Here is a 461373-nt window from a genome sequence, read left to right on the forward strand (position 1 = left end):
TGCTGCTGTAAAGTGGCTTGTAATGCCTTACCAAAATGATCCTCACCTACACAGCCAATCATTGCCACTTCACTGCCAAGACGAGCTGCCGCAACTGCTTGATTAGCCCCTTTTCCTCCAGGGACCGTTTGAAATGCATTGCCCAGAATGGTTTCCCCTTGTTTTGGAAAAGTATCCATGCGTACAACTAAATCCATATTTAAACTTCCGATCACTGTAATCATCAATTTCACTACCTTTCTTCTTTTTGATTAGCAGAAAAAGCTGAAATGAACACAATATTGTATTCATTTCAGTAGCTAATTTTATAGTAATATATTTGCAAAAACCGAAAAATCATCTAGATACTTTTCTAATATATCCAATGAAATCACTTGATAAGCAGAAACAGCAGTCATTTGAAATCCTGCATGTTCATTAAGTTTTCTATTGGAGCACCCTGGAAAAATTGAAAAGCCTCTCTACTTGTTACTCAACACTTAAATTTGGTATCAATGACTTGTTTTCAATAGGTGATGATAAGGAAATCAATGTAGTGGAATCGCCATACTTCATACTATCATTTTCAAATAATTCAAGTTCCTTTGTTGATTCAACTACTACTTTAATCAAATAATTGTATTCTCCGCTAATTCGGTGACACTCTACTACTTGTGAGGCCTGCTTACAATAATCAACGAAATTATTGCACTTTGTAGTCCGGAAAAGGACAAACGCAACAGTGGATTTCCCAACTTTTTCATTCGAAACTATAGCTCTGTAGCTCTTAATCACTTCTTGTTCTTCTAGTCTTTTTACCCTCTCTGTTATTGCTGGTTGAGATAATCCTATTAGTTTTCCAAGGGAAGTCATTGACAACCGAGCATCTGATTGTAAACGCATTAGTATATCTGCATCAATACTATCCATTTAAGCACCCCTTCATTTATACGAGACTGACATTTCACAATTAATAGCTATCCTATTGTAAGGTGTCTATGCCTCCTACATTATTATATTATACTTCAAATGCAATATCATCAAAATACATTAATTTTATATCTAAATACACAATAATACCTTTATTATCAAATGTAAAATCAAAAATGACATTAGTATAATTAATTCTATCAACTAATCAGGAGGTCTTTTATAAATGAATAATAATGATTTAACTAAACAAAATGAAAAATCTGTTGCAATACCTTCAGAACGTCTCCCTTGGGCCGGTTTAATTGCACTAGCTATGGCAGGGTTCATATGTATCCTTACCGAAACTATACCAGCTGGTTTATTAATACAGATAAGTGAAGGACTCGCTGTGTCCGAATCTCTTGCAGGTCAACTTATTACAGCTTATGCTCTTGGCTCACTAATTGCAGCTATTCCTATAACCACTGCAACACAAGGGTGGCATAGGAAACCCTTGCTGCTTTTATGTATTATTGGGTTCCTTGTATTTAATACTATTACAGCCCTTTCTTCTAGTTTTACCTTAACTATAATAGCTCGATTCTTTGCGGGTGTAACGGCAGGCGTCCTGTGGGGAATGAGCGCGGGATATGCACGACTTATGGCGCCAGAGTTACTTAAGGGAAGGGCAATGGCAGTGGCCATGATTGGTACTCCTCTTGCATTAGCTTTTGGTGTTCCTGCTGGGGCATTTCTCGGTTCCCTTGTTGGCTGGAGATCTGTTTTCGGAATAATGTCACTCTTAGCAGTATTATTGATTTTATGGATTATCTGGAAAATCCCTGACTTTCCTGGGCAAACATCTGAAAAGCGAATGACCCTGCTCAAGGTTTTCATTACCCCTGGGGCTCGTCCGATTTTATTTGTTGTATTAGTTTGGATACTTTCTCATAACATACTTTATACTTATATCGGACCATACCTCTCCGAAGCAGGTCTTGCGCAACGAGTTGATTTGGTTTTACTCGTTTTCGGTATTGCATCTTTAGTTGGAATTTGGGCTATTGGTATATTCATTGAGCGTATACTACGTACTTTAGTGTTAATGAGTCTAGCCGGATTTGGATTGGCATCATTATTATTAGGTATCGGAATTAGTCACCCTACTATCATTTACATTGCTGTAGCTTTATGGGGTTTAACTTTTGGAGGAGCAGCAACACTTACGCAAACAGCAATAGCAGATAATGCTAAAAAAGGTGCAGATATTGCCCAATCAATGCTAGTTACTGTTTGGAACCTCGCTATCGGTGGAGGGAGTGCAATTGGAGCAATCCTGATGGAATCATTTGATGTAGTATCTTTTCCATGGGTAATGTTTATCCTCATTCTTCTTGGATTTCTAGTAGCGTTTCGCGCAAATGTTTCTGGGTTTCCTCAAACAAAACAATGATTAAATCAGGATATTCCTTGAAACACATAGCCATTTCGTTGCAGCTTTATTTCAAACATCTTATCTTTTTTTGTAAACACTGCAACTTTATTTCAAAGGTATATTGTATTGCTATTTAATCAGAGCGGCTAGGACAAAAGAAAAAATGTTAGACCATTTACAAGTTTGGTCTAACATTTTTTCGCGTTATTAGAACACATAAACTTTAATAAATCACAAAAATAACATTCATTTTTTGCTTTTTCTCAATAAAATGAGTTATGTCCCAGCCTCTTGCTCTGCGCGTGAAACGCTGGGGTACTGGCCCATGTCTAAAGACATTCTGAATGGTCTGCCAACCGCACTCCGTTTTCAAGCTACCACTAAAGTGGTCTTATTATTTTCGTTTGTTTGCTTTTATTTCTTCTCCTGTAAAAGGATCGATGAATTCTTTCATGGTCATTTGATCCTCAAGAATATCCTCTTGTAATTGATTTTTTATATATTCCTGAATGATTTTTCTGTTTCTTCCCACTATATCTACATAATATCCTCAACACCAAAACTTTCTATTTCCATATTTGTATTTCAGGTTCGCATGTCGATCGAATATCATTAAACTACTTTTCCCTTTCAAATATCCCACAAACGATGAAACACTTAGTTTGGGTGAAATACTCACCAACATATGAATATGATCAGGGCAGGCTGTTGCTTCTATAATTTCTACTCCTTTTTTTCACATAACTGGCGTAAAATTTTACCTATGTCTGCTTTGATTTGTCCATAAATAATCTGCCTTCTATATTTTGGCGCAAAGACAATGTGATACTTACAATTCCATGTTGCGTGTGCTAAACTTTTATTATCCATTTGGATCTCCTTTCGTACGAAGTCGGTTGACCAGACCTGAATTCATTGTACGATTGGGGTTTTTTTCTTGTCCCTAGCTAGAAGTTCTTTAGAACCCCTCGCATAGCAAGGGGTTTTCAAAAGATACAATAAAACAGCTTCGATTTCTCGGAGACTGTTCAGACTGTCGACAAAAGGAAGCGAGAAGTTCATACTCGCTTCCTTTTGTCATTTTTCATTATGTTTAAAAATGGTCATTCACTACATAATAAACATACTCTTTAAGCATAAAAATTCTTTTAAGCTGCCTGCCATGTTTAACATAAACCATCTCACCTGTAGTAGCGTTCCTTCATTTGTCCATATGTTAAATTTTCAAGAGATAGTTGATATAAGAGGGTTTGCGGTAAGCCTTTTTCAAATACGAAAATGAACTGCTAACAAAACCTAGAAAATAAGGAAGTTCACCAACTAAGGTAATATTTTTAAAACAATGAAAATGAAAAAGCTATAGTAATACCCTTGTTCTAAATCATATTGATTAACTACAACTAAAGTACTATAATTAATTTTAAAATAGAGATAATAAAAAGAAGGTGGTAAGTGTCTATGGGTCAACAGCAGAAAAATGGTAGAGTCAGAAAAGGAAGCTTAAAAAATCGTATTATTGGAATATCACTTTTACTGTTTATTTCGATTATCAGCATCAGTTCCTATTTAAATATTAAGACAGTTAAAGAAAATGTTTCAGATGCTTTATTAGAAAAGAGTATACAGCAGGTCGATGAAATTGCACGTCAAGTGGAGAATATTCTAGTTTCTAACTCTAATCCTACAGTGGAACTGCAAAATTTCGTTGAAAACAAAGTACAACAAAATGGAATTGCTTATGCAGTTGTCATTGATAAAAATGTTACGGCAATTGCCCATAGTGATAAGGAGAAAATAGGTAAAAACTATGAAGATGATTCCTACTCTGTAGATGGAGCGAAAAATGGGAAAACGATGACTAGTAGATTTTATGCGGATGTTCAGAAAAGTTGGACGTTCGATATAATGGTACCGATTTATATAAATAATACGCTTTACGGATCTATGGATGTAGGTATTTTCGAGGGTGACATCACAAAAGTTACGAATGCCATTTTACTAAAGGAGATTATTACAGTTGCTGTTGGCTGTATTTTATTCATTATTTTAATGATTTTTATTTTAAATAAAATGTTCAAACCTTTACTGTTAGCAGTTGATAAATGCAATGACATGGGAAAAGGAGAATTCACTGAGTTAATCCCCCCAAAATATACAACTAGAAACGATGAAGTAGGTAAGCTTACATATGCTTTAAATGAGATGCAAAATCACTTTGTTGATTTACTTAATGAAATCAGTCTAACTTCGAATAAGGTTACTGCATCATCTGAAGAACTGCGAGATGCAACCAGTACTTCTTTAGAGTCTTCAAAGGATTTATCATCTGCTGTTGAAGACATTGCTAAGGGAGCTGTGGAACAAGCAAAAGATACCGAATACGGGACTGCAAGTATTGGAGAGCTAGGAGAATTAATTGAAAGTAATCAGGATCATTTAGAAAATCTGAATCTATTTGTCGATGAAGTAAGCCATATTAAAGATGAAAGCTTACTCATATTAAAAGAGCTTGTTGCTAAAACAGAAGAAAATAATAAGGCAGCAAAAGAAATTTATGACATCATTCTCACGACAAACGAAAGCTCTGGGAAAATTCAAAATGCAAGCCAGATGATAAGAACCATTTCGGAACAAACGAATTTATTAGCTTTAAATGCGGCTATTGAAGCATCTAGAGCTGGCGAAGCTGGAAAAGGGTTTGCAGTTGTTGCGGACGAAATACGAAAATTGGCGGAGCAATCAAATCAATTCACTAAGGAAATTGCCACTGTTATAGGAGACTTAACAGCAAAAACTGGACAAGCTGTTCAGACTATCCAAGAAGTGAATCATATTGTCAATTCTCAAGCTACAAGTGTTAAAACTACGAATGGCAAGTTTGAAGATGTTGCAAACTCTATTGAAAAAATAAAAACGGTCATTGAGGAATTATATAACTTAGGCAATAATATGGGTGAAAAGAAGGACGAAGTAATAGATATTCTACAAAACTTATCTGCCATATCGGAAGAAAATGCAGCTGGTACGGAAGAAGCAGCCGCATATTTACAAAATCAAACAAACTCCATTTATGAAATTGCCAATTCCAGTGAAGAATTAGCAAAGTTAGCTAATAAAATGCAGGAAAATGTCTCAAAATTTACGATTCAAACAAACTCAACTCGATTGTAAGAACAAAGCCCAATTTCTCTATTTAATTACAGAGAAATTGGGCTTTTTAAACTAGGAATGTCTTACGTACACTATTTAGTTTTCAATGCTACTCGTCACACTAAAAACAAGAATTTTCGTTTATCTTAAAAAATAGTATTAGTGTACATTAACAGTATATGTTCCATTTTCATTATCAAATTTATAAATATATAAATAATACTTTCCTGGTTTTGCATTTAATTTTCCTTTTATAATACTTCCATCTTCCTGTCCATAGGAAGTGTAATTTTGCATATCAGACTCATGATAAAGTACCCATGTCATGCCAATTTGATTTTCATTTACGACAGAAATATCTATTTCTTTTGGAGATGTAACATCGAATTGATATATATCCGTATTATCATCATCAAGCAAGCTACCTTTTATTGGCATATTAAATGGCATCATAGTCGCTTCTTCGGGATGATTATTTGGTTCTATCTCTGTTTGCGCTCCATTCCGTACATTTACTGTATATGTCCCGTTTTCATTATCAAATTTATAAATATATAAATAATATTTTCCTAGTTTTGCATTCAATTTTCCTTTTATAATATTTCCATCTTCCTGCCCATAGGAAGTGTAATTTTGCATATCAGACTCATGATAAAGCACCCATGTCATGCCAATTTGATTTTCATTTACAACAGAAATATCTATTTCTTCTGGAGACGTAATATCGAATTGATATACATTCGTATCCTTATCAATCAAACTACCTTTTAGAGGCATATTAAATGGAATGATAGTCGCTTCTTCGGGATGATTATTCTCTGTCTGCTCCCCTCTCCGTACAGTTACAATTGTTTTAGCTTTACTTGCTATTCCCTTATCATTTTGCACTGTTAATATCACATTGTATGTTCCTTCATCTTCGTATACATGAATAGGGTTTGCCTCTTCACTTGTTTTTCCATCACCAAAATCCCAAAGATAAGAAACGATATCTCCATTGTGATCTTTTGAACCATCGCTTTTGAACTGGATTTTTTCATTTTTGATTCCAGTATATGGACCATTTATAGTTACAAAAGGCGCTTGATTTTCTCCCTCATCCGTCGCAATGCCATGGAAAACAACATCATATTCAAACTGGTTTGCCGCATTCACACGGTAGTTTACAAAATACGCTGTCGCTGTTTTATAGCCGCTCCATTCTTTTTGCGACAGTTGCTCCAATACTTGGTTCACTTGCTTACTCATCGTTTTCCAATCTTGAGATTCACCTTGTGTTTCACTACCTATATACGTGCCTTCGAGTGTAAATGTATTAAAAAATTGAGATTTATGTTTTGTCATATTTCCATTTTTCATGTTAGCAATATCGACAATTTCTTGCTCCACTTCGTCTAACGCTTTTGGTTGATGTTGCACTAAATAATCTTCTGATACTTGTGGTACCTCGTATTTTTCTTGATTATCAATCAATTGCTGCATATAGGCTTGGTATTCCGCATTTAGTTGTGGATCTTTACTTAAAGTGTCACGATACGCATCATAATTTTTCACATCGTTCGCTCGAATTAAATCTTGAATCCTATCAAATGTATCAAATTGGTGATTATACATATAAGACTGCAATGCAAATGAATAGTTATAAAAATCCCATGATCCATATTTTGCAAACATTGTTTGTTCAGCTGTATAGCGTTGTGATGGATCCTCCGATAATCCACTAATAATACTCTTACGTGGAACAATGTCATTTGTACGCGTTGATCCAGCGAAAAATTCTGCATTTCCTTCTTGGAACCATGTTAGTCGCTCGTTTTGGTACATATCACCTGTTCCGAATAAACCTGGAACCTCATACCTACCCTGTAAATAATGTGTATATTCATGACGGAACAACTCTTCTAAACTATAAATACTTTGCTCTGGCGTCCGTTCATATGTAAAGAACGTTCCATTCTCTTCAATATAAATACCACCATTATTTGTTTCATATCCATACAATTGACGGTTTAATCGATATTGATCTGGAGAGTTATAAATGACTACTGTTAAGACATCGTCAGCATTACCTGGTTCTAATGCTTTATCATTCCCAATTACACGATGATATTGTGCTTTTACTTCTTTTGCAGCCCAGTATAATCTTTGAATTTTGTCTTCTGTTACTTGATCTCCCGTTTTAAATACAATGGATCCATCATCAAATGTATATGTTTTCGGTAGATACTGCTCCTTTCCTTCTTCACGTACTTGCTGTAAATCTACTGTCTTTCCACTATAGTCTTTTCCACCATAATTTGTAGTAATTTGCTCTACTGCTACAAAATAAGCTTCACTTAAATATGGATACATTTGCATCGCTTGTGTAACAACTTCTAAACCTTTATTCGGATTACTATGGAAGCCTCCTAAACGCCCTGCATAATAAATGCCATTATTGATTAACCAACTATTGTTATCTGTCACATTATGTATAAGAGCAATTTTATTAACTTCATTTATGAAGCTATCAATTTTGCCATACCACATCGTCGTATTAGCTTCTTTACGAGTATCATATAAATACGACTGTAAGTCATAATCAATGCCATGTATTACATCGTATATAGCTTGTCCTTTTGACGACTCGTCTTCAAATGTAGAGAGATTTTCGTTATACTGCTTTAAAATCTTCGTAGCAAGTTGAACTGTTTCCGCATCACTAGAAGCATTACCTATTAATTTCCCATAGGCAGATACTACTTTATCTTGTTCAGCTGTACCTAGTTTAAAGTTCGGATTCTTAGCTATTTCTTTTAATGCTGGTAAACACTTATCTTGGAAACTTCTCTCGTTTAAATAACCTAGTTCGTTATTATAAAATGCTACATAAAAAGCCGAACGCAATAGCTCAACAAATGTTTCAATCCCCTTTGAATCATCTTTCGTAAAAGAACTTCCTCTTTTCCCCAATTCATTAATAATCACTTGCATGCGTTCTTCATTTTGATAGAAAGCTTTTGTTTCCTCACTGAATTGGAACAAGTCTGTTATTTGATACCACCGAATATTTCCTAGCGTATCAATTAGCTCACGATCGTTCATTTTATTAAGCTCTGCCATCGAGTACTTTTCCTGCAATTGCTTCGTATCAGCCTGTTCTATAATTGGAGCTGGATGTTGCGAAAAATCTCCAATTTCCAAACGTTCATCAAATGATAATGTTTCATCAGCCTTTGTAGAGTGTACAATTTCATCTTTCGACGTTTCTATGCCAATTGGTTTCATTTGTAATACATTATAGGGCGTTTTTTCTGCTGCTGATGCTTCTGCTTGTAACCCTCCTAACGACAGTGCCATTGTGCTAATCCCAATTAACACTTGATTGAATTTAAATTTTTTCTTCACAATAAGTCCTCCTATAGTACTACATTACTTATTTGGTAATATATTTATTATTTGGTACTATATTACCTATTTTAAAATAACATATTATGTAAAAATATCAATAGATAATGTTATATTTAGGAGTTTTTTCTTTTATAATTTGAACACTAAGACACAATTAGACCATAGAACTTAGTACCTTCCATTTATATATGAGTATGGGGAAGCTAAACATTTCTTTAATAGACAAATCACCAGAAACTCATTCAACATCATATTTGGGAATCGTCTGTGGAGGAAGCCGAACATTTACGACATGAGAATGAAGGGATTAATACTTGGATGTTAGGCTGAAGAGAGGTTTTCTACTAGATAAATAAACGAAATCAATAGCAGTCTCTAGTTTTCATACTAAATGATCTTTGGGTGCTAATTGATCCATCAGTAGTGGAAATCAACAGCTTTACTTTATTTCACTGTAAAAGAAAAAACTGAAGACAACATAAAGTTGTCTTCAGTCTATCAAGTTAATAGGCTATCCGCTTTGCTTCATAGGCAGCAATATGGTCTTCGTATTTAAAGGTTAAGGCGATTTCATCCCAGCCATTGAGTAACGTTTCCTTATAATACGGATCAATCGAGAATTGATACACTGTACCATCTTCACCCGTTACAGTTTGCTCTGCCAGATTTACTTCCATTGTGTACGGCTTTGCCAAACCTTTAGCCAGAATATTATCGCATTCGGCTTCTGTTAGCTTAATAGGTAAAATTCCATTTTTAAAGCAATTATTATGGAAGATATCTGCAAAGGAAGGTGCTATTACTACATTAAAACCATAATCTAAAATGGCCCATGGTGCATGCTCACGAGATGAGCCACAGCCGAAATTATCTTGTGCTACTAGAATTTTTGATGCTTTAAATTCAGGTTTATTTAATACGAAGTCTGTTACTTCATTGCCTTGCGCATCATAGCGCCAGTGATAAAATAAATACTGCCCAAAACCTGTGCGCTCAATGCGTTTTAGAAATTCCTTTGAAATAATTTGATCTGTATCGACATTTTTACGATCAAGTGGTGTGATGACACTATTGACGATATTAATTGGTTCCATTTTTACTCATCCCTTCCGTGTAAAGCAAGATTTACACAGTTTCCTTGACAAATTCACGCACATCAACAAAATGACCTGCAATCGCAGCGGCTGCTGCCATTGGTGGTGATACTAAATGTGTACGAGAACCCGCGCCCTGACGTCCTTCAAAGTTGCGGTTAGATGTAGAAGCACAGCGTTCACCAGCTGGTACGACATCATCATTCATGGCTAAACACATGGAGCAACCTGACTCCCGCCATTCAAAGCCAGCTTCCATAAAGATTTTATCCAAACCTTCTGCCTCCGCTTGCTTTTTCGTAGTATGTGACCCTGGCACAACGATCGCTGTGACCTTATCGTGCACCTTGCGTCCTTTGATGATATTAGCTGCCGCACGTAAATCACTAATTCGTGAATTTGTACAGGAGCCAATAAAGACATGCTGGATGTCAATGGATGTTAAGGATTGCCCTTCCTCTAAGCCCATATAAGCAAGCGCTTTTTGAAGTGCCGCCTTATCAGAGTCATCCTCGTAATCTGCCTGTGTAGGCACATATCCTGAAACACCCGTACCCATCGAGGGATTGGTACCCCATGTAATGATAGGTTCAATTTCTTCTGCTTGTATGATACGAACTGTATCGTACGTAGCATCCTCGTCTGAGGCAAGGCTTAGCCAATAAGCAGCTGCTTCCTCTAATTTTTCACCTTGGGGTGCATATTTGCGACCACGAATATAATCGACGGTTGTTTGGTCAGGTGAGATGAGCCCTGCTTTTGCTCCTGCCTCAATCGACATATTACAAATCGTCATACGTTCTTCCATTGATAATTTGTGGATTGCCTCTCCAGTGAACTCCACAATATGTCCTGTACCAACGCCAATGCCGAACTTCGCAATAATGGCTAAAATAATATCTTTAGCTGCTACGCCAACTTGTAGCTCCCCTTCAACACGAATTTCCATCGTCTTCGGCTTATTTTGCCATAATGTTTGCGTCGATAATACATGCTCTACCTCTGATGTACCAATCCCAAAAGCAATTGCCCCAAAGGCACCGTGAGTGGATGTATGTGAGTCACCGCAGACAATTGTTTTACCTGGCTGTGTTAGCCCTAGCTCAGGCCCGATAACATGTACAATGCCTTGGTCAGGGTGACCCATCCCTGCTAGCTCAACGCCAAATTCTTCAGCATTTTTAGCCAATGTTTCGATTTGATTGCGTGCAATGGGATCATGGATAGTCTGTAAATTTTTCGTTGGTACATTATGATCCATTGTCGCAAAACTTAAATCAGGACGACGCACTTTACGTCCATTCAAACGTAGCCCTTCAAAAGCTTGCGGAGATGTTACTTCATGAATTAAATGAAGATCAATATATAACAGGTCCGGTTTGCCCTCTTCCTGATAAACTACATGTTTATCCCAAATCTTTTCAATTATATTTTTACCCATTGTCTTCACCTATTTCTTTAAATATATGTTGTCATAATGCTTTGTGAAACAAAGCTAGTATCAATTTCATTAATTACTTTATCTGTCCATTCATTTGTCGAAAGAATACGATTGCCATCACGGGCTAGATCTGCTGTAAAGTAACCATCATCAAATACCGCACTAACAGCACGCTCAATTTCTGCTGCCTCTTCTGTTAAACCAAATGAATATTGCAGCATCATAGCGACAGAAAGAATGGTTGCTGCAGGGTTTGCGACTCCTTGCCCTGCAATTTCTGGTGCTGACCCATGTACTGGTTCATATAAGCCAAAATTATCGCCACGGATAGATGCTGATGGTAATACACCTAAAGAGCCAGTAATGACAGAAGCTTCATCACTTAAAATATCACCAAACATATTTTCGGTGACTACAACATCATAGTGTCCTGGGTTTGTAATAAGTTTCATCGCCACAGAGTCTACTAGATTATGTTCCACGATCACATCTGGATAATCTTTTTTCTTAGCTTCTACGACTTCTCGCCATAAGCGACTTGTTTCAAGCACATTCGCCTTATCTACAGAGCATAATTTGCCGCCACGTAAACGTGCTAGCTCAAAGGCATTTTCAACAATACGTTCCACTTCTGCTTTTGAGTAGACCGTTGTATCAATTGCGCCATTTTCAGTACGCATACGTGGTTCCCCGAAGTATACGCCGCCTGTTAGTTCACGGACAATCATTAAATCAACGTTTTCAGCTACTTCACGTTTCAGTGGTGAAGCATCTAGTAAACTCGGGAACGCCTTTACTGGACGTAGATTTGCAAAAAGATCGAAGTGTTTGCGAATTCGCAATAACCCTTTTTCCGGGCGTAATTCAGGTGGATTCTGATCCCACTTTGGACCACCTACAGCACCTAATAAAATCGCATCACTATTTTCACACATCTCGATTGTTTCTTCTGGTAGTGGATTATTATGCTGGTCGATAGCAGCACCTCCAATTGTTGCATACCCTAAATGAAAAGTATGATTAAATCGTTTACCAATCACTTGTAATACACGTACAGCAGAAGCAACAACCTCAGGGCCAATCCCATCACCAGGAAGTACTGTAATTTTTCTCTCCATCATCAAAACACCTTTCTTTGTATAGCGCATTCGCTAATTTAGTAAAGACGCCCACCTACCATTAATTTAGGTGGGCGCATTCATTACGTCTACGCGTAATTTTTTGTGAATGGATACAATACGCCATATCATCATTGCATCCGACTTGTGAATGGTATGTCATACGATTCACTACCTTTAAAACCTATACAGGATGTGCTCCCGAAGGCATGCTATTAAATGACGGTTAATGGCATTTAATAGCAGCTTCTAAACATCTTGAGAGGAGTTACGGCCGGTAGTCGATATATCCTCATAGTAAATTTTCAGCTGCGGTTAAGTAGATCTCAGCCAATTGTTCACCATTGTGAAGCGCAGTATCGAAAATATTAATTTTTCGCACTTGCCGCTACTTCTCGCACAACTTTTTCTTTCCCTTCGTTGATGAATGGCATCATAGCACGTAATTTCGCGCCAACTTCTTCGATTTGGTGGTTCGCACCAGCTTCCTTGAATTTTGTATATTCTGGACGACCATTTTCATTTTCTTGAATCCAACGACGTGCAAATGTGCCATCTTGGATATCTGTTAACACGTCTTTCATACGAGCCTTTACAGTTTCATCAATAATGCGTGGTCCTGCCACATAATCTCCCCACTCTGCTGTATCAGATACCGAGTAGCGCATTGTAGCCATACCACCTTCAAACATTAGGTCTACAATTAATTTAAGTTCATGTAGCGTTTCAAAGTAAGCTAGTTCTGGTTGGTAGCCAGCTTCTACTAACGTTTCGAAACCTGCTCTTACTAGCTGTGTTGCACCACCACAAAGTACCGCTTGTTCACCGAATAAATCTGTCTCTGTTTCTTCTTTGAATGTTGTTTCAAGTAAACCACCTCGCGCAGCACCAATTCCTTTCCCATAAGCAAGTGCTAAATCTTTTGCTTGCCCAGTAGCATCTTGATGGATAGCGAATAGACCTGGTACACCAGCACCTTCTTGGAATTGACGACGAACTAAATGTCCTGGTCCTTTTGGTGCTACTAAAAATACGTCAACATCTGCTGGTGGTGTAATTTGACCAAAATGGATATTGAAGCCGTGCGCAAACATCAGTGCTTTACCAGCTTGTAAATATGGTGCAATTTCTGCTTCATAAACGGCTTTTTGACGCTCATCTGGTAATAAAATTTGAATCACATCTGCTTCTTGTGCAGCCTCAGCCACAGTTTTCACGTCAATACCATCAGCTTTCGCAGCATCGAATGATCCACCTGGGCGAACCCCAACTACTACGTCAAAGCCTGATTCTTTAAGGTTTAGTGCATGTGCATGACCTTGTGAGCCGTAACCGATAATAGCGATTTTTTTTCCTTTTAATACGTCCTCGTTGATGTTTTGTTCATAGTACATTGTAGCCATAGTTTATTTCCTCCTAGAATTTGGTTTGGTTTTCATAGCTTTAGCAACTTGCTGTTTCAATAAAGCTATCAATTTTATATGCAAACTATTTTAAAATAGAGAGCTGTGGGTTTGAGATTTTTTGCGTTTCACGCACAGAGGCAGTGGCTCCTGTACGTGTCAGTTCTTTAATGCCATATGGTCGAATGAGTTCGATAAAGGCATCAATCTTTTCTGGGTGCCCTACTACTTGATACGTCACAACATTTTTGGCTGTATCAATAATTTGTGCACGAAATGGTTCAACAATCGAATTCATTTCCAAGCGTAGATTTGGTGGTGAAATAACCTTTACTAGCGCCAGCTCTCGCAGAACAATTGATTTGTCGGTAATATCATTGACTTTTAACACATCAATTTGCTTGGATAATTGTTTTACTAGCTGCTCGATTTTGCGTTCATCCTCAACATTGACAACAAAGGTCATCTTAGAAAAATTTGGTTGTTCAGTATGCCCTACTGTAATCGATTCAATATTGAACTGTCGCTTCATCAACAAACCTGTCAATCGGTTTAATACACCACTTTGGTTAATCACAGTTACAGTAATTACTCGTTTCAATTCTTTTTCACCCCAATCATTTCATGTAAGCCTTTGCCTGGTGCTACCATTGGGTAAACACATTCAAGCTGTTTCACTCGACAATCAATTAATACTGGCTCATCAGAAAGTAGTGCCTCACGGAAAATATTCTCCGCCTCATCGATTGTGTTAATACGATAGCCTTTAATATTATAGGCATCCGCTAATTTAACAAAATCTGGTTGGATTGGCATCAGCGACGATGAATAACGTTCTTCATAGAATGTTTGTTGCCATTGGCGCACCATTCCAAGACAACTATTATTCAAAATCACTATTTTTACTGGTAAGTTAAATTCCTGTAGAATAGATAGCTCCTGTGCCGTCATTTGGAATCCAGCATCTCCTACAATCGAAATAACTTTTTTGTCTGGCTTCGCAAACTGAGCCCCAATTGCGGCCGGGAAGCCGAAGCCCATCGTACCAAGTCCACCAGACGTTACCCATGCATGATCATTATTTAAATGGTAGTATTGTGCTGCCCACATTTGATGCTGCCCTACATCTGTCGTTACAATGGCATCACCCTCTGTAATCTTGTGCACTAATTGCAATGCCTCTTGTGGTAAGATTTCTTGCGTATTGGCATCTTTGCAATACCACAATGGGTATTCATTCGCATGATTATTTAAAAAGGCTAGCCAGTCTGCTGTATCAGGACCTTCGAAATCCTTTTTCAACAATGCCTTTAACGCCTCTTTTGCATCCGCAACAATCGGAATATCTGTCGGTACGTTTTTACCAATTTCAGCAGGGTCAATATCGATATGGATAATCGTTGCATTTGGTGCAAATGTGGCTAAATTTCCTGTTAAGCGATCATCAAAACGTGCACCGATATTGAGTAGTAAATCTGTTTTTGTGATGGCTGTATTTGCTGTAACCGTACCGTGCATTCCTGCCATTCCAAGGAATAAATCATGTTCCCCATGAATGGAGCCTAGCCCTAGCAATGTATTCGTTACGGGGATACGGTATTTTTCAGCAAAGGCCGTTAATTCCTCACGTGCGTCAGCAAAAAGAACACCTGCACCAGCTAAAATAACTGGATTTTTTGCCAAAGAAATTGCTTGGATCGCCTTTTGAATTTGTAAATAGTTTGGTTTATAGGTTGGTTGATAGCCTGGTAAATAAATTTCATCTGGTGCTTGTGGTGGATTCTCTACATCAAACAACATTTGTGAAACGTTTTTTGGAAAGTCCACAACCACTGGTCCCTTACGTCCAGTGCTTGCAATATGGAATGCTTCCTTCACAATACGTGGAATGTCATTGACATCCTGCACTTGGTAATTGTGCTTTGTGATTGGTGTCGTAATCCCCATGATATCAGCTTCTTGGAAAGCATCTGTTCCAATGACAGATGTAGCAACCTGACCTGTGAAGACAACTAATGGGATGGAATCAATCATGGCATCCGCAATACCTGTTACGAGGTTTGTTGCACCAGGTCCACTTGTGGCAATGACAACGCCTGTTTTACCTGAGACACGTGCATAGCCTTCAGCCGCATGAATAGCCCCCTGTTCATGTCTTGTTAAAATATGGCGAATCGGATTTTTATACATCGCATCATAGATTTGTAATACGGCTCCACCTGGATAGCCAAAGATGATTTCAACACCTTGATCATGCAAAGCCTGCACTAAAACATCTGCACCGTCCTTCGCTTGATAGGTTTGTTCAGCCGTTGCTGTTGTTGCTAATTGTTCTTGTTCATTGATTGAAACATTCGCACTCATCAATTTATGCCTCCTTCATTTCTTTCAAAGTCATACATCAGTGTTCTAGATTAGTAAAGTGCCACTAGCTGGTAAGTCTACCTCTCTTCCTTTTCATTGAGAGTTTGCTCATTACGTCGTGAAAATAATAAAAAAGCCCTTTTCTCCACACGCAAAGAACTACCTTACGTAGGGATGAAAAAGACTTTCCATGGTACCACCCTTTTTTATAGCAAATAATTGCTACCTCGCGAATAAATGACTGCATTTATACACCTATGCAAAAAATTTCACATCCAATAGGGTGTCATAAAACATTTATTCATTAATAACGAGCACTTTCGACTATGCCCGGAGCTATCTAATGGTGTAAACACGTTTAATAGCCCACTCCGAGGGGATGTCGGATCTAGTTGTATCGCCGGCTTCCAGCACGACCGGCTCTCTGGTAGATACAAGGCTCTAGAACCTTTAACCTCATCAACGTTTTCATTTATCTAGTTGTTAAATTTTCATTACGCCACCAGTGGAAGCGTTCGTCACTAATTTTGAATATCTTGCTAACCAACCACGTTTGATTTTTGGCTCAAAGACTGGTAATTTTGCACGACGTTCAGCTAAAACTTCATCTGAAACTTGTACATTAATCGTACGATTTGGTAGATCAATTTCAATAATATCTCCGTTTTCTACTAAGGCGATTGGACCGCCTTCAGCAGCTTCTGGTGAAATATGACCAATTGAAATACCTCGAGATGCACCTGAGAAACGACCATCTGTAATTAATGCAACCTTTGTACCAAGACCACGACCTTGAATCGCAGATGTTGGTGCAAGCATTTCAGGCATCCCTGGGCCACCCTTAGGTCCTTCATAGCGAATGACGACTACATGGCCCTCTTTCACTATTCCATTATCAATGTTTTCCTGCGCTGCTTCTTGGGAATCAAAGACGATTGCCTCTCCTTTGAATACTTTGATGGAAGGATCAACTGCACCTACTTTAATAACGGAGCCATCAGGTGCAATGTTACCAAATAACACCGATAACCCACCTACAGCACTATAGGGATTGTCTTTTGTTCGAATGACTTGATCATTCGTGATGTGATAATCTTTGACAAGCTCACCCATCGTTAAACCTGCAACGGTTGGGCGATCTGGATGAATAGCTCCCGGAATGGATGTTAATTCATTAATAATGGCACTAACACCACCCGCTTTATTGATATCATCCATTGAAATATCGGATGCAGGCATAATTTTTGCTAAATAGGGTACTCGCTCTGCTACTTTATTAATATCTTCAATGTTGTAATCTATTTCTGCTTCATTGGCAATGGCTAATGTATGAAGAACAGTGTTTGTGGAGCCTCCCATTGCCATATCAAGAGCAAAAGCATCATCAATTGACTCTTTTGTAATAATGTCGCGTGGCTTAATGTCTTCCTTGACCATACGAATTAATTGTTTGGCTGCTTCTTTAATCAGCTTGTGACGCTCTTCAGAAGTGGCAACGATTGTACCATTCCCTGGTAGAGCAACACCGAGCATTTCCATTAAACAGTTCATCGAGTTGGCTGTAAACATCCCTGAGCATGAGCCACATGTTGGACATGCATTATTTTCAATATCTAACAACTCTTCAGATGACATCTTTCCTGATTTATGGGCTCCTACGCCTTCAAAAACAGAGGTTAAAGAAAGCTGCTTGCCTGAAGCAGAAGTACCAGCCTCCATTGGACCACCAGAAACAAAGATAGATGGTACGTTTGTGCGAACTGCTGCCATCAGCATCCCTGGTGTAATTTTGTCACAGTTTGGAATATAAAATACACCATCAAACCAATGTGCATTAATAACTGTCTCTGCTGAGTCTGCTATAATTTCACGACTTGGTAATGAATAACGCATACCAATATGCCCCATTGCAATACCATCATCGACACCAATTGTATTAAATTCGAATGGAATACCACCCGCTTCAATAATGGCTTCTTTCACTACATCAGCGAACGTACGTAAATGAACGTGACCTGGTATTATGTCGATATATGAGTTACAAACCCCAATAAATGGTTTGCCTAAATCTTTTGCTTTTACTTTGCCTGTTGCATATAAAAGACTTCGATGTGGCGCTCGATCTACGCCTACTTTAATCATGTCACTTCTCATTTTAAACGCCCCTCATTGCTATCCATACTATGTTCGTTACTATAGACAAAATGTTCTGTCTTTTTAATTTTTGTTTATAGAGTAGCAGCCTACTAGATGGCTACTGCTGTAACGAACGTGTTAAATTGTTGTTATCATAGTACGAAAAAAAGGTCTCGTCAACAGTATTTTTTGAATTGTTCAAACAATTAAAAAAATCTGTCAAAATTGAAATCGTTTACATGCTGATTAAGCATCAGTTTTATCTCGCTTTGATAAAAATTTTGACATTTCGTTCAAATTTTAATTTTTCAATAATAACCAACAATGTAAGAGGCCATTGATTCCCATATTTTCGGACAAGTTGAATCATCTTATCTATAGAGATAACGCTTACAATAGAAACAATTTTTTTAAGTAGCCTGTAAAAAATACTTGATCGGGATCATATTGGTGTCGTATTTTTAAAAACTTTTCGATCTCTGGATACAGTTCGTAGACGGTTTGTGCTGTTAAATGGTGTTGTTTGCCCCAGTGAGGTCGGCCATCATATTTTTGCATCAAAGTATGAACCCATTTAAAATAAGGCTCTTCTGACATCCCTTTATACATATGAAATGCTATAAAAGCAGACTCGCGCCCCTGTGTTGGACTTAAAAAGCCTGCTTCCCCTGCAGTTGTTCGACACTCTAATGGGAAATGAACATTAAAAATCCCTTTTTTAAAGGTTGTATGAATTTCCTCCAAGCATGCTTCAAATTGAGCGAGTGGAATGGCATATTCACTTTCTTGGAACTTCACACTACGAGGAGAAGGATAAATTTCATAGCTTATGCCCACTTTTTCACTTTTCACCACATTTGCGGCTGCTATTTTACTCATAGCACCACTTAACGCTGGTTTCCACTTACAAAGTTCTGACATGGCAAAGAAAGCACCATTTTCTACAATTTGGAGCTTTAACGTGTCTATTTTTTTATTCCATTCACTTTGATAGATGGGTGCTACAGCATTCATCCGTTTTACTTGAATCGTCTCACTGCCAGGGAAATAAAACCATTCCACATGGCGATGTTGGCGAATATCCTCTGCGAATAGTGTGAGACCATTGCTCAAAGTTTCTCTTGCCCCAACATAATGCAAGCTATAAAGTGGCATGACTTTGATCGTTACTTTGACAAGGACACCAAGCATACCGAGCGATACATGTAGTGCTTCAGATAAATCGTCCATTCCCCTCCTGTGCTCCTGATATGTGCCAGTGCCATCTACAAACCCCCATGTCATGACAGCAGACGACAGAGAACCAAGTGTAATCCCTGTACCATGTGTACCCGTTGATACTGCTCCTGCAATCGTTTGCTCCTGAATATCCCCCATATTGATTAAAGCAAAGCCGTGCTTCTCCAGCATTGGTCCAATTTCATATAGGTAGGTACCAGCCCATAATGTTGCCTCCTGCTTTTCCTCATTCACAGCGATTAATCCACGCATATTATGTAAGGAAATAGCGATATGCTCAGGCATAGCCACAGCGCTAAAAGAGTGAGCTGCCCCTGTGACCCGAATCGTTTTTCCCGCTTCACGTGCATGCTTGACAATGGTTGAAACTTCTTCAACCGATTGTGGTAAGTACATTTCACTCGGATAAGAAATAACATTCCCCGCCCAATTTGTCCACTTTTCACCATTACGCCATTTTTCTATAGAAAACATTGTCCATCCCCCCTATATGTTGTGTAAGGCCCCATATACTTGTCCTCTCGAATCCCATGGAGTACTTGAAAACGCTCACAAAGCTCCCCCGCTTTTGCATGTCTAAAATAGATCGTATCACCAATATTAATATGTTTTCCTTTGACCTTTATAGGCGTTTGTACTTCTCCTGCTCCTTCTAAGCTAAGGTATGCAAAATTGCTAGGTTCATAGAATACAGGTAAGCGATCCAATCCAATTGCTCCAGAAGCCGTATAACCACCACCATGACAAACAACAATATTTTTTTCAGGCTTTCTCGTTACACTCAAAGCAAATCCAGCTGCCTTTTCTAGCTGTAAATGTGTAAATTGATCGAACAATGCAGGTGCATAAAAAGCGGAGCCTACTGTAATTTCAGTCACTTCTTTCTGCTGATTGGTATATAACATGCTCCCTGAGCCTCCACCATTGACGAAGCGTAAGTTTGGAAAATACGCCTTGATATGGGCTATCGCTAAGCGACGAAATTGGGTTACTTGTTTTTTAGCTTGTACTTGCATTGCCTCAATCACTTTGCCTTTTAATGCATTCGCAGGACGATTGCCAACGCCTGCTATTTGAGCCTCATAGCCCATTGCACCTACAACCTCAATCGCTGACGTTTTTTGAATCTCTTGCAAAAAAGGTGTCAGCGTCTCAAGAGAATACAACGATGAACGTTTAGTCCCGAAATACAGTACTTTAAAATCATTCGAAACATTAATATCAATGCAAACCTGTACACGTACACCTATTTCTAGTCCCAGCTTCGCTAATAGTTGGATATGTTCTGGCCGATCCACCATAAAAGTAACGCTTTTCCCGTCTTTGACGAAATGTAGCAAGCGACGAATAGCTGCTTCCTCCATTACTGGATAGCCCAGTAATAAATCATCAAATTGCTGCTGTAGTAAAAAAATGGTCTCTGCCGCTGTGAATGTCATAAAGCCTACAACATTAGCAAGGTTTTTCTGAACATAACGAAGCACTTCAACAGAACGAATCGATTTTGTCGCAATACGAATTTGCTTGCCACCACAAGCCTCTTGCACAGTTCGTATATTTTTATCCAGCGCATCTAAGTCCAACCAAGCAAATGGTCTTTCCAAATCACTAAACGCTCGATCCAATCTTGTCGTCATTTAATCCCTCCTGTATATACTATGTATTTGACAATTTACAGAATAATTTTGTTATTCATGAGTCAAAATAAAAACAACCGTGCGCTTTTTATTCAATAAGTCGACACAGTTGTTTTAGAATGGGACAAACATTTCATTCACCTTTCTATTCAATTGGTTACGATGCGTATAAGAAATCGGCTGCAAGATTTAGCAGCACTAACAAATGCAGACCAGCAATCAGAAAACCTTGACGATTTAAACGTTTCATAACAGCCATATTCATATGCAACACGCTCCTTTTTTCTACATTATAATCCTTTTAAACAGAATTTTCAAACTATTAAAAGGTGAAAATTTAATCATTTTCCATTCATATAAATAAAAAATAAACAACCGTATAATTGATTGAAATTCTGCTTCAACAAAAAATGCATTTTTTCATGGATAAAAAGGTGGTTTTTGCAAATATTTAGTCAAACGGCTGATTTTGGAGCGTTCCATCTATTTTTGGTACGAATTGAATGCGTGAACATACTATAGAAGTAAGCGAAAATCGGTGTATGTACAATATAGAAGTAATTGTAGTTAATGTGGACATTTTCACAATCATTTATGCAGTTGGAGTTACGTTAGTGTGGACATGATGAAAGAGCTGCATTCATTTGTCTACAGCCATTATGACAGCATGTAATAATTACTAAACAAAATCGCAGTGTTTAATCTACTCCATTCAGGGTATAACTAAGTAATCGCCATTATATCTTAATTTTAAGGAGATGAAAATAATGATTAGTTTCATTTGGTATTTAATCATCGGAGGAATTCTTGGATGGTTAGCTGGCGTAATTTTAGGTAAAGATGTACCTGGTGGCATCATCGGGAATATTATTGCAGGGATTGTTGGTTCTTGGATCGGTAGTATGGTTTTAGGGAACTGGGGTTGGAGAGTAAGTGATTTCTACGTGTTCCCAGCACTGATCGGTGCCGTTGTGTTGATCTTTATCGTCAGCCTTATTTTAAAAGGTATGCGTAAAGCAACTTAAATATGTAATAAAGAGCCATCCATGGTGATGGCTCTTTATTTTGCTTCATTTAGTAAAACGGTTGCTCGGAGTTCATCGTGATAATTATTATACAATTGGTAGTAATACAATACATTTTCTACATATTCTTCACTATGATTGTATTGATACACAGCTTTCTTAATATTACCTTTGGCAGCTCCGTATTTAGCTAAATAATTAGCTGCACTAAATACCGCATCCTCAATATCATAGGGATCGGCTATACCATCCCCATTCGCGTCTACGCCATATCCTCCATATTTAGCAATTGTCTCTGGATTCATTAATTCAGCCTTCGTGATGTTTCCTTTTCCTAGTCCTGAACAAGTAGGATGCTGCCAGCCAACGAACGTGCACGGCATAAATTGCATATGCCCTTCTGCCCCGGCAGATGAAACCATTGATTTCACTGTAGAAAATCTCGTTTCAATTCGATGATGTGCAGCAAGCAATGTCCATGGCACACCATATTTCTCCTCCGCTGCTACATATACCGGAATGTATTTCTCTGGAATGTCCATATCGAAATGTTGTTGAATCTCCTCGATTGCCTTTTGCTGTGCAAGCTTTTCGAAAATCGGTAATGTTTGAAGTTCCTTCCACGCAAAAAATGTCAGGACATACACCGTTATTGCAACGGGAATCAATAATGCTATCATACCCAATTTTGTAGCGGGTGATAACATGGCTTTGTTGTTCTTTTTCTTTGTCATACGTCACACCTAATCTAGTATTCTTTTTCTATATTACCAAATTTTTCGTTATATGTAGTAAATCTTTTAATTTTTGTAAGATAGAAACTTCCAGTTGTAGGATGCTATTCATTTTCACTATAAAAGCAGTTGAAAGGTTTGCTAAAAATATAGTAAAATACAGGTTGATTCATTATATTGGATAATAATAGGGAGGCATTTATTTTGTGGAAAGACTTTAAAGAATTTGCAATGAAAGGCAATATTGTCGATCTAGCAGTAGCAGTAGTCATCGGTGGTGCTTTCGGTAAAATTGTTACCTCCTTAGTTGAAAATATCATTATGCCATTAGTTGGTATTTTAACAGGTGGTGTTGATTTAACAAAGAGCTTTGTTTTTGGCTCTGGTGAAGCCCAAGTCAATTTAGGTGTATTTCTACAATCAATTATTGATTTTTTAATTATTGCATTTGCCATTTTTATGGCGCTCCGAATTATGACGAAGCTTACACGTAAAAAAGAAGAAGCAGTCGTTGAAGAGCCAGCTCCTGAATTAGATGCAAAAGAAGAGCTCCTCAAAGAAATTCGTGATTTACTCAAAAAAGAACAAGCCTAACATATGACACCAAAGGATCTGCCTTATTCGAAAGAAGCAGATCCTTTGGTTTTGTATCCTTCTCTTTGGATGTTCTATCCGCTACTTTATGCGTATCCTCCACTTTCTCTGCTCTATCCATCTCTTTCCACGTTCTATCCGCTGCTTTTCTTATTCTATCCACCAACTTTATGCGTATCCTTCTCTTTCTCTGCTCTAACCATCTCTTTCCGCGTTTTAACCGCTACTTTTCTTATTCTATCCATCAACTTTATCCGTATCCTTCTCTTTCTCTGCTCTATCCATCTCTTTCCGCGTTTTAACCGCTACTTTCCTTACTCTATCCACCAGTTTTATGCGTATCCTTCTCTTTCTCTGCTCTATCCATCTCTTTCCACGTTCTATCCGCTGCTTTTCTTATTCTATCCACCAACTTTATGCGTATCCTCCACTTTCTCTGCTCTATCCTTCTCTTTCCACGTTCTATCCGCTGCTTTCTATACTCTATCCACCAACTTTATGCGTATCCTTCTCTTTCTCTGCTCTATCCATCTCTTTCCGCGTTCTATCCTCTGCTTTCCTTATTCTATCCATCAACTTTATGCGTATCCTTCTCTTTTTCTGCTCTATCCATCTCTTTCCGCGTTCTATCCGCTACTTTCTATACCCTATCCACTAACTTTATCTATCCTCCACTTTCTCTGCTCTTTCCTGTTAACTTAACTAGAAGCACCCACACATTGTTGCTCATAATTTAATAATCAATCTCCTACTATTCCTACGTGATTAACTATAAATAATCTAGCTAATTTTCAGAAAACACCCTTGTTCTTCTTTAGTATCCATGTTAAATTGGTAACAATTATTGAGAATACTAATAAATTGAAAGCGAAAATTGTCGCTTTTAATAATATTGGAGAAAAGAGTGACGTCATGACATTAAACAGAAGTATTGAAACAAAACTTGTACAACTAGGAAATTTAAGTGACCCCATAACAGGTGCTGTGAGCCCGCCGATCCATTTATCGACTGCTTATAAACATGCTGGAATTGGGGAATCTACTGGCTTTGACTATACACGTACAAAAAATCCTACACGTGCTCTTTTAGAAGAAGGGATTGCTGATTTAGAGGGGGGCGATATGGGCTTTGCCTGTAGTTCAGGGATGGCTGCTATTCAATTGGTGTTATCCTTATTTAAACCAGGCGATGAGTTAGTCGTGCCTGATGATTTATATGGCGGTACCTATAGACTATTTAACTTCTTCCAAGAAACCTATAATATCAAGCCTGTTTATTCAAAGTTTGAATCGGTTGAACAGGTGGAAGCATTAATAACTGAAAATACTCGTGCGTTATTCATTGAAACCCCAACAAATCCACTTATGCAGGAATTCGATTTACAAGTGTATGCAGAGTTAGCCCATAAACATGGAGCCTGGTTAATTGTAGATAATACCTTCTATACACCATACTTCCAACGCCCTATCGAATTAGGGGCAGACATTGTCCTTCACTCTGCTACAAAATATATCGGTGGTCATAATGATGTTTTAGCTGGTTTAGTTGTGGCTAAAGGTAAGGAATTATCTGAACGCATTGGCTTTATTCATAATGGCAGTGGTATGGTGCTAGGCGCTATGGATTCGTGGTTACTTATTCGCGGTTTAAAAACTTTACATCTCCGATTAAAACAGCATGATGCAAATGCAAAAGCCATTGCTGCTTATTTAGAGGAAGAAGCATTAGTGACTGATGTACTTTATACAGGAAAAGGTGGCATGCTGTCATTCCGCTTGCAAAAACCTGAGTGGATTGACCCATTCCTTCGTCACTTAAAGTTAATTACTTTTGCTGAAAGTCTTGGCGGTGTGGAAAGCTTTATTACATATCCTGCCACACAAACACATGCAGATATGCCATATGAAGAGCGTGTTGAACGTGGCGTTTGTGATCGTTTACTTCGATTCTCTGTCGGTATTGAGGAAGCAGAAGATTTAATTGCAGACTTACAACAAGTATTCGATATCCTAAGAAAGGAGGCATAATTTATGAAGCAACGTATTGAAACGAGCCTCATTCATGCAGGTGTTCGTGATGGCTATGGTAATAAAAAAGGGGCTGTCAATGTTCCCATGTATCTGTCCTCTACCTTCCATCAAGAAAGTATGGATGAGTTTGGAGAATATGATTATGCTCGCTCAGGCAACCCTACGAGAGACGCATTAGAAAAAGCTGTGACAGAACTTGAAGGTGGTGTTCGCGCTCATGCCTTTTCTTCGGGCATTGCAGCGGTATCAGCAGCGTTAATGCTGTTATCCCAAGGGGACCATATCGTCATGACCGAGGATGTTTATGGTGGAACCTATCGTTTTGTGACAAAGGTGTTACCACGCTTTGGGATTTCCCATACATTTGTAGATTTCACGGATCTAGCAGCAGTAGAAGCAGCAATAACGCCAGCTACGAAGCTGCTTTATATGGAAACACCATCAAATCCGACATTAGGCATCACAGATATTCGTGGCGTGGTGGCACTAGCGAAACAACACCAATGTCTGACATTTTTAGATAATACCTTTATGACACCGTTACACCAACGTCCACTAGAACTTGGAGTTGATGTCGTCATTCATAGTGCAACTAAGTTCTTATCTGGTCATTCTGATATTATTGCTGGCTTAACAGTTACAGCAGATGACAAGCTAGGACAAGAGCTATACTTTATCCAAAATTCTTTTGGCAATATTTTAGGTGTACAAGATTCTTTCACACTGCTACAAAATATCAAAACAACAGATGTGCGCTTTAGTCGCTCTGCTGAATCTGCACAAAAAATTGCAACATTTTTAACTACAAATCCACTGGTTGAGCAAGTCTACTATCCTGGACTTGCCTCACATCCAGGGTATGACATTCATCAGCGCCAAAGTACAAGTGGTGGGGCTGTTTTGTCTTTCCGTTTACCAAGTTATGCAGCCGCCAAAGCATTAGTCGAAGCAATGACAATTCCTGTTTTCGCGGTCTCTCTTGGGGGTGTGGAATCAATTCTTTCCTACCCAGCAAAGATGAGTCATGCTGCTATGGAGCCTGAGGAGCGTGCAAAACGCGGCATCACAGATGGACTTTTACGATTTTCAGTGGGACTTGAGCATGTAGATGATTTAATCGCTGATTTTGCACAAGCCTTAGAGATTGTGGCCAAGGCTTGATTGAACCAACCTGAAAGAGACCGTTGAAAAACCCTAACTATTTTACGAAACACTCATTGCGTGTTTTATCATAGTTAGGGTTTTCTATTTGTTAATAGCTAAAGTAGTCATGCCACCGCATCTTTATAATCCTACGTTCAATTTTTCACCTTTCCTAACACACGGTATAAATAATCACCATGCCCCTTTGCTAGTAGCGCTTCTTGCTCAGCAGAAATCCAATAAAATGAAAAAATTAAATCCGCTTCATTTAAGCCCGTTGGATGATGTTGCCATGAATCTTGTGTTTCATCGGATGTTAAATGATAAAAATAACGTTTCTGTAAAATACCTGACGGATGATTAAAATAGTCCTGTGCAATTAACCTCTGAACGACAAGTGTTGTTAGACCAGTCTCCTCCAACATTTCACGCTTCACAGCTTCTAAAGGTGTTTCGCCCTCTTCTACTGTACCTTTGGGCACTTGAATACCTGCACCAACTGAATTCTGTTCAAATACGAGCACTTGTAATTGTTCTTCATGCTCTCTCGTAATATAGCCAAATGCTTTTTCCACTACTTGCATGAAAGTGACCCCCTTTTGACTGATTGAATGTTACAATAAAGATAAAAATTGGAATTTCAGGTGAAAAGTGTTGACATTTATTATACGACAGATGCTAGAAAATGACATTACTTTTGTACAAGAAATTGCTAGAACAAGCTGGCACCATACATATGAAGGAATCATCCCTCGTGATATTCAAGATCGCTTTTTACAAATGGCGTATAGCAGTAACCGTTTAACACAGCGCTTCACTACTAGCCTATTTTTAGTCGCAATCGTCGATGAATCGCTAGTAGGCTTTGCTAATTTCTCAAATGTTACACATGGTGAGGCAGAGCTGCTTGCCATTTACTTGCATCCTGATAGCCAGGGGAGTGGTATCGGTTCAGCTCTTTTACAAAGAGGGCTAAACATGCTTCCCAGCCTATCGTCATTATTTGTTTGTGTAGCAAAAGAAAATACAATTGGTATGCATTTTTATCAGGCAAAGGGGTTCGAAAAGCTAGTAGAATTCGATGAGTGTTTCGATGGTTATCCGCTTAAAACAGTAAAAATGGTGAAACAACATGAAAAAGGATAACGGTTGCTTTGACAACCGTTATCCCCCTTTGTTTTTAAAAGCATTGTAAGACAACCCATGTCTGATCAAAGCGGGTCTTTTGGCAATCATCCTCACGAATCCAAAAATACAATCTACCGCTATCTCCCCACATATATCCAAGCTCTTCTTCTGAATCAAGTTGAAGCAATAATCGCCAGTCTGTTGCCCCAGCCTCTAATTCCCTTCGAAGGGGATCATTATAGCCAGTTGAATCGCCACAATATAAGCCATTGGAGACAAGCTGACATTGTAAGTACATATCCCCTTGAATAGCATCTGGAAAACCGTCTATGCGATGAACGGCTCCATTTGCATCAGCTTCTTCCATCGATTCATATGCAAGGTCTCTCAAATTATCTGCTTCCTCTTCCGTTAGAGTTTCTTCTAAATCATCCCAAAATGGAGATTCCCAGGGCGGGAGTGTCCATTCATTTTTAAACTGCAGACTTGCACTGGCAATGTCGCCATGTTTGAGTAAGATAGCAGGTATTTTTATTCTTGTAAGGCTACTAACTGGTTCTGTGAAATAGAAAACATTGAAGCCATCATAGTCTTTCGGATCGTATCCCCATGGTTGCTCGGCTGCATCATAGAAAAAGGACAATAATCCATCTGTAGGTAATAAATTGTTGGTATCGTAAGGTTTGATATCCTTTACATGTAGTTGGCAAAGGAAATACAACGGTCTCTTATCGTTCGTATATGGCCACACAAAATCTGTGGGAACATCCGGACAGCCACCTATTTTTGAATGGCCAATCGGAATTTCTTCATCAGCATTTTGCTTAGCTACCATACGTATAGAGCTTCTAGTATAAGCTGCTATTTGCTCAGCCTTATGTGCTAACCCATAGTCTTTCAACCATTTGTTCCATTTTTCTGTGTTGCTCAATGCCTTCCCCTCCTACCGTTACACACGTTTTTTATGTAAGATGTATATGCTCAGCTTGGATCACAAGTGCTGTCAAGCCTGTCGTACTACCAGATTCATGCGCCTGCCCTTGATGCCAAAGTACACCCTGTCCAGATTTTATGGTGATTTTTTCATCATCTTCACCACGAACCCAGCCTTCGCCATGCATCACGATAAAAAGCTGAGGAACAGGGGCTTCATGCATACCAACTACCCCATTTGGCTCAATATAGATGAAACCGATATTCACTGGCTCTTCTGTTTTCATAATGTTCCGATAAAATGCATTGTTTGATTGATATTGATGAATTTGCTTCGCTAAATCTTGTGTATATGAGATGAATTGCATTTTTCTATGTTCCTTTCATGCTAGGCTAATTCTTCCTGTGCAAATGCTAGCAGTGTACCATCTTCTGATTTGCCATAAAAAGCAAAGGCATCATAGCCAATACTTTTTATCGTCTCCCAATCTGCTGTTTCTCCGTTGAGTAGCTGTACATTGCCATGTTCATCTACCTCATAGTCTTCTGCTTCTTCGTCATAGTCAATATTATAGAAAAATGATAGGACAACTTCTGTTGTGGGCAAAAGATATTTCCGTAGTGGACGATGGATACGCTGCTCCTCCGTAAATTCATCACAAAATAGCGCATTATAGCCATGTAGGGTTGCATCAAATAGCAAAATTTCCTCCGCCGTTAAAGGGTCTTTTGCAACGATTCTAGCGGTTGCTCCAGTAATGAAAGGCAATGCCTCACCTTCGATTGTTAGTAAATCTCCATAGTACCAAATTTCAAACTGTTTATTCCCTGTGCTGGAACAAAGCTGTAACTGTGATTCAACTGCCTCTAGCTGTTCAACATTTTCTGCATATGACTGTAAATAAGTTGGAATAGTAATATCCATAGCCTTCCTCCCCTTTTCTTCCTTATAACGTATTATAATACATTCCGCCTTCTATTTTTATCCATAAAAAAACCCAGAATTTTTTCTGGGCTTGATGACACTTACTTTTCTAACATGATTAAAACTGACGGGCCTTTGCTTCACTTCGCAAGAGGCGATTATGGAGAGTTATCTCCGTTTCACCATTTACTTGCGATTTGGATCGCTTAATCCTTGACCAGTTGCGGTGGATTTTTTGAGATTTTGGATCTAATTGTTCGAACCTACTCATTTTTCATCCTCCTCATCATTATAGATTTCATAAGTGAAATCTTCTTTATTATGACCAGCTAGGATGAATTTATACAAACGGCCATTCATCAGAAAATAGCTCTACTTTATTGCAAAATGAATGCAGGTTTTACTTGCTTTTTATTTTTTTCTCCAATAAAACTTTGACAATTTTCTCAAGTTGTAGGTCTAAAGAGTAAGGATCTTCCATGACAAACTCATCATCGAACTCACCATACATATAAACATTGCCATTTTTAACAGCAGGTGCTCCCTGCCAAATCGGACTATTCAAAATTTCTTCTGCATCTTCTTGCGAATTGACATAGACAAATACATGATCGCCTAAATACTGTGGCAATACCTCTAATGAGATATTTTCAAAGCCCTCTTTCATGTTTAAAGCTTGCTCTGTTGGAGGTAATTTCAACATCTGATAAATGGTGTTACTACCATAATTCCCTCCCTCAGCAGCTAACACAAATAAACCTGTAGGGCTTAATTGCACGACTGATACCGTTTCACCTTCTTTAATGATGCCATCGATTTGTTTTCGAGCATCTTCTACCCTCTGTTCATATTCTTCTATCCATAACTCAGCTTCTTGCTCTTTTCCAAATACCTCAGCAATTCTTCTAAATTTTTCTAACGGCCCTGCCGTCGAAAGCTCTTCCCAGTAAGGAATAAAAACAGTAGAGCCGATTTTTTCATATTGTTCAATATTTTTCTCAATCGACCCAATGATTAAATCGGGCTCTAGCATAATGAGTTTTTCAGGATTCATTGGGAAGCCACCTAAATTCTCGATTTTAGCGAGCGTTTCTTGAGGAATCCCCGCTTTCTCAATCCAACCTTCCGTTAACATGCCTTCGCGGACACCAACTGGAATAATTCCTAACTTTAAAAGCTGCCCCATATATTGATCAGCCGCTACACGCTGTGGCTGAGCTGGAATTTCTACATCACCTCTAGGCGTCGAAACAATTCTTGTCTTTCCTTCTTGTACAGCCTCTTGTCCACTATTCGCTTGTGATTCCACTTGATTTGTCGATGATGAGGCTCCATTTGTATTTGAGCATGCTGCTAGCAGCAATGATAGGCACATAAACAACGTCATAGCCTTTACTTTCATATTTTTGTACTTCGACATTTCATTTACTCCCTTTCGTTGATAATGATTTTCAATTTCATCATCAATATAACACTCGAATTGTTTTGGGAGAATAGCATATCTTCTTTTCCAAAGTGGCAATTCTTCATCTTCCAGTTGCCGCTTTTGCCTCCATGCCACTTTAAATTGTGCTGGAGATACACCCTTGTATCGTTTAAAGCTTCGGCTCAAGGAATGACCGTCAGGATAACCGACATGCTCCGCAATTTCCTGCAACGTAGCATCTGTTTGCACGAGTAATGCCGCTGCTTTATTGACACGCATTTCACCTAAATAATGAATCGGGCTTGTATGCATTTTTTCTTTAAACAGTTTTGATAAATAACCAATGCTACAGCCTAACTCTTGCGCTATGATGTCTAGTGTTAGAGGCATATGCGCATGTTCCTCTATATAGCGAACTGCCTGCGCCACCATATCTGGCTTTACGGGATGAATTCCCTGTCCATGCATTTGCCGCAATAATTCATAGATAAATTGATAGAATAATGATTTTATATGTAAATTTTTCAGCTCTTTGTCATGGGCCTGTTGCCAAACTATCTTCATCTGCTCTGCTCTGTCAAGTAATGCAAGAGGATGAGCTGGCACAAAAGCATATTGATAGTGGAAAGGATTATGATTTTCCATCAAGGCTACCATTTCTTGGCGATGAGGTAACGGAAGTATTGCCTTATAGAAAATCATAAAGTATTCAAACTCTTTCTCCGCTACAATCTCTACATCCACCCCTTTTCCTGCATGCAGGACGTGAAACGGGTGTACCAGATGTCTGTTTTTATCCAGCCAGATTTGAGCATTCCCTCTTTTTGTATAGAGAAAGGCACTGGTCGGCAATCGATAGGGACCAAAATCCTCTCCCTGCTCCATCATTGTCAATCGTACATCCATAATTTTGATGTATGCGTGATTCCATAAAAGTATATGATCACTTAATTTCATCGAGCTCAAGCACTCCTTCTAGTTTAACCAATAGCATGTCTCTAGTTTAACAGAAATCCCACTAATTGATAATAATTCTCATAGATAAAATGCATTTCCTTCAAATGTAGCCAAACAAAATGGACTTGTCATTGCATTGACCAAGTCCATTTTATATCCTTCTTATTTTTTGAAACGATTGCCTGTGTTCACATAGATCATTAAAAAGATCGTCAATGCTACGAAAAGAACAAGTCCGATACTAAAAAATAACCACTGTGTATGAAAAAGTTCATTAAGAATCCATAAAAGCACACAAAAGCAGTAGCCATACATCATTTTCCCCATAAATCTCGCCAATGCTTGCTCATCATACTGCTTTTTTTCTTCTTCTGGCATCGTATTAAATCCTGCGATTAAAAACGCTCCTTTCCCTTGGGACAGCACAATGGCAAAGGTCAGAAATAGCAGCATGATAATTCCATATACAAAGATACTCATCGTTCATCATCCTACTCTTCATTAATAAATTGCTGAATCGCTGGTAGTAATTTTTCATGTAATGGCAATGAAGGGTCTGAATAGGTTGCTAAGTTTCCTGCACGATCTGCTGGAGCCTTTTTCAATACATGGTTCATACCCTCCATATAAAGTAGCTTCGCCTCTGGTTTGCCTTTCTTTAATGCCTCGGCATCGACTTCCTTTACTTGTAAATCCGTTGTTCCTTGTACGATTAATACACGGCTTTTTACTTTCTCCAACTCGTCAGCAGGATGGTACTTTAGCAAGGAAATCAGGAAAGGCTGAACAGATGGACGGAAGAGGGCTTGCAGCTCTGGCGAAGCAGTTGTCACCTGCTTGCCTTGCTTTAAAGCTGTCAAAATATCCGTTGATTCATTGTAAAGCTTCGGTGCTAACTGACCTTTTAATTGCTCTAAGAGTACTACGTCCAATGGTCTTCCAGCACCTGCGATAGAGACGAAGGACGCTACCCCTGTTTTTTGAGCTGCTAGCAAACCAATGAGTAAGCCTTCACTATGACCAATCACGTGTACACTTGTATAAGCTTTATCCGCCATCAATGTTTGTAGGATTTGTACTGCATCATCCACGTATTGATCAAACGTCCCATCTTCTTCCTTTGTTAAGAGCGCTTGATTATCACCAAGTCCTCGCTTATCATAGCGAACCGTCGTAATGCCCTCTTGTGCTAAACCTTCCGCCAGCATTTTTAAGCTATTATTTTTACCAGCTAGAGCAGAATTACCATCTTTATCAGTTGGCCCAGAGCCTGCTATAATGAGAGCCACAGGCGATGGCGACGTGCTCGCTTTTTGTAAAGCAACTGTTAAGTCTCCCTGTTGAACAGGAATTTTTAGTTTTTCATAGGTAACGGGCTGCTCTTTATAAGCCGTTAAAATTAGGGGGAAATTCCCACCATTTTGTTGAAATGTAGCCTCTATTTGTTCATTTTTTAATATGCCGTTTATCGCAATAACAGAGCCGTTCAAATGAATAGATATTTTTACATTGTCATCTGTATACTTGACACTTTGAAATGGAAAATTAGATAAACCTTGTGCTGGAACAGATAATGTACCACTATCCTTCTGTAAATCGACGATAATTGGCAGTGCTCCATTAGGCGTTTCAATATTTCCCTCCCATTTTCCGATAAACTGTTCATTCATTGCACTTTGCCCCTTTGTCTCTTGATTGTCCGCAGTGACCTCTTTTTGCCCACAGGCACTTAAAAGTAACAATGTGCAACATAACAATAACCATTTTTTCATCCAATCTTCCTCTCTATATGAAGATCACCAATAAAATTGGCAATAAGGTAATACCGATTATGATGTAGCTCCATTTATTCGCAAAATTGACAGTCCATCCGATTCCAAATTTTTTCGGCACTAATAAGGATGGATCGTTTTTGTTACAATAAAAAATCCCCCATTTCCAGTATTGATCATCTGCCGCAGCTGTTTCATTTGTATGTACCTCATCAAAACGTTCATTGCTTTTACTGAGCTTCCAAATTAATACTAGTAAGCCACCTAATGTAACGATATTAAAGACAAGAAAAAGGGGGAAAAAGTATGGGGCTGTTTGGTCATGTAAAATAACGGTTGTATAATGTAAAGCAATAAATAGAATCGTCATACTAAAATTAATCGCTGCTAAATACCAGCTACCATATTTGCGTTGAGTCAGTTCCCGATGAACTGAGGCTTCTCTAGCCTGTGCACTCAATTGAATTTTGGCACTTTTCATCCCTTGGCCCATGATGAAAAAGCTAATTTGTATCGCTAATAATATCAGTGGCATACTGATGACGGAGAGCCTAGTTTTTTCAGTCCAACCATCCGCCTCCCCTGCACCATTCCAATGCGTGGCAAAAATTGCTGGAATGGTGTCATAATTCATGTACGTAAAAACAATCAATGCCAGTGTCATGATGATAGGTAAACTAAAAAATAAGGGCGATAGTGTTTCATCTTTTTGGCGGATTGTTAAGTCTGTTACATGCACCGTTTTGATGTTTGTTTCCCATTGTTCCTGTCCCTTTAAATTTTTCGTTTTAACATGGTAACTCATGTAAAGACCAGATGATAGCAGGAGCATGACATACAAAAGGATAAAGGAGATTAAAGACGTTTTCTCCTCTTGCATAGGCGACAAAGAGAATCCGATTTGACCTAGTAAAAATAAGCCTGCAATTCCTCCGATAATTTGACTATAACGCTTCTTCCAAAGCTGTAATTGAGGATGCTTGACATAAGGTTCTGGTATGGAAACACCAAAACATTCGTTTTTCTTGTTAAATGTGGTGTCATGGTTTCCAAAATACCAACAATGATAAAGATGCCTACTATTATAAGCATACTACCCCTACTTCCATTGTTTTAAAATTCGCTGGAACAAACTTGTTATTTGTTCTTTTTCAAACCCACGTGCAAAAGCTTCCGCCATAATTGGCTTTAAAGCATTTTCCACTTTTTCAACCTCTGTTTCTTCCAGCTCTCGCTTTTGCCCACCAATAATGACTGCCTTCGCTTTCGGTTTTAATTCGATTAACCCTTTTTCCTCGAGTTCATGGTAGCTCTTACTCACTGTGCTTACATTGATACCTAAATCCGTAGCCATCGCACGCACCGCTGGTAATGTATCACCATTTTTCAGTTCACCTTTTGCGATGAATTCAATTAATTGATTGGCTAATTGCTTATAAAGCTGCAATTCACTATTTGGATCTAACCGTATTTGCATATCGCTCCTCCAATCTGTATTGTTAATACCCAAACAGAATCTGTTATGTATAGAGTAATACAGATTTCTCAAAATGTCAAATGAAGGTAATGATGAAGGTGACTAACTCACCTATGTGAATGTCTTATATGATGTTTTACCTTTGAAAGGGGTGGAGTCTTGGCTTGGGTGAGTGCATTTTGCCTTCCTTATGAATTTTATTACCCTAGTAGGAGCGCCTTTCTCTCTGCTTCTCACCCTCAATTAGATTGTTAACAGTGAACCACAAAAAGGACCCAGAATAATTCTGGATCCATGGACACTTATTGCTTCTATTTGATTTTTTACTAGTAGGTTTACGCTTCAACTTAATCTACAGCGAAGCAGATCAATTCTGTTTCACCTTTAGGCTTAAGTTTTAAGAAGCTTCAACCTTAACCAGTTGTGGCGGACTTTCCTGAGATTCTTGGTCTTTGGGTGTTTGACTATTACTCATTCTGCATCCTCCCCATCATATTAGATTAATAAGTGTTTCCGAACTTATTATGAACCTTTGCCTGATTTTTTATTCATGCTTCAAATTTTTTCTGCAAAGACTTGCTGTGCAATGGTTAAGGCATTTTGCACTTTTGGAAAACCGATGTAGGGCACTAATTGTAACAGAGCCTCGACAATTTCTGTCTGTGTTAAGCCTGCATGGTATCCTCGTTGGATATGGGTTTTTGTTTGCGGCGCAGCACCTTGTGTGACAACTGCTGTTATCACGACAAGTGCTCGATTTTTGGCCTCCAATCCCGGTCGTGCATAGACATCACCATAAGCAAATTCAATAATCATTTTGCGTAAATCGGGTGCCACATCGGCTAATGGATCGGATGTAATCATCTGTGTTACTTCTTCCTCAGTCATATATTGTTTGATTGTGTCAATCCCCTTTGTAAAACGTTCATTCATTTACCGGATCCCTCCCACCATTTTCTTATACAAAAACCCCAATTCCGCGTCTCCAGAATTGGGGATTGTCCTTCACGTATGTAAGGGTCTCTTTTTCACGTCACCCTCTGGCTTAGTTGAAAAAGGATATAGGTTTTCATAGTGCCTCACTGGACAGCTTTAATGAATATCTATGCAAAAGTCACAAGGACATGCACGCAACAATTAATGTTTTACAAGACAGGCTTTTGCTTTGTCAATTTGGATCTTCACTTGTTCGAAGCCGGTTCCACCTAAGGAATGACGGCGTCGAACAGCCGCTTCTGGCGCTAACACATCATAAATATCTGCTTCAATTAGTGCACTTTCCTGCTGCATTTCTTCCAGCGGTAAATTTAATAAGTAAATCCCCTTTTGAATACATGTGAAGACAAGCTTCCCTGTCACCTCATGTGCCTCACGGAATGGCATACCTTTTGTCGCAAGATAATCTGCTAGCTCTGTTGCATTTGAAAAATCAGCATGGACAGCTTGATGCAAACGTTCTGTATTGACGGTCATTGTACGAATCATGCCTTCAAAGATTTTCAGTGAACCAAGAATGGTATGCACAGTATCGAACATGCCTTCTTTATCCTCCTGCATATCTTTGTTATACGTTAAAGGTGTGCCCTTTAACACGGTTAATAAGCCCATTAGATTCCCGTAAACGCGCCCTGTTTTCCCACGAATGAGCTCTGCCATATCAGGGTTTTTCTTTTGTGGCATAATGGAAGAACCTGTAGAGAAGGCATCATCCAATTCAATAAATTTAAATTCATCTGTAGACCAAATAATAATTTCCTCAGCAAAGCGTGATAAATGCGCCATTAACAAGGATGCATTACTTAAAAATTCCACAATAAAATCACGATCACTCACAGCGTCCATAGAGTTGGCATATACCTCACTAAAGCCAAGTAATTCTGCGGATTTTAAGCGGTCGATTGGGAAAGTCGTTCCCGCCATAGCCCCTGCCCCTAATGGCAAAATATCAATGCGCTTGATGGATTCTGTAAAGCGTTGTTTATCACGCTCTAGCATCCAAAAGTACGCCATTAAATGATGCGCAAAGGATATTGGCTGGGCACGTTGTAAATGTGTATAACCAGGCGCAATCGTTTCAATATGTTCTTGAGCCTTCTCTACTAATGTTTGTTGAAACGTCACGATTAAATCAATTGCTTCCTGCACACGCTTTTTCAAGAAAAGATGCATATCCGTCGCGACCTGGTCATTACGGCTACGACCTGTATGTAGCTTGCCACCAACAGGACCAATTAAATCAATCAGCATCTTTTCTAAATTTAAGTGTATATCTTCATTGGCAACGCTAAATTCAAGCTCACCTGCGATTGCCTTTTCTTTTAATTGGGCAAGACCACCTAGTATGGCCTCTACGTCAGCTACAGGTAAAATTCCTGTTGCACCAAGCATTGTGACATGTGCAACACTACCTTCAAGGTCCTCTAGCACAAGTTGCTGATCAAAGCCAATGGATGCCCCAAATTCGTCTACCCATGCTTCTGCTGATTTTTGGAAACGTCCACCCCAAAGTTTTGTCATGTCAGCTCACCTTTTCCTTTATTTCTTATTGAAAGGTGTAGTGAAAGCATAATGCCTTCCCACACCTCGCTTGTTAAATATTATTTTTTATTAACAGATGAGTTCACTACGGTTGGTAGACCCCATAACTCGATAAAGCCTACAGCGGAAGCGTGATTGAATTGATCTTCCTTCGAGTATGTTGCTAGCTTTTCATTGTATAGTGAATTTGGTGATTTACGTCCTTCTACAATCGCATGCCCCTTGAACAGTTTCACACGTACTGTACCATTTACATATTGTTGTGATTGCGCAAGGAATGCTTCAAGTGCATCACGTAATGGCGAGAACCATAACCCATCGTAAATTAATTCAGATAATTTTTTCTCAATCACTGGCTTGAAGTGTGCTAATTCTTTTACAAGTGTTAAATCTTCAAGCTCTTTATGCGCTGTTAACAGCACTTTTGCTCCTGGGATTTCATAAACCTCACGTGATTTAATACCAACGAGACGATTTTCTACATGGTCGATACGTCCTACACCATGCGCACCTGCTACTGCGTTTAATTCTTGAATTAAATCTGCTAGCTTCATTTCTTTTCCGTTTAATGCTACTGGTTTACCAGCTATAAACTCGATCTCCACATATTCTGCTTCATTTGGTGCATTTTCAACAGAAACAGTTAAGCCGTAAGCTTCCTCTGGTGGAGATACCCATGGATCTTCCATAATTCCTGCTTCATTGGCACGTCCCCATAAATTTTGGTCAATTGAAAATGGTGAATCCAATGTTGCTGGAATTGGTACATTATGTTTCATCGCATATTCAATTTCCTCGTCACGACTCCAGCCCCATTCACGTACTGGTGCTAATACTTCTAGATCAGGATTTAATGCTTTAATAGACACTTCAAAACGAACTTGGTCATTACCTTTTCCTGTGCAACCATGTGCAACGGCATCCGCACCGACCTGGTTCGCAATCTCTACTAATTTTTTTGAGATTAGTGGGCGAGAAAGTGCTGATACTAATGGATATTTTTGTTCATACCAAGTATGGGCTTGTAATGAAATTAATGCATAATTTTCAGCAAATTCATCCTTTGCATCTACCATATAAGATTCAATAGCTCCTACTTGAAGAGCTTTATTTTTTACGAATTCAAGGTCTTTCCCTTCACCAACGTCAAGGCATACCGCGATTACATCCCAACCCTGTTCTTTTAACCATGGAATTGCTACCGAAGTATCAAGTCCGCCTGAGTAAGCTAATACAACTTTTTTATTTGCCATTAAAAATGCGCCTCCATTGCTCTATCGATATGTATTTTTATACATTCATTTAAAAGTTTATACACGAATAGTATCATGTTATAAAAATAAATACAAGTGTATTTTTATAAATTCATAGACATTTATTTTACTAGTTAAGCGAACGTCAACCAATCCATCAAATCATTGGAGAAAGTATGAATATTTACTCGAATAAGCGTTTTTTCACTAAAGGCATAAATGTATACTATATAAATGTATCAATAAAAAAGAACCCCGTAGAAAACGGGATTTTTTTTTCACGATTTAATTGATTTTGTCTTGTACAATGCATTCTTTGGATTAATGATGATCAATAACAGGGCGGCTACTGAATATAAAATGGCATTATACATCATTAAATCAACGAGATGCCCGTTCACTAAACCAATAAAAAAATTAAAGAATTGGTGAATAATGATGGGGATGATTAAATTCTGATTGATGTTATAAAATCCTGCCATAATAATACTCGTCGCTATGATGGCTATCATAAAGAAGCCACTATATTGGAGTAAATCCATGCCCATAAAGCCAGTCGTAAGCCATATCGGTAAATGCCATAGCCCCCACCAAAACCCGATGATGATAGAGGCGACTAATGCGGAATACTTCTTTTGAAGCTCCAGCAGGGCAAAACCCCTCCATCCCAATTCTTCACCTAATGGTCCTGATAAAAGATTTCTAAAAAAGTAATAGCTCAGTATAACCCAAGAAGAGATTGTAAAAATAGAATCTGTTTGATGATTATTCATAACTAGACTCAAAATAATAATAAAAATGACGACTTGAATCGTCAGCACTGAAAAAATCACCGATCCGTTCAACCTATTCTTAAATTTTTGTTTCACAAAGTGTAGAAAGCTCTGTCCAGGATATATTTTCGGAAATAATATAGCGAAGGCAAAGGTTGATGACCATGCTGATAGACAGCGTATTACATCGAAAACCCACGTTGGAAACCCTAACAGCTTGACAGCTCCTACAAGACAAAAAAGCGGCCAAAAAATGACATTGGTTAAGACAATAAAACTCGCTACAGGTCTTTTTAGCTTCTTATTTCTATTCATGTTGATCCCCCATTTCATTGCACTGAACTTCAGCATAAACCTGGGGGTTGCTCACAGGTCAATCATCTATCTCTATTTTTACTTTATTGGCACATACATTTCTAAAAAAATACGTTCCAGCCCTTCTTCATACGTAACTAGCAGTAGATTGATATACACAAGCCCTAACAGCTCATAGCCCATTTCCTCGGCTACTTTTCTCATACTGGCTTCCACTTGATCGTCCGTATTTTTACCACCTGTAGACCATCTACCATCTTCAATGATTGTATAAAGACATTTTGGATAGGCTCGAATTTCCCCAGCTATTGCCTTGTCATCATCTTCAACTTTTCTGGTAATTATAAATTGTTCTTCTAGTATCCCTTCATCATTAAACCGTATTACTCTTCTTAATGATGTAAGGACCACTGCTTTTTTAAAATTATCGGTGTTTTCTTTTAGAATGTCATATTCATCATAAGCGGTATAATGATCTATTTCTCCCATTATCTCTAGTGGTTTCATTTCTTTTATACTGTATGTTCCTAAACATTGCTTAATTTTTTCGCAATCTTCCTTGACCCTTTGTAACTTTTTTAATTGTCGTTTTTTATAGGCAATCTCCTCCAACATTCCCTGCTCTTTTTCTTCTAATAATGAGCGAATGCCCTCGATACTCTTGCCTCTTCTTAATTCCTGTATTATTTTGATTTCCAAATCAATTTCTCGATAAAAATTGACCGTTGTTAGGTCATAGATATCAAAATGGGTATAGCTTCTGTAGCCATTTCCTTTATTTTGCTGAGGCTTTACCAATCCCTTTTCTTCGTAAAATTTTATCGTATCTCTAGAAATGCCTAAAAATTTAGCAACTTGTCCAATAGTGTACATTGTATTCTCCTTTTTTAGCTTCATCTTCCCTACTATATCAACAATTTCAGGTAAGTATGAAAAAAACTGTCGCCATACATAGGGAGCATGGCGACAGTCTGATTATTGCTATTTTTTATTGAAAAATGATTTGCCTAGAAATTCAATGGTTGCAGGTGCGAGTGCATATAATTTACTCGATAATCCCATGATCCTTGGTAAATTTACCTCACGAACTGGACGGTCAATTGTTTGAACTGTAGCTTGTGCCACTTCTTCTGCGGATAATAAAAATCTTCCTAAGGACTCTCTGTAGCCACCTGCATCATTTGCCTTATCTAAAAATGGTGTATCAATGGGACCTGGGTGGATGGCGGTTACTTTCACATTGTATGGAGCTAACTCCATACGAAGTCCATTCGTGAAACCGACAATGGCATGCTTGGTAGCAGCATAAACACTCGCTTTCGGTGTTGCTACCTTTCCTGCCTGTGACCCAATAAAAATTAGATGACCATGCTGTTGTGCCATCATTGCAGAAGCTAATCGTTTGGCAAGGTAAATCGGTACACTTACATTCAATTCAATCATTTGAGCAATATCCACATCCTTTAAAGCGGGGGCTACAGCAAATTTCCCTACACCTGCTGAAAGAATCGCCACATCAATGGGTGGGAGCTGTGAACAAACATCATCGAGTGTATGTAAATTGGTTAAATCAGCTTGGATAACGTGAGCTCCTAAACGTTCTAGCACCTTTAGTGCAACAGCATTACGACCCGTGGCATAAACTGTATGCCCTTGAGCTACAAGTAATTCTGTCGTTTTTAAGCCTACACCACTTGTTGCACCTGTCACGAAGATCGTCTTTTTATATTTATTCATGTGTAAACCTACTTCCTTTGAAATAAATAGATACCTGCTTCGGTCTTCGTTGATTTAATATAATCATTGGCTTCTAAATAATCTAAATGCCCTAGTGTTTTGGACAAGGTTAATCCTAGCTGATGCTGGAATATGGCTGGATACAAGCGTTTTGTTACTTGTACAACCGTTAATTGATCGTCACCTAGCAACTCATTAACTTTCAATGATTGCTGATGCTGGCGCTCTAATCGTTTATCAATTAAAGAAGGAATATCCTCTAAATCGGCCCCATGCCCTGTATGCATCATTTTGATGGGTAATTGGCGTAGAATTTCGAGTGATTCATTGTATTGCAGTAAGGATTTTGGACGTCCTAATGTACGATCTAATGGTGGCTCGATTAATGGATTGGGCGTTATTTTTTCGAGTAATAAATCGCCCCCAATAACATGATGCGTTTTTTCATCCCAGAAAATAAAATGGCTTTGTGCATGACCTAATGTTTCTATTGCCTTTAATCCTGGATGACCGGGCACTTCGTCTCCATCCACCAAAATTTGTGTCAATGGGCGCTCACCCACAAGCTCTAATTCACGACGAACATGTACACTTTTTGTAATATATTCTTGTGGTACCCCATGCTCTAATAAACGCTCACTGTAAAATTGCTCGTGATAGCTTAAAAACGCTTCATCATGACGAAGCCATTTATCATTATAGGCATGCCCCAAAATTTCTGCATGTGGAAAGGCATCGACCCATCCTGCATGGTCAGGATGATGGTGGGTTAACACAACCTGTTCAATATCTCGCATGTCAAAGCCAGCTGCTCGAATTCCCCATTTCAAAGCATCATAGGCTTCCATCGTTTTTGGTCCAACATCAAAAATGCTGAGTGCATCGCCCTTTACAATAAATGCATTGACATCTCCTACTTCATAGGGTGTTGGAATTTCTATTTTGACTATAGACAAAGTTGTCTCCCCCTTTTTACGAGCTAGTGAATACTGATTCATTCTATTTTACAAGTTTTTTCTGTTTTCGTCATCCTCCTGTTGACAGTTTGCTAATTCCTCACTATAATTTTGAATAATCTAATTATTTTTGTGCGTTGAAGAAGCCGAGTACGTAACTGGTGAAGGTGTTAGAGAGTGTTACATTTGCTGAGAGTAACATCACCCGCTCCCATTACCGAACCTACTTCTGAGCAGTTATGCAAACATAACCGTTTCCCTTGCGATAAGAGGGCTAAGAGTTGTGCCAACAATTGGCAAACAAAGGTGGTACCGCGGAAACGAGAGCGTTTTCGTCCTTCAAGATAAGGACGAGAGCGCTTTTTTATTTTGAACTGGAGGTTTTGTTTATGAAAAAAATAGTATTTATCGGTGCAGGCTCAATGGCAGAAGCATTGATGCAGGGCTGGATAAAACAAAAGGTGTTTACACCACAGGAAATCTATGTCACCAATCGCTCTGACAAAGAACGTTTACAGTTCTTACACGAAACATATGGAGTCCAGTGCCTGTTTGATCAAGCCATTTATCAACAGGCAGATCTTATCATTTTAGCAATGAAGCCAAAGGATGCTGTTGCAGCCATGCGCGATCTAAAACCTAAAATGACAACGCACTCTGCCGTTCTGTCGATTCTAGCCGGTATTGCTATTGAGACGATTACTGAATTTTTAGGGAGTCGTCCAATTGCACGGGTGATGCCTAACACATCTGCCACAATCGGTATGTCAGCAAGTGGGATAGCATTCAATAACGAGGTATCGGCGGCACAGCGTATTCTTTTCCTCCAGTTATTAGAGGCTGTCGGCTCCGTTATTGAAGTCGATGAGGATCAATTGCATGCAGTTACAGCCCTTTCTGGTAGTGGCCCTGCGTATATTTATTATTTAATGGAAGCCTTTGAAAGAGTAGGAACAAAAGTTGGTCTCTCCAAAGATACTGTACGATTACTAATGACTCAAACACTGGCAGGTACTGCTGAAATGCTCAAGCAATCGGTAGATGAACCGGATGTTTTGCGGAAAAAGGTAACGAGCCCTGGCGGTACAACGGAGGCTGGTATTCAGGCACTAGAGCAATATCAATTTAATGAAGCCATCGAAGCATGTATTAAAGAAGCGGAAGCTCGATCTCGTTCACTTGCAAATGGTTAATATTATGTGCAAAATAGAGTGTATCACTAGGAATTAGGGGGCTTTATTTTGAGTAAATTATTCGAACCATATGCATTACAATCCATTTCCTTAAAAAATCGCGTTGTTATGGCACCTATGTGCATGTATTCAGCGCAAGACGATGGCATGGTGACACCTTTTCATTTAGTCCATTATGCGACACGAGCAGCTGGTCAAGTTGGGTTAATCATCTTGGAAGCTACTGGTGTTGTGCCAGAAGGCCGCATCTCAAATAAGGATTTAGGCATTTGGGATGATGCACATATTGAAGGATTAAGTCAACTAGTTGAAGGGATGAAGGCTTACGGCGCTAAAACAGGCATCCAGCTTGCACATGCTGGTCGCAAAGCAACGGTGGATGGCGAAATTTTTGCTCCATCAGCTATTTCCTTTAGCTCAGACTATAAAACACCAATAGAAATGACAGAAGAGGACATTCTTTATGTAATAGAAGCGTTTAAACAAGCAGCTGTTCGTGCCACAAAGGCTGGCTTTGATGTGCTCGAGATTCATGCGGCACACGGCTATTTAATTAGCGAGTTTTTATCACCTGCGACAAATAAACGTCAAGATCAATACGGTGGTTCACAGGAAAACCGTTATCGTTTCCTTCGTCAAGTTATCGATGCGATTCGCAGTGTGTGGGATGGACCATTATTGGTACGTGTATCTGCAGAAGATTACGCTGAGGATGGCACAACAATGGAAGATTTTATTGTTTTTAGTCGCTGGATGAAATCTCAAGGTGTTGATTTGGTTGATGTATCAACAGGCGGTGTTGTACCAGCAGCTATTCATATCTTTCCAGGCTATCAAGTATCGCATGCAGAGGCCATTAAGCATGGGGCAAACATCCCTACTGGCGCAGTTGGACTTATTACAACAGCTGTTCAAGCGGAAGAAATTCTCCAAAATAATCGCGCAGATTTAATTTTCTTAGCACGCGTTTTATTACGAGACCCTTATTGGTCACTTCATGCCGCTAAAGAATTAGGCGAAGAAGTGCAACCTCCCGTACAATACGTGCGCGGTTGGTAAATTGATTTGCAGTAAAAAACAGCTTGTTATCCCGCAAGCTGTTTTTTCATTAGAAAAGTGGGTTTTGTTTTAATTCTTCATCAATAGCCTGCACCAATGTCTCCGCGTCCTCTGCTGTCACGACTTCTCCATTAACTAGCGCAAAAATACTTTGCTCACAGATTTCACAGTGAGATGTACAACCAGATTCCTCTATCTCAATATCATCCCGTTCTACTAATTCATCATACGCATCTGCCGCACCAAGTGATAAATTAGTGATACAAAACTCCACTCTATTTTTTAGCTGCTGTTGTTCTTTCTTTTTTTTAAATAGAGAAAATACCATGTTTATTGACCTCCTACTCTTTAAAAACGATCATACCACAATTCGACAAAGTCTATGAAAACCCTTACACTGAACAGCATCATTTCAAAATCATTTTTGACCATCTTGTGAATTATAAATAATTTCTTGTTTGCAATAAATCTAATAATCCATCTGGTACTTGTGTAGATTCCTTATAAAAGAGGTATACGGGTACACTTGGTAATGGGAAATCTTCAAAAGGAACTATATTAAACCGTCCCTCCATCCGTTCTTTTCTCACAATCATACGAGGTAAAAACGACATCCCCAACCCATCCTTTATTAGCCTTTTTACCACATAAGATTGAGAAATGGATACTTGCTTCGTTAAAAAATATGTTTCTCTTAATTTACGTAATAGCTCTCCCCAAATTGTTGGATGATGATGCGTAAATAAAGTATACGTTTGAAATAACTCCTCATAATCAATATAAGTGCCTGTTTCATCATCATAGGCATCTAGGGGGATTACTAACTCTAATGGACTATCAATCAGCAGCTTTTGATGCCAATGTCGATAACGTGTTGGTAATAATGAAATACCAATATGAGCTTGATCTTGATTGACTAAATCCTCTATTTTAGCTGAATCCTCTACTAAAATTGATATCTCAAGTGAAGGATTGTCATTGATAAATTGATAGATCACATGCGGCAGAATCGTTTCAACCATTAACGGGGTCATAGCCATAATGATTTTTTCTTGAATACCTTTACTTGCTAATCGAATACGTTCAATGCTTTGTTCCCACTGATTGACCATTTGCTGTGCCTCTACTTGAAAAAGCTTTCCAGCGTCTGTTAATTGCACACGATTTTTTTCGCGCTTAAATAATTGTACATGCAGAAATTCTTCTAACTGCTGAATATGAACCGTAATACTTGGTTGAGATAAATGAAGTTGTTCCGCTGCTGTACGAAAATTACAAGTCTGGGCTGCGACGATAAAAGATTGTAACCATTTATATTCCAAAATCTCACCTCAGTGATTAAAATTCTTAATTAAATTCATTAAATATATTTAATTTACTAAATTATACAATAAGATTAGACTGATGATGAACTTGATTATGTATGTAAAAAGGAGAGAATCATATGCCGCACACTATATTAAGTCGTCAATTTCAGATGTTTGCTCAACAGGAATGTCAAGGCTCAAGCCCCCTTTATGAACATTTAGCTACTAAAATTGCCAATGATGAAGATTTGTTAGACATTGCCTCCTTAATCCCACAGGATCAGCCTGCGCCCAATTTATTGTTGGCAGCAGTTCATTATTTATTAGCATCATGAACGTAGAATATTATTCCAACAGGCCCTCCCCATCATCAATCAATTAGATATTCAGTTAATAGAAGGGGATGCGATTCAACTGATTAAAAAGCTTAGTCGAATAATTGAGCAAGAGGCGATGTTAGTGATTTATCATACACATGTCGCAAATCAAATCCCCATTGAATTACGTCATAAATTAATAGAGCAATTAAAAGAAATTAGCATGGGGAGGCCTCTTTATCATTGCTATAACAATTTATTTGATACAAAACTTCATCAAGATTTTATAGATCAAGGTACTATCATATCCATACGTACAATGCTGCGTCCAGATGGGCATGCACGATGGTTTGAATGGTCAAATAGTTAGCTTAGACGCAAAAAGAAACGCTGCGTCAGACTACTTACACAGCGTTTCATCTATTAATCTTTAAAAATCATATTCTGCATCTTTTTTTGCCCGAATTTCTGCAAAGGCATCTGCTACCATGACTGTATCCTCTGCTAACCGTGCTAGTCGGAAAAGGACATCATCGTTAACAATTTCTTTGCGTAAAAAATCCTTTTCTTCTATAAATACATAGGTCGGAACGATGTGCGCTTTCATATAAGCTAGTATCGGCTTTAGTTGCTGTTCCACCATTAAATAATGCTTGGATGTACCCGCTGTCACAATGACACTGATGACTTTATCGCGGAAGGCATTGACAGGTAAAAGGTCAAAGATATTTTTTAATGTCGCTGGAATCGATGCTTGGAATGTTGGCGTCCCAATAACAATTGCATCTGCAGCCATAATGGTTTCTGTCACATATTTTGTATCGCCTTCGTAGTCGAAGTAATTACGTCCATCACTAAAAACTAGTTGATAGTCAGCAAGATCCAGTAATGTAACTTCATGCTGTGGATATTTTTCTTGTAACATCTCAACTATTTTCTGTGTTGCTGTTCTTGTTTTAGAGCCGACAATAGAACCTGCAAGCGCGACAATTTTCATGATGAGCCACTCCTTATTTTGCTGTATATTTTTTCATCGCTGGAATAATATCCTGACCGATGATTTCAATATTTTTCATAATTTTATCAAATGGTACGCCACCAAAATCGATTTGTGCCATAAAGCGTTGCATGCCATATAGCTCGTACTGATAAAGTAGTTTTTCAATAATTTGCTCTTTACTGCCAACCATTAAAGCATCACGTGTATCGGGTGCTTGAGCAAATTGTTGCTTTGGATAACCTCCGCCACGAATGGCTTGGAAACCACCATTTAAATGTGGATACATGCCTTGCAATGCCTCTTTTGTTGTATCTGCTACATAAAACAAGCTTGTTGTGGCAATAGGTAATTCATTTGGGTCAAAACCTTTGCGTTCTGCCGCTTCTCGATAGGCATCAACAGATGGTTTAAAATTGATAGCAGGTCCACCTAATGTTGTAAGCATCATCGGAATTCCCATATATCCTGCTTTAATAGCGCTGGCAGGTGGACCACCAACTGCTCGCCAAATCGGTAAGGAGCCGTTTTTGGGCTGTGGTAAAATTTGTGCATGGTGAAGTGGTGCTCGAAATTGCCCTTCCCATGTCACCAGCTCCTCGTCATTGATTTTCATAAGTAGCTCTAATTTTTCCTCAAAAATTTCTTCATAGTCCTGTAAATCAATACCCAGCAATTGGTAAGCTCCTACACGTGACCCACGTCCCGCTACAATTTCTGCTCGACCATCTGATATTAAATCAATTGTGGCAAAATCCTCATAGATACGTACTGGATCTGAAACACTTAATACAGTTGCTGAGCTAGATAATTTAATATTGGACGTTGCCTGTGCAATAGCCCCTAACACGACTGTATGTGCCTGTGTTGTAAAGTACGATTGATGACTCTCACCAATACCGAATACATCAATGCCTGCTTGTTCAGCCAATTGACTAGCCTCTACTAGCTCTTTTAGTCGTTGCTGAGCAGAAATACGTTCGCCTGTTAATGGGTTTGGAATATGATCCCCTAAAGAGTACAGCCCAAATTCCAATCCTTTTAATTGATCGATACGATATTTTTCCATCATGTTTCATCTCTCCTTATTCTAGTGGTTCTAAAATGGCTTCAATTTCTGCACGTTTCTTTTCTAAAAAGGGTGGAAGGTCTAGCTCTTTTCCAAGATCTTCGACTGCTGAATCCACAGTAAACCCTGGACCCTCTGTCGCCATTTCAAATAAAATACCGTTGCGATCTCTGAAATAAAGACTTTGGAAATAATAACGATCGACGACACCTGTACTATCCAAACCCTGTGCCTTAATTTTCGTATCCCATTCCTGTAATTCCTCGACCGTTGCTACACGTAATGCAAGATGATGAATACTGCCTTTACCAGGTTTCTCGCTTGGCCCTTCTAATTCTTTGACGACAATTTCTCCAAGCACTTCTCCTTCTATCGATTGCAGAATCGTTTCTTTGTCCGTTTCTGCAACAACTGTATAGTGAAATAAATCTTGTAGTAAATTCACGGTTCTTTGTAAATAGCGTACAGTGATTTCAACAGTCCCCATACCTAAAATACGATGTTCCTCCGGTATATCATTGCCATCCCATGCTTGCCATTGTGCAGGCGTATCATGCCCCTGATGATTTAACAGCACCATTCGTAATCCCTCATGATCTTCAAAAAACAAAGCCTCTTTGCCTGCATAAGTAGTGATATCGCTATGTTCTACCTCTAGCTGTTGAAAGCGTTCTTTCCAATATAGTAAGCTTTCGGAGCTAGGTACAAGTAAGCCAATACGAGTAATAGCATTCGTGCCCCGCACTGTACGTCCTGCAACGGGCATTTCAAAAAATGTTAATTCTGTACCAGCTGCTCCAGTTAAGTCACCATAAAATAAGTGATACATGGATGGTGAGTCTTGATTCACTGTTTTTTTCACACGTCGTAACCCTAAAATAGTTGTATAAAAATGATTATTCTGTTTGCCATTTTTCGTTAGCATGGATATATGATGGTGTCCATTTAATTTATTCATCCTACTGTTCCTCCTTTTTCACTTGACTAAGCAAGTGATGTTGTAAAAAAAATTACACGGGCGGCAATTTTTTTTCTCGGCTATGCTTTTCAAGCTTTGTCATCACTTTATATAAAGATTTTATTTCTTCATCTGATAATACTTCTTCAAAAAATGAGGATTGGAAGTGAAGTTGACTTGGTGTTGCTGCATCAATCATTTGCTCCCCTTTTGCCGTCAATGAGATAGCTTTGGTCTTCCAATTTTGTTTACGCTCGATTAGTCCCTCTTTTTCAAGTCGGGCAAGCATGCGAGACATGCCACCTTGTGTAACTGTTACTTTCTCTGCTAATTGAGATTGAGTGATCGGTGCATACGTTTGGATTTGGATTAACACATCGAATTGTGCCGTTGTTAAATCGAAACGCTTTAAAAATTCATTCGATAACTGGTTACTTTGCGTTGTAAAGCGCATCATACGAATCCATGTTAATGTGCCTAATGTATGATTTCTCATGACTTCATCCTCCCTTCAGTTATCACTTTACCACGCAAGTGATAACATTGCAAGAACAATATCTCGAATTTGAGATATTGTTTTACAGAGGAGAGTCCCTATATGATGCCAGGTGATGTAATCGGGTATAAATTTCCCTGAAAAGCAAAAGAAATCCTACCTGTTTCTTCTGAGACGACCATCACAAGTGCATCACTTACTTCACTTAATCCTAACGCTGCACGATGTCTTGTTCCTAATTTTTTTTCACCAGTCTGACGGTCTGATAATGGCAGTACATTCGCTGCCGATTCAATTTGATTTTGATTGACGAGTACCGCTCCATCATGTAATGGATTACCTGGAAAGAAAATGGATTCTAATAAGGAATGCGTTAAATCTGCCCCAATATGAATACCAGGCTGCATCAAATTCACTAACGAATCCTGTCGTTGGATGACAATTAAACCACCATGTCTTCTCAACGACATATTTTGCACACTATGTGATAATTCCGGATACTTTTCTGTAAACGGGGAAAGATAACAATTTAAATAAAACGTCGCGGCTTTCATTTCAATTGTCATAAATCTCTCTTTAATTTTCTCAAAATTGCCAAGGAGACAATTTGCATCTGTATCCATTTCTTGCACACTTTGCTGTAAGGACATAATCACTTGGAGAAGCTCATCTTTTAATGTTTCTTTCATTGGTGAAAAATCACAATTTATTGGATTCATAAAAAGCACCTCTCTTTTCTAAAATTGTGAAGCTTCTTCTTCCATTAGTTTCTCTCGATAAACTATTTTTATGCGTCATGGAGATGGTGGCTATTTGGCATTTGGCTTCTTCTTCATATATAAAGACAGTAGTAGTCCCACAGCACTTAAAATCGTTGTGACAATAAACGCTGTGCGAATGCCATTTAGCATAGCATCAGCAACACCCATTTCTTGCTGTAAAGTAGTTACCGTACTCATGATGGTTACAAGTAATGCCGTTACTAATGCACCACCGACCATACGCAATGTACTATTCATCGCTGTCGCATGTGCCATCAAATGGGTAGGTAAGGCATTCATGCCAGCGGTTGTCAGCGGCATCATAATCATTGAAATCCCAAAGGAAATCATCGTAAAGAGACATGCCAGTAGCCAAAGTTTTGTATGCATTGATAATGCTATGAAAGCACCTGAACCAATTAAGATACTGGTGAACCCTACCAGTGCTAAGCCTTTTCCACCCACTTTATCGAAAATCTTCCCTGTCACTGGCGACAATATACCCATTACAAGCGCACCTATCAATAAAACCAGCCCTGTTTCGAGTGCCGACAGCTGCCGTACATTTTGAATATAAAATGTGATAAGTATTTGTGTACCAATCATGAGGGCATAAACTAAACTCGATAAAAAAGTTGTAATAGAGAACATGGAGGATTGAAATACACGAAATTCAAGCATTGGTTTAGGCAATTGAAGCTGACGTCTAATAAATAGAAACAGCGTAATTCCTCCTACCATTAATGATGCAAGTACTGGCATTGATTGAAATCCAACAGCTCCTGCGATGCTGAAACCATATAACAGGCCACCCCAACCTAAAGAAGAATAGACGATAGAAAGAGCATCTAGCTGCCCTTCTTTTTTTGTCGTGACATTTTTCATAAAAATCGTGGCCACAGTCAAAACAATAACTGAAACGGGTAAGACAGTAAAAAACAGATGTCGCCATGTAAAATGTTCTAAAATCCAGCCTGATAATGTTGGGCCTATTGCTGGTGCAAAACCTGTTACAAGGCCAGCTAGCCCCATAATGGAACCTCGCTTTTCTTTTGGATACATCGTTAATAAAATCGTTTGCATTAAGGGCATGATCACCCCTGCTCCAGCCGCTTGAATAACTCGAGCCATAAGTAAAACCGTAAAGGTTGGGGCAAAGGCGCCTAAAAATGTACCCATACTAAATAAAGTGAGAGCCACTATTAACAGTAATCGATTGGAAAAACGACCAATCAGAAAAGCTGTAATAGGTATGAGAATACCATTCGTTAATAAATATACTGTCGTGAGCCATTGTGCTAAATTAGCATCAATCTTGAAATCGTTCATAATTGGTGGCATAGCTATGAGTAATAATGTTTGATTGAGAATAGACACAAATGCTGCAGATAGTAGAATTGCTACTATGACATTTCTTTTTTCGTTCATGAAACTTCCCCCTAAATAGTATGTTAGTTAGTGATAACTAACATTTTACTTAAAAAATATATGCAAACTATGTGAGTGAACCATTAAACACAGACTCCACTCACAAAAGTAGCAACTAAATGTTGAATAAAAATTTCTTGTTGATCTTTTAGAAAATGTTGGTCCCATAGCGCATTGGAAACAAAAAAACCAAACAGGCTCGTTAAAAAAACAATGGCTTGTCCGTTTGTATCTATTTCCTTCATCTTTCCTTGTTCAATTTGAGATTGAAAATAAACGGCCAGTAAGCTTAGTAATTGTTTAGTTTGGTTATCCGAAATTGTATCCATTAACCCTGGTAGCATACTTCTATCTTGTGTAGTAATGAGAAAAATTGGTTTATTTTTTTCCATAAAGGCTAGATATGTGTTAGCAATTTGCTTTAAATCATTCTCTAAGTTTCCGGATAAATCTTGTGCAAATAAATGTTCAAAGTATGGGATATATGAGTGGCTTTGCAGGACAGCATGAAGAATTCCTAGTTTTGTTTCAAAATGACGGAAGACAGTCATTTCACTAACACCAGCAGTGGCAGCAATATCTTTTACCGAAACATTCGAATAGCCCCTTTCTGTCATTAGACTTGTTGCTGCATCAAGAATTTTATCTTTTGTGCCTTTTTTCATTGTACACGCCTCCAAAATGTTAGTAATGACTAACAAAAATATAGATGATAGGGCCCAGTTTGTCAAAAAAAATATGTTGTTACTAGAATACATTCTAATAACAACACGGATGAGCTACATATGACCTGCCCGAATTTTCTTCACAATACTAAAAGTCGTGTAAGCAGCAGCAGGTGCTAATACGATAATAAAAATAATCCAAACGGTTAAATTATTTGTTGCTTTTAGCGTTTCATAATTCGAGATGACAAAAATAATTAATCCGAATAGTAATAAATAGCTCAGCACATTTGGAAAAATAACAATTAATCGCAATAGTGCTGGCGGCATCTTTTGTTGATTCAATTAAACCACACCCCTTTTTTCAATTATACGGGAAGTGAAGGATCGATTGTACTATATTTTTCCTTTTAAACGCTATATTTACCTGCAAATCGTTGGCGTTTTTCTACTGTTGTATTTAATTGGTTGATCAATGTAGTTATGCTTTTCATATTTTCCGCTTGATGTATAGCCTTCTGAGCAAATATCTTTCTCCTTGGCTAGTAACAAACATTCCATGAGTCGAACTGAAAATAGTGATAGTAAGAACTATATATAAAAAACATCTATTAGTTGCATGTCAATCAATAGATGTTTTTTAAATTAGTTTAGATTAATTTATTATTTTGCCAAGTAAAAATGGCTTGATCGGATGTCAGTAATGTTTGGGGGAAAATTGCCTGTGCTTCTGCCAAAAATTGTGGTAAATCCTGTGGAAGAAAACGGGCACTTAAATGATTTAAAAGCAAGTAGTCTGCGCCAGCTTGCTGTGCGACTTTTGCTGCTTCCACATTGGTAGCATGACCATAGCTGGCTGCTAAAGCAGTCAGTGTCCCATCAAAGGTCGCTTCATGTACAATGATGTCAGCATCCCTTGATAATTGAATGGCCTCTTCGCAATATTTCGTATCGCCCAAAATCGTCAGTGTGAAGCCCTTTTTTGAGGGGGCAACAACGTCTTTTGCTTGAATCACATGCCCATTTTCAAGCACGACATCGTAACCATTTTTTAATTGACCAAGCAAAGGGCCTTTAGGAACACCAAGTGCCTGTGCCTTGTCGATTAATAATTCACCAGGTAAATCCTTTTGTTCAATACGATACCCATAGCATGGTACAACATGGCGCAATTCCTGTGCATAAATTGTAAAATGAGTATCCTCAAAAATAATCCCTTCTTGCACTTCTATAAAATACAGTGGATACGTTAAATGGGTTTTAGATAAGGCTAATGTTTGTTCAATCCATTGCTGTAAACCTGGGGGACCAAAGATCGTTAAAGGCTCATCCCCTCCTTGAAAGGAACGAGAGCTTAAAAACCCTGGCAATCCAAAAATATGGTCGCCATGTAAATGTGTAATAAAAATTTTTGTTACTTTACGTGGCTTTAACGATGTGTGTAGGATTTGATGTTGTGTAGCCTCCCCACAGTCAAATAGCCACATTTCGCTCACTTCATCTAATAACTTGATCATCAATGCACTCGTATTTCGCTCTTTTGAAGGCATGCCTGCGCCTGTCCCTAAAAAATGTAGTTGCACATATGCCACCTCACTTCTTGTTTCTATCGTTTTATTGTACCTTAACATACCCAATAAGAAAAACCCTTGGTGAACAGATTTCTCCAAAGGTTTCTCTTTTATTTTGGTTGCCATGAAACAAGGGCTGCATGAAAATCATGACGGTAATAATAGCGTCCCTCTTTTTCTTCAATAAAAGGTGAGAGAGCTTCTTCCACATGTGCTTGCTGGACATTTGCCGTTAAAATTTTTTTACTTTGCGTTGTAACAAGCTGTTCATAGCTTTCATATTCATAGACACGTTCCAAAGGGATAATTTTACAATCTGCATAAATATTCATCTCATACAGTAGATTTAAAAATTCTATATAATCTCTACGAGGAAACTTAATTTCATAGCCATACTTTTCATATAACCGCTCATAGTGAGGCTGAATAGGACCTGTCGTCATGCCAATGATAGCACGCTTTTTCGCAAGCCGATTCATATGGGATAAGGCGGCTTTAATTTCATACATCCGATAAAAACAATTCACGCCCAAAACGATATCATGTGGCTCAATTTCATCACTTTCTAGACTTTCCCATTTCGCATGAACATATGAAACATGCTCCTGATGAGGCATACACTGTTGTAAGTAATGCAGCATGCTTTCAGAGCTATCCACACAGGTTAGCTTGTCCACTCGCTCAGCCAATGGAAACGTATAATTACCCCATCCTGGCCCAATTTCTAATACAGAATGCTGTGGCTCAATACTTTTTTGAAGCTCCTGAAAAATGCGTTGGGCATAAGGATCAGTTTGTCCTATTTTTTTACGTGCAACGGATTGAGCCCAAAATTGCTCCTCTAACTGATCATTGACCATGCGCTCCGGCATCATTCCATGCCAGTCTTTCATGCCCTCCTGCCATAATGCCTCATAATTAATGGCTAATGGTCCTTTTCTTGTCATATAGATACCTCTAAAGATAAAATTTCATATATTTTTTTCATATCCAGATTTGCTCGAACATGGTCGGCTAACATATTATAGGCGTCCTCTCTTCGTTCTGCATCACTTTTTACATCATTCGGTAAAGCCATTAACCCTTTTTTCACTCGTATTTCATTGACAAGCTGACGAGTAAAGGTGCGATTATGGAACACGCCATGAAAATACGTACCAATCACTTGCTCATCATGACTCACTGCGCCATCTTCTCGACCATCCTCTAGCAGTAGAAAAGGTGATACTTCATCACGTAAAATTTTCGTACGTCCTAGATGTATTTCATAGCCCGTCAATGTATCCTGCCCTCTTGTTCCTGTCATTTGTACCGTTTTTTTAGTGCCTACAAAAATCGTTTCCATTGGCAATAGCCCAAGACCATTTGCAGCTTCACCATTTCCCTCCACTGCTTCAGGGTCTAGTAATGTTTCACCAAGCATTTGGAAACCACCGCAAATGCCAATAATTTTTGTGCCGCGCTCACGTAAATGGGTAATAGCTTGATCGAAGCCCTGTGCTTTTAACCAAGCTAAGTCATCCATTGTACTTTTTGTTCCTGGCAGTATAAGCAAATCCGGTGTGCCTAGCTCATGGACATTGCCAATTAAACGTACACCTACTTCTGGCTCATCGAAAAAGGGATCAATATCAGTGAAGTTTGAAATACGGGGTAAACGAATCATCGCTACATCGACAGTAAATTCGCCTGGTTTTGGCTTTTTAAAGCGTAATGACGATAATGCGAGGGAATCCTCTGCTTCAATATTGATATTGACATAAGGAATCACACCAAGCACCGGGATACCTGTTTCTCTTTCCACCCATTCAAGACCATCATCTAATAATTCACGCATGCCTCTAAATTTATTGATGATTAATCCCTTAACACGGGCGCGCTCTTCATCATCTAGCAACGCCAGTGTACCAACAATCGAGGCAAAGACCCCACCACGATCTATATCAGCAACAAGCACTACCGCTGCATCTGCTAAATGTGCCATTCGCATATTAGCAATATCGCGATCCTTTAAGTTAATTTCAGCTGGGCTACCTGCCCCCTCTAGGACAATGACATCATATGTATTTTGTAGCGTACGGACAGATTTTTCAACGATTGGCATTGCCTCTTGCACAAAATTATTGCGATAGCTTTTGGCATCCATATTTAAAAAATGCTTACCATGGACGATGACCTCAGACATCATATCTTGCTTCGGTTTCAGCAGAATAGGATTCATATCAGTCGTCGCAATAACACGGGCTGCCTCTGCCTGCACCCCTTGTGCACGGCCGATTTCGCCACCATCCTTCGTAACAAACGAATTAAGAGCCATATTTTGCGATTTAAACGGGACAACACTTAGTCCATCATCCGAAAATATACGACAAAGTGCCGTACAAATCATACTTTTTCCAACATCGGAAGCCGTTCCTTGAATCATAATCGATTTAGCTGGCATAGTCACTTTCCTCCGTCATTATTGGTGTAACGCAGTATATTGTATTAGAGCTGTGCGGGTTTGCCTTCATTTCGGGAGTATTCTCGGAGCAAGCACGAGTATTTCTCTCCGCTCCGCGAGTATTCTTTAGACAAGCGCGAGTATTTCCCTTCGCTCCGCGAGTATTCTTTGAGCAAGCGCGAGTATTTCCCTTCGCTCCGCGAGTATTCTTTGGGCAAGCGCGAGTATTTCTCTCCGCTCCGCGAGTATTCTTTGGGCAAGCGCGAGTATTTCCCTTCGCTCCGCGAGTATTCTTTGGGCAAGCGCGAGTATTTCTCTCCACTCCGCGCGTATATTTTTCGCCCAGCAATGGTGAAGGGCTTTAAAATTCTAGCCCTTTCACCGCTGGGATGCCTTCATCATAGTAATGCTTTGTTGCATCGATGGTTGACACTAAATCAGCCATTGCCGTTAAGGCAGGGTTCGCGCTTCGACCTGTGACCACCAAATGCATCGTCGATGGACGTTGCTGGATCGCCTCTATGACTTCTGTTAGTGGAAGGACATCATCGATAGGAAACTTGGTGATAGCCAATGCATTGTTTAGTTCATCTAGCACCAATAAATCAATACTGTCGTCTTGCAGGGCGGCCTTCGTTTTTTTCCATGCTTTAGCTAAGGCAGCACGATGCTCTTCAGGTGTCTTTGTCCATGTAAAGCCGATACCCATTTGCTCCATTTCCACACCTAACTTGCGAAGGGCAATTTGCTCACCGTACGTACGCTCAGGTGATTTAATAAACTGCATATAGCGCACATTTAAGCCACGGCCAACTGCACGTAATGTGACACCTAGAGACGCCGTTGTTTTGCCCTTTCCTTCACCTGTATATACTAAAAACAAGCCTTTTCTTGCCATGTGAGTAGCCCCCTTACAGCCATGTTGTCTTTTCTGCAAATGGTGTACGCTTTTTGTCGCTTTGCTCCTGCTCTTGTGGATAGCCAATAAATATCGTACCGACTACTTTTTGAGAGGCACTTGCACCAATAAATGCATGCATACGTGAATCATGCACGAGCCCAACACCACGTGTACGCCAAACAAAACCAAGACCTAGCTCATCTGCAGTGAGCCACATGGACATAATGGCACTACATACGGCAAAAACATTATCCTCTGTCGCATCAGTATCACCTTCGACAATGTCTGCAGTAACAACAATGGCCACAGGCGTTGTTTGCACAACCTTTAAAGAGCTTTCCACTAAGTTCGGCTTTGTGGGGAAACGCTCTTGTAAATAGGCACTCGCCATTTCTTCATAACGCTTCATTGCCTCTTCTTGAATAACATAAAAATGCCAAGGCTCACGCATACGGTCATTCGGAGCATAGGTGGCTGCTTGTAAAATTTGCTCAATTTTTTCTTTCTCTACTGGTTGTGTTGTGTAATTTCGAATGGCTCTACGCTTTTTTAATGCTTCGATAACGGTCATGTTGCTTCCTCCTTGTGCTCTTCTAAGAAATGATTATGAAAATGTTAATCCCTGCTCTTCAAACCATTGAATTTTCTCACGTACATTGACTACCTCTCCCACGACAATCATCGAAGGATTATGATACCCTTCACGTTCAATAATGGCCGCTATCTCATCTAGCTGTCCTGTAATCGTGCGTTGTTGAGCAGTTGTTCCCCACTCAATGACCGCTACTGGCGTTGTTGCCTGACGTCCGTTTTCAATTAATTTGCGAGCAATGTAGGCAATATTTCCAACACTCATGTAAAATGCGACGGTATCAATACCTGTAGCCAATGCTGGCCAATTCAAAAAATCCTGTCCTTTTTCTTCACGACCATGCCCCGTCACTAGGGCAAAGCTTGTCGCGAAGTCTCTATGTGTCACTGGAATCCCTGCATAAGCAGCTGCAGCAATGCCGGCTGTAATACCAGGAACGATTTCATAGGTTATGCCATGATTTTTTAATATTTCTGCTTCCTCAGCACCACGTCCAAATACAAATGGATCGCCACCCTTCAGACGTGTCACAACTTTACCTTCTTGTGCTTTTTCAACAAGTAAGGCATTAATTTCATCTTGAATAAGGTGGTGCTTGCCTGGAAGTTTACCGCAATAAACGAGCTCTGCATCCTTTTTTGCAAAGTCGAGCAATGTGGGATTCACAAGACGGTCATAGGCAATCACATCAGCCTTTTGAATACATTCCAGACCATACACAGTGATGAGCTTCGGATCCCCAGGACCTGCACCAACGATATATACTATTCCTTCCTTCATTGCTTCGCTCCCATCAAAAGTTGTTGTAAATAGGCTTCACGTTTATCAATCTCTCCATGACGTGTCCATTCCAGAATGCTTGGCTCTAGCAATGCTTGTAATGCCGCCCGTCTTTGCGAACCTTTGTCATACTTAGCAGCAATCATTAATCGAGCTTGCTGTAAAAAGCATACATAGTCATCATAAGCATCATCGAATTGGTCTTCTAAATCTGCTTTGATCTTACGCGCTAGACTGGGGCTTGCTCCCGATGTCGAAACAGTTAATACCAATGGGCCACGACGAACAGTAGCAGGTGTAATAAAATCACTTTCACTTTGTCTATCGGTTCGATTGATTAATTGCCAATGCTGTGCCGCCTCTTGAACAGCTTCGTTTACAGCCGTCACATTCGTTGCAGCAATAATGAGAATGGCATCATCCAAATCACGTGGTTCAAATTCCTTCTGCTTCCAAGTAATTTGCCCCGAATCGGCAAGTGGCTGTAATGTATCATGTAGGGTTGGACTGACTATGACAATATGGGCCTTTGCGGGTAATAGAGAGGCTACCTTCTGCGTTGCCACGTGTCCGCCACCTACAATCACTACGGTTTTATATTCTAGATTGATATGAATAGGAAAATAATTAGTCATCATTTTTCACCTTCTTACAAGCTGTTAACCAATTGTCAACTAGCTTTGGGTTTGATACAAAATGGAAATGTGTATAACCAGCCACCAAATTCCCTTTTTTATAGCCTTCTTGCTTTTTGCCAAAACGACCAATCGTCTCGTAGGCTGGTGTGTTGTGGGTACCACTATATTTAGAATAATGGAATTCATGGCCCTTCGCTTCTTGCTCCACACCAATTAAGAAATTATCTGCTGTGCCAAAAATTTCACGATAGCCTAGTGCTGCAAGCTTTGTCTGCATGGCCACTTCCCCTGGAATCACACCTACCATTTCATAGCGTTCACCCTGACTATTTGTAATAGCCTCTGTTAAATACATAAAGCCACCACATTCCGCTAATGTTGGCAGTCCTTTGGCAATAGCGTCTTGAATAGAGTCTTTCACGACTGTATGTGAAGCCAATGTCTCTGCGAATTCTTCAGGAAAGCCACCACCAATATAGAGGCCATCTGCTTCTGATGGTACAGGCTCATTGGCAAGTGGAGAGAAAAATTGTAATGTCGCGCCTTTCGCACGTAGCAAAGCTAAGTTTTCTTCATAATAAAAATTAAATGCTGCATCCCTTGCAACCGCTATACAAATATTTTGTGAAGGCTCCTCAGCAAATAAGTGACCTGATTCATGTAGGATAGGGGCTTTTGTTAAGTCAAGTAATTGATCCAAGTCAATCGTTTCTGCCATAAGGTCACCTAGTTTATCAAAAAATGAATCTAGTTCTCCCCTTTCAATGGCGGGTACTAACCCTAAATGACGACTCGGAATATCGATGCCTTGTTCACGTTTTAAATAGCCGATGACAGGAATGCCACATTCTTGTTCAATAGCCGCCTTGGCAATTTCATAATGACCAACACTGCCCACTTGGTTCGCAATAACGCCAACGATCCTCGATTTATCTGACAAAAATTGGAAGCCTCTTACAACAGCTGCTACACTACGCGCCATACTTGCACAATTAACAATTAAAATAACAGGACTCTCTGTCACTACACTAATATCTGCGGCAGAGCCAGCATCTGATAAAGGGCTTTTGCCATCATAGAAGCCCATCACCCCTTCAATAATGGACACATCCGCATCCATACTTGCGCGTGCCACAATATCACGCACTGCTTCATGGGAGAACATCCAGCTATCAATATTGCGTGATACTCTACCTGTTACAGCCGTATGATACGTTGGATCGATATAATCAGGGCCACATTTAAAGCCCTGCACTACTTTGCCTTTATTTTGTAGTGCTTTCATCAGTCCAATGGTGAAAGTAGTTTTGCCTACTCCACTACCCGTACCAGCTAGTACAAAACGATTTGTTTGCATGGACTTCCTCCTTAAAATAGGTATCTCGCAACTGAAATCGTAGCATTTCCCGATTTCTTCTTTTCTAATAGGAGTGACTTGACCTGTGCATAACGCATAGCCGCTGGTTCACTCACACCATAGGCACCTGTATATTTAAAGACTGTTTCAGAAGGGGAAGGGAATTCGATTTGATTTAATTCCGCCGGGGTATAAGTGACGAACTCCCAATCATATTTCTTGGTAATATCTAAAAAACATTGTTCATCTTTTTTTAAATCAATCGTGCATAATGCCTTCACACTTTTTTTCGAAAGCTTTAGCTCTGCCAAGGTTTCATCAATCACTTGTTCAATTTCTTCCACAGATGTCCCACGATTACAGCCCATACCGAGCACAATAGATTTTGGTCGATAAATAACACCGTTTTCTAGAAGAATCTCTTCCTCTTGTTCTATGATTCGATCCGTTATTAATAGCGTGGCATGAGGTTTAGCCTCGATGGCTGCCTGTGTGGATGGATAGATTTTGATTTGCTCTGGCATGGCAGTATCACGCATCCACCAATCGCGCTCACCCGTTTCCTGCACAATGGCCACACGCTCCTCATTTACAACGGAAGCACTCACTGGTGTCAATTTGTCGGCACTATCCCATACCCACCCAAAACGGGCGCCAAATAAGTCAACAGGAATCGTCTTTTGCACATCAGAAGCTGTTGTAATAATTGGATTTGCACCAAGTGCCGCTGCCACCTCATGCGTTAGCTCATTGGCACCGCCAAGATGCCCTGATAATACGCTAATGACATTGTCGCCTCGATCATCAATTACGACAACGCCAGGGTCTGTCTTTTTATCCTTTAAAATGGGCGCAATCATGCGTACGACCGCACCGAGCGAAATGATTAAAATCAACCCTTTATATTGTTTAAATAGCGTTGGCAATAACAAGCGCACGGTACCTGTAAATAATTGAATATGCTTTTCTGCTTCATCGCCTTGCTCAAATTTACTCATATAATATAAATCACTCGCTGCAAAGGTTTGTTGCAGGCGACGTCCAATTTGAACACCATGCTTCGTAATGGCGACAACCGCATAAGGATTGCGTTGATCAACCTCTGGTAATACACCTTCCTGTAACTCAATCACTTGTCTTCACACCTTTTCTAAAGCCATGTGTAAAGGTTGCATCATATAACTTCGAACGATATTGATCCTTATCATGAATGTTCGGGTCTAATGCCCAACCAGCTAGAATCATTGCATGCTTACGAATACCATTTACACGCATTGCTTCATCTAATTCGATTAAAGTCGTACGCACGATCTTTTGATCTGGCCATGAAGCACGTTGAATAACTGCTACTGGCGTATCATCAGCCCAACCAGCACTTTGTAATTCTTTAACAATTTTTTTTGTAAGTGTTGCACTAAGGAATAAAGCAATTGTACAATGATGGCTCGCCAAGTCACGCAGCTTTTCAAATTCTGGGACAGGTGTACGTCCTTCTGCACGTGTTAAAATGAGGGTTTGTGTTAAATCAGGAATTGTGAGCTCTGCACCAATTGCCGCTGCTGATGCAAAAACAGAGCTAACCCCTGGAATCACTTCATACCCAATGCCTTCCTTTTTCAATAGAGCCACTTGCTCCATGATGGCACCATACATCGCTGGATCACCTGTATGCATACGAGCTACTGTTTTCCCAGCATTAACACGCTCCACCATAACGGCCACCATTTCCTCTAAATGCATGCCAGCAGTTCGAATGACCTCTGCATCAGGTTTGGCTTTCGCAATAAGCTCTTCACTCACTAATGAATCTGTGTACATGACAACGTCTGCTGTTTGCAGCATATGTAAACCTTTAACTGTAATTAAGTCTGGATCACCTGGACCAGCGCCAACTATATAGATTTTCTTCATTATTTACGCACCACCATTAATGTTAGATATTCTAATTCCACACCATCCAATTCACGAACATCCCAAATAACTTCTTCATCAGAAGTGACCTTCGTCACGACAGATGCTTTATCTAATAAATCTAGATCACGTAGCACCTCAAGCATTAAATCGATCACCTTTGCCACTTTAATAAAGACAACGGCATCATGACTTTCAATGGCTTCACGCATTGCTTCATAATCATCATGGGCAGGAATAATGGCCACTCGGTCATCGCCATCAGCTAAAGCAATCCCTAATCGAGACGCGGAGCCATTGAACGAAGAAATCCCTGGCACCGTACGGATTTCTACATCTGGATGCATGTCCTGCATCAACTTCATCATATGAATAAACGTACTATATAGTAACGGATCTCCCTCTGTTACAAAGGCTACATCCTTACCAGCTTGTAGTTTTTCGTAGACAAGTTCTACTGATTTTGTCCATTCACGTTCAAGGACAGCCTCATCTTTGGTCATAGGGAATACAAGGCCAAGCATATCTTTTTCGTCTGGATTAATATAAACATCGACAATGCGATGGGCATAGCTTTTACTACCTCTTAGCTTTTTTGGATAGGCAATAACAGGTGATTCCTGAATCACACGAAACGCCTTGACTGTAATTAATTCTGGATCGCCAGGACCAACGCCCAAGCCGTATAGTACACCTAGATTACTCATTATTTTCTTCCTTTCGATAAGCCGAAATAATATAAATTGGATTTAATGGTACAAAGCGTGTCATATCTAAAATAGGTTTGCTGCGCGCAAGCTGTGCCTGTAAAATATCAACCGCAAAGCCACAAGCCTTAAACGCTTCCACCGCTTTATATAAATTTTCAATGGTCGCTGCATTTAAGACAATACGACCGTTTGGCTTCAAACGACTACAACATAACTGTAGTAACTCCACCATTTCGCCACCCGTACCACCAATGAAAATGGCATTAGGATCTGGGAAGCTGTCTAATCCCTCTGGTGCTTTACTATGAATCGCTGTGATATCAACACGGAACTTTTGCTGATTTTGAAGACAGTTGTCTAAATCAGGTGCATTTTTCTCTACAGCAAATACTTGACCCTCTGACGCAAGTTTTCCTGCCTCAATCGCCATAGAACCCGTACAAGTACCAATATCCCAAATAATGCTATTCTGTTGAAGCTGCATGGCCTGTAAGCTTAAAACACGTATTTCCTTTTTCGTGATCAGTCCTTTATCTGGCTTGCGTTGTGAAAACTCTTCATCATCAATCCCAAGCGTGTAACGTTTCGGTTCCATTATTTGTTGTAAAATCACGACATTTAATGGCGAATAATGAGCGCTTTCCATTTCATCTAACGAATACCAGCCACATTTTTCGTTTTCGCCCTGTAAATTTTCTGCAACAAACGCTCGGTATTCTGTCATACCAAAATGCTTTAAATAACGAGCGAGCGCATTGGGGCTATTATCAGCATCCGTTAAAAGCGCTACTTTCTTCTTCCCATCGATACGCTGTGCCAAGCCTTTCATTGGTCGTCCATGAATACTTGTGACATAGGCATCCTGCCAGCTTTCTCCCATCTTCGCAAAGGCCAGCTGAACAGAACTCATATATGGATAAACCTCAATATCTAGCTTTTTAGCTAGATAGCCCCCAATGCCATAAAATAATGGGTCGCCAGTGGCAAGGATTACCGTATTTCTTGTTTCCTTAGATAATCTTTCAACAAGTGCTGAAAGTCCCCCTTTAATGCTGATTTTTTCACCTGTAAAGTTCGGGAAAAAATCCAGTACTCGCTCACCACCAACAAGTACCTCACAGTCTTCAATCCACTCGAGGTATTGGGGAAATAAGCTTGCTAATCCGTTATCCCCGATCCCAATCAATTTCATCGATCGATGCAATGTCATCAGCCCTTCCTAATAATTGTCCCTGCATCGAATAAATCGATGTGGAAAGTGTTAAACCACCTTTTATATGATGGATAGAGGAATAACAGCACGCCTCACATAAATGATGAAAGAATGCATCATAGCCCTTCTCCATCATGATTTCACCTACTTGTGACGCTGTATTTGCCTCACGTACTTGCGCTATTGTTTCTCCATCTGCTCCTGTATCCTCTGCAAGTTGTGCTAAAAAGTTAAAATCGATTGGTGCACTTTTGGAATGAACCATCATGACACCTTGTGCCACCTTAGAAAATTTCCCCATCATACCGACAAGAGAAACTTGTTTGATACCGAGTCGCTTACAATGTTTTAAAGTAAAGCCGACAAAGTCGCCCATTTCAATAAAAGACTCTTCTGGTAAATCGGGGTATTGTTTCATCGCAAATTTTTCGCTGCGACCGCCTGTCGTTACCACTAAATGCTCACAACCAGCTTCTTTAGCTACACTAATGGCTTGTACAATACTTGCCATATACGCAGAACTCGAAAAAGGCACGACGGTTCCCCTTGTGCCTAAAATTGAGATGCCTCCAAGTATACCAAGTCGTCCATTTAACGTTTTTTTAGCGATTTCTTCTCCTTTAGGTACGGAAATCACTACGTTCACGCCTCGTGTAATGTGAAATTCGTCTAATACCCCTTGAACCGTGCTATGAATCATTTTACGTGGTACAGGATTAATGGCTGCCTCGCCAACAGGCACTGGTAAGCCAGGCTTTGTAACACGCCCGACCCCAATCCCTCCATCTAAATGAATTCCAGGTGTATCAGCCCAGCTCACTGTGCCAACAATAAGCGCCTGATGGGTCGCATCAGGATCATCACCAGCATCCTTAATCGTTTCACAGCTGACAGCATTTTCTTCAAATATGCATTTTTCAATTGTAAAGGTTGCATCTCGACCAATCGGTAAATGAATGGTACTCGTCTCCTGCTCTTCCTTTGTAATCAGAGCGAGCAATGCAGCCTTTGTTACCGCAGTTGCACAGGCTCCCGTTGTATAACCGTGACGCATGTCCTTGGGATCCTTTTTTGGCTTCCGCTCCATTATTTTTTCGCCTGTTCATCCGCTAATAGTGAAATGGCATTTAACGCGGCAACCGTCACTGTACTACCGCCTTTACGACCAACATTGGTAATGTACGGAATCCCTTCGAGTTTCAGCAATTCTTCTTTTGACTCGGCTGCTGACACGAAACCGACAGGCATACCGATAATTAAATCTGGTTTTGCTAAGCCTTCTTTAATTAAACGAATCAATTCTAGTAAGGCAGTTGGCGCATTACCAATTGCATAAATCCCACCTTCATGTAATTTTGTAGCCTTTTGCATGGAAATGATGGCACGAGTTGTATTTTGTTTTTTCGCTTCTACTGCGACATCTTCATCCGCTATATAACAATGTAAATCGCCACCATGCTTTTGGAAACGTTTTTTACCAGAGCCACTTTCAATCATTTGAACATCTGCAATGACATGTCGTCCGGCAAGAATGGACTTAATCCCCGCTTCAATTGCATCAGGTGTAATGATGACACTGCGACCTAGCTCAAAATCCGCCGAAGCATGGATAATACGGCGCACAATCTTCCACTCGTCCTCTGAAAAATCATGATCGCCCATTTCCTCTGCAATAATCGAGAAACTATAATCGTAAATTTTATCTGGGTCTACCGTTAATGGTTTGAAATCTGTTTTAAAATCCATGGATAATGCCTCCTAAAGTGTATGTTGTACAGCCTGTAATATTTCTTCAAATGTTGAATATTGTTGGCCATATTGAATGGTTGGTCTTGCAATAAGAATCGTTTCAATATGACAGGCAAGAGCTGCCTCAAGCTTCTCATCAACTGAGCCAACTTTACCGCTTTCTTTGGTGATCATCAAAGTTACTCCATATTGACGAAACAATGCTTCATTTAATTCCTTTGAAAACGGACCTTGAATAGCTACAATATCTCGTTGTGCCACACCAAGTGCCTCACATTTTTCCATATTGTCCAGTCGCGGAAGCATGCGAGCAATTACTCTCGTATTTTCTAAGCCTTGTAAAACCTTTGTAAAAGTAGCAAGTGTTTTGCTGCCTGTTGTCAGCATGATGACACCACGCTTTTCTGCCGCTAATTGGGCTGCCTCCTCATAATCCTTCACTATTGTAATGAGAGGATGCGCATAGTGTTCATGGGCACGCTCATAGCGAATATAAGGAACTTGTGCCTGTTCGGCCGCTGCCATTGCATTTTTAGAAGCTTCCTCAGCAAATGGATGAGAGGCATCAACCACCATTTGATAGCCTTGCTCTGTTATGATGGCTGCCATTTCCTCAGCTGTCAGTCGACCTATTAAATGTGGTAGGCCAACGTCAGCAAGACTAGAGGCTGCCGAATCAGTCACGACGGTAGCTGTTACCGCATGTCCTGCGCTTTGCAGGGCAAGGGCTAGATCCCTTGCATCACTCGTCCCTGCTAACATGAAAATCATTTTACTGGCTCCTCTTCATGGTGGTGGTCATGGTCGTGATGGTGGTCGTGTCCATGATCGTGATCATGATGATGGTGATGATGGGCATGTCCATGAACTGCCGCATAGGCACGATAATTTTCTAAATCTTGCATGCCTGTAGATGTACCATTTATCGCTTGTTCAATACGCTCTAATAAAACATTTTGTAAACGTTCATGGTAGCCAAAATAATTGGCAATTTGAACAGTACAATCTGGATATTGTTCATTAAACTTCACACACATATCATTCATACGTTCCATTAAAATACCTGTGAATAAAAAGTATGGGAGCATGATGATTTTTTTCGCACCTAATTTAACACAGCGTTCAATACCTTCTTCAACACGTGGATCTGTTACGCCCATAAATGCACTTTCCACATATTTAACAGGTAATTTTTCCCATAAAAGTCGTGTAATTTTATAAAAATCACCATTTGCAGATGGATCACTGCCACCTCGTGCAATCAATAAAATGGCTGTATCTTGTTGCTCTTGTTCTGAATGAAAACCAATTTCCGCTAGACGATCTTGTAAAATCGTAAATATTTCATCATGAATGCCAATGGTTTGACCATAGGTAAATGTAATGTTCGGATAATGCTCACGCGCATGCTCGATCTCTGCTGGAATATGCAGCTTTGAATGGCCTGCATGAAGTAAAATAATCGGAATTACATGAACCTCTGTAGCCCCTTTCTTCACACAATTCGTAATGCCTTCTTCGATGTTCGGTGAAGCAAATTCTAGGAAACATGTTTCCACTAAAAATTGTGCATCAATACGCGGTGTCATTTGTTCAATAAATGTACGTACCTCATCATTTCCTGCTGCTAAACGGCTCCCATGGCCGACAAATAAAATAGCTTTCATCTCTTTTCTCCTCACTAGTCGCCGCACGGAGCTGGCTCTACTTTTATTTTGGAAGACATATCTTGATACGTAAAATGCAATATCTTTTTCACACGTTTAAAATATTTAAATAAACGTTCATTTGGGTGAGCATTTGCTTTATATTCTTCAATAATATCTGTAATTAGTGGAATCAGTTGTTCAGGCTCCAACCCTTCTACAACAGGCTGTGCTGCATGGGCCGTACGACCAACTGGCTTCGCCCCAATAAAGACATCAAATTTACTTTTGCGATAGACAATACCAATATCATCAAATACAGCCCTGTAACAGGCCATACCACAGCCGTTAAAACCGATATTTAATGTTTTCGGCAAAGACATTCCACCTAATTTTTGTTGTATTTCTTCTGCATAGGGAATCGAATCGGCCTTTTCACCATAGCAAAAATCACAAGCCTTCAAGGATAGCACATCACCAATCGGCGCTAATAAAAAGCCTACTTCCTGTAATTTCTCCGTAATACGTTCAGGGGCAGTCGTTGGGATTTTCAAATGGATTTGATGGTCTGGTGTATATTCCATCGTCCCCTCTTCCCCAACGACCTCTGCTAACGTCATCATTTGCTGAGGTGTGAAAAACTTATTCACCACTCCTGGGCTTACAGCTAATTCAAAAATGGATTCTATTTTTTGCTGTACAAGTTTCGGCGTTACTTTGACTGCACTTGTTCCTTTCACCATTGCGAGTGCCGCTGTAGCCATTTCAAGTGCTGTTTTTTTTGACTTTGGCGTAGCGGCTACACTGGGTTTATTAAAACGCCCTGCATTAGGATCTGCTGTAAAGTCTTGTCGTGCAGTCCCTGTCTCTTGGTTCATTGCCCAAGGTTCATTTTCTTCACGTAAACGTTGATGTGGACGTAAGGGTTGTTTTTCTTCACCCAATGTATATTTACGTTGATAGCCACGTGGTGTAATCATTTTATTGTCATAGAAAAATGTCGACGAATTACCAATAATGACTGTCGTCAGCATTCCAATGTCATGCTCCAGCATTTCGGCTAATGTTGTCATCGTCACTTCTTGACGATCGCGGTAAGCACTTTTCACAAGTCCTACTGGTGTGTCAGGCGAACGATATTCTAAGAGAATGCGCTGTGCTTCGACAATTTGTCTTGTTCGGCGACCGCTTTTTGGGTTGTATAAAGCGATTACAAAATCCGCCATAGCGGCTGCCTCGACGCGCTTGGCAATTAAATTCCATGGTGTTAGATGGTCACTTAAACTAATCGTACAGGCATCATGCATAATCGGGGCACCAAGTAAGCTAGCACATGAATTGATGGCAGAAATACCAGGGACAATTTCTACCTCAATCCCCGTTGCTTCTGTCCAGCCTAGCTCAATCAATACCTCATACACTAATCCCGCCATACCATAGACACCCGCATCACCACTTGAAATGACTGAGACAATGCTTCCAGCCTCTGCTTGGCGAACCGCTTCCTGCGCACGGGACACCTCTTCGGTCATTCCAGTACTGACAATCGACTTCGCACTGACTAAATCTTGAATCAACTCCACGTAGGTTTTGTAGCCTATGATCATATCACTTTGTTGTAATGCCTCTACCGCCCGTGTCGTAATATGCTTAAAGTCTCCAGGTCCAAAGCCCACTACGAAAATTTTTCCTTTTTGCGCCATGTTGTTACCCCTCTTTCACCTTTTCGATCCCTTTAATGGCTGTCGTTTGTGCTGTACGCTGTAATGTACCTTCACGAAGTGTAAAGACATGTTCTTTGTATAAGGATTCATGATGTAAATCTTGTACAAGTGTTCTAGCATGCTCTGTTGATGGTACACGATACCAATTCCCTTGCGGATAGGCGATGACCACACAAGCATCCTTGCATCGTCCATTACAGCGCGTTCTTGTTGTATGTATCTCTTGATCAAGTGCTTGCTGTTGTATTTCTTCTCGAATAGCTAGGGTAATTTCCTCCCCACCTTTGTTCATGCAGCTACTACCATTACAAATAAAGAGATGTGTTTTCATCCCCTCTAAATTCCATGTTGTCATCTTCTGTCTCCCCTCATTTGCTTTCTGGAAAAAGAAAAACCTTTACTCTAATTACGAAGAGTAAAGGTTTTGTAGAAGCCAAATAAAAACGAATAAAATAAAATGCAGGTACTCGCTCTTGCTTCAACTTCTCCCTCCGAAAAGTTTGCATGCACAATCAAATAAGCAGGTTTCCTGACTTAAGCTTCATTTTACTATCGCACCTTCCCAAGTTTGCACCAGTGGCTTTGCGATTTCATCAGCTATTACAGTAGCGGGGGCTGTATTGGATTTTCACCAATTTCCCTATTATCTCGAGTTATTCGAGCACTTATCGACGTTTTATATGAAATTTATTATCTTCTTTATAGAATAGAAAACTGTCTCTATCATATCTCATTATTTTAAAATTTCAATATTTCTATAAAAATTTATGACAATTTTATCAATTTTGTGTGTAGACCAGGTATAAAAATTATAATATCTCCTTATTTATGACAATTCAGTAGTTATCAGAATCTTCTCTATTGACCTTCAATTGAAAATATTTTTAAAAAAAGTATAGCATATTTATGGAAAATCATGTTACACTTTGTCGTGAAATCTCACAACTTAATGTTTTTTCGGTGTAAAATACTTATCATTTTGCTTAAAAGGGAAGCCGGTTTGAGTCCGGCGCGGTCCCGCCACTGTATTAGGGAGCTTTATAGAACATGTCACTGTCCAACGGATGGGAAGACCTATAAAGTGTTGAACTAGAGCCAGGAGACCTGCCGAAAAATATGTGATCGTTTCAGCCTACGAGGATAGGTGTGCGGCTTAGCAGATGAGAATGTTATTTGCTTTTTTAGCTATGCACTTTTCCAACAACGGAGAAGTGCTTTTTTATTTACGCACGCTACATTCTAAAAATCTATTAGTAAGGAGGAAAGCTTTTGAAATTTTCATGGTGGAAACTTAGTTATTTTTTATTGGCCTTTTTACTCGTGCCAAAACGTGCCTTTGCTATGCATATCATGGAAGGTTTTTTACCAATCGAATGGGCTATTTTTTGGTGGGTCATCTCTATCCCATTTATTATTCTAGGATTGCGCTCCATTCGCAAAACAATTGAAGAAAACCCTGAAACCAAAATGCTTTTAGGTCTTTCAGGAGCCTTTGCTTTTGTGCTGTCGGCGTTAAAAATCCCTTCGGTTACAGGTAGTTGCTCCCACCCAACTGGTGTTGGACTTGGAACGGTTTTATTCGGACCTCTAGCTATGAGTGTCATCGGAACGATTGTTTTATTATTCCAATCTTTATTATTAGCACATGGTGGGATTACCACTTTAGGAGCGAACGCCTTCTCTATGGCGATTGTAGGCCCATTTATTGCTTACTTTGTCTTTAAAGGGGCTCAAAAAATAGGGTTGTCATTTTCACTAGCTGTTTTTTTTGCTGCGATGCTTGGTGACTTAGGTACATATGTTGTGACTTCTGTACAGTTAGCATTAGCCTTCCCTTCAGAGGTTGGCGGCTTTATGGCATCGTTTACAAAGTTCGCAGGTATTTTTGCCTTAACTCAAATTCCGTTAGCGGTGAGTGAAGGAATTTTAACGGTCATTGTGATGAATTTCTTGAAAAAGTACAATGTCAGCGAATTAAAAATGTTGCGTGTTTTCTCAACAAAGGAGGCACATTAGTAGATGAAACGAAATTTATTACTATTAGCGATTGTTGTGCTGTTAGCTATCATCCCATTGTTTATACAAAAAGGTGCAGAATTTGGTGGTGCTGATGGAGAGGCAGAAGCAGCCATTGGCGAAATCAATGCAGAATATGAACCGTGGTTTGAAAGCTTATGGGAGCCACCAAGTGGTGAAATTGAAAGCTTATTATTCGTGCTACAGGCAGCTATTGGAGCTGGTTTTATTGGCTACTTCATCGGCTATATGCGCGGCAAGCATAAAGAAGGTTAACCCGTTATGTTACTCATTGATAAGTATGCGTATCTTAATAAGCTAGCGTCCGTTCATCCGCTAGAAAAAATGATATTTTCAATTGGTCTACTTCTCGTAACGCTCATCATGAGAGATGAACGACTTTCACTCATTACATTTTTTGTAATGAGTACTTTTATCATTTTAGGTGCAAAAATTCCGCTTACCTACTATGTTAAGTTATTATTGCTACCTGGATTTTTCTTACTAACAAGTCTTGTATCCATCTTGCTGTCAATCACACCAGCAACTCATGTATTACCTGCCCATCTGTGGTCTTTTACGTGGATGAATTGGACAATTTTCATCGGAAAAGCAAGTGCCCTGTCCGCCCAACAATTGTTCTTTATTGTCCTTGGCAGTAGTAGTTGTTTATACTTTTTAATTTTGACCACATCCGTACAAGGGATTTGCTATGTGCTCCGACAATGGCGGCTGCCCTCTTTATTGGTTGAGCTTATTGAACTAACCTATCGTTTTATTTTTATATTTTTAGAAAGCATGTACAGAATACATCTTGCCCAGCAAGCGCGTCTTGGCTATCATTCTCCAATGCAATGGCTACGCTCCGTATCCATGCTTATTGTGGCGCTATTTGCTGAAATGTTTCAGCGTAGTCGTGAGCTTAATAATGCCATGCAGTCACGGGGTGGCGAAGCCGTCTACTGGCAAGAGATGGGCTCCTATAGCAAGAAAAATTGGCTAGGCATAGCGACACTGTTCCTATTCCTCATTGTATATGGAGGGTACTTCTCATGACAGCATTCTATTTTGAACTAAACCGCTTGTCCTATGCCTATGCAGATGGTACGAAGGCATTGTCAGACATTACTTTACACATTCCAAAAGGAAAAAAAATTGCCATCCTTGGTCATAATGGCGCTGGAAAATCAACATTGTTTCAGCATCTTAATGGTATTTTACAACCGTCAGCTGGGACGATTGTTTTTGATGGCAACGAGCTTCAATATAGTCGAAAAGCTTTAAAGGCACTTCGCCAGCAAGTTGGCATTGTTTTTCAAGATGCGGATCATCAACTTTTTTCAGGTACTGTCAAGCAAGATATCGCATTTGGACCACTAAATCTTGGCTGGTCTACCGAAAAAATCGAAGAAAAAATAGCATGGGCTGTTGCGCAAACGGAAATAGGCGATTTACTCGAAAAACCTATTCACTTTCTAAGCGTAGGTCAGAAAAAGCGTGTGGCGATGGCAGGTGTTTTAGCGATGGAGCCCTCTGTCCTCTTATTAGATGAGCCAACAGCAGGCCTTGACAATTATTATGCTACCCAAGTTCTACAGTACCTAGGTAAATTAGAAGACGGCGAAAGAACCATTTTACTTGCTACCCATGACATTCCCCTTGCTTATGAATGGGCGGATCAAATCATTGTCATGGAGGCAGGGAATATCATTTATAACGGAGACCCGATCGAGTTGTTTTATGAAGAAGAATTGCTGCAACGTGCACATCTCGAACGTCCATGGGTTTTTGATATGTTCATGACATTACAAAAAAAGAAGCTATTGCAGGAAAACATTACACCCCCCCGCTCCAAGTATGAATTACAACAATTAATAGAACAATTGTAGACAAAAGTCATCGAGAAATTCTCTCTCGATGGCTTTATCATTTTTTATTTTCTTTCATATTCAAAAATTAGTAAACTACTACGAAATCAAAAGATTCGATTTATGTTAGCGATACTTCAAATTCGTTGCGATGTCTTTGATGGTTTGGCATGCCAAAAACATATTGGATAAACGTAAAAGAACGAAGCGTGCAATACTTGGAAGTCCATCAGCTGAATAGAGGCTTTCTACTAATTTAGTTGTAAAACAAAAAACTTTAGACAATTCGAAGGAAAAAATAGTGAAAAATTTTCCTCCTTTACGAAACTTTTCTAATCTTTATCCGTATTAATAGAGTCGAGACTTAATTTATAACACCAAGGAGAGATAACAATTGAAAAGTTTGTTTAAAAAATCAGTCGCTATTGTAGCATCCGCTACACTAATGGTTCCAGCTGCTTCTGCCTTTGCTGAAGTACCTCAGCATAAAGCCAAGAATGTACTGGCAAGTAGTATGAAACAAACAGAGCAGAATGAAGAAAAATGGATGAGTAAGGATAAAATTGTTATCAAGCATTCAGGACTTGATAAAAATGTACATAAAAACATTGGCTCCAAAGTCATCCGCTCCATTCCTTCATTAGGCTATGATGTGGTACAACTGAATAAAGGCGTATCAATAGAAAAAGCAGTTGCTTACTATCTAAAGCAAGATGGCATTACAAGTGTATCTCCTAGCTATGTGTATCGCTCTTTTCAAACAGAAGTCGATCCAAAGAAACAAGAGATGTATCATTTAAACCTACTGCAAATGGATGAGGCACTAGAATTAGCGGGTGAGCATGATGTGACAGTCGCTGTCATTGATTCTGGTGTAGATTTTAAACACCCCGATCTAAAATCTCAAGTACTCCCACCCTATAATGCAGCAGCACCAGCGAATACTACTTATCCAGGTGATCACGGAACACATGTAGCTGGTATTATCGCCGCAGCTAAAGATAATGGCATAGGCGGACACGGTGTGAATCCGAAAGCGAAGCTACTACCCATTGACGTATTTAATGGCAAAGAAGGTGCAAATGATTTCATTATTGCACAAGGCATTTTGTATGCTATTGAACAGGGTGTTGACGTCATTAATATGAGTCTAGGAGGCTACGGGGAATCTCCACTGATGAAAGAAGCTGTTCAGAAAGCCGTTGACAGTGGTATTACAATTGTGGCAGCCGCGGGCAATGAATCAACAGATGAATACTCCTTCCCTGCTTCTTATGAGGGTGTTATTAGTGTAGGTTCAACGAATGAGCGCAACAAACTATCAAGCTATTCAAATTACGGACCGTCCGTTGATGTTGTTGCACCAGGTGAAGAAATTTATAGTACCGTTCATGATGACAAAAAAGGATCATCCTTCGTCAAATTCAGTGGTACATCCATGGCATCACCTGTAGTGGCAGGCGTCGCCTCTCTTCTTAAATCAAAATATCCACATTTAAAGCCGCATGAAATAGAGGCAATTTTGGAAATGACGGCACAAGATTTAGGAGCGAAAGGCTATGATCTTACCTACGGTCATGGACTAATCGATCCAGTCAAAGCATTGCAATTCGATTTAAATAAACTACCTAAACACTATTCAGAGTCGAAAGAAGAACGCATACAAAACGCTAAAGTTCTTGCTAAAAATACGTTAAATATCGAACACGGCGCTTTCGAGCAGCAAGATGAAAAGAAATGGTATAAAGTCGATTTAGACGCAAATGAATATGCTCAGCTAACATTAAAAGGTGCAAACAAATATGATTATGCCTTTGATTTATATTTCTACCCAAATAATCATAAGGGTGAAGTAGAGCCGATTCATGTCAATGATGTTCGCGTAGGAAAAAAAGAAGGTTATTTATTTAAAGCAGATCAAAAAGGGACGCTTTTAATTGCTGTCAAAGATCATAATGGTAGCTATAGCTTAAAAGGCAAATCTACTTACACGTTTACAGCACAAACGACGAAGAGCTTGCCAATTGATACATTAGATAAATCTACTATGGCGCCGATAAATAAGTTCCCTTATAGTACGGCAGGCAAAAACTATACCCTTCTGTCAAAAGATCAACAACGAGATCAAGATTATTTCACATTCTCTGTAAAAGAACCAACGACATTACAATTCGACCTGTCGGGTATTCCAGGTGTCACAGCCTCTATGGAGCTTTATCTTAAGGATGACTTTCAGCCGATACCACCAGAAGAAGCTGAGCAAGCTAAAATTGATGACAGCGAGGAAGAACAAGCCTATCCTATGCAAACAGCAAATGGTACAGCGAAAGGTGAAGCAGTTAGCATGATTATCGATGCTGTACCGGATCAGGAATATGTTTTAAGTGTCTCTAATGACAGTAATAGTGAGTTTTCTATGGAAATGTTCTTTAGTGGTGGTATTGAAAAAGAAGAAACGGTTAGTGAATCGATGATTCCTTACACATTAAAAGGTGAAGTGGTTACCCTTCCACCAGACGAAGATGGGCTACCGCTAAATGAAGCCATGTTAGAAGAAGGAATGCCAGAGGGACAATTACCGATTACACCAAGTAAAACTAAAAAACGCAATGAAATTGACAGCCTAATGGGTATGCTAATGAATCCAACGGCGTCAGGGAATCTAGAAAATGTTGAGCCGATTATAAAACAGGCTATACGCTTTGAAATTGGTGAAAATAAGAAAGCTTATTTCCAAACAGACTATGATGAGGATTATTTCTTATTTAAAACGAAGGAAGATGCCCTTTATAGTTTCAGCTTTATCAAAGGGATGAACCAAAAGCCTGCTGGTACCGTATTTGAATATGATGAGGAAGCAAAGGAATTAATCCCTGTTTCTTCCTTAACAAATGACCTTGGATTACTAGCACTACTGCTTGGTTCGACTGGAAATGAAAATGATGCAAAGGTCATCCCATTGAAAAAGGATAAAACCTATGTGGTCGCTGTTGTCAATGCTGGAGAACGATCTGCTGAACCTTATACGTTGAAAACAAAAAAAATCGGTGATATTCCAGCAGATTACAATCCAGACAATCATGAGGAAGCAAAAGCGCTGAAAGTTCAGCCAGGTACGACTTATAAAGACCATCTTATTTATCAAGATGATGTAGATTATTACTACTATAAGCAAGAAGGCAATGATGAAGTGATGAGTCTGCTTCTTTCTTCTACCCCATTTACAAATGAACAATTAGCTCAACTACCAAAAGAGCTTCAAAAAGAGTTAAAATTTGCTGGCTCTATTATAGAAGATACGAACGGCAATAAGAAAATTGATCCGAAAGAAATGGAAACAGAAATTCCATTTGGACTAAGCGATAATATTCTTGAATTATTACTTGGAATGGGTGGAACAACAGATGTAAATACATCCTTCAAAGCCAAAAAAGACCGCGGTTATTTTATCCTTGTCAACAGCATGGGTCTTGGTCAAGTGTCTGTACAACCGTATACTTTAACGATGTTCAACCATCAGCAAGCAGATGAAGATGCAGATTCTGAATTAGTGAATGGTGTACCAACAAAACCATCTGCCCTGACAAAAAAAGATGATAAATGGGTTGCAACTCAATATTTAAATGCAGGTATTCCTTTCGGTGATAAGGACTATTTTGAGTTTAATAATGTCCAAAAACGCGATGTCGTTTTTTCACTTCAAACAGAAAAAGCATTAGATGGTGTGATCCGAGTGATTGATGCGAACGGAAAAACCGTTAAAACCTTCGATCTTTACGGAGCTGGCGATACTGAAGTTGGTACAGTTGAACTACAAGCTGGTAAATACTATATTGAAGTCAGTGAGTATTATGGCAAAGCAAGCACACAACCATATACACTTGAAATTAAATAAGTAACATCAAGCAACATCCCCTAGATACTATTTGCTATCTAGGGGATGTTTTGATAAAAAAAAGCATCTTCATCCGAAGACGAGATGCTGGCAAGTTCCACCTACATAAAATATTTCACATAATTACAATATTCATCTTGCTTCATATGAAGCTTTTCATAGAGTTTACGTGCATTTACATTATCAGCCGCCGTTTGCAGTGTGACATAGCGAGCACCTTGCTGCTCACAATATCGAAAAACCTTTTCCATCAATGCCTTGCCCACCCCTAGGCCTCTAGCATCTTCTGTTACATAAATATCATTTAAAATATAGGCACATTGTAAAGCGATGGATGAAAATGTTGGATACAATTGTGTAAATCCAATCATCTTGCCATCTACCAATGCTACAAAAATGACAGACTCTTTTAAAGCCAATCGTAATTGTAAAAATGCCTTGGCGCTGCTTACATCTGGCTCGATCCCATAAAATTGACGATATTCATCAAACAGTTTTGATAAATCTTCTAGTTCATGCATTGTCGCTTGTCGTATTTCCATTCCTGTCTCCCCTTGTGTCTTCCCATGATTGTCTAACATGATGAATCTAGTTTTTATTATATAGGAAATAATGGTATAAAGAAAAGAATAGTCTTCAAAATCGAGAGAGGATTGTTTATTCACTTAAATATTCAGCAACCCTTTTCACAATATGGCACCAATTTAATTCCTTTCGAGCAAATGCTTGAAGCTGTACACAAGTATCGGCCAGCAATGATTCCTGTGTGGCAACTTGCTGCAATGTCCGACCAATCCCCTCCCAATCATGTGTCGGATGAATTGTACCGAAGCGTTGTTGCATTGTAATATCGGCAGCCCCATCAACATCAGTAGTCACGATATAGCAGCCATTTTTAGCAGCCTCTGCAAAAACATGGGCATAGCATTCTACTACAGATGTTAAACAAAAAATTTTAGCCTTACGGTACTCTTCTTCTAATTGCACCTTATCATAAATAGGCCCTACCATCGTTACTTGAGCGGCAGTTGGATGGCCATCTAGCAACTGCCTTAGCTCCTCTTGATAGGAGGCAGACATCGGTCCTACTAAACGAAGCTCCCAGTCTGGAAGCTGGGCAGCTAGAAAGGCTTTGACTGTCAAAATCGTTTGCTTCTCTGGTGCATCTAAGCGTCCCACTGCTAAAATTCTATTTTCCTTGTCATGAAAGGACACAGGTGCTGTGGGAAAATGCTCATAAAAGCCATTGGGGATATGTTTAATCGCTAATTGCGAATACACTTGAATAGCGGTTTGAATGGACACACATTCGGAGGATAGCAGATCACATAATTGCAGTAGCTCTAAAAAGTATGGATAGGATTTTAATCGATGTAACCAAAATCGATTTACATCTAACTTCATATAAATTTTTCCTTGCGGATTATAATGCTGATAGGTTTTCAGAATGGCTAAATAAGATGGATACGGCCCTATGGCAAAGGCAATGTCAATGTCCTTTGCATGCTTGGCTAAATAAGCATTCATATTCGCCACATAATCCTTCTCAAATGGTATGGACTCAAATTTTACAGTTGGAAAGGCCTGTTGAAGAAGGGCTTCATTCATCTCTGTTGTCACAATACTTACTTCATAGCCTAATTCCTCCCCTAGCAAAATAGGCACGAGACACAAATCTTTGAAAATATGTGCATCAGACAGTTTATAAGATTCCACGCTACAAATAAATGCGATCCTTTTTGACATTGTATCCCTCTTTCTAAAAAAGCGCTCTAGCTAGTTTATGACCCTTCCTGCTAAACGTGCATACCTTAGTAAATTTTTGCCCCTATCCTGCTTGTTCTCTAGTAAACAGAAATCGTATACAGAAAAGCGTCTCTCTTAAAAACTTCCTAAAACAAGCAATTGCCTACAATAGCTCTATGTCCACGCATATTGTATTAAAGAATCTGCTCAGTCACATAGAAGAACTCTACTACTAGATAAAGAATGGAGGGATAAAATGAAGATAAGTTTTTTATCACCTGCGTTTAATAGCGAAGAATGGATCTTAACAATGCTTGACAGTATTCCTAAAGAATATGCCTATGAAATTATCATTGTGGATGATGGTTCTACTGACAATACATTAGCCATTTTACAGGACTACCAAAAAAACTGTGCAGCTTTAAAAGTCATCGTGCATCCAACGAACCTTGGGGCTAGTGTTGCTTATAATCGCTGCATTGCAGAGGCGACAGGAGACTATATAGCCATCATCGATAGCGATGACCACTACTTGCCAGCTATTCGCAATGTATTAGCACAAGTGGATGGCACATTTGATGTTTACTATTACAACATGATCATTAAAAATGGCTTCGCCTTTATTAAAGATGAATCGAATCGCTATTCCTTACCCGGACAATTTAAAATCATTCGAAGAAGTTTAATTGGGGATGCAAAATTTACAATACGCAAAGATATAGCAGGAGATTGGGATTTTAATTGTGCCCTCATGGATAAAAATCCGACAAGTAAATATACAAACGAATTTGCTTACTGGTACAACTATCCTAGAGAAAACTCAGAATGTGATCTACACCAAAGAGGATTGAAATAAAAGCATGCAGGAGGTGTAATGAACCATACAATGTTTACAAATAAAATATTACTGATTACGGGAGGCACTGGCTCTTTTGGTAACGCTGTACTAAAGCGCTTCCTCAATACGGATATTAAGGAAATTCGTATTTTTTCAAGGGATGAAAAAAAGCAAGATGATATGCGCAAGCTCTATCAGCATAGTAAAATCAAATTTTATATCGGAGATGTCCGTGATATTCAAAGCATCCATACCGCTATGTATAATGTGGACTATGTGTTCCATGCCGCTGCTCTTAAGCAAGTTCCCTCCTGCGAATTTTTCCCTTTAGAAGCTGTGAAAACTAATATTTTAGGAACCGATCATGTCCTAACAGCTGCCATTCAGGCTGGTGTCAAGAAAATGATCTGCCTCTCTACAGATAAAGCAGCCTACCCTGTCAATGCCATGGGAATATCCAAAGCGATGATGGAAAAAACGTTTATCGCTAAATCCCGAATGGTTGATCCTCATCATACGCTCATTTGTGGCACTAGATATGGCAATGTTATGGCTTCACGGGGCTCTGTCATTCCCTTATTTATTGAACAAATAAAAGCTGGAAAGCCGTTAACGATTACAGATCCAAACATGACACGTTTTATGATGACTCTTGATGAGGCCGTTGAATTAGTATTGTACGCTTTCTCACATGCACAAAATGGAGATATTATGGTACAAAAATCTCCCGCAGCAACAATAGCCAATTTAGCTCAAGCATTACTTGAGATTTTTCAGGCAAACAATGCCATCCAAATTATTGGGACACGGCATGGGGAAAAAATGTATGAGGTATTATGTACAAAAGAAGAATCGGCAAAAGCCGTTGATATGGGCAATTTTTATCGAATCCCTGCAGATAATCGGGATTTAAATTATGGAAAATACCTCGATGAGGGCTCTCCTAAAATTACATTAACCGATGAATATAACTCCAACAATACACAACAATTAAGTGTGGCTGACATCAAAGAAAAATTATTGACATTACCGCTTATTCAAGAAGAGCTTCTTTATTGGACTGGAGGAACGCCATGAAATTCTTAGTGCTCGGCGCTACTGGCATGGCTGGCCATACCATTGCCATCTATTTATGTGAACAAGGGCATGATGTGACAACTTACGCTAGAACCCCTTTCCCATCTGGGAACCATATAATGGGCGATGTGATGGACGCTATATTTTTACGGTCGTTGTTAGTAGATCATGATTTTGATGTCGTCATTAATTGTATTGGTGTCTTAAACGAAGCTTGTACGGTATATCCTGCACAAAGCATTTGGCTGAATAGTTATTTACCGCATGCCATTGTCTCTCTCCTAGAAAACCGACAAACTAAGCTGATTCATCTAAGTACTGATTGCGTATTTTCAGGGAAAAATGCCCCCTACTATGAAACTAGCATAGGAGACGGTGAAACTTTTTATGATCGTACAAAAGGCTTGGGGGAGATTGAGCACAACAAGCATTTAACATTTCGTAACTCGATTATTGGCCCTGATTTAAAAAACGATGGCATCGGACTATTCAATTGGTTTATGCAACAAAAAGGTCCCATTCACGGTTATACGGGGGCTATTTGGACTGGAGTAACTACACTTACATTAGCAAAAGCCATTGAACGGGCTGTCCAAGAAGATTTAACAGGACTCTATCATCTCGTCAATACTACGAATATTTCAAAATACGACTTACTTCAACTATTGAATAAACACTTTATGGACAGCAACATAAAAATTCTTCCTCATCGGCTCGTTAATGTCAATAAAACATTAATGAATACTAGAAATGACTTCTCCTTTGTTGTCCCTGGCTATGAGGAAATGATTGTAGAGATGAAGGACTGGATGTTACAGCATAAAGATTTATATCCTCATTATTTTCAAGCTTAAATACACTTTTCCTGTCAACTCCATTATGAGTTTGAATATTCATAATGGAGCCCCCCTATTGAATCACTGTCCCCTCAGGTAGTTGACCATTCTTAATCCAATTTTCTACAAAATGGTTGAAAAATGCAGGTTGGGCTAATGATACTCCATGACCAATGTTGTGCAATATGACACCATGACTATTTGGATGACTTTGAACAAGAGCTTTAGCTGATTTTTTCATAATGCTTTTCTCTTTAGCTCCTACCGTTATTAAAATTTTCCCTTGGGCTTTATGAAAATCATGCGGGATGGAAAACAACATATTTTCTCTCAAAATTTGAATCAATGTCTCTACTTTCATCGTAGCACTCTCTTGATAATAGCGTTCAAAATCAAGATCATTGATGTATAGGGCTTTAGCTTGAAGTTTCGCAAATGTTTTATTTTTTATAAGTGGAAATGTCAGCCGAATGAACGGTTGAAGCATCCATTCCATAGCTGGAGAAGGTATTACAAGTGCACTATTGATAATGGTAAAATCGATTAAACTAGGCTTTATACTTAGCATTTGAATAGCGATTTGTGCTCCTAAAGAGAATCCAATCAGTATGACGGGCTTTCCAGTCGCCTTTTCTTCTAGAAGTTGGAGAAGCTCTCTGGCACTCTGCTCAATGGAGAATGCATCTTGTGACAACAGCTCTGGAACAACACAGTGATAATTAGAAAAATGCTGAACTTGTTGTTCCCACATCCAGCCACCGACTCCACCTCCATGAATAAACAGCATTAGAGGATTATGGACATCTCCATATGTTTTGTATCGCATGTATACACCTGCCTTCATTTTCAATCATGGTCATCTAAAAAATCCTTACTAAAGCTTGTTTGTGATTGATAGGATGAACGTTTCCCTAAATCTACACCACGTTTTATAACCCCCTTCCCAAAACGTCCCTCAATTTCATCCACGATTTTGAGAATAGGTTCATCTTTTACATGTTCTTGAAAATCAAATATCGATAATTGTTGCGAGTAATCCTTACGATCCACTACATTAGAAACCGTCACGCCTAAAAGCCTTACTGGAGACTCATCCCAATGCTTATCAAACAAGGCACAAGCAATGTCATAGATATCTTCAAAACGATAAAGAACATTAGACATTGTTTTTGATCGTGTGTGATTATGCCAACTTGCATCCCGTATTTGAATACTTACAGTGGAGCCCGCTAACCGTTTTGCCTCAAGTCGTTCAACCACCTTTTTACACAGACCTTCTATTGTTTTATGTAGTGCACGGACATCTGTTACATCTTCAGGTAAAGTTGTTGAATTTCCTACGCTTTTCGTATCAAAAACCGCTTCAGGATCGACCATACGTTGATCCACCCCATTAGCTCTTGCACGCAGTCGCACACCATTCTTTCCTAAAATTTGCTTCATCCTAAACTCTTCCGTTTTCGCCAAATCACCAATCGTAAATATGCCATGTACATTTAATTTTTTGGCCGTACTAGCTCCAATTCCATGCATATCAACAACCTCTCGATGCCAAAGCTGCTGTTCAATATCCCGTATTCGTAGTACGGTAATTCCCAACGGTTTCTTCATATCAGAAGCTGTTTTTGCTAAAAATTTATTTGGTGCAATACCGATAGAGCAAGGTAAATCAAGCTCAGCTAAAATGCGCTCTTGTATTTCCTGGGCAATACTTAATGCATGTTGCTCCTTACTTAACGCTGTCACATCCATATAGCCCTCATCAATCGAAACAGGCTCCACTAAAGGAGTGTAGCTACGAAGAATGGTAAACATTTCTTTGGATGCTTGACGATATTTTTTAAAATCTGGAGGCAATAACAATAGTTCAGGACATTTACGCTTCGCTTCATGGACAGTCATTGTTGTATAAATGCCAAGCGCTCTTGCTTCATAGGAACAGGTTACTAAAATGCCACGTCGCTCTTTTGGGTTGCCCGCAATGGCGATTGGCTTCCCTTTTAAGCTTGGATCATGTGCTTGCTCTACCGAAGCATAGAAACTATTCATATCCACATGAAAAATAACACGCCCTTTATGCGTCATGTCCATCACCTCTTCTCTCTCTTAGCTTTATTATACGCTTGATGACCTTTAGTCAACAAATGCATAATCACCATTACTTTCTAGCAGATCCTTTAAAATAATTAAAGCTTGCTCCAGTTGAGCTTCTGGCGCTGCAATCGCTAAACGTACGGCATTCACTGGCTTTGTATTGCCTACAGCAAAACGTTCCGCTGCATAGACTTGTACGCCGGCTTTGGAGGCTAGCAATTCAAATTGAACTCCCGTAAATTTATCAGGCAAGTATAACCACCTAAAAATACATTCCTCCTCCCCTAAAATGTCGTAATCGCCTAAATATTTATTAACAAGCGCATTTTGCTGCTTCGCATATGCTCGGTGCTTTTCTAAAATCGTTTGTGCCACGCCTTCATGAATCAATCTTGCTGCTAGTTCCAGCATGAGCGGTGACACTGAAATATTGATATTATAGAGCGTTTCCATTATTTTTTTCCTTAATGCTGAAGGTGTCACAAGGAAAGATAAGCGTAAACCTGGCGAGAGCGTCTTGGACAGGCTAGCGATATAAATAACCTTATCGGGTGCAAAAGAAGCAATGGGTGCAAGTGGCTGTTCTTTAAGAAAGCTATAAATCGCATCCTCAATCACAAGCAAATCCTTCTGCCTAGCCACTTCAGCAATCATTTTTCGTGTCTCCACCGACATCGTATGTGTCGTTGGATTATGAAAATCAGGGATCACATAGATTCCTTTAATATGCTCATTTTTACAGGCATATAGCAATCCTTCTCTGGTCATTTCTCCTTGACATTGTTGAATAGCTACAAGCTGTATACCTAACATATTGGCTGCTGTTTTAATACCAGCATAAGTAATGGGATCTGTCCCAATACGGTCGCCTGGCTGAAATAAAGCTGCCAGTGTGCCCACAATGGCATTTTGTCCCCCTGCACCGAGCAAAATAGGCTGATCTGTTTGAAAATTCACCAATTCGAATAGCTTCATCACGGCTTCATTTTGCCAAGCATTGCCCTCAGGCCGACCATACTGAAATAGCTTGCTAAAACTAGGCTCGTTCAACATCTTTTTCATAAAGCGTGCAATATCATCATTGACCAGGTTGTCTGGTAAAACAGAACCCATTTCAATCATAGATGTTGCATGATTGGCTGGCAGTAACATTTTATTGCTAGCCGCATCTGTGGAAACAAATGTCCCGCTGCCAATCGAGGCATAAATGAATCCTTTTTGTCCACACAGCTTAAAAGCTCGTGTAATGGTGCTTAAATTCACATCTAAAAAATCAGCTAATTCGCGTTGTGGAGGAAGTTTCGTTCCTGGCATTAGCTTTCCATCTTTTATGTCTTGTTCCAGTTGGTGCGCAATAGCTATATATAATGGGGCAGAAATATTGCGAATATCTGGCTTCCAACTCATTGGATACTCGTCAAATGAATTAATAGGCATTCACTAAGCCCTTCTTTCTCTTAATTTGCATACAATAGTTTAATTGTCTTGCATACAATGATAATATTGTATGCACACGATGACAATGATATAATTTTTAAAAAATCAGAAAAAAAGGACCGATCATTATGCAATATTCTGAAAGAATCTTAAAAACACCATCCTCATTTATTCGAAATATTTTGAAAGTAACAGATGCAGAGGATGTTATTTCCTTTGCAGGCGGACTTCCAAATCCCATTTCTTTCCCTATTGATGCGTTAAGAGCATCCGTAGATCATGCTATTACGGAAAATGGTAGCCGACTATTTCAATATTCTTCCACACAAGGTTATGCACCATTACGTGAGTACATTGCCGCAAAGTACCAACGCGTGCATGGGCTTGATGTACAAGCTGAAGATGTCTTTATTACAACAGGCTCACAGCAAGCTCTTGAACTGATTAGTAAAGTACTCATCAATAAAGGCGATGGCATTATCATCGAAGAGCCTGGATACTTAGGAGCCATTCAAGCCTTTACATTAAGTGAGCCTACTTTCTATGGGGTAACACTTGAAAACGATGGTCTTAACTTAGAAGAGTTAGAACGTGCGCTACAACAACCAAATGTAAAATTCATTTATACGGTGCCTAACTTCCAAAACCCAACAGGGCTCACATACTCGAAAGAAAAGCGTGAGCAAATTTGCGAAATAGTGGCAAAATACGATGTTGCTTTAATTGAGGATGATCCATATGGAGAGTTACGTTTCCAAGGAGAGCCGCTTCCATATATCGGTGCTGGAAAATTAGATAATAGTATTTTACTAGGTTCTTTCTCTAAAACGGTCACACCTGGTATGCGACTTGGTTTTATCATTACAAAAAATAAAGAGCTTTTACAGCATATTGAAACAGCTAAGCAAGCGTCTGATCTGCATACAAATATTTTCTCGCAATATATCATCTACGATTATTTAGCAAGTAATGACTATTCGGAACATGTCAAAAAAATTATTACATTATATAAAAATCAATCCGAAGCGATGCTTGATGCGATGCAAGAGTTTTTCCCTGCCCATGTAGAATATACAAAACCTGAGGGAGGCATGTTCATCTGGGCAACAATGAAGGATGGTACATCAGCCCTTGATGTATTCCAGAAAGCGATGGAACAAAAGGTTGCCTTTGTGCCCGGAGATCCATTCTATACATCTAAAACGAATGTCAATACAATGCGTCTCAACTATACAAATGCAACACCTGAAGTCATCCGTGAGGGGATTAAACGTTTAGCAAGTATTTTATAAAAATAGTAGCCGTATAAACGCTTTTCATAAGCGCTTATACGGTTTTTTGTTGTTCATAAAAAACAGCCCTCTATCAGGAGAGGGCTGTCTCAAAAGCAATTTATTTTGTATATGTTAACACTGCATTTTTCTTAAATTTTGCTAAAGCTTCTGTTGCCTCATTTTTGTTTGTATACTCAAAAATTCGGACATCCTTTTTATCAAATACTGTAATAACCCACATATGAAAAGCTCCCTTCTCCCATTATTTTTGTAATATAACAACCACCAAAATTTGTGAGACTACTTATCAACTGTTTTATAACAATTCCTTACTTGATTCTTATTTTACGCTGTTTTTTTCAAAAAGAAAGCTTTATGTGAAGTTCTTCACAAACTGTTCAATTTCAAAACGCTTTCATTGAACAATTTGTGAAAACCTTTCTTTTATAGGTATAAAAACAGCCAATGATATCAGATTTATCCGGTCCTTTTCAATTTTTATCCACTACTTTACGCTGCCTATCCACCACTTTTTGATTCCTATTCACCTAAAGCAAAAAACCGCACAGAGGTACGGTTTTGCTGTAGTAGTAGATTTTTCTTTCATAAGCTTAACAAAATGCTTTTTCTTGCTGTTGCGTTAATTCAATCTCGAAGCCTAAATCCTCCAACATACGATAATCACTATTTGCTTCTTGACCAGCTGTTGTTAAATAATCCCCTACAAAAATACTATTGGCTGCATAGAGACCAAGTGGTTGAAGTGAGCCTAGATTGATTTCTCGCCCTCCAGAAATGCGAATTTCCTTTGTCGGATTGATGTAACGGAATAATGCTAAAACCTTTAAACAATAGCGAGGATTTAATTCCTTTGTTCCTTCCAGCTTTGTACCATCTATCGCGTTCAAAAAGTTTACAGGAATAGAATCAGCATCTAATTGATGAAGGGCACGTGCAATCTGGACAACATCCTCCTTCGTTTCCTTCATCCCAATAATGGCACCAGAGCAAGGTGAAATTCCATGCTTTTTCACTATCTCGACCGTATTGACACGATCCTCATACGTGTGGGAGGTTGTGATGAAGGCATGATGGCGCTCTGATGTATTTAAATTATGATTGTAGCGATCCACTCCAGCTGCCTTTAATTGCTGTGCCTGCTCTTCTTTTAATAAGCCTAGACAAGCACAAACCTTCAAGCCATACTTTTCTTTAATTTCCGCAACTGCCTCGCTCACTACATTGACATCCTTACGTGTTGGCCCTCGACCACTTGCAACAATACAATACGTCCCAATTTTATTGTCAAACGCTCGTTTAGCACCAGCCAAAATTTCCTCTTTTGTAATAAAAGGATATTTTTCAATAGGAGCAGTTGATTTAGAAGATTGAGAGCAATAACCACAATCCTCAGGACAATAGCCACTTTTGGCATTCATAATCATATTCAGTTTTACTTTTTTACCATAATAATGCTTCCGAATGACAAAAGCACCGTCCATTAGCTGTAATAGCTCATCATCCTCACTATTTAAGAGAGCAAGTGCCTCCTCATTGCTAATGATCTTGCCAGCAATTACTTCTTGTGCTAATTGGTAATAATTCATCCTATCTTCTCCCCCTCCACGTGTGAAATGTTCACAGTTCTTGCCGAATGAAATACTTTATACATTCTTTCTGCCAATAGGGCTGATGTTATTGCTAAGCAAACATCAGCGATAATACTACTGAAAAAGCCGATGACAAAAACATGTGACCAGCTTGATTTCATATCTAACCAGAAATTTAATGCTATATATAAATAAGGAATAGCCACCATATAAATAATGATAAGTCCTATAATCGTTGCTCCAATAAAATGCTTTTTCGTTGGGTTCTCTATTCTTTCAATGATGAACCCAATGACATAGGCAGCTAGGGCAAAGCCAATTAGATAACCAAATGTTGGCTGTAGGACATACGTAAAGCCACCGCCCTGTGTAAAAACAGGTAAGCCTACTAAGCCCACACCGATATAGACAAGCTGACTATAAAAACCATTCCGACTACCCAACAAACACCCTGCTAAAAATACAACAACAATTTGTAATGTAAACGGTACAACAGGCAATGGAATTTTAATAAACGCCCCAATCGCTGTTAGTGCTGCAAACATGGCGATCATGACAAGTGCTAATGTCTGATGTCGCTTAACCAACCTTAGCCCCCCTATCTTGGAAAAACTGTTCGATCGTTTCTTTCGTTGTTTGAATCATGAAGGACATTTCTTCTTCAGAAATAATATAGGGTGGCATAAAATATAAAACATTGCCGAGAGGTCTGATGAGTAGACCTTTTGCTAAAGCTCGCTGATAAATGTGATAGCCGATCCGTTCCTCACTAGCGAATGGTTCCTTTGTCTGTCGATTGGCGACAAGTTCAATAGCTCCCACTAAACCAACTTGTCGATACTCCCCCACATACGGAATATCATGAAAGGCTGCCATGGCTAATTCTCGCATTTGTTGTCCTTTGTGTTGAATCATCTCCATCACTTGCTCCTCTTCAAACATTGTTAACACTTCAAGTGCGACACGACAGGCCAAGGTATTGCCTGAATAACTATGTGAATGTAAAAATGCCTTCATCGTTCCATAGTCGTCATAAAAAGCGTTATAGATTTGATCGGTTGTTAAGACAACAGATAACGGTAAATAACCGCCTGTTAATCCCTTTGATAAACACATAAAATCTGGGGTGATGTCCGCCTGCTCACAGGCAAATAACGTACCTGTCCGACCAAAACCGACAGCAATCTCATCCGCGATGAAATGGACCTCATAGTGTGAACATAATGCTCGCAAGCGCTGCAAATAGATAGGTGGATACATTTTCATACCTGCTGCGGCCTGAATAAGCGGTTCAATAATAACGGCCGTAATTTCCTCATGATGTGCTTGAAGCTGTTCCTCTACAAATTGACTACATGGCGCTTGGCAGCTTGTTGGCTCTTCCTGAAATGGGCAACGGAAGCAATCTGGCCCTTTGGCACGAACAGTATCTAATAAAAGAGGTTGATATACTTCATTGTATAGCCCTACCCCTCCTACCGATAAAGCACCAATGGTTTCCCCATGATAGGCATCTGTCAAAGCGAGGAAGCGCTGTTTCGCTGGTTTTCCTGTCTGCATATGGTATTGAAAGCTCATTTTCAATGCCACCTCAATAGCAGACGAGCCATTATCTGCAAAAAAGACTTTATGTAATTCTTGAGGTGCTAAAGCTGCTAATTTTTCAGCTAAATTTATGGCTGGTTCATGTGTGAAATTAGCGAAAATTGTATGCTCTAATGTAAATGCTTGCTCACTTAAAGCTTGGCTAATTCGCGGATTGGCATGTCCAAATAAATTAACCCACCAAGAGGATACAGCATCCAAATAACGATGATTATGTTCATCATAAAGCCACACACCTTGCCCTTTTTTTATGACGATTGGCGGAAATGCTTCGTAATCCTTCATCTGTGAGCACGGATGCCAAACATGTCGTAAATCTCTTGCCTGCAAGTCAGTTAATGCTTGATTCATAGTGAAAGAGCCTTTCAAACAAAGTAGTGTGTGTCATGGCATAATCCATTAGCTGTGACTTGTCCTTCAGCTGTGGAATAATGGCATAAGGTATAGGATAGTACTGTAAAATTGTTTGTATATTGTCTTGTTCTATACTGCTACCCGTGTCTCCATTAAAGACAATGCCAAGAATATCAATTTGACGAGCGCGCAATGCCTCCATCGTTAACAATGTGTGATTGATCGTCCCAAGTGATGTCCTTGTGACCAACACGACTGGCAGCTTGCTACTGACAATAACATCAAGCAGAGTCGTACCATTTGGAGCAGTGAAAGGAACAAAGAGCCCACCAGCCCCCTCGCATATCACGATATCGTAAGCATCTTGTAAAAATTGAATTTGCTGTAATAGCTCTTTGACATCAATTGACTGTCCCTCTAGCTTGGCAGCATAATGCGGTGATGCCGCTTCCTTCAATGAATAGCTATTAATATGCTCTTTTTGCAGTTTTTGTAAAGAATGCTTTTCATACATAGCTGTATCATGATAATAGCCATGCCCATTTTCGTATACCTCACCTGTTTGCACGGGCTTATAGGGTGTGACTTGCAAACCCTGCCTTTGCAAATGACACATCAACATAGTAGTGACCATCGTTTTACCAACATCCGTATCTGTGCCTACAACCCAAAAATGTCGCATTGTTAACCTCCCCCTCTTTGTGTTAACTAATAACAATATAAAAGTTAACACATTTAATTTCATTTTGTAAATGCCTATTTGCATTTTCTAAGAAACTCGTTTTAAAAAAGGGAATTTTGCGATAATTTATGTAAAACTAAATCATTACCTCCTAAATCCTACTCGAGGCTACTTATTCATAAAATAAAAAGGATTGAAAATAACGCTGATATTGAAAGGAGTTTCATCTCATCTTGTAGTATTACACTGTATGGGGGTGGTTGTATGTTTGGCATTTTTAAAGAATCCGAGAAGATCATCGATACATATGAACAAGTGCATTCAATTTTAAAATCTTTACTGACCTATGAACTAAAAGAATTACCGACCCGTTATGAATTTTGGTATCGTGTGGCGATACGTCTTGAGGAGTTTCGCACATTACAGATGGAGCATCGAACTAAGATTTCGATGACCTCATCTGTTGGACGCTTTCATCAAACACAATATGAGACCATCACACAAAAATTAGCAAAGTTTGAGCGATTAGCTGATATCTATAAGCTATTTTGTATCGAAGAAGAACGAGCAGGATTAAATCATCGCCTTTATTTTCATCAAGAAGCTATTGCTGCTCTCTATGAGCACATACAACAGAAGGAGCTTTACACGTATTGTGACGATGTTCAACAGCAATTTTGGGAGGCCGTCCGTGATGACATGCTAAATGCAATCGCACACCTCGATTCATGATGTTGGAGGAGGCTGGGGCAAAAAGAAAAAATGTTAGACCAAGATACAATCAGTCTGACATTTTTTTGATTTAGGAAGAAATATTTAACTCAATGAGGCGAAAAAACTATTATCTATTTTCGCTATTTTTCAAAATAATGGAGTTCTGTCCCAGCCTCTTGCTGTTTATTAGCCATAAACAGTCCTCCCTGATTGCTTTGCTCTATAGGATATTGCAGTGTTAAAATGACACAAGCGCTAAACCTTCTCTTTCCCATCCGAGATAAAAGTTGGTATATTTTATAATAGGAAGGAGATTTAGTGATATGGTGAACGAGAAGATTTTAATAGTAGAAGATGACATAGATATTATGGAAGTTTTATCGCTAACGCTAGTGAATGCTAACTATACAGTATTAAAGGCACCCTCCCTATCCACTGGTTGGCATCTCGTTGGCACGCAACAACCCGATTTAATCTTGTTAGATGTTAATTTACCGGATGGTACAGGCTTTGAGCTAGCCAAAAAAATCCGAGAAGTATCGGATGCCATTATCATCTTTGTGACCGTCAATCATTTAATTGAACAAAAGCTTGAAGGCTTTGAGGTTGGGGCAGACGATTATATAACAAAGCCATTTATTCCGAAAGAATTATTGGCACGTGTTCAAGCCAATTTAAAAAGAAGAATCCCATCTAAGCAAAATCATGTTGTACATATTGATAATTTATCTATTCATTTTGACGAGAAAAACGTCTATAAAGATGGTCAGCTTCTAAACTTGTTCACAAAGGAAAAACTGCTCCTCTTTTTTCTAATGGAACATGCGAATCAAGTGATTAGTGTTGACCAGCTCATTGACCATGTTTGGGGCTATGACGGTGTCACCGATTTGAAAACTGTCTCTGTCCATATTAGTACCCTTCGGCGCAAAATTGAAGATGTCCCCTCTAAACCAAAATGGATTCAAACAGTGAGAGGATTTGGCTATCAATTCGTCTATAAAAGAGAGTGATGAGCATTAAGATAAGGCTCATCACTCTTGTTAACTATTTACCAATACTTTCGCTAATGGTAATGTAAAGCTAAATATGCTTCCTTCATTTTCAATGCTTTCAACAAAAATTTCGCCATTATGCTGGTGCACAATTTGCTTACAAATGGCTAATCCGATCCCATGTGAATCGGGTTCATGGATATGGGTAGCTCGATAATAGCTATCAAAGATAAAAGGTAAATCCCTCTCAGCAATACCAACACCACTATCGGCTATCGAACAAATCAAATGCTTGTCCTCCACATGCATGGACAATTGAATACCACCACTTGATGTATATTTCATCGCATTAGTCATCATATTTTCAATCACCTGGTTGATTCTTGTCTCATCAATCAGTAGCTGTGCTTCCTGATGACCATAAAAGTGAGCACTATAGGTTAATCCTGACCGTTTGATGTCATCCTTATATCGATTTGCCATTTGTTGATATAATTCCTTTGCCTTTACCTCTGTATAAGAAAATTCTGCTCTACCCGCTTCTAGATTCGCTAAATCAAACAAGTCTTGAATTAAGCTGTTTAATGATAGTAGCCTTTCCTTACTTCTTAGTAAGTATTTCTCTTTAGCCGCTTCCTCCACGATAACGCCCTCAAGCATCAATTCTATATATCCTAAAGTAGAGGTTAGTGGGGAACGTAGCTCATGAGAAATACTATGCAAAAGTTTTTTGCGTTCCAGTTCATTTTTTTCTAAACGTTCATTCATTTTTTTCAAGTGCCGATTGGTTTCATCCAATTCCTTTGTACGTAGCTGTACTCGCTTTTCTAAATCCCCATATATTTTGGCATTTTCAAAAGATACGGCAATTTGAGCAGCTATGACTTTCAGAAGCTGGACATGAGATGGATGGAAGGCATTTGTCAGCAACGTATTCTCAAAATATAAAATCGAAATAATTTCATTTTGATGAACAATCGGTAAGCAAAGAATAGATTTCGCCGTTGAATAAGATAAAAGAGGATGCTGTGTCTTTTGAGCATTTTGAATAATCACATGTTCTTTGCTTTTAAGAACATAGCGTATAATAGACTGCATATTCGCACTAAAGTCCTCTATTTTTTGTTGCTCATACAGCGTAAAGGCATTTTCCGCAGCTTCTGCCTTTGCCAACACCAGTAGTTGCTGCTGCTGTTTATGAATAAAGTAACCACTATCTGCCCCTACATGCTTTAACAGGGAAAACAATATGTTATGCAGGAGATCCTCCATGCGAATGGCTGTTGCAAAAGATTGGGTCGTCTCAAATACAGTCATCATATCAAACGTGAGTGATTGTCTACGCTGACTTTCTGGTTGGCGATTTACTTGATAATCACTTTCCCATCTTCTAGCAATCGTTTCGGCTCCCCATGCTTGCATGCTTTGAATACCATTTAATATATAGTGTCTTGCTGTTTTCATTTGCTGTTTGGCGCGATAATAGTCTGCTGCTCGTTCATAAGCAAGTGCCACATCTTGGATAAAGCCATTCATTTTTGCTAATTGTATAGCTCGGTCATAATAGAGCTCAGCATCTTTTTCTTTGTTGTTGAAACGGTAATTTTCTGCCATTAATAAGATATAGAGATGCTCGTAATTGGCAGGAGAATAACTGGCCCATTTTTTAAATTTTTTTATGCTTTGCTGTATGTCAGATAAATATAAGCGTCGCTCTTGTGCTTCACCATTGAGGCGCTGCAGAAAATGAAATTGCCACATAGCCCGATAAAAATAATAAACGGTAGAAATCGGTAATGTATAGGTTTCTTTACTTAATTCCTTTAAGTCTATCAAAATCGCTTTTCCTTGCTTTTCATCGCCTAATAAAAAGGACATTTGTAAACGTACTGAATAATGCATGATTTTAATAGCAGGTTGATCCTGTATCGTAAAGGAGTACCCCCAATGTACAGGATGATGTGGATCGTGCAGAGCATTCATCCATCCTCCCATTTCAGCTAAAAAATCAATCGATAAAGTACTTGCATGTATGGAAAATTCATCTTGTTGTCGCCTAATTTCCTGCTGTAAATCTTGAATGGAAGCCCCCTGAATAAGTCGAATAGCGACAATAAAACAAGAGGCTGAGGATACTAAATGATATAAGCCGAGCTCTTGGCTTTTTTGTTGAGCCTCGTTAATATATTGAATGCTGGCTTCATACGGCTCTGTCCAATGGCTGATAAACACCCCATACACATAATAAGTATGTCCTTTGATATAAATACTCTCTTGCGTATCGGCAACGGTGATGGCCAGTTTTCCAAAGCGAGCAGCTTCTTTTATATTGCCAAATCCCGCATTTAAAAGCATGGCATAATTAATCAATACCATGGCACTTTTCGGTGTCGTACCATACTTCAACTGTAGGCGCATGCCTTTCATTAAAAGAATGCCCGTTAAGTTAGGATTTAACAGGAAAGCACTTGCCGTCATATTAATAATTAAATGAATTAATAGATCAATTTCCTTACTATTTGTTGCAGATTGTTGCAATAAATCCTGGTCAGACATATGTCGCAATGCTAATTTTAATAATAGATATTCTTTGAGAAGCTGTGATTTTTTAGGAGCTGCCGTAATTTTCAAATTTGCAACTTGTAACCCCGCCAAGCCTGCTTCTAGACCAATACTAGGATTATCAGATTCAATATATAATATCGTTTTTAAATTATTAATCATCAGCTTTTCTAACACTGTCTCTGAATGCTGCAAAGCTTCTGTTAAATGTAGTTCAGAGCGTTCATAGTGCCCTGCAATATATTCACATTCTCCTAAGTTCGCATATAATTTAACAGACAGTTCTCTCCTAGTTATCCAATGATCCGGTGTTAATAGTTCTTTACTAGTTGTAAAAAATTTAAGCGCATTATCAAACAACCCTATTCTTTTAGCCTCTATTCCTAGTTGATAATTCCAGAGAGACAACTTCTGTTTTTCTTCCCTCGTCAATAATTGCCAGCTGTAATTAAAATGCATAACCATTTCGTTTAAACGATCATGGTCTGCAATCGTTGGAGAATTCTCAGTTAGTAATTGGCCAATTTGATAATGCAGCTTGATGCGCTTTTGTAACGGAATTTCTTGATAGGCTACTTGCTGAATACGATCATGGACAAATTGGAATTTTGTCGAAAATGTATGCAAAATTCCTTCATGTTCAAATGTACTCGCCCATTTATAATGTGCATCTAACGGAATAATAAAACCATTTTCCACAAGTGTTTCTAAATATTTCAATAATGTTTGAGCAGGTAGGGAGACAAGCTTTAAGACATCACTAAATTCAAAACGCTGACCAAAACATGCGACAAGTCGTAAAATAGCATGGACATCGGTCGTTAAATTAGCCATTCTATTCTCAATGAAAGCAAGTAGCTCGTTATTTAAACGAGATAAATTGAATTTCTGACGATTAAACTGCCACTCTTTTGTTGTCGTATTAAAATAAATCGTGTTATCTTGCTGGAGTGAACGGTACGCTTCTTTTACAAAGAGTGGATTCCCTTTGGTCAAATTAAATAATTGTTTAGCAATGACCTGTATCGTTTGCGGCTGAGCATTGAAAGATGCCTCAAGCCATTGCTGCACATGTTGTTCCTGAAGAAGGGGTAAAGGAATATGGTGACAATTGGAAAAAACAGTGGTTCTTTGCTCACTTTTTTCCTCTGTGCTGTCCTCATTCACTCGGAATGTCCCAATCATCATAAAGTACCCCGCTCGTTGCTGCTCATAAATTTGTGCCATAATTTCAAGCGTACTCTGATTGGCCCAGTGCAAATCATCAACAAACCATACAACCGGTTTCTTTTGTATTGCAAATGTTAATAAAATTTTTTGAATCGAAATAAACGTATAGGAATGGAGCTGTTTTGTATTTTGACGAACCTCCTTTTGAAAGCCTACTTCTTCCTTCACAAACCATTTGAGTTCAGGTAATAAATGAATAAGCTCATCTGTCACAACTAATTTGACTTCCTGGAATAATTTTTTCCATAATTGTACAGATTTTTCACCTTCCATATAAACCAATTTCAATAAATTTCTTAACGGATGAACCACAATGGTATAGTCATTTTCTAATTGTAATTGCTCATACTTCGTTGCAATAAAATAGCCCTTTGCCGCCGCAATTTCACCCTTCAGCTCTTGTACTAGCTTGGATTTTCCATATCCTGCTTGCCCTGAAATAGTGACCATTTTTTTATCACCTTTTGTGACCTGATAAAAGTGAGAGGAAAGCTCTGCAAATTGCTCTTCTCTGCCGTAAAGCTTAGTAGACAATCCCGAATTCAACTGTAAATCCTGTTGACCTAGTGGGAAATCGTCAAGTGATTTATTTGCCGTAAGTCTATGTTGGATAAAGAGCAAATCCTCTTTCAAACCCATTGCACTTTGATAACGATCAACCGGATTTTTAGCTAAAAGCTTGTCAATAATCTTCCAAAGGAGAGGATGACAACTATTTTGAAGGTTCATCAAGGATTCTGGCTTTTTGGTTAAGATTTCGTAAATTAAATCTACAGCATCCTTTGCTTGAAAAGGTAATTGACCGCCCAATATTTCGTAAAAAATCATACCAAGTGCATATAAATCCGTACGATAATCCACATCTAAATGAAGTCTGCCCGTCTGTTCAGGTGCATAATAAGGTAACTGATCCCGTCTTTCATAGGGATTTTCAATTACAACTGGCGATTCTGCATCATATTTCGAACTAAACTCGGAGCTTAATAATTTTATTTTGAACGAATTTGGATTGATTAATATTTGATCAGGATGAAGGTGCAAATAAAGTAAATTACTTTGTTGCATTTTAATACAAATATTCACAAGCTCAATCGCTATTAGTAGAAATTGATGTAAAGAAATAAGGTTATTTCCGAGTTGCTTTAGGGGCACACCATTAAAATTTTCATAGATAATCGCATATTGTTTATCTATATAATCCATAGCAATCGGCTTCAATAGCCAAGGATTTTGCTCATTGGAAAACAAGGTAAATTCATATTGCAGTTTGGCTCTTGTCTCAGCAGAATTTTGATGAATACTTTTTACGAGTACCAGATTGTTAAATTTCTTCATATACATTCTTTGTAAGTGCCAATCTTGATTAGACTGCAAAAGGATACAATCATTCACAAACGAACCCCCTCTTCTATCTAGTTATACTACCTTCATTTGTTAATTAGAATTCCAACGAAACTAAATCACTATTTATACATTTATGCCAAAAATCGAGGTTGTTTTTCAAGCACATTAAAATGAGGTATACAAGAATGTAAATCTTTAAGATACATCCAGAAATTGTATATTAGTGTATAAGCTTATTATACTATTTTTCTATTGAAGGTTCTTCACCTTTTATTCAATACTCAGAAAATTTCACAAAGCTCTATCTAGTTTGGACACGACCTTTACATTCCCTTTCCTCCTACTTTTGTATATGAAATACTATAAAAAACGAAGGTTAAAATTTGGTTAAATAATATTATTATTTTTACAGGCTATACATAAGCCATCTTTATAGAATGGAACATCTTACTTTTACAGACTTACTTTGAGCGATTCATAAAACGGGTGCACGCATATTAGGAGCACCCGTTTTAGGATAGTTATTTTGTTATTCCTTGTTCAAGCATTTGTCTAAACTCTTGTACTTGATCAGCCTTGATGGCTACTTGATTATAGCGCTTTTTTATTCCTAGCATAAATGTCACTTCTACAGGCTCTTTCATTTTCAAAATGAATTGTGGGTAGGCTTCAGCAAAATCACGGGCTATAAAATCAATCGTATCTTTTGATAATTTTCCTTCTAGCTGCTCCTTATCTTCCACGATTGCTGCAATTTGAGCAAATGGAATGGCAGTTCGTTTCATTAGTCCAAGAGATAAATACAATGTATCATTTGTTACGTAAACAGGATTTAAACGAATGGCCTGCATATCCGCTAAAAAGAAAATCACTGAATACATATTAAAAAGGAGCAAAACAATGGAAAGTACTATTGATTTTTCGTGTAGCCACCAGTGAATACCAATCGTTTCAATGGCAATGCCATGAATAATCATGAGTTGAAAAGCGATGTAGCTCGAATTTTTATGTAAAGTTAAGCCCTGACGTTCTTGTCTTTTCCAACTTGCAAAACCATAATATAGCACTAGCATATCCGCACAAATCATCTGAATGATAGCATGCTTGGGTACATGATTTTCTACAGCTTTTGAAAATGAAAAGAGATCTGGCAATGAACTCCTACGCACTTCCATCAGGATTTGGGGCAAATAGCGCACGAGTGTTGCTAGTACGACAATTTCTAATAAAATAATAACTGATTCCATCACAAAACCTGCCCATGTCACAGCCACAAATGGCTGAAGATGCTCCATGGGAATCATAAAGCGTGCGGCAATACAGCCTGATGCGGCTAATAAAATGGCGTGCTTGAACGAAAACCTTCCTTTATAAAGCATCCATAATACGGGCATCACCACAATAAAGTCGATCAATGACCCCATGACAACCCCATTCGTTTCGATTGGTAAAATGGATACACCCAATCCAGTGTTATAGAGTGTATAATTGCTGGCTAACACGATTAATAACAAGCCTAGCCATATATTTTGCTTACTTTTTAAAACCATCCTTCCCTATCCCCCTCCTTATTGCTAATTTTACTTTATTTCAAATGGTTAATTTTGTATATATTTTGAGTATAAAAGATGATCTTTTTCCAAACATGTTCAATTATTTTTCACACTTAGAAACTTTTTACGGTAAACATGTGGCGAGTAGCCAGTGTATTCTTTAAATTTTTCGATATAGTAACTGACCGTACTAAAACCTGTATCACCAGCTATTTCGGTTATAGATAGCTCACCATTCCGCAATAATTCTATGCTTTTGCGCAGTCGGTATTGTAATAAATAGCTAAACGGCGTCATACCCACTATTTTCTTAAAAAAGCGACTGCATTCGGCGCGACTTATATAGACATGACTTGCTAAATCTTCTAACGTTACTTTTTGTTGATAATGTGCATGTAAAAAATCCAACATTACTTTTGCTCGTTCATGCTGTACGATGGAGGATTGATCCATCATTTCTTCTGTCAGCAAGGATTGAGTTAGCATCGATTCCCAAATGAATAGGAGCTCTCTCCAAAACTTTAATTCAAAAAATACGTCTTGTTCCCGCATCAATGCTGCAATCGATGCTATTTTCTGTGCTAACTCCCCCGTCAGCTTGACATAAGGCACTCGATTTTTTGTGATATAAGGCTCAACATATTTTGGGGCAAAGATACTGCCCTCATAACCAGCTATCAGCATTGGGTCCACATTGACACAATAAATCAAAGCTTGTTCAATTTCATAAGGCTTCGCTTCATGCAATACCGAGGCATTGATAAAGAGCCCCTCCCCTTGTTCTAAAATAAATGCATCTCCCCCTACTCGATACTGAGCTCGTCCACTTTTTAAATAAACAAATTGAATTTCCTTATGCCAATGGAGTGGTAGGAAATCCAACCTCTCTAATTGCATGACCGTTTCATACAAGGCAACGGGAAATTCTTTTGTCCCGTGCAGCGTTAATTCTTGTAAATCCTTTGCTATTTTAATATGCGTCAACGGCATCCTTAACACCTCAATATATTGATATTTTTATACGATTAAATCGATATTTATTTGCAATTCTCTCCTTTATAATCACCTTATATTGATAGTTTAGGAGATGTGAACAAATGAATCAAATCATCCAAAGAAATCGTACTATGGGCTTCCTTCTTGTTATATTAGGGGCAAGTTTTTGGGGAATAGGTGGGACCGTTGCCCAAAGGTTATTCCAACAAGACGATATAGAAGTGGGCTGGCTTGTATCTAGTCGGCTACTTTTGGCTGGCCTACTGCTACTAGCTATTTATAAAATAACCTACCGTCATGACTCAATTTTTGCCATATGGCGCACGAAACAGAATGCTTTTAAACAAATTTTATTTAGTTTACTCGGCATGCTCGCTGTCCAATATACCTATATGATGTCTATCGCGATTGGTAATTCTGCAGTAGCCACCTTATTACAATATTTAGCACCGCTGTTTATCATGGCTTATTTTTTACTAACGAGGCAAAATCCATTGACAAAACAAGATGGGATTGCCGTCACACTTACACTTGTAGGAACATTTTTATTATTAACAAATGGCTCCGTTTCAACCTTATCAGTTCCTTTTATGGCTGTGCTGTGGGGCGTGTTATCAGGGCTTTCAGTTGCCTTTTATACTCTCTATGCGATTCCACTTTTGCAGCAATTTCATTCATTACTAGTTGTTGGCTGGTCAATGATTATCGGTGGGGCAGTAATGAGTATTTTCCATCCACCTTGGGCGATTGATGTATCAAATTGGACCTTTTCCACTGTTGCTTATTTTCTTTTTATCATTATTTTTGGCACAATGCTCGCTTTTTGGTTTTATATTGCTAGTTTGCACTATCTCTCCCCTAAGGAGTCAAGCTTACTAGGAAGCCTTGAACCATTAATGGCTGTTATTACGAGTGTCTGGTGGTTAAAAATTACCTTTGGGGGCTATCAGTTTATAGGCACATTACTCATTCTTCTTATGATTTTATACCTCACAGTCTTTCAGAAAAAACAGGTTGAAGCGTAACTTATTCAAATTGTCCCGAAAACAATAGTAAATACCTCCTAAAACAGGACTAGTAATATATAAATTTATACATAAAATTTACATATTTCATCTATCTTTTTTCCTGATTTGTCTACTATACTGAATTTAATAGCAGACAAAAGGAGGTATTTTTATGGATAAAAAAGTTATTTTTTTCGAGGTTGAGGGTGGCACAGATAAAGGACCCGACGGCTATCGCCCAGACACCCTACCGATGGTGGATGCCCTAAAGGAACGTGGGCAAGATGCAGAGGTGCTATTTTTTGATGTCACAAAAAAACAGCAAATCTTTGACTATGTGAAGGAACATGGTGTTGCCTATGTATCGCGTATAAACCCTGGTAACTTACAGCATGAGGAAGCGTATTTTACCATGCTACGAGAGCTGTGCCAGGCTGGAATTATCGGAATGCCACATCCTGATGCGATGATTAGCTACGGCTCGAAAGATGCTCTATCAAAGCTTACATCAACGAATTTAGTACCTGATGATACATATGCCTACTACACTATAGAAGCATTCAAAACGCAATTCCCTATCTCCTTAGCTTCGACAGAACGTGTTCTGAAGCAAAATCGTGGTTCAACGGGTGAAGGTATTTGGCGTGTACAATTGATGAATCCGCTTGCCAAGGGCATCACTGAAGTACCACTTGATGCACAAATCAAATGTACAGAAGCGAAAGATAATCATGTTGAATATTGGCAGCTTGGCGAGTTCATGACATTTTGTGAGCCGTATATTACAGGGACGAATGGTATGTTAATCGATATGCGATTTCTTCCGCGAATTACAGAAGGTGAAATTCGCTTATTCATGTTGAGAAACCGCCCTATTTATGTAGTACATAAAAAACCGGCAGATACTGAGGATGCCTTTAGCGCCACACTCTTCTCAGGTGCCCAATATCGCTATGACCAGCCTGCAGATTGGCAAGAGCTCGTACAAAATTTTTTAGCACAACTCCCACAAGTGACGAACCTATTAGGCAATTATGATTTACCATTGATTTGGACGGCTGACTTTATGTTAGATACGAATGAGGCTGGAGAAGATGGTTATATTTTAGGTGAAATGAATTGCTCCTGTGTGGGCTTTACTTCAGAACTATCGCTAGCGCATGAAGTAGCGGAAGAAATTATCGCCTGTATCCATGAGCATCAAGCAGCACTGATGGTACCATAAAAAAAGTGCGATCTAGAAGATCGCACTTTTCATATATAAATCTTAATTGCTTGAATAAATTCATATATAAAATAACCAGCAAAACCAATCAATAAGAATCCTGCAACAATTGTAAATGTCTTAATCATCTTACGGTTCATAGCTTTTCGAGTGACTGACACAATGGTCAGCAAACCGATGTCGTGGAGTAAAATACCGCTAAGAACGCCAGCAGCAATAATTAAAAAGTTTGTCGGCTGTCCTTGTCCATAAGATTTAGCTAGCACTACACCAAATACATTGACCCAAAATACAAGATTACCAGGCGAAATTGCGACCAATAAGCCATTAAAATAAGAGGCAAAAAACGATTTGGTTACTTTTTCTCCTGCTAATGTAATATCATGGTCTGCATTCTTGATAGAATCATAGCCTAACAAGAATAAAAAGCCTGCTCCAATAATCCACATAGGAAGTTGGACCATCGGCATAGCCAAAATAGAGGCTAGTCCCATGTATAAAGCAAAAACTAATACAATGTCAATGGTCATGCCACCAAGCCCTACAGCCCAGCCATGCATAAAACCATTTTTGAGTCCTTGCTTTGTCATTTCTACAGTAATAGCTCCTACAGGCATGGCAATGGCAAGTCCTACCAATACATACGCTACATATAAACTCAAAAAAACACTTCTTTCATGTAATCGATAAGCTTCATACGTCCGTTTATCTTTTTATGATAGCATAAATATACTTAAAATCAAATAATTATTAATACTTTGCTAGACAGTTTTTAATCGTTATAGCATTTGCTTTTTCCATTGTGTTAACAGATCACGTGACTTTACAAGATCCATTTTCAATGCAACTTGCTTAGCGCTACACCGTTTTTCAGCTTTGTTCCACGCCTCTTCTAAGGCAGGTAAATAGCTTAAATTTTTCGTCGCTGCTACTAGCTGTAAAAAAATATTGCCTTGAATATAGTGCCAACGTGGATTCATCCCATCTAGTAGAATAGCTTCTTCAATTAATCGTAATGCCAGATAGGGGCTGCCCTCCTGACGATTCAAAAACTGGGCAAAAGCTCCCCAATAGAGCGCCTTATTGGGCTGCAATTTGATTGCCTCTGCATACTGTGCTGTTGCCTTGTCTCGTTCTTCAGCAAGAACAAAGTATTCCGCCATTGTATAATAAGCATTCGCCTGTGCTTCAATAGACCCTGCTAATAATTCATCGATTACTTTTCCAAATTGCTCATCATCCTGACTCCCAATATAAGCCGTGAGAACATCTCGTTCTGGATAAGAACCATCTGTGCGTTCTACACTTTGTTTCACCTTTTCATCAGTGGGGTGAGGCATACTCGCATACCCGTTCGCCTCTAGCATGGCCACATGCTGTTGGATGAATTGATAGGCCTCCTCTTCAACCACTGCATGATTCATTATTATTCTTTTAGCCAGTTGATAGCTTTCCTTTACCTGTCCACTCAAAAATAAGTCATTAACTTGTTGAACTTGCTCATCCAGTTGTTTTACCACCATTTAAATCCTCCACTTCACAAAAGACAAATCTTATAGCTAGTGTACCATCTTCGCAATAGAAGCAAAAGACAACTTGTCCTAATCTTTCTACAATTCTTTTAATTTAAACGCTTTTACATGCTGTTCAAGTGTATGAGCCATATGATTTGTTTCATTAGAACCTTGTGCTACCTCATCAATACTTGCTGTTGTTTGCTGTGCTGCTACCGTAATCATATTCATCGTTTCTTCTATATCTCTAATGGATTCTGTTAATTGTTGAATCATTTGAACAATACGAGCTGATTTTTCATTTTCAGCGGTCATAGCATGAGAAAGCATAATCATTTCTTCTACCGTTGTGGCTACTGCTGTGGAAATATTGCCTAAAGATTGCGCGGTTAAACGCACTGTCTCTGTGCCTTTTTCGATATATTGCGTATTATCATTCGTAGATGTCATCACTTGCTGAACATGTTTCATAATGTCTTGAATTAGCTGTTCGACTTGTAAAACCTCTTGATTGGACTGCTCGGCAAGCTTGCGTACTTCCTCAGCAACAATGGCAAAACCCTTCCCATGCTCCCCTGCTCTAGCCGCCTCGATGGAAGCATTCAAAGCTAGTAAATTCGTTTGGGAGGCTATAGTAGCAATAGAGGTAGTAATCGTTTGTATTTTGGTTGCTGATGTGACCAAGTTTTCGACTGTTTGTCGAACTTCACCTGAACCGTTATGAATCAATGCCATATCATTACTTATATCCTTTGCTAGTCGCTCACCCTCTGTTGCTAATTTCATCGTTTGTCGAGCATTCTCAGCACTGTCATTGGCATTGTGCTGTATCATTTGAAGGTCCTCTGCTAAAGATGTCAGAACATCTGTCGCATTTTCAGCATGATGCATCCCTTCCGTCACAGCACTTGTGACCTCTTCGATATTGTTCGCAACACCTTGAATCGTATTACTCATATCGTGCAACGTGGAAGCGATTTCATCTGAGTTATTAGCTAAAGTATTAGAAGTGGAGCGCATCGTCATAATCATATTTTGCAAATTAGCGGTCATTCGATTTAAGGTATTTGCTAAATCCTCTACTTCATCCTTACTATGAATTTTTGTTTCAGGTACAGCTAAATTCCCATTCGCAATTTCTTTAGCCTGCTGAATTAGCACACTAATCGGTTTCACTTTTCGACGAATTAAAAAGCCTGTAATGATCGAAGCAATAAGCATAGGGAAAATACTTATTAAGATACCATTTCGCACGACATCCCACGTTCGTTCTTTTACGATATTGGCATCAAAATCGATGACACTAATTGCAATGATTTCTTTACTAGAATCATGGTCTTTAAAAATAGGTGCATAGCCTGATAAGCGATCCATACCAGCAAAATTATAGGGCTGTGAGTATGTTGGATGCTTATGTGTCAGCAACATATCAATGGCTTCTTTATCTAAATAAAATGAATCGCCAGGTGCGAGACCTTCCTCAGCTAAATGTTCATCCAGCGCTAATAATGTGCCATCGAGTGCTAAAATATATTGCGTTTGAAAAATGTCCTTATGGCCCGTTGTCCAGTTTAAATCATGTCCAATACGCGCCTGTGCATCTTGATCGCCCTGAATGGCCTTGTCCATTAATGCTGGATCAATTAAACCTGTTGTGATATTGGCACAGCCATAGGCCTCCACGCCAGCAGCATCATATAGTTTATTGTAAGCAGTTATGTATGTAGCGAACGACGTAATCCCTAGCATCACCACTAAAATACCAGCAATAATCGTCCCAAGTTGAAAAGTTAATGAATTGCGTAATTTCACCATTCATCCTCTCCCCTTTCTAATAATCATCTATGAATATTCCCTATTATTCCTCAATCATACTACAAAAAGATGTATTTAAAAAGCATCTTTAATATTACTAATATAATAAAAGCGATGGATAAAAGTTCTGAATTATGCGATAATTGAAGCGAACTCTCTTCATCATGGAGCATTACCTTATCATCTAATAGGAGGGCTTGCTATGAATAAACGCTTTCATTTTATATCGCTTGTTACAGGAAATTTGTTAACGATAGGAGCTATTTTTATTTATGCTATGCAAAGTCAAGTGCATGTAGCCCTCAGTACGTATGCTCTTGTGATGGGGTTTTTAAGTACATTACTTGTGGTTTTCTTTTATATATGGGGAGAAGAAAAACAACAGATACCCAATCGCTTTTTGAAATAATTAGCATAAAATTAGCCTGTTTTGACACACTACTAAAACGATTGAAAGTAGTTGATTTTATTATGCTGTACATCCCTTTTTACCTTATAGGGTGAAAGGGATTTTTTATGTACAGCTCAAAAGGTGAGAAAAATAAAGCACATGAAATTCTATGATGAGAGGCTAGATTAGTTTGAACAACTTCATCTAACAAAATCTACAAATGAGCTCAATAAATTAGTTTTTTTCATACACAATTAGCTACTTTCTCGAGGTATTCCCCTCTGATTACGTCTAATTATTGTAGTAAAATAAAAATTTTTGTAGAAATTTTTAAAACAATGATTGAGTAGTATATCAATTTTCTGTATAATCAGCTTGTTTGACAATACTTTATATGAACTTGGGGGTAGACAATTGGGTAAAGCATTGATTATCGGAGCTGGCGGAGTTGCCAGTGTTGTGGTACACAAGTGTGTTCAAAATTCGGACGTATTTGAGGAAATTTGTATCGCAAGTAGAACTGTTTCAAAATGTGACGCTCTAAAAGAAAAACTAGACGGCGGAAAAACAAAAATTCATACTGCACAGGTAGACGCGGATAATACAGAAGAGGTTATTGAGCTTATTAAAGCTTTCGGACCGGATGTTGTGATTAACGTGGCATTACCTTATCAGGACTTAACGATTATGGATGCTTGCTTAGCGACAGGTGTGCACTATGTGGATACTGCAAACTACGAGCCACCTGAAACGGCAAAATTTGAATATAAATGGCAATGGGCTTATAAAGAGAAGTTTGAAAAAGCTGGCTTAACTGCATTACTTGGTAGCGGTTTTGATCCAGGTGTAACAGGCGTTTTCACAGCTCATGCTCAAAAACATGAATTTGATGAAATTCACTATATTGATATCGTGGATGCGAATGCGGGAGATCATGGCTACCATTTCGCAACAAACTTCAACCCAGAAATTAACATTCGTGAAATTACAGCGAATGGTCGTTACTGGAAAGAAGGCAAGTGGGTTGAAACAGCACCACTTGAGAAAAAAGAAGTGTATAACCTTCCAGAAATCGGACCAAAAGATATTTATCTTCTATACCATGAAGAACTTGAATCACTTGCAAAAAATATCAAAGGTTTAAAACAAATCCGCTTCTGGATGACGTTCTCTGAAAAATACTTAACACACTTAAAAGTATTAGAAAACGTTGGTATGACATCTATTGAACCAATCGAATTTGAAGGTCAAATGATTCAACCAATCCACTTCCTTAAAGCGGTATTGCCAGATCCAGCTTCTCTTGGACCACGTACAAAAGGTAAAACCAATATCGGTTGTATCATACGCGGTCTAAAAGATGGGCAAGAAAAAACGTATTATGTCTACAACGTATGTGACCATGAAGAGTGCTATAACGAGGTGGGTTCACAAGCGATTTCTTACACAACAGGTGTACCAGCCATGATCGGTGCTATGCTTGTGATGAATGGCGAATGGCGTAAACCAGGTGTTTGGAATGTAGAAGACTTCAATCCAGATCCATTCATGGATGCACTAAATAAATGGGGTCTACCATGGCAAGAAAGTCATAACCCAGAATTACTTGACCTTGATTTAGATGCAAAGGAATTAAGCCGATGAAACCAATTGATTTTTCAAAAGTTCCATCCCCTTCTTATGTAGTGGATGAGCGATTATTAACAAAAAATCTTGAGCTTTTAAAATCAATTCAAGATCGTACAGGCTGCCGCATTTTACTAGCCCTAAAAGGCTTTTCCATGCATTCAACATTCCCATTAGTTGGGGAATATTTAGCAGGTATTACTGCTAGCTCCTTGCATGAAGCACGTCTAGGCTATGAAAAAATGGGCAAGGAAGTACACGTCTATGCTCCTGCTTATATTGAGCATGAAATGGACGAGCTTCTAGGCTATGTGGATCACATCGTGTTTAACTCATTTAACCAATGGGCTCAGTTCAAAGAGAAAGTAAAATCTGCTGGAAAAACAATTGAATGTGGTATTCGTGTGAATCCTGAGTACTCTGAAATTGAAACAGCACTTTACGATCCTTGCTACACGAACTCTCGCCTTGGTACAACTTTGGCTAACTTCGATAAATCACAGCTTGACGGCATTGATGGCTTACATTTCCATGCGATGTGTGAACAAAATTCCGACACGTTAGAACGTATTATTGAAGTAGTAGAAGAAAAATTTGGTGATGTGTTACATCAAATGAAATGGTTAAACTTCGGTGGTGGCCACCATATTACGCGTGCAGATTATGATGTCGAAAAACTTGTTAACATCATTAACTATATTCAAGAAAAATACAACCTGCTTGTTTACTTAGAACCAGGCGAAGCGGTAGCACTTAATACAGGCTATTTAGTCGCTACAGTACTTGATATTCAAAAAAATGGCATGGACCTTGCTATTTTAGATACGTCAGCAACATGTCATATGCCTGATGTACTTGAAATGCCGTACCGTCCAATGATTATCGGTTCTGGTCAAGCAAATGAATTCGCGCATACGTATCGCTTAGGCGGACTTACATGTCTTGCTGGTGATGTAATTGGTGATTATTCATTTGATCAGCCATTAAAACCAGGCGATCGTCTTGTCTTTACAGATATGGCTCATTATTCTATGGTTAAAAACCATATGTTTAATGGTGTCAACTTACCTTCTATCGTTTCTTATAACGATGAAGAAGGCAGTAAAGTCATTCGTGAATTTAAATTTGAAGACTACAGTGGTCGACTGTCTTAATAACAAACGAAAAGCCCTTCCCAGTTTGCTGGAAGGGCTTTTTATTATGACCATATTGTCAACCTATGAAAAAAGACGATGTCCATAAACATTTGGTGAGACGAGAGGTTGATAGCCGTTCCGCCATGTTGCAAAGGTGTCTTTTCTTTATCTTATGCCTTTATTTAAATGTGAAGGGATTAGTCACAACAAGGCTACTTGAGTCCCGTGGAATATGGAATAGCTAGCCCCTAGGTTTTGCTCTGCGCGAAAGCAATGCGTCAGCGACAAGCCTTTTCGCCGTACACAAAATCCTAGTGATTGTGTTGTTTTTTCAACACTAAGAAAACTTAGAGTGCCTATGCCTCCACGTTTTCTTTTTCATTTTCAAGCATTTTGTGTAAATAATCGATAATCTCACGAATGCCATCTAATGAATTGACCAATATTTTTGGATCGACATAAGTAATCATACGGTTCTCAAGATTAGCTACAGCCGTAAAGTAGCGTGTTTTACTGTAATTAACAAGGCCCAATTGTTGAAGTACTGAATCATCAAAATCAAGAATTTCTCGAGCTTCTGTCACCAGTAATCCATAATTAACCACGTCTGTATTTAAAACAATAATACGAGCAGTTGCTGTATTAGATGAGCGGTTGTACAATATTCGTTCAAAATCAAGAACAGGTACAAGCTCACCACGAATTCTTGTAAAGCCTAAAAGATAATTAGGTAAATGAGGGATAGGTGTTACATGCTCTAATTTTTCAATTGAAATTGCTTGCTCCACAGGCACTGCGTATTCCTCTGTCCCACAAGCAAAAACGACTGCTTTGACACTTTCCATGCGGTCACATCCTTCTATTTGACTGTTAGTTTTTCGCCGATTCTTTGACGATTTCTACAAGTAAATCTGCTAATTTTTCTAATTCTTCTACTGGTATTTTTTCATTTGTTGTATGAATGTCTTCATAGCCAACTGATAGATTAACGGTAGGAATGCCAAAGCCAGCAATCACATTCGCATCCGAGCCGCCACCTGAAATACCTAATGTTGGTGTACGATCAATATTGCGTGCAGCTGCGATGGCTACTTGAACTACTTTATCTGTTTCTGTTACACGGAATCCTGGATACATCAGCTTCACTTCTACTTCAGCACGTGCGCCTAGTGAAGCCGAAACTTGCTCAAAAGTTTCCTTCATATGCTTTGTTTGTGCATCTAATTTAGCTTGGTCAATAGAGCGCGCTTCTGCTAAAATTGTCACTTCATCACAAACAATATTCGTCGCTTGTCCACCCTCAAAACGTCCAATATTTGCAGTCGTTTCTTCATCTAAACGACCTAGCTTCATTTGAGCGATACATTTTGATGCCACTGTAATAGCGGAAATACCCTTTTCAGGAGCCACCCCTGCATGTGCCGTTTTGCCAATAATCTTCGCAAAAATTTTCGCTTGGAATGGTGCTGCAGTCACGATGCCTCCCACTTTCCCATCACTGTCTACTGCAAAGCCATATTTCGCCTTAATCATGGTTGGATCTAGCTCTTTTGCTCCAACAAGCCCACTTTCTTCACCAGCCGTAATAATAAATTCAATATCTCCATGTGCAATATTTTGCTCTTTTAAACATTTTACCATCTCTAAAAGTGCTGCTAGACCAGCCTTATCGTCAGCACCTAAAATCGTCGTGCCATCTGATACGATATAACCATCTTCACGTAGAGAAGGTTTAATACCTTTCCCTGGAACAACTGTATCCATATGAGACGTAAAGTAAATTGGCTCCACATCTAATGTGCCTTTTAATGTAGCAATAATATTACCTGCTCCATGTCCATTACGCGTATGAGCATCGTCTTGGATAACTGTAAAACCAAGTGCAGTTAATTTTTCTACAAGAATTGGTGCAATTACTTGTTCATGTTTTGTTTCTGAATCAATTTGAACGAGCTCAAAAAACTCTTCTACTAAACGACTTGTCATGTTGTAAAACTCCCTTAGTTTACGTGTTTTGCCACGTTATAGTATATGTACTATTTTAGCACAAGGTCAGAAGAGTTGAAATCATTGAACAATCCTACCAAACTAAAAAGTCTGAGAAAAATTCTCAGACTTTCCCATATTGTTGAAAAAAGGTGATGCCAATAGCAGAAAAAGAACCTTTAGCAAGGTGAGAGGTTGATGTCCGTTCCGCCAGCGTCCTTTCCAGGGGGCGTCTGATGAGCCCCCGCTTCACTCACTGCGTTCGCTCCAGGGTCTCCTCTATGACGCTAAATACCCTAGGAGTGACGCTGGCTCCACTCCAATCAACCATGTGCAAAATTGTCTTTTCCTTAGCTCATTATTTGTCTTATTAGAGCAAGGATAGGCTCCTATTTTCAATGTGGAGAAGTGATGTGTGACAACCCCCCTCCATAAAGAGTAGTGAATACCTTCTCTTTAGTTGAAAACCTTTACTAAAAAGAAATATTTTTATGGATTGGAGTGGAGGGCTACTTGACTCCCGTGGGATAGCGAGACAGGCGAGCCTCTAAACGGAGCGGTAGCGAAGGAAGCGGCCTGCAACGGAAATCCACTTTCATCTTTCACAAAAGTTCTGTGGTAGTTTTATTTTCCAAAACTATGAAAAATTCTCAGACTTTCCTTAGGCATTGACAATAGCCTCTTTTTCTTTTTCTATAGCTTGTAGGTAGTTATTTGCTTTATTTTGTTTATCCTGTAAGCGCCAAATGGTATTATGTACATCGTCCTGAACCCGTGAAACTTGTTCTCTTGCTGTTGAAATTTTAGAATGGACAGACCATGCAGAAAAAATATCATCAAAGAAGTAGTCAGCAAACTTCACAAACCCATCTGTTTCTACATGCAGCGATTTCGTTGACATCTCATGAACATCCAATAATTCATTATGAAAACGTTGCAACGCGATTTGAGCCCGATGTAAATAGTTTTCTGACTGATCGAGTGCATCATGCTTTAAGTGAGTGGCAATCAGCCCGCCACCAAAGAAAGTATCCCAGGAGGAATAGCCACTAGCCGAATGAAGAGAGGCTGCTGCTTGCCCTAGCTTTGTTAGAGCTACTTCCCCCGCTTCCTCAGCCTCTTGAATTTCTGTTATGAGTTGCTTTGTTACCATTTCCTCATGTGCTAAATGCTCTAGCTTCTTTGCCTGAGCAACATCATGAAGCTGTAAGTACTTTTTCTTTTTCGCATAGATTTGTTGAAGTTCTTGTTGTAACGCCATTTCATCAAATTGAGCTAGCTTATTGGTTACTTGAACACTATCTTCTGTTAAATCCGCTTGCATTTTCTTCGCTTCACTAATCTTTAATTCAAGAACTGCTGCTTTATCAATTTTTTCAGCGCGTAGTTCATCTTGTTGTCCAGTCCACGTACGAATCATATTCATAAATGAGAAGCCATCCAATTTATCAAGTTTTGATCGAATTTGGTTGAGGGCTGTCGTATGTTTGTCTATTTCCTGTTGTGTATAGTGAATCTGCTTATGCAATAATTCGCTTTGCTCGTTTAATCTTGATGCCTTTCTTAGTTGTGCATGAATCTTTACTTGCTCTGTTTGCAATTGCTTCCATTCCATTCATCTCAACTCCTCTTACTATATCAGTACGGATGGCAAGAAAAAATGTTTCACTTTTTAGCAATGAAAAACCTAGCAACTCATTAGCTACTAGGCTTGTACTCATTTTATAGAGGAATATTCCCGTGCTTTTTCTCAGGACGTGTTTCGTGTTTATTTGAAAGCATATCCAGTCCTTGAATCAGCTTCATACGTGTATCTCGTGGATCGATTACATCGTCTACCATGCCGCGAGATGCTGCCACATACGGGTTGGCGAATTTTTCTTTATATTCTTCAATTTTTGCTGCACGTGTTGCTTCTGGGTCATCTGATTTCGCAATTTCACGGGCAAAGATGATGTTCGCTGCGCCAGCAGCACCCATAACAGCAATTTCAGCATTTGGCCATGCAAATACAAGGTCAGCACCGATTGATTTAGAGTTTAAAGCAACGTAAGCGCCTCCATAAGCTTTACGTAAAATCACTGTAATTTTTGGTACTGTAGCTTCTGAATATGCATAAAGAATCTTTGCACCATGTCGAATAATACCGCCATGCTCTTGTTTAACGCCTGGGAAGAAGCCAGATACGTCTTCAAATGTGATAATTGGGATATTGTACGCATCACAAGTACGGATGAAACGAGCTGCTTTATCAGAAGAATCAATATCTAATCCACCAGCAAGTACTTTTGGTTGGTTACAAACAAGCCCTATTGATTCACCAGCAATACGTGCAAAACCAACTACTACGTTCTTCGCAAACTCTGCATGTACTTCCATGAATGAACCTTCATCCACTACCTGCTCAACTACTTTGCGAACATCATATGGACGTGTTGTTTCGATTGGCACTGTATCCACGATTTCTGGACGGTAGTCATCCCCTTCAGGTCGAGCTTGTCGAGGTGCCTTTTCTTTATTGTTTTGTGGTAAATAGCTTAATAGTTTTTTAATTTCTTCAATTGCCTCTTCTTCAGATGGCGCACGGAAATGAGCATTCCCACTTACCGCATTATTTACTTTTGAACCACCTAAATCTTCAGCAGAGATTTTCTCACCTGTTACAGTTTCGATGACTTTAGGTCCTGTTATGAACATTTGAGATGTTTTATCCACCATTAAGATAAAGTCTGTGATAGCTGGCGAATAAACCGCTCCACCAGCACAAGGTCCCATAATAACAGAAATTTGCGGAATCACGCCTGAATAAATCGCATTGCGGTAGAAAATATGACCGTAGCCATCTAGAGACAGAACACCTTCTTGGATACGTGCACCACCTGAATCATTAATACCGATAAATGGTGTACCGTTTTTAGCAGCTAGATCCATCACTGTCGCCATTTTTTTGGCATGCATTTCACCAAGCGCCCCACCAAACACTGTGAAATCTTGGGAGAATAAGTATACTGGACGTCCGTTAATTTTACCGAAACCAGTAACTACACCATCACCAGGGCCTTCCATTTTATCCATCCCAAAGTCTACTGTACGGTGAGTAATAAATGGGTTGATTTCGAAAAATGTCCCTTCATCTAGTAGCAAATCAATACGCTCACGAGCTGTTAATTTCCCTTTTTCATGCTGTTTTTCGATGCGCTCATAGCCACCACCAAGTTCAATTACAGTCTTACGGTCATACAAGTCATTGATTTTGTCGAACATATCCATAATGATCACTTATCCCCTTTTCCACTTTTATCACATAATTCATATAACACCCCGAATGAGGATTTAGGATGCATAAATGCAACCTCTGCACCTCCAGCACCAGGTCCTGGCTCTTCCGATAATAGACGTACACCCTTTTCACGAAGCTCTGCCATACGCTCACGAATTCCTGTTACACCGAAGGCAACATGGTGAATTCCCTCTCCACGTTTTTCAATAAATCCATAAATGGCACTTTTATCACTCATTGGTTCTAATAGCTCTAATTTCACGTTACCTGCGTCGATAAATGCCACACGAACCTGTTGAGATTCTACTTCTTCTACTTTCATCAACTTTAAGCCTAAAGTTTCTGTATAATATGTAATGCGTTCATCAAGATCGCGCACTGCAATCCCAATATGGTCTACTTTCTCCATGGTGACATCTCCTTCTGTTATGGTACATACTCTATTTTACAGATTTTTTTGTCAAAACTCTACTACTTGAGAAATTTTTCAGATTTGCTAAACTATTTATAAGAAAAGAAGGAGCGAACGAGCATATGAGTAATAAAAAATTTCAAAAAATCGTTGTTTATAGCATGATCGCGATTATGCTAATCTCATCTCTAGCATTCGGATTATCCATGTTAGTTTAAGGCAAAGCCCGAGGCGTCCACGTTACTGTGGGCGCTCTTTTTTAGCCTTTAAGCCCTTAAATGACTGCTTTATTTCTAAATACCTGTCCATCTCCTCGATAAACTGATAGAGAGCAGCTTGAGCGATAAATTGTTCATGGTTTTGCGGTAAAGGCAGCTGAGAAAAATCACGTTTTACATGTTCTAATTTTTCTCGATAATGACTTGCCGTATTCCCCGAATGAACATGCTCACCGAGGTCTTGTAAAAAATCTGCCACAATTTCAGCCTCTTGTACTATAACAGGTAGTGTCGTCACTTTTGGCAATACTCGTTCGATAATTTCTAGCTGCTGCTCACGCATATCAAAATACACATAGTAATCATTTTTAAGTCTCATAAAATGGTTTTCAACATCTTTAAACGCCAATGATTTTGCCTCTTCTAGCGTTCGGATTGCTTCAATGATTTCATGTCCATTCCATAGCGTGTCTCCTTGACGTAAATAGGTGGCAATTTCTAAAAAAATCTTGCTGTATAGCTCCTCAATTTTAACTCTGTAGTAATTTAATTCCTTTTGTATGTCTGGCATATACATATTAATGGCAATCCCTGTTCCATAACCGATTGCCATCAACGCTAATTCATTATAAACAAGTGCTAATGAAAAACCTTCAGCAGCATAAATATGCATTATAATTACAACACTAGAAATAAATCCATCTGCTACCTTTAATGATACAATGGTTGGAATGAATAACAGGAGCATGCCTGCTAATGTAAGCGGATGATAAGTAAAAAATTCAAAGCTTACAAAGGCAAAAAGCATTGCCACAATACTCGCGACCAATCGTGTATAAGCTGCATGAATAGATTTTTTTTTCGTTGGCTGCACACATAATATGGTTAGAATACCAGCAGATGCATACGAGGCTAAATCAAAATACTGAGCAATGGCAATAGCGATGGCCGCACCAATTGCTGTCTTTAAAGTTCGATAGCCGATTGAAAATTTCTTCAGGCCGACTGCCTCCTATCGTTTAGTACTCTTCACTCTTTTAGCTAATTATTTAGCCAATATTACAAAAATTTTAGTAATAATGAAACTATCTATACATGATGATAGTAGGAAGCCTACATAGATTCTGTGATCTATGAGGCTTTTCTACTTCATTTGAATTCATTTTTGTTATGCAAGAATAGAATTAAAGCTCATCACAATATTCTTCAAAGTTTGCTTGTAAGTTTGTCACAACGGACATTGGATCATGCCCTTCAATTTCATAGCGACCAACTTCTGCAACTACTTGTCCATCTTTTAATAGAACGAAAGATGGTGAAGAAGGTAGGTGATCTTCTCCAAAATGATAACGTGCCGCTGCAGTCGCTTCTTTATCTTGCCCTGCAAACACTGTAACTAAATGATCGGGACGTTTATCATAATGAACACATTGTGCCGCTGCTGGACGAGCGATACCGCCCGCACAACCACATACTGAGTTCACCATTACTAATGTTGTACCTGGGCGAGTAAACGCCTCTTCAACAGCTTCTGGTGTTTGTAGTTGTTCGTAACCCGCTGCCTCAATTTCAGCACGTGCTGTTTTTAAAATTTCCTGCATAAATAAATCGTAATCCATATTCATATAGCGATAGCTCCTTTCAAGTTCGCGTCCATTCAGCATGATTGCCTATAAAATTTTTTGACGCTCATCCATCTCTTATCATAGCAGTTTGCAACGAATTTGTGCACCTACTTGCTCATCACAATTCAGTTGAATACTAAGATTCGTTTACTTGTCTTCCTGCTCTTCGTTAAATAAACGATCGACACCTTGTGTGACAGTCAGTTGTCCACTTAAAATTTGACGTTCAAGTAGCAGTACCTGTGCTTTACGCTGTGGATTCCCATAAAATTGATCAATTAAATGGTCGGTAATCATCGATTGAAACCACTCTTTTGTTTGTTGTTGTCGACGAGTAGCCCAATAGTGATTGGCTTCAACAATTTGCTTGAAATCTCCAATTGTCTCCCAAACCTTATCAAGTCCCCGTTTTTCTAATGAACTAACAGGCATTGCTGTAGACATCCAACCGAGTGTAGCGGGCTGTAAAAAATGCAAAATTTGCTTATACTCTGCAACCGTTTTTTTGGCTAAACGAACATTATCGCCATCTGCTTTATGCACGACAATGGCATCCGCTAATTCCATGATGCCTTTTTTCATGCCCTGCAATTCATCTCCTGCCCCTGTTAACACAAGGAGTAGAAAGAAATCAACCATCCCACGGACGTAGGTTTCGCTTTGCCCTACACCAACCGTTTCAATTAAAATCACATCATAGCCTGCCGCCTCACAAACTAACATTGTTTCACGGGTCTTTTTGTGAACACCCCCAAGGGTACCTGCCGATGGAGATGGGCGAACAAATGCAGTAGGCTTCTTAACGAGCTCTTCCATGCGTGTTTTATCGCCAAGAATACTCCCACCTGATAAGGAAGAACTTGGATCAATCGCAAGAACAGCTACTCGTTTCCCCATGTCACAAAGCATTGTTCCGAAAGCCTCAATGAATGAACTTTTCCCCGCTCCTGGAACTCCGGTAATGCCAATTCGAATACTATTTCCTGTATGCGGAAGAAGCTCCTGTAATAATTCTTGTGCTTGCACTTTATGAGTAGCGTTGGCACTTTCAATGAGGGTAATGGCTTTTGATAAATGTGTGCGAGAGCCCACACGTACTTGTTGAGCAAGCTCTCCTACATTCATATTGTCTGCCTTTTTCTTTCGGAATTTTTTAGGTGTGCCATACTGCATACCGTCGTGAGTTGCCTCGACTCCGTCCATGACAAATAGCGCACTGTCTTCCATTCCTTTGTTTTTGTCCATTATTCAGACACTTCCTCATAGCCTAAACGTTTGTAGATTTCTTCAATAATTTTTTGTGCAGATACAGGAATCACTGTACCTGGTCCAAAAATGGCTACTGCACCAGCATCGTAAAGGAAGTCATAATCTTGCGCTGGAATAACACCACCAACAATAATGATAATATCTTCACGACCTAGCTTTTCAAGCTCCGCAATTAATTCAGGCACTAATGTTTTATGACCTGCTGCTAGTGAAGATACACCAATGACATGGACATCATTTTCAACAGCCATTTGAGCAGCCTCAGCAGGTGTCATAAATAATGGTGAAATATCTACGTCAAAGCCTAAATCAGCATAGCCCGTTGCGACCACCTTGGCACCGCGGTCATGTCCATCCTGTCCCATTTTTGCTACTAAAATACGTGGACGACGTCCTTCATTTTCAAGGAATTCTTCTGTCATTTGCTTCACTTCCGCAATTTGCTCCTCATCTGAGAAATTGGCAGAGTAAACACCTGAAATAGAACGAATCACGGCCTTATGACGACCAGAAATCGCCTCGATAGCATCAGAAATTTCACCTAAAGAGGCACGCGCACGTGCTGCATCCACCGCCACAGCTAGTAAGTTCTCCTCACCATCTTGAGCAGCTTTTGTTAAGCGAGCTAAATGTTTTTGAACTTCTGCTTCATCACGTGCTGCCTTCATCGCTTCTAAACGTTCAATTTGTTTTTGACGAACAATTGTATTATCAATATCCAAAATGTCAATTGGCTCTTCTTTTGCTAAGCGATATTTATTCACTCCTACAATGGTTTCTGTTTTAGAGTCAATTTTTGCTTGGCGTTTGGCTGCGGCTTCTTCAACCTTCATTTTCGGAAGTCCTGTTTCAATCGCTTTGGCCATCCCTCCAAGTGCTTCAATTTCTTCGATCAATGCCCAAGCGGATTGCGTAATTTCTTCTGTTAGTTTCTCCACATAGTACGAACCGCCCCATGGATCAATCACTTTCGTCATCGCTGTTTCCTCTTGTAAAAATAACTGTGTATTACGCGCGATACGTGCCGAGAAATCTGTTGGAAGTGCAATCGCTTCATCCAGTGCGTTGGTATGGAGGGATTGTGTGTGTCCCATTGAAGATGCATTCGCTTCGAATAATGTACGAGCCACATTGTTAAATGGATCTTGCTCCGTTAAAGACCAGCCCGATGTTTGAGAATGGGTACGTAATGCTAATGTTTTCGGATTTTTCGGATTAAATGTTGACATCATTTGTGCCCAAATACGACGTGCTGCACGCATTTTAGCTACTTCCATGTAATAATTCATACCGATTGCCCAGAAGAACGATAGACGAGGTGCAAAGGCATCGATATCAATTCCTGCTTTCAATCCTGTACGTACATATTCCAAGCCATCTGCTAACGTATAGGCAAGCTCAATGTCATTTGTTGCGCCAGCTTCTTGAATATGGTAACCAGAAATTGAAATAGAGTTAAATTTTGGCATATATTTCGCTGTATATTCAAAAATATCTGCGATGATTTGCATTGACATAGCTGGTGGGTAAATATATGTATTACGCACCATATATTCTTTTAAAATATCATTTTGAATTGTACCTGCTAATTTGTCTGGTGTTACCCCTTGCTCTTCAGCTGCCACAATATAGAAGGCAAGAACTGGTAAAACTGCTCCATTCATTGTCATAGAAACGGACATTTGATCTAACGGTATTTGATCGAAAAGGATTTTCATATCCTCAACAGAGTCAATAGCAACACCAGCTTTCCCTACATCCCCTGTTACACGTGGATGATCTGAGTCATAGCCTCGATGCGTCGCTAAGTCAAACGCTACAGAAAGACCTTTTTGCCCCATTGCCAAATTTCGTTTATAGAAGGCATTGGATTCCTCAGCCGTTGAGAAACCTGCGTATTGGCGAACGGTCCAAGGACGTGCTACATACATAGTAGGGTATGGTCCACGTGTATTAGGTGCAATACCTGCTACATCGTTTAAATGTTTCGCATCTTTAATATCTTCCTTCGTGTAAATATCTTTAATTTCAATCCCTTCATTTGTCATAAACTTGTCGTCAGACGCTTGTGGGGCTTCAGCTGTTAACACTTTTTCTATTTCTACTACATTAAAATTAGGCTTGCTCATCGTTGGACCTCCTTCATGCTCGCAAACACGGACTGTAATTTTTCAATGATGTTCTGTCCTGCGAAAATAAAGCCGTTTAAACCATTTGCTAACCATGCTTCTTCTTCATCTTTAAATTTACCTGCAACATCTATAAGCACATTTGCTGGTTGTGCAGCTAAAATAGCCGGTACAAGTGCCTTTGTATCATCGTCACTGCCTGCAATTACAACATACTTAGCCTCTGTAGCCTGCAACCAAGCAATCGCCTCTTCAGCAGTTGCCACTGGCTCACTTTTTTCTGGAACAAGACCAACTGTATTTAAGAAACCAGCTACAAAATCTGCACGTGGCTTAGAGCTTTTTAATGACCCTAATGCTAAAATACCTGTTTTCACATCAGCTGCTGTCATTTCTGCACGCAACTTCTCAAATGGAACAGCAATACGTTTGATATCAGCAAATAATGGGTTTGTATCCTGCTCAAGTACATCTGCTGGATTTGCATAAATATTCGTTCCAATTAATGATTGCTTACGTGTTGATGCAGCTTTGATTCGAGTATGATAAGTGGTTGCCACTTCTTCCGCAAGCTTGCCAGACGCTATATATTCATCCATCCCGCCAGCAGCCTCGATATCTAAAAATAATGCCCATGCTTCTTTTACAAAGTCTGCTGTTAACGACTCAATAAAATAAGAGCCTCCTGCTGGATCTGTCACTTTCAAAACATTTGTTTCTTCTTTTAATATTAATGATACATTCCGAGCGATACGAATCGATTGTTCCGTAGGCTTCGTTAACACATCATGCGGATGAACAGTAAAGAGATCAGCTCCACCAATTAAACCAGAAAGCGCTTCATTGGAAGAACGTAATAAATTGACATACACATCTAATTTAGAAAAGCTTCTTAGTGATGTTTCAGCAACCGTTGGGATTTTTACACTGTCTGTCACACCATAAGCAGATGAGAACGCTTTCCAAAGTACTTTAAAAGCACGAAGTTTGGCAATTTCCGTAAAGAATTGTGTATCAATGGCAAAGATTACAAAAAACTTCTTCGAGAATGCTTCAAAGCTTTCTTCCTGTTCTGCAAACTTGGCTGCTAATGCAAGTGCATAGGCTAGCTCTTGTACTGCGTTGGCACCTTCATTGTGATAAACGGTCGTGTCAGCACTGACTGAGCGCACGTTCGGAAATGCGTTGAAAGAGATCGGGTCCTTAGAAACAATGAAACCTTTAACGGCTTCACGTTGATCCTCTGCAATATTGTCAAATACTGCTAATAATGGGTCTTTTGTATTTTTAATAGTAATTTTAAATGAATATTCTGAGAAATATGATGCTAATTTGACCAATACTTCTTCTGTCCAATCAAACTTCACACGACTATCCACTGTAATCACTTCATTGCCTCGCGCTAAACTATCTTCAAGCTGTGCAAAAAATGCTTCACTTGTATCAGCGTGAATTTGCTGTGCCACCTGAAACGCTTGACTATTTTGTAGGGAACGGATTGTGGCAACTTGTAAATCAAGCTCTTCTCCAAGCTTAGCTACTAAACTTTCTTGCGTGTAAAGCGGCTGTAATGTAACACCTTCATTTGTTTTGGAAAATAGTGACTCAAATGGTTTCCCTTTTAAAGCTTTGATTGCTGCATCTTGCCAGTCTGAATAGGCTGGTTTTTCAAATTCAATATTTTTCATGTTGTTTGACATGCGGACGCTTAATCAGCTTCCCCCCTTAGTAGTTTCTATTTGTTATTCTACATGACAAATTGCGACTCGAAAAGCATAAAAAAAATCGGAAACCCTTATACAGCAGGTTTCCGACGAGTCATCAGTAGACTGACGTTGAAGATTTATTTGTATTTTCGAGTATTTCTTTCACTCTATTTAGGAATTTACCACATACAAGTCCATCCAACACACGATGATCTAATGATAAACATAAATTCACAATATCACGTGCAGCAAACATTCCACCTGGTAAAACGACTGGTTTTTTTACAATGCTTTCCACTTGAAGAATCGCTGCTTGTGGGTAATTAATGATCCCCATCGATTGAACAGAGCCAAATGCTCCCGTATTATTAACAGTAAATGTACCACCAGTAATGTCACCCATTGCCAATTTACCTGTACGAACTTTATTGGCAAGTTCATGGATTTCTTTAGCAATTCCTTTAATGGATTTTTCATCTGCGTGTTTTATAACAGGCACAAATAGGGCATCATCTGTTGCTACTGCAATCGAAATATTGATGTCATGCTTTTGGATAATTTTATCTTCCGCCCACATTGAATTCAGCATTGGGAATTCCTTTAATGCTTGAGCAACTGCTTTTACAAAGAAGGCGAAATATGTAAGATTAAAGCCCTCTTTTTGCTTAAATTCATTCTTTAAGCTATCACGATAAGACACTAAATCTGTTACATCCACTTCCATCATCATCCAAGCATGTGGTGCTTCATGGACACTTTTTACCATATTATTTGCAATCGCACGACGCACTTTTGTCACTGGAATTTCAATATCTCCAGGATGAACAGGTACAGGTGCAACTGCTTTTTCCACTTGTTGCTGTGGTGCTGTCGGTGCTGGCTCAACTGTAGGTTGCACCGTTGATGAAGTTGGTGCGACATCATTTGCTGTAGGGATATTGCCAGTTTCAATTAGCTTTATCAGGTCTTTTCTTGTGATACGACCACCTTCACCTGTGCCCGTCACTTGATCGAGTGCAATATCGTGCTCCTGTGCAAGTCGAAGAACGGCTGGTGAGTAGCGTACTTTATCTTTACGCGCCTCTTTTGGTGCAGCTGCTGGAGCTGCCACCTGCTGTGGTGCCTCCTGTTTCTTTTGAACACCAGCATTTAAAATAGCTGTGCTTACTGCTGATTTTTTTTCAGCTGGTGGAGGTGGTAATTCGCCCTCTCCAGCTATTTCAATCGAGCATACGACTGCCCCAACTGGCAAGGTTTGACCTTCTTGCGCAAGAAGCTCCGTAATAACCCCTTCAAATGATGATGGGATTTCAGCATTTACTTTATCTGTAACAACCTCTGCTAATGAATCATATTTTTTAACTGTATCTCCAGGCTTAACAAGCCATTTTTCAATTGTACCTTCTGTTACACTTTCGCCGAGCTGTGGCATTGTAATATTTTGAACTGACATCCTTTATTCCTCCCATCAATTAAGCCTAGGCGTCCTTGTACCTGATGCAGCGCTAAAATCATTAAACGTAGATAGGCAATTAGACAAATTTTGACTTACCTACACGTAAGTCAAAATCTGTTCATCCGTCTGAGGCTTTTCGTTTTTTCATTCAGCCTTATTGTGATCTGTTAGAACGCAGCAAGTTCTCGCATTGCACGTTCAACTTTATCAGGATTAATCATAAAATATTTCTCCATTGTTGGTGCATATGGCATGGCTGGCACATCAGGTCCTGCTAGACGTTGAATTGGAGCATCAAGCTCAAATAAACAATGTTCTGCAATAATCGCGGCAACTTCACTCATGATACTGCCTTCTTTATTATCCTCTGTGACAAGTAATACTTTGCCTGTTTTACTTGCAGCCTCAATAATCGCTTCTTTATCAAGAGGATAAACCGTACGCAAATCAAGGATATGAGCGGAAATACCATCTGCAGCTAGACGTTCAGCCGCTTGGAGGGCAAAGTGAACTGCTAAACCATACGTAATTACTGTTACATCGTCCCCTTCACGTTTCACATCTGCTTTACCAATTGGTAATGTGTAATCATCTAGCGGTACTTCACCTTTTATTAAGCGATACGCGCGTTTATGTTCGAAAAATAATACCGGATCTTCATCACGAATCGCCGCTTTCAGTAAACCTTTTGCATCATATGGTGTTGATGGTATGACAATTTTCAAACCTGGTGTCCCAGCAAAAAGTGCTTCAACGGATTGTGAATGATAAAGTGCACCGTGGATGCCTCCACCAAAAGGAGCACGGATGACCATTGGACAAGTCCAATCGTTATTGGAACGGTAACGAATTTTCGCTGCCTCCGAAACGATTTGATTGACAGCTGGCATAATGAAATCAGCAAATTGCATTTCTGCAATTGGACGCATACCATACATTGCAGCACCAATTCCAACGCCTGCGATGGCACTTTCTGCAAGTGGTGTATCTAGCACGCGATATTCGCCGAATTGATCGTATAGTCCATTTGTGGCTTTAAATACCCCACCTTTACGACCAACGTCCTCTCCTAAAATGAAAACACGCTCATCACGTTCCATCTCTTCTTTCATTGCTAATGTAATCGCATCAATATAAGACATAACTGCCATTACATGTCACCTCCGTCCACTGGTGCATAAACATATTTAAGTGCATGCTCTGGTTGTGCATATGGAGCCGCTTCTGCATAATCTGTTGCTTCATTTACTTCAGCCATCACACGTTGTTCCATTTCAGTGCGAATTGTTTCTGTCATAACGCCAGCATCCATCAGATACTTTTCAAATAATAGAATCGGATCTTTTGCTTTACCTTCTGCAATATCTTCAGCCGTACGATATTGACGATCGTCATCATCTGAAGAATGGGCTGTTAAACGATATGTCACCGTTTCAATTAAGCTTGGACCTTCTCCATTACGTGCACGGTCTGCTGCTTCTTTTACCACTTTATACACTTGTAATGGACATTTACCATCTACCGTCACACCCGGCATACCGTAACCAATACCACGATCAGATACTTTGGCACAGCCTAATTGACGTTCAACTGGCACAGAGATAGCATATTGATTGTTTTCTACCATAATAATAACGGGTAGCTTATGAACACCCGCAAAGTTTGCTCCTTCATGGAAATCTCCTTGGTTAGATGAACCTTCCCCAAGCGTAACGAAAGAAACAAAATCTTCTTTTTGTAGACGTCCAGCAAGCGCAACACCAACTGCGTGCGGAACTTGCGTTGTGACAGGAGATGATCCTGTTAGAATACGATTTTTCTTTTGACCAAAGTGACCTGGCATTTGACGACCACCGGAGTTTGGATCTTCTGCTTTTGCAAATGCAGACAACATCAGTTCTCTTGGTGTCATACCAAAATGTAAAACCACACCCATATCACGATAATATGGTGCAATATAATCCTTATTATTATCAAGTGCAAAGGCTGCTCCAACTTGTGCTGCCTCCTGGCCTTGACAAGAAATAACAAACGGAATTTTACCAGAGCGATTTAATAACCACATACGCTCATCTAATCTTCTGGCCATTAACATTGTTTCGAACATAGCAAGTACATCTTCATTTGACAAACCTAAATCTTCATGTTTGATTTGTACATCTTGCATACGAACACCCCTTTCGTATTATAGAGAAATAACTATCTTATCCTATATCCCCACATTTGGATACGTTAGTTATGAAATTCAGAAAATTAAAAATGGATAGCACGATCATCAACCGCTAAAGCAGATTCCACTAAAACCTCATTTAACGATGGATGTGGATGAATAGCCTGACTAATTTCCCATGGCGTTGCATCTAATACTTTCGCTAATGATGCTTCCCCAATTAAATCGGTCACATGAGGCCCTACCATATGAATACCCAAAATATCATCTGTTTCTTCATCCGCAATAATTTTGACAAAGCCCTCTGCCTCACCATTAACTAATGCTTTCCCAATAGCCTTGAATGGGAATTTACCAATCTTTAATGAAAATCCACGTTCTTTTGCAGCACGCTCTGTCAAGCCAATGCTGGCAACCTCTGGATATGAGTAAACACATTTTGGTACTTTCAAATCATCCAATTTCTCTGTTTTACCTGTTGCAATATGTTCAATAGCTGCCATTCCTTCATGAGAAGCAACATGTGCTAATTGTAAGCCACCAATCACATCACCTATAGCATACATATGGGATTCCTTCGTTTGATAGGAATCATTCACCTTAATAAAGCCATTTTCAACTTCGATTTCTGTATTTTCTAAGCCAATACCTTGCGTATTCGCCTCACGTCCTACACAAAGTAATAGTTTATCTGCTTCAAAAATTTCTTCTTTATCATCCACCGTCGCTGAAATGAAAACGTTATCATTTTCAATTTTGAATGTACTCGCATCTAGTCGAGCATTCGTCACAATGCGAACACCTCGTTTTTCAAGCTGTTTCGTCACTTCTTTGACGATATCTGCATCTTCTGCTGGTAAAATCGATGGACCGTATTCGACGATCGTTACATACACACCAAAATCGCATAGCATAGATGCCCACTCAATTCCAATGACACCGCCACCAACGATTAATAATGATTTTGGTAATTTTTCTAACGCTAAGGCATGATCTGAATTCAGCACATATTGCCCATCAACCGTTAAGCCTGCCATTCCACGAGGCTTTGAACCCGTTGCAATGACAACGTTTGTAGGAACAAGCATTTCATTTTCATCACCATTGGACATCTCTACAGAAATCGTGCCTGGCATAGGAGAGAAAATAGATGGCCCTAAAATTCGCCCTGTACCATGATAAACATCTATTTTGCCTTTTTTCATCAGTGTATTCACACCTTGACTTAATTGCTCAACGATGGCTTGTTTTCTAGCCTGAACTTTGTCAAATTGCAATGTCACACCTTCAATATCGACACCATAGTCACTAGCTGTTTTATTAGCCATGCGGTATACTTCCGCACTTCGAAGTAAGGCTTTACTTGGGATACAACCTTTATGCAAGCAAGTTCCGCCTAAGCGTTCACGTTCTACAATAGCTGTTTTCAAGCCCAACTGCGCAGCTCGAATGGCAGCAACATATCCGCCTGTACCTCCACCTAAGATGACAACATCATAATTTTGAGCCATGTTTATTCCCCCTTTTGAGAAAAATGCTAAAGTAATCTATCTATTAAACAACCAACTTACCAATTTTCCAACGGTTAGTTCTTGCTTTAGAAGAGCTTTAGCTTCACTTCATCGAGATCCTTATTTCTGGTTGAAAATAGAAGAAGTCGACAATGCGACTTCTCATAATGTATCAACCATGTCGATTAGCGACCGTGTAAAATATTTTTTTCATTTTTTAAGAATTGGCTGCGAGATTTCGCTACACGAGCGATACGTTCCTCAGCTAAGCGATTCGCTGCCACATATGTTGGAATGCCATCTCGTTTAGAAATAGCAAAGATTTTTTCAATACTATCATAAATACCATCAACGCGTTTCATTGCACGTTCACGATTATAACCATATAATTCATCTGCAACGTTTATCACGCCACCAGCATTGATCACATAGTCTGGTGCATAGACGATACCTAATTCATGCAAATAGTCACCATGGCGAGAATCTTTTAATTGGTTATTAGCAGATCCAGCAATCACTTTCGCTTTTAGTTGTGGAATTGTTTCATCGTTTAAAATAGCGCCTAATGCACATGGTGAGAAAATATCGACTTCCTGCGCATAAATTTCATCGGGTGCCACTGCAATAGCGTCGAAGTCATTAACAACTCGATCAATGGCCGCCTGATTGATATCTGTTACAACAAGTTTTGCCCCTTCATTATGTAAATACTCGCAAAGCTTGTAGGCTACATTTCCTAGACCCTGTACAGAAACTTTTAATCCTTCTAATGAATCGGAACCAAATGCTTCTTTTGCCGCCGCTTTCATACCACGGTAAACGCCATACGCTGTTACTGGAGATGGGTTACCTGAAGAACCAAATGCAGGAGAAATTCCTGTTACATAGTTTGTTTCTTCATGGATTAAATCCATATCCGATACCGTTGTACCTACGTCTTCGGCTGTAATATAACGGCCATTCAATCCTTGGATAAAACGACCTAATGCACGAAACATTTCTTCATTTTTATCTTTAAATGGGTCACCTATAATGACCGTTTTTCCACCGCCAAGGTTTAAACCAGCTGCAGCATTTTTGTAAGTCATACCCCTTGCTAAACGTAACGCATCTTCAATTGCATTTTCTTCTGATGCATATGTCCACATACGTGCTCCACCTAGTGCTGGTCCAAGTGTCGTATCATGGATAGCGATAACCGCTTTTAACCCTGATGCTTCATCTTGGCAAAATACCAATTGTTCATAATCATACTTTTCCATATACTTGAAGATTTCCATGAAACTCGCCCCTTTGCTTTGGAAAGTGCATCCCCAAATGCCCATCCAATCAAGTTTTATCTAACAATCCTGTCTCCATCGCGTTGCCATCTCAGTAAAACTGAGCCCCTCTTATTCAGTAGGTGTTTAGACCCCAATGTATGAAGAAAAAATTGTTTAGTAATGGATAATATTGCTCCACTTATTTTTACAATACTGACAAATTCACAATTTCGCAACTATTATTACATATTCTTATTTAAGTAAGAATTTTCTAAACATTCTGTTACAGCCGCTACTTTATGTCCTTCCTCGTTTTTATTTAAAAATATTATATTGATTTCTCCCTTCCTTGACATTCCATCATCCACAGGTACAATTAATCATAGGAATAAGGAGGGGTATGCATGGCCCGTTTAGCTGCATTTATTGTAATGCTTATTCCAGGTCTTATGGCTGCAGGTGGCATTAAATTTATGCGTGATACATTATTTGGTAAACTCATTTCACCATTCCCATTTTTATGGCTACAATTTGTAGTAGGTGTTATTTTCTTTGTAATAGGCTTTGGATTTTTCGCAGGATTTTTACTACATCGCGACCGAAAAAATGGAAAAGTAGCACCACGCTTTCAGAAAAAATAAAAATAGCTATCCACATAAGTCTCACTGACTTACTGGATAGCTATTTTTATAGACGCTGCTGTGCTGCGATGACTCTATCAGGATAATCTGTAATCCAACCAATCACAGCATGATGTGGATTTGTTAAGAAAGGCTCTGAGCCATCTATTGCATAAAAACGGCATGCTTTCTCACTTGTGACACAAGCCTCTAAGTATCTTGGTTTATAATATCTTTTATGCATATGGACACAGTCAGCCCCTTGATAATCAGCTAGCAAATCCCATTTTATTTTTTTCGTGGCAATAAGAGCTGTTTCATATTCAGGTCTATGCGCTTTCACAATCTCTAGAAGCTCGTAGTGAAAGGACGAAAAATGACTTCCCGTTGGCAGAACTAAGCCTCGAAGGAAGTTAATCAGACCACTTCTATTGTCCAGGATCGTTGATTTTAATTCAATATTCAATGGTAGCTGCTGTTGATTTGCCCATGCTAAAACCGCATCAAATGCTGGTATTTTATACGATGAAAATAGACGTCTCCAAGGCTTTCCTAGTTTAAAGCGCAGAAGCTCCTCTATCGTACAATCACTCACCAGTTTATTGGTGCCGACGAGTCTTGATAACTGTGGATCATGATAGATTACAGGTAATCCCTCTTTTGAAAATTGAATATCTAATTCAATCCCGTCCGCCCCTAGCTCTAATGCTTTTTCAAAAGCCTGAAAGGTATTCTCCAATGCATAAGCAGATGCACCTCGATGTGCAAAGACAGGGATACATGATGAATTAGACATTTAACTCACCAAATTCGAGCAGGAATTTACCATTCGTCATTTTGCTTAATAACGATGATTTTCTACCAATTTGAATATACGTACCAGGATGTGCCTCTTTTGTTACAATAATTTCTTCTTTTCCGACATGACGCATTTCATCCATTAATATTTTAACTTCACGATCTAATGTTAAGGCTTCAGCCTTTAATTTTGTTAAAGCTTGCTTTGTCTCTTCAAATGAAGCCGTTTGTTCTTTGGACATTTGATTGAGAAATGGCAATAAGCTTTTCATTTTCATCTCATGGGCAGAAATTTCCGCTTGAATTTCTTTTAGCTGTGCTGCTTTTTCTTGCATGACAGAATTATTTTCTTGCTTATTGATGCTTTCAATTATCAAATCAGTTCGGCGCTCTAAGCGATTGCCTGAAATGGCCGTGACAATAGTATTTTTAGCTACCGCACGTCCCCCAATAATTTTACCTTTTCGTTCGTCCACATAAATGGAATGGGCAGAAAGCTGTGAGCCTAGCGCATAAAAACCAATATGAATACTATCACCTGCAAATAAATTCGCTTCATTCACATGCTTTACAAATATATTGCCCCCTGCTTCCACTATTGTTGAACCGAGTCCAAAAATGCCCCCACGAATATAAACGTCACCCTCAATGGATTTAATAAGCTTGGCACCGCTTACACCCTCTGCACCATCGATGGAAATATCACCAGTCGCAATCACTGTATAGCCACTTGTCACCGTTCCTTTAATACTAAGTGAACCATTAAATTCGAGATTGCCTGTTTCCACTCCAACATCGCCGTTTATAGGAAGGTGTCGGTTTACACCAATCATCCCCTTAACATCATCTAAAACACCGGCAATTTTCGAGCGGATTACAACTTTTCCGTCCTCTTCCACTTCATAGGCAGATTTTGTATCGTATTTTATAGGAAAATCTCGCCCCGGTACAGCAGCAACTACTTCACCTAGCACATTTTTCCCTGCTTTACCTAATGTAGCAGGAATCTTTTCACCTAGCCATGAGCCTTCTGAAATTTCTGAAATGAAATTCATATCATAGTAATCTGCTTTACCGTCGTCACGAATGACCGGCTTTCTCTCTGGCTTAGGTAAGTATGTAATTTGTGCATCCATTCCTGCTACAGGTGGTTCTCCTTGAGCAATTAAAAATGCTTTTCCTGGCTCAGCCTTCGAAATATCAAAATCTAATATTCCATGTACAATGCCTTTTTCTTCAAGTGTTTCATGTACTTGTTGTGTCAATTTTTCGTGATTATTTTGAATATATTCGAGCGTTTCATATATAAAAATAGAGGCTGACATTTTATCACGTGCTATTTCAGCTTCCACATTCGGAAGCCAGCGACCAATTTCAACCAGGCTTGTATTTTGGGTTGACAACACGGTTTTTAAAATTGAAAAATTAGATAATTTAAGTCGTGGATGACTACGTAGAATGCTATCAAATTCTTTTAATGGGAAACCGGCATTAAAAGTAAGCATAAATACCTTGCCATTTTCTTCAGAAATTTCGAAGTTTTCATTTCGAACTAGAATCAAGCTACCTCCTCCTTCCCTCTACATGTAAGTATATACAATCACCTTCCATTTGTTTAGAGACCATTGTCACTACCTAGAAAGAAAATAGTACTACTAAACCATTAATATATCCGACAATATTTTATTTTTAAAAAAATAAATTAGTTATTTAACACTATTTTTCTGCTTGTTTTTGTGTTTTTTTATTATAATTGATGATATTTTCTAAGTTATTCCATTAGATTAGATTGAACAATCGTATTCCTAGAACAGGTAGTAAGGGGTTGCATCGCACTTAATCATAGTTCTTTTTAGTTCTTTTATACTACATTTTTTTAATTTTTCAATAGGTCATCAATACATATTTGGCTATTTTCAATATAGTAAGTGGAACCAATTTGTTTCAATTGCTCACGATTCATATAATTCATACTTATTTTACCATCTAATGCGACACGCACCTCAAATAAATTTTCCTCTATTTGTGTGATTTCTAGCGAATTCATTCCATCCAGTTGGAAATTTACAGTTTTCATTTTGAACACCTACTTTATAATTACTTCTCAATCAATGAATGCAATAAAAAAATACCCCAAACAGACGGGGTAGAAAAAATAAACTATTACCAAGCAGTATAACCAAAGTCATAAGTAAAATCTACTGTTGCCTTATTTGCCTATATTTTTATTTGATGTTTATGAAAAGGCGTAGCATTATCTTTTGCTTTTTTGCTGAAATTAAGGCTTAAGGTAACAAAGTTTAAGTACATGAGGGTACATTTTATAGAAAATAAACCAAGGCTTTTTTGCGGAACAATCCAACATATAACGGTCCATTTCGATTATAAGAAACATAAAAATACGCCTTTCTAAACAGTGGTTAAACTGTCTAAAAAAGGCGTTATAAAAATATGCAGTATAATTGCTATAATCAGTTTTTCTGTCAATGTCCGCTAAGACTAGGCGTTTAGCTAGCCATCATATCAATGCGGATTTTGTCTGCGATCATGGCAATGAATTCACTATTTGTTGGTTTGGATTTTAAGTGATGCACAGTGTAGCCAAACATCGACGAAATGGATTCATAATTGCCACGATTCCACGCAACCTCAATGGCATGTCGGATGGCACGTTCCACGCGAGATGGTGTCGTATTGAATTTTTTCGCGATTTCCGGATATAAAATTTTTGTCACAGATCCTAGTAGCTCAATATCCTCAAAGACCATTTGAATGGCTTCACGTAAATAAGAATACCCTTTAATATGTGCAGGTACACCGATTTCTTTAATGATGGCCGTAATCGTGCTGTCTAATTGATGCTGATTTAATTTTTGAGGTACTGTCGGTTGTAACACGCTTGTCTTTTTCGGAAGTGTCGCCTTCTGTCCAGCACAATGTAGAATTTTTTGTACCAATTGATCGAATTCAAATGGTTTTAGCATGAAATAGGAAGCCCCTAAATCGACCGCTTGTTTCATGACATCTTCCTGGCCAAAAGCTGTTAGCATAATGACTTGGATGGATGCCATTTTCTCATTTTGATACATGGACTCTAATACAGCTAAACCGTCAAGATGAGGCATTATTATATCTAGAAGTAAAATATCTGGTGTGAATTCCTCAAGCATTTGTAGACAAACTTTCCCATTTGAAGCAGTTGCAATAATTTCTATTTCGGCATGTCCTTGAAAATACTGCTCCATTGTTTTTAATAACTCACGATTATCATCTGCAATCGCTACTTTTACCTTTGTCATTTCAATTCCTCCTTCTGGACTTGCTTTGAACACCTCAAAGCGTTAACCTAACCCCTAAATGCCGTTTTTGGCACACTGTGGAATTTTCGACATTTTTGTTTTAAAAACCTTTTCTATTTCCAAAAATGAGTATGTAGTCCGATACTTTCTTTTTATATCGACAAGTTACGCTAAATAGCTGCAACCTGTCGAATGCTCTTATTACTTATTTTAGATAAAAAATGTAGATAAAACTACAGTTTTTTTAAATATCATGACTCCTTCAGGAAGTTATCAGAAATACTTGTTGAAAAGGTAAAAATCCGCGTAGCTTCCTGCGGCTCTTGCTATGCTCACGGAAAAAAGCGGATTTTTACCATTCATCATTTTTTTAGGAAGATCTTCTTAACATTTCTGCTACAGTTAGTGCTGCTCCTTTTTTCGGCTCCTCCACAAACATATGTGTCACAGCACCGACAAAACGTCCGTCTTGAATGATAGGACTGCCACTCATTCCCTGCAAAATACCACCAGTTTTTTCGATGAGCTTTTTGTCAGATACTAAAAATTCAAGGCGTTCATTTTCAACTTTTGTAATTTCAATCGTAAAGGATTCCACCTTACTGCCTTCAATGGCTGTATAGATTTCAGCTTTCCCAGCTTTTATATCTTTTTCGTGCATAATTTCTATGGCTTTGGGCAATCTTTGTTGATAACCCTCTTCCCAACGGCCAAAAATACCATAAATAGTATTTTTATCTATACTGCCTAGTCGTTCTTGGTGCTTTTCAATGGAGGAAATTTTATAGCCTGGTTGACCCGGTGTGCTTTTGCGAATTTGTTGGATGGAAGCTAAAAATATGGAGCCTGCTTTAAAAACAGGGGCTTCTTGTAGGGTTGAATCGACAATTTGATGACCTAGTGCACCGTAATTTTTTGTCTCTGGATCAATATAAGTCAGTGTTCCTACTCCATCTGTTTCATCTTTTAAAAAGGAAATGACATGCTCTGCTTCTTGGTCTTGTAACTCCAGTGTAATTTGTTGGCCACCACTATTGATCGTCCATTTCTGTTGGCCATCCTTTGCCACAGCTTGTTTGGCATCAGCAAGAGATTTTACTGGGACATCATTTATTTTTTCAATCACAGCACCTCCCTTCATCCACTGATTGGAAGCTAACAGTACATCATGTGCTACAAATACATGTGATAATTGAAGTTGAATTCCAATCGCTTCGCCCATTGGTATAAGCTTTTTGGCGGCAAAAGCTTGTATAGGCAACACTAACAAAAAGATGAGCATAGGCAAAATGACTAATTGACGCCAATGACGATTCATACGACACCTCCTTTTCATTTTTGTCTTTTTACTATGTGTTGTTGTGCCATTCTTATAAGCGGTAAATATTTGTGCAAAATGAAAAAAGCCAGAAACAGCAGACACTGTTCCTGGCATAAAAATTTAACGCATCTGTTTTTTTCGTTCATCCGCCATTTTTAAAAGTTCCGTTGCATGCTGTAATGTTAAGGCGGTAATTTCTGTTCCGGACATCATGCGACTTACTTCTTCAATTCGAGCATCTTGATCAATCTCTGATAAAGATGTAAATGTTCGATCATGCTCCACTTCTTTTTTTATAAAGTAATGATGATCAGCCATAGCAGCAACCTGCGGTAAATGTGAAATACATAAAACTTGAGAATTAACGGAAATCGCGGCTATTTTTTCTGCAATGGCTTGCGCCACACGGCCACTGACACCCGTATCAACCTCATCAAAAATAATGGATGTAATGCCATTAGAAGAGGAAAAAATGGTTTTTAATGCAAGCATCATGCGCGATAATTCTCCGCCTGATGCAATTTTTGGTAAAGACTTCGGCGGTTCTCCAACGTTTGTAGAGATATAGAAAATGATCTGATCTTTCCCGTTAGCATCACAATATGGTAATTCATCGAAATTGACAATAAATTTTGCTTTTTCCATATGTAATTCACGTAACTCTGCCATAATTGCTTCACTTAATTGCTGGGCGGCAGCTTTACGTACAGTTGAAAGTTCACTCGCCAGCTCACTGAGCACAGCTTCCATTTCTAACACACGTCGTTCTTTCACTTGCAATATTTCATCACGATTCAACAGCTCATTTAACTCTGTTTTAATTTTTTCGTAATACGCTAAAATTTCTTCCACTGTAGAACCATATTTGCGCTTTAAATTTTGCAATAACGCTAAACGTTGCTCAACCTCATTTAAACGAGCTGGATCGAATTCTAATTCATCTAATACATTTTTGACCTGATAGGCTGCATCCTGCAAGGCATAAAACGCAGTTGTCACCGCTTCAGAAGCTTCTTTAAATTGTTCGTCAACTGTTGCAGCATCTTCTAGCGCGCCCATAGCAGCACCAATCCAATCGAGCCCTTTCGATTCGCCTTGAATGGCCTCATAGGCTGCACTAGAGCGTTCAAAAATTTTATTGAAGTTCATAAGACGGCGACGTTCATCTAGGAGCTCATCTTCCTCACCTAGCTTTAAATTGGCTTCCTCTAGCTCTTTTATTTGGAATTGATACAAATCAATCCGTTGTGCCATCAATTGTTCATCGATGGATATGGAGGCTAAGTCTTTTTTGAGTAAACGGTATTCATCATAGTGGGTACTATACGTTTTTTGAATAGGTGACAGCTCTTCCTCTGCAAACTGGTCAAGCAAATTAATATGCTGTTTTTCATCCATCAACTCTTGATTTTCATGTTGACCATGAATATCAATGAGACTTGCCCCAATATCTCTTAAAACGGATAAGGGCACAAGCTTTCCATTTACACGGCAAATACTTTTACCAGAATCATTTAAATCACGGCGTAAAATAACGGTATCTTCTTCTATTTCAATGCCTGCTTCTTCTAATTTTTTCAGAACAGGATGAATCGAACTCGAAATTTGAAATAAGCCACCCAATTCTGCCTTTCTTGCGCCATGACGAATAAATTCAGTATTGCCTCGTCCCCCCGCAAGTAAATGCACAGCATCAATGATAATGGATTTTCCAGCACCCGTTTCCCCTGTGAGTACAGTTAAGCCTTCTGAAAAACTCACTGTCAAATCCTCAATGATAGCAAAGTTTCGAATACTAAGCTCTCTTAACACAAATTGTCACCTCTGAATCAAATTCCCCATTTTTTAAAGCATGTCTAATAAGCGATTTTTTGTATTTTCACGCTCATTTTCATTTCGACAAATAATTAAAATAGTATCATCTCCAGAAATTGTACCTAAAATTTCTGGCCAATCTAAATGGTCAAGTAAGGATGCAATCGCATTTGCATTCCCCGGGAGAGCTTTCATCACTAAAAAGTGAGATGCGCCATCAATACTTACAAATGCATCTGCTAATGCACGATGTAATTTTTGGACTGGGTTGAAACGCTGATCTGCGGGCAGACTATATTTATAGCGACCATCCTGTAATGGTACTTTTACTAAATGTAACTCTTTTATATCGCGTGATACCGTAGCTTGTGTCACATTATAGCCTGCTTCTTTTAAAAAATCGACCAAATCATCTTGTGTTTCAATTTCATGATTGGCGATAATATCCCGAATCCGTATATGTCGTTGTCCTTTATTCAACGAAATCACCTCTTATAAATAATAGTATATGTGTATAATCACCCTACCATTTTCAACAAAAAAGCACAAGAAAAAACACGGCTCAATAAGCGAGCACGTGTTATTTTAAAGAATTATGCGCTTCTTCAACGAGTGCATTAAAAGCTGTATATGCAGGGATGACTTCTTCTCCAATAGGATTCACTAAATGGAATAAAAATTCAATATTTCCTTCTCCACCTGTGATTGGAGAGAAAGAGGCATCCTTCACGACAAAGCCAAGCGTTGTCGCCATAGTGGCCGTCTTTTCTAATACTTCTAAATGTACTTTTTTATCACGAACAATCCCTTTTTTACCAACCTTATCTTTCCCCGCTTCAAACTGAGGTTTCACCAATGCCATAACATCACCACCTGGCAGCAATAATGTTTTTAAGACTGGTAAAATCAGTGACAACGAGATAAAGCTAACATCAATTGTGGCAAAAGCAGGTAAGCCTTCTGATAAATCAGCTGCCGTGGTATAGCGAAAATTCGTTTTTTCCATGACCGTGACACGTTCATCCGAGCGAATTTTCCAAGCCAATTGGTTCGAGCCAACATCCAGTGCATAGCAATGTCTTGCGCCATGTTGTAAGGCACAATCTGTAAAGCCGCCTGTAGAGGAGCCAATGTCAAGCATTAGCTTCCCTTCTACAGACATATCAAAAATTTGCAGGGCCTTTTCTAGCTTCAGACCACCACGACTTACATATTTTAAATCAGAGCCCTTTACTTGTAGCGGTGCATCGACGGCAATTTTCTCGCCTGCCTTATCAATACGTATTTCATTCGAAAAAACAAGTCCTGCCATAATGGAACGTTTTGCTTTTTCTCGTGTTTCACATAATCCACGCTCTACAAGTAAAATATCTACTCGTTCTTTTGGTTGTTTTGTCATTATTTATTCAAACCTACTTGCTGTTTTTGTTGAAGTAATACATGCATACGTGCAACCGTATCCTCTGCAGTCATATGAATTTCTGCAAGAAGTTGATCGACGTTACCATGCTCGATATATTGATCTGGAATTCCCATACGATCAATGAGCGCATTTAAATAGCCATGGTCGTGAGCAAATTCTAATACACCACTACCAAACCCACCTTGTAGAACTGCTTCTTCAATCGTTAAAATCGGTTTATGATCGGCTAATATACGGTGCAGCATATTTTCATCCATCGGTTTGATAAAGCGAGCATTGACTACTTCAATGTCGATCCCTTGCTGTGCTAACATGTCAGCCGCTGCCATTGCCATTGGAATCGTTGTTCCAAATGTCAAAATCGATGCATCTTTCCCCTCACGCAATACTTCCCAACTACCAATCGGTAATGCGACAAGCTCATCATCTAGTGGCACACCTATACCGTTTCCTCGTGGGTAACGAAGAGCAATAGGACCACCATCATAATCAATCGCTGTTTTCACCATATGCTGCCCTTCATTTTCATCCTTTGGCATCATAATCGTCATGTTTGGAATATGACGAAGGAACGCAATATCAAATACACCTTGATGTGTTTCTCCATCTGCTCCCACTAAGCCAGCACGATCAATACCGATAAAGACATTTAAATTTGGGCGAGCAATATCATGCAATACTTGGTCATAGGCACGTTGCAGGAATGTAGAATAAATTGCTAAAAATGGCTTCATCTTCTGTGTGGCTAGACCTGCTGCCATTGTTGCTGCATGTTGTTCAGCAATTCCTACATCAAAGAAACGATTTGGGAAGTCTTTTTGAATGCCTTGTAGCTTGGAGCCAACAGGCATAGCGGGTGTAATGGTCACCACACGCTTATCCTCATGAGCAATTTTACGTACCGTCTCAGCAACTAAACTACTCCAAGCTGGTCCCTTGGCCTCAGACTTGACAAAGGCACCGTTTTCAATTTTATACGGACCTGTCCCATGCCAATTGCCAATAGTATCGTCCTCAGCAGGTTTATAGCCTTTCCCTTTTTTCGTAATCACATGAAGAAGTACTGGGCCTTTCACTTTTTTCGCATAGGATAAAGTCGTTTCAAGAGCCTCGAAATCATGTCCATCAATCGGACCAAGATATTTAAAACCTAGCTCCTCAAAAAACACTCCAGATACCACTAAATATTTTAAGCTGTCCTTCAAACGTTCAGCTGTCGAAGCAAGCTTACCACCTAATACAGGAATTTTATTAATGAGTGATTCTAGCTCTTCTTTCGCTTTGGAGTACTCCTTGGCTGTACGCAAACGACCTAAAACACTGTGTAAAGCACCAACATTTGGTGCAATCGACATTTCATTATCATTTAGTATGACAATCATATTCGTTTTCGCATGCCCAATATGATTTAAAGCCTCCAGTGCCATACCACCAGTTAAAGCGCCATCACCAATGATCGGGATAACATAGCTTTGTTCTTTTTTAATATCACGTGCTGCTGCCATACCCATGGCTGCTGATAAGGAAGTCGAGCTATGACCTGTTTCCCATTCATCATGTTCACTCTCCACGCGCTTTGGAAATCCACAAAGCCCTTTGAACTGACGCAGGGTGTCAAATTGACTCGCACGACCTGTTAAAATTTTATGCACGTAAGCTTGGTGGCCAACATCCCACAAAAACTTATCTTTTGGACTGTCAAACATTTTATGCAGCATTATCGTTAGTTCAACTACGCCTAAATTCGGCCCGATATGCCCGCCTGTGACAGAACATTTTTCGATTAAGAAGGTACGAATTTCTTGAGCAAGTTGCTCAAGCTCCTTCCTATTTAAGTTTTTTAAAAAGGATGGACTAGTTATTTTATTTAAATCCACCTTTCTCACACACCTTTTCAATAAAATATTCACCGCAATTGTGTTTCCACCATTATAACAGTGTTATCAATATGCTAAAAGTACGAACACTCCATTGTTTGCATATTGCAAACGTTCCCACCTATTCTAGCATATTCTTTTCCTTCAACGCCTTAATTTTCTCTTAGTTTTTACGATGAACAATATACGCAGCAAAGTCACGCAACAAGCTGACATCTATTGGTAATTGATCAAGTGCATTAATGGCATGTTGATAATGCTCAGCAAGCTTTTCTTTTGCTCCCTCTAACGTTAATAGTGCTGGGTAGGTGCTTTTATCACTAGCTACATCTTTCCCAGCTGTTTTTCCTAGTTCTTCTGTCGTTCCTTCAATATCTAAAATATCGTCTTGAATTTGGAAAGCAAGACCGATATGATGCGCATATTCCTTCAAAGTAGCACGGTCCTGCGCTGATACATCTGCTAATACAGCTCCCGCTTCAATACTAAAGCGCAATAAAGCTCCTGTTTTATTGACATGGACCTGTTCCAGTTCAGCTAAATTCAGTTGACGTTGCTCCCCTTCCATATCAAGTACTTGACCACCAACCATGCCTTCAGCGCCTGCTGCCACGCTAAGCAATTGGACAAGTTCAATGCGTTTTTCAGCAGACACTTCCATACGTGCTAAAATGCCAAATGCCAATGTATTTAGAGCATCTCCAGCTAACGTAGCCAGTGCTTCTCCAAACACCTTATGATTTGTTGGCTTGCCTCTTCTGAAATCATCATTATCCATGCTCGGTAAATCATCATGGATTAATGAATATGTGTGAATGATTTCAATCACAGAACCGACAATCAAACCGTCCTGTAGATTTTTACGGTAAAGCTCAAGCACAGCTAAGACAAAAAGTGGACGAATACGTTTACCGCCTGCCTTTAATGAATAAAGCATGGATTCCTTTAAATCCGCTGGTGCATCAATTTTTTCAACAAGTGCATACATGGTTTCTTCAATTTGTGGTATATTGCTTTCGATAAAGTACTTTAATGGCTCATTCATTTCCTAATTCTCTCCCTTTAGTGGATCAAATGCTGTTGTTTCACCAGTTTCTTGGACAATCGATACAAGCTGCTCTTCTGCATGTTGCAGCTTACTATGGCAAAACTTTGATAGCTCCATTCCTTGCTTGTATAAATCAATCGCATTTTCCAATGGCACATCGCCTTGCTCTAGCTGGCGAACGATTTCTTCTAATGCCGTCATGGCTTCTGCAAATGTTTGTTGTTTTTCTGTCACAACGATTCCCCCTCATTCTTTGGCAAGATATTCGTCACTTCAGCCACTACCTTTCCATCATGGAAAGTGAGCGTAAGCTGATCCTGTTTTTGCACCTCAGTGGATGATTTAATCATTTGCTGATCTTTATATGCTACTGTAAAGCCTCTAGTTAGAATGGATAGTGGATTTAAAGCTTCTAATGTTCTAACAGTTGCCTCGAATTGTTGTTGCTGCTTCGCCACATAATACGTCGTAGCACGAGATAATTGTTGGATGCGTGCTTCAAGCTCCCGTTGATGGAACGCTAGTGCTTTTTTGGGTGAATGTTGCTCCACCGTACTATGTAATTGTTGAAGCTGGGCGCCTTTCTTCATCAAATCCACTTGCATCGCTGTCTGCAATCCGGACTCAAGCTGTGCTAATCTTTCCGTAAAAGGTCGATAAAGTCTTTCGGGCATGGACAATGGATAAGACTGTTGGAGTTTATTTAGACGTTGACGTTCAGCCATAAGTTGCGACCTAACCATCTGATGAAGTTGTGATTTTTGCGAAAGCACACGTTGAAATAATTCCGCCTGATCTGGTACAGCCATTTCGGCGGCTGCTGTTGGTGTAGGTGCACGTAAATCAGCAACATAATCAGCAATTGTCGTATCTGTTTCGTGACCAACTGCGCTAATAATAGGGATTCGACTGTCGAAAATAGCCCTTGCGACTATTTCTTCGTTAAATGCCCAAAGATCCTCGATTGAGCCTCCCCCTCGTCCGACTATCAACACGTCACAGCTTGCCTCCTGATTAGCACGTTGAATATTTTGCACAATATTCGGGGCTGCTTGTGCTCCTTGAACGAGTGTTGGATAAATTAAAATCTCAGCCAGTGGGTATCGTCTCTTTAGCGTCGTACAAATATCTCGAATGGCAGCACCGGTTGTCGATGTTAACACACCAATTTTTTCAGGAAACTTTGGAATCGGCTGCTTCCACTCCGGTTTAAAAAGCCCTTCTTTTTGCAATTGCTCTTTTAATTGATTAAAGGCTACAAATAAGCTTCCAATGCCATCAGGTTGCATTTCCTGCACATAGAGCTGATAGGTTCCATAGCCTTCGTAAACGTTTACATCACCGCGAATAAATACTTGCATACCTTCTTTTGGCTCAAATGCTAACTTCGCGGCCGCTGTTTTAAACATGGTAGCCGCTATTCGGGCACCATCGTCCTTTAATGTAAAGTAAATATGACCTGATTGATGAATTTTAACATTCGATAATTCACCCTTTACATATACTTCGCGTAAATGTGGATCGGCATCAAATTTTCGTTTAATATATTTTGTTAACGCTTTTACAGTTAAATAAGAAGCAGAGGACATGTTTTCGGCTCCTTTACTAAAATCAAGTTTTTCACAAAACTACACCTATCATAACATTTTTTGCGGTCGTTGACGTGACTAAAATGCAGTTTCGCTAGAAAAAACGACGATGTTTCCTCTATCGAAAAATAACTATAACACATTCCTACACGTTCTCACTATTAGAAACCGTATATTGTGATACATTACAAAACAAAGTCCCATAACATGAGTCGTTATGAGACTTTATATTTTAATAGAATAGTAATAAAAGGGTCCCTACAATAAAGCAATAGTACGTAAAATAGCTAAGTTTACCATTTTTCATAATGCCCATAAACCAACGCATCGCAAAATAAGTCATAATGAGTGTTGCTAGGAAAGTAGCTGCATAGGGCAAGGCTAATGTACCTTTATTCGGTTCGTCTAAAAAATCTGTAATCCCTAGGACAACCCCACCCAAACTTACAGGAATATAAAGCATAAAGGAGAAACGCAAGGCAGTATCCTGCTTCATCCCCACAGCTATAGCTGAAATAATGGTTGCTCCTGAACGGCTAATGCCTGGCGTTAAAGCAACCGCTTGCCCCAATCCTACAATAATGGCATCTTTCGCACGTAAATCTGCATCTTTTTTCTTGCCACGCATATTACGTATTAACCATAATGCGGCCCCTGTGACAAATAACATGAGCGCAATCGTTGTCATACTGACATTATCAGCTATGACATCACTTAATAACACCCCTAAAACGCCAGCAGGGATCGAACCAATCACGATATACAAAGTAAAGCGAAAATCTGCATGATACCGCTTTTCACGTGTCTTCAGATAAAGAAAAAAATGGGTAATAAGCCGAACAATATCCTCACGATAAATATACATAATAGCAAGTAGAGAAGCTGTATTTGTTAAAATGGCAAACGTAAAAACCTTGCTCCCCAAGTCCAAGTATTTCACTGGCGATCATCACATGTCCACTCGACGATACAGGAATGGGTTCTGTGAAACCTTGGACAAGACCAATGATGATATGTTTGACAATTAACACAATATCGATATTTTCCATAAAAACCTCCTTCTAAGTATGTATGTCCCAAACGTTACATTAGACGTCAAAAACAGCATAAAAGTTCTGAATTTACGCCACATAAAAAAGGCATCTCAAAACAATGTTGAGATGCCTTTTTTCGTAAGGTTATTTATTGTGCAAGCTTATTTTCAGCTGCTTGCACAGTGTTGAATAGTAACATAGTGATGGTCATTGGGCCTACGCCGCCTGGTACAGGCGTAATATGAGACGCAATTCCATCCACTTCTACAAAGTTTACGTCACCGCATAATTTATTGTTGTCATCGCGATTAATCCCTACATCAATGACAACAGCCCCTTCTTTTACATGCTCTTTCGTAATAAAGTTCGCACGTCCAACAGCGGCAATTAAAATATCTGCTTGTTTTGTAAATGAAGGCAAATCTGGCGTTTTAGAATGCGTATAGGTCACCGTTGCATCCTTTTGCAATAATAGTTGTCCCATTGGTTTACCAACGATATGACTACGTCCTACGATGACTGCATGTTTTCCAGCGATTTCAATTCCTGAATACTCAAGAAGCTTCATCACGCCAAACGGTGTACAAGGTAAAAATGTTTCTTGGCCAAGCATCATTTTCCCAACACTGACAGGTGAGAAACCGTCGACATCTTTCTCGACAGCTATCGTTGCAATGACTGTATCCTCATCAATATGTTTTGGGAGTGGTAATTGTACTAAAATACCGTGAATATCCTCACGTTGATTTAAACGTTGAATTTGTGCTAATAATTCCTCTTGCGTTGTTTCTTCTGGTAATTTAATGAGTTCTGAGAACATACCAATTGCTTCACAAGATTTTTGTTTATTTCTCACATATGTAGCTGAAGCTTGGTTGTCTCCAACTAATACAACCGCTAAACCAGGTGTTAACCCTCGTTCTTTTAAACGAATGACACGCTCCGCCACAGCATTACGAATTTCTTGACCAATCTCTTTACCATTAATAATTGCACTTGACATAAACCTTCGTTACTCCTTCCAATTCAACACATTATTCTTGTTCTGTAAATTTAGAAAGTACACCATTGACGAATTTAGATGAACTATCTTCGCCAAATGTTTTACATAACTCGATTGCTTCGTTTAGTACTACTCTTTTTGGTGTTTCAGGCATGTATAACAGTTCGTATACAGCTAGGCGTAATACCGTTCTTTCAATTTTGGGTAGACGGGCAAGTGACCACTTTTCAAGATGCTGTTCTAATGTAGCATCGATTTCCTCCAAATGTTCAGCTGTTCCATTCACAATCTTTTCATAGAAGGCATTGGTAGGTTGACCTTTAATATGGCCCATTGCTTCTTCAACTGTTAGATCCGTGTTGTCTAGCTGAAACAAAACTTGCAACGCTTTTTCGCGTGCTTCATGTCGTTTCATGTAAAGCTCTCCTTCTTAAGTGGCATTAAGGTTTATAATAGCATAAAATCGCCCGAGAAACACGATTTCAAGCAAGTTTTCAATAATCTGAAACCTTTTTCAAGGAACTTTTTGCTTCATTTATCCTTTCATTCAATTCGAGCTCTCCTCTAATCAAATATGGTTATTCAAAAATGAAGGTTTCATTTCCATAATGGTATACTTAAGAAGAAAATAAAAAGAATCTTCAGAGGTGTTGACAATGCAATATGAGGCTGTATGCACGAGCTGTAAAAAACCATTTAAATTGATGGAAGGTGAGGAGCAATATAAACAAATGAAGGAACGAAAATCTCGCCTATTTTACTGCGAGGATTGCAAGCATAAAATTCGTTTTGATGCCATTCGAAACTTCTTTAGCTATTACTAGTGGAGGCCATTTTATGAAGGAACATTATTATACCATTGGTGAGGTTGCCAAACTTTCAAATTTATCGATTCAGACGTTACGTTACTATGATCAAATTGATTTATTTAAGCCTGCTTATACTGATCCCTACACCCATTACCGTTATTATAAAGGCAATCAGCTTTTCTATTTAGACATTATCAAATCGCTTAAATATATCGGCGTTACGCTCGAAGATATAAAAAAAGCACTGACATTAACTTCCGAAGAATTGCTTGCTTTTTTAGCACAGCAAGAGCTACGCATAAACGAAAAGATTTCACGTTTAAACGAAGCCAAAAATACGTTACTGAAAACGAAAAAACAATTACAGGAGCAAATTGATATCCCGATTTTTGGTGAGGTCTATATGCAGATAGAAGAAGCTATGCCCGTTCTGCAAGTGACAACAACTGAATTAACACCAACATCGAGCACGAGTACATATTATGCAACATTAACTAAAATCATCGAAAAGGAAGGCAGTGTCTTAAATAGTCGATATGGTTGTACATATCCTCTTGTGCCCTATAAAGATGTCAATGATATTATTTATGATGCTGTCTTCACTCCTCTTTTAACGGAGCGCACATTTTCGAAGCTTTCACCCAATGTACAGCAAACCATCATCCCTGCTGGTAAGTATGTATGCATTGCCTTTATTTATGACCCCGATACTTATTTTTCGTTCTATGAAAAATTGAGAAATTATGTGTTGGCACAGCAAGAAATTTTTGAATCACAAGTGTATGAGCTATATATGCCAGCAACTCTAACGATGGAGAAAGAAAAGAAATTTATTGTAGAATTAAAGATTAGGCAAAAACAAGAAACAATGATTTCTGCGAAAAAGTAGCTACGGATTCGTATAACTCCTCATGAAAACTTCCAAACTAATAAAAACTTTTAAAAATGAAAACAAATCTTTTGACCCTATAGTTACTATAGGGTTTATCGTATTACATGGAAATAATCTAGTAGATTTAATACAAATGTATCGTGAACAAATAGAAGGAGTACTTTATGAGCAAGAAACAAAATATAACTTTAGCCATTTTACTGTCTAATCTTTTCATTGCCTTTTTAGGGATTGGTTTAGTCATCCCTGTTTTACCAACGATTATGAATGAGCTTCATATTTCGGGCTCTGTCGTTGGTTATATGGTGGCAGCCTTTGCTATCACACAATTAATCGCATCACCAATTGCTGGTAAGCTTGTCGATAATATTGGCCGCAAAATTATGATTGTTGCAGGTCTTTTTATTTTTGGACTTTCAGAGTTTTTATTCGGCTTTGGTCGTTCAGTTGAAATACTCTTTGTCTCCCGTATGCTAGGTGGCGTGAGTGCAGCTTTCATTATGCCAGCCGTAACTGCCTATATTGCCGATATTACAACATTGGCACAGCGTCCAAAAGCACTTGGTTATATGAGTGCAGCCATCAGCACAGGGTTTATAATCGGTCCTGGCATCGGTGGTTTTTTAGCTGAATATGGTACACGTGTACCATTTTATGCAGCTGGAGTACTTGGTCTGTTCGCGGCTATCCTGTCATTTATGTTTTTAAAAGAACCGACACGTGCTACAGACAATGAAGAATCGGCACCATCTATTGTTGGTAGTGTCAAGCGAGTTTTTAGCCCGCTCTACTTCATTCCATTCATTCTTATTTTCGTTCTGTCATTTGGCCTCGCTGCATTCGAATCGCTATTTAGCTTATTCGTCGATCACAAATTTGCGTTCACACCATCTGATATCGCCATTATCATTACAGGAAGTGGTATTGTAGGTGCCTTGGCTCAATTAATACTATTTGATTGGCTGACAAAGAAAATGGGCGAAATTAATGTTATTCGTTACTCACTAATCCTTTCAGCAGTTTTAACATTCGCCATGACGATAGTGAATCATTATTTTGCCATCTTATTTGTTACATTCTTTATTTTCGTAGGCTTCGATTTAATTCGTCCTGCAGTTACTTCCTATTTATCAAAAATCGCCGGAAATGAACAAGGATTTGTTGGTGGAATGAACTCTATGTTTACAAGTCTTGGTAATATTTTCGGCCCTATCTTAGGTGGTATATTGTTCGATGTGAATCTGAACTATCCATACTATTTTGCCACAATCGTCTTAGTGCTTGGCGTCATTCTTGCATTATTCTGGAGAAAGCCAAAGCATATTGAATTATAAAAATGAACGATACACATCTATACAAATGAATCCTAGAGAATCCTCCTAAAAAAGGATTGCCCTTGCGATGAACAAATCATCGTTGGGCAATCCTTCTTTTTATTCATGTACTACAGTTTCTTCTTTTTCGAAATGAATTCCTGTAATATGCACATTCACTTCTGCTGTTTCTAGTGCTGTCATATTCAAAATAGCTTGTCGTATTTGGGTTTGAACTTCCTTCGCTACCTTAGGAATGGCATATCCATATTTCACAGAGCAAAATACATCAATAGCAATTTCACCAGTTTCCGTTACACCTGATTTAATGCCTTTATTGTGTACTTTTTTACCGAAACGTTCAGCGACACCCGTCGCAATATTTCCACGAGTTGCAGCAATGCCTTCAACTTCATTGACAGCAATCCCAGCTACAACTTCGATCACCTCTGCTGCTACCTCAATTTTTCCAAGCTCTTCTTTTCCAGAAGGTGTTGGTTGTACGAAAGATTGTCCTACTTTCTCTGCCATACAAATATCATCCTTTCCCTTACACATCACAAACAAGTGCTGTACTTACGTTCATTATACTATAAAAAGGAAGGTTTGGCTGTCGAAAGCCGTTTTAATTTATCGATAGAATCGTTGAATTGGAATTATTGATCCTCGACATCTATTAGGTAAACCCCATTTTCAAATCCACCACGTATTATTTTCTTATACTCACGAGTCGCATCTAGCTCTTCATAGCTTACACCTAACACTCTTATGGCTGCATGAATAAGCTCAAGTATATCCGCTAGCTCCTCCATATTTGCTTGTCTATCTTTTGCGTCATGAAATTCTGATGCTTCTTCTATCATCTTAGCTTTTATTGCATTCAATAGCTCATTAGATTCTAGGGCTCGCGCATGATAAGATAAACCCTTCGCTTGAATAATGTCTAAAATCTTATCTCTCACAAGCTTATTGTATACAGGCATCTATTGATTAACTCCCATTCATCCAAAAGTTTTGTACTATCACCAACTTCTATTATATAGTATCATTTCTATAATATAGAAATAGTTTCAGAATAGAGGTGTAGGATGTTACGAAAATGGTTGTTGGGTATTGGGGCGGCTGTCATTATTTTTACAATGCTTATTTTATTATTAGGAAATAGAGCTACTGAAGATACCTTGCTCGCAAAAAATATAATGGAGCAAGCTAATGGTGGCTCAAAAATCGTTTCACTAAATCAATTGACTACTTTTGATTGGGAAAAAGCACAAGTTTATGGACCTTATACAACGAGAGATGCTATTGAAGTAACAATGGACATTCAGTTTAAAGGTAGCACCAGTGGAATAGATGTCCGAGAAGATATTTTTCTACTTGTATTTGCTAAAGAAGGTCATGCTATAAAGACAGCCGTGCTTTACAGAAAAGTTGGAGACTATACAACTAAGGGTGGTATGCTAACACCTGAGAACGACCTTCTATATATTGAATAGCAGTCATTCTAAATTAGTAGGAGCTGCTAAAAGGTTCTCTTGTTGTTAATGCTATTTGTTTTATTAAAATTTAATGGAAATATAAAAAACCTCCTAACTAATAAAAGTTAGAAGGTTTTAAAATTGCGAACGCTTACTTTGCTTTTTCTGCTACACCCAATACATCATTCTCTTCAAGGAACTTCGTATTGAATTGTGCTGATTTGAAAACGTCATTGTTCATTAGTGCTTGGTGGAATGGGATGGTTGTATTGATCCCAGGACCAGATACTTCGAATTCACTTAGCGCGCGGTTCATTTTCGCAATCGCTTCTTCACGTGTATCCGCATGAACAATGAGTTTTGCTACCATTGAATCATAATATGGTGGGATTGTATAGCCTGCATAGACAGCAGAATCAATACGTACACCATAGCCGCCTGGCGTTACATACGTATCTACCGTTCCTGCTGATGGCATGAAGTTTTTATAGGCATTTTCTGCGTTAATACGGCATTCAATAGCCCAACCATTTAATTGAATATCATCTTGTGTGAATGGAAGCTTCTCACCAGATGCGATTTTTAATTGTTGTTGTACAAGATCTACACCAGAAATCATTTCTGTAACTGGGTGCTCCACTTGAATACGAGTATTCATTTCCATGAAGTAGAACTTGTCTTCTTGATAATCATAAATGAATTCGATTGTACCGGCACCTTCGTAGTTACATGCTTGTGCCGCTTTTACTGCCGCAGCACCCATTTCAGCACGACGCTCAGAAGATAGTGCTGGAGATGGAGCTTCCTCGACTAGTTTCTGCATACGACGTTGAACTGTACAGTCACGTTCGCCTAAATGCACTACATTGCCATAGCCATCTGCTAAAACTTGGATTTCACAGTGACGGAAATACTCGATGAATTTCTCTAAATATACGCCAGGGTTGCCGAATGCAGCAGCTGCCTCTTTTTGCGTAATATCAATACCTTTTACAAGGTCTTCTTCTGTACGAGCTACACGGATTCCTTTACCACCACCACCAGCAGTTGCTTTAATGATGACAGGATAACCAATTTGAGCAGCCCATTCTTTACCTGTTTCGATATCTGGCACAATACCAGTACCAGGAACAAGTGGAACGCCTGCTGCTTCCATTGTTGTACGTGCAACGTCCTTGATACCCATAATTTTAATTGAATCAGAGGATGGACCGATAAATTTAATGCCAGCGTTTTCACAAGCTTCAGCAAAATCAGCATTTTCCGATACGAAGCCATATCCTGGATGGATACCATCTGCACCTGTTTTTTCAGCTACACTAAGCAGCGCTGGGAAGCTAAGATAAGAATCTTTTGATAGCTTTGGTCCGATGCAATAAGCTTCATCTGCTAATTTCACATGTAATGCGTCCGCATCTGCTTCAGAGTAGACAGCAACCGATTGAATGCCTAACTCTTTACAAGCACGAATAATACGCACAGCGATTTCGCCGCGGTTTGCAATTAAAACTTTTTTCATTTGTTTTGCACTCCTTACTCAGCTTTTACAAGGAATAGTGGTTGGCCATATTCTACTAAGTCGCCATCTTTCACAAGAACTTCAACGATTTCCCCTTGCACTTCTGCTTCGATTTCGTTGAATAATTTCATTGCTTCTACGATACATACGATTGTTTCATTTCCTACTTTATCACCTGGTTTTACGTAAACTGGTGAATCTGGGTTTGGTGCTTGATAGAAAGTACCGACCATCGGAGATACAATTTTATGTAACGAAGGGTCGTTAGTTGCTGATGTAGCTGCAGCTGGAGCTTCTTCCACTTTAGCTGGTGCAGGTGTTACTGCTGGAGCTTCTGCTGGTGCAGATTGTTGTACAACAGGGGCTACTACTTCTTTTTTAGGTGCTACAGTTTCTGTAACAATAACATTATTCTTTTTTAGTTTTACTTTTGCGCCATCTACTTCGTACACAAACTCGTCAATTGAAGAAGAATCTACTAATTTAATAATTTCACGAATTTCTTGAATTTTGAACATTTCTAACTCTCCTTATGAAATAAAATCTACTACAATAACTATTCTATATTTTTTCGTATCAATTTGAAATAGTTAAATGAAAATTAAGTAAATATGAACAAAATAAAAGGCTTTCCTTTACTAAACGAAAGCCTTTTCATAACGCTGATATATAACAACTATTTTCAAATTAACTAAATATTTATTTTTTTCTATATTTTTTAATAATTATTTGCACTAAACTTTACTTGCACATCATTTGCGCCTTCCATCTCTGTTTTCACCAAGTAAATAATTTCGTTTGCTTGTGCTTTTGACAATTCTTCAGCCATCACTGTAACAGAAACTTTTTCCCCTTCAGCGCGAACAAACGCATCTGAATAACCTAATGATTTAACAAGCATTTCAAGCATTGCTTCGGCTGATTCACGTTTAATCAGACCATCCATTTCATTAAATGCCTCATTTTTTTCTTCAGCAGAGGATTCCTCTGCAGCAATTTTTTGCGTTAACTGTTCACGTAGCTGACTTCTCTCATCACTTACCTGCATACGCATTTCTTCAAATAAGTGACTCGGTGAAGATACTTCTTGTGTGATATCATTTGTCGCTTCTTTATCAGTAACGCCTGTGACAGCTGTCTGTTGTAGTGTATCATCTGTAAAAATAGTTAGACCATTGAACTGTTTTGCTGGATCAACCAAATAATACACTGAAATGACTGCTACTAAACTTAATAATGTCATAAACCAAACTGTTCTTCTACGTACGCGCATTTACTTTTCCTCCTTATTTTCCATCGGAACGATTATGATTCGATGAATCGGTAACTGCATCACTTGACTGACGACTGCACGAATTTCATTTTTCACAAAGATATCGGATGCACCTTCTGAAACAACTAGCATTCCTGTTACGTTTTTCGCGCTTTGCTCAGTCCCTCGAAAATATTGGCTGAATAGTTTATTGGCCTCTTGGTCATTTGTCATCTCTCCATAATAAAAATAGACTTTAACCTCCCCAACACCTTGCATTGACTTCAAAGTTTGTTCAAGTTTTTCTTCATTGGTGAGTGGTGAACCTTTGTCGCTTGTTGAATTCGTCTGATACATAGGTAAAATGATGAATATTCCCATGGAGGCAGCTATCAAAATTAAAACCATCAATGACGTTGTTTTTTTTCGTGTCTTTTCCACATCACTTGTACATTGCCTCCCTTCATCTTCTCTTTTTCAAGTGTATGTACGCTTGTTTCTTCCTATGAATTGATAAATGGAATCTTTAATAGCAATTGCAAAAATACTAACGTGATGACCAATTTTGTTAGTGAAATTATTTCCTTATCATCCGTTAGAAACACAAATATCTGACATACAAAGAGCAATGCCAATAAAAGAATCAATCTATCTCCCCCCTGCCATCACTTGTACGAATACAATGAGGAAAAAACAAGAAAACATAAATGAAAAAGCAATGAGAAATGATACAGCACATAATGTAAATAGCGATTTACTAATTTGTTCTAGTAGTCTACAAATATCATCAAAGGCGATTGGTTCTAAAATAGCCGCCAACAATTTTAATGAATAAGCACTGACAACGAGCTGTACAGTTGGGATAAAGGACACTGTAATGACGGCGATAAAGGCACTAATACTAGTAAGTGAAGATGTAAATTGTGTCATATGCTGAAACATTGAAAAGCTGTCTACAATAAAAGACCCAACAACTGGAATATTTTCCTCAATTAATTTTTTGACGGGTTCCGCTACAGCAGCATTGACACTAAATGCTGCCACACCGCCTGCAGTCATCAACAGAATATAGCAAATAACGGAGGCAGAAACGATACTCATAATCGTAAAACGAATCAACTCAGCGATTCGTGTAAAAGAAATTTCCTTGACTATGACACTGCACACATCAAAGACAATGGCTAAAAGCACACCTGGAATAAGCCACTTACTACTAATAATGGTCAGGACTTGTACAAAAAACAGTAAAAAAGGCTGCCAGGAAGCAATCGCTGTAATACTACTTGATAGAAGAAAGCTTGAAGTTAAAATGGGATAAAATGCTGTAAATAGATGGGCTAGTCCTTGTGCAATTTCATCAATTAATGTAAAAGACTTAACTACAACTGGACCAATCGTTGCTAAAACAATCAGAAAAAAGAGTATCCTTGTCCCTTTTTCAAATTCTGGTAATACCATGTTCACAATCAAAACAATGATGACGTAGCTGCAAAGCATGAGCGTCATCTTTAGCAAGAGAAAGAATGGGTCGATTAAAAACGATAGTATTTGCTCCTGCAATGGCTTCGCTCCTTAGTTTAGCCTTTTTAAAATGGCCGACACCTCCTGTAAAACAGCCAAAAATTCTTTGAACCAATACAACAAAATCACGATTTTTACTGCAGCAAAAACGATGTTCCCGAGCACCTTATAATTATGTTCTGCCAGCAGTAAAGACATCCACTGCCCGACATAGAACATACTTGCACTGATTAAAATAGCTTTCGCATAAGGTAAAAAGGCAAGTGTTTCTAACAGCTGTTTGACGAAAGGCATTAAAAGTGTCGAGAACAACATGCCAAAAAGCAAGAACGAAAACATCACACTTATTAGCGCATGGAGTGGCTGTATAACTTCTTTTATCAGCAATAATAAAAGCAGCATGACAACAGCAACAATCACAATTTCCATTTACATTACCCGGAAGATGTAAGCCATTGGAAGAATGTTAAAATCTCATTAAAAAATAGACGTAAAAATCGAAGTAATTCTGCTGTCATATATAAGTAGGCAATGAAAAAGAGGAAAAATGAAAACTCCTTCTTCCCTGTTTGATCAAAGAAAACATGAAGAAGCGCAACGACTAGTCCCACTCCAGCAACTCTTAATACGTCTTGTAATTCCATTCCTACGCCCCCTCGTGTACAGCAATATATGTCGCTCTACCAAAAAAAAGACCTCTATACATATGTATAGAGATCTTTATTGATAAAATTTATAGAAGCTTTTCTACAATGCTTCTGACAGTGCCAGTTTGCTGTACGAGATAACTCTTTTCGCCCATCCACATCGATAAATATTCCGCATTACCTTGCTCGGCACTTTCTTTACGAATGGTAGTCGTTAAATAGTTTTGTAATGGATAAGGAGCTACTATCGCATCTTTCATACGTTTTGTAAAATCATTCATTAAGCCTCTTGCTGGTTTACCCGTAAAGGCGAGCGTAATCGTTGTTTGCTGTTCTTTCGAAGCTAACACAGCATTTTTATAAAGTGGCGAAATTTCGCATTCATCTGCCACTAGTAACGCTGTACCAATTTGAACAGCCTGTGCCCCGCCCTTTAACGCCCTTTGAATATCCTCTTTCGTCACAAGTCCACCTGCTGCGATAATAGGAATCGCAATTTGTCCAGCTACTTGTTGTAGTAAATCATATAACGGTATTAATTGCAGTGGGGCCGAAAAGGAGCCTCGATGACCGCCAGCCTCTCCTCCTTGTAGTACAACTGCATCCATTCCTGCTTGTTCTACTAGTATAGCTTCCTCTACTGTCGTAGCGGTACCAACCGTATAAATACCATTGTCTTTTAATTGCTGCAGAACCTCTGGAGAGGGCAACCCAAATGTAAATGAACAAATTGCTACCTGTTCCTCGATCACCGCCTGAATTTGACCTGCAAACACTTCCTTCGAAACAACACTTTGTACAGGTGATAATCCTAGTTCATCGTAAAAAGGTTGTAGTGCCATACGGGCTTGTTGTAAAACCTCGATATCAATTTTTGGTTCTTCTTGAACAAACAGATTGACCGCAAAGGGCTTTGCTGTTAACTTCTTTACTTCCTGAATAAATTGCTTTGTTTGTGCACCATCTAAGTAGCCCGCTCCTATTGAGCCTAATAGCCCAGCCTCAGCGCAAGCCGCCACAAATTTTGGGGATGTCACGCCTGCCATTGGTGCTTGAATAATGGGATATGTCATATCAAATGTTTGTAGCATACCTTTCACTCCTTACGATTATTGTAAACAATTCTCCCAGCAATGACCATCTATCTGATGATAGAATCTTGATGGACTCTTAGTAAAAAAGAGTACGTGCTTCTATCTATTATCACATTAAATGAAATGTTTGGCAGGATATGTATAAGAAAAAAATAAAAACCTACCCTTTTTTTAAAGAGTAGGTTGGCTATTATTAATTATTAAGCACGAGAAACGTAAGAGCCTTCTTCTGTGTTAACGATTAAAACATCACCTTGGTTAACGAAGAAAGGTACTTGTACGATTAGACCTGTTTCAAGTGTAGCAGGTTTTGTACCGCCTGAAGCTGTATCTCCTTTGATCCCTGGTTCTGTTTCTGTAACTTCTAATTGAACAGTATTTGGTAATTCAATACCTAACATTTCACCTTGGTAAGATTGAATATGCACTTCCATATTTTCTTTTAGGAATTTTAATTCATATTCAATAGCAGCTGAAGCAAGTTCAGTTTGCTCGTAAGATTCTAAGTCCATGAATACATGCTCGTCGCCTTGTGCATATAGGTATTGCATTTTACGGTTATCAATTTGTGCTTTCTCTACTTTTTCACCAGCACGGAATGTTTTTTCATTCACTGAGCCGTTACGTAGGTTACGTAATTTAGAACGCACGAACGCAGCACCTTTACCTGGTTTAACGTGTTGGAAATCTAACACGCGGTATAATTGGCCATCAACAATAATTGTTAGACCTGTACGGAAATCGTTTACTGAAATCATTTGTGTTCCTCCAAAGTTTATAAAATAATGAGTTCTTTTGACGAATGTGTTAGTAGTTCATTACCCGTTTCAGTGATTAAAATATCATCCTCGATACGGACACCACCGATTCCTGGTAAGTAAACACCAGGTTCAATCGTCACGGCCATACCTGGCTCTAGCACTGTCTCTGAACGCATCGATAAGCCAGGGCCTTCATGTACTTCAAGACCAATACCATGTCCTAAAGAATGACCAAATGCGTCGCCATATCCTTTTTCTTTTAAGTAGTCACGTGCAATCGCATCCGCTTGAATACCTGTTAATCCAGGACCCACTTTTTCAAGTGCTAACAGTTGAGAAGCAAGGACTGCATTGTACATATCTACTAATTTTTCAGATGGTTCTCCAACAGCCACAGTACGTGTGATATCCGAAATATAGCCATTATATAGCGCACCAAAGTCTAAAGTAACAAAGTCGCCTTTTTCAATCACTTTATTCGTTGCAACGCCATGTGGTAATGCTGAACGAAGACCAGACGCAACAATTATGTCAAATGAAGACTGAGTTGCTCCTTGTTTACGCATGAAAAATTCTAATTCATTCGAAACCTCAAGCTCTGTTTTACCAGGCTTGATGAAGCCTAAAATATGTGTAAATGCGTGATCTGCAATTTCACACGCAGCCTTAATAATATTAATCTCTTGTTCCGTCTTAATCAAGCGAATTTTTTCAATTAGCCCAGAAATCGGCACTAAATCTGCTTGAATGTTTGATTTATACAGTTCATATGTGCCATAACTTACAGTATCTTTCTCAAAGCCCAATAATTTGATGCCCATATTGCTTACTTGTGTAGCAATTTCTTCAATGATTGTTGCTTCATGTTTGACAATGCGGAAGTCCTGAATTTGTGCAGCAGCCTGCTCTGTATAACGGAAATCTGTAATAAACACAGCATCATTTTGAGACACAATTGCTACGCCTGCTGTCCCTGTAAAACCAGTCATATAACGTCGGTTATACCCATTTGTGATTAAAATGCCATCGATGCTTTGTTCTTGAAGTGCTTTACGTAGCTTTTGTAATTTCAACATAATCAATTCTCCCTCTCGATAAATGTACGTAGTGCCAGTTCATAGCCTTTCGTACCTAGTCCACAAATTTGACCAAGGCAGGCCGGAGCAAGATAAGAATGATGACGGAAAGCCTCACGTTTGTGGATATTGGAAATATGTACTTCGATAACCGGCACAGAAATTCCTGCAATCGCATCATGTAACGCGATGCTCGTATGGGTATACGCACCGGGATTAAAGATAATACCATCATATTTTTCGTCCTCTGCTTCATGCACCCAATCTACTAGTACCCCTTCGTGATTGGATTGACGAAATTCAACCGTAGCACCTAAAGAAGCCGCAAGATTTCGAACATTTTCTCTAACATCATCCAATGTTTCATATCCATAAATATGTGGCTCTCGTTTGCCAAGTCGATTTAAGTTCGGTCCATTCAAACATAATAACTTCACGCTTCTATTCGCCTCTTTCTATGTACTTGCCATTTATTTTATCATACACCGTGCATTCAGCAACTAATTTCAATTGATGGTTTCATAAATATCCCCTCAAACAAAGGGGATATTTTGTACCATTAACTGCCTTTTTGTGCTGTATGCTCCTTCTGATGAAAATTGGCCGTTTCCAACAAGAAACGTAATAGACAGACAACAATCACTATAAATGGAATGGACAGTTTTTTAAAGGACGTCAGTTGTAATGGTAGATCTAAAGCAATCCACTCCAATGTAATAGTCACAAGAAGACCTAGCAGCAGTGACGAAAAGAAAGCTGGAATGATATAGACATAGCGCATGGTCATATATAAAAATAAGCCGATGATAAACAGCAGAAAGATAAAGAAGGTCCATTGAAATAATTTAGAGCTATCTTCAAACCAATTCCACTTTTTATAAAACCCAATCGGATGCCATTTAATAAGATGGAAATAATGTAAACCCTTTAAGCACAGCGCTAAAACAAGCGCATTTACAAGTGCGGTAATCGTCGCTACTTTCATCATCTAACCTCCCTTTTGCACACTAATGTTTTCCTGAAATGTACGATTAGTGTAGCCATATAGAAAATTTACTATGCGTAACTGTAGAGGTTTTTCACTAAATTTAGTACAATGGTACAGTTGAAATATATAAAGAGAGTGGTGTTAGCCTTGAGCAATTCACCTGTATACGGGGGACAAGCACAATTAGAAGGTGTGATGTTCGGAGGAAAGGAACATACTGTTACAGCCATTCGTCGTAACGATGATTCCATTGATTATTATCATTTTAAAAAAGTTCAAAAGCCTATTTTACAAAAGCTCAAAAAAATTCCATTTGTACGAGGCGTTGTAGCGCTCATTGAGTCGGCTGGCTTAGGCTCTCGTCACATGCAATTTGCAGGGGATCGTTATGATGTGACACCTGGCGAAGAAGAAGATCATAAAGAAGAAGGTTCTAAACTTCAGATGATACTTGGAGTTGCTGTAGTAGGTATTCTTTCCTTTTTATTCGGAAAATTTGCCTTTACATTAATTCCTGTTTTTATAGCAGATTTTTTCTCAAAATGGATTGAAGGGAAAACGGGACAAATTCTACTAGAGAGTGGTATTAAACTCCTTTTACTGCTAGCCTACTTATACTTTATCTCATTAACCCCTCTGATTAAGCGAGTATTTCAGTATCATGGTGCCGAGCATAAAGTCATTAACTGTTATGAGGCTGGCTTAGACATCACAGTAAAAAACGTTCAAGCTCAATCACGTCTGCACTATCGTTGTGGCAGTAGCTTCATTCTGTTCACAGTGTTTGTCGGCATGTTTTTATATTTCTTTGTACCAACTGACCCACTGTGGCTTCGTATTTTAGATCGGATTCTATTAATTCCTGTTGTACTCGGTATTTCATTTGAAGTATTACAAGCGACAAATGCTTGCCGCAATATCCCAGTGTTGCGTTTCCTTGGCTACCCTGGCTTATGGCTTCAATTACTGACAACTCGTGAACCAAAGGACGATCAAGTAGAAGTAGCAATTGCTTCCTTTAATATGCTACGTCAAGTAGAGCAGCAACCTGAAATTGCTGCAACATTGAACAATGAATAATAGAACAGGCAGTCCCAACAAGTGTTGAGGCTGCCTGTTTTATATTATTGCTATTATTGCTCTATTTAGTATAAATAAGTGCAGTAAACAGCCCTATTAAATTTGGTAAGATACTGAAAACTAAAAACAGCCAATTATTCGTCATGATGGAGATGCTTGTAAAAATAAGAATGGACGCAGCAATAATACCTATGCCCAGCTTCACTCGAGAAAGCTGGAACGGGATGGGACTAAACATGTTGATGGTCAAAACTCCCCCAATTATCCCCCAACTCCCTAAGTGCACTAAAAGAATACTACCTAAAACCATTGCTGCATTCAATTCAATGCCAAATACAATGAGTGTAAAGAAAATATAAATCGCCGCTAATGTCACATACCACGAATAGGATTTCGCTTTTTGCCAAATATAGTCGTGTAGCTCATCTAAACCTCTATTTTTCTTCGCCTTACTCCGTCCTAACCACCAGCCTAAAATTCCACAAGTCATTCCCCCATACAATCCGATAATTCCCCCGATAGAAATCTCCATCACTCCGTCCCCTCCTCTTCGAATATAAACACTTCTTCAATTGTGCAATTGAAAGCTTTTGAAATATTGTAGGCGAGTTCTAAAGATGGATTGAATTTCTCCGATTCAATTGCAATGATTGATTGTCGCGAGACGCCAACTACTTTAGACAACTCCTCCTGCGTAATCTTTTTCGATTTCCGCAATTCACGAATTCTATTTTTCATAAAGCCTCCTCGTTAAATGTAAAGTAAACTGTACATTTTTTTGATAAGTAAAGTTTACTTTACACCATTTCATATGTCAAGTTGACTTTACAATTTAGTTTTCGTTTAAACAATACAGGAATTCTTATGAAGAACGATCAGGAGACATAGTGAGGGCTATAATTAGAAAAGACACCACACGCTAATTTTGAAAAATGTAATCAGTTTGTGAAGAAAAGCATCCACCTCCATCGTACCTATCTACACTGTAAAATAAAGTTAAATTCCAAAATAAGGAATATAAAAAGCGTGTTTTGAATGATAATCAAAACACGCTTTTTTATAGGATTTTTCCGCACCTTTTCCTTTAGCGTTAACCCGCCTATTTCAACACTCTACTATGAATTATATTCATAATTTTCTGTTGAGCATCTAGAGCTTCAGGGATAGGCATCACAGCAAACACATGATTCATTTGAGGATAAACAAAGGTAGTGATGTCAATGCCTTGTTCGGTTAGTTGTTCATCAAATTTTATGGCATCTGGATATAAACTTTCATGTGTTCCAATAAAATGAGTAATCTTCCCAAGTCCTTGAAAATCACCGTAAATAGGACTAATCAATGGGTCCTTTAGATCTTTATCAGCAGCCCATATCTTTGTAATGACTTCCATTCCTTCACTAGCTAACATTGGGTCCTTTTCTTCATATTCAAGTATCTGAGGATTTTCTAAACTCATATCAACACATGCTGATAGTAAAATAATATCTTGGGGTTGAGGTAGATGGTTCTGCTTCAAAAGTTGGACCAGACCAAGTGCTATATTTCCACCTGCCGAATCTCCGATAATGGTCAATTGATTAGAACTTTCAACCGTTTTTAAAATTTCTTTATAGAAATTGAGCATTTTTTGGAAGGTGTCATGATGGTTAAAATGAGGTACTTTCGGATAAATGGGCGCAATAACTTTTGCATTTAACGATTGTGCCATCTTATCCATGAATAACCAATGTAAACTTAAAGGCTGATTCGTCCAAGCACCACCATGTATATAGAGAATAACTTTTTGCTTCAAGGACTTTTGGTCATTTAAAGTGAAGACCTGCATAGCCTCAAAGGTTTGCTCCTCCATATCACTTATAAATTGAACATCTTCCCCTATAACATAAAGCTGACTATTTTCAGTTCCCCTCTGCTCAATAAACTGTTTAGCATTTTCAATACTAGAAAAACTCTTTTTATTACTTTGCGCAAATAGCCATTTTTCAAATTGAACACTTTCTTCAGAACGATCTCCGCTAAAAATTTCTACAGTCATTTTTTTCTCCCCTTTAAGTTTCATCACGCACATAGATTGATAAGAGCCATGTATCAGAAGCTTTCACACGTACTATAATCTATACCGTATCATAGAGACAAACCTGCATCCGTTAAATAAAATATTTTTTTCGTACTCTATGTTAATTCCACAGTATGTCGTATACTCCTTCAACATCCATCGTATTTAAATGAAAATAAAAAATACCATGCTGATTGCCAACATGGTATTTTCATCTTTATTTAAACAAGTAACTCATTAATAACTTTTTAACTGTCTGATTATCAATTTGGCATCCAGCCGTTGCTAAAGATATGTTTTCAAGTTTTTTATTTTATATACTTAGAACGAACAACGGTCCTTTTGTATGGCTCACCTTGTAACGTTTCACCTGAAATATTTAAAGTTATATTATATACACCCGACTTTTTATTTTCTGGAAAATTCACCATAAAGTTTTGCTGATTAACCTTTTGCGTCTGTAGAGAAGTAGCAATATCTTTCCCTGTTGGATCCAGTACTCGTACATCGAAGGTAAGTTTTTGTAATTGGTCATTAGCTTGCATTGTCACGATATTATTCGTTTCTAATGATACTGTTGGAATACTTACCTTAATCAAAGATGGGCCCCCATGTTGAACTGCCAGTAAAAACGCATTATCTTCTGCCTGCGTGCTTATATTTATCTTCCATTCCCCAATCTCAGAAATAACCCCAGTAAATGTATGAGGTACTACGCCATTAAAGAAGGAGGCTTCATCCAATGATTGGATTGTTTGGTTGGTATATTTTTTTTCTGAAGGAGATACTAACTCTATCTTATCACTAGTTAACCCTGTCCATAATTTCACATTATCGAGCGCAGTATCCACATAAAAAGAATGTGTCACATCATTTGACGATTGTAACTTCCCTCCGTAAAAATAATGAGAAACATCCAACTCTTGAAACATATCAGATTGAGAAAGGTATTCTTTGTTCATCATGATACGATCTGTAGAAGCAGACTGTAGATACTGTTCCAATCTTGAAAATACCGCAGATCCCATTCGAATATTGTCATGATCAAGTGAGGGATCGGTAAATAAATGTGTTCCGTAAGATAATTTAGTGCTTGCCTCTTTGACTAATCCATCATTTGGATCGGAAAGATATAGACCTCCCATCCAGAGTGCAGATAGAAATGGTCCTGTATTAGTACCAGCAATTGTATAATAGTTGTTCTTGCTAACATTGGGATGATTGTCTATTAGTGAGCGAAAATATTCCATTTCCCCAACTTGAAGTGAATAAGTTCCATCATCTTTTTCACCGAGTAATGTAGCTAGCCAACCTGCCCACCAGCTATATGCAAGATCAGCTAACTCTGATCCATAATGAGGGGATCCTAAAGTAAACACCCTCCCAACGTACGGATGAGCATTATGAAGAACTAATGCTGCTTGGGTATCAGGCCCACCCTTGCTATGGGCAATTATATTTAATTTTTTTCCGTGAAAATGTTGACTGATTTCTTTTAACATAGAGGCTAATAATTTTCCATTATCGTATTGACTATAAGAACCTTTACCTGCCGAATCGTATAATTGAACAAATACCGTTTGATATCCTGCTTCATAAGCTTTTGTATACATATCATTAAGACCGTGATATTCTGTATTGCCATACCAACTTGTAGAGTTACCGTTTTTCCCTTGAACGAAAACAAGAGGTGGCTTATTCAAATCAACATTAGGTGGAGTATTTCCTAGAAACCACTCTCCAGGTGTAAAGCTTTCACCTGGTGGCTTCAATCCATAAGGTTCAATCGTGTTTGAGGCAAAAACATCTGGAGTAGAAAAAAGCATAATTGTAACCATTACTAATAAAGAAAGTATTTTTTTCAAATTGTTTTCCTCCTAATCATTATAGATCAAGTGCGTAAAGCTGTAGAAAAGCAATTTATAATTGTAAAAAACTGGTGTTGAATAACAGCTATTAATGCTAATTTTCAAGCAGCAACCAACTAACCCCACCTTCCCTTTATACTAATATTCTATAAAAAGGAAAAGACTTCCTTCTAATTTAGACAAAAAAATATCATTATCTTACTTCGGTTAAGCCTCACTTAGAGAAGCAGCGAGATAGATTGTGTTAGCAAATAAAATAGCATAGAGCGAAATGGCCAATATTCAACACCATATGTTCATATAAACAAACCTAAGTCCTTAATTCTCATTTATGAACACCCTCTTCTCGCGCAATATGATGGATGCTTTCTTGTCCATTTATATAACGTAGTACGGTTTTTATTTTCTTATTGATCATCAAAACACCCCGTAAAAGCTAGATTTTGTGTCTAGCTTTTACGGGTCAGAAGGTACTAGATTGTATTATTTCAACATATATGTACCAGTTAATAATAAACCTCCATCAAAGAATAAACACCCTATGTAAGCAAGCAAACTAGTCCAATTTTGAAATGGCTAGTTTGAACACTTACATAGAGTGCTTTAGGTCCCTCTAAATAGTTGGTTGAGGTTATGGAAGCTATTTAATTTAGAGAGTTTTTCATGCTAATTCTTGTAACGCCTCAATTGCTTGAGCTACTTGCTCTTCTGTTAAATTGTGACGCACGATGTAGCGGTTGCGCGCATGCTTTGTACATTCGATTGTACAGCCACCTAAATGCTTTGCTTCATTTTCTTCAGATGCAATGATTTGTTTGTTACATTCAGGGTTTGCACAGTTAATGTAACGTTCACAAGGTTCACCGTCATAGTGATCACGACCGATAATCACATGCTCTACTTGATTGATTGGCACCGTTAAACGCTCATCAAATACGTACATTTGACCGTCCCATAATTGGCCTTTCGCAACAGGGTCTTTTCCGTATGTTGCAACACCGCCATGTAATTGACCAACATCGCCAAAGCCTTCACGTTTCATCCAGCCCGAAAACTTCTCACAGCGAATCCCGCCCGTACAATAGGTTAAAACATTTTTCCCTTCGAACAGCTCGCGGTTTGCACGTACCCATTCCGGTGTATCACGGAAGTTTTGTACATCTGGTCGAATCGCGCCACGAAAATGGCCGACATCGTACTCATACGTGTTACGCACATCTAATACTACTGTATTGTCATCTTGCATTTCAGCAAGGAATTGTTCTGGTGACAAGTAGCGACCTGTTAATTCATGTGGGTTCACGTCTTCTTCTAAGCCTAAGTTTACTAACTCAGGTCGTGGGCGTACGTGCATTTTTTTGAATGTATGCTCTTCTACTGCATCAATTTTGAAGACTATGCCTTCAAATAATGAGTCAGCTTGCATGTTTGCCATGTATTGCTCTGTTTGCTCAATCGTACCTGAAACAGTACCGTTAATGCCCTCGTTGGCTACTAAAATACGACCTTTTAAACCGATTTCTTTACACATTGCTAAGTGCGTTGCTGAAAACGCAGCTGGATCTTCAATCTTCGTGTAATGGTAATATAATAAAACTTGATAATTCATTGTTTTCCACCTATCATTTCAATATTTGCAGGATATTCCTGATAGTGTCTTTTACGACCTATTAACCATAAAGGATAATCATTTAATATGCTATCGGTAATTAGACTGAAATGGGCATAAATATTATTTTTAAAGAATTTGTGAATTGGTGAGTGGACTTTTTTTTATAAAAAAGTGTTATTCCACAATCTGGTCCTTAAATGGAAAAAGACACACTCCTTATGAAAGAAATGCACCTGTTAACGGAGGATTGTTAGCCAACTTCAGTACTAAGTAAACTGAGAAATTGAGTAATGCGTGCTTTTATTCAGGGAATCCCCAAATAGAATACATCGCGTATATACTCAAAAATATACCAAGCAAAAAGAATCCCGATTTTATGATATTTTCCTTTTTGAAGGAAATTTCACTGTATTCGGCATAGCTTAATATCATATAGATAATGGCTGGTGTAAAGATGACTATTGCCGCCCAATGTTGCTGAAAATTAACTCTTAACGCAGGGTTAAATACAGGCAAAAAGAATAATAAACCTAATAAAGCCCCTAAAGTATAGCCTTTTAAATATTTTTTCATCAAAGTTTATCCTTTCTTATAGGAAATTTTTAATTGCCCCTTCGGAATCTAGATGCTTTGCTTCAAGCAATGTAGTAGAGCCTTTTTCTACTTAAACTAAACCACTCTTTCTATAGCAATTAAAACTCGGCAGCTATAATTTGATAATTACTTTTCAATTTTGGGGATGAAAATGCTAAAGAGAAAATATGCACAAGCATTTCTCGATACTAATAAAAGGCCCTTTAACGGAAGAACCTTTTCACGATGAAAACACCCCTTTAGATATATGAATATCCAAAGGGGCGTAGCTTCGTAACATTTTTATAAATGTCGCGACTTTATTTTAAACTTTGTATCTGTTTGATAAACATCGTGACTTTAATTCAAATTTACAGACCACATTTTAACTGTGCACCACAGTTTGTACATGTATTACAGCCACCCATTTCTTCGACTGTTCCTTTACGACAAACAGGGCATGTATTCCCTACATCTGAGCCGATAACCGTTGTAGACTCTAATGCTTGAATTGTATCTACTAATACGACTGGACGTTTTGTATGCTCTTCTACTAATTCTTCTTCAAATGATAATTGATCCATATCATTTTCTTCCGCTTTTAGTGTAAGAACTTGTGAATCACGGCTACCATCCACATAGACCGTACCACCTTTAGCGCCACCTTTATATAGTCGCTCGTATACTTTTTCTACTTGCTGTACTGTATAGCCTTTTGGTGCATTCACTGTTTTAGAAATGGATGAATCAATCCATTTTTGAATAATACATTGAACATCGGCATGTGCTTCTGGTTTTAGCTCCATTGCTGTGACAAACCATTCAGGAAGCTCTTGCTCATTTACTTCAGGATGACGATCTAAATACTCTTTTACAATTTCAGCCTTGACCTCAATAAATTTACCTAAACGACCAGAACGGTAGTACGTGAAGGAGAAGTATGGTTCAAGACCTGTCGCTACGCCTACCATCGTTCCTGTCGAACCCGTTGGCGCAACAGTTAGTAAATGCGAGTTACGAATACCAGTCGCTAGAATTTGTTCTTTGATGTGAGCAGGCATTTTTTGCATAAAGCCTGTCTCTGTAAAGGCTTTACGTAAACGAGCTGTTTCTTCGTCAGTAGCACCTACTAAGAATGGGAAGCTACCACGTTCCTTTGCAAGCTCTGTAGAAGCCTCATAGGCTGTTTCCGCAATTGTTTTAAAGATTTCATCGACTAAAGCATTACCTGCTTCTGAACCGTATTCCTTTTCACAGTAAATAAGTAAGTCTGCTAAGCCCATAACCCCTAAACCAACACGACGCTCACCAAGGGCTTGTACACGGTTCTCTTCTAGGAAGTAAGGAGTCGCATCAATAACGTTATCCTGCATGCGAACACCCACACGAACTGTTTCACGTAGTGCTTCGTAATCAACTGATTGATTTTCTTTATTCGCAAACTGTGCAAGGTTCACAGCTGCTAAGTTACACACAGAGTATGGTGCAAGTGGTTGTTCCAATAATTGTTATCCTAAAGGCTTTTTATCCTTTAGTTCTTACAGTTCAATTCCTGCAAGTTCAGCATACATTTTCATTACACATGGCGTATGCATACTCATAAGAGCTTCTTAAATAATGTAATTTATAAAAGCCTGCATAACCTCTATTCATTTCTATCACAGCCTTTCTTACATTAGGCAATTTTGAATTTTTATGAATGTGTAATGTTGCGGTCTCGTGCCCGGGTTATAGTCTACTAAGTAGGATCACCGGGTATGCGTTGCCCCTGACTAAAGCTTTACCATTAGCCTTCGGTTCGGATTAGCATCTCAGCCTTCCCGCTTTATCCCGCAATTTTTAACGTGAGGCGAAGTCCACCACACGGATTTGTCGCTACAACACTTTGACCATATGCCTTTGCATTTGTCATATCATTCGCGTTGTCGATGAAGAAAATACCTGGCTCTGCTGAGTATGTTGCACATACGTTTATTAAATTCCATAATTCTTTTGCTTTCATTGTACGGTATGTGCGGACTTTATAGCCCATTTTTTCCCATTCGCGAACATCGCCCACTTCATGCCATTTCGTATTGTACACGTTCATTTCTTCTTTTGTATATTCTTCCACAGCTGGGAAACGAAGCTCAAAGTCAGCGTCCTTTTCTACTGCTTCCATAAATTCCTTCGTTAATGTCACGGAAATGTTGGCACCTGTTAAAAACTCTGGGTTATGAACTGTGTATGTGCCACCATCACGTAATTTATTTTCAGCCTCACGAATGATCGCTGTATCGAATCCACCTAAGCCTTCAATGTTTTTGTAGTTCACGATGCCTTGATACATCGCTTCTTCTTGCATAGAAAGTGGCTTGAAGTTTAATTTTTCTTTTGCTAGACGAATGATTGTTTCATCCGTTGTATTTTCGATCAGGTAACGCAGAATACGTGGATTTTGCATTTTAGAAATAATAAATTCCACAATATCTGGATGCCAATCTGCTAGCATAATCATTTGTGCCGATTTCTTACGCGGGTTCGCTACACCCACTCTCTATGTCACCATAGAAGTTGAGACCATATCTTACATCCAATTAGATGCCCTCGCACTTCGGAGTGGCTTCACTCCTACTCTACTCACTTCCGCTAACTTAGCGTGCTTTCGATGGTCGTTGAACCTTCCCCTTTAAAAGGAGCTTGGCTGCTGATTGTCTTTATCCCACTGCTATTTTCAAGCATTCACGTTTACCGTTTCCGATTACGTTGTAGCTAGCAGTGCATTTATAATGCGTTTTTTAACATTTTCAAAATCATTTTTTATCTCATCTTCCCAAAAACGGGGTAAAGTGTATCCATTAGCTGCTGCAATTTGATTTTTTTCGATATCCCTAGCTTTTATTCTCTTTTGTACCTCATAAAAAGAGGAATAAAATTTTGGATTCCCATGCCAAAAATCACCATCACATTCAATTAGAATATTTGTCCCAACTAGTAAGAAATCAAATTGTGCACCTTCAAATATAAAGGAATATTTGTAGGTGATTGATTGTTCAACTAAGAAATTCTCTAAAGCTGTTTCAATACTAGTTTTTCTAAACGTTTCCCTCTCTATTTGCTTTAATGCAGCTTGTCGAATCTTTTCAATGGTTTCTTTACTATAAACCCCTGTCTTACCGCTATTCCATGAAGGCGTTCCATTTATTTTTCTAGTTTCAGCTGTTTTTGAAATGATATTTTTAAAATGAAACTTTTTTTGTTCATTTGGCATGTCATTATGCCACTTACCTGTATTTTGTGATCGAAGTCTACTCGCATACTCTTTACTACAAGTTTTAGTCTGCCGATGTTTTTCATCGAATAGTTTTCCACAAATTACACAAGTTAAAGGCCCACCTTTTCCTCGACAGCTTCTACTACAAAATTGATTTGGAATACCTCGCCTCAGTTTAACCTTTTTATTACATAAAATATATTGGCAGATCACCATTTCTATTGGATAAAAATAAGATATTAAATAATTATCTAATGTTAAGTTATGCTCATTTTTCAAATGAGACGTAAACCATCCTTGTTTATTATGATTTATTGTAAAGCCACATATTAAACAAGTTTGTGGTTGTATCGCATCATAAACATCCATATTTCCCACCTCGATTAAAGTGACAATATTTCCGTTAAAGAGTTCCCAGCAATTCACGAGGTTTGTTTACGCAGAAGCACCTAGATTATGCTTACCTCTGCGGCTACCACCTTGTTCGACAAGATGAGTCAGCTTCGCAATATCATCTAACCATGAGACAGAACCAGATGATTTACCATTTACACCACGTGCTAACGTGTTGCGTGGACGTAATGTTGAACCATTTGTTCCTACACCACCACCACGACTCATAATTTCCATTACTTGCTTACGGTGATCACTGATGCCTTCACGTGAATCTGCGACAAACGGCATTACGTAACAGTTAAAGAAGGTTACATCTGTTTCAGATCCAGCTCCATAAATGACACGTCCTGCTGGAATAAATTTCAATGAAACTAATTGCTTATAAAACTTCTCAAACCACTCTTGGCGTTTCTCTGGAGTTTTTTCAACAGCGGCAAGGCCTGTTGCATTTCGTTTTGCGATTTGTTCATAAAAAATTTCAAGAGGCTTTTCTAGCACGTCAATTGAACGCGTAATTACACCCGTTTCTTGCTCTTGCGGATCGTCTAATGCACTGCGGTAATCTTCCTCAATCAGAATATCTGCTGTTTTTGTAGACATGTCCAGCTTTTGAATTGTCCCTAAACCACGTGCAGGGAATTTTGGATCAGCTTTTACTGTTAAAACAACAAAGTCACCGGCTTTCAGTGTTTTCTTTTCTGTGTCTTTAAACGAGTAGCGATCGATCATAACAAGTCTAGATACGCCTTTATGCGTAATATGCATATCAGGCGTTACTGGGTGTACTTGTGGGAATTGTTCGATATCTTTGTTTAACTGTTCAAATTGATTGTTTACTTCGGGTTGATGATTTGTGATTACCATCGTTTTGCCTCCCTTGTTATCTTCATTACAAAATAAATACACAATATCATGTGCCGTTAAACACTACATATTGTGTACATGTCTTTAAAAAAGATACTATATATAGTTTTTTAATTCAACTCTTGCTTTTTTAAATAGAATCCGAACTACTTGTTATTACTAGGGTCGAACGTTAAAAAATTTTTTTCATACCATTTTTTACTTTTTAAAGTTCCATTCATCATTTGCATATTTTTTTTCTTCTAATGCACGAACATATTCTAACTGCTCCTCAGAAAGTGTAAATGGTTTTAATTCAATTTGCAACGATTTTGCAAACCCATCACGAAAAGCTGTTACACATTGTTCAACTGTTACTGGTTCTTTAACAAGACTGTTGATGGCAACCGCCTTTTCCGGTAACTTTCTGCGCATACGATTCTTCGCTTCTTCGCTTGAGAAATTAAATACGGATAATAACTTCTCTTGGTCTAAATCTAATAAAATGGCGCCGTGCTGTAAAATAACACCCTTTTGACGTGTTTGGGCACTTCCCGCTATTTTTTTTCCTTCAACGACCAGCTCATACCAACTTGGCGCATCAAAGCAAACAGCACTTTTCGGACTCTTGAGGTCAGCTCTTTTCTCCTCTGTATCAGGTACACTAAAATAAGCATCCATCCCAAGATTATGGAAACCTTGCAAGATTCCCTCACTTAATACACGGTATGCCTCTGTCACAGACTCTGGCATATCCGGATAGCTTTCCGTAACGATGACACTATATGTGAGTTCATGCTCATGCAAGACAGCTCGTCCACCCGTTGGACGACGCACAAAGCCTAAGCCTTGCTCACGTACAGCATCTAAATTAATATCTCTTTTAGCCTGTTGAAAATAACCAATCGATAGTGTCGCAGGCTCCCACTCGTAAAAACGAATCACTGGTGGAATTAACCCCTCACTATGCCAGTCAAGTAATGCTTCATCTAGTGCCATATTAAAAGAAGGACTACATTTCCCTGAATTTAGAAAATACCAAGTTGTCATATGTTCATCTCCTACAAATATAAAATGATCCCTCAGGCCCCACCTGTGGTTCAAACCTCTCAAAAATTAGCTACAGTGTAAGTTGCTAACGATGTACTTTCGTAATGATATAGCCGAATTCGCCACAACCTAGTTAATTTTATCAAACTCATTGGACTATCGCTAGCGCATCTTTTATAATAATAGAGAAGATAGAAAGGGGTAAGAAAATCTTGGACATACTTATCACAATCGGTGTCGTTTTAGTAGTCATAATTGCATATATCGGTATTAATGCACTACGACTCAAAAAAGCCGTAACCAACTTAACACAAGAGCAATTCATAGAAGGCTATCGTAAAGCCCAGCTAATCGATGTACGTGAACAAAAAGAATTTGATGCTGGTCATATTCTTGGTGCACGAAATGTTCCTTCCACAACACTACGTCAACGTTATAAAGAAATCCGCCCAGATTTACCAGTATATCTATACTGTCAAAATACAGGCCGTAGCTCACGTGCTGCACTATTTCTTAAAAAACGTGGGTACAACCAAATTTACCAACTTCAAGGTGGATTCAAAACTTGGACAGGTAAAATAAAAGCAAAAAAATATTAATGTCTACATGACAAAAGCCGTCTCAAAGAACTATGAGACGGCTTCTTTTTTAAAAAATTCAGAGTTTCTACTATATTATATCTATTGCAAATGATTAAGTACTAGCTTTTTGTTCACCAAGTCTCTAATCATGCATTGGACAGAAAAAAAGGATAGCGATGAGAGACAAAATATATAGCTCATTCTTACTAACAATTCCTGACTGTAAATGATCCGTTCTTTGAGCGAATTAATGTCACTTAGGAATCGGTCCCCCCATAGCCCCCCTTCTACACGTTAGGAGTGAGCTCCCTACAAAATCAACCACGCCAACACTATCTTTATGCAAATCTTCCACGACACTGATTCATTTTCACCTCATTTTAAATGGCATCCCATCAAATATTTTGTATGTTCAAAAATACTATTTTTCGTTAGAGATTTAGCATATTGCGTCCTATTCTGCTATTTTTCTGAAAATAGTCAGAATTTATTATTGAATAATGGGACGAGCACTGATAGGATGTATAATATCTTACAATAATAATTGATTATGAAGTTAATAAGCTATGAATGCTATGGATTAAACTATAGCAGGAGCAGTTCTGGAGAGAGCGCCATGTGCGTCGCCGAAGGGTTCACTATCTCAGGCAAAAGGACAGAGGAATAATATCAGCTTTTATTAGCGATGTCACACGAATAGTACATCTATTTCGTGTAACATTCGTGACTAAATGGTATTTGTTATTCTGACGTTTTTCCGAGACTAGTGTCACAACTAGTCTCTTTTTGTTTTTCCAGTCATAGTTTTTTATGTATCTTTGAGGGGGATTAACGTGGAACAGCAACAATTAAAACGAGATTTAAAAAATCGCCATGTGCAGCTTATTGCCATTGGTGGAACAATTGGGACGGGTTTATTTTTAGGCTCTGGCAAAGCCATTGCCCTTGCAGGCCCTTCTATCATCCTTGCCTACTTAATTGTCGGTACCGCCTTATTTTTTGTGATGCGTGCATTAGGTGAGCTGCTATTATCCAATGCAGGCTATACATCATTTACGGATTTTGCATCCGAATACATAGGTCCTTGGGCAGGTTATGTGACAGGTTGGACATATTGGTTCTGTTGGATTATGACAGCCATGGCGGACATTATCGCGGTGGGGGTTTATACACAATATTGGTTTGATATCCCCCAATGGATGCCAGCCATTGGTTGCTTAATCTTGTTATTACTACTCAATTTATTAACCGTTAAACTTTTTGGTGAATTGGAATTTTGGTTTGCCATCATTAAAGTGATTACGATTGTGGTTCTTATCATCATCGGACTGATTATGATTGTAACAGGCTTTCAAACTAGCTCAGGAACGGTAGCAGTGGAAAATCTTTGGGCACACGGTGGTCTATTTCCAAATGGAATGTACGGCTTTTTAATGGCTTTCCAAATGGTTGTGTTTGCTTTTGTTGGCGTGGAATTAGTGGGGGTTTCAGCAGCTGAGACAGCAGATCCTCAAAAAAATATTCCCTCTGCCATTAATAAAATTCCATTTCGTATTTTACTCTTTTATGTAGGTGCATTGTTTGTGATTTTATGCATCAATCCATGGTATGAAATGTCTGCCTCAAGCAGTCCTTTTGTACAAGTATTTACACTGGCTGGTATTCCGATTGCTGCGGGTATTATAAACTTTGTTGTACTCACTTCAGCCGCTTCAGCAGGTAACAGTGGTTTATTTTCAACAAGTCGGATGCTCTTTAATCTTGGAAAAAATAAACAAGCATCACCTACATTTGCCAAGCTCAACAAAAACAGCGTGCCAAGTAATGCACTCGTTATTTCTGCTATTGTTGTATCAGTAGGTGCATTGCTAAGTAAGCTGATGCCAGAAAATGCCTTTAGTATTGTGACGACGATTAGTGCGATTTGTTTTATTTGGGTGTGGAGCATTATCGTTATTTCTCACATTATTTATCAACGAAAAAACCGTGCCTTACATGAAGCATCGAAATTTAAAGCACCACTGACACCTTTTATCAACTATGTAATTCTAGCATTCTTTGCCTTTCTCTTACTTATAATGTTTATTTCTGAGGCTACACGTACAGCTCTACTATTAACACCAATTTGGTTTATCGCCTTATTCATTCTTTATAATATGAAAAAAAGATGACCTCAGCCTAAGTGCTGAAGTCATCTTCACGCATTAAAAAATAGTCATATCCCATTCTGTCGCTAAATGCTTTAGTAACTGCACACCAGCCACACTGTTTCCTATTGGATCGATTGCTGGACCATAAATACCGATACCACAGCCAGTAGGAAATGGGGAATTCAAGCCTGCATGACCTGGAACAGCTGTAAGAATCGCACCGGAAACACCACTTTTAGCAGGCAGGCCAATAAAGGCTGCAAACTTCCCTGAAGCATTGTACATACCGCATGTCACCATCAAGGCCTTCGCTAATTTCGCCACTTGTTTAGGAAATAGCTGTTTCTTTAACAATGGGTGATAGCCATCATTGGCAATAACTAAACCAATCATAGCTAAATCCGATACATTGACTTCAATTGCACATTGCTTCAAATAAACCTCAAGTGCCGCCTCTACTGGACAATCTAGGAAGCCTGAATCCATTAAATAGTAGGCCAATGCTCGATTACGATTGGCGGTTTGCCATTCTGATTGAAATACCTCTTCATTAATACTTAATTGCTTGCCAATGATTTGTTCTAAAAATTGTAGAATTTTTATGACCTTCTCTTGCGGTGAATGACCAGCCAGCATCGAGGACACCGTAATGGCCCCAGCGTTTATCATTGGATTAAACGGTTTCCCTGGTTGATGGCTTTCTAAGCGAATAATAGAGTTGAACGTATCCCCTGTTGGTTCCACATCTACTCTTTCTAGTACATAAGGTAAACCTCGATCCATACAGGCTAATATAAATGTGATCACTTTAGAAACACTTTGAAGTGTAAATAGTTCTGTAGTATCTCCTGCTTTGATTTCGTTGCCATTTGAACCGATTATCGCAATCGCTAATTGGTTCGGATCTTTTTTGGCTAAAGCAGGGATATAGCTAGCACATTGACCTTCTTTGGCGGCAGTGCGAAACTGCGATACCCATTGTGCCATAAGGTGATCCTGTTGATGTGGTTGTATTGACATATTTGTGTTCTCCTTTCAAAAATGAGGCAAAAACAGAGCCTTCATAGTTCTCCTATGAAGACTCCATCCAATGTCGCTAGCCTTTTATAGCTTAGGAGGCTGTGTTCCCTCTGGAATTAATGATACATATGTTTCTCCATCAAGACGTTCCTGCCATTCCTTTTTCGCTTCCTCGATATAGGCTGGATTATTAAGCACCGCAATAGCCGTACAAGCCATGATTTTAGCCGCCTGTAGCATCCCTTTATGCGCGATTGGCATAACTCCTTGAGAAACAACCTGCCATGTATGTAGTGGTGTTCCTAATGCCATACATACCGTTGTACATTGTACAGTTGGTACATTCCAACTGACATCTCCTACATCTGTTGAGCCACCCATAATAAATTCGGGTAGCATGCCTGGAACGTGATCAGCAATCACTTTTCCCTGTAATTGCTTGACATCTTCTTTACGCAAGCCTATTAATGAGGCGGCTTGTACTTCAGGAGTAAACGTATTGAAAATAGCCTGCGCATACTGCTCATCCTCTATTGTATAGTGTGGCATGCCAATTTCAAGTATTTGTTGATACATCACATCATAAAGCGTTTTATTAGTAATCAGATTTGAAGCAGCACCTTCAAAATCAACTTCCACTGATGTGCCTGTCATCAGTGTGGCACCCTTAGCAATATTTTCAACGCGCTGATAAATTTCCTGCACTTGCTGCTTTTTAGGTGCTCTAATCAGGTACGTTACCTCTGCATATGGTTGGACTACATTCGGTGAAGTTCCACCTGAATTCGTAATAGCATAATGGACACGAGCTTCTGGAATGATATGCTCTCGTAAATAATTTACCCCAACATTCATAAGCTCAACAGCATCTAAAGCGCTTCTTCCAAGGTGCGGTGCGGCTGCGGCATGTGCACTTTTGCCTGTAAACTTAAAAGTTGCGGCATAGTTTGCTAGAGAGCTACAAGTCATAACCGTTGAAAATGTACCTGGATGCCAAGAGATTGCAATATCCACATCGTCAAAAAGACCAGCTTTCGCCATATAAGCTTTACCAGATCCATTTTCCTCTGCAGGACAGCCATAAAAACGGATTGTTGCTGATTGATGATTTTGCTCTAAGTAATCCTTCACTGCAACAGCAGCTGCAAATGCACCTGTTCCTAATAAATTATGACCACAGCCATGTCCGCTTCCACCATTCTCAAGAGGTTCATGTTGTGTCGCCCCACCTTTTTGACTCAAACCGGGAAGTGCATCATATTCACCTAAAAAGGCAATGACAGGCTTTCCACAACCAAAAGTTCCAACAAGCGCCGTTTCAAGTCCAGCAACGCCAACCTCTGTTTGAAAGCCCTCTTTCTCTAACGCCTCTTTCATATATTGCATGGATTTTTTCTCTTGAAAATGAAGCTCAGGCACAGCCCAAATAGCATCACTTAATGCTACACTTGCCTCTTGTTTTGCTTCAATTAACGCAGAAATTTTTTCATGAAAACTCATTTTTATCCCTCCAATTTTATGCTTTCAACAATATTCCTTTTTGGTCATTTAGGGTGACAAGCGACACAATACAGATAAGCGCAAAGCCAATTAACATCCAAAAGGCTGCATCAAAGGAGCCATTAAAGGCATCGACCATAAATCCAATCGCCATTGGCGTGACAAAGCCCGCTAATTGCCCCCCTGTATTCGCAATCCCCATTGCAGATCCTGTAATAGAAGAGGGTAATTTCTTCAGTACAATAACAGGTAGTAATGTAATGACAAACGCAATAAAGATAGAAACAACTGTTTGATAACCAATAAATAACGTCACTGTTTTTGCAGTAAACATTAAATACAATAAAAGACCAATAACTGCACAGGAGATGGAGCCTAACACTTTCTCCATTCCTTTTGGTAGCTTATCAATGATATATCCACTACCATACACACCAATAATCGTTGTAATGGCAGGAATTGTTTGTGCCCAGCCAATGGACATTAGATCCAATCCGCGATTTTTTTGCAGATAAGTCGGGATCCAGGAAACCAAGCCCCAGTTCACGGCATAAATACAGAAATAAGCAATAATTAAATTCCACATCAACGGTGTTTTCAATAGTTCTTTAAAGTTCACTTTGTGTGCAGGATTTTCTGTACTAGCATCTTCTGCTTCGTTTTGTGGAAGTTTAATATATTTCCAATATAAAAAGGCAATAATAGCGCCAATAGCTCCAATAATGATAAACATCATGCGCCAGCCAATCGTCCCTAATAAATAAGCTGCTAGCAGCGGCACAATGAGTGAAACAATGCCACCAGAAGTAAGCATGATGGACATCGCTCTGCCTCTTTCCTCTTTTGGGAAGATTGTGGCAATAATTTTAGAGCTTGCTGGCTGAAATCCACCCTCGCCAATCCCAAATAAAAATCGAATCACAATCATCGCTGTTAATGACCAAGCAATCGCTGTTAGACCCGTAAAAATAGACCACATAATAACAGCCATCAATAAAATTCTTTTAGCGCCAAATTTATCTGCCAGCCAGCCACCTGGTATTTGCATAATGGCATAGCCTAAAAAGAAAGCGCTTAAAATGATACCCGTAGAAGATGCATCCAGTTGCAAATCACCCGTAATCGATACAACTGCATAGTTCATAATGTAGCGATCTAAATTACCTAAAGACCAACCTAAAAATAATAGTGCAAGGATGACATTTCTAGATTTTTTCGTTACTTCATTTGCTGTCATTCATATCCCTCCCATTGATCAGAAACATTTTCTTGATTGCAATGTTTGCTTCATTGCTCTTATTGTTCTTGATGATCTTTGCCCCCTTGCCATAACTAGTAAAATCAACACCCCTTTTATATACCGACATTTTCGTTATATATTCGTATAATAATCAAAGTTCTATGAAATGACAATATTTTTTTGAAAATTTCTAATAGATAATCGTCTTTGATTTACTAAAAAGGTGTACAATTCGTTGATGTAGCTGGGTTGCTCAAAAAATGCCTAATTCTAAAAATAGCAAAAAAATGCCCCAAACCATTTAATGGTTTGGGACATTTTTGCAAGATTCTAAACAAGCTGATACATTTTTATTGGTCTACCACGTGTATGCTGTAACTCTTCTCCACAGATTCTCGCTAAATCTACATTACATAAATCAGCTACGATCCGTTGGGCATTTCTTTCGCTCATTTGAAGCTGTGTCGCTAAATCCTTTGTTGTGAAATGCTTCCAGTGCATTTTCTGCACGAGTGCATTTATTTTCATATACGTTTTAATACTAATATTACCCTTTTTTAGTTTTTCTAAAATATAAGGATCTTCTGCTCGATAGGAATAAGCAAGCTCTTCTACATTCCCAACCGATTCAATAATCGTGCCATCATCCTGAATCATGACAATATCAATGGCTTCATTTTCCTTTGTCTGTCTGAGTCCTCGATGTGCATGTAACTCGGCATTAAATACCGTTTGAGCAAAGCCAATGCCTGCTGTCACCTTTGCTTCCATTTCGATCGACAGCTGGTACATTTTTTCTTGTAAAAATGTTATTTGTCCTTCGATGGCTCCCCTTGTACTAAAAATAGTATACTTTCCATTTCCCTCTTCAATAAGAGAGCCATCTATCTGTTCACAAAGCTGGAGCAAATATTCCTTCGTACGCAATTCTAAATATTGAATGCGATAACCTCGCTTCATGCGCTCTTTCAATGAATCGAAGTCCTTTATTTCAAGCATAACTGCACCAATTTGTGTTTCTTTATAGTAGGATGTTTTGATTTTTTCAGTAAAAAGCTGAACGGTATGGTAAATTTCTGTTTTCGTCGGTGAAACCCAATAAGATGGAACACCCTGTTTCCTCAGCTCTTCATCAACAGAAGGATAGCAAGTAATGGCAAAATCAATCTTTCCTTCCTGCCAGAGACTATAGTGGAAATCAAATAACTCCTGCGGATCAATGGCCACATCGAATTCCTTTAAATACATGTGATTTACATTGTGCTGAATCTCCGCGAGACTCTCTGACGCCATTTGAGAAGGGGATGGGATGATATCGATACTAACATTTTCAATAAACTTTTTTTGTTGATAGGACTGCTCTAAAAATCCACGATAAATGGCAGCCTCTGAAAAAATAATATGGGCCAATTTCTCCTGAGAAACATTCGTTTGACGAGCAAGCTTATAAGGGATATAGCCAGAAAATAGCCAGAAATCCACGTCCTGATTATGTTTCTCTACTAGATGCTTTGTTTCAGTTGCTACTTCATAAACATACGGAATAAATTCCATATCCTGTTCAATTTCCCGTGCTAATGCAATAATTCTTTCAACGGATTTAACGGGACCAACAACACCTATTTTATACATCTTTCGTTCCTACCTTCTTTGTGCAACTGCAATCGTTATGTAAAAATTTTCTTTCTCTGTTGTACATAGTATAGCGGACAATTAAATGACAAGACAAATAAAAATGGCTTCCTGTATAAAGAAAAGCCCCGAAAATAGTTCGGGGCCATCTTTGAATAAAAATTATTTTTCAGTTGGATACATTTTTGTATAAAGTAATTCTAATTTTTTGGAAAGCTTACCATAGGCAGTTTGCCATGCCTTCCGAGCCGCATCATCGCCATCTGCTTTGTATAAAGCATGGACTTCTGCTACCTTTTTCAAATCATTTTCAGCCTGAGTTAGCTTCGAATAATTTTTAACAATTTTCTTATCAGTAGCACTTAATTCATCATACTTGGCACGAATTTCTTTCACTTTGTCCTCTAAACCATCCACATACTCGCCTTTTACAAGTAGAGAATTTATGGATTCAATTAACATTAAAGCATTTTCATTCGTTTGTTGCTGACCTTGTTGCTTCTCCATAATTAATTGTCTAGTCTCCGCATCAATAAGACTCACTTGTTTAGACGTTAGCTTTTCAAATGCCTTAATGACTGTGCTCGGATTACTACTAAACGATTTTTCATAGGTCTTCATAAAGGATTCTACTTTTTTCACATCAGCTATTGCAGCTTTTAAAATATCATAATTCGTAATCAGCTTTTTATCACTTGAGCTAAGGCTACTATATTGTGTAGAAAGATTTTGAATTTTTTCCATTGAAACGGTATAGAGATCATTTGAAACGATTGTTGCAATTTCATTATTTAGCTGTGTGATATTCGGTGCATTTTCATCGATAATTTGATTATTTAATAAAGCTTCATACTGTTCTTTTGCTAAATGCTGCTGATTTGCAGGTAATTTTGCATAAGCCTTTTGCACCGTTTCAATTTTTTTAGCTTGTTTCGCAGCATCTGTTTCTTCTCTAGCTGTCTGTACTTTTTTATGGAATGATTTTACACCTGAAATATCCTTCTTCGCCGCTGTTAATAAGTAATAATTCGTCACGTATTTTCTTCCACCAGAAGATAGTGCTTTATAGGATTCTGATGCTGTATCAACAGCAGATTCTAATTGTTTAAATGTAAATGTAGTAACATTTGCCAATTTCGCGATATTCGCCTTTAAAGCCTCAGCTGCTGCCTTATCAGCAGGCACTTTACCATTGTCATCAATCGAAACTTTTGGCGTATTCAGTAAAAAATCATCTGCATTATATACAAGAGACTGTTGTAATGTCGTCAGCTTATTATAAGCTTTTAACGCACTGGAATAACTTGAAGTCAATTTACTTTCCTTAACACCTGTTATGCCCATCAACTTCTGATAAGCGTCCATATCTTTTATTACTTTTTCAGCCGTTTTCAAATCCTTTTGTAGCGTGACAAGATCATCATATCCAATAATTTGTGCTGCTGACGCTTTCGTTAAGCTCTTATATTCTTTAATCATTCGATTAACATTATTGACATGACTTTGCCATGAACTAGCCGATGGATTGATTGGATAGATATCATCTCCAATATAGCTGTCTATATCATGATTTAGTGCAGCAATTTGACTTTCTTCAGCACTTTCTGCAACCGTTAAACGCTGCAAATACGTATCTGATACTAATTTTAATTGCTTATATGTTAATTTTTCATAGGCAGAACGAATGGACTTGGCAGCCGTAACTTGCTTATTCGGCGTATTGTTTGGTGATAATTTATCAAATGACTTAATAAATTGCTCAACCTTTTTAATATCCGCTTTAGCTTCCGTTAAAATAGTCTGATTTTGAATAGCGCCTCGGTAATTTTGGGATAGCTTTGCGATATCCGCTTCAATGCTAGTAACTAGCGTTTGTAGGGCATCCTTATCTGAAGGTACATATTGCGCGAGAGAATTCTCGTAGGATAGTAAATGAACAATTGCTTGATTTAGTCTTCGTACTTCTGTTATTTCCTCAAGGTCATTTGGCTCATTTAAAAGATCTTTAATGTTCGTATATAGGGTATCATTCACATCTAAGCTACGTTGTAACTGATCGAGCTTATTATATGCCTCTTCAATTTCTTGAATATATTTAGGTCTGTCTTTTTCATTAACGTCCTTTATTTTATCGACTTTTTCTTCTAATTTACTGACTAGTTCCACATCAGCAAGTGCTCTCTTTAGGACTTCATAATTGGACACATTTGCTTTAGCTGGTACGGATAAGGCTTGATATTTACTTTCTAATGCTGTTAGCTGTCCCTTAAATGATTCTAGGCTCGATAGATTGTATTGATTATCATGCACCAGTAAGGCCTTAATATCATTCATTAACGTATCCGTTGGTTCTTTAGATACAGTAATAGCGGTAGAGAAATCTGACTCCACAAACGCAGTACCTACCTGTGCTTTTACTTTGACAATAATATCTTTGATGCCCTTTTCAATGGCATCCTTTGGTATTGTATATGTGCCACCAGCGGCTCCCTCAATAATGGTAAAGGAACTATCACCAAGTTTATAAAACCATTGATAACTATATGTAATTTGGCCACTCTGTAATTTCGCGCCTGCTTTATCCGTTACAGTAACACCTGCCACTTTAACGGTTTCCCCAGGTGCAACAAAATCAGAAGCGGAATAGCCCTCCAGCGTTGGAGCTGTTATCTCAAGATCTAATTGATTGATCTTACGTGTTTCACTTTGAAACTTTTTACCATCAGTTGTAGTAGCCTCCACGAAAATTGATTTTCCAGCCGCTTCAACCGGTACTTTTAAAGTAGACGATGTAGCACCTGAAATTGGCTTATTCGTCGTATTTTTTGAACCATCTTCACCATCAATTTTCTCTAAATAATACCATTGATAAGCATTAACTACTGTATTTTCTGGCAATTTATCAACTGTTAATGTTTCATTGACAATATTTTGTCCAGTAATGATAACCGTTTCTGCTGCATCTGCTACGGTTGGTACAATAAGTGCTACAGGAATAGCTGCTGCTGTTAAAAATAATTTCTTATTCAAATCGATTAACCTCCTCTATCCATCTAATGAATTATATCGACCATAAAGCCATAATTTCCTTTGTTCTGCAGAAAGAATTCTAAAAAGTGTATTTTCTCCTGAATTAATATTAAAACAATAATAATATTTTGATTAAACAATAAAAAATCTAGCAGAGATTGACTGCTAGATTGCTGTTTATTATGAGTTTATTGATTCATATAGCTGTTCTAATTTCTTAGATAATTTATTATATGCCTTTTGCCATGCTTCCTCATCATCTTTAAGTAATTTTACTTCTCTCACTTTTTGTAAATCACTTTCAGCCTGTGCGAGCTTGCTATAATTTTTGACAAGTTTTTGTTGCATAGCTGTTAAGCTATTATAGTTGTCCTTTATAGCGATCAATCGATTTTCTAAGTCGGACACATAATATCCATCTATTTGTAATTCATTGATTGAATCAATCGTCTCTAATACAACATCATTGGCTGTTTGCTCACTTGTTTCCATTTTTTGAATCTCTTCCAATAAACTCGTTAACTGTCCATTCATCTCGGCCTCATAGCCCTCTAATAAACTAATCTGTAGCGTTGTGAGCTTTCGAAAATCTTTCATAATCGCCGATGGATTTTTTTCTAGATTCGTCTGGAATTTCTTAATGAAGGACTCAACAGCTTTGACGTCACTTATTGCTTGTTTAAGATCCTGAGCATTGGTAATTAGTTTTTTCTCAGCAGAGGAAAGAGCATTGTATTTGTTAATCATATCCTTTACTTCAGTTAGCGAAAAAATATAGCCATTTGCATCCATAAGTTCTTTATTTAAGTCGTTATAATTCTCTGTATATTCTTCGATTTTATTGCTGATTTTTACATAAAGAGGTTGAGCTAATTCTTGCTGAATGGCATTTAATTTGCTGTATGCTTTTTGAACAGTCTGTAGCTTCGAATATTGTTTAGTGGAATCTGCTACAGATAATGCCTCATTGACCTTCCTATCAAAGGATCTGACCGCTCTCACATTGGCTTCGGCAGCTTTTAAGTCTGCATAATTTATCACATATTTCTTTACGCCCTTAGGCAACTCTTTATATTTATTGACTAATTCGTCCACAGCTCTAGCATAGCTTTCGAAGTCAGATGAATCGTTAAGAGCATTTTTAATGTCATCACTGAATTTCTTACCTACAGTTGCATCGTTACTTGTCTCACCAGGAATCTCATTATTCGTAGGAATTTCATTCAAAAGAGTAGCATTATAAACATACTTTTGCTGAGATATAGTTAATTTATTATACGCTTTTAATGCAGAATGAAAGGCCGACTGTATTTTGTTAAATTTCGTTTCAGGTTTCAATAGCGCATTATATTTTTCTATTTGGATAATGACTTTTTCAGCTGCCTTTAAATCCTTTTGCATTTGAAGCATTTCGTTTTTTGTCGCCATATCATTATAGGACTTTAAACTTTTTTGCAGTGAGATGATGGTATTGACTTTCGATTTAAGTGTTTCCCATTCATTCGCTAATCCTGCTGCCCCTTTCACCTCGGCTAGCAATTGCTCCAGCTCTTCGATTGTCGTACGTTCTGCGTTTTCAGCTTCCACTAGAAGGGGTAGCTTATATTCTACCAATCCTTGCTGACGTAAGTTCAGCTTCAAATAGGCTGACCGAATGCTTTTAGCTGTTGCTACCTTTTGTTTAGGCGTCTGTCCTTGCAATTTATCAAATAGCTTTTCAAATTTTTGTGCACTTTTTAAATCTGCTTTTGCCATTGTTAAAATGGCTTGATTTTGCACAACCGTTTTATACTCCGGTAAAAGGGCATTAATTTTAGCATCTATATCTGCTATTTTTTCCGCTAAGATACTCGTTGTTTCTGAAGCGTATTGTGGGATCGGATCCATACCGTCTCCCAATAACTCTGTAATCAGTCTATTGATTTCACCAAGCTTTGCAAGCTCCTTTTGACTATCTGGATTTTTCAGCAATAAATCTACTATTTGCTGATAAATATTACCAGCATCTAAGCTTCGTTGTAAATAATCCAGTTGATCATATTCAGCCTTTAGTTGTTGAAGCTGTTGGAGGCTACTCTTTCCATCTAATGCTTTTATTTGCGCTGCAAGACGCTCTACTTTGGCAATATCAGCTACAGCACGCTGCAATATCGAGTAGTTTGTCACCTGTGCCTTTGCTGCTGGTGTTAATTTTTGATATTGATTGTCTATCTGAGATAGAACTGACTTTATATCTTCTCTATAGATAACACGTTTTTGGGTATCCATTGTGAGCAACGTGGCAATTTGTTTTTCAATAGCTTTTATGTGATTGTCTGAAATACGGATTGGCGTTACGGCAATACCAGAAATCACTTGATCTCCCACTTTTGCAGTAACCTTCACCACAATATCCTTCATTGCTGAATCCTGTGTATCTTTAGGAATCATATAGGAAGGAGTGGAGGCATTGGGGATGATAGAATAACTACTTCCTACCTTATATAGCCATTGATAGGTAAACGAAATTTGTTTCGACTCTAACGTGATTTTTTGTGAAGTATCCGTTTCTGTTGTAACAACAGGGATTTTCACTTTAAGCGTATCTCCAGGCACGACAAAATCTCCACCTGTGAAGCCTTCAAATTCAATTGCTTCTATACTTAAATTCAGCTTCTGAATCTTTTTATTCGGACTTACATATACCAATCCATCTTCTGTTTTGGCCTCCACAAAGATCAGTTTATCAGCAGCTAAAGGTGGTATAACGAGCTCTAATTTCGTTTCATTTGCAATGGGTTTCGCCTTATTATCTTCTAGGACATACCATTGAAAATTTGTAAATACAGTCGGTTTATTTGTGTTACTTGATAAACCTTCAATTTTAGCGACTAACTTACCATTCACATAATCATTGCCTTCAGTGGAAAGAGTTCCTTTAACAACGATTTTTTTACTTTCATACATTTTCCCACGGTCATCTGTAACCTTAACAATAATGGATTTTCCTAATGCATCTGAAGGTATTAAATAGACGTTGCTAGTTTGTGAAGAAAGCAGCTCCTCTACGCCCGCTTTCACAAAATACCATTCGTACTGATAATTAGCATCTTTTGGTAAGGAGGTGATATCAGCCTTTAATTCTGTCCCTACCATACCACTTCCTTCAATAGTTACCTGCTCTGAAGCAGCATGTGCATCGATAGGCATAATAATAGCTGCTGGGGCTACTGCCATTAATAAGAATTTTGCCTTAGTCATTCAAAATCCGCTCCTTACATTATGTATATATCACATATTATAGCAATACTTTCCACCTACTAGCAATGACACTTCAAATAATGGGATCTCTAATGAGAGCGTTTCACTAGTATAAAATGTTATGAAAAAACAAAAGCCTTCTAATCCACATTCGTAGCATCGACGAAGAGATTAAAAGGTGAAAAAAGTATGCCTATGTGCTTCTGCTTCATTTGCTTATCCACGAATCATATAAGTTGGACGGTTCAGGGTACTATACGTATAAGAGTGTGTATGATTCGTTTCACTTACGATAATTCGAATGGTCATCCCTTCTCCTACTTTGCTGTCTAAGGTGAATTTCCCATTAAAAGCCTGAACTCGCTCTTGCATACCTTGAATGCCCATAGAATCGGCAAGTAAAATATCATCTATATGACAACCCACCCCGTCATCGGTATACAATATTTCAAAGCCCTCTTCGGTACCCAATAAATAAATTTCTACTGTATGGGCATACGAATGCTTTAAAGCATTGTTTAATAATTCTTGGAACAGTCGATAAATCATTAAATTCAAACGCTCATCCTCTAAATAAAGACGGTCAATGGTATAGATCAAGACAAAATCAGCGCGTTTATGGATTTTTTGTATAAGCTTCTCAAGGGCTGCATTTAAACCCAATGTATCTAAGAGTGGAGGCTTTAAATTTTCACAATAGCCCCTTAAATCATTCAATGAGGTAAGCATATGTTCATGAAGCTTCACAAGTTTTGTGGGGATCTCCTCTTTTTCCTTTGTATGCATGAGAACACCCATTTCTCTCGCAATATGAAGCTGTTCTTGTAAAATCGTATCATGAAGTTCCTGAGCAAGCTGATATTTTTCTTCCTCGAAGCGTAGCCAAAGTAATTTGTTGAGCCATGGCAGCTGTCGATTATCAGCCTCTTTCATATGCTTTAACTGATTTAGTAGCTCCTCGACCATTTTTGTATTTTCGATAAAATTATTTAAATAGAGCAGCAGCAATTCGAGCCATAACAATTCCTCATCCTTCAGATAAATCGATTTATTATGATCCACAACAAGAATGCGTTTATAATTTGCATCTTGATGAATAAAGGCGATATAGAAATGATCGGTTTTTTTAATATCCCCTAAACCTAATCGTTCGACTAGAACCTCATCAATCTGATGCTGCGTGTATTCCTTGGATTTGTTCGTCAATGTCACTTGATGTGTTTGAAAATCATAGGTTAAAACATATACCCTTTCCATTTCAAGCTGGAGCACAACCTCCTGTACAAATTTCTCCAATAAATCCTCAATCTTTACAACTCTCCCAATACTATCGACGGTTGTATACAAGCGGTGGATGTAATCCCCTTTTGTAGAAAATAAAATTTTCCGCTTACGATAATCAATCCGCTCTTTTATATAAAACAAAGCCATTAACGATAGAAAGGCAAAAAAGAAAATCTCCGTCATGCGCGTAATGGATAGATCGGTCAATAAATATAAACCGGCTAATAACCAAATTGTAAAGCCAAAGGAAAAATTAAAATAATAACGTAATCGAGAAATAAAATACTCCATATCGAAAATACGTTCAGTTAGTTGTGTGAATATGAAGCTAAATGGAATAAGCATTAAAAATAATGAACATACATCGGCGGATAATAGTTGTTTATGAAATAGGATTTCAGGTAGTGCGTAAAGAAATAAAAAAGGCAAAAATGGGATGATGATACTACTTAATAGTATTTTTAATTGTGGAGTTCTATATTTGAAATATCCTTCTATTATAATTCCAAGAATTAATAGTAATAAGAAGAAAAATAACCCCAAAATGATATATGAATTTTGAAAATGAGTTGAAGGATACAGAACACTGAAAATACTAAGTAATACACCAAAAATAGGAATGACATAAACAGTACTAATTCGCTTTATAAACAACCATTTTATCTCTATGAATTCAAAATATATCTTCAAAAAGTGCATTAATATCACTAAACATAGTAACATGCTGCTACGGTTGATTATAATACCTACAATATTTAATCTACTAGAAGCTCCACTACTAACATAAGCCAATGAAACTGTTAAAATAAAAAGAATTAACAAATTAATAAGAATCGTATTTTTTTGTTTATATTTTAAATATAAAGTGATAAGCAAAGTTAGTATAAAATAACAAAAAGGGACTATTAAAACATAATAAAATTGTTGAGGTATATCAGATAACTTTATTTTTAAGTTTATAATAGTCCCATTACTTTTCATTACAGTCAATTCTCTAGCAGATCGAACTACAGGTTCATACTCTAAATCTTGAATATTGTCTATTTTTATACCATTAACTTCTAAAATTATATCCCCTGTAGTAAGTTGCTGTTTTTCAGCCCACTCTTTGTAATATGGCTCCGTTAAAATCCATTGTCCATCCGCTTTTTGTACCTTCAAACTCAAAACAGGCTCACTATATGTAACATTTAGTAAATATAGACCTAATACCAAATAAATACTTATAGTGAGCCAAAACCATTTTTTTTTATTTAAATTTAATACCAAATTGTGCTTTCTAAACATATATCTTCATCAAACGAATCCAAGATTGCCTTTTGTTCAAGTGCTGAAATACCAATAAGAGAAGCTTTTTTTTCTTTTAACAATGTTACCAACGACGGATTTTGCTCTAAATATTGAATAACGTTAATCATTAAAATCTCCTCATTTCATTAGTTTTTTTAAGATTATAGTTACAAGTATTTGCCAATAAGTTCTTTATTAAAGTAATTATTAACCATATATGTAACTATATTTTCATTATACTATCTCCCTCCAATAATTCAACATAATTTTCTAAAAAATACAAAAAATTAATAGGATATGTAATAATTTTGCTATATTCCTCAAATCAAATTCTCCAAAAATAGACATAAAACCAAATAAAAAGCCTATTCCCAATAGCAGGAATAAGCTTCTAATAGTTTGCATAGCTATATTGTTTCAAACTGACAGCCATCTTGTAGCCACTTGTTTAAATCGGATGTGATTAACGTAGCAAGTTGGGGATTCATAACACCACAATCCACCGCAAAAACGTGACCATCCTCTCCTTGTCTATTCATTAGAAAAACCATTCCACCTCCATCATCACCAATGGCTATATAGCCCTTCGCATATTCTGCTACTTCCCAAGTCTCGTTTCTTTCTAGCAATTCTACTGTACCGTAAATTAACACGCCGTTAGTGAACGATAAACCATTCATCTCTTTTAAGACATATCGATAAACTTGAGGGAGATGGAAAGTCAGGCCCTTCTCCACATGTAGAATTTCGTGCTCTGTAGCAGGTGGATTGGCCGCCGCACTATTATGTAGTGGGTACATTTCGTCACCATCCTTTCATTTGAAATAGCTTACACCTAAGCTGCACAAAATTCGTAAAATGCCATGATTAAGTGGTCAATCTCTTCTTTCTTAATCATTTTATCTAACCATTCATGTGGAATTTCATCCATATTCTTATACATACCCGCAATAGCGCCCGTAATGGCTGCAACGGTATCTGTATCTTCTCCCAGATTTACAGCCCTTAGAATAGCCTCTTTAAACGTTGTAGAATTACCTACACACCAGATTGCGGCCTCTAGTGAATGGACAATATAGCCACTTGAGCTAATATCACGCTCTGCAATCTTTAAAAAGTTTTCCTTAAAAATCCTTGCATATGCATTTAGCTCCGCTCGCAGATCATCCTGTAAATGACTTTGGAGCAATGAATATACCTCTTTTAAGGCTGTTTCTAGCGTATTATTTCGATATAAGCTTAATAGCAATTCAATATAAATGATGGACCCAACGATTGAACGTGGATGGGCATGCGTAATTTCTGTATATTGTTGTACCCATGCTTTTCTTTTATCAAAATCTAACTCATTCATCACCACAAATACGATAGGCGCTATCCTCATAAGGGTGCCATTGCCATTATCAAACTCGCCCGTTTTTCCACAATGCTCAGGTAAAACACCATTTTTATAGTTCGTAACGGCTTCAGCAGTCGTGATGCCTATATCAAACATTTCTCCAAATGGTGTAAGATAGCCCTGCTCCATGTATCGTACAAACTTATTCATTAAGGTTTTCGTATCGCCTTTTTCAATGATATTTTCGACTAAACATAACGTTAAAGAAGTATCATCAGACCAAGTACCTGGTGGCTGATTGTAAGTACCATACCCGGTCACATCCTGCACATGGAAAGTCCCTCTTTGCTTAAACTCAACAGGTACTCCCATTAGATCACCGATAATTCCACCATATAATGTTGCAAACACTCGTTCCTTCAAATTTGTATCTACCATCGGATGTCACTTCCCCTTTCTATGTCAAACATAATACAAAAAAGACGATAATTGAAGATGTGAATCTTCCCCCATCGTCTGTCCTATAAAGTGGACTCTATTGATATTTTTTCATAAATATTTATGTTTAAACTAATACCTCAATTGACTTTAGCAAAAACATATCTATTATTTTCATGTGGACATAAACAAAAGAGCATTTAACTGTTTCCAACAAACTACTTGTAATAAATTATAAAATTTTCGATAGTTTACTACCGACAAACGCATTCCCCCAACCATTATTCTCACCTATTGAGAATAGCTTAAAAGGATTTACATCGGGTAATGGTATATGATTTTCAATCAAATAATTAATTAATATCTCTAACTCATCCAAACTATCTTGCCCATAGTCAACTATTTTGGTATATGCATGACTAGTACCAATATAATAAATTGATGTCATCACAAATTCTATTTTCTTATCAAGATTTTGATATAATTTAGAAAGAAATTCAAAGTTTTCTTCATCTAAATATTCAAAGTCATGTTCTTCATACAATTTAAACTCCAGTAAATTTTCTGGAATTATTTCAGATATAACACCACTCCAATCATCAATATACTTTATACTTGTGAAATCCCACAAATATTCTAATATTATTCTCCATTCATTCACATCATAATCTAAATATTGTAAGGTATTTTCTAAACAGCTAATGCTAAATGAAACCCTACCATTCAACGAAATTTTTCTAAAAATTTGTATATTCACAATAAAACTCCCTCATATATAAATTTGTACAAAATGGGGATTGATAAAAAGAAAAACATATGTAAAAAAGAAACTTATGGCGTCTTCTTTACATATTTTTTTGTATCTTAATTAAGAATATTGCCAATAACTTTTTATGGGATTCTCAATTAATTGAACCTTCTAAAATATATGCATCTAAATAGACCCGAACGCAAAAAGATAACTTTAAGATCTACCTTCTTGTACTTTAATGGCCATTAAGTTCATTGAGTAAAAAAAAGACCTGCGTCATTCTCACTACAGTTTCTCTTTATAAATAAATATCCAATTGAGACAAAAATGATAATCATTTAAACCTAAGCTTTCTAGTTGTAACAGAGATGGCTTACCCCCAATTAACGATCCACAGTAAAACTCTATGTCATCAAAATCTTCATCTTCTTCATCTAAATCCAAATTCAATTCATCCCCTAAAATGGACTCTTAAGCCGGAATTAGGAAATTTGATTCATTTCGAAGATCACTTGCTTCGTGTAATAAAACTCTTGTAAATCCTTGTTTAATATTTTCAAATTCTTCTTTATCTCCATGAAAAGTGATTAAATCTAAAAAGTAATCATCCCTTTTATATGTTGTGAAAACAGATAGGATGTGTTCTTTTGGTAAGTTTAAATTTAGAACTTTGTTAAGAAAATTTGTTGGTAAACATAATATAAGAGCTAATTTATCTCCATTTGGATTTAATGGCCAATCAATATTTTTAGGCAAGAAGCTATATCCGCCTAGTCGTGGTACAAGGGATTCATTTTCAACTCTTTAAAAATAATTTCAACTGACATCTGTTCAACTCCTACATTTTTTGTACAAGTTTTTTTATATGTAAGGTATATCTAATACCTATTTTTTAGGAAAAGTCGCTTTATCTTTATAATAGAGAGGTGGTCAATCCCAATCGAAGAGTCATGCTTTTCATAATTAGAAAAGCTTTTATAAAGAAATGTTCATAATTTAAAAGAAACCGTAGTTAATAATAGGTTATATGTTTTCTACCCTTTTTTCACTTTTTTCAAGAATATACATAGGAATTATTACATTTCCGAGTGCGCCTGACCATATACATAGAAGCCATGTAAGTAATTCGTCACTAGGAATAACAAATAAATCCTTTAGTCCATTTTAATTTTGTTGGTTCCAGTAACTATGTATTCATCGTTTGAATATAAAATTATTATTCTCTTTAATATCAGGAGAGTTTTGAAATCAGAATATAAACAGTGACTGTTTCAATTTTTTGTTCATAATCGGTTAAAAGTTGAGAGATTCATTACAGATATACCATTTATGATTAAAATTCCATCAAACAAATAATAAAATTATTATTCCTATTCATACCACTCATCACCTGAATATTTTTCCATTAAGTCCATAGTTTTAGGTTCATTTTCAATACAAAAATTTAGTATTTCACCAATCAGTAAATGTATCTCCTCTTGTTTAACCTCAAAACCTCTATGTTCTTTCCAATCACAATTAATTATCACATTCAAACAATTATAATCCTCCATATTATATAAAAAATCCCTTATAATCATTGAAAATGCAACATTATAACCTTTATAATTAACCCAAACTACAGCATTTCCATTATCCAACATATTTACTTTAAATGCATAATCCTCATAACTAAACCATACAGTATTACTACGTCTTTTTTCCTCTTTCATAAATTAATTTCCTCCTTAGATGTCATAGAAACCTGTAAGAACATCTAACGTAGATTACTTTTTGTACTAGTATGACTTCACCGTACTTCTCATAAAATTGATTAGTGTTGTTGTATTAGGATTTCCATATTGCTATCTAGTTTTGACCACCTTCACTTATACACTTCGCTATAAAAATACGAAAAGCACTTGTTACCATTTATAACAAAAGTGGCTTGTAAGATAGACCTTTTTAAAGTGACTCCTTCTACCATTTTCGCTTATCGATTCATATGTAAAGGTCCTCCTATACGTTCCTCCTGGATATAGATGTTCTAAGAACATTGCATAACTTTCGAAATTTTATATTATACCTTCTTTAATTTTACTTCTTTATTGAGTATATTTTCTTCTACTCTCATGAGTAGCTAAATCTGCATAACGTGTCGTTATTGGTAATCGGCTATTTTTTTCTACAAAATGTAGCGTTATTTTGATGGAAGTCTCCAAATCGATCCAGTTACCGCATGAAATAAAAATGGGCTTTACATCCTTTCTCGTTCTCATCACTGCCCCATATACTTCTCCATCAATCTCAATATAAGTAACATCTCCTATTTCATTTTTTGGCATTTGAAAATCGGTATCTTTTATCTTCAAATAACTTTTTGCAACACCTATTGTGGGTTTCTTCAAATAAAAAGAAGCATGTGTTGCAATGCCCATATGCCTATAATGAAGATAACCATTTCCATCAAACATATAAAGATCTGGTTCACATTGCAGCTTTTTCACTGCTTCCATTACCAAAGGTAGTTCCCTAAATGCTAGATATCCTGAAATATACGGCACATCTATTTGACTCGAATATTCTACTTCTTCTATAATTTGTTTTGTAATATAATCTATTACGACAATACAGCAAACGCCATAATCGATCTTTCCCTCTGTCCAATAGGCAATATCAATTCCCGCTACCAAATGGATATCTGCCAATAGAAAATTATTTTTTAATGAAATCTTAGAAATCCATTTTTCTTGTTCACTTTTAAAGAATTCTTCATCTATTTTTTCAACATACGTTGGATATAGTTCCATTAATCCGTTCTTTTCTTCTAATATATTGCCTTGTACATCATATTTTTTAAAACTCACTAAGCTACCTAATGCTCTATTTTCAATTAATTTTAAAACACCATTTTCATAAAAATCTTTTTGTATACCATCTAAAATATTTTTGTTGAGATGTTTAATTTGTTTGACTTGTCCATTCGGATAAAAATGAACCATCTCCCCGTTCTTCATCCCCTTCTTAACCATATAGTAGTTGGCTAAATGACCATTTTCATAACAGTCATAGATTATACCTGTAAAAAGATGTTCGTTATTATTTTGATCATATTCCACTATAAAAGAATCATACTCATCTCCTCCATACCCAAAGTTCCTCCCAAATTTCTTTCCATTTTTCATAACGTATTCTGTGTTTAATATTTCTTCTTTCAACTTTAGATACCTCCGATCTAACTTCACATCCATCTAATAAATACAAATAGTATGGATAACATTTAAACATAATTCCATTAGACTTATTCTTAATAATGCCAGTTCTTATTACATTCACCGTCAAATCTAAAAACCGCTATAAATCTCCCATTGTATTAACCACTTTGAATTTTCATTCTAAAGCCGTCTTGTTTTTACCCATAACAAAAAAACTTAGATGGCATATAGCTGATCAAGTTATTTTTTAGCTGCTATGATTCGAAAGTTGTTCTATCAGGGAACACACCACCCTCTTTTACTAGGCAAACTGCCAATCTTTGAGCAGCTCTATCATAATAAAACTTAGATGGAAAATTATTACCTGAGATAGCTTCTAACTCGAAAAACTTTCTAGTAAATTTATTTAGCTCAATTTTCCCCATAACATTTTCATTAGGTCCGAATCTGTAAACCACAGTTTCATTATCTTCACATTCTTTTAGTAATAAAACGTATGATGCCATCTTTCTTCCTCCTCAGATGGATACCTAGGGCTCGCTCAGGTTCTACTATTCTATTAAACCATTCATAATCCTGTTTCATAATCTTCTATCAAATGTGACCAATATCCTTCTGCTTCCTTCATTGCTATGGGATCAATTTGCTCATACACCTTCCTCAACTCAATGGCATAGTTATATGAAGTGTATACACCTTCTTTTTTCATTTGCATTGATATTTCCTGCCTAATCAAATGAAACAAGAAGAACGTTCTTACATTCTGATTAAGCGTATAAATTAAAGGATGATGTAAGGAAGAACTAGTAAAAAGCTCATCGCTCCCTTCTTTTAAATAAAGTCCGTATTCATTAGACGCACAATGTCCCACTTTGATAAATGGCACTTCTCTAATCGCAGTTTTTGAGAAGTTGTTAAATTCATAGAATTCAAAATCACCAAATTCTTTTGGCACTCCGATATCTTTCATAAAACTGGCATTTGTAACACTTATCCCAAAATCAACCAATTCGTTGAAATCATAGTTTCGTGTTTCTGAATCATAATATGCTCGTAGCTCTAGGATATCAAAATCCATACTTTCACTCCTTACTTAATTGCTTTCATACTATTTTATTGTAGGATTTTTTGATTAGCCTCCATATACTTGTAGCTATACTATTGACACAGGTTTCGTTTGTAAGGACTGTCGGGTATAGGGGCGTTTTGTTTCTTTGACCATTTGCTTTATTTAACTTGTATGTGAATAAGCTTCTTACTTCCAGTGTAACCTCTTCCCAATATCTGCTTTGAGAATGCTTCATAGCTTTCTTCCAATTAACTTCTTCAACAATGGTGCTACTAGTGCTAACCTCATTAAAATTCCCTCAATTTAAAAACCAAACCCTATCAATAATTTGTCAATAATCATTTGTTGCATCCTTGCATTAAGTTTTAGGGCTAAAACTAACTAGTAATCATGTTTAGTTTGGTTAAAACGTGTTTAATTCGTTCGGATAACTTTTCTTGTTCTTCTTTCGTAAGTTGTTCATCCGTTATATCTGCAATACTAAACGATTGCAGTTCATGTTTTACCCCTTTAATACCAAGTACATCTGTTAATTCATGATTATATAAACTCTCGGCTAGTGTTGTATAAATAATAAACTTTTCACTATTAGTATTTTTACATTCCCTCTTAAATCGATGTAAGACACTTGAAATAATGGATTCAAAACTTTCGCTTTTTTTTATATAAACGTCAATAAATTTTCGGGCTTCTTCGTTTAGTTCATTATAATACCAACAAACTCTTTGGTAATAATTCACTGGCTTTTTTTTCAATTCTTGCAAAACATATTCTTTCCGGTAAATTAAATTGTTCCATTGTTCAAAGGTTAAACTATTTTCTTGTTTGATTGCTTTGAAATCTATTTCCTTTAATGAGTGTTCAATATAATTCATGAAAGAATATGAAATTTTTTCATGGGTTAATGTAATTTCTGAAATTATTATACAAAACATCGCTTTATCTGTTTCACTTTTTTTGGCTAACATGTCATATTCATTCAATGTTCTTGCAATCGCCTCCCCTTTACTCATTTTTTCTCCTAATAAATCATTGTAATCTTCTAAAATATATTCTTCATATTCTTCATAACTATAAACCATAAGAACCCTCCTGATATTTTGGTCATTTATTATTATCACCATTATACTTAAATGGTCATATATCGATATTTCTTATCAAACTGTAATTTCTTCCTTTGACTTCTTTAATAGGCAAAAAAGGTTCATTCCAAACTCATAATTCAAGTTGGAATAAACCTTTGAAAGTTTATCAAATGGCTGTCAGTTTAAAAGTGTTTGTTTGATTGAAAAGTATTTGCATATCTTCTTAAATTCTACTCATCGTTCAATTTGTTCAAACTGTTGTTTTGTATCCAAATCCTTGCTTCTTTACCCATTAGCATTATTGGTTTTTCTGGGGTTCCAATATTGATACTTTTTATAAAGGCCTCTTCTATTCCACAAATTCCTGTTAATATAGCCCCGTTTAGCAAAACTCTTTCAAACATTGCTAATCGTATATCAGCATTTAATAAAACTGCTTCACGAAAATCAGCCCCGTCAAAAAGACCAGCTACTAAATTAGCGTCTGATAAATCAGCTTTAACAAACACTGTTTCAATACATTCACTATCAGCAAGCCTAGCACCTTTAATATCAGCATTTGTGAAGTCTACATATGAGACATTAGATTTACCAAAGTCTGCTCCTTCTAAATTGGCAGATATAAAAGTTGATGAACATAGTAAAGATGAAGAGATATCCTTGTTATTTAAATCCATGCCATCAAAGATACAATCTGTTATATACGCTTGGTCTAGTGGATACGGGGACAAATCCACATTTCGCAAATCAATCTCATCTATACCTAGTTTTTCTCCTTGTTCCCCAATAGTTTCAATCCAAAGACGGTGCGACTCTAATTGAATGATAATTTCTTTGATATCAGTTGTCATACGAACCTCCCTTATAGATACCAAATAACCTCATTCGTTACCCCAACTTTCTCTATGCCTTTTTTAAATGGGGAATTATGTCTTGAGCGGATCTGTTTTTTCATGTTCTATAATGGCTTGTTTACTTTTCTGTCACACTGCCTTCTAGACCATTATTAGCATTTTGAGACCTTCACTTGTACTCTTCGTTTAGTAATCCTGATTAACATAATCTCACCTATTCTCCCTCTTATTAGTATTTAAATAACATCTCCTGATGAACTGTCTTTATGAGTTATTAATACAAATTCAAGGATATTTTTTAATGTACTATATTTTTATTTATCGCCAGTAATTTGTTATCTCCATTAGTCTGTACGTACTCCTTTATTATATTTGAACTAATGACAACACTTCAAAGCTGGCACAGTAAAACTTAATGATGTTATTCTCATAATCTTCTACTAAATAATTATTTGGTAATTCAAAACCTTTATCTTTCAAACTATTAATTCTAAAGCCTGTTATTTGATTAGAACTATTTCCAAATCCTAATAAATCTAAAGTAGTAACATCATTAAACTTCATTTTCAAAATAAACTTCCTATTATCTAGCTCTAATAAAAAGCTAACTTCTAAAAATGAAACTTGGTCATAATAAGAATTGTATCCAATATAATAGTGGAAATCAGCAATACATTTGATATCTGTTGTTTTAAAAGAAGGAATTTTATTTTCTAACTCTGTTCCTTCATACCACTCATTTATCATTTCACTTTCTCCTACACTGTAATCTTATCATTTACTTCTTTAAAAGCACTTGTCGCCTTGTTATAGACAATCAAGTGCTTTAAGTAAATTACAAATCCTACTATACTTTTTGTTAGATAAAAAATACCTTTACAAAGTTACGTGTCAAATCCAATTACAATCCATTCATCTACATAACTCCAAAAATTAATATTATATTTGGGCTTTAATTTTGCAGACCAAAAGGTAGCATTGTTATCATCACAATTTGTATAATCTATAGCTATGTAGCTCCCCATACCATTAGAGAAAAAGCCAAAAGATGAATCTAGGTTAATTTTGATAGGTTCTTCTAAATCATCAATAATACTCCATTCAATTGGTATTACATCATCATCAAGTTTACCAATTTCATCCATTGTTAATATACGAACATTTTCATTGTACTTTTTTAAATATGTAAGTTTTTGCACCATCTACTGATGATCTCCCTTTTTATTTAATTCATTAAAATCATCTCGTAAAGTTTTATGATGTATTTAAACTGTCCACTTTTTCATTGCCATTTCCTTCAGTCTAAATCGAGTAGAATTCCTCTTAAGCAAATGCTTTGTTATCTTATTGGACATCGTTCTCTTAGTAGGGAATGTCTACAAGTACTCGTTTACAAATGCCTCTTATTTGAAATTCTCCAAACCATGGTATGGATTTAGTATGTTTTCTCCTACTTCATTGATTGTTTCTTGTATTTCTTGAAGTATTGCTTTATCAATGTCTTGTCTTTGGCTAATAGAATCTTTAATTTTTTGAAAGCATTTTTTTAAACCCAAGTTTACAACAATCGACAAAATAATATCTACATCATCATATGATTCAGTATTCCACAAATCACAAAGAACTCCATCAACATTAGCTCTTATGTCAGCATGTAATAACTCATAAGTCAGCACTTGCCTGTCCATTAATTGACTCAGTATCTGTAAAAATACATTTTTATCAATCTTATTAGATGAAAAATCATTTAAAACATCTCGAAATAATGAAGCTAGTTCATTTACTGATAAAAATTCTGGCAATTTTCGGTATTCCTCTAAATTCATCATCATTTCCCCCTGTATCGGTACAGGAATATCATTTAAAGTTTGATTTTTTGTCCAAGTACTGCCTGATTGTTTATTACCTATCTTTAGTAGAGCATTTTATAGTAAATGAGATGCTGGCCCAGAATATTACTTAGAGCAACAGGTTAGGAGCACGCCATCTAATAATGAAAGTTTATTTACCAGATAAGGATAATATATACTTCTCCCCTTTTAGGAGTGTGATTTATACCTCCAATTTAATCCATGTACCCCTCAGCAATTTGTATACTTCTCTTTAGATTTAAATCTGGGTATCTTTGATCTAGGGAGTATAGTAATTCAATATACACTTTACTTTGTAAATTATATGCCACTTCTTCAAAAATTTCACTTAAAAATGAAAGTTCTATTTTTGTACAAATCTGTAAAAATTTCAGAGTTAAGTTTTCATCTTCACTAAGTAAAACAACTAGTTCTTCCCATTTTTGATTAATTCTTGGGTCATTATCATCTAGTAATGCTCGTGCACCTAAGATTGCTCTAATTTTTTCTTCAAACATTATTAATGCTCCTCTTTAAAATAACAAATGAAACAAAATCTTGGATTAAGCCGAATTAACAAAACCTTCCACCTAATCACTTAGTTATCTAATTCCAGCAATATGGGGCCTTTGCACCTTTATTTACCCATTTTCCAGCTGTCACTGCATTACCCACCACTGGAGTCGTAGTCTCTGAGGAGAAGGTCACATTGACCTGATCACCCCTTTCCTTAAATACTACCTTAACCTAGCGGATCAACCGTAATATTCGGATCTCCAACATATCCATACAATGTCGGATTATTTTTTTCGAGCCCATTCGATTAGGTATATATTTCCATATTGAATAGCTTTGACAAAGTCCTCTTATGCCTTCCCTTTGTCCTGGATACGGATGTTTTAAGGAATTACATAACTTTCTTTAGTTTTAATTCCAAACGTTTCTTTCATATATGTATTTGAAGGCATATGTTAACCCTTTATATCGCCTTTTGATTTACTTGGATATTTTCCAAATTACCTATTCTTTAACACACTTCAAAGTAATGAATCGCTAGTTTGTGATATATTTGCTTCTTATTCTATATACTTTTTTTATAATGTTCTTTCATTTCATCACAAACATTTTTATCGCTACCCTTAGTTACTTCAACAGTTTTACTATTTACCCTCTATTTTTATTAGTTCTTCCATAAGCGTGCATTCCTAGTAGTGTTTTGAAGTGCGGTGTGATTTTATAATATTAACTAAATCTCACACCCTCTAATTTTAGAAATTGATCAAACCTAGTTACCATATCTTCTTTAGTTATTGGAACTTCTTGAGGCATATAATTAATAAAACTCTCCATATCTTCTGGGTAGTGATGATTTCCATAAAACGCTGCAATTTTATTTAATAATTCATTATCTTCTTTACAGCTATCTTTTATTCCAGATAAACAAACAAATCTGAGTTTTCTATTCTCCTCTACTAATATGCTGCTTTCTTCATCTAATTTGGGGAAATAAATCGTTTTTATTTCTGACATCACTTTATCTAAATTTTCACTAGATACGCCCCATGCAAGTTCACTTACAAACCCACTTGCAACACCAATCTCCATCAACTCTACCGCATAATCCGAAATAACGTCTTTAGTAAAATAATTTTCTCGGACACCTATAAAAATAGTTTTCCAGTCATACTGAATGTGACTATTTTTTAAATCTTTTAAGTTCAAATTATTCACCTCCTACTTTTTTGGAATTTCATTTAGTTACCCGTTATAACACCATTTTCAATGAATTCTTTGTGGCTCACTCCACCATTTGGTTCAACAATCCATTCAAAAACAACTTTTTTTGCCATTATTACTCCCTGTTATTTGATAAAAGTTCCTTTTAATCTTGTCCCCTTTTACCAGTTGGAACTCCTCCGCTAATCTTGACTATTATCACCTTGATTTTCTCATTACTCTTCATGTATTCCTTTAATCTCTCTCCCTTCACATAAATTGTTGAGAGCTTGATATATTCCGCAACCTATTTTCCAAATATAGTAATCATCTCGTACTGCGTAAACTTCCCCTGCTTTAGACATATACAATACTGCATTATCTCTAAAAGCAGTACCAATGACAACCAAATCCTCACCTATTATAACTTCATATCTTTTATAATGTCTTCTGTCTAAATCCCCCAGCCCTTCCTCCGGATCTATCACAAAATCATCCAATTTTCCATTATATTCATAGATACACTTTAATTCACCAAATTGCTCCAGTACCTCTTTTACGCAATCGAAAACGACATATCCTTTATCTGCTAGATATTTTACTTGTGAACTAATATCTTTTTTTCGGTCTGGTATCCATCCTGATTGCTTTAAGATTTTTATTGTTTTTATCGACAGTCTTTCCATACTAAACACCTTACTTTTTACCAAAAGGTAGAATCAACATTAAACTTCTCAAAAATTACTCTATTATTAATTTAGAATAAAGTTAAAATATGCCTAACCAACTAATTATTTTTTATAGTCATTTCCTCTGGTTTGTTAATATTTATCAGATAAATTGAATCAGAGCTAGAATATACTTTTAATAAGTTTTCTTCTAGCTCAAGTTTATTAAATGGATTGGAATCCGTTGAAAAGAATGCCCATATCAAATTATTATTCAGGTCAACATTAGCAACAAACCCTTCATTCCCCATACTACCTTCACCACAAATAAATATTTTATCATCATGCTGTAGAACTTTAGGATGTTTCTCAAACTCACACCAAATGTCTTCATGAAAAGACATTAAAGTCGGACAAAATTCCCCTTCTTTTTAAAATATCTCCCCTATAATAATGACAATCCCTTTCTTTTAAGATAGTCTGCCACAAAGTGTTTTAGTTTTTATTTTTCCAGAAATGATTTTCTATCTTTGACTTTTTTGTAGAAATTCAACATACTTTTTTGCTTGATTTGCATTAATACTCTCGCTCTTAAATTTTTATTTTGTATCTTTCAAATCTCCTTTCATCCAACTAATTATTATATCTTTTATTTTTTCCAAGTTATTATTATTTAATGTGCAAACTATCACTAACTCTTTCTGGCTACTATTGTCCATAGAGCTATTCATCCAATAATAAAATACATCCTCATGCTTAGAGCTCTCTTGGATAATTTTTATTATTTTATTCTCTTTTTTTGATTTTGCTGAAAATATCGGATTTCCATCCATCATTTTTTTCCATTACTGAAGGTAGTATTATAGTAGGGGCATATCCAATCACTTCCATCAATATTCTCTCTATGTAACAACATAAAAAACATATCAATCCAATATTTTTCTAAAGCTGTATACACATCTTCCTTATCCATGTAATTAACAAAGTAATGAAGCCTATTACTATTTTCCACAACACTTCCCCCAGCATCTTTAATAAACTTACGAGCCCTATCTAATTCGTTTTTCCTTATTTTTTTGTCCTTCTTGCTCTCATTATTATGTATTTTTAAATTTTCCTTACTTGTTGTTCTCTTGAAAACCCCAGACTTAACAAGCTTACTTTCTCGATAAAATAAATTCCTTTAAATTTTAGACCCCAATAATTCATTTCTGGTCAATTCTAACTTTTGCACCTAACGACATAAAATAGTTAGCTAAAACTAGTGTATTTTCCCCATGTCCCTCACCTATTAGAAACCCATTACTAGTTAATCGGTTTCGTATCTCATCGAGTGATAGTCCTGTTTCTTTTTTTAATGCTAGGATCACTTTTGATTTATTTTTACCCGGATCATCAAGATACACATAATATTTTTTTACTTTTTCTTTAATGCGTTGCTCAATTGGAGTAAAATTTTCTGTTGATTTCATAATGGGAAGAAATCTACATATATTTCTAATTTCTTCATCACTTAATTTAATTCTCCACTCTTTCTCCATTAGCTCATAGAAATTAGATTGATATTCTCCGACTTTATAGTATCTATCATCATGTTTATCAAGCCAAACAGACAAAAAAAAGTCGAACTTTTCGAGTGAATCTACTAGGAGTTTTGGAGAAAACTCTTCTCCAACATCACCATAATAAATTGGAGTTTCAACTTTACTAATATCTGCAATTACTGGATTCCCACTCCAATTGGAGATAATAATCCAATTTTCATTCCATTTCATTTTTTCTGAAATATCTTTCCAACCTTTTTCATCTCTAATAAATCGATAACCTTCTAAAGCGACTAGTAGATTTTCCATACCGACTATATAGAAGTCGTTCGTCCAATAAAACAATATGTCTTTAGATTTTGGTAAACCACTGTACCATTTCAAAAGGGCTTGGCTTAAAAGAGGGAGTTTAAAAATCTTTTCTAACTCCCCTTTCGTTTCTGTAGATGTTCCTAAACATCTAACCTTACTGCTATTTTCATACTTAGAAATTGCATGAGCTAGGTACTTCACTGCTTTTTATAGCTCCCTCCACTGTTATATTTCTCATTGCTTGTCAATCAATTAGTCGACCAGAGTTACATTAGTATCGTTTTGTCTATGACCTCTCTCACCATATAAAGGTTCATTATCAAGTAAGGAGAAACAACCATATTACCCATTTACTTTTTAATAAAATCCCATAATACCCTAAGACTGAAGTTACAAAATTAATCACTAGCAAAAAAACGCTTCTTTAACTAATAAACCTAACCTTCTAAACTTTTTAACCACTTATTATAGTAGCTGAACTGTTCTTCAATTTTTACAAACCTCAAACCATTGTCAAATTCAAATATATTAACTATATCTTTTAATCTAGCTGGCTCTCCTATTTTTAATTTATATGCTAAATGTCCGGTACCCATCGATAGTTGCATTTGAGATGGATAAACATTTAACGCAGCCCCATTACACATGACTTGTATATGTTTATCCTCTAGATGTTGTCGCAGGCTTTGAAGTGCCAGGAAAAAGTTATCATGTTCGACACTTATTGTGTCATCTAATATTAATAGTTCTATTAAAACCATTTCTTCTTCATCTGGAGATTCCTCATACAGTTTCAAAATACCATCAAATATTTTTCCGTCATTCATAGCAAGTTTTATAGTTTTACTTTCATAATTCAAAATATCACCTTCCATATAGTGGGGTAGGAGGTATTAAACATTCTAATTGTTCTGGACTGGCGAACGAGCCCCGAGTGATTTATTAACTTCAATATAATTAGAGGTTTTAATTTCATAAAAGTGACACCATTCCTAACAAAAAACATATGTAAAGGAGATTTTTGAGTTCTTCATTATATTTGTTTTGAAAGTAATAGTAAAAACTAATCGTACCGTGTTTAGCTATTAACTAATAAAATTATATAACCTATTCAGCTTCTCCCTTGCATAACTTCCTGCATATCAAACAATAACTTAATATTGTTATTTTTCTCTGTGTATCCAAAATGCACTGGACAGGAAAACTTTTGATCCTCCAAAACTGCACGTGCTTGCCCAATTATAATTTTACACCAATTCTCCTATTTTTCCACTATCACCCATAAACCGCTTCTGAATTTGTCATAGCCACAGTTAAACCCTATCAAAAAAGTAAATAAATTAATGAGTCATTTTATCAGATTTCAATCCCATCTTTTTATAAATTCATTCCTAACATCCTCTGAGTTCAGCAACCTCGCCGAATAATTTTCAACTTTTTCTGCTCATTCATCAGCAGAAATAGATATAAAAACTGTTATGTCATCTTTTTCATGACAAAAATATTATCTGGAAGGTTACAAGCGTTATGTATAGCAAGCGTTTTATTCGACACTCCTCTATGTTCGAAGCAAAAAAACCATTCCTACTCGTGGTTCAAGAGAGAATGATCTTTTGAAAATTTATTAAATATTCGAAGCATTTAGTAATTGACTTGTTCGTTGTATTGAACAGTCTTATTATCACTTTGCAAACCTACCACTTTTCATGTATTTTCGAAAGAAGGTTTACTTAAATCAATGTGAAATTTTCACAAATATAAAACAGCCTTTATCTTGTCCTGAACTGAACCCCGAATAGTGGACACTTTAAAAAAAGTGGACCTTATTCGGGGTTTTTCTATTTTCAACGTTTGAAAACCCCGTTATACTAACCATACCATTTATGAACGGGAGAACATCATGAGTAAAATAATTTTTAACGAACACCAACGCAGACAAATTGAAGCGAATCCAAATGTCGCCTCAGTATCCGACCGCTCAATTCAATATACAGCCGACTTTAAATTAAAAGCTGTTCAGGCAAATTTACAAGGAAAAGGTCCAGTCCAAATCTTCAGAGAAGCGGGATTTGACTTAGAGCTGATAGGGATTAAGAAAGCTAAAAGTGCAATTAGCCGTTGGAAGAAAACATATCAAACACATGGTAAGGAAGGCTTTTTAGAGGAACGTCGTGGAAAAGAGAGTACTGGTCGACCACGCCTTGAAAACTTATCCGCAGAAAAGAAACTTGAGAAAGCGGAAGCGCGTATTCAACTGTTAGAGGCAGAGCTTCATCTGCTAAAAAAGCTCGACGAAATGGAAAGGCAGGCGAAAAAGAATCGTTTTTAACACCGAAAGAGAAATACCAAGCCATCAATGAAACAATTCGTTTCTATCAATTAAAAAAGATGACTCGTCACCTTTGTCAGGTAGCGAATGTCAGTCCAAGCGGCTATTATAAGTGGCTTCAAAATAAGGAGAAACACGCTTTACGTGAAGAAGCTGATTATCAAGATTACATCTTATTAAAATCAATTTATGATCAAGCGAAAGGCAAAATGGGTTATCGTGGATTTTATATGGCACTGGTAGATGTGCTGGACACACCGATGAACCATAAAAAGATTCTTCGTCTGATGCGTAAGTTCAATTTATATGCGAAAGTACGTCGTGCGAATCCGTATCGTCTGTTAGAAAAAGCAACAGAGGCGCATCGCCGTATACCGAACCATTTAAACCGAGCATTTAAGCAAGAAGAGCCAGGAAAAGTATTCTTAACAGATATTACGTATCTGCAATATAGAGGTGGTCAAAGGGCGTATTTATTATGCGTGAAAGTTGTCGCAACACGAGAAATTGTAGCATACGAATTATCTACTACGTTAAAGATGTCCCTTGTCTATAAGACGCTTGAAAAGTTAAAAACACATCTAGAGGGCCATCTTCATCCAGAAGCGCTGATTCACTCGGACCAAGGTATTCATTATACACACCCAGAATATCAGCAGCGTGTAAAAGAAATGGGACTTTTTCAATCAATGTCCCGCAGAGGAAATTGTCTTGATAATGCGCCAATGGAATCGTTTTTCGGTCATTTCAAAGATGAAGTAGACTATAAACAAGCAGAAAGTTTGGCAGAATTACACACAATAGTGATGGACTATATGAACCATTATAATCACACACGAAAGCAATGGACATTAAAAAAGATGGCTCCGGCAACTTACCGAAGCCATCTCATTGCGGCTTAACCTAAAACTACATCCCTTTTTATTAAACTTTCTACCAAATAGGGTTCAGTTCACTAGTGTTGCTATTGACTCTTTTTATTTTATAAATTTGCTACTTTCAAATAATTTATTTTTAATAAAATAAATTCCATAGGTATATAATCAAAAAGTCACACATTTTCATTTCCAAAATACAATTTAATGCTTATCTCCAAAATCGTATTATCTAAGAGCTTTATACTCTCACAGTACCATATAAAACAAAATCTCTCATTTTATATTATCTACTGAAATATTAAGCTGTTAGGTTTTTAATATGTACTGCATATATATCCCCTCAATTATTATTTTCAAATTCCTTCATTTTATCAATTTTAATTCTGTCCCCTTCATCTTGTGGTATATTATTCAGATATTTACTTTCCCAATATTCCAACCTATCGGAAGGGCCAAAACTTGATTCTTTCCATTTAGTATAATCATATTCAATTTTTAACTTTCCTTCAGATGTAAGTTTCATGGTAATTGAAAACCAAGGATCTTGTCCATTATCTAAAAATACATTCTTCAAACTATTTGTTGTTTCTAATAATTTCCTCATTAAACCATTATATATCTGTAAATTGATATTGTACTTTTTTAAAATATCTCGGCAATAAACATAATATTCCTTATTTGTTGGTTTGTAAAAAAAGAAAACTCCTCCTTCTCCATTTTCCACCTCACCATTAAAATAAAATTCTTCCCAGTCTTCTGGTATTAATTCATTTATTGTTTCTGCTATTTTTCTATATAATACATTCATCTGTTCTTCCATTTTACTAACCTCCCGGTTGATTTAGTATTGTTCTAGTAACTTCTCTTTTATTCCCTATTTGGTAAGTTACTTCAAAAGAATCTGGTCGCATTGAATTCCCTGAGTATGTCGGATTAATTTGTACAGTAACTTTTTTCGGAGGTGTTTCTTTCAATGCATTTGCCCATTCTGTCTCCATATTGAACCATTCACCACCAGAACGGTTAATCTGGCTATTTTGTGGAACTAGGTTATCGATATCCTTTGGCCCTTTAAACTGTGCTCCTATTAAGTGTCCACCGTCGTCATCAGGTAATGGATCTTTTCCTCCCACTGTTCTCTGTGCGTATGCATTTCGTTCAGCTGTACCTAGTACAAGCGTTCCTTCACAATCGGTAATACGTCCATTGCTATCTGTACGATAAGTATAACCTTCTGGTGTTTTGTATTCTACATTTGGTTTTAAAACTTTTTTTCTACCATTCTTCGTGAAATGTTCACCGTAATTCACCGCTTTGGGAGAAGGCGTAGGTTGGGAATTAGACGGCTTCGGACTTGGAGTTGTTGTGTTTCTTCCTACTGTTCCTGTATCCTCCACGCGTCTAATGTCTCCACCTGCTCCTGCTAACTCCCACTGTTGTGATCCCAGCTGACGCAGTTGCTGTTTGACTTCGGCTACTTTGGATTGTATCTGGGTTTTCACGTTCACTACTTGCTTTTTGACTTGGTCTACTACACTTCCTACTGGACCTTTCAGCACGTTTTGAACACCTTCACTGACACCCTTAACTACCCCAGCACCTTTTTTTATCAATTTCCCACCTGTCGCCGCCCAGCCCACAATCGGAATCATCGCGCCAAAGGAGAGGGCCGCATTGACCTTATCACCTCTGGCCAGATAAATAAGACCATTCACGCCATCCGCTACTTCGCCGACACCTGGGATTAACCCTATTAAATCTAATCCTACTTGTAGCGTATCTAACAGATTTTTAGGTTTTACAGCATTTTTCACTACTTTGGTCGTCGCTTGAGCGGCTTTTTTTACAGCCGGTAGTACCTTTTCCTTGACTACCTGCTTCGTCTGTTTGACAGCGGCCTTTACCTGTTGCTTGGCTTTCGACACAGCCGCCTTTGTTTTTTTCACAACCTTTTTCGTGGTCAGGATCGCTTTTTTTATGGCCTTCTTCGCCCATTTGACCAATTTACTCTTGGATAGACTATTTTTCAGCTTAGGGCCTTGGTAAAGAATTTACCCCACTTCTTCTTTTTCTTCCTGCGTTTTTTCTTTTTCTTCTTTTTATTGGACTTTCGTTGTTTCTTCTTTGTCGAGCCCTTCTTTTTGGAGGATTTCTTGGAGCTTTTTCCTTTCGTTCCTCCGCTCTTTCCTTTTTTCTTGCCACCTGGAGAGCCTACTTTTGGAATCCTCCCCAGTAAGCTTCCCGCTAGTCCTAATAGACCCATTAGGCATCACCCCCACCAACAGGGATCATCCCCATCATGTCTAGGGCTGACTCAAGGTCTGCTTCTTCCTGCGAAGCGACTGATACAGGGGCTTTGATGGACCCTTCCATTGTGACAACCTGTCCCTGGATATCCGTATTGCCATCAAACACAAGACTACTGGAGCCACATGTGAAACGCATTGATTCAGCTGCACTCATGGACACACGTTTTTACAAAGGTGATTGTGCCATTCGCTTTGACTAGTAGGGATGGCTTACTATGCACGGTTATACCGCTAAACTGACTATCCGCTATTTACCTAAAACTACTATCTATCCATTATAAATCTTTTTTTCACTTTATATTTCTTCACTCCAACATATAATTGTATGCCTGTACTTGTATAAAATTTAACACTTAGTACACTAATTAAATAATCGTAATCTTTTCAATTTACGTATTTAAACATGAAAAAGCACTTGTCGCCTGTTATAGACAATCAAGTGCTTTAAGTTTATAAATTTTCTAAGTTTATTAATATATTTGAAAGTTTTATAAGTTATTTTTATATCGACAGTATGACATCTTTTATACTACTTGGCAAGTGTAACGTTTAAACCCTTTAGCTTGTTTAATCTCGTGTGTTTGTTGCTTATGCCATCCATAAGTGGTCCTTGTAAATAAATTGTCATCTCGCCTATTCTCGCTCTTATTGCTTAATTGTTAAAATAGCACTCCTTGATGGTCTAGCCTTCATGAGTTATTAATTCAAATTCAAGGAATCTTTAACCGTAAACAAGTTTTAAATGACTCTGTCATATTATACCTTGTATTTATCGCCACGAGCTTTGTCAGTATCATTCGTTATTAACCATTCCCCTCGCCATGTAAAATGTCATCTCGCTTACTTCTCACGCTTTTTATCATCGGGTAACATTCTTGATGGTACAGCCTTCATGACATATTGATTTTGTAAATGTGGGAGCTTTATTTAACACCTACACTGTAAACCACAAATTCTCACAGTAAATATGGGTTGTCTTCCTAAAGTCGTATTGTTTTAACCATAACAAAAAACCTTGAAAGGTAGTTAGCCTATCAAGGTGATAGTTAAATATTGAAAAAATAATTTTATTCCTACTCCAAATTTAACATTTAACCCAAATAATACTTCTTCTCACATATATACTAGTACTTTTAATTAATCTAAAATCTGGTAAATGTGTCTTGAAATATCTATTTCTTCTCCATCTTAAATTATGATAAAATTAAAATTTCTTTTAGTTCTTTTAAGGAAACTTCAACTCTTGTTCGATCTTGAGGTCGTCTTGTTAAATAGTCTTCCCCAGCCTCTGATAAATATTGAAAAAATACATTTTCATCTACAATAGCATTTTCCTCAACTTCAGCCATAGGAGGTTGTATACTGAAGTTAACACCAGTTTCACCAAAATATCCCTCTTCTCCTGGCTGATATTCATTTGCAAAAATACAACATACTGGATCAATCCCAAAACCTTGTTTGTTTTTGAAATTTTCAATCGCTTCCATAAACTTCCCATCACCTATTATTTTGTAATATAGACGCATCAACTCAACTTTTTCTGAAAATTCTTCAATAATAAAAACTTCCTCACCATAACAAACACTCCTTTAACATTTAATCTAGAACTGGGAAGAAATTCGAAATCTCACCTGTATTTTTGTCTTTAAAGCCCATAAATTTCAATTGTTTCCCATTTACATTGACATACCCTTCTACCATATCACTTGGTGACCTATCTCCACCTTGAATTATCCTATTATTACTAATACCTTCTTCCATTGCTTCCCTACCCAACTTTAATATCTGTTCATCAGAAAAAACCTTTGGGTCATATACTGTCTTAGGATTCTTATACTCTTTCCACTGTCCAGTAAAGTTACCTTTTCCACCATTTTCTTTACTCAATCCATCATAAACAGGAAGCTTATATTTTACCTCATAAATTCCTGAAATATCAGGATGAGACGTTTTAGTAACAGCTTGATTAATATCCTTAACTTGATTACCAAAGTTATCTAAAATAAATTGTTCAAAGTTCTCAAGATTGTGACCACCCTTTATTCCAATATTCGGTTTTGCTTTAAAACCCTCCACTTCGGTTAAATGTGTATCATAACCCTTTTTAAAAGTAACATCTTTTACCGTACCCTTATCAAGCTTTTTCACATACTCGCCTAGTTGATCGATTTCTTTTTGGGTTGTCTGTGCATCCTTTGCCTTTTTGCTATTATTGGCAAGACCATAGGTTTCTTCTATTACCTTTTCCATATTTTTTATGGATTCTAATGCCTCTTCTCCCTTTTTTACTTTCCTTACAGGGTTAATTAATGAGAGTCCTGCTTCAAAATTTTCTTTTATTGGCGCATTTGCATCAGACAATTTGAGATAATCCTCAATAAACAGGGCGTATGACATTTTGGAGCCTAGCACGACATAAGGGGCTAAGCCGTCTGGAGTGGCAGTTGATTCTGCACTTAAAACCTTGCGTTTATCAATAAGCGTTGTGATTGGTTCACCATCACTGCCGATGACTCTCGTTTTTCTGTGCTCATCTAATAGAGCTTTTAGTTCGGCTTCACTTGTTATCCTGTTTTTATCCACGACGAAGCTTTTGCTTTTGCACTTGAATTATTCGTTGGTTTTTTCGTTGCTGGCGTCGGTAGTACCTTTTCCTTGACTACCTGCTTCGTCTGTTGGACAGCGGTCTTCACCTGTTGCTTGGCTTTCGTTACAGCCGCCTTTGTTTTCTGTACCACCTTTTTCGTGGTCAGGACCGCTTTTTTTATGGCCTTCTTCGCCCATTTGACCAATTTACTCTTGGATAGACTATTTTTCAGCTTCCGAGCCTTGGTAAAGAATTTACCCCACTTCTTCTTTTTCTTCCTGCGTTTTTTCTTTTTCTTCTTTTTATTGGACTTTCGTTGTTTCTTCTTTGTCGAGCCCTTCTTTTTGGAGGATTTCTTGGAGCTTTTTCCTTTCGATCCTCCGCTCTTTCCTTTTTTCTTGCCACCTGGAGAGCCTACTTTTGGAATCATCCCCAGTAAGCTTCCTGCTAATCCTAATAGACCCATTAGGGATCATCCCCATCATGTCTAGGGCGGAATCGAGGTCTGCTTCCTCTTGCGCAGAGACGGATACAGGGGCTTTAATTGAGCCATCCATCGTCACTACCTGTCCCTGGATATCGGTATTGCCATCAAATACAAGACTGCTAGAGCCGCAAGTAAAACGCATGAAGTCCGTTGCACTAAGGGCAATTTTCTTGCCAGGAAAGGTGATTGTGTCATTGGCTTTGATGAGTAATGGTGGCTTACTATGTACCGTGATACCACTGTCCTGCTGTAGTGGGATATACTGTCTATTATATATTATGATTTTGACCCAAGAATCTTATTATTTTAACCATAAAAAAACCTTGAAAGGTGTTAGCCAATCAAGGTTTGTTTGGTAATCAAAATAAATCTCTCTTGATATAAAATATCATTATTTGTTTCTTCGAAAGAAATAATGAGTTTAAATTAAATATTTTTTCGCATCAACTTTTAGTTTCAAAAACTTTGATACCCTAAATTTAATCCATGTGTTCCTCAGTAATCTGTATACTTCTCTTTAAATTTAAGTTTGGGTATCTTCCATCTAATCAATATAGTAATTCAGTATACTTTTTAGTTTGCAAATTAGATGCCACTTTTTCAAAAACCTCACTTAAAAATGAAAGTTCTATTTTTATACAAACCTGCAAAAAATTCAGAGTCAAATTTTCATCTCCGCTTAATAATATAATTAACTCTTCCCATCTTTGTTCAATTCTTGGATCATTATCATCTAGTAATGCTCGTGCACCTAAGATTGCTCTGACTTTGTCTTCAAACATTTTTTATACCTCCCTTTATAATTGAGGAGGGATTTAACATTATACATGAACTCACTATTACCATTAGTTCAATTATTCATGTTATTAACTATTCTTATCACAATTTCTTTGTCCCACTCATCAAGATTAGTCATTAATTCTTCATATTTCAATTTCGATTCAGGTGTATTTATAGTCCCAAGTGCCGCAATGCTATAATGGCCTATTGTATCAATACCGAAAAGTTTATTTACTTTCGGGTCTCTAAATTCACTAATCTCTACTAACCTCGATATAATTTTCTCATTACATAATTTTCTACTGACAATCTGATCTATAGCACTAACCAATACTTGATTATGATGAATATCCAAACATTTAATAATCTCTAGGTCGTTTAGTTTTCCCTCTCTAATTTCCCTTGATAAACTTAAAGGTTTCATTTCTCATTGCCTCCCTTTATTCATTTATAGGACCAAATGCATCTATCAAATACTGTCTTTCTTCCCTATAGTTGTTCCACAGTTGTTCAGCAAGAGCCTTGTTACCAATCCTTTCAGCCTCTTTGATTTCAACCATATACGCTCTTAGCTCCATAATAATTCTATTCTTGAACTCATAAGTAACTTCCAATTTTGGATACCCTTTTGACATATCATCTAAAAAATGTTGATACTCATGTCTCAAAGCACTTATTGATGCATTTTCATAAATATTTAATTGCCCGGACCATTTCCTTTTGGTGCATACGCCATGATATCACGATCTAATATTCTTACTTCTACCCCCGCTTCCTTTGTTTTCTTAATAATACTTTCCCATTCTTCAGGATGTGAGAGACGTCCTGGACCATATATATCTCTAAATGGGTCAGCATCATTTTTCCCTAACATATGATCTGGTAACCTACTATTACCCGTACCCTTACTACTACTCGAACTGGTAGTAGACTTAACACTTGTTACTCCAGTCGAAGTCTTCCCTACTTTTGTTAGTGTTCCAACACCTTTTGTCCCAACAACAGCTGTAGCTGTATTTAGGGTTGCTTTTGTTCCCCAGTATGCTCGTGAATAGTCATTACCATGAATAACATCTTTTTCAAAAGAGTCTTTTATTGAACCCCCAATTGTTTTCACGGCTACCAGTGGATGTGAAGCAAAATTTTTCAAACTGTCTGTTGTTTCTTTCACTACGCCTATCGGATCAGTTACTAATTTTTTTACATCATTATAAGTGTTTTTAGCAACATCTACGGTTGCATCAAACTTTCCTTTAGATTTTTGGGTTTGTTGGAGGCCCATGTTAAACCCTGTCCGTAAGAATTTTTCTTTTTTAGACATATCCTTACTTATATTGAGTGGCTCCATTTTATCTAAAGACTTATAGACTTTGACAGCTTCTTTTGCGGCAGCTTTTACTTCCTTTACCACTTGCTTTGTCTGGTTATAAACTGCTTTAGTTTTGTTTACTACTTGTTTATAAGTTTTTTTGCCAGCTAGTACAGCACTTTTTACAACTTTCTTAAATTGCTTCGCTATCTTACTTTTGCTTAGTTTATTATAGAGTTTAGGGCCTTGGTAAAGAATTTCCCCCACTTCTTCTTTTTCTTCCTGCGTTTTTTCTTTTTCTTCTTTTTATTGGACTTTCGTTGTTTCTTCTTTGTCGAGCCCTTCTTTTTGGAAGATTTCTTGGAGCTTTTTCCTTTCGATCCTCCGCTCTTTCCTTTTTTCTTTCCACCTGGAGAGCCTACTTTCGGAATCATCCCCAGTAAGCTCCCCGCTAGTCCTAATAGACCCATTAGGCATCACCCCCACCAACAGGGATCATCCCCATCATGTCTAGGGCTGACTCAAGGTCTGCTTCTTCCTGCGAAGCGACTGATACAGGGGCTTTGATGGACCCTTCCATCGTGACAACCTGTCCCTGGATATCCGTATTGCCATCAAACACAAGACTACTGGAGCCACATGTGAAACGCATCGATTCAGCTGCACTCATAGACACACGTTTTCCAGCAAAGGTGATTGTGCCATTCGCTTTGACTAGCAGGGACGGCTTACTATGCACGGTAATGCCGCTGTCCTGATGGAGCTGAAGAAAAACGGCTCCCTCCTGGGCGGTGAATGTCACGGACTGTGGGTCTAGCTTCATGTCCTTCCCTTTTGGCGTACCCCAGTATGACGTTTTCGGATCAGCCGTTTTTGGGTTGGCATCACCGCCTTTTCGTACACTGTGGCGAACAATCGCAGCTTCCTCTCGATGTGTTGGGAAGGCAAGGTGGACACAGTCCGCCACCTCTGGCGGACTGTAAAATCCGCTATGGCCTTCTGCTGTATAAGGCGTAGCCAGTGGGAACCAGGTAGCTTCTTCCTTCTTTTGCACCCCATCAATGGTAAGATGTACTCTTACTTGATCTTTTTTTACCTCTAAACCTTACCTTCAATTGCTGTGCCAAAAATAATGATATATTTTATCTATTTGTAAGAATTTACAATAAAATAAACAGCTCACAACCACATTTAAAATGGCATCCGAGCTGTTTAATATATAAGGTTAAATATACCATTTAAATAATTGAACACTTTGGTTACATATTATTATTTTCAAAATAAATATATTTCTTTTTTAAACGCCTTTACACTTTTAATCTGATCAAATTTCTATGAATATTCTCATAAGGCTGTTAAATCAGGGTAAGATTGTTTCAATTAAAATCAACAATCTGGACCATTATTTAACATTTGAGCATTTGTACTTATTCTAAAATTCAATATATCACCATTCTATCTCACTATATAATTTTAATATCATTCCTTGCTCAAAATCATCAAGTTTTTGATAAGTAGGGATAACTTCTAGATTAAATCCAATTTTTTTTAACGTCACCATAGCCAAATCACCAATTTTATAATATCCTATCAACTTATCTTTAGACTCTCTTTTAAAGGACAATTCATTTAGTGTTTTAATTAGATCTTCATTGAATATCTCATATTTACCAACAGCAATCATTACATGATATAAAATTATTGGATTCTTTTCACCAAGTAGTTCTACCAACTCTTCAACTGCACAATTTCCATTATTAATTTTCTCTAAAATATTCAAATATATCAACTCACTTCTTTTATCATTTTAAGTGATTCGTCAACAAAGATCTTTCTTGAATGTAGTTTTCAAATAGCATATTCGCAATATCTCTACGTCCAATCTTTTCTGCAAATTCTACTTCCCTCATATATGCATTTAATTCCATCTTAACACGGTTTTTAGTTTGGAAATGATAACTCATACCAGGAAAACCTTGTTTCTTATCATCTAAATAATGTGTATATTCATGAATTAAAGCACCAATGGAAGAATTTTCATCTATCACCAATTGTCCTGGTTTCCCACTGCTTGGAGAGTAAGCCATAACGCCATCTTTATAAACTATCTCGACACCTTGAGATTCTATTTCATTAATTATTTTATTCCATTCTGCATAATGAGATTGTTTACCTGGTCCAAGTATATCCTTTAATGGATCAGCGGGATTTTTCTAAAAACATCAGCATATTCACTTTTAACCTTATTACTATTACTCGAACTGCTGCTAGTAGACTTATTACTTGGTACTCCAGTAGGTTTTGTACTAGACGCTCCTTTAACTCCCAATACGGACGTGGCAACGCCAAAGCTGTCTAACCCATGCTCTTTCGATAGTGGGTCTTTCGGGTTCACCGCACCTTGTACCATTCCCGTAAAGCCAGATGTTGCATAATTTATAAAATCAGACAGTGAATCAAACATCTTATCTGTTCTACTTTTTACAGGACCAAATGCCATCTACTGCACCTAGTGTAAGATAATTTACAAAATTATATGGTGAGTTGAATGCTTTATCTGCCCTTGTATCTAGTCCATTTTAAAATCTTTACCAATTACCTTGAAGCTATTGAATGACTTGACTACTGGATTTTTGATTTCTTTTGTCACTGTTGTTGCAACTGACTTTATTTTGATAGCTATTTCCTTCATTGTCGACTTTCGTCATTACCTGCGCAACCGTTAAGCCCAGTTTGTTTCAGCTTTTCTGCTTTGTTTCTTATCTCTCTGGTGTACTTTTAATGGCCAGCTCTAATCGCTTCCTACTTGAACCTGTGTAATTATTTCTTTTTCCTCTGCTACTATTTGTACTTCTTTTGTCATTTGTTTTGTCCTCCTTTAATTTTGGACATACAAAAAAGCTCATTCTCACTCATGGTTCAAATGGGAAAGAGCTTTTGAAATTTATCAAGTATTTGAATCATCTATCGTTTGGTTTGTTAGTTGTATCATACGAACTTGATTCTTAAAATGAAAACTCTAAAATTATTAATGGTTTTTAATTCTCTCCCTCATCAACATCCTCATCCCAAATTGCATCAAATTCCTCATCTGTCATTCCTCTACTTCCCTTTGAATGAGGACAGTAGTAATGTCCATTAGGATCTATAATGTATTCAACTTCTGCTTTTTCATCTGAAATAATTATAGTATATTCGTCATCCACTTCATATACAGTAGGAACTATACTAACTAAAACGAGCCATGCTACTCCCTTAACCCCATCAAACCCACTGTATGCTTTAATTGTTCTATCTCGGGTACAATCAATTGTTCCTGTTAATTTATATTTCTCTTTATAATCTTGAGCTATTTTAAATGCCTGATCATTTGATAATTTAGTTATCATTAGTTCCCCTCTCATTCTTCAAAGCCTTTCCAATCTTGTGGCGGCCAGTTTCCACTCCTTAATTTATAAATATACCTTTGAGAAAATAATATTTCTTCCTCAGAAAATTTATCTTTTTTTCGCATAATTTCGTTATAAACATACTCCTCTCTATGTACGCTTTGATTACATCTTATTACAATTGCATAGTACCAATCTACTTTACTAAATTTCACTAAAATGAAATTACTAGGGTTTTCTAGTTTTGTCATTATGCGAATAATCTCTGATTCGGATTCAAAATCTTGAATATTTTCAAACTTCGTTTCTCTTGCTAAATTAGTTGGTATTTCCATAATTTCACCTACTTGCTTAACTAGATCACTTGTATATTCATTTGGAAATTCTAACTCATACTGTACTATAAAATTCTTTTCCACTGTTATCACCTATCATTTTGTTAATCTTCCATAACTTTACCATTTTTTAATTTATACATATTTTTTTGGCTTCATAGATATATAATTCTATATTTTTATAATCACTACTAAATGATTTTAGTTCATTTACACAACTCAAGCATACATTTCTTTCTGAATATGATGGATAACCCCTTTGCTAACTCTAGTCTTTTATCATAAATCCTACAGTAACCATTCCTTTTACGCTGGTCACTTCTACCAAAATATCGTGTTGTATCAAAGTGTGTCTATTCCTCCGTGCGTCTATCGGTAGTATCGCCACAATATTTTCCAAGCCTATTTGTATATCATACGCTACATCACAGCTTACAAATTCTAAGTGGCTTGCTCGTATTCCTATCATCTCTAGTATTTCTCTAAAATGTGAGTAATGCTCTGGCCTTGTTTCAATCCTTAGGGTATGTAAGTGACCTTCTGTTTCTCTATAGTTTTTAAAATATAAATGAATATATACATCGTCACTTTTCCGCATGTGCAATTCATAGCTATATGCTCCACTATAAATCTTCATTTTCACTTGATATTTCTTCACCCCCAATATATAAACACATAAAAATGCTGAATGTGGTACATCCTTATAATCTATAACGAACTTATCTATCGAAACCTCTATCTCCATCGCATTTTCTTCCCCTTGTATGCTAGTACTGATATAAAATTTAACACTTAGTATACTAATTAAATAATCGTAATCTTTTCAATTTACGTATTTAAACATGCAAAAAAGCACTTGTCGCCTGTTATAGACAATCAAGTGCTTTAAGTTTATTAATTTTCTAAGTTTATTAATATTTGCAAGTTTTATAAGTTAGTTTAGTACTGACAGTATGACATCTTTTTTACCACATGGCAAGTGTAACGTTTAAACCCTTTAGCTTGTTTAATCTCATGTGTTTGTTGCTTATGCCATCCATAAGTGGTCCTTGTAAATAAATTGTCATCTCGCCTATTCTCGCTCTTATTGCTTAATTGTTAAAATAGCACTCCTTGATGGTCTAGCCTTCATGAGTTATTAATTCAAATTAAAATATATCTTATTCTGTAAACATAAGAGCGTTTTTTATTATAATTCATTGTTATAGCCACGTGCCAACGAATTTCACAGGTTATATATAAATCTTTTGTAAAAAACTATTTCTCACCCTGTTTGATTAAATTAGGAACATTAAAGAATTTATTTTTCAATTTCTAATATCAAACTTTCCAAATTCAAAATATCTTTATTTACATCATTATTTAATACTCTTAATTCTTCAATATATAACTTAGTTTTATTTACTACTTCTGTTTTGAGGTCCTCATAACTAATTTGTTTATCTTTCCAATACTGATGAATTAAATTAGGCATTTCTTTCGTTTCTATTGCCCCACTTCCTTCAGGTTTATCAGCAGTAACTTTACTTATTTTCACTATATTTTTTTCTTTTACTAGTTCAATCCAAATCTTAGGTTTTTCAATATCACTGATTAAAACATAGCTTTCAGTTTTCAAAATTAATACTGCTTTTAAAAAATAATACAACCACCAATAAATAGAGACTGAAAACTCATCAATATCTTCAGGGATAAATATACCATAAGTTTCATTATCAATTTCAAATTGGAGATACCCATCTGCCCCATTGAGCTCCATTTCCTCTACACTATCATTTTCAAATATTTTAAAACTAATTTTGAACATCATTTTCCACCTTATTTAGTCATTTTTCTAATATCCTCAACTGTAAATTTATGTCTTCCATAAACACTACCAAATTGACCATCTGGATGAATAAATACATCTATTATTTCCCCACCTATTTCATATGTCAGGTTCCCTGTTTTCCCTTGACTTTTCAAATCATTATATGCAATTTCAGCATATTTATTTATGTCATCTTTACTCCACTTTGGATTAAAGAAACTAGACTCTAATTTATCTGCTAATTGGGAGTCGGATAAATATTTAGATTGTTGCTTTAGAGATTCAATATTATGCTTGTTAATATGTTTTTTATTTGTTGAACTTAAAGGATAACTTATTTCAACTTTATCCGTACCCTTATCAAGCTTCTTCACATACTCGCCTAGTTGATCGATTTCTTTTTGGGTTGTCTGTGCATCCTTTGCCTTTTTGCTATTATTGGCAAGACCATAGGTTTCTTCTATTACCTTTTCCATATTTTTTATGGATTCTAATGCCTCTTCTCCCTTTTTTACTTTCCTTACAGGGTTAATTAATGAGAGTCCTGCTTCAAAATTTTCTTTTATTGGCGCATTTGCATCAGACAATTTGAGATAATCCTCAATAAACAGGGCGTATGACATTTTGGAGCCTAGCACGACATAAGGGGCTAAGCCGTCTGGAGTGGCAGTTGATTCTGCACTTAAAACCTTGCGTTTATCAATAAGCGTTGTGATTGGTTCACCATCACTGCCGATGACTCTCGTTTTTCTGTGCTCATCTAATAGAGCTTTTAGTTCGGCTTCACTTGTTATCCTGTTTTTATCCACTGACGAAGCTTTTGCTTTTGCACTTGAATTATTCGTTGGTTTTTTCGTTGCTGGCGTCGGTAGTACCTTTTCCTTGACTACCTGCTTCGTCTGTTGGACAGCGGTCTTCACCTGTTGCTTGGCTTTCGTTACAGCCGCCTTTGTTTTCTGTACCACCTTTTTCGTGGTCAGGACCGCTTTTTTAATGGCCTTCTTCGCCCATTTGACCAATTTACTCTTGGATAGACTATTTTTCAGCTTGGGCCTTGGTAAAGAATTTACCCCACTTCTTCTTTTTCTTCCTGCGTTTTTTCTTTTTTTCTTCTTTTTATTGGACTTTCGTTGTTTCTTCTTTGTCGAGCCCTTCTTTTTGGAGGATTTCTTGGAGCTTTTTCCTTTCGATCCTCCGCTCTTTCCTTTTTTCTTGCCACCTGGAGAGCCTACTTTCGGAATCATCCCCAGTAAGCTCCCCGCCAGTCCTAATAGACCCATTAGGCATCACCCCCACCAACAGGGATCATCCCCATCATGTCTAGGGCTGACTCAAGGTCTGCTTCTTCCTGCGAAGCGACTGATACAGGGGCTTTGATGGACCCTTCCATTGTGACAACCTGTCCCTGGATATCCGTATTGCCATCAAACACAAGACTACTGGAGCCACATGTGAAACGCATTGATTCAGCTGCACTCATGGACACACGTTTTCCAGCAAAGGTGATTGTGCCATTCGCTTTGACTAGTAGGGATGGCTTACTATGCACGGTAATGCCGCTGTCCTGATGGAGCTGAAGAAAAACGGCTCCCTCCTGGGCGGTGAATGTCACGGACTGTGGGTCTAGCTTCATTTCCTTCCCTTTTGGCGTACCCCAGTATGACGTTTTCGGATCAGCCGTTTTTGGGTTGGCATCGCCGCCTTTTCGTACACTGTGGCGAACAATCGCTGCTTCCTCTCGATGTGTTGGGAAGACAAGGTGGACACTGTCCCCCACCTCTGGCGGACTGTAAAATCCGCTATGGCCTTCTGCTGTATAAGGCGTAGCCAGTGGGAACCAGGTAGCTTCTTCCTTCTTTTGCACCTCATCAATGGTAAGATGTACTCTTACTTGATCTTTTTTGACCTCTAAAACCTTACCTTCAATTGCTGTGCCAGGCAGGAACGGAATACTTCGTCTGTCTTGACGTATGCCTTTTTCAAACAACAAATGATATTCATAAGTAAGGATACCTTGCTTCATCTGGGCGATGGACTTGGCTACTACAAGCTTCTTACCTTGGAGCTGAACACGGTCACCGAGCTTCAATATTTTTCTAGAATCTATCACATAGGCGACTGTATCTCGTTCCTCCATTGGCCGCTCGATGTCATTATGCTTACTATGTAAAAACTTAGAGCGATCCTTTAAGATCGTATAATTTGCCGCCGACAGCTTTTCCATTCGCCCTTCAGGTAGTCCAAACCAAAACTTTGGTTTATCAGCATCCACTGCTGCAACTAACACGGTACGAAAATGGGAAGCCATACGTTGTAAAAATTGCCAATCCGTCTCCTTATATTGTAATATAAATTGCTTGAGAGGAGTAGCCTTCAACACAGTATCAATAACATCTGCACCAGAATAATCTTCTAGTACCTTTTTTAACATAGCCTGATAAGTCATCTGATTATGTTGGAAGGAGCGATATTTTTGTTTACAATCCATGGTGAATGTAGATGAAACAGCCTCTAGTTCAATTTGATATACTCCCCTTTCCATTCGAACAGCCATTTCTGTTACCTGTCCTTTAAAAAGTGCATGCAGTCGTTGTCCTTTACGTTTTTGATAGAGCTCTATCTTATCTGTTGTACTGGCAAGCTGCATACAACTATCTTTCTTTTCAGCAGGGATAAATCCTGTTATGGATAACCTTGCATGATCATTCACTGTTTGGGTCAACGTGAGATTATGCAACGTCTGGATTTCATAGGGGGATACGAGTTCAAGCTCGCCGTATCCGATTACTTCCTCGTATGTGTTCACATGAATTCCCTTCTTTCCTCAAGGGACAATGGCTTATTCTTGCCCATCATCTTCTACTTTTATCGTTCCACAATACATACACATATTAATCGATTGACTACTTAACGCTGGGTGATTTTCAATTAATTGATCATCCTTCCCATTAATCCAGGGCATCGTGATGACAGGTGTACAGGGCATTGGCTTTAAGACACCGTTATTGGCGGCTGTGGCAGCTGCAACGATAGGATTAGCTAATGTTTGACATAAGCCAAATGGTTGAATATTGATATTAGGCTTATAATCCATCGTATTCATTTGGGCTTTATTTTTCGTATATACGCCATGACTAACGGGCATTTTTAAGATACTCGTTTGATCTCCCTGCGAGCAGGATAATTTAGCACCAGCTACAACATAGCTGCGTTGATCGCCGCCCTTTGTCTGCATTTCTTCTGACATAGAAAAACCATCCTTTCCATACATAAGATTTGTGCGATATGTTTAGATAAACAGAGTCAGCTACAAGCATGTAAAATCGACGCCTTATTTGAAAATCCTCATTTTCTTTTGCACTTCTTGACCTTTTTCAAATAGCTCTATCTAAAAAATCCTTTTCTCACTATGTTCACCTTAATCTGACCCATAATCTACCACTAATAATGTCATGAATAAGTCCCCGCCGATTCTATTTATTTAATAGGAAGTATCTCATGCCATCTTCCGGAGGTTTGTACCTTGTGTAATCGTATCCCCTGAAAGGCTCTGCGAAGAATGCTCTCTGCTAATTCAATATTGATCACGATATAATTTTCTTTAATGCCCTCTATTTGAAAGCAGGAATAAGGGGCCGCCATTGCTTCGTCTATAATAAGCTTCTTCAACGTTCCATCTAGATGAAATTCTGACTGGGATGAAAGACAAGGAACTTTTGGTGGAATCACTAGCCAGTACAACGTTTGCATTGATTTAGGCATATCCGTGAGCACGACAGCTTTAAATAACATATTTGGCACATATTTTTCCACTAACTGTTTAACAGCATCCGAAAAGAGCGCTATTGGCTTTTCTATAAAATCGATATACAGCATATCGTTCTTTTCCAGTACTGGAAATTGGCGTTCTAGTCCCTCTAATTCTTCCATTCTATCCAATGTTAATAACTCTTTTTTAATCACTTGAGCTATACCAACTGGTTCAACAGCATTTGAAATTCGCTCATCCTGAGATAAAATAAAATAGTTCATCTTTGAGTCTCCTTTTCACACATCTACTTCCAAATAATACTTGCTGTTTGAAATGGGTCTAGCTTTAAATATTCCTTTGCCTCAATAGAGAAAATAGTCTTTTCTAGATTGGCTCCTGCAAAATTCGTATTTTTTACATTTGCTCCAATAAAGCAGGCTCCTCGTAAATTTGCTAGCTCAAAATTAGCACCTTCTAAATTCGCATTTTTAAAGCTGACTGGCAAATAACCGGGTACTTCCCACTTTTGAGGATCTAGAAGGCCACACGCTCCTTGAACCTGTTGGAAATTTGCATCCTGCAATTGACTATTACTAAAATCTGCCTCATGGATTGAACTAAAACTCAAATCAGTACCAATCAGCCGACTTTCCCGAAAATTAGCACCAATCAGCAGACAATCACGCAGACGACAGTTTGTTAAATTCGTTTTCTGGAAAAAGGCATAGCGAATATCTAAATCACTATAATTGCCATCAGCTAAATTCAAATGGCTAAATACCTCATATGGATATTCACCCTCTACTTTTTCTTCTAGCCATGCTTTTATCTCTTCACTATCCTTCGATGCGAAATCCTCGCTATACACTACCTCATTTATATCCATAAACTCACCTACACGTATTTCAACAGCCACATCCCGCTCCAAAGCTAAATATTCTGGACATCTTATAATGTCAGGTAGCGCATATCTAGCAAGGCTCAAGACATATTGATGAAAATGGTGGGCATCCTGAAGCTTTATACGCTCCATATCTGCTTGGGTAATAGCACCCATGAAAGTTTTACTATATAAACTTAATTCTTGGATATACTGCTCTAAAAAATGGTGAGCCCAGCCAGCATCATACGTAGTTAAAAGTGGATGAAGATCAAAAAACCATTCCTCATCCGTAGCTTCTACTAAATAATGGGGATTCTTCTCCAATAGCTCTGTTCGTAGCATCGAAAATGTGATGTGTGCAATCGGTCCTTTTTGTTGTAGCGATTGCTGTGCTCCTAGTTGCTGACATATTTTTTGAAAAGACGTCTTAAAATCCTCGGCAAGCTTATCCTTGGAAGCTTGGAAAAAATCCTCAAGCATCAAGAGATATTTTAACCTTCTTTTTTCTACTTCTACTTCATAAAAATGCTGTAAAACTCCCTGTGTCTGCATATAAGACTCCTTCCTTTTCTTTCGAGAGAAACATGCTAATTTGCCTTTACTTCTTTCCCAAAAATTTGCACACTACCATTCATTGCGATTTTACTTTCTTTGCATTGTAAAGAAATTTCTTCTTCTGCAGACAAAAGGATTTTCTTACTGGCGTTAACAGTAATATCTGCCTCTGAGATGAGTTTAATCTCTTTTTTACTAAATATTTCAATACCATTTGCTTCATTTAATCGAATAAAAATATCGCCATCTTGTGCGGTAATAACAATTTCAGTTGGGCTCATTTTAATTTCTTTACCAAAGGCTGTACGATAATATTTCGTTGAAGGATCATCGAGCTTGTTAGTTGCCGATGTATCTAAATTTTTTCTTATAGAGCTACTAGATATTCCTTCTTCCTCACGATGTGAAGGGAAATAAACGTGAACAAAGTCATTAATTTCAGGCATACAATACCATCCACTATGTCCCTCAGCTGTATAGCCTGTAGCATAAAGAAACCAATGCGCCTTTCCTTTATCCTGCTTATCATCAATAGCTAAATGCACCTTAATATGATCTTTTGCGACTTCTAACACTTTTCCTTCAAGTGACAATCCTGAGATTGCATTGTTAAATATTTCACTTTTATTCATGCCATTTTTCGTTGAAAGTGTATAGCAATGTTTCAGCAATCCATCCTTCATGGTTGTAAATGCTTCATAAACAAATAGGGTTTGTTTATGAAATGTGACATGATCTCCTATCTCCAGTACTTTATCGGTTTCAACCTCATAGTAGAGGAAATCATGCTCTCCCATGCCTTCATTACCATTCTCTGTATATACTAGGTAATCTGCTAGTTTTTTTCGGGTCGTATAATGATAATCTTCTAGCTTGCCTTTAGCTCTACCAGTGGGCACACCAAAATAAAACTTTGGCTTATCGAAGGTTACAGCAGGAACTAGCCCAGTATGAAAGCGTGAAGCAAGCCTCTTTAAGAATTGCCAATCCGTTTCAAAATATTGGAGGGTAAATTTCCCTAATTTTCCTCCCTTTGTAGCTTCATCTATAATATCTAGGCCAGGATAAGAGGGTTTCATCAGTTTAAAAAGAGACGAGTAGGTCATTTCCTTATCCTGATAGGAGCGATTTTTCTTTTTAATGTCTAGCTGATAAGTGTTAGAGGCAGCCTCTACCTCAATATAATAAATGCCGCGAACGGAACTTACCTTGACATCTAAAATAACACCTTTAAAAAGTGGAGTAGGTGTACCAAGATGACTAAGCTGATTTACCTCAATGGCAGATCGTACCTCAGTCATTTCTACATATGTATCTCTAGCCTCTTCAGGTACAATACCAGTAAAATGTAATGTAGCATGTTCGTTCATTTTTTTTACAAGGGTAAGATCTTGGATACTAATAAGCTCAAAAGGTTTAATTTGTATATTATGATAGGCTGTCACTACCCCACTCATAGCACTGCACCTCCATTCCTGCTATTTGAAGCAAATTGTAAGGATTCCATCATGGCCCTCGCAATCGGACGCCAAGTTTCAAGGTCATCCTCCATACAATTAAAGGTTCCAATAAGAGCTTGTCCTTCGATAGAGACAAAGAACATTAAATTAAAAATATCGCCATCAATAGCTGGTGTAATGATCTCTAAAAAGCCAACTGACTTTTCGTCAATCGTTAGGACATCCGTGTCTAGCCAATCTGCTGAAGGCTGTGCTTGTTCAAGGATGTCAATCATATTTTCTTGAAAAGCAGCAACTCCCTCCTCCGTTAATCGATGTGGAGTTAAGTTGAAGGCAAGATTAATCGTGGAGGACTCATCTGTATAAATAAGATTAGGTCTACGCTCTGATGGGTACTTTAATGATGCTAATTCAGTAGACATCTCGGAAAATAGATTTGGCATACGAATCGACATTTTGCCATCCAAAAATGATTGCCCCATCACCTCCACCTTTTCATCATCAATTAATATGTAAGCTTGATAGATATTTACTTTTGGTAGTTCTTGTTCCTCCTGCTCAGAGGCTTGCTCTGGCTCCTGCTCTCTTTTTAATGCTGCTTCTTGCTGAGCTAACTCATGTTGCTCCTGCTCTCTCATTTCATTTCTAAGTGCAATAATCTTTTCATCTAAAAATTTCATCCCACTCACCTTCCGTTTCTTAAACGTTGTTCACCAACTGAATTTTAGTTAATCGACTATCATACGCTTTGGTCGGTCTGGACTATGTCCTCCTCGACGACCACCGTTCTTTGATTCAGATAATATACGGTACAAATATTTATGAATTTGACTATTGGAAAACGCTTGAAATTCTAACTCTAATCGATTGCAAATATACATTTCAATGACATCCCGCTGTACCCGCTCCTGATTCAAACACTCAAAAGCAAAGGTAATATCATATACATTGGTTGGGCGATTTTTTAATAATTCCTTTGCGTAAAACTGTAAAACTTTAGGGTGGTATGTGCTTTCTTGTATACCTGCATACTGACAGTGCAGATAATTCACTGTATTGTATTCCGTGGCAAAATCTAAAAAATTATTTGGCTCGGATCGCAGCCTTGCTCCAGCCTTTAATTTAAAACGGGCTATTTCTAATTCGTTTAGGGCAAGATTCAGAGACTCATCGAGAAAAATAGTGGCTGTAAAATCCGTGAAGTCTAATTTATTCACTGCTTCAGCAAACTTTATTTTTATAATGGTTTCTTGCCCTGTTGCCTCATATGGAAGTTCATAGCTATTATGCAGTAGATAAAGCCTATTATTATGTTTAACGATCCCTTTTGTAATATGGATAATAGTATCTGCAATCGTAATATTGGCACCTGCTATAATGCCATTTGAATAATCCTGGAAATATAAATCTAAAAATTCCCTTGGATAATCGCGCAAGTTCTCCAGCATTTCTCTTTTTAAAATTCTGCCTTTTTGAAAATGTGGATATTGATTGGTAAACATCTGTCACTCACCTCTTTTATTTTTTGGCAGATGCCTACTTACTTTAATCCATCAAAGAAATCTAGCTCTGATAAATCTGTTTCAAAGGCAAAGAATTCCTTGCTCCCGATCATTAGCTGCTCCTCTTTCCTAGCCACTGGCACGACATGGAAGCCCCAATGATCCTCTCCTGCAAAGACAAAGAATTTAACCTCCCCATTGACGATTGAATCTGTTTCGTCCTGTGGAATTTTATCAAAATAATTCGATGCAATACTTTCATATAGCACAGGGACAAAATCCTCTTGACGATTAATATAAGTATACTTATGTGCTGCTTGAGGATCGCTTCCAGTTAGGAAAAATTCAACCTCTGTGACGCCCCATGGACGGGAGATAGTTCCATGAATTTGATTCAGTCTCTCTAGACTACTAATCAGAAGCTTTTCCTGACGATTATGAGTAAATGCACTAACCGTATACGGTACAATAGGTGCAGCATTTGTTACTTCCGTTTCAATCATGCCAATCTTTTTCGCATTTAAGTAGCGCAATGCGCCTCTTAAACAAGCGAGCTTTAATTCTGGCACTTTTCCAACGTTTTCAGCCTTTTGTCTAAATTCAATGCTACGACCTGGTACAAATTCCTTTAAAGCCTCTCGAAAAGCGTCAATTCTACAGGATTGTCCTGTCAGCTTAATAATGGAATATTCCCCAAGCATGCCACTTTCATAAAAACCTTCTAAAAACTCTCGTACAATATCATAAATATCCGCCTTGATTAGGTGGTTAATTTCTTTAATATTGAAATAAACGTTTGGATAGTCATAAACATCTTTAAATTGGTGGTTTTCTAATAGAGATAAACACCAGCGATCTACCGTTGTGATATTCAAATCACTATCTTGCTGTATATCGCTTTCTGAGTAAAAGCGACTCCTAAGAATACCGGTTTTTCGGAAAAATTCTTTCTTCATTTCCTCGGCCATTTCCCATAAGAAATAATGATTATTACGAACCCTTAAATACTCATCACGCGTATGATTTTCATATTCTTTAAAACGTGTAGGGATAATAGACTCAGCATCCTCAAATGCCTTTTCAAATTGCTTGTAAACCGCCTCGACGCCATAATCATCCACATACCGATAAATATCCTTCCCTGGAATATCAATTAACGCATCGATGTCATAGGCATTTTTCCCACGACTATAATAATTCGCAAAGACAATTTTCATAAATTGAAAAATTCGATACGTAATATTATTACCACCAAAATTGGTATCCCCATTTTCATAGGTTGTATGAATATCAATTTTGTAGGAAATATGTCCGTCCTCTATTCGAAACTTACAGGATGAGAGGTCTGTTGTTCCCCCTCCACAATCAATTACTAGAGCCTTGTATTCCTTGCCATCCATAAAGCTCTGATTCTCTATTTGATTGGCTATCGTATTATAGAGCACTGCCATTCCTTCATCGAGAGCATGCTCAATTTCAATTTGATATTCAGGTAAAATGGCATGAAACATATCTAAAAATTGAGTTTTCAGCTTAACAGGGCTTGAAATATGCAAATGTTGAAAGCGACATTTAAATTGATGCTCAGCCATTTGAATGATATAGAGTAAAAATTCTCTTAGGATTTGACTGCGTGGGATAACCGCTGTATTCCCATTCGCATCCATTATTTCCTCCAATTTTGCATAATTACTAACCCAACGTTTGATGCCCTGAAATTTAGTGGCTAATGATGTATAGCTATTTTTTTTCATAACCTTCAAGGCTTCATAGCCGAAATGATAGTTTATGTGATCAGCGTTTGAGCAATCTGCAACCGCAACCACTGTAGGTACAACTTCAATCCATTCATTTTGGTGTAGTGGGTCTGGGAATTGTACAAAATTGATGCTATTGAGTGTAATTCTCTTATTTAAAAGATCATGGCTACAAGGTGATGAGACATAATCGCTATCCAAAAATACACCAGCTGTTGTATTAGTTGTGCCAAAATCAATGGCAAGAATGGCATTGGTTGTCTCTAATTGTTTCATCTCTAAATCTGGTATTGGCACTTTGTAGTAATGTAGATTTGTTGGTGGGAGTGGCGTCTCCTGATAATATGTTTTATAAATGTACTCTGAGTCTTGCTTTCGCAAAAAAATAAAGCTATAGTTCTTATTCTTTGTCTCGCGTATTCCTAGCGCTTGATCTGCCACTAAGTAATAGCAATTCGCTTTTTCATCGTCTTTTACGATATTTAGAATGCCACATAACTCAAAATGCTCATTTACTAGTAGCACATTGGATTCTACAAGAAAGCCACCTGTTTCAATGAGGTATTGATCTGGCTTATCTATTTTCATGCCTTTATAGAGATTCATTTTGGCAGGTATTTTAATATCACCATTATCTGAAAGTGGTGTTTTTAAATACTTTTGCAGTGCCTCCTCGACTCTTTCAAAGCCCCCATCTTGATTTTCTTTAATCAATAGATATTCTTCAGCTCCACGGTATCTTAAAATCTTCTCGATTAATTCGTCCCTAGTTAGCGTATTAATTAAACCTGTTATGAGCTTTTCTTTATAACAAATATTTCTAAGCTGAAAAGTGGTCATCTCCATCAACTCTACACGTGTATAGGTCATATATTTCTTTTCTGTATAACGCTTATTCGCATAAAGCTTATATGAATATTTAGTCGTCAATTTATACCCCTCCCCACTTTTTAATAAAGAGCTATTCGATCTAGCATCATCGTCTCTTCTACGTCAATGATGCCAAAATGGTATTGCCAGTAAACCTCCATCTGAAAGCCAATAGGTAAAAAGATTTCTTGGATTAGCTGAACTTTATTGATATTTTCTATTGTCTTTTTTTGATGAATGTAAAGCAGTAATTCATCATTTTCCTCTGATTTCACATAAATAAAACAATTTCTAAATATATTTTTCAGCGTGTCCTTTATCAGATATAATGCTTCTCCTGTTTGATAGAGTCTGAGCATATTAAGCGCAATAATTTCTTGCTCTTTCTTTGAAAAAGATTTGATTTTATCGCGAACCAGTTTTCCAAATACATTTGCTTCAATGTCTCTCAGCATAAAGCGAATATAATATTCCTTTTTATTCAAGCCTTGCATTCGATCAATTTCAGCTAAAAAATGCAATGTAATATCTAATAAAGCGTCTCTAAATGCTTCATCAGTCGTATGATCAGGATGAAAGAGATCTTTAAAAATATCGAAGTACCGATAATAGGGGTTTACTTCCACATGTTGCTCTATTGCCTGTGAATTTAATAGTTGTGGACTAAGCTCCATATAAGGTGAATAGATTTTGGCAAGATGAAAGTAAATATCCTTTGTTAAAAAGCCCTCTTCTTCAGCTTGTATAAGTAAATCCCAAATATAGTTCATAACCATTTACCTACACATTTATATTCAGTGAAATGCCTTTGGACTTCAGCAAGGAGAAAGCTTAAGACATCATTCGTCATAAAATCTCGCTCTTGTTTTGATAGGAATTGTAATAGCATCGTCTTTTTATGACTGGCATCTTCTGTTGCGTCTTTTAAAAATGGATGCACGAAGTGACGATTCTCTAAATGCCCTTCCAAAATATCTATTCTCAAAAGTTCAAGATTGTCTGCTGCCTGAAAGGAGTTTATCAGTCTAATTATTTCTCCTTTTGTTGAAACATTGACATTATATTTACTAGAAAGCTTGTGCATAAAGTGTTCATTTCGCCGATTCGAGACTAGTTCATAAGTCAATTTACCTACTTGTTCTTTTTCTACTTTAGCAACTTTAAGTAGCTGCCATACTCCTGATTGATCCTGAGGTGAAACAATGGTTAATTCGCTATCTGAACGTTTTATATATCTAATATTGTCTTCTTCCGCATCAATGAGATAACCATGTTGAGTACCTGTTTTTCGTAACGATAAGACATGCTCATAATTTATTCGATCGATGGCAGGGAATGGAAAACCGCTATTCTTAACCTCGTGACGCTGAACATTCCAAAGCGGAACCATATTCAATCGTTTTTGCTGCTCATATTCCTCTAAATCAATCGTAACCTCGAAAATTTCTACATCCTCATTTAATGGTGGACAGCCTATCAGTATGACATCAATGAACTTACTCACAAAAGGATGATTGATTGTTTTCCAAGGTAGGCCATTTCTTTGGAAGATTGAATAGAGGTCTTTAATTTTTTGCAAATAGCGATTATTTTTAGTAAGGCTCAGCTTTATTTCGACCAATCCCTGCGATGTAGCAAGATGACCATTGAAAATTCGTTGCTGTGCAAGTAAATGCTGTATTTCGATAGAATCACACTCTAAAAATAATGTCATGAGCATTGCAGGTTCATTATTTTTAATGGATTCAAGAAGCTTCTCCATGTCTATTTTTGTCTCTTCCAAATCTGTTGGACATATCGGAAACAAACAATCATGAATGGGGTCGACATCTTCTCGGGCACTAAGCGTTGTGTAAATGTCATATCTATTCTCGTAATCATCGATTTCATTAAAAATACGTTCTTCAAGCTTTTTGTTCATATCTTCTTGATAATCAATTAGATTTACAAAAACGCCACTTACAATATCCTTTAGTAATTGACGTTGCTCTAGATTTTCTATTTTTCGTAAACGTTCAAACATGAGCTCTTTTAACAATTTACTTTCCTTCTTTCATGACTCAGGATTTGAATGCTAACTGGCATCAGTTACTTCATCTACTGGAGGTTCTGCTTCATTAGGAAGTGCATTATCTGCTGGTTGAACCTGTGGAACAGGGTTTAATTTATCATTTGCATTCATAATCTTTCTCTCTAGTCCAAGAACTTTTGCCAGTAATTCTGTTTCTTGATAAATCTCCTGCGCAAGCGTATAGGACTCTATCGCTTGAACGTATTCCTGACGGGCATAGCTCTGATCCCCACTTTTTTCTAACCCTTCTGCCTTTAATTCTTTTTGAGCCTTCTTCAATTCATTTATTTTTTCTTCTGTATCTTCAATTTTTGTTTTAATTTGTGTCTCTCCAGTAAATGAAATGGCGAGTGCTTTTTTTCTAGCTTTCTCATAAATGGCTAAAGCCCCATTGTAGTCCTCTGCCTCAAAACGAAAATCTGCATCTTTTATAGCATCAACAATCTCCACAACGGAATCCATGTTGGCAATTCTTTGCTCTACTTCTTCCTTACCAAATCCATTAATGAGTTTGCCCTCTTTTTTAGCTTTTTCATAATGTTCTAATGCCTCTGTAAATTTTCCAGTTTCCGCTGATTTATCACCATTGATAATTAGTTGTGTCACTCTTAATTTTCTAGCTAGTAAATTTCTATGTATAGGATCTTTTAATTTTTTTGCTGCATTTCTTCCCTCACTATATGCAAGTAACGCTTCATCATAATTTCCGTCTTGAAAGTAAACATTTCCACTCTTTTCATGGTCCTTCATCTCGACTGTTAACTCTGCTAATTTTTTTGCTTGTTTTACTTGATAAAAAATCGTGCCGCCACCTACAACCAAGGCTAAAACTAATGCAGCAGCAATCATTTTTATATACTTCATCTTGTTTTTGTTCGTTTCTTGATACACCTTGTTCACAAATATGGCAGCAACCGTATAATTTTCTACAACTTTTCTTTGTCTACTCAACAATATTTCTTCCAACAAATCTGTATATTGTTCAGAATCCTTGACACCTTCCAAAGCGTCAGCCATCTCAATCTCACTGACATCTCCCCAAAAGCCAGCTGTACAAAGTAATAGGACATCACCATCAGTAAGCTTCATTTTTTTAGACACAAAGGGTTGAAATTTGTTTGGTTTACCTAGATAATTCAACAAATTCCCTCTTTCTTCATGCTGGCTAATATCTAATGAACGGTTCTGACTGTTTACTATTTCCTGTGCTAAACTTTGGTCTGTACTTTTGTAGGTTAATGTACCGTTGCGGAAGTGATACAGTCGCGAATTCCCCGCTACTCCAACAATCATTTTTGAGTAGTCGGAAACAACTATGACAATACTAGCCTTTAATCTTACTCGTAAGCTTTGCGCTTGTAGTATATTTTGTGCATGTCTAAGGTATTTATTGATAGCTCTCCTTGACATAGCTGGTTTTTCCATAAATTTTTCCAATATAGCCTTTACGGCAAGCTCTGCACTACTAATTTCCTGATCTGCATCCAAGCCCTTGACAGCTACCCAACAAGCTACATCGTCAAGTTCTGTATAGGCAAAATAGTCTTTATTTTGCAGAAAGGACCCTGCTTCAGATAAAAAGCCCGTTTTAAAGTCGCAATTTTCCTTTCTCATACGTCTCCTCCTTCTCTATTCCCTATTCATCGTCACCAAGTTTTTTCTAAAATCACGATGGTAGCATTATCTTGATTTTTTAAGCGTTTTTGTTCAACGGCTTTTATCATGCTTTGTGCTAAATCATAGGGTGGAGCTTGCTGAGAGAGAATTTTTTCCATTTCAACCTCCGTTAAAGCATCATAGATTCCATCACTAAAAAGACATACCTTGTCCCCTCTATTTAGCTGAATCGGATTATTTCCTGTATCCAAATTTTTAAAGCCTGCATATCCTAAATAATTGATTAATCTCTTTTTTAGAGGATTTTCCTGAACCTCAAGTTGCGAAATTTCACCTGAAATATATCTTTCGGTTAAAACTGACTCAAAAATATGTTTTTGGTTAATCTTTAGAAATTCACCATTTCTAAAGATCGTGAGAACACTATCCCCTACTGCCCCCCAATGAAGATAGCCTTCACTATCAATAACGGCCGTGACTAATGTTGTTCCTCCATTGGAGCCATTTAAGTTTTCCACAATCATATGATTGCTTGCTATAGCAGCTTCCTTAAAAAAGTTTTGTAGATTATTTAAGCTACTAAGCTTTTTAAATTCTTCTATGAAGGTTGTCACTGCGATCGTGCTAGCCATCCGCCCATTGGCTAAGCCGCTAATTCCATCTGCAAGCACCGCGATTGTGCCATATGTCGTTTCGGCAGTTGAGAAATAATCATCCTGCTCATCACGTCTTCCGATTGTTTGACCATTTCCAATATAAATTTTCCCTTTATCCATTTTTTGAGCAAGTATACTTCTTATTAGCAGTAACAAGATAAGGACAATGATAAAGATTAAGGTAATTATGTACGGCAATAACTTTTGGTCCATATGTCATCATTCCTCACTTTGATTGTTTTCCCATTCAAAGTGAACACCACAAAGTGGAATAAATAAAAATATACTTCTCCCTAGCTGTATCACATCATAGGCTGCTAATTCCGTTGGTGTATAAACGGCCTCATTATTTAGATAGGCTAATCCTGATGCATCTCCTGGCAGTAAGTAAAAATTACGTTTTTTAGGATCATACACAATGACTGCATGATTTCGCTTAGAGATGGAATTGTCCCCTGCAATGCGGATATGCATATCTTCTGCTCTACCTATAAAATTCTTTTCAGATAAGATACGATAATCTCTACCCATTTGCGGCCCTTCAATACAAACTAACCATCCTGTTACAGGATCTATCCCATCCATTTCTCCTAAGTAAGGCAATGTTTTATCATCTGCTTCAATGACAGGTGAGGAAGGACTATTTTGTCTTTGCTCCTGTTCTACCATCACGTTACAGTAAGGACAAATATTGCGATGTCTCCTTGAACTAAACATATGACCATTTGTACATCTAATCAAACTCATTTCGATATCCCCCATCTTTGTTACGAATTTTTTTCTCTATTTAACCAAAATTCGCGTATTCGCTATGTATATTATGTCTCCATTACCTAATGGGTAAGGAATCTCATGTTTTAATCTATTTTTTACGCGCTTATTAGCTTTTTTTAAGCCAACACCATTAACCGAATCTATATCCTCTAAATACCAAATTCCAGCTACACAATTTAGTACAGCATGCTCATAATTCACAAGAGATTCATACTCTGTTCCACTTAAATCAATATCCGCCTTGTGTTCAGCTGAACTTTTTCCAATAAGCAATGAAATTTGATCGCCAAGTTCCCATTCATCTATTTCTACTCCACGTTCATTAAGAAGAACAAGCTTTGAAATGTCCTTCTTAGCCATCACTTGAGTGATTGCCTTTGCTTCGTATTTAAGCGATACATATATAATGGCGAGTATGACTATTACCGTCCCAATAACGAATTTCAAAAGGACATCCTGATTCATCACAAAAACATATAAAATGAAAAAGAAGGCGATTGTGACAATAATGATATCGATAATTTTTATAAACATTTTTTTTCGTGTATTTCCACTGTAAGCTTCAGCTGAAAATGGCTCATACATATAATCACACTCCTCTCTTTTTGCCATAGCTTATTTATTAAAAAAACGTTCAAATAAATCCGTTGTATCCAATGGATTTTTCTTCGTTTTTTTATGAAGCGTTGAGGACATCTCCTTTGTTTTAGGATTGAAGCCAAAGAAATGTTCAAAGTTTTTTTCAATATTATTCATATTAAAATCTGGCTTTTTCTCTGTAGACTGATGTCCGTTTGAATGCTTTTCATTTTGTTGTTCATTTTGCCAGCTGGTACCTTTGCCATCGAGACGGGCATCGTAAGTCTCTTTCAGCGCTGGATCTTTAAGCACCTTATATGCCTCTTGAACCTCTAAAAAAATTTTCTCTGACTCTTGATTTCCACCACTCACATCAGGGTGATGCTTTTTGGAAAGCTTTCGATAAGCTAATTTTATTTGCTCTTGTGTTGCATTTCGGTCTATACCCAATGTTTCATAATGCGTTTTCATGTTTTCAACCCCAATTTAGGATTATTAAAAATAATCTAAGGAACTATAAAAGTTCCTTAGATATAGTAGTGTTTTATCGTGCTGCAATCTTAGACAGCGTAGCCGCCTTCGATTTTTGCCAATTCTGTTTTGTCTTTCTTTTGCTTAATAAATAAGAAGAACTCACCAATACCTTCAGTGTCACCATATCTTTCTGTATAGTCCACAACGAAAGCATTTGGGAAATGAATTTTTCTTACTACTTGATCAGCTGAGATCACTTCAAGTGTCACTTTGCGGTAGCAATCAGCTTTTTCAGCTGGTACTAATGACCATAATCCTAATTTCATCGTATCATCAGAATTATCACCATCAGTGGCAGTTAAAATTTTACCTTTTACTTTTAAAGTTGCCCCAACATCTGTAGAGCGCGCGTTAGAATCATTCGGTGTATCTGTCTCATATTCGACAGTCATGATGCTTTCTAACCCTAATTCAATTGCTTCTGATCCTTCTACTTTTAATACAAAACCCATTTTTAGTACCTCCTAAATTTTGTTGAATCGTAACTTCTGACTGTTCTAATGAAATAAATTTAAGTACAGCTATTCATTTCACAGTGCCATGTTTCATACCGACACGATGAAATATGTAATATTTTTCATTTTAGCAATTAGTCGTTCGATTCATATTTATGTTAAAAGATTTATGAATGATAAATCTTAAACACCCTACTTAAATAATTGAAAATTGTGATAAATAAATTGTTAGGCTTTAACAGCACTTGTCCCTTTAGTAATCGTGACCTCAAGATTTTTAACATTACCGTTAAATACAAGATCGATCTGACATAAGCTTGTTTTCTCATCAATGATGTAGCCAATATCATCTCCGTCATGAATGATAGAGTTTACATGACCTTTATCATTCAGCCACTTACTTTTTTGACTACTTGGATTATTACTAAAGAAGCGAACGATATTCTCGTGCTTAAAGTCACCAGATTGGAATCGAAGTATTCTTTCAATATACGTACTAACTTGCGTTTTATAGATTGAATCGAATCCATCTTCTTCCATTGCTAGACTTCTTGCTTTATAAACAGTAATACGTCTAATATCTTTATCCTGTAGTTGGGCATTTTCGGAAGAGAATACAAAACCGAAGCTTCTGCTGTTAATAGCGTCTTTAATATTATTCGTAAAACCTGAAATTTCCTTCGCCATCGTAGTTACAGCTCTAAGTGAGTTGTCTCCGGCTTCAATATCAAATCGAACTCCAGGGTAATTACGTTTTACATTTTTAAATGATTCCTTTAAATACTCTGGGCATTGGTAGGCGGAAACGATACCTGCTGCTACATAGCTAGCACCTACATAAACGCCTTCTATCCAAAGCTTTAAAATATCTTCCTTTTCTTTCGATAGACGAGCTCCATTTTCGGTAGTATGCATTCTCGTATCAATAACTACGCCTGATTTATCTTTTGGAATAATCGTAAAGTTTGGTAGGCATGGTATCGCGAACTCACTAAATTCTTTTCTGACAAGAACTGAACATTTATCGATCAGGCGATCAATCCCAGCAGTTGCGATGCCGTTGAAGGTAGTTTCTTCTTCAGCCATAAAGTTAAAGAAAATTTGAACCTTGTAATCTTTTACCGTATCTAAGAGGATTGATAAAGATTCCATTGTGTTACCCTCTTGCTTTGTAACCTTTTCATTCCCTTTGAATCTTGAACGGCTAACTTTCATTTTTCCAGAAGATTCTAATTCTAGAGCAGGTACAATGCCATACCATACAGTATCTGTAAAATCATTTTTAGCGTTAACCGTATTTAAATACGTGCGTAATCTTGGCAGGTTATTACTTTTCACAAGCATATCGAGCTTCGTGTTTGTCACTAATAATGACGGCTGCATCCCTTTATTTTTCGTAACATATTGATCGAAGTACATTTTGACACCTAATAGCTTTTCGACTAAAGGCTTGACCGTTTTTACAAATTCATCCTTTGCATCCTTATAGAACTCCAGGTATGTATTGTAATTTTGAACTTCTGTTTCAACATCAAATTCGGCTTTTATAGCTGGTAGAGGTGAGAACGTTCTCACAACTAAATCTTTTACATAGGAAGACGGCGATTCTGTAATAGCCTCATAGTCTTCTTCGAAAACTGTACTCAAGCCGTAATTACTATTTTCTTCAATGACCATCAGTTCTGAACTATTCGTTTGAGGTGCCTCAATAATTTTCAATTCACCATTATCACCAATAGTAAGCGTACCTATTTGTAATTTTTCGGACTCATCCTCATCTTGACTAGCACCTAATAATAATCTTGTTTTAATATCTTCAATTGCTAAAGGCAGCATCGCCATTACATTGTTGTAGTTTCTACTAGCTACTTCAAACATAAGATTTAGCTTGTCACCAGTATCTAATTTTTTCGGATCTCCCTCATCCAGCTTGTCATACTCACTGTATAGGTAATGAATTTCCTTACGAACTTGGCGAATATCATCCATGACTTTTTTAGGAGAAATCATGTCTAGTAAATTTTCAAATTTAAAATCTACATTCGTGATGCCCTGACTTCTTTTTGTATCAATGAGCGTAAATAGCATCTTTAAAAAATCGTTATTTTGGTCGATTGCTATTTCAGATATACAATCATCTTGAATTCCTTCAGGCTTTTTCAAAGTATACATAACCTTTTGATTTGCCGCGTTATAAAATGAATACACAGTAGGTGAAAACTTATCTAAAAATTCGTCGAAGCTTTTTACAAGAAGATGTTGACTAATTTCTTTGATCTTTTCATCACTTAGACTGTCGATTCCTTTTACATCGCCAACAAGCGTAATTAAATCCAATTTCTCTGGGTTTATTTCTTCAAAGAGCATTGTTCTGTTCGTTTGACTAATAATCTCCATTCATTTGGCTGTATATTACTACAGCCATCCCTCCTTTAGATAACGAATTTCGAGTAAGCATAAACATTAGTGCGTAAAAAATACAGAATTAGAATTGTATAACTACTTGAATCGAGCATCTTAAAAGAACATTTAGACACTTAAATTAAGTCGATATATACATTTAAGATAAAATTTTACAATAAAAACAATAATGTACTGAACTATGTACGAGAAGCTCTAATTCAACTTTATGCATTTTTTATACAAAATTCACTAATGGTTTTATGTATCACAAAAGTAACTATACAATACCTAAAATCAATGTCAATATTTTCTATAGAATATATTGTAAGCAAAAACATTTTAAGGACAGTTTATTAAAAATATTACATGGTAATAATTATGATATTTTTTAGGGAAATAGTGGATAAATCCTATTTTTTTATAAAAAAAACAACTAAAGGTCCGATTGCTATTAGGCCCTAAGTTGTTCTTTTGAATATCATCCTTTTAAGACTAAAATGAGTAAAAAGTATTAAAAATATAGTAATTTTGGTCTTTTAGAATTAATTTATTTAAAATAGTTCTTTATACATTTGAATTTTCTTTCCAAAATAATCATGTATTTAATAAAAGAAAGGGAAGAACATCTTTTTTTATGCTGCACTTGCAAGCCCCATAAAATAGTCAATGACATAGGAATGCTCACTTTTCTATTATATTTTCTCACATTTGTAAGTTTATCCTCGATTACTCTTTGTGAAACATCTAGTGGGACTTCGTTTGTTAATGCGAAGTATAAAGTTGCCATCAAACTATAAATATCTGTATAAATGCCTTGCTCTCCTTTAACGGAATACTGCTCAATAGGTGAGTATCCTGGTGTAGTAAATATTGGATATTTTTCCACCGTTTTATAATAAATTGCTGAACCGAAATCTAATAAGCAAGGTTTCCCTTGCGTATCAATTATAATATTATTCGGCTTTATATCCCGATGAATAATGCCTTTACTATGTAAATACGAGATGGCATCAATTAAGGGAAGGAATACTTCTTCATATAGATGATGCCTTTCGTGAATAGCATATTTATGTATATATTGGTCCAGTAATATCCCTTCATAATAATCTGTAATTATATATATAGAACCATTTTCAGTAAAATGATGTCTATACTTAACAATATTCTGATGGTTCAATTGTTGGATCATCAATGCTTCACTTAGAAATCTTTCCTTTAATTCCTGAAATTTTTCCTTTGTTGAGGGTACACGATTGATTACTGATTTGTTATCCAAATCACGTAACGCTATTTCCATTGGGAAAAATTCCTTAATGATTAGTTGCTCTCCAGTATTTATATGTTCAGACATATACACAAAGGATAATTTACTAGTGGCAAGAACTTGCGTTATTTTATATGTATTATGTAATAGACTGTTTATTGGTAAGCTCAATTCAAATATTGCTGCCTGCATTTTAATCTCCCTTCAAAAATCAAATATACAAATTAATGTAATTATATCAATTACTATATTTTTATGTATAGTTTGTACTAGCCTAAAGTGCGCAAACAAAAAACCGTTCAATATGAAGTGAACGGTTTTTTGTGGATTATGCTTTTTGATAGCGCAGCACTGGTGTACGAGCAGCGCGTGTTTCATCAAGACGAGATACGACAGTTGTATGTGGTGCTTCTTGCACGATAGATGGATTTTCTTCTGCTTCTTTCGCAATTTGAATCATCACATCACAGAATGCATCTAATGTTTCTTTTGATTCTGTTTCTGTTGGCTCGATCATTAATGCCTCTTCCACGTTTAATGGGAAGTAGGTTGTTGGTGGATGGTAGCCAAAGTCTAACAGACGTTTTGCAATATCTAATGTGCGAACGCCCAATTTCTTTTGACGACGACCTGATAAGACAAATTCATGTTTGCAGTGACGGTTATATGGTAAATCAAAGAATGGCTCTAAACGACGCATCATATAGTTTGCGTTTAATACAGCATATTCTGTAACAGCTTTTAAGCCATCTGGACCCATTGTACGAATGTACGTATAAGCACGAACATTGATACCAAAGTTACCATAGTAAGGTTTTACACGTCCAATTGATTGTGGACGATCGTAGTCGAAGTGGTATGTGCCTTCTTCTGTTCTCACTAGTACTGGTTTTGGTAGGAATGGAATTAAATCTGCTTTTACGCCTACTGGACCTGAACCTGGACCACCTCCACCATGTGGACCTGTAAATGTTTTATGCAAGTTTAAATGCACGCAGTCAAAGCCCATATCGCCAGGACGTGCTTTACTCATAACGGCATTTAAGTTCGCGCCATCATAGTAAACTTTCCCGCCTACAGAGTGAATAAGCTCCGCCATTTCGATAATGTTTTCTTCAAATAGACCGAGTGTATTCGGGTTTGTTAGCATTAATGCAGCTGTATCAGCACCAACGACTTTACGAAGGTCTTCGATATCAACCAAGCCATTTTCATCGGATTTCACAGTGATTGTTTCAAAGCCTGCTACTGTTGCTGAGGCTGGATTTGTACCGTGAGCTGAGTCAGGAACAATAACTTTGTTACGGTGACCTTCACCATTTGCCTCATGGAATGCGCGAATCATCATTAATGCTGTCCATTCACCATGGGCACCTGCTGCTGGTTGTAATGTTACTTCATCCATTCCTGTAATTTCTACTAAAGAAGTTTGTAAATCATAGAGAAGCTCCATCGCACCTTGTACTGTCGATTCATCCTGTAATGGGTGAACATTCGCGAAGCCTGAAAGACGTGCAACTGCTTCATTAATTTTTGGATTATATTTCATCGTACAAGAGCCGAGTGGATAGAAGCCAGAGTCTACCCCATGGTTTCTACGAGAAAGTGCTGTGTAATGACGCATAATATCAAGCTCAGACACTTCAGGTAACTCTGCAGCTTCCGTACGAACTAAGCTTGCAGGCAGTAAATCTGCTAGGTCTACTTCAGGTACATCAAGTGCTTCTAAGCTATAGCCAACGCGACCTTCTTTTGAAATTTCAAAAATGAGTGATTGATTTTCGTTATGCATTAAGAGCCCCCATTTCTGCAACAAGTGCATCAATTTCTTCTTTTGTGCGTAATTCAGTTACTGCAATAAGCACATGATTTTTCAGAGAGTCATAATTTTGCCCTAGAGGATATCCACCGATTATACCCTTTTCGATTAAGCCTTTATTGATTTCCTTCACACATTTATTCGTTTTCACAACGATCTCGTTAAAGTGTGCGCCTTGGAATGCTACTGTAAAGCCAGCTGCTTCAAAGGCATTTCTTGCATAACGTGTTTTGGCAATATTTTGCGTAGCCATTTCACGAATACCTTGTTTACCTAAAGCTGTCATCGCTACAGATGCAGCAAGTGCTAAAAGTGCTTGGTTCGAACAAATATTAGATGTTGCTTTATCACGACGGATATGTTGTTCACGTGCTTGTAATGTTAATACATAACCACGGCGCCCTTCACCATCCACTGTTTCACCAACAAGACGACCTGGCACTTTACGCATTAATTTCGTTGTCACTGCAAAGAAACCACAGTGTGGCCCACCAAATGCTTCAGAGATACCAAATACTTGCGCATCCCCTACACAAATATCAGCACCTAGCTTACCAGGAGGCGTTAAAATGCCTAATGAAAGTGGGTTAGAAGAAACAACGAATAAGCTTTTCGCTTCATGTGCAATATCACTAATAACTTGAATATCCTCCACTTGACCGAAGAAGTTTGGATATTGAGCAATAACAGCTGCTGTGTTGTCATCGATTAACTCTTTTAATGCTTCGACATCTGTCACACCATCTTTTTGTGGGATTGTCACGATTTCAATGGATTGACCATAGGCATATGTAGCAACAACATCGCGATATTCTGGGTGCACTGCTTCAGACACTAATATTTTCTTACGACGCGTATGACCTGCTGCTAGCATACCTGCTTCTGCTAATGCTGTACCACCGTCATACATAGAAGAGTTTGCAAGATCCATGCCAGTTAGCTCGGCAATCATCGTTTGGAATTCAAAGATTGCTTGTAGCTCACCTTGTGAAATCTCTGGTTGATAAGGTGTGTACGCTGTATAGAACTCTGAACGAGAAATGACATGGTCCACGATTACTGGTTTATAGTGATTGTAAACACCTGCACCTAAAAACGATACATTAGCATTTGTGTCCTTATTTTTTGCAGAGAGTGCTGTTAATTCTTTTAATAAAGCAGATTCTGATTTTGCTTCCTTAATATCATAAAGGCCTTTAAAACGGACTTTCTCAGGAATATCCCCGAATAATTCATCAACTGAGGATACACCGATTACGTCTAACATTTCTTTTTGATCTTGCTCCGTCATTGGTAAATAACGATGTTTCATAAATGTAGGTCCCTCTTTTCAACTATTATTTTGAACGCTTGTAAAACGGTGTTTCCACTGTTACTACCTTTAAGTGTTTCCCACGAATTTCGATTTCTAGCTCAGTTCCGATTGTTGCGAATTGACTGTCAATTAAAGCGTGACCAACATTACGTTTAGATGAAGGAAGCTGTGTACCCGTTGTCACTTCACCGATTTCCTTACCGTCCTTGAACACTTTGTAGCCATGACGTGGAATGCCTTTATCAATCATTTCAATGCCTACCAATTTGCGTGTAAGACCATTTTCCTTCTGCGCTACTAATGCTTCATGACCAATGAAGTCTTCTTTATTTAATTTCACAGCAAAGCCAATCCCAGCCTCAAGTGGAGAAATTGTTGCCGATAGCTCTTGACCGTATAATGGTAGCCCTGCTTCAAAACGTAGTGTATCGCGGCATCCTAAACCTGCCGGTACTACGCCTTTATCATGACCAGCATCTAAAATTTTACCCCATAGTGCTTTAATATCTTCTGGAGCACCGTAAAGTTCAAAGCCATCTTCTCCTGTATAGCCACTACGAGAAACTAATACTTGATGACCCGCAACTTCAACGCCCTCTTGGAAGCGGAAAAATTTAATGGCACGAACATCAGTCGAAGTAAGGGATTGAAGAACTTCCTCTGCTAATGGTCCTTGAAGAGCAATTTGTGCATAAGCATCGGACTGGTTATCAATCGTCACATCATATTGATGTTGATTTTCCATCATCCAATCATAGTCTTTTTCAATATTGGCTGCATTGACACATAATAAATAGTGATTATCAGCTAATTTATACGTTAATAAATCGTCAACAACGCCTCCATCTTCATAACACATGGCTGTGTATTGCGCTTGGCCATTAACAATTTTAGATACATCATTTGATAAAAGATTTTGTAAAAAACCTAATGCATCGGGACCTGTTACTAAAATTTCTCCCATATGTGATACATCAAATAAGCCTGCACGATGACGCACTGCATCATGTTCTTCTTTAATGGAAGTAAATTGAACAGGTAGTTCCCAGCCACCGAAGTCTACTGTTTTTGCACCGTATTTCGCGTATTCTTCAAATAGAGGTGTACGTTTTAATTCATTCGTCATTCTTTTTTGCCCCCTTATTGTTCGTTACATTTTTACTGGTAGTAGTTCGTCTGCTTTTGTATTAATACAGTCAGTGCGTATCGTTTCCAATCTTTAAAGCACCTGTGGACATAAAAAAAGACAGACGAACCCCTTTTCGGGATTCTCTGTCCTTGCACCTGAAAGTTACACCAGACTGGCTCGCAAGTTTTCACACTGCCAATCAGCCGGCTTTCCCCTTTGGTGGCTGTTATTGTTATACTACAGCTCTCTCCAGAGTTGCGTCTTGTACGAGTCCTTTTACCTGAGAGATTCATAGCCATTTACTACTTGCTCCTTCGGTGGCGTCTACACGCGCTCTCCCCGCACAATCATCCGCCCAAGATAGTTCTTGGTACTATTTAGTAGTCAATGAACATTTAGTTACTTATTTGTCTATATCCTAACATTAAATGCATTGAAAAGGCAATCATTTTTTAAAAGATAATAAAACACGAACATAATTTATCAATAACACAATCATCGTTCGTTTTTTAATCTTTTCACTTGAAATACTAAATACTCTAGAATATGACGGATAGTTCTACCTTCTGTCAATACTTGGATATGTCCTACCTCACGGTAAAACTTCCTTCTGTAATGATACAGGCTTTCTAGCTCTTCCTTTGTAGAGCTCTGTACAATGGGTCTGTTTGGATCATGCTGTATTCGTTTATAAATATCTTCAAAAGACGCATCTAAAAAAAACACTAATCCACTACGTCTCATAATTTTTCGATTCTCAGCATTAATGGCAACGCCACCACCTGTAGAAATAATACAAGCCTCATCTCTGAAATTTTTCAAAAATTCTGTTTCTATTTCTCGAAAATGGGCCTCTCCGTATTTTTCAAAAATCTGTGGAATTGTCATTCCCTGCTGGCGCACAATCTCACGATCCATATCATAATATGGCATCTTTAATAAATAACTTAAACGTCTTCCTAACGCACTTTTCCCACTGCCCATAAAGCCAACTAAATATATTTTTCGCAATTCGGATCACCTTCTTATAACTACGATTCTACACTGTCTGACAAAATTTGTCCTAATAAATTTATCGTAGTTTGAACATTTAATTTTTCTAGCCCATCATATGTTCGAAACTGCATTTCATAAGACATACAATACGCAAGAACAAAAGTAGTTACAAAAAATAATAATGCAATTGCGATCAAAAAAATAGCCCCTCTGTCATTTTTCAATAATTGGCACATAGTAGCTTCGCTCCTTTTGAATACCGCTAGTCATTTCAACAGCTACCGTCAGCATGTTTTCTGTATAATTAAATTGGCATTTATTAATTCCGATTAGCATGGGAACATGTCCACCATTTATTTGCTCACGAATAATATTAGGATAGCAATCAATATGATGGATTGTATTTGCAGTTTGAAAGCTCACTCTTTTTCGATCTTCCCGAATAGCAAACGCAGAGACATTCTGTAGAGAATGATTTACATCATAAACAAATAGCTCCCACTTTGTTTGTTCATCTGTTAGCATGGTTGATTTCATTTCAGCAAACCACAGCATAATAAGAACAAAAAGTTGAGATACAAGCACAAAAACAACCAATTGAAATATGGCTTCTATTAATGTATAGCCTTTGTCATTCACGGACTTCACCTGTATCTTGTATACATTTTTGGCGCAGTTCACGCATGTTTTGAAAACGGACACAAATTTGTTGTCCATCAAATTCCCAATGATACTCTACTTGTTCAATGGTCCTAGAGCCTTCTGTTTGCTGTACTGCCTGATATTGCTTTAAACCTTCATAGGCAGTTTCAGCTGCGATGAGTTCTAGTTTTTTATTTGTAAGATTCGTCTTCATCGTATAGGTAAGCGGTATTAACGACATACACAATATTGTTAAAATCCCCATAGCTAAAATGGTTTCTACAAAAGAATAGCCTGACTCATTCAACTCTAGCTCTCCCTCGTCCTAATGTAATAACGACCTTTTTCTTTCCTTGAGGGGTTTTAAAGGCAATGGTTCCAGCTGACATAACATTTCCTTTAGTATTATAACTAAGTGTATGAATAGAACTTTCTGCGTTCAAAAACTCCACTCCTTTTGGAAAAGGACGTTCATATAAAATGGTATAAAAATCTTTTTGAATAACATAACGATTACTGGGACTTATTATTTTCATTGCTATATATTGCCGTTCATTCATGCTATAGGTTTGAATATACTGAATATCTAGTTGCATTTGCGTAAAAAATCGTTCCAATTCCTTTGCTTCTGCTATTTTGAATGAAAATTTACTAACAATCGCTGTTAAACTCATAACAAGAAACAAAACAATCAGTATTTCAAGAATTGTAAAACCACCATTTTTATTATGTTCATCAGCTATTTGACCCTGTTTCCAAATCTGCATTGGCTAGTCGTACCTCTCCCTCATTCGTGATGACTATTTCGGCTTTATTTGGGCAAGTCGTTTCATGTTCTTTTAAATAGCCTTTCACCACTAGATCATCTAATGTTGGATAGGTCATAAAATCTACTCGATAGGCCTCGACCTGCCCTTGTACCATAGATATATAAGCCTTACAGCCCTTCTCATCAATGGTAGCGAAATGCTTCGTAACATTTGGAATCGTAATTAAAATAAGGATTGAAATGATTAATAAAACAATTAGCATCTCGATTAAAGTGAACCCTGCTTGTTCGTTGATACGTTTCATCTTTTCCCTCCTAAACTAATTCAATCATGTGATAGATGGGTAATAATAAACTGACATAGGCAGCTACTATACAGACTGCTATGAGGATAAAGAAGGTTGGTTGTACAAATGCTAATACTTTTTGCAGAAGTTGTTCCTGTTTTTCCAGTAATAATTCGCTATACAACACTAATTCTTTTCCTAAATAGCCGCTTTGCTCACCGTGCTCTACAAAAACAGGAAAATCCTTTTGAAAAACAGCTAGTCTCATTACGGCAAGTGTTAGTGACTCTCCAAAAATAACCCTTTCTTTTATGCGCTGCGAAAGAATTTGCAGAAAAGGTTGAAGTTGTTGCTCTTCTAAAAGTTGGAGGCTGGCTTGTAATGAAAATCCACTTTGCAGTAAGCTTCCTAAATAAGCAGCAAACTGTCTTGTTAATATCAGTCGCATATAGCGTTGAATAAAAGGAATCTTGAATAGGATGGTGAGTTGATGTGCAGTAGGCTGTCGATTGAGATAGAGACGAACAATAAATAAACTGCCTGTTGCGATGAAAATGGTGAGGATAACTACATCAGGAACATGTAATAACGTAGTGGACAACGTAATACTTGTTTCTGTTTCTGCGGTTCGGCCGGCTACCAGTCTTTCGATGTTTGGTAAAAAGATGGTACGAAACACCAAAAATAATAACAGCAAAAATACGATCAGCGTGACAGGATAGATCAGCAGCTTTATGAGCTTTTTCTTGGTCATTTCACTTACCTTTATTTGCTTAGCTACACCTTGTAAAGCTTCTATCATATGACCATTGTTTTCTGCTACCTTGATGGCCATTAAATAATGCTTGCTCAGCTGTAAAGTTTCAAGTATCCCTGCAACCCCTTCCCCTTGCTTCAGTTTTTCATCAATTTGCTGCTGCATATCTTCATGCGCCTTTATATGATGAGGCAATAGCATTGAAATGGCCTGAGGAAATAAATATCCTTCTTGCATTAACACACATAATCGATTAAAAAATTGTGCCTGCTCCCTTACTCGCCATTTTGTCGCCCTACTATAATAAAGCAAAACATTATGGATATATGTTTGTAGGTGCATAAAAGCTCTCCACTAATTCTTTTTGTCCCATTAATGTTAATTCATAAGGGAGTTCATAGTTGACCTTTTCTTTAATCGCAGAAATGGCTCTTGTTAAATGAACATCCTGTAAAATTTCATATACCGCACGGCGCTCATCTTGTACTGCTGAAGTCTGAACAAGTATTTGTGCCACAATACCGATAATCGTTTGATGAAGCTCCTCTATCGACACATCTAAGTCCATTAAACGATACAGGCAACGAATGGTATCTTTTGCATGAATGGTTGAGACAACTAAGTGTCCTGTTAAGGCAGCTTGGATAGCAATTTTTGCTGTCTCTTTATCTCGAATTTCACCAATCATGATAACATCAGGAGAGTGACGTAAAATGGCTTTTAGTCCCATAGCATATGTAACGCCCGCTCGCTCGTTCACTTGAATTTGAAGTAAATTTGCTTGGCTATTTTCTACAGGATCTTCTAAAGAAATCACATGCCGATTTAACTCTGTGGAACAATAGTGGATTAAGGAATAGAGTGATGTAGATTTGCCAGAGCCTGTTGCGCCTGTAAAAAACAGAAGACCTTGACGATGTTGCACAAGCTCCATTAAATTGTGTGCTGCACTTTTGGAATAGCTTAATGACGTTAGTGGGAATGTATGATTTTGGAGAAGTAAACGGATAATCAGGCTTTCTTTTAAAAAGACGGAAGGCAGTGTGGATACTCGAAAGGCGTATGGATTGTGTTCCATTGCTTTTTGAAAGGAGCCGCTTTGAGGTTTTCGTCGTTCACTAATATCTAATGCCGCAAGAAATTTATAGTAGGAAATCATTCTTTCTGCAAGTTCATTTGGGAGCTCACCAGCTTGGAGTAGCTTATCATATTTTCGAAAATAAACCTGATATCTTTTATTACCTGGAACCAGTAATAAATCGGATGCACCAAAATGATAGGCCTTTAGTAAAAGTTGCTCACATTTTTGTTCGACAACTGTTTCAAAATTCTGCATATATGCACCTCACTTCTAGTTCATTCGAATATGACCGCTCTATTCGTTATTTCCTAGTATAAAGAGGAAAATGCCACGAGAAAAGCCCTTTTCTGAAAATAAAAATTTGTTGCATATTTTCCTGTCAATCATGTTTTTTGCTATAAAAATGTGGATAAAGTGCAGTTTCCCACTAAAAAAGAAGATAAATGCATGAAAAAATTAATATTTATGCCGAAATGAACTGTACCTTTTTCAATAATACAATATAATAGAATGAACATGATTATTTTCCTAACACTTGGTAGGCGAACATAATTTTTTAAAAAAATTTAAAGAGGTGAAGCGCATGATCCATCCATTGAAAATTACTAGTACATTAGCCGATGAAACAAGGTACTCTATTTATGAGTACATATTGCAAGAGAAAAAAACAGTCACAGTACAACATATTGCTGATCAATTCGGCATCCATCCAAACGTTGCTCGGCTTCATTTAACAAAGCTTTCAGAAATCAATATTATTTCTGCGGACTATGTCAAAACAGGCAAAGGTGGTAGACCTGGACGTGTTTATAAAGCTTCAGAGAAAGGCGTATCTCTAACATTTCCAAGACGCGATGAAGATCGTTTATTAAAATGGACGATCCAATTAATTGAAGACATTGGACCATCTGCCTTAACGAAGTGCCAAGAAATTAGCTACCAAGACGGATACCAGCAAATGAAAAATTATATCAGCGCTGAATTAACATTAAATAATTCTCTATCCTTCGATGAAAAGCTTCAGCTGTTAACGGACAATGCCGCTTTAATTGGCTATATTCCACAAATTCAACAAACCGAACATGGCAAAAAAGTGACCTTCTCCATCTTCAATTGTCCTTTCCAGGAGCAACTTACTTCGCATTCTGATATTGTTTGTTCATTACATGAATCCTATTTAAAAGGTCAATTAGATGCATTGTTTACGAACAATGAATTTGTGCAAATTGAAAGTATGATACATAATTGCGATTTATGTAAATATGAAATAAACGTGACAGAAATCGAAAGCTAGATTAAAAATCCATTTGTTTGTCACAAAGACGGAGAAGTTCCAGTTTACAGACACCTTTCATATCATTTATAATGAGTAAGAGATTATTGTGTCGTGGGCAAAAGGAGGGGAAATCTTCATGGATAATATGTATAAAGTTATGGCATTCTGGACAGGTATTTTTGCCGTTATGTTCTACCTTGGTGGTATGAACGAGGTATCGCTATTATTCTTAGGTAATACAGGTTTATTCTTATTATTAGGCTTCTTAAACCTTTCAGAACGTATGTACATGTACATTTTCGGAGCATATTTAACTGTATTCTTCGCTGGCTTCACGTACTATACAACATTCATTCACGTACCTGGTGGCGGTCATTAATACAAAAAAATCGCGTATCTCACAACTGCTGAGATACGCTTTTTTATGCGCTTTGGTTATTCCTTTTTAAAATCCATTTAAGAAAGGATTTGTCTCCATTTCTGCGCCTACTGTTGTATAATTTCCGTGTCCAGGATAAATAATAGTATCCTCGGGTAGTGTCAACAATTTGTGATGAATGGATGCTAATAATACTTTTGTTGAGCCACCTACTAAATCTGTACGTCCCACACCTTGTTCAAATAACGTATCTCCAACAATGGCAAAACCGTCATTATCAAAAACATAAGAAATACTACCAGGTGAATGTCCAGGCGTAAAAACAGCTTGGAAAGCAAAATTACTGATCTCAAATAGCTGTTCTTCTTTAATAATTGTGTCTTGCGCTGGTGCTGCTACCCTATAATCTGGTAATGCAGCATATTTACTAGAGCCATTCTTCGTTGGATCTCCTAGCCAGCTAACTTCCTTTTCATGAATCCATAAAGGAATATCAAACACTTCGCGTACAGCATCTACAGCCCCTATATGATCAAAATGGGCATGTGTTAAAAAGATAGCAAGTGGTTTTAAGCCATTGCTACGAATTGTTTTAATAAGACGCTCTGCTTCCTCACCTGGATCAAATATAATACATTCTTTTTCTTTATTCGATACGATATAGCAATTCGTTTGAACAGGTCCAAGAGAATAACTTCGTACGTTCATCATAGTGATCACCTCAACTTTCTATTATACAGGCTTTGCCACAATTTGACGATAAATGTTCATAGTTTACGCTATTTTAGTTCTCGACAAAAACAAACAGAACGTTTACAATTAAGGAGGAATATTGTTTGCGACATTCATTTTCTGATGTCGAAAGGAGTGTCTATTTTTAATGAACTTATTAATGGTTATTTTTGGTCTAGTAGCGATTTTAGCTGTAGTTGGTACATTCCAAGCAATTAAAGAAAAGAACCTATTAAGCGTTGTTTTCAACTTATTAAGTGCCGCTGTATTTGGATGGTTCGTCATCATGACGATTGTTCACAGTGGGTATCCACCACAATTACACTAAAATTCAGACAAAAAGGAGCAGTCTCCCTGGAGATTGCTCTTTTTTTGTATTTATTATTTATTTAATTTAAGAAATCGTTTCTTACCAATTTGAATGACATCATCATTCATTAGTACAAGTGATAAATCATCCATTACTATTTTTTCTCCATTCAAGGATACTCCATTTTGCTTGATTAACCGCAGAAATTCACTCTTACTATGAATATAATCCATTGCCACTAGTTGTGGGATAATATCCACTATTCTTTCCTTATCAATTTCTAGGAGCAGTATAGGAATATTTTTTGGTATTTCCTTTCTTTGAAATGCAGCTTGGAAATAGGATTTAGCTTCCTCCATTGCTGTAGTCCCATGGTATAAGGCCGTTATAATTTCTGCTAACTGTAATTTTACATCACGGGGATTCTCTCCCATTTGCAGTCTATCTTGAATGGTTTGCACTTGTAGTGGATGCTCATCTGTTGCTAGTTCAAAATATTTGATGAGTAAGGCATCTGGTACTTCCATTACCTTTTTAAACATGACCTCTGGCGCTTCACTGACACCAATATAATTGCCAAGGCTCTTACTCATTTTTTCAATGCCATCTAAACCTTCGAGTAATGGCATAAAAATGGCAATTTGTTTTTCTAACCGCCGTTGCTTTTGTAAGGTGCGGCCCATTAAAATATTGAATGTTTGATCTGTTCCCCCTAATTCAATATCGGCCTGTAGCTCTACCGAATCATATGCTTGCATAAGCGGGTAGAAAAATTCGTGGATGCCAATTGGTATTTGCTGACGGTACCGTTTTTGAAAGTCCTCACGTTCTAACAGTCGAGCAACGGATGTCGTGGCTGCCAGCTGAATGACTTCTTCAAATGACAGCTTTGCTAACCATTCACTATTGAAACGAATAGTTGTCTTGTTCATATCTATCACTTTAAAAATTTGCTCACAGTATGTTTTAGCGTTTTGCTTGACCATGTCATCACTTAACGCGACACGGCCTTTTGCTTTACCCGTTGGATCACCAATACGCCCTGTAAAATCACCGATAACAATGACCGCCTGATGCCCTAAATCCTGCATTTGCTTTATTTTCCGTAGAACGACTGCATGCCCTAAATGAATATCCGGGGCGGACGGATCAAGCCCTAACTTAATGATTAAAGGCTTCTGCTCCTTATAGGATCGCTCTAATTTTTCGAGTAATTCCTGCTCATCAACGATTTGATGAGCACCCTTCTTAATTATCGCTAATTGCTCTTTTGGTGTTAAAAACATATGAAACATCTCCTTGTAATATTAAATATTAATATTGCAAGCCCTATAAGAGTTCACTAATCAACTACGCCTCAGCGTAAGAGGACGGCCAAATCAAGATAAACACTTGGGCTGTAAAGGCATAAAAAAAGCCCTTAGGAATAATCCTAAGGACGTTCATGAACGTGTTACCACCTTTTTTCGAGAGCTATTCACACAGCCCTCCTCAATAAGTACAGCCATAGCGATACTTTTGCAATGATTACGGATGCAACCCCGTCGTAGCCTACTAAAATTTCGGTACGCAGCTCCAAGATGTATTCACTTTAATATCCCTTGCGCCTCTCAGCAACCGGCTACTCTCTGTCAGTTCGATTAAAGCTACTCGTTCTTTTCCATGCCTTTCACTCTTATACTCCGAAATGCAAAAACAAATCTTCGTTATGCAGATATTTAAATTTATTATAATTGCTTATAGTAATTTGTCAATCAAAAAAGAAAAGAGAGACCTCAACTTGAGATCTCTCTTTTGTTATTTGACGGAATCCTGTTTTAAATTACCTGTCTTTTCATCATAGAAACGTAGCAGGTCTCCATTTATGATAGCATCGGAATTTTCCAGCTCCATTGTCGCACGATCAGCATATGACTGGCATGGCTCACCATCTATTTCTTCACCAGTTGCTTTGTCATAGCAAGCTTCTCCAGCATAAACATATTTATCTGTTATAAAGCGTCCATCACGGAAGACAACAAAATCCTCATGCTCTGGAGAGAATAAATCTGCACCCATTTGCATGTCTTTTGACGTTTCAACGCCAAGAAGATGTAAGATTGTTGGACGTAAATCCATTTGTCCTGAAATCTCTGTCATTTCTTTACCATCGTCAGATCCTGGGATATGGATGAATAAAGGCACTTCTTGAAGCAATGCATTGTCCATTGGTGTAATTTGTTCTTTTCCTAAATATTGTGCCATCGCTTTATTATGGTTTTCAGAAATACCATAATGGTCTCCATACATTACGATAATAGAGTTATCATAAACACCTTGATCTTTTAACTCTTGGAAGAAGTCTTTTAAAGCTTCATCCATATAACGTACTGTCTGGAAGTAACGATTTAATGTACCTGAATTTGAATCATATTCAGGAATCATAATATCTTCAGGATCCAAAGTGAATGGATAGTGGTTCGTTAACGTAATTAATCTTGAATAGAATGGCTGTGGCATGTCTTTCATTAAAGCAGCAGATTGCTCTAAGAATGGTGTATCTTTCATACCCCAGTTGACAGCTTGCCCTTCTTCAACCGTATATGAATCTATATCGTAGAATTTATTAATTTTTAACGATTGATACATGATATCACGGTTCCAGAATGATTTATTATTCGGGTGCATGACATTTGTAAAGTAGCCATTTTCTCCAAGGCGTTCAGCCATTGAATTATACGTATTTCCACCATGCGTGAAGAATACAGCACCACGACCTAATCCAAACAATGAGTTTTCAACAATAAACTCTGAGTCAGATGTTTTTCCTAAGCCTGTTTGGTGATAGAAGTTACTGAAATAATACGTATCTTTATCTTTTGTTAAAGAGTTTAAGAATGGCGTAATTTCATGACCATTCATATCATTATTGATGACAAAGTTTTGTAAAGACTCCATCGACACAACAATTAAGTTGCGACCTTTATATTTCCCAAACATCTCTGGGTTAACGGCAGCCTGATTAGAACGCACATAGTTGTTTACTTCAACTAATTCACTGCCATCCGCTAATGCACGTTGAGCAGATGATTTAGTTTGAATATAAATATCATACAAATGGTAATTGTACGTACCAATATTTTTTACTAATAATTCGCGGTCAAAACTACGTGTTAATAATTGTGGACGCTCTGTTTCAGCTAATCCTAAGTTTAAAAATGAAATTGCGACTGCTAATACAAAAAATGCACGTCGGAATTCAATATTCACTTTAAATGCTTCTTTCATTTTCGGTAAAAATTTATTCGCTAAGATTAAAATAACGACATCAACGAAATATAATACATCCCATGGCTCAACAATGGCTGCTACTGATGTTCCTAAGTCACTGAAATTACTTGTTTGGAATAATACTGGTAGCGTAATAAAGTCATTGTAGAATCGATAGAACGCTACATTTCCGTATAAAACAATGGATAAAATAACGCTGACCGTAATCAGATAACGATTTCTAGCTTTTGCTGATTTAAAGAATAGTGATAAACCATACGTAAATAGCAAGAAGCTTAATGGATTAATAAACAAAATAAATTGTTGCATTGCATTTTCAATTTTCATCTCAAAGCTTGTGTGGTAAACAATGACCGTTTTGATCCATGTTGCTATAATTGCTAGTATCATAAATGAATGTTTAGGCCACTTTATTGATTTCATTCCTAACATCCTCCCTACTTCCTTACAAAAAAATAATAATTTTTTACATTTTGTTACGGAAACAAAATATATCTTAATCCTTTTTTAACAGATAATCAACACATATCTTTTGGAAATTTTTTTCTCCGCGCTCTTTTTATGCACCAGACATCTATATATACGTTTTGGAATGTAAAAAGTTTCTTAAAAACATAAAAACAGCGGAAATCCACTGTTTTTAAGAATATTACATACTTGTTACATTATTTTCACAATACTCCATTACATTATATTTTAAACATTACTTTTTATTTTCTTCCATACGAAGTTTTGTTGTTTCTTGTCGAATGAGTAACAATGCCATTTGATAGTCTTTTATGTCTAGTACATTTGCTTTATAGAGCTCACGTATTTCATCCTCCATTAACATCAAATCGCCAATGGGATCACGTGTATAAATAAAAGTACCATATGTTTTCAAAAGTTCATAAATATCTAACATTTTATCCATTTTCGCTCGCTCCTCGTTGTGCTAGACAATCAATACGTTCTGTCGGTGTCATAATGATGTCTACTGGGCAATCATGCTCCTCGGCTGGGACACAATCAATGATTTGCTCATCAAAGAGCAGCGACATCAGCTTCCCTTTTTTATAGTTTAATACATAGCGGTCATAATAACCACCGCCATAGCCGATTCGATAGCCATTACGGTCAAAAACAACGCCAGGCACAAGGATGACATCCATGTCATTTGCGTCAACTAACTCACATCTTGCTGGAATAGGCTCACGCAAATGCATATATACAGTTTCAAGCTGGGCAAATGAATCAATAATGTAAAATGACATTTCTCTTGTTTTTGGATGACATTTCGGAACAGCGACCTTTTTACCAAGTCGCCATAATTCTTCAATTAAAAGAATGGTGTCGACTTCTGGCTTATTTGAAATGGTCATGCCAATTATATTTGCTTCTATTATATATGATTCCTGTAGCACCTTTTTTACGATAGCTAATGATTGATATTGATAAGCTTCATCAGTCATTGTCGCAAGAGCTTGTCGCATCTTATTTCGTAATGTTGTTTTATCCATCCAGGCTACCTCCTATATCATCATACTTCGTATCCTTATACCCGAAATGATTTCATAAAATGTAGAAAGCCAAAACCACTTGTGGTTTTGGCTTAATGAGCGATTACTTAGTTTCACGGTGAAGAGTGTATTTCTTCTCGCGAGAGCAATATTTTTTAAGTTCAAGACGCTCTGGATTGTTACGCTTGTTCTTTTTAGAAATGTAGTTACGTTCGCCGCAATCTGTGCAAGCTAAAGTAATGTTTACGCGCATCATTAACCCTCCCACTCTATATCAAGAATTAAAATTTGAGCATGATTTATACGACTAACCTATTATAACATAAACTGAAAAAAAATCTACCTTCATTTCATATTAAGTTTGCATATGGTAAAATATCTTATAATTACATACTACATTGAGGTGAAACTATTGGATTTATCCATCTTACTAATGAGTATCGGCATAATTTTAATCATCCTATCGTTCTTTTTCAAAAATAGCTCGAAAAAAATCGAAAAAGATGTCGAAGAATTATCCATCTCGATCTTCCAAGAAACAAATAATTTAAAGCGTCGCCTAAAAATTGTCGAGGAAGAACTTTTATTAGAGCCTGAATTCCAAGTGAAATCAACATCAGCTCCGAGTCAAAAAGGACAAAACCCTAAAGTTCAACAAGTCATGCAAGCTGTTCAACAGGCTGCACAAGCGTCAAAAATTGCACAAACGACAACCCAAGTCAAACCGATTCATCAAATTATTGTTAGTCAGGTGCTCGAATTAAATAAACAAGGTCTTTCTGTAGCTGATATCAGTATTCGTTCTAATTTAACAGAAAAGCAAGTTCGTCAAGTCATTGCAAATGGAGGTCGATAAGTGATGAACAAGTCCGCCATCCGCGCATTTGGCATTGCCATTTTTCTTGTCGGAGCTTTGCTAGCACTCTCCAGTCGCTTTGATGTAAATATTGGTCTCCCTACTAAAGAAGCTGGCAATCTGCAACAGGTAGAACAACTGCAAGATAAGCTAAACAAGGCCAACCAAGAAATTGCCTCGTTAAAGGGACAATTAAAGCCAGTACATACAACAGAAGAAACGTCTACGACAGATTCTGATGAACAAGCCGTTGAAGAAACAAACGGTGATGTGACAAAGATGACATTGCAATTATACAGTGGAATCACACCCTATATTGTGGCACAAAAGCTTGAAGACGGCGGCATTATTACCAATAGTGTTGAAATGGAGTTACTACTCGCTAACGCAAAATATGCCCGCAGCTTACAAATCGGCTCCTATGAAGTCAATTCTTCCATGTCTTTAGAAGAAATTGCTAAGTTAATTACAGGCAAAAAGCAGTAACCTAAAAAGCTGTCGTCACATTAGACGACAGCTTTTTTGCGGCCATTACGCTATACTATCGAGAAAGGCTTGCATCATGATATTGCCTTCTTTTGTGCCGATTGATTCTGGGTGAAACTGCAGACCATAAAGAGGATAATTCTTATGTTGAATGGCCATAATCTCCCCATCATCACCGGCTGTTGCAATTATGTTAAAATCCTTATGCAATGTCCTTGCTTCAATAATTAAAGAATGATAACGCATTACTTCAATATCACCCTTTATTCGCTTAAATAAACCTGTTTGCTCGTATTGTAATGGTGACAGCTTTCCATGCATAATATTTTGGGCCTGCACAATATTGGAGCCAAAAGCCTGCCCAATCGATTGATGGCCAAGGCATATACCTAAAATGGGGAAATTTTGATACAGTTCCTTGATGACAGCTACCGTGATACCTGCTTCAGCAGGTGTTCCTGGTCCAGGAGATAAAATGATGGCTTCAGGCGACATTTCTTGAATTTCTTCTATTGTAATAGCATCATTTCGCACAACTTTAACGTTTTTTCCCAGCACGCTGATTTGTTGAAATAGGTTATAAGTAAAGGAATCATAATTATCGATTAATAAAATCATTTTTTGACCTCCAATAGCGCACGGGCTTTATTGAGCGTTTCCTCGTATTCCGACAATGGGATGGAGTCATAAACAATTCCCGCCCCTGCCTGTACATGGGCTTTTTGATCCTTAATGAGCATTGTCCGAATAGCGAGTGCTAAGTCCATATCACCTGTTGTTGAAATATAGCCCACCGCTCCCGCGTACACGCCCCGCTTCACTGGTTCCAATTCATTAATCAGTTGCATGGCTCGAATTTTAGGTGCTCCTGACACAGTCCCAGCTGGTAGACAAGCACGCAGTACATCCAGAACATGGAGGTCGTCTCGTAATTCTGCCATTACCTCTGACACCATATGCATCACATATTTATACCGTTCAATATTCATGTATTTCATTAGCTTTACAGAACCGACTTTGGCAATGCGTCCAAGATCATTGCGACCTAAATCTACTAACATACGATGCTCCGCTATTTCCTTTTCATCTGCTAATAGAGCATTTGCAATTGCTTCATCCTGTTCTGTTGTCGCGCCACGCGGCTTTGTACCAGCTATTGGATTGGTTGTCACCTGACGATTTTTTACCTTTACCAGACTTTCCGGAGATGTTCCTAAAATAACATAGGATCCAAAATCCATATAGAACATATAGGGTGACGGATTCGATGTGCGTAATTGACGATAAAGTGAGAATGGTGAACCTGTGAACGGTGCTGAAAAGCGTTGTGATAATACGATTTGAAAAATATCTCCTCTTAAAATATGCTGCTTAGCACGTTCCACCAAAGAAACAAATCGCTCCTTTGTCATCATTGGTGTAAAATGTAGTTCATCTACCTTCAATGCCTCAAAGGTCGTACCTGCACAAAGCTGTTGCTCTATTGTCGCAATAGCAGCCTCCATCTCCTCTATTGAACGCCCCTCCTGAAATAGATCAATCGAGGCTAGTGTGATTTCCTGTGTTACATGATCAAAAACAATAAAGGTATCATAGAAAAAAACATGCACATCAGGCATGGCTAAATCATCCTGTAAATAGTTTCCGATTTTTTCTGTATAAAAAGCTGTTTCATAGCCAAAGAAACCTATGATCCCACCAAAAAAGGCGAATGGATAGTGCTCCTCATGAAATGGCATAACTTGCTTTAATTGATCGAGCACATTCCCACTAATTGTGTCCTTTTCCATTCCTCTTGAAAAGATGAATTCTTCCTTGTTCCCTTTCAATTCAGCCACTGGATTGATGGCGATAAAGGAATATCGCCCACTTTCCTCATGCTTGGCTGATGATTCGAACAACATTTTATGCTGCCCGCTCAGTGATTGATACACAGAGATAGGGGTCATCATATCCCCCTGTAATACTTTCATGGCATACTTTCTAAGCTCAACTGTCATACTCTTCTCTCCTTCTCTAAGCTCTTCTCTGCTCTTCTACACCTATCTATCGCCTCCTCCTCAGCGTATGTGTGTTCAGATTTTTTCAAGTTACTAACATAGCATCTCTTCAAAATCTGTGACATCCGATGGAGGGGCTTTCTCTTGCTTCAGCGGGTGTTTGAATCTGCTAAAAAAGTAAAACAAGCATCTATCTCCCCTACACAAGAGGAAAATTTCTGCACCTCACGCTTCACTTTCAGACAAAAACATGACTGAATCAAGATAAAAAAAGGCCTTTCCATCACAAAAGGACGGAAAAGCCGTGGTGCCACCTTCATTGGTCTCCAATTTAGAAGACCCTCTTGAAGCCTTATAACGTAGGCATACGCTAATCCCTACTGTCGTTCAGGATTAGAGCTCCGAAGTCCATTCACCATTCATTTGTACTAGTTTCCACCAACCACTAGCTCTCTATGACAAATTTAAATAGCTACTACTCTTCATCAACGCTGATTTGTAAGTTATATTGTAATGCAAACTATCTCACAATTCAATTTATTTTTTATTTCGTAGACTGTCATCCTCGTAAGGGGTAGCTAACGTAATGGATAACTCCTCCATTATTTGACGAATAGCAAATAAAATATCCTGACGCACTTCTAGCATAACAGCTGTATCATTTGTAGCAATAAAGAAACGAACAAGTACACGATATGAATCATGATGAAATTCATCAATAAAAACATGGATCATCTCTTTCTCCGTTTTGGCATGCAAATAAATTTCCTTATGAATGGCTGTTAAAGCACTACGTAAATGGTCCTCCTCATTTTCGGCTGCTACATAGATAAATTGCTCACATTTCCGTTTTTCTCGTTTTGATAAATTATAAATAGGGCGGTTGACTAAATAGGAATTCGGCACATAGACAAGCCCCTTATCCCCTGTTTGAATTAAGGTACTTCGCAGATTGATATCTTCAATTGTGCCTTCAATTTTTTGATCTTCCGTTGCGATCCAATCTCCTATTTGGAATGGATTATCCAACGCGACAGACATACCACCAAATACATGTGCTAAAGTATCACGAATCCCAAAGGCAATCGCCACACCAGTTAAACCGATCCCTGTTAAAAAGCCATTGAGGTTAAAATCCCAAAACGAAGCAATCGTGAACATAGCAAAAATCATAATGATTACTTTACCGATTCGTAGAAAAAACGGTAATAAGACATTCTGATCCTCTTCACTCGTTAATTCGAATGGTTGTTTCGTATAAAAATTTAATACATCATAAATCCCTTTAAACGCAAAAAACACCAGAATTGACAATACAAAATTTTTCGTTGATTTATGTGTAAATAAAGGAACTTCTATTAAATAAGATAAACTCAGGACAATGACTGTCGTCATAAATGCATAGCCAATTGCTTTACTGAATTGGGCAAGTACATTCGCCTGGAATTTCCGCTGGCGATTTCTTAAAAAAGTCACTACACAATGAATGATTTTTTTTATGATGAAACGTTGAATAAGCCAACCAACTAAACAAATAATGGCGGCAATCAAGACATCCATCCAAGTTGGGACTGTAAATTTAGGTAATAACCAAAGTAATGAATCCATGTATTTCTCCTTTAAAAAACCTATGTATCTCCACCAAAAAGGAGCAAACCTTCAGAAACGGTTAGCCCCTATTTTTTTATTGTATAGCATCATCCGCAAAAAAAGCCTTATTGGCAAACCAAAACTGCTGTTTATTAAAATTATGTTCGTGCATGGCGATCACTGAAAATTCAGCATGGTATTTCCGCTTCATTTCCTCTAGCATCGTTCTTGCTTGTTTAGTTACGAGATGCTGTCCATCAATAGGCGCTCCTTCTGTAAAAATAATGACATCCGCTTCAGCATCGAGTTGATTTTCCTGTAGTAATGCTTTAACAAACTGTAAAACAGGCAATATTGCGGCTTCTCCTTGTGCCTTATATTCGATAAAACTCTTAAAATCAGCTAAATTTAAATGACCATTTTCAAAGCGATAGTGAACATGAATTTGACGATCATATGGAACAATATATAAATCGCGACCTTCACGATGAGCATTCATAAATAACGGTAAAATCATACTTTTACAAAGATCAGAGTAAGCAGCCATCCCCGTCGTTTGTTCTAAACAAATAATCATAGGCCCAGGTTCCTGTTGATATTCATGAAATGGCACATAAAAAATATTACCACTTTTTGTTGTCTGTTGCTTGAGCTTTTGACGTCTCAGCTCTGACCATTTTCGTTCATAATATAGGTATTGCTCATGGCCGTTTGCTAAGCGTTCAGCTTTTTCAATAGCAGGGATATTTTCTCGAATTTCATGCATAATATCTGCCAATTCTAGTGCAAATGCTGCCATATTTCGTAATGGCTCGCTCTTGAAAAAATAGTCGATAAAATAATGTTGTTCTCCTTCACTTAACTCCTCTAAATGTAAGTTTTTATAGAGAAAACGTAAATAGTCTAGTTGTTCGTTTGACATCTGCTGGTCAAATTGCTCAATGAATGTTTCGATTGCATCTTTCACGTAGCAGCACCTCCTAAGCATCACATTTTTCGGATAATGTCTATAGTATAGCCAAAAAAAATTTTTGACAATACAATAGTGCTCGTTATAAAGACGCTAGGGAAAAAGACAATGTTGCTGCTACATAAAATTTTTTTATCCAAATGAAAAGAAGAGCTAAAAGTAGCTCTTCCTCATTAATTATTTAATTCATAATGCTTGCCTTTGACTAAGTAAAATAGATGTTCTGCAATATTTGTCGCATGATCGGCAGAGCGTTCTAGATATCGGCAAATAAATGTGAGATGGGTTATCTGCGAAATATGTGCAGGATTTTCTACACCCGCGCGAAGTAAAAGTGTAATTGTTGCCCCGTATAAATCGTCTACATAATCATCTAATTCTGCGATTTCTTTGGCACGTACCGTATCTTCCTCTGTAAAGGCCTTCATGATACTCTCTAGCATTTCGACTGTTTTATTACACATCGTTTGTAGATTGGTTATCGGAAACACTATTGGTTCTTTGCCAATTCGAATCGCTTCCTTAGCAATATTAACCGCATAGTCGCCCACTCTTTCCATATCTGCTGCTGCTTTTACAAGGACCATAAGGCGACGCAAATCTGTTGCCACTGGTTGTTGCTTAGCAATCATTAAAATCACATGGTCATTAATTTCCTCTTCAAGACGATTAATGACTAAATCATCTTCTAAAATTTTCAAGGCTTTTTCTAAGTCCTGCTCTACTAATGCTTCAAAAGCCGTTTGTAGCGCTAGAATACTGCTGTTGGCAAGGGCAATAAATTGACCCTGTACCTCTTGTAACTCTTGTTCAAAACGCTCACGAACTACCATCTATTGCTCCTCCTTAGCCGAAACGTCCTGAAATATAATCTTCTGTGCGTTGATCCGCTGGTGTTTGGAAAATAATATCTGTTTTATCGTATTCAACAACCTCTCCACTTAGGAAGAATGCTGTGCGATCAGAAATACGAGCCGCTTGCTGCATATTATGTGTCACGATGATGATGGAATAATCTTTTTTCAGCTCTTGCACAAGCTCTTCCACCTTCAACGTAGAAATTGGGTCCAAAGCAGATGTTGGCTCATCCATTAAGATGACATCTGGTTCAATCGCTAAGCAACGTGCAATACAAATACGCTGTTGCTGACCACCCGATAACCCATAGGCATTTTGATTTAAACGATCTTTTACCTCATCCCAAATCGCTGCCCCTCTTAGTGACTTCTCCACAATCTCATCCAAAATCTTTTTATTTTTAATCCCATGGATTCTTGGTCCATAGGCAATATTATCATAAATAGATTTTGGGAATGGGTTCGGCTTTTGGAACACCATCCCTACACGTGTCCTTAATTCCTCTACTGTATAGCTTTTATCTAAAATATTTCGCTCACGATAGACGATTTCACCTGATGTTCGAACGCTTGGTACAAGTTCTACCATTCTATTTAATGTTTTTAGATACGTAGATTTACCACAGCCAGATGGCCCAATAATAGCCGTTACTTCATTTTCATAAATACTTAAATTAATATCTTTTAAACCATGGTGATCACCATACCATAAATTTAAGTTTCGTGTATCGTAGACAATCTTCTTCGCTCTATCATCTGAAGACTTAGTTGCCATTTGATTCAACTTGACAATCGTTTTTTCCTCTTTTAAATCTAGCACCATAAGGTCACCTCATTAATAACGTTTTTGGAATTTATTTCGTATAAAGATAGCAATAGAGTTCATTAATAGCAGAACCGTCATAAGCACTAAAATACCTGCGGCCGCCACATACTGAAAGGCTTCTTGTGGTCGCTTTGCCCAATCATAAATTTGCATCGGTAATGCAGTGAATTGACTTAATAAACTATTCGGTAAAAACTGTAGAATAACTGGAATCCCGATGACAACAAGTGGAGCTGTTTCTCCAATGGCACGAGACATGGCTAAAATACTTCCTGTTAAAATACCCGGAATGGCAGCTGGTAGCACCACGCGTAAAATGGTTTGCCATTTCGTTGCACCCATACCATATGATGCTTCTCTTTGTTCATTTGGTACGGCACGAATAGCCTCCTGTGCAGCTACAATGATAACAGGCAGTATTAATAAACTCATCGTAAACCCTGCGGCTAAAATACTTTTGCCTAGCCCCATCATACGGACAAAAATTGTTAATCCAAGTAATCCAAAAACGATGGAAGGTACACCTGCTAGATTCGATATGTTCATTCGAATAAAGTCGTTAATTCTATTTTTCTTAGCATATTCCTCTAAATAAATCGCAGTACCTACACCTAAAATAATAGATACTGGCGCAACAACTGCCATTAACCACAGTGACCCAATTAAGGCAGCTTTAATCCCTGCCTTATCTGCAAATCGTGATGCAAAATTAGTTAAGAAATCGATATTTAAATAACCAATTCCCTGTGACACTATGCGATATAACAAAATAGCTAAAGTCACAAGCGCAAACATAGTTGCTAAGAAAAATAAGGTTTTCCAAACTTTATTAAATGTAATACGCTTGGTCAATCGTTTCATGACGACCGTGTCATCCATATAGCGCATGCTAGTAAACCTCCCTGAAGCGTTTCGAAATATAGTGAGCAAGTAAATTCATGATTAGTGTAAAGATAAATAATGTAAATCCTACTGAATAGATAGAGTAGTAGATTGTTGTACCATAACCTGCATCACCTGTTGAAACTTGTACAATGTACGCCGTCATTGTTTGAATGGAATCCGTTACATTTAAATCAAATTTCGGTGTAGATCCTCCAGCAAGTGAAACAATCATTGTTTCTCCAATTGCCCGGGAAATAGCTAACACGATTGAAGCAATAATTCCCGATAGTGCAGCTGGTAATACTACTTTAATAGCTACCTCAAATTTCGTCGCACCTAGAGCTAAAGCTCCTTCACGCATACTATTTGGTACGGATGACATCGCATCCTCTGATAGAGATGTAATCATAGGTAAAATCATGATACCTACAACAATCCCAGGACTTAATGCATTAAATAATTTGAGTCCAGGTACAATTTCTTGTAAAACAGGTGTGACAAACGTTAATGCAAAGAAACCATAGACGATTGTTGGTACACCTGCTAATACCTCTAAAATCGGTTTCACTGTACGTCGTGTTTTCTCACTTGCATATTCACTTAAATAGATAGCTGAAGCAATTCCAAATGGTACGGCTACTACAACTGCAATAAGTGTCACTTTTAATGTACCTGCGATTAATGGCAAAATTCCAAATAACGGTTCATTTCCTGAAAACGGTAACCACTTTGTCCCAAATAGGAAATCCGTAATCGACACACGTTTAAAGAACTCAAACGTTTCAAAAATAAGGGTGAAAACAATGCCAAACGTTGTTAAAATCGAAATAATAGCGGCAGAAAATAATAGAGCTGGCATTGCTTTTTCCACTATTTTCTTTGTTTTTTGATTGCGAGAATTTGCAATTAATTGCTGCACAGATGATGTCTTATTTTCCTTTTGAGAAACCATTGGGAGCTCCTTTCAAATAAGTGAGGGAAAGAGCATACATCTCTTTCCCTCTATGCATGTCTACTTATTTTAAGCCTTCTAAAGTTTTTAAGCCTTCAGTATATTTTTCTTCTGGTAAACGAACATAGCCAACTGCCTCAGCCATATCGCCTGCATTTTCAAGTGTAAATTGAATGAAGTCATATGCTGCTTCATTATCTTTCATAGCACTATTTTTCACGTAAGTGAATAGTGGGCGTGAAAGTGGTGTATATTCGCCACCCTCTATTGTTTCATTTGTTGGTTCAACACCATTTACTTTGACAATGTTTAATTTATCTTTATTTTCAAGATAGTAAGCATAGCCGAAGAAACCGATTGCGTTTTTGTCACCAGCTACACCTTGCACTAGCATATTATCATCCTCTGATAATGTTGCTGAGCTTACTAGATCCGCACCATCTAAAATGACTTCATCGAAGTAATCGTATGTGCCTGAATCAGTACCTGGTGAATAGTAAACGATTTTTTCATCTGGCCATGATGGATCAATATCAGACCATTTTTTCTCTTTTCCATCTTCAACCCAAATTTTTTGTAATTGTTCTACTGTTAAATCCTTTGCCCAATCATTTTCTGGGTTCACCACTACAGATAAACCGTCATATGCTAAAGCTAGCTCTGTAAAATCAATACCCGCTTCTTCTAATTTCGATTTCTCTTCATCTTTTATATTACGAGATGCATTTGAAAAGTCTGTTTCACCTGCGATGAATTTTTCAAAACCACCACCAGTACCAGAAACCCCCACTGATACTTTGACATCTGGTTGTGCGCCTGCATACTCTTCAACAACTGCCTCAATGATTGGTGCTACTGTTGATGAGCCATCTCCAGCTACAGATCCTTGTAGCTTTTCATCAGCAGCTTCTTGTCCTGAACTAGCTGGTGCGTTCGTTTCTGCATTGTTTCCATTTTGTGCAGAATCGCTACCACATGCACCTAGCATTAATGCAGAACCCATTACTGCTGTCATCGTTAAGTACTTCCACTTTTTCATCTCATTTGCCTCCGTCGTGAACTGTTTTATAGTTATTTGTCTTACAATCTTTACTATAATGACTGATTGTTGAAGTCGTATAAACGGTTCGTAAAAGAGATGTAAATGAATGTAATGCTTTGTAAACGATTGTAAAGACGCATTTACAATCGTCACGGTAAAATGGCGTCCTGAGAGTAGATGATTCGACACCTAACGAAAAGAGACCACCCCCTCATTCATTTCACTATCTTAAGGCGCGAGGGTCTTCTTCTACTTGCTTCCTATAGGAAAGATGCTATAATAAGCACTTGTGTCAGGAAATATTTTATGTTGATGCAGTGTTGAAGGCCCCCTCCTTAATCGCGGGAGATCAATACTTGTTTTGCTTTTTAGCAGGTGTTCAAACGTCCACTGCATCGAAATAAAGTTTCCGGCGATTGTTACAAATGGCAGGCACGAAAAAATCTAGACGTATTGTTTTTCTGAACAAAAGCGAAGCATCAGCGACAATCACGTTGAGGCTAATGGATGAGGAGAGTTTGACCTTTGTCATGAAACATGCAAAAGTACAAAATGCCGATTATTTTAAAACCTATCTATTACTAGTAATGGAACATCGGGAATATTCACTTCAGGAGGCGATTGATTTTATGATAGCTTCTTATTTCTATCACAATATAGAGCTTTATGGAGTAAAGCCAAGAGAGCAGTTTGAATTGGCTATTCAGCAATTATCTGTGTAAAGCTTACTTTAATAGAAAAAACCGCTAGGCATTCTCATGCCTAGCGGTTTCATAGTGTTGAAAAACAAAACCATCCATAGAATTTATGTGAAAGGTGAAAAAGGATTTCCGTTGCAGGCTACTTGCTTTCCTGTGGGCGAGCGGCGAGCCGCTTCCTCCGTGCAGGGGCTCGCCTGTCTCGCTATTCCCACGGGAGTCAAGTAGCCTTCCACTCCAATCCATAAAATAAAAATGTTCACTTTTTAGCAAAAAAGTGAAGGTATTCACTACTCTTTTATGGTGGGGTGTTGTCACACATCACTTCTCCACATTGAAAGTAAGAGGCTATCCTCTCTTATACTATAAATAATGGGCTATTTTGTTCAGGAAAAGACACTTTTGCAGAATGGTTGATTGGAGTGGAGCCAGCGTCACTCCTAGGGGATTTAGCGTCACAGAGGAGACCCTGGAGCGAACGCAGTGAGTGAAGCGGCTCATCAGACGCCCCCTGGAAAGGACGCTGGCGGAACGGAAATCAACCCCTCGCCTTACAAAATTGCTTATTATGCCGTTGACATTACCTTTTTTCAACAACATGAAACCGCTAGGCACAGACTGTAGACAAAAGCCCATCGAGAAGTTCACTCTCGATGGTTTTTGTCATTTTTCTTCCTATTTTATCTTTAACATTTGGTAATATACTACCAAATTCAACATACTCTTCGAGCATAGTTGCTCTCTTAAGCTACTTGCCACGTCCAAGTAGCCAGTTTCTTCAAATTCATGGCAGCAAAAGTAAGCATCGCCTGCATGGACAATTTTTTTAGACCTCTTAAGGTTGTCCATCGCATACCATGCTTTTCTTTTGCATCGGCAAAGACACGCTCAATCGTTTCTTTGCGCTTTGCATAAATCTGTTTGATGTCATAGGAATGGCGTAAATGTTCAGCTTCCTCCACATATGACTCCCAAATATGGCGTTGAATGAGTTTTTGATGATGCTTACTTTCTGTACATTGGGAAAGGCTTGGACACTTCGCACAAATCAAAGGATTCGATTTATATTGGCGATATCCTTCCTTCGTCGTTGTCGCATACTTCAATATCTGCCCTTGTGGGCAAAGATAACAATTATAGTGCTCGTCATATGTATACTCGTGCTTTCGGAAGAATCCATCTTTCGTTTTAGGACGTGTATACGGAAGAACAGGCAACATTTGATTCTCTAACAAAAAGTTCGTAATCGCTGGTGTTTTATAGGCTGCATCTGCCGCAACAGCTAATGGTTTTTGAACGTTTTCAATGACTCTTTCCACAAGTGGCTGTAATACATGACTATCGTGCACATTTCCCGAGTCACAATGGCACCCAAGACAAAGCCCTTTTCATCTGTCGCTGCATGAAAAGAATACGCAAACTGTTTTGTACGTTCATCCTTCACGTAATATCCACTTTCAGGATCTGTCGTGCTTTCCTTTATTTCTTTCCATTCTTCTTTTTCAAATTTCTGGGGAAAAGGGCTTTTTTCCGTGTTCCTCACGATCAATATTTAACTCTAATTGAAGCTTCTCTTCATAAGCCCGTGTTTCTTTTCGCACAACTTTTTTATCATACTTTCGTTTATTCGCACTCGCTTTCACATGCGTAGAATCGATAAATAAATGGTCTGCATGGAGGAGTCCTTGATGCATAATCTCTTTTAATATACGATAAAATATCTGCTCAAATATATCGGTGTCTTGAAAGCGACGGACATAATTTTTACCAAAGGTAGAGAAATGCGGAACTTCTGTATGGAAGCCAAATCCTAAAAACCAACGATACGCCATATTGGTTTCAATTTCTTTGATGGTTTGACGCATGGACCGTATACCAAAAACGTACTGAATAAACGTCATTTTAAAGAGAACAACAGGATCAATACTAGGGCGTCCTTTAGCAGAGTAGAGGTTTTCTACTAAAGGATAGATAAATGAAAAATCAATAGCCGCCTCTAGTTTTCGTACTAAATGATCTTGGGGAACTAATTGATCAATCGTTAACATTTCTAATTGTTCACGTTCATTGGTTTGATTCTTCGTCATCATGCTTCATCACCTCAAAAGTTTACTTTTCAACACCCTATGTAGATAGAGTACTTTATGTAGAAGTTGATTGGAACGAAGGGCGGCGACTCCTGCGGGAAAAGCGGGAAAGTCGAGATCCTGGACTGAGCGAAGCGAGGGAAGCAGCTCGACCCCGCCCGCGGAAAGCGTCCGCCCGTAGTGGAAATCAACGGCTTTACTTTATTTTATTGTAAAAGAAAAAAGACTGTAGGCAAACTCAAAATTCATCGAGTTTGTCTACAGTCTGACCGCTAGGCATTCTCATGCCTAGCGGTTTTCTTATTGTTGCTCATCCTCACCAATTTTCTCTTGTGTAACGGCAGGTAAAATTGGTTGTTTTACATTGCTATCTGTCACTTTTTCAGCTTGATATTTTGCTTTTAATTCAAAATACTTGTCTAAAGCACGTCTAGCAATGACATTATTTTGATAGTAGTGTGGAGCTAAGTTTGTATTAACCCATGGGATAACAACTGCATAGGCAATTTCAGGGTTTTCATATGGTGCAAAACCGACATGTGTTAAGTTAATCGTGTTTGTACCATAGTACTCTCGTAATGGACCATAATAAACTACCTCTGCTGTCCCTGTTTTCCCAGCAGCTGTATATGGAATATCCGCAAATTGAGCTCGTGCTGTACCGTGTTTACCAGTGTATACACGACGCAATCCTTGCTTTACATAATCGATCTCTTCTTTGGAATTATCAATTTGATTCAAAATAGTTGGTCCTACTTCTGTTACTAACTGGCCTAATTGTTTACCATCTTGAGATGGATCACGAACCTCTTTCACGACATGTGGCTGAATACGATAGCCACCATTGGCAACTGTTGAAATATATTGTGCTAATTGCAGAGGTGTATAAGTGTCATACTGACCAATGGCCAAGTCAAGCGTTTTCCCTCCCATCGTTGCACCTGATGGACCACGCACCCCACTAAATTCATTTGGTAAATCAATGCCTGTTTTCACACCTAAACCAAATTGCGCATAATTATTACGCATTCTTGGGAACGTATCGTCCTTTAAGCGTAATGGCATACCATAGCTATAAGGTGTTCCATTAAGCAGCAACGCAATCTTAAACATATAGGAGTTGGAAGAACGTTCTAAAGCCATTAAATCATCCATTGGAATATATCCACTACGGTTAAAAATAGACGTTTTAGGGTCTGTACCAGCTAATACAATAGGCTCATCTCCCATAGAAGTACCCATCGATATAACACCTTGATTGTATCCAGTAAGAACAGTTGCTGCCTTTACAGATGAACCTGCCTCATAAGCTGTTGTAAATGATCCATATGCATAGTCAATGACTTCATTTTTCCCTGTCTCAGGATTTTTTTCTATTTTCTTACCAGTCATGGATAGGACATCCCCTGTATTCGGGTCCATCATGATTAAGAAGGCGCGATCTAATAAATACGAGCCTGGGAGTGCTTTTAGGTTAAGCAGCTCTTCTTCCAGAATTTTCTCTGTTTCCGCCTGTAGCTCACTATCCATTGACAGGATTAAGTCTTTACCTGGTTCACCTTCATAGGTTGTCACCGTATCGACGACCTGCCCTTTTTTATTGGTAATATTTTTGACAACTGTTTTTTGACCTTGTAGTAGCTCTTCATATTGAGCTTCGATATAACTTTCCCCTACTCGATCATTTCGTGAATAATCACGGGCTAAATAATAATTCAGCTTCTCTTTTGGTATCCCTTTTGTTGGGACCGTTGTACGACCAAGAATCGATAGAGAAGATAATTTTACGCGTTTCCAATCTGTCGTTGTGTTAACTCCTGGCAGTTCCGTTAAACGCTCGGAGACACGTGCAAATTCTTCTGCCGAGACATCTTCACTTTTTATAATTTGAGGTGATAAATTATAACCAGATGTCATCTCTCTAAAGATTGCTAATACTTCTAAATCTTTCTCTGACAATTGCAAAAGTTCTTCATTCGTAATGCGTTCACGTACTAGTTTATCAATCTCTGCATTGATTTGACTTGTCGTAATATTTTCTTTCGCTCGAATTTTAGCTTCTTCTGCCTTTGTCACTTTTTCATAAGCCGCATCATGATTTTTGATAATCCAAAAATCTTGTTTATCACGCAATGTGACGCGTTTTGTTGGTTGTTCAATTAATTGCGCCAGCTTTTCAGCTATATTTAGCATTTCATCTGTTGTAGTCGTTTGCATTTTCGTATAGGTAATGGCATTTTCAGGGTGATTATCGACTAAAATACGCCCGTAACGATCATACATGCGGCCCCTTGGCACACTTGTATTAACAGGAACTTCCTCTTTACTCTCTAAAAGTCGTACATACTCTTCCCCTTTGACGATTTGCATATAACCCAGTCTAAAAATTAACATTGAAAATACGATAAATATTGCAAAGAAAAGGATATTCATACGAAATGTTAAATTAGAATGATGTTTTGCTTTAACACTCGCCGCGCGATTTTTTCCGGGTGCTTTGCGCATATGTATTCCCCTCCTCATCTTCTGATCATTTCAATACACGATACTTAGTATACCATTCGAAGGTATGACAGAAAAGCACGCACTTACGAAATCTTATGTAAAACATCATTTATTTGACGGCACTTTCTGAGGAAAGGTTGCTTTTTTTTATACTTTCCCTCACGCTTACTTTTCTATCCAATAAAAAAGGCTATGCCTTGGTGATTACTCACCTTTGGCATAGCCGAAGATTCATCATTATTTTGCAGCTTGGAATTTAGCTTCTACTACGTCCCAGTTTACTACATTCCAGAAAGAACCGATGTAATCTGGACGACGGTTTTGGTAGTTTAAGTAATATGCATGTTCCCAAACATCTAAGCCTAGAATTGGAGTTTTACCTTCCATTACTGGAGAGTCTTGGTTAGGAGTAGACGTAACAGCCACTGAGTCACCATCAACGATTAACCAAGCCCAACCAGAACCGAAGCGAGTTGTAGCAGCTTTAGCAAATTCTTCTTTGAAAGCATCGAAAGAACCGAATTTAGCATCGATTGCTTTTGCTACTTCGCCAACTGGTGTATTTGAACCGCCTGGAGCGATAACTTCCCAGAATAATGTATGGTTAGCATGTCCGCCACCGTTGTTGCGTACAGCAGTTTGTTTGTCAGCTGGAAGAGCGTCAAGGTTTGCGATTAAGTCGTTAATGTTCTTTTCTGCAAATTCAGTACCTTCTACTGCTGCGTTTAAGTTTGTTACATAAGTATTGTGGTGTTTAGAATGGTGAATTTCCATTGTTTTTGCATCGATATGTGGTTCTAATGCGTCATAAGCGTAAGTTAATTGTGGTAATTCGTAAGCCATTGTTAAGTTCCTCCCTAAAATAAGAAATAAATAGTACATCCTTAGATTATCAAAATTGGTCAAACCATTCAATGAAAAATACTTCAAATTGAAGATTTCAGCCTTTTGACTGAAATACCAATACGTTTACTATCTTACCCTTTCATCATAAACACTAAACCTTAAAAGTGAAGCATTAAATCGCGATAAAAAATACAATAATCATCACGATTTGAATGACAGCCTTTGCAATGGTAGATGTTAAAAAGCCTATTAGAGAGCCCACACCACTTTTCACAGCCTCATTAAAGGTACGTTTCTCAACAATAAGTTCTGCAATCACCGCGCCTAAAAATGGACCAATTAATATCCCTGCAACGGGAATAACAAATGGACCAATTAATAAACCGATAGTACTTCCCCACATTCCTGCGTTAGAACCACCAAACTTTTTAATGCCGAACGCATTTGCCACTGTATCGGCACCAAATAATAGCACTACAAATAGGATTTCAATCACCCAGAACCACCAGCTCAGCTCTGCGAATGAGAAAAATACACCATAAAGCAAAAATCCGCCAACTAAAAATAGTACACCCGGAATAATCGGATACATTAAACCAATAAACGAAATAATAAAGCAGGCAATCACTAAGATCCAGCCAATAACTTCCATAAAGTTTCTCTCCTTTTACCGTGCATTGCCTTTCATACGGAATAACAAAGTGAAAAGTTTCATCTCGCTAATGACGAATGCCTAAAATCGAGTCGGCAATGTTTACTGCATGGTCTCCTATACGTTCTAGATTGCTTACAATATCCATATAAACAATTCCCGCTGCTCCACTGCATTCATTAGTGTTCAAGCGAGCGATATGTTTTTGACGGAGTTTATCTTCCATATCATCTATTAAGCTTTCTAGCTCTGTTACCTCCTGAGCTAAACTTAAGCTCGCCGTATCTAAAGCTTCAATGCTTTTCCGTACTGCTTCAATGGCTAAACTAAACATACCAATTAAATCTTGTCGTGCTGATTTACTTAAACTCACTTCATGATGATCTTTGTATTGTAGAAGCTCTAATATATTTTCAAAATGGTCTCCAATCCGTTCAAAATCTCGCACATTTGTTAATAAGGTATGGTGTCTTACTGAGTCTGCTCGAGATAGCGGCTGCTTAGACACCATGACTAAATAATCCGTAATTTCATTGTCGAGATGATTGAGGCCGACCTCTAATTGCAAAACCGTTGGAATATGTTCTGCTTCCCCCGTTTTCATATATAAAAACGTTTCTTCCAGCCCTCGCAATGCATGTTCACCCATTCGTAACACTTCCTCTTTCGCTTGACCAAGGGCAATGGCAGGAGAGGAATCAATAAAGGATGGGTCCAGATGCTTAGTTGTCACATTGATATGACCGTCATTTCCTGGCAGCAACTTCGTAACTAATGTTGCAAGTCCAGCGATAAATGGAAGTTGAATCATCATATTAAATACGTTGAATGAACCATGTGCAAGAGCAATTTGCATGCGAGGCTCTAAATGAAATAACTCACTTACCCACTGGACAAACTGTATAAATGGTGTAAAGAATAGCATGAAAATGATCGTGCCGATGACATTAAAAAGGACATGTGCGGCAGCTGCACGCTTTGCATAAATAGAAGCACCAAGGGAAGCTAATACCGCTGTAATGGTCGTGCCAATATTTTCACCAAACAAAATAGGTAATGCACTATTTAAACCAATTAAATGTTCAGCATATAACCCTTGCAGCACACCAACCGTCGCAGTAGAACTTTGCACCAATAATGTGAATACGGTTCCTAAAAATATGCCTAAAATCGGTTGATTACTTAAATGAAGCGTTAATGATGCAAAGTCTGCCAATTGATGTAGTGCCTGCATACTTGCACTCATTAGCTCTAGCCCTAAAAATAAACCACCAAAGCCAAAAAGAATCTGGCCAATATGTTGATACGTTGCTTTTTTCAAGAAAAACAAACAACCTGCACCGATTGCCAACAAAGGGTAAAAATAGATACCAATATTAATGCCAATAATAAATGCTGTAATGGTTGTACCGATATTTGCCCCCATGATGACGCCAATGGCTTGACGCAATGTTAAAAAACCAGCACTCACTAAACCTACAGTTATGACTGTTGTTGCAGAACTTGACTGAATACAAATCGTTACAAATATACCCACTAAGACACCCATAATCGGGTTTGTAGTAAAGCGATTTAACCATTCACGTAATCGATCATCCGCTGATTTCTGAAGTCCATCACCCATAAATTTAATGGAAAATAAAAATACCCCTAACCCACCTAAAAATTGAAAGAGTATGCTTTGCCAATCTATTGTCAATTGTTTTCGCTCCAATTCCTACATCTCTACTACTCTATTTGTAATCATTAAATGATTACCAACAAAAAGTAAAGAAATCCTTTAACTTCTTTACATAATGTTAACATTTTATCATCTAGTTCCTCTTCATTTATACTTCTTTCATATCCTGTCCTCTTTGAACATGTTAAAATATCGATTGGAGGAGATATAGTATGAAACACTCACAGCTTTTTATCGATAGTCTCATTCATCCTAAAAAACTAGCAGCCTATCGTTTATTACCTATTGGAAAGGTTATTCAATATACTTTTCTACTCATTACCATTGTGTCCGTATTTTCTTTAGGTCGCTTTGCAGCAGGTATGTCTGTTGATACATTTGATATGGATAGTTTAACTGGTTTAACGGAATATATAGAAGGCATTAAATGGCTCTTATATCCATTCACCTTCCTCATGCTTTTTGTTGTGACAACCATGCTCATATTTGCACAAATTGCTCTCTATGCTTTAGCTGGTTTATTTATCTTAAAGGCAATGAAGCGTCGAGGTGAATATCGTCACATCTGGCGAACAGCTACCTTTGCCATCACTTGGGCAACTTTGCTATCAATGCTAGCAGACTATTTACCAATTAACAGTACCATTATCACTGTATTCTCTTTATTGTTAACCATTACTCTATTAATTGTGGCCTTTACAAAATATCCAAAACAACCAATTACAAAATAATGTGCATGAATCCCCTCTCTTCTCAATATAGTGTAGAAAAGGAGGGGATTTTTTGCGCGCATTCATCTTAACAGCCATCATCATTGTGATCGCCTTTGTCGTCAAAGTAGATTTAACCGAAGGATCTATCCCACTGGCAGCTTTATCTACCAAAAATACAGAAAATAGTCTTTGTGAAAAACAGCGTGAGCCAAATTATATTACAGTACAAACGATTGAAGGTGACACTATCCATAGTTTATTTGCCCTACATCCTGCAAAAGTTCCTATGACCTTTCCAGAGCGCTTACAACTTTTTTACAACTTAAACCCACACTTACAATTACAAGCTCTCATTCCAGGTGAAAATATCAAGCTTCCACTGTCGTTTGAGCTTGAAAACAAATGTGGAAAATGAAAAGTTAGCGTTTCTTCCTTGTCCTTATTTTCCTACACTGCTAAAATAAATGACAGTGACGGCTGAAAATAGTGGCCCGAAAAGGAGAGAAAGTTAATGAGTGAAATTTGTCACCGTTCAAATACGCGTCCCGTACGTGTCGGTAACTTAACAATTGGTGGTAGTAATGAATTATTCATTCAAAGTATGTGTACAACCAAAACACATGATGTAGAAGCAACAGTTGCGGAAATTCTTCGTCTTGAGGAAGCGGGCTGTCAGGTTGTTCGTGTTGCTGTACCAGATGAGCGTGCAGCGGATGCGATTGCCGAAATTAAAAAACGTATTCATATTCCATTAGTAGCTGATATTCATTTTGACTATAGATTAGCATTAAAAGCCATTGAAAATGGTATTGATAAAGTACGTATTAACCCAGGTAATATTGGCCGTAAAGAAAAAGTGGAAGCTGTTGTTAATGCTGCCAAAGCGAAAGGTATCCCCATTCGTATTGGTGTTAATGCCGGCTCATTAGAGCGTCATATTTTAGAAAAATACGGCTATCCTACAGCTGATGGTATGGTTGAATCAGCTCTACACCATATTAAAATTTTGGAAGACTTGGACTTCCACGATATTATCGTGTCAATGAAGGCATCTGATGTTAATCTTGCTATTGAAGCTTATGAAAAGGCGGCGAAAGCCTTTAATTACCCGCTTCATTTAGGGATTACAGAATCAGGGACACTGTTTGCTGGTACAGTAAAATCAGCAGCTGGTCTTGGAGCCATCCTTTCAAAAGGCATTGGGAACACATTGCGTATCTCCCTTTCAGCTGACCCTGTAGAAGAAATAAAAGTAGCAAGAGAATTATTAAAATCATTTGGTCTAGCCTCTAATATGGCCACACTTATTTCTTGTCCTACATGTGGGCGCATTGAAATTGATTTAATTTCGATCGCAAATGAAGTGGAAGAATATATTTCAAAATTAAAGGTTCCTTTAAAAGTAGCTGTGTTGGGCTGTGCCGTAAACGGTCCAGGTGAAGCACGAGAAGCGGATATCGGAATTGCTGGTGCTCGTGGTGAAGGCTTACTTTTCATGAAGGGAAAAACAGTTCGTAAAGTACCTGAAGAAACGATGGTGGAAGAACTGAAAAAAGAAATTGATAAATTAGCAGCAGAAATGGAAGAAAAGCAAGCAGCAGAAGCAGCACAAAAAGCGAATGCTTAAGGAGGTGCTAGCATGAAAAAGCCTCGTTTTGGTATTGATATCGATGGGACTGTGACATGTCCAAGTACACTCATTCCACATATTAATAAGCAATACAATGTAAATATTACACTTGATGATGTTTGTGAATATGATTTTTTATCCGCCTTTCCACACCCTGTTGACCGCAGTGCATTTAATACATGGTTTAAGGAAAATGAGCCTTATATGTATGAAGTCTCTGAAGTGGCAAAAGATGCAAAAAATATTCTAACCGCTTGGAAAAATAATTTCGAGCTGTATTATATTTCTGCACGAGGTGAAAATGTAGCAAACATCACTGTCAATTGGTTTAAAACGCAAGCTATACCATACGATCATATCGAACTTCTAGGTAGCCACGATAAACTAGCTGCCGCGAAAAAGCATCATGTAGAAGCTTTCTTTGAGGATAAGCACGATAATGCGGTAATGCTGGCGGAGGAACTAAAAATCCCTGTTGTGTTATTTGACACACCATATAACCGCCTCACTGTTCCTGATAATGTTATACGAGTATATAATTGGCAGGAAGCCAATCAGTTTATTACAGATTATTTCAAATAAAGCAGAGTCGTGTTCAAACTTGGACACGACTCTTTTGTTTAACTTGTCTACTAAATCGAGTGTTACCGTTTTTTCAATTTTTCAGAGCATGCTCAAAAAATTCGGACATCATTATCAAGGCGGCATTGATGATTGCTATACCTCAAGAATTCCTCGTAGCCAACGATCCACAAAGTTTTCAAAGGTAATACCATAATTATCATAAACAGCATGATAGACAAAATAAGTTCCTAATCGATCAAGCATTTCATCATTAATTTTCATCCAAACCGCTCCCTTTCTCTCATCATTTTACTAAATCTTCAGACTTATATACTTTCCAAATGCCGAACAATCAAGTGGAGATCGCATCGTTGCAAAACCGTCACAAACTGCCGCCTTCATGCCCTTTCTTCGTATTTTTCTTTTCGTTAAGATAGTAATAACAACTTACTAGACTGGAGGGACTACTTGTGAAATGGATGACGAAGGTAGCTTGTATAACATGCATCTGTGCTTTACTAACAGGCTGTGGTGATCGATTAGCAGAAATTAGAGATGCTGCTTCAGGCATCAATTCAGCGGCCAATTCCGCAGCTAGTGCAGTTAGTCGAGATGTCCATGCCATGCGCGCTATAGACATTAACTATCAAGATACATCTTTTACAGTTAATGACCTATTTAAAACTATTTTACGTGACATCCGCTGGGATTATGACCTTGAAAAAAATGAGCTACATGTGAGAGGCACTTGGCAGCCCCCACTATTTTCTGACCAGCCCTGGGATGGAGATATGAAAGAAAAGCTAGCGGAAGCGGGCTTTGTCACGGTAACGTGTAAATTCATTGATGATAAAATCGATAGTAAGCACACAAACGTCATACTTACATATAATGAGGAAATTCTCTTACAAGAAAATGGTGAGGAAGCACTCCATCACCTATACGATACCTATTTACTTCCCTAATCTTAGTAACGTTTCTACCAGTTAACAATGGCAGAAACGTTATTTTTTTATTAAAAAAATCTTACAATTTTGAAATATTGACGCCTATCATTTGAATATATTTAGACCATCACGTTATAATCAAAGTATCACGTGATGGTTTGGAGGTGTTTGCATTGGGACAGAGAAATTAAAAATTGGCGAACTTGCAGAAAAAACAGGCATTACTAAACGAACAATCGATTATTATACCAATATTGGTTTGTTGGATGCAGAACGTTCTGCAACAAATTATCGCTTCTATGATCCAATCATGATTGAACGACTTCAATTTATTGAACAACGCAAACAACAGGGGCTCTCACTTGTAGCAATCCAACATGAATTGAACATCACACCCTATGAAGAAATCGATGTACAAATGCTTCGTTTAAAAATGCAAGATTTAGAGCATGATGTAGCTTCATTGCTAGAGCAAATGAACAAACAAGATGATAAAAAAATTGAAACCATTAAGAAAAACGTTTCACCCGAAAGTATTGCATTAATGCAATCCTTACTATTACTTATTCATAATTAGGAGGTGACGTTCTGTTTTTACAGAACGACTATTTGGAGACCATTATAAACCTATCGATTTTTACCATTTTATTAGCTTTAACAGGCTTTTTCGTAGCAACAGAATTTGCCATTGTCAAGGTGCGCTCCTCAAGACTCGATCAGCTGGTTGCAGAGGGCAATAAAAAAGCAATTGCTGCTAAGCATGTTGTCCATCATTTAGATGAATACTTATCTGCCTGCCAATTAGGTATTACAGTAACCGCACTTGGTATCGGGATGGTTGGTGAAAAAACCTTTGAATTTATGCTTCACCCACTTTTTGAAATGGTCGGCATTTCTGATAAATATATGACGATCTTTACAATTGGTACAGCCTTCGCTATCGCAACGTTTTTACATGTAGTAGTTGGCGAACTAGCTCCAAAAACGGCAGCTATTCAAAAGGCTGAAGCTATTACACTTCTTTTCGCAAAGCCAATTATGTTTTTCTACAAAATCATGTACCCATTTATTTGGTTTTTGAACGGTTCTGCACGTGTTTTAATTGGACTATTCGGCATGAAGCCCGCTAGTGAACATGAGCTTTCTCATACAGAGGAAGAATTGCGATTATTAATGTCTGAAAGCTTTAAAAGTGGTGAAATCAATAAATCTGAGCTTAAATATGTGAACAATGTCTTTGAATTTGATGAACGTATTGCTCGTGAAATCATGGTTCCCCGAACAGAAATAGTTGGTATTGAACAAAATGAATCGTTTACCCATATCATTCATACCATTGCCGAGGAAAAATATACGCGCTACCCTGTATACGATGGTGACCGCGATAATATTCTAGGCTTTATCAATGCCAAGGAGCTATTTACGCATGGGTTACTTGAACAACTTACAGACGACACATTAGTTTTAGAGGATTTCATTAATCCTGTCATTCGTGTTATTGAAACAATTCCTATTCAGGAATTACTTGTACGCATGCAAAAAGAACGAATCCATATGGCCATTTTAATGGACGAATATGGTGGTACATCTGGACTAGTAACGGTTGAAGACATTTTAGAGGAAATTGTTGGTGAAATTCGGGATGAATTTGACGGTGATGAAATTGCTGATATTCGAAAAATCACAGATCATCACTATATTTTAAATGCCAAAATGCTTGTGGAAGATGTTGAAAATCTATTAAACATTACGCTGGATGCAGAGGAAGTAGAAACATTAGGTGGTTGGTTCTTAACAGTGAATAATGGCATTAAAGCTTCAAGAAATATTGAATTAGACACCTATCTCTTTAGCATCTATGAGCAACAAGGGCATCAAATTCATTATATTGAGGTTCGACCTCTACGAAAAAGTGCACCAGTTATCACAGAAGTACAATCAACATAAGGGAATGAAACTGGTATTTATTATTCCATTATTAGCCATTCCACTATATAATGGATAACGTAATAAGATTCTAGTTTCAGGGGGCAATACACATGACATTGTTTAAGCTATATCATTCAGATGGTATTCACATTATTACCGACGTAAAAAAACACAAAACAAATATTGAATTAAAAACGGTTACAGGAGAAATTTTATATATTATCGTTGTAACAGACGAAAATTACACAGTCTATGACGATCGTTTTGCAGGAGCTTCTAAGCAATTAAATTCTGTGGAAGCCTTCGATATTGATGGTAGTTTCCGCAGTTTAGATTTCGATAATATGCGTGCCTTATTTAAGGAGGCCTTTACAAACCTATTACATGAGATTGCCTTATGTGTCAAAAATAAAGAAGAACTGGTGGATATTGATACGCTCCGCCATAAAGTAAGTGCACAGATTAAAGGCATCCATTTCCGTGTAATCTCTGATACGAAAAAATATGAGATTTAATCATCCAACAGACTGTTCCATTATGGGCAGTCTGTTTCATTTTTAATTCCACTATTGAAAGAAAAACACGTATCTTTACTTTCATGTATAATGGAACATAACAATCTGAAAAAAGGGGTGTTAGGATGAATCGTGAACAATTAATCACACTCATTTCAGAAAAACTGAAATTAATCCGTACAGAAAAAGCTTTTACACAGGATCAAATGAGTGATTTATTAGGACTATCTAAGAAAACACTTGTACAAATTGAAAAAGGCCGTATCCTAGCTGGTTGGACAACTACTGTTGCCATTTGCACTTTGTGTCGTGACAGCTCGATTTTACAGCATGAGCTTGGCGGTGATCCATTGGAGGTAGTAGATTTAATCGCGAATAATGGAACATTGCAGCCAAAGGAAAAAACAATGGGTGGATACATATGGTGGAAAAATATTCATGAGCACGATGGTTATAAACTACAGCAAAACGTTATCAGTCAGCATTTCCGCATTTTAGACAATAATAACTTTCGCCTTATTTCAACATTTGATGAACAAATCGTTAAACAAGCTTGGGACGAATTAATGATTTAATCTAATAGGTTAACAGTATAAGTATTCTAACCTGCTTCTGCTGTTAACCTTCAGCCCCTCCCCTCTCGCAAAACCCCCACCCCTGACAAATGAATAAGGAAATAAAATCTCCTTTCATATGATAAAGAAAAATAGTAGGAAGTGAATTATTTCTTCGACCATTCTATGTAAAAAGCCAGTAAAAGCTGGAAAAGTCGAAATTTGTAGAAGAATTCTCTATACTGAATAGTAATGCTTTACTATTAGGAAGGATGCTCGGAAATGAATCGAATACTAGCAATTAGTGATATACATGGAGAATTAGGGCTATTAGAAGAATTACTTTTAAAAGCAAACTACGATCCACCGAATGACCAACTTTTTTTACTTGGTGATTACGTAGACAGAGGTCCCGCTTCTAGTGGTGTATTAAATTTGGTTAATGAATTACAAGCAAAGGGTGCACGTGTTTTGCTAGGTAACCACGAGGCAATCATGCTCAATGCCTGTCGTTCTGGCCTTGCTAAGCCATGGAACCATTGGGTCGGACTATGTGGTGGAGAGGCCACACTGGCAAGCTATGGCTACCAGTTGGAAGATTTTGAGGAAGCTATTGAAAACAATACATTGCCTAGCTTTATTCAAACATTACCGAAGCTTGAAGAACATTTACAACTAATTGAAACATTTGAAATATATATTGAGTTAGAGGATGCTATTTTTGTCCACGGGGGCGTTGTTCCTGGTGTCGCTATCGCAGACACTGACCCCATGCGTTTACTGTGGATTCGTGAGGAATTTCATGCAGGTTATAATGGGGATAAAACGGTGATCTTTGGACATACCCCTACGTATAATCTTCACCAAAATCCAAAGGACTATCGTGTCTATTTCGGAGAAAATAACATCATAGGCATTGATGGTGGCGCAGTTTTTGGCGGACAGCTACATGCATTAGAGTGGCCAAGTCGCCAAATTATTTCAGTAGCTAATAAAAAACCAACAAGTAACGAATAACTTGTTGGTTTTTATTTTGAAGATTGTTTTTTCAAGCGAGCTCTATAAATCTGGACGCCATGACGTCTAGTCATCATTGATTGAATCAATATAACTTAAAGATAACCCCTACTAATGAGTATACAATGACAGTTGAAAATAGTATTGTCATATGGAAAAGTGAAAAGACAAACATTTTAGTAGCCCATTTCACTTGATCCGTATTACTATGATAGCCGTAAATACTCATCACTAACCAAGCAACACTTAAAATCAATGCCACAAGCATAATTCCAACACTTAACGAGCCAAATAAAAAGCTTGATAGAATCAATAAAACTAAATAAAAATTGGTTTGATAATACGTACGGCGCATTCCTTTGACAACGGGCAGCATAGGTACGCTGGCTGCTTCATAGTCTACACGTTTGCGGATCGCAATGGCATAAAAATGGGGCATTTGCCAAATCACCATGACAAAAAATAAACCAAGTATCGCAGGATGTGTAATATCTGTTGATACCGCAGACCAACCAATTAATGGCGGCACTGCCCCACTAATACTACCAATTTCCGTATTATAAATCGTACGACGTTTTGTCCACATTGTATAAGGGACTACATATAAAAACACACCTAATAGACCAAACGCAGCTGCTAATGGTGAAGCCAGTGCCAACACAGCTACCCCGATGATCAACATCGCAACGGCTAAAGATAGCGTCGTTTTTGCTGACATTTCCCCTGTTACAGTTGGTCGGCTTTGTGTACGAGGCATAATCGCATCAATATCACGATCATAGACATTATTAAATGCCCCTGCTGCTCCAATTACAAGGGCAGAACCGATTGTTGAAAAAATAATTTCTGGTATATTGTCCATTAACGTCATTTTATTTTTGTACATGCCTAGCGTTAAACCAGCCCACATCGGTATTAAATTGGATTTGATAATGCCAGTTTTGACCGTTTGCGCTAAAATAGCAGAGCGTGATGACTTCCCTCGTGATTTTTCGGAGGATTGCGGTTTATGCTCCGTTTTCAGATTTTGTTCCATTCATCTTAATTCCTTTTCTCCATAATTTCTACCCGCTTCCATCGATAGAAAGCGACAAAATTTGCATCTAGCACATCAAATTATTATTTTACCCCTTTTAGATTGGTTCTGTCTCTATGTTCACATAAAGTACATGTTTTCATCTAACCAACCACGCTCATTCACAACATCTTCTATGATACCACCGACTGACATGAATTTGAACCTTCTTGCCTCGATTCTTCTAATCACTATTGGAGAAAAATAATTTGATAAGTGATCTTTTTTCCATAGCAAAAAAAACCGAGACATTTATTTGCCTCGGTTGTCATTTTATTGAAGATCTTCTTGTAATTGCTGTGCTAAAAATGCTACAAGGTCACGAAGATTATCAGGTGTGACACCATGTCCATCTGGATATTGCTTAAAGGTTACCTTTGCACCAAATTGTTCAAAAATCTCCTTACTCTCCATGCCCCATTGAGAAGGAATGACATAATCATAATCACCATGAGAAATAAAAGCATGTAAATGCTCTACTGAGCGAATGGCATATTCCTCCGTTACAAATTTAGGGGTATAGCCACTTAAAGCAACGATTCCTGTCACTAAATTCCCCATGACAAAGGCAAGTGATTGTGCTAATACGGCGCCTTGGCTAAAGCCTAAGACGAATACTTTATGAGGATCGATTTGATATTCATCGATCGCTTCTAATATAAAACGTTGAAGCGCCATTAATACTTTATCAAAAATTGCGCGATCTGGTTGTCCCACCTCTTGAATCGTGAAAAAAGCATAGCCAGGATTCTGTGTAATCGGCCCTCGTAAGCTAAATATATGACATTGCTCTTGAAAATCTTGCACTAATTGTGGTAAGTCCTCTTCATGACTACCCATACCATGCAATAAAAAAATAGCAGGATATTTTTTCGTAGAATCCATTTCAGTTGGTTGTGTATGTTTAAAAGTAAATGGTGTATTCATTCAATTAAATTCCTTTCACGTAAAACTTCGTAACAAAGTTAGCATAATTTTGTTTTATTAATCAAACCATCTGTATGATAAGCAATATACCCATTTACAATACGAATTGTTTCTTCTGGGTCTGCATCAAAAAGTACTTTTGATTGCTCTGGCGTTGATACAAAAACAGTTAATAAATCCATCCGCATTGAATGACCGGCTGAGCTATATGCATAGTCATAAATGATGGCTTCCTCTGTCATGTTTTCCGTCTCATACTGCTTATGGAATAATTCCTTCGCTGCCTCCATTTGCTCTGCTACTTGCTGACGAATTCGCATCTGGTGCATTAATAACTCTTCCTCCAGCGCTGCAGGCTTTAGCCAATTTTTTGCATGAAGCATTTTTAAAAATTGTTGCTCCCAAGCCTGTTCATTCTCAGTAAAAAAGAGCATATTGACCATCAGCATATCCCAAAAGTCCTTAGTGGATGCGGCTGATTGTCGCTGCACGGCAATGGTTTCTTTAAAATGCTCTTCCACCTTCGTTATATTCATATTGCGAACTAAATGATTACATACGTTTTCAATAAATTTATTTGCCACTTCTTGTGCCATAAAAAAATCCGTCCTTTATATCTACAAATCATTTTCTTTCTTATCATACCATGATTGTGGAATATGGCAACGAACCTCTCTCAGCCGAAAAAAGATGCCTCCATTTACAGTTGGAGACATCCTACATAAATTAAGAGAACACATAGCTATCCATAGTATCCATTGTATTTTGAATGGCATCTTTCAATGATCGTTGCTGTTCTCCGCAAGAGGCTAGTGCATCCTCCAAAGCGAGTGCGGCATTCGCCATAAATGGAGCCATTTGTAAATCCTTCGCCAATTGAATAAGGACTAGTGCTTTATTCCATTTCCAACGAGGATTTATAGGATCTAGTTGAATCGCTTGCTCTAAATAACCAAGTGCATCAAAAGGCATCCAACCAAAGCGATGCATTGTCTGCCCCGTAATCCCCCAGTAGACAGCCTTATTTGGGTTTTCCTTTACTGCTTGTTGAAAGCAGTGAACACTCTCATTGTAGTGGTGAGCAAATAAAAACAGCTCCCCTTGTGTAAAAAAGGATTGAGCCCTATCGGATGGTGTGCCTGTTTTCGCAGCTTCCTCTAATTGCTGAATACGCTTGGCAAATGCCTCTTCCTCTTCTATTGCACGTATTTCCACCACCAAATCCGATTCAGGGTAGCTTTCATCAGCTCTTTCTGCATGCTGTACTTCCCCATGTGCTGTAGGCTTTGGGTAGCGATCAAGATCATATTGTTCGAATAAAGCCATGTATTTTTGTGCCCGTGCTTTTTCTTCTTCGCTTGTCACCTGCTTCGCCAATTCATAGCATTTCATCAGTTCACCGTTATAAAAATAATCATCCATTGACATTGTCGATTCCTCCAGTGTACAACTTTTCAGTATTTTTAGTATACACTACAAAAACCAAAAGAGACTGTATCAAAAGTTATTTTGATACAGTCTCTTAATGTGGAAAAGAAAACCATCCATAATAGCATTTTTGTGAAAGGTAAAAAAGGATTTCTGTTGTAGGCTACTTGCTTTCCTGTGGGCGAGCGCCGAGCCGCTTCCTCTGCTACCGCTCCGTTTAGAGGCTCGCCTGTCTCGCTATCCCACGGGACTCAAGTAGCCTTCCACCCCATAAAATAAAAATGTTAACTTTTTAGCAAAGGTTCAAGTGAAGGCATTCACTACTCTTTTATGGAGGGGTGTTGTCACACATCACTTCTCCACATTGAAAATAAGAGGCTATCCTCTCTTATAATATAAATAATGGTCTATTTTGTTCAGGAAAAGACACTTTTGCAGAAAGGTTGATTGGAGTGGAGCCAGCGTCACTCCTAGGGAATTTAGTGAACTGACCCCAAAAATTTGAACTTTTAAGAAACTCTTCGAAACTCAACTGGACTTTTTCCGTTGAGTTTTATTTTTATCCGTTCATGATTGTAGTAGTGGATATAGTCTACTAACGCTTTTTTGAATGCTTCGTAGTTCTTAAACGTTGTTGCGTATAGAAATTCTGATTTCATAATGCCAAAAAAGCTTTCTATCACGGCATTATCTAAACAATTTCCTTTCCGTGACATACTTTGCTTGATTTCATGTGTTGCCAATAACGCTTTAAAACGTGGTATTTGATATAACCATCCTTGATCAGAATGGACGATTAAGCCATTCTTTTTCGATAACTTTGTATACGTAAACGCCTTCTTAAAAGACTGTTGAACTAACTCAAAATTAGGTGATTTTGATACCTCATACCCAACGATTTCTCGATTGAATAAATCTAATACAGCGGATATATAGATTTTTTGACCGTTTATTTTAAACTCCGTTACATCGGTTACCCATTTCTGATTGGGTGCAGTGGCTTCAAAATCACGTTGGATGACATTCTCTGCGACATAGCCGACTGTCCCTTTATACGAACGGTATTTTTTAGGGCGTACCGTCCCTTTTAAGCCCAATTCTTGCATCAATCGTTGGACTGTTTTATGGTTGATGAAAAACCCTTCATTTCGGAGGGCTAAACAAATACGACGATAGCCATAACGCCCCTTATGGTAATGAAAAAGCGTCTGAATTCGTTCTTTGATCGCCTGATATTTATCTGGTTTTACCCATTTTTGGAGATGATAATAATACGTACTTTTCTTAAGTTTCGCGACTTTTAATAGAGCTTGAAGAGGAAAATCCAACCTTAGCTCATAGACAGCTCTTACTTTTTCTTGGATTTGAAGGCATCCTTTTCTTGAACTAAGGCTTTCAACTTTTTTAAATAGGCATTTTCCATCCGTAAATACTCAATTTCCGCTTTTAACTCATCCGTTGTTTTTCCATTTAAATCGGACGAAGGTGGTTGTTTTTTTGGCATTGATTGGCGCTCCTTTTCTACTTGATAGAGCACCTCACCAGCCGTTGACATCCATTGTTTTTTCCATCTCCGAATGGTTTCACGGGAAGGAATATTAAACTTCGCAGCGGTCTGAAGGAGCGAATCGCCCGTCTCTATCAGGTGTTGAATTACTTTTATTTTAAAAGAATCTTCGTAATTCGTGAACCCTTGAGGACGAATAATTCCTTCGATGCCATGATAGCGATATAATTCAATCCATAATCGAATGTACTGTCGATCCCTCTGTAATCGATTGGCAATCTGATACGTACTTTCTTTTTCTTCAAAGTAAGCTAGAACTGCGGCTAATTTTTGTTCATCAGAAATCACTACCTGCACCCCCTATAGTAGATTTTTAAGTCCAATATTTTGGGTGCAGCTCATAGCGTCATAGAGGAGACCCTGGAGCGAACGCAGTGAGTGAAGCGGCTCATCGGACGGCCCCCCTGGAAAGGACGCTGGCGGAACGGAAATCAACCTCTTACCTTGTTAAAAAGTCTTGTTCTGCTATTAACATCATCTTTTTCAACAACATGAGACTGTATCAAAAGTTATTTTGATACAGTCTCTACTTCTCTATTTCTTTAACACGACGGTATTTAAAAAAGTACGTAAATCCTCTTCTTTAAGAGCTCCTACAAAGCGATTTACTTCTTTACCACCTTCGAAATGAATAAATGTCGGTGTTGCTTCAATATTATACTTATTCCATAAATCTTCATATTCATAGACATTCAATTGTGCAACATCAACACCTAGCTCATCGGCAACTGGCATTAATACTGGTGTAAATGCTTGGCAGTGAACACAAATTGGACTGAAGAAGTAAGCATTAACCGCTTCACCAGCTTCAATTTTAGCTTCTAGTTCATCTGGTAACATAATGTTTTGATAGTTTTTATCGTCTAATTGATCGATTGTTTCTTGTTTTAGCTTTTTATCGCTGTAAGGGTTGTTTGCGCTTTCTAATTTACTCTTGTTTGAGACATTGGTAAGCACAATAATTGCTGCAAATAATACAACAATCACTGAGCCAATAATTAATAATTTTTTCACTAAAATAGTGACCTCCTTTTTTACACTAAAAGCCTAATTTTAGTGTATTCGCGTTTGATTATAAAGTGTTTTGAAAACCTAGTAAACTAATTTGCCTTTAAATGAAGATATTTCACATTTATAACATAATTTTAAGTATATTTGGGAACATACATAATGAGAGATCATGCAAATTTTGAAATGTGGGGTGATTTAGATGAAAAACTCGTTCCAGCATGTTTTTCAAATTTATACAAAGGATATCCGAAATATTGTTACCAATTGGGTCGTAGCTGTCATTATAGGTGGACTTATTTTCCTGCCTTCTCTTTACGCATGGTTGAATATTTATGCTTCCATGGACCCGTACGCCCACACAGCTAATATGAAGATCGCAATAGTCAATGAAGATAAGGGAACTACTGTTAGAGATGATGCCATCAATGTTGGAAAAGAGGTCATAGAGAATTTACGTACTAATAATAGCTTTACATGGGAGCTAGAGACGGAGAAACAAGCGCTGGCACAATTAAAAAATGGCGAATACTTTGCTGCCATTGTCATCCCCCATGATTTTTCCGAAAAGCTAACTTCCATTCTAACCGATCAACCAACGAAAGCTCATATCGATTATTATGTAAATGAAAAAAAGAATCCTATTGCCCCTAAAATTACAAGTAAAGGTGCAAGTGTCCTTACACAGCAAGTTTCGAATGAATTTGTGTCGACTGTCAATGGCACTCTTTTTTCCATTTTTAATACAATTGGCGTTGAAATGGAGCGTGACATTCCTGATTTTCGCAAATTTGAAAACTATGTCTTTACAATCGAACAGCATTTACCTGATATCAATTCATTTTTGACTCAAGCCTCTACGCAAGGGCAGGATGCAAATCAATTACTGAATCAAGCACTTACACAAATACCTCAAGTAGAACAACTTACAACAGATGGTTTAACGACCATTCAGAAGGGTTTACATTTAGTGAATGAAGCGGATGTTCTGTTTAATGAGCTGTCACCTGTTATCAAACAAGATGTAGCCACTGTCCAAACTATCGCACAACACTTTTCAGATATCATAAATAAGCTCAATAATATCGACTTAGATCCATCCTCCTTTGCTCAAACGAAGGAAGCATTGCAACAGCAATTGACAACCGCCAAAGATAACATCACTAATAGTATTCAAACGCTTGAAGCTTTGCAAAAATTAATTCAAGCTGATGCCTTAACACGACAGCAATTAGAGAAGTCTTTGACAACTATTATCAATTCTTTACAGGAAAATAATGCCGAAGAGAATCAGTCACTCATTGAACAGCTTACAACGATCCGTGAAGCCTTACAGCATCAACCAAGCTTCATTGATTCCACGACAAACGCTCTTAGCGCATTACAACAGTTACATGCTTTACATGACGATGTACTAAATAAACTGGCACAAGTAAAGCCAATTGATAAGGAAGTCATCAAGCAGGATATTGTCGCTATTCAAAACATGGCACAAAACGCAACGACTAATTTGCAGAAATTTTTATCCTATTATAATGATAGTCTAGAGCCACAAATTCGATCCACCTTAGCTAGTGCTAAACAAACATTAACAAATGCTTCGGCTATGCTGACGGATGTAAAGCAATTCATTCCACAAGCAACAGCTAAATTGTCACAGGCTAAAAATACACTAGGAACGGCTAATAATGCTATTCAAAAAATACAAACAGAATTTCCGACTTTAAGCTCAAAAATTAAGGAATTAGCGACTAAACTGCGGACACTAGAAGAGGAAGCCGATATTGCAGAGATTGTGCAATTACTGAAAAATGACGTCAATGCTGAACGCGATTTCTTTGAGGAACCTATTAAACTGCAGGAGCATCGCTTATTCCCTATTGCAAATTATGGAACAGCTATGACACCGTTTTACACTGTGCTATCTATTTGGGTAGGTTGTTTACTGTTAATTTCATTATTATCTGTGAATCTTCATGGCAATTCATCTTACAGTATTCGTGATATATACTTTGGTCGACTTTTAACATTTGGAACTTTTTCTTTTATCCAAACATTGATTATTACCATCGGCGATACATTTTTAGTAGACGGCTCTATTCAAGCACCCGTTTACTTTATCTTATTTGGTCTTTTCATTAGTCTCGTATTTATAACCGTTGTGTATACACTCGTATCCGTCTTTGGAAATGTAGGGAAAGCATTAGCTATCGTGATGCTTGTGCTACAAATTGCAGGGTCTGGTGGGACATATCCTGTCGAATTATTACCAAGGTTTTTCCAAATAATCAATCCATTTTTACCTTTTACGTATGCTATAGAATTGATGCGTGAAGCTGTAGGAGGGATAATTTGGTCCACAGTTTGGGTGGATCTCCTCTTCTTAGCAGGTTTCTGGTTCATTTTTATCCTGTTCGGCTTTTTCTTAAAGAAATTATTGAGCGAGAAAATGGAACATTTCATGAACAAAACACGTGGATTAGATATATTTCATTGATTTTCAAATAGACTGCCTGTAAATGTTTACGGAAACGATGTTATAATGGAAGTATTGTAAACATGTAGGAGGCGCTATTTTTGAAGAAAACGATTTCTATTTTTGTTGTATTGGCGTTATTATTATTAAGTGCATGTGGTAAAGATAAAAACAGTGTTGAATCGAACCATGAAGCTAATGACGCTTCACATGAAGGACATACACAAGCTTCAGGTGATATACAGGAAGAAACCGCTTCGGCTGATGTCCTTCCATCCTTTTTAGACGATAAACAGGAAAATATTCGTTTAGTCTATCAGCTTGCAGGACAATCGACAGAGGTTCTAGAATGGATGCCATGCTATTGCGGTTGTGGCGAATCAGTAGGCCATAAAAGTAATTTAAACTGCTTTATTCAGGACAAACGAGAAGACGGATCCATCGTCTGGGATGATCATGGAACACGTTGTTTAGTATGCTTGGAGATTGCTGTACAGTCCGCACAAATGCATAAAGAAGGAAAAAGCCTAAAAGAAATTCGTCAGGTCATTGATGATACTTATAAAGAAGGCTATGCAAAGCCAACACCAACTGATATGCCTGCATAAAAAAGCAAAGTCGCGTGCGACTTTGCTTTTATTTTTTCAATTGATTTTTCTTCCTTTTGCGAAGAATGATATATAGAATTACTGCGATGACAATAATCAGCCCCACAAATTCCGCAATTAAGACATAGGAGATCTCACCTTTTTTATCTACGTTTATAACGCCGTTATTAGCATGCTGATTCACTGCCACTACAAATTGTCCTTCTTTTGTTTCAATCGCAGCAGCTATCTGTGAATCCGTCTCTTTTAAATGGCTATAAAAGTCTCCCGTTATGGGAGTATCTCCAAATGAATGAATCCATAGTAAAGGCTCATTAACCTGCCAGAAATTTTTTGTTATAAATGCATATTGACCAATAGCCTCAGGTAAAAATCCTTGTTTGATGAACTGCTCAGTTGTATGCGGAATCGTGGTAGCATGTTGTGACAGCCATGTCAGATGCTCCATATCTCCCGTAAAAATAACTGCATGCTTTTGTAACTTTTCCTTTGTGACATTTTTGTCCTTCATCAGTGTGATTTGCGCCATTTTTCCATTCATCATTAATGCTTTATAAAGCGACACCATTTTTGTATCATCCATATTTTCGTTACTAGGGATGACCATTAACGTATTTTCATGAAAGGCATTGGGGAAATCACGTAATGTAAAGGTTGGCTCTGCTGTATCTTTTACAATGGACAATGTGCTGTCACTATCAATATACAGCCAGTATCGCTCATTAGTTGTTTCACACGGATCTTCAAGTTGGAAGCCCGTTACCTCAAATTGAAGATCTGTCATTGATTGCTTGTTAAGCACGTTGGTTTGGATCGGTATGATCGCCTCGTACATATCTGATGTTGTTTGTTCTAATTTTCGTAAATCTACAGCATGTGGCACATTATTAATATAAGCAATCAATTCTAATTTTCGATCCTCGTCCTCTTTACTGCTCGGTATAGTAGCAGATTTTTTTAAGATCAATCGCATCGTCGCTTCTTTATTTGCCTCTAGTTGCGGCAAGGAAACATAATAATGAGGTGTCATTGTGACTTGACTAGATAAAAGTCGGTCCTCAAAGCCAAATTGCTGGAATGGAATCGTTGTGTCGGATGTCTGTTCCACTGTCGGTACATCTTTAATCGCTACTGTATTACCGATTAATTGCTCGAATAGTCTTGCTTCGGTTAAAAATGATAGTCGATCCTGTATCGCTTGAGCATTCGAAGAGGTTACCACTAAAAGTTGAACTTTTCGATTAGAGTCTGTATTCAAAAGTTCCTGCATTGTCAGTGTCATTGCATCATCCGTAACACTTATGTTGTTTACTATTTTTTTCAATAGGCTTGTACTAAATTCGGTTTTCGCCCCGACGATAATGATTGGACCTGACGCTTTACTAACAGCATCTTCTCGTTTAATCTGTACATCTATATCACCATGTTCGGATAAAAAAGCAGCAAGCTGATAGCCACTGTTTAATGTGGCTTCAGAGGCCTGCTTCGGTAAAACAACCGTCGTGACATAGCCCTCATAACCTAAAAATGCAGCAGGATAACTTGTTAAGGACCCTGCCTGACTTTCCTCGCTGAATGCTGAAATAGATGATAATATTTCGATGCGTAACCAATTCCCTGCATTGCCTGGAGCGACGCAAATTCCTTCTTTCAGAATGCCATAAAAACTAGCTGTTATTTTATGTGAGCCTTGTAACAGTGCTTCTTTTGGAAGATTGACCGTAACAGTTTGTTTTAATAAATCGGCTCTCAATGGCACTGTTTTAAGTGCTACATCATCCACTTTCACCGTGAAGGAGGACGGTGCTATCAGTAGTTCTGAATGCTGAATTTGAAATGTCACTTGTTGATTATTTGAGGGAACATCCTCAGTTAAATTGTAGTAAAAATCTCTGGACGAAGAAGGCCCCTGTAATTCGATTGGCTGTGCTAATAACGGCTTTTTCTGCTGTTGATTGCCCTCTATTGCAATTATGTTGTCATCCACGGTAATGGTTGCCGCAACTGCATCGTTAGCAAAACATAAAAAACCAATACAAAATAACAATGAATAGAAGAATTTGGTTCTCATTATTCTGCTCCTTTATCTGATTGCTTGGAAAAACGCTCTGTTTTATACCATTGAACTTCCTGCCCTGTAAACATGCGTTTTATTTCTAATAGTAATGACCAAACGACTAGCACGATCCACATTTGCGAATAGGTAAAATACATAAGTATGACATAGAAGAAATTTTTTCGATTCATTTCTGTTTTTTCAATACTTAAAGTAATCATAACTTCGCCTAGGAAAAGTAAAAAGGCTAATACCCATAAAACAAGGGCAATATCGCCAACGGTCAAACCAATATCATAAAATAAATTAATGATAAACAAAGTATTGGATAGTATAACGCCAAAGAAAAATAAGAAATACGTAAAGAAGAAGTAAAATAAATCAAACATAATACTTTTTCTTTTTAAGGTAAAAAATTGACTCAAGAACTTTAGCACTACATATTGATTGCCCCTTGCCCACCTTGTGCGTTGCTTCCACCATACTTTTAATGTTTCTGGCTCTTGCTCCCATGTAATTGCCTTTGGGAAAAAGCGGATGTGGTAGCCTAAATTATAAACACGAATGGTCAGCTCTGTATCTTCTGCTAATGCTTTTACATCCCAACCACCTAATTGCTCTAAAACAGTGCGCCGGATAGCAAAATTAGTGCCAGGTATGGTAGCCACCTTAAACCATTTCCAACGCCCTCCCTGAGCCATCCATTGGAAACATATCGTTTCAATATTAATAAAGCGTGTCAACCACGTTTCCGCTGCGTTGATAACACGAAACTTCCCTACCGTAGCAGCTGCTTTCGGATCATTTATTAATCCCATCACTAAATACCAAACTGCCATCCGTTCAGGAGTATTATCAGCATCATAGACCACTACGATATCGCCTGTTGAATCAGCAAGTGCCGAATTTAACGCAGAGGATTTCCCTTTCCCCTTGTTCGGCTCTACTGTTTCAATCACACGAATAAATGGAAATTTCTTAGCGTATTGCTCTGCAATCGCACCTGTTTCATCAGAGGAATTATCATTAATGACAATCACCTCTAGTTGATCTTTAGGATAATATAAACGAGACATGGCCCTTAGTGTCTGGTCGATCACGAGCGCTTCATTGTGAGCAGGGATAAAGATACTAACAGAAGGAACTTTGTCCATTTTTTTAGCCCATTCATCAATCGGTTTTTCAAATGTACGAAAGTGTAAATAACCACCCTCCATTAAAAACATATGATAAAGTAACATGATCCAAATGAGGAAAAGTGAAATAAAAAATAATGTATTAGCCATTTGTTTTCCTCTCCTCAAATAATCTCTTACGTAATGTGATACGTAAACGTAAGGTACTTATAAAAAATAATGTAACAAATAGGGAAACAATGAAAACGAGCGCCCATAATATTAACTCAAATGGTCGTTCATCAAATGAAATTTTTAATCGTTCTAAGTTCGAAAACGATAAGTGAATAGTTTGTTTACCCTTTTCATCCTGCACAATCGAAACGTTCTCTGATGTTACTTGCTGTTTCGTATGACGGAAATCGAAAAATTCGATTTGTGGATGTTCCCTTAAATAAGCTACAAGATCCTCTACATAGGAAGCATTTAAATAGGCTGGATATTGAATACCAATGATGGAGCTAGGCACTTTTAATAATCGATCTATTTCCTGTTGGACAGGATATAGAGGAAGATTGTCCGTACTGTCAATAGACCCAACCGTCATCGGGTAAATGATGCGATTGTCAATTTTCGATAGATATAATTGTTGATTTCCTTGTTGTATACTCCCTTTAAATAAGGGGCTATCACCATTGATGACTGTAGGATAAATTTTACGAAGTACTAAATAATCAAGACTTCTTTCAGTTGGAATAGTAGTGGATGATGAAAGAATAAATGGATAATTTTCCTTTTGCAATTGTTGCAAATAACTTAATAATTTTTTATTGTCGTGCAAGTGATAGGATTTTTTTTCATGCTCATCCATGAAAATGGGTGTGACTTCAAGAGCAATGGGTATTTTTTTTTCAGAAAATCCCATCACTACCTCTTTTAACTTTTGCACATCTGTTTTCATATTAATATCTGTTAACACAATATAGCCAGGATGTATCTGTGGCTTGGGTAATTGTAAAAGCTCGCCTATAATAGCAGGCCATTGATAGGACCATGTATCTTTATTGATGAATTCTCCAATAAATGACCATTTGTCCTTGCTGATGATAAAAGGATAGGATTGGTTTACTGATAAAGCCCTCTGGATTATTTTTGAATCATCGGTTGGTAGTAAACTGTTCCACCGCACAGGGCTGTGTAAACTTTCTTCTCCTATCGCTCTAAGTTCCACTACTGGACCTTCCTGCCATTTGGAAAAGGGTGCAAATTGAAGCGCATTGTCACCTATCAACAGTACGAACCCTTTGAATTGATTCAGTGCAGACAGTGCTTGTGGAGGAAGTTTTGTTGGGTAGGCGTTCATTACAACGACGCGTTTGTATGGTTGCAGCTTTTGTTTGTTGATATCTTCTATCGAAACAACATCTACTGATGTGTAACTCTGCAATATGGCTTGCAATGCGATTACATCCTCATTTGGCTGTTGGTTACTTGTGACATAGATCAAAGCTACGTCCTTATCAGAATCGGCTGCAAAGACCAACTCTTGGTTGATGAAAGTATAAAAACAAAGCATGCCAATGGCGAACCATAAACGATAGTTAGAGCGCACTTGTTTTCATCTCTCTTTCCAGTTCTTCTAGTAATTCATCAAATGTTGATTCCTTCAGTGGATGATAGGTAAAAAAGCTTGTTTTATAACGGAGCGTCACCCATTTTTCATTTAACAATTGGTGATTTTTTAAAGCCTGGTCCAATTTGTCATAAATAACTTCCATATGCTCATCCGTCGTATCAATTAGCAGTAAGCCGATATGGTCTTCACGAAATCGAAATTTTTTATCTGTCTGCCTAACAGTTTGTTGAATCCTTTGAGAGAGCTGTTGCCATAAATGTTGGACTTCTTTCGCTCCATAAAGTTGTTGGAACTTGCGATAATTTTCAATCTTCAACACCATAAAAACAAAGGTATGCTTATGTCGATCCGCTCGTCGCATTTCCTCATTGACACTAATATACATACGTGTCTCATTATCAAATCCAGTTTCAACATCAATCGCTACATATTTTCTAACATCTTCTTGCAACTTTTTTAAATAGTTTTCCTGTTCTTTCATTAATTCATGCATCTTACCAGCACAAAGAATGAGCAGCAGCAATATGATGCCATATATGAAAAATATCTGCATAGAGAAGGTAGAATTTAAAAATGTCATGGATCCAGATATTCCTGTATAGAGAAGTGTTGATCCTGTAATAAAAATAAAGACAAGGCTACTGATAAACCCAAATACCGTCCCTCTCCAAAGGGTGAGAACAAGTAAGAGCATTAAAAACATGTATAGTAATAAGCCTTCAACATCCTGTCGCAATAAAAAATAAGCAGGTATTTGCAAGAGTAAAATAAGAATGGTCCCATATACCAAAATTGCTCTATTTTTAGTCATTGTTGTACGCATTTTCTACCTCCCTTTCTGCTAATAGTGGTAGTAAATTATCAAAACTATGCGTTGACTGCGTTTTTTTATCAACATAGCCTGTTGTAGGGTCTTTCAAAGCTGACATTTTTTCGATGAACTGTTGTGCTAATTGCTTCTCGTTTAAGGCAATCATATAACGAGCTGCCATTGCATAAACGGCTGGTGATTCATAGCTAACTGTTGATTCGTTTGTTTGTGCATTGTATCGACCATACAATTTATCGTCTCTTTTTAGAAGGTTTAACAGCCAGTTTTTAAATGCGGCTGTATCTCCATTCATTGAAGCCAGATGATAAGCCGTATACAACTGATCAATCATGTGTAGTTCCTCGTCAAACACATAGCTTTTAGAAGGAATATCATAATATTTTGGAAAGAACCCTGCCTCAGTAAGTGGCGCATTTTGCAAAATTGCTAACTGATGCTGAACTTGTTGTTGTGATAACACATCATATTTTTCCATTTCTTTGAAAGCAGAAGGCATAATATAGCTAATTGTTAGTGTCTGGGCTTTATCATGAGTATAAACATCCACATAATCGACAAATAGATTTTGATTCATCCCATATTGAACTAACTGATCTCCCATGTTTTTACCCAATTGTATGTAAGACGAATCATGCCATTTTTCACCTGCTTCCAGTAAAACACGAATGATTCGTAAATCATCAATCAGGGCGTTTACCGTAGCTTTTTTTGAGCCCTCTATTCTCCAGACAATCATATCATTTGTTAAAAAATAGGATTTCATGACATTCACCTGGTCATTGAAACGAGCTTGATCGTCTTTTTCTAATAGGTACGCAAGCCATAACCCTACTGATTCTGATAAAAATAAATCCTTTTGGTTTGTTAAATCTGTGCTTAACAACCCTTTATCATTTAGTAAATCTTGAATAACAAACTGTTCCGTTGGTGAAAGAGGTTCTTTTTGAACAGTCATTTCTTTGGCCGTACAACTAATCAAAAAAAGAACAACACTACCTATAAACAGCAACCATTTATTATTTTTACGCATTGTCATCATCCTCATTAATCGTTATTTCCCTATAATGAAATCCCGCCTTTTTATTATAGTATACAATAATTAGAATGGCGAAGCTTTTATAAGAGTAGTGTCCTACGCGTATCTGTTTCCATAAAAAAAAGATGTCCGAAAAAGGTCTATAGACCCATCGAACACCTACCATATTTATATAAAATCATTATATTTTTGTACATTATTATTAAAAGCAAAAATTATTATTACAAAGATTGCATGTTCCAGACCAATTGTTTCAATTTTAGTTTCCTTTTACTTCACTAACTGTAAAATTGTTTTAAAATGTTCATGGTCTGCACGTTGTAACAGCTCGTATAAAATCATCTCTGTGCTCGTTGGATAAATACCAAGTGCATTCATCTTAGTTAGCCCGATTTCTTTATTTGCCTTTGTTCGAGAAGACACAGCATCTACCACGACTTCCACTTCAAATCCTTGTTCCTTCAATTGTCTCGCCGTTTGGTACACACATATATGTGTTTCGATACCCGTGACAATAAATTGTGAACGTCCGCTTTCCTTCATCGCCTCCACAAATGCCTCTTCCTGGCAAGCACTAAAAGCCATTTTAGCAATGGGTTGCCCTTGTAAATGCTGGGCTATATCCAGTGCTGTTCCACCTAAGCGACTTGGATTTTGTTCGAGCCATAAAATAGGTACTTCAAGTGCTTGCATGGCTTGTACCAACTTTGCTACATTGTCAATCATCGCTTCACTGTCATCCACAATTGTCGCTAACTTTCCTTGTACGTCCACAACCACTAAACAAGCTTTCTCTACTGTAAACATTTTGAACACCTCTTTTTCCTATTCTCTCTTATGATTATACAAAATCTTGCTTTACCTGTCGTAAAGTAAGAAGTCCCTTTCTTCAAAAATAGAGAGTACTGCAATCGATTTTGCTTGTTTTGGTGCTTTTTATACATTTTATCTATAATAGTAGAATAATTCACATAACTTTAAACACGAACATTGAATGAATTAAATCACAACAATATGTATAAATCACGAAATATATAACTTATTTATTTGACCAAAACTTCTTTTCATTCGTATTTAACCTTCAAAACAGACTTAAATGTGACCATTTTGTTGCGAGTCTGTCGCTATTCTGCTCAAATATTAAGAATTTTATTTTTTCTCTTGAAAATTGGGGTATAATCCAGTAAAGTTCTGTTATTAACCAAACAAGGAGTGTACCACTTTGACACAACGTGCATACAATTTCAACGCAGGTCCATCTGCACTACCACAAGAAGTATTAGAAAAAGCTCAAGAGCAATTAGTAAACTTCCGTGATTCAGGTATGTCCATTATGGAAATGAGTCACCGTAGTGCTATTTTCGACGAAGTACATAACGAAGCCATTGCTTTATTAAAAAAACTTTATGCCATTCCAGAAAACTATGAGGTGCTATTTTTACAAGGTGGCGCAAGTCTTCAATTTACTATGATCCCTATGAACTTCTTAACAACTGAGCAAAAAGCTAGCTATGTATTATCAGGCTCATGGTCTGAAAAAGCTTTTAAGGAAGCGAAATTGTTTGGTACACCTGTTGAAGCTGCAAGCACAAAAGAAAACCAATACCGCAATATTCCTGCTTTAGCAGACATTCAATTCAATGAAGATGATGCCTATGTACACATCACATCGAATAATACGATCTACGGTACACAATGGAGTAATTACCCTGACACAGGAAATGTTCCATTAATTGCCGATATGTCTAGTGATATTCTGTCAAAACCAGTGGATATTGAAAAATTCGGAATCATCTATGCAGGCGCTCAAAAAAACCTTGGTCCATCAGGGGTAACGGTCGTCATTATTCGCAAAGATCTGCTTGAGAAAGCCAATAAAAATATCCCAACAATGCTGAAATACACTACACACGCTGATAGTAATTCACTATATAATACGCCACCGACATTTGGTATCTATATGCTAGGAGAGGTGTTAAAGTGGGTAGAAGCTAAAGGTGGCGTAGCTGCAATTGAAAAACACAATGAATTAAAGGCCAAAGTGATTTATGATGCCATTGACAATAGTAATGGCTTCTACAAAGGTCATGCGGCTTCAGATAGCCGTTCTTTAATGAACATTACATTCCGTGTTGCAGATGAGGAGCTTGAAAAGCAATTCCTTGCAGAGGCGAAGGCAGCAGGCTTTGTAGGGCTAAACGGGCATCGATCTGTAGGTGGCTGTCGTGCTTCCACTTACAATGCAGTGCCTCTTGAGGCTTGTGAGGCTTTACGAGATTTCATGGTAGCGTTCCAACAAAAACATCAATAGACTTATACTAAACGACGACGAATTACGTTTCTGTAATGACTCGTCGTTTTTTGTTTAAAAAAATCATGCAAATCTATCCCCCTACAAATCATTTGAATTAGATATTTATAGCAATTTTTCAGCTTAGGGCTTTACACAATGCAAAAGATTTTGAGAAAAATATAGATTTTTAAGCTGCCTATCGGACATATCGCCAGCCTCTAGTTATGCACCAAACATAGATTATTAGTGTAAGGGTTACCCTTACGAAACTAGAGGAAGGGAGGTCTAGACGATGGAAGATAAACGATATACGACACAGATGAACTGGCAAGGCTGTAAATGTCCTAAAAAGGTTGAAAAATGCTGTCAACGTAAAGTTGAGAAATGTCCTTGTCAAAAAGAGGAAAAATGTACACCAAGAATGAGCAGCAACTGTAGAAGTTGTATTTGTCAACAATTAAGAAAATTAGAGCTTGCTACTACACTAGATATCTTCTTATCTGGAGGTATTAGCTTCTTAGGTGTGACTTTCATTTCTTTCGATCCACGAACTTGCTGTGCATACTTCCTTGAGCCAGGTGCAGCACCTGCTTCTCCTTTAATTGTAGATTGTAATAAAATTGTTGCGATCCGTAGAGTAGCAGTAGCTTAATAAGTTAAGAGGGTAGCCCTATATAGGTACTACCCTCTTTCTACATAGAAAAAACGCTGTCGTCTTTTAATTTGACAGCGTTTCATGCTTACAATCTGGACATTTGCCATATATTTCGAACTTATGATTTTCAATTTCATAGTCAGGCAATTTTTCTCCTAGCATTTCCATTGGGCAAAGATTCAGCTCTTTGACGTTGCCACAGTCCATACAGATGAAATGATGGTGATGATGGGCAGATTCACAGTGCATACGGAAGTTACGTTCTCCTGATAGCTCCGTTTCTTCTAAAATCCCCAGCTTCACAAAAGTAGCAAGGTTGCGATAAATAGTATCAAAACTCATTCCTGGAAAATCTTTTTTTAAAACGTCCAATAAATCGCGGGCCGTCAGATATTTATCTGTTGCAGCAAACATATCTAATAGTAACTCCCGTTTATCTGTTTTTTTATAGCCATTTTCTTTTAATATTTCCCACGCTCTTGAAACATTCATTGCGCTACCTCCCCCTGCTTTGCAGCCATTTTAAACGCTACTTTCTTTCCTAGGATTACCAGTAACAAAATCAAAATCGAAGTGACAACAATCGTACCACCCGGCGCTAAATCCATATAAAAGGCACTAATTAGACCAATTAAGACAGCCGTTTCTCCAAAGAGGATAGCATAGATGATCGTTTGCTTAAAGCCTTTTGCCAAGCGCATTGCAGCTGCAACAGGTAACGTCATTAATGATGACACAAGTAAAATCCCTACTATGCGCATACTTGCTGCAATGACAAGTGCTGTCACAATCATAAATAAAAGATGAACCCAACGTGCCGGCAGTCCACTAGCTTTTGCATATTCCTCATCGAAAGATAAAACAAATAATTCTTTAAAAAATAAAAACAAAAAGACAATGACAACAGCTGCAATTCCGATTACAACCCATAAGTCTTGGCGTGACACTGCAGATACCGAGCCAAATAAATAGCTCATTAAATCTGTGCTAAAGCCACTAGCCAGCGAGATGAAGATGGCACTTATGCCGATACCACCTGACATAATGATGGGAATGGCCAACTCCTCATAGTGTTTATACAAACGTCTTAGACGCTCAATTAAAATAGAGCCACTAACAGAGGCTAGTATTCCTAGATAAATAGGATTGAGCATGGCTAAGGCTGTTACAGACTGGCTGATATATAAGCTCCCCGCAATTCCTGCAAGTGTTACATGTGACAAAGCGTCCGCAATTAAGGATAACCTTCGTACAACAATAAACACACCTAATAATGGAGCAAGAATGCCAATTAATAATCCAGAGAAAAAGGCATTTTGTAAAAATTCATAGTTTAAAATTGCTTCAATCATGGTGCCTACTCCTTCTAATGAATCTTTCTCACGGAATGACCATACCAAGCGTCTAGCGCATCCTGGGAGATATTATCAAAGTCATTTTTATAGCCGTGGAAGTGAATGGTTTGATTTAAACATGCCACATGGCTAATGCGATTCGATACCGTATCGACATCGTGTGTGACAAGAATCATGGTAATTCCTTGTTCCCGATTCAATTTCGCCAGCATATCATAAAATGACTGCACATTCTCATGATCAATGCCGACAGTTGGCTCATCTAAAATGAGTAGTTTTGGATCACTAACTAAAGCTCTTGCAATAAAGACGCGTTGTTGTTGTCCACCAGATAGCTCGCCAATGTTACGATGCATAAAAGCATCCATGCCAACTGCTTTTAAAGCTGCTTGAACTTTCCCTTTAGCATCTCGCCCTGGTCTTTTAAAGAGCCCTATTTTTTTCGTTAATCCACTTTTCACGACCTCTTGCACAGTTGCTGGGAATCCGGAATTAAAGGCATTAGATTTTTGAGAAACATAGCCAATCCATTCACGATGCTTGAAGGTTGCACTTGGTTCACCAAATAATTTTATTTCTCCAGACAAAGGCTTTAATAAACCTAAAATGATTTTTAATAGCGTTGATTTCCCAGAACCATTCGGACCGAGAAGTGCTAAAAAATCACCCTCTTCTACACGAAAAGAGATGTTTTTTAAAACGTGTGTATAGTCATATTGAAATGACACATTTTCAATATCAATAAGTGTTGTTTTCATGCATGATCGCTTCTTTCTAATTCAAAATCATTACGATTTACAAATTGTAAGTATAAAGGAAAGTGCAGTTTTTGTAAAGAAAAGAAGACAGATGCTTTTTCGAATGGGCTGATTGCGCGTGTGTACATGATGTCATGAAAATAAAACGCGATAAAGGAGGATTGACTTTGAGTATTCAATTTTTACAGCAATTGTCACAAAGCACAGATAAGGAAATTGTCGCGATTGCTCGTGAAGAAGGCTTTAACATTACGACTTCGGAAGTCAAAAAACTTCGACCTTATTTGGAGCAATTCTCATTTTCTTGGCTTTTTTTAGGCATTCCAAAGGACATTCTAGTAGAAGTTGAGGCGGTTTTAGGAAGAAAGCGCTCTCGTCAACTCATCGCATTGTTTACAAAGTAAAAAGAAGCCCGAAATCAGTGTACTATACTGATTTCGGGCTTCTTTATCTTGCTCCATATCGGGTATTAGCCTTTTAACGCTTCAATATGCTCAGGCTTAAATGTACCACTTCGTAACATTTCAATTTCAACTTTATACGGAGCTACCTTAGATTTTCCATCACTATTTAGCGGCACAAATGGTGTTTCTAAAATTTTAGGAACATTCATCAATTGCGGATGGTGCACCACATAGTTTAGGGCATCAAAGCCAATATGACCAAAGCCAATATTTTCGTGACGGTCTTTACCAGCACCTCGCACATTTTTTGAATCATTAATATGCAAGACTTTAATGCGATCCACACCGATAATTTTATCAAATTCGTTTAATACACCATCAAAATCTTCCACAATATTATAGCCAGCATCATGTGTATGACAAGTATCAAAGCAGACAGAAAGACGTTCGTTATGAGTGACGCCATCTATAATTTTCGCGAGCTCTTCAAAGGAGCGTCCACATTCTGTCCCTTTCCCTGCCATTGTTTCTAAAGCAATTTGAACGGGATAGTCTTGTGTTAATACCTCATTTAAGCCTTCAATAATTTTCGCAATCCCAGCGTCAGCACCAGCACCGACGTGAGCACCAGGATGCAAAACAATTTGCGTTGCTTCCAGTGCTGCTGTACGTTCAATTTCAGATTGTAGAAAATCAACCCCAAGGCGGAATGTTTCTGGTTTTTCTGTGTTGCCGATATTAATAATATAAGGTGCATGCACAACAATATTCGTCATGCCGTGCTCTTTCATATGCAGGAGACCATTCATAATGTTTAAATCCGCAATGGCTTTACGACGCGTATTTTGCGGAGCTCCTGTATAAATCATAAATGTATTAGCACCGTAAGATAGTGCCTCTTTACTAGAGCCAAGCAGCATTTCTTTCCCACTCATCGAAACATGTGAGCCAAGTAACATGTAAAAGCCCCCTTATTTTTTACCTCGTGCTTTTAAGCGACGTTCACGTTTTTTAATTTTTTCCATTTCCCATTTCATATTACGTTTATAGCCAGGTTTAACTTTTTTAGGCTTACGCACTAACGCTTTCGCTTTCACATCGATTTCATTCTCTTGCTTCACGCGATTTTTACGTGCGTGACGTTCTTTTAACTCAGACCATTCGCCATCTTTTACGTCTTTTTGCACAAATGGAATGCCCATTTTTTCGACACGAACTACTGCATCCTCATCAGACGGTTCAAATAAAGTAATGGCTGTTCCTTTATTGCCTGCACGTGCTGTACGTCCAACTCGGTGAATGAAGAATTCCAAGTCCTCTGGAATTTCATAGTTAATAACATGAGAAATTCCTTGAATATCAATACCACGTGCCGCTAAATCAGTAGCAACAATGTATTGATAGTCGAGTTCACGAATTTGCTTCATCATCTTTTTACGATCACGTGGACTTAAATCACCATGAATTTGGCCACAACGGATGCCATGCTCATTTAAATAACCAGCAACATGCTCTGCCGTTTTACGTGTGTTAGTAAAAATAACGGCTAAAAACGGATTGATACCTTCAATGACTTCTAATAAACGTTTGTTACGAGATTTTGAGCGCACTGGCACAAGTACAAAATCGATACCTTCTGCCACTGGTCGTTTATCATTCATATGGATGTGCACTGGAGCTTCCATATATTTCTTTAAAAATGGCTGAAGTTTTTCTGGAATCGTTGCAGAAAAAACATACATTTCAAGCTTTTCTGGCATCTGTGAAGCAAATCCATCAATCTCTTCTATGAAGCCCATATCGAAAGCTAAATCTGCTTCATCGACAACTAACATTGGTGCCGTATGCACAAATAACGCTTGTGCTGAAACAAGATCACGAATACGTCCAGGTGTTCCAACAACAATTTGAGGTTGTGTTTTTAATTTATCAATGGAGCGTTGTTTGTCCGTACCCCCAATAAATAGTTTCGCTTGAATAGCAGTTCCTTCTATTAATTGATTTAAAGCATCAAAAATTTGCTGTGCCAGCTCTCGTGTAGGGGAAGTAATAACGGCCTGTACTTCCTGTTTTTCTGCATCAATACGTTGAACAATTGGAATTAAAAAACTATGTGTTTTCCCTGTTCCTGTATGTGCCTGTCCAATGGCACTCTTCCCTTTTAATAAAAGTGGAATAATTTCTTTTTGAATTGGTGTCGGTTCTGTAAAGCCAAGTTTTGCAATGGCGTCCTGCAAAAATGGCTGAAAATTATAATCAGTATATTTTGACATCATTCGTTCCTCCTAACATCTTTCTCATTGTACCATGATTCGAACTTTAAGGTATATTTACGTCCTATTTCTTACAAGCATAAACATAATTTTAGTGTTTTATAATCACCGTAACAAAGCCCTTATCAAAGGTACTTGAAATACGCAGAATATGCAATCAAAAAAGCGCTGTAACAATGTTCGAAAACGCTAGTAATATGTAATTTTTATGTCAATTTATAGTGAACTAATGATTAGCATATTTCCCACATGTTATGATGGTGCTGTAAGATATTATAGGAGGTTGAGATTATGAAAGCAGCAAGATGGTATAAAGCAAAAGACATCCGTGTAGAAAACATTGAAGAACCAGTCATCACACCTGGAAAAGTAAAGATTAAAGTACATTGGACAGGCATTTGTGGTAGTGATTTACATGAATACGCAGCTGGGCCAATCTTTATTCCAGTGGAGCAACCTCACTATGTAAGTAAAGATATCGCACCAATTGTTATGGGACATGAATTCTCAGGAGAAGTCGTAGAAATTGGCGATGGTGTAACATCCGTTAAAGTGGGAGATCCTGTCGTTGTTGAACCGATCCTTGCATGTGGTGAATGTGCAGCGTGTAAAAAAGGGAAATACAATATTTGTAAACACCTAGGTTTCCACGGTTTATCAGGCGGTGGCGGAGGATTCTCTGAATATACAATGGTAGATGAAAAAATGGTTCACAAAATGCCAGAAGGTCTTTCTTATGAACAAGGGGCACTTGTAGAGCCAGCAGCAGTTGCCTTACATGCAGTACGTCAAAGTAAATTGAAAGCTGGCGACAAAGCGGCTGTATTTGGAACAGGTCCAATCGGGCTTCTTGTGATCGAAGCATTACGTGCAGCAGGCGCAGCAGAAATATATGCTGTAGAGCTTTCAGCAGAGCGTGCCGCAAAAGCTTTAGAACTTGGTGCAACAGCCGTAATTAACCCTAAAGACGAAGATGCAGTAGCTCGTCTACATGAATTAACAAACGGCGGCGTAGACGTTGCCTTTGAAGTAACAGGTGTTCCAGTGGTATTACAACAAGCCATTGATTCCACAACTTTTGAAGGCGAAACAATCATCGTATCTATTTGGGAGTCTACTGCATCTATTCAACCAAACAATCTTGTTCTATCAGAGCGTTCAGTCAAAGGAATTATCGCGTACCGTGATATTTTCCCAGCAGTAATGGAGCTCATGACACAAGGTTACTTCCCTGCGGACAAGCTTGTCACAAAACGCATTGCACTTGATGAAGTGGTGACAGAGGGTTTCGAGGCATTAATGAAAGAGCGAAATCATATTAAAATCCTTGTAAATTCACAAGCTTAATATAGAGAGACAGGTAGAGAGGCTTCCTCTACCTGTTTTTTAATCTTTAACTTTATCCATTTTCCCCTTAATTTCCAGATTCGCCATAAGGAAGTTCACCTTATTTTCTCCAAATACTCCTAATGTACGTTTTTGTATATTTGCCTCTATAATTTTATTAATTTCTTCCTTTGAAAGCCCACTTGCTTGGGCAATTCGGTCCACTTGTATTTGTGCCGCCTTCACACTAATATGTGGGTCTAATCCTGAACCTGAGGCAGTCATTAAATCAGAAGGTATATCTTGTCGTTGTACGGATGGATTTGCAAGTAAAAACTTCTCGATATCTGCCTCTATCCGTTTCTTCAATTCTGGATTCGTTGATGCATAGTTAAATGTACCTGAGCTAACACCACTGTAGCTCACTTCGCCATTGTCATCTGGTAGCATATCCTCTTTCGTATAAATATTATAGTTAACAGATGAAACACGCCCCCAGAAATATTCTGGAGCAGTAAAATTTTGACCGATTAATTCAGAACCAACCGCTTGACCGTCCATTTCGATTAAACTGCCATTTGCTTGTTGATGAAACACCCCTTGGGCTAAAGCTGTCACGGCAAACGGGTATATTAAACCACATATAATGAACATGGCGATTGTTATAAGTAATGCCTGCTTAGAACTATCAAAAATTTTTCGCATATAGCTTCCTCCCTATAATCCAACTATACGAAATAATGGTCCTACTAGTAGATCAATGATTTTAATGCCAATAAACGGTGCTATTATTCCGCCAACACCGTACACAAGCAAATTTTTATTCAATAATTTCGCGGCACTCATTGGCTTATACTTAACGCCTCTCATGGCGATTGGAATAAGCAATGGAATAATGACCGCATTAAAAATTAAGGCAGAAATAATGGCACTAGTAGGTGAATTGAGATTCATAATATTTAATGCTTTCATCTCAGGTACAGCAACCATTAGCATAGCTGGAATAATAGCAAAATATTTTGCGATATCGTTTGCAATACTAAATGTAGTTAAAGCACCGCGAGTCATTAGCAACTGCTTGCCAATTTCGACAACTTCAATAATTTTAGTTGGATTTGAATCTAAATCAACCATATTCGCAGCTTCCTTTGCTGCATTGGTTCCTGAATTCATGGCAAGCCCTACATTCGCCTGTGCCAGTGCTGGCGCATCATTCGTACCATCACCCGTCATCGCTACAACTTTACCTTGTGCCTGCTCGTCTTTAATCACTTGGATTTTATCTTCTGGCTTACTTTCTGCAATAAAGCTATCTACGCCCGCTTCCTTTGCGATTGCTGCTGCAGTAAGTGGATTATCACCCGTACACATAATCGTTTTAATGCCCATTGCACGAAGTTGTTCAAAGCGTTCCTTCAGTCCAGCCTTGACGACATCCTTTAAATAAATGACCCCTAAAATTTTATCGTTTAACGCTACTAACAGTGGTGTCCCACCAACAGAAGACACTTGTTGAACCAATTGATCCAAATTGCTAGGAATGCTATGACCTGCTTTCATACATTCTTTTTTTATCGTATCAGTGGCTCCCTTTCGAACTTTAGTGCCATCTAGTGTATCTAAACCACTCATTCGTGTCTGTGCGGTAAATGGAATATGCTCACTTGACTTAATCATGTTTTCTTCACTGTCCGTATTTACCCCTAATTGGGTGGCCAATGATAAAATAGATTTCCCCTCTGGTGTATCGTCTGTTAGAGAACTTAGCCATGCAGCTCGAATTAAATCCTTAGTTTCCACCCCTTTTACTGGTAAAAACTCAGCTGCCATGCGATTTCCATACGTGATCGTTCCTGTTTTATCTAGGATTAATGTATCTACATCTCCACATGCCTCTACCGCTCTACCAGACATCGCAATAACATTAAATTGTGTTACTCTATCCATTCCTGCAATTCCGATCGCCGACAATAATCCACCAATTGTTGTCGGAATTAGACAAACTGTCAGGGCAATTAATGTAGCGATAGAAATCGGCACATTTAAATAAGTTGTCATTGGGTAGAGTGACACCACAACTAATAGAAAAATAATCGTTAAACTTACAAGAAGTGTGTTAAGTGCTATTTCATTTGGTGTTTTCTTGCGACTAGCTCCTTCAATAAGCGTTATCATTTTATCTAGAAATGATTCACCAGGCATGGAAGTAATTTCGATTATCAACCAATCACTTGTCACCGTCGTCCCGCCCGTAACTGACGAAAAATCTCCGCCCCGTTCTTTCACTACAGGAGCAGATTCACCTGTAATTGCGGATTCATCTACAGTAGCAATTCCGTCAATGACCTCCCCGTCATTGGGAATGATCTCTCCAGCTTGAACTAACACCATATCGCCTTTTTTTAATTCATGTGACAGTTTAAAAATTTCAGAACCATCATTTAGCAAAACACGTGCCTGTGTCACTGTCTTTGTTTTTTTTAATGTTTGGACCTGTGCTTTCCCTCTTCCTTCTGCAATCGACTCTGCAAAATTGGCAAATAGAATCGTAACAAATAGAATAATAGCTACAATACCATTATATAATCGTGCATGTTCTCCACTCTCATTACCAAACAAATTTGGAAAAAGAACTAATAGTAACACGAACAAAAATCCTACCTCCACAACAAACATAACAGGATTCTTCAGCATATATATGAGGCTAAATTTCTTAAAAGCATCTATTAATGCTCTTTTTAGTATGACGCCAGTCATAAAACTTTTTCTTGCTGTTTCCATATGTGTCTCTCCTCATTAAGAATAAAGTTGTAAGTGCTCTGTAATTGGACCAAGTGCTAAAGCTGGTAAAAATGTCAGCGCACCAATCATCAAAACGACAGCCACAAGTAAAAAAGTAAAAGTTGTCGTATCCGTTTTTAATGTCCCTACTGAATCGCTATGCCTTACTTTATTAGCAAGTAAAGAAGCGATAGCTAATTGAATAATTATAGTTACATAACGACCAAAGAACATAGCAAAACCTGTTGTTATATTCCAAAAGGTTGAATTATCCGCTAAACCTTCGAAGCCAGAGCCATTGTTGGCAGAGGCAGAGGCAAATTCATATAGAACTTGTGATAATCCATGTGCCCCTGGATTCGTTATTCCAGCTATTCCAGATGGTGTTGCAACCGCAAGTGCTGAAAAGAGCAAAATAATAGCAGGATGAATTAGAATACAAAGAGCAATTAATTTCATTTCTTTTTCTTCGATTTTTTTACCTAAAAATTGTGGAGATCGACCAATCATTAGACAGGCAATGAAAATGGTCAGCAGGACATACATCATCATGTTCATCAGGCCAACTCCTTTGCCTCCGAACACAACATTGAGCATCATATTAAACATAGGTACTAGACCACCAAGTGGCGTTAAAGTATCATGCATATTGTTAATAGACCCTGTAGTAAATGCAGTCGTTACAGTCGTAAATAATGCCGATTGTGCTACCCCAAAGCGTATTTCTTTTCCTTCCATACTCCCAAGCTCCTGTGTAATGCCGAGTTCACTAATGAATGGATTACCAGCCTTCTCTGCAATGTACACAGTCACTAATCCTACGAGGAACAATATACTCATTGCCGTAAAAATAGCTAACCCCTGTTTTCCAAAAATAGTTTTCTCTTTTCTGTAGGCAACCATCAGACTAAAAGCGATGACACATGCCCCTGGTAATAACATCATAGATAACATCTCTACTATATTTGAAAGAACGGTCGGATTTTCAAAAGGTGTGGTTGAATTGGCTCCGTTAAAACCACCACCATTTGTCCCTATATGTTTAATAGATTCAAGAGAAGCAATAGGTCCAAGTGCAATATCTTGCAATTTACCCTCTATTGTTTGTACTGTTTGATTGCCATTGAAGGTTTGGGGTGATCCTTGAGATACTAAAATAAGAGCCACAACAATGGAAAAAGGCATTAAAATACGAGTAATAACACGAACAAAATCGACAAAAAAATTCCCTATCGTATCTGTTTTAGCTACTAATCTACGACAGAAAGCCATACAAGCGGCATAACCTGTAGCTGCTGATGTAAACATCATAAAAGTAATGACTAGCATCTGTGATAGATAGCTGAGTCCAGATTCACCACTATAGTGTTGAAGATTTGTATTCGTTATAAAAGAAATAATTGTGTTAAACGAAAGAGTAGCTTCCATGTTGTCAATATTATTTGGATTTAAAAATAGTAATGCTTGAATGCGTAGTATTATATATCCCACAAACACCATCATGGCATTTGAAATAATTAATGAAAGTACATATTCTTTGCCCGTCATATCAAGTCGTTTAATGCCGCAAACTTTATAAATTGCTGCGTCGACTTTATCTAATAGAGGATCAAGCCAAGTTTTTTGTTGTAATGTTACTCGATATAAATAATGACCCGTTAAAATAACGAGCGGTAGATAGATAATGAGTACGATGGCTATTTGCCACATAGTGTGTCCCCCCAGCCTTTAATAATTTTCTGGATAAAGTAATGCATGCCCTAAATAACCAAATAGAAATACTAGTACTACTCCCATAAAAATCCACAAATTGACTTCCTCCTCGTTACTCTTCTACTAGTTTGTAGCACCATACTGTTAACGCCAAAACACAAGCAAAGCTTATGATTAGTAAGCCCATCATAAAAAAATCCATCAATCGTAACACCTCTTCTCCTTAAGGATGCTCTCATCATACTGACTTTCAAATTAATGTAGTGTTAGGAAATCCTTTTTTCTATTAAGAAAGGATAAAGAAGCAAAATCTTTACACTTTCTTAATGGAAGTTAACGCTATAATACAAATGAGGTGAAAGAGGATGGAAGATAAACGCCCAACTCCAGAGATGTTTCTTGCGAGGCTTCAACAGGAGGAACAAACTAAAGGGAAATTAAAAATCTTTCTCGGCTATGCTGCAGGGGTAGGTAAAACTTATGCCATGTTAGATGCGGCACATCAGGCACAAAAACTCGGTAAAGATGTAGTGGTTGGCTATGTGGAGCCGCATCCTCGTCCAGAAACGTTAGCATTACTAGAAGGACTTGAGCAAATTCCTACAAAGATAATAGCCTACAAGGGAAAAATATTTCAGGAATTGGATATAGATGCCGTATTGCAGCGCCAACCAGAAATTGTCCTGATCGATGAATTGGCCCATTCTAACGTGCCAACGATGCGGCACAAGAAGCGTTTTGGAGATGTTGAAGAACTACTTGCTAAAGGGATACATGTTTTTACAACTGTAAATATTCAGCATATTGAAAGTCTTCATGATTTAGTAGAAGAAATCACTGAGATTAAAGTGCGAGAACGTATTCCTGATTATTTAATTGTTCAAGCTGCACAAATAAAAGTGGTCGATATTGAACCAGACGAATTAATTCAACGTCTGCAAGATGGAAAGGTATATGTCAAGCAACAGGCAGAGAAAGCTTTACATTCTTTTTTCCGCAGACAAAATTTAGTATCACTACGGGAAATCGCATTACGACGAACAGCCGATACAATCAACTATCAACAATTAAACAGTAACGAATCTGTCAGAAATTATGTACAAATTGAAGAACACTTACTTGTAGGAATCAGTAGTTCTCCTACAAATGCAAAAGTGATTCGAACTACTGCAAGGCTTGCACAAGCCTTACATGGCAAATTTACCGCTCTCTATGTTCAAAACATGCAGGCACATGAAAGAAATCACGCCGATTCAGAACGCTTACAACAGCACATCAAACTTGTTGAACAGCTTGGCGGTCATGTTGTCATTGTTCAAGAAGATGACGTAGCCGCAGCCCTTGCCAACTATGCTCAAGTTAGTGGTGTCACTAAACTTGTCATCGGTCGAACAAGTATGAGAAAAAAATGGTGGCAGCCAAACACCAAAATTAGTGATCGCCTTAACGAATATGTGCCGAATTTATCTATACACATAGTGCCAGATCAAGAAAATGAACAATTCTACTTTCCTAGTATCAAAAATAAACTGGCATTTGAATGGCTTGATCTATTTAAAATGTTTATCGTATTTAGCGTAATATCCATAGTCGGCTTATATTTGTATTCCATTGATATTAGTGAGCCTAATATTATAACCATTTATATTCTAGGTGTTCTCATTCTTGCTATTTGGTCATCAGGATGGATAATGAGCATTATTAGCTCTATCGTTGCTGTTTTACTTTTTAATTATTTGTTTACAGAGCCACGGTTTTCATTTGATGCGTATCATCGTGACTATCCTATGACTTTTTTTATCATGTTTCTCTCTGGTGTAATTACAAGTAGTTTAACGAAAAAGATCAAGGCGCAAACTACTATAGCCATACGGAAATCTTATCGAATGGAAGTACTCCTTGAAACGAATCGGAGACTGCAACACGCAAAGTCTATCGAAGAAATTATTACGGAAGGTATGACTCAAATTGTCAAATTAGTAGAAAAACCTGTGCAATTTTTTGAAATAGACAATCAGGTAATTGGGAAATCTACTTTTTTCCGAACGGAGAAAATATCTGCAATAGAAAATCAAAAAATAGCTACACTTTTCAATAATCCAAACGAGCATGGCGTCGTGAGCTGGGTGACGAATAATAAGCATGTAGCTGGTGTATCAACAGATATATTTCCTGAAGTGAGTGCTTACTATATACCTGTTATTTCTAATAGTCATGTTAAGGGGGTTATTGGTATTGCACTGTCTAAATTATTGCCTCTACCTGCATTTGAACGCAATATTTTGCACGCCATCATTAATGATTTTTCATTCGCAATGGATAAATGGTATTTACAGAAGCTCAATGAAGAAGTAGCGCGAGAGGCTGAAATGGAGCAGATGCGAGCTAACCTGTTACGGGCCATATCCCATGACCTTCGAACACCGCTTACTGCTATTTCTGGAAATGCGGATATCTTACTGAATAATGCATCATTAATACCTGATAGTGAAAAAAACAAATTATATGAGGATATTTTTAATAATTCAAAATGGCTTGTCCAAATGGTAGAAAACTTACTAGCTGTTTCTAAGCTAGAGGATGGACAATTTGCTTTAGAAATGCAAATGGAATTAGTAGAAGATATTATTCAAGAGGCTCTTTCCCATGTTGTTCACCAAAACAATTCTCATAAAATATCCTATCAAATAGAACCAGAATTTTTATTGAGCCTAATGGATGCTAGATTGATTATACAGGTTTTCGTCAATATCATTGATAATGCATTGACTTACACCCCTCCAGGCAGTGACATTACTATCTCGGTGAAGGAATGTGATGGTTTAGTAAATTTCAGCATTTCGGATAATGGGCCAGGAATTGATGATTCCTTAAAAGGTAGCTTATTTGAGCCGTTTACGACTGGCAAGGTCCAACGCAGTGATAGTAGACGAGGACTGGGGCTAGGCTTAGCACTGTGTCAAACAATTTTAAAGTTACATGGTAGTCACATAACTGTTTCAGATAATAAACCGCAAGGAACAATTTTTAACTTTTCACTGAAAAAGGAGTAAAGAAATTTGATGAATAAACGAATTCTAGTAGTAGAAGATGATGTGGCCATTGCCAATTTAATTAAAATGACATTATCTACCCAGCATTATGAATTCGACATTGCTCAAGATGGGAACAGTGCACTTCAAAAAGCTATTACCATGAAACCAGATGTTTATATTTTAGATTTAGGACTACCGGACATGGATGGTGTAGAGCTTATTACAAAAATTAGAAGTTGGACTCAAACGCCCATTATTGTCGTCAGTGCGCGTGGGGAAGAATATGATAAAATTAACGCTTTGGATGCAGGTGCAGATGATTATGTCACGAAGCCCTTTAGTGTGGAAGAATTATTAGCAAGAATTCGTGTAGCATTGCGCAGAGCAGCCTATGAACATCCACCTGAACAGGAAAGTTCAACATTTACCAATGGTTATCTTCAAATCAATTATGTCAATCAAACAGTATTAGTGAATGGAAAAGAAATACATGTCACACCTATTGAATATAAACTTTTAGTTGTTTTATCCAAGCATGTTGGAAAGGTTCTAACCCATAATTTTATTTTAAAAGAAATCTGGCATAATGCCCTTCAATCAGATATTCCAAGTTTACGAGTTTTTATGGCAACACTTCGAAAAAAAATAGAAGCCGACCCAGCACAGCCTAAACTTATACAGACACATGTGCGAGTCGGCTATCGAATGCTTCGCTATCATGAAGATGAATAAAATAAGAAGATCGAAGCAGAAGGTTTATTTGCACTTCTGCTCTTTCATTGATGAATTCGCCTTAGAAATTATCGCACCCCACCATTAGCCTTTGCATATCATAGCTATAGTCAGGTATGTCATCAATGAAAAACAAGTAGAAAGGAGATCATTATGGTATTTCGACAACCTTATCCATACCCTATGTATCCGGGTGGCATGAGAATGCCCATGCCCATGCCAACACCTTCACAGATGTCGCCACAGTCCTTTTTTCCGCCTGGAGGCTTCCCTGTTCCACCACGAATTCCAGGCGGCTTTCCAATGGCTAATGGAATAGGTTCCTTTGGAGGGCAAATGCCGATGCCACCTGTGCAAGAAGCTTCGAAAGTCGGTTCGTTTTTACAGCAAGCCAACAGTTTATTCAATACGGCTAAAACCTATACCCCTTATATCCAACAAGCCATGCCGATGGTGAAAAATATTCCATCTCTTTTAAAATTGTACAAAGGATTCCAAGGACTTCCTTCCGCTGGAGCTGGCGCTGAAGCAGCAGGTAGTGATAGTAAGGCCGCTACTGGAAGTAGACGATCATCTAGGCAAAGTGCATCATTTACGCCAGCTGAACCACTTCCATCCAAACCACGTATTTTCCAACCACCTATGTAAATGAACGTTTCTTTGTATTCACCGTCCCTGTCCGTTATAATGTAGATAGGTAAGCTTGAAAGGAGTCACAACCATGCAAGTATTGAAAATTAATCCACGTGGCTATTGCTACGGTGTTGTCGATGCGATGGTGATCGCACGTAATGCCGCACTTGATAAAACATTACCAAGACCTATCTACATCTTAGGGATGATTGTGCATAATAAACATGTCACAGACGCGTTTGAAGAGGATGGTATCATCACGTTAGATGGTGAAAACCGCCAAGAAATTATTGAGCAAGTTGAAACAGGTACGGTCATTTTCACAGCACACGGTGTTTCACCAGAAATTCGTGAAATTGCGAAGCGAAAAGGCTTAGTGTCCATTGATGCTACATGTCCTGATGTAACAGTTACTCACGATTTAATTCGCGAAAAATCTGCAGAAGGCTATGATATTATTTACATTGGTAAAAAAGGACATCCCGAGCCAGAGGGTGCCATTGGCGTTGCTCCGGATCATGTCCACTTAGTGCAGTCCTCTATTGATATTGATGCGTTACAATTAACGAACGATAAATTACTTGTCACAAATCAAACGACAATGAGCCAATGGGATGTCGCCCATTTAATGGATAGTTTAAAAGAAAAGTTCCCACATATAGAGGTACACAAAGAGATTTGTTTAGCTACACAAGTTCGTCAAGAAGCTGTTGCTCAGCAAGCAGGAGAAGCGGATTTACTAATTGTTGTAGGTGATCCTAAATCAAATAACTCCAACCGTTTAACACAAGTCTCTGTAGAAATTGCAGGAACACCATCCTATCGAATTGCTGACGTTTCAGAGCTAAAAATAGAATGGTTAAAAGGCATTAACATTGTAGCTGTCACAGCAGGTGCTTCTACGCCAACACCGATTGTAAAAGAGGTTATTTCCTTCCTTGATCAATTTGATGAAAATGACCCTTCTACACACGAGATTAAGCGTACGGTAACATTAAATAAAATCCTGCCGAAAATTAAAACGCCAACACCTGTTGATAAAATATTGCCTTATTAATTAATAGCTAAAAAATCCTGGTTGCCATGATGACAATCAGGATTTTCTCTATTTACTAAAATAATAGTTGATAGGGCGACCAATGCCTCCATAATGGACATCCATTGTAATCTCCTCTTGCTTCTCTAAATAATCCAAATATCTTCTGGCCGTTACACGGGCAATTCCTATTCCACTTGCTACCTCTTCAGCCGATGCACCATCTACCGATTGTAAAAAGTGCACCACCTTTTCGAGTGTTGTACGATTAAAACCTTTTGGAAGATTTTTCTCTGATTGTAGTGTATGTGATAGCTCTATGTTATTTTTTTCATCACGATAATGAAATAACTGATCCAATTCTCCCTGTGTAAGCTCTCGTTCTATTTGTGTTTGCTTCTTAAAGCGTAAATAATTGTCAAGTGTCCCTTTGACTCGTTCAAATGAAAATGGCTTCATAATATAATCAAAGACACCTAGATGCAGTACCTGTTTCACCGTCTCCATATCATTCGCAGCCGTTACAGTGATGACATCCACTGGTAAATCCAGCTCGCGTATTTTGCGTAAACTCGTAATACCATCTTGCTCGGGCATAAAAATATCCATAAAGACTAAATCAGGCTGATGATGACGAATTTGTGTAATGCCCTCTAAGCCATTAGATGCCTGTCCAATCACTTGAAAATGTTCTACCTTTTCAATAAATTGACGATTTACCTCTCGCACCATTGGATCATCCTCAATTAATAATACTTTGATTTGTGCCACTGTCTGCCCTCCATCCAATTATGAATAATAAAAGGTGATTAAAAAACTTGTCCCTTTGTTGGGTTCACTGATGACTTCAATATCACCCTGTCCTTTTTCAACGATTTCTTTTATTAGGAACAACCCTATTCCACGGTAGTTTTTCTCTTTTGTAGAATAACCATTGTCAAATATGTGCTGTTTGACCTCTTCCGTCATGCCAACACCGTTATCCGTTACTAAAATCGCAAGGACATCCTCATCTTCATCTACTGAAACATGAATCACTTTCTCCTCAACCTGTACATCTTTTAATGCATCAAATGCATTCTCGATTAAATTACCAAATAGAATAACGAAATCATGATGATCCAAATTAGGTGGGAAGGATGTTAATCGACTTTCACGATCAATCTCTAGTCGAATTCCTTGTTCTTTAGCATAAGAAATTTTACTAAGCAATAGCCCAGAAATATTTTCATTTTTTATACGTTCATTTAAAAAATTCGTGATTTCATCATGTTCTTCCTTCACTTGCGTTATATAAGTGAGTGCCTGTTCATGATGACCGAGCTGTAAAAGACCTGCTATCGTATGCAGTTTATTTTTATGCTCATGCGTTTGTACGCGCAGAGCTTGGACAAAAGCTCGAACGCCCGTTAGTTCTTCTGCAAGCTTTTTCACTTCCGTACGGTCTTTAAACATGGCTACTGCCCCGACGGTTTCCCCATTAACCTGTATCGGAATTCGGTTACTCATAATACTGTGATTATTAATATATAGCTCACGATTAAATAATGGCTGATCTAGCTCTAAAATTTCTGGAAGTCGTGTATCAGGCAGGACATGAAAGATTTTCTGACCAATTAGTACAGAGGGTTTTTCATGAACACCTAATATATCACAAGCTTTTTCATTAAAAATTGTGATGGTCAAATCATTGTCGATGGCAATGATGCCTTCATGCATGGCATTAAATGTTTCTGTACGCTCCACATACATTTTGGCAATTTCATGAGGCTCTAATCCAAACATTTGCTTCTTCATATGAAGCCCTAAAGTTCGTGCACCCCATACACTAAAGATTAAAGATAATAGAACAGTAATCATCAGCTCTGTTTCCATTGATTGTAGTAATTCCACTACTGTAAGTACACTGAACCCCACTACCGTAACACCGATTTGTTGACCTTCTTGATTCATAATCGGTACAAATGCACGCACCATATCACCATGCTCTCCACGAGCGATCGACGTATAATAATGCTCAGAAAACGCAGCGTTTAAATCACCCGATTGCGATATTCGACCAAGTTCCTGGCTATTGGGGTGAGAATATTTTCGACGTTCCATATCAAGAACAACAATATACTTTGCTCCATTGATATCACGAATTTCTTCTACTACAGGGTTAATATGTTGAATGGCCTCGAGGTGATTTTCGCTAGCAATATACGTTTTTATTTCAGGAAGCTGTGAGACGGTTTTGGCCACTAGTAGTGCTTGATCACTTAGTTTTGTTTTCTGTTCATTCATTACAAACCCTAATAAGAAAGTACCACCAATACTAAAGGAAAGCATCAGAATAAAAAACGTCAGTGACATGATTTTTCTCTGCATCGATAACTTTTGAAATTTCAAGATGACCGCCTCCCTCCTACTATATTTTAGCGTACTCCATATGTTAGAATAACAAAAACATCAGAAAATACGAATAAATTGGGTGTATTCAATGAAAAAATTTATTATAGGAACGATGATTACTGTCTTTGCTTTAATCGTTACCATTAGTATTCAGCAAGGATTACTCTTTGCCAAGCCACTTCCCTATGATGATGAGCAAAATGGGTTAGACACACAAATAACGATTCATTTGAGTCATGTAGTTGCTGAGAATACGCCTAAAGGACAAGCGGCCAATAAATTTGCTGAGCTAGTAGAAGAAAAAACAAATGGGAAAGTTAAAGTACATGTCTACTCAAATTCTTCTTTATTCAATGATGAAAATGAGTTCCAGGCTTTACAAAAGGGAGACGTAGAAATGATTATTCCTACTTTTTCGAAGATGACCGCTTATGTTCCTAATTGGCAGGTATTGGATTTACCTTATTTATTTAAGACAGATGATGAAGTCAAGGAGGTTCTGACGGGTTCTATAGGTGAACAATTAGTCAACGAACTAGAGCCGTTTCATATTAAGGGACTTGGCTTTTGGTACAATGGCTTTAAGCATTTAACCTCTTCTGATCATCCTATCCATACATTTAAGGATTTACAGGGCTTACGTGTGCGAACGATGCCTAGTAAAACATTGGAAAAGCAATTTGAAGTGGTCAAAGCAACGCCTATGCCCATTTCCTTTAGCGAGGTTTTTACAGATTTAGAGAAGCATGCGATTGACGCGCAGGAAAATACAGCATCGAATATTTACTCAAAAGGTTTTTACAAAGTACAGAAACATATGACCATCACCCAGCATGGTATTTTGGGCTATGCTGTGTTAATGAACGAAACCTTTTGGAATTCCTTGCCTGTAAAAATTCAACACCAATTGTTGGATGCCATGAAAGAAACAACAGATTGGCAATTTGAACAGGCTGCACTGATGAATGAAAAAGATATGCAGAAGCTTAAACAGCAAGATGACTTTGATGTTTATACAATGAGTCCACTAGAAAGACAGCGCTTTAAAGAGCAGCTTGCGCCTGTCTACGATTTTTATAAAGCCCATATTCAAAATGATCGCATCTTAACAGAGATTGAAAAAATCGTTGCGCCTTAATACTTTTGTTCATTAATGAAAGATCCTTACTAACCGTAAGGATTTTTTCTTTTGTATTATAATAGATTAGATAATCTCAAATCTACTATAAAACAGCCTGAAACCCCTGTTATTACTAGCTTTATCTCTCCCCTCCCTAAAAAATGAACAAAATGAACAATACAAACATTACGGTCATAAACACTATTGTCGGAAAATTTCAGCTATGATAACCACATGAAAGCGTTCACACAATATTCATAGATGTTGTAGGGGGAGAACTATTATGCGGATAAATTTTAAAAACTTAACAGTACAAGTGTTGATTGCCATTGTACTAGGGATCATTGTCGGGGCAACATTCCCTGAGTTCGGGGCAAAGCTAAAAATATTAGCGGACATCTTTATTAAACTAATTAAAATGTTAATAGCACCGATTATTTTCTTAACAGTCGTCATCGGTATTGGTAGTATGGGGGATGTCAAAAAGGTTGGGAAAATTGGTGGGAAGGCTTTAATTTATTTTGAAATTGTCTCAACATTTGCACTTGCGATTGGCTTAATTGTTGTCAATATTGTTCAACCAGGAAAAGGCTTTAATACAGATGCTGCCAGCGGTGCTGATGTTTCACAATATACAGATGCGGCGGCTGCAGAACATGGCTTAGGTGCTTTTATCATGCAAATTATCCCTGAAAATGTGGTAGGTGCATTAGCGAATGGTGAATTATTACCTGTCTTATTCTCAGCTGTTTTATTTGGACTAGCTGCAGCAGCGATTGGAGAACCAGCAAAACCTGTTATTAAATTTTTTGAACAAGTAGCAGATATTTTCTTTAAAATTGTTAACATGGTAATGAAAATTTCTCCTATTGGTGCGTTCGGTGCCATGAGTTATACAATCGGAAACTTCGGACTTAAATCACTTGGAAATTTAGGATTTTTAATGTTATCCGTCTATACTACAATGTTTATTTTTATTGTTGTGATTATCGGATTAATTACACGCTACTTCGGCTTTAGTATTTTTAAATTTATTAAATACATTAAAGATGAAATTTTTATCGTTATTGGGACATCTTCATCTGAATCTGCACTACCTTCCATGATGCGTAAACTTGAAAACTATGGTTGTTCTAAGCAAGTAGTAGGGCTCGTTATCCCAACTGGTTACTCGTTTAATTTAGATGGCACTTCCATTTATTTATCAATGGCTGCTATCTTTATTGCACAGGCATATGGGGTGGATTTAGATGTTTGGCATCAAATTACGTTACTAGCCATCTTAATGCTTACCTCTAAAGGAGCAGCTGGTGTAACAGGCTCTGGCTTTATTACACTTGCCGCAACATTGGCAGCCTTTCCTATGATTCCAGTAGAAGGAATTGCCCTATTAATTGGCGTAGATCGCTTTATGTCAGAGGCACGTGCAGTGACAAATCTAATTGGAAACGGCGTGGCAACAGTGGTCGTGTCAAAAATGGAAAAAGAATTTGATACGGAGCAAGAAAAACGTGCTCTTTCAGGACATACTTCAATGCCATAACAACAAAAAGGCTGCTGAAAGCGAAATATTCGCCATTTCAGCAGCCTCTTTGTTTGGAAATAAAGTGATTATGTTACATTGCTCGGCTTGTTCTTTAGTAAGTAAATTTTCTTGAAACCTCCTCGACTGCTTACTCGTATAGATAATGACTGGAGGTTTCTTTATGGCAACATTTACACTTACCTATCCAAAAGCTTTTAAAAGCTTTACGGATATCCCAATCGTGAATGAACACAATGAAACAATATGTATGCTTCAAAAAGTAGATCGTTCCTCTACTGGTAAAATACTGAATGCCGTCCTGCTAGTAGCGGCTCAGCAAACATTACCATATCGTTATGAAACGCGAACTACGTCAGGGGCACCACTTTTTCAAGTACAATCTACCCTATTAGCAAAAGGGGTCAGCCATCAAATTAGGATGCCTGATGGTAGCTCGATACCGATTCAGCGAAAAACAGTCCAATTATTAGAATCCTCTTATGCATTCAAAATGGACGATTTACATTTTCGATTTGAAAAGGATTTTACCTCTACAGCTTATTTATATTGCAATGATGAAAAGATTGCCAGTGCAAATCCTATTGAAAACGAACTAGTACGAACAGGCATACTATTTAAGCTTTTCCAAACAGACGATATGCACTTCGTTGCACTCCTAGCAACCCTTTATCAAGCACTCTTTGCATTCACTACATAGCCATGACAAAGGCATCGAGCGTTATTTCTCGATGCCTTTGTCATGACTTAAGATAGCTAATTTAGTTTTTCCCGCTGTGTATTTAATATGTTAATGACATAGGACTGATTTGGTGATGCATTTGTTTGTAAAATCTTTTTAATGGCTTGTTCCATCCTCATAGCTAACTGTAAATCTTCATGAGTGGCACTCTTTATCGTTGTTTGAATCGTAATGGTTGTTCGATTTTCAATGACTAAATATTCGTATACATCAAAAGTCTCTAAGCCTTTGATTAAATCTTCCATCAACAGGTTAATATCAGCCCCCAGCATTTTGTTGTCATCAAGCAATGAAGTAAACTCCCATCTTTCAAAAACAATCGAATAGTCCTTTAATGCGGAGGTTTTAATCACATTTTTTGCAATGGATTCCATATCTTTTTTGACGGACTGGAAATAGTCTTCTTCGCCTACAACCTGGATCACCAATTCCTTTTCTGCAGTCGTTTTGACATCAATGCCAACATACTTTTCAAGAAGCTTATCCTTCAATCTAGATAGGCTCAACTCTTCATTCGTAATAAGCGGTTGTCCCTCTTTTGTTGTTTCTGATTTATTATCTATTTTTATTTTATCAAACAGGATCAATAGAGATATGATGACGACTAACAATCCTATAACAAGCCCAAACCGTTTGACCATTGAATCCCTCCTGTTACGAAGGTATGACCCCATTCAAAACAATATTCACTGTTTTCATGGTCCTGTTCTATCAAATTTATCTCATCGAATAGCTTGTCATTGGATTGCTTATTTTTACCCACATATTCCGGGACACGAAATAAATTTGCTTGTTTTTGTCCATTCTGTGTTACGCTTTTCAAAAAGGAGTACACTAAAGGGGTAGTAATTCTATCATTTTGGAGGGTTTTATATGGGGACAAAAGCAGCGGAAATTAAAAATATGCTAACATTGAATCTACTTATACAAATTTTAGAGGAACGTGGCATTATGACTGATAAAGAATTAAAGGAACGCCTCACAAATACAGTAAAACTATCTTCTATGGAGAATGATTTAAAAGAAAAAGTCATTGAAGAAATCAAACATTAATGGTAGCTGTCTCAACCAAAGGGCCACTTTCATGTTGATCGTATTACTGAAAGTGGCCGTTCTATTAATTTGAAACTCATAGGAAAAATCTCTACTCCTGTTACGATTTCCATTGTAAAGTTGCATTTTATTTTAATATGGAACTACCTTCAAAAATGATCCTCCAGTATCCTTTGATTAATCCCTAATCCGATAGATTATTTCCTGTAAATTGATCAGGGGCCACTTGTTTCTTTACTTTCATTGCGATTAAATAAACAACGATCGAAACAAATAAAGATAGTACTGCAGGTAAACCCATTGGATTTACATATTGGAAATAGTACCCAATCATAACAGCTGTAACGACAGCAATCGTAGCCATCCAATTCCATCCTTTTATTTCAACCCATTGTCTTTTACGGATTAAAAAGAAGTCAGCAAACATAACACCTGCTATTGCTGGATAGAGCAAAGCCGTTAAATACAGGAAGTCTGTAAAGTAATCTAGAATGCCCATTAACGCAATGATTATGGCAATTATGGTACCAATAAATGTGAGTAATGCACGTCCCTTACCTGATGTCACATTTAAAACATTAGCTAACGCTAATCCCATACTGTAATTGTTAACCAATTGAGATGTCCAAGTAGCTAACCATAAGATGAGGAAACCCCAAACTGGAAAACCTAAATTCATCATAACATTCACGATATCAGGATCTCCCACACCCACAGACATGATGGCTCCTACAATAAATAGAGGGAATCCAATTAAAACTATCCCACTTGGAATAATAAAATTGTCTTTCCAAGTCGGCTTTGCGTAACGAGTGTAGTCAGAAGCAATTACCCATTGTGACACATTGACACCAATTACAAGGCTAATAGCTGCCATTATGGTCATCGATGGTTCAGGACTCCAAGATGCAATTGTCTGCCAGCCCGTATTTTTTAATGCTAAATAAATACCACCAACAATTAACAATAAACCCGATGGGACAGCTAAATAATCTGTCCACTTCATTGAACCATAGCCAATAATTGAAGGTGCAGCAAAAAGAAGACCTGCCACTGTCGTGACTATTGCCCAAGCTAACCAGTCATGTTTATAGTCAATCCCAAACATAGCAGCAATAGCATTTCCAGCAACAGCCGTTTGTAATGCCCACCAGCCAAGTGAAACAATAAATATTGTCAATCCAACTATTAACTTAGCTTGAACCGTTCCAAAGCTTGTTTTGGCAATAACTGAAGAAGGTAGCCCTGTTTTTGCACCGATATATCCTTGTAATGCATTACCAAGCCATTGAAAAACAAATAAAGCAATGATCAATATTAAAAAAATCTTACCTAATCCGAAACTAGCTGATAAACTTGCTCCTACCATTAAAACAGGAATGGTAAATTCAAGCCCACCAAATATCATTGTTGGTGTAATCCAATGTTGACGATCATTCTCTGGTATTGGCGTTAATGCAGGATCTTTCCCAAGCATAGATGTTTTTTCTGTGTTGACTTCATTTTTCATTTTACTTAACCCCCTTACTGTTTGTGTTTATTCGTAGCTTGTTTTCTATTATTTCTCTTTATCTTATATCCAATAGCGCATAGACAAGTTCAACCACTTCATCACTATCATTTTTACACCAATGAGGTTCTCCAGCAGGAATATAGGAAGCTTCTCCTTGTGAAATTCGGTAATTTTCTCCACCGGATTCTCCAGTTAAAGTACCTTTTACAATAAAGGAGTACTCATTTTCTAAATGAGAAGTTGTCCCTTCTAATGGTAACCGCTCCCCTGGTTTTATTTGGACAAAGCCAAACTTTATTTGGCTATCGTTGTATTTGTCTTGAAATAGGTTCTGTTGAACAATATCTTTCTGTGATACTTCTTTAATAATCATAGTTATTCTCCCTTTACTACTCGATTTCTTTCTGGCATTTCTTTAAAGCTGTAGTCTGACTCATCTACAAGAACATGAAAAATAGCTTCTGCTTCTTTTCTTGAAAAATAGCCATTTTTCACATCATGTGCTACCTGTTCCGCTGGACGTTTAAGTGGATTGCCATAGCCTCCACCCGTGCCAGTCATTAATTGAACCACATCATTTTTATCTAGTTTATATCTTGGATAGACCCCGAATGGTCCATCTACCTGGCCATTCGCTTTTTTTACATAAAATTCATTCGGCGAACCTTCATGTCCATTGTCAATCCCCCATGGTAAAAACTTATTCCTACCAAAGGTCACTGTTACTGCTTGATTGTCCGTCATGGCTCTATAGGATCTGATTACTCCTTTGCCACCAATGTATTCTCCAGCCCCTGCTCCATTTCTATCTTCTCTTAAACAATATTCATCAATTAACACACCATAGCGAGTTTCCGCTACCTCAATTGGCACATTATATGTCTCACCATCCGAAAAACAGAATTGACCAGAGGCTCCATCAGCATCGTTTCCGCCACCCCATCCACCTACTGATGGTTCAACAATTAAAAATGGCTCTCCTGTATCATGATGTGTACCACTTAACGTTACAGCACAAACGGATAAAAACTGACCAGCAGTTAATCGACTCGGTATATGTGGTGCCAAGGCTTTCCATACTAAATCTAAGCTGCCAAGCAAGGTTTCAAAATAATTGGACACAGGTACTGGTCTTTCCGCAGACATAATTGATTGAGGATCAACAATTATTTTTAGTGGTCTAAACACACCATCATTTACATCCTGCGCTGGATTTGTAATAGCTAAGAAGATTGCACGTACAGCTGATGCTAAACCTGTATAGGAACAATTCATTGGTCCAGGTACTTGAGGAGAACTTCCCCTAAAATCACAAATAAATTCATCATCTGATATTGTCACTTTCACTTTTATTGGAAATGGTCCGTTACCAATCCCATCTGTATCAATAAAATCTTCTGCGTAAAATTCTCCTTTAGGTAATCTAGCAAGCTCCTGCTTGGCCATCGCTTCGCCATGATCTAAATGATATTCAATTGCTGCCAATATGGTAGCTAATGTGTATTTATCACACAATTCCCTTACTCGTTTTTCTCCTGTTCGAAGAGCTGCAACTTGTGCAAACATATCTCCTAAAGATAGATCTGGGAATCGCACATTTGAACGTATTATTTCAACAAGTGCTTCATTCAATTTACCTTCGTCATAAAGTTTGATACATGAAAACTGTAGTCCCTCTTGAAATATGTCAACAGAATCGTTAGTAAATGAACCCGGATCCTTCCCTCCAACTTCAGTCCAATGAGCTTTATTAGCTGAAAAGGCAATTAATTGACCTTTATAAAAAATTGGCATTACGAGTCCAACATCTGAAAGGTGTGAACCGCCGCCTTGATAAGGATCATTAATTATAATGATATCTCCTTCTTTTAATTTATCTCCTGGATATTTTTTTAACGTTTCTTTTACCATAAAAGTGAGCATGCCGATAAAACCTGTCACACCATTACCCTGAGTTAATAAATTACCTGCTGAATCTGTTAAGCCACTCGCATAATCTAATACTTCATAAATAATGGGACTCATTGAAGTTCGTGCTAAAGCTACAAACATTTCATCTCCAGCAGATAGCAGTGCATCCTTCACAATTTCTAAAGTAAATGGATCAATTTGCGGATTGATTGCAGTCATTACGCTTCCTCCTTTTCAATAACAATATTTCCATAAGCATCTATATAGAGTGATTGCTTATGATAGATTACGGTAGCTGCAGCTCTTTCTTCCACAATAGCAGGACCACTTATCTTCATTTCAATAGGTAATAGCTCACGATCATATATATTTGTTCTCACCCAGCCATCATTTTCAAAATAAACATTGCGTTGTTCTATTAATGCGTCTTGTAAGCTAGTATGGCGCTCAATCGTTTTTAATTTAGGTTTACCAACCTTCCCAAAGGCCGTCACATGAATATTAACGATTTCTGTCTCTGCTTCTGGTAGTTTAAATGTAAAATTCTTTTCATGTAATAAATTAAAATCTGCAATCGCTTTATCTAACACTCGTTGATTCCATTCACCGCCCTCTACAGGTACCTTCACAGTATGCTCCTGGCCTAGATAACGCATATCTGCATAGCGTTGGAAAAATACATTATCTTTGTCCATACCTTCTTCTTGGAAATGTTGGAATGCCTGACGCTCAATATTTGCCCATATTGAGTTCATTTTTGTTAAATCAAGATTATTCATTCGTTTAATGTATGTTTGAATATAATCATGACGTAAATCTGTCATGAGCATCCCCCATGCGGAAAACACCGGTGATGCGATTGGAATAATAACCTTTTTAACACCTAATTCCAATGCTAACGCAGGTGCATGCATCGAACCTCCCCCACCAAATGCAATCAAGGTAAAGTCTTGAGGGTTATGACCTTTACGAATAGAAATCAACTTTAGAGCATTTAACATATTGGAATTGGCGATACGAATAATTCCAAGTGCCGCTTCTTCAGCAGACATATGAAAATGTTTCCCAATTTTTTCTTCAATTGCATTTTTCACATTGTTCAAATTCACCTCGTAATCAAAGTTCTTCGGTGATAATCTACCAGTTAATAAATTTGCATCCGTTGTGGTCGGCTCTGTTCCACCTTGACCATACGCAACTGGGCCTGGTCGAGCACCCGCTGACTGCGGCCCTACTTTTAATGAACCTGCACCATCAATCCATGCAATGGAACCACCACCGTTACCAATCTCAACAATATCAACAACTGGTGTTTTAATTGGATAACCTGCGCGTCGAGTATCTTTTTCGATATAGTAATCTGTAGAAACTTTTACTTCGCCATTTTCAATCAATGAACATTTCGCTGTTGTTCCACCAATGTCGAAAGCAATAATATTTTTTTCTCCTAGTAATTCACCGAGTACCGCTGCACCTAAAATACCAGCAACTGGGCCTGATTCTACCATATTAATTGGTAAACGCTTCGCATTATCAAATTTAGTGGTACCACCATTTGACTGCATAATATAACTTTGCTCTATATCAATAGTATCTTGTAATTTTTGCTCAAGTCGATCAATATAAGTTGTTGCAGTTGGTTGTACATAAGCATTTAAAACCGCTGTATTAGTGCGTTCATATTCACGCCACTCTTGTGTAATTTCACTGGAAGCGGTTACCTGAACTTCTGGCCACAATTCCTTTATTTTTTCTACAGCTGCTTTTTCATGCTCGTTATTAACATAGGAGTGTAAAAAAGAGATTGCAATGGCCTCAACCTGTTCCTTCTTGAAATATTCAACTATTTCTTCTAGTTCATTCATTTCCAGAGCTGCTAATACTTGTCCCTTATAATTAAGTCTTTCAGTTACTTCTCTGCGTAAATATCGTTCTACAAATGGCTGTGGTTTTTGATACTTAACATTAAATAAATCAGGTCGATTTCCACGAGCAATTTCCAACACATCCCTAAACCCCTTAGTTGTAATTAGACCCGTCTTTGCTCCTTTACGCTCAGTTAAAGCATTGATAATAACCGTTGTGCCATGGATAAACATTTCTAAATGCTGTTGATCCACTCCACTTTTCTTAATAACATCAATGACTCCTTGTTCAAAATTTGGAGGAGTTGTATTACTTTTTTCATAGCCGAAGTTTCCATGTTCATCAACATACACTAAATCTGTAAATGTACCCCCAATATCTGTTGCGACTCTCATTCCATCCACCCAACCTTCCTTTTTTTAGAAAATCACTGGCGTTAACACACTTAAAACAATACTTTCTTCATTCAAAGGATTTTCCCATGAATGTGGAACTTCAGAAGGATAATGAATTGTTTCACCTTCTCTAAGAAAATATTCTTGCCCATCAACCTTAAATAGGACAGCACCCTTTAATACGTAATAAAACTCTTCCCCTGGATGACTCGATTCTTGATTTTTGTCCATTTGACCCGGGGCCAGCTTCACAAGCAATGGTTCAAGATTTCTTCCACTAAAATGTCCATTAAGTCGCGTATATTCTATCGAAGATGCTTCTAATTTAAATGGTTTGCGATCAGTTTCTTTTACGACATACGTATTATTTGAATCGGACTCAAAAAAGTAGGTGATCGGAACTCCAAATGCATCAGCTATTTTTTTTAGAGATGTAATAGCCAGTGAAGATGACCCCCTTTCTATTTGTGAAAGAAAACTAATCGATAAGTTTGTTTTTTCACTTAAATTCTTTAATGTCATGCCTTGATCAATCCTTGTTTTTTTTATGGTTTGATGAATATCTTCCAAATTGCCACCTCTTTTTTTGATTACACTGTATTTTTTGAAGTATAACTATAATTTTTTTAATAGTATCATATTATTTTCAGAATTGAAAGAATATTTTTAATTTTAGTATTTTCACAAAAATAAAAAACTCCATTCACCGTACTAGTGAATGGAGAAGAGTTATTTTATTAACACATTTAAGCAAAAAAACAATATGCACATAGAACGTGCATATTGCCATGAAATTATGATCGAATTGTTTTTAAAGCGGTTGCCCACGGTACGAGCTGATCTAACATTTGATGAACAGAATCTGCTTGCACCTCTTTTGGTTTAAAGACAGAGCCATTTTCAAAATCAGTAAATAAAGATAGTGCTGGATGCACACGGACATCGGCAACTAGTAATTCTCCAAGAATACCTCGTAAATGCTCAGCTGCACGAGCACCTCCAACAGAACCATAAGAAACGATTCCAGCAGCTTTATTATTCCATTCCACTCGTAAATAATCTAATGCATTTTTTAATGCACCTGTAATGGAGTGATTGTACTCAGCAACAATAAAGACAAAGCCGTCGCATGCTCCGACTTTTTCTGACCAGGCCGCTACTCCTGAAGCATCTCCGCCCGGCTCCCCTAAAAGCGGTAATTTAAAATCAGCGATATCAATTATTTCATATTCCGCATCACGACGTTTTTCTGCCACTTCCTTTACCCATGTGCCAACCTGTGGGCTTACACGACCCTCTCGCGTACTTCCTAAAATAATGCCGATTTTTAACATATGACGCCTCCTCTTTTTCATCCGTTCTTGTGACTCCATCATCGTTCATTGTACGCGATCGCCACTCGTAACCATTTTGGTCAGGAACATACCCCTTTATTCATCACTAATTTGTCAGCCTAGAATAATCAGAATTAAATTAACATAATTTTTTATTTTCTGTCAATTATTTAAACTAGAGGGGCGATTATTTCATTTTAATAGGTTGCTCCAATGCCTCCAATTCCTCCTCAATAGAGGCATATTGTCTTTCCACTACATATTTGGCATCGGATAGAGCGGCATTATAAATATGAGGAGCAATATGTTCCTTGATAAAATCGAATACACGCTCTGCTTCAAATTCACTAATATCCTCATCACGCTGATTATAGAAAAACCGTTGAATATCAGCCAGTATCATTTCTTGCTGATCTTTTGATAATCGAATAAACAAGTCAAATCTCCCCATTCCTATTCTTTGATTTCTCCTCCATCTTATCACTACCTATAGATTCTTTGCCTATTAAAAAAGGCTGAATACTAATTCTACTAGCATTCAGCCCATAGTGTTGACAAACAAAACCATCCATAGAATTTATGTGAAAGGTGAAAAAGGATTTCCGTTGCAGGCTACTTGCTTTCCTGTGGGCGAGCGCCGAGCCGCTCCGTTTAGAGGCTCGCCTGTCTCGCTATCCCACAGGAGCCAAGTAGCCTTCCACTCCACTCCATAAATTTAGCAAAGGTTCAAGTGAAGGTATTCACTACTCTTTTATGGAGGGGTGTTGTCACACATCACTTCTCCACATTGAAAATAAGAAGCTATCTTTTGCAGAATGGTTGATTGGAGTGGAGCCAGCGTCACTCCTAGGGGATTTAGCGTCACAGAGGAGACCCTGGAGCGAACGCAGTGAGTGAAGCGGCTCATCGGACGCCCCCTGGAAAGGACGCTGGCGGAATGGAAATCAACCCCTCGCCTTTCAAAATTGCTTATTCTGCCGTTGACATTACCTTTTTTCAACAACATAGGCTGAATACTAGTTCCACTAGCATTCAGCCACCATCTTATTGTTTACATTCAAATGAATAGCTAGTGGATAAAAAGTTTTTTTCCTTTGATACAATCGCTTGTCCACCATCATTTTCACATTGCTGTGCCATCGCATCTATTTTCTTGTCATTGATCGTATTTGTCATCACCGTCATACCAATGCCAAAAACAGCAATGAATAAACCAATTATAATCCATAACTTACCCGTCTTATTGCCTCCAGGTCTATCATTCGCCACATTTGTTCCCCTCGCTTATACAAATAAAAATGGTTCTGTATTGATGGTTGATTGTACAAATTCAACATGGTATTTTTTATTCTCACATAGTTCAGCCATTTTTTTGGCTACCCCTGCAATCATCACCTTTTCTACATGATGACCCGGATCTACAATTTGCAAATCAATGGCTTGTGCGTCCTGTGCTGTATGGAAGTACATATCACCCGTTAAGAAAACATCTGCTCCAGCGCGTTTTGCCGCATAAATATATTTATTGCCGTCTCCACCAACAAGCGCCACTCTGTTAATCTTCGATTGTAAATCACCAACCACACGAACTGCTGGAACTTCTAACTGCTGCTTTACAAATTCTGCAAATTGTTGTAGCGTCATTTCTTGTGGCAAGTATCCTACTCGCCCCAACCCCATAACATTAGTTTGCTGCTCAAGACGTATCACATCATAAGCGGGTTCCTCATAAGGATGACTAGTAAGCATCGCCTTTAACACGCGGTTTTTGATGGATTCAGGAAATACGACCTCGACCTTTACCTCTTCCTCGACATGTAATTCATCAATAGTGCCAACGAATGGATTTGCTCCTGCTAATGCACGGAATCGTCCTTCTCCAGTCGTCGTATAACTGCATGCTTCATAGTCACCAATACGACCTGCCCCAGCCTTTGCTAGAGCCTCACGTAATACTTCTGCATTGGCAGTAGGTATAAAGACAGCTAGCTTGAACAGATTTTCGGCATACGTTTCTTCTAATATGGAACAATTTTTTAGCTGTAGGGCATCTGCTAGTAGATCATTGACCCCACCTTCAGCTACATCTAAATTAGTATGGGCCGCATAAACAGCGATATCGTGTTTAATCAGCTTTTCATATAGGCGTCCCGCTGGTTGATCTGTGCGGATATTCGACAGACGTCTAAAGATTGGTGGATGGTGCGCGATAATCAGCTCACAGCCCTTTTCTATTGCCTCGTTTGCAACAGCATCATTAACATCTAACGTCACCAATACTCTATGGACAGGTTTATTGAGTGTCCCTATAGCTAACCCAATTGGATCATTGTCCATGCAAGCAAGTTTCTTGGGCGACCATGCTTCGAACACTTGAATGATTTCTTGACCATTCACGGTTTTCATCTTACAAAACTCCTTCCACTAAATGTATCAGAGCCATTAACTCTGCACGCTTTTCTTCAATTTCAGGTGTTTGTTCTGCCTCTTCAATGGATTGTAGCACTCGTTGCCAGTTGTCTTTTTCGCGTAACCATTTTTTCATAAATGCTGGTGATTTGCGCTGGCTTAGTTTAGGACCAAATAAAATCTCTGCTGTAGATAGCTTCATTTGTCCTCTTTGCAATACAAGGATTTCATAGATTTTATCATCTTCCTCTAAGATCTCTTCATCCAGAATCGCCCACTGATGTGCTAACGCCCACTCACGAATGACCTTAGCATGAATATTGGGCTGTAAAATAAGACGTGTGACACCTTGAAGCTTTTCAGGATACTTATCTAGGATGGAAACAATCAAAGGTCCACCCATCCCAGCAATTGTGACTGTGTCCACATGGTCAGTCATTTCAATCGCTGCTAATCCATCTGCAAGACGTACGGTAATCTTCTCCGTTAAGCCTTCCTTTTGTACTTGTCCTACAGCTGATTCATAGGGTCCTTTTACAACCTCTCCTGCGATGGCACGAGAAGCAGTTCCCTGATGAATCAAATAGCATGGTAGATAGGCATGGTCACTACCGATATCTGCCATAATAGCTCCTGTGGGAACAAATTTTGCTACTGTTTCTAATCGTTTTGAAAGTTTTTGTGCGTTCATTTTATACCGCCTATCTTCAATAGAGTCCATTAATAGTATGGATGATGTCGTGAAAAAAAACAAATGGAGTTGCCCCACATTTTTTGTGGACAACCCCATTTTTATTATGTAGCTGAAGATAAAAGTAGCTGTACTATGTCAGTACAGCTCAGACTGTAGACAAACTCGATGAATTTTGAGTTTGCCTACAGTCTTTTTTCTTTTACAATGAAATAAAGTAAAGCCGTTGATTTCCACTACGGGCGGACGCTTTCCGTGGGCGGGGTCGAGCTGCTTCCCTCGCTTCGCTCAGTCCAGGATCTCGACTTTCCCGCTTTTCCCGCAGGAGTCGCCGCCCTTCGTTCCAATCAACTTCTACATAAAGAATTCCTTATTCATCTATTGATAAAAAGTAAACTTTTGAGGTGATCAACCATGATGACGAAGAATCAAACCAATGAACGTGAACAATTAGAAATGTTAACGATTGATCAATTAGTTCCCAACGATCATTTAGTGAGAAAACTGGAGGCTGCTATTGATTTTTCATTTATCTATCCTTTAGTAGAACATCTCTATTCACCTAATGGGCGTCCAAGTATTGATCCTGTTGTTCTCTTTAAAATGACGTTTATTCAATATGTTTTTGGCATTCGCTCCATGCGTCAAACGATCAAAGAAATTGAAACGAATATGGCGTATCGTTGGTTTTTAGGATTTGGCTTCCATACAGAAGTCCCGCATTTCTCTACCTTCGGTAAAAATTATGTCCGTCGCTTTCATGACACCGATATATTTGAACAGATTTTCTATCGTATATTAAAAGAGATTATGCATCAGAGACTCCTCCATGCAGACCATCTATTTATTGATTCCACGCATGTGAAAGCGAGTGCGAATAAACGGAAGTATGATAAAAAGGTCGTGCGAAAAGAAACACGAGCTTATGAAGAGAAGCTTCAATTAGAGTTAAATATGGATCGTGAAGAACACGGAAAAAAGCCCTTTCCCCCGGAGAAGTTTGAAAAGGAAGAATGGAAAGAAATAAAGGAAAGCACGACAGATCCTGAAAGTGGCTATTACGTGAAGGATGAACGTACGAAGCAGTTTGCATATTCCTTTCATGCAGCCACAGATGAAAAGGGCTTTGTCTTAGGTGCCATTGTGACTCCGGGAAATGTGCACGATAGCCATGTATTACAGCCACTTGTTGAAAGGGTCATTCAAAATGTTCAAAAACCAATCGCTGTTGCGGCAGATGCAGCCTATAAAACACCAGCGATTACGAACTTTTTGTTAGAGAATCAAATGTTGCCTGTTCTTCCGTATACACGTCCTAAAACGAAAGATGGATTCTTCCGAAAGCACGAGTATACATATGACGAGCACTATAATTGTTATCTTTGCCCACAAGGGCAGATATTGAAGTATGCGACAACGACGAAGGAAGGATATCGCCAATATAAATCGAATCCTTTGATTTGTGCGAAGTGTCCAAGCCTTTCCCAATGTACAGAAAGTAAGCATCATCAAAAACTCATTCAACGCCATATTTGGGAGTCGTATGTGGAGGAAGCTGAACATTTACGCCATGCCTATGACATCAAACAAATTTATGCAAAGCGCAAAGAAACGATTGAGCGTGTCTTTGCCGATGCAAAAGAAAAGCATGGTATGCGATGGACAACCTTAAGAGGTCTAAAAAAATTGTCCATGCAGGCGATGCATACTTTTGCTGCCATGAATTTAAAGAAACTGGCTACTTGGACGTGGCAAGTAGCTTAAGAGAGCAACTAAGCTCGAAGAGTATGTTGAATTTGGTAGTATATTACCAAATGTTAAAAATAAAATAGGAAGAAAAATGACAAAAACCATCGAGAGTGAACTTCTCGATGGGCTTTTGTCTACAGTCTGAGCTGTACTATGTCAGTACAGCTACTTGTCAGTCATACTATTCTAAAGTAGAAATGTATTCAGCGATTGCTTTTGCTTCCTCTTCAGTTTTCATGTTCGGTTGCATTGGAGTACCTTCGATACCCTTTGTTAAAACTTCAACGATATGGGCTTCATCTAAGCCATGTAGGTTTGGACCCATACTACCACTTAAATCATTACCGTGACAACCGATACAAGATTGTACTAGTGCTGCACCATCATCGTTTGCATCTGTAGTTTCAGTAGTTTCGCCACCGCCCTCATGTTCAGCAGCAATTTCTTTCTTGTTATCTGCACCTTGTAAAGACATGAAGAAAATAAGACCAATACCAAATGCCAGAATTAAGATGTAAGGAACGACTGGATTGTTTTTCATAAGTTTCCCCTCCTCATTTTAAGTCTACTTCTATTATAATATAGAATCAGTCAACATCTAATATTGTACTTCATTAACAAAGAAACGAAAAGCCCTATTCGCTAAGTTTTCCTTTGTTTGTAACAAATTCGACATTTCTGTATCTATTGGATAAAATATGTCTTGCCAACCCCAAAATTTGGTCATATTTATCCTTTTCCATACCATTGTTTTCATTACGATTCTGTTGTTATCATACCCTTTGCACACGTACATATACCAAAAAATTAAAAAATCTGTATGTCTTGTATCAACATACAGATTCTCATGTAATAATAATTTCAATATAATATTTGCTGTATCAAGATAGATTTATGATATAATATCCAATCAGTGCTACTAACCCTAAAACACCTGAGACTGTGAAATATAGCAGTTTCATTTTAATACCCGACCAAAGCCAAATTATACAATTCGCTGCAATCAAACAAAACAAAACCGTATTATTTCCACTAAAATATGTAGTGCAAATACGAATAGACATACTAAATAGCAGAATGGCTGCCAGTACATGAAAAATAGGCGCCAGTAGATGTTTTTTTTGTGCCATTTGCCATGCAGCAATAAATAAGATGCATGCCCCTAATCCCACAACCACAGTTAATATCAAAGTCAAAGATTGCATTGTAAAATAGAGTGTCAAAACAGCCATGATGGCGATACATAGACCCACTACTAATAGGACCATTTTTCTTTTTTCTGATGGCAAAATCGCTTGTTTAGGATGTTGCACTGGCTCTAACTCCTCTATATCAGCCCCTTCTGTATAAAGAGCTGCTAAAAAGTCACAATAGTGCTCTGGTAAAAGTTTATTTTGCTTCCAAAATAAAATTTCATTAAGGATTATTTTCTTTCGAGGATTTGTCATAATGATAGCTCCAAACATTGCTTAATAATGGTTGTATTACAATTTTATCTCACAATTTTGGAAAACACATCTGTATAAAGTCGCAAATCTTTCATTTCCTTCATTCTAATTATCTATTATTGTCGAAAATAAGAAAATCGAGTAGCAGGGCTTATTACCTTTTCAGTATATAAAAAAGGAGCTATCCCAACTAATTCACACTAGTCGGATAGCTCCATCTATTTAAATTTATTCTAAGAAATCTTTTAAACGTTTACTGCGAGAAGGATGACGTAATTTTCTTAATGCTTTCGCCTCGATTTGACGAATACGCTCACGAGTTACGCCAAAGACTTTTCCTACCTCTTCTAATGTACGTGTGCGACCATCATCTAATCCAAAACGTAAACGAAGTACGTTTTCTTCACGGTCTGTTAACGTATCTAGTACATCTTCTAATTGCTCTTTTAACAGTTCATAGGCTGCATGGTCAGATGGAGATTGTGCTTCAGAATCCTCAATAAAGTCTCCTAAATGTGAATCATCTTCTTCTCCAATTGGTGTTTCAAGAGATACTGGTTCTTGTGCAATTTTTAAAATTTCACGAACTTTTTCAGGTGTTAAATCCATTTCCTCTCCAATTTCTTCTGGAGAAGGCTCACGACCCAAATCTTGTAAAAGTTGACGTTGTACACGTATTAATTTATTAATGGTTTCGACCATATGAACAGGAATACGAATCGTACGAGCTTGGTCAGCAATCGCGCGTGTAATTGCCTGACGAATCCACCATGTAGCGTAAGTAGAGAATTTAAATCCTTTACGGTAATCGAATTTTTCAACAGCCTTAATCAGACCCATATTCCCTTCTTGGATTAAATCAAGGAATAGCATACCACGACCAACATAACGTTTTGCAATCGATACAACTAAACGTAAGTTCGCCTCTGCTAAACGTTTACGTGCTTCCTCGTCTCCTTGCTCAATACGCTCTGCAAGTGCAATTTCCTGCTCAGCAGATAGTAAATCTACTCGGCCAATTTCTTTTAAATACATACGTACAGGGTCATTTATTTTAACACCTGGTGGTACACTCAAATCGTTTAAGTCGAAAGTTTCTTCATTTGCTTCTTCTTTCATTAGACTTTCTTCTTCAAATTCTTCTTTTCCAATGATTTGAATGTCTTTATGCTTTTCAAGATCCTCAGCAAAATGGAAAATTTCTTCATTTTCCAATTCATAAGGTGTTAGTTTCTCTGAAATTTCTTTCATCGAAATTTCACCTTCTGTTTTCGCTTTTTCTTGTAGGAATTTTTTTGCATCATCTAATGTAATTTCTACTTCTATCTCTTTTGAACGTTCTGACTTGTCCGCCATAAACCTTCCTCCTTCTAAACAACCGAATCGGGTTAAATCGCCGATAACGATTTTCTTAAATGAATAATCTGTTGGGCGATTTCAAGTGCACGTGCATACTCATGCATCTTCTCCGCTTCCTTTGACTCATGCATCTTTTGATAAATTTCTTGCTCAATTCTATATTTTTGAAGCTGACGGATGGAGTCCATTACCTCTGCCTCTGCTTGATCAGGATCTCGCTCAACTAAAGCTGCTTCCATGACAATTTTTCGTAATTCAGCGTCATCCAAAATTTCCACAAAGCGTTGATAATCAGGATGACCATATTCCTCATAAAACCCTACTAAGCGAACAAAAACAGCCATATAAGCATCTCGTACAAATGGCTCCTTTTGCTCACTACGTAATACCCTGTCCACTACATCTATATTATGAAGCATATGAGCCAGTAATAAACGTTCGGCACGTTCGGCTGCGTCCATAGGCTTTTGCTGCTGCGTGACTGGCATTGAAGGCATCTGTGTAGGCATTTCTGATTTTGCAGAACGTACCTGATTAGCCTCCAACTTTCGGAATTGAGCATAAATGGCTTCTTCCGATATATTGGTTTCATTTGATAACTGTCGTATATACAAATCTCGTTCAACTGGTGAGGATCTCCCTACTAGTTGTTCAAGGACTTCTTGAATATACTGAAGCGTATCATTTTCAAATTGAAAGTTCTTATTGCGTCTAGCATGCATCATCATAAAAGCAATATACGCATGAGGATTTTCCAAAATTTGTTCCTTAAATGCTTGTCCACCTAAAGAGTGAATGTATTCATCAGGATCTAATTTTTCTGGCAATACAGCAATATCGACTTTCATGCGCTCCGTATGCAGTAATTGCGCCGCTCGTTTCGCTGCATCAAATCCAGCATTATCACCATCATAGCAAATCGTAATTTGCTCTACTAAGCGTTTTAGCTTTGTGATATGCTGATTTGTTAGCGAAGTTCCCATTGTCGCAACCACATTCATGACACCTACAGAGTTGGCCGCTAAAACATCCATAAAACCTTCCATCAATACTACTTGACGATTTTTTCTGATAGAAGTTCGTGCTTTATCTAGGTTATAAAGCACTTCACTTTTTTGAAATATTGGTGATTCTGGACTATTTAAATATTTCGCTTCTTCACCAGTTGATGTAAGTATTCGACCTGAGAAGGCAATAATTTTACCATTCTCATCTCGAATCGGAAACATAATACGTCCTCTAAAGCGATCAAAGTAGCGTTCTTCTCCCTCTCGCTTAATGATGAGGCCACTTTCCGCAATTTCTTGTAAGTTATAACCTTTTCTTTCAAGCAATATTGTTAATGCTTCAAAGCTTGGGAGAGACCAACCAATGTTATTAGATTCTATAAGTTCCCTTGTAAATCCTCTTTCTAGCAAATAATTTAAAGGTTCTTCGCCATCCTCTGTATTCAACAGTAGATGATGAAAAAAATCTGCTGCAAAAGCGTGTGCTTCTTTCATCCTTTCTTCTGCTTTAGATATCTTTTTTGTTCCCTCTGGAAAGCTTGGCTCAACATCTAAGTGTATGCCAGCACGTTCCCCAAGTTTCACAACGGCATCAGGAAAAGAAATGCCTTCTATATCCATTACAAAAGTAATAGCATTCCCCCCTGCACCACAACCAAAGCAATGAAAGATTTGCTTGTCTGTTGATACAGAAAAAGACGGTGTTTGCTCTCCATGAAATGGACAGAGGCCAAACCAATTTCGCCCACGCTTGGTCAGCTGCATGTATTCACTAATCACATCAACGATATCCGATTGTGTACGAATCTGTTCAATTACTTCTTCTGGAATCTTCCCTGCCAAATCCATCACCATCTTTAATATTTGCGTTCTAGAAACACAATTCGCTATTCGTTTTAAAATTCCTTTATTTCTCGACAAAAAATTAGGATTTTTCTCTTATAAATATTTTTACCACAATTTTATTATTATAAAACAAAAATTAGTTTTTATCTATACTATTTTCAAAATACACTCAAAAAAACCGCCTCTACTAACCGAGGTGGTTTAAATTTCCATCTTATTTACGAGTAAAAATATGTTCAATGATCGTATTTGCAGTCTCTTCGACAGCTTTATTAGTCACATCAATAACTTGACAACCTATTTTACCGACAATTTTTTCAAAATGTTGTATCTCATCTAAAATCCGTTCATGTTGTGCATAGATAGCATCATCATTTAATCCGAGTGACATTAATCTTTCTCTTCTGATAAAGTTTAACTTTTCAGGTGAAATGATTAAGCCAAAGCATTTTTTCGGATCTATTTGTAAAAGCTCTTCCGGTGGCTCTACCTCTGGTACTAAAGGAACATTTGCCACCTTATATTTTTTATGGGCTAAATACTGTGAAAGTGGTGTTTTGGATGTTCTTGATACACCTACGAGTATGATATCAGCCTGTAATAACCCACGTGGATCTCTGCCATCATCATATTTTACCGCAAATTCAATGGCTTCAATTTTTTTAAAATAATCATCATCCAACATATGAACAATCCCTGGCGTTTCTAATGGGTTTTCTTCCATAAAGGTTGCCATAGTTTGTAAGGCTGGTCCTAAAATATCTACTGCCTGAATTTTTTCTTGCTCACATAAATCATGTAATAATTTACGCATTTCTTGACGAACTAATGTATAGACGATAAATGCTCGTTGTTGGGCTGCAAGGAAAACAATTTTACGGATTAGCTCCTCGGACTGAATGTGAGGAAACCGACGAATCACAGTATTTTCTAAACCCGGTCGGAACTGGCTAATAACCGCTTTGGCAACTTGATCACCAGTTTCGCCGACAGAATCAGATACAACAAATACGCGTAGTTTTTTCATGCAGCTCTCCTTCTAATTTAGACGTTTTGTGCAAGAGATAAGAAAGCTCGTGTAATCGTTGTTTTTGTAAGACGACCTACTATGGTTAAACCACCCTCCTGTGGTTCAACTACTGGTAGCGAATCAACTTCTCGTTCAATAAGCTTGTTCGCTGCAACAACTAATGAATCTGATCTTTCACAGTACGAAATATTTGGCATACGTGTCATAATAATATGTACTGGAATTTTATTTAAATCCTGCGTACCAATACTTGTACGTAGTAAATCTTTGCGAGATAGTACGCCTGTCAAAAACTCATTCTTATCTACGACAAAGAGTGTACCAACATCTTCTGAAAACATAAAGCAAATTGCATCATAAACCGTCATTGTTTCCGGGACCACGACAGGACCTGAATGAAAGTCTTTCACTTTTAAATTGTGAATACTATCCAATAAATTAATGGATGTTTTTTTACCTGAATAAAAATAACCAACTCTTGGTCTCGCATCTAAAAATCCTGCCATCGTTAGAATCGCTAAATCTGGTCTTAAAGTTGCTCGTGTCAGATTGAGACGTTCCGCAATATGTTCCCCGGTAATAGGGCCATTTTCTTTCACAATCTGTAAAATGTCTTCCTGACGTTTATTGAGTTCGATTGGACTCACCGCCTCAAATCTAATAGTGTTATACTTATGCTCAATTATTATATACTATTTTAATAATTATTGCGAATTAAAGAACTGCATGCTACAATATTGACACATACGCTTGCTCTATCTGTATTTTCGAGCAAAATTGCGTTATACAGGCGATGATGGGAAAAAAGTATCTGTTCCATTCAATAGCGAGTAGAAGATGGTGAAAGTCTACACAGCAACAGAGAAAAGGCACTCCTTGAGCTAACTTTTTGAAAAGAGGTTTTAAACATTCGTTTAAAACAATCAGGGTGGAACCGCGGGTCTTAGCACTCGTCCCTGGGCATGCATTGTGCCCGGAGACGGGTGCTATTTTCATTTAGTTACTACTAGATGAAATAACTTTAGCGTTTTACCGCTAAAAGAACAATAAGAAAAACTTAGAAGGAGGCTATTTTTATGGCTAACAAATCAATGGAAACCATCGTATCATTAGCAAAACATCGAGGCTTTGTCTTCCCTGGTTCTGAAATCTATGGTGGTTTAGCAAACACTTGGGATTACGGTCCACTAGGTGTCGAATTAAAAAACAATATTAAAAAAGCATGGTGGCAAAAATTCGTTCAAGAATCAGAACACAATGTAGGTATTGATGCTGCGATCTTAATGAACCCAAAAGCATGGGTTGCTTCTGGTCATGTTGGTAACTTCAACGACCCAATGATCGACTGTAAATCATGTAAGGCTCGTCATCGCGCAGATAAAATTATCGAGGATGCTGCATTAGCAAAAGGCGATGAAATCATTGTGGATGGTATGACATTCGATCAAATGAAAGAAACAATGATTAAATATGACGTAGTATGTCCGGATTGCGGAAAAGCGGATTTTACAGATATTCGTCAATTCAACCTAATGTTTAAAACGTTCCAAGGTGTAACGGAATCTTCTACAAACGAAATTTATTTACGTCCCGAAACGGCACAAGGTATTTTCGTGAACTTCAAAAACGTTCAACGTTCTATGCGTAAACGTACACCATTTGGTATCGCACAAATCGGTAAATCTTTCCGTAACGAAATTACACCTGGTAACTTCACATTCCGTACACGTGAATTCGAGCAAATGGAGCTAGAATTCTTCTGCAAACCTGGTGAAGATCTCCAATGGCACGCCTATTGGAAAGAATTCTGTAAAAATTGGTTACTAAACTTAGGCATGAAAGAAGAATCTATGCGTCTTCGTGACCATGAAGATGATGAGCTATCTCACTACTCAAATGCTACAACAGATATCGAATTCAAATTCCCATTCGGTTGGGGAGAGCTTTGGGGCGTAGCTGATCGTACAGATTATGACTTAAAACAACATATGGAACACTCAGGTGAAGATTTCACTTATATCGATCCTGTATCAAACGAACGTTATGTTCCTTATTGTATTGAGCCATCTTTAGGGGCTGACCGTGTCACATTAGCATTCCTATGTGATGCCTATGATGAAGAAGAGCTAGAAGGTGACGATAAACGTACAGTTTTACGTTTCCACCCTGCACTAGCACCATTTAAAGCTGCTGTTCTACCGCTTTCTAAAAAATTATCTGATGAAGCGGCAGATGTTTGGGCAGAGCTCCGCAAAGCGTTCCCTGTTGATTTTGATGAATCACAATCAATCGGTAAACGTTACCGCCGTCAGGATGAAATTGGTACACCATTCTGTATCACATACGATTTTGACTCAAAAGAGGATGGCCAAGTAACAGTACGTCATCGCGATTCTATGACGCAAGTTCGTATGCCAATTGCAGAAGTAAAAGCATATATCGAAAAACATCTTCAATTCTAATCGTTTTGCTGAACAAAAGAGGGAGTAGCCAGTCTGGCAACTCCCTCTTTTTATGCTTTATATGTGGAAAATAAGCGCTCTTGCATTTTTTCCTCGAATGAAAACTTTTTCATGCTCATCCCTACTAAGCTCACTAGTATCTCTTCAATATCAGCTAATGAATAATAAAGAAAGGCACCTTCTCGCATTGGACGAACTCGTTTGTCAACAGTTTGTTCCTCTTCAATAAAATAGGCGACATTGACATCACAATGCCCCATCAATTGTGTAATACGTTGATCATCACCTGGATTGATAAAGAAAGGTACTATTTTATCGATATACAAAATACTTTGCACAAGTTTAATGAAGAAATTTTCACGTAAGGAAGACTCCACCACTAAAATGGTCGTTTGTTCATGCTGATAATCCATATATAATACATTTAATTGCTCTTCTAATAGCTTTTTTAAGATACTAATAGAATTTCTATATTTCGTCATATCTGTTTGTATTTCTCGTGTTAGCAAACGTAGTATACGAAACGCTGGTAAGAAAATTTTTAAGACAATTTCTTTAGGATGTAAATGATCAATTAATTTACTAAAATGAATTCTCAGATTATTCTCATCACAGCGGATTAATTGCTCCACAAATAAGTTAAAAATCTCTTCGAAGCTATTCGCCCTGTAGTCAATCATCTTCGTAATTTTCACACTATAGTTTAAAGGCAAGTTCATAGATTTTTGCTCATCTAGCAACCTCACCTTTGGTAATGTCGGAAATAAATCATAAACTAGCTCTACTTGTGCACTACGATTATCCGATAGCATAACAACCGAGTTGACTGGGTAAATGCCTAAACATTCAACAAACTTATGCATAAAGTTCTCATTATATAAATGACGATCCCTGTATAAAACAGCTAATGCATCTGTAGCACCGTAGCCAACATGGTAGACTCTTTTCGATGTCATGGCTGAATACACATCAATAATTTGTAATAATTGCACACCATCACTCATTTCATCTGCACAAAGTTGATTTGGATAGCCCTTCCCTGCAAAGCGTTCATGATGATCTCTCGCTAAATAGGCAATGTCTTCCTCCTGATATTCTATTAGTAAGTCATAACCTTTTGTTGTATGCGTTTTGACGATTTCAAACTCATCTTCAGAGAGTTTGCGCTTTAAATTTAATATTTCCTGCGGTATAAAGACCTTCCCAATATCGTGGAATAAATAACCTCTTGCTAATGTTTCAATATCCGTTAAACCTAGATATCTAGCAAAGATTGTCCCTAACACAAATACATCAAATGAGTGGACAAATGAATATTCATCCCATTCCTTTAAGCGCATAAGTAGCTCATAGCGATGTTTTTTTTCTAAAATTTTTTCAAAAACACCACGTACATAAGCCGTATCTTGCATGCTTTTCAGTATTTGTCCATATCGTAATTCATGCACAACATTCTCCAACGTTGTCATAAAAAGCTGACTTACCGTTTCTTTATATTCATCTACTGGTTCAGTTTTTTCAATTAATGGAGCAAATAAATCTTCATATTCTCTTGTTCGTTGAATACTTAAATCATGAACAACTCGAACTGAATCAGATGGTAAATAGACTGACAATTCATCTACTTTTCGAAGTTTAAGTAAGGCAATAATTCGCTCCGTTAAAACTAAATCTTTTTTAGCTAATAGACGATAGTCTGAGAAAATATCTTCAGCTAATATATCATTCGCTTCAACTTCCTGAATACTTAAGGTTACTTTTCGTAGCATATTTTCTGCCACATACGCAATGTACTAAGCACTATGTGACTCCCTCCTTCTTCCATAGGACTGCGTTATTCTGATAACGTATCAATGACTCCTCGCTTTCGCACAGATGAATATGTCCTGATTTTTCCAAGCTTGCTTGAAAAGCTTCTTTTTTAAAACCGTGACATCTAGCGGAGGCTTTATCTTGATTCAACCAGTGTTTAAACACCCGTTAAAAAAAGCAAAACAAGCATTTATTTTTCCCTATAGAGAGGGAGGCTTTTGTACCTAATGTTGTGCTTTTGATACAAAAAAACATTTGCTGAATCAAGATAAAATACGTTTTGCTGATAGAGGCTTCCATTTCATAGGCATGTCTAAATTGATCTAGCGTACATTTGTGTCGATGGGGATGAAACGACTAAATTATATTTTTAAAATATAAATACGATTATCTATATTTATTACAATATCATAGGTTAAAATACCTTTTCAACTAGTATATGGGACTCAAGTGATCGGTTTCTACTATTAATATATTGAAAACTAAAGAAAAACACAAAACCTTTTACCTATTATTTTTCATTTATCATCGAAATAAAAATTAATAAAAAGTCAAATAGACCCTTTACTCAAATTTCACAATCATAACTTTATTATATAAAACTAATTTTCTATAATCATTTTAATTTGTAAAAATTGAAATTTTATTCATTTACAATCCGCCTCCCATTCCCTTAAAGTATAACCAACGATGCTACTATTGACCTATCCAACTCTCTCCATATAGATGTATAGTTCAAAAGGCAAATCAAGTTTCGTTGCTGTTAAACATTTAATTACCAGTAATGTCATGCTCAAGGATGATATTTCCTCTATTCGCAGTTCCAACTTTTTGGTATAAATAAGGTATTATAGTTAGTATTAGCTGTTAAATAATGAATAATTAACATGCTAAAGACATCCCCCTTTTTAACATTCAATCGTCCGGAAGTTTGAACTGATACATAGGAAGGTCTTAACAAAACATTCATACTATAAAATTTTATATTGTACTATTTGGAGGAATTCAATTGAAGTCTCAACGTTTATTTCAACTAGCCATGGCATCTGCCTTAGCAACAAGTGCGATTGTTATCGCACCACCAGCATATGCAGCGTTTTTTCCTGATGTTAATCCATCCACTGAAGAAGGAAAAGCTATCATTCAGTTAGCAGAGCGTGGCATTATTTCTGGCTATATGGACGGAACGTTTAAACCTGCAAACCCTATTACACGCACACAGGCTGCGAAAATTTTAGCAGGTATTTTAAAGTTAGATACAGTTCATGTAAAAAATCCTCAATTTAAGGACATTAAACCTGGCGATGAAAATTACGGAGCGATTGCCGCATTAGCCAATGCAGGAATAATTAATGGGGCAAATGGTTACTTCTACCCAAATCAAAATATTACACGCGAACAAATGTCAAAAATGATTGCTAAGGGCTTTGGATTAACGAGTCCAAGTAATACACAATTGCCATTTACAGATGTCAAAAAAGGAACTGAATTCGAACCTCATATTAAAGCTTTATTTGCCAATGGCATTACAAAAGGAACGTCAGCCACTACATACGGTCCAAAGAGTCCTGTGAAGCGTTCCCAATTGGCTGCCTTCGTTGTACGTGCTGAAAAAATGTTAAGCAATGCAACCGTTTATGCAAGTCAATTTAAACAGGACTATATCTTTGCGTCTTATGGTGGTCTTGAGCCAGCAGAGGATATTTTCACATGGACTGAAGAGGAAGATATGACAGAGTCTATCACGATTACCCCTATAAAAGAAGGTACGGGCAAATTAGTGATTACTGGATTTACTGATGATTCAGAGGACTTTACAACTATTTTTTATTTAGTTCATGTAAAAAATGTCAATGGAAAACTGAAGGTAACGCTTGAGGAAGTAAAGGAAGAGGATTATACAGAAAATTCACCACTTGATTTAGCAGAAAGCAATTTACCATTCGTGCCAACTGAGGTAACAGTTCAAAATATGAACGGGCAAGCACTTGCATCGAATTTATACAGCTTTAATCAGAATGATCAAACATTAACTATCTTGAAAAATGGACAGTTCATTGTTACATTTTCAGAAGGGACACAGCAACAAAAGATGGCGGCTGATGTGTATGCCTATGACTTTGTTCGCGGTATTGATTTGTACCATTTAACTGACGAATTAACACTATCAACGCCAGTATTACCTTTCGAGCCAGCTAGTGTAGCTCTTGAAGTTTTTGACTTTGAGCCAGCGCCTGTAAAAGCAACTATTCTTAATGGACAACTACATGTTACACCAAAAACAGAAGGTATTGCCATTCTTCATCTAACAGGTAAAAACGAGGAAACAGTCTATCTCTATGTGGAAAGTAAAAAAATTGCTGGACAATGGGCTTTTCTATATGAATTTGATATCTGAAATAATTTTTTAATAGCACAAAATGCCAGAAGAACATTATGAGTCTTCTGGCATTTCATTTTTAGATCGTATTTGCAATTCAGGCGTTCGCTCTAGTTGCTCAATAAATTTTTTCGTCTTAAAGCGGATACCTGTTTGTTCTTCATAGATGGTTGTAATAATTTTTTTGATGAAATATTTTGTTTCTTTTTTTAGCTCTATTTTTCCGATTTGATCGATTGGAACAGTATAAAACATACGTATAAGCTTCAGTTGTGTTGGTGTTAAACGAATGATATAGGGGTCATACTGATAACAGCGATGACATAAAAACCCTCCTTGTGCAAAGGAAAAAGCAAATTCCCCATCGACAGCACCACACGCAGCACAGGCATGTAAAATAGGTTGCACACCTGTATAGGGTAACATTTTCCACTCAACAAATAGTGTGATAGCTTCGGGATCATAGCCTTCCTCAATTGCTTGTAATGCGTGTAATAATACATCAAAAGCAAATGGCTCTGGTTTCCCTTCTTCCACGACACGTTCCACCAGTTCCATGATATAGCTAGCATAGGCAGTGGCCATAATATCTTCACGAATATGACGCATCGAGTTCAAATGCTCTCCTTGTTGTAATGTCCCCATACCAGTATGATGTTGCACCATAAACATGCCATAGGTAAAGGGTTGTGTGACGGACGCCAATCGACTAGAAGGCTTTTTTGCCCCCCTAGCCATTGTAGCCACTTTGCCAGCTTCTCGTGTTAGCAGAGTGACAATTTTATTGGATTCCCCATAAGCACGTACCTTTAATACAATGCCTTCCCATTTATGAAGCATAGTTCTCCTCCTTTCCTAAAAGAGCTATCCAAGAAAAGAGAGCTATCCAAAATGCTTTGGACAGCTCAAAGTAATACCTCTCAATTACACTCAGATTTTACTGAGCAGACGATTTGAAAAAAGACCTCCAGGAGGCAATCTATAACATCTGCTGAAGTCTATATTTTTAATTCAGCATGCGTTTGAACATCTGCTAAGAAATTCACCCGATAAACACTGCTGGATTAGGATCACAACAGCTTAATATTCATCATCACGGAATCCAAAATCGCGTAAATGTGTAGATTTATTACGCCAATCTTTTTGTACCTTAACCCATAGCTCTAAATAGACTTTTGAGCCTAACAGCATTTCAATATCCTTTCGTGCACGTGTCCCTACTTCTTTCAGCAAGGCTCCACGTTTCCCAATGACAATGCCTTTTTGAGAATCGCGCTCCACAATAATCGTCGCGGCCACATGAATTTTGTCAGCATTTTCTTCATCACGGCGAATTTTATCAATCACCACTGCAATCGAGTGGGGAATTTCTTCACGTGTTAAATGTAAAACTTTTTCGCGTATCAGCTCTGAGATGATAAATCGCTCAGGATGATCCGTCACTTGATCTGCTGGGTAATATTGTGGTCCTTCTGGTAAATATTTTGCTAACGTCGCTAATAAATTTTCTACATTATTCCCTTGTAGTGCTGAAATCGGTACAATTTCTGCAAAATTATAGCGCTCTTTATAGTTCTCAATAATCCCTATTAATTCGTCTGGATGAATGGCATCAATTTTATTGATGACCAAAAAGACAGGCGTCGGATTCCCCGCCAACAATTCTAAAATGAATTCATCGCCTTTACCAAGTTTTTGCTCAGCATTGACCATAAACATAATAACATCCACTTCACGCAATGTATTTTTAGAAACTTTCAGCATGAAATCGCCTAGTTTATGTTTTGGTTTGTGAATACCTGGTGTATCAATAAAAATCATTTGGCTATCATCTGTTGTCAGTACACCTTGTACTTTATTTCGTGTTGTTTGTGGCTTATCACTCATGATCGCAATTTTTTGGCCAATGACACGATTTAAAAATGTCGATTTTCCTACATTTGGACGACCAATAATGGAGATAAAGCCTGACTTGTAGCCATTGTTAGTTTCCTGCATTCTCTAAATCCTCCGTCGTAAATGCAAACGGTAGTAATTCGCCTACCGACGTTACCGTCACATCACCTTTTAAGTTCGTTAAATAAACAGGCATAGTTGGCGCACAAAACTCCATCATTACCTGACGACATGCTCCACACGGTGCGCATGGCCCGTCCGTATCAGCAACAATGGCAATGGCTTCGAATTCATAAATGCCCTCTGATACAGCTTTAAAGAACGCTGTACGCTCCGCACAATTCGTCATACTATAGCCTGCATTTTCAATATTGCAGCCGTGAATGACCTCTCCCTCTTTTGTTAAAAGAGCTGCACCTACTTTAAATTTCGAGTATGGAACATAGGCTTTTTCACGTGCTTTTTTTGATTCCTCTAATAATCCTTGCATATCCACTGTCATCTATACAAATTCTCCCTCACATTATGGTTTATTTTCATTAAGAAGACACTCATTTCCATTAAAACCATTTTGGCAGAAAGATGAGTAATCCGATTATAGCACTGAATAGCGCAAATACAAGCACTGCACCTGCCGCAATATCTTTCGCCTGCTTAGCAAGTGGATGTATCTCTGGGGAAGCTAAATCAACCGCCCGTTCGATAGCTGTATTGATCATTTCCAGCGCAAACATTAGTGCTATTAATAGTAGCACAATATACCATTCCATACGAGATAAACCTGTCCAATAACCAGCCATTATAACAATGATTGCACTAATTATATGTGATTTTAAATTTTGTTCTTTACTTGCTGTGATAATGCCTTCCAATGCATAGCCAAAAGATCGCAAGTATTTGCGCAAATCCATTTAGTCTCGCCCTAAGCCGAAAGTTTGTAAAATTTCATCTTGCTTTGTAAACATTTTTTTCTCTTCTTCTGGCTCCATATGGTCATAACCAAGCAAATGTAAAAAACCATGTACAGCTAAAAAACCTAATTCTCGTTCAAAGGAATGATTGTATTCCTCAGCCTGCTCTTTGGCACGGTCTGTAGAAATGATAATATCACCTAGTACACGTGGCATTCCTTCAAAAGTTACCTCGATTTCCCCTTCCCCTAGCTCCTCTAACGCAAAGGAAATGACATCTGTAGGCTGATCCTTGCCACGATACTCACGGTTAATATCTTGAATCGTCTCATTCGTTACAAACGTCACTGAAACCTCAGTTTCTGGCTCAATATTTTCAATACTCGCTGCATGCTGTAAAAGCTTTTCAACAAGCTCTGTATGTGGTGTAGCCACTTCATTTGTTTCATCTGTAAAATCAATTGTTAAAATCATAGATCCTCCTACTTATCTGCCTTTGGATATTCAATACGTGAGTGGAAAATACCATTCAACGTTTCACAAAGAACTCTCTCTATACATTTTAACTCTTTTATCGAAATATCGCATTCATCAAACTGATTATCCTGTACACGATCATCAATGATCGCTCGTACTAGCTTATGGATTTTTTCAGCATTTGGCTCTTTCATTGAACGAACTGCTGCCTCAACACTGTCAGCAACACTAATAACCGCTGCTTCCTTAGTTTGTGGTTTTGGACCTGGATAACGGAGCTTTGCCTCATCAATGCTTTTTCCTTGTTCCTTCGCTTTAAACAAGAAGAACTTTAATAAACTTGTACCATGATGTTGTAAAGCGATATCGATAATTTCTTGCGGCATTTTATAGCGTTTTAACATGTCGGCTCCATCTGTTGTATGGGCGATAATAATTTCTGCACTTGTCTCAGGCGGTAAAGAATCATGCGGATTAATACCTGACATTTGATTTTCAATGAAAAAGGCAGGACGCTTTGTTTTACCTATATCATGATAATAACAACCAACACGCGCTAGTAAACCATCTGCACCAATTTCTTCACAGGCAGCTTCTGCTAAATTCGCTACCATTACACTATGATGATATGTCCCTGGTGCTTCCATTAGTAATTTTTTTAATAAAGGATGATTAGGATTGGATAGCTCAATTAAACGCAGCGACGATAATAAACTAAATGCTGACTCAAAGAATGGTAGAAGTCCCATTGTTAATGCCCCTGAAAGCAAGGCAGATAACATAGCTGCAATCAAGTAAAACACTAATTCTGGTAAGCCGTAGGATGATTGTGTCATGAGTAAATAAAAGGCGATAAATGCCATGTTGACAAGGGAAATCACACCAACTGCATGTAAAATATGTGAGCGTTTTTCCACACTACGCAAAAAGAACAGGCTTGCAAGCCCTCCAAAAATAATATACAACGTAATTTCCATTTGCATAACAGATGAATAGCCTTCTTGAAAAATAACACCTGCTGAGGCTGCGGTCATAACGGTAATGAGCACAGCTGCTCGTTCATCCGCTAATAATCGTACAAGCATTGTAGCTAATGCCGTCGGGAACAGAAAGGCAATCGTTACATCAAAGCCACCAGATACTAAGCTAATAAATTTCATGAGCAGGATAGACAATGTATAAACAATCACTGTCACTAATAAGGCATTGCGTTTTTTTCGTTCGTCAGCATCCCAACGCTCAAATAAAATATACATAAACATCATTTGCAGTAGCGTTAAAATAATAAGTCCAGCAATTGGCTTCAAGGATGCTTTATTACTTACCATACCCAATAGCTCTAATTGTCGGTAAGCCTCATTATCAATAATTTGACCTTCCTGCACAATGATTTGTCCTTGTAAGATTCGTGTCGGCTCGACGCTTTCCTTCGCCTGCTCTTTGCGAATTTTCGTTTGGTCTTCGTTAATCGTTTCATTTTCAATAATACTTGTACGCCCTATTAACACGACTGTATTGAATATTTTATCAGGATACCCTCGTTGCCCTCGAATCTTTGTCTCAAAATCATTTTGAGCAACAAAGACATTTTCAGGTCGGATAGACTTTTGTAAATAGTCCTCTACAAATTTGGATAATTGCGTACTAGTTCTGTTTAAATCTTCATCACTTTGCACTAACAGACCTTCCAGCTGTGAATCTGTAAAGATTAATGGCATCTGGTCTTCATCTATAGATTCGAATTTTTTGCGAAGCTGTGCAACTTGATCGGCAATAGGTATAGGTTCCTTACTGTTTGCAACATCCTTTTTCACTTCTAGTACATAATCAAACAATGATGTTACAATCGCTGCTCTTTGCTTGGCGACATCCTCCGAAAATTGATAGACTGAATCCACTGCATTGGCGGCTTTTTCCCGCTCTAGCTGCGTCTTATAAGTGTCTTCAATCGTTTTGGTAGATCGTACGGTTTCAGGCGCAAGCTGTAGTGGTTTGAAATCATATGTAACTCCCTTAACATTGCCATACATAAACGCAAACTGTAGGCCGCCTGTTAAAATGAGAATGATGATAATAAAGTAGCGAAAACCGATAAGCTCTGTAAATTTTCGAAGTTGTTTCTCCATTTGGCACCTCCTCTATCTACCTACTATCATACCAATTCAACATACATTTTTCTCGAAAAATGTATAAGAAAGCAAAAAACAGCTATACAATTTTGCATAGCCGTCACATTTTTTCCCATATTTTGATTAATTTCGTAGTTTAGCTATTTGCTTTGTAATGATGATTTTAAAACACTATCACATCTGTCGCTTCACTTTCCGGGCAGACTTTTTAAACCTCGTTGCCCCTGGCGCTTCGCTTGCCGGGCAGACTTTTTAAACCTTGTTGCCCCTGACGCTTCGCTTGCGGGGCAGACTTTTTAAACCTTGTTGCCCCTGGCGCTTCGCTTGCGGGGCAGACTTTTTAAACCTCGTTGCCCCTGACGCTTCGCTTACGGGGCAGACTTTTTAAACCTCGTTGCCCCTGACGCTTCGCTTACGGGGCAGACTTTTTAAACCTCGTTGCCCCTGACGCTTCGCTTACGGGGCAGACTTTTTAAACCTCGTTGCCCCTGACGCTTCGCTTACGGGGCAGACTTTAGAATTGCTTCGCAATTCTAAAGTTGCTGTTCTTCGTAGGCTTGGATGATTTTGGCTACGATTGGGTGGCGTACGACATCGCCTTGTTCTAATACTTGGAAATGTATGGACTTTACATATTTTAATGTACGCTCTGCTACAATCAAGCCAGATTCCGTATTTTTAGGTAGGTCAATTTGCGTTTTATCACCTGTAATGACCATTTTAGAACCGAAGCCTAGACGTGTTAAAAACATTTTCATTTGCTGATGTGTTGTATTTTGAGCCTCATCCAAAATAACAAAGGCATCATCTAATGTACGACCACGCATATAAGCTAATGGCGCGATTTCTATTGTTCCGCGTTCAATCAGTCTTTGTGTTTGTTCAGCCCCGTAAATGTCGTTTAAAGCGTCGTAGAGAGGTCTAAGATAAGGATCTACCTTTTCCTTTAAATCTCCTGGCAGAAATCCTAGAGACTCTCCTGCTTCAACAGCAGGGCGAGTTAAAATAATTCGCTTTACATGCCCATTTTTAAGTGCCTGTGTTGCCATGACTACCGCTAAATACGTTTTCCCAGTACCGGCTGGACCAATACCAAAAACAACGTCTTTATGACGGATTGCTTGTATGTATTCTCGTTGACCAATTGTTTTTGCACGGATTGGCTTGCCTTTCGTCGTGCGTGCTATTTCTTCATCATAAAGTTCTGCAAAATATTCAATCGTGCCTTTTTGTATCATTTCAATCGCTGTTGTAACATCCCGTTGATCAATATTAATTCCTTTGCGAATGACCTTCAATAGTGCATGCAGAAGTAAGGTTGCCTGCTCCTTAGCATTTTCTTCACCAGCCAGCTGAATTTGCTCACCGCGCGTAATGATATGAACATTTAGTGCTTCTTCGACTAATTTCATATTTGCATCTGAAATACCGAGTAGCATAACCGCTTCGTTTGGATTATCCACCTGTAATACAGTTAACTGTTCTGACATAATCATTCTCCTTGTAGGCCTTGTATTGGACTTGCAATGTTTTCATTGACTAAAAATAGAACTTTCCCTTCAACTGTACCATTCCCCCACTTTGCCTGTAAAAGGTTTTCTTTCTTGATCATTGTTTTTGCAGGTAACGAACGTAACACTTTTTCATGCAGTAGAGGGATTAGCAATGACTCTATTTTCGATTCATCAAGCTCCACTTGCATCGTATTTGTCTGTTGTTCCTCTACAATCGAAACATAGGGGTCTAACCAATTCGGTAAATCCTTCTTTTGTACATAATCTACTTTTTCTTTGTGTATCCCCTTTAGCAATACTCGCCACTGCTTTTGCTGCACAGTTTCCATTGTAATCGTTGTTGGGATTTTGAACGAGCATTCAAGCCAATAGTCTGCAAATACCTCTCCCTTAGCCCCAACATAAACTTGATCTGTACCACTTTCAATAACACCACTCACAAGGACGTCTCCCTCATAGGCTGTATCATTTATTGAAATCTTCCGTTCACCATTTTGTATATTAAAATGAGTAATGACACCACTTTTCGTTGCGACTAAATGCGAAGCTAATTTGTCATTCGATTGCTCTGTTTGCTTCGGTGATTCCTGAGGTCTCAGTATTACTCGTCCGCCGTGTTTATCAATATGCACCCATGATAGCTCTCGATGTTGCTCTAACAGCTTTTGACGTATGATGGTATTGGAAGGTAAACTTTTTTTAGAGAGCGGTGTTTCTAGTTGAAAGGTCTCTTGAAAGGTTTTGCCTAGCCGCTGCTCCAGTTCGGGTGTCGCTGCCTCAATGTCCACTCGCCAAATGACTTGTGCGCAGATAATAGGAATGACAATCATCAAGGTTAAGCCAAGCAAAGTCCAAAGCTGTGCTCGGAAAACTTGCAGCTCATCTGCATAAAAAACAGCCATTTTCAAACGAAACTGTCTTCGAGCACGGCGAATTTTTGGTAAGTAATGCATAGTTGTTTCAAAGGAAACTTCTTGCTCACGAAAGACTACACGCTTTAACGGAACATGCTGAGCATGCAATGCTTGAATAAAAGGATGAACATTTTCATGGCGCTTTATACGTATAATGATAGGCCGATTATTCCACATTTTAGCTCACATCCATATTCTTTGCCTTTTTCATCTGAAGCTCCTGTAGATTATCAACAGAGAGATGAAGCATTTCTTCTTTTAGAGCATTAATCTTCACGGAATCTGCATTGACAGTAATATGATAATCTGCATAAACAAACGAACAGGTCGTAGCATCTGCATGGATAAACCGATAAGGTCCAATAATTTTTAATGATTCGTATTCTAACAATTCGAGTAGTGGCGTTAATTGAAATAATTTTTTCATAAAAAATGCCTCCTTCTTCGGCAATATATGCATCGAAAAAGGAGGACATGCTAGTTATTTTCTTTTTGCTTTAGGTGGTCCTAATATTTCAGCCATTACGATCGCTTGCATAAGATCGTTTTTCGATTGAGGTAATTGAAAAGCCGATGGCGTACCGACTGTTTGCACCTCTTTTTTCCCAGTAGCTAGACGTCCTCTACTTTCTCGAATAGAAGTACGACTAGGAACATCTGCTGGCATAACTGGCGGGGCCATATAGCTTGGTATTTCCTGCTTCACCTGTTCCTCGACAAACTTTTTAGGCTCTTCAACTTTCTCATTTTCAGGAATCCAATCACCAATAAACTCTCGTGCAAAATCTTCAAAACTTTGCGCTCTCCCTGCACGATGCGGCGTTGTTTCCGCCATAACTGGAGGCTCTGCCGCTGTATCTTTATTAAAAGGAGGCATCTGTTTCTGAGGCTTTTTATTTTTTGATTTTCCGAAAATAGAGCTGGCTATGGCAATTAAGGCAATAATTATTAATTGTTCCATATGTTAGTTCCGCTCCTTTCCGTTTTTAAGCATTTGGATCATTCGTGTCTGGCTTATCAGTGCTTACTTTTGAAATCGAGTCGCGCATCGCCGTATCCGCTTGAATGTTACGATAATTCATGTAATCCATAATGCCAAGATTACCAGAACGTAATGCTTCAGCCATAGCCTGTGGTACTTCTGCTTCAGCCTCTACTACTTTCGCCTTCATTTCTTGAACACGGGCAATCATTTCCTGCTCATTCGCTACAGCCATTGCACGGCGTTCCTCAGCTTTTGCCTGAGCAATGTTTTTATCCGCCTGCGCTTGTTCAATCTGTAATTCTGCACCGATGTTTTTACCGATATCTACGTCGGCAATATCAATGGATAAGATTTCAAAGGCTGTTCCTGAGTCCAAACCTTTTGATAATACTGTTTGTGAAATCATATCAGGATTTTCTAATACTTCTGTATGGTGCACAGCCGAACCGATTGTCGAAACAATCCCTTCACCAACACGGGCAATAACTGTTTCTTCACCAGCACCACCGACTAAACGCTCGATATTTGCACGCACTGTAATACGTGCCTTTGCTTTAACTTCAATCCCGTTCATTGCTACACCTGAAATAAATGGTGTTTCAATAACTTTTGGATTAACAGACATTTGAACCGCTTCTAATACATCTCGACCAGCTAAATCAATCGCTGCACAACGTTCAAAAGATAGTTCAATATTGGCACGGTGAGCTGCAATTAATGCATTGACAACACGGTCAACATTACCACCTGCTAAATAGTGACTCTCTAACTGATTAATCGTAACAGGTAAACCTGCTTTATGTGCTTTAATCAACGGATTGACAATTCGAGAAGGGATAACTCGACGTAAACGCATCCCAATTAATGTGAAAATACTAACACGAACGCCTGCTGCTAATGCAGAAATCCACAGTGCTACCGGTACAAAGGTAAAGAATACCGCAAGAACAATGAATAAAATAACCAGTCCAGCAATTGGACCAATTAAAGCTAAATCAAAACCCATTTTCTATTCCTCCATCTCTTTATCTGTTTGTCTCACAACAATACGTGAGCCTTCAACTTTAATAATTTCTACATGTTGATTGGCATCGATATAGCCACCTTCTGATACAATATCAATGCGTTCACTACCAAGTACCATTGTACCTGATGGACGTAGTGGTGTAAGCGTTTTCCCAATTTTCCCTAACAGTTCTGTGCGATTGACATTGGACACATACCCTTCTTCTGTCGTAGTTGCATCCATTAACACGAGCCTGTTTAAGACATGCATTTTTTTTCCGAAAAATTTCATCAGAATCACCATTCCTATCATCGCTATCACAAGCGCAATGAGAATTGCTACTATCATTTGCATCATATTTGCACCTGCCAGTATCAGACTTAGTAATATGAGCACGCCACCTAAAATTCCCACAATTCCTCCGGGGACAAAAAACTCTGCAATTACAAGAGCTAAACCAACTATAAATAACAATAATGTTTCATAACCAGCGAAGCCTGCAACCATATGTCCAAAGAAAAATAAACCAAGAGCTGATAGCCCCATTATACCCGGAACGCCAAATCCTGGCGAATATAGCTCCATTACCAGCCCTAAACTTGCGATAGACAATAAAATGGGTACAATGATTGGATTTGTAATAAAACGAGCCAATTTTTCAGAAAATGTTGGTTCGATGGGAATAATATCACTACCCTTAAGGTTTGTTTTCGCTAAAAGCTCCTGAAAATTTTTAACCGTTCCTTCAGAATAGCGAACCTCCAATGCCTCCGAAGCAGATAAGGTTAACAAATTCTTTCCGCCAGCACGGTATTCTGGTAGTTCATAGTTGGTATCTGCCATTGCTAATGCATACTTAGGATCGCGACCTGATGTTTCTGCCGCTGCCTGCATTTGAGCAAGCCAGGCACTATTAGCTTTTAAATCTGCTGCATTACCTGCTGAATCAATGACCGCTGCTGCACCGATTGTTCCATTCGGCACCATGTAAATCTCATCCGCATGTAAGGCTAAAAAAGCACCAGCTGAATGCGCATCCTTATTAATATAAGCAATTGTACGTATCTCCGTTGCATCCATAAGCATGGCGATATCACTTGCAGCATTCACAAATCCGCCAGGCGTATGTATATCTAAGATAATCGCCTCTGCATAGTTTTCTTCAGCCTCTTTAAAAGCTCGTTCTAAAAATGCATGAAGCCCTCGCTCTACTTCATTATGAATTGGAACATGGTAGACCTTACTACTTGCAAAAGCTGACGTTAATGGAAACGCTAACAAAAAAGTCATCCATATTACTAGTAAATAGCTGAGGATTCTCCGTCTTCGCATCTTTTTCCCTCCCTTCTAACATGCTTCTCCCTTCTATATACGGTCAATCATGCGAAAAGTTTCACAAATCTTAAAATTTTTTAAGTTTATTTAAGATTCATTTCCTTTGAATGATTGACACTTAGTATGCTACAAAAAAAGCCGAATGAATCAATAAGATATCATTCGGCTTTTTCATATGTACGTAAGCGTGAGCAATGTAAAATACCTGAAATCAATCCTCCATGTGATTAATTTCAGGTATAATTTTGTCTGCTCAGTGAATCATACAATTGCGTGTTATGAACGTAGGGATTTTTAATGGGAAATTAAATTACCACTTACGTTTACGTGCAGCTTCTGATTTCTTTTTACGTTTTACGCTAGGTTTTTCGTAGAACTCGCGCTTTCTAACTTCTTGAATTGTACCACTTTTTGATACAGTACGTTTGAAGCGGCGAAGAGCATCTTCAAGCGATTCGTTTTTGCGAACGACAGTTTTTGACATCTCTCTTTCCCTCCCTCCGAACACACGTCAATACACAATTAGGCAAATTACCTTCTGTTGTGTACTAAAAAATTATATCGTATTGTCTAATAATGGTCAATAGAAAGTGTGCGAAATTATCAAGTGAATTTTTGGTTTTATTTTTGTTAACTTATTCAAATTGTATTTAGCTAGCAATATATCCAATATTTATTCTTCCTTCTAGTAAAACATGATTTATTGACAAACAAAAAGGCTGTTTCAAGTCCCCCTTGATCCAGCCAGCCACTTTTTAGAAAACTTTCTTCTGATCTCTATCATCTTTTAAAATTTCAACAGCCTCTCTAAAACGCTGGGAATGGACAATTTCCCGTTCACGTAAAAACTTTAAGCTATCATTTAAATCTGTGTCATCTGATAAATCAATAATCCATTGATAGGTGGCACGCGCCTTTTCCTCAGCAGCTATATCCTCATACAAATCTGCAATAGGATCACCCTTAGCCTGAATATAGGATGCTGTAAATGGTACCCCTGAAGCATTCTGATAAAATAAAGCACGATCATGATTTACATAATGGTCGCCTAGACCAGCCTCCTTGAGCATTTCAGGTGTCGCATCTTTTGTTAGCTTATAGATCATCGTGGCAATCATTTCTAAATGTGAAAATTCCTCCGTTGCTATATCAGTTAAGAGCCCTACCACTTTGTCTGGTATGGTATAGCGCTGATTCATATAGCGAAGGGCTGCTGCCAGTTCCCCATCTGCTCCTCCATATTGCTCAATTAAAAACTTAGCAAGCATTGGATTGCATGTACTAACTTTTACCGGATACTGGAGCTTTTTTTCGTAATACCACAAAAATTATTCCTCCTAGTTCTTTTGATTAGACCTGCCATGGCCACGGCGTATCAATCCAATTAAACGGATAATTCGAATAGCTTCTTCCAAAATTCATGAGCGGTCCATATTTCTGTTCGAAATCAACTTTAAGCTTCATGCTTTTCTCTGTATTTTCATTAAATTGCTGGATGGCATCATAATCGTGTGGATGGGTGTCTAAATAGAGGTTTAATTCCACAATGACGAAATCAATTGCCTGTATTTCTTCTAATTGCTGATAAAATTCAGGCGGCATCTTTTTAGTCATGCTTCACCCCTCCTTTTTAGGGGAAATGGATACGGGCTAAATAACTGTGGCCAAAGTGTTCCTGCCATTAGAGCTTCTCGTGGGGTTGGGAATTGTGGTAGTCCAGGTGGTTGAAAACCCATATATAATTGTGGTGGTGTAGCAAAGTATTTTACTTCGATAGGCTTACAAGGATCAAAAGGGCTAATATAGGGTCTCCAAGCCTTATACTGTGTAAACATGGCATCCTCCTTTCTGTCTTCACATTCATCAGTGGAGTATATGTGCGGAAAAAAATATTATGTTTATTCGACACAAAGAAGCCATAAGCTCATGCAAATCTGTGCAAGAGCTTATGGCTTTAAAATTAGTAATTGGAATCTGCAATTAAGCCATTCATAATGGCAACACCAGAGCTTGCTCCAATACGTGTAGCACCAGCTTCTACCATTTTTTTCATATCCTCTAGGCTACGAACGCCACCTGAAGCTTTTACGCCCAATTCAGGACCTACTGTTTTTCGCATAAGAGCAATATCTTCTGCTGTTGCACCACCAGTTGAAAAACCTGTTGATGTTTTCACATAGTCAGCACCTGCTGCCACAGCTAGCTCACATGCCTTCACTTTTTCTTCATCTGTTAATAAACATGCTTCAATAATCACTTTCACAAGTGCACTGCCTTTAGCCGCTTCTACAACTGCTGCGATATCAGCTTGTACATGCTCATAGTTTTTATCTTTTAACGCACCGATATTAATGACCATATCTACTTCTTTTGCACCGTTAGCAATCGCATCTTTTGCTTCAAATGCTTTCACTGCTGGTGTGTTGGCACCGAGTGGGAAGCCAATAACTGTACAAACTAAAACATCTGACCCTTGCAATAATTCGCTACTACGCTTTACCCATGTTGGATTGACACATACAGAAGCAAAGTTAAATTGCTTAGCTTCTGCACATAATTTTTCAATTTGTTCCTTTGTTGCCTCAGCCTTTAATAATGTATGATCAATCATACGCGCAAAATTTTGTTCCATTGTTAAACGCTCCTTCATTAAGCAAGATGTACGTACCTCTTCGAATCATACCATTTTTTCTCGTTGCCGTCTAATTTCTTTCTTAGCCAATTATTCATTAAATGCTATGTCATTGTTTTTTGAAACTCTACTAAATAAAAATCCGCAGTTAATGGCTTTTCTGACCCTTCCTTATGCCAGTCGTGATAAACGCTCAGTAAGCTTATAAATGACTGATATATCCTCTTCTATTTCTTCTCTCGTCACATTCATTTCTACTCTCTCAGTTTGATTTTCTTCATTATAACAAGAAAAGTGGAATATTCATCCAATAAAAAAGGATTGCCTCAAAAGCAGGCAACCCTTTGCATATTAATTAACTGTTTCTAAAACACGTACAAATTGTCCTTGTGAGTGTGGATAGCCTGCTTGTGTAATTTTTACTTTTACAAGCTGTCCAATCAGACTTTCTGGACCTTCAAATACGATTTTCAAGTAATTATCAGTATAACCTGTTAGAAGACCTTGCTCTTCACTGCCATCATGCACAAATTCTTCAGGAATCACTTCTAATACTTGATCTTCAAAACGAGATGCATATTCTTTTGCCAGTTGGTCATTTAAAGAGATCAGACGGTGTACACGCTCATTTTTAATGTCTTCATCAATTTGATCCTCCATGCGGGCAGCTGGTGTACCTGTACGTGGAGAGAATGGGAAGACGTGTAGTTCAGAGAATTTATGATCACGAATAAAGTTGAACGTTTCCATAAACTCTTCCTCTGTCTCACCTGGGAAACCAACAATAACATCAGATGTTACAGCTAAATCTGGTAAAGCTTCATGTAATTTCGTTAAACGTTCCCCGAAAAATTCCATTGTATATTTACGACGCATACGTTTTAACACCGTATCAGAACCCGATTGGATTGGAATGTGTAAATGATTAACGACAATCTTCGACTCACGAAGGACTTCGATGACTTCATCCGTCAATTGACTAGCTTCAATGGACGAAATACGAAGACGCTTTAAGCCTTTTACATTAGCCTCTAAATCACGTAGTAACTGAGCAAGATTATAATCTTTTAAGTCTTGTCCATAGCCACCCGTATGAATACCCGTTAAAACAATTTCAAGATAGCCAGCCTCAACTAATTGCTGGGCTTGATGTAATACTTCTTGGGGATCACGAGAACGCATTAAGCCACGTGCCCATGGGATAATACAAAATGTACAGAAGTTGTTACAGCCTTCTTGTATTTTTAAGGAAGCACGTGTACGGTCTGTAAATGCTGGTACATCTAATTCCTCATAAACGCGATTTTTCATAATATTACGTACGGCATTAATCGGTTGTCGTTCTGAACGATATTGATCGATATAGCCTAATAATTTCGTACGATCCTGTGTTCCTACAACAATATCTACGCCAGGAATCGCCATAATTTCAGCTGGGGATGTCTGTGCATAGCATCCCGTTACACAAATAACAGCATCAGGATTTTGTCGAACTGCGCGACGAATCACCTGACGAGATTTCTTATCTCCAGTATTGGTAACTGTACATGTATTAATGACATAAACGTCTGCTTGATGATCAAACTCTGTACGATCATAGCCATCTTCTTTGAACAGTTGCCAGATTGCTTCTGTTTCGTAATGATTTACTTTACAGCCAAGTGTGTGAAAAGCCACTTTTGACAAGGCTGAACACCTCTTTCATTCAAATTCATAGGATATGGCAGACAGTGCATATAATGGCGCTGTTTCTGCTCGTAAAATTCTTGGTCCTAATGACATAGTTTGAGCGCCTGCATGTAACAGCGCTTCTGACTCTTGACGAGAAATGCCCCCCTCTGGACCAAAGATTATAAGCATTGATTTCGACTTCTTATCATACACGTTTTTTAGCTTCTCCGCAAACCTTGTGCGCTTTTCAGCCTTTGCATCCTCTTCATCTGCAATAAAAACGGCATCGAATTGATCTATTTGTTGTAGGAGCTGTTTAAAGGTAATTGGTTCAAAAACTTCTGGGATATGTGTACGATGGGCTTGTTCTGCGGCCTCTTTAGCAATTTTTTGTAATCTTTCTTGCTTTTTTGCCCCTTTTTTCTTGTCCCATTTCACAATGGAACGTTCAGCTTCAAATGGCTGTAATGCAAACATCCCAAGCTCCGTCGCTTTTTGTGTAATTAGCTCTAGCTTATCGCCCTTTGGCAAGCCACAAGCTACTGTTACATAAATAGGTAGCTCTGGTGAAGGTATTGTTTGACCAGTCGCTTCAATCACGACCTCATCCCCTTCAAACCCTTCGATTGTACATATATGAGCGGTGTTTTGTGCAACAACAACGATTTTGTCGCCCTGCTTCATCCGCATTACTCGCTCAATATGGCGTGCATCTTCTCCGCTAATACGTGCATTTTCTATGGCTGTTTCAATAAAATAACGTTGCATGCTACACAGTCCTTTCTAGCAAGACAGGAAAACGCCAAATCACAAGCACACGGCTTACGATTTGGCGCTTCTTCAGTCAGGTTATAGCGGTCGACGAGCAATAATAGCTACCCAATCTTCCATTAATAATACTTCTTCAATCACAAAGCCTGAAGCTTCTAGTGCTGCTTTGACATCATCACGTTTTGCCCCGATAATGCCTGAAGTGACATATAATCCACCTGGTTTCACAATTGTAAATGCGTCGTCAGTGAAAGACATAATGATTTCGGCCAAAATATTAGCCACCACCACGTCTGCTGGTTCTTTGACAGTATCTAATAAGTTACCATGGAATACCTCTACCTTATCTTCTACTTTATTCAACGCCACATTTTCTTGTGCCGAACGTACAGCTACCTCGTCTAAATCGAGAGCATGCACACTTTTAGCACCAAGTAATGCTGCACCAATAGATAATACACCGGATCCTGTACCGATATCGACAACTGTATCCTCTTCTTTAATGACCTTTTCAAGTCCTTGTAAACACATCACCGTCGTTGGATGTGTACCTGTACCAAAAGCCATACCAGGATCTAATTCAATAATCAGTTCATCTGTTGAAACAGGTGTATAATCCTCCCATGTTGGTACGATTGTAAAGCGTTCAGAAATTTTGACAGGATGGTAGTATTGCTTCCAGGCAGTTGCCCAATCTTCCTCATTGACTTCAACAATGGAGACAACATTTTCACCGATATCAATGTTAAAGTTCGTCAAGTTTGTGATGGCTGCTTTAATTTCTTCGACCGTTTCATTTAAAAAACTAGACTCTGATAAATAAGCTTTGACAATGACGCCATCTTTCGGAAAATCATCTTCATTTAGCGCATAAATTTCACCATATTGATCTTCACGTGGCTTCGCAAATTCTGCAGAATCTTCGATGACAACACCACTTGCACCTGCTTCATGCAAAATATTCGAAATTGCTTCTACCGCTTCATTTTTTGTATGAATGGATAATTCAGACCACTTCACGTAGCTCTTCAGCTCCCTCTAATTATTCACCTTGGAATTTTTTCTTAATTTTATCGAATAGTGAACTACCTTGTTCTTCAGGGATATCGCCACTAATTTCAGCAAATTCTCGTAGTAATTGCTTTTGCTTTTCTGTTAATTTCTCAGGTGTCATGACTTTGACCGTTACATACTGATTCCCCATACCATAGCCATGAACATTTTTAACGCCTTTATCTTTAAGACGGAATTGGGCGCCTGACTGTGTGCCAGCTGGGATACGTAATTTGACTTTACCATGCACTGTAGGCACTTCAATTTCATCTCCAAGTGCGGCTTGAGGGAATGTCAACTTCAACTCGAAGTAAATATCGTCCCCATCACGTTCAAATTCTTTATGCCCTTGAACACGGAACATAATATATAAATCCCCTGCAGGACCACCGTTAATACCTGGTTCACCTTGACCCGATACACGAATTTGTTGTCCATCATCCACACCTGCTGGAATCGTCACTTTAATTTTCTTGCGTTTTTGAACTTTTCCTTCTCCACGACAAGTTGAACATTTTTCTTTAATGATTTTACCTGTACCATGGCAAGTCGTACATGCACGACGGTTCATCATGCGACCAAACGGTGTATCCACTGCTTGGTTGATTTGTCCAGCCCCATTACATGTCGAACATGTTTCTGGCTGTGTGCCTGGCTTCGCTCCTGAGCCATGACATGTTTCACACGTTTCATCTTTCGGAATTTCTATTTCTGTTTCTTTCCCAAAAATAGCTTCCTCAAATTTAATATTCATGCGATATTGTAGATCATCGCCTTTACGTGGCGCATTTGGGTCTTGACGGCGACCACTACCACCGAAGAAAGAGCTGAAAATATCCTCGAAGCCGCCAAAGCCGCCGCCTCCAAAGCCACCACCAAAGCCCGCATTCGGGTCTTCATGACCAAATTGGTCGTAGCGTGCTTTTTTCTGGTCGTCGCTTAATACTTCATATGCTTCAGCGATTTCTTTGAATTTTTCATCTGCACCCGGCTCTTTATTAAGATCAGGGTGATATTGTTTTGATAATTTACGGTATGCTTTTTTAATTTCATCTTTAGAAGCTGATTTTGTTAAACCAAGCACCTCGTAATAATCGCGTTTCTCCATGATTCACACTCCGCTCTGTTTGCATAAAATCTATTGTAACATGCAGTTGTTAAAACTGCCTTATTTTTTCGATTAATCATCCCATAAAATTGAGGTTTTCACTTCCTAGCAGCTAACGTATGCAACTATTCCATAAATGGTGTCATTTACGTGAAGCGATCACAACATCATGACAAAAGCCAAAGCCGCAAGCGGTCTTTGGCTTTTTCACTTAACTGTGTTACTTCCTATTTATCATCTTTTACTTCTTCGAAATCAGCGTCTACAACACCGTCATCTTTTTTACCAGCGCCAGTGTCTGCACCTGCGTCGCCACCTTGAGCCGCTTGAGCTGCCGCTGCCGCTTGCTCATAAACTTTCATCACTAGTGGCTGTAATACGCCTTCTAATTTTTCTTTTGCTGCTTTAATGCCTTCTAATTCACCAGCTTCAAGCGCTTTTTTCAATTCATCACGAGCGTCTTCAACAGATTTTTTCTCATCTTCTGTAATTTGCTCGCCTAAGTCAGCAATTGTTTTATCCACTTGGAATACTAATTGGTCTGCTTCGTTGCGAAGATCTGCTTCTTCTTTACGTTTAGCATCCGCTTCAGCATTAGACTCTGCGTCTTTTACCATGCGTTCAATTTCTTCCTCTGATAAACCAGAATCAGATTGAATCACAATTGTTTGCTCTTTGTTTGTACCAAGGTCTTTCGCTTTGACAGATACGATACCGTTTTTATCAATATCGAATGTTACTTCGATTTGAGGTACACCACGTGGTGCTGGTGGAATATCTGCTAATTGGAAGCGACCTAATGTTTTATTGTCAGCTGCCATTGAACGCTCACCTTGTAGAACATGAATATCTACTGCTGGTTGGTTATCAGCTGCTGTAGAGAATACTTGTGATTTAGAAGTAGGAATTGTTGTGTTACGGTCGATTAATTTTGTGAACACGCCACCCATTGTTTCAATACCAAGTGAAAGTGGTGTTACGTCAAGTAATACTACGTCTTTTACATCACCTGTTAATACGCCACCTTGTACAGCAGCACCCATAGCTACTACTTCGTCAGGGTTTACACCACGGTGAGGCTCTTTACCAGTTTCTTTACGTACCGCTTCTTGTACTGCTGGAATACGCGTAGAACCACCAACTAAAATAACTTGGTCGATTTCAGAAGTTGAAAGACCTGCATCAGATAATGCTTGACGTACCGGTCCAACTGTACGATTTACTAATGGTAATGTAATTTCGTCAAATTTTGCACGAGTTAAAGAAATTTCTAAGTGTAAAGGACCTGCTTCACCAGCTGTAATGAATGGTAAAGAGATTTGTGTTGATGTTACACCAGATAAATCTTTTTTCGCTTTTTCAGCGGCATCTTTTAAACGTTGCATCGCCATTTTATCTTTTGATAAATCAATACCGTTTTCTTTTTTGAATTCAGCTACTAGATATTCAATAACCGCGTCATCGAAATCATCCCCACCTAGTTTGTTATCACCAGCTGTAGCTAATACTTCAAAGACACCGTCACCTAACTCAAGGATAGATACGTCAAACGTACCGCCACCAAGGTCAAATACTAATACTTTTTGGTCTTGGTCTTGTTTGTCTAAACCATAAGCAAGTGCAGCAGCAGTTGGTTCGTTGATGATACGCTCTACTTCTAGACCTGCGATTTTACCAGCATCTTTTGTAGCTTGGCGTTGTGCATCATTAAAGTAAGCAGGAACTGTAATAACTGCTTTTGTTACTTTTTCCCCTAAGTAATCTTCTGCATAACCTTTTAAGTATTGAAGAATCATAGCCGATACTTCTTGTGGTGTGTAATCTTTATCTTCTACTGTTACTTTATCAGCTGTACCCATTTTTGATTTAATAGACATAATTGTATTAGGGTTTGTTACAGATTGACGTTTCGCTACTTCACCAACTTGACGTTCACCATTTTTAAATGCAACAACAGATGGTGTCGTACGGTTACCTTCTGGATTTGGAATTACTTTTGGTTCTCCACCTTCAAGTACAGAAACGCAAGAGTTTGTTGTTCCTAAGTCAATACCAATAATTTTGCTCATTAAAATTTCCTCCTATTATGTCAACGCAAGGGATGCGTTTTCTAACTAATTTTAATTGACTAAATAGTACAAGGACTATTCGTTCACAGATACCATTGTTGGGCGTAAAACACGATCCTTTAAGATATACCCTTTTTGGAGCTCGCGTAAGACAACACCCGTCTCTTTTTCACTATCTTGTTCTTGCATAACAGCTTGGTGAATAGTTGGATCAAATTGCTCACCTTCAGCTTTAATGACTTGTAGACCTTCTTTTTCTGTCGCTTCAATTAAAGAGCGGTACACCATTTCAATCCCTTTAATGATGGATGCAGTTTCTTCAGAAGTTGTCTCTACTTGTAGAGCACGCTCAAAATTATCAAGAACTGGCAATAAGTCAGATAGTAGGTTTTGCGCACGGTACTTCTCAGCAGCCTCACTGTCTAACTGATGACGACGACGCATATTATCGAAGTCAGCACGTAGACGTAGGTGACGATTTTCCTCGTCATCTAGCTTTGCTTGTAGCTCAGCCAGCTTCGCCTCATACTGTTCTTCAATAGATAATTCTACTGCTTCTTGAACTTCTGATTGTGTTACTTCCTCTGCTGTCGTTTCAGCTTGTACATCTTCTTGTACTAAATCTTTGTTTTCCGTTGTTTCCGTCACTTGAATCCTCCTCATTATCATTCACTACGATTTTTCATAAAGGCTTGTGTTAAATCCAAGCGCATTATGTCTAATAAAGCCACGACACGCTTATAATCCATACGTGTTGGGCCAATGATAGCAATGGCTCCCTGTTGGTCATCACCAATGGAATAGGTAGTGGTAATGACACTGCAATTTTCCATTTCTAATTGTTTATTTTCTGAGCCTATCCGAATATGAATACCTGATTCGTTCGGATGGAAAAGGGACTGCACTTGGCTAGTCGTCTCCATCAAGTCCAAAATCATGCGAACCTTATTTAAATCATGGAATTCTGGTTGGTTGAACATATTCGTTTTCCCACCATAGAAAATTTTACTTTCTGAATTATGCATTGTTGCTGTTACGAGCGCGCGAATAAAATCATCCGCTGATCTAATATGTTGCTGTAACACGGCTAGCACTTCAGCTTCAAGGCTTTTATGGAGATCTTCTAAGGATACACCAATCAGGCGATCATTTAAGATATTGACCATTTTCTCTAAATCAGAAGCGGTAAAATCTGGCGGTAAGTTGAACATGCGATTTTCAACATGCCCATTATTCGTTACGATAATTGCTACTGCTGTATCGCTAGAAAGAGGGACAATTGAAAATCGTTTGACACGATGCCTTTGAACATCAGGTCCTAAAAGTATGGAAGTATACGATGTCAGCTCCGATAGAATGTTGGCTGACTTTCGGATAATATGCTCTACTTCTACTAGTCGATCATTAAAAATTGATTGGATTTGTTGAATGTCCTTCGAATTAATGCCTTGAGGACTCAACAAATGATCTACATAAAATCTGTAACCCTTTTCTGAAGGCACTCGACCAGAGGAAGTATGTGTTTTCTCTAAGAAGCCTAATTCCTCTAAATCCGCCATTTCATTTCGAATAGTGGCTGGACTAAATGTAATCCCTTGTTTTTTGGAGATTTGGCGAGAACCTACCGGCTGTGCAGACACAATAAAGTCGTCTACAATGACTTGCAATATCTGTAACTGCCGATTTGTTAGCATGATTATCACCTCTGTTAGCACTCGACTAAGAGGAGTGCTAATACTATTATTAAGTTATCAAATCCCACATTTTATGTCAACGATATCGCTCAATCTTCTAGCAAAAATTGTTGAAAAACTTCATTGCCCACAAAACGTCCTTTTCTAGTTAGACGAACACCCACCTTATCTTGTTCTAAAAGATCTTTTGATACTAAATCTTTTATAACAGTCTCATAATGAGCAGCCATTGGTGTTTTAAATTTTTCTTCATATATAGTGTGCATAACCCCCGCTGTTTTTCGCAGCCCTAAAAACATTTGTTCTTCTCTTTTTTCCGCTTGAGATACTTCATGTTCATGAACAATAGGTAGCTCATTTACAAAAACAGCATCCATATATTTTCTTAATGGACCATGATTGGAGTAACGTATGCCCTTTAAATAACCATGGGCACCCGCCCCAAACCCTGCATATTCATCATTATCCCAATAAATTTTGTTATGCTCTGAATGGAAGCCTGGTTTTGCAAAATTACTAATTTCGTATTGTTGAAGTCCATGTAAAGCCATTTGCTGCATCAACACATCATACATATCTGCTTCGAGATCTTCCGTTGGTAAATACAACTTGCCTTTTGTGTATTGATTATAAAAAATCGTTTTTGGCTCTACAATAAGAGAGTAGGCAGAGAAATGGGGCAAATCAAGGGCAAAAGCTTTGTCTAATGAGTCCTTCCATTGAGCCATCGTTTGCCCAGGTAAACCATACATTAAATCAATGCTAATGTTTTGAAAGCCAATTTTTCTAGCCAAAGCGATTGTTTCATAAACATGGTCATTACTATGAGTGCGTCCAATCTTCTGTAACAGCCCTTGGTCAAAAGATTGCACACCCATGCTTAGACGATTGACACCACCATCAAACAACACTCGCAATTTTGCCGCAGACAATTCATCCGGATTAGCCTCTGATGTAAATTCTGTCACACTCTCCATCGGAATATACGTATGAATATACGTTAGTAGTTTGTCCAATTGCTCCGGTGATAAAGCAGTTGGTGTCCCACCTCCAAGAAAAATCGTTTCGATATTACGAAAATTGTCCGGAGATTTTTGTGTGGCAAGAGCCATCTCTTTACCAAGTGCTTCTATATATTCATCCACTGGTTGGTTTTTAAAGTAAAATTTATTGAAATCACAATAATTACAAATTTGATGACAGAAAGGAATATGAATGTAAACACCTCGTGCCATAGCAATCCCTTCTTTCTCGTTAAGTCTTTTCCATTTCTACATTATAACGAATCAATAGAAGGAACGCTATGAAACCATCTAGCGAGTTTTCCATACATATCTGCAAGGGTAGCTTCCTTGTCATTTAGTTCTAGAAAAAAACAAACTGCACTCCGATTGTTAGCGCGTTTCTAACAAATCGGAAGTGCAGTTTTTCATATATAACAAATGACTACAACTTTATTCTTTTTTTATTTTGATGCCGTCAGCAACTTTACTGCCATCCTTCTTGACAGGAATTAATGTATAATTTTTTTCTGTTAAATAAAGTGCATCTACGCGACTTCCCCACTTTGTCCCCTCTTTATTTAATGGATAGGGTGTAGCAAAGTTCCATGATTGTCCTGCCTTTGATTGGATTTTAAAATAAACTGCATCATTGACAATGCTTTGATCGGCATGAAAATAAATCGTTGTTGAGATGGGTGTGGAGACAACTTTATCAATCGTTATTTCCTGTTGATCGACATGATTGACTTTTTTATTAATCACAAAGATTTTTCGATCTTCTTGTAATTGTTCCTGAGAAGCCTCTACCTGAAATTCCCAAGGTTTATCAATCGGTGTTTCTACATTCCAATCTTTATAACGAATAGCTAATGCTAAATCTTCGTCTGACGGAAAATCATCCATTTTGATACTATTGTATATGGTATATACATTTTTAGACTGGACAATGGATTGACCTCCATTACGAACCATATAATCTTTCCCATTGACGAGTATTTGAGGGAAGAAAAATATTTGGTGTTTTGGTGTAAATGCTTTCACAGGCTCAAAGGTAGCATTCAGTAAAATTTGATTGTCATCAATAATCACTTCATTTAACGTTAAACGCCCTAAGCTATTGCTTGCTGTCTTCCCCACCTCTGTTTTATAGGCTTCGAAATCCACATCTCGATTCCACCACAAATACAGCAATGATCCACTAACGACCATCAATAAAAAGATAACAACTATCCCTCGTTTTTTTCTGCGTCCTCGATTTTCCTTATCCAAATCCACTACTCGCAGTATATCATTGGACAACCGTACACCTCATTTTTATAAATATCGTTATAATTCATTGTAGTTTGTAACAAAGCATTATATAACCTTGTTTAAAAGCAAGACAGGACGAATCCATTATGTATAAAAGGAATTTTTACATTCCTTTATGCTGATGACGAACTTTGTTGGCCATTTGCATTAAATAGTCCACAAAGAGATCATCTCTTACTAACCACACCTGATAATTTCGCTTTAAAAACCACTCCGCTTCATGAAAGCTAGCAAAGTTTTGCGCTAATGGCGTGTTATTCTTTTCAATCCCCCAGTCAATATCGTCGCTTGAAAAAAGAATAAACACATCCTCTTGCTGATTTTTATAAAATGTTCCAAATGAAGAAGCCTTTAAATTATAACGATTCCTTTTGGCATCCTCTGGAATAGGCTCTATGTGGAAGGTTGCCAATACAAACTGTTTGTAGGCTTCCATCGTTAAAGAGCAGCCCGCAGCCTTTTGATGTCCGCCTCCACCATAAACAGCGGCAATAGCTGACACATCTATATGGTCATGAACCGTTCGAAAGGATATTCTTTTACTGCCCATATTGATCATCGCAATATAATCAAGATGCATGTTTTCCTTACCTAATTCATTACCAAGCTCAGAATGATAGGATTCCGCATAAACAACGCCAGCATAAAAGTCGCCCAAATTGGTTTGCACAAGTTCTCGTTTCTTCCGCCGAATATAACGCTCTATTTTTTCTTCTTCCATGCTTAAAATTTTCTTTTCAAATTCATCAAAATCAAAGCGATCACTTGTTTTTAAACGATCCAGCATTTTCTCTTCAAATTCTTCAATGGATACTAGAAAAAACAGTGCATTTAATCGTTGCGCTTGAAAATTGCCGTTCTTTTCCCATTCCCATGTATCATATTGTCTTACTAACTCTACGAATTCTGAAATGGCGGCTGTTTTTTCTAATAAACCATGGGTCACCAAGTACTGATACAATAAAGAAGTAGCGGACGTTAAATAGCCATGCTCATCTTCAATTAAAACCTTTCCCCATTCATACTGATTGAAATGCAGCGCTGTTTTATGATGATCCAGCAATTGTACATTCCCAGTTGCCTGATAATAGTCCTGAATCCTTTTTTCATTTTCTTCGTTCGGAGAAAGATCTGTAATAAACAAAAATGTTTTCTGTTGATCATTTTCCAAAAAGAATTCTATTTCACGGTCAAGTGCCGTAATAGAATTGTAGCGTATCCTTACCTTATCGTTAAAAGCAAGCTTTGCTAAAATCCCACACCCTACTCCATCTAAATCATTATGTGATAATAATTTATACATCTCTTCACCTCCCATGTAGTATGGTTATTTTTTTGTGATTCAAACAGAAAATGGTGGCTAAAAATTGCAGTACGGACAAAGCGTCATTGAAATTGGATTCAAGTTAACATACATTTAAAACATGATATCGATCTGGACAAAGAGAGGAGTCTGTTCATGAAACGGAAACTAATTACTATTGGCATAGTTCTTCTACTAATGTGTGCTTTCGCATTTTCAGCTTATAAACTAATGAACGCTCGTAACTATCAATTGTTTGGCAATATTACTTCTCATGTTGACACACAGGAAAAGGTGGCTGCCCTGACATTCGATGATGGACCAACTGACAAGACAGACGCTATTTTAGCGTTACTAGAAGACTACCAAGTAAAAGCAACGTTTTTTCTAATTGGACAGGATATTGAGAAGCATCCAGAAGAAGCAAAGAAAATTGCAGTAGCAGGCCATCAAATTGGCAACCATACGTATTCGCATAAGCGTATGGTATTGAAAAGCCCTTCCTTTATTAAAAATGAAATAGAAAAAACAGATGCACTCATTGCTAGCATTGGCTATCAACAAACACCTTTCGTCAGACCACCCTATGGTAAAAAACTAATCGGCTTTCCCCATTATTTACATAAACATCAACGTGAGACCATTACATGGAACTTAGAGCCCGATACGTTCTTTACAAAGGCAGAGGAAAAAATAAATTATGTGAAAGAAAATATTCAACCAGGTTCTATTATTTTAATGCACCCTATGTACGACCATACAGACAATGAATTACAGGCAATAGAAGGCATTCTTCAAACGCTTATTGATGAAGGCTATACATTTGTTACGATAGAAGAACTTTTACAATATCAAAAATAATCACCCCTGTTGCCAAGAATCTGCATCACCTTTCATGCAGATTTTTTTAGTTAGAAAGGATTAGATTCCCTCTCTTTTTCTATGACCTAAAAATTATCTAATTTATAATTTCTAATCTTCCTCTCAATCTCCATATCCAATAGCATGTTCAGCTTATAAACCCCATGGCATAAAGGAAAACAACTTATTTAGAATTTATAAATTGAAGTTGGATTTTTCAGAAATGTTAATAAATATTTTTTCAGTAAAATATAATCACCATCTCTGCTAAAATATGCTATTATACCTTTAGTATAATGTCCTATTTTTATTATATTAAAAATAGAGGAAATATGAACTATAAAAGGATGATGATTATGCAAAATATCCAACAATTATTCCAGAGCGAAGATGGAAATATCCAACAAAGAGAGAATTTTTTATCCCTATTAGAGAAAATTGTTTCCTCATTAGATGAATTAAAAAATCCACATAAGACAACACTTGGTCCAATGAAAGAGCGTTCTGCTAATTTCTATCAAGAGCTGATGCAAGAACATCAAGTGCCAACTACAGGGGTTGGGCTCGATCAAGTTGTAAAAGAAATGACACAATTAATGCAAGGACATCCTTATCATACACGTAACTTTGTAACCAATGTTTTACCAATGGCAAGCATCCCAGGTGTATTAGGTCAATTTACAAATGCCCTACTAAATGGCAACAATTTATGGGATGTTTATGGTCCTGCTGCCGCTGAGTGTGAGGTCAAAGTAGTGGCTATGATGTCTAAATTAGTTGGCTATGATTATACGAAGAGCTTTGGTTATACAACATGGGGTGGACAAGGTGCCGTTTTCAGTGGACTTCGCCTTGCCATCGCCAAACAATTTCCACATGCCAAAGAAGATGGTGTTCCGAATAACTTATATTGCTTTGCTTCAGAAAACGCACATTATAGCCTTTTAAAATCTGTTGAGGCCGTGGGCATTGGCAGTAAACATTTAGTACGTGTAAAAGCTGGCAAAGACCACTCAATGGATGTGGAAGACCTACGTATTCGTATGACAGAAGTAATCGAAAATGGCGGTATCCCTGTCTATGTAGTGGCTACTACAGGAGCGACTGATCAATTTGGTATTGATGATATACAAGCTATTAAAGAGGTTACTACAACGCTTGAGAAGAAGTACAATTTACAGCCAGTACATATTCATGCTGATTCGGCTTTAGGTGGTTTTTATGCCTTCTTCAATGATTATGATTTCGAAAAAAACCCTCTACAATTTGAAGGCGATGTCGTACAAGGCTTACGACATATCCATGACCGCATGCAACATCTAGCTATGGCAGATAGCCTTTGCTTTGACTTCCAAAAGCTTGGACAAACACCTTATTTAACTAGCTTATTCTTAATTAAAGAAGGTAACAGTTTACAGCTATTAGATATTGAGGACTTCGATACACCTTATGTGGGCAATCGTGGTTACGGTTCATACCATACTGGTTATACATTAGAGTGCTCTCGTATGGGTAGCTCCATTGCTATTTTTGCTGCTCTCCAAGCATTCGGTAAGGAAGGTTATCAGCAACTATTAGCCAACTATGTACGTGTGAATTTAGCGTTCCGCACACAATTAGCTGTGAAAACACCAATGCTACAGGTCGTTAATGACACAAATATTGGTCCAGTTACAGCCTTTCGCTTGTATCCTGATGGCTTCAATTGGCAGGCTGAACAAGCTGGTCATTATACACAGGATCAAATCGAACACATTAATGGCATCAATGCATCATTCTTTGAAATTATAGGTGAAGGTCGTGATGATGTATTCTTCGGTGATACAACACGGGTTTGTACGGTTAGCACGAGTGATACAACACAGCATGTTCCCGTTGCAGCGGCAAAATTCTTCTCTATTTCACCATACACAGAGACAGATCATATCCCAAACATGATTCATTTCTTACAGCAAAAGCTAACAGTATTGGAGGCGTCTCACATTGCGTATCGTCACTAAATTTAAAAGTTCTTTACTCTATAAATATATAGCCAGTTTCACCATTCCAATAGCCATTATTTCATTGCTATTTAGTGTTGTTTTATTCGCGGTTTCTTACCGTATTATCGACAATTTTGTCATTAAACAATTCGAAACTACTTTAGAGATCACATCGAATACGATTTTTGAAGATCTTGAGAAAAATGATGTAAAAGCGGCGGATAACGGTAGCTCTGACAATTATAAAAAACTATTAGATCAATTAAACGCTACGGTTAAAAAGTTTGATATAGAAAACGCCTATGTGCTTTCAAAAGCCAATGGTAAGGAGCATATCGTGGCATTAAGTAATACTGACAATCATCAGCAAGACTATGAATTTAGTGATGAAATGCGAAAAGCCGTCGACACACAAACCATTCAAACAAGTGATATATACAAAGATGAATATGGTATCCATAAATCTATTTTCATCCCATTTAAAGATACTGATATTATTTTTGGTTTAGATATGGATGCTTCCTTCATTTCTAAGCTACAAACAGAAACACTTTGGATTTGTATTATTCTAACCGTTGTTTTTGTGATTTTTGGTATTATCGTTGCTTACTTTATTAGTGTAGGTATTACGAAACCAATTAAAAAAATGACTCGCTATGTCGGTCAGGTTGCACAGGGAGATTTAGCCGTCGAGCCTCTCCAAATAAAAGGTTCCAATGAAATTGCCCAGCTATCATCAGGCATTGAAAATATGACGGAAGATTTACGTACATTAATTCAGCAAATAGCTCAAAATGCTGAACAAGTGGCGGCCATGTCAGAGGAATTAACTGCAAGCTCCGAGCAAACAAGTGCTTCCATACAGCAAATTACATCTTCTATGCAAGAGGTTGCAGTGGGCTCAGAAAAACAAACCTCTTCGATTGAAGAAGTGGAAAGCCATATTACAACCATCTCTAGCAAAATGACAGAGGTTGTCACAAGCGTAACTGGTGTGACAGAAAAGGCATTCCAGGCATCTGCGATCTCAGAAAAAGGCAATACAACGATTCAAGATGCTACAGAAAAAATGGCCGTAACATCCCAAGCCATTCAAGAATCAGCAACTGTCGTTGAACGTTTAAGCACATACACGAATGAAATCGGGGATATTGTAGCATTGATTACCCAAATAACGGATCAAACCAACTTACTTGCGTTAAATGCTTCCATTGAAGCAGCGCGTGCAGGTGAGCATGGCAAAGGCTTTGCAGTAGTAGCTGAGGAAGTACGTAAGCTGGCCGATCAATCTTTAGATGCTACAAACAGTATTCGAACACGTATCGAAACCATTAAGGAAGAATCGGCTCAAGCCGTAAAATCGATGGCTATTAGCAGCAGTAATCTTGCGGAAAGCTCCACAACATTTAATGCATCAGGAGAAGCATTTGCTGACATCTATAGCCACGTCACATCACTTACGCAGGAAATGGACCATGTCAATAACATAATGTCCAATATCAATGAAGGCGTGAGCAGCATCGCGATCTCTGTTGAACAAGTGGGCGTAGTAGCTGTGCAAGCCTCAGGCAATATTCAAAACGTTGCTGCTGCTTCTGAGGAGCAATCTGCAAGTATCGAGGAAATCACAGCTTCTTCGAATAACTTAGCAGAAATGGCTCAACAGCTTCGCAATATCACTCAAAAATTTAAGTTATAAAATTAAGAATCCGCTATGCTCCTTTTCGGCATAGCGGATTTTTCTCTGCATAAAAAATCTCCTACCAAAATGGTAGAAGATTAGGCAATAATATTTTTCACAACTTTTGAGATAACTGCACCTTCCGCTTGGCCTGTAAGCAATGGCTTCGCAATTTTCATGGCTTCTCCCATGTTCATTCCTTTACCAACACCTGCCGCTACTAATTTCTCAGCAATCGCTTCTTCGGATAATTGCTTCGGTAAGAAAGATTTCAAAAGTGTCAATTTGGCTTCCTCTTTTTCAATCAAATCTACTCGTCCAGCCGTCTGTGCGCCTTCTAACGCTTGATTCGTTTGTTTGACCTCTCGATGAATAATGGCTATCTCTTCTTCAGCGATTAATGCTGCTCCCTTTTCTTTTTCAGCAGAATCTAAAGCTGATTTCAAAAGAGATAATACACCCTTTGCTAAAGTATCTTTCTCTCTCATTGCCGTTTTTAATTGTTCAAATACTTCTGTTTTTAACAATGATCTCACTCCTTCAAGCCATCTATATTAGAAAACATTATACCATAAAATACCTCAGAACATGACAGTCAGTGCCTCAGTCAAGCAAATAAGCATCTGCTAATTTTACTTGATAATGCAACATCCCTTTTAACTCACCTCGATAAGAAAAGACCCCTTGCTGAATTAATTGACGCAGGCGATATTCAATCCATTCCGCTTCTCTATACTGTTCCATATGCCCTAGCACTTCCCCAATGAGTCTAGCCGCCATTAGATATGGAGCTTCTTCTTGGTCTTCATGTAATCGTTTAGCACAGGCAATGATCCAGTCATCATCTACATTTTCATTGTGATGACTCCAAAGTTCATTGTATTCCCAGGTATGTATACAGTAGTCATCCATTAACATCTTTAATCCTTCTTTAGATAAAGCCTGCTGTACTGATTTTTTTAATGGGCGTCCCTGGTATTGCTCATAAATATGAAGTACATTCTCTACACTGACCTCTCCAGAGGATCTTGGATAATTGTCCTCTGCTAACTGGGGGAATATATGCAACTCATGGAATAACTGAAAAGTATCTAATACATAGATATCATTTGGTTTCTTTTCTAGCATCGCTAAGACAAGTCGAAGCCCTATTTGTTCATGGGCATTTTGACAAGTCCATATGATTATATCTTGATGTGGCGGAATAGATTTTATTTTCTCTACGGCTTCCTTCACCTCGCGCTCAAAAATGGCCAATCCATCGTCTTCTATAAAATAGCGCTCTTGTAGCCATTGAAAACGAGCTTCAATCCCTTCACATAGATGTAAATCTTTCAAAGGACCAACAGAAAAATTACCAGGCATAACGATGATTTCTTCCGTTTTCACGTAGTTACTATTGCGAAATGCAGCCTTCAAACTCCCTCCAGGTGAATGACCAAACACAATATGAACCGTTTCGATCGTTGAAACATCCTGCTCCTCATTTTGCTGCAATAAAAACTGTACCATATCGTCCTTCGACTGTTCATTCATTAAAGTCAAAAAGAGCATAGACTTCGCATCAGCCTCACTCATTCGCTTTATCGCCTTTTTTAATTTGTTGACATGTTCCATTATCTAAACTCCTTTGCACAATGGCCTGTATCTTAAATTCCCTTTCCATAAAAACAGTTACTTCCATCATACCGCAATTTCCGATTACCTTAAATTACTAATTTAGTTTTTTATGAAGATGAAAGATAAAGAATTGCTCTATTTATGTAAAGGTTCTATTCTTTTAAGCGAGGGAGACTTCTTTAGGTAGATTATTTACTTGTTGGAGCGAGGTCATCCTCTTTATGAGCGGATTAACGACTTTCTCATTGTTGGAGCGCATTCCCCCTCAATAGAAAGAAAAAAACTACTACCATCAATAAGAGCTTACAATAAGTTCTTTAACACTGAAGGTAGTAGGGTTCTTAATCAAAATTCGTTAAAAAAATCTTTCCTTTATTAGTAGCTTCAACGGCAGCTATTGCCTGGTGTATGTTCACTAGTGGGAAATGGTCCTGTACCTGCATCATTTTTAACGAATCCGTATGTACCATATTGACGAGCTGTTGCATAGTTTGCTGCCATTTTTCGATTGGTGTTTGGCGTTGCCAGTGGCGCAAATGAAACATCATCGCTTGTACCTTTGCTTCCCTTACAATGTTTGTCCAATTTACCTGTATTCCCGATAAAAGACCGATGGCTAAAAATTTCCCACCAGGCTTCACACAGTATGCAAGTTGATTGCCCGCCTCCCCACCAATCGAATCAATCGCTGCATCAGCACCTCTGCCATTTGTTAAAGCCATTATCGTTTCATGAAGTGGCATCTTAGAAGTATCTATGACAAAGCGGGCCCCAAGCCGCTGTAATTCGTCTGTATGCTGATGACTTCGTGTGACAGCAATAAGCTGAAAACCTAGTAATTTGGCAAATTGAGCATAGATATGTCCAATAGCAGAGCCACATGCATTCACTACTAGTACATCATTTGATTGTAATTTGAGAACTTCTGTACAGGTGACGAAGGCTGTTATCGGATTAATATACATTTGTGCTGCAGTAAAATGATCCATCGTAGAAGGAATAGCTACAGCAAAGTCCGCCTGAGTCTTCACCATTTCCTGCCACGTGCCCTCTCCTCGTAGTGGCAAGACTCGCTGACCAATGAGCTTTGAAGAGATAAGTGGTCCAACATCTTCAACGATTCCAACGCCCTCATAACCCGGAACAGTTGGTAAAGTGATTCGGTGGGCATATTTTCCCCAAATCGGTATTAAATCCGAAGGGTTGATGGGTCTTGCTAGCATACGCACAAGAATTTCTTGACCTTGTGGAGGTGTAATCGTTTTATTTTCAATCCTTAACACCTCATGTGGATTTCCAAATTCATATAGTTTAAGGCATTTTGCTTTCAACGATTCTTGCTCCTTTTTCTGATTAATTCTAGCTCTGTATAATCGTTCTGATACTCTCTCCACTTAGGTATGCCCATCTTATCTTTTTTGACTGATGGTCAATTGACCTTTTTCATCTACAAATAATTGTAACATATCGTTTATTTCGATACAGATTGGACTGATTACTGCTTTCTTATCAGAGAAATACCAAAGTCGTTCACTTGGTCCTAATAGAATATTGGCTCCATCTTCGTAGTTACCTAAAAAATGAAGAGCATCTGGTTGGATTTTCTGATCATTAATAGGTTTAATAGCATATTCATTTAATTTTCTAGCGGCTGCTAGAATGTCGTCGGTCGTTACATTGATTTCACCAATCTGTAGCACTTGCTCCATAGAAAAATAGGCTGTATCCTGTTCTGGATTTACTTCCTGCCTCGCAATAAATTCTAGTATATTGCCTTCAGGATCGTAAAAATAACAAGAGTAAGCTTTTAAAAAATCAAAATACACTTCATCCTGCCCCTCTGAAGTAAGCAAGCCAACACGTTCTTTGGCCCAAATTTTTGCCTGATAAAATAAATTTCTTGGAATATTTAATGCAATATGATATTGCTTTTGAATCGTAGTGGGCACTTTTTCAAAAGTCATCTTACTTTCACCAACTGCTATTGTAAAATAGTCACCTGTACTTTCTAATAAGGCAAAGCCTAGCTGGTCGCTATAAAATTTCTGCATCTTTTGTAAATCGTGAACAAATAGTTGAACCTTCGTAATTTTCATCTTCAAGCACCCCTTTGCTACTCCCCACTATACAAGCAAATATATGATATGGCGTCATGCAAAAGAATGAAGTTCCCTTCGGTCCATTTTAAGTAATTCGTTATCCCTATTATTTACAAAAATCATGTAATGGTTCATTCGATAAATTCAGCTAAGCTAATTTTCTTTTTTTGATAGTTTGCACGAATATGCTGGAGCTCGTCTTCTAACCTTAAAGCACCCGCTTCAACTCCTCTATAAATTAATAGTGGAGGCTGTTCTAACATCTCTCTTGCTCGCGAATAATCACAAGAGAATATTTTCTTAAGTAACAATAATGTCTTTAGCTTATTTTCCCCATCTCCTGTTATAGTCAGTTCATAGTAAGTAGTAGAGTTGTCTTCAGGCAACATCTCCTCTAAACCAGGCGGAATTAGCACACTCTCAAGAAACATGATTAGATTGTCATAGGCCATTGTGAAATCCCAACAGCCTGTCCCATGAAGAGCAGAAAAAATTGCCGTATCCCCTCTTGATAAATCCAAACAATATGGATCTCCTTCATCTGTTGCGATGACCAAATAATTGTGCGGCCAATCCAGAATCACCTCTTCTGTCACTGGATTATAATGATAGCCTTCCTGCCCACGCATTAAATCTCTTGCTCCATAGATCTGTAGATTTATATAATCACCCGTATTCCATGTAACTCTTTCAACGACATAACGCCTTAAAAAATAGACATATTCCGTTGGTAATGACCACTGACTGTCTACAAATTGGCTAATATCCTCCTCGATTTGATTGTGAAAAAACATAGGGTAAGCTGAATCCCTCTCTTGAATATCTTGGATAAAACTGCGCATTTGCTCTAATACTGCATCTAGTTTCTCCTGCAACTCTTTCAACTGCATTCCCTCCTTTCGTTACCTAGTGTCTTTCTTTATATTTTAACATATTCCATCATTAACCAATTAAGGTGAACATGTTATAATCATTAAAATAGACTGGTAGTATGCATAACGTGCTCAACAATAACGGATGGGGGCTATCTGTCATGTCACAATATGCGAACGAACAGACAGTACAATAAACCAAGGTGGCACAAGGAGAACAATGTCTGAAAAAATTAGCTCATCTGGTGAATATCCAACCCTCTATTTGCTATAGAGAGTTGCTTTGGCATACTGAAAAATATGATGCCTCCTATTATTGGCTACAAGCTTGCACTTGATCGATTAACCGCAGTAAAGGCAGATATAGATGTTGACGTGCAAAGAGCTCATACCTTATTAAGCCAAAAATCACCAAATACGAAGGAGCGTAAGAAAATTTGAAATTACTCATAAGACGTCCCGAACAATCGGACATACAAACATTACATCAATTCTTTTTCCACGTCATTCAAGATACTTATGCAAAAGAAGGGATTGCCGAGCTAGTGGACGATCAACAGCGTGAATGGGCAATGAAAAAGCAGTATGTCGCAATAGACTTAGAGAGCCAAGGCAAAAAAAGATTTTTCTGGGTAGCTATGGACGAAGCAACAAATGACATAATAGGAACGATCGAATATGGGGAAGCCAACGAGATCATTCAACAAACGATTAAAGGAGATCTTTCCCATTGTCCAGAAATCGGTACCGTATTTGTTCATCCGGACTATCAAAATCGTGGTATTGGCACCATGCTATTACAGAAAATGCTAACAACGTTGGAAAAACAAAAGGTGCATAGCTTTTGTTTAGATAGTGGATATAAACAGGCACAAGTCATCTGGCAGAAAAAATTTGGACAGCCTGACTATATACTTGAGCACTTTTGGGGAACGAATAGCCATCATATGATTTGGCAACGAGTACTACCATTGCGAGAAAAGAAGTAAAAGATGTCTTATCAAATCACACAAGAACGACATAAGAAGAACAAAGCTTATGTCAATAACATGCTTTATGAATACAATGTAAAACACTTTCCAAAAGATTTACAAGGTCGATATCAGGAAATTAATTTATTTCTAACTGATAGCAATGGTCACGTTTATGGTGGCATACTGGGTGAAATTTGCTGGAATTGGTTAGAAATACACACGCTAATGGTAGACAAAAAGCTTCGTGGGTTAGGGTATGAATCAAAGTTGTAGCAAACAATTGAACAAATTGCCTTCAACCATGAATGTGATTTCATTAAAGTTGACACGCTTAGCTTTCAAGCGTTAACATTTTATGAAAATCATCATTATGAAATTTACAGGACTCTCGACCATGTTGGCAGAGATTTTAAACATGATTATTTAAAAAAGACGCTACGATCTGATCTTTAAAGGGGAGATATTATGAAGGTCCATCAACAATTATTATGGATTAGTATTTTACTACCTGTATCTCTCTATTTTTCGTGACCTATCAACAGACAACTTTTGGAGGACCGATTCCATGGGTACGTTATATCGGAGAAGAAGAAGTCGCAGCCCTTTCCTATTTCAACCCCGCCGTCCTAGTCCAAAGCCATTATCATATGTTTCATTTTTTATGAATGTCTGTATAATCTATCTCACTTTAGCTTTAGGTAAAGATTTTCTGCAATCCGTTAAAGAATAAATCGTTTGTAGTGCCCATACTTATTATGTTTGGAGGGAAATGAAATGTTAAAATTCATTGATGATTTAGCTGGTGCGGTTTTCGATGTTTTTATGTTATTTTGTTATTTCTTTGCAGGCGTAATAATTGTAGGAGTCCCTATTTTTTTATTGGCTAAGTTCTTCCTATTGTTTCATTAAATTGCCTACAAAGAGTATTACAATAAAAGGGATCTCTATTTCAATAGCGATTCCTTTTATTGTTTATGGCGCTTCAGCTTTCTCAGCAGACAATAAAAATGGTCAGGATTTTTTTAAAATGTAGAAAATCTATTTATCTTTTACTAAAATTTTCTCAAAATGTACATGATAGCTACAAAATATAAAAATCGCCAAGAAGCAAACTACTTAGGTGCAGTTTAACTAGAGAAAAAAACAGGGAATGCTACAAAAAAATAGCATTCCCTGTTTTTGAATAGTTGTGTCTTACTTCGAATCATCCATCTTCAGCACAGCCATGAATGCCTCTTGAGGGACTTCGACGGAGCCTACTTGTTTCATACGTTTTTTACCTTCTTTTTGTTTATCAAGAAGTTTGCGCTTACGAGAAATATCCCCACCGTAACATTTCGCTAAAACGTTTTTACGGATGGCTTTAATTGTTGAACGTGCCACAATTTTTTGACCAACTGCTGCTTGAATTGGTACTTCAAATTGTTGGCGTGGAATTAATTCTTTTAATTTTTCTACGATGATTTTGCCTCGATCATAGGCAAAGTCACGGTGTACGATAAAGCTTAGTGCATCGACCTGCTCACCATTTAGTAAAATATCCATTTTCACTAATTTCGATGGCTGGTAACCGATAAGTTCATAGTCGAAGGATGCATAGCCCTTCGTATTTGATTTTAAATAGTCAAAGAAATCATAGACAATTTCGGATAAAGGCATTTCATAAATAATGCTTACACGGGATGTATCAATATAATCCATCGTCATGAAATTACCACGCTTCAATTGACAAAGCTCCATAACCGCTCCCACATAATCATTTGGCACCATAATGGTTGCCTTTACATAAGGTTCCTCAACACGCTCGATTTTTTGTGGGTCTGGCATAAAGGATGGGTTATCTACTTTAATATCAGTGCCATCTGTCATATGAACATTGTAAATTACAGAAGGTGCTGTTGTAATTAAATCAATATTAAATTCACGCTCAATACGCTCCTGAATAATTTCCATATGGAGTAATCCTAAGAAACCGCAGCGGAAACCAAAGCCAAGTGCTTGAGATGTCTCTGGCTCATATTGTAGAGCAGAGTCATTTAGCTCTAGTTTTTCTAACGCTTCACGTAAATCATTGTATTTCGCTGTATCAATTGGGTATAAACCACAATAAACCATTGGGTTCAAGCGACGATAACCTGCTAATGGCTCGGCTGCTGGACGATTTGCATAGGTTACAGTATCACCTACGCGTGTGTCACCTACGTTTTTAATAGATGCTGTTAAATAACCTACATCACCAACTGTTAATTCAGCCTGTGGCACAACCTTTGGTGTATGTACCCCAACTTCAATAACCTCGAATTCCGCACCTGTTGCCATCATACGGATTTTGTCGCCAGGCTTGACAGTCCCGTTGATTACACGAATTGAAATGATAACACCTTTATAGGCATCATACACAGAGTCAAAAATTAAAGCTTGTAGTGGAGCATCAGGATCACCCGTTGGTGCTGGTACCTTCTCCACGATTTGCTCTAAAATATCCTCAATACCAATACCTGCTTTCGCAGAAGCTAATACCGCTTCAGATGCATCCAGCCCGATGACATCCTCTACTTCTTGACGCACACGCTCAGGATCAGCTGCAGGTAAGTCAATTTTATTAATAACAGGTAAAATTTCTAAATCATTATCAAGTGCTAAGTAAACATTTGCTAGTGTTTGCGCTTCAATACCTTGTGCGGCGTCCACAACTAAAATGGCACCCTCACAAGCAGCTAAACTACGGGATACTTCATATGTGAAATCGACGTGTCCTGGTGTGTCGATTAAATGGAATGTATACACTTCGCCGTCTTTTGCTTCGTACTTTAATTGAACTGCATTTAATTTAATCGTTATCCCTCGCTCACGCTCTAAATCCATTGAGTCGAGGAGCTGTGCTTTCATTTCACGGGAAGTTAAAGATTTTGTTTGCTCTAAAATACGGTCAGCAAGCGTTGATTTCCCATGGTCAATATGTGCAATAATAGAGAAATTTCGTATATTCTCTTGTCGTTTTAAACGTGCATCTCGGTTCATCTTTTCCACTCCTAATTAAACTATAATGAATTATACTATGAACATAACGCAAAGTACAACAGCAACTAGACTAGAAAGCCTATAATATCAATACTTTCAGTGTTTAATGCTGTTTTTAGATTTTACAGTATTAAGTATATAAATGCAGAGAAATTAAGGGCGCATTTGTCCAAATTCAACTTTAGACCATATATTTGCACAGAAAAAGTCAGTCAACAGACAAAGCTGTGTAGACTGACTTTTTTCATTAATTTTTCTTGTTTAAGGATTGTTGAATCAGGTTTGTTAAAACTTCTACCCCTTTTTTCTCTAAATGAACGCCATCTGGGGCGAAGTATTCTGGATGATTGAGTGCTGCAGCATGCCAGTCAATGAGTGTAATATGTTCATTCTCCTGGGCTTTTTGCTGTAATGCTTCATTCACTTTTGCCTCCCATGAACGGGGCACACGTGTATTCACTAAATAAATATCAGCATTTGAAAAAGCGGCAAGGAGTGTGTCCATTTGGTCATTTGTAAAATAACCATTTGTCCCCAATTGAAGAATGACTGCATGATTGGGTTGATTAAAACTTGCATAATTTGGTGCCAGTTTGACAGCTTGTGAAACTTGACGACCTATTTTTCCATCGATTGTAATAGTTGGGTAAATAGTATGTAAGCTCGGGCCAATATCAATCATAAGTGAATCACCAATCGCTACTATTCCACGATAAAACTCATCCCGTTCAGGCACTTTATTTACATCATTTTCTTCTTGCTTTGGTGTTTCTATCTGCTGAACATCCTCCACTTTCTCTTCCTTGGAAGGTTCGTTAGTTGGTAGCTCTGATTGCTGGTCATGCTTGTTTAAATTAGTTGTAGGTTCATCACCATTAATTTTGATGTTTGTTGGATATGAACTCGAAGTGCTTTGCTGACCTTCCCCTACTACTCCTGTCATTCCTGTGAAAAACATAAGAAGGAAAAGTGGAGCCATTACCGTTGAAATTTTTCGTGAGAATGAAAGACTTCCCCATTTATTTTTGTTAAAGACAAAGTATTTCCCATAATAGGCTCGGAATCCTTCTTTACGGATAGGCATTTCAATGAAGCGATAGGATAGCTCTGCTATCATAACAATAAGTATGATTTGAAGTGCAACCCGCCAATAAGATGGGTTGCCAATTTCATGAATAGGTGTACCTAGTACCATGACAGGATAATGCCATAGATATATGCCGTAGGATCGAGAGCCAATCCAACAAAGCGGCCTCCATGCTAGTAGTTTTCCTAAAATGCTGACGGGGTGACAGATACATGCAATCAAAACTGCTGCATTTAAGCAAAATAAGAACATGCCACCTCTATAAAGGAAGGGTTGATATTCATCTACATAAACAATACTAACTAGAAAAATCATAAGCGTAATGAAACTCAAACTATTTAGCTTCTTCACATGGTTTGTTGATAATTTTTGTGCAGATAGCCTTTTCATTGGCCAAACAAGAGCTAGCCAACAGCCAATTAATAGTTCAAAACAGCGTGTGTCCGTTCCATAATAGACACGGCTTGGATCTGCACCTGGCTCATAAAGAATCGCCATTACTAGAGCCGAACAAACCGCTCCGATAAAGACAACTTTAGCCAGTTTACTTTGTTTTTGAAAAATATAAAGGCCAATCATTAAGAGCAAGGGCCAAATCAGATAAAATTGTTCTTCAATAGCTAGCGACCATAAATTTTTTAAAGGTGACGGGGAGCCAAAACTATCAAAATAAGAAAGTTTATGAAAAATGAACCACCAATTACTTGAATAAAAAATAGAGGACAACGCATCTCCACGTAATGTATGAAGAAGTTCTTTATGAAAGAGCGTTGCCCAGACAAATGATATAACAATCATCACGTAGGCCGCTGGTAGTAACCGCCTAAATCGTCCAATCCAAAATTTCTTTAGACTGACTGTTAATTGATTGCCCTTTACAGGCAAAATGGTAGAGGTGATTAAATAGCCTGATAATACAAAAAAGATATCTACTCCTAAAAAGCCACCTCTAGCCCAATTGAAGTTAAAATGATAAGCAATAACTGCTAATACGGCTAATGCTCGAATCCCGTCTAGTCCAGGAATATAACGATGATTTAATGACTTGCCTGACATACTATTCCTTCCTTCAATAATCTATCAATTTCCTTTTGCATAATGGCCTTATAGCTACTATATCAAGATAAAACCTGTTATCCCTTAATAGTACCTGTGATTTGAACATCATCTCCTCTTTATACTTTTTCATTTGTGCACTTATATGTTTGACGTTTGAAATACGATAAAAGTTTTAGAGAAAAATGAAACGTGATCACTCTTTGTCTTTTTAAAATTCATATGTATGTTTGCTATTGTCTTAAAAGGCATTCCCCAAAATGGTAGATGCTTCAAAAGCACATTTTGCCTTACTTGCATATGCCTTCATTAACGTTTTATCATGAAAATCGAAAGCCAACTTGAAAATTATAAGACAAGAATGAAGCAATGGAAAGACAAATAATTAGATTTTGCTCTGGAAATTTTTATGCTAGAATAGCAAAAAAGTGAGCCTGTAACAGACTCACTTTTTTCATCCTTGTTCTATTGTTTTGAATCATTTACAAATGCTTTTGATATGGCCTTGCCAATTACGGCAATCGTACGATTAACCTCTTCCTCCGTATTACCAATTCCACCAATCTCAACAATCATCATTTGCTTTGCCAAATCCTGATTATATCGCCCATCAACACCATCACCACTTTTGGAAATAACACCTTTTGATATTTTTGGAACGATGGCATTTAATGTGGAGGATAAACTTTCTGCATACGCTGTATTCCAGCGGTAATTTGCATGCTCTGCACCAACCACAATAGCAATTTTTGCATAGTTTTCCCCATTATATGAGATCGTTGTAAGATCATGTTTTAATGAGTCACGATGTAAATCTAGTATTAAATCATAATTATTTGTTTCTAAATGCTTACTTAAATAAGGTCTCATGACATTATAGGATTCATGATATCCCTTACCCTCAGCTTGTAATTTCTTCATAATATCTACATCGAGAATATTTGTCTTCAAGCCATTTACATTAAAATGATTCACAATCTTATCCTTTAGACTCATAATATTGACTGTTTCATGAGAAGTCGCTACCTTACCACTCACAGCTTTCACCATTGGTTCGTATGCTTCATGTGAATGAGTAAATAACACTAACACTTTAAATGGGTCCGGGTCTAGGGCTTGATCTGGTTCAGGCTCTTTCGTTTGTTCCAGTACACTTTGTTCAGCTAAATTGGTAGCGGCAAACACGACTTGCTTATCTTCTGATTGTTTAATCGGAGTCGATGCTTGCTTGTTGAACGGAAGTTGCCCAGCAATGACAGGTAATACGAAAAAGAACAATAATATACCAAATGACCATTGTAGTTTTTTTAGCAAAGTCACACCCTCCTCCCCATATCGTATGGAGAGGGGGTGTCATTTAGAACGAAAATAATTTTCTTGTTTTACGCATAAATCTGAGTGTTTTAGAAGGTCTATCAAGAACATTTTTTTAGCCTTTATTATAAATCACTTGCCCAGTTCATTAGCATGGAAGCCACTAGTTTTGCATAGCGATCAATCCAATAGTCTGCTTCCTTTGGTGTAACCATCAATTGTGTATGTGAGCCAGCGAAGGTTTCTTCAAACAGCTGCTGACGTTCCTCCTTCGTCCATGTCGCCCATTCTCCAAAAATAGGTTGTACTAACGTCATATCAAGCTCTTTATTGATATCGGGTTGCCAAGAGGACAAAGAGAGCTTCGATGATGGTTTACTGCGCTCAGCTACACGAGCAGCTATCGAGCGAAGCATCGTTTCTACCGCATCAGCAATTAATACAGGTGCATCTACTACTGTTGGGATACCAATTGCCGTTACAGGAATCCCTAGCATCTCATAGGAAATTTCTTGCCGTTGATTGCCTACACCTGAGCCAGGATGGATGCCGGTATCTGTTAATTGAATTGTTTTACAAAGACGATTACTCGCCCTTGTAGCAAGCGCATCAACCACAATAATTAATTTTGGTTGTAGACGCTCAGCAATCGCAGCCACAAACTCCCCTGTTTCATAGCCCGTTTGCCCTGTAACACCTGGCGCATACATGACAAACTTTTCATCTATCACATCTAAGCTATGCAGATGATCAATTAAATAAGGACCTATGGCATCAGGTGTAATGGTACGATTGCCCAAACCAACAATTAAAATTTTATCATCTTCTTGCCAAGAAAGTGATTCATGCATGTTTTTAAAATTCACAAGTAATTCTTGCTCAAGCTGTGCAAAGCCATCTTGGTCTTCTAATGTCAGTGTTGGGACAGAAAGTGTAATATACTGCCCTTCTTTTTTGCCAATTTGCTTTTCACCCTCAGCATCTACAAGGACATCTGTAATTTTCACTCGACCAGCATTCCGATCTTCTATTTGAACGCCACTCGATTGTTCTAGCTTTTCTTTTTGTTCTTTGGTCTGATGGACAACTACCTCTTCAGATTCATCGATTAAATCTGTTCGTTGCCAATTAAAATTTTGCATACAGTTCACCTCAAGCTGTAGTTTGTTCAAACTGTCAAGTAAATATTCTTTGCATTTATCTATTGCAATTTGGTCAAGCGTTTGTTAAAATGATTTTTGTTGTATTAACACAAGAAATCAATGAGAAGATATCATCTCGTACCTAATTTAGGAGGTGAAATATATGCCAAACATTAAATCTGCGATTAAACGCGTAAAAGTTAACGAAAAAGCAAACATTGCTAATTCTCAAGCTAAATCTGCAATGCGTACTACAGTGAAAAAAGCTGAAAACGCTGTTGTTGCAAACGCTGAAAACAAACAAGAACTTTTACAAGCAGCTTTCAAATCATTAGATAAAGCAGCTTCAAAAGGACTTATCCACAAAAACGCGGCGGCTCGTAAAAAGTCTCGCCTTGCTAAAAAAGCGTAATTGTTTAAAGGATCAGATACTCTATTAGGAGTAGCTGATCTTTTTCATTTTGATAGATAACACAAAAGCTGCCCTTTATTGGACAGCTTTTTATGTTACAGTTGACGTAATAGAAATAATTCTAAATGTCTCTCTCGATTACCACCAGTCGATTTCAGCTGTAAGTCAACCTCAGCTAGTTGATATAATGCTCTCAATAAACTTTCTTCTGATGGGCGATGACGCTGCTCAGTCATGAGTTTGACACGATACGGGTGAATTTTTAAATTTTTGGCGATTTGTTGTGGATGATATCCTTTCTTCAACAAATAAAAAACATTGGACATGGTACGAACATTGGATGCAAGCAAGCCAACTAACATAATAGGCTCTTGTTTTTGTCGTAATAAATCATGATAAATGGACAAAGCGCTGACCGAATCATTAGCCAAATAAGCATTGAGCATTTTAAAGGCATCTTGCTCCAATGTTTTTGCTACTAGATCCTCCACTAACGAGGCTGTAATTTCTCCACCCTCACCTAAATAGAGGGTAAGCTTGTCAATTTCCATCTGCAATTGCAGCATGTTGGCGCCCACCATCGTTACAAGCAGCTCAATAGCCTCTTGTGTGATGCTGTTGCCCTGTGCCTTGACAACGCCTTGAATCCATACGGCTAAATCCTGCTCTTTTGGGGTTTCGGCTTGTACAAGTAATGCATGCTCTTTGAGCATTTTGGTCACTTTTTTACGTTCATCTAATTTTTCATAAGGGGCAATAAAAACCGTTACGGAGAAATCAGATGGATTCGATAACCACGTTTCCAAACGTTTTACATCATGATCGATTTTTTCTTTCCCTTTCTCAGTTGCTTTTAAAAACGAAGCGTTTTTAGCAATAATAAGCTTACGTTCTGAGAAAAAAGGAATCGTATCTGCTTCATCCATAACCGCATCTACTGGCACCTCTTCTAAATCAAATGCGGTCATTTCCAGCTCTTCTTCTGACCCCATCGCTTCTTTTAAACGTTTAATGGTTTCATCTATAAAATAGCTTTCTTCACCAACAAGTAAATAAACCGGTGCCAGCTCACCTTTTTTTATTGTATTCCAAACCTTTGAAATCATAATTTTCCCTCCATCTAGCAATACTATTAGTATACATGATTTCATGGTCCTTTGTGACTTTGACCGAATTGTGTCTATTCCTTGCCAGACTGGGAATTCTCCTTTTCGATATAGCTTTTATGACCATGTTGTCTTATAATAAATAACAGAATTGGAGGGATAACAATGAATCCATTTGAAGGAAAGAACATACAATGTCGACGTAACGATGCCATCGATTCTGGTGTTGGCTTCGGTGTATCATTTGGCGTTTTCACAATTATGTTTATTATTGCAACTATAGTAGAATTCGTATCACAGTAATTGGACTTATGCAGGAAAAAGGCCTTGGTCATTGGACAAGGCCTTTTTCATTTACTGCAGCAGACCAACCATTAGCACGAATACGTATTTCAATGGTTCCATCCACCCCTGTTGTCAAAGTCGCTAAATTGCGACTGACAAAACGTTGTACTACTTCTTCATGTGGATGACCATAGCGATTATGGAGACCTGCACTGAAAACCGTTAATTCGGGCTGGAGCAGCTCAACAAAGGCTTCTGAACTAGATGTCTTACTGCCATGATGTCCCGCTTTCAGCAATGTTAGATTGGCTAATAGATGCCCATAACGCTTGATTAGCTGTTGTTCACCATATTGTTCCAAGTCACCTGTAAATAACGCTGTAAAGTCGTTCTGTTGCATGTACAATACGAGGGAATCATCGTTTCCTTCATAAAGGGTGTCATCAGGCGATAAATAATAAAAATTTGTCCCACCACTATGCCATGCTGTCCCCATCATCTTTTCTTTAACAGGTACATTGTGCTTATTTGCTTCTAGCAATAATTCTTGCATTAAAGGCTGCTGTAAAGAACTTGGTGTCACGTGTATTTCCTTCATCTTAATCTCTTGTAAAACCTCTTCCGCACCTTCTATATGATCTGCATCCGCATGGGTGGCGATAAAAATATCGATGGTGCGTATTCCTTTAGCTTTTAAAAATGGCACTACAACTTGGTTCCCTACCTCATAAGGACTATCTGCTTTTTTCCACTGCTCCTGTTCAAAGCGTAGTAACCCACCCGCATCAATGACATAGACAGCTTTTCTAAAAGGCAATTCAATAACGATACTGTCTCCCTGCCCTACATTTAAAAACGTGATCTGTGTTTCGTTAGACAGCATGGGTGACAGATGAATCCAAATGGCGGGAATAACAAGTGCGACAATAGCCTTCCTGAACCGTCTCGTTTCTAAGTAATATAAGCTTGCTAAAACACTTAGCAGCGCTACACAGCTAAGCCAGATCATTGGCTTACCCGGTGACCATAATTGAAATGGTAGCTCCTGCATCACCATAATCATACGGGTCAGCCCATTACGTAGCGGTTCGTAGCCAGCAAATAGCATATTGGCAAGCGGTAAGGAAATATAGGATAACATAAACACTACAATATTAAATGGTAATATAACAAAGGAAAACAATGGAACAAACAGAATATTGACAAAAAACGAGGACATAGATAATTCATAAAAATGATGAAGTAATAGAGGATAAACGAGCAGCTGGCAGACAAATGTGACGAAAAAAGAACGACTGAGCCAATTCCCCGTCTGTTTGAAAATGATACCTGAATAAACCAAACTAGCGGTAGCTAAATAGGACAGTTGAAAGCCAATTTGAAAAATGACACCTGGTTCAAGCATAACGAAGCCTATAAAGCTAATGGCTAGTGCATCATCTATTGAAAGAGTCCACTTCAAAAAGCGCAGTAACATCATTAGTTCAACTACAGAGACTGCACGCCAAACAGAAGGTGCACCTCCTGCAATGACCCCATAAACGGGTAAAAGGATCAGTAGTGCAGCCGTAGCCATTTCTTTGCGTATGCCTATTCGAAGTAAGCCTTCAAAGAATAGCCAAGACACGAGTGCGACATGTAGGCCAGAAATCGCAAACAAATGGGTGATACCAAGCTTTTGATAGGCACGCTGCAGTTCACTCTCCATTTGATCTTGTGCCCCTATCAGAAGTGCTTGTGCCTCTGCTACAAGGGCTTTTGGAAAGGTTCTTTCTATATGTTTTTTCATACTGTGTCTTATTTCAGCCAAAAAGGTGAAGATGGAAGACTGCTTTTCGACATAACGCCAGCTAGCGATTTCCACAATGCCTGTTGCTCCCTTGCTTGTTAAATAGTCAGTCATTGAAAATGCATAAGCATGCGCAGATGGAGACGGTGCTACAAGCTCACCCCTGGCAAGATATGTTTTGCCTGCTAATGAAGTATTTTCATACAAACTTTTTTCTTGCTCTGATGAAAAGGTATATATCACATAAAGCTTTTGACGATTTGTAGTTGTAGCAAAACCACGGAGTTTTTGGCCGTTTATTTTATAATCGTTTGACCAGGTTATAGGGAAGGTTTTTGGTAAGGGGGAAGGTTCCGTCAGTTGATAGGTAGAAAGAAAAAAATAAGCGAATAAAGCACTTATCATTACAAACGTCACAAGAAAACATGACTCACCTTTTAAGATGAGCCACAGGGCTAAAAGCAATAAAAAAGTGAGTAGCCATGCTGACGAGTGTGCTGCAATAGCCGCTATAAGTACAGCAAGAGCTACAAAGATCCATTTATGCTTTAAAGCTCGATGCCAAATAATGCACTCACCTTCTGTTCATATGGGAGCAACTTTTCGGCTGGCACGCCACTCTCGCGAAGCTCATGAAGCATTTCTGTGTACAAGGCTAGTTTTTCATCTCGTAAAAAATCGATTTTACGGTCATCAAAGGGTACATGGACAACTTCCACGCCCGCTTTTGCAAATAATTCCTGGGCATAGGGATTATTTTTATAATCTGTTGCGTAATAGACACGTTCAATGCCCGCTTGAATAATGGATTTTGTACATGGTAGACATGGGAAATGTGTTACATACAAATCAGCACCTTTTGTCGGTGTTCCATATTTAGCACATTGCAGCAAGGCATTCATTTCAGCATGCACCGTACGCACACAATGGTTGTCAACTACATAGCATCCTTGTTCAATACAATGTTCGTCTCCTATAATGGAACCGTTATAACCGCCTGCAATGATGCGTTTTTCACGCACAACAGTTGCTCCTACTGCTAGTCTTGTACATGTACTACGTAATGCGAGTAAATGGCTCTGTGCCATAAAAAATTGATCCCAAGTAATTCGCTCCATATGATTACCTCCAAAAATTGGCTTACAAATTATATTTCTCTTGCTTTTCTACTATAGTGTATCCCTTATAGAAAAGAGGCGTCAATATTACATCCTGTAAAACGTTTACTTTACAGTAATCGCATCTTTTAGCTTCTCAAATGTTTTATCACCAATACCACTTACATTTTTTAAGTCTTCGATCGCTTGAAAGTGTCCGTGTTCCTCTCGATACGTAAGAATACTTTGCGCTTTCGAGGGGCCGATTCCTGGTAAGGTTGCTAGAATTGCTATATCGGCTTGATTAATATTAATCTTCTGCTCTTTAGGAGCACTTTCAGTAGGTATTGTTAAAAGAGTTGTAGCTCCATCTTCTAGCTGTTCACCCTTTGTGGGAATATAAATCACCATTTCATCCTGCACTTTTTGCGCATGATTCATGCGCTGTGTGTCAGCTTGCTCTGTATAGCCACCTGCAAGCTCGACAGCATCTTTTATGCGTTGGTCTTGCTGAAGCTCATAAACGCCTGGATACATCACAGCACCCTTTATATCAACAAATATCTGCTGAATCACCGCTTCTTCAGCAGTTTCACTATGATTTTTTTCTTCAAACGATTGGATTGTCTCGATGAGCTCTTCTTGGGGAGGTGAAGAGTCAAAACTCGAAAAATAGAAGTAACAAAGTCCACTGACTACCAGTATGCTGGGGAATAACATACTTTTTTTATACTTTTGCCATAAAGATTGGAGCATAGCACCCATCCTTTCCTTGCAAAAGGTCATCATATGGAGTTATCTACATCATACACTATGACTTGTTGATTGAAAATAATAATAAATATCAGGAGATTCTATTGACCTGCTTAAGAGAGCTATTCTTCGCTTTCGCCTTGCTATCCACCGATTTAAGCTTGCTATCCTTCGCTTTCGCTTTTCTATCCACTGATTTAAGCACGCTATCCTTCACTTTAGCCTTTCTATCCACCAAAAGAGCCACACTGCCCATTGGGGGACAGTGTGGCTCCGTTTTCTTTATTTCACCGCACGAATAAAAATGCGTTCGCTTTCATATTCAGGTGCTTCATCCGTAAAATCAGCTGTGATTTCCACATCATGAAAACCAATGGCGCGCAGCCAAGCCATATACTGCTCTATTGAGAAAGTACGTTGTAAATGCTCTTCATCAAAACGTTCATATAACTCACTTGCGATATCTCGCACATAAAAGGTCATTTGATGTGTAACAGAATGCTCGAAATCAGCTGGCGCTGTATGCCATACATAACTAATGTCCCCATCATCATACGTAAACGGTCCGTCTAAAAAAATCTCATTCATCTTAAATAATGAATGAACATCAAAAAACAGCTGTCCTCCATCACGTAAAGCATGATAAATACGTTCTAATGTTGTATAGACGGCTTGCTCCTCTACAACATAATTAAGGGAGTCAATGGTAATCGTCACAACATCTAACGCCTCAAAGCCATCTAATTCGTCCATCGACATACAATATAACGGAGCTTGGTAGCCTGCATCAGCAAAGCGTTTTGCTGCGATGGACAGCATCTCTTCTGATAAGTCGACTCCGCTGACCTTATAACCAGCATGGGCGAATAACAAGCTAAGCACACCTGTACCACAACCAATATCTAAAAGTGTGGGGTATTGGCTGCATGGTGCATGCTGTACAACCCAATCTACATAAAGATTGTAAGGAATATCCGTTTGTAGCTCATCATAGACATGGGCAAAGCGTTCGTAACTACTCACTTAGCTTAGGCCTCTGGCATGTCTAGCTGCGGTGCATCGCCCCATAGACGTTCTAAATTATAATAAGCACGCTCATCCTTATGGAATACGTGCGCCACTACATCTCCAAGGTCAACAAGTACCCAACGAGCTGCATCGAAACCTTCGACACGACGAATTTCATAGCCTTGTTGTTCTGCTATATCCTGTAACTCACGCGCGATTGCTTGCACTTGGCGGTCAGAGTTACCATGGGCGATGATAAAATAATCTGCTAAAAGGGAAATTCCTTGCATATTTAAAACGACAATATCCTCACCATGTTTGTCGTCAATTGCTTTGTACGCTGCTTGTAATAAAGTTGAAGTCATCCTTCACTATCCTCTCTGTTCATCGTATCGTTATAACATTCTATTGATAAAGGATAAATTGGTTGCTTTGTGTCTATTAAAAATGCCAAAGTATGGCGTACACATGCACTCATCGCCTTATCCAAATTTTTTTGCGCCTTCTTTCGCAGACGCTCCACACCATCAAATCGACGGTTTGGCTCAATCATATCTGCGACAAAAATGATTTTTTCTAAACGACTCATCCCAACGCGTCCTGTTGTATGGAAACGAATCGCATTTAACAACTCATCGTCTGTGATGCCAAACTCACTTTGCGCTATATAGGCACCGACTGGGCCGTGGAGTAATTCACTGCCCCAGCCAATTAATTGTGGATCTAAATTTTCATCACGAACGATATTCTCCATCCATTCAATGTCTTCATATTTAGCAATATCATGGAGGATTGCTGCTATTTCAGCTTTTTTAACATCCTCGCCATATTTTTGTGCTAAATCGATGGCTGTTTCCATTACACCGATTGTATGAATATAACGTTTTTCAGGCATTCTTGGCTTAATCGCCGCTAAATACTGTTCGCGTTCCATAAAGACCTTCCTCTCGTATGAACGTCTCTACCGCTTCTGGTAATAAAAATGTTACCGTTCCCCCAGTCGCAAGGCGTTCACGAATCAGTGTGGACGATAAATCGATTTGAGGCACTTCCACCATACTTATAGGGTACTCTGTTGTCGCCGCTGTTCCTGGACGCTTTACTCCGACAAACCGCACGATTTTTACTAAATCATCAATACAATGCCATGTATGTAGCGAATCAATCATATCGCCACCGATGATAAAGTAAAATTTCACATCCGGTTCTCTTCTACACAAGGCAGAAAGTGTCTCATAGGAATAGGATACGCCACCCTTCTCAACCTCATACGACTCTACTGAAAAATAAGGAAATGGACGAATTGCACGCTTCACCATTTCGAGTCGTTCGACATTACTAGCATCAAATCGTGCCTGCTTATGTGGTGGTATAGCATTTGGCATAAAACGGATTTCATCAAGCTCTAGCGCATGAAAAACCTCATTAGCCATCATGAGATGCCCTATATGTGGTGGGTTAAATGTGCCACCTAGTAAACCGACCTTTTTCATCGTCTCACCTTATTTCGTTGCTTTTGGTAATACAATCTTTTTATGATTGCGTGACTCTTTATATAAAACAACTGTCAGACCGATTAATTGGACAAGCTCCGCACGAGCACCTGTTGCCAGTGATTCAGCAACTTCATGTTTGTCCTCTTCACAGTTATCTAAAATACGCACTTTAATCAGTTCACGTACTTCTAGTGCCTCACGAATTTGCTTTGTCATTTCGTCATTAACTCCACCTTTTCCTACTTGGAAAATAGGTGTTAAATGATGTGCCTCTGCACGTAAAAAACGTTTCTGTTTACCTGTTAACATAAAAATTAGTTTCCTCCTAATTGCGCCTTAAGCTGCGCAATCATTGAATTTGTGTTTGGATAGTTTCCTAACCAGTGTTCAAAAGCAATGGCTCCTTGATGGACAAACATCCCTAAGCCTGTGACAATCGTTGCTCCTTTTTCTTCAGCCGCTTGTAAAAAAGGCGTCATTAATGGATTATACACAATATCCGCAACAATTGCTCCTTTCGCAAGTCGATCTAATGAAAATGGCATAGAAAAATTGCCCGTAGCAAGGCCAGCCGATGTCATTTGCACAATAATGCCGAAATCAGCTAATGTTTCTTCTGCTTCTTGTAATGACATCGCACGACCCATATCCATTTCATCAATTATCGCTTGGGCATTTGCCACCGTACGATTGGCGATAGTTAAATGGTGATAGCCTTGTTGCTGCATAGCAAAGGCAATACCGCGAGCAGCGCCACCAGCACCAACAAGTAATACAGGCTTGTCCTTTCGAGATACATCAACGGCTTCTTCTAGTGAGCGAACAAAGCCAATCCCATCTGTATTATAGCCCTTCAGCTTTCCCTCTTTTGTTCGTACGACTGTATTCACTGCGCCCATTTTTTGCGCCAGCTCATCTAGCTCATCTAAATATGGAATGATTGCTGTCTTATGAGGAATTGTCACGTTCCAGCCACTCGCCCCTAATGTTTTCAAACCAGCAACTGCTGATTCTAATTGATCAGAAGGTACATGCAAAGGAATATATGTCGCATCTATTGACATGTCCTCAAACCAAGCATTGTGCATGGCCGGTGATTTTGAATGTTCAATTGGATCACCCATAACTGCAAACCATTTCTTCATTTTCTAGTCCCTCTCTCTACTACATCCTTCTGTTTAGATTAATGAAGGACGAATTGAAACTTGTACACCTTTTGGCGCGTAGGCTGCTACGACTACATTAGCATGCTGTACTGTAATCCAGCCCAGGCCAGAAAATACAACGTCTGTTTTCGCTTCTTTGATGGAAAACTCATGACGTACTAATGGTGGAAGTTGGTCGATAAAATCTGCAGTTGGAGGTGCCAGAAGCTCGCCTTTATGTTCTGCATATAATGTATCGGCCTTCTCAAGCTTTGTACGGTGAATCGGTAGATCGTTTGCCACATGGATTGTAAAGGCTGAACGCTCTCCCTGGATAAAGTCAAATCTCGCCAATGCCCCAATAAATAGGGACTGTCCAGGATTTTGCTGGTAGACTTTCGGTTTAATTTCCTTTTTCGGCATAATATATTTTAATTCACTTGAATCAATATGATGAGCCATTTGATGATGATTAATAATACCAGGCGTATCATATAATGCACTACCATCATCCAGTGGAATGTCAATCATGTCTAAAGTAGTACCAGGGAAGTGTGACGTTGTAATGACTTCCCCTTCTCCTGTAGCCTGTTTAATAATACGGTTAATGAATGTAGATTTCCCAACATTTGTACAACCTACAACATAGACATTTTGTCCGTTACGGTACTCGTCGATGGCCTCCATTGCTTCCGCCATTCCCTTGCCTTTATGGGCACTGACTAATAGAACATCGATAGGCTGAAGTCCTAGTGCCTTTGCCTCGCGTTTAAGCCAATTGATTACTTTTTTCGGTTTCACTGATTTTGGTAATAAATCTGCTTTGTTGGCAATCAAAAGAACAGGATTCTTCCCTACAAAACGGTGAAGCCCAGGTAGCCAGCTCCCATTGAAATCAAATATATCAACAATTTTTACGATTAAGCCCTGCTGTGTTCCAAGGCCGTTTAAAATACGTAAAAAGTCGTCATCTGTTAATGACACGGGTTGAATTTCATTGTAATTTTTCAAACGGAAGCAGCGCTGGCAAATGACCACATCCTTTTCTAATGATGATGGGGGTGCATACCCAACTGCTGTTTTATCTTCTGTTTGAATTGTTGTACCACAGCCAATACAATTTGGCATTTCAATCATTCTTGTTCCTCCCAAGTTATTATTCCTTTACGTTTCAAATCATTAAATACTCGACGCTCAATGAAACGATTCAATTTTGTTACTAGCCCATCTGATTGTGCAACAGGCTTTACTAACACTGTATGCAAGCCTAAACGATTTGCGCCCATCACATCAGTCAGGAGTTGATCTCCAACCATGACTACTTCATTTGGGCGTAAACCTAGTTGAATCAGTGCATTATAAAAAGCATTACGAAGTGGTTTTTTTGCCTTGTGAATATACGGGATATCTAATGGCTCAGCAAAATGCTTCACACGCGCTTCATTGTTATTCGATGCAATAATAACTCGAATACCTGATTCTTTCATAATACGTAACCAAATAATCAGCTCTTCTGTTGCGTCTGGGCGATCCCATTCAACAAGCGTATTATCTAAATCCGTAATGATGCCTCTAATCCCTAATTCTTGTAACTTTTCCGGCGTAATTTCAAAAATATTCGTCACAAATTCGTTCGGTAATAAAAAATTATACAAAATAGCGACCCCTAATCTTAACGTATTATTCGACCATTATAGCATATTTGCAAAAGCTTCACCCATTCGAATTGGGCTTCCCTGTACAACATTATCCGTAAATTCAACCGTATCCTTTTCAAACAGCATAACCACTGTGGAACCAAATGAAAAATATCCAACTTCCTGACCTTTACGCCATTTCGTTGTCGTATTCGTAAGCACAATGGAATTAACAAAAGTCGCACCAACTTTAATAAAGGCTACATGCTGTTGATTGGCTGCTTTCAGCTCTGTCACTAAACGATAATTATGAGAAATTGGTTTTTTACCGTATGTAAGACCTAGCTGATTCACGGGATAAGATTTCTGACCAAGTGTATATTGTCGTACTACTTCCCCATCTATCGGACTATGGATACGATGATAATCAGCAGGACTTAAATAAAATACGATAAAATGACCATCTGCATATTGTGCGGCTCTCTCTGTATTACCTAGTAAATCTTGTAATGCATAGGGCTTACCCTTAACTAGAAATGTCATATCCCATTCAATGCGACCAAAAGATTCCACCTTGGCATCTACTGGGCTAACATAAATCGTTGGATTTTTTTCAATAGGTCGAGCTTCTTCTAGAAGTTCTCTTGTGAAAAAATCATGTAAACTTGAAAATTGTTGTTGTTTTTTTGAAACTTCTTCAATGTTAATATCGTATAACTTCATGTAGCTTGGAATTATACGTTTACTCCACTTCGCTTTTGCAATTGCCTGCAAAAGATGGGAAGATTGCTTACCATTCGTTAGTTCTATCAAGCGTTGATATAGTTTTTCTTTCATACAGTAAAACCCCTATCCATTAATTTAGACTGTCAATTTTTTCGCATTCGAAGTATAATGGTACAATATCTTAAGTGCAAAGGAGTGATCCCCCTTGTTTTTTTATCACAAGTTGGTGGATACCACGGTTAAGAAAATGAAATCGCACGCAGCTAACTTCATCACAATTAGTAATATGTCCTTTGGAGGCGCGGCTATTATGGCCACTTTACATGAATATTATAGCTATAGTGTCTTGTTTATCTTTATTGCAGCCCTTCTTGATCGCTACGATGGTAAGGTAGCGAGAGCACTCGGACAAGTGTCTGAGTTAGGTAAACAATTAGATTCTATGAGTGATATTATATCATTTGGTGTGGCACCTGCATTATTAATGTATGAAGTTGTTCTAGTTGATTTTGGTTTTGCCGGCATGATGATGGCCGTATTATTTATCGTCTGTGGCGCGATGCGTTTAGCTCGCTTCAATATTAGTGAAGCGAATGGTTATTTCACAGGTTTACCAATTACAGCTGCAGGTACGTTCTTAACTTTAACGTATTTCGCAGCCAATGCGTTCCATCCGGCATTTTATCTTTTCCTTTTTCCCATCTTAGCTTTACTCATGATTAGTACATTTACGTTAAAAAAAGTGTAACAGCACATTTGCTGTTGCACTTTTTTCATTTCCCACAGCTTTTAAACATATACTGTCGAAAAATGGGGAAAGGATGAAATCATTCAATGAGCGGAATTTTTACATCAATGTTGCAGTTATGGCTTGAAATCCCTGCGTTGCTTGGCTACTTAAAGGGGCAAACATTCCATAAACCCTTTTCAAAAGAAGAGGAAGCTGCTTGTATTGAACGATTTTTAGGTGGCGATGAGCAAGCACGTCTTGACTTAATCGAACGCAATATGAGGCTTGTCGCGCACGTCGTAAAAAAATTCCATCCAAAACATGAACAACTAGATGATTATATTTCCATCGGAACAATCGGTCTAATGAAAGCTGTCGAGAGCTATACCCCTGACAAAAAAACTAGACTTGCCACATATGCAGCCCGTTGTATTGAAAATGAAATTTTAATGCATCTGCGCACACAAAAAAAAGTGCAGAAAGACGTATCACTGTTTGAGCCTATTGGGACTGATAAAGATGGTAATGCACTGCAAATTCGTGATTTACTTCAGTGTGACGAAGAAAGCGCCACAGAAAAACTAGAGCATAAAGAACATGTGGCACAGTTATATCACTATTTGCATATGCTTGATGAACGTGAGCTCGAAATTGTGACACTACGCTATGGTTTAAACCAACAGGATGCCCTTACACAAAAGGAAATTGCTGCTCGTTTAAATATCTCACGCAGCTATGTATCTCGCATTGAAAAGCGAGCACTTATTAAACTCTATCAACTATACAAACGAGACCAAAAGTCTATTGAATAATATATTGTAAAATGGACAGTAGAAAAATTCAATGCATCATTGGCGGAAGATGTGCCTATTTCATGGCATATAAAAAGCTCCCCTGCGACATGACTATGTCGCAAAGGAGCTTTCCCGTCATACTAATGCGCTGACTCCGATAGTTCTGCTGAAATCAACGTGCCTATTAAAGTTGTAATAATGACTACACCCGCTGTTAAAAATAACATCATGAATGCCTCCCATTCTATTATGAAGAGATTTATTACTGTCAGTGTAGCATTTGTCCATTGCTTTAACTGTGATTTTTCTCACAGAATAACACGCACATTTTGACCATTTTGTGTAGTTTATAGAGAGGCAATTGCTTTTAAAACGACTTGTGTAGAATGCTTTGCAGCAACTGGTAAAAACTCATCGAAACTAATATTCGATTCTTTCCCAGCAATATCTGATAAAGCACGAATGACAACAAAAGGTGTAGCAAATTGATAACATACTTGAGCAACCGCAGCCGCTTCCATTTCTACAGCCTTCATTTGAGGGAAATGACGACGAACCGCTTCTACACGTTCAGGATCATTCATAAAAGCATCTCCAGAGCAAATTAAACCGATGCCATACTGATGCTCTCCAACCGCCTTGACGGCCTCCTCAGCGACTTTCATCAATTTCTCATCTGATTTATAAGCTGCTGGCATCCCAGCCATCTGTCCGATTTCATAGCCAAAAATTGTGACATCTACATCATGGTGGCGAACTTCATCAGAAATGACGATAGCGCCTACCTCAAGTGCCTCGTCATATCCACCTGCAGAGCCTGTATTCATAACAACATCCGGCTTAAACTCATGTAAAAGGATTGTCGTAGACATAGCAGCATTCACCTTGCCAATACCACTTTTTAATAACACAACTTCCTTGCCTTCATAAGTCCCTGTTGTATACTCACTGCCTGCAATCATTGTACTTTGTGCATCGTTTAATGCTGCTCTTAGAAGCTCTACTTCCTCTTCCATTGCGCCAATTACTGCTATTTTCATGTACTGTTACTTCCCTTCTTTATCAACTCTATTAAAAATAATCAAAAGAGTGATTTTCGTCAATAGGCGCCTTCTAATGTGTTAAGTTGCTCCAACTTCACGGGCTTCCATCCTTCATTTTCAACCCATTCCATACTGACACGGTACATCTGAGATTTATCATTCGTTGAAACTGTCGCAACGGATGAATTAGGACCACCATTATTTTGCATACGCCAAATAATCATATTGCTTTGTTCGATGCCTGTCACAGTCGAAACAGTGGCTACCTTCTCAGCCCAGTCTACAGACTTGTCATCATATGAAGAAACATGCTGACCTGTTTGAGTTGTAGGTGTTGGCTGCCAATTTTTATTCGTGATAACCTTGTCAACAATTGGATTATCCGATGTCGACTCTTCTGGCGTACCTTGCTCTTCCTGAGATGTATCAGGCTCCGATTCTTCCTCGGAAGTTTTGTCTTCTTCAACAGCGAGATCTTTATCCTGTTCTTTCGCAGGTTCTTTATCTACTTCTTTTTCGTTATCACCGCTCTTTTCCTCTTGAGCTGGTTCATCTTTCACTGCTTGATCTGCATCATCTTGCCATTTAAACACATAGGTTGCTGTAATAATAATAAGTACAACCACAACACCTATTAAAACATTCAATAGTTTATCTAGCTTTTTATTACGAGATGGCTGCAAATGACGACTACTTCGAGTTTGTCGTTCACTCATAATGTCTCCCCCTCTCTAGCAAATATTCTATCAAGTTCAACAGCTCTTGCAAAATAATTATACTCACTATTTTATTGCCAAAGAATGTTAAAAGCAGTCAGCCTAAGGCTAACTGCTTGTACACTTACACATTATTTAATGGAAATAATTTTCACTTTCATTTCGCCACCAGGTGTTTGTACGGCAACTTCTTCACCTTCAGCACGACCAAGTAGACCCTTTGCAATTGGCGATTCATTTGAAATGCGGAATTCCATTGGATCTGCCTCAGCAGAACCAACAATTGTATACGATTCTTCATCTGATGACGGTTTACCATTAATGATTTCTACAAATGTAACCGTTTTCCCAAGTGATACAACACTGTTATCTGTCTCATCCTCAGAAATAATCACTGCGTTACGAATCATTGATTTTAATGTAGAAATACGACCTTCTAAAAAGGCTTGCTCTTCTTTTGCTGAATCATACTCAGCATTTTCAGATAGATCTCCAAAATCACGTGCTATTTTAATACGTTCAACGATTTCTTTACGTGTTTCTGTTTCTAATTTTACTAATTCTTCTTCTAATTTACGTTTTCCCTCAGCTGTCATAGGGTACTGTTTTTCATTTGCCAAAGTCCTTCACTCCTTGTTTCTTCAATATAAAAACATAAAACTCGACTAAATGCACGGAAGATGCATTTAATCGAATTTTATTATTTTTAAACTTTTTCAAATTACGCTTTGACCTAATAGTATGCATGCTTTTTTTAAATATGCATGAAAATATTGTCAATACCACTCTATCTTATTACAATACGTTGTCGGTTTCAAGAATAGTTTTAATTTTCGTTACCATTAAATCAATTGCCACCTCATTATCCCCACCTTCTGGAATAATGATATCAGCATAACGTTTCGTTGGTTCAATAAATAAATTATGCATAGGTCGAACCGCTGCTAAATACTGCTCAATAACCGAATCAGTTGTACGACCACGCTCTTTAATATCACGCATGATACGACGAATAATTCGTAAATCTGAGTCTGTGTCTACGAATAATTTAATATCCATTAAATCACGTAAATCAGCATCTTCTAGCACTAGAATACCTTCTAGGATAATAACATCTACTGGTTCAACATGGATCACTTCTTCTGCTCTCGTATGCTGCACATAGTCATAAACAGGTTTTTCAATTGGTTGACGCACTAACAATTTTTTTATGTGCTCAATTAATAAATCATTATCGAAAGCCAACGGATGATCGTAGTTTGTACCTAAGCGTTCTTCAAATGTTAAATGACTTTGATCTTTATAATAAAAATCTTGTTCAATCACCACAACGGAATGCTCACGGAAAACTTCATAAATGGCGCGCGTCACACTCGTTTTTCCAGAGCATGAGCCACCAGCGATTCCGATGACAACTGGTCGCTTTGCTGCCATTAGTTATTCTCCTTTCGCATCATATTATGCGGTTTTAATGGTGTGTCACATTTAAATTTCACAATTTGTAATGGATGACGGGCAGCATCTAGGCTATTGCCATCCTCGTCCCAAATTTCGCCCATTGTTAAACGGAAATTTTCAATTTCAGGACCAAAGAATTCTACTTCATCACCAGGTTTAAAATAATTTCGTTGTTGCATCGTTACTATTTTTGTTTCTGGATCATGATCTAAAATAAGACCTGCAAATTCATACGTTGTTTTACGACCATGTACTCCAAACATTTGCTCCTCGAAGCCAGGTGCATCATGGAAGAATGCTTCAGCCGTATCACGGTTGGCGCATTTATCCAATTCTTCGAGCCACTCGCGTTTAATTTTAAAGTTTTCTGGACCTGCACAGTAAGCATCAATCACTTTACGGTACACTGAAACAACTGTCGCAACATAATGAATGGATTTCATACGACCTTCAACTTTTAACGAATCGATCCCAAGCTCAATCATATGAGGAATTGCTTCGATTAATTTTAAATCTTTTGGACTCATCGCAAAAGATGCGTGCTTGTCATCGAACAGTGCTTTTTCTTCACCATCTTCTAATTCATATAAATCATAGTCCCAACGGCATGATTGACAGCAACCACCGCGGTTAGAGTCACGAGCAGTCATATGATTGGACAGAACACAACGACCAGAGTAGGCGATACACATTGCACCATGAACGAAAGCCTCGATTTCAATATCAACCTTTTCCTTCATCAGCTTCATTTCTTCTCCGCCTACTTCACGTGCTAAAACGACACGATGTAAGCCTTCTTCTTTCCAGTACTGAACAGCCTTCCAATTGGACAGTGATTGCTGTGTAGAAAGATGAATTTCAAGCTTAGGTGCTGCTGTACGACATGTTTCAATAATCAGTGGGTCTGCAACGATAATTCCTGTTACGCCTGCTGATTCAATATCCTTTAAGTAACGCTCTAAGCCATCCATATTTTCATTGTGAGCAAAAATATTTGTCGTGACATAAATTTTTGCCCCATATTGTTTGGCAAATTCGACACCTTCACGCATCTCTTCAATCGAGAAGTTGTCTGCATTGGAACGTAGTCCAAATTCTCGTCCACCAATAAATACCGCATCTGCTCCATAATGAACAGCTACTTTTAATTTCTCTAAGCTACCTGCTGGGGCAAGTAGCTCTGGTTTTTTAGTAATGACACGTTTACCGTCGACAATCTCACGGATTTTGTCATTTTGTTCTAATGCTAATGCCATGGTATTGCCCCTCCTAGTAAACTGTTTCCTTGAAGATAAAGCCTGTATCTAATGGTCTAATGGCTGGTTGAATATCTTCAATTCGTGCTAATAAATCATCTTTTATCTCTTCATACGCGTTTTCTGATTCATCAAAATACGTATCGATGGCTTTGCGATAGATTTCTGTAACCGTTACTACATAGTCTGGTGTTTGTAGAACACCCTCGATTTTCAGGGCATCAATGCCACCTTCGAATAATTCACCAAGCTCATCAATTATACACATATCATTTGGACTGAAAATATGTGTCCCATTGACATCTTCATAAATAGGATATTTATTATTTCGCTCATCGTCATGTAGGAACATATTACGATTTTCTTGACGGTTTTCAATGGCCATCACCTTATCTTGATATAAGAAATAATGACCAAGTAATGGGCGTTTCGATTGGAACATACACGTCATGCCATGTACTTGTACCTCAATCTCCATCTCAGTATTTTCTTTAATTTCTAATACTTCATCAAGAGAAAGTTCACGTGCTAATACGGCACGCTTTGCACCACGTTTCCCCCAGTAATTCGCTGTAAACCAGTTTGTAGCAGTCGTTTCTGGATTCCAATGTAATGGAATCGTCACGGCTTGCTCGCGGCGAATAATAAGTACCGCTGGATCACCATAAATTAAACGATCCACTCCGATACGTTGCATTTCTTTTAAATAGTCTGCCAGTGCCTCCAGTTTCTCATTATGAAAAAGTGCATTGACCGCAACATAAACCTTTTTACCTGCTGCGTGAATTAGCTTCGTCGCTTCTTCCACCTCTTCAACAGAGAACTCTCCAGCTAGACGTAGACCAAATTGTTGCTCACCAATAACAAAAGCATCTGCTCCAGCTTCTAAAAGTGCTTTTATATGTTCTACTGATTGTGGTGTCACAAGCAATTCTGGTTTTTTCATAGTAGTCACCTCTTCAAACATAGTAATAAACCGTCACCGACTGGCAAAAAAGCACTTGTATAATCTGGGTGCTGCATAATCCAATCTGTGAAGTTTTTTAAATTGCGAATCATTGTCCGCTTACGACGTGGCACATCCTTCAGCTCTAAATCAGACAGGCCATGCATGTACATATTATCGATATACAAAACCCCACCTGAATTCACTAAAGGGGCGTATTTTTCAAAAAAGCGTTGATACTGTCCCTTTGCGGCATCGATAAAGACCGCATCGAAAGTCGTATCAATAGCCTCGTCGTTCACCTCTAAAGCGTCACCCTCAATGACCGTAATTCGATCTGATACAGTAGAACGTCGAATATAGGCTTTCGCCCTTGTTACACGCTCTTGATCACGTTCAATTGTAACAATTTGGACATTGGGCAATGCCTCTGCCATTCGAATAGCAGAATAGCCAATTGCTGTGCCTATCTCTAAAATTTTTGACGGATTTTGAATACGTAACAGTTGATTTAATGCGTCAATACCTGCTAATTGCATAATCGGTACATGATTCTCCTCCGCGTATGCTTCCATCTCTAAAAGCAATTCATTACGTGGCTGTATAAATGATTGTATATATGCATCTGATAATTCCATTGTTTCACCCTCATTTAAAAGGCAACGGGCGTTTGCCGTTGTCTGTACTTCATCATTTATCAACAAAAAGAAAAAGACCAAACGTGATGTCTTGGTACTTTGCCATACAAAAATGAGCAATTGTTTAGATATGCTCCAACAATTGCTACCACGCATATTTGTCCCGCATAAATGAACGGATTGATCAAAAATCACACTTTATAATAGCATGAAAATAGAAGGAAAGCTATTTTTCTTTCCTTCTATCCATCTGTTTGCTATATACTTTTTGCTCTTCCTAAACGCTTATTCTTCTTTTTGTAAATATTTTGCTATTTTCTGTAAATGCTCATCATATGTTTTCGAGAAGTGATTAACACCCTCTTTATCTGCTAAGAAATAGAAATAGTCGGTTTGACTTGGATTTAATGTTGCCTCAATAGAAGTTTTACCAGCACCAGCGATTGGTCCAGGTGGTAAGCCTTTATTTTTATAAGTGTTATAAGCATTATCCACTTCTAAATCTTCAAAAAGCACACGATCTTTATGATCACCAAGTGCATATAACACGGTCGGGTCTGTCTGTAATGGCATGCCTTCATTTATTCGATTATAGAAGACACTTGCGATTGTCTCTCGATCTGTTTGAGCTGTCGCTTCTTCTTCTAATAATGAGGCAAATGTTAACAGCTGATGCACCGACATTTGTTTTTCTGCTAAAACATCACTATAGTTCTTCACCACATTATTCATCGCCGCTATCATCTCTTCTACAATTCCCTGTAATGATGGTTTTTCTTCATAGTAAGAGTAAGTGGCTGGGTAGAGATAGCCCTCTAAATCATAGCGAATATTATCCGCTAACACAGCCTCCGTGACAAGTTCAGGATAATTGGCCATCATTTGCTGAACAAATGTATCACTCGTCACAAGATCCATAAATTCCTGTTTTGTGTATGGTGTTTTCTTTTCAATCACATTCCCAATTTGTTCAAGTGTTAAGCCCTCCGGAACTGTCATTGTAAAGACAGGCTTACGGTAGACTTTCCCTGTTTTCAAGCTTTCGATCAGTTCATCGAATGTCATCGCCTGTGTTAGATCATAATTTCCTGCTTGGAATTGAGATTCATTTTTAAATTTTGCATAGTATTTAAAAACACGTGCATCTTTAATGACGTCTTTTTTCTCTAGCAGCGTGGAAATGGATGATAAACTAGAACCAATAGGTACTTCCACAGCAATGGTCTTCGTCGCATTAGGATCGAGTGGCTTTAATGCACCCTTGACATAGTTGTACCCAAGAATACCAACAACACCGATTATAAGCACGAAAACAATCGCAATAATTGCAACGATTTTTCTCACGATTTTTACCTCAAATTTTCTTTCCTGCATTTTTGAAAACATTTCTTGTTTTTTAGAACCGTTATCCACGGGTTTCCCCCCTATCACTAATCAATATCATACTAGAAATCAACTTTCACGACAAACAGAAATCGACAATTCAGGAGAAATTGTATATGTAAAAAAAATCTGCCAGCTATTTTTACTGGCAGATCCTCTCTCTATAAAATCTTGCACGGTTCAAAATCTTCATTATATAAACTATAATTGAAAAGTTTCTTGCTTCTTATCCGCAAGTAATCCCATAGCAAGTTGAGCTATCACCACATCATCTGCTGGCGGATTAAAGCGACTACATTGAACATCTCTAAATAGACGCTGGATTTTGTTTTCTTTAGATAAACTTCGTCCCCCTACAACTTGCATGGCTTTTGTTACTATATCGATGGCGTAATTACAAATTACATACTTTGCGATACTAACAGACTCTGATAGTTGCTCCTTAAGAGCTGGATTTTGTTCTACCTGTGTTGCAATACTATACAATGTTCTTCGTGCAGTTTGATAAAGTACTTCTATTTCACCAATCCTTTGTTGGACATGACTAGCATGAGCGATTGTATTTTCTAAGCTATGTGAATACGTATTTTTGGCAAAATCAATTGCATAATCTCTTGCTGCTCCTGCCACTCCTAAATAAACGGCTGGAATCTCTAACGAATAGACTCGACCATCAGCTAAAAAACGATTAACTCCATTTGGATGATGTCTGTAAAGCAACGCTGCCTCTGGTACAAACGTATCATGAAAAATAATATCATGACTACCTGTTGCCCTCATGCCCATTGCATCCCATGTTTCAACAATTTCCACCTGTTCGTTTTTCGTTATTAGAAATTCCGCTGTTAGGTTTTCTTCTTCCAGATAAGCAATAATGGTGAATTGTTTTAAAATCGGCGCTAATGAAGCAAATGCTTTTTCACCAGTAATGCAATATCCCCCTGGCACCTTTTTAGCAATTGTACCAGGTAAACTCCCCCGAGAAATATTCCCCTTTCCACGTTCACTGCTAATAATATTCAAAAGTGAGCCTTCCTCAACTGCTTTTCGGCATAATTCTGCAAAGATAGGTTCCGGCCATGTTTTTGCCTCACGAACATTCAAAAACGTCAATAAATGCCAGCCAACAGACAAGGCAGTGGAAGCATCGCCTCTAGCTAATTGTTCCTGCACTAATAACATCTCGTATAAAGAAATTTCTTCTCCTCCATATTTTTGAGGCACTGTTAGTCGAAAATAGCCTGCATCTTCTAAAATTTTAAAATGCTCAAACGGAAATTTTCCACTCTCATCATATTGGTTAGCTGTCTTCTCAATTTGTTGCGCTAAATTCTGAGCATATTGAACAAGCCTTTGCTCTCGTTCATTTCGAATAAAAATATCCATCATTCCTGATTCACCTTACTTTTAGCAAAGCGATTCAGCGGTTTTTTCAAGCCTAAATGCTCTCTTAATGTTGTGCCCGTATAATCTTTACGATAAATACCTCGCTCCTGCAAAATCGGTACAACCTTGTCAACAAAATCTTCTAAATCACGTGGTAATAACGGAAACTGTAGCATAAAGCCATCTGCTGCTTGCTCTATTATCCAACGCTCCATCTCATCCGCTATTTGTGTTGGTGTTCCGACAAAAGCATCGCGCTTTGCAGGTCCAAAAAGGCGTGCATACAAATCACCAACTTTTAAATTTTCCTTCTTAATAATCTCTAAGTGTTCATAGAAGTGACTTTGAATACTATTAACTTCTGGGAATTCCACTTCAATAGCAGGTGTATCGAGGGGATACTTTGAAAAGTCAACATTCCCCATGTACCCCGAAACAAATTTTAAGCTTTCGTATGGATCAATCAATGACTGTAATTCATTAAATTTACGAATTGCCTCCTCCTCTGTATCACCTACTATTGGGGAAATTCCTTGTAAAACAAGGAGCTCCTCCTCCTTACGTCCAAAGGGAGGAAGCTGTGCCTTTAATTGCCGATAGTGTTCTTTCGATTTTTCAATATCATCCCAATGGACAAATACAACTTCCGCTGTACGTGCAGCTAATTGTTGGCCTGGTTTAGATGCACCAGCCTGCACAATAACAGGCTGCCCCTGTACAGAACGAGCAATATTTAATGGACCTTTGACAGATAAATAGTTGCCCTTAAATGATGTTTCATGCACTTTAAGACGATCATAAAATAGATTATTATCTCGATCATAGAGAAAAGCATCGTCTTCCCATGAATCCCATAGTGATTGAACAACATCGATAAATTCCTCTGCACGTTCATAGCGATGATCATGCTCCCAATGCTTATCGCGGCTAAAATTTAATGCCGTTTCTCCTGTGGCATCTGCTGTGGTTACTAAGTTCCAAGCAACTCTCCCATTGCTTATATGATCGATGGACATTAACTGTCTTGCCAGCACATATGGCTCACTGTATGTGGTTGAAGCTGTTGCACCCAGTCCAATTTTAGTTGTTGCCGACGCTAAAGCCGTAATTTGAATTAATGGATCAAAGCGATTTAAAATATGTGGATGTGACTCATGATTAATGGCTAAACTGTCGGCAACAAAAGCTATATCAAACTTTCCTCTTTCCGCAATCTGAGCTACTTTTTGTAATGCCTGAATATCGATGCTTGCATTTGCTTGGGCAGATGGGTGCCTCCATGCAGCAACATGCATACCTGCTCCTATTAAATACAAGGCTAGCTTTATTTCTTTTTTACTAGTCATTGTTATCACCCTTCCTAATATGAATAGAAATCTTTCCATGTTGCTAATTCATCCAGTGGTAGCTCCACTGGAATATAGTTACCATTTGACACTTCTTTAATAAACTTCCCCGTTTCATCTCGCTGATAAATTTCCACGATTTTCTTCAATATGTCATTATTTTTGTCTTCTGCCTTTGCCACGATAACATTAATAAATGGCTTAGCTGTTTCACTTTCGTGAATGATGGCATCCTTCAATAAAAGACCAGCTTCTACAGCAACTCCATTATTAATAATGGCAAAATCAGCATCCTCCATCACACGTGGCGTTGTTGCACCATCAACAGGCAAAATGATTAAGTTTTTGGGATTATCCTTAATACGGTCTTCTCCACCGTTACCATCAAAATCATCCGTTACTGTTAGTAGTCCATGCTCCTGAAGCAGTAGCAAAGCTCTACCCCAGTTGGAAGGATCATTTGGTACAGCAATTTTTGCACCTTCTTTTATATCATCTAGCGATTTATATTTGTTTGAATATAAGCCAATTGGTGCCATTATTGTTGTGCCAATTGCCTGTAAATCCGAGTTATTGTTCGTATTAAATAAATTTAAATATGCAACATGTTGAAAAGCATTAATATCTACTTCTCCCTCTGCCAATGCTTGATTTGGGTCATATTGAGCAGAGAATGTTACTAATTCCAAGTTAATACCTTCCTCACTAGCCTGTTCTTTTATATACGCCCATGTTTTCAATTCCGAGCTACGGATACCCACTTTCACAGTATCTTTTTCATCCGCCTCTGCACATGCCATTAGTAACAATAGTAATGTAAAAAGCCCTATTAAATATTTCAGTTTTTTCATGCTCACATTCTCCCCTAAGACACCCTACGTATTTTTCGTTCAAGACTGTTGCCAATGCTTTGAATAATTTGCACAAGTACAACTAAAATGACTACTGTAACCAAAATCGTTGTATTATCAAAGCGTTGATATCCGTAAGTAATGGCAACATCACCTAAACCACCACCTCCAACAGCTCCAGCCATGGCCGTCGCACCAACAAGCCCAATCGTTGCAGTTGTGACACTTAAGATTAACGATGGGAAGGCTTCAGGTAACAAAAATTTTCGAATAATCTGAAATGGAGAGGCTCCCATTGCTTTGGCTGCTTCAATGATGCCTTCATCCACCTCTAATAATGAATTTTCTATTAATCTTGAAATATATGGTCCAATATGCAAGATTAGCGGCACAATGGCAGCAGTCGTACCAATGGCAGTGCCAACGAGTAATCTTGTGAATGGAATAATTGCAACAAGTAAAATAATGAATGGAATGGAGCGCAATGTATTGACGATCGGATTGACAACCGAGAAGATTAATTTATTTTCAAGAATATGCCCTTTTCTCGTCACAACTAAGATTACCCCTAAAATAAAGCCTAAAATAGCGCCAAAAAATAAGGAAATGCTAACCATGTACAACGTATCTAGAACCGCGTCGATAATGATTTGTGTACTCACTTTCACGTGCAACAACCTCCTCTATTTGAATATTTTTAGCCTGAATAAAAAGAAATGCTTTTTGTATATCTTTTTCAGAACCAACGAGCTCCACGATTAAATGGCCGAATGGAATTCCTTGTAATTCTGTGATATTGCCGAATAAAACATTGACATCTACAGCAAACTTTTTCGCCACCTGTGAGACAATCGGCTGCCCAACGTCTACTCCTATGAATTTTAAATTGTAAATTTTTTTAGAAGCATCTATACTTTTTAGCTGCTCATAAACAGAAGGTGGAACTTCATCACGAACAACCGATTGGACAAAATTTTTAGTTGTCTCTTCTCTTGGTGAGGAGAAAATTTCAAGTACATTGCCTGTTTCAATAATTCTTCCATTTTCCATGACAGCGACACGATTACAAATATCCCGAATAACCTCCATTTCATGAGTAATCATTAAAATTGTAATACCGTACTCGATATTGACCTTCTTCAGTAAGGCTAAAATCGATTTGGTCGTTTGTGGGTCGAGAGCCGAAGTTGCTTCATCGCATAAAAGGATAGTTGGTTTTGTCACTAATGCTCTTGCAATGCCGACTCTTTGTTTTTGCCCGCCTGATAGCTCATCAATATAGCGATCCGTTTTGTCTGCTAAACCAACAAATGCTAAAACCTCTTTTACTTGACCTTCCAAATTTGATTTTTTTACTCCACTTATGATTAAAGGCATTGCTACATTTTCAAATACTGTTTTAGAATGCAGGAGATTAAAGTGTTGAAAAATCATGCCGATATTTTTCTTCTCCTCTCGAAGCTGCCTTTTAGTGAGCGTGGTTAATTCTTTGCCATTCACAAGTACTTGCCCAGATGTTGGCTCCTCCAGTAAATTTACTGTCCGAATCAGTGTGCTCTTACCAGCACCACTAAAACCGATAACACCAAAAATATCCCCCCTCTGAATTGTTAAATTGATTTTATTTAGAGCCGTTACAGTCGAAGTACCGACCTGGAATTCTTTTGTTGTCTCAATAAACTCAATCATGCACGTCTACCTCCTTAGCATTTATGTGATTGCACAGCTTTAAAATGCTGGGACAACAGCACCTTTATATTGATCTTCAAAGAACGAACGTGCCTTTTCACTTGTTAACCACTTAACAATTGTTTGTATAGCTGGATCATCCTTTTTTTCATTTGTCGAGGCTATTATATTGACATAAGGTGATTCTGAATCTTCTATAATCAGTGCATCCTTCACAGGATTATAGCCCCCTTCTAATGCGTAATTTGTATTGATAGCAGCTGCTTCTACATCATCTAATGAACGAACAAGTAGTGGAGAATCAACACCTATAAATTGAATATTCTTCTCATTTTTCGCAATATCTTCGACTGTATAATCACCTTTCTTCGTTTTATCTAATTCAATCAAACCATTATTTTGAAACAGTAGTAACGCTCTTGAGAAATTGACAACATCATTAGGTACAGCAACCTTTGCATTTTGTGGCAAATCACTAATTTTTTTTATTTTTTTTGAGTACACACCAAATGGCTCAATATGAATTCCTTTTACACTGACTAAATCTAAATGACTTTCTTTATTCGACTGTTCTAAAAAAGGGACATGTTGAAAATAGTTAAAATCCAACTCACCATCTGCCGTTTGTTGGTTCGCTTGCACAGCATCTTTTATAATGGTAATGTCTAGTTTCACTCCATCTTTTTCAATATCTTTTGCTAAATACTCCAATACTTCCGCATGAGGAACATTGGCTGCCCCTACTTTTAATGTTACAATCTCCTCTTTAGTAGCCTCTTCTTTGTTTGTGCAACCAGCCAACAAGCCTATTACCAATGCACCGATAAGCCATTTCCAACCTAGTCTCATCACATTACCTCCTTAGTTAATAAATTTACTTGGTTTAATTTAAAACAAATCTTATCTATTTACTAAGAATTGGTCAATGCTCCTTTTGTTCCATTTATTAAAAAATTCAGAAAATTTAAAGTTAAAATGCATATTTTTTCTCGAAAATTCATTAAATTTAATCGAAAATGCAAAAATTCCATTTGCAGATAGAATATTTTTAGACCCTTGATAGAAAATTTCTATTAATAAAACAAAAACCTCTGAGTGGCTAACAACCACTCAGAGGTTTCATAGTATTGAAAAACAAAACGATTCACAGCATTTTTGCGAAAGGTAAAAAAGGATTTCCGTTGCAGGCTACTTGCTTTCCTGTGGGCGAGCGCCGAGCCGCTTCCTCTGCTACCGCTCCGTTTAGAGGCTCGCCTGTCTCGCTATCCCACGGGAGTCAAGTAGCCTTCCACTCCAACCCACAAAAATATTGCCTTTTTTAGCAAAGGTCTTTACTACTCTTTATGGAGGGGTGTTGTCACACATCACTTCTCCACATTGAAAGTAAGAGGCTATTCTCTCTTATAATATAAATAATGGGCTATTTTGTTCAGGAAAAGACACTTTTGCAGAATGGTTGATTGGAGTGGATTTAGCGTCACAGAGGAGACCCTGGAGCGAACGCAGTAAGTGAAGTGGCTCATCGGACACCCCCTGGAAAGGACGCTGGTGGAACGGAAATCAACCCCTCGCCTTGCTAAAGGTTCTTTTTCTGCTATTGACATCACCTTTTTTCAACAACATAAAAAACTGTGAGTGGCTAACAACCACTCACAGTTTTTACAATTCGTTTAATACATCCTCAACAAAGGCCCATTCTTCATCCGTTTCAATTGGTAATAATTCTTCTATAGAACCGTCATTTCCAGACAAATATTGAGCTGCAAAAATATCACGTTCTTCCATAGGTTCATCCGTCGCTGGAACATATAAAACATACGATTTACCAAATTGCTCAGATGAAAAAGTATGAATAACCTCACAAATTTGATCTGTTCCATCTTCATTGGTCACAGTAATAAGCTGGGGCTCTGCATCGAATTCATCAAGAAGTGTCAACACTACCTCATTAATCATTTCCCATTCGGCATCCGTTTCAACTGGCTGTAAATTGGCCATTTCACCCGTATTGTCATCATAATCAAAGGTCATCGCTGAAATATCCCCCGGGATTTCTTGCCCCTTGTCATCTACAAGTGAAAATAACACATAAGACTTGTCCTCTGCATCAAATGTAAAGACCACACGGCATTTTTGCTCTTTGCCACCTTCGACTATTATCGTAAATTCTTGTGTTTCTTCATTCATTTGGGTTCCTCCTTTATACCTTTGCTGTCATTTATTAAGTGGATTTTATTTACCCCCACGCTATTATTGTTGAGTATTTTATTAGCGGGCTCTTGAGTAGTTCCAGTCATTTGATGAGTGCTGTCACCCTACTTTTGAGCGGTTTCTCTCACTTTACGAACGATTTTACAACACTCTTGAGCGAAACCCACATGTATCTCCACAATTCAACTACTAGACAGAGGCTCAATAAAAAAGGAACAAGGAATGCAAGCTGCGATCCTTGTTCCAAGCTTTGAGTTAGAAGATTATTCTTCGTTTTCATCCTCTAAAGCATTTAAAACGTCCTCTACCATATCCCACTCTGCTTCAGTTTCGATTGGTGTTAATTCACCATCTTCACCATTTTCAGATGGTACAAATGAAGATACGAAGATTTCAACTGAGCCATCTTCATCTTCTTCTGCGCCTACCATTGAGTAAAACACATATGATTTGCCAAACTCTGGAGATTCATGAACGTGAATCACTTCACAAAGCTGCTCGTTTCCGTTTTCGTCAATCACTGTAATGTGTTGAACATGTAGTTCTTCTTCATGGTTATGCTCGTGTGTCATGCCTAAGTCACCTCATCAATTAATTTTTGCTATCTAAGTAGCCTTGTAAAATCATCACAGCCGCCATTTTATCAATGACCTGCTTGCGCTTTTTGCGACTCACGTCCGCTTCGATTAGCATACGTTCTGCAGCCATCGTCGTTAAACGTTCATCCCATAACTTAACCGGTAGTGAAAATGTTTCTTCCAACAACTTTTTATAGTCCTCAGATGCTTCTCCACGCGGTCCTACCGTATTATTCATGTTTTTCGGATATCCTACAACAAATTCTGTTATAGCATATTCCTTTACTAGCTCGGCGATGCGGTCAATACCGAACTCTCCGTTAGCCTCATCAATTTTTACGGTTTCAATACCTTGGGCAGTCCACCCGAGTGCATCACTAACAGCAACCCCAACAGTTTTCGACCCAACGTCTAATCCCATAATTCTCATTTCTAGTCCTCGTTATTCTTTTTAATATAAAATTTAACAAGCTCCTCTAGAATTTCGTCACGCTCAAGCTTGCGAATTAAATTACGAGCATCCTGATGGCGAGGAATATACGCCGGATCACCAGAAAGTAAGTAACCAACAATCTGATTGATAGGGTTATATCCCTTTTCCTCTAATGAAGAATGTACTTTCAACATTACTTGCTTGACTTCCTGTTCCATTGATTCTTCTGGAAAATTAAATTTCATCGTTTGATCAAATGAACTCATGACCAGCACCTCGCTTTCAGAAATAAGGAGATGTGCAGACAAGCTCATCTCCAATTTCTCTTTATTATAACATGTTTTGGCGTATTATCAATTATACCTCGGCATAATTACGTTCGAAATCAGCCAGAGGCTTTCACTTCTTTTCGTTGAAAGAAGTTAAATGGATTTAATATAATCATACACAGAAACTAGTGCTTCATCAAGTTTTGAGGCATCCTTTGCACCTGCCATCGCCATATCTGGGCGACCGCCACCTTTACCGCCACAAGCTTCTGCAACCATTTTCACAATATTCCCCGCATGGTAATTACCACCAACTAATTCTTTGGAAACCCCAGCGCATAACATAACTTTTTCGCCATCAACCGCTCCAAGAACAATAACTGCTTTTGGCATTTTCACTTTTAAGTCGTCCATCATTTGACGCAGTTGATTATTATCCTTCGCCTCTACTTTTGTCGATAGAACTGTCACATCGCCAATTGTTTGTGCTGCATCAACGATAGCTCCTGCCTGTGCATTTGCGATTTTTTGGGATAAGGCTTCATTTTCTCGTTGTAACTCTTTATAGTCAGCCTGCAATGCCTGCACTTTTGTCACGATATCTTTAGGGTTTGCTTTTAATAATGCTGCTGCCTCATTTAATAAAGCTTCTTCCTCTTTTACTGCTTCATAGGCAACCTTACCTGTCACAGCTTCAATACGGCGAGTACCTGCACCAATACCACCTTCTGAAACAATTTTGAAGAAGCCAATTTCAGAAGAACGTTTGACATGGATACCACCACATAGCTCAATCGAATAATCTCCGATTGAGACGACACGAACTACATCGCCATATTTTTCACCGAACAATGCCATTGCACCCATCGCTTTCGCTTCGTCAATGCCTTTTTCTTCAATAACGACCTCTATATCATCCCACACTTTCTCATTTACAATACGCTCGATTTGCTGTAATTCTTCTTTTGTAACTTGACCAAAATGAGAGAAGTCAAAACGTAATCGGTCAGGACCTACATATGAACCAGCTTGATTAACATGATCACCTAGCACATCTTTTAATGCACGTTGCATAATATGTGTCGCTGTATGGTTTTTAATAATTAAGTTACGGTCATCACGATTGACCACTGCTTGCACTGCATCTTCTACATGCATTTCACCAGATTCAACTACTACTGTATGAAGCGGTTGACCATTCGGTGCTTTTTGAACATCTTTTACGATAGCCGTAAAACGATCATTTGAAATAGTACCGCTATCAGCAATTTGACCACCCATTTCTGCATAGAATGGTGTCTTCGCTAAAATAACGAATGCTTCTTGTCCTTCAGAAGCAACTTTTGCTACTTGACCATTGACGATCATTGCAGCGATTTCAGTAGAAACCGTTAACGTATCATAGCCAACAAATTCACTTGCAACTGTTAAGTTTGCTAATACTTCATTTTGTACTTGCATAGAATCAACATCTTGACGAGCTGCACGAGCACGTTCCCGCTGTTCTTCCATCGCTGCCTCGAAGCCCTCATGATCAACCTTCATGCCCACTTCTTCTGCATATTCCTCTGTTAATTCGATTGGGAAGCCATACGTATCGTATAAACGGAAGGCATCTGCACCAGGAATATAATCGTGGCCAGCTGTTTTTTGCGATTCCACTACTGCATTAAAGATTGCTAAACCACCGTCCAATGTTTCATGGAAACGAATTTCTTCATTTTTAATGACACGTTGAATAAATTCACATTTCTCCGTTACTTCTGGATAGAAGTCTTCCATGATTTTCCCTACAGTTGGTACCAGTTCAAACATAAATGGCTTCTCAATGCCAATTTGTTTAGCATAACGAACAGCACGGCGTAATAAACGACGCAATACATAACCACGTCCTTCGTTTGAAGGAAGAGCACCATCGCCAATGGCAAAAGCTACTGTACGAATATGGTCTGCAATAACTTTAAACGGTGTATTAATATCCTCTTCTGAGCCGAAAATTTCATTTAAATCTACTTCGCTAGGACGCTTATATTTACGGTTGGCAAATTCCTCGATTTTTTCAATGATTGGCATGAATAAATCTGTATCGAAGTTTGTTGGTACATTTTGAACAACAGATACAATACGCTCTAAGCCCATACCTGTATCAATATTTTGCTTTGGTAGGGGTGTGTATGTACCATCAGGATTATGGTTGAATTGCGAGAACACAAGGTTCCAAATTTCGAGATAACGTTCGTTCTCCCCACCTGGATACATTTCAGGATCATTTTCATCTGAGCCATATTCTACACCACGATCATAAAAAATCTCTGAGTTAGGACCAGATGGACCTTCTCCAATATCCCAGAAGTTTCCTTCTAAACGGATTAAACGCTCTTCAGGAATACCGATTTCTTGATGCCAAACATCATATGCTTCCTGATCTTCAGGGTGAATTGTGATAGATAATAACGCTGGATCAAAGCCCATCCATTTTTTATCCGTTAAAAACTCCCAAGCATAATGGATTGCTTCTTTTTTGAAGTAGTCACCAATGGAGAAGTTTCCTAACATTTCAAAGAATGTATGGTGACGAGCTGTTTTCCCAACGTTCTCAATATCATTGGTACGAATCGATTTTTGTGCATTCGTAATACGTGGATTGTCAGGAATAACACGACCATCAAAATATGGTTTAAGAGTGGCAACACCTGAGTTAATCCATAGTAGTGATGGGTCATTTATTGGCACAAGTGGCGCTGATGGCTCATGATGATGTCCCTTTTCTTTAAAAAATTCCAAATACATACGGCGAATATCTACTGCTTTCATTGGATAAATTCCTCCTATTTTATATTGTAAAATCACGATAAGAATCCTGCGATCTACATGAATTACACTTTGGAGAGTACTATCGAAGAAAATAAAAAAAGCCCTCATCCCCAAAAAAGGGACGAGGACTTGTCATTTGTCTCGCGGTACCACCCTAGTTGTAAGTAAAAAATGCTTACTTACCTCTTTAGCACTTGTAACGTCAGTGAACGGCAGGGATTAGCTGCACTCTGGAGTAGCTTTCGGCATTTGCTGTCGTGAGGATTTTTCCAGCCTAGAAATCCCTTTCTTGTACACGCACAAATACGTACTTTTTCCATCATCGTTTTTACTTTTTCTAACGAAATTATAAAAAAAATCTATTGTGCTGTCAATTAGTACTACTATGACTAATGCTATCTAAGCAATCATTTTTTTAAAATATACCCACATACCCCAAGTAAAGAGCACTAGAAAAGCACTGATTGCAATCGTTGCAATAGGTGAATCCTGATAAGGTAACGGCACATTCATACCAAAAAAGCTAGTGATCACAGATAATGGTAACATTATTGTAGAAATAACTGTTAGTAAATTCAGCTTTTCAATGGATTTACCACTATTAATTGAAAAATATGTGTCGAGCGTACTGTTAACTAAATCGCGGTATGTCTCTGTAGAGTCAACAATACGTTCTAGATGGTCATTTAAATCTTTATAGAATGGGATATTTTCTTCCTGTATCTCAAATTTCCACTGACCATTGATTGTTGAAAAAATTCTTCTTTGCGGCATGATGGCCTGGCGAATTAAAATAATGGCCCGCTTTAGTGCAAGAAATTCCTCAGTCACTACTTTAGGTTGATACTCATAAATTTCTTCTTCTAGTTCATCTATGCGAGTTCGAATTCGCTCTAATACTGGAAAATATTCATCTGTAATGCCATCTATAATGGTATGCAATAAAAAATCAGTACCCTTTTCCATATATTCGGAACGATTAACACAAACATTTTCCATGTGACCTAGCCATTGCAATTTCCGTTTGTGTACAGTGACAACATAGTTTGGACCCATAAAAATATTGAGCTCAACGGTTGTAATTTCATTATTACTTTTTTCATTATAAATGGGTGCATGGAAAACAAAAAATTTATAATCGCCATAATTGTCCATTTTCGGACGGGAGCCTTCATGTAAGCAATCTTCAACTGCTAATGGATGAAAGCCAAATACATCTGCTATATTATTCAATTCATTATAACTATACGCATATAAATCTACCCATAATAAATCTTCATTATGAATAGGTAGTTGTAAATCCTTCATGTTGAAATCATGTTGGACTGTCTTGTTGCTGCTATTAAAATAGTGGATTTTAATCATTGCACTTCACCTCATGTTTTGTTATTGAGGGAAACAAAAGGTCATCCTTTATCGCCTTTTGTCTGCGTTGGTGATCCGAAATGGATGCCTTTTATTTGTTTCCGTTTGCCTAGAATGATACTTATTCGGTTCAGGACTACTATCCATTTCTCATCACCTTCCTTTCATAACAAAAACACGCCTTCTACGAATGAAGGCGTGTTGAATACACATATCAAAAAAGAGCAATAAAAAATCGTTGCATGCGTGTTACCTTCAAACGTTGAGTTTTAGCACTATGCGGCATAGGAATATGTCCAGCTACGTTAAAAAACACCTTATTTCGATGATTTCTGTTGACCCATTGGCGTCTCTCGACATTTTTGGGTAGTAGCGTATCTCCAGCATAGGAGCCTCACCTAACGAAGGGATGTTATTCTTTTATTCCTATAAATCATAGCGGATTGAATTCAAACTGTCAAACTGTAAATCATTCATTTTTCAAAAAGTCTTCTACTCTTTGCACGAAGTGGTCCCGTTTATACGATTGATAGAGCAGGCTAGATAAACGCACTGGATCACCAAAGAAAAAGCGTTCATACAGTGTTTGCCTTGTGCCAAAACTACTCATTGTTAAATCCCAAGCTAAACGAAATTTTTTCACTCGCTCTTCGCCTTTATCTTGGAATGATTGCAAATAGTGATCAAGATCGCCTTCATCTGCTGCAAATGCTTTGGCACTTGGTATGGACATTAAGCCGCTTGCCCCAAGTTGTTGGATGATTTCCGTAAAAGTCGGATATACTCTCGGGAAAATTTGAATGGCTACTTGCAAAGTTGAGAGGTCTGGTCGAAGAAAGCCGAACATATCTCGCTGTGCATCTATTTCTGATTTTACGAGCATTGCCTTCATCGTTTCTAGTGTCACAATTACATCCACTACTTTTTGTTGTACATGTTGGTAATCACCGATATTAATGGTGTCCACAATCGACTGCACAACACCTAATACAAATTCAGTCTTCGCAATTTGCCGAGAAAGTACTTGATGTAAACTGTATGCTTGGAAGCCACTAACATTCATAAATTGATTGGCAACATCTACATTTTCGTAATAAAAAACCCGTTCCCAAGGGACAACTACATCATCAAAAACAACAATCGCATCCATTTCTTCAAAACGAGAGCTTAATGGATAATCAAATGAGGAATCTCCACCTACAAAAGATTGGCGACATAAAAACTTTAAGCCCTTCGTATTACTCGGTATCGAAAAGCCGAAACCTTTTCCTTCATCATAACCATTTGTTGATAAAACGAGCAGTTCATCCGTTATGCCGCCCTGTGTTGCTAGTAATCTCGCCCCTTTAATGATTAAACCTTCACTCGTCTTGTCAATAATTTTGGCAGCAATCGTCACTTCTTCATCCTCATAATAATAGCGCTTACGGTTTACCTGTGGTTCGATAAAGGTATGGGTCATAGTAATATCATTCTCACGAGCATACTCATAAAACTTCAGTAAATGCTCTGGAAAACAATTTGGCTTATCTTTTAAAAAGTCTGACGCTGAAGCTAAGGCCATTAAGGTCGTATTCATATAATCTGGGCTTCTCCCCATAAAACCATGGGAAGATAATGCCCATTCCCTTGCCGCATGGCGCCTTTTCACAAGATCTTCTGGCGTCATTACTTGAAGAAAAGACATGCCAACTCTCTGCTTGCTAGTTGGCGATTCATAGGTCATTTTTTCAAGAAGAGCCCCTTGATGTTGTAAGTCAAAAAGTTTTGCTTGACTCTGCATAATCCCCTTAAATGCAGGATGTTCTGACACCTTTCCTGTCACGACTTCCCCATCAATCGAAATATACGTTTTTAAAGCATCTATACGTTCAATATACTGTTGCCCTGTCATTATTGGCATGCTGTCACCCCTATACATTCCCTATGTTTTTGTACTCACCTAGTATATGAAATGTCCAAATATTAGGTGACGATGGGCTAAATAGAAAAGCCCGACTAGACAGTCTAATCGGGCATATACAGCAAATAGTAATTATTTTAGTCATTTAAAAAATCATAAGGGGAGATATCATTCATCCCAATCATTGGATGAATATATGGTGCTGTTTCTACTGTTAGCTTTTGTGCTATGGAGACGGGATTGTTCAACTCCTGCTCCTCTATTGACATAGCCTCTACTTCCACAATTTCTTCATTGATATCCATCGGATTAAGTCTTGCACGTAAAGAAGTGAAACGCTGTAGGTCATCTGTACGCTGTAAGCCATCTGCAAGTACATCGGGTTCACCACATAAAATCAAAAAGTTTTTAGCACGAGTAATCCCTGTGTATAAGAGATTACGCCGCAGCATTTTTGAATATCCTCTGACAACTGGCATAATAACTGTTTGAAACTCAGAGCCTTGAGATTTATGAATAGAGCAGCAATAGGCTAGTGTCAATTGGTTCAAATCACTGCGTTGATAAGTTACCTCGATACCATCAAAGGATACGATCAGTAAGTCCTGTTTTTCGATCGTTTCTTTTGCTTTAATAATACTGATGACCTCGCCCATATCCCCGTTAAAAACATTGCTCTCAGGTTGATTGACCAGCTGAAGTACTTTATCTTTTATGCGATAAGTCACATCACCAAAGACCAGCTCTTTTCTTGTTCCCGTATCATTTGGATTAATGAGCTCTTGAATCATTTTATTTAAATTATCAATACCAGCCGTACCTTTATACATGGGTGCTAGCACCTGAATATTGCGAATTTCCTGTCCTTTGGCTACTGCACTTTTGACAACCTGCGTGACAACATTGGCAACTTGATCGGCTGAAGCCTTTATAAACGAACGATCAGATGTTTTAGCTGTTAAATCATTTGGAATCGTTCCCTTTTTAATTTGATGGGCAAGCTCAATAATTGTAGAGCCCTCTGCTTGTCGATAAACATCTGTTAGTTCAACAGTTGGCAGTTGCTTTGATGCTAATAAATCCTTTAACACCTGTCCTGGCCCTACTGGTGGAAGCTGGTCCTGGTCCCCTACAAAAACAACCTGGACATCTTCATGTAAAGCTTTTAATAACTGATGGGCAAGCCATGTATCCACCATAGACATTTCATCCACAATGATGAGCTTTCCTGTTACCTCACGCTCTGTTTCTTCCTCTTTTTCTTGCCCTGTAAAGCCAAGTAGACGATGAATGGTCATTGCAGGAAGCTCAGTTGATTCAGCTAACCGCTTGGCAGCACGTCCAGTTGGTGCACAAAGGATGATAGGAAATGGTTCTTCTTTTTGAGCATATTCTTTTGGATTTAATGATAAACCATGTAGCTTTGCATAAACTTCAACCACTCCACGTACAACCGTTGTTTTTCCAGTACCCGGTCCACCTGTCAAAATCATGACGGCTGAATTTAAAGCCTGTTCAATAGCATTTGCTTGTGTCTCAGCGTAGGTGACATTGAGTAGCTCCTCTGTTTCTCCAATGGCTTTTCTAATTTCGTCCTTACTAAAATGCTCAGCCTTATTATTTCGCTCAATGAGCGATACGATTTTAGAGGCAATCCCTACTTCAGAAAAATAAAGGGATGGTAAATATAATCTAGTTTCTTCACCACAAATTTTACCTTCTTCACGTAGCTCAATACAGGCTTTAGAAATGTCCTCAAACGGGATCTCCTGCCGCTGACTTTGTTGAAGCATATCCTTTACAAGCGGTAGGACATGCTCCGCATCTAAATAGACGTGTCCATCTGATAAAGCAGCTGTATTTAACACATGAAATATCGCTGCTTTGACACGATCAGGATGTTTACCAGTAATTCCTAGTTTAGCCCCTAATTCGTCAGCCCGAAAGAAACCAACGCCTTCAACATCTTCGATCAAGCGATATGGATTTTCAGTTAGTAATTCTATGGCTTCAGTTCGATAGGTTTGATAGATTTTCATACCGAGCTGTGGACCAAAGCCCCACTCATTCAGTTGAATCATCACACGTTCTAGGCCTAGATTTTGTTCGATGGTGCGATGAATAACTTCTTTTTTTTCAGTGGATAAGCGTGGAACGGCGTCAAGTGCACTAGGATCTTCTAAAATAACACGAAGAGCATTAGCCCCTAGTTTTTCTACAATCGTTTCAGCCGTTTTTTTCCCAATTCCTACAAATAAGTCACTAGATAAATAATGAATAATCCCTTGCTCAGTTGCAGGAACCTCTTTCGTAAATGTCTCGATTTGAAATTGAGCACCATATTTAGGATGCTGTTTTAAGATACCCGTAAAACGATATTGTTCATCCATTTGTAATGGTGGAAAATAACCAACAACGATAATTTCTTTATCTTCATATTGTAAGTTCGTCTCTTGTATTTTCACACGTACAATCGAATACATATTTTGTGCATTATGAAAGATAGAGACGATTGGACGTCCGAGTATAAAGAATTTATTGAGTTCAAATAAATCTAGATGATCGGTCATGTTCGGTCCGTCCTTTCTTATTGTCTTCAATCTTTTTATTTTACCATAGCCTCATCAAAATATCGTAGATAAAAATGTATTCTCTACTTTATTTTTACATTATTGCGACAAATGACAATTCTCTGCCTTTATCTCTTATTCCATGCTATGATAAATAAGAATTAGCGCACGGAAGGATTGTGAAGTTAGTGGAATTTAGACCTTGCATCGATTTACATGATGGCAAAGTAAAACAAATTGTAGGAAGTACTTTGGGTTATGCAAATCAAGCTGTCGTAGAAAATTTTATTTCTACACATGACGCTAGCTACTATGCACAAATGTTTGCAAAAGATCGCTTAACAGGTGGACATGTTATCATGCTTGGTTCTGGGAATGAAGAAGCCGCCTTAGCCGCTTTAGCAGCCTATCCTCAGGGCTTACAAATTGGTGGCGGCATCACGGCTGATAATGCACAAAAATATATTGAAGCAGGCGCTTCGCATATTATCGTGACATCCTATATTTTTCATGATGGACAGCTAGACCTAGCACGTTTAAAGTGTTTAAACCAACTGATAGGTAAAGAACGTCTAGTCATTGATCTTAGCTGCAAGATGCGTGATGGAAAGTGGTTTGTCATGACAGATAAATGGACTACATATAGTCACTTCGAAGTCAATGCAGCATCTATTGCCTATCTAGAAGATTTTTGTGATGAACTTTTAATTCATGCCGTCGATGTTGAAGGAAAAAAGGGGGGAATGCAGGAAAGCCTAGTAAGGGATTTAGCTGCCTGGACTTCTATTCCTACTACCTATGCAGGTGGTGTTCGTTCGCTGGAGGATTTAGAAAAATTTAATCAATTAGCCAACGGAAAATTGCATGTAACCATTGGCAGTGCCCTCTCTATTTTTGGTGGGGAGTTACCTTATACAGATGTAGTAAACTATTGTGAAAGAGGTGGGATCTTGTGAAGCTAATTTATAAAGATTATGTTTTTCCATTTCAAGAAACAAATTTAGAGAGAATCATAGATGGTAAATATTTTAAAGTAAATAAAAAAGATCATTCTCTTGCGATTCACGTGCAACTGGACAACGAACAAATGTTACTAGAGTTTTCAAAATCATTAAAGGCAACTTGTGGCTTGTTACGCGATCAAGAAACAGAACCGTATATCGGAACATATATTGATTTACAGGTTTTTGTCGATGAGTTTAATAAGCGCTATAACTTAAATGCTGAAATTATTACTTAAACCGAAGGGGCACTAGCTCCTTTTTTTCATTTTCTCACCTCCGTCTCCTCTATTCCTTTCAACAATTTCTGAAACCTTTTGTTTGTCATATGAGTTATATATTGTATAGCATTACGTATAAGGGGGTCACATGACTAAACTCCATATTAAACATATACTACCTTATTTTTTTATGCTTCCCGCACTTCTTATAGGAACGATCGCTATGATCTTCTACGGTGTAGACATAAGTATTTAGATACAAAATATATTCATCTGGATGTTAGGCGTTTGTTTTTGCTATGTCATTTTAAATAAAACACCCCTAATAGAACTACATAAGAACCCTCTTTTGGTCACATCTATTTTAACTATTTTACTTATTCTGCCCTTTTGGTTTAATGGCTTAGAGGGTGTCCACCGATGGGTAACTTTGGGTCCATTCAATTTTTATATGGCCAGTATTATTTTACCTATGCTCATTGTTTATTTGTGGAGGCTATCAAAAAGTAATTATGTACCATATGTTATAGGATTCATGATTCTCATAGGTGGTATTTTACTATTGCAACCAGATGCAGGGCAAATTACTGCTTTTGCTTGTGCCTCCACCATTATTTTATGGCGAGCTATAGAAAACCCTAAATGGCAGTATATTACGCTAATCATACTAACCCTATATGTCTTTACACCCTGGATTTACATCGATCATTTAGCTCCTGTACCATATGTAGAGCAAATAATATTTTTAGTAGCAGATATGGGAAGTATGTTACTTATTTTAGGAGTTGGAGCCCTTCTATTGTTAGTCTATCCATTCTTTATCACATGGAAAAAAGATATATTAGGACTCTATTTCTTGATGACAATTCTTGTCACTTTCTTTGGCCATTTTCCAATGCCTATTATGGGCTATGGAATTTCACCCATTATTGGCTATCTCATTGGGATGACAGCCACACAGAAAATAAAAATGGCACAAACCAACTAGAAAGGATTTACAAACTATGAAAACTGGACTAGAGGTAAACTCTTTAAAAACATTCCAAACTGAATTAACACGTTTCTTTTTAGCCTACAAATTTGCTCTACAGGAAGTAGAAACGAAAATAAATATATTGCAAGAAGAATTTAAGTTGATTCATGAATACAATCCAATTGAGCATATTTCCACTCGTGTAAAATCACCGAAAAGTATTTTAGCGAAGATGATGAAAAAAGAGCTTCCCCCATCCATGGAGGCTGTTCGTGAAAATATTCGTGATATAGCAGGCGCTCGCATCACCTGCTCTTTCGTGGAAGATATTTACAAGGTTAGTGCCATGTTACAGGCACAGCATGACATTGAGGTTGTTGAAGTGAAGGATTATATTGCTTATCCAAAAGAAAATGGCTACCAAAGCTTACATCTCATTATTAAAATTCCTATCTTTATGTCAGACCATATGGAAAAGGTTTACACAGAGATCCAAATTCGTACAATAGCAATGGATTTTTGGGCAAGCTTGGAGCACAAAATTTATTATAAGTATAACAAAGATGTACCCGAGCATATTCGTATTGAATTAAAAGAAGCCGCACTACAAGCAGCCGAATTAGATCGAAAAATGGAGCGTTTGAATAAAGAGATCAATATTTTAAAAGAAAATGAAGCAGAGCCATCATTACTAGACAGTACCCCTATTTCACATTTAGCGAAATACTTAACAGAACTACCTAACAATCAATGACACTCCGTTGTCATTATGACCAAAACTAAATGAACATAAAAATCCACCTAGCTTTCGGTGAGAAAAGCAAAAGACCCAATTGTCCAATGTTCTTTTTCACAGAGAGTGAGGTGGATTTTTACAGTTTTAAAGCTTTGTAACGATTATGCCTGCTCCTTGGATTTCGTCGCTACAAAGAAGGAGAAAATAAGGGCACAAATGGCAAAAACAAAGGTAGCGACATAAACATAGCTTACGCCATTCGCAATAGTTTCTTTTAAAAAGCTTACTTCTTCTAGACTAAAGCCACCTCTTGCAAATTCACCATTTAATTGAATTTCACCTTTTCCTAATGAAGCCATTTTTTCACTCGTTGCTAAGTTAAAAATCATCCCAAATAGTGCTGCCCCAATCGCTTGACTAAATGTATTTGTAAAGGAGTTTAAACCAATTGAGATGCCAAGCTGCTTAGGATTTGCCACCTTTTGAATGGAAATCATCAACATTGGCATGATAAAGCCCATTCCTAGCCCAACTAATGATGAAGCGAAATAAGCGCTGAAATCGCTAGAACCTGAAGATAGTCTTGCCAGTAATAGAGTACCCGTAACCAGTAAAATTGTCCCCATTTGAATAATTCTTTTATTCGTTAAACGCCCGATTAAATAACCTGCCATAATGGAGTTTACCGTCCAGAAAATAGACATCGGTGTTAATAATAAACCTGCTTGTGTTGCATTTTTACCAAGAACACTTTGGGCAAATATCGGAATATAAACCGTTACACCAATCACAATAGACATCCCGCTTAATGTTAAGGCATTTATGACCATTAGTCGCCCATTTTTAAACAGTGCTAACGGAATAATTGGCTCTTCAGCTCGTAATTCCACCCAAATAAAAATACTAAGGAAGACAACCGCAATTAGATACATTAGCAATGATTGACCTGATAACCAAGCCTGCGTTTTACTGTTTTCGATAATCACAAATAACAACGCCACCATGCCAATTGTAAATAGTACAGCACCTAGGTAGTCAATTTTACGCTTCACCGCTTCTATTTGCTCTTTATAATGTTTCGCAATTAAATAAATAGATGCTAAACCAAATGGTACATTAATGAAAAAAATAAAATGCCATGACACTTGGTCTACAATAAAACCTCCAAATAATGGACCAACTACGCCAGACACGCCCCATACCATACTTAAATAGCTTTGTCCTTTGGCACGCGCTTTTTCAGTCTTATACAGCTCCCCAACCATTGTTAATGTGATGGGTAAAATTGAACCTGCACCAATACCTTGGATTGCACGAAAGACAATTAATTGCTCCATCGATTGGGCTAAACCACATAACATCGAGCCTACTAAAAAAATAATAATCCCTGTAATAATCATCCGCTTGCGTCCAAATAAATCAGCTAGCTTGCCAAAAATAATCGCAGCAATAGCAGAAGCTAGTAAATAAGCGGAATAAATCCAGCTAATTAAGTCTACGCCTAATAAATCAGCTGTAATACTTGGAATAGCCGTACTTACAATTGTTCCTTCAATTGCGGCAAGTGCTGTTACAAGTAATAGTGCAATAAATACTTTATTCATCCTGTCACCTTTTCCTTTCCTGCATAACAAACATTACCAAGTTTGAACGAAAAATAAAAGAAGAAGGAATTCATTTGCTGAAAAATAATAAATGAGATTTATAGATTGCCTTGCATTTTGATAGAAAAAAGCAGCAAGTTCATCAATTGACACTCGCTGCTAATCATCTATCAGTTAAATCGTTGGGCAATCATATCATATATATATCGTGCTTGGTCATATTCAGGTTGTAATGTAAAGGCTTGTTTCAAATGATACATCGCATCTTCCGTTTGTTCTGTGGAAACGGCATAGAGCACGCCTAAATTATAATGTGCATCTGCATTATTCCAATCCTGCTCGATTAAGAGATCCAGTTCCCTCTTCCCTTCTTCAAACATTTCTAGCGCACATAGCACAATCGCATAGGTTAAACGAATTTGTGTATCTTCTGGCGCAATTTCTACGGCACGTTGTAAATAGGGCAATGCTAGTTTTGAGTTCTCCATACGCTCAAAGCATTTCCCCATCATATAATAAACATCTGCCCCTTCAATCTGATGTTTAAGTGCTTGTTCATACAGTTTTGCAGCTTCCGCATAGCGTTCCGCATTATAATATAAATTGGCTAAACCGTAATAAGCTGTCGCTGCAGTTTCATCTACAGTAATCGCCTTTTGGAAGAAACGTTCTGCACGTTCTGTATCCTCTAACACAGCAAACAAATTGCCGAAATTCACATAACCAATGGCATTTTCGGGCTCTGCTTCAATTGCTTTTGTAAATAGTTGGGCAGCATCCTCATAACGTTTTTCTTGAAATGCTTGAATGCCCTGTTCATTATAATTCATTCGTTCTTCACCTCTATGTAGCGAAAGACTGCTTCTAGAAAGCCAAGAGGCAGTAAGAGCAGTCTTAACACAAGTTATCCAACATATGTTAGTTTTTCATTACTTTTAAAGACTTCGTCAATCGTACCGCCACCCATACATTCATCACCATTGTACAGCACTACGGCTTGTCCTGGTGTAATCGCACGTACAGGCTCTGCAAATGTAATGTGTGCACGACCATCTGGTAAAATTTCTACTTCTACTGGTGTATCTGTTTGACGATAGCGGAATTTCGCTGTGCAAGAAAATTTCCCAGGCAATTTTTTTGTCGAAGTATAGTTCATTTTCACAGCAGTCAATGATGTAGAGTATGAAAACTCATTGTCAAAGCCTTGTCCAACAAGTAACACATTACGCTCTAAATCTTTCCCTAGCACAAACCAAGGCTCACCGTCTCCACCAATACCAAGACCATGTCGTTGCCCAAGTGTATAGTACATTAAACCATCATGTTGTCCCATCACAACGCCATCCATTGTTTCCATTTTGCCAGGTTGAGCTGGTAAATATTGACTCAAAAACTCCTTGAAGTTACGTTCTCCGATAAAACAAATACCTGTTGAATCCTTTTTCTTGGCAGTGGCAAGTCCAGCTTCCTCTGCAATTTTACGCACTTCTTTCTTCTCAATATCGCCAATTGGGAACATCACATGGGCTAATTGCTCCTGTGATAGTTGATTTAAAAAGTATGTTTGATCTTTGTTATCATCAACGCCACGTAACATTTTCACTTCACCATCAACACTTCGATCAATACGTGCATAGTGTCCTGTCGCTAAGTAATCGGCGCCTAAGTTCATGGCATGCTCCAAAAATGCTTTAAATTTAATTTCTTTATTGCACATCACATCAGGGTTTGGTGTACGCCCTGCTTTATATTCTTCTAAAAAGTATGTGAAAACTTTATCCCAATATTGTTTCTCGAAATTGACAGCATAGTATGGGATACCGATTTGATTGCACACTTTAATCACATCATCATAATCTTCAGTCGCTGTACAAACACCGTTTTCATCCGTATCATCCCAGTTTTTCATAAAGATCCCGATTACTTCATACCCTTGTTGTTTTAACAAGTATGCAGCCACCGATGAATCTACCCCACCTGACATGCCGACGACAACGCGAATTTGTGAGGGGTCACGTGTTTCTTTCATTGTGGTCACCTTTTCTTTTATCTAATTACAGTTGATGCTTCAAAAGTTATAGAAACATAACGTCGTATTGCGCAAATTATTTGGTAGCTAGTTTTTTCACAATTTGAGCTGTTTTTTCCGCTGCATCGCGTATATCGTTTTCCGTTAAATCTTGCCCAAAGCTAAATCGGATGGAGTTTCGTAATTCCTCTGCTCCTTGCCCGAACATCGCTACTAACACATGCGATGGATCAATCGAACCAGCGGTACATGCTGAACCACTTGATACACAAATACCTGCCATATCAAGATTCACTAGAAACGATTCTACTTCCATCCCTTTAAAGCTAATATTTAGTACATGAGGCAATGAATGCTTTTCTTCACCATTCACATGGAACGCTAGCTTTTCCTGTGTAAAAACTTCGAGCATAATTTGCTTAAAGTGATTGTATAGTGAACGCTTTTCTTCACGCAACTTATTTGCAACTTGCACAGCAGTCGCAAAACCAATAATGGCTGGAATATTTTCAGTACCTGCGCGACGTTTTTTCTCTTGTGCGCCCCCAAGAGCAAAGCTCGCTAACGGTGTTCCTGTCTTTTGGTAAAGGAATCCAACACCTTTAGGACCATTGATTTTATGTGCAGATACACTCAATAAATCCACCTGTAATTGGTTTACATCTATTTTCTCCAAGCCGTAAGCTTGAACTGCATCTGTATGGAATGTGGCATGATGCTCACGTAATAGCTCACCAATTTCAGCAATAGGCTGAATTGTACCTACTTCATTATTACCATACATAATCGTCACTAAAATAGTATCTTCGCGAAGGGCTTCTTGAACATCTTCAACCGCTACACGTCCCAATTGATCTACTGGTAAATAGGTCACCTCAAAGCCATCGCGTTCAAGTTTTTCACAAGTATGTAACACCGCATGATGCTCTACTTGTGTTGTAATGATGTGTTTCCCTTCGTTCGCACGGGCATAGACAGTGCCTAAAATGGCTGTATTATCAGCTTCCGTGCCGCCGCTTGTGAAAATAATTTCCCCTGCTTGGGCACCGATGGATTTCGCTAATAACTCACGTGCATTGTCTAAATATTTTCGTGCTTCTCGACCTGCGCCATGAATACTTGATGCGTTGCCAAAAACCTGCTGCATAGCAGTCGTCATCGCTTCTATTACTTGGCCATTCATCGGAGATGTAGCCGCATGATCGAGATAAATATATGAATTCATGTTGAAAACTCCTTTTTGATCAATTACGCCTCGACGTAATTGCCGCTGACACTTCACTTTCGCGCAGATAAACAATACGTCCATTCTTTTCAAACTAATGAGTAACAGTTAGCCTACTCTCGTCACATTCTGTGACAACGGTAACTGACCTGCATCATGCAGACCTCTCTTCAAAATCTGTGACTTTCGCCAGAGACTTTATCTTGATTCAGTGATCGTTTGAACACTCACTGAAAAAATCAGCACCGCATTCAGCTCACCCTTCATAAGTGGAGTCCTCTCCTGAATCAAGATCAGAAGCGCAAAAACCCACATCACTCATCGTAAAAATAGCCATTGCGATAAGACTATTTCACAAAATGAATGAGATTGATGCGGGCGTAGCACTTTAGCTCGAACATTTTAAATATAGAACATGTAACCTTCCGCTACATTTTCTTCTGTATATTGTGCTAGGTCTTCAATTGTCGTTGTATCTAACACATTTTTTACTGCATCGCGAATACGTAGCCATAACTCTCGTTGTGGCGCTTCCTCATTTTCAATACCCTCTACTGGTTGAATAGGCCCTTCTAGCACACTAATAACATGGGCTGCTGAAATTTCGCTAGGTGGATTCGCTAGCATATAACCACCATAAGCACCACGTACACTTTTTACTAAGCCTGAATTACGAAGCGGAGACACTAATTGCTCTAAATATGCTTCAGAAAGCTCCTTTTCCGCAGCAATTTTACGCAATGGAATCGGCCCTTCACCATAATGCTTTGCTAATTCAATCATAATCGTAAGCCCGTAACGGCCCTTTGTTGAAATTTTCATTTTATCACCCTCAATTAGTCTAGTCAAAATACTACAAACAGTATATCATAATCTCCTCTTGATGAACTCGGAAATACACCTAGAAGGATGTGATATACTAATAAATGCGATTAAAAATCGTTCAAAAATAACAATCAGCGCTTTATTTTAGCGTATAAACATGGTCGAAGCAAAAAATGACAACGACTGAAAGGGGGAACTAAATTGCATAATGAACCACTCGCTTTTCGAATGCGTCCTTTAACCCTTGATGAAATAGTTGGGCATCAGGATTTCATTGGTCCCAATACAGCCCTGTATAAAATGATTCAAAATGAACATGTACCTTCCATGTTGCTATACGGAGAACCTGGAATCGGTAAAACTTCTATTGCCAATGCCATTGCAGGAAGCTCCAAGCTCCCTTTCTTTGCACTCAATGCAACGCGAGCTGGCAAAAAAGATGTGGAGGATATTGTACAAGAAGCCAGAATCTCCGGAAAAGTACTTCTTTTTTTGGATGAAATTCATCGTTTCAATAAATTACAGCAAGATACTTTGTTACCACATGTTGAAAATGGCTCAATTGTATTAATTGGGGCCACAACAGAAAATCCTTACCATGACGTCAATCCAGCTATTCGTTCACGCTGTGGAGAAATTTACCAGCTAAAACGACTAACAAAGGAAAATTTAATTGAGTTGATTGAAAAAGCACTAGCAGATGAAAAACGAGGGTTAGGTAAATATCATTTTGTATTAACACCCACTCAAATTGAGCAAATTGCAGGAGCCGCAAACGGGGATGCGCGGAAGGCATTAACACTACTAGAATCCATTTATTATGCGAGTGATGAGGTTGATGGGCAGACGCTTGCAGCCGATCATGTTATTGAGCATCTCATTAACCGAATCGGTGTTTATGGCGATAAAAAAGGTTCACATTTTTATAATTTACTTTCCGCCTTGCAAAAATCTGTACGTGGCAGTGATACCAATGCTGCTTTATATTATTTAGCGCATTTACTGGAAACAGGCGATTTAGTGGCCGTCAGCAGGCGCCTGCTTGTGATGGCTTATGAAGATATTGGTCTTGCCAATCCCGATGTTGGTCCTCATATGCTGGCTGCCATCCAAGCAGCCGAACGACTAGGGTTACCTGAGGCACGTATTCCACTCGCAAGCGCCGTCATAGAAATGTGCCTTGCCTCTAAATCCAATTCTGCCATAGCTGCAATAGACGCTGCCATTACAGCAATTCATGAAGGCAAAACGGGTGATATTCCTCATCATTTACGAGATGCTCATTACGAGGGAGCGAAAGATTTAGGACATGTTGGCTATCAATATCCACATAACACACCCATTGGCACTTTTGGTGGTTGGGTAGACCAGCAATATTTACCGGATGAACTTGTAGGAACAGAATTTTATAAACCTGTTATTGCTGGAGAAGAAAAACGAATGGCAGGCATCTATGAAAAGCTCAAATCGTTCCATCAATAACAGCACAAAAGCAAAGTCACGATTTCCAGTACTGATAGTGACTTTGCTTTTTTACAAAATAACAGGATGGGCTGCTTTGATGATCATCCTGTAAAGCTCTGGTTATTTGCTGTGTATCGCTCTTTATAAAACAAATTTAATGGTTCTGCTACATGTCGAAGTGATGACAGAAGGGATTCTTTCCCATCCTCTTCATTGACCTTACTATGCAAAAAAACAATCAAATTATACGATTGATACAACACACTCGCGAATTCTTGATTGTTTTCTCTCACTTCAAAGCGAATTGCTTTTACAGCAATAGCTTGTGCAATTTTTTGTTCTCTTGTTTCATAGGATGGCTCTCTAGTTAATTCATCATCCGTCACTCTGTATAACCGCTTTAATGCACCATATACCTCTTGGTTTCCACTAAACCGATCCTTTAACCACTGCAAGACAAATTGTATAAGAATAACTGCATATATAAGGGAAAGACATGCATCACCACGCGACTTTTTTGCTAAGCGCTGGAAAGATTCTGCTTGTGTCACTAATTCAAAAAGAATTAAACGAATTGGGTACAGCATGGCATGACCACTATTAATGTATAACTTTTCTCGATCCCTATACATTGCCAACCAAATATCTTTGACCAATGAAATAGATTTTCTTGTAGAGAGCGCTAATTGACACTGTATAAGTTCCTTCTCAATCGTTGGTTGGATAAGTCGTTGAAATAAATGCTCATCTTCCTCACTAACTAGTAAAAGCGGTTTTTCCAAATTCGCCAAATCTAATTTTATACCGTTTACAATCATTGCCTAGCCCCCTTTCAATAAGTTCTTACAGTGTTGAATAAAATGATTATAGGAGAACCCATTTTTTAACTATAATTCGACAAAAAATCATAATTCCCTTTAAGTAAAATGATCTTTTTTTACTTTCCAAATAACAAAAAAGAACCCACGAAACAAAACGAAGCAAGTAAATCCACTTTTTTCTAGTATAGAAAAACGAGAATTACTTACAAAAGTTACGTAGATTCTTGTCGTATAGGCTATTTTCTGAAAATAGCTAGTCTAATAATGTCTAGGCTGTCAGTTCTTCATCAACAAATGCTTTGAACTGTTCCAGACACTGCTTCACATCACCCTTTTGTGCAAGCACTTCATTGCGTATCGTTGTCATTTTCTCTTCATCCTCTAGCACTTCCGTTAAGAGAGCAAAGATATCTGTTAATAATAATTCATTCTCTTCCTGTTCAATTCCCGGTAAGGAATAAGCTGCTATTGTTAATAAACGCTCCACTTTTTCAGGCGTTTTTTGCAAGGCATTCGAAGAATAATAGGTCGATGCAGCTAAAAAATAACATAATTTTGCACAACAATCGATAAACAGATGCCAATACGTATTTGCGCTTGGTAATTCCCCTGATCGATGATCAACATACTCTTTATAATAAGTTGTTACTTGACTATATAAAGGATTCAACCCTCTCATAGCTTTCGGATAATTATTAGATGTATCCAAATAGTCAAATACAATGGCATTCATTTTCTCTTGAAGTTTGACAATATCTAAATGATCACGAATTACTTGAATTTCCATTTCCCCACTCTCCCATATGTCATTTGCTGTTTTAACTTCCTGGCTATTTACTAAGTAGCTCGGAGCATCCCAAACAAACTGATCGATTATCTAATGGATGATTTAAATTATATCAATAAACTATATGGAGTAGTGAGGACATGAAAAAAATAAGACAATTTCGTGAATTAATAGCATTTTATGTACATAAGACGAACTATTTTGGTAAAATTATACCCTTTGTACATAATCATCAAATAACCAGGGTTCCTTTGCGCGATCAACAATTTCAATAATGCTCCCCTGCATATATTTTTTAATGCGCTTTTGAGGTATATAAAAATAAGCATTGTTCATAATTAACCATTCACTTAATGTGACATTATTATCTGCTTGATGATTCGTTAAGATTTTCTTATGCCGCAGAACATCCGCCATTTTATAAAAACCATCGGACAATTCATAGGCAGATACATCAAAATTAAAAATGGGGCTGACTACTTGTCCAACATCAAAAATATGTATAGTTTGCTTCTCTTCATCAATCGCTATCTCTACAGTGCTAATTTCATCGAAAAGATTTAAACCTCTATATTCCATTTGATAAATTTTTTCCATCTGTATGCGCCTCCTTTTTTCAACGGTCTAATTGTAACATAGAAAAAGTAGCTACTTCTCAAAACAATGAGGCAGCTACTTCTACGAAAATAATCCATTATGCTGTTTTTTTAAAATAATTCTCTGACATTATCCTTGTACGCGCGTAATTTTCACATCTTTTAAGATGGTATTGACTACCCAGCTCGCCGCAATTAAACCTGCTACGGACGGTACAAAGGCATTGGATGAAGGTGGCATTTTTGCCTTACGAATTGCCGCATCAGGCTTACCAACATGCTCTACGACATCAGGACGTACAACAATTGGACTTTCATCAGAAAAAACAACTGTTACACCCTTATGAATACCCTCTTTACGAAGCTTTGTACGAATTATTTTTGCTAATGGATCTGTATGTGTTTTTGATATATCCGCAATTTGGAAACGAGTAGGATCCATTTTATTTGCTGCACCCATACTCGAAATAATAGGGATATTACGTTGCAAGCATTCCTTCATTAGATGAATTTTGTACATCACTGTATCGCTTGCATCAATGACATAATCAATGCCTTGTGCGAAAAACTTTTCATAGGTTTCTTCCGTGTAAAACATGTGCATATCAATGACTTCACATGCTGGGTTAATATCTGCAATGCGCTCTTTCATGACAGCTGATTTAGATTTGCCTACAGTTGATAGATATGCCACTAGTTGTCTGTTGACATTTGTAATATCGACATTATCCTTATCAACTAAAATAATGCGACCGATTCCACTTCTTGCGCATGCCTCAGCTGCAAATGAACCAACACCACCTACACCAAGTATGGCAACCGTTGTATTTTTTAATTTTTCGAGACCCTCTGTTCCTATAGCGAGCTCGTTACGTGAAAATTGATGTAACATCCTGACACTCTCCATCTGTGTATTTTATTAGTAAACCTAGTTATATACTAAGATAAAATCAAAATCTATCTTACATTTTATCATGTTATTGTTCAAGAGAAAATTATAAAGAAAAAAATGAAGATTGCCTACTGAAAACCATCCAAATAAAAGTAATTAAACAAGGATTTTAAAATAAAGTTGGAATGCTTCCTTGGCATTATTTTCTAAAGGGAAACGGTTGATTCCACTCCAAGCTGATACTTTCCACATGCGGTGTCGAGCTACTTTCCCCGCAGGAGTCACCGTCCTTCGCTACATTCAACATCTATATAAAGTAACTCCATCAATATATGTTGATGAAAAGTAAACTTTTGAAGTGATAAACGATGATGACGAAGAATGAAATCAACGAATGTAAACAATTAGAAATGTTTACGATTGATCAATTGGTACGACAAGATCATTAAGTGCGAAAATTAAAGGCCACTATTAATTTTTCGTTTATTTATCCATTAGTAGAGAACCCCTATTCTGATTATGGATTGGTTTATCAAATATTGAACAAAGAAAGAAAAATGACAAAAGCCATCGAGAGTGAACTTCTCGATGGCTACAAGTCTGTGAGATTGATGACTCAATCCCTTTCTCACCTTTTTTCATTTTGTAAAGCCGAATGATGCCCATGGTTGAATATGTGCTAATAAAAATTGTTCTTCCTCAACAACGCTAGCGATAACATTGCTCGACCCGGCATTTGGGATTTCTTTTAGAACAATTTGTAGCTCCCCCTTATAACGAACATCCAAATTATTATCAATCGTGATATCGCCTCTTTTTAATGGTCGTGTATCATGCACAGGAAAATCTCCGTTTTTATATTTAACCCGAGATTGTGTACTACGAATGACATACTCAGAGACATCCCCTCTATTAAAATGGGGCTCTTTAAAAAGAATCGTTTCCTCTAAAATACTCGTGTCTGCTGACGGGACAACCTTTATTTCAAGCTTATTGCGATTTAATTGACCTAACGCACGTATTTCCTCCTCTGAGGCATACATATTGCCAATAATACAATCATCAATGAGCCCTGTATGCCATAAATCTTTCGCTTGTACAGTGATAGGAAGATGACGATGCTCCTCTAATGTAGGTAACCCGTACTCTGTTTGCTCCCAAGGCCCAAATTGACCATGCTGCGAGGAAATCATCGCGGCAGTTCTCAAGTTGTGTGCTTTAAAGTGGTGGGATGTTTGTAAAAAGTGCTGACGAGATAGCCCAGTAAAGCGTCTTGGATAAAAATTATGACACCCGATAATGTTCTCTTTATTGGGCTGGTAAGAAACAATATTGTCTACATATTTCGTCCCGTTACTAATGTTTAATTCTATTTTTAGATTACTTGCGTCAAGTGACATCAACGCTTCTTCCTGACCAGAAAATCCCATATCTAAACGTAAGGCTGCCAAATAATAATGTTCCTTCAAATAGCCAATATCTTTAAAGGTTAAGCCTAAATCATCAAAAACAGCTGGTGCGATATCAGCCGATATGTCAAAACCAAGCTGCTGCGCAAAGGCATTAATTTGCTGTAATTTCTGACGCTCCCCCTCCTGTTTTAATGACATCAAACAGGTAAAGATCCGATCAAAGCCATTGTCATGAGCAAGTTGAACATAGCGCTTCATTTCGTCTAGTGTACTATGCTGTGGATATAGCGAAATTCCTAATCTTCTCACTTCAAACCCTCCGTTAATTGACGCTTATACTTCTACTTTTTCCCCTTGGGATTCCACAACAGATTGTTCGCTCTGTGCTGCTAAAGCAGCCTTTTGTTCATTCTGTCTTGACAAGCGATTAGCCATGGATAAAAATGGTAAATAGATACAAATAGCTACAACAATTAAGACAATACTCAGTACAGCTCCACGCCAAGATTGCGTGACTAGGAAACCATTAATAATTGGAGGCGTCGTCCATGGAACAGCAATCGTTGCTGCTGGCACCCAACCCCATTTTGTTACAAAGAAAGCAATTGTCACATTGACCATTGGTGTCAAAATAAATGGTACAAATAAAATTGGATTTAAGACAATTGGTAAACCAAATAGTAATGGTTCATTAATATTAAATAATCCGGGAGCAGCGGATAATTTACCAACCGTATTATATTGTTTGTTTTTACGAGCAATAATGAATATTGCGATAATTAAAGCAATCGTTGTACCTGAGCCACCCATATTAATAAAAGCGTCAAAGAACGGTTTGTTAATAATGTAAGGTGCTACTTTTCCAGCAGAAATGGCTGCAACGTTAGCATCAATTGCTTGTAGATTAATCGATTGCATAAACGGCTCGATAATATTTGCCCCATGAATACCAAATGTCCATAAAAATGTTGGAATGAAGGCTAAAATAAGTCCAGCTACCCATGTATTTGTTAAGCCCATAAATGGCTCTTGAATCGATGAATAAAACGTTCCAATAATATCGGGTATATCAAACCCAGCAGAAATGATTGTACGAACTAATGCTAATAAACCAATTGTTATAATTGCTGGAAGTAATGCTGCAAATGACTTTGACACAGCGGATGGCACACCTGCAGGCATTTTAATTAAAAGCTTTGGATTGCCAGATAAACGAGAAAATAGTTCTGCGGAAATTAAAGCGGTAATGAGGGCAACAAATATTCCTCCTGTACCTGTCGTTAAACCCGTTAATCCCCCTTCACCAAACGTACCAAATGTCATATAACTGGCAAGCCCTATTACCCCACCAGATAATGCATCCTTGTCATAGCTTTTTGTCAGATGATAGGCAACACAAAAGGCTAATAATAGAGAGATAATTCCAAATGTCGCTCCCCAAATATTCCCCCCAAACTGTGTCCATGTCTCATGCTTCCAAATGGCATCGAGTGCATTTTGATATAATTTAATGGGCAAATTGTTAATAAGTACAGCTAATGATCCAACAATTGTCAACGGCATGATCGTAATAAAGCCGTCACGAATAGCAACTAAATGACGCTGATTCCCAACCCTAGCAGCAACCGGTACAAATTTTTCTTCTAAAAAACGGAACATCCACATACACTCCCTTTGCTTTTTATTGTGACATCAAAATTTGATGTTACTCCCCTTTGATTCGTTCATATAACTCAATCATTTCTTGCGCTAAATCGCGAAAAGTAATAGCATTCATTAAATGATCTTGCGCATGAATTAATAACATGGAAACCTCTACTTTTTCTCCCCTTGCTTCTTGAGACAGTAACCCCGTTTGAGCATGATGTGCTTCAATTAAAGACTCATTTGCTAATTTAATTTTTTCTTTTGCTTCCTCAACTTGCCCCTTTTTTGCTAGCTGAAGAGCTTCCATACACTCACTTTTCGTATTGCCACTATGCACAATAAGACCCATAATGGACTCCATTAATGCTGCTTCTCCCATTCCCTTTAACCCCTTTTTCATCCAATTAAGTGTAGTGCTTGCTTCAGGACATTTTCACCATTCATCATGCCATAATCTGCCATATTGATGACATCGATTGGAAAGCCCCTATCCTTGAATTTTGTTTCAAATGACCCCTTTAAATAGCGAACCTGAGGACCTAATAACAGCACATCCGCTTTTTTCGTCGCTAATACTTTTTCCACCTCACCTTCAGCAATGGCATAAATATCAGCTTCAATATTTTGCTCTTGAGCAGCTTTTTGCATCTTAGATACTAATAAACTAGTACTCATGCCCGCTACACACACTAACATAATATTTTTCATTCGAAACACTCCTTTTTATGTTTTTTTGATTGTGTAATCGCTTACTTATTTTGAGAATAGCACCTATTGGTATATACCACAATACACTTTTTACATTAATTTTATATCCGTGTAATTATTTACAAAATTGGGCTATTGTTTTTTATAGCAACATAAACGATTCTACTCAACTGGTATAGTCCAGAAAAAAATCCAAAAAAATTTAAAATTTTCAAACCATTTAGTGCTTAAAAATACTCATAAAATGCTGGCTTTTCAGTAGGCAATGCCCTTTGCCATCGTTGTAGAGTCTTTTCCACTGTCGATTGATTAGCATAGACAACAGCCTCTTTGACGGAAAGATAACCAACCATCATTGCAGAAAAAAGATTAATTGGTAGTGTTAACATATGCTTGTCAGAGACCGAATTTGTCTCAATTATGGACACTTGACCATTTTTATTTATTTGATAGACATGCTCATTCCAATGACAAAATGGATCGTCAATACGTATCGTCAATGTTTCTGTGATATCTCTCCATGGATACCGCTGCATAAAAGCTGCAACGTCTACGACTCTAACCATCACATCCTGTATGACTTCCCTTTTGAATTGCGGCTCTTTGAAATAAAAACCAAAGGGATAATGATTGCTAGTAACACCTGTAATTTGATCGACACTTGCTGCATGTGACGTAATATAACGCCATATGGCTTGCTCCGCTAAATAATTAGCTACAATAAAGTCTTGAATGACAAACGTCCCCTGCAGAATGGTATAACGAATATAGCCCTCTATTTTATCTGCTTGAAAATAGGCTGCAAAATGGCTGTCAGGGCTCCTTCTCTCAATTCTTTTCCACCAGGCATCATCTCTTACCATGCCTCCATTTTGCAATATTGCCATTATATTATGAAAATCCTTTATTTCCTTGAACAGCTCAGGCTCAACCCATTCAAAGCTCATCCGTTTGACGATATCCAGTTGTTTCCCAAACGACGGAAATTGTGCTTGTGGGATCGTGTAATGAAGCTTCTCAAAAAATAATTCCCAACCAAAATGTCGATAGAAGGACACAGAAAAAGGCGCTAAAACTGAAATGGTTTGCCCATTATCACGCATTTTTTGTAGGGCTTCTATCATGAGCCTTTTAATAATCCCTTGTTGTCGGTACTCAGGATATGTTGCAACAAAGCCGATTCCGCCCATTTTATAAGGAACACCATGAACCGTCATGTTGAGTGGCAATATTAAAAGTTGACCGACAATCTTTTTATGATCATAAGCTCCTAATGTCGTACTCTGCTCTATCCAATAATGAAAGTCCTCTCGTCGAGCCCCTGTGTATTTATTCGGAAAACAATAATCTCTTAATTGATGAATCTGCCTATAATCATTAGGCGAGACGATGTGGATATCCATATAATCACCCCTATTGCAATTCTAAAAATTCAGTTATTTACAAAAGATTCTTCTGCAGTGAGATGAAAACAATCACTGCAAGAATCTTTTGTCCTCTTAACATTCTTCTCCTATTTCTTTTGACACCATGATTTCTGTTACGGTTTGAAATAATTTTTCAATATCTGGACCAGCCGCTGAAATTTCTACTATACTACCAGGTGTTACACCCAATGACATAACGCCCATAATGGACTTTAGATTAACAGATTTTCCCTTGTACGTTAATTGAATATCACTTTCGAATGGAGTTACTGCAGTTACTAGTAGTGCAGCAGGTCTGGCATGAATGCCCTCAGGTGAAGTAATTTTATACATTTTTTTCATTTACGATGTCTCCCCTTTTTCATGTAAAATCTATACGATGTTGATAGTTGGCCATCATTGTTTCATTATGCGACCAATCCGAGTCAACATTATTGCTGACAAAAATAGGTAACTCCTTTGTCGTCTTTGCTATTATTTCGATGACTTCGCTGAACAAGGCGTTTAATAATAAGGAACCAATGACAGTAGAAGCTGGCGCATACTGCATTTCATGTAGATGCAAAACACCATCTCCAATAGGGATATGTGTATTGATCACAAAATCTACCACGTCTTCAAGCCTGTGCCCACTGTGATGACGTGCAACCTGCTCTCTATAGAGGAGCGACTGTAGAGAAAACACGTATACCCCTGACTCCTTTGCCAACAAAGCAGCATCTATAGGGGCCGCATTTCTCCCTGAAGTTGAAATGACAATGCAAACGTCATTTTCACGAAAATCAAACTGTTCCTTATGTTGTTCAATAATAGTGGGATCCTTCTCATTGATTGAGGAAGCTAGTGCTCCAGCATGTAATGCCAAAGGTTCTAGAAAAATCGGACGAACAGGTACTAAACCACCAGCTCGATAAAAAGCCTCCTGCGCTAATAGCTGAGAATGGCCGCAGCCAAATAATTGGATGATTCCACCTCTTTGAAGACGTTGAACAATGATTTGTGCTGCTTCCTTTAAATGAACAGTCTCCTGCTCCTTCACAATCTGGATGAGCTTTTCGATTTCAGAAAAATATGCATGCATATAATCACCTTTTAATTTCACTTATAAATTTATAGCGATCAGCTCGATACGTACTGCGTACAAGCTCAAATGGTTTACCGTCCGATAAATAACTCGTACGTTTGATAATTAAAACAGGTGCTGTTTGATTTATCTGTAGAAATTTACTATCTTCTTTTGAGACAATGGCTGCCTCCATTTGCTGTACGGCATTCCCAATCTTTTGATGGAACTTTGCTTCGATTAAAGCATAAAGCGAGCCCATTATTTGCTTTTCATCCAACTCTGGATAGATTTTGACTGGAATATACGTTCTTTCAATCGCCATTGGCTGAGAATCGGCATTTCTAATTCGCACCACAAAGAATACTTCTTCTCCAGGCTCAATCATTAAATCTCTTGCAATATCCACTGGTGGTATGATTTTTTCAAATCGTAACACCTTACTGCTTGGTTCCATTCCTCTAGCGCGCATATCTTCCGTAAAACTTGTTAAGCCCTTTAATGGCTGCTCCAATTTGGGATTAGCAACATAGGTACCTCTCCCTTTTTCTCGATATAACAGACCGCTGTTTACGAGATTGGTAATGGATTGACGCACAGTCATTCTACTAACATCAAATTGTGCAGAAAGTTCACGTTCTGAAGGTATCGTCTCACCAATTCTGTATTCTTCTAAATAAATTCTTTGTTTAATAATCTCTTCTATTTGTATATAAATAGGTATATGAGAATTTTTCTCTAACAAATCTTGCACCTTCCTTATCGCCTCTTTTATGATTTCTCAAATACAACTTTACCTCGACAAATCGTTTTTTGCACATTTAATTGTTGATCTAGCAAGACAAAATCTGCATCAAAGCCTTCTTCAATTCGACCTTTCATGGGAAGCTGCAATTGTTCAGCGGCATTCGTAGAAGACATGGCGACTATTTCTTGTAAGGAACAATTCGTAATGGCCTTCATATTTTTAACCGCCTGTTCCATTGTTAACACACTGCCAGCTAATGCTCCGTTCGCTAAATGGGCTCCTTTTTCACTTACATACACCGTTTGCCCACCTAAATCATATTCACCATACTGCAAGCCTTTCGCTCGCATGGCGTCCGTAATAAGAATGATCCCCTTGGCACCTTTTGTCCGATAGGCTAGCTTGACTGCTTGAGGATGACTATGCACACAATCAACAATTAATTCCACTTTGATGTTATCTTCTAATAATACCCCACCAACGACACCTGGATCACGATGATGAAATGGTCGCATTTGATTATATAAATGAGTGGCTTGACTTATACCTAATGATACTGCTTGATGGACTTCCTCTATTGTAGCATCTGAGTGACCAATAGACGGAATCACATTAAAGTTCTTTAATGCTTCAAGAAATGTGAATCCACCTTCTATTTCTGGTGCGACGGTAATTTGTTTGATACGATAACAGCTCATTTTTTGCCAATTAGCAAATTGTTCAATCGTAGGACTAATCATGTATTCTTCTGGCTGTGCACCTGCACGTATTTTCGAAACAAATGGACCTTCAACATGAATGCCCAGTAAAACGGCTTCTCCTTCTTGCTGTTCAAATTGCGCCACATTGACTAAAGCGCTTTCAATTTTGGCTATAGTTTGTGTCATAGTTGTAGCAAGGAAACCTGTAACGCCTTCTTGCACTAAGGACTGTGCTATTTCATGCAAAGCTAATGGACTAGCATCCATCGTATCATGCCCAGCTGATCCATGAATGTGCATATCAATATAGCCAGGGAGCAGTAGCCAATCATGATTTTGCCCATCAATACGTTGCACTGCCTTTCTTGACAAACACTGCCCTATTTGAATGATCTTACCATCTTCTATATAGACGTCACCCTTAAACGGCTGATCATCAGGATTAATAATCCTAACATTTGAGATTAATAATGTGTCCTTCAAACTTATCACCTCCAACCTTTTTATGAACGCTCTCCAAAAGGTATAGTTGTCTATACCAATTATATGCTCGTTCATCTAAAATAAAAAGTTATTTTTTCATATTTTCAAAATTTTTCTATAAATCTTTCTTTTAAAAATTGGCAACAAAAAAGGAGCTACTCTCAAGCTCCTTTTTAATCCTATGTATAGGACGAATCCCAATTGTGCCGTAATGCCAAGAAACATTCGTTTTGAACCCGCAATTTGCAGGGGGGTGCCCGCTTTGCAGCTTTAAACGTCCCGCTCCGCTAGGGGCATGTTTGCGACTACAAAATGAAGGCTCCCGATTCGATAGTGTTCGGTCAAAACTGTGAAGTAGATTTAGCAGTTAGACAAACACATCAGGATTCGTATTACAGTTATCATAACACCACTTTTCTGATAATTCAAACGATTTTCTCTCATAATCTATATTTTCCTGAAAAAACACAAAAAAATACCTAGATTCTCAACAATATTTGCTAGGAAATCCAGGTATTTTGTTTTATTCATTATTTTTTAAATGGTTTGATGGCTAAGCTTAATTCACTTAGTTGCTCTGGTGATACTTCGCTCGGTGCTTCTGTCATTAAGCAGCTAGCACTTGCTGTTTTCGGGAATGCGATAGTATCACGTAAATTCGTACGTCCTGCTAGTAGCATCACAAAGCGATCAAGACCAAAGGCAAGACCTGCATGTGGTGGCACGCCATACTCAAATGCTTCTAATAAGAAGCCAAATTGCGCTTGTGCTTCTTCTTCTGTAAAGCCAAGTAATTCAAACATTTTTTCCTGTAGGTCACGTTCATAGATACGTAATGATCCACCACCAAGCTCGTAACCGTTTAATACGATATCATAGGCTTGTGCACGAACTGCTGAAGGATCTGTATCCATTAACGCTATATCTTCATCGAACGGACGTGTGAATGGATGATGTGCTGCATAGTAACGTCCATCTTCCTCAGAGAATTCAAATAATGGCCAGTCAGTAATCCAAAGGAAAGCAAATTGTGATTCGTCAATCAAGTTTAAATCTTGTCCTAATTTCGAACGTAATGCCCCTAAAGAAGCTGCAACAACAGGTGCCTTATCCGCCACGAATACAAGAATATCGCCAACTTCTGCTCCCATACGTTCGATTAAAGCTGCTGCTAACGCTTCGTCAAAGAATTTCGCGATTGGGCCATTTAAGCCTTCTTCTGTAACCTTTAACCAAGCAAGACCTTTTGCTCCGTAAATACTAACGAATTTTGTTAATTCATCCATGTCTTTACGAGAATATTTGTCCGCTGCTCCTTTAATATTGATACTTTTCACTTGTTTTCCTTGTGCAACAGTATCTGCAAATACTTTGAAATTACAGCCTTCAAAAATATCATTTAATGCTACTAGCTCTAATCCAAAACGTACGTCTGGTTTATCTGAACCATAACGATCCATTGCTTCTTGATACTTCATACGCTGGAAAGGTGCAGGGATATCGATTCCTTTTACTTCTTTCATAACAGCTTGAATTAAGCGTTCATTCATTTCTAATACTTCTTCTTGTGTTAAGAAGCTAGTTTCAATGTCCACCTGTGTAAACTCTGGTTGACGGTCAGCACGTAAGTCTTCATCACGGAAGCAACGGGCAATTTGGAAATACTTTTCAAAGCCTGCAACCATTAATAATTGTTTAAACAATTGTGGTGATTGTGGTAATGCATAAAATTCACCCTCATGGACACGGGATGGTACTAAATAATCACGGGCACCCTCTGGCGTTGATTTTGTTAAAATCGGTGTTTCTACTTCTAAGAAGCCTTCATTTTGTAAGAAGTTACGGATTGTACGTGTAACATCAGAACGCATTTTGAATGTATCGAACATGACTGGACGACGTAAGTCCAAATAGCGATATTTTAAACGTAGGTCTTCTGATACATCTGTGCGATCTTCAATTTGGAATGGTGTTGTTTTGGCCGTATTAATTACGATTAAACTTGTTGCTTCTACTTCAATTTTACCGTTTGGTACATTCGGATTAATTTGATCCTCTGTACGAAGGATAACTGTTCCTTCCACTTCAATCACATATTCACTACGTACTTTATCCGCTAGTGCATGTGCTTCAGCCACGTCTGGACTAAATACGACCTGTGTAATTCCCGTACGGTCACGTAAATCAATGAAAATCAAACCACCAAGGTCACGACGACGCTGCACCCAACCTTTTAATACGACTTTTTCGCCTTGTAACGCCTCTGATAGCTCGTTACTAGCATGTGTTCTTGTAGCCATTGTTAAATTCCTCCAAAATATCTTCAATTTATGTAGCATCTACTAGCAATGCCCTGTATCTACTTTAAGATTGTTGTGATAAATAATTCACTAGCTCTGAGAATGCCACTTTGTGCTGTTCACCAGATTCCATATGTTTCACGGCAGCTGCTTGCTCTTCAAGCTCTGTTTCGCCAAGAACGATTGTGTATTTTGCACCTAGACGATCCGCTGATTTCATTTGGGCTTTCATTTTACGATCTAAATAATCCATTTCTGTCGCAAGACCCTTTGCACGGAAAGTACTAGTTAGCTCTACAGCCTTTTGCTTGGCTTCAGCGTCCATTGCGATAATATAAACATCTAGTCCTGAAGCGGTATCTAATTCAACGCCCTCTGCTTCAAGTGCTAATAATAAACGCTCAATACTTAATGCAAAACCAATACCCGGTACATCTGGACCTCCAATTTCTTGCACTAGCCCATTGTAGCGTCCGCCTCCACATAGTGTTGTAATCGCACCAAAGCCAGCTGCTGTAGACATAATTTCAAATGTTGTGTGATTGTAATAATCAAGCCCACGTACAAGATTTGGATCCACCTCATAAGAAATGCCCAATGTATCTAAATACGATTTCACCTGACTGAAATAAGCAGCTGACTCCTCTGTTAAGAAATCAGTTAACGCTGGAGCCGTTTGCATTAATGGGTGTTCACGATCCACCTTACAATCTAAAATTCGTAATGGATTTTTTTGCAAACGATTTTGACAGTCAGAGCAAAACTCTTGAATATGTGGCTCAAAATGCTGTAATAAGGCTGTACGGTGAGTATTACGCGTTTCTTTATCACCCAGTGAATTAATCACTAGTTTTAAATCCTTTAAGCCCGCTGATTCATAAACATCCATCGCAAGAGCAATGACTTCCGCATCAATTGCAGGATCTGCTGAACCAATGGCCTCTACTCCAAACTGTACAAATTGACGATAACGCCCAGCCTGTTGACGCTCATAGCGGAACATTGGTCCTAAGTAAGAAAGCTTAACGGGCTGATCTGGAGCACCAAACATTTTATGTTCTACGTAGGCACGTACGACACCAGCCGTATTTTCAGGACGTAATGTTAGTGAACGTCCCCCGCGATCCTCAAATGTATACATTTCCTTTTGCACAACATCCGTTGTTTCACCAACACCACGCGCAAACAAATCCGTTTGCTCGAAAATCGGTGTACGAATTTCGTTATAACGATAAACACGACAAATATCACGAATAATCGCTTCAACCTTTTGCCATTTTTCAGATTGACCTGGCAAAATATCTTGTGTCCCTCGTGGCACTTTAAAACTCATGTAAATCCCTCCTATATCGATTGCTTATGATAGAGCAGCTGTCATTCTACTTGGGGCGGAGGCATGCTTCGATTGAGCAGTTTTCATTCAGGTTGGAGTTTGGTTACACCTTCAAAGAGCGGTCTTCACTTTGATTAGAGCGGGTTCGCAATTTTGATGAGCAGACTCACCACCTAAAACCGAACCCATCCCTTTTCTCAAAAGAATCTCGCAGTTTTTTCGAACAACAAAAAAGCCCCCGTCACCTTGCCATAGCAAGGGACGAGAGCTGTATAAGCTTCCGCGGTTCCACCCTAGTTGACACAATTAATTACATGTGTCCTCCTCGTAATCGGATAACGGCCGATTCCGTTTTTTCCTACTAAGCACTGCTTTTCAGAAAAAAGCCTCTCAAGTGTTATTCGCGTGATACATTTTTGTAGGAAAGATTGCAGCCTAAGTCTTTCCCTCTCTGTTCCAATAGAGGTATACGCTACTTGCTTGGTCATAAGCGATTAATCATTTTTCGATTACCCTTTATGTTAGTCACTAGCCATGCCAATGTCAACTGTTTTTGTATTTTTCATAGGGCTATAATGAAAATAACAAATTCCGTTACCATTTTACCACGAATTTTATGACAAAAGCATGGTAAAATAGCACAAGGAATAGGAGGAATCTGATGAGGACAAAAATTTTACATAGTATAATCATATTCGTACTAATGGTAACGATTGCGATGCCAAATAAGAACTTTGTTCAAAGAGCTTCCGCTGACACCAGTGATCTAAAAGTCGCTGGAACGATTCTTCATTTGCGTGAGGGTCCTGGATTATCATATCCCATTATTACGACATTAGAAGAAGGTGATCCTTTAACCTCTATCGGTCGTGAAGGTGATTGGATTCAAGTAAAAGCAGGTAACTATGAGGGCTGGGTTGCTTCATGGCTGACGGCTCCTACAAGTGCTAAACAGGCCATCGATAAATCCGTCATCTCACAAGTTGACCGTTTAAATATACGAACAGATCCAGATATTTCTTCAGCTGTTCTTGGTCAACTTTCTACAGGCAACCAAGCCAACCTCATTGAAGAAAATGCTGAATGGGCAAAAATTGATTGGAATGGACTTACGGGATGGGTTTCAAAGGATTATGTCACGATTAATGATAATCCTAAAAAAGAAAAGGAACCTAAAGATGATGCCGTAGAAGTAACGACAACTACAACACCTGTTAACAAGGACACAACCTTTACTATTTTAGTAGACGTCCTCAATGTTCGTAAAAAACCAGACTTGAATGCTAAAAAAATCGGCACTGCGAAAAAAGGTCAAGCCTTTAAAGTAATTGCACATGAACATAATTGGGTACAAATTCAGTACAATGATAAAAAAACAGGCTGGGTTTATAGCTTTTATGGTACTTTCTCCAATAAAGTTAAAAGTACATCCAAAACTTCCTCTTCCAAAGAGTTGGAATCCGTTACCATAATCTATAATGGGACAAACTTACGAACAGATGCCTCAACAGCAGCTGAAGTGGTTGAACGGGTAGATGCTGGCTTAAATTATCCAATTGTCGGCGTAAAAAATGATTTTTATGAAATTCAATTAGATGAAGATCAAACAGCATTTGTTGCAAACTGGGTTGTAACAACAAGTTCTAATAAAACGATGATTCCTCAAAAGGAAAAAGAAGAGCCTCGTAAAAAAGGGACGTTAAGTGGGTTAACAATAGTTGTTGATGCTGGCCATGGTGGAAATGATCATGGCACAACGGGTCAACGTGGTACAGAGGAAAAAGGCATTACGCTGAAAACAGCTACTATGCTTGCATCCAAGCTAAGTGCGGCTGGCGCCAATGTAGTCATGACGAGGGAATCAGATGAATATGTGGCATTGCGTAAGCGTGTATCGATTGCGCATCAATATGAAGCAGATGCCTTTATTAGTCTCCATTATGATGCAACAGACGATAGCTCTATTAACGGCTTCACCTCCTATTATATGAATAGTAATCAAAAAGGGCTTGCTGAAGCGATTCATGATGGACTATCAAGTAAATTAGAGTTAAGAGATCGTGGCACACAACAAGGTAACTATTTAGTACTACGAGAAAATCGTCAAAAAGCAGTCCTTATTGAGTTAGGCTTCTTAAGTAATTCAAGTGAAGAGCGTGTCATCACCACAGCGAAGTTCCGTGAACAGGCGACTCTCGGTATTTATCAAGGAATTCTCAACTACTTTAATGAGCAAGAGGAATAATGAAAAAAGATCATGTCAAAGGCAGAAAAAGCAACTTTGCAAGGGGAGGGGGAGATTTCCGTTCCGCCAGCGTCCTTTCCAGGGGGGCGTCCGATGAGCCGCTTCACTCACTTACGCTCGCTCCAGAGTCTCATCTGTGACGCTAAATCCCCTAGGAGTGACGCTGGCTCCACTCCAATCAACCATTCTGCAAAGAGTCTTTACTTTTTTTCATAGTAATATAGCGATTAAATAGCCCATTATTTGTATTCTTAGAGGGAATAAGCTCTTATTATTAATGTAGAGAAGTGATGCGTGACAACACCTCTCCATAAAGAGCAGTGAAGACCTTCACTTTATTTGAAAACCTTCACTAAAAAGGTAACACTTTTGTAGGTTGGAATGGAGTCAAGTAGCCTGCAACGGAAATCCATTTCTACCTTCCAATTGACTGTTTTGTTTTTCAACACTAAGAAAAAAGCTGCGGATGCTATCCACAGCTTTTTTCACGTATTAAGAAACCCCTATTGCTACCGCAGCAATTAACGCCAGGCATGCAATCACTGCCCAGCCAAGAATCATCTTCCAAATGAATTTGATCCACTTTTCATAGGGAATGCCTGCAACCGCTAAATAGGCCATTAAGGCAGATGAAGTAGGAATAATAGAGTTCGTTAAGGAATCACCATATTGGAAGGCTAATACAGCCACTTGTCGTTCTAACCCTAATAAATCGGTAATTGGTATCATAATCGGCATTGTTGCGGCTGCCTGTCCACTACCAGATGAAATAAATAAATTTAACAGTGCTTGAATAAATAACATACCGATTGCACTGATAGCATGTGGTAAATGCCCAATTGTTTCCGATGCCGCATAAACGATAGTATCGATAATTTTCCCTTGCTCTAAAACAACCGTAATCGCACGGGCAAAACCTACAATTAAAGCACCGAATGTTACAGCCTTCGCTCCTTCAATGAAGGAATCAAAAATAGTTGCAGGTTTCAACCCACCAATTAGCCCTGCAATTAACCCCATAATTAAAAAGGAGGCGGTTAACTGTGTTAAGAACCAGCCCCAATTAAATACACCATAAATATTAAAGCCAATTCCACAAGCCATCACAATAAATACAAATTTATGCTTTCCTGTTAATGTAGGAATGTCAATAACGGATACATTAGATTTAGCTTTTTGCTCGATGTCATAAATAACACTTGCCTGTGGATTCTTTTTCACCTTAAAGGCATAGCGAGATACATAGAAAATAGCAAAACCTAACACAAAAACATAGACAACTGCACGGAAGCCGATCCCAGAGAATAACGGTACATCTGCTAATGATTGTGCAACACCCACCGTAAAGGGATTAAGCATCCCTCCAAAAAATCCACTGGCCGCTCCAAGTGTGATCATGGCAGTCCCTGTCACAGCATCGAAGCCCATCGCACGCGCAATTGCTACACCAATCGGTACGAAAATAATTGTTTCTTCGGCCATCCCCATTGTAAAACCACCAACAGAGAATAAAATCATTGATAATGGGATAAGTAATTTTTCTCTTCCCTCTAAAGCTTTTACCCCTTTATAAACACCAGCTTCAATGGCACCCGTGGAACGAATAATCCCAAAAACACCACTGACTAAGAAAATGTAGAAAATAATTTGAGCCCCTTTTTCAAGACCCATTGGAATAGCTGTAAACATTTCGAAAAATGAAACTGGATCACTCTCAATATGATGATAGCTTCCATCTACAACGAGCATTCGCCCTTCCTTATCCTCTATTCGTTCAAACTCACCTGCTGGAATAATATAGCTTGCAATACCCGCTAAAAAAATAATAGCAAAAATAATGGTATATGTATGAGGTACTTTCAGCCAGCTTCTTTTCTTTACACCTTGTTCATTTTCCATGACATCACCCTCCTTTTAATCAATTTAGACATTTGCATTATATTGTCGCTATATGTCGTTAATTGAAAATAAATATACATGAGTTCAAATTTATTGTAAAGTATTAATTTTCTATTATTTCAGAAATTCTATTTATTTGTTGCCACAGCAAGCTTTCTCAGACGCCCCTGCTGATAAGGATGCTTATCCTCTGCTACATAAAATATTCATACTCGATTAATTGGATAATTATGCGTTCAGCAGAGCGCCGTAATTTGAGTATTGTGACCAAGGTTAACAACTTCTATAGCTACATTTCATGAATGAGAAGAGTAACTGTACGTAAATTGACAAATTTTAATAGATTTGAAGATTTTATTATAATAGCTAATTATTTTTAATAGAAAACAATCCTCTAAAGTAAGATATTTACCCAATTAAGGTCTATATACTCATTAATTTTGCAACAAAAGTTATTTGCACAACAAAACTATTATCCTATAAAAACAGACTTTGAATAATTTTTAATATATTGCTATCATACTAGTTGCTATCCAATTCCAACAAAAGGAGACTAGTTATATGAATACTAAATTCGCAAAAAAGTTAAGTAAAAAGGGAATAAGTGCTGCCATATTAGCAGCAGGAATCATGGGTATTTCAATGGCACCTAATGCATATGCCCATGGATTTGTTGAAAAACCAGCTAGCCGAGCTGCTTTATGTAGTCAAAATTATGGAGCACTTAATTTAATGTGCGGAAACATAATGTATGAGCCACAGAGTTTAGAGGCACCTAAGGGATTTCCACAAAGTGGGCCGGCTGATGGAAAAATCGCATCTGCTGGAGGTCTATTTGGTGGCATACTCGATCAACAAACCGCTGATCGTTGGTTTAAAAACACGATTACAGGAGGTTCAAATACCTTTACATGGAAGTATACAGCTCCACATTTAACAAGCAAATGGCACTATTATATTACTAAAAAGGGATGGAATCCAAATAAACCATTAAACCGTGCTGACCTTGAGCTAATTGAAACTGTAGAACATAATGGTTCTGCTGCATCGAATAATTTAACTCATACAATTAACGTGCCAACTGATCGTAGTGGTTACCACATTATTCTAGCTGTTTGGGATGTAGCTGATACTTCAAATGCATTCTATAATGTAATCGACGTTAATTTAGTGAATAATGGAAATGTAGATATAGAAGCTCCAACTCAGCCAAATGGATTACATACTACGAAAGTTACTTCAAACAGTGCCGAGCTAAAATGGAGTCCTTCTACAGACAATGTGAGTGTAAAAGAATATCAGATATTACGTGATAATAAAGTAGTTGGAGTGGTACCAGGAACAACATTCACAGATAAAAATTTAAAACCGACTACCAAGTATACATATACGGTAAAGGCAGTGGATGCAGCTGGGAATGTTTCTAATGAAAGTGAATCGATAGTTGTAGAGACAATGCATACAGCTCCAGATACAGAAGCACCAACGCAACCGACTGCACTTCACACAATGGGCGTAACATCTTCAAGTGCAGACTTAATGTGGAGTGCATCAGAGGATAATGTAGCAGTTGACCATTATGTTATATATCAAGGAACACAAGCAGATCAAATGTCTGTTGTTGGAACATCAAAAACTACATCATTTATGAACATGAATCTCCAATCCAATACAACATATATGTATGCAGTAACTGCAGTGGATGCGGCTGGAAATGAATCAATTAAAAGTTCCATTTTAACTGTGACTACAAAAGATCTAGGGGCTTCTTATGAGCAATGGAGTCCATTTAAGGCGTACACAAAAGGAGATAAGGTTGAGTACCAAGGAAAGATTTATGTAGCCGTTCAAAGCTATCAAGGATACGGAGATCCAAATTGGATAAACGCATTGTCTTTATGGAAAGAAAATGAGTAAAGTCCTAGTATGAGATTGCAGTGATTGAAAAGATCCTTTTAAATCAACAATAGTTTTATTTCTATAGATAATAGCTATAAATTCATTTTAGAAGTTAAAT

Annotated in this window: 442 protein-coding genes, 1 other RNA gene, 9 pseudogenes, 5 riboswitches and 4 other annotated features (1 of these 461 only partly in view); of the genes and pseudogenes, 88 read left to right on the forward strand and 364 right to left on the reverse strand. The window is 38.0% G+C overall.

The annotated features are described in order from the left end of the window. Positions 1-224: the 5' portion of a ribokinase gene (rbsK, locus tag NST76_RS12835; protein ID WP_342543960.1), read on the reverse strand. It extends 661 nt beyond the left edge of the window; only the first 224 of its 885 coding nucleotides appear in the window; its start codon is at positions 222-224; the stop codon falls past the left edge of the window. A gap of 244 nt (positions 225-468) precedes the next feature. Further along, positions 469-909, reverse strand: coding sequence for an Lrp/AsnC family transcriptional regulator (locus NST76_RS12840; protein WP_036128330.1), 441 nt, complete (start codon positions 907-909; stop codon positions 469-471). A gap of 226 nt (positions 910-1135) precedes the next feature. Between NST76_RS12840 and NST76_RS12845 the strand changes: the two genes are divergently transcribed. Further along, on the forward strand, positions 1136-2344 hold the full coding sequence (locus tag NST76_RS12845) for an MFS transporter (protein ID WP_036128331.1): 1209 nt from the start codon (positions 1136-1138) through the stop codon (positions 2342-2344). Between the two features lie 376 nt (positions 2345-2720). Here the strand turns inward: NST76_RS12845 and tnpA are convergent. Further along, positions 2721-3196, reverse strand: a pseudogene (tnpA, locus tag NST76_RS12850) (IS200/IS605 family transposase). Between the two features lie 588 nt (positions 3197-3784). Between tnpA and NST76_RS12855 the strand changes: the two are divergent. Continuing rightward, complete coding sequence (locus tag NST76_RS12855; RefSeq protein ID WP_058844545.1) at positions 3785-5497, forward strand: methyl-accepting chemotaxis protein; 1713 nt, start codon at positions 3785-3787, stop codon at positions 5495-5497. Positions 5498-5635: 138 nt separating this feature from the next. Here the strand turns inward: NST76_RS12855 and NST76_RS12860 are convergent, their stop codons facing one another. From NST76_RS12860 to NST76_RS12905, 10 genes are all read right to left on the reverse strand, one after another. Further along, positions 5636-8863 carry a collagenase gene (locus tag NST76_RS12860; RefSeq protein ID WP_342543962.1) on the reverse strand — a complete coding sequence of 1076 codons (3228 nt, stop codon included), beginning with the start codon at positions 8861-8863 and terminating at the stop codon, positions 5636-5638. Positions 8864-9369: 506 nt separating this feature from the next. Further along, entirely contained in the window at positions 9370-9960 is a 591-nt protein-coding gene (gene leuD, locus NST76_RS12865; protein WP_058844543.1) for a 3-isopropylmalate dehydratase small subunit, read from the reverse strand. 31 nt (positions 9961-9991) lie between these two features. After that, positions 9992-11401: a 3-isopropylmalate dehydratase large subunit gene (leuC, locus tag NST76_RS12870; RefSeq protein WP_058844542.1), complete on the reverse strand. Its 1410-nt coding sequence runs from the start codon at positions 11399-11401 to the stop codon at positions 9992-9994. 17 nt (positions 11402-11418) lie between these two features. Further along, the gene (leuB, locus tag NST76_RS12875; RefSeq protein WP_036123302.1) at positions 11419-12519 is read right to left on the reverse strand and encodes a 3-isopropylmalate dehydrogenase; all 1101 of its coding nucleotides are present in this window, start codon (positions 12517-12519) and stop codon (positions 11419-11421) included. A 368-nt stretch (positions 12520-12887) separates the two neighbouring features. Continuing rightward, positions 12888-13922, reverse strand: a complete 1035-nt coding sequence (gene ilvC / locus NST76_RS12880) for a ketol-acid reductoisomerase (protein WP_036123296.1) — start codon at positions 13920-13922, stop codon at positions 12888-12890. An 85-nt stretch (positions 13923-14007) separates the two neighbouring features. Beyond that, positions 14008-14523: an acetolactate synthase small subunit gene (gene ilvN, locus NST76_RS12885; RefSeq protein WP_036123293.1), complete on the reverse strand. Its 516-nt coding sequence runs from the start codon at positions 14521-14523 to the stop codon at positions 14008-14010. Then, the gene (gene ilvB, locus NST76_RS12890) at positions 14520-16286 is read right to left on the reverse strand and encodes a biosynthetic-type acetolactate synthase large subunit (RefSeq protein WP_058844541.1); all 1767 of its coding nucleotides are present in this window, start codon (positions 16284-16286) and stop codon (positions 14520-14522) included. The genes ilvN and ilvB overlap by 4 nt, the downstream gene beginning before the upstream one ends. A 483-nt stretch (positions 16287-16769) precedes the next feature. After that, on the reverse strand, positions 16770-18440 hold the full coding sequence (ilvD, locus tag NST76_RS12895; protein ID WP_340811425.1) for a dihydroxy-acid dehydratase: 1671 nt from the start codon (positions 18438-18440) through the stop codon (positions 16770-16772). A gap of 372 nt (positions 18441-18812) precedes the next feature. Continuing rightward, positions 18813-20135 (reverse strand): D-arabinono-1,4-lactone oxidase, encoded by a 1323-nt coding sequence (locus tag NST76_RS12900; RefSeq protein WP_342543964.1) that lies wholly within the window; start codon positions 20133-20135, stop codon positions 18813-18815. Beyond that, positions 20123-21298 carry an amino acid deaminase/aldolase gene (locus NST76_RS12905; RefSeq protein ID WP_036123274.1) on the reverse strand — a complete coding sequence of 392 codons (1176 nt, stop codon included), beginning with the start codon at positions 21296-21298 and terminating at the stop codon, positions 20123-20125. Before NST76_RS12905 ends, NST76_RS12900 begins: the two co-directional genes overlap by 13 nt. A gap of 767 nt (positions 21299-22065) precedes the next feature. Between NST76_RS12905 and NST76_RS12910 the strand changes: the two genes are divergently transcribed. Further along, a complete protein-coding gene (locus NST76_RS12910; RefSeq protein ID WP_036123271.1) occupies positions 22066-22323 on the forward strand; it encodes a GlsB/YeaQ/YmgE family stress response membrane protein in 258 nt (85 codons plus the stop codon). Between the two features lie 35 nt (positions 22324-22358). On the opposite strand, the gene NST76_RS12915 is transcribed toward NST76_RS12910, so the two are convergent. After that, a complete protein-coding gene (locus NST76_RS12915; RefSeq protein WP_058844538.1) occupies positions 22359-23057 on the reverse strand; it encodes a lytic transglycosylase domain-containing protein in 699 nt (232 codons plus the stop codon). A gap of 204 nt (positions 23058-23261) precedes the next feature. Between NST76_RS12915 and mscL the strand changes: the two genes are divergently transcribed. The 3 genes from mscL to NST76_RS12930 all read left to right on the forward strand — a co-directional run bounded on the left by mscL (position 23262) and on the right by NST76_RS12930 (position 26843). Beyond that, positions 23262-23651, forward strand: a complete 390-nt coding sequence (mscL, locus tag NST76_RS12920; RefSeq protein WP_036123266.1) for a large conductance mechanosensitive channel protein MscL — start codon at positions 23262-23264, stop codon at positions 23649-23651. Positions 23652-24563: 912 nt separating this feature from the next. Next, a complete protein-coding gene (locus NST76_RS12925) occupies positions 24564-25679 on the forward strand; it encodes a methionine biosynthesis PLP-dependent protein (RefSeq protein WP_058844536.1) in 1116 nt (371 codons plus the stop codon). Between the two features lie 3 nt (positions 25680-25682). After that, positions 25683-26843: an aminotransferase class I/II-fold pyridoxal phosphate-dependent enzyme gene (locus NST76_RS12930; RefSeq protein WP_036123254.1), complete on the forward strand. Its 1161-nt coding sequence runs from the start codon at positions 25683-25685 to the stop codon at positions 26841-26843. A 137-nt stretch (positions 26844-26980) separates the two neighbouring features. Here NST76_RS12930 and NST76_RS12935 read toward each other — a convergent pair whose 3' ends face one another. Further along, positions 26981-27409 carry an NUDIX domain-containing protein gene (locus NST76_RS12935; RefSeq protein ID WP_036123251.1) on the reverse strand — a complete coding sequence of 143 codons (429 nt, stop codon included), beginning with the start codon at positions 27407-27409 and terminating at the stop codon, positions 26981-26983. 70 nt (positions 27410-27479) lie between these two features. Here NST76_RS12935 and NST76_RS12940 point away from each other — a divergent pair, with 70 nt between their 5' ends. After that, a complete protein-coding gene (locus NST76_RS12940; protein WP_170829817.1) occupies positions 27480-27971 on the forward strand; it encodes a GNAT family N-acetyltransferase in 492 nt (163 codons plus the stop codon). A gap of 34 nt (positions 27972-28005) precedes the next feature. Here NST76_RS12940 and NST76_RS12945 read toward each other — a convergent pair whose 3' ends face one another. From NST76_RS12945 to NST76_RS13020, 16 genes are all read right to left on the reverse strand, one after another. Then, positions 28006-28884 (reverse strand): YwqG family protein, encoded by an 879-nt coding sequence (locus NST76_RS12945; protein WP_036123248.1) that lies wholly within the window; start codon positions 28882-28884, stop codon positions 28006-28008. Positions 28885-28915: 31 nt separating this feature from the next. Then, entirely contained in the window at positions 28916-29254 is a 339-nt protein-coding gene (locus tag NST76_RS12950) for a cupin (RefSeq protein WP_036123245.1), read from the reverse strand. 20 nt (positions 29255-29274) lie between these two features. After that, positions 29275-29811 carry a hypothetical protein gene (locus NST76_RS12955; protein ID WP_036123243.1) on the reverse strand — a complete coding sequence of 179 codons (537 nt, stop codon included), beginning with the start codon at positions 29809-29811 and terminating at the stop codon, positions 29275-29277. 118 nt (positions 29812-29929) lie between these two features. Next, positions 29930-30082, reverse strand: coding sequence for a YpzG family protein (locus tag NST76_RS12960; protein ID WP_004231380.1), 153 nt, complete (start codon positions 30080-30082; stop codon positions 29930-29932). 129 nt (positions 30083-30211) lie between these two features. Continuing rightward, a complete protein-coding gene (locus tag NST76_RS12965; RefSeq protein WP_271910190.1) occupies positions 30212-32194 on the reverse strand; it encodes an AraC family transcriptional regulator in 1983 nt (660 codons plus the stop codon). A 162-nt stretch (positions 32195-32356) separates the two neighbouring features. Then, positions 32357-32674: a DUF3784 domain-containing protein gene (locus NST76_RS12970; RefSeq protein ID WP_036120141.1), complete on the reverse strand. Its 318-nt coding sequence runs from the start codon at positions 32672-32674 to the stop codon at positions 32357-32359. Between the two features lie 11 nt (positions 32675-32685). Continuing rightward, positions 32686-33966 carry an alpha/beta fold hydrolase gene (locus NST76_RS12975; RefSeq protein WP_342543966.1) on the reverse strand — a complete coding sequence of 427 codons (1281 nt, stop codon included), beginning with the start codon at positions 33964-33966 and terminating at the stop codon, positions 32686-32688. 13 nt (positions 33967-33979) lie between these two features. Then, positions 33980-34771, reverse strand: coding sequence for a DUF5808 domain-containing protein (locus tag NST76_RS12980; RefSeq protein WP_342543968.1), 792 nt, complete (start codon positions 34769-34771; stop codon positions 33980-33982). Positions 34772-35065: 294 nt separating this feature from the next. Continuing rightward, the gene (locus NST76_RS12985; RefSeq protein WP_036120131.1) at positions 35066-35443 is read right to left on the reverse strand and encodes a GntR family transcriptional regulator; all 378 of its coding nucleotides are present in this window, start codon (positions 35441-35443) and stop codon (positions 35066-35068) included. Positions 35444-35998: 555 nt separating this feature from the next. Next, positions 35999-36376: a carboxymuconolactone decarboxylase family protein gene (locus NST76_RS12990; protein ID WP_342543970.1), complete on the reverse strand. Its 378-nt coding sequence runs from the start codon at positions 36374-36376 to the stop codon at positions 35999-36001. 204 nt (positions 36377-36580) lie between these two features. Further along, positions 36581-37960 carry an argininosuccinate lyase gene (argH, locus tag NST76_RS12995; RefSeq protein WP_340811437.1) on the reverse strand — a complete coding sequence of 460 codons (1380 nt, stop codon included), beginning with the start codon at positions 37958-37960 and terminating at the stop codon, positions 36581-36583. A gap of 80 nt (positions 37961-38040) precedes the next feature. Next, a complete protein-coding gene (locus NST76_RS13000) occupies positions 38041-39234 on the reverse strand; it encodes an argininosuccinate synthase (protein WP_058844532.1) in 1194 nt (397 codons plus the stop codon). Between the two features lie 278 nt (positions 39235-39512). Then, positions 39513-40322, reverse strand: coding sequence for a type II CAAX endopeptidase family protein (locus NST76_RS13005; protein WP_036120119.1), 810 nt, complete (start codon positions 40320-40322; stop codon positions 39513-39515). 78 nt (positions 40323-40400) lie between these two features. Continuing rightward, positions 40401-41195, reverse strand: a complete 795-nt coding sequence (locus NST76_RS13010) for a MerR family transcriptional regulator (protein ID WP_058844531.1) — start codon at positions 41193-41195, stop codon at positions 40401-40403. A 108-nt stretch (positions 41196-41303) separates the two neighbouring features. After that, the gene (locus tag NST76_RS13015; RefSeq protein ID WP_058844530.1) at positions 41304-42059 is read right to left on the reverse strand and encodes an SDR family NAD(P)-dependent oxidoreductase; all 756 of its coding nucleotides are present in this window, start codon (positions 42057-42059) and stop codon (positions 41304-41306) included. 8 nt (positions 42060-42067) lie between these two features. Continuing rightward, the gene (locus tag NST76_RS13020; protein ID WP_170829910.1) at positions 42068-43057 is read right to left on the reverse strand and encodes an MBL fold metallo-hydrolase; all 990 of its coding nucleotides are present in this window, start codon (positions 43055-43057) and stop codon (positions 42068-42070) included. Positions 43058-43404: 347 nt separating this feature from the next. Here NST76_RS13020 and proC point away from each other — a divergent pair, with 347 nt between their 5' ends. Next, entirely contained in the window at positions 43405-44208 is an 804-nt protein-coding gene (gene proC, locus NST76_RS13025) for a pyrroline-5-carboxylate reductase (protein WP_342543972.1), read from the forward strand. Positions 44209-44256: 48 nt separating this feature from the next. Then, positions 44257-45267 carry an NADPH dehydrogenase NamA gene (gene namA / locus NST76_RS13030; RefSeq protein ID WP_342543974.1) on the forward strand — a complete coding sequence of 337 codons (1011 nt, stop codon included), beginning with the start codon at positions 44257-44259 and terminating at the stop codon, positions 45265-45267. Between the two features lie 49 nt (positions 45268-45316). Here the strand turns inward: namA and NST76_RS13035 are convergent, their stop codons facing one another. Beyond that, complete coding sequence (locus NST76_RS13035) at positions 45317-45595, reverse strand: DUF1450 domain-containing protein (RefSeq protein WP_080717045.1); 279 nt, start codon at positions 45593-45595, stop codon at positions 45317-45319. A 112-nt stretch (positions 45596-45707) separates the two neighbouring features. Next, the gene (locus tag NST76_RS13040) at positions 45708-46589 is read right to left on the reverse strand and encodes a LysR family transcriptional regulator (protein WP_342543975.1); all 882 of its coding nucleotides are present in this window, start codon (positions 46587-46589) and stop codon (positions 45708-45710) included. A gap of 122 nt (positions 46590-46711) precedes the next feature. Here NST76_RS13040 and NST76_RS13045 point away from each other — a divergent pair, with 122 nt between their 5' ends. Both NST76_RS13045 and NST76_RS13050 read left to right on the forward strand, forming a co-directional pair. Beyond that, entirely contained in the window at positions 46712-46909 is a 198-nt protein-coding gene (locus NST76_RS13045) for a DUF2332 family protein (RefSeq protein WP_342543976.1), read from the forward strand. A gap of 49 nt (positions 46910-46958) precedes the next feature. After that, entirely contained in the window at positions 46959-47261 is a 303-nt protein-coding gene (locus tag NST76_RS13050; protein ID WP_342545283.1) for a DUF2332 family protein, read from the forward strand. 60 nt (positions 47262-47321) lie between these two features. Here the strand turns inward: NST76_RS13050 and NST76_RS13055 are convergent, their stop codons facing one another. The 26 genes from NST76_RS13055 to NST76_RS13180 all read right to left on the reverse strand — a co-directional run bounded on the left by NST76_RS13055 (position 47322) and on the right by NST76_RS13180 (position 70855). Then, positions 47322-47888, reverse strand: coding sequence for an NADPH-dependent FMN reductase (locus tag NST76_RS13055; RefSeq protein ID WP_058844525.1), 567 nt, complete (start codon positions 47886-47888; stop codon positions 47322-47324). Positions 47889-47901: 13 nt separating this feature from the next. After that, positions 47902-48957: an LLM class flavin-dependent oxidoreductase gene (locus tag NST76_RS13060; protein WP_342545285.1), complete on the reverse strand. Its 1056-nt coding sequence runs from the start codon at positions 48955-48957 to the stop codon at positions 47902-47904. Between the two features lie 16 nt (positions 48958-48973). Then, a complete protein-coding gene (locus NST76_RS13065; RefSeq protein ID WP_036120093.1) occupies positions 48974-49915 on the reverse strand; it encodes a ring-cleaving dioxygenase in 942 nt (313 codons plus the stop codon). Positions 49916-49967: 52 nt separating this feature from the next. Continuing rightward, entirely contained in the window at positions 49968-50411 is a 444-nt protein-coding gene (locus NST76_RS13070) for a MarR family transcriptional regulator (RefSeq protein ID WP_036120090.1), read from the reverse strand. A gap of 98 nt (positions 50412-50509) precedes the next feature. Then, positions 50510-51130, reverse strand: a complete 621-nt coding sequence (gene cdaS / locus NST76_RS13075) for a sporulation-specific diadenylate cyclase CdaS (protein ID WP_036120087.1) — start codon at positions 51128-51130, stop codon at positions 50510-50512. A gap of 90 nt (positions 51131-51220) precedes the next feature. Then, on the reverse strand, positions 51221-52600 hold the full coding sequence (locus tag NST76_RS13080) for an MDR family MFS transporter (RefSeq protein WP_036120084.1): 1380 nt from the start codon (positions 52598-52600) through the stop codon (positions 51221-51223). Between the two features lie 83 nt (positions 52601-52683). Next, complete coding sequence (locus tag NST76_RS13085) at positions 52684-53265, reverse strand: TetR/AcrR family transcriptional regulator (protein WP_036120081.1); 582 nt, start codon at positions 53263-53265, stop codon at positions 52684-52686. Between the two features lie 114 nt (positions 53266-53379). Then, complete coding sequence (locus NST76_RS13090) at positions 53380-53610, reverse strand: hypothetical protein (protein ID WP_036120078.1); 231 nt, start codon at positions 53608-53610, stop codon at positions 53380-53382. A gap of 305 nt (positions 53611-53915) precedes the next feature. Next, positions 53916-54848, reverse strand: a complete 933-nt coding sequence (gene rnz / locus NST76_RS13095) for a ribonuclease Z (protein WP_036120075.1) — start codon at positions 54846-54848, stop codon at positions 53916-53918. Positions 54849-54946: 98 nt separating this feature from the next. After that, positions 54947-55783, reverse strand: coding sequence for a class I SAM-dependent methyltransferase (locus tag NST76_RS13100; protein ID WP_342543977.1), 837 nt, complete (start codon positions 55781-55783; stop codon positions 54947-54949). Next, complete coding sequence (locus NST76_RS13105) at positions 55780-57279, reverse strand: cobyric acid synthase (protein ID WP_036120068.1); 1500 nt, start codon at positions 57277-57279, stop codon at positions 55780-55782. The genes NST76_RS13100 and NST76_RS13105 overlap by 4 nt, the downstream gene beginning before the upstream one ends. 361 nt (positions 57280-57640) lie before the next feature. Next, positions 57641-58177, reverse strand: coding sequence for a cob(I)yrinic acid a,c-diamide adenosyltransferase (locus NST76_RS13110; RefSeq protein ID WP_058844520.1), 537 nt, complete (start codon positions 58175-58177; stop codon positions 57641-57643). Positions 58178-58190: 13 nt separating this feature from the next. Continuing rightward, the gene (locus tag NST76_RS13115) at positions 58191-58751 is read right to left on the reverse strand and encodes a nitroreductase (protein WP_342543979.1); all 561 of its coding nucleotides are present in this window, start codon (positions 58749-58751) and stop codon (positions 58191-58193) included. A 33-nt stretch (positions 58752-58784) separates the two neighbouring features. Continuing rightward, on the reverse strand, positions 58785-59552 hold the full coding sequence (cobA, locus tag NST76_RS13120) for a uroporphyrinogen-III C-methyltransferase (protein ID WP_036120058.1): 768 nt from the start codon (positions 59550-59552) through the stop codon (positions 58785-58787). Beyond that, positions 59549-60187, reverse strand: coding sequence for an NAD(P)-dependent oxidoreductase (locus NST76_RS13125; protein WP_036120061.1), 639 nt, complete (start codon positions 60185-60187; stop codon positions 59549-59551). Before NST76_RS13125 ends, cobA begins: the two co-directional genes overlap by 4 nt. Continuing rightward, positions 60180-61547 (reverse strand): cobyrinate a,c-diamide synthase, encoded by a 1368-nt coding sequence (locus tag NST76_RS13130; protein ID WP_342543980.1) that lies wholly within the window; start codon positions 61545-61547, stop codon positions 60180-60182. Before NST76_RS13130 ends, NST76_RS13125 begins: the two co-directional genes overlap by 8 nt. Before the next feature lie 11 nt (positions 61548-61558). Continuing rightward, complete coding sequence (locus tag NST76_RS13135) at positions 61559-62680, reverse strand: cobalamin biosynthesis protein (protein ID WP_089934741.1); 1122 nt, start codon at positions 62678-62680, stop codon at positions 61559-61561. After that, on the reverse strand, positions 62673-63458 hold the full coding sequence (gene cobM, locus NST76_RS13140; protein ID WP_036120052.1) for a precorrin-4 C(11)-methyltransferase: 786 nt from the start codon (positions 63456-63458) through the stop codon (positions 62673-62675). Before cobM ends, NST76_RS13135 begins: the two co-directional genes overlap by 8 nt. After that, a complete protein-coding gene (cobI, locus tag NST76_RS13145) occupies positions 63458-64165 on the reverse strand; it encodes a precorrin-2 C(20)-methyltransferase (RefSeq protein WP_058844517.1) in 708 nt (235 codons plus the stop codon). Before cobI ends, cobM begins: the two co-directional genes overlap by 1 nt. Beyond that, a complete protein-coding gene (gene cbiE / locus NST76_RS13150) occupies positions 64158-65378 on the reverse strand; it encodes a precorrin-6y C5,15-methyltransferase (decarboxylating) subunit CbiE (protein WP_089934739.1) in 1221 nt (406 codons plus the stop codon). Before cbiE ends, cobI begins: the two co-directional genes overlap by 8 nt. Further along, a complete protein-coding gene (locus tag NST76_RS13155; RefSeq protein ID WP_036120040.1) occupies positions 65335-66468 on the reverse strand; it encodes a cobalt-precorrin-5B (C(1))-methyltransferase in 1134 nt (377 codons plus the stop codon). The genes cbiE and NST76_RS13155 overlap by 44 nt, the downstream gene beginning before the upstream one ends. After that, positions 66468-67127 (reverse strand): precorrin-8X methylmutase, encoded by a 660-nt coding sequence (locus tag NST76_RS13160; protein ID WP_036120037.1) that lies wholly within the window; start codon positions 67125-67127, stop codon positions 66468-66470. The genes NST76_RS13155 and NST76_RS13160 overlap by 1 nt, the downstream gene beginning before the upstream one ends. A 12-nt stretch (positions 67128-67139) precedes the next feature. Beyond that, entirely contained in the window at positions 67140-67901 is a 762-nt protein-coding gene (gene cobK / locus NST76_RS13165) for a precorrin-6A reductase (protein ID WP_342534933.1), read from the reverse strand. Beyond that, a complete protein-coding gene (locus NST76_RS13170) occupies positions 67898-68797 on the reverse strand; it encodes a sirohydrochlorin chelatase (RefSeq protein WP_342543982.1) in 900 nt (299 codons plus the stop codon). Before NST76_RS13170 ends, cobK begins: the two co-directional genes overlap by 4 nt. Positions 68798-68811: 14 nt before the next feature. Continuing rightward, positions 68812-70479, reverse strand: a complete 1668-nt coding sequence (gene cobJ, locus NST76_RS13175; RefSeq protein ID WP_342534936.1) for a precorrin-3B C(17)-methyltransferase — start codon at positions 70477-70479, stop codon at positions 68812-68814. 4 nt (positions 70480-70483) lie between these two features. Then, positions 70484-70855, reverse strand: a complete 372-nt coding sequence (locus NST76_RS13180; protein ID WP_340834540.1) for a (2Fe-2S) ferredoxin domain-containing protein — start codon at positions 70853-70855, stop codon at positions 70484-70486. A 146-nt stretch (positions 70856-71001) separates the two neighbouring features. Continuing rightward, a riboswitch (cobalamin riboswitch) is annotated at positions 71002-71184 on the reverse strand. A 257-nt stretch (positions 71185-71441) separates the two neighbouring features. Further along, a riboswitch (cobalamin riboswitch) is annotated at positions 71442-71627 on the forward strand. 142 nt (positions 71628-71769) lie between these two features. Between NST76_RS13180 and NST76_RS13185 the strand changes: the two genes are divergently transcribed. From NST76_RS13185 to NST76_RS13205, 5 genes are all read left to right on the forward strand, one after another. Then, a complete protein-coding gene (locus tag NST76_RS13185) occupies positions 71770-72516 on the forward strand; it encodes an energy-coupling factor ABC transporter permease (RefSeq protein ID WP_036120014.1) in 747 nt (248 codons plus the stop codon). Between the two features lie 3 nt (positions 72517-72519). Then, positions 72520-72792, forward strand: coding sequence for an energy-coupling factor ABC transporter substrate-binding protein (locus NST76_RS13190; RefSeq protein WP_058844510.1), 273 nt, complete (start codon positions 72520-72522; stop codon positions 72790-72792). A gap of 6 nt (positions 72793-72798) precedes the next feature. Then, on the forward strand, positions 72799-73572 hold the full coding sequence (gene cbiQ / locus NST76_RS13195; protein ID WP_342543984.1) for a cobalt ECF transporter T component CbiQ: 774 nt from the start codon (positions 72799-72801) through the stop codon (positions 73570-73572). Next, positions 73569-74405: an ATP-binding cassette domain-containing protein gene (locus tag NST76_RS13200; protein ID WP_036119998.1), complete on the forward strand. Its 837-nt coding sequence runs from the start codon at positions 73569-73571 to the stop codon at positions 74403-74405. The genes cbiQ and NST76_RS13200 overlap by 4 nt, the downstream gene beginning before the upstream one ends. Positions 74406-74778: 373 nt before the next feature. After that, positions 74779-78279, forward strand: a complete 3501-nt coding sequence (locus tag NST76_RS13205; protein ID WP_342543985.1) for a S8 family peptidase — start codon at positions 74779-74781, stop codon at positions 78277-78279. 101 nt (positions 78280-78380) lie between these two features. Here the strand turns inward: NST76_RS13205 and NST76_RS13210 are convergent, their stop codons facing one another. Together NST76_RS13210 and NST76_RS13215 are read right to left on the reverse strand one after the other, a co-directional pair. Then, positions 78381-78821 (reverse strand): GNAT family N-acetyltransferase, encoded by a 441-nt coding sequence (locus tag NST76_RS13210; protein ID WP_089934726.1) that lies wholly within the window; start codon positions 78819-78821, stop codon positions 78381-78383. Positions 78822-78936: 115 nt separating this feature from the next. After that, complete coding sequence (locus NST76_RS13215) at positions 78937-80025, reverse strand: glycosyltransferase family 4 protein (RefSeq protein ID WP_089934724.1); 1089 nt, start codon at positions 80023-80025, stop codon at positions 78937-78939. A 256-nt stretch (positions 80026-80281) separates the two neighbouring features. On the opposite strand from NST76_RS13215, the gene NST76_RS13220 reads away from it, so the two are divergent. From NST76_RS13220 to NST76_RS13230, 3 genes are read left to right on the forward strand one after another with little or no spacing between them, the layout of a single operon-like run. Continuing rightward, complete coding sequence (locus NST76_RS13220) at positions 80282-80881, forward strand: glycosyltransferase family 2 protein (protein WP_089934723.1); 600 nt, start codon at positions 80282-80284, stop codon at positions 80879-80881. Between the two features lie 30 nt (positions 80882-80911). Then, positions 80912-81940, forward strand: coding sequence for a polysaccharide biosynthesis protein (locus NST76_RS13225; RefSeq protein ID WP_058844588.1), 1029 nt, complete (start codon positions 80912-80914; stop codon positions 81938-81940). Continuing rightward, the gene (locus NST76_RS13230) at positions 81937-82794 is read left to right on the forward strand and encodes a sugar nucleotide-binding protein (RefSeq protein ID WP_058844507.1); all 858 of its coding nucleotides are present in this window, start codon (positions 81937-81939) and stop codon (positions 82792-82794) included. The genes NST76_RS13225 and NST76_RS13230 overlap by 4 nt, the downstream gene beginning before the upstream one ends. 55 nt (positions 82795-82849) lie before the next feature. On the opposite strand, the gene NST76_RS13235 is transcribed toward NST76_RS13230, so the two are convergent. The 3 genes from NST76_RS13235 to NST76_RS13245 are packed head-to-tail and all read right to left on the reverse strand — an operon-like array spanning position 82850 to position 86307. Continuing rightward, positions 82850-83602, reverse strand: coding sequence for an alpha/beta hydrolase (locus tag NST76_RS13235; RefSeq protein WP_058844587.1), 753 nt, complete (start codon positions 83600-83602; stop codon positions 82850-82852). Positions 83603-83622: 20 nt separating this feature from the next. Further along, the gene (locus NST76_RS13240) at positions 83623-84861 is read right to left on the reverse strand and encodes a DNA polymerase IV (RefSeq protein ID WP_036119957.1); all 1239 of its coding nucleotides are present in this window, start codon (positions 84859-84861) and stop codon (positions 83623-83625) included. Between the two features lie 48 nt (positions 84862-84909). Beyond that, positions 84910-86307 carry a PLP-dependent aminotransferase family protein gene (locus NST76_RS13245; RefSeq protein WP_271910208.1) on the reverse strand — a complete coding sequence of 466 codons (1398 nt, stop codon included), beginning with the start codon at positions 86305-86307 and terminating at the stop codon, positions 84910-84912. A 128-nt stretch (positions 86308-86435) separates the two neighbouring features. Between NST76_RS13245 and NST76_RS13250 the strand changes: the two genes are divergently transcribed. After that, complete coding sequence (locus NST76_RS13250; protein ID WP_036119952.1) at positions 86436-87599, forward strand: PLP-dependent aminotransferase family protein; 1164 nt, start codon at positions 86436-86438, stop codon at positions 87597-87599. 100 nt (positions 87600-87699) lie between these two features. Here NST76_RS13250 and NST76_RS13255 read toward each other — a convergent pair whose 3' ends face one another. The 5 genes from NST76_RS13255 to bioD all read right to left on the reverse strand — a co-directional run bounded on the left by NST76_RS13255 (position 87700) and on the right by bioD (position 91832). Further along, positions 87700-87822: a hypothetical protein gene (locus NST76_RS13255; RefSeq protein ID WP_255358819.1), complete on the reverse strand. Its 123-nt coding sequence runs from the start codon at positions 87820-87822 to the stop codon at positions 87700-87702. A gap of 370 nt (positions 87823-88192) precedes the next feature. Further along, a complete protein-coding gene (gene bioB, locus NST76_RS13260) occupies positions 88193-89188 on the reverse strand; it encodes a biotin synthase BioB (RefSeq protein WP_036119950.1) in 996 nt (331 codons plus the stop codon). Then, the gene (locus tag NST76_RS13265; protein WP_036119947.1) at positions 89185-89778 is read right to left on the reverse strand and encodes a biotin transporter BioY; all 594 of its coding nucleotides are present in this window, start codon (positions 89776-89778) and stop codon (positions 89185-89187) included. Before NST76_RS13265 ends, bioB begins: the two co-directional genes overlap by 4 nt. After that, a complete protein-coding gene (bioA, locus tag NST76_RS13270; RefSeq protein ID WP_036119945.1) occupies positions 89771-91147 on the reverse strand; it encodes an adenosylmethionine--8-amino-7-oxononanoate transaminase in 1377 nt (458 codons plus the stop codon). The genes NST76_RS13265 and bioA overlap by 8 nt, the downstream gene beginning before the upstream one ends. After that, a complete protein-coding gene (bioD, locus tag NST76_RS13275) occupies positions 91128-91832 on the reverse strand; it encodes a dethiobiotin synthase (RefSeq protein WP_340809197.1) in 705 nt (234 codons plus the stop codon). Before bioD ends, bioA begins: the two co-directional genes overlap by 20 nt. A 264-nt stretch (positions 91833-92096) precedes the next feature. Between bioD and NST76_RS13280 the strand changes: the two genes are divergently transcribed. Then, complete coding sequence (locus NST76_RS13280; protein ID WP_340809198.1) at positions 92097-92564, forward strand: hypothetical protein; 468 nt, start codon at positions 92097-92099, stop codon at positions 92562-92564. Positions 92565-92869: 305 nt separating this feature from the next. Then, positions 92870-93559 carry a response regulator transcription factor gene (locus NST76_RS13285; RefSeq protein WP_036119936.1) on the forward strand — a complete coding sequence of 230 codons (690 nt, stop codon included), beginning with the start codon at positions 92870-92872 and terminating at the stop codon, positions 93557-93559. Positions 93560-93589: 30 nt separating this feature from the next. On the opposite strand, the gene NST76_RS13290 is transcribed toward NST76_RS13285, so the two are convergent. The 3 genes from NST76_RS13290 to NST76_RS13300 form a co-directional block, all read right to left on the reverse strand. After that, a complete protein-coding gene (locus tag NST76_RS13290) occupies positions 93590-98725 on the reverse strand; it encodes an ATP-binding protein (RefSeq protein WP_342543990.1) in 5136 nt (1711 codons plus the stop codon). 473 nt (positions 98726-99198) lie between these two features. Then, positions 99199-100227 (reverse strand): beta-carotene 15,15'-monooxygenase, encoded by a 1029-nt coding sequence (locus tag NST76_RS13295; protein WP_101966774.1) that lies wholly within the window; start codon positions 100225-100227, stop codon positions 99199-99201. 99 nt (positions 100228-100326) lie between these two features. Next, positions 100327-101220 (reverse strand): AraC family transcriptional regulator, encoded by an 894-nt coding sequence (locus NST76_RS13300; RefSeq protein WP_342543992.1) that lies wholly within the window; start codon positions 101218-101220, stop codon positions 100327-100329. Between the two features lie 107 nt (positions 101221-101327). Between NST76_RS13300 and NST76_RS13305 the strand changes: the two genes are divergently transcribed. Together NST76_RS13305 and NST76_RS13310 are read left to right on the forward strand one after the other, a co-directional pair. Beyond that, positions 101328-102251, forward strand: a complete 924-nt coding sequence (locus NST76_RS13305; protein ID WP_340809201.1) for a DMT family transporter — start codon at positions 101328-101330, stop codon at positions 102249-102251. A 154-nt stretch (positions 102252-102405) separates the two neighbouring features. Continuing rightward, positions 102406-103458: a Cj0069 family protein gene (locus NST76_RS13310; protein ID WP_342543994.1), complete on the forward strand. Its 1053-nt coding sequence runs from the start codon at positions 102406-102408 to the stop codon at positions 103456-103458. Between the two features lie 29 nt (positions 103459-103487). Here NST76_RS13310 and NST76_RS13315 read toward each other — a convergent pair whose 3' ends face one another. The 3 genes from NST76_RS13315 to NST76_RS13325 all read right to left on the reverse strand — a co-directional run bounded on the left by NST76_RS13315 (position 103488) and on the right by NST76_RS13325 (position 106787). Next, positions 103488-104120 carry a LysE family transporter gene (locus NST76_RS13315; protein ID WP_036119920.1) on the reverse strand — a complete coding sequence of 211 codons (633 nt, stop codon included), beginning with the start codon at positions 104118-104120 and terminating at the stop codon, positions 103488-103490. Positions 104121-104237: 117 nt separating this feature from the next. After that, positions 104238-104981, reverse strand: coding sequence for a hypothetical protein (locus tag NST76_RS13320; protein ID WP_036119916.1), 744 nt, complete (start codon positions 104979-104981; stop codon positions 104238-104240). 87 nt (positions 104982-105068) lie between these two features. After that, on the reverse strand, positions 105069-106787 hold the full coding sequence (locus tag NST76_RS13325) for a methyl-accepting chemotaxis protein (protein ID WP_342543996.1): 1719 nt from the start codon (positions 106785-106787) through the stop codon (positions 105069-105071). A gap of 202 nt (positions 106788-106989) precedes the next feature. Here NST76_RS13325 and NST76_RS13330 point away from each other — a divergent pair, with 202 nt between their 5' ends. The 3 genes from NST76_RS13330 (at position 106990) to nspC (ending at position 109958) form a co-directional block, all read left to right on the forward strand. After that, entirely contained in the window at positions 106990-107196 is a 207-nt protein-coding gene (locus NST76_RS13330; protein ID WP_036119912.1) for a hypothetical protein, read from the forward strand. Between the two features lie 396 nt (positions 107197-107592). Further along, on the forward strand, positions 107593-108822 hold the full coding sequence (locus NST76_RS13335; protein ID WP_036119909.1) for a saccharopine dehydrogenase family protein: 1230 nt from the start codon (positions 107593-107595) through the stop codon (positions 108820-108822). Further along, on the forward strand, positions 108819-109958 hold the full coding sequence (nspC, locus tag NST76_RS13340) for a carboxynorspermidine decarboxylase (protein WP_036119906.1): 1140 nt from the start codon (positions 108819-108821) through the stop codon (positions 109956-109958). The genes NST76_RS13335 and nspC overlap by 4 nt, the downstream gene beginning before the upstream one ends. A 338-nt stretch (positions 109959-110296) precedes the next feature. Here the strand turns inward: nspC and NST76_RS13345 are convergent, their stop codons facing one another. From NST76_RS13345 to mce, 5 genes are all read right to left on the reverse strand, one after another. Then, positions 110297-110785, reverse strand: a complete 489-nt coding sequence (locus tag NST76_RS13345; protein ID WP_036119903.1) for a CheW domain-containing protein — start codon at positions 110783-110785, stop codon at positions 110297-110299. Positions 110786-110810: 25 nt separating this feature from the next. Continuing rightward, positions 110811-111926, reverse strand: a complete 1116-nt coding sequence (locus NST76_RS13350) for a M20/M25/M40 family metallo-hydrolase (RefSeq protein WP_089934711.1) — start codon at positions 111924-111926, stop codon at positions 110811-110813. Positions 111927-112587: 661 nt separating this feature from the next. Further along, positions 112588-113541 carry a hypothetical protein gene (locus NST76_RS13355; RefSeq protein ID WP_058844039.1) on the reverse strand — a complete coding sequence of 318 codons (954 nt, stop codon included), beginning with the start codon at positions 113539-113541 and terminating at the stop codon, positions 112588-112590. Positions 113542-113648: 107 nt separating this feature from the next. After that, complete coding sequence (locus NST76_RS13360) at positions 113649-115196, reverse strand: acyl-CoA carboxylase subunit beta (protein ID WP_340809203.1); 1548 nt, start codon at positions 115194-115196, stop codon at positions 113649-113651. Positions 115197-115201: 5 nt separating this feature from the next. Next, positions 115202-115615 carry a methylmalonyl-CoA epimerase gene (gene mce / locus NST76_RS13365; protein ID WP_141903613.1) on the reverse strand — a complete coding sequence of 138 codons (414 nt, stop codon included), beginning with the start codon at positions 115613-115615 and terminating at the stop codon, positions 115202-115204. A gap of 125 nt (positions 115616-115740) precedes the next feature. Between mce and prli42 the strand changes: the two genes are divergently transcribed. Next, positions 115741-115836 carry a stressosome-associated protein Prli42 gene (gene prli42 / locus NST76_RS13370; RefSeq protein WP_155273190.1) on the forward strand — a complete coding sequence of 32 codons (96 nt, stop codon included), beginning with the start codon at positions 115741-115743 and terminating at the stop codon, positions 115834-115836. Between the two features lie 22 nt (positions 115837-115858). On the opposite strand, the gene NST76_RS13375 is transcribed toward prli42, so the two are convergent. From NST76_RS13375 to NST76_RS13420, 10 genes are all read right to left on the reverse strand, one after another. Beyond that, a complete protein-coding gene (locus NST76_RS13375; RefSeq protein ID WP_036122840.1) occupies positions 115859-116836 on the reverse strand; it encodes an aromatic acid exporter family protein in 978 nt (325 codons plus the stop codon). A gap of 184 nt (positions 116837-117020) precedes the next feature. Continuing rightward, entirely contained in the window at positions 117021-117461 is a 441-nt protein-coding gene (locus NST76_RS13380) for a BrxA/BrxB family bacilliredoxin (protein ID WP_036122837.1), read from the reverse strand. Positions 117462-117608: 147 nt separating this feature from the next. Further along, positions 117609-118706 (reverse strand): methylmalonyl Co-A mutase-associated GTPase MeaB, encoded by a 1098-nt coding sequence (meaB, locus tag NST76_RS13385; protein ID WP_036122834.1) that lies wholly within the window; start codon positions 118704-118706, stop codon positions 117609-117611. Next, the gene (gene scpA, locus NST76_RS13390; protein ID WP_036122829.1) at positions 118706-120859 is read right to left on the reverse strand and encodes a methylmalonyl-CoA mutase; all 2154 of its coding nucleotides are present in this window, start codon (positions 120857-120859) and stop codon (positions 118706-118708) included. Before scpA ends, meaB begins: the two co-directional genes overlap by 1 nt. Further along, a complete protein-coding gene (locus tag NST76_RS13395) occupies positions 120856-122559 on the reverse strand; it encodes a methylmalonyl-CoA mutase family protein (protein ID WP_342503672.1) in 1704 nt (567 codons plus the stop codon). Before NST76_RS13395 ends, scpA begins: the two co-directional genes overlap by 4 nt. A 121-nt stretch (positions 122560-122680) precedes the next feature. Further along, on the reverse strand, positions 122681-124018 hold the full coding sequence (locus NST76_RS13400) for a dihydrolipoamide acetyltransferase family protein (RefSeq protein WP_058844037.1): 1338 nt from the start codon (positions 124016-124018) through the stop codon (positions 122681-122683). A gap of 170 nt (positions 124019-124188) precedes the next feature. Continuing rightward, on the reverse strand, positions 124189-125172 hold the full coding sequence (locus NST76_RS13405) for an alpha-ketoacid dehydrogenase subunit beta (RefSeq protein ID WP_008179931.1): 984 nt from the start codon (positions 125170-125172) through the stop codon (positions 124189-124191). Next, positions 125172-126188 (reverse strand): thiamine pyrophosphate-dependent dehydrogenase E1 component subunit alpha, encoded by a 1017-nt coding sequence (locus NST76_RS13410; protein ID WP_036122822.1) that lies wholly within the window; start codon positions 126186-126188, stop codon positions 125172-125174. The genes NST76_RS13405 and NST76_RS13410 overlap by 1 nt, the downstream gene beginning before the upstream one ends. 86 nt (positions 126189-126274) lie before the next feature. Further along, positions 126275-127702 (reverse strand): dihydrolipoyl dehydrogenase, encoded by a 1428-nt coding sequence (lpdA, locus tag NST76_RS13415; protein WP_058844036.1) that lies wholly within the window; start codon positions 127700-127702, stop codon positions 126275-126277. 185 nt (positions 127703-127887) lie between these two features. Further along, on the reverse strand, positions 127888-128982 hold the full coding sequence (locus tag NST76_RS13420; protein ID WP_048392303.1) for a Glu/Leu/Phe/Val dehydrogenase: 1095 nt from the start codon (positions 128980-128982) through the stop codon (positions 127888-127890). A 386-nt stretch (positions 128983-129368) separates the two neighbouring features. On the opposite strand from NST76_RS13420, the gene NST76_RS13425 reads away from it, so the two are divergent. Beyond that, positions 129369-129605 (forward strand): DUF2627 domain-containing protein, encoded by a 237-nt coding sequence (locus tag NST76_RS13425; protein WP_004231186.1) that lies wholly within the window; start codon positions 129369-129371, stop codon positions 129603-129605. A 46-nt stretch (positions 129606-129651) separates the two neighbouring features. Here the strand turns inward: NST76_RS13425 and NST76_RS13430 are convergent, their stop codons facing one another. From NST76_RS13430 to nusB, 15 genes and pseudogenes are all read right to left on the reverse strand, one after another. After that, positions 129652-130380 carry a glycerophosphodiester phosphodiesterase gene (locus NST76_RS13430; RefSeq protein ID WP_058844035.1) on the reverse strand — a complete coding sequence of 243 codons (729 nt, stop codon included), beginning with the start codon at positions 130378-130380 and terminating at the stop codon, positions 129652-129654. Further along, positions 130373-131944 carry a FapA family protein gene (locus NST76_RS13435; protein WP_058844034.1) on the reverse strand — a complete coding sequence of 524 codons (1572 nt, stop codon included), beginning with the start codon at positions 131942-131944 and terminating at the stop codon, positions 130373-130375. Before NST76_RS13435 ends, NST76_RS13430 begins: the two co-directional genes overlap by 8 nt. A gap of 314 nt (positions 131945-132258) precedes the next feature. Further along, positions 132259-132459: a hypothetical protein gene (locus NST76_RS13440; RefSeq protein ID WP_058844033.1), complete on the reverse strand. Its 201-nt coding sequence runs from the start codon at positions 132457-132459 to the stop codon at positions 132259-132261. A 430-nt stretch (positions 132460-132889) separates the two neighbouring features. Then, entirely contained in the window at positions 132890-133681 is a 792-nt protein-coding gene (spo0A, locus tag NST76_RS13445; protein WP_036122798.1) for a sporulation transcription factor Spo0A, read from the reverse strand. A 370-nt stretch (positions 133682-134051) separates the two neighbouring features. After that, positions 134052-134999 carry a SpoIVB peptidase S55 domain-containing protein gene (locus tag NST76_RS13450; protein ID WP_036122795.1) on the reverse strand — a complete coding sequence of 316 codons (948 nt, stop codon included), beginning with the start codon at positions 134997-134999 and terminating at the stop codon, positions 134052-134054. 123 nt (positions 135000-135122) lie between these two features. Next, entirely contained in the window at positions 135123-136814 is a 1692-nt protein-coding gene (gene recN, locus NST76_RS13455) for a DNA repair protein RecN (RefSeq protein ID WP_342543998.1), read from the reverse strand. Positions 136815-136847: 33 nt separating this feature from the next. Further along, entirely contained in the window at positions 136848-137297 is a 450-nt protein-coding gene (gene argR / locus NST76_RS13460; protein WP_004231170.1) for a transcriptional regulator ArgR, read from the reverse strand. Between the two features lie 100 nt (positions 137298-137397). After that, entirely contained in the window at positions 137398-138216 is an 819-nt protein-coding gene (locus NST76_RS13465; RefSeq protein ID WP_036122784.1) for a TlyA family RNA methyltransferase, read from the reverse strand. Then, complete coding sequence (gene dxs, locus NST76_RS13470) at positions 138216-140117, reverse strand: 1-deoxy-D-xylulose-5-phosphate synthase (RefSeq protein ID WP_036122781.1); 1902 nt, start codon at positions 140115-140117, stop codon at positions 138216-138218. The genes NST76_RS13465 and dxs overlap by 1 nt, the downstream gene beginning before the upstream one ends. A gap of 163 nt (positions 140118-140280) precedes the next feature. Continuing rightward, positions 140281-141162, reverse strand: a complete 882-nt coding sequence (locus NST76_RS13475; RefSeq protein WP_340811486.1) for a polyprenyl synthetase family protein — start codon at positions 141160-141162, stop codon at positions 140281-140283. Between the two features lie 3 nt (positions 141163-141165). Next, positions 141166-141399 carry an exodeoxyribonuclease VII small subunit gene (xseB, locus tag NST76_RS13480; protein ID WP_008179899.1) on the reverse strand — a complete coding sequence of 78 codons (234 nt, stop codon included), beginning with the start codon at positions 141397-141399 and terminating at the stop codon, positions 141166-141168. Next, entirely contained in the window at positions 141396-142754 is a 1359-nt protein-coding gene (gene xseA / locus NST76_RS13485) for an exodeoxyribonuclease VII large subunit (protein ID WP_058844031.1), read from the reverse strand. Before xseA ends, xseB begins: the two co-directional genes overlap by 4 nt. A gap of 232 nt (positions 142755-142986) precedes the next feature. After that, positions 142987-143803: pseudogene (locus NST76_RS13490) on the reverse strand (undecaprenyl-diphosphate phosphatase). Between the two features lie 133 nt (positions 143804-143936). Beyond that, the gene (gene folD / locus NST76_RS13495; protein ID WP_058844029.1) at positions 143937-144791 is read right to left on the reverse strand and encodes a bifunctional methylenetetrahydrofolate dehydrogenase/methenyltetrahydrofolate cyclohydrolase FolD; all 855 of its coding nucleotides are present in this window, start codon (positions 144789-144791) and stop codon (positions 143937-143939) included. A 31-nt stretch (positions 144792-144822) separates the two neighbouring features. After that, positions 144823-145206 carry a transcription antitermination factor NusB gene (nusB, locus tag NST76_RS13500; protein ID WP_036122758.1) on the reverse strand — a complete coding sequence of 128 codons (384 nt, stop codon included), beginning with the start codon at positions 145204-145206 and terminating at the stop codon, positions 144823-144825. A 241-nt stretch (positions 145207-145447) separates the two neighbouring features. On the opposite strand from nusB, the gene NST76_RS13505 reads away from it, so the two are divergent. The 3 genes from NST76_RS13505 to NST76_RS13515 all read left to right on the forward strand — a co-directional run bounded on the left by NST76_RS13505 (position 145448) and on the right by NST76_RS13515 (position 147826). After that, complete coding sequence (locus tag NST76_RS13505) at positions 145448-145615, forward strand: DUF2197 domain-containing protein (RefSeq protein WP_089934537.1); 168 nt, start codon at positions 145448-145450, stop codon at positions 145613-145615. 13 nt (positions 145616-145628) lie between these two features. Then, positions 145629-146489 carry a MerR family transcriptional regulator gene (locus NST76_RS13510; protein WP_058844028.1) on the forward strand — a complete coding sequence of 287 codons (861 nt, stop codon included), beginning with the start codon at positions 145629-145631 and terminating at the stop codon, positions 146487-146489. A 167-nt stretch (positions 146490-146656) separates the two neighbouring features. Then, positions 146657-147826: an MFS transporter gene (locus tag NST76_RS13515; RefSeq protein WP_058844027.1), complete on the forward strand. Its 1170-nt coding sequence runs from the start codon at positions 146657-146659 to the stop codon at positions 147824-147826. A gap of 99 nt (positions 147827-147925) precedes the next feature. Here NST76_RS13515 and NST76_RS13520 read toward each other — a convergent pair whose 3' ends face one another. Both NST76_RS13520 and NST76_RS13525 read right to left on the reverse strand, forming a co-directional pair. Continuing rightward, complete coding sequence (locus tag NST76_RS13520; protein WP_036122753.1) at positions 147926-148336, reverse strand: Asp23/Gls24 family envelope stress response protein; 411 nt, start codon at positions 148334-148336, stop codon at positions 147926-147928. 125 nt (positions 148337-148461) lie between these two features. Then, positions 148462-148788 carry a nucleoside triphosphate pyrophosphohydrolase gene (locus NST76_RS13525; RefSeq protein WP_036122750.1) on the reverse strand — a complete coding sequence of 109 codons (327 nt, stop codon included), beginning with the start codon at positions 148786-148788 and terminating at the stop codon, positions 148462-148464. A gap of 105 nt (positions 148789-148893) precedes the next feature. Between NST76_RS13525 and NST76_RS13530 the strand changes: the two genes are divergently transcribed. Next, positions 148894-149301, forward strand: a complete 408-nt coding sequence (locus NST76_RS13530) for a hypothetical protein (RefSeq protein WP_338651440.1) — start codon at positions 148894-148896, stop codon at positions 149299-149301. A gap of 133 nt (positions 149302-149434) precedes the next feature. On the opposite strand, the gene accC is transcribed toward NST76_RS13530, so the two are convergent. From accC to NST76_RS13590, 12 genes are all read right to left on the reverse strand, one after another. Continuing rightward, positions 149435-150802 carry an acetyl-CoA carboxylase biotin carboxylase subunit gene (accC, locus tag NST76_RS13535; protein WP_089934541.1) on the reverse strand — a complete coding sequence of 456 codons (1368 nt, stop codon included), beginning with the start codon at positions 150800-150802 and terminating at the stop codon, positions 149435-149437. Positions 150803-150816: 14 nt separating this feature from the next. Continuing rightward, complete coding sequence (gene accB / locus NST76_RS13540) at positions 150817-151320, reverse strand: acetyl-CoA carboxylase biotin carboxyl carrier protein (RefSeq protein WP_036116828.1); 504 nt, start codon at positions 151318-151320, stop codon at positions 150817-150819. Between the two features lie 200 nt (positions 151321-151520). Further along, on the reverse strand, positions 151521-152075 hold the full coding sequence (locus NST76_RS13545) for a SpoIIIAH-like family protein (RefSeq protein ID WP_036116826.1): 555 nt from the start codon (positions 152073-152075) through the stop codon (positions 151521-151523). Continuing rightward, positions 152076-152435, reverse strand: coding sequence for a hypothetical protein (locus NST76_RS13550; protein ID WP_244504886.1), 360 nt, complete (start codon positions 152433-152435; stop codon positions 152076-152078). It abuts the gene before it with no gap. Between the two features lie 267 nt (positions 152436-152702). After that, positions 152703-153614 carry a stage III sporulation protein AE gene (locus tag NST76_RS13555; RefSeq protein WP_036116822.1) on the reverse strand — a complete coding sequence of 304 codons (912 nt, stop codon included), beginning with the start codon at positions 153612-153614 and terminating at the stop codon, positions 152703-152705. A gap of 12 nt (positions 153615-153626) precedes the next feature. Continuing rightward, positions 153627-154004 (reverse strand): hypothetical protein, encoded by a 378-nt coding sequence (locus NST76_RS13560; RefSeq protein WP_036116820.1) that lies wholly within the window; start codon positions 154002-154004, stop codon positions 153627-153629. Between the two features lie 5 nt (positions 154005-154009). Continuing rightward, a complete protein-coding gene (locus NST76_RS13565) occupies positions 154010-154219 on the reverse strand; it encodes a hypothetical protein (protein WP_012295089.1) in 210 nt (69 codons plus the stop codon). Between the two features lie 89 nt (positions 154220-154308). After that, positions 154309-155313, reverse strand: a complete 1005-nt coding sequence (locus NST76_RS13570; RefSeq protein WP_036116814.1) for a nitronate monooxygenase — start codon at positions 155311-155313, stop codon at positions 154309-154311. Between the two features lie 203 nt (positions 155314-155516). Next, positions 155517-156074, reverse strand: a complete 558-nt coding sequence (efp, locus tag NST76_RS13575) for an elongation factor P (RefSeq protein WP_036116812.1) — start codon at positions 156072-156074, stop codon at positions 155517-155519. A gap of 17 nt (positions 156075-156091) precedes the next feature. Then, positions 156092-157153 carry a Xaa-Pro peptidase family protein gene (locus NST76_RS13580; RefSeq protein WP_036116810.1) on the reverse strand — a complete coding sequence of 354 codons (1062 nt, stop codon included), beginning with the start codon at positions 157151-157153 and terminating at the stop codon, positions 156092-156094. A gap of 2 nt (positions 157154-157155) precedes the next feature. Further along, positions 157156-157590 (reverse strand): type II 3-dehydroquinate dehydratase, encoded by a 435-nt coding sequence (gene aroQ, locus NST76_RS13585; RefSeq protein WP_036116808.1) that lies wholly within the window; start codon positions 157588-157590, stop codon positions 157156-157158. A gap of 122 nt (positions 157591-157712) precedes the next feature. After that, on the reverse strand, positions 157713-158141 hold the full coding sequence (locus NST76_RS13590) for a hypothetical protein (protein ID WP_230593729.1): 429 nt from the start codon (positions 158139-158141) through the stop codon (positions 157713-157715). A 147-nt stretch (positions 158142-158288) separates the two neighbouring features. Between NST76_RS13590 and NST76_RS13595 the strand changes: the two genes are divergently transcribed. Further along, the gene (locus tag NST76_RS13595) at positions 158289-159221 is read left to right on the forward strand and encodes a DUF1385 domain-containing protein (protein WP_342544000.1); all 933 of its coding nucleotides are present in this window, start codon (positions 158289-158291) and stop codon (positions 159219-159221) included. 61 nt (positions 159222-159282) lie between these two features. On the opposite strand, the gene NST76_RS13600 is transcribed toward NST76_RS13595, so the two are convergent. From NST76_RS13600 to NST76_RS13650, 11 genes and pseudogenes are all read right to left on the reverse strand, one after another. Further along, positions 159283-159753, reverse strand: coding sequence for a hypothetical protein (locus NST76_RS13600; RefSeq protein ID WP_036116802.1), 471 nt, complete (start codon positions 159751-159753; stop codon positions 159283-159285). Further along, entirely contained in the window at positions 159753-159959 is a 207-nt protein-coding gene (locus NST76_RS13605; protein ID WP_036116800.1) for a helix-turn-helix transcriptional regulator, read from the reverse strand. The genes NST76_RS13600 and NST76_RS13605 overlap by 1 nt, the downstream gene beginning before the upstream one ends. 361 nt (positions 159960-160320) lie before the next feature. Next, complete coding sequence (locus NST76_RS13610) at positions 160321-161259, reverse strand: alpha/beta hydrolase (RefSeq protein WP_058844022.1); 939 nt, start codon at positions 161257-161259, stop codon at positions 160321-160323. Positions 161260-161588: 329 nt separating this feature from the next. After that, on the reverse strand, positions 161589-163145 hold the full coding sequence (locus NST76_RS13615) for a hypothetical protein (RefSeq protein ID WP_342544001.1): 1557 nt from the start codon (positions 163143-163145) through the stop codon (positions 161589-161591). A gap of 664 nt (positions 163146-163809) precedes the next feature. Continuing rightward, the gene (locus NST76_RS13620) at positions 163810-164757 is read right to left on the reverse strand and encodes a rhodanese-related sulfurtransferase (protein ID WP_101967011.1); all 948 of its coding nucleotides are present in this window, start codon (positions 164755-164757) and stop codon (positions 163810-163812) included. A 303-nt stretch (positions 164758-165060) separates the two neighbouring features. After that, complete coding sequence (locus tag NST76_RS13625) at positions 165061-165333, reverse strand: hypothetical protein (RefSeq protein ID WP_340809210.1); 273 nt, start codon at positions 165331-165333, stop codon at positions 165061-165063. Positions 165334-165704: 371 nt separating this feature from the next. Further along, positions 165705-166832, reverse strand: a pseudogene (locus NST76_RS13630) (ribonucleotide-diphosphate reductase subunit alpha); the annotation flags it as partial. Positions 166833-167191: 359 nt separating this feature from the next. Beyond that, positions 167192-167845: pseudogene (locus NST76_RS13635) on the reverse strand (ribonucleoside-diphosphate reductase); the annotation flags it as partial. 228 nt (positions 167846-168073) lie between these two features. Continuing rightward, positions 168074-168955 (reverse strand): DUF559 domain-containing protein, encoded by an 882-nt coding sequence (locus NST76_RS13640; protein WP_340809211.1) that lies wholly within the window; start codon positions 168953-168955, stop codon positions 168074-168076. A 93-nt stretch (positions 168956-169048) separates the two neighbouring features. Then, positions 169049-169846, reverse strand: a pseudogene (locus tag NST76_RS13645) (ribonucleotide reductase N-terminal alpha domain-containing protein); the annotation flags it as partial. Positions 169847-170044: 198 nt separating this feature from the next. Beyond that, positions 170045-170875 (reverse strand): biotin/lipoate A/B protein ligase family protein, encoded by an 831-nt coding sequence (locus tag NST76_RS13650; protein WP_036122964.1) that lies wholly within the window; start codon positions 170873-170875, stop codon positions 170045-170047. A gap of 212 nt (positions 170876-171087) precedes the next feature. Between NST76_RS13650 and NST76_RS13655 the strand changes: the two genes are divergently transcribed. Together NST76_RS13655 and NST76_RS13660 are read left to right on the forward strand one after the other, a co-directional pair. Beyond that, a complete protein-coding gene (locus NST76_RS13655) occupies positions 171088-171474 on the forward strand; it encodes a rhodanese-like domain-containing protein (protein ID WP_036122960.1) in 387 nt (128 codons plus the stop codon). Between the two features lie 574 nt (positions 171475-172048). Then, a riboswitch (glycine riboswitch) is annotated at positions 172049-172125 on the forward strand. 164 nt (positions 172126-172289) lie between these two features. After that, positions 172290-173627 (forward strand): amino acid permease, encoded by a 1338-nt coding sequence (locus NST76_RS13660; RefSeq protein ID WP_101967014.1) that lies wholly within the window; start codon positions 172290-172292, stop codon positions 173625-173627. 33 nt (positions 173628-173660) lie between these two features. Here NST76_RS13660 and NST76_RS13665 read toward each other — a convergent pair whose 3' ends face one another. The 30 genes from NST76_RS13665 to NST76_RS13810 form a co-directional block, all read right to left on the reverse strand. Further along, positions 173661-174626: a glutaminase gene (locus NST76_RS13665; RefSeq protein ID WP_089934560.1), complete on the reverse strand. Its 966-nt coding sequence runs from the start codon at positions 174624-174626 to the stop codon at positions 173661-173663. An 84-nt stretch (positions 174627-174710) separates the two neighbouring features. After that, positions 174711-176126, reverse strand: coding sequence for a M20 family metallopeptidase (locus tag NST76_RS13670; protein WP_089934562.1), 1416 nt, complete (start codon positions 176124-176126; stop codon positions 174711-174713). Positions 176127-176142: 16 nt separating this feature from the next. Further along, positions 176143-177363, reverse strand: a complete 1221-nt coding sequence (locus NST76_RS13675) for an MFS transporter (RefSeq protein ID WP_249646103.1) — start codon at positions 177361-177363, stop codon at positions 176143-176145. Positions 177364-177696: 333 nt separating this feature from the next. Continuing rightward, the gene (locus NST76_RS13680; protein ID WP_340809212.1) at positions 177697-178998 is read right to left on the reverse strand and encodes a hypothetical protein; all 1302 of its coding nucleotides are present in this window, start codon (positions 178996-178998) and stop codon (positions 177697-177699) included. Between the two features lie 162 nt (positions 178999-179160). Next, complete coding sequence (locus NST76_RS13685; protein WP_249646105.1) at positions 179161-182028, reverse strand: hypothetical protein; 2868 nt, start codon at positions 182026-182028, stop codon at positions 179161-179163. Between the two features lie 180 nt (positions 182029-182208). Then, complete coding sequence (locus NST76_RS13690; RefSeq protein WP_342544002.1) at positions 182209-185268, reverse strand: hypothetical protein; 3060 nt, start codon at positions 185266-185268, stop codon at positions 182209-182211. Between the two features lie 216 nt (positions 185269-185484). Continuing rightward, complete coding sequence (locus NST76_RS13695; RefSeq protein ID WP_340809215.1) at positions 185485-187839, reverse strand: ATP-binding protein; 2355 nt, start codon at positions 187837-187839, stop codon at positions 185485-185487. Next, a complete protein-coding gene (gene comX, locus NST76_RS13700; RefSeq protein WP_036125665.1) occupies positions 187812-187970 on the reverse strand; it encodes a competence pheromone ComX in 159 nt (52 codons plus the stop codon). Before comX ends, NST76_RS13695 begins: the two co-directional genes overlap by 28 nt. 279 nt (positions 187971-188249) lie before the next feature. Next, on the reverse strand, positions 188250-188642 hold the full coding sequence (locus NST76_RS13705; RefSeq protein WP_036125669.1) for an SMI1/KNR4 family protein: 393 nt from the start codon (positions 188640-188642) through the stop codon (positions 188250-188252). A 35-nt stretch (positions 188643-188677) separates the two neighbouring features. Beyond that, positions 188678-189619 (reverse strand): ADP-ribosylglycohydrolase family protein, encoded by a 942-nt coding sequence (locus NST76_RS13710; protein WP_342544004.1) that lies wholly within the window; start codon positions 189617-189619, stop codon positions 188678-188680. A gap of 232 nt (positions 189620-189851) precedes the next feature. Then, positions 189852-190376: a hypothetical protein gene (locus tag NST76_RS13715; protein WP_340811522.1), complete on the reverse strand. Its 525-nt coding sequence runs from the start codon at positions 190374-190376 to the stop codon at positions 189852-189854. A 279-nt stretch (positions 190377-190655) separates the two neighbouring features. After that, a complete protein-coding gene (locus NST76_RS13720; protein ID WP_340811523.1) occupies positions 190656-190814 on the reverse strand; it encodes a hypothetical protein in 159 nt (52 codons plus the stop codon). A gap of 27 nt (positions 190815-190841) precedes the next feature. Then, entirely contained in the window at positions 190842-191126 is a 285-nt protein-coding gene (locus NST76_RS13725) for a hypothetical protein (protein ID WP_342544006.1), read from the reverse strand. 614 nt (positions 191127-191740) lie between these two features. After that, positions 191741-192082 carry a hypothetical protein gene (locus NST76_RS13730; protein ID WP_340811527.1) on the reverse strand — a complete coding sequence of 114 codons (342 nt, stop codon included), beginning with the start codon at positions 192080-192082 and terminating at the stop codon, positions 191741-191743. A 372-nt stretch (positions 192083-192454) separates the two neighbouring features. Next, the gene (locus NST76_RS13735) at positions 192455-193159 is read right to left on the reverse strand and encodes an endonuclease V (protein WP_340812706.1); all 705 of its coding nucleotides are present in this window, start codon (positions 193157-193159) and stop codon (positions 192455-192457) included. A 659-nt stretch (positions 193160-193818) separates the two neighbouring features. Further along, the gene (locus NST76_RS13740; RefSeq protein ID WP_271910288.1) at positions 193819-194070 is read right to left on the reverse strand and encodes a hypothetical protein; all 252 of its coding nucleotides are present in this window, start codon (positions 194068-194070) and stop codon (positions 193819-193821) included. Between the two features lie 62 nt (positions 194071-194132). Next, complete coding sequence (locus NST76_RS13745) at positions 194133-194642, reverse strand: hypothetical protein (RefSeq protein ID WP_340811530.1); 510 nt, start codon at positions 194640-194642, stop codon at positions 194133-194135. Between the two features lie 368 nt (positions 194643-195010). Next, the gene (locus NST76_RS13750; protein ID WP_340811532.1) at positions 195011-195715 is read right to left on the reverse strand and encodes an Imm3 family immunity protein; all 705 of its coding nucleotides are present in this window, start codon (positions 195713-195715) and stop codon (positions 195011-195013) included. 233 nt (positions 195716-195948) lie between these two features. Then, positions 195949-196569 carry a pentapeptide repeat-containing protein gene (locus tag NST76_RS13755; protein ID WP_340811534.1) on the reverse strand — a complete coding sequence of 207 codons (621 nt, stop codon included), beginning with the start codon at positions 196567-196569 and terminating at the stop codon, positions 195949-195951. 369 nt (positions 196570-196938) lie between these two features. Further along, positions 196939-197319, reverse strand: a complete 381-nt coding sequence (locus NST76_RS13760; RefSeq protein WP_340811536.1) for a hypothetical protein — start codon at positions 197317-197319, stop codon at positions 196939-196941. 137 nt (positions 197320-197456) lie between these two features. Beyond that, on the reverse strand, positions 197457-197774 hold the full coding sequence (locus tag NST76_RS13765; protein ID WP_340811538.1) for a hypothetical protein: 318 nt from the start codon (positions 197772-197774) through the stop codon (positions 197457-197459). 201 nt (positions 197775-197975) lie between these two features. Continuing rightward, complete coding sequence (locus tag NST76_RS13770; protein ID WP_342544009.1) at positions 197976-198404, reverse strand: hypothetical protein; 429 nt, start codon at positions 198402-198404, stop codon at positions 197976-197978. A 233-nt stretch (positions 198405-198637) separates the two neighbouring features. Then, positions 198638-198940 (reverse strand): hypothetical protein, encoded by a 303-nt coding sequence (locus NST76_RS13775; protein ID WP_340811541.1) that lies wholly within the window; start codon positions 198938-198940, stop codon positions 198638-198640. Between the two features lie 724 nt (positions 198941-199664). Then, the gene (locus NST76_RS13780; RefSeq protein ID WP_342544011.1) at positions 199665-200144 is read right to left on the reverse strand and encodes a DUF2247 family protein; all 480 of its coding nucleotides are present in this window, start codon (positions 200142-200144) and stop codon (positions 199665-199667) included. Positions 200145-200374: 230 nt separating this feature from the next. Then, positions 200375-200824, reverse strand: coding sequence for an SUKH-3 domain-containing protein (locus NST76_RS13785; protein WP_342534955.1), 450 nt, complete (start codon positions 200822-200824; stop codon positions 200375-200377). Between the two features lie 101 nt (positions 200825-200925). Then, positions 200926-201210, reverse strand: a complete 285-nt coding sequence (locus NST76_RS13790; protein WP_340811546.1) for a hypothetical protein — start codon at positions 201208-201210, stop codon at positions 200926-200928. Positions 201211-201405: 195 nt separating this feature from the next. Further along, positions 201406-201642, reverse strand: a complete 237-nt coding sequence (locus NST76_RS13795) for a hypothetical protein (protein WP_342544012.1) — start codon at positions 201640-201642, stop codon at positions 201406-201408. Further along, a complete protein-coding gene (locus NST76_RS13800; RefSeq protein ID WP_342544014.1) occupies positions 201639-201818 on the reverse strand; it encodes a hypothetical protein in 180 nt (59 codons plus the stop codon). The genes NST76_RS13795 and NST76_RS13800 overlap by 4 nt, the downstream gene beginning before the upstream one ends. A 193-nt stretch (positions 201819-202011) precedes the next feature. Beyond that, positions 202012-202863, reverse strand: coding sequence for a hypothetical protein (locus tag NST76_RS13805; protein ID WP_342544016.1), 852 nt, complete (start codon positions 202861-202863; stop codon positions 202012-202014). 236 nt (positions 202864-203099) lie between these two features. Next, on the reverse strand, positions 203100-203522 hold the full coding sequence (locus tag NST76_RS13810) for a hypothetical protein (protein WP_342544017.1): 423 nt from the start codon (positions 203520-203522) through the stop codon (positions 203100-203102). A 1040-nt stretch (positions 203523-204562) separates the two neighbouring features. On the opposite strand from NST76_RS13810, the gene NST76_RS13815 reads away from it, so the two are divergent. Then, a protein-coding gene (locus NST76_RS13815) for an IS3 family transposase (RefSeq protein ID WP_342544018.1) occupies positions 204563-205893 on the forward strand; the annotation gives its coding sequence in 2 pieces (ribosomal slippage) (positions 204563-204941 and positions 204941-205893; 1332 coding nt in all). A gap of 316 nt (positions 205894-206209) precedes the next feature. Here NST76_RS13815 and NST76_RS13820 read toward each other — a convergent pair. The 49 genes and pseudogenes from NST76_RS13820 to comGA all read right to left on the reverse strand — a co-directional run bounded on the left by NST76_RS13820 (position 206210) and on the right by comGA (position 249056). Continuing rightward, entirely contained in the window at positions 206210-206689 is a 480-nt protein-coding gene (locus NST76_RS13820) for an immunity protein YezG family protein (protein ID WP_340811552.1), read from the reverse strand. A gap of 4 nt (positions 206690-206693) precedes the next feature. Then, positions 206694-207179 (reverse strand): annotated as a pseudogene (locus NST76_RS13825) (DNA/RNA non-specific endonuclease); the annotation flags it as partial. Positions 207180-207895: 716 nt separating this feature from the next. After that, positions 207896-208132 (reverse strand): hypothetical protein, encoded by a 237-nt coding sequence (locus tag NST76_RS13830; RefSeq protein ID WP_342544020.1) that lies wholly within the window; start codon positions 208130-208132, stop codon positions 207896-207898. Continuing rightward, positions 208132-208332, reverse strand: coding sequence for a hypothetical protein (locus NST76_RS13835; protein WP_342544022.1), 201 nt, complete (start codon positions 208330-208332; stop codon positions 208132-208134). The genes NST76_RS13830 and NST76_RS13835 overlap by 1 nt, the downstream gene beginning before the upstream one ends. 1039 nt (positions 208333-209371) lie before the next feature. After that, the gene (cdiI, locus tag NST76_RS13840; protein ID WP_342544025.1) at positions 209372-209704 is read right to left on the reverse strand and encodes a ribonuclease toxin immunity protein CdiI; all 333 of its coding nucleotides are present in this window, start codon (positions 209702-209704) and stop codon (positions 209372-209374) included. 70 nt (positions 209705-209774) lie between these two features. Further along, positions 209775-210761 carry a CdiA family toxin C-terminal domain-containing protein gene (locus NST76_RS13845; RefSeq protein WP_342544027.1) on the reverse strand — a complete coding sequence of 329 codons (987 nt, stop codon included), beginning with the start codon at positions 210759-210761 and terminating at the stop codon, positions 209775-209777. Beyond that, on the reverse strand, positions 210743-211231 hold the full coding sequence (locus NST76_RS13850; protein WP_342544029.1) for a hypothetical protein: 489 nt from the start codon (positions 211229-211231) through the stop codon (positions 210743-210745). Before NST76_RS13850 ends, NST76_RS13845 begins: the two co-directional genes overlap by 19 nt. Positions 211232-211800: 569 nt before the next feature. Next, positions 211801-212034, reverse strand: a complete 234-nt coding sequence (locus NST76_RS13855) for a hypothetical protein (protein ID WP_244504883.1) — start codon at positions 212032-212034, stop codon at positions 211801-211803. A 68-nt stretch (positions 212035-212102) separates the two neighbouring features. Further along, positions 212103-212456: a hypothetical protein gene (locus NST76_RS13860; RefSeq protein ID WP_036150223.1), complete on the reverse strand. Its 354-nt coding sequence runs from the start codon at positions 212454-212456 to the stop codon at positions 212103-212105. Positions 212457-212472: 16 nt separating this feature from the next. After that, positions 212473-212646 (reverse strand): hypothetical protein, encoded by a 174-nt coding sequence (locus tag NST76_RS13865; RefSeq protein ID WP_342544031.1) that lies wholly within the window; start codon positions 212644-212646, stop codon positions 212473-212475. An 83-nt stretch (positions 212647-212729) separates the two neighbouring features. After that, positions 212730-213608 (reverse strand): hypothetical protein, encoded by an 879-nt coding sequence (locus tag NST76_RS13870; protein WP_342544033.1) that lies wholly within the window; start codon positions 213606-213608, stop codon positions 212730-212732. Next, positions 213563-213775 (reverse strand): hypothetical protein, encoded by a 213-nt coding sequence (locus NST76_RS13875; protein WP_342544035.1) that lies wholly within the window; start codon positions 213773-213775, stop codon positions 213563-213565. Before NST76_RS13875 ends, NST76_RS13870 begins: the two co-directional genes overlap by 46 nt. A gap of 35 nt (positions 213776-213810) precedes the next feature. Beyond that, entirely contained in the window at positions 213811-214395 is a 585-nt protein-coding gene (locus NST76_RS13880; protein ID WP_342544037.1) for a hypothetical protein, read from the reverse strand. A gap of 393 nt (positions 214396-214788) precedes the next feature. Then, positions 214789-215121, reverse strand: coding sequence for a hypothetical protein (locus NST76_RS13885; protein ID WP_244504903.1), 333 nt, complete (start codon positions 215119-215121; stop codon positions 214789-214791). A 22-nt stretch (positions 215122-215143) separates the two neighbouring features. Then, positions 215144-215428 carry a hypothetical protein gene (locus NST76_RS13890; RefSeq protein ID WP_342544040.1) on the reverse strand — a complete coding sequence of 95 codons (285 nt, stop codon included), beginning with the start codon at positions 215426-215428 and terminating at the stop codon, positions 215144-215146. Between the two features lie 104 nt (positions 215429-215532). Beyond that, on the reverse strand, positions 215533-215841 hold the full coding sequence (locus NST76_RS13895; RefSeq protein ID WP_342544042.1) for a hypothetical protein: 309 nt from the start codon (positions 215839-215841) through the stop codon (positions 215533-215535). 538 nt (positions 215842-216379) lie between these two features. Next, a complete protein-coding gene (locus NST76_RS13900; RefSeq protein ID WP_089935036.1) occupies positions 216380-216730 on the reverse strand; it encodes a hypothetical protein in 351 nt (116 codons plus the stop codon). Positions 216731-216741: 11 nt separating this feature from the next. Beyond that, positions 216742-217149, reverse strand: a complete 408-nt coding sequence (locus tag NST76_RS13905; protein ID WP_089935034.1) for a zincin-like metallopeptidase toxin domain-containing protein — start codon at positions 217147-217149, stop codon at positions 216742-216744. A 184-nt stretch (positions 217150-217333) separates the two neighbouring features. After that, positions 217334-217810: a hypothetical protein gene (locus NST76_RS13910; RefSeq protein ID WP_089935032.1), complete on the reverse strand. Its 477-nt coding sequence runs from the start codon at positions 217808-217810 to the stop codon at positions 217334-217336. Positions 217811-218365: 555 nt separating this feature from the next. Then, positions 218366-218872, reverse strand: a complete 507-nt coding sequence (locus NST76_RS13915; protein WP_089935030.1) for a hypothetical protein — start codon at positions 218870-218872, stop codon at positions 218366-218368. A gap of 11 nt (positions 218873-218883) precedes the next feature. After that, entirely contained in the window at positions 218884-220155 is a 1272-nt protein-coding gene (locus tag NST76_RS13920) for a hypothetical protein (protein ID WP_342544046.1), read from the reverse strand. Further along, on the reverse strand, positions 220155-221681 hold the full coding sequence (locus tag NST76_RS13925) for a contractile injection system protein, VgrG/Pvc8 family (RefSeq protein ID WP_342534958.1): 1527 nt from the start codon (positions 221679-221681) through the stop codon (positions 220155-220157). Before NST76_RS13925 ends, NST76_RS13920 begins: the two co-directional genes overlap by 1 nt. Positions 221682-221714: 33 nt before the next feature. Beyond that, a complete protein-coding gene (locus tag NST76_RS13930; RefSeq protein ID WP_089934858.1) occupies positions 221715-222122 on the reverse strand; it encodes a DUF4280 domain-containing protein in 408 nt (135 codons plus the stop codon). A 230-nt stretch (positions 222123-222352) separates the two neighbouring features. Next, the gene (locus NST76_RS13935; RefSeq protein WP_271910309.1) at positions 222353-222907 is read right to left on the reverse strand and encodes a serine protease; all 555 of its coding nucleotides are present in this window, start codon (positions 222905-222907) and stop codon (positions 222353-222355) included. A gap of 23 nt (positions 222908-222930) precedes the next feature. Further along, complete coding sequence (locus NST76_RS13940) at positions 222931-224061, reverse strand: pentapeptide repeat-containing protein (protein WP_342544049.1); 1131 nt, start codon at positions 224059-224061, stop codon at positions 222931-222933. Positions 224062-224096: 35 nt separating this feature from the next. Further along, on the reverse strand, positions 224097-225521 hold the full coding sequence (locus tag NST76_RS13945) for a hypothetical protein (RefSeq protein WP_089934855.1): 1425 nt from the start codon (positions 225519-225521) through the stop codon (positions 224097-224099). Then, complete coding sequence (locus NST76_RS13950) at positions 225518-226204, reverse strand: hypothetical protein (protein WP_244504894.1); 687 nt, start codon at positions 226202-226204, stop codon at positions 225518-225520. The genes NST76_RS13945 and NST76_RS13950 overlap by 4 nt, the downstream gene beginning before the upstream one ends. A 48-nt stretch (positions 226205-226252) precedes the next feature. Next, entirely contained in the window at positions 226253-227026 is a 774-nt protein-coding gene (locus NST76_RS13955) for a hypothetical protein (RefSeq protein WP_036120174.1), read from the reverse strand. Between the two features lie 38 nt (positions 227027-227064). Then, the gene (locus NST76_RS13960) at positions 227065-229653 is read right to left on the reverse strand and encodes a molecular chaperone (protein ID WP_342545286.1); all 2589 of its coding nucleotides are present in this window, start codon (positions 229651-229653) and stop codon (positions 227065-227067) included. 80 nt (positions 229654-229733) lie between these two features. Beyond that, positions 229734-230429: a hypothetical protein gene (locus NST76_RS13965; RefSeq protein ID WP_036120178.1), complete on the reverse strand. Its 696-nt coding sequence runs from the start codon at positions 230427-230429 to the stop codon at positions 229734-229736. Further along, positions 230420-231691 (reverse strand): normocyte-binding protein, encoded by a 1272-nt coding sequence (locus NST76_RS13970; protein ID WP_342544051.1) that lies wholly within the window; start codon positions 231689-231691, stop codon positions 230420-230422. Before NST76_RS13970 ends, NST76_RS13965 begins: the two co-directional genes overlap by 10 nt. 36 nt (positions 231692-231727) lie before the next feature. Then, entirely contained in the window at positions 231728-233338 is a 1611-nt protein-coding gene (locus tag NST76_RS13975) for a serine/threonine protein phosphatase (RefSeq protein WP_244504892.1), read from the reverse strand. Positions 233339-233370: 32 nt separating this feature from the next. Beyond that, on the reverse strand, positions 233371-234210 hold the full coding sequence (locus NST76_RS13980) for a protein phosphatase 2C domain-containing protein (protein ID WP_036120181.1): 840 nt from the start codon (positions 234208-234210) through the stop codon (positions 233371-233373). Between the two features lie 6 nt (positions 234211-234216). Further along, on the reverse strand, positions 234217-234744 hold the full coding sequence (locus NST76_RS13985; protein ID WP_036120184.1) for an FHA domain-containing protein: 528 nt from the start codon (positions 234742-234744) through the stop codon (positions 234217-234219). Positions 234745-234780: 36 nt separating this feature from the next. Continuing rightward, positions 234781-235356, reverse strand: a complete 576-nt coding sequence (locus tag NST76_RS13990; protein WP_342544052.1) for an FHA domain-containing protein — start codon at positions 235354-235356, stop codon at positions 234781-234783. A 30-nt stretch (positions 235357-235386) separates the two neighbouring features. Continuing rightward, positions 235387-235821 (reverse strand): DnaJ domain-containing protein, encoded by a 435-nt coding sequence (locus NST76_RS13995; protein WP_036120190.1) that lies wholly within the window; start codon positions 235819-235821, stop codon positions 235387-235389. Between the two features lie 89 nt (positions 235822-235910). Then, complete coding sequence (locus tag NST76_RS14000; RefSeq protein ID WP_036120193.1) at positions 235911-236336, reverse strand: hypothetical protein; 426 nt, start codon at positions 236334-236336, stop codon at positions 235911-235913. 231 nt (positions 236337-236567) lie between these two features. Then, positions 236568-238736, reverse strand: a complete 2169-nt coding sequence (locus NST76_RS14005; protein ID WP_338651478.1) for a transcriptional regulator — start codon at positions 238734-238736, stop codon at positions 236568-236570. 553 nt (positions 238737-239289) lie between these two features. Next, positions 239290-240198 (reverse strand): serine/threonine-protein kinase, encoded by a 909-nt coding sequence (locus NST76_RS14010; RefSeq protein WP_089934850.1) that lies wholly within the window; start codon positions 240196-240198, stop codon positions 239290-239292. A gap of 136 nt (positions 240199-240334) precedes the next feature. Next, on the reverse strand, positions 240335-241798 hold the full coding sequence (gene gcvPB, locus NST76_RS14015) for an aminomethyl-transferring glycine dehydrogenase subunit GcvPB (RefSeq protein WP_089934849.1): 1464 nt from the start codon (positions 241796-241798) through the stop codon (positions 240335-240337). Continuing rightward, positions 241791-243137 carry an aminomethyl-transferring glycine dehydrogenase subunit GcvPA gene (gcvPA, locus tag NST76_RS14020; RefSeq protein ID WP_342544054.1) on the reverse strand — a complete coding sequence of 449 codons (1347 nt, stop codon included), beginning with the start codon at positions 243135-243137 and terminating at the stop codon, positions 241791-241793. The genes gcvPB and gcvPA overlap by 8 nt, the downstream gene beginning before the upstream one ends. 25 nt (positions 243138-243162) lie before the next feature. After that, positions 243163-244266, reverse strand: a complete 1104-nt coding sequence (gcvT, locus tag NST76_RS14025) for a glycine cleavage system aminomethyltransferase GcvT (protein WP_089934847.1) — start codon at positions 244264-244266, stop codon at positions 243163-243165. Between the two features lie 261 nt (positions 244267-244527). Then, a riboswitch (glycine riboswitch) is annotated at positions 244528-244620 on the reverse strand. 144 nt (positions 244621-244764) lie between these two features. Further along, on the reverse strand, positions 244765-245280 hold the full coding sequence (locus NST76_RS14030) for a shikimate kinase (RefSeq protein ID WP_036120210.1): 516 nt from the start codon (positions 245278-245280) through the stop codon (positions 244765-244767). Between the two features lie 198 nt (positions 245281-245478). Beyond that, a complete protein-coding gene (comGF, locus tag NST76_RS14035; RefSeq protein WP_089934845.1) occupies positions 245479-245904 on the reverse strand; it encodes a competence type IV pilus minor pilin ComGF in 426 nt (141 codons plus the stop codon). Continuing rightward, positions 245897-246214 carry a type II secretion system protein gene (locus NST76_RS14040; RefSeq protein ID WP_036120217.1) on the reverse strand — a complete coding sequence of 106 codons (318 nt, stop codon included), beginning with the start codon at positions 246212-246214 and terminating at the stop codon, positions 245897-245899. Before NST76_RS14040 ends, comGF begins: the two co-directional genes overlap by 8 nt. Further along, positions 246207-246674 (reverse strand): competence type IV pilus minor pilin ComGD, encoded by a 468-nt coding sequence (gene comGD, locus NST76_RS14045; RefSeq protein WP_051891606.1) that lies wholly within the window; start codon positions 246672-246674, stop codon positions 246207-246209. Before comGD ends, NST76_RS14040 begins: the two co-directional genes overlap by 8 nt. After that, on the reverse strand, positions 246643-246981 hold the full coding sequence (gene comGC, locus NST76_RS14050; protein WP_089934844.1) for a competence type IV pilus major pilin ComGC: 339 nt from the start codon (positions 246979-246981) through the stop codon (positions 246643-246645). The genes comGD and comGC overlap by 32 nt, the downstream gene beginning before the upstream one ends. Before the next feature lie 10 nt (positions 246982-246991). After that, positions 246992-248062 (reverse strand): competence type IV pilus assembly protein ComGB, encoded by a 1071-nt coding sequence (comGB, locus tag NST76_RS14055; protein ID WP_036120223.1) that lies wholly within the window; start codon positions 248060-248062, stop codon positions 246992-246994. Further along, on the reverse strand, positions 248037-249056 hold the full coding sequence (gene comGA / locus NST76_RS14060; protein ID WP_036120226.1) for a competence type IV pilus ATPase ComGA: 1020 nt from the start codon (positions 249054-249056) through the stop codon (positions 248037-248039). Before comGA ends, comGB begins: the two co-directional genes overlap by 26 nt. Before the next feature lie 328 nt (positions 249057-249384). Between comGA and NST76_RS14065 the strand changes: the two genes are divergently transcribed. Both NST76_RS14065 and NST76_RS14070 read left to right on the forward strand, forming a co-directional pair. Further along, positions 249385-250095, forward strand: a complete 711-nt coding sequence (locus tag NST76_RS14065; RefSeq protein WP_036120229.1) for a helix-turn-helix domain-containing protein — start codon at positions 249385-249387, stop codon at positions 250093-250095. 118 nt (positions 250096-250213) lie between these two features. Continuing rightward, complete coding sequence (locus tag NST76_RS14070; RefSeq protein ID WP_004231035.1) at positions 250214-250456, forward strand: DUF2626 family protein; 243 nt, start codon at positions 250214-250216, stop codon at positions 250454-250456. A 66-nt stretch (positions 250457-250522) separates the two neighbouring features. On the opposite strand, the gene NST76_RS14075 is transcribed toward NST76_RS14070, so the two are convergent. After that, entirely contained in the window at positions 250523-251167 is a 645-nt protein-coding gene (locus tag NST76_RS14075; RefSeq protein WP_036120235.1) for an MBL fold metallo-hydrolase, read from the reverse strand. Between the two features lie 169 nt (positions 251168-251336). Between NST76_RS14075 and NST76_RS14080 the strand changes: the two genes are divergently transcribed. Next, a complete protein-coding gene (locus NST76_RS14080; protein ID WP_036120238.1) occupies positions 251337-251516 on the forward strand; it encodes a DUF2759 domain-containing protein in 180 nt (59 codons plus the stop codon). A gap of 53 nt (positions 251517-251569) precedes the next feature. Here the strand turns inward: NST76_RS14080 and tyrS are convergent, their stop codons facing one another. The 5 genes from tyrS to rpmG all read right to left on the reverse strand — a co-directional run bounded on the left by tyrS (position 251570) and on the right by rpmG (position 256520). Further along, the gene (gene tyrS / locus NST76_RS14085) at positions 251570-252784 is read right to left on the reverse strand and encodes a tyrosine--tRNA ligase (protein WP_058844131.1); all 1215 of its coding nucleotides are present in this window, start codon (positions 252782-252784) and stop codon (positions 251570-251572) included. Positions 252785-252929: 145 nt separating this feature from the next. Then, positions 252930-253170: a binding site (T-box leader), on the reverse strand. A gap of 125 nt (positions 253171-253295) precedes the next feature. After that, positions 253296-255191, reverse strand: coding sequence for an LTA synthase family protein (locus NST76_RS14090; RefSeq protein WP_271910317.1), 1896 nt, complete (start codon positions 255189-255191; stop codon positions 253296-253298). A gap of 280 nt (positions 255192-255471) precedes the next feature. Next, positions 255472-255681: a YqgQ family protein gene (locus tag NST76_RS14095; protein ID WP_036120247.1), complete on the reverse strand. Its 210-nt coding sequence runs from the start codon at positions 255679-255681 to the stop codon at positions 255472-255474. Next, a complete protein-coding gene (locus tag NST76_RS14100; protein WP_340809229.1) occupies positions 255674-256267 on the reverse strand; it encodes a 5-formyltetrahydrofolate cyclo-ligase in 594 nt (197 codons plus the stop codon). Before NST76_RS14100 ends, NST76_RS14095 begins: the two co-directional genes overlap by 8 nt. Before the next feature lie 103 nt (positions 256268-256370). Further along, positions 256371-256520: a 50S ribosomal protein L33 gene (gene rpmG, locus NST76_RS14105; protein WP_008408521.1), complete on the reverse strand. Its 150-nt coding sequence runs from the start codon at positions 256518-256520 to the stop codon at positions 256371-256373. Positions 256521-256670: 150 nt separating this feature from the next. Here rpmG and NST76_RS14110 point away from each other — a divergent pair, with 150 nt between their 5' ends. After that, positions 256671-257123 (forward strand): hypothetical protein, encoded by a 453-nt coding sequence (locus tag NST76_RS14110; protein WP_342545288.1) that lies wholly within the window; start codon positions 256671-256673, stop codon positions 257121-257123. A 3-nt stretch (positions 257124-257126) separates the two neighbouring features. Next, positions 257127-257609: a hypothetical protein gene (locus NST76_RS14115; protein WP_036120279.1), complete on the forward strand. Its 483-nt coding sequence runs from the start codon at positions 257127-257129 to the stop codon at positions 257607-257609. A 45-nt stretch (positions 257610-257654) separates the two neighbouring features. Here the strand turns inward: NST76_RS14115 and NST76_RS14120 are convergent, their stop codons facing one another. The 9 genes from NST76_RS14120 to NST76_RS14160 all read right to left on the reverse strand — a co-directional run bounded on the left by NST76_RS14120 (position 257655) and on the right by NST76_RS14160 (position 266728). Beyond that, entirely contained in the window at positions 257655-258227 is a 573-nt protein-coding gene (locus tag NST76_RS14120; RefSeq protein ID WP_036120254.1) for an aminodeoxychorismate/anthranilate synthase component II, read from the reverse strand. Next, positions 258224-259609, reverse strand: a complete 1386-nt coding sequence (trpE, locus tag NST76_RS14125; protein ID WP_036120257.1) for an anthranilate synthase component I — start codon at positions 259607-259609, stop codon at positions 258224-258226. The genes NST76_RS14120 and trpE overlap by 4 nt, the downstream gene beginning before the upstream one ends. 286 nt (positions 259610-259895) lie before the next feature. Further along, positions 259896-260107: a binding site (T-box leader), on the reverse strand. A 39-nt stretch (positions 260108-260146) separates the two neighbouring features. Next, positions 260147-261217: a mechanosensitive ion channel family protein gene (locus tag NST76_RS14130; protein ID WP_036120260.1), complete on the reverse strand. Its 1071-nt coding sequence runs from the start codon at positions 261215-261217 to the stop codon at positions 260147-260149. Positions 261218-261293: 76 nt separating this feature from the next. Next, a complete protein-coding gene (locus NST76_RS14135; protein ID WP_058844129.1) occupies positions 261294-262166 on the reverse strand; it encodes a hypothetical protein in 873 nt (290 codons plus the stop codon). Positions 262167-262342: 176 nt separating this feature from the next. Beyond that, entirely contained in the window at positions 262343-263002 is a 660-nt protein-coding gene (gene phoU / locus NST76_RS14140; protein ID WP_036120292.1) for a phosphate signaling complex protein PhoU, read from the reverse strand. Between the two features lie 13 nt (positions 263003-263015). Beyond that, positions 263016-263801, reverse strand: a complete 786-nt coding sequence (gene pstB, locus NST76_RS14145) for a phosphate ABC transporter ATP-binding protein PstB (protein WP_230593777.1) — start codon at positions 263799-263801, stop codon at positions 263016-263018. A 60-nt stretch (positions 263802-263861) separates the two neighbouring features. Continuing rightward, positions 263862-264740, reverse strand: a complete 879-nt coding sequence (gene pstA / locus NST76_RS14150) for a phosphate ABC transporter permease PstA (protein WP_036120300.1) — start codon at positions 264738-264740, stop codon at positions 263862-263864. Between the two features lies 1 nt (position 264741). Then, entirely contained in the window at positions 264742-265689 is a 948-nt protein-coding gene (gene pstC, locus NST76_RS14155; RefSeq protein WP_036120302.1) for a phosphate ABC transporter permease subunit PstC, read from the reverse strand. A 64-nt stretch (positions 265690-265753) separates the two neighbouring features. Next, the gene (locus NST76_RS14160; protein ID WP_036120305.1) at positions 265754-266728 is read right to left on the reverse strand and encodes a PstS family phosphate ABC transporter substrate-binding protein; all 975 of its coding nucleotides are present in this window, start codon (positions 266726-266728) and stop codon (positions 265754-265756) included. Positions 266729-267261: 533 nt separating this feature from the next. On the opposite strand from NST76_RS14160, the gene NST76_RS14165 reads away from it, so the two are divergent. Further along, entirely contained in the window at positions 267262-267453 is a 192-nt protein-coding gene (locus NST76_RS14165; protein WP_058844127.1) for a hypothetical protein, read from the forward strand. 719 nt (positions 267454-268172) lie between these two features. Here the strand turns inward: NST76_RS14165 and NST76_RS14170 are convergent. The 5 genes and pseudogenes from NST76_RS14170 to NST76_RS14190 form a co-directional block, all read right to left on the reverse strand. Next, positions 268173-269519: pseudogene (locus NST76_RS14170) on the reverse strand (IS1182 family transposase). A gap of 297 nt (positions 269520-269816) precedes the next feature. Beyond that, positions 269817-272021: a penicillin-binding protein 2 gene (locus NST76_RS14175; protein WP_342503612.1), complete on the reverse strand. Its 2205-nt coding sequence runs from the start codon at positions 272019-272021 to the stop codon at positions 269817-269819. Between the two features lie 237 nt (positions 272022-272258). Beyond that, entirely contained in the window at positions 272259-272864 is a 606-nt protein-coding gene (locus NST76_RS14180) for a superoxide dismutase (RefSeq protein ID WP_036120319.1), read from the reverse strand. Between the two features lie 175 nt (positions 272865-273039). Next, entirely contained in the window at positions 273040-273519 is a 480-nt protein-coding gene (locus NST76_RS14185; RefSeq protein ID WP_342544059.1) for a DUF456 domain-containing protein, read from the reverse strand. A 67-nt stretch (positions 273520-273586) separates the two neighbouring features. Next, the gene (locus tag NST76_RS14190) at positions 273587-275218 is read right to left on the reverse strand and encodes a Na/Pi cotransporter family protein (protein WP_036120325.1); all 1632 of its coding nucleotides are present in this window, start codon (positions 275216-275218) and stop codon (positions 273587-273589) included. Positions 275219-275412: 194 nt separating this feature from the next. Here NST76_RS14190 and NST76_RS14195 point away from each other — a divergent pair, with 194 nt between their 5' ends. The 4 genes from NST76_RS14195 (at position 275413) to NST76_RS14210 (ending at position 278125) form a co-directional block, all read left to right on the forward strand. Then, positions 275413-275931: a DUF1189 family protein gene (locus NST76_RS14195; protein WP_036120327.1), complete on the forward strand. Its 519-nt coding sequence runs from the start codon at positions 275413-275415 to the stop codon at positions 275929-275931. A 52-nt stretch (positions 275932-275983) separates the two neighbouring features. Next, entirely contained in the window at positions 275984-276328 is a 345-nt protein-coding gene (locus NST76_RS14200) for a hypothetical protein (RefSeq protein ID WP_036120330.1), read from the forward strand. A gap of 105 nt (positions 276329-276433) precedes the next feature. Then, positions 276434-277540, forward strand: a complete 1107-nt coding sequence (ispG, locus tag NST76_RS14205) for a flavodoxin-dependent (E)-4-hydroxy-3-methylbut-2-enyl-diphosphate synthase (protein WP_170829863.1) — start codon at positions 276434-276436, stop codon at positions 277538-277540. Between the two features lie 12 nt (positions 277541-277552). Next, positions 277553-278125 carry a nucleotidase gene (locus NST76_RS14210; RefSeq protein WP_036120338.1) on the forward strand — a complete coding sequence of 191 codons (573 nt, stop codon included), beginning with the start codon at positions 277553-277555 and terminating at the stop codon, positions 278123-278125. Between the two features lie 135 nt (positions 278126-278260). Here the strand turns inward: NST76_RS14210 and NST76_RS14215 are convergent, their stop codons facing one another. Beyond that, a complete protein-coding gene (locus NST76_RS14215; protein WP_255358828.1) occupies positions 278261-278389 on the reverse strand; it encodes a hypothetical protein in 129 nt (42 codons plus the stop codon). Between the two features lie 197 nt (positions 278390-278586). Between NST76_RS14215 and NST76_RS14220 the strand changes: the two genes are divergently transcribed. From NST76_RS14220 to NST76_RS14245, 6 genes are all read left to right on the forward strand, one after another. Further along, positions 278587-279072 (forward strand): hypothetical protein, encoded by a 486-nt coding sequence (locus NST76_RS14220; RefSeq protein ID WP_230593778.1) that lies wholly within the window; start codon positions 278587-278589, stop codon positions 279070-279072. Positions 279073-279247: 175 nt separating this feature from the next. Next, on the forward strand, positions 279248-279631 hold the full coding sequence (locus NST76_RS14225) for a MerR family transcriptional regulator (RefSeq protein WP_080717047.1): 384 nt from the start codon (positions 279248-279250) through the stop codon (positions 279629-279631). Between the two features lie 32 nt (positions 279632-279663). Then, positions 279664-281001 (forward strand): hemolysin family protein, encoded by a 1338-nt coding sequence (locus tag NST76_RS14230; RefSeq protein ID WP_036120348.1) that lies wholly within the window; start codon positions 279664-279666, stop codon positions 280999-281001. 92 nt (positions 281002-281093) lie between these two features. Next, entirely contained in the window at positions 281094-281498 is a 405-nt protein-coding gene (locus NST76_RS14235) for a hypothetical protein (protein WP_036120352.1), read from the forward strand. Between the two features lie 125 nt (positions 281499-281623). After that, positions 281624-282073, forward strand: a complete 450-nt coding sequence (locus NST76_RS14240; RefSeq protein WP_036120355.1) for a helix-turn-helix domain-containing protein — start codon at positions 281624-281626, stop codon at positions 282071-282073. A gap of 261 nt (positions 282074-282334) precedes the next feature. After that, on the forward strand, positions 282335-283069 hold the full coding sequence (locus NST76_RS14245) for a metallophosphoesterase (RefSeq protein ID WP_342544061.1): 735 nt from the start codon (positions 282335-282337) through the stop codon (positions 283067-283069). Between the two features lie 85 nt (positions 283070-283154). On the opposite strand, the gene cyoE is transcribed toward NST76_RS14245, so the two are convergent. The 7 genes from cyoE to NST76_RS14280 form a co-directional block, all read right to left on the reverse strand. Next, positions 283155-284105 (reverse strand): heme o synthase, encoded by a 951-nt coding sequence (cyoE, locus tag NST76_RS14250; protein WP_036120361.1) that lies wholly within the window; start codon positions 284103-284105, stop codon positions 283155-283157. A 312-nt stretch (positions 284106-284417) separates the two neighbouring features. Then, positions 284418-285071, reverse strand: a complete 654-nt coding sequence (locus NST76_RS14255; RefSeq protein WP_058844801.1) for an alpha/beta fold hydrolase — start codon at positions 285069-285071, stop codon at positions 284418-284420. 38 nt (positions 285072-285109) lie between these two features. Continuing rightward, positions 285110-285667 carry a hypothetical protein gene (locus NST76_RS14260; RefSeq protein ID WP_058844802.1) on the reverse strand — a complete coding sequence of 186 codons (558 nt, stop codon included), beginning with the start codon at positions 285665-285667 and terminating at the stop codon, positions 285110-285112. A gap of 130 nt (positions 285668-285797) precedes the next feature. Beyond that, positions 285798-286499, reverse strand: a complete 702-nt coding sequence (locus NST76_RS14265; RefSeq protein WP_058844803.1) for an O-linked GlcNAc transferase — start codon at positions 286497-286499, stop codon at positions 285798-285800. A gap of 509 nt (positions 286500-287008) precedes the next feature. Continuing rightward, on the reverse strand, positions 287009-287863 hold the full coding sequence (locus NST76_RS14270; RefSeq protein WP_342545271.1) for an IS3 family transposase: 855 nt from the start codon (positions 287861-287863) through the stop codon (positions 287009-287011). Then, positions 287848-288354: a helix-turn-helix domain-containing protein gene (locus tag NST76_RS14275; protein ID WP_180957841.1), complete on the reverse strand. Its 507-nt coding sequence runs from the start codon at positions 288352-288354 to the stop codon at positions 287848-287850. Before NST76_RS14275 ends, NST76_RS14270 begins: the two co-directional genes overlap by 16 nt. 246 nt (positions 288355-288600) lie before the next feature. Next, positions 288601-289080, reverse strand: a complete 480-nt coding sequence (locus tag NST76_RS14280) for a thioredoxin family protein (protein WP_342544064.1) — start codon at positions 289078-289080, stop codon at positions 288601-288603. Between the two features lie 196 nt (positions 289081-289276). Here NST76_RS14280 and NST76_RS14285 point away from each other — a divergent pair, with 196 nt between their 5' ends. Next, positions 289277-291571: a YhgE/Pip domain-containing protein gene (locus NST76_RS14285; protein WP_058844125.1), complete on the forward strand. Its 2295-nt coding sequence runs from the start codon at positions 289277-289279 to the stop codon at positions 291569-291571. An 80-nt stretch (positions 291572-291651) separates the two neighbouring features. Beyond that, positions 291652-292158, forward strand: a complete 507-nt coding sequence (locus NST76_RS14290; protein WP_036120389.1) for a PCYCGC motif-containing (lipo)protein — start codon at positions 291652-291654, stop codon at positions 292156-292158. Positions 292159-292186: 28 nt separating this feature from the next. Here NST76_RS14290 and NST76_RS14295 read toward each other — a convergent pair whose 3' ends face one another. The 6 genes from NST76_RS14295 to NST76_RS14320 all read right to left on the reverse strand — a co-directional run bounded on the left by NST76_RS14295 (position 292187) and on the right by NST76_RS14320 (position 299640). Beyond that, positions 292187-294229, reverse strand: coding sequence for a cellulose biosynthesis cyclic di-GMP-binding regulatory protein BcsB (locus tag NST76_RS14295; RefSeq protein ID WP_058844124.1), 2043 nt, complete (start codon positions 294227-294229; stop codon positions 292187-292189). Next, positions 294229-295500 carry a glycosyltransferase family 2 protein gene (locus NST76_RS14300; RefSeq protein ID WP_058844123.1) on the reverse strand — a complete coding sequence of 424 codons (1272 nt, stop codon included), beginning with the start codon at positions 295498-295500 and terminating at the stop codon, positions 294229-294231. Before NST76_RS14300 ends, NST76_RS14295 begins: the two co-directional genes overlap by 1 nt. Next, positions 295493-296941 (reverse strand): DUF2334 domain-containing protein, encoded by a 1449-nt coding sequence (locus tag NST76_RS14305; RefSeq protein WP_231745033.1) that lies wholly within the window; start codon positions 296939-296941, stop codon positions 295493-295495. The genes NST76_RS14300 and NST76_RS14305 overlap by 8 nt, the downstream gene beginning before the upstream one ends. After that, positions 296931-297788, reverse strand: coding sequence for a diguanylate cyclase (locus tag NST76_RS14310; protein WP_342544065.1), 858 nt, complete (start codon positions 297786-297788; stop codon positions 296931-296933). Before NST76_RS14310 ends, NST76_RS14305 begins: the two co-directional genes overlap by 11 nt. Continuing rightward, positions 297769-298827 (reverse strand): glycosyl hydrolase family 8, encoded by a 1059-nt coding sequence (locus NST76_RS14315; RefSeq protein ID WP_231745032.1) that lies wholly within the window; start codon positions 298825-298827, stop codon positions 297769-297771. The genes NST76_RS14310 and NST76_RS14315 overlap by 20 nt, the downstream gene beginning before the upstream one ends. Positions 298828-299103: 276 nt before the next feature. Beyond that, positions 299104-299640, reverse strand: a complete 537-nt coding sequence (locus tag NST76_RS14320; protein WP_036120402.1) for a hydrolase — start codon at positions 299638-299640, stop codon at positions 299104-299106. Between the two features lie 415 nt (positions 299641-300055). Here NST76_RS14320 and serC point away from each other — a divergent pair, with 415 nt between their 5' ends. Both serC and NST76_RS14330 read left to right on the forward strand, forming a co-directional pair. After that, positions 300056-301144, forward strand: coding sequence for a 3-phosphoserine/phosphohydroxythreonine transaminase (gene serC / locus NST76_RS14325; protein WP_036120405.1), 1089 nt, complete (start codon positions 300056-300058; stop codon positions 301142-301144). Positions 301145-301418: 274 nt separating this feature from the next. Further along, positions 301419-301778 (forward strand): hypothetical protein, encoded by a 360-nt coding sequence (locus NST76_RS14330; RefSeq protein ID WP_036120408.1) that lies wholly within the window; start codon positions 301419-301421, stop codon positions 301776-301778. 66 nt (positions 301779-301844) lie between these two features. Here NST76_RS14330 and NST76_RS14335 read toward each other — a convergent pair whose 3' ends face one another. The 3 genes from NST76_RS14335 to NST76_RS14345 are packed head-to-tail and all read right to left on the reverse strand — an operon-like array spanning position 301845 to position 303894. Continuing rightward, a complete protein-coding gene (locus NST76_RS14335; protein ID WP_036120410.1) occupies positions 301845-302273 on the reverse strand; it encodes a Fur family transcriptional regulator in 429 nt (142 codons plus the stop codon). Continuing rightward, complete coding sequence (locus NST76_RS14340) at positions 302270-303133, reverse strand: metal ABC transporter permease (RefSeq protein ID WP_036120412.1); 864 nt, start codon at positions 303131-303133, stop codon at positions 302270-302272. Before NST76_RS14340 ends, NST76_RS14335 begins: the two co-directional genes overlap by 4 nt. A gap of 14 nt (positions 303134-303147) precedes the next feature. Beyond that, on the reverse strand, positions 303148-303894 hold the full coding sequence (locus NST76_RS14345; protein WP_036120413.1) for an ABC transporter ATP-binding protein: 747 nt from the start codon (positions 303892-303894) through the stop codon (positions 303148-303150). 167 nt (positions 303895-304061) lie between these two features. On the opposite strand from NST76_RS14345, the gene NST76_RS14350 reads away from it, so the two are divergent. Then, positions 304062-304298 (forward strand): endonuclease IV, encoded by a 237-nt coding sequence (locus NST76_RS14350; RefSeq protein WP_036120418.1) that lies wholly within the window; start codon positions 304062-304064, stop codon positions 304296-304298. Between the two features lie 65 nt (positions 304299-304363). Here NST76_RS14350 and NST76_RS14355 read toward each other — a convergent pair whose 3' ends face one another. After that, the gene (locus NST76_RS14355) at positions 304364-305257 is read right to left on the reverse strand and encodes a deoxyribonuclease IV (protein WP_036120421.1); all 894 of its coding nucleotides are present in this window, start codon (positions 305255-305257) and stop codon (positions 304364-304366) included. Between the two features lie 12 nt (positions 305258-305269). After that, positions 305270-306571 (reverse strand): DEAD/DEAH box helicase, encoded by a 1302-nt coding sequence (locus NST76_RS14360; protein WP_036120423.1) that lies wholly within the window; start codon positions 306569-306571, stop codon positions 305270-305272. 291 nt (positions 306572-306862) lie between these two features. On the opposite strand from NST76_RS14360, the gene NST76_RS14365 reads away from it, so the two are divergent. Beyond that, positions 306863-307918 (forward strand): 2,3-butanediol dehydrogenase, encoded by a 1056-nt coding sequence (locus NST76_RS14365; protein ID WP_036120426.1) that lies wholly within the window; start codon positions 306863-306865, stop codon positions 307916-307918. Positions 307919-307957: 39 nt separating this feature from the next. Here NST76_RS14365 and kdpC read toward each other — a convergent pair whose 3' ends face one another. Genes kdpC through kdpA form a run of 3 tightly spaced genes read right to left on the reverse strand, consistent with a single transcriptional unit; the run spans position 307958 to position 312388 of the window. Further along, positions 307958-308602 (reverse strand): K(+)-transporting ATPase subunit C, encoded by a 645-nt coding sequence (gene kdpC, locus NST76_RS14370; protein WP_058844120.1) that lies wholly within the window; start codon positions 308600-308602, stop codon positions 307958-307960. A 12-nt stretch (positions 308603-308614) separates the two neighbouring features. Beyond that, entirely contained in the window at positions 308615-310678 is a 2064-nt protein-coding gene (gene kdpB / locus NST76_RS14375; protein ID WP_342544068.1) for a potassium-transporting ATPase subunit KdpB, read from the reverse strand. Between the two features lie 15 nt (positions 310679-310693). Then, entirely contained in the window at positions 310694-312388 is a 1695-nt protein-coding gene (kdpA, locus tag NST76_RS14380; RefSeq protein WP_271910340.1) for a potassium-transporting ATPase subunit KdpA, read from the reverse strand. Between the two features lie 368 nt (positions 312389-312756). On the opposite strand from kdpA, the gene NST76_RS14385 reads away from it, so the two are divergent. The 4 genes from NST76_RS14385 (at position 312757) to NST76_RS14400 (ending at position 317848) form a co-directional block, all read left to right on the forward strand. Continuing rightward, the gene (locus tag NST76_RS14385; protein WP_342544070.1) at positions 312757-315444 is read left to right on the forward strand and encodes a sensor histidine kinase KdpD; all 2688 of its coding nucleotides are present in this window, start codon (positions 312757-312759) and stop codon (positions 315442-315444) included. 9 nt (positions 315445-315453) lie between these two features. After that, positions 315454-316158, forward strand: coding sequence for a response regulator transcription factor (locus NST76_RS14390; RefSeq protein WP_036120442.1), 705 nt, complete (start codon positions 315454-315456; stop codon positions 316156-316158). Between the two features lie 153 nt (positions 316159-316311). Further along, positions 316312-316806 carry a VrrA/YqfQ family protein gene (vrrA, locus tag NST76_RS14395; RefSeq protein ID WP_036120445.1) on the forward strand — a complete coding sequence of 165 codons (495 nt, stop codon included), beginning with the start codon at positions 316312-316314 and terminating at the stop codon, positions 316804-316806. Positions 316807-316879: 73 nt separating this feature from the next. Continuing rightward, entirely contained in the window at positions 316880-317848 is a 969-nt protein-coding gene (locus NST76_RS14400; RefSeq protein ID WP_342503604.1) for a 4-hydroxy-3-methylbut-2-enyl diphosphate reductase, read from the forward strand. A gap of 48 nt (positions 317849-317896) precedes the next feature. Here NST76_RS14400 and NST76_RS14405 read toward each other — a convergent pair whose 3' ends face one another. Together NST76_RS14405 and NST76_RS14410 are read right to left on the reverse strand one after the other, a co-directional pair. Next, a complete protein-coding gene (locus tag NST76_RS14405) occupies positions 317897-318598 on the reverse strand; it encodes a response regulator (protein WP_036120451.1) in 702 nt (233 codons plus the stop codon). 18 nt (positions 318599-318616) lie between these two features. Next, a complete protein-coding gene (locus NST76_RS14410) occupies positions 318617-320158 on the reverse strand; it encodes a sensor histidine kinase (RefSeq protein WP_180957793.1) in 1542 nt (513 codons plus the stop codon). Between the two features lie 151 nt (positions 320159-320309). Here NST76_RS14410 and NST76_RS14415 point away from each other — a divergent pair, with 151 nt between their 5' ends. From NST76_RS14415 to NST76_RS14425, 3 genes are all read left to right on the forward strand, one after another. Continuing rightward, on the forward strand, positions 320310-321359 hold the full coding sequence (locus tag NST76_RS14415; protein WP_036120455.1) for a TRAP transporter substrate-binding protein: 1050 nt from the start codon (positions 320310-320312) through the stop codon (positions 321357-321359). Positions 321360-321624: 265 nt separating this feature from the next. Beyond that, positions 321625-322884: a dicarboxylate/amino acid:cation symporter gene (locus NST76_RS14420; RefSeq protein ID WP_342544072.1), complete on the forward strand. Its 1260-nt coding sequence runs from the start codon at positions 321625-321627 to the stop codon at positions 322882-322884. 163 nt (positions 322885-323047) lie between these two features. Beyond that, on the forward strand, positions 323048-323584 hold the full coding sequence (locus NST76_RS14425; protein WP_036120461.1) for a hypothetical protein: 537 nt from the start codon (positions 323048-323050) through the stop codon (positions 323582-323584). 56 nt (positions 323585-323640) lie between these two features. On the opposite strand, the gene NST76_RS14430 is transcribed toward NST76_RS14425, so the two are convergent. Then, complete coding sequence (locus NST76_RS14430) at positions 323641-324267, reverse strand: hypothetical protein (protein WP_058844115.1); 627 nt, start codon at positions 324265-324267, stop codon at positions 323641-323643. Between the two features lie 232 nt (positions 324268-324499). On the opposite strand from NST76_RS14430, the gene NST76_RS14435 reads away from it, so the two are divergent. Further along, complete coding sequence (locus tag NST76_RS14435; protein ID WP_036120467.1) at positions 324500-324679, forward strand: hypothetical protein; 180 nt, start codon at positions 324500-324502, stop codon at positions 324677-324679. Positions 324680-324863: 184 nt separating this feature from the next. Here the strand turns inward: NST76_RS14435 and NST76_RS14440 are convergent, their stop codons facing one another. The 10 genes from NST76_RS14440 to NST76_RS14485 form a co-directional block, all read right to left on the reverse strand. Then, on the reverse strand, positions 324864-326189 hold the full coding sequence (locus NST76_RS14440; protein WP_058844114.1) for a cytosine permease: 1326 nt from the start codon (positions 326187-326189) through the stop codon (positions 324864-324866). Positions 326190-326247: 58 nt separating this feature from the next. Then, entirely contained in the window at positions 326248-326565 is a 318-nt protein-coding gene (locus NST76_RS14445) for a cupin domain-containing protein (protein ID WP_036125397.1), read from the reverse strand. Between the two features lie 2 nt (positions 326566-326567). Beyond that, positions 326568-328322 (reverse strand): hydantoinase B/oxoprolinase family protein, encoded by a 1755-nt coding sequence (locus NST76_RS14450; RefSeq protein ID WP_058844113.1) that lies wholly within the window; start codon positions 328320-328322, stop codon positions 326568-326570. After that, on the reverse strand, positions 328322-330364 hold the full coding sequence (locus tag NST76_RS14455) for a hydantoinase/oxoprolinase family protein (protein WP_036125405.1): 2043 nt from the start codon (positions 330362-330364) through the stop codon (positions 328322-328324). Before NST76_RS14455 ends, NST76_RS14450 begins: the two co-directional genes overlap by 1 nt. Positions 330365-330388: 24 nt before the next feature. Next, the gene (locus NST76_RS14460; protein ID WP_036125407.1) at positions 330389-330934 is read right to left on the reverse strand and encodes an XRE family transcriptional regulator; all 546 of its coding nucleotides are present in this window, start codon (positions 330932-330934) and stop codon (positions 330389-330391) included. A 224-nt stretch (positions 330935-331158) separates the two neighbouring features. After that, a complete protein-coding gene (locus tag NST76_RS14465; protein WP_036125410.1) occupies positions 331159-331698 on the reverse strand; it encodes an NADPH-dependent FMN reductase in 540 nt (179 codons plus the stop codon). Positions 331699-331885: 187 nt separating this feature from the next. Then, complete coding sequence (locus NST76_RS14470) at positions 331886-332134, reverse strand: DUF2164 domain-containing protein (RefSeq protein ID WP_036125412.1); 249 nt, start codon at positions 332132-332134, stop codon at positions 331886-331888. Positions 332135-332742: 608 nt separating this feature from the next. Beyond that, the gene (locus NST76_RS14475) at positions 332743-332967 is read right to left on the reverse strand and encodes a hypothetical protein (protein WP_249646117.1); all 225 of its coding nucleotides are present in this window, start codon (positions 332965-332967) and stop codon (positions 332743-332745) included. Positions 332968-332982: 15 nt separating this feature from the next. After that, positions 332983-334104 carry a Nif3-like dinuclear metal center hexameric protein gene (locus NST76_RS14480; RefSeq protein WP_342544074.1) on the reverse strand — a complete coding sequence of 374 codons (1122 nt, stop codon included), beginning with the start codon at positions 334102-334104 and terminating at the stop codon, positions 332983-332985. 1 nt (position 334105) lies between these two features. After that, complete coding sequence (locus tag NST76_RS14485; protein WP_058844762.1) at positions 334106-334798, reverse strand: tRNA (adenine(22)-N(1))-methyltransferase TrmK; 693 nt, start codon at positions 334796-334798, stop codon at positions 334106-334108. Between the two features lie 414 nt (positions 334799-335212). Between NST76_RS14485 and NST76_RS14490 the strand changes: the two genes are divergently transcribed. Further along, entirely contained in the window at positions 335213-336562 is a 1350-nt protein-coding gene (locus NST76_RS14490; protein WP_342544076.1) for an IS1182-like element ISBsp5 family transposase, read from the forward strand. Between the two features lie 166 nt (positions 336563-336728). Here NST76_RS14490 and cccA read toward each other — a convergent pair whose 3' ends face one another. From cccA to NST76_RS14520, 6 genes are all read right to left on the reverse strand, one after another. Next, complete coding sequence (gene cccA / locus NST76_RS14495; protein ID WP_036120495.1) at positions 336729-337088, reverse strand: cytochrome c550; 360 nt, start codon at positions 337086-337088, stop codon at positions 336729-336731. Positions 337089-337428: 340 nt separating this feature from the next. Continuing rightward, on the reverse strand, positions 337429-337995 hold the full coding sequence (locus NST76_RS14500; RefSeq protein WP_036120498.1) for a hypothetical protein: 567 nt from the start codon (positions 337993-337995) through the stop codon (positions 337429-337431). Between the two features lie 228 nt (positions 337996-338223). Beyond that, on the reverse strand, positions 338224-339351 hold the full coding sequence (gene rpoD / locus NST76_RS14505; protein WP_004227165.1) for an RNA polymerase sigma factor RpoD: 1128 nt from the start codon (positions 339349-339351) through the stop codon (positions 338224-338226). A 32-nt stretch (positions 339352-339383) separates the two neighbouring features. Next, positions 339384-341216 carry a DNA primase gene (gene dnaG / locus NST76_RS14510; protein ID WP_080717049.1) on the reverse strand — a complete coding sequence of 611 codons (1833 nt, stop codon included), beginning with the start codon at positions 341214-341216 and terminating at the stop codon, positions 339384-339386. A 205-nt stretch (positions 341217-341421) separates the two neighbouring features. After that, complete coding sequence (locus NST76_RS14515) at positions 341422-342234, reverse strand: pyruvate, water dikinase regulatory protein (protein WP_340809238.1); 813 nt, start codon at positions 342232-342234, stop codon at positions 341422-341424. A 17-nt stretch (positions 342235-342251) separates the two neighbouring features. Next, complete coding sequence (locus tag NST76_RS14520) at positions 342252-342884, reverse strand: helix-turn-helix transcriptional regulator (protein ID WP_036120509.1); 633 nt, start codon at positions 342882-342884, stop codon at positions 342252-342254. A 429-nt stretch (positions 342885-343313) separates the two neighbouring features. Here NST76_RS14520 and NST76_RS14525 point away from each other — a divergent pair, with 429 nt between their 5' ends. Further along, complete coding sequence (locus NST76_RS14525) at positions 343314-344699, forward strand: glycine--tRNA ligase (protein ID WP_036120515.1); 1386 nt, start codon at positions 343314-343316, stop codon at positions 344697-344699. Positions 344700-344749: 50 nt separating this feature from the next. Here the strand turns inward: NST76_RS14525 and NST76_RS14530 are convergent, their stop codons facing one another. Then, positions 344750-346468 carry an HD domain-containing phosphohydrolase gene (locus NST76_RS14530; protein ID WP_089933549.1) on the reverse strand — a complete coding sequence of 573 codons (1719 nt, stop codon included), beginning with the start codon at positions 346466-346468 and terminating at the stop codon, positions 344750-344752. Between the two features lie 1052 nt (positions 346469-347520). On the opposite strand from NST76_RS14530, the gene NST76_RS14535 reads away from it, so the two are divergent. Beyond that, complete coding sequence (locus NST76_RS14535) at positions 347521-348909, forward strand: S-layer homology domain-containing protein (protein ID WP_089933526.1); 1389 nt, start codon at positions 347521-347523, stop codon at positions 348907-348909. 36 nt (positions 348910-348945) lie between these two features. Here NST76_RS14535 and recO read toward each other — a convergent pair whose 3' ends face one another. From recO to NST76_RS14670, 27 genes are all read right to left on the reverse strand, one after another. Next, positions 348946-349731 (reverse strand): DNA repair protein RecO, encoded by a 786-nt coding sequence (gene recO / locus NST76_RS14540; RefSeq protein WP_036120522.1) that lies wholly within the window; start codon positions 349729-349731, stop codon positions 348946-348948. Positions 349732-349971: 240 nt separating this feature from the next. Further along, positions 349972-350889, reverse strand: coding sequence for a GTPase Era (gene era, locus NST76_RS14545; RefSeq protein WP_340834698.1), 918 nt, complete (start codon positions 350887-350889; stop codon positions 349972-349974). Then, complete coding sequence (locus NST76_RS14550; protein ID WP_080717050.1) at positions 350876-351289, reverse strand: cytidine deaminase; 414 nt, start codon at positions 351287-351289, stop codon at positions 350876-350878. The genes era and NST76_RS14550 overlap by 14 nt, the downstream gene beginning before the upstream one ends. Before the next feature lie 58 nt (positions 351290-351347). Next, the gene (locus tag NST76_RS14555) at positions 351348-351698 is read right to left on the reverse strand and encodes a diacylglycerol kinase family protein (RefSeq protein WP_036120529.1); all 351 of its coding nucleotides are present in this window, start codon (positions 351696-351698) and stop codon (positions 351348-351350) included. Beyond that, positions 351699-352172 (reverse strand): rRNA maturation RNase YbeY, encoded by a 474-nt coding sequence (ybeY, locus tag NST76_RS14560; RefSeq protein ID WP_036120532.1) that lies wholly within the window; start codon positions 352170-352172, stop codon positions 351699-351701. It abuts the gene before it with no gap. A gap of 8 nt (positions 352173-352180) precedes the next feature. Next, positions 352181-354301 (reverse strand): HD family phosphohydrolase, encoded by a 2121-nt coding sequence (locus tag NST76_RS14565; RefSeq protein WP_058844758.1) that lies wholly within the window; start codon positions 354299-354301, stop codon positions 352181-352183. Between the two features lie 536 nt (positions 354302-354837). Continuing rightward, entirely contained in the window at positions 354838-355794 is a 957-nt protein-coding gene (locus tag NST76_RS14570) for a PhoH family protein (protein WP_036121651.1), read from the reverse strand. A 2-nt stretch (positions 355795-355796) separates the two neighbouring features. Then, complete coding sequence (locus NST76_RS14575; RefSeq protein WP_036121654.1) at positions 355797-356909, reverse strand: sporulation protein YqfD; 1113 nt, start codon at positions 356907-356909, stop codon at positions 355797-355799. Between the two features lies 1 nt (position 356910). Beyond that, positions 356911-357159 (reverse strand): hypothetical protein, encoded by a 249-nt coding sequence (locus NST76_RS14580; protein WP_036121657.1) that lies wholly within the window; start codon positions 357157-357159, stop codon positions 356911-356913. 54 nt (positions 357160-357213) lie between these two features. Further along, a complete protein-coding gene (locus NST76_RS14585) occupies positions 357214-357693 on the reverse strand; it encodes a hypothetical protein (protein WP_342544078.1) in 480 nt (159 codons plus the stop codon). Between the two features lie 25 nt (positions 357694-357718). Further along, positions 357719-358723 (reverse strand): flotillin-like protein FloA, encoded by a 1005-nt coding sequence (gene floA, locus NST76_RS14590; protein WP_036121665.1) that lies wholly within the window; start codon positions 358721-358723, stop codon positions 357719-357721. A 3-nt stretch (positions 358724-358726) separates the two neighbouring features. Further along, positions 358727-360055 carry a nodulation protein NfeD gene (locus tag NST76_RS14595; RefSeq protein ID WP_058844756.1) on the reverse strand — a complete coding sequence of 443 codons (1329 nt, stop codon included), beginning with the start codon at positions 360053-360055 and terminating at the stop codon, positions 358727-358729. Positions 360056-360368: 313 nt separating this feature from the next. Continuing rightward, entirely contained in the window at positions 360369-360542 is a 174-nt protein-coding gene (gene rpsU / locus NST76_RS14600; protein WP_004227078.1) for a 30S ribosomal protein S21, read from the reverse strand. Between the two features lie 271 nt (positions 360543-360813). Beyond that, the gene (locus NST76_RS14605) at positions 360814-361383 is read right to left on the reverse strand and encodes a manganese catalase family protein (protein ID WP_036121670.1); all 570 of its coding nucleotides are present in this window, start codon (positions 361381-361383) and stop codon (positions 360814-360816) included. Positions 361384-361408: 25 nt separating this feature from the next. Continuing rightward, positions 361409-361672: a spore coat protein CotJB gene (locus NST76_RS14610; RefSeq protein ID WP_036121673.1), complete on the reverse strand. Its 264-nt coding sequence runs from the start codon at positions 361670-361672 to the stop codon at positions 361409-361411. Next, a complete protein-coding gene (locus NST76_RS14615) occupies positions 361669-361893 on the reverse strand; it encodes a spore coat associated protein CotJA (RefSeq protein WP_101966494.1) in 225 nt (74 codons plus the stop codon). Before NST76_RS14615 ends, NST76_RS14610 begins: the two co-directional genes overlap by 4 nt. A gap of 125 nt (positions 361894-362018) precedes the next feature. Then, a complete protein-coding gene (gene deoC / locus NST76_RS14620) occupies positions 362019-362690 on the reverse strand; it encodes a deoxyribose-phosphate aldolase (RefSeq protein WP_036121676.1) in 672 nt (223 codons plus the stop codon). Between the two features lie 351 nt (positions 362691-363041). Next, on the reverse strand, positions 363042-364376 hold the full coding sequence (gene mtaB, locus NST76_RS14625; RefSeq protein ID WP_036121680.1) for a tRNA (N(6)-L-threonylcarbamoyladenosine(37)-C(2))-methylthiotransferase MtaB: 1335 nt from the start codon (positions 364374-364376) through the stop codon (positions 363042-363044). Positions 364377-364391: 15 nt separating this feature from the next. Continuing rightward, on the reverse strand, positions 364392-365129 hold the full coding sequence (locus NST76_RS14630; RefSeq protein WP_271910445.1) for a 16S rRNA (uracil(1498)-N(3))-methyltransferase: 738 nt from the start codon (positions 365127-365129) through the stop codon (positions 364392-364394). Between the two features lie 81 nt (positions 365130-365210). Continuing rightward, positions 365211-366152 (reverse strand): 50S ribosomal protein L11 methyltransferase, encoded by a 942-nt coding sequence (prmA, locus tag NST76_RS14635; protein WP_036121686.1) that lies wholly within the window; start codon positions 366150-366152, stop codon positions 365211-365213. 22 nt (positions 366153-366174) lie between these two features. Then, the gene (gene dnaJ, locus NST76_RS14640) at positions 366175-367293 is read right to left on the reverse strand and encodes a molecular chaperone DnaJ (RefSeq protein WP_036121690.1); all 1119 of its coding nucleotides are present in this window, start codon (positions 367291-367293) and stop codon (positions 366175-366177) included. A 227-nt stretch (positions 367294-367520) separates the two neighbouring features. After that, entirely contained in the window at positions 367521-369362 is a 1842-nt protein-coding gene (dnaK, locus tag NST76_RS14645; RefSeq protein ID WP_036121693.1) for a molecular chaperone DnaK, read from the reverse strand. 75 nt (positions 369363-369437) lie between these two features. Further along, a complete protein-coding gene (gene grpE / locus NST76_RS14650) occupies positions 369438-370010 on the reverse strand; it encodes a nucleotide exchange factor GrpE (protein WP_340811712.1) in 573 nt (190 codons plus the stop codon). A 17-nt stretch (positions 370011-370027) separates the two neighbouring features. Further along, complete coding sequence (gene hrcA / locus NST76_RS14655) at positions 370028-371056, reverse strand: heat-inducible transcriptional repressor HrcA (protein WP_058844752.1); 1029 nt, start codon at positions 371054-371056, stop codon at positions 370028-370030. An 89-nt stretch (positions 371057-371145) separates the two neighbouring features. Continuing rightward, positions 371146-372291, reverse strand: coding sequence for a radical SAM family heme chaperone HemW (gene hemW / locus NST76_RS14660; RefSeq protein ID WP_089933517.1), 1146 nt, complete (start codon positions 372289-372291; stop codon positions 371146-371148). A 219-nt stretch (positions 372292-372510) separates the two neighbouring features. Continuing rightward, positions 372511-373359, reverse strand: a complete 849-nt coding sequence (locus tag NST76_RS14665) for a DUF4179 domain-containing protein (protein WP_271910448.1) — start codon at positions 373357-373359, stop codon at positions 372511-372513. Positions 373360-373474: 115 nt separating this feature from the next. Continuing rightward, the gene (locus NST76_RS14670; RefSeq protein ID WP_330493142.1) at positions 373475-374674 is read right to left on the reverse strand and encodes an oligoribonuclease; all 1200 of its coding nucleotides are present in this window, start codon (positions 374672-374674) and stop codon (positions 373475-373477) included. 156 nt (positions 374675-374830) lie between these two features. On the opposite strand from NST76_RS14670, the gene NST76_RS14675 reads away from it, so the two are divergent. The 3 genes from NST76_RS14675 to NST76_RS14685 all read left to right on the forward strand — a co-directional run bounded on the left by NST76_RS14675 (position 374831) and on the right by NST76_RS14685 (position 379216). Further along, positions 374831-375535: a polysaccharide deacetylase family protein gene (locus NST76_RS14675; protein ID WP_036121717.1), complete on the forward strand. Its 705-nt coding sequence runs from the start codon at positions 374831-374833 to the stop codon at positions 375533-375535. A gap of 356 nt (positions 375536-375891) precedes the next feature. After that, positions 375892-377535, forward strand: a complete 1644-nt coding sequence (locus tag NST76_RS14680; protein ID WP_089933511.1) for a pyridoxal-dependent decarboxylase — start codon at positions 375892-375894, stop codon at positions 377533-377535. Then, the gene (locus NST76_RS14685) at positions 377519-379216 is read left to right on the forward strand and encodes a methyl-accepting chemotaxis protein (protein WP_036121723.1); all 1698 of its coding nucleotides are present in this window, start codon (positions 377519-377521) and stop codon (positions 379214-379216) included. The genes NST76_RS14680 and NST76_RS14685 overlap by 17 nt, the downstream gene beginning before the upstream one ends. An 80-nt stretch (positions 379217-379296) precedes the next feature. Here NST76_RS14685 and NST76_RS14690 read toward each other — a convergent pair whose 3' ends face one another. The 5 genes from NST76_RS14690 to NST76_RS14710 all read right to left on the reverse strand — a co-directional run bounded on the left by NST76_RS14690 (position 379297) and on the right by NST76_RS14710 (position 383801). Then, complete coding sequence (locus tag NST76_RS14690) at positions 379297-379725, reverse strand: GatB/YqeY domain-containing protein (protein WP_089933508.1); 429 nt, start codon at positions 379723-379725, stop codon at positions 379297-379299. 76 nt (positions 379726-379801) lie between these two features. Next, positions 379802-380815: a DUF1835 domain-containing protein gene (locus NST76_RS14695; protein ID WP_089933505.1), complete on the reverse strand. Its 1014-nt coding sequence runs from the start codon at positions 380813-380815 to the stop codon at positions 379802-379804. A 344-nt stretch (positions 380816-381159) separates the two neighbouring features. Next, on the reverse strand, positions 381160-382149 hold the full coding sequence (locus NST76_RS14700) for a zinc-dependent alcohol dehydrogenase family protein (protein WP_058844225.1): 990 nt from the start codon (positions 382147-382149) through the stop codon (positions 381160-381162). Between the two features lie 78 nt (positions 382150-382227). After that, positions 382228-382914 (reverse strand): VOC family protein, encoded by a 687-nt coding sequence (locus NST76_RS14705; protein ID WP_036121737.1) that lies wholly within the window; start codon positions 382912-382914, stop codon positions 382228-382230. 134 nt (positions 382915-383048) lie between these two features. Beyond that, positions 383049-383801 carry an SMI1/KNR4 family protein gene (locus NST76_RS14710; protein ID WP_036121739.1) on the reverse strand — a complete coding sequence of 251 codons (753 nt, stop codon included), beginning with the start codon at positions 383799-383801 and terminating at the stop codon, positions 383049-383051. Positions 383802-384226: 425 nt separating this feature from the next. Here NST76_RS14710 and NST76_RS14715 point away from each other — a divergent pair, with 425 nt between their 5' ends. The 3 genes and pseudogenes from NST76_RS14715 (at position 384227) to NST76_RS14725 (ending at position 385672) form a co-directional block, all read left to right on the forward strand. Further along, the gene (locus NST76_RS14715) at positions 384227-384778 is read left to right on the forward strand and encodes a GNAT family N-acetyltransferase (RefSeq protein ID WP_342534978.1); all 552 of its coding nucleotides are present in this window, start codon (positions 384227-384229) and stop codon (positions 384776-384778) included. A 3-nt stretch (positions 384779-384781) separates the two neighbouring features. Further along, a pseudogene (locus NST76_RS14720) lies at positions 384782-385216 on the forward strand (GNAT family N-acetyltransferase). A 321-nt stretch (positions 385217-385537) separates the two neighbouring features. Beyond that, positions 385538-385672: a hypothetical protein gene (locus NST76_RS14725; protein WP_004226973.1), complete on the forward strand. Its 135-nt coding sequence runs from the start codon at positions 385538-385540 to the stop codon at positions 385670-385672. Positions 385673-385957: 285 nt separating this feature from the next. Here the strand turns inward: NST76_RS14725 and lepA are convergent, their stop codons facing one another. From lepA to gpr, 4 genes are all read right to left on the reverse strand, one after another. Next, positions 385958-387784, reverse strand: coding sequence for a translation elongation factor 4 (lepA, locus tag NST76_RS14730; RefSeq protein ID WP_058844222.1), 1827 nt, complete (start codon positions 387782-387784; stop codon positions 385958-385960). A gap of 247 nt (positions 387785-388031) precedes the next feature. Then, a complete protein-coding gene (locus NST76_RS14735; protein ID WP_342544082.1) occupies positions 388032-389927 on the reverse strand; it encodes an acyltransferase family protein in 1896 nt (631 codons plus the stop codon). 465 nt (positions 389928-390392) lie between these two features. Then, positions 390393-391247 (reverse strand): stage II sporulation protein P, encoded by an 855-nt coding sequence (gene spoIIP / locus NST76_RS14740; RefSeq protein WP_230593800.1) that lies wholly within the window; start codon positions 391245-391247, stop codon positions 390393-390395. A gap of 119 nt (positions 391248-391366) precedes the next feature. Further along, positions 391367-392383, reverse strand: coding sequence for a GPR endopeptidase (gpr, locus tag NST76_RS14745; protein ID WP_036121869.1), 1017 nt, complete (start codon positions 392381-392383; stop codon positions 391367-391369). A gap of 163 nt (positions 392384-392546) precedes the next feature. Here gpr and rpsT point away from each other — a divergent pair, with 163 nt between their 5' ends. Next, positions 392547-392795, forward strand: a complete 249-nt coding sequence (gene rpsT / locus NST76_RS14750) for a 30S ribosomal protein S20 (RefSeq protein WP_036121871.1) — start codon at positions 392547-392549, stop codon at positions 392793-392795. 95 nt (positions 392796-392890) lie between these two features. On the opposite strand, the gene holA is transcribed toward rpsT, so the two are convergent. Beyond that, positions 392891-393901 (reverse strand): DNA polymerase III subunit delta, encoded by a 1011-nt coding sequence (holA, locus tag NST76_RS14755; RefSeq protein WP_342544084.1) that lies wholly within the window; start codon positions 393899-393901, stop codon positions 392891-392893. 165 nt (positions 393902-394066) lie between these two features. Between holA and NST76_RS14760 the strand changes: the two genes are divergently transcribed. Then, on the forward strand, positions 394067-394204 hold the full coding sequence (locus NST76_RS14760; RefSeq protein WP_036121877.1) for a YqzM family protein: 138 nt from the start codon (positions 394067-394069) through the stop codon (positions 394202-394204). Positions 394205-394232: 28 nt separating this feature from the next. Here NST76_RS14760 and NST76_RS14765 read toward each other — a convergent pair whose 3' ends face one another. The 12 genes from NST76_RS14765 to NST76_RS14820 form a co-directional block, all read right to left on the reverse strand. After that, positions 394233-396380, reverse strand: coding sequence for a DNA internalization-related competence protein ComEC/Rec2 (locus NST76_RS14765; RefSeq protein WP_342545290.1), 2148 nt, complete (start codon positions 396378-396380; stop codon positions 394233-394235). 143 nt (positions 396381-396523) lie between these two features. Then, complete coding sequence (locus NST76_RS14770) at positions 396524-397093, reverse strand: ComE operon protein 2 (protein ID WP_036121883.1); 570 nt, start codon at positions 397091-397093, stop codon at positions 396524-396526. A gap of 105 nt (positions 397094-397198) precedes the next feature. Beyond that, complete coding sequence (locus NST76_RS14775) at positions 397199-397828, reverse strand: helix-hairpin-helix domain-containing protein (RefSeq protein WP_058844218.1); 630 nt, start codon at positions 397826-397828, stop codon at positions 397199-397201. Between the two features lie 279 nt (positions 397829-398107). Further along, positions 398108-398848: a class I SAM-dependent methyltransferase gene (locus tag NST76_RS14780; RefSeq protein WP_036121889.1), complete on the reverse strand. Its 741-nt coding sequence runs from the start codon at positions 398846-398848 to the stop codon at positions 398108-398110. Between the two features lie 5 nt (positions 398849-398853). After that, the gene (rsfS, locus tag NST76_RS14785; protein ID WP_036121893.1) at positions 398854-399198 is read right to left on the reverse strand and encodes a ribosome silencing factor; all 345 of its coding nucleotides are present in this window, start codon (positions 399196-399198) and stop codon (positions 398854-398856) included. Continuing rightward, positions 399195-399767 (reverse strand): bis(5'-nucleosyl)-tetraphosphatase (symmetrical) YqeK, encoded by a 573-nt coding sequence (gene yqeK / locus NST76_RS14790; protein WP_036121894.1) that lies wholly within the window; start codon positions 399765-399767, stop codon positions 399195-399197. The genes rsfS and yqeK overlap by 4 nt, the downstream gene beginning before the upstream one ends. Continuing rightward, positions 399736-400326, reverse strand: coding sequence for a nicotinate-nucleotide adenylyltransferase (locus NST76_RS14795; RefSeq protein ID WP_036121897.1), 591 nt, complete (start codon positions 400324-400326; stop codon positions 399736-399738). The genes yqeK and NST76_RS14795 overlap by 32 nt, the downstream gene beginning before the upstream one ends. 9 nt (positions 400327-400335) lie before the next feature. Further along, on the reverse strand, positions 400336-400638 hold the full coding sequence (yhbY, locus tag NST76_RS14800; RefSeq protein WP_036121900.1) for a ribosome assembly RNA-binding protein YhbY: 303 nt from the start codon (positions 400636-400638) through the stop codon (positions 400336-400338). 5 nt (positions 400639-400643) lie between these two features. Continuing rightward, positions 400644-401474: a shikimate dehydrogenase gene (gene aroE, locus NST76_RS14805; RefSeq protein ID WP_342544087.1), complete on the reverse strand. Its 831-nt coding sequence runs from the start codon at positions 401472-401474 to the stop codon at positions 400644-400646. Positions 401475-401507: 33 nt separating this feature from the next. After that, a complete protein-coding gene (yqeH, locus tag NST76_RS14810) occupies positions 401508-402611 on the reverse strand; it encodes a ribosome biogenesis GTPase YqeH (protein ID WP_036121905.1) in 1104 nt (367 codons plus the stop codon). Further along, positions 402608-403129: a YqeG family HAD IIIA-type phosphatase gene (locus NST76_RS14815; protein ID WP_249646111.1), complete on the reverse strand. Its 522-nt coding sequence runs from the start codon at positions 403127-403129 to the stop codon at positions 402608-402610. The genes yqeH and NST76_RS14815 overlap by 4 nt, the downstream gene beginning before the upstream one ends. A gap of 36 nt (positions 403130-403165) precedes the next feature. Continuing rightward, complete coding sequence (locus NST76_RS14820) at positions 403166-403948, reverse strand: phosphatidylserine decarboxylase (RefSeq protein ID WP_249646110.1); 783 nt, start codon at positions 403946-403948, stop codon at positions 403166-403168. 136 nt (positions 403949-404084) lie between these two features. Between NST76_RS14820 and pssA the strand changes: the two genes are divergently transcribed. Together pssA and sigK are read left to right on the forward strand one after the other, a co-directional pair. After that, positions 404085-404585, forward strand: coding sequence for a CDP-diacylglycerol--serine O-phosphatidyltransferase (gene pssA, locus NST76_RS14825; RefSeq protein ID WP_051891644.1), 501 nt, complete (start codon positions 404085-404087; stop codon positions 404583-404585). 86 nt (positions 404586-404671) lie between these two features. After that, entirely contained in the window at positions 404672-405379 is a 708-nt protein-coding gene (gene sigK, locus NST76_RS14830; RefSeq protein WP_036121917.1) for an RNA polymerase sporulation sigma factor SigK, read from the forward strand. A gap of 329 nt (positions 405380-405708) precedes the next feature. Here sigK and mtnN read toward each other — a convergent pair whose 3' ends face one another. From mtnN to NST76_RS14940, 22 genes are all read right to left on the reverse strand, one after another. Next, positions 405709-406401, reverse strand: a complete 693-nt coding sequence (gene mtnN / locus NST76_RS14835; RefSeq protein ID WP_036121923.1) for a 5'-methylthioadenosine/S-adenosylhomocysteine nucleosidase — start codon at positions 406399-406401, stop codon at positions 405709-405711. A gap of 59 nt (positions 406402-406460) precedes the next feature. Further along, entirely contained in the window at positions 406461-407120 is a 660-nt protein-coding gene (locus NST76_RS14840) for a YrrS family protein (protein WP_036121926.1), read from the reverse strand. A gap of 131 nt (positions 407121-407251) precedes the next feature. After that, on the reverse strand, positions 407252-407740 hold the full coding sequence (gene greA / locus NST76_RS14845) for a transcription elongation factor GreA (protein ID WP_036121930.1): 489 nt from the start codon (positions 407738-407740) through the stop codon (positions 407252-407254). A 175-nt stretch (positions 407741-407915) separates the two neighbouring features. Continuing rightward, on the reverse strand, positions 407916-408554 hold the full coding sequence (udk, locus tag NST76_RS14850) for a uridine kinase (protein WP_036121933.1): 639 nt from the start codon (positions 408552-408554) through the stop codon (positions 407916-407918). After that, positions 408554-409834, reverse strand: coding sequence for a U32 family peptidase (locus NST76_RS14855; protein WP_342544088.1), 1281 nt, complete (start codon positions 409832-409834; stop codon positions 408554-408556). Before NST76_RS14855 ends, udk begins: the two co-directional genes overlap by 1 nt. Before the next feature lie 13 nt (positions 409835-409847). Then, entirely contained in the window at positions 409848-410780 is a 933-nt protein-coding gene (locus tag NST76_RS14860) for a peptidase U32 family protein (RefSeq protein WP_036121940.1), read from the reverse strand. Between the two features lie 5 nt (positions 410781-410785). Then, positions 410786-411418, reverse strand: a complete 633-nt coding sequence (locus NST76_RS14865; RefSeq protein ID WP_036121943.1) for an O-methyltransferase — start codon at positions 411416-411418, stop codon at positions 410786-410788. Positions 411419-411703: 285 nt separating this feature from the next. Then, the gene (gene mltG / locus NST76_RS14870; RefSeq protein ID WP_342544089.1) at positions 411704-412831 is read right to left on the reverse strand and encodes an endolytic transglycosylase MltG; all 1128 of its coding nucleotides are present in this window, start codon (positions 412829-412831) and stop codon (positions 411704-411706) included. 171 nt (positions 412832-413002) lie between these two features. Beyond that, complete coding sequence (locus NST76_RS14875; protein ID WP_058844211.1) at positions 413003-414190, reverse strand: acyl-CoA dehydrogenase family protein; 1188 nt, start codon at positions 414188-414190, stop codon at positions 413003-413005. Beyond that, positions 414187-415533 (reverse strand): LLM class flavin-dependent oxidoreductase, encoded by a 1347-nt coding sequence (locus tag NST76_RS14880; protein ID WP_342534982.1) that lies wholly within the window; start codon positions 415531-415533, stop codon positions 414187-414189. The genes NST76_RS14875 and NST76_RS14880 overlap by 4 nt, the downstream gene beginning before the upstream one ends. Before the next feature lie 14 nt (positions 415534-415547). After that, entirely contained in the window at positions 415548-416384 is an 837-nt protein-coding gene (locus NST76_RS14885; protein WP_036121957.1) for a MetQ/NlpA family ABC transporter substrate-binding protein, read from the reverse strand. A gap of 14 nt (positions 416385-416398) precedes the next feature. Beyond that, positions 416399-417001, reverse strand: coding sequence for a methionine ABC transporter permease (locus tag NST76_RS14890; RefSeq protein WP_230593802.1), 603 nt, complete (start codon positions 416999-417001; stop codon positions 416399-416401). Continuing rightward, positions 416994-418073 (reverse strand): ATP-binding cassette domain-containing protein, encoded by a 1080-nt coding sequence (locus NST76_RS14895; RefSeq protein WP_036121963.1) that lies wholly within the window; start codon positions 418071-418073, stop codon positions 416994-416996. Before NST76_RS14895 ends, NST76_RS14890 begins: the two co-directional genes overlap by 8 nt. 39 nt (positions 418074-418112) lie before the next feature. Then, positions 418113-418922 (reverse strand): MetQ/NlpA family ABC transporter substrate-binding protein, encoded by an 810-nt coding sequence (locus NST76_RS14900; protein ID WP_342534983.1) that lies wholly within the window; start codon positions 418920-418922, stop codon positions 418113-418115. An 810-nt stretch (positions 418923-419732) separates the two neighbouring features. Further along, positions 419733-420260 (reverse strand): DUF1292 domain-containing protein, encoded by a 528-nt coding sequence (locus NST76_RS14905; protein WP_036124330.1) that lies wholly within the window; start codon positions 420258-420260, stop codon positions 419733-419735. 287 nt (positions 420261-420547) lie between these two features. Beyond that, positions 420548-420856, reverse strand: a complete 309-nt coding sequence (locus NST76_RS14910) for a DUF1292 domain-containing protein (protein WP_036124332.1) — start codon at positions 420854-420856, stop codon at positions 420548-420550. Positions 420857-420875: 19 nt separating this feature from the next. Then, on the reverse strand, positions 420876-421292 hold the full coding sequence (ruvX, locus tag NST76_RS14915; RefSeq protein WP_036124334.1) for a Holliday junction resolvase RuvX: 417 nt from the start codon (positions 421290-421292) through the stop codon (positions 420876-420878). A gap of 2 nt (positions 421293-421294) precedes the next feature. Beyond that, on the reverse strand, positions 421295-421561 hold the full coding sequence (locus NST76_RS14920) for an IreB family regulatory phosphoprotein (RefSeq protein ID WP_004226839.1): 267 nt from the start codon (positions 421559-421561) through the stop codon (positions 421295-421297). Positions 421562-421717: 156 nt separating this feature from the next. After that, a complete protein-coding gene (gene alaS, locus NST76_RS14925) occupies positions 421718-424378 on the reverse strand; it encodes an alanine--tRNA ligase (protein ID WP_342534984.1) in 2661 nt (886 codons plus the stop codon). A 114-nt stretch (positions 424379-424492) separates the two neighbouring features. Continuing rightward, positions 424493-424710: a binding site (T-box leader), on the reverse strand. 67 nt (positions 424711-424777) lie between these two features. Further along, positions 424778-425743 (reverse strand): magnesium transporter CorA family protein, encoded by a 966-nt coding sequence (locus tag NST76_RS14930; RefSeq protein WP_036124338.1) that lies wholly within the window; start codon positions 425741-425743, stop codon positions 424778-424780. A gap of 247 nt (positions 425744-425990) precedes the next feature. Beyond that, positions 425991-426156: riboswitch (M-box (ykoK) riboswitch) on the reverse strand. A gap of 56 nt (positions 426157-426212) precedes the next feature. Then, a complete protein-coding gene (gene hpaB / locus NST76_RS14935; RefSeq protein ID WP_271910489.1) occupies positions 426213-427646 on the reverse strand; it encodes a 4-hydroxyphenylacetate 3-monooxygenase, oxygenase component in 1434 nt (477 codons plus the stop codon). Positions 427647-427783: 137 nt separating this feature from the next. After that, positions 427784-430216, reverse strand: coding sequence for an ATP-dependent RecD-like DNA helicase (locus NST76_RS14940; RefSeq protein WP_058844063.1), 2433 nt, complete (start codon positions 430214-430216; stop codon positions 427784-427786). Between the two features lie 188 nt (positions 430217-430404). Here NST76_RS14940 and hisA point away from each other — a divergent pair, with 188 nt between their 5' ends. The 4 genes from hisA (at position 430405) to NST76_RS14960 (ending at position 433165) form a co-directional block, all read left to right on the forward strand. Next, on the forward strand, positions 430405-431172 hold the full coding sequence (gene hisA / locus NST76_RS14945) for a phosphoribosylformimino-5-aminoimidazole carboxamide ribotide isomerase (protein ID WP_271910490.1): 768 nt from the start codon (positions 430405-430407) through the stop codon (positions 431170-431172). Continuing rightward, positions 431169-431456, forward strand: a complete 288-nt coding sequence (locus tag NST76_RS14950; protein WP_036124345.1) for a hypothetical protein — start codon at positions 431169-431171, stop codon at positions 431454-431456. The genes hisA and NST76_RS14950 overlap by 4 nt, the downstream gene beginning before the upstream one ends. A 544-nt stretch (positions 431457-432000) precedes the next feature. After that, positions 432001-432426, forward strand: coding sequence for a hypothetical protein (locus NST76_RS14955; protein WP_342544092.1), 426 nt, complete (start codon positions 432001-432003; stop codon positions 432424-432426). A gap of 16 nt (positions 432427-432442) precedes the next feature. After that, entirely contained in the window at positions 432443-433165 is a 723-nt protein-coding gene (locus NST76_RS14960; RefSeq protein WP_036124348.1) for a GTP pyrophosphokinase family protein, read from the forward strand. 143 nt (positions 433166-433308) lie between these two features. Here the strand turns inward: NST76_RS14960 and NST76_RS14965 are convergent, their stop codons facing one another. The 5 genes from NST76_RS14965 to NST76_RS14985 form a co-directional block, all read right to left on the reverse strand. Further along, positions 433309-434751 carry an MDR family MFS transporter gene (locus tag NST76_RS14965; protein ID WP_101966500.1) on the reverse strand — a complete coding sequence of 481 codons (1443 nt, stop codon included), beginning with the start codon at positions 434749-434751 and terminating at the stop codon, positions 433309-433311. A gap of 170 nt (positions 434752-434921) precedes the next feature. Then, entirely contained in the window at positions 434922-435581 is a 660-nt protein-coding gene (locus NST76_RS14970; protein ID WP_342544093.1) for a tetratricopeptide repeat protein, read from the reverse strand. A 74-nt stretch (positions 435582-435655) separates the two neighbouring features. Next, positions 435656-436780 carry a tRNA 2-thiouridine(34) synthase MnmA gene (mnmA, locus tag NST76_RS14975; RefSeq protein ID WP_058844058.1) on the reverse strand — a complete coding sequence of 375 codons (1125 nt, stop codon included), beginning with the start codon at positions 436778-436780 and terminating at the stop codon, positions 435656-435658. A 76-nt stretch (positions 436781-436856) separates the two neighbouring features. After that, a complete protein-coding gene (locus NST76_RS14980) occupies positions 436857-438005 on the reverse strand; it encodes a cysteine desulfurase family protein (protein ID WP_036124356.1) in 1149 nt (382 codons plus the stop codon). A 402-nt stretch (positions 438006-438407) separates the two neighbouring features. Continuing rightward, positions 438408-438827 (reverse strand): Rrf2 family transcriptional regulator, encoded by a 420-nt coding sequence (locus NST76_RS14985; RefSeq protein WP_008181126.1) that lies wholly within the window; start codon positions 438825-438827, stop codon positions 438408-438410. Between the two features lie 204 nt (positions 438828-439031). Here NST76_RS14985 and NST76_RS14990 point away from each other — a divergent pair, with 204 nt between their 5' ends. After that, the gene (locus tag NST76_RS14990; protein WP_036124360.1) at positions 439032-440312 is read left to right on the forward strand and encodes a replication-associated recombination protein A; all 1281 of its coding nucleotides are present in this window, start codon (positions 439032-439034) and stop codon (positions 440310-440312) included. 83 nt (positions 440313-440395) lie between these two features. On the opposite strand, the gene NST76_RS14995 is transcribed toward NST76_RS14990, so the two are convergent. From NST76_RS14995 to NST76_RS15010, 4 genes are all read right to left on the reverse strand, one after another. Beyond that, positions 440396-441112: a hypothetical protein gene (locus NST76_RS14995; RefSeq protein WP_036124362.1), complete on the reverse strand. Its 717-nt coding sequence runs from the start codon at positions 441110-441112 to the stop codon at positions 440396-440398. Positions 441113-441383: 271 nt separating this feature from the next. Continuing rightward, positions 441384-441902: a hypothetical protein gene (locus NST76_RS15000; RefSeq protein WP_036124364.1), complete on the reverse strand. Its 519-nt coding sequence runs from the start codon at positions 441900-441902 to the stop codon at positions 441384-441386. A gap of 210 nt (positions 441903-442112) precedes the next feature. Continuing rightward, the gene (locus NST76_RS15005) at positions 442113-442499 is read right to left on the reverse strand and encodes a hypothetical protein (protein WP_342544094.1); all 387 of its coding nucleotides are present in this window, start codon (positions 442497-442499) and stop codon (positions 442113-442115) included. 129 nt (positions 442500-442628) lie between these two features. After that, positions 442629-443390: a tRNA threonylcarbamoyladenosine dehydratase gene (locus tag NST76_RS15010; RefSeq protein ID WP_036124368.1), complete on the reverse strand. Its 762-nt coding sequence runs from the start codon at positions 443388-443390 to the stop codon at positions 442629-442631. A gap of 368 nt (positions 443391-443758) precedes the next feature. On the opposite strand from NST76_RS15010, the pseudogene NST76_RS15015 reads away from it, so the two are divergent. After that, positions 443759-443905: pseudogene (locus tag NST76_RS15015) on the forward strand (IS5/IS1182 family transposase); the annotation flags it as partial. 123 nt (positions 443906-444028) lie between these two features. On the opposite strand, the gene NST76_RS15020 reads toward NST76_RS15015, so the two are convergent. The 12 genes from NST76_RS15020 to hisS form a co-directional block, all read right to left on the reverse strand. Further along, positions 444029-445111, reverse strand: coding sequence for a MupG family TIM beta-alpha barrel fold protein (locus NST76_RS15020; RefSeq protein WP_340834753.1), 1083 nt, complete (start codon positions 445109-445111; stop codon positions 444029-444031). Positions 445112-445135: 24 nt separating this feature from the next. Continuing rightward, entirely contained in the window at positions 445136-446461 is a 1326-nt protein-coding gene (locus NST76_RS15025) for a PTS sugar transporter subunit IIC (RefSeq protein ID WP_036124372.1), read from the reverse strand. Positions 446462-446507: 46 nt separating this feature from the next. Beyond that, positions 446508-446828, reverse strand: coding sequence for a PTS lactose/cellobiose transporter subunit IIA (locus NST76_RS15030; protein WP_036124376.1), 321 nt, complete (start codon positions 446826-446828; stop codon positions 446508-446510). A gap of 17 nt (positions 446829-446845) precedes the next feature. Further along, a complete protein-coding gene (locus tag NST76_RS15035) occupies positions 446846-447157 on the reverse strand; it encodes a PTS sugar transporter subunit IIB (RefSeq protein WP_036124378.1) in 312 nt (103 codons plus the stop codon). Between the two features lie 227 nt (positions 447158-447384). Beyond that, entirely contained in the window at positions 447385-448560 is a 1176-nt protein-coding gene (locus NST76_RS15040) for a GNAT family N-acetyltransferase (RefSeq protein ID WP_271910497.1), read from the reverse strand. A 96-nt stretch (positions 448561-448656) separates the two neighbouring features. After that, positions 448657-448926 (reverse strand): HPr family phosphocarrier protein, encoded by a 270-nt coding sequence (locus NST76_RS15045; protein WP_036124382.1) that lies wholly within the window; start codon positions 448924-448926, stop codon positions 448657-448659. A 19-nt stretch (positions 448927-448945) separates the two neighbouring features. Continuing rightward, positions 448946-449665 carry an SIS domain-containing protein gene (locus NST76_RS15050; protein ID WP_036124385.1) on the reverse strand — a complete coding sequence of 240 codons (720 nt, stop codon included), beginning with the start codon at positions 449663-449665 and terminating at the stop codon, positions 448946-448948. A 4-nt stretch (positions 449666-449669) separates the two neighbouring features. Further along, positions 449670-450392, reverse strand: a complete 723-nt coding sequence (locus NST76_RS15055) for a GntR family transcriptional regulator (protein ID WP_036124397.1) — start codon at positions 450390-450392, stop codon at positions 449670-449672. 26 nt (positions 450393-450418) lie between these two features. Beyond that, positions 450419-451579 carry an N-acetylglucosamine-6-phosphate deacetylase gene (gene nagA, locus NST76_RS15060; protein ID WP_257982877.1) on the reverse strand — a complete coding sequence of 387 codons (1161 nt, stop codon included), beginning with the start codon at positions 451577-451579 and terminating at the stop codon, positions 450419-450421. Positions 451580-451769: 190 nt separating this feature from the next. Further along, positions 451770-451969, reverse strand: a non-coding RNA gene (gene ssrS, locus NST76_RS15065) — 6S RNA. 140 nt (positions 451970-452109) lie between these two features. Beyond that, a complete protein-coding gene (gene aspS, locus NST76_RS15070; RefSeq protein WP_101966510.1) occupies positions 452110-453879 on the reverse strand; it encodes an aspartate--tRNA ligase in 1770 nt (589 codons plus the stop codon). Positions 453880-453943: 64 nt separating this feature from the next. Continuing rightward, complete coding sequence (gene hisS / locus NST76_RS15075) at positions 453944-455212, reverse strand: histidine--tRNA ligase (RefSeq protein WP_058844051.1); 1269 nt, start codon at positions 455210-455212, stop codon at positions 453944-453946. A gap of 254 nt (positions 455213-455466) precedes the next feature. Beyond that, positions 455467-455709: a binding site (T-box leader), on the reverse strand. A 164-nt stretch (positions 455710-455873) separates the two neighbouring features. On the opposite strand from hisS, the gene NST76_RS15080 reads away from it, so the two are divergent. Further along, positions 455874-457457, forward strand: coding sequence for an SH3 domain-containing protein (locus NST76_RS15080; protein WP_101966511.1), 1584 nt, complete (start codon positions 455874-455876; stop codon positions 457455-457457). 492 nt (positions 457458-457949) lie between these two features. On the opposite strand, the gene NST76_RS15085 is transcribed toward NST76_RS15080, so the two are convergent. Then, positions 457950-459356: an AbgT family transporter gene (locus NST76_RS15085; protein WP_058845150.1), complete on the reverse strand. Its 1407-nt coding sequence runs from the start codon at positions 459354-459356 to the stop codon at positions 457950-457952. A gap of 561 nt (positions 459357-459917) precedes the next feature. On the opposite strand from NST76_RS15085, the gene NST76_RS15090 reads away from it, so the two are divergent. Then, the gene (locus tag NST76_RS15090) at positions 459918-461273 is read left to right on the forward strand and encodes a lytic polysaccharide monooxygenase (RefSeq protein ID WP_271910503.1); all 1356 of its coding nucleotides are present in this window, start codon (positions 459918-459920) and stop codon (positions 461271-461273) included. Positions 461274-461373 lie beyond the last annotated feature (100 nt).

Source organism: Lysinibacillus sp. FSL W7-1291 (assembly GCF_038593415.1).
Lineage (GTDB): Bacteria > Bacillota > Bacilli > Bacillales_A > Planococcaceae > Lysinibacillus > Lysinibacillus fusiformis_D.

Bases quoted from the DNA above. Each gene is read 5' to 3' on its own strand.
- NST76_RS14160 (WP_036120305.1), bottom strand. From the start codon at position 266,728: ATGAAAAAGTGGAAGTACTTAACGATGACAGCAGTAATGGGTTCTGCA.
- NST76_RS14900 (WP_342534983.1), bottom strand. From the start codon at position 418,922: ATGAGACTAGGTTGGAAATGGCTTATCGGTGCATTGGTAATAGGCTTG.
- meaB (WP_036122834.1), bottom strand. From the start codon at position 118,706: ATGGACAAAAACAAAGGAATGGAAGACAGTGCGCTATTTGTCATGGAC.
- rsfS (WP_036121893.1), bottom strand. From the start codon at position 399,198: ATGACTTCAACTTTATTACAAGCAGCGTACAAAGCAATTGACGACAAA.
- NST76_RS14595 (WP_058844756.1), bottom strand. From the start codon at position 360,055: ATGCGAAGACGGAGAATCCTCAGCTATTTACTAGTAATATGGATGACT.
- NST76_RS13440 (WP_058844033.1), bottom strand. From the start codon at position 132,459: ATGAAAACTGTAAATTTCCAACTGGATGGAATGAATTCGCTAGAAATC.
- NST76_RS14930 (WP_036124338.1), bottom strand. From the start codon at position 425,743: ATGATTAAAATCCACTATTTTAATAGCAGCAACAAGACAGTCCAACAT.
- NST76_RS14385 (WP_342544070.1), top strand. From the start codon at position 312,757: ATGGAAGATAAACGCCCAACTCCAGAGATGTTTCTTGCGAGGCTTCAA.
- NST76_RS14705 (WP_036121737.1), bottom strand. From the start codon at position 382,914: ATGAAAATTACGAAGGTTCAACTATTTGTTCACGATTTACAAAAGATG.
- NST76_RS14355 (WP_036120421.1), bottom strand. From the start codon at position 305,257: ATGTTACTTGGCTCACATGTTTCGATGAGTGGGAAAGAAATGCTGCTT.
- NST76_RS13220 (WP_089934723.1), top strand. From the start codon at position 80,282: ATGAAGATAAGTTTTTTATCACCTGCGTTTAATAGCGAAGAATGGATC.
- holA (WP_342544084.1), bottom strand. From the start codon at position 393,901: ATGATTTCAAAGGTTTGGAATACAATAAAAAAAGGTGAGCTGGCACCG.
- aroE (WP_342544087.1), bottom strand. From the start codon at position 401,474: ATGAAGAAATGGTTTGCAGTTATGGGTGATCCAATTGAACATTCAAAA.
- NST76_RS14410 (WP_180957793.1), bottom strand. From the start codon at position 320,158: ATGCTTTCCTTTAGTATTGGTGGTACTTTCTTATTAGGGTTTGTAATG.
- NST76_RS12925 (WP_058844536.1), top strand. From the start codon at position 24,564: ATGACATTAAACAGAAGTATTGAAACAAAACTTGTACAACTAGGAAAT.
- NST76_RS14525 (WP_036120515.1), top strand. From the start codon at position 343,314: ATGGCTAACAAATCAATGGAAACCATCGTATCATTAGCAAAACATCGA.
- NST76_RS13430 (WP_058844035.1), bottom strand. From the start codon at position 130,380: ATGTCTAATTCATCATGTATCCCTGTCTTTGCACATCGAGGTGCATCT.
- dnaJ (WP_036121690.1), bottom strand. From the start codon at position 367,293: ATGGAGAAACGCGATTATTACGAGGTGCTTGGTTTAACAAAATCAGCT.
- NST76_RS15050 (WP_036124385.1), bottom strand. From the start codon at position 449,665: ATGCATGCATATTTTTCTGAAATCGAAAAGCTCATCCAGATTGTGAAG.
- NST76_RS14890 (WP_230593802.1), bottom strand. From the start codon at position 417,001: ATGGTTAGCATTTCCTTATTTTTTGGCGCTATTTTAGGCTTTATTTTA.
- NST76_RS13035 (WP_080717045.1), bottom strand. From the start codon at position 45,595: ATGGTATTTTCTCTATTTAAAAAAAAGAAAGAACAACAGCAGCTAAAA.
- NST76_RS12910 (WP_036123271.1), top strand. From the start codon at position 22,066: ATGATTAGTTTCATTTGGTATTTAATCATCGGAGGAATTCTTGGATGG.
- NST76_RS12970 (WP_036120141.1), bottom strand. From the start codon at position 32,674: ATGAGTATCTTTGTATATGGAATTATCATGCTGCTATTTCTGACCTTT.
- NST76_RS14330 (WP_036120408.1), top strand. From the start codon at position 301,419: ATGGAAGATAAACGATATACGACACAGATGAACTGGCAAGGCTGTAAA.
- NST76_RS14285 (WP_058844125.1), top strand. From the start codon at position 289,277: ATGAAAAACTCGTTCCAGCATGTTTTTCAAATTTATACAAAGGATATC.
- NST76_RS14490 (WP_342544076.1), top strand. From the start codon at position 335,213: ATGATGACGAAGAATCAAACCAATGAACGTGAACAATTAGAAATGTTA.
- lepA (WP_058844222.1), bottom strand. From the start codon at position 387,784: ATGAACCGAGATGCACGTTTAAAACGACAAGAGAATATACGAAATTTC.
- NST76_RS13985 (WP_036120184.1), bottom strand. From the start codon at position 234,744: ATGAGTTTGATTAGATGTACAAATGGTCATATGTTTAGTTCAAGGAGA.
- NST76_RS13765 (WP_340811538.1), bottom strand. From the start codon at position 197,774: ATGGTGCAAAAACTTACATATTTAAAAAAGTACAATGAAAATGTTCGT.
- NST76_RS14065 (WP_036120229.1), top strand. From the start codon at position 249,385: ATGATCCATCCATTGAAAATTACTAGTACATTAGCCGATGAAACAAGG.
- NST76_RS13935 (WP_271910309.1), bottom strand. From the start codon at position 222,907: ATGAACTATTTTATTTTATCTCAGGATGAGCGAATTTCAAATGCTGTT.
- alaS (WP_342534984.1), bottom strand. From the start codon at position 424,378: ATGAAAGCAGTAGATATTCGCCGTATGTATTTGGAATTTTTTAAAGAA.
- NST76_RS13735 (WP_340812706.1), bottom strand. From the start codon at position 193,159: ATGGAACTATATCCAACGTATGTTGAAAAAATAGATGAAGAATTCTTT.
- NST76_RS13830 (WP_342544020.1), bottom strand. From the start codon at position 208,132: ATGGGTCTATTAGGACTAGCGGGAAGCTTACTGGGGAGGATTCCAAAA.
- NST76_RS13930 (WP_089934858.1), bottom strand. From the start codon at position 222,122: ATGTCAGAAGAAATGCAGACAAAGGGCGGCGATCAACGCAGCTATGTT.
- NST76_RS14970 (WP_342544093.1), bottom strand. From the start codon at position 435,581: ATGAATTATAATGAACAGGGCATTCAAGCATTTCAAGAAAAACGTTAT.
- NST76_RS13400 (WP_058844037.1), bottom strand. From the start codon at position 124,018: ATGTCAGTTCAAAATATTACAATGCCACAGCTCGGCGAAAGTGTAACA.
- NST76_RS14765 (WP_342545290.1), bottom strand. From the start codon at position 396,380: ATGATAAGTGCTTTATTCGCTTATTTTTTTCTTTCTACCTATCAACTG.
- NST76_RS15000 (WP_036124364.1), bottom strand. From the start codon at position 441,902: ATGGAAATTCAAGTAATTCGTGATCATTTAGATATTGTCAAACTTCAA.
- NST76_RS13200 (WP_036119998.1), top strand. From the start codon at position 73,569: ATGACAGCATTCTATTTTGAACTAAACCGCTTGTCCTATGCCTATGCA.
- NST76_RS13915 (WP_089935030.1), bottom strand. From the start codon at position 218,872: ATGTTCAAAATTAGTTTTAAAATATTTGAAAATGATAGTGTAGAGGAA.
- NST76_RS13995 (WP_036120190.1), bottom strand. From the start codon at position 235,821: ATGAAAACGCATTATGAAACATTGGGTATAGACCGAAATGCAACACAA.
- NST76_RS14585 (WP_342544078.1), bottom strand. From the start codon at position 357,693: ATGGAACAATTAATAATTATTGCCTTAATTGCCATAGCCAGCTCTATT.
- NST76_RS13225 (WP_058844588.1), top strand. From the start codon at position 80,912: ATGTTTACAAATAAAATATTACTGATTACGGGAGGCACTGGCTCTTTT.
- NST76_RS13300 (WP_342543992.1), bottom strand. From the start codon at position 101,220: ATGCCGTTGACGCATATTAAAATAGCAAAGGATTTACAAGAATTAACG.
- NST76_RS14920 (WP_004226839.1), bottom strand. From the start codon at position 421,561: ATGAGTTCATTTGATCAAACGATGAAATTTAATTTTCCAGAAGAATCA.
- NST76_RS14615 (WP_101966494.1), bottom strand. From the start codon at position 361,893: ATGTTTACACAGTATAAGGCTTGGAGACCCTATATTAGCCCTTTTGAT.
- NST76_RS13975 (WP_244504892.1), bottom strand. From the start codon at position 233,338: ATGAGAAAGGAAAATTGCGACTTTAAAACGGGCTTTTTATCTGAAGCA.
- NST76_RS13875 (WP_342544035.1), bottom strand. From the start codon at position 213,775: ATGATTCCGAAAGTAGGCTCTCCAGGTGGAAAGAAAAAAGGAAAGAGC.
- NST76_RS13920 (WP_342544046.1), bottom strand. From the start codon at position 220,155: ATGGGTCTATTAGGACTGGCGGGGAGCTTACTGGGGATGATTCCGAAA.
- cobA (WP_036120058.1), bottom strand. From the start codon at position 59,552: ATGAAGGAAGGAATAGTATATATCGTTGGTGCAGGTCCTGGGGATCCG.
- NST76_RS14000 (WP_036120193.1), bottom strand. From the start codon at position 236,336: ATGGGTTTTGTATTAAAAGTAGAAGGATCAGAAGCAATTGAATTAGGG.
- NST76_RS15080 (WP_101966511.1), top strand. From the start codon at position 455,874: ATGAGGACAAAAATTTTACATAGTATAATCATATTCGTACTAATGGTA.
- ruvX (WP_036124334.1), bottom strand. From the start codon at position 421,292: ATGAGAATTATGGGATTAGACGTTGGGTCGAAAACTGTTGGGGTTGCT.
- NST76_RS13710 (WP_342544004.1), bottom strand. From the start codon at position 189,619: ATGGTAGATACAAATTTGAAGGAACGAGTGTTTGCAACATTATATGGT.
- NST76_RS14885 (WP_036121957.1), bottom strand. From the start codon at position 416,384: ATGAAAAAACTGAAATATTTAATAGGGCTTTTTACATTACTATTGTTA.
- cbiE (WP_089934739.1), bottom strand. From the start codon at position 65,378: ATGACATTGCATCGATCGATGAAATTGATTGGGATCGGGGATAACGGA.
- NST76_RS12965 (WP_271910190.1), bottom strand. From the start codon at position 32,194: ATGAAATTAAGTGATCATATACTTTTATGGAATCACGCATACATCAAA.
- NST76_RS14530 (WP_089933549.1), bottom strand. From the start codon at position 346,468: ATGCTACGAAAAGTAACCTTAAGTATTCAGGAAGTTGAAGCGAATGAT.
- NST76_RS13760 (WP_340811536.1), bottom strand. From the start codon at position 197,319: ATGATAAATGAGTGGTATGAAGGAACAGAGTTAGAAAATAAAATTCCT.
- NST76_RS13060 (WP_342545285.1), bottom strand. From the start codon at position 48,957: ATGGAAAAATATCGTATCGATCAATTAAAAGGATTGGAATTTGGGCTG.
- NST76_RS13105 (WP_036120068.1), bottom strand. From the start codon at position 57,279: ATGCCAGCTAAATCGATTATGATTCAAGGAACGGCTTCCGATGTTGGA.
- NST76_RS13820 (WP_340811552.1), bottom strand. From the start codon at position 206,689: ATGGAAGAACAGATGAATGTATTATATAGAAAAATAGCAGAAACAATA.
- NST76_RS12975 (WP_342543966.1), bottom strand. From the start codon at position 33,966: ATGAAAAAATGGTTATTGTTATGTTGCACATTGTTACTTTTAAGTGCC.
- rpmG (WP_008408521.1), bottom strand. From the start codon at position 256,520: ATGCGCGTAAACATTACTTTAGCTTGCACAGATTGCGGCGAACGTAAC.
- NST76_RS13755 (WP_340811534.1), bottom strand. From the start codon at position 196,569: ATGACAACTGATATCAAAGAAATTATCATTCAATTAGAGTCGCACCGT.
- pstA (WP_036120300.1), bottom strand. From the start codon at position 264,740: ATGCGCTATATGGATGACACGGTCGTCATGAAACGATTGACCAAGCGT.
- NST76_RS14485 (WP_058844762.1), bottom strand. From the start codon at position 334,798: ATGAACGCACAAAAACTTTCAAAACGATTAGAAACAGTAGCAAAATTT.
- NST76_RS14340 (WP_036120412.1), bottom strand. From the start codon at position 303,133: ATGATTGAAGCAATTTTAAACTATGAATTTTTACAAAATGCCTTTTTC.
- phoU (WP_036120292.1), bottom strand. From the start codon at position 263,002: ATGGTAGTTCGTGAGCGTTTTGAACAAGAGTTACAAGAGGTACAGGGT.
- NST76_RS14255 (WP_058844801.1), bottom strand. From the start codon at position 285,071: ATGAATACACCATTTACTTTTAAACATACACAACCAACTGAAATGGAT.
- scpA (WP_036122829.1), bottom strand. From the start codon at position 120,859: ATGAGCAAGCCTAATTTTAATGTAGTAGAAATAGAAAAAGTGTTAACA.
- NST76_RS13960 (WP_342545286.1), bottom strand. From the start codon at position 229,653: ATGACCTATACACGTGTAGAGTTGATGGAGATGACCACTTTTCAGCTT.
- NST76_RS13100 (WP_342543977.1), bottom strand. From the start codon at position 55,783: ATGACAAGAAAAGGACCATTAGCCATTAATTATGAGGCATTATGGCAG.
- nspC (WP_036119906.1), top strand. From the start codon at position 108,819: ATGAAACCAATTGATTTTTCAAAAGTTCCATCCCCTTCTTATGTAGTG.
- NST76_RS14985 (WP_008181126.1), bottom strand. From the start codon at position 438,827: ATGAAAATTTCAACAAAGGGCCGTTACGGGCTTACGATTATGATTGAA.
- NST76_RS14005 (WP_338651478.1), bottom strand. From the start codon at position 238,736: ATGGAGATTATTAGTCAAACGAACAGAACAATGCTCTTTGAAGAAATA.
- NST76_RS14360 (WP_036120423.1), bottom strand. From the start codon at position 306,571: ATGTCAAAATATACTGATTATAATTTTCAGCCATTTTTGCAGGACGCC.
- kdpC (WP_058844120.1), bottom strand. From the start codon at position 308,602: ATGCGAAAAATTTTTGATAGTTCTAAGCAGGCATTACTTATAACAATC.
- NST76_RS13155 (WP_036120040.1), bottom strand. From the start codon at position 66,468: ATGGAGCGGAAGCCAAAAAAGGATCCCAAGGACATGCGTCACGGTTAT.
- NST76_RS13675 (WP_249646103.1), bottom strand. From the start codon at position 177,363: ATGACAGCAAATGAAGTAACGAAAAAATCTAGAAATGTCATCCTTGCA.
- NST76_RS14695 (WP_089933505.1), bottom strand. From the start codon at position 380,815: ATGGAACATGTCAACAAATTAAAAAAGGCGATAAAGCGAATGAGTGAG.
- lpdA (WP_058844036.1), bottom strand. From the start codon at position 127,702: ATGGCTCAAAATTATGATGTTGTCATCTTAGGTGGAGGTACAGGCGGA.
- NST76_RS13605 (WP_036116800.1), bottom strand. From the start codon at position 159,959: ATGAAAAATAGAATTCGTGAATTGCGGAAATCGAAAAAGATTACGCAG.
- NST76_RS13065 (WP_036120093.1), bottom strand. From the start codon at position 49,915: ATGAATAAATTAAATGGACACCATCATATATCCATGCTAACGAAAAAT.
- NST76_RS14580 (WP_036121657.1), bottom strand. From the start codon at position 357,159: ATGAAAAAATTATTTCAATTAACGCCACTACTCGAATTGTTAGAATAC.
- NST76_RS14390 (WP_036120442.1), top strand. From the start codon at position 315,454: ATGAATAAACGAATTCTAGTAGTAGAAGATGATGTGGCCATTGCCAAT.
- NST76_RS13580 (WP_036116810.1), bottom strand. From the start codon at position 157,153: ATGTTGAAATTACAAAAGCTACGTAAAGCACTTCAAGAACAAAGCATC.
- NST76_RS15035 (WP_036124378.1), bottom strand. From the start codon at position 447,157: ATGAAAAATATTATGTTAGTGTGTGTAGCGGGCATGAGTACTAGTTTA.
- NST76_RS14995 (WP_036124362.1), bottom strand. From the start codon at position 441,112: ATGATTGTAAACGGTATAAAATTAGATTTGGCGAATTTGGAAAAACCG.
- NST76_RS14670 (WP_330493142.1), bottom strand. From the start codon at position 374,674: ATGTATAAATTATTATCACATAATGATTTAGATGGAGTAGGGTGTGGG.
- NST76_RS13855 (WP_244504883.1), bottom strand. From the start codon at position 212,034: ATGTTTGAAGACAAAGTCAGAGCAATCTTAGGTGCACGAGCATTACTA.
- NST76_RS13515 (WP_058844027.1), top strand. From the start codon at position 146,657: ATGAGCAAGAAACAAAATATAACTTTAGCCATTTTACTGTCTAATCTT.
- NST76_RS12950 (WP_036123245.1), bottom strand. From the start codon at position 29,254: ATGCAATTCATCTCATATACACAAGATTTAGCGAAGCAAATTCATCAA.
- NST76_RS14555 (WP_036120529.1), bottom strand. From the start codon at position 351,698: ATGGATTTGCGCAAATACTTGCGATCTTTTGGCTATGCATTGGAAGGC.
- NST76_RS13055 (WP_058844525.1), bottom strand. From the start codon at position 47,888: ATGAAAATTGTCGCGCTTGCAGGTTCTATTGTCGGCTCTAAAACAAGA.
- accB (WP_036116828.1), bottom strand. From the start codon at position 151,320: ATGTTCAAAATTCAAGAAATTCGTGAAATTATTAAATTAGTAGATTCT.
- NST76_RS13015 (WP_058844530.1), bottom strand. From the start codon at position 42,059: ATGAATAAATATAAAAAGACGATCTTCGTGACAGGTGCAACAAGTGGT.
- NST76_RS13505 (WP_089934537.1), top strand. From the start codon at position 145,448: ATGCAATATGAGGCTGTATGCACGAGCTGTAAAAAACCATTTAAATTG.
- NST76_RS13395 (WP_342503672.1), bottom strand. From the start codon at position 122,559: ATGTCAAACAACATGAAAAATATTGAATTTGAAAAACCAGCCTATTCA.
- deoC (WP_036121676.1), bottom strand. From the start codon at position 362,690: ATGGAACAAAATTTTGCGCGTATGATTGATCATACATTATTAAAGGCT.
- NST76_RS13230 (WP_058844507.1), top strand. From the start codon at position 81,937: ATGAAATTCTTAGTGCTCGGCGCTACTGGCATGGCTGGCCATACCATT.
- bioB (WP_036119950.1), bottom strand. From the start codon at position 89,188: ATGAATTATTACCAATTAGCACAAGAAGTAATTGCTGGCAAGATCATT.
- NST76_RS14095 (WP_036120247.1), bottom strand. From the start codon at position 255,681: ATGGATAAAATGTTAGATATTTATGAACTTTTGAAAACATATGGTACT.
- NST76_RS14630 (WP_271910445.1), bottom strand. From the start codon at position 365,129: ATGCAACGTTATTTTATTGAAACAGCCATAGAAAATGCACGTATTAGC.
- NST76_RS15005 (WP_342544094.1), bottom strand. From the start codon at position 442,499: ATGGAAAAAATTTATCAAATGGAATATAGAGGTTTAAATCTTTTCGAT.
- NST76_RS14725 (WP_004226973.1), top strand. From the start codon at position 385,538: ATGTTAAAATTCATTGATGATTTAGCTGGTGCGGTTTTCGATGTTTTT.
- gcvPA (WP_342544054.1), bottom strand. From the start codon at position 243,137: ATGAAACATCGTTATTTACCAATGACGGAGCAAGATCAAAAAGAAATG.
- yhbY (WP_036121900.1), bottom strand. From the start codon at position 400,638: ATGTTAACAGGTAAACAGAAACGTTTTTTACGTGCAGAGGCACATCAT.
- NST76_RS14675 (WP_036121717.1), top strand. From the start codon at position 374,831: ATGAAACGGAAACTAATTACTATTGGCATAGTTCTTCTACTAATGTGT.
- NST76_RS13130 (WP_342543980.1), bottom strand. From the start codon at position 61,547: ATGCAAACAAATCGTTTTGTACTAGCTGGTACGGGTAGTGGAGTAGGC.
- NST76_RS13565 (WP_012295089.1), bottom strand. From the start codon at position 154,219: ATGGAATTACAAGACGTATTAAGAGTTGCTGGAGTGGGACTAGTCGTT.
- NST76_RS14570 (WP_036121651.1), bottom strand. From the start codon at position 355,794: ATGTCAGAACAGTTAACTGTATTACAGGTGGATAATCCAAACGAAGCG.
- NST76_RS13670 (WP_089934562.1), bottom strand. From the start codon at position 176,126: ATGAGTTTTCATGAAAAAATTTCTGCGTTAATTGAAGCAAAACAAGAG.
- NST76_RS13790 (WP_340811546.1), bottom strand. From the start codon at position 201,210: ATGTCTTTTCATGAAGACATTTGGTGTGAGTTTGAGAAACATCCTAAA.
- NST76_RS12955 (WP_036123243.1), bottom strand. From the start codon at position 29,811: ATGGATATTACTATTCCAACTTATTTACAGTCATATGCAGAAAATGTT.
- NST76_RS13190 (WP_058844510.1), top strand. From the start codon at position 72,520: ATGAAACGAAATTTATTACTATTAGCGATTGTTGTGCTGTTAGCTATC.
- rpsT (WP_036121871.1), top strand. From the start codon at position 392,547: ATGCCAAACATTAAATCTGCGATTAAACGCGTAAAAGTTAACGAAAAA.
- cobI (WP_058844517.1), bottom strand. From the start codon at position 64,165: ATGAGTAATCTAGGTGTACTATACGGCTTGGGCGTTGGTCCTGGCGAT.
- NST76_RS14415 (WP_036120455.1), top strand. From the start codon at position 320,310: ATGAAAAAATTTATTATAGGAACGATGATTACTGTCTTTGCTTTAATC.
- trpE (WP_036120257.1), bottom strand. From the start codon at position 259,609: ATGACAGTTGAGCTTAGAAAGTATGCCATGAAAGTATTACAGGGGGAT.
- NST76_RS14610 (WP_036121673.1), bottom strand. From the start codon at position 361,672: ATGACTAAAAAGATGCCGCCTGAATTTTATCAGCAATTAGAAGAAATA.
- NST76_RS14435 (WP_036120467.1), top strand. From the start codon at position 324,500: ATGGGGACAAAAGCAGCGGAAATTAAAAATATGCTAACATTGAATCTA.
- spo0A (WP_036122798.1), bottom strand. From the start codon at position 133,681: ATGACAAAGGTAAAAGTAGCGATTGCAGATGATAATCGTGAGTTATTA.
- NST76_RS14320 (WP_036120402.1), bottom strand. From the start codon at position 299,640: ATGTTTACAGTAGAGAAAGCTTGTTTAGTGGTTGTGGACGTACAAGGA.
- NST76_RS14840 (WP_036121926.1), bottom strand. From the start codon at position 407,120: ATGAGTGAACGACAAACTCGAAGTAGTCGTCATTTGCAGCCATCTCGT.
- NST76_RS14240 (WP_036120355.1), top strand. From the start codon at position 281,624: ATGAATCGTGAACAATTAATCACACTCATTTCAGAAAAACTGAAATTA.
- bioD (WP_340809197.1), bottom strand. From the start codon at position 91,832: ATGCGACATTTTTGGGTTGTAGGCACAGATACGGATGTTGGTAAAACG.
- folD (WP_058844029.1), bottom strand. From the start codon at position 144,791: ATGTCAAGTGCAATTATTAATGGTAAAGAGATTGGTCAAGAAATTCGT.
- floA (WP_036121665.1), bottom strand. From the start codon at position 358,723: ATGGGTTTTGATTTAGCTTTAATTGGTCCAATTGCTGGACTGGTTATT.
- NST76_RS14070 (WP_004231035.1), top strand. From the start codon at position 250,214: ATGGATAATATGTATAAAGTTATGGCATTCTGGACAGGTATTTTTGCC.
- NST76_RS13235 (WP_058844587.1), bottom strand. From the start codon at position 83,602: ATGCGATACAAAACATATGGAGATGTCCATAATCCTCTAATGCTGTTT.
- NST76_RS13610 (WP_058844022.1), bottom strand. From the start codon at position 161,259: ATGACTGTAGAAATTTTTAGCGGAGATCGTTCTGAAGAAAGTGTTCAA.
- gcvT (WP_089934847.1), bottom strand. From the start codon at position 244,266: ATGACGAATGAATTAAAACGTACACCTCTATTTGAAGAATACGCGAAA.
- cdaS (WP_036120087.1), bottom strand. From the start codon at position 51,130: ATGAATCCAATAAATTGTGATTTTTCACCAATGAAAGAAACATTAAAA.
- NST76_RS14735 (WP_342544082.1), bottom strand. From the start codon at position 389,927: ATGTCAGGCAAGTCATTAAATCATCGTTATATTCCTGGACTAGACGGG.
- NST76_RS14865 (WP_036121943.1), bottom strand. From the start codon at position 411,418: ATGGAATTATCAGATGCATATATACAATCATTTATACAGCCACGTAAT.
- NST76_RS12840 (WP_036128330.1), bottom strand. From the start codon at position 909: ATGGATAGTATTGATGCAGATATACTAATGCGTTTACAATCAGATGCT.
- NST76_RS13900 (WP_089935036.1), bottom strand. From the start codon at position 216,730: ATGATAACTAAATTATCAAATGATCAGGCATTTAAAATAGCTCAAGAT.
- tyrS (WP_058844131.1), bottom strand. From the start codon at position 252,784: ATGTTTTTAACACCAAAAGAGCAATTAGCGATAATTAAGAAGGGTGCT.
- pstC (WP_036120302.1), bottom strand. From the start codon at position 265,689: ATGGTTTCTCAAAAGGAAAATAAGACATCATCTGTGCAGCAATTAATT.
- NST76_RS14075 (WP_036120235.1), bottom strand. From the start codon at position 251,167: ATGATGAACGTACGAAGTTATTCTCTTGGACCTGTTCAAACGAATTGC.
- yqeH (WP_036121905.1), bottom strand. From the start codon at position 402,611: ATGATTGAAATGCCAAATTGTATTGGCTGTGGTACAACAATTCAAACA.
- NST76_RS13170 (WP_342543982.1), bottom strand. From the start codon at position 68,797: ATGAAAGCTATTTTATTTGTCGGCCATGGGAGCCGTTTAGCAGCAGGA.
- NST76_RS14905 (WP_036124330.1), bottom strand. From the start codon at position 420,260: ATGAATGAAGAAACACAAGAATTTACGATAATAGTCGAAGGTGGCAAA.
- NST76_RS14300 (WP_058844123.1), bottom strand. From the start codon at position 295,500: ATGGCTAATACATTATTTTTTATTTCACTTTTCCTCATTTGGATCATG.
- NST76_RS14940 (WP_058844063.1), bottom strand. From the start codon at position 430,216: ATGACCGATCATCTAGATTTATTTGAACTCAATAAATTCTTTATACTC.
- NST76_RS15085 (WP_058845150.1), bottom strand. From the start codon at position 459,356: ATGGAAAATGAACAAGGTGTAAAGAAAAGAAGCTGGCTGAAAGTACCT.
- hrcA (WP_058844752.1), bottom strand. From the start codon at position 371,056: ATGCTAACAAATCGGCAGTTACAGATATTGCAAGTCATTGTAGACGAC.
- NST76_RS12985 (WP_036120131.1), bottom strand. From the start codon at position 35,443: ATGCAAATACGGTTAGATCCAAATAGTGAATTGCAGCTTTATAAGCAA.
- NST76_RS14500 (WP_036120498.1), bottom strand. From the start codon at position 337,995: ATGACAAATCCTCGAAAGAAAATAATCCTTAATGAAATTTTATTTTGG.
- cobM (WP_036120052.1), bottom strand. From the start codon at position 63,458: ATGAAGAAAATCTATATAGTTGGCGCTGGTCCAGGTGATCCAGACTTA.
- era (WP_340834698.1), bottom strand. From the start codon at position 350,889: ATGCAGGAAACTAACAATGGCTACAAGTCAGGCTTTATCTCCATTATT.
- NST76_RS13640 (WP_340809211.1), bottom strand. From the start codon at position 168,955: ATGGATGTTTATGATGCGATACAACCACAAACTTGTTTAATATGTGGC.
- NST76_RS13010 (WP_058844531.1), bottom strand. From the start codon at position 41,195: ATGTACACTATTGGACAAGTTGCTAAATTTTTAGGCATTTCTAGAGAT.
- NST76_RS14165 (WP_058844127.1), top strand. From the start codon at position 267,262: ATGAAACATGCAAAAGTACAAAATGCCGATTATTTTAAAACCTATCTA.
- yqeK (WP_036121894.1), bottom strand. From the start codon at position 399,767: ATGGAACGCGAACAGTATTTAGCGGCGATTAAGCCAAGAATGCCTGAA.
- NST76_RS13310 (WP_342543994.1), top strand. From the start codon at position 102,406: ATGGATAAAAAAGTTATTTTTTTCGAGGTTGAGGGTGGCACAGATAAA.
- NST76_RS13750 (WP_340811532.1), bottom strand. From the start codon at position 195,715: ATGGTTTATAGTTATGAAGAATATGAAGAATATATTTTAGAAGATTAC.
- NST76_RS13345 (WP_036119903.1), bottom strand. From the start codon at position 110,785: ATGGAAAGTGTCAAAGCAGTCGTTTTTGCTTGTGGGACAGAGGAATAC.
- dnaK (WP_036121693.1), bottom strand. From the start codon at position 369,362: ATGAGCAAAATTATTGGTATTGACTTAGGAACAACAAACTCTTGCGTT.
- NST76_RS13740 (WP_271910288.1), bottom strand. From the start codon at position 194,070: ATGGCATCATACGTTTTATTACTAAAAGAATGTGAAGATAATGAAACT.
- NST76_RS13770 (WP_342544009.1), bottom strand. From the start codon at position 198,404: ATGATGATGAATTTAGAGGAATACCGAAAATTGCCAGAATTTTTATCA.
- NST76_RS13085 (WP_036120081.1), bottom strand. From the start codon at position 53,265: ATGAAAAAAGGCACAAAAGATAAAATTCTTGATGCAGCAACAAGTCTA.
- NST76_RS14185 (WP_342544059.1), bottom strand. From the start codon at position 273,519: ATGGAAGTTATTGGCTGGATCTTAGTGATTGCCTGCTTTATTATTTCG.
- NST76_RS13245 (WP_271910208.1), bottom strand. From the start codon at position 86,307: ATGCCTATTAATTCATTTGACGAGTATCCAATGAGTTGGAAGCCAGAT.
- NST76_RS13665 (WP_089934560.1), bottom strand. From the start codon at position 174,626: ATGTCAATACAACCACATCAACAGGATCACCTTATGGCACAATGGGTA.
- NST76_RS12935 (WP_036123251.1), bottom strand. From the start codon at position 27,409: ATGCAAGTAGTGGAAAAAGCATTTGGCTATATTACGAGAGAGCATGAA.
- NST76_RS13795 (WP_342544012.1), bottom strand. From the start codon at position 201,642: ATGATGGATGGAAATCCGATATTTTCAGCAAAATCAAAAAAAGAGAAT.
- NST76_RS13045 (WP_342543976.1), top strand. From the start codon at position 46,712: ATGCCGCACACTATATTAAGTCGTCAATTTCAGATGTTTGCTCAACAG.
- bioA (WP_036119945.1), bottom strand. From the start codon at position 91,147: ATGAATCAAGCATTAACTGACTTGCAGGCAAGAGATTTACGACATGTT.
- NST76_RS13745 (WP_340811530.1), bottom strand. From the start codon at position 194,642: ATGGATTTTGATATCCTAGAGCTACGAGCATATTATGATTCAGAAACA.
- rpsU (WP_004227078.1), bottom strand. From the start codon at position 360,542: ATGTCAAAAACTGTCGTTCGCAAAAACGAATCGCTTGAAGATGCTCTT.
- argH (WP_340811437.1), bottom strand. From the start codon at position 37,960: ATGACAAAACTTTGGGGTGGACGTTTCCAAAAATCAGCAGAAGCATGG.
- NST76_RS14220 (WP_230593778.1), top strand. From the start codon at position 278,587: ATGACGAAGGTAGCTTGTATAACATGCATCTGTGCTTTACTAACAGGC.
- NST76_RS13420 (WP_048392303.1), bottom strand. From the start codon at position 128,982: ATGGAAATCTTCAAGTATATGGAAAAGTATGATTATGAACAATTGGTA.
- NST76_RS13940 (WP_342544049.1), bottom strand. From the start codon at position 224,061: ATGCAGACACAGGGAGTTTTACAGCATTTTTATGAAGTAGAAGTAGAA.
- NST76_RS13080 (WP_036120084.1), bottom strand. From the start codon at position 52,600: ATGAACGAAAAAAGAAATGTCATAGTAGCAATTCTACTATCTGCAGCA.
- NST76_RS14565 (WP_058844758.1), bottom strand. From the start codon at position 354,301: ATGGAGAAACAACTTCGAAAATTTACAGAGCTTATCGGTTTTCGCTAC.
- NST76_RS13000 (WP_058844532.1), bottom strand. From the start codon at position 39,234: ATGGCAAATAAAAAAGTTGTATTAGCTTACTCAGGCGGACTTGATACT.
- ilvC (WP_036123296.1), bottom strand. From the start codon at position 13,922: ATGGCTACAATGTACTATGAACAAAACATCAACGAGGACGTATTAAAA.
- NST76_RS13525 (WP_036122750.1), bottom strand. From the start codon at position 148,788: ATGCCTGTATACAATAAGCTTGTGAGAGATAAGATTTTAGACATTATT.
- NST76_RS14880 (WP_342534982.1), bottom strand. From the start codon at position 415,533: ATGACTAGTAAAAAAGAAATAAAGCTAGCCTTGTATTTAATAGGAGCA.
- NST76_RS14960 (WP_036124348.1), top strand. From the start codon at position 432,443: ATGAAAACTGGACTAGAGGTAAACTCTTTAAAAACATTCCAAACTGAA.
- NST76_RS13410 (WP_036122822.1), bottom strand. From the start codon at position 126,188: ATGCAAGATGTACAAATCAAACATGAAGATTTAGGTTTGTCAAATGAA.
- accC (WP_089934541.1), bottom strand. From the start codon at position 150,802: ATGAAAAAAGTTTTAATTGCAAACCGCGGCGAAATCGCTGTGCGTATT.
- NST76_RS13590 (WP_230593729.1), bottom strand. From the start codon at position 158,141: ATGATGAAAGTAGCGACGATTACCGCACTTGTAAATGCGCTTGTTTTA.
- NST76_RS14760 (WP_036121877.1), top strand. From the start codon at position 394,067: ATGAATCCATTTGAAGGAAAGAACATACAATGTCGACGTAACGATGCC.
- NST76_RS13890 (WP_342544040.1), bottom strand. From the start codon at position 215,428: ATGGCTTACTCTCCAAGCAGTGGGAAACCAGGACAATTGGTGATAGAT.
- vrrA (WP_036120445.1), top strand. From the start codon at position 316,312: ATGGTATTTCGACAACCTTATCCATACCCTATGTATCCGGGTGGCATG.
- NST76_RS13950 (WP_244504894.1), bottom strand. From the start codon at position 226,204: ATGAAATTTTTAGATGAAAAGATTATTGCACTTAGAAATGAAATGAGA.
- NST76_RS13380 (WP_036122837.1), bottom strand. From the start codon at position 117,461: ATGAATATGGATTACGATTTATTTATGCAGGAAATTTTAAAAACAGCA.
- NST76_RS13530 (WP_338651440.1), top strand. From the start codon at position 148,894: ATGTTACGAAAATGGTTGTTGGGTATTGGGGCGGCTGTCATTATTTTT.
- efp (WP_036116812.1), bottom strand. From the start codon at position 156,074: ATGATTTCAGTAAACGATTTCCGTACAGGTCTAACAATTATTGTTGAT.
- NST76_RS13730 (WP_340811527.1), bottom strand. From the start codon at position 192,082: ATGAAAGAGGAAAAAAGACGTAGTAATACTGTATGGTTTAGTTATGAG.
- NST76_RS13350 (WP_089934711.1), bottom strand. From the start codon at position 111,926: ATGACAAGTCGTTTAGTAGAAGAGTTTTTTGAGCTCGTTCAAATTGAT.
- NST76_RS13405 (WP_008179931.1), bottom strand. From the start codon at position 125,172: ATGGCAGTTATGTCTTATATTGATGCGATTACATTAGCAATGAAAGAA.
- sigK (WP_036121917.1), top strand. From the start codon at position 404,672: ATGAGCGGAATTTTTACATCAATGTTGCAGTTATGGCTTGAAATCCCT.
- rpoD (WP_004227165.1), bottom strand. From the start codon at position 339,351: ATGGCGGACAAGTCAGAACGTTCAAAAGAGATAGAAGTAGAAATTACA.
- NST76_RS13280 (WP_340809198.1), top strand. From the start codon at position 92,097: ATGTTTGGCATTTTTAAAGAATCCGAGAAGATCATCGATACATATGAA.
- NST76_RS13160 (WP_036120037.1), bottom strand. From the start codon at position 67,127: ATGGATTTTAAAACAGATTTCAAACCATTAACGGTAGACCCAGATAAA.
- NST76_RS13850 (WP_342544029.1), bottom strand. From the start codon at position 211,231: ATGGGTCTATTAGGATTAGCAGGAAGCTTACTGGGGATGATTCCAAAA.
- dnaG (WP_080717049.1), bottom strand. From the start codon at position 341,216: ATGGTGATGGATTTGGCAGGGAAGATTCCAGAAGAAGTAATTGAACAG.
- NST76_RS13320 (WP_036119916.1), bottom strand. From the start codon at position 104,981: ATGGTGGTAAAACAACTGGATGAGCAAGTTCAACAAGTTAATGACTTA.
- NST76_RS14895 (WP_036121963.1), bottom strand. From the start codon at position 418,073: ATGATTGAGTTTATTGAGACAACAAAAGAATTCCAGGTCGGTACTTCG.
- NST76_RS14775 (WP_058844218.1), bottom strand. From the start codon at position 397,828: ATGCTCCAATCTTTATGGCAAAAGTATAAAAAAAGTATGTTATTCCCC.
- NST76_RS14855 (WP_342544088.1), bottom strand. From the start codon at position 409,834: ATGGCATTAGCATTAGAACAAAATGACAAAATCCGTGAGATTGTCGAC.
- NST76_RS14265 (WP_058844803.1), bottom strand. From the start codon at position 286,499: ATGTCAATGGATGATTATTTTTATAACGGTGAACTGATGAAATGCTAT.
- NST76_RS14120 (WP_036120254.1), bottom strand. From the start codon at position 258,227: ATGATTTTATTAATCGATAATTATGATTCCTTTACTTATAACCTATTT.
- comGB (WP_036120223.1), bottom strand. From the start codon at position 248,062: ATGCACCTACAAACATATATCCATAATGTTTTGCTTTATTATAGTAGG.
- leuD (WP_058844543.1), bottom strand. From the start codon at position 9,960: ATGGAACCAATTAATATCGTCAATAGTGTCATCACACCACTTGATCGT.
- NST76_RS13690 (WP_342544002.1), bottom strand. From the start codon at position 185,268: ATGACTAAGGCAAAATTCTTATTAATGGCAGTAGCCCCAGCAGCTATT.
- comGC (WP_089934844.1), bottom strand. From the start codon at position 246,981: ATGAAACGTATCAACGAACAAGCAGGGTTCACTTTAATCGAGATGCTA.
- cdiI (WP_342544025.1), bottom strand. From the start codon at position 209,704: ATGCGTCTATATTACAAAATAATAGGTGATGGGAAGTTTATGGAAGCG.
- NST76_RS15030 (WP_036124376.1), bottom strand. From the start codon at position 446,828: ATGGGAGAAGCAGCATTAATGGAGTCCATTATGGGTCTTATTGTGCAT.
- cccA (WP_036120495.1), bottom strand. From the start codon at position 337,088: ATGAAAAACAATCCAGTCGTTCCTTACATCTTAATTCTGGCATTTGGT.
- NST76_RS12990 (WP_342543970.1), bottom strand. From the start codon at position 36,376: ATGAATGAACGTTTTACAAAGGGGATTGACACAATCAAACAATATATG.
- mce (WP_141903613.1), bottom strand. From the start codon at position 115,615: ATGGAGAAAGTAGACCATATTGGGATTGCAGTGCGCGATCTTGATGAA.
- NST76_RS14400 (WP_342503604.1), top strand. From the start codon at position 316,880: ATGCAAGTATTGAAAATTAATCCACGTGGCTATTGCTACGGTGTTGTC.
- NST76_RS14100 (WP_340809229.1), bottom strand. From the start codon at position 256,267: ATGGATAAAACAACATTACGAAATAAGATGCGACAAGCTCTTGCGACA.
- NST76_RS14080 (WP_036120238.1), top strand. From the start codon at position 251,337: ATGAACTTATTAATGGTTATTTTTGGTCTAGTAGCGATTTTAGCTGTA.
- NST76_RS12845 (WP_036128331.1), top strand. From the start codon at position 1,136: ATGAATAATAATGATTTAACTAAACAAAATGAAAAATCTGTTGCAATA.
- nusB (WP_036122758.1), bottom strand. From the start codon at position 145,206: ATGAAACGACATGAAGCACGCGAAAAAGCGTTGCAAGTTTTGTTTCAG.
- NST76_RS13550 (WP_244504886.1), bottom strand. From the start codon at position 152,435: ATGGGAATATTCATCATTTTACCTATGTATCAGACGAATTCAACAAGC.
- NST76_RS13980 (WP_036120181.1), bottom strand. From the start codon at position 234,210: ATGGACCAAAAGTTATTGCCGTACATAATTACCTTAATCTTTATCATT.
- NST76_RS14515 (WP_340809238.1), bottom strand. From the start codon at position 342,234: ATGAAAAAACTACGCGTATTTGTTGTATCTGATTCTGTCGGCGAAACT.
- NST76_RS14130 (WP_036120260.1), bottom strand. From the start codon at position 261,217: ATGGATTCATTACTTTGGTTATTACCTAAATTTACAGTCCCAACTTGG.
- NST76_RS12960 (WP_004231380.1), bottom strand. From the start codon at position 30,082: ATGAGTAGGTTCGAACAATTAGATCCAAAATCTCAAAAAATCCACCGC.
- NST76_RS13070 (WP_036120090.1), bottom strand. From the start codon at position 50,411: ATGAGAAATCATACATTAGGCACATTAACATGGATTCGTATGATGCGC.
- NST76_RS13775 (WP_340811541.1), bottom strand. From the start codon at position 198,940: ATGTTTGAAGAAAAAATTAGAGCAATCTTAGGTGCACGAGCATTACTA.
- NST76_RS14180 (WP_036120319.1), bottom strand. From the start codon at position 272,864: ATGGCTTACGAATTACCACAATTAACTTACGCTTATGACGCATTAGAA.
- NST76_RS13360 (WP_340809203.1), bottom strand. From the start codon at position 115,196: ATGGATATGTTCGACAAAATCAATGACTTGTATGACCGTAAGACTGTA.
- NST76_RS13620 (WP_101967011.1), bottom strand. From the start codon at position 164,757: ATGAATTATCAAGTTTTATTATATTACCATTACACGAAGATTGAAGAT.
- NST76_RS13510 (WP_058844028.1), top strand. From the start codon at position 145,629: ATGAAGGAACATTATTATACCATTGGTGAGGTTGCCAAACTTTCAAAT.
- NST76_RS14965 (WP_101966500.1), bottom strand. From the start codon at position 434,751: ATGAATAAAGTATTTATTGCACTATTACTTGTAACAGCACTTGCCGCA.
- ilvD (WP_340811425.1), bottom strand. From the start codon at position 18,440: ATGAGAAGTGACATGATTAAAGTAGGCGTAGATCGAGCGCCACATCGA.
- mnmA (WP_058844058.1), bottom strand. From the start codon at position 436,780: ATGAAAGAAACACGTGACCCCTCACAAATTCGCGTTGTCGTCGGCATG.
- NST76_RS13835 (WP_342544022.1), bottom strand. From the start codon at position 208,332: ATGAGTGCAGCTGAATCAATGCGTTTCACATGTGGCTCCAGTAGTCTT.
- NST76_RS13680 (WP_340809212.1), bottom strand. From the start codon at position 178,998: ATGTATAAAATAGGTGTTGTTGGTCCCGTTAAATCCGTTGAAAGAATT.
- NST76_RS13250 (WP_036119952.1), top strand. From the start codon at position 86,436: ATGCAATATTCTGAAAGAATCTTAAAAACACCATCCTCATTTATTCGA.
- kdpA (WP_271910340.1), bottom strand. From the start codon at position 312,388: ATGTGGCAAATAGCCATCGTACTCATTATCTATCTACCGCTCGTTATT.
- NST76_RS13125 (WP_036120061.1), bottom strand. From the start codon at position 60,187: ATGACTAATTATTTTCCTATTCATATCAATCTAGAATATAAAACCGTA.
- NST76_RS14315 (WP_231745032.1), bottom strand. From the start codon at position 298,827: ATGCGTAAAAATAATAAATGGTTGCTGTTTATAGGTAGTGTTGTTCTT.
- NST76_RS14115 (WP_036120279.1), top strand. From the start codon at position 257,127: ATGAACAAGTCCGCCATCCGCGCATTTGGCATTGCCATTTTTCTTGTC.
- NST76_RS14455 (WP_036125405.1), bottom strand. From the start codon at position 330,364: ATGAGAGTCGCAACAGATATTGGGGGTACATTTACAGATTTAGTGTAT.
- hpaB (WP_271910489.1), bottom strand. From the start codon at position 427,646: ATGCCAATAATGACAGGGCAACAGTATATTGAACGTATAGATGCTTTA.
- NST76_RS14295 (WP_058844124.1), bottom strand. From the start codon at position 294,229: ATGAGAACCAAATTCTTCTATTCATTGTTATTTTGTATTGGTTTTTTA.
- NST76_RS13295 (WP_101966774.1), bottom strand. From the start codon at position 100,227: ATGGTTTTAAAAAGTAAGCAAAATATATGGCTAGGCTTGTTATTAATC.
- NST76_RS13115 (WP_342543979.1), bottom strand. From the start codon at position 58,751: ATGACCGTTATCGAAGCATTAAAAAAGCGTAGAGCCATTCGAAATTAC.
- xseA (WP_058844031.1), bottom strand. From the start codon at position 142,754: ATGTCCTCTGCTTCTTATTTAACTGTAAAAGCGTTAACAAAATATATT.
- NST76_RS14450 (WP_058844113.1), bottom strand. From the start codon at position 328,322: ATGACTGCAATCAATCCGCAAATTGATCCATTTACTTTAGAAATTGTG.
- NST76_RS14795 (WP_036121897.1), bottom strand. From the start codon at position 400,326: ATGAAAAAGGTCGGTTTACTAGGTGGCACATTTAACCCACCACATATA.
- NST76_RS13520 (WP_036122753.1), bottom strand. From the start codon at position 148,336: ATGGCAGAGAAAGTAGGACAATCTTTCGTACAACCAACACCTTCTGGA.
- NST76_RS13965 (WP_036120178.1), bottom strand. From the start codon at position 230,429: ATGGTTATGAACTATATTTGGGATTTACTTATACAAGCTGAAGAAGAG.
- NST76_RS14550 (WP_080717050.1), bottom strand. From the start codon at position 351,289: ATGACAGTGGATATGCAAGGATTATTAGAGGAATCAAAAAAAGCACGT.
- NST76_RS13475 (WP_340811486.1), bottom strand. From the start codon at position 141,162: ATGAATGAGCCATTAAAGTACTTTATCGAAAGCAATATACCACAAATT.
- comGA (WP_036120226.1), bottom strand. From the start codon at position 249,056: ATGCAGAATTTTGAAACAGTTGTCGAACAAAAATGTGAGCAACTTTTA.
- NST76_RS14575 (WP_036121654.1), bottom strand. From the start codon at position 356,909: ATGTGGAATAATCGGCCTATCATTATACGTATAAAGCGCCATGAAAAT.
- hisS (WP_058844051.1), bottom strand. From the start codon at position 455,212: ATGAGTTTTAAAGTGCCACGAGGGACACAAGATATTTTGCCAGGTCAA.
- NST76_RS14335 (WP_036120410.1), bottom strand. From the start codon at position 302,273: ATGAATGTTTCAAGAGCGTGGGAAATATTAAAAGAAAATGGCTATAAA.
- comX (WP_036125665.1), bottom strand. From the start codon at position 187,970: ATGATTAACGTTATTCAATATTTAGAGCAAAATCCGTCGTTGGTAACA.
- NST76_RS14875 (WP_058844211.1), bottom strand. From the start codon at position 414,190: ATGATGGATATTTTTATTCGAAATGAACGAGAGCAAAGGCTTGTTCAA.
- NST76_RS14175 (WP_342503612.1), bottom strand. From the start codon at position 272,021: ATGCGCAAAGCACCCGGAAAAAATCGCGCGGCGAGTGTTAAAGCAAAA.
- NST76_RS13695 (WP_340809215.1), bottom strand. From the start codon at position 187,839: ATGTTTAGAAAGCACAATTTGGTATTAAATTTAAATAAAAAAAAATGG.
- NST76_RS13285 (WP_036119936.1), top strand. From the start codon at position 92,870: ATGGTGAACGAGAAGATTTTAATAGTAGAAGATGACATAGATATTATG.
- NST76_RS14440 (WP_058844114.1), bottom strand. From the start codon at position 326,189: ATGAAAAATGAAGTCAACACAGAAAAAACATCTATGCTTGGGAAAGAT.
- NST76_RS14215 (WP_255358828.1), bottom strand. From the start codon at position 278,389: ATGAAAATTAATGATGAAATGCTTGATCGATTAGGAACTTATTTTGTC.
- pstB (WP_230593777.1), bottom strand. From the start codon at position 263,801: ATGGCAACTAAGTCTTCAGATGATAGAGCGAAGAAGATTGTCTACGAT.
- NST76_RS14445 (WP_036125397.1), bottom strand. From the start codon at position 326,565: ATGATTATTAAAGAAGTATCACAGAAAGATATTGTTCAACAGAACCTA.
- NST76_RS13110 (WP_058844520.1), bottom strand. From the start codon at position 58,177: ATGGCAAGAAAAGGCTTGTTTTTAGTATATACAGGTGAAGGAAAGGGC.
- NST76_RS12905 (WP_036123274.1), bottom strand. From the start codon at position 21,298: ATGACGACAAGATTGGATCGAGCGTTTAGTGATTTGGAAAGACCATTT.
- NST76_RS12900 (WP_342543964.1), bottom strand. From the start codon at position 20,135: ATGTTTTCTATAGAAAAATGGCGTAATGGTGAAAAGTGGACAAATTGG.
- NST76_RS13215 (WP_089934724.1), bottom strand. From the start codon at position 80,025: ATGTCAAAAAGGATCGCATTTATTTGTAGCGTGGAATCTTATAAACTG.
- cobK (WP_342534933.1), bottom strand. From the start codon at position 67,901: ATGATTTTCATGTTAGCAGGGACGAGTGATGCAAGGGATCTAGCCCTT.
- NST76_RS13305 (WP_340809201.1), top strand. From the start codon at position 101,328: ATGAATCAAATCATCCAAAGAAATCGTACTATGGGCTTCCTTCTTGTT.
- NST76_RS13570 (WP_036116814.1), bottom strand. From the start codon at position 155,313: ATGCTACAAACATTTGATATGACATATCCCATTATTCAAGCACCAATG.
- NST76_RS13625 (WP_340809210.1), bottom strand. From the start codon at position 165,333: ATGAAAAAATATTTAAAAGGCTATACTTTAGGGGCTTTATTAGGTTTA.
- NST76_RS14770 (WP_036121883.1), bottom strand. From the start codon at position 397,093: ATGGAGCGAATTACTTGGGATCAATTTTTTATGGCACAGAGCCATTTA.
- NST76_RS14420 (WP_342544072.1), top strand. From the start codon at position 321,625: ATGCGGATAAATTTTAAAAACTTAACAGTACAAGTGTTGATTGCCATT.
- gpr (WP_036121869.1), bottom strand. From the start codon at position 392,383: ATGCAAAATTTTAATTGGCAACGAACAGATTTAATCGATGAATCTGAA.
- NST76_RS14010 (WP_089934850.1), bottom strand. From the start codon at position 240,198: ATGCAGGCAGCAATATTTGAATTGAGCTTACCAATAAACAGTCTATTA.
- ybeY (WP_036120532.1), bottom strand. From the start codon at position 352,172: ATGATTTTAACAATTGATTTTACAGATGAAACAAATGAAGTGGCTACA.
- NST76_RS13705 (WP_036125669.1), bottom strand. From the start codon at position 188,642: ATGTACCCACTACATAATAGTGCGGCGGCCAATCCACCTGCTACAGAG.
- NST76_RS14090 (WP_271910317.1), bottom strand. From the start codon at position 255,191: ATGAAATCAATAAAGTGGCCTAAACATTCATTTATGATACTAGCAATT.
- leuB (WP_036123302.1), bottom strand. From the start codon at position 12,519: ATGGAGAGAAAAATTACAGTACTTCCTGGTGATGGGATTGGCCCTGAG.
- NST76_RS14820 (WP_249646110.1), bottom strand. From the start codon at position 403,948: ATGAAAGAAAAACTATATCAACGCTTGATAGAACTAACGAATGGTAAG.
- NST76_RS13355 (WP_058844039.1), bottom strand. From the start codon at position 113,541: ATGGAATGGAAGCAATTGCAAACAGAGCAAGTAAAGATTCATGCACAA.
- NST76_RS15010 (WP_036124368.1), bottom strand. From the start codon at position 443,390: ATGTTACATCAATTTTCACGTAACGAGCTCGCTATAGGAACAGAGGGT.
- NST76_RS14195 (WP_036120327.1), top strand. From the start codon at position 275,413: ATGAAACACTCACAGCTTTTTATCGATAGTCTCATTCATCCTAAAAAA.
- NST76_RS14680 (WP_089933511.1), top strand. From the start codon at position 375,892: ATGCAAAATATCCAACAATTATTCCAGAGCGAAGATGGAAATATCCAA.
- NST76_RS13325 (WP_342543996.1), bottom strand. From the start codon at position 106,787: ATGGTGAAATTACGCAATTCATTAACTTTTCAACTTGGGACGATTATT.
- recO (WP_036120522.1), bottom strand. From the start codon at position 349,731: ATGCTTCATAAATGGGAAGGCATTGTATTAAAGGTACGTGCTTATGGG.
- NST76_RS13255 (WP_255358819.1), bottom strand. From the start codon at position 87,822: ATGTGGGTTATTACAGTATTTGATAAAAAGGATGTCCGAATTTTTGAG.
- proC (WP_342543972.1), top strand. From the start codon at position 43,405: ATGAAAAAAATAGTATTTATCGGTGCAGGCTCAATGGCAGAAGCATTG.
- kdpB (WP_342544068.1), bottom strand. From the start codon at position 310,678: ATGGAAACAGCAAGAAAAAGTTTTATGACTGGCGTCATACTAAAAAGA.
- aspS (WP_101966510.1), bottom strand. From the start codon at position 453,879: ATGGCTACAAGAACACATGCTAGTAACGAGCTATCAGAGGCGTTACAA.
- ilvB (WP_058844541.1), bottom strand. From the start codon at position 16,286: ATGAGTGCGAATGTTTCAATCAATGAACAAGAACAATTAGCAACAACA.
- NST76_RS13465 (WP_036122784.1), bottom strand. From the start codon at position 138,216: ATGACAAAACAACCAAAAGAACGAGTAGATATTTTACTTGTAGAGCGT.
- NST76_RS13910 (WP_089935032.1), bottom strand. From the start codon at position 217,810: ATGGAGATAGAGGTTTCGATAGATAAGTTCGTTATAGATTATAAGGAT.
- cbiQ (WP_342543984.1), top strand. From the start codon at position 72,799: ATGTTACTCATTGATAAGTATGCGTATCTTAATAAGCTAGCGTCCGTT.
- NST76_RS14465 (WP_036125410.1), bottom strand. From the start codon at position 331,698: ATGTTAAAAATCGGCATTATTTTAGGAAGTACGCGAGAGGGTCGTGTA.
- NST76_RS14210 (WP_036120338.1), top strand. From the start codon at position 277,553: ATGAAAAAGCCTCGTTTTGGTATTGATATCGATGGGACTGTGACATGT.
- NST76_RS14365 (WP_036120426.1), top strand. From the start codon at position 306,863: ATGAAAGCAGCAAGATGGTATAAAGCAAAAGACATCCGTGTAGAAAAC.
- NST76_RS13945 (WP_089934855.1), bottom strand. From the start codon at position 225,521: ATGAGTGGGGTAGTGACAGCCTATCATAATATACAAATTAAACCTTTT.
- NST76_RS13005 (WP_036120119.1), bottom strand. From the start codon at position 40,322: ATGAATAGAAATAAGAAGCTAAAAAGACCTGTAGCGAGTTTTATTGTC.
- NST76_RS13240 (WP_036119957.1), bottom strand. From the start codon at position 84,861: ATGACGCATAAAGGGCGTGTTATTTTTCATGTGGATATGAATAGTTTC.
- NST76_RS13895 (WP_342544042.1), bottom strand. From the start codon at position 215,841: ATGGCATTTGGTCCTGTAAAAAGTAGAACAGATAAGATGTTTGATTCA.
- NST76_RS15040 (WP_271910497.1), bottom strand. From the start codon at position 448,560: ATGGATATCCACATCGTCTCGCCTAATGATTATAGGCAGATTCATCAA.
- gcvPB (WP_089934849.1), bottom strand. From the start codon at position 241,798: ATGCATAACGAAAATCAATCACTCATTTTTGAAATTTCAAAAGAAGGT.
- leuC (WP_058844542.1), bottom strand. From the start codon at position 11,401: ATGGGTAAAAATATAATTGAAAAGATTTGGGATAAACATGTAGTTTAT.
- NST76_RS13330 (WP_036119912.1), top strand. From the start codon at position 106,990: ATGAATAAACGCTTTCATTTTATATCGCTTGTTACAGGAAATTTGTTA.
- cobJ (WP_342534936.1), bottom strand. From the start codon at position 70,479: ATGGCGCAAAAAGGAAAAATTTTCGTAGTGGGCTTTGGACCTGGAGAC.
- NST76_RS14980 (WP_036124356.1), bottom strand. From the start codon at position 438,005: ATGAATTCATATATTTATCTCGATCATGCGGCTACATCTCCGATGAAT.
- NST76_RS15025 (WP_036124372.1), bottom strand. From the start codon at position 446,461: ATGTTCCGTTTTTTAGAAGAAAAATTTGTACCGGTTGCTGCTAGGGTT.
- NST76_RS13545 (WP_036116826.1), bottom strand. From the start codon at position 152,075: ATGCGCGTACGTAGAAGAACAGTTTGGTTTATGACATTATTAAGTTTA.
- hemW (WP_089933517.1), bottom strand. From the start codon at position 372,291: ATGGCACGAGGTGTTTACATTCATATTCCTTTCTGTCATCAAATTTGT.
- NST76_RS14260 (WP_058844802.1), bottom strand. From the start codon at position 285,667: ATGGCACAAGAAGTGGCAAATAAATTTATTGAAAACGTATGTAATCAT.
- NST76_RS15045 (WP_036124382.1), bottom strand. From the start codon at position 448,926: ATGAAAAAAATGTATAAAATTACTTCACCTGAGGGCATTCATGCCAGA.
- NST76_RS13600 (WP_036116802.1), bottom strand. From the start codon at position 159,753: ATGGAGATTTCTATCGGGGGAATTATCGGATTGTATGGGGGAATGACT.
- NST76_RS14425 (WP_036120461.1), top strand. From the start codon at position 323,048: ATGGCAACATTTACACTTACCTATCCAAAAGCTTTTAAAAGCTTTACG.
- NST76_RS13990 (WP_342544052.1), bottom strand. From the start codon at position 235,356: ATGTATGAGCCATTTTCAGCTGAAGCTTACAGTGGAAATACACGAAAA.
- NST76_RS14860 (WP_036121940.1), bottom strand. From the start codon at position 410,780: ATGAAAAAACCAGAATTGCTTGTGACACCACAATCAGTAGAACATATA.
- NST76_RS13955 (WP_036120174.1), bottom strand. From the start codon at position 227,026: ATGTTTACCAATCAATATCCACATTTTCAAAAAGGCAGAATTTTAAAA.
- pssA (WP_051891644.1), top strand. From the start codon at position 404,085: ATGAAATCGCACGCAGCTAACTTCATCACAATTAGTAATATGTCCTTT.
- NST76_RS14345 (WP_036120413.1), bottom strand. From the start codon at position 303,894: ATGAAAACAACACTTATTGATATTGAAAATGTGTCATTTCAATATGAC.
- NST76_RS13560 (WP_036116820.1), bottom strand. From the start codon at position 154,004: ATGGAAATTGTGATTGTTGCTGTTGTCATGCTGCTTTTATTATTGCTG.
- NST76_RS13425 (WP_004231186.1), top strand. From the start codon at position 129,369: ATGGCCCGTTTAGCTGCATTTATTGTAATGCTTATTCCAGGTCTTATG.
- NST76_RS13450 (WP_036122795.1), bottom strand. From the start codon at position 134,999: ATGAATCGTCATTGGCGTCAATTAGTCATTTTGCCTATGCTCATCTTT.
- NST76_RS14310 (WP_342544065.1), bottom strand. From the start codon at position 297,788: ATGCGTACAACAATGACTAAAAATAGAGCAATTTTGGTATATGGGACC.
- udk (WP_036121933.1), bottom strand. From the start codon at position 408,554: ATGGCAGCAAAGCGACCAGTTGTCATCGGAATCGCTGGTGGCTCATGC.
- comGD (WP_051891606.1), bottom strand. From the start codon at position 246,674: ATGCAGATTTGGAAACAGGGTCAAATAGCTGATGAACATAATAAAAAT.
- prli42 (WP_155273190.1), top strand. From the start codon at position 115,741: ATGAGTAATAAAAAATTTCAAAAAATCGTTGTTTATAGCATGATCGCG.
- NST76_RS14480 (WP_342544074.1), bottom strand. From the start codon at position 334,104: ATGAAAACCGTGAATGGTCAAGAAATCATTCAAGTGTTCGAAGCATGG.
- NST76_RS12915 (WP_058844538.1), bottom strand. From the start codon at position 23,057: ATGACAAAGAAAAAGAACAACAAAGCCATGTTATCACCCGCTACAAAA.
- NST76_RS14235 (WP_036120352.1), top strand. From the start codon at position 281,094: ATGACATTGTTTAAGCTATATCATTCAGATGGTATTCACATTATTACC.
- cyoE (WP_036120361.1), bottom strand. From the start codon at position 284,105: ATGGAACAAAATCTGAAAACGGAGCATAAACCGCAATCCTCCGAAAAA.
- NST76_RS13210 (WP_089934726.1), bottom strand. From the start codon at position 78,821: ATGGAAATACGACAAGCGACAATGCATGAACTAGAAGATTTATCAAAA.
- NST76_RS14910 (WP_036124332.1), bottom strand. From the start codon at position 420,856: ATGACACACGAGCATAACCATGAAGAAGAACTACATGTTCAACACATT.
- NST76_RS15090 (WP_271910503.1), top strand. From the start codon at position 459,918: ATGAATACTAAATTCGCAAAAAAGTTAAGTAAAAAGGGAATAAGTGCT.
- NST76_RS13650 (WP_036122964.1), bottom strand. From the start codon at position 170,875: ATGACAACTTGGTATTTTCTAAATTCAGGGAAATGTAGTCCTTCTTTT.
- NST76_RS14245 (WP_342544061.1), top strand. From the start codon at position 282,335: ATGAATCGAATACTAGCAATTAGTGATATACATGGAGAATTAGGGCTA.
- NST76_RS14430 (WP_058844115.1), bottom strand. From the start codon at position 324,267: ATGGTCAAACGGTTTGGGCTTGTTATAGGATTGTTAGTCGTCATCATA.
- NST76_RS13860 (WP_036150223.1), bottom strand. From the start codon at position 212,456: ATGAAACCTTTAAGTTTATCAAGGGAAATTAGAGAGGGAAAACTAAAC.
- NST76_RS12930 (WP_036123254.1), top strand. From the start codon at position 25,683: ATGAAGCAACGTATTGAAACGAGCCTCATTCATGCAGGTGTTCGTGAT.
- NST76_RS13785 (WP_342534955.1), bottom strand. From the start codon at position 200,824: ATGGAAAGACTGTCGATAAAAACAATAAAAATCTTAAAGCAATCAGGA.
- NST76_RS13020 (WP_170829910.1), bottom strand. From the start codon at position 43,057: ATGAATCAGTATTCACTAGCTCGTAAAAAGGGGGAGACAACTTTGTCT.
- NST76_RS13180 (WP_340834540.1), bottom strand. From the start codon at position 70,855: ATGACAACATGGAATTTAGAGGGGATGAAAACACATCTCTTTATTTGT.
- NST76_RS12855 (WP_058844545.1), top strand. From the start codon at position 3,785: ATGGGTCAACAGCAGAAAAATGGTAGAGTCAGAAAAGGAAGCTTAAAA.
- mtnN (WP_036121923.1), bottom strand. From the start codon at position 406,401: ATGAAAATAGCAGTAATTGGCGCAATGGAAGAGGAAGTAGAGCTTCTA.
- NST76_RS12980 (WP_342543968.1), bottom strand. From the start codon at position 34,771: ATGAGTTACCATGTTAAAACGAAAAATTTAAAGGGACAGGAACAATGG.